Origin of the sequence: Pseudomonas sp. W4I3 (assembly GCF_030816195.1) — a bacterium.
In the GTDB taxonomy this organism is placed as follows: domain Bacteria; phylum Pseudomonadota; class Gammaproteobacteria; order Pseudomonadales; family Pseudomonadaceae; genus Aquipseudomonas.
Genome location: NZ_JAUSXS010000001.1, coordinates 3,161,435 through 3,622,807 on the forward strand (window position 1 = coordinate 3,161,435; position 461,373 = coordinate 3,622,807).

Annotated in this window: 405 protein-coding genes, 2 tRNA genes, 11 pseudogenes and 2 riboswitches (2 of these 420 only partly in view); of the genes and pseudogenes, 200 read left to right on the plus strand and 218 right to left on the minus strand. The window is 60.4% G+C overall.

What is annotated here, in order from left to right; genetic code table 11:
* Positions 1-2,595 carry the 3' portion of an NAD-glutamate dehydrogenase gene (locus QF045_RS14460; RefSeq protein WP_306492787.1) on the plus strand. It extends 2,274 nt beyond the left edge of the window, so the window shows 2,595 of its 4,869 coding nt (coding positions 2,275-4,869); the start codon falls outside the window, past its left edge; it ends in the stop codon at positions 2,593-2,595.
* 157 nt (positions 2,596-2,752) lie between these two features.
* Here the strand turns inward: QF045_RS14460 and QF045_RS14465 are convergent, their stop codons facing one another.
* From QF045_RS14465 to QF045_RS14475, 3 genes and pseudogenes are all read right to left on the minus strand, one after another.
* Positions 2,753-3,439 (minus strand): GntR family transcriptional regulator, encoded by a 687-nt coding sequence (locus QF045_RS14465; RefSeq protein ID WP_306492788.1) that lies wholly within the window; start codon positions 3,437-3,439, stop codon positions 2,753-2,755.
* 17 nt (positions 3,440-3,456) lie between these two features.
* Positions 3,457-4,160: pseudogene (locus QF045_RS14470) on the minus strand (FadR/GntR family transcriptional regulator).
* A gap of 96 nt (positions 4,161-4,256) precedes the next feature.
* The gene (locus QF045_RS14475; protein WP_306492789.1) at positions 4,257-5,567 is read right to left on the minus strand and encodes a C4-dicarboxylate transporter DctA; all 1,311 of its coding nucleotides are present in this window, start codon (positions 5,565-5,567) and stop codon (positions 4,257-4,259) included.
* A 231-nt stretch (positions 5,568-5,798) separates the two neighbouring features.
* On the opposite strand from QF045_RS14475, the gene QF045_RS14480 reads away from it, so the two are divergent.
* The gene (locus QF045_RS14480) at positions 5,799-6,428 is read left to right on the plus strand and encodes a DNA-3-methyladenine glycosylase I (protein ID WP_306492790.1); all 630 of its coding nucleotides are present in this window, start codon (positions 5,799-5,801) and stop codon (positions 6,426-6,428) included.
* Positions 6,429-6,451: 23 nt separating this feature from the next.
* Here QF045_RS14480 and QF045_RS14485 read toward each other — a convergent pair whose 3' ends face one another.
* Positions 6,452-7,606, minus strand: coding sequence for a DUF1624 domain-containing protein (locus QF045_RS14485; protein WP_306492791.1), 1,155 nt, complete (start codon positions 7,604-7,606; stop codon positions 6,452-6,454).
* 95 nt (positions 7,607-7,701) lie between these two features.
* On the opposite strand from QF045_RS14485, the gene QF045_RS14490 reads away from it, so the two are divergent.
* The 7 genes from QF045_RS14490 (at position 7,702) to yfcF (ending at position 14,079) form a co-directional block, all read left to right on the plus strand.
* The gene (locus QF045_RS14490) at positions 7,702-8,253 is read left to right on the plus strand and encodes a DUF924 family protein (RefSeq protein ID WP_306492792.1); all 552 of its coding nucleotides are present in this window, start codon (positions 7,702-7,704) and stop codon (positions 8,251-8,253) included.
* Positions 8,254-8,523: 270 nt separating this feature from the next.
* Complete coding sequence (locus QF045_RS14495; RefSeq protein ID WP_306492793.1) at positions 8,524-9,708, plus strand: aminotransferase class I/II-fold pyridoxal phosphate-dependent enzyme; 1,185 nt, start codon at positions 8,524-8,526, stop codon at positions 9,706-9,708.
* Positions 9,709-9,747: 39 nt separating this feature from the next.
* The gene (locus tag QF045_RS14500; protein WP_306492794.1) at positions 9,748-10,911 is read left to right on the plus strand and encodes an MFS transporter; all 1,164 of its coding nucleotides are present in this window, start codon (positions 9,748-9,750) and stop codon (positions 10,909-10,911) included.
* A 1-nt stretch (position 10,912) separates the two neighbouring features.
* Positions 10,913-11,767, plus strand: coding sequence for a CoA ester lyase (locus QF045_RS14505; RefSeq protein WP_306492795.1), 855 nt, complete (start codon positions 10,913-10,915; stop codon positions 11,765-11,767).
* A gap of 16 nt (positions 11,768-11,783) precedes the next feature.
* Positions 11,784-12,290 (plus strand): MaoC family dehydratase, encoded by a 507-nt coding sequence (locus QF045_RS14510; protein WP_306492796.1) that lies wholly within the window; start codon positions 11,784-11,786, stop codon positions 12,288-12,290.
* Positions 12,291-12,315: 25 nt separating this feature from the next.
* Positions 12,316-13,242 carry an ornithine cyclodeaminase family protein gene (locus QF045_RS14515; RefSeq protein WP_306492797.1) on the plus strand — a complete coding sequence of 309 codons (927 nt, stop codon included), beginning with the start codon at positions 12,316-12,318 and terminating at the stop codon, positions 13,240-13,242.
* Between the two features lie 204 nt (positions 13,243-13,446).
* Complete coding sequence (gene yfcF, locus QF045_RS14520) at positions 13,447-14,079, plus strand: glutathione transferase (RefSeq protein WP_306492798.1); 633 nt, start codon at positions 13,447-13,449, stop codon at positions 14,077-14,079.
* Here yfcF and QF045_RS14525 read toward each other — a convergent pair.
* Entirely contained in the window at positions 14,054-14,326 is a 273-nt protein-coding gene (locus QF045_RS14525; protein WP_306492799.1) for a hypothetical protein, read from the minus strand. The genes yfcF and QF045_RS14525 overlap by 26 nt on opposite strands.
* A 142-nt stretch (positions 14,327-14,468) precedes the next feature.
* Here QF045_RS14525 and QF045_RS14530 point away from each other — a divergent pair, with 142 nt between their 5' ends.
* On the plus strand, positions 14,469-15,113 hold the full coding sequence (locus QF045_RS14530; protein WP_306492800.1) for an ATPase: 645 nt from the start codon (positions 14,469-14,471) through the stop codon (positions 15,111-15,113).
* A gap of 44 nt (positions 15,114-15,157) precedes the next feature.
* Complete coding sequence (locus tag QF045_RS14535) at positions 15,158-15,499, plus strand: hypothetical protein (protein WP_124386372.1); 342 nt, start codon at positions 15,158-15,160, stop codon at positions 15,497-15,499.
* A 73-nt stretch (positions 15,500-15,572) separates the two neighbouring features.
* Here the strand turns inward: QF045_RS14535 and QF045_RS14540 are convergent, their stop codons facing one another.
* Together QF045_RS14540 and QF045_RS14545 are read right to left on the minus strand one after the other, a co-directional pair.
* The gene (locus QF045_RS14540) at positions 15,573-16,319 is read right to left on the minus strand and encodes a creatininase family protein (RefSeq protein ID WP_306492801.1); all 747 of its coding nucleotides are present in this window, start codon (positions 16,317-16,319) and stop codon (positions 15,573-15,575) included.
* A gap of 30 nt (positions 16,320-16,349) precedes the next feature.
* The gene (locus tag QF045_RS14545; protein ID WP_306492802.1) at positions 16,350-17,078 is read right to left on the minus strand and encodes a murein L,D-transpeptidase catalytic domain family protein; all 729 of its coding nucleotides are present in this window, start codon (positions 17,076-17,078) and stop codon (positions 16,350-16,352) included.
* A 39-nt stretch (positions 17,079-17,117) separates the two neighbouring features.
* On the opposite strand from QF045_RS14545, the gene QF045_RS14550 reads away from it, so the two are divergent.
* The gene (locus tag QF045_RS14550) at positions 17,118-18,719 is read left to right on the plus strand and encodes a murein L,D-transpeptidase (RefSeq protein WP_306492803.1); all 1,602 of its coding nucleotides are present in this window, start codon (positions 17,118-17,120) and stop codon (positions 18,717-18,719) included.
* Positions 18,720-18,957: 238 nt separating this feature from the next.
* Here the strand turns inward: QF045_RS14550 and QF045_RS14555 are convergent, their stop codons facing one another.
* Together QF045_RS14555 and QF045_RS14560 are read right to left on the minus strand one after the other, a co-directional pair.
* Positions 18,958-20,349: a HAMP domain-containing sensor histidine kinase gene (locus tag QF045_RS14555; RefSeq protein WP_306492804.1), complete on the minus strand. Its 1,392-nt coding sequence runs from the start codon at positions 20,347-20,349 to the stop codon at positions 18,958-18,960.
* Positions 20,327-21,010 (minus strand): response regulator transcription factor, encoded by a 684-nt coding sequence (locus tag QF045_RS14560; RefSeq protein WP_003219726.1) that lies wholly within the window; start codon positions 21,008-21,010, stop codon positions 20,327-20,329. The genes QF045_RS14555 and QF045_RS14560 overlap by 23 nt, the downstream gene beginning before the upstream one ends.
* Positions 21,011-21,400: 390 nt before the next feature.
* Here QF045_RS14560 and QF045_RS14565 point away from each other — a divergent pair, with 390 nt between their 5' ends.
* Positions 21,401-22,306 carry a hypothetical protein gene (locus tag QF045_RS14565; protein ID WP_306492805.1) on the plus strand — a complete coding sequence of 302 codons (906 nt, stop codon included), beginning with the start codon at positions 21,401-21,403 and terminating at the stop codon, positions 22,304-22,306.
* A 226-nt stretch (positions 22,307-22,532) separates the two neighbouring features.
* On the opposite strand, the gene QF045_RS14570 is transcribed toward QF045_RS14565, so the two are convergent.
* Entirely contained in the window at positions 22,533-23,441 is a 909-nt protein-coding gene (locus tag QF045_RS14570) for a MurR/RpiR family transcriptional regulator (protein WP_306492806.1), read from the minus strand.
* Positions 23,442-23,602: 161 nt separating this feature from the next.
* On the minus strand, positions 23,603-23,728 hold the full coding sequence (locus QF045_RS14575; protein ID WP_306492807.1) for a hypothetical protein: 126 nt from the start codon (positions 23,726-23,728) through the stop codon (positions 23,603-23,605).
* On the opposite strand from QF045_RS14575, the gene iolC reads away from it, so the two are divergent.
* The 13 genes from iolC to QF045_RS14640 all read left to right on the plus strand — a co-directional run bounded on the left by iolC (position 23,727) and on the right by QF045_RS14640 (position 39,047).
* Complete coding sequence (iolC, locus tag QF045_RS14580; protein ID WP_306492808.1) at positions 23,727-25,676, plus strand: 5-dehydro-2-deoxygluconokinase; 1,950 nt, start codon at positions 23,727-23,729, stop codon at positions 25,674-25,676. The two genes, QF045_RS14575 and iolC, sit on opposite strands and share 2 nt — an antisense overlap.
* Before the next feature lie 151 nt (positions 25,677-25,827).
* Positions 25,828-26,715 (plus strand): myo-inosose-2 dehydratase, encoded by an 888-nt coding sequence (iolE, locus tag QF045_RS14585; RefSeq protein ID WP_306492809.1) that lies wholly within the window; start codon positions 25,828-25,830, stop codon positions 26,713-26,715.
* A 2-nt stretch (positions 26,716-26,717) separates the two neighbouring features.
* Positions 26,718-27,506, plus strand: a complete 789-nt coding sequence (gene iolB / locus QF045_RS14590) for a 5-deoxy-glucuronate isomerase (protein ID WP_306492810.1) — start codon at positions 26,718-26,720, stop codon at positions 27,504-27,506.
* A 27-nt stretch (positions 27,507-27,533) separates the two neighbouring features.
* Positions 27,534-28,349, plus strand: coding sequence for a TIM barrel protein (locus QF045_RS14595; RefSeq protein WP_306492811.1), 816 nt, complete (start codon positions 27,534-27,536; stop codon positions 28,347-28,349).
* Between the two features lie 10 nt (positions 28,350-28,359).
* Positions 28,360-30,291: a 3D-(3,5/4)-trihydroxycyclohexane-1,2-dione acylhydrolase (decyclizing) gene (iolD, locus tag QF045_RS14600; RefSeq protein WP_306492812.1), complete on the plus strand. Its 1,932-nt coding sequence runs from the start codon at positions 28,360-28,362 to the stop codon at positions 30,289-30,291.
* A 19-nt stretch (positions 30,292-30,310) separates the two neighbouring features.
* Complete coding sequence (locus QF045_RS14605; RefSeq protein WP_306492813.1) at positions 30,311-31,321, plus strand: Gfo/Idh/MocA family protein; 1,011 nt, start codon at positions 30,311-30,313, stop codon at positions 31,319-31,321.
* A gap of 153 nt (positions 31,322-31,474) precedes the next feature.
* On the plus strand, positions 31,475-32,503 hold the full coding sequence (locus QF045_RS14610; RefSeq protein WP_306492814.1) for a Gfo/Idh/MocA family oxidoreductase: 1,029 nt from the start codon (positions 31,475-31,477) through the stop codon (positions 32,501-32,503).
* A gap of 127 nt (positions 32,504-32,630) precedes the next feature.
* Positions 32,631-32,807 (plus strand): hypothetical protein, encoded by a 177-nt coding sequence (locus QF045_RS14615; protein ID WP_164485572.1) that lies wholly within the window; start codon positions 32,631-32,633, stop codon positions 32,805-32,807.
* 48 nt (positions 32,808-32,855) lie between these two features.
* Positions 32,856-33,791, plus strand: coding sequence for a sugar ABC transporter substrate-binding protein (locus QF045_RS14620; RefSeq protein ID WP_306492815.1), 936 nt, complete (start codon positions 32,856-32,858; stop codon positions 33,789-33,791).
* A 65-nt stretch (positions 33,792-33,856) separates the two neighbouring features.
* The gene (locus tag QF045_RS14625) at positions 33,857-35,410 is read left to right on the plus strand and encodes a sugar ABC transporter ATP-binding protein (protein WP_306492816.1); all 1,554 of its coding nucleotides are present in this window, start codon (positions 33,857-33,859) and stop codon (positions 35,408-35,410) included.
* A gap of 25 nt (positions 35,411-35,435) precedes the next feature.
* A complete protein-coding gene (locus tag QF045_RS14630; RefSeq protein WP_306492817.1) occupies positions 35,436-36,458 on the plus strand; it encodes an ABC transporter permease in 1,023 nt (340 codons plus the stop codon).
* A 406-nt stretch (positions 36,459-36,864) separates the two neighbouring features.
* A complete protein-coding gene (locus QF045_RS14635) occupies positions 36,865-37,269 on the plus strand; it encodes a TraR/DksA C4-type zinc finger protein (protein WP_003191666.1) in 405 nt (134 codons plus the stop codon).
* Positions 37,270-37,814: 545 nt separating this feature from the next.
* Positions 37,815-39,047: a methyl-accepting chemotaxis protein gene (locus QF045_RS14640; protein ID WP_373424480.1), complete on the plus strand. Its 1,233-nt coding sequence runs from the start codon at positions 37,815-37,817 to the stop codon at positions 39,045-39,047.
* 115 nt (positions 39,048-39,162) lie between these two features.
* Here QF045_RS14640 and QF045_RS14645 read toward each other — a convergent pair whose 3' ends face one another.
* The 3 genes from QF045_RS14645 to QF045_RS14655 all read right to left on the minus strand — a co-directional run bounded on the left by QF045_RS14645 (position 39,163) and on the right by QF045_RS14655 (position 40,094).
* A complete protein-coding gene (locus QF045_RS14645; protein ID WP_306492819.1) occupies positions 39,163-39,405 on the minus strand; it encodes a DUF2789 domain-containing protein in 243 nt (80 codons plus the stop codon).
* A 71-nt stretch (positions 39,406-39,476) separates the two neighbouring features.
* Positions 39,477-39,707, minus strand: a complete 231-nt coding sequence (locus QF045_RS14650) for a hypothetical protein (RefSeq protein WP_306492820.1) — start codon at positions 39,705-39,707, stop codon at positions 39,477-39,479.
* Between the two features lie 111 nt (positions 39,708-39,818).
* Positions 39,819-40,094 carry a hypothetical protein gene (locus tag QF045_RS14655; RefSeq protein WP_306492821.1) on the minus strand — a complete coding sequence of 92 codons (276 nt, stop codon included), beginning with the start codon at positions 40,092-40,094 and terminating at the stop codon, positions 39,819-39,821.
* A 377-nt stretch (positions 40,095-40,471) separates the two neighbouring features.
* Here QF045_RS14655 and QF045_RS14660 point away from each other — a divergent pair, with 377 nt between their 5' ends.
* Together QF045_RS14660 and QF045_RS14665 are read left to right on the plus strand one after the other, a co-directional pair.
* Positions 40,472-40,942 carry a hypothetical protein gene (locus QF045_RS14660; RefSeq protein ID WP_373424443.1) on the plus strand — a complete coding sequence of 157 codons (471 nt, stop codon included), beginning with the start codon at positions 40,472-40,474 and terminating at the stop codon, positions 40,940-40,942.
* 132 nt (positions 40,943-41,074) lie between these two features.
* Positions 41,075-42,091 (plus strand): ABC transporter substrate-binding protein, encoded by a 1,017-nt coding sequence (locus QF045_RS14665; RefSeq protein ID WP_306492822.1) that lies wholly within the window; start codon positions 41,075-41,077, stop codon positions 42,089-42,091.
* Between the two features lie 67 nt (positions 42,092-42,158).
* Here the strand turns inward: QF045_RS14665 and QF045_RS14670 are convergent, their stop codons facing one another.
* Together QF045_RS14670 and QF045_RS14675 are read right to left on the minus strand one after the other, a co-directional pair.
* Positions 42,159-44,285: a TonB-dependent siderophore receptor gene (locus QF045_RS14670; RefSeq protein WP_306492823.1), complete on the minus strand. Its 2,127-nt coding sequence runs from the start codon at positions 44,283-44,285 to the stop codon at positions 42,159-42,161.
* 93 nt (positions 44,286-44,378) lie between these two features.
* A complete protein-coding gene (locus QF045_RS14675) occupies positions 44,379-44,768 on the minus strand; it encodes a DUF2946 domain-containing protein (RefSeq protein WP_306492824.1) in 390 nt (129 codons plus the stop codon).
* A 93-nt stretch (positions 44,769-44,861) separates the two neighbouring features.
* On the opposite strand from QF045_RS14675, the pseudogene QF045_RS14680 reads away from it, so the two are divergent.
* The 4 genes and pseudogenes from QF045_RS14680 to QF045_RS14695 all read left to right on the plus strand — a co-directional run bounded on the left by QF045_RS14680 (position 44,862) and on the right by QF045_RS14695 (position 46,807).
* A pseudogene (locus tag QF045_RS14680) lies at positions 44,862-45,300 on the plus strand (DUF3995 domain-containing protein).
* An 83-nt stretch (positions 45,301-45,383) separates the two neighbouring features.
* The gene (locus tag QF045_RS14685; RefSeq protein WP_306492825.1) at positions 45,384-45,713 is read left to right on the plus strand and encodes a hypothetical protein; all 330 of its coding nucleotides are present in this window, start codon (positions 45,384-45,386) and stop codon (positions 45,711-45,713) included.
* A gap of 159 nt (positions 45,714-45,872) precedes the next feature.
* The gene (locus QF045_RS14690) at positions 45,873-46,133 is read left to right on the plus strand and encodes a hypothetical protein (protein ID WP_306492826.1); all 261 of its coding nucleotides are present in this window, start codon (positions 45,873-45,875) and stop codon (positions 46,131-46,133) included.
* 428 nt (positions 46,134-46,561) lie between these two features.
* A complete protein-coding gene (locus tag QF045_RS14695; RefSeq protein WP_306492827.1) occupies positions 46,562-46,807 on the plus strand; it encodes a DUF1652 domain-containing protein in 246 nt (81 codons plus the stop codon).
* A gap of 17 nt (positions 46,808-46,824) precedes the next feature.
* On the opposite strand, the gene QF045_RS14700 is transcribed toward QF045_RS14695, so the two are convergent.
* On the minus strand, positions 46,825-47,187 hold the full coding sequence (locus QF045_RS14700; protein ID WP_306492828.1) for an NUDIX hydrolase: 363 nt from the start codon (positions 47,185-47,187) through the stop codon (positions 46,825-46,827).
* 124 nt (positions 47,188-47,311) lie between these two features.
* On the opposite strand from QF045_RS14700, the gene QF045_RS14705 reads away from it, so the two are divergent.
* The 3 genes from QF045_RS14705 (at position 47,312) to QF045_RS14715 (ending at position 49,649) form a co-directional block, all read left to right on the plus strand.
* Positions 47,312-48,289 (plus strand): Gfo/Idh/MocA family protein, encoded by a 978-nt coding sequence (locus tag QF045_RS14705; protein ID WP_306492829.1) that lies wholly within the window; start codon positions 47,312-47,314, stop codon positions 48,287-48,289.
* Between the two features lie 45 nt (positions 48,290-48,334).
* Positions 48,335-48,964 (plus strand): ribonuclease T2, encoded by a 630-nt coding sequence (locus tag QF045_RS14710; protein ID WP_306492830.1) that lies wholly within the window; start codon positions 48,335-48,337, stop codon positions 48,962-48,964.
* Between the two features lie 97 nt (positions 48,965-49,061).
* Positions 49,062-49,649 carry a LysE family translocator gene (locus QF045_RS14715; RefSeq protein ID WP_306492831.1) on the plus strand — a complete coding sequence of 196 codons (588 nt, stop codon included), beginning with the start codon at positions 49,062-49,064 and terminating at the stop codon, positions 49,647-49,649.
* On the opposite strand, the gene QF045_RS14720 is transcribed toward QF045_RS14715, so the two are convergent.
* From QF045_RS14720 to gloB, 8 genes are all read right to left on the minus strand, one after another.
* The gene (locus QF045_RS14720) at positions 49,591-50,484 is read right to left on the minus strand and encodes an AraC family transcriptional regulator (RefSeq protein WP_306492832.1); all 894 of its coding nucleotides are present in this window, start codon (positions 50,482-50,484) and stop codon (positions 49,591-49,593) included. The two genes, QF045_RS14715 and QF045_RS14720, sit on opposite strands and share 59 nt — an antisense overlap.
* 18 nt (positions 50,485-50,502) lie before the next feature.
* The gene (locus tag QF045_RS14725) at positions 50,503-52,104 is read right to left on the minus strand and encodes an ABC transporter ATP-binding protein (RefSeq protein ID WP_306492833.1); all 1,602 of its coding nucleotides are present in this window, start codon (positions 52,102-52,104) and stop codon (positions 50,503-50,505) included.
* A gap of 1 nt (position 52,105) precedes the next feature.
* On the minus strand, positions 52,106-53,125 hold the full coding sequence (locus tag QF045_RS14730; RefSeq protein WP_017738565.1) for an ABC transporter permease: 1,020 nt from the start codon (positions 53,123-53,125) through the stop codon (positions 52,106-52,108).
* Between the two features lies 1 nt (position 53,126).
* Positions 53,127-54,200 (minus strand): microcin C ABC transporter permease YejB, encoded by a 1,074-nt coding sequence (locus QF045_RS14735; protein ID WP_306492834.1) that lies wholly within the window; start codon positions 54,198-54,200, stop codon positions 53,127-53,129.
* Complete coding sequence (locus tag QF045_RS14740; protein WP_306492835.1) at positions 54,201-56,039, minus strand: extracellular solute-binding protein; 1,839 nt, start codon at positions 56,037-56,039, stop codon at positions 54,201-54,203.
* Positions 56,036-57,865 (minus strand): extracellular solute-binding protein, encoded by a 1,830-nt coding sequence (locus tag QF045_RS14745; protein ID WP_306492836.1) that lies wholly within the window; start codon positions 57,863-57,865, stop codon positions 56,036-56,038. The genes QF045_RS14740 and QF045_RS14745 overlap by 4 nt, the downstream gene beginning before the upstream one ends.
* Positions 57,866-58,076: 211 nt before the next feature.
* Positions 58,077-59,477, minus strand: coding sequence for a transglycosylase SLT domain-containing protein (locus tag QF045_RS14750; protein ID WP_306492837.1), 1,401 nt, complete (start codon positions 59,475-59,477; stop codon positions 58,077-58,079).
* Between the two features lie 98 nt (positions 59,478-59,575).
* Positions 59,576-60,343, minus strand: a complete 768-nt coding sequence (gloB, locus tag QF045_RS14755) for a hydroxyacylglutathione hydrolase (protein ID WP_306492838.1) — start codon at positions 60,341-60,343, stop codon at positions 59,576-59,578.
* Between the two features lie 65 nt (positions 60,344-60,408).
* Between gloB and QF045_RS14760 the strand changes: the two genes are divergently transcribed.
* From QF045_RS14760 to QF045_RS14780, 5 genes are all read left to right on the plus strand, one after another.
* A complete protein-coding gene (locus tag QF045_RS14760) occupies positions 60,409-61,167 on the plus strand; it encodes a class I SAM-dependent methyltransferase (RefSeq protein ID WP_306492839.1) in 759 nt (252 codons plus the stop codon).
* A 30-nt stretch (positions 61,168-61,197) separates the two neighbouring features.
* Positions 61,198-61,650, plus strand: a complete 453-nt coding sequence (rnhA, locus tag QF045_RS14765; protein WP_057725161.1) for a ribonuclease HI — start codon at positions 61,198-61,200, stop codon at positions 61,648-61,650.
* An 85-nt stretch (positions 61,651-61,735) separates the two neighbouring features.
* A complete protein-coding gene (gene dnaQ / locus QF045_RS14770) occupies positions 61,736-62,476 on the plus strand; it encodes a DNA polymerase III subunit epsilon (RefSeq protein ID WP_306494898.1) in 741 nt (246 codons plus the stop codon).
* Between the two features lie 141 nt (positions 62,477-62,617).
* Entirely contained in the window at positions 62,618-64,873 is a 2,256-nt protein-coding gene (locus tag QF045_RS14775) for an Orn/Lys/Arg decarboxylase N-terminal domain-containing protein (RefSeq protein ID WP_306492840.1), read from the plus strand.
* Between the two features lie 8 nt (positions 64,874-64,881).
* A complete protein-coding gene (locus QF045_RS14780) occupies positions 64,882-65,463 on the plus strand; it encodes a GNAT family N-acetyltransferase (protein ID WP_306492841.1) in 582 nt (193 codons plus the stop codon).
* Positions 65,464-65,514: 51 nt separating this feature from the next.
* Here the strand turns inward: QF045_RS14780 and QF045_RS14785 are convergent, their stop codons facing one another.
* Together QF045_RS14785 and QF045_RS14790 are read right to left on the minus strand one after the other, a co-directional pair.
* Positions 65,515-69,744: a glycosyltransferase gene (locus tag QF045_RS14785; RefSeq protein ID WP_306492842.1), complete on the minus strand. Its 4,230-nt coding sequence runs from the start codon at positions 69,742-69,744 to the stop codon at positions 65,515-65,517.
* Positions 69,745-69,901: 157 nt separating this feature from the next.
* Entirely contained in the window at positions 69,902-70,819 is a 918-nt protein-coding gene (locus QF045_RS14790; protein WP_306492843.1) for a LysR substrate-binding domain-containing protein, read from the minus strand.
* A gap of 182 nt (positions 70,820-71,001) precedes the next feature.
* On the opposite strand from QF045_RS14790, the gene QF045_RS14795 reads away from it, so the two are divergent.
* Positions 71,002-71,340, plus strand: coding sequence for a hypothetical protein (locus QF045_RS14795; RefSeq protein WP_306492844.1), 339 nt, complete (start codon positions 71,002-71,004; stop codon positions 71,338-71,340).
* A gap of 49 nt (positions 71,341-71,389) precedes the next feature.
* On the opposite strand, the gene QF045_RS14800 is transcribed toward QF045_RS14795, so the two are convergent.
* On the minus strand, positions 71,390-71,626 hold the full coding sequence (locus QF045_RS14800) for a hypothetical protein (protein WP_306492845.1): 237 nt from the start codon (positions 71,624-71,626) through the stop codon (positions 71,390-71,392).
* Positions 71,627-71,842: 216 nt separating this feature from the next.
* On the opposite strand from QF045_RS14800, the gene QF045_RS14805 reads away from it, so the two are divergent.
* Positions 71,843-72,400, plus strand: a complete 558-nt coding sequence (locus QF045_RS14805; RefSeq protein ID WP_306492846.1) for an NADPH-dependent FMN reductase — start codon at positions 71,843-71,845, stop codon at positions 72,398-72,400.
* A gap of 50 nt (positions 72,401-72,450) precedes the next feature.
* Here the strand turns inward: QF045_RS14805 and poxB are convergent, their stop codons facing one another.
* Together poxB and QF045_RS14815 are read right to left on the minus strand one after the other, a co-directional pair.
* Positions 72,451-74,175: a ubiquinone-dependent pyruvate dehydrogenase gene (gene poxB, locus QF045_RS14810; protein ID WP_306492847.1), complete on the minus strand. Its 1,725-nt coding sequence runs from the start codon at positions 74,173-74,175 to the stop codon at positions 72,451-72,453.
* A gap of 78 nt (positions 74,176-74,253) precedes the next feature.
* Positions 74,254-75,486: an NADH:flavin oxidoreductase/NADH oxidase family protein gene (locus QF045_RS14815; RefSeq protein ID WP_306492848.1), complete on the minus strand. Its 1,233-nt coding sequence runs from the start codon at positions 75,484-75,486 to the stop codon at positions 74,254-74,256.
* Positions 75,487-75,557: 71 nt separating this feature from the next.
* Here QF045_RS14815 and QF045_RS14820 point away from each other — a divergent pair, with 71 nt between their 5' ends.
* Entirely contained in the window at positions 75,558-75,971 is a 414-nt protein-coding gene (locus QF045_RS14820) for a MerR family transcriptional regulator (RefSeq protein WP_306492849.1), read from the plus strand.
* A gap of 1,012 nt (positions 75,972-76,983) precedes the next feature.
* Here the strand turns inward: QF045_RS14820 and QF045_RS14825 are convergent.
* From QF045_RS14825 to QF045_RS14835, 3 genes are all read right to left on the minus strand, one after another.
* Positions 76,984-77,478, minus strand: coding sequence for a DUF934 domain-containing protein (locus tag QF045_RS14825; RefSeq protein WP_306492850.1), 495 nt, complete (start codon positions 77,476-77,478; stop codon positions 76,984-76,986).
* A complete protein-coding gene (locus QF045_RS14830) occupies positions 77,462-79,120 on the minus strand; it encodes a nitrite/sulfite reductase (RefSeq protein ID WP_306492851.1) in 1,659 nt (552 codons plus the stop codon). The genes QF045_RS14825 and QF045_RS14830 overlap by 17 nt, the downstream gene beginning before the upstream one ends.
* Before the next feature lie 388 nt (positions 79,121-79,508).
* On the minus strand, positions 79,509-79,724 hold the full coding sequence (locus QF045_RS14835; protein WP_306492852.1) for a DUF2970 domain-containing protein: 216 nt from the start codon (positions 79,722-79,724) through the stop codon (positions 79,509-79,511).
* A 145-nt stretch (positions 79,725-79,869) separates the two neighbouring features.
* On the opposite strand from QF045_RS14835, the gene QF045_RS14840 reads away from it, so the two are divergent.
* The gene (locus tag QF045_RS14840; RefSeq protein ID WP_306492853.1) at positions 79,870-86,898 is read left to right on the plus strand and encodes an NEL-type E3 ubiquitin ligase domain-containing protein; all 7,029 of its coding nucleotides are present in this window, start codon (positions 79,870-79,872) and stop codon (positions 86,896-86,898) included.
* Between the two features lie 48 nt (positions 86,899-86,946).
* Here the strand turns inward: QF045_RS14840 and metH are convergent.
* A pseudogene (gene metH, locus QF045_RS14845) lies at positions 86,947-90,658 on the minus strand (methionine synthase).
* Positions 90,659-90,823: 165 nt separating this feature from the next.
* On the opposite strand from metH, the gene QF045_RS14850 reads away from it, so the two are divergent.
* Entirely contained in the window at positions 90,824-93,130 is a 2,307-nt protein-coding gene (locus QF045_RS14850; RefSeq protein WP_306492854.1) for a fatty acid cis/trans isomerase, read from the plus strand.
* A gap of 94 nt (positions 93,131-93,224) precedes the next feature.
* Positions 93,225-93,809, plus strand: coding sequence for a Fe-S biogenesis protein NfuA (gene nfuA / locus QF045_RS14855; RefSeq protein ID WP_003173594.1), 585 nt, complete (start codon positions 93,225-93,227; stop codon positions 93,807-93,809).
* A gap of 111 nt (positions 93,810-93,920) precedes the next feature.
* Here the strand turns inward: nfuA and cobM are convergent, their stop codons facing one another.
* From cobM to QF045_RS14875, 4 genes are read right to left on the minus strand one after another with little or no spacing between them, the layout of a single operon-like run.
* Positions 93,921-94,670: a precorrin-4 C(11)-methyltransferase gene (gene cobM, locus QF045_RS14860; protein WP_306492855.1), complete on the minus strand. Its 750-nt coding sequence runs from the start codon at positions 94,668-94,670 to the stop codon at positions 93,921-93,923.
* Between the two features lie 38 nt (positions 94,671-94,708).
* Positions 94,709-95,131 (minus strand): cobalamin biosynthesis protein, encoded by a 423-nt coding sequence (locus QF045_RS14865; protein WP_306492856.1) that lies wholly within the window; start codon positions 95,129-95,131, stop codon positions 94,709-94,711.
* The gene (locus QF045_RS14870) at positions 95,128-95,832 is read right to left on the minus strand and encodes a CbtA family protein (protein WP_306492857.1); all 705 of its coding nucleotides are present in this window, start codon (positions 95,830-95,832) and stop codon (positions 95,128-95,130) included. The genes QF045_RS14865 and QF045_RS14870 overlap by 4 nt, the downstream gene beginning before the upstream one ends.
* Before the next feature lie 11 nt (positions 95,833-95,843).
* Positions 95,844-96,032, minus strand: coding sequence for a CbtB-domain containing protein (locus QF045_RS14875; protein WP_306492858.1), 189 nt, complete (start codon positions 96,030-96,032; stop codon positions 95,844-95,846).
* A gap of 97 nt (positions 96,033-96,129) precedes the next feature.
* A riboswitch (cobalamin riboswitch) is annotated at positions 96,130-96,331 on the minus strand.
* 100 nt (positions 96,332-96,431) lie between these two features.
* A riboswitch (cobalamin riboswitch) is annotated at positions 96,432-96,632 on the plus strand.
* Positions 96,633-96,724: 92 nt separating this feature from the next.
* Between QF045_RS14875 and cobW the strand changes: the two genes are divergently transcribed.
* The 4 genes from cobW to QF045_RS14895 are packed head-to-tail and all read left to right on the plus strand — an operon-like array spanning position 96,725 to position 103,205.
* A complete protein-coding gene (gene cobW / locus QF045_RS14880) occupies positions 96,725-97,786 on the plus strand; it encodes a cobalamin biosynthesis protein CobW (RefSeq protein ID WP_306492859.1) in 1,062 nt (353 codons plus the stop codon).
* A 3-nt stretch (positions 97,787-97,789) separates the two neighbouring features.
* Positions 97,790-101,551, plus strand: coding sequence for a cobaltochelatase subunit CobN (cobN, locus tag QF045_RS14885; RefSeq protein WP_306492860.1), 3,762 nt, complete (start codon positions 97,790-97,792; stop codon positions 101,549-101,551).
* Positions 101,551-102,549, plus strand: a complete 999-nt coding sequence (locus QF045_RS14890) for an ATP-binding protein (RefSeq protein ID WP_306492861.1) — start codon at positions 101,551-101,553, stop codon at positions 102,547-102,549. The genes cobN and QF045_RS14890 overlap by 1 nt, the downstream gene beginning before the upstream one ends.
* A 53-nt stretch (positions 102,550-102,602) precedes the next feature.
* Complete coding sequence (locus QF045_RS14895; RefSeq protein WP_306492862.1) at positions 102,603-103,205, plus strand: VWA domain-containing protein; 603 nt, start codon at positions 102,603-102,605, stop codon at positions 103,203-103,205.
* Between the two features lie 108 nt (positions 103,206-103,313).
* Here QF045_RS14895 and QF045_RS14900 read toward each other — a convergent pair whose 3' ends face one another.
* Complete coding sequence (locus tag QF045_RS14900; protein ID WP_306492863.1) at positions 103,314-104,261, minus strand: DUF1853 family protein; 948 nt, start codon at positions 104,259-104,261, stop codon at positions 103,314-103,316.
* A gap of 156 nt (positions 104,262-104,417) precedes the next feature.
* On the opposite strand from QF045_RS14900, the gene QF045_RS14905 reads away from it, so the two are divergent.
* The 6 genes from QF045_RS14905 to pepN are packed head-to-tail and all read left to right on the plus strand — an operon-like array spanning position 104,418 to position 110,918.
* Positions 104,418-105,308 carry an NAD(+) kinase gene (locus QF045_RS14905; protein WP_306492864.1) on the plus strand — a complete coding sequence of 297 codons (891 nt, stop codon included), beginning with the start codon at positions 104,418-104,420 and terminating at the stop codon, positions 105,306-105,308.
* Entirely contained in the window at positions 105,308-106,279 is a 972-nt protein-coding gene (locus QF045_RS14910) for a metallophosphoesterase (protein ID WP_306492865.1), read from the plus strand. The genes QF045_RS14905 and QF045_RS14910 overlap by 1 nt, the downstream gene beginning before the upstream one ends.
* Positions 106,276-107,145 (plus strand): rhomboid family intramembrane serine protease, encoded by an 870-nt coding sequence (locus QF045_RS14915; protein WP_306492866.1) that lies wholly within the window; start codon positions 106,276-106,278, stop codon positions 107,143-107,145. The genes QF045_RS14910 and QF045_RS14915 overlap by 4 nt, the downstream gene beginning before the upstream one ends.
* 14 nt (positions 107,146-107,159) lie before the next feature.
* Complete coding sequence (locus tag QF045_RS14920) at positions 107,160-107,420, plus strand: YeaC family protein (protein ID WP_016972751.1); 261 nt, start codon at positions 107,160-107,162, stop codon at positions 107,418-107,420.
* Entirely contained in the window at positions 107,417-108,247 is an 831-nt protein-coding gene (locus QF045_RS14925; RefSeq protein ID WP_306492867.1) for a DUF2797 domain-containing protein, read from the plus strand. The genes QF045_RS14920 and QF045_RS14925 overlap by 4 nt, the downstream gene beginning before the upstream one ends.
* A gap of 13 nt (positions 108,248-108,260) precedes the next feature.
* On the plus strand, positions 108,261-110,918 hold the full coding sequence (gene pepN / locus QF045_RS14930) for an aminopeptidase N (RefSeq protein WP_306492868.1): 2,658 nt from the start codon (positions 108,261-108,263) through the stop codon (positions 110,916-110,918).
* Between the two features lie 248 nt (positions 110,919-111,166).
* On the opposite strand, the gene QF045_RS14935 is transcribed toward pepN, so the two are convergent.
* The 6 genes from QF045_RS14935 to QF045_RS14960 form a co-directional block, all read right to left on the minus strand.
* Positions 111,167-111,574 (minus strand): cupin domain-containing protein, encoded by a 408-nt coding sequence (locus QF045_RS14935; RefSeq protein WP_306492869.1) that lies wholly within the window; start codon positions 111,572-111,574, stop codon positions 111,167-111,169.
* Positions 111,575-111,657: 83 nt separating this feature from the next.
* Positions 111,658-113,091, minus strand: coding sequence for a PLP-dependent aminotransferase family protein (locus QF045_RS14940; RefSeq protein WP_306492870.1), 1,434 nt, complete (start codon positions 113,089-113,091; stop codon positions 111,658-111,660).
* 69 nt (positions 113,092-113,160) lie between these two features.
* Positions 113,161-113,928, minus strand: a complete 768-nt coding sequence (locus tag QF045_RS14945) for an SDR family oxidoreductase (protein WP_306492871.1) — start codon at positions 113,926-113,928, stop codon at positions 113,161-113,163.
* A 22-nt stretch (positions 113,929-113,950) separates the two neighbouring features.
* Positions 113,951-115,018, minus strand: a complete 1,068-nt coding sequence (locus tag QF045_RS14950) for a phosphotransferase family protein (protein WP_306492872.1) — start codon at positions 115,016-115,018, stop codon at positions 113,951-113,953.
* A gap of 159 nt (positions 115,019-115,177) precedes the next feature.
* Positions 115,178-116,131 (minus strand): 2-hydroxyacid dehydrogenase, encoded by a 954-nt coding sequence (locus QF045_RS14955; RefSeq protein WP_306492873.1) that lies wholly within the window; start codon positions 116,129-116,131, stop codon positions 115,178-115,180.
* 101 nt (positions 116,132-116,232) lie between these two features.
* The gene (locus QF045_RS14960; protein ID WP_306492874.1) at positions 116,233-116,757 is read right to left on the minus strand and encodes a cysteine hydrolase family protein; all 525 of its coding nucleotides are present in this window, start codon (positions 116,755-116,757) and stop codon (positions 116,233-116,235) included.
* Positions 116,758-117,163: 406 nt separating this feature from the next.
* On the opposite strand from QF045_RS14960, the gene QF045_RS14965 reads away from it, so the two are divergent.
* Positions 117,164-118,441 carry a serine/threonine transporter gene (locus tag QF045_RS14965; protein ID WP_306492875.1) on the plus strand — a complete coding sequence of 426 codons (1,278 nt, stop codon included), beginning with the start codon at positions 117,164-117,166 and terminating at the stop codon, positions 118,439-118,441.
* Between the two features lie 694 nt (positions 118,442-119,135).
* Here QF045_RS14965 and acnB read toward each other — a convergent pair.
* Positions 119,136-121,745: a bifunctional aconitate hydratase 2/2-methylisocitrate dehydratase gene (gene acnB / locus QF045_RS14970; protein WP_306494899.1), complete on the minus strand. Its 2,610-nt coding sequence runs from the start codon at positions 121,743-121,745 to the stop codon at positions 119,136-119,138.
* Positions 121,746-122,142: 397 nt separating this feature from the next.
* On the opposite strand from acnB, the gene QF045_RS14975 reads away from it, so the two are divergent.
* Positions 122,143-122,613, plus strand: coding sequence for a DUF1289 domain-containing protein (locus QF045_RS14975; RefSeq protein ID WP_306492876.1), 471 nt, complete (start codon positions 122,143-122,145; stop codon positions 122,611-122,613).
* 173 nt (positions 122,614-122,786) lie between these two features.
* Here QF045_RS14975 and QF045_RS14980 read toward each other — a convergent pair whose 3' ends face one another.
* Positions 122,787-123,650: a universal stress protein gene (locus QF045_RS14980; protein ID WP_306492877.1), complete on the minus strand. Its 864-nt coding sequence runs from the start codon at positions 123,648-123,650 to the stop codon at positions 122,787-122,789.
* A gap of 147 nt (positions 123,651-123,797) precedes the next feature.
* Here QF045_RS14980 and QF045_RS14985 point away from each other — a divergent pair, with 147 nt between their 5' ends.
* Positions 123,798-124,400: a tRNA-(ms[2]io[6]A)-hydroxylase gene (locus tag QF045_RS14985; RefSeq protein ID WP_306492878.1), complete on the plus strand. Its 603-nt coding sequence runs from the start codon at positions 123,798-123,800 to the stop codon at positions 124,398-124,400.
* Here the strand turns inward: QF045_RS14985 and QF045_RS14990 are convergent.
* Entirely contained in the window at positions 124,356-125,558 is a 1,203-nt protein-coding gene (locus tag QF045_RS14990; protein WP_306492879.1) for an MFS transporter, read from the minus strand. The two genes, QF045_RS14985 and QF045_RS14990, sit on opposite strands and share 45 nt — an antisense overlap.
* A 157-nt stretch (positions 125,559-125,715) precedes the next feature.
* Here QF045_RS14990 and QF045_RS14995 point away from each other — a divergent pair, with 157 nt between their 5' ends.
* Positions 125,716-126,423 carry a response regulator gene (locus QF045_RS14995; RefSeq protein ID WP_306492880.1) on the plus strand — a complete coding sequence of 236 codons (708 nt, stop codon included), beginning with the start codon at positions 125,716-125,718 and terminating at the stop codon, positions 126,421-126,423.
* Positions 126,424-127,701 (plus strand): ATP-binding protein, encoded by a 1,278-nt coding sequence (locus QF045_RS15000; RefSeq protein WP_306492881.1) that lies wholly within the window; start codon positions 126,424-126,426, stop codon positions 127,699-127,701. It abuts the gene before it with no gap.
* 150 nt (positions 127,702-127,851) lie between these two features.
* Here the strand turns inward: QF045_RS15000 and QF045_RS15005 are convergent, their stop codons facing one another.
* The 3 genes from QF045_RS15005 to ampC form a co-directional block, all read right to left on the minus strand.
* Positions 127,852-128,646: a MipA/OmpV family protein gene (locus QF045_RS15005; RefSeq protein WP_306492882.1), complete on the minus strand. Its 795-nt coding sequence runs from the start codon at positions 128,644-128,646 to the stop codon at positions 127,852-127,854.
* Between the two features lie 17 nt (positions 128,647-128,663).
* Entirely contained in the window at positions 128,664-130,487 is a 1,824-nt protein-coding gene (locus QF045_RS15010; protein WP_306492883.1) for a serine hydrolase, read from the minus strand.
* 130 nt (positions 130,488-130,617) lie between these two features.
* Complete coding sequence (gene ampC / locus QF045_RS15015) at positions 130,618-131,760, minus strand: class C beta-lactamase (RefSeq protein ID WP_373424445.1); 1,143 nt, start codon at positions 131,758-131,760, stop codon at positions 130,618-130,620.
* A 132-nt stretch (positions 131,761-131,892) separates the two neighbouring features.
* Here ampC and QF045_RS15020 point away from each other — a divergent pair, with 132 nt between their 5' ends.
* The gene (locus QF045_RS15020; RefSeq protein ID WP_306492885.1) at positions 131,893-132,765 is read left to right on the plus strand and encodes a LysR family transcriptional regulator; all 873 of its coding nucleotides are present in this window, start codon (positions 131,893-131,895) and stop codon (positions 132,763-132,765) included.
* 101 nt (positions 132,766-132,866) lie between these two features.
* On the opposite strand, the gene yghX is transcribed toward QF045_RS15020, so the two are convergent.
* From yghX to QF045_RS15035, 3 genes are read right to left on the minus strand one after another with little or no spacing between them, the layout of a single operon-like run.
* Positions 132,867-133,754 carry a YghX family hydrolase gene (yghX, locus tag QF045_RS15025; RefSeq protein ID WP_306492886.1) on the minus strand — a complete coding sequence of 296 codons (888 nt, stop codon included), beginning with the start codon at positions 133,752-133,754 and terminating at the stop codon, positions 132,867-132,869.
* A 43-nt stretch (positions 133,755-133,797) separates the two neighbouring features.
* Positions 133,798-134,292 carry a PaaI family thioesterase gene (locus QF045_RS15030; protein WP_306492887.1) on the minus strand — a complete coding sequence of 165 codons (495 nt, stop codon included), beginning with the start codon at positions 134,290-134,292 and terminating at the stop codon, positions 133,798-133,800.
* A gap of 59 nt (positions 134,293-134,351) precedes the next feature.
* Positions 134,352-135,242: a DMT family transporter gene (locus QF045_RS15035; RefSeq protein WP_306492888.1), complete on the minus strand. Its 891-nt coding sequence runs from the start codon at positions 135,240-135,242 to the stop codon at positions 134,352-134,354.
* Between the two features lie 89 nt (positions 135,243-135,331).
* Between QF045_RS15035 and QF045_RS15040 the strand changes: the two genes are divergently transcribed.
* Positions 135,332-136,657, plus strand: coding sequence for a PLP-dependent aminotransferase family protein (locus QF045_RS15040; protein WP_306494900.1), 1,326 nt, complete (start codon positions 135,332-135,334; stop codon positions 136,655-136,657).
* 29 nt (positions 136,658-136,686) lie between these two features.
* Here the strand turns inward: QF045_RS15040 and QF045_RS15045 are convergent, their stop codons facing one another.
* Together QF045_RS15045 and QF045_RS15050 are read right to left on the minus strand one after the other, a co-directional pair.
* Positions 136,687-137,124 carry a nuclear transport factor 2 family protein gene (locus QF045_RS15045; RefSeq protein ID WP_306492889.1) on the minus strand — a complete coding sequence of 146 codons (438 nt, stop codon included), beginning with the start codon at positions 137,122-137,124 and terminating at the stop codon, positions 136,687-136,689.
* Positions 137,125-137,388: 264 nt separating this feature from the next.
* Entirely contained in the window at positions 137,389-139,098 is a 1,710-nt protein-coding gene (locus QF045_RS15050; protein WP_306492890.1) for an amidase, read from the minus strand.
* A 121-nt stretch (positions 139,099-139,219) separates the two neighbouring features.
* Here QF045_RS15050 and QF045_RS15055 point away from each other — a divergent pair, with 121 nt between their 5' ends.
* Positions 139,220-139,540 carry a DUF2834 domain-containing protein gene (locus tag QF045_RS15055; RefSeq protein WP_306492891.1) on the plus strand — a complete coding sequence of 107 codons (321 nt, stop codon included), beginning with the start codon at positions 139,220-139,222 and terminating at the stop codon, positions 139,538-139,540.
* 55 nt (positions 139,541-139,595) lie between these two features.
* Here the strand turns inward: QF045_RS15055 and QF045_RS15060 are convergent, their stop codons facing one another.
* The 3 genes from QF045_RS15060 to QF045_RS15070 are packed head-to-tail and all read right to left on the minus strand — an operon-like array spanning position 139,596 to position 142,526.
* Positions 139,596-140,519, minus strand: a complete 924-nt coding sequence (locus QF045_RS15060) for a sugar ABC transporter substrate-binding protein (RefSeq protein WP_306492892.1) — start codon at positions 140,517-140,519, stop codon at positions 139,596-139,598.
* A 37-nt stretch (positions 140,520-140,556) separates the two neighbouring features.
* Positions 140,557-141,681: a phytanoyl-CoA dioxygenase family protein gene (locus QF045_RS15065; RefSeq protein WP_306492893.1), complete on the minus strand. Its 1,125-nt coding sequence runs from the start codon at positions 141,679-141,681 to the stop codon at positions 140,557-140,559.
* Positions 141,681-142,526 carry an SDR family oxidoreductase gene (locus tag QF045_RS15070; protein ID WP_306492894.1) on the minus strand — a complete coding sequence of 282 codons (846 nt, stop codon included), beginning with the start codon at positions 142,524-142,526 and terminating at the stop codon, positions 141,681-141,683. The genes QF045_RS15065 and QF045_RS15070 overlap by 1 nt, the downstream gene beginning before the upstream one ends.
* Before the next feature lie 123 nt (positions 142,527-142,649).
* Here QF045_RS15070 and QF045_RS15075 point away from each other — a divergent pair, with 123 nt between their 5' ends.
* Complete coding sequence (locus tag QF045_RS15075) at positions 142,650-143,675, plus strand: LacI family DNA-binding transcriptional regulator (RefSeq protein WP_306492895.1); 1,026 nt, start codon at positions 142,650-142,652, stop codon at positions 143,673-143,675.
* A 31-nt stretch (positions 143,676-143,706) separates the two neighbouring features.
* The gene (iolG, locus tag QF045_RS15080; protein ID WP_306492896.1) at positions 143,707-144,711 is read left to right on the plus strand and encodes an inositol 2-dehydrogenase; all 1,005 of its coding nucleotides are present in this window, start codon (positions 143,707-143,709) and stop codon (positions 144,709-144,711) included.
* 41 nt (positions 144,712-144,752) lie between these two features.
* On the opposite strand, the gene QF045_RS15085 is transcribed toward iolG, so the two are convergent.
* The 3 genes from QF045_RS15085 to QF045_RS15095 all read right to left on the minus strand — a co-directional run bounded on the left by QF045_RS15085 (position 144,753) and on the right by QF045_RS15095 (position 148,344).
* The gene (locus tag QF045_RS15085; protein WP_306492897.1) at positions 144,753-145,964 is read right to left on the minus strand and encodes an MFS transporter; all 1,212 of its coding nucleotides are present in this window, start codon (positions 145,962-145,964) and stop codon (positions 144,753-144,755) included.
* 170 nt (positions 145,965-146,134) lie between these two features.
* The gene (locus QF045_RS15090) at positions 146,135-147,322 is read right to left on the minus strand and encodes an MFS transporter (protein ID WP_306492898.1); all 1,188 of its coding nucleotides are present in this window, start codon (positions 147,320-147,322) and stop codon (positions 146,135-146,137) included.
* The gene (locus tag QF045_RS15095; RefSeq protein WP_306492899.1) at positions 147,322-148,344 is read right to left on the minus strand and encodes an alpha/beta hydrolase; all 1,023 of its coding nucleotides are present in this window, start codon (positions 148,342-148,344) and stop codon (positions 147,322-147,324) included. The genes QF045_RS15090 and QF045_RS15095 overlap by 1 nt, the downstream gene beginning before the upstream one ends.
* Positions 148,345-148,522: 178 nt before the next feature.
* On the opposite strand from QF045_RS15095, the gene QF045_RS15100 reads away from it, so the two are divergent.
* A complete protein-coding gene (locus tag QF045_RS15100; protein ID WP_306492900.1) occupies positions 148,523-149,419 on the plus strand; it encodes an AraC family transcriptional regulator in 897 nt (298 codons plus the stop codon).
* A gap of 125 nt (positions 149,420-149,544) precedes the next feature.
* Here the strand turns inward: QF045_RS15100 and QF045_RS15105 are convergent, their stop codons facing one another.
* On the minus strand, positions 149,545-150,051 hold the full coding sequence (locus QF045_RS15105; RefSeq protein ID WP_306492901.1) for a GAF domain-containing protein: 507 nt from the start codon (positions 150,049-150,051) through the stop codon (positions 149,545-149,547).
* A gap of 50 nt (positions 150,052-150,101) precedes the next feature.
* The gene (proP, locus tag QF045_RS15110; RefSeq protein WP_306492902.1) at positions 150,102-151,604 is read right to left on the minus strand and encodes a glycine betaine/L-proline transporter ProP; all 1,503 of its coding nucleotides are present in this window, start codon (positions 151,602-151,604) and stop codon (positions 150,102-150,104) included.
* 344 nt (positions 151,605-151,948) lie between these two features.
* Between proP and QF045_RS15115 the strand changes: the two genes are divergently transcribed.
* Together QF045_RS15115 and QF045_RS15120 are read left to right on the plus strand one after the other, a co-directional pair.
* Positions 151,949-152,479: a GNAT family N-acetyltransferase gene (locus QF045_RS15115; protein ID WP_306492903.1), complete on the plus strand. Its 531-nt coding sequence runs from the start codon at positions 151,949-151,951 to the stop codon at positions 152,477-152,479.
* 143 nt (positions 152,480-152,622) lie between these two features.
* Positions 152,623-154,026 (plus strand): MFS transporter, encoded by a 1,404-nt coding sequence (locus tag QF045_RS15120; RefSeq protein ID WP_306492904.1) that lies wholly within the window; start codon positions 152,623-152,625, stop codon positions 154,024-154,026.
* Positions 154,027-154,068: 42 nt separating this feature from the next.
* Here QF045_RS15120 and QF045_RS15125 read toward each other — a convergent pair whose 3' ends face one another.
* Both QF045_RS15125 and QF045_RS15130 read right to left on the minus strand, forming a co-directional pair.
* A complete protein-coding gene (locus QF045_RS15125; RefSeq protein WP_306492905.1) occupies positions 154,069-155,361 on the minus strand; it encodes a sorbosone dehydrogenase family protein in 1,293 nt (430 codons plus the stop codon).
* The gene (locus QF045_RS15130; protein ID WP_306492906.1) at positions 155,358-155,780 is read right to left on the minus strand and encodes a DUF2231 domain-containing protein; all 423 of its coding nucleotides are present in this window, start codon (positions 155,778-155,780) and stop codon (positions 155,358-155,360) included. The genes QF045_RS15125 and QF045_RS15130 overlap by 4 nt, the downstream gene beginning before the upstream one ends.
* A gap of 199 nt (positions 155,781-155,979) precedes the next feature.
* Between QF045_RS15130 and uvsE the strand changes: the two genes are divergently transcribed.
* The 3 genes from uvsE to QF045_RS15145 all read left to right on the plus strand — a co-directional run bounded on the left by uvsE (position 155,980) and on the right by QF045_RS15145 (position 158,052).
* On the plus strand, positions 155,980-157,008 hold the full coding sequence (gene uvsE / locus QF045_RS15135; protein WP_306492907.1) for a UV DNA damage repair endonuclease UvsE: 1,029 nt from the start codon (positions 155,980-155,982) through the stop codon (positions 157,006-157,008).
* Between the two features lie 39 nt (positions 157,009-157,047).
* Positions 157,048-157,527, plus strand: coding sequence for an ATP-binding protein (locus tag QF045_RS15140; RefSeq protein ID WP_306492908.1), 480 nt, complete (start codon positions 157,048-157,050; stop codon positions 157,525-157,527).
* 63 nt (positions 157,528-157,590) lie between these two features.
* Positions 157,591-158,052: an NUDIX hydrolase gene (locus QF045_RS15145; RefSeq protein WP_306492909.1), complete on the plus strand. Its 462-nt coding sequence runs from the start codon at positions 157,591-157,593 to the stop codon at positions 158,050-158,052.
* Between the two features lie 27 nt (positions 158,053-158,079).
* On the opposite strand, the gene QF045_RS15150 is transcribed toward QF045_RS15145, so the two are convergent.
* On the minus strand, positions 158,080-158,643 hold the full coding sequence (locus QF045_RS15150; RefSeq protein WP_306492910.1) for a TetR/AcrR family transcriptional regulator: 564 nt from the start codon (positions 158,641-158,643) through the stop codon (positions 158,080-158,082).
* A gap of 138 nt (positions 158,644-158,781) precedes the next feature.
* Between QF045_RS15150 and QF045_RS15155 the strand changes: the two genes are divergently transcribed.
* The 4 genes from QF045_RS15155 (at position 158,782) to QF045_RS15170 (ending at position 166,985) form a co-directional block, all read left to right on the plus strand.
* Complete coding sequence (locus tag QF045_RS15155; protein ID WP_373424446.1) at positions 158,782-159,483, plus strand: glutathione S-transferase; 702 nt, start codon at positions 158,782-158,784, stop codon at positions 159,481-159,483.
* Between the two features lie 131 nt (positions 159,484-159,614).
* The gene (locus tag QF045_RS15160; protein ID WP_306492911.1) at positions 159,615-161,027 is read left to right on the plus strand and encodes a hypothetical protein; all 1,413 of its coding nucleotides are present in this window, start codon (positions 159,615-159,617) and stop codon (positions 161,025-161,027) included.
* Positions 161,028-161,127: 100 nt separating this feature from the next.
* Entirely contained in the window at positions 161,128-164,628 is a 3,501-nt protein-coding gene (locus tag QF045_RS15165; protein WP_306492912.1) for an AAA domain-containing protein, read from the plus strand.
* A gap of 158 nt (positions 164,629-164,786) precedes the next feature.
* Positions 164,787-166,985: an OsmC domain/YcaO domain-containing protein gene (locus QF045_RS15170; RefSeq protein ID WP_306492913.1), complete on the plus strand. Its 2,199-nt coding sequence runs from the start codon at positions 164,787-164,789 to the stop codon at positions 166,983-166,985.
* 128 nt (positions 166,986-167,113) lie between these two features.
* On the opposite strand, the gene QF045_RS15175 is transcribed toward QF045_RS15170, so the two are convergent.
* The 3 genes from QF045_RS15175 to QF045_RS15185 form a co-directional block, all read right to left on the minus strand.
* A complete protein-coding gene (locus tag QF045_RS15175) occupies positions 167,114-168,280 on the minus strand; it encodes a cystathionine gamma-synthase (protein WP_306492914.1) in 1,167 nt (388 codons plus the stop codon).
* Entirely contained in the window at positions 168,277-169,653 is a 1,377-nt protein-coding gene (locus QF045_RS15180; RefSeq protein ID WP_306492915.1) for a cystathionine beta-synthase, read from the minus strand. Before QF045_RS15180 ends, QF045_RS15175 begins: the two co-directional genes overlap by 4 nt.
* A 382-nt stretch (positions 169,654-170,035) precedes the next feature.
* A complete protein-coding gene (locus QF045_RS15185) occupies positions 170,036-171,214 on the minus strand; it encodes an MFS transporter (RefSeq protein ID WP_306492916.1) in 1,179 nt (392 codons plus the stop codon).
* Between the two features lie 94 nt (positions 171,215-171,308).
* Here QF045_RS15185 and QF045_RS15190 point away from each other — a divergent pair, with 94 nt between their 5' ends.
* Positions 171,309-172,259 carry a LysR family transcriptional regulator gene (locus QF045_RS15190; protein ID WP_306492917.1) on the plus strand — a complete coding sequence of 317 codons (951 nt, stop codon included), beginning with the start codon at positions 171,309-171,311 and terminating at the stop codon, positions 172,257-172,259.
* Positions 172,260-172,754: 495 nt separating this feature from the next.
* On the opposite strand, the gene QF045_RS15195 is transcribed toward QF045_RS15190, so the two are convergent.
* From QF045_RS15195 to QF045_RS15215, 5 genes are all read right to left on the minus strand, one after another.
* Complete coding sequence (locus tag QF045_RS15195; RefSeq protein ID WP_306492918.1) at positions 172,755-173,411, minus strand: hypothetical protein; 657 nt, start codon at positions 173,409-173,411, stop codon at positions 172,755-172,757.
* Between the two features lie 100 nt (positions 173,412-173,511).
* Complete coding sequence (locus tag QF045_RS15200) at positions 173,512-174,018, minus strand: hypothetical protein (protein ID WP_306492919.1); 507 nt, start codon at positions 174,016-174,018, stop codon at positions 173,512-173,514.
* A gap of 776 nt (positions 174,019-174,794) precedes the next feature.
* Positions 174,795-175,577, minus strand: coding sequence for a hypothetical protein (locus QF045_RS15205; protein WP_306492920.1), 783 nt, complete (start codon positions 175,575-175,577; stop codon positions 174,795-174,797).
* A 78-nt stretch (positions 175,578-175,655) separates the two neighbouring features.
* A complete protein-coding gene (locus tag QF045_RS15210) occupies positions 175,656-176,387 on the minus strand; it encodes a hypothetical protein (protein WP_046382164.1) in 732 nt (243 codons plus the stop codon).
* A 154-nt stretch (positions 176,388-176,541) separates the two neighbouring features.
* Positions 176,542-177,378: a hypothetical protein gene (locus QF045_RS15215; protein WP_306492921.1), complete on the minus strand. Its 837-nt coding sequence runs from the start codon at positions 177,376-177,378 to the stop codon at positions 176,542-176,544.
* Positions 177,379-178,192: 814 nt separating this feature from the next.
* Between QF045_RS15215 and QF045_RS15220 the strand changes: the two genes are divergently transcribed.
* Positions 178,193-179,407, plus strand: a complete 1,215-nt coding sequence (locus QF045_RS15220) for an aldose 1-epimerase family protein (RefSeq protein ID WP_306492922.1) — start codon at positions 178,193-178,195, stop codon at positions 179,405-179,407.
* Between the two features lie 36 nt (positions 179,408-179,443).
* Here the strand turns inward: QF045_RS15220 and QF045_RS15225 are convergent, their stop codons facing one another.
* The gene (locus QF045_RS15225) at positions 179,444-180,064 is read right to left on the minus strand and encodes a LysE family translocator (RefSeq protein ID WP_306492923.1); all 621 of its coding nucleotides are present in this window, start codon (positions 180,062-180,064) and stop codon (positions 179,444-179,446) included.
* A gap of 192 nt (positions 180,065-180,256) precedes the next feature.
* Here QF045_RS15225 and QF045_RS15230 point away from each other — a divergent pair, with 192 nt between their 5' ends.
* A complete protein-coding gene (locus QF045_RS15230) occupies positions 180,257-180,925 on the plus strand; it encodes a TIGR02466 family protein (RefSeq protein WP_306492924.1) in 669 nt (222 codons plus the stop codon).
* On the opposite strand, the gene QF045_RS15235 is transcribed toward QF045_RS15230, so the two are convergent.
* From QF045_RS15235 to QF045_RS15245, 3 genes are all read right to left on the minus strand, one after another.
* A complete protein-coding gene (locus QF045_RS15235) occupies positions 180,906-182,042 on the minus strand; it encodes a sensor histidine kinase (protein WP_306492925.1) in 1,137 nt (378 codons plus the stop codon). The two genes, QF045_RS15230 and QF045_RS15235, sit on opposite strands and share 20 nt — an antisense overlap.
* Before the next feature lie 158 nt (positions 182,043-182,200).
* Positions 182,201-182,440: a hypothetical protein gene (locus QF045_RS15240; RefSeq protein WP_306492926.1), complete on the minus strand. Its 240-nt coding sequence runs from the start codon at positions 182,438-182,440 to the stop codon at positions 182,201-182,203.
* A 244-nt stretch (positions 182,441-182,684) separates the two neighbouring features.
* Positions 182,685-183,560, minus strand: a complete 876-nt coding sequence (locus QF045_RS15245; protein WP_306492927.1) for a LysR family transcriptional regulator — start codon at positions 183,558-183,560, stop codon at positions 182,685-182,687.
* Positions 183,561-183,675: 115 nt separating this feature from the next.
* Between QF045_RS15245 and QF045_RS15250 the strand changes: the two are divergent.
* Positions 183,676-184,550 (plus strand): annotated as a pseudogene (locus tag QF045_RS15250) (NmrA family NAD(P)-binding protein).
* 1,064 nt (positions 184,551-185,614) lie between these two features.
* Here QF045_RS15250 and QF045_RS15255 read toward each other — a convergent pair.
* The 20 genes and pseudogenes from QF045_RS15255 to QF045_RS15345 form a co-directional block, all read right to left on the minus strand.
* Positions 185,615-187,102, minus strand: coding sequence for a methyl-accepting chemotaxis protein (locus tag QF045_RS15255; RefSeq protein ID WP_306492928.1), 1,488 nt, complete (start codon positions 187,100-187,102; stop codon positions 185,615-185,617).
* A gap of 172 nt (positions 187,103-187,274) precedes the next feature.
* Positions 187,275-189,431: a TonB-dependent siderophore receptor gene (locus tag QF045_RS15260; RefSeq protein ID WP_306492929.1), complete on the minus strand. Its 2,157-nt coding sequence runs from the start codon at positions 189,429-189,431 to the stop codon at positions 187,275-187,277.
* Positions 189,432-189,589: 158 nt separating this feature from the next.
* Positions 189,590-190,351 (minus strand): PIG-L deacetylase family protein, encoded by a 762-nt coding sequence (locus tag QF045_RS15265; RefSeq protein WP_306492930.1) that lies wholly within the window; start codon positions 190,349-190,351, stop codon positions 189,590-189,592.
* A 116-nt stretch (positions 190,352-190,467) separates the two neighbouring features.
* Complete coding sequence (locus QF045_RS15270) at positions 190,468-191,127, minus strand: glycosyltransferase family 2 protein (RefSeq protein WP_306492931.1); 660 nt, start codon at positions 191,125-191,127, stop codon at positions 190,468-190,470.
* Positions 191,124-191,723: an SAM-dependent methyltransferase gene (locus QF045_RS15275; protein ID WP_306492932.1), complete on the minus strand. Its 600-nt coding sequence runs from the start codon at positions 191,721-191,723 to the stop codon at positions 191,124-191,126. The genes QF045_RS15270 and QF045_RS15275 overlap by 4 nt, the downstream gene beginning before the upstream one ends.
* Positions 191,720-192,478: a PIG-L deacetylase family protein gene (locus QF045_RS15280; RefSeq protein WP_306492933.1), complete on the minus strand. Its 759-nt coding sequence runs from the start codon at positions 192,476-192,478 to the stop codon at positions 191,720-191,722. Before QF045_RS15280 ends, QF045_RS15275 begins: the two co-directional genes overlap by 4 nt.
* Positions 192,475-193,473 carry an acyl-CoA dehydrogenase family protein gene (locus QF045_RS15285; protein WP_306492934.1) on the minus strand — a complete coding sequence of 333 codons (999 nt, stop codon included), beginning with the start codon at positions 193,471-193,473 and terminating at the stop codon, positions 192,475-192,477. The genes QF045_RS15280 and QF045_RS15285 overlap by 4 nt, the downstream gene beginning before the upstream one ends.
* Position 193,474: 1 nt before the next feature.
* Entirely contained in the window at positions 193,475-195,634 is a 2,160-nt protein-coding gene (gene glgX, locus QF045_RS15290) for a glycogen debranching protein GlgX (protein ID WP_306492935.1), read from the minus strand.
* Between the two features lie 123 nt (positions 195,635-195,757).
* Positions 195,758-196,030 carry a DUF2934 domain-containing protein gene (locus QF045_RS15295; RefSeq protein WP_124386842.1) on the minus strand — a complete coding sequence of 91 codons (273 nt, stop codon included), beginning with the start codon at positions 196,028-196,030 and terminating at the stop codon, positions 195,758-195,760.
* 23 nt (positions 196,031-196,053) lie between these two features.
* A complete protein-coding gene (locus QF045_RS15300) occupies positions 196,054-198,804 on the minus strand; it encodes a malto-oligosyltrehalose synthase (RefSeq protein ID WP_306492936.1) in 2,751 nt (916 codons plus the stop codon).
* On the minus strand, positions 198,801-200,885 hold the full coding sequence (gene malQ / locus QF045_RS15305) for a 4-alpha-glucanotransferase (protein WP_306492937.1): 2,085 nt from the start codon (positions 200,883-200,885) through the stop codon (positions 198,801-198,803). The genes QF045_RS15300 and malQ overlap by 4 nt, the downstream gene beginning before the upstream one ends.
* Positions 200,882-202,627 (minus strand): malto-oligosyltrehalose trehalohydrolase, encoded by a 1,746-nt coding sequence (gene treZ, locus QF045_RS15310; RefSeq protein WP_306492938.1) that lies wholly within the window; start codon positions 202,625-202,627, stop codon positions 200,882-200,884. Before treZ ends, malQ begins: the two co-directional genes overlap by 4 nt.
* A gap of 19 nt (positions 202,628-202,646) precedes the next feature.
* On the minus strand, positions 202,647-204,203 hold the full coding sequence (glgA, locus tag QF045_RS15315) for a glycogen synthase GlgA (protein WP_124386838.1): 1,557 nt from the start codon (positions 204,201-204,203) through the stop codon (positions 202,647-202,649).
* 503 nt (positions 204,204-204,706) lie between these two features.
* On the minus strand, positions 204,707-205,660 hold the full coding sequence (locus tag QF045_RS15320) for a D-2-hydroxyacid dehydrogenase family protein (protein ID WP_306492939.1): 954 nt from the start codon (positions 205,658-205,660) through the stop codon (positions 204,707-204,709).
* 20 nt (positions 205,661-205,680) lie between these two features.
* On the minus strand, positions 205,681-206,682 hold the full coding sequence (locus tag QF045_RS15325; RefSeq protein WP_306492940.1) for an alpha/beta fold hydrolase: 1,002 nt from the start codon (positions 206,680-206,682) through the stop codon (positions 205,681-205,683).
* Between the two features lie 46 nt (positions 206,683-206,728).
* The gene (locus tag QF045_RS15330; RefSeq protein WP_306492941.1) at positions 206,729-207,172 is read right to left on the minus strand and encodes a YqaA family protein; all 444 of its coding nucleotides are present in this window, start codon (positions 207,170-207,172) and stop codon (positions 206,729-206,731) included.
* Positions 207,173-207,303: 131 nt separating this feature from the next.
* Entirely contained in the window at positions 207,304-207,759 is a 456-nt protein-coding gene (locus tag QF045_RS15335) for an SRPBCC family protein (protein WP_306492942.1), read from the minus strand.
* Between the two features lie 88 nt (positions 207,760-207,847).
* A complete protein-coding gene (locus QF045_RS27760; protein WP_373424481.1) occupies positions 207,848-208,693 on the minus strand; it encodes a methyl-accepting chemotaxis protein in 846 nt (281 codons plus the stop codon).
* Positions 208,694-208,708: 15 nt separating this feature from the next.
* A pseudogene (locus QF045_RS27765) lies at positions 208,709-209,842 on the minus strand (cache domain-containing protein); the annotation flags it as partial.
* A 132-nt stretch (positions 209,843-209,974) separates the two neighbouring features.
* The gene (locus QF045_RS15345; protein WP_306492944.1) at positions 209,975-210,970 is read right to left on the minus strand and encodes an aldo/keto reductase; all 996 of its coding nucleotides are present in this window, start codon (positions 210,968-210,970) and stop codon (positions 209,975-209,977) included.
* Between the two features lie 110 nt (positions 210,971-211,080).
* Between QF045_RS15345 and QF045_RS15350 the strand changes: the two genes are divergently transcribed.
* Positions 211,081-211,992 (plus strand): LysR family transcriptional regulator, encoded by a 912-nt coding sequence (locus tag QF045_RS15350; RefSeq protein ID WP_306492945.1) that lies wholly within the window; start codon positions 211,081-211,083, stop codon positions 211,990-211,992.
* Here QF045_RS15350 and QF045_RS15355 read toward each other — a convergent pair.
* On the minus strand, positions 211,989-212,891 hold the full coding sequence (locus QF045_RS15355) for an AraC family transcriptional regulator (RefSeq protein ID WP_306492946.1): 903 nt from the start codon (positions 212,889-212,891) through the stop codon (positions 211,989-211,991). The two genes, QF045_RS15350 and QF045_RS15355, sit on opposite strands and share 4 nt — an antisense overlap.
* Positions 212,892-212,993: 102 nt before the next feature.
* Between QF045_RS15355 and QF045_RS15360 the strand changes: the two genes are divergently transcribed.
* The 5 genes from QF045_RS15360 to QF045_RS15380 are packed head-to-tail and all read left to right on the plus strand — an operon-like array spanning position 212,994 to position 217,408.
* Positions 212,994-213,554: a carboxymuconolactone decarboxylase family protein gene (locus QF045_RS15360; RefSeq protein ID WP_306492947.1), complete on the plus strand. Its 561-nt coding sequence runs from the start codon at positions 212,994-212,996 to the stop codon at positions 213,552-213,554.
* A 39-nt stretch (positions 213,555-213,593) separates the two neighbouring features.
* Entirely contained in the window at positions 213,594-214,655 is a 1,062-nt protein-coding gene (locus QF045_RS15365; RefSeq protein WP_306492948.1) for an acyl-CoA dehydrogenase family protein, read from the plus strand.
* A complete protein-coding gene (locus QF045_RS15370; protein ID WP_306492949.1) occupies positions 214,652-215,455 on the plus strand; it encodes an ABC transporter ATP-binding protein in 804 nt (267 codons plus the stop codon). The genes QF045_RS15365 and QF045_RS15370 overlap by 4 nt, the downstream gene beginning before the upstream one ends.
* Positions 215,442-216,641: an ABC transporter substrate-binding protein gene (locus tag QF045_RS15375; RefSeq protein WP_306492950.1), complete on the plus strand. Its 1,200-nt coding sequence runs from the start codon at positions 215,442-215,444 to the stop codon at positions 216,639-216,641. The genes QF045_RS15370 and QF045_RS15375 overlap by 14 nt, the downstream gene beginning before the upstream one ends.
* 14 nt (positions 216,642-216,655) lie before the next feature.
* Positions 216,656-217,408, plus strand: coding sequence for an ABC transporter permease (locus QF045_RS15380; protein WP_306494902.1), 753 nt, complete (start codon positions 216,656-216,658; stop codon positions 217,406-217,408).
* A gap of 48 nt (positions 217,409-217,456) precedes the next feature.
* Here QF045_RS15380 and QF045_RS15385 read toward each other — a convergent pair whose 3' ends face one another.
* Positions 217,457-217,591 carry a hypothetical protein gene (locus tag QF045_RS15385; RefSeq protein ID WP_256657526.1) on the minus strand — a complete coding sequence of 45 codons (135 nt, stop codon included), beginning with the start codon at positions 217,589-217,591 and terminating at the stop codon, positions 217,457-217,459.
* A gap of 173 nt (positions 217,592-217,764) precedes the next feature.
* Here QF045_RS15385 and QF045_RS15390 point away from each other — a divergent pair, with 173 nt between their 5' ends.
* Positions 217,765-217,959, plus strand: a complete 195-nt coding sequence (locus tag QF045_RS15390; RefSeq protein WP_306492951.1) for a hypothetical protein — start codon at positions 217,765-217,767, stop codon at positions 217,957-217,959.
* A gap of 12 nt (positions 217,960-217,971) precedes the next feature.
* Here the strand turns inward: QF045_RS15390 and QF045_RS15395 are convergent, their stop codons facing one another.
* Positions 217,972-218,352: a fe2+ zn2+ uptake regulation protein gene (locus QF045_RS15395; protein WP_306492952.1), complete on the minus strand. Its 381-nt coding sequence runs from the start codon at positions 218,350-218,352 to the stop codon at positions 217,972-217,974.
* A 238-nt stretch (positions 218,353-218,590) separates the two neighbouring features.
* Here QF045_RS15395 and QF045_RS15400 point away from each other — a divergent pair, with 238 nt between their 5' ends.
* From QF045_RS15400 to QF045_RS15420, 5 genes and pseudogenes are all read left to right on the plus strand, one after another.
* The gene (locus tag QF045_RS15400) at positions 218,591-220,876 is read left to right on the plus strand and encodes an acylase (protein WP_306492953.1); all 2,286 of its coding nucleotides are present in this window, start codon (positions 218,591-218,593) and stop codon (positions 220,874-220,876) included.
* Between the two features lie 213 nt (positions 220,877-221,089).
* Positions 221,090-221,163: transfer RNA gene (locus QF045_RS15405), tRNA-Cys, on the plus strand.
* A 104-nt stretch (positions 221,164-221,267) separates the two neighbouring features.
* Positions 221,268-221,843, plus strand: coding sequence for a hypothetical protein (locus QF045_RS15410; protein WP_306492954.1), 576 nt, complete (start codon positions 221,268-221,270; stop codon positions 221,841-221,843).
* A gap of 1,380 nt (positions 221,844-223,223) precedes the next feature.
* Positions 223,224-224,831: pseudogene (locus tag QF045_RS15415) on the plus strand (helicase-related protein); the annotation flags it as partial.
* Positions 224,832-225,270: 439 nt separating this feature from the next.
* Complete coding sequence (locus QF045_RS15420; RefSeq protein WP_306492955.1) at positions 225,271-225,723, plus strand: hypothetical protein; 453 nt, start codon at positions 225,271-225,273, stop codon at positions 225,721-225,723.
* Between the two features lie 268 nt (positions 225,724-225,991).
* Here QF045_RS15420 and QF045_RS15425 read toward each other — a convergent pair whose 3' ends face one another.
* Positions 225,992-226,708, minus strand: coding sequence for a hypothetical protein (locus tag QF045_RS15425; RefSeq protein ID WP_306492956.1), 717 nt, complete (start codon positions 226,706-226,708; stop codon positions 225,992-225,994).
* A 249-nt stretch (positions 226,709-226,957) separates the two neighbouring features.
* Here QF045_RS15425 and QF045_RS15430 point away from each other — a divergent pair, with 249 nt between their 5' ends.
* Positions 226,958-227,518 (plus strand): hypothetical protein, encoded by a 561-nt coding sequence (locus QF045_RS15430; RefSeq protein ID WP_306492957.1) that lies wholly within the window; start codon positions 226,958-226,960, stop codon positions 227,516-227,518.
* Between the two features lie 223 nt (positions 227,519-227,741).
* Here the strand turns inward: QF045_RS15430 and QF045_RS15435 are convergent, their stop codons facing one another.
* A complete protein-coding gene (locus QF045_RS15435; protein WP_306492958.1) occupies positions 227,742-228,098 on the minus strand; it encodes a hypothetical protein in 357 nt (118 codons plus the stop codon).
* A gap of 442 nt (positions 228,099-228,540) precedes the next feature.
* On the opposite strand from QF045_RS15435, the gene QF045_RS15440 reads away from it, so the two are divergent.
* The 13 genes and pseudogenes from QF045_RS15440 (at position 228,541) to QF045_RS15500 (ending at position 240,146) form a co-directional block, all read left to right on the plus strand.
* Complete coding sequence (locus QF045_RS15440) at positions 228,541-229,008, plus strand: hypothetical protein (protein WP_306492959.1); 468 nt, start codon at positions 228,541-228,543, stop codon at positions 229,006-229,008.
* Positions 229,005-229,400, plus strand: coding sequence for a DUF6678 family protein (locus tag QF045_RS15445; protein ID WP_306492960.1), 396 nt, complete (start codon positions 229,005-229,007; stop codon positions 229,398-229,400). Before QF045_RS15440 ends, QF045_RS15445 begins: the two co-directional genes overlap by 4 nt.
* A 135-nt stretch (positions 229,401-229,535) precedes the next feature.
* Positions 229,536-230,537 (plus strand): PAS domain-containing sensor histidine kinase, encoded by a 1,002-nt coding sequence (locus QF045_RS15450; RefSeq protein WP_306492961.1) that lies wholly within the window; start codon positions 229,536-229,538, stop codon positions 230,535-230,537.
* Between the two features lie 28 nt (positions 230,538-230,565).
* Positions 230,566-231,528, plus strand: a complete 963-nt coding sequence (locus QF045_RS15455; protein WP_306492962.1) for a response regulator — start codon at positions 230,566-230,568, stop codon at positions 231,526-231,528.
* A gap of 169 nt (positions 231,529-231,697) precedes the next feature.
* Complete coding sequence (locus QF045_RS15460) at positions 231,698-232,594, plus strand: alpha/beta fold hydrolase (protein WP_306492963.1); 897 nt, start codon at positions 231,698-231,700, stop codon at positions 232,592-232,594.
* A 274-nt stretch (positions 232,595-232,868) separates the two neighbouring features.
* Positions 232,869-233,660, plus strand: a complete 792-nt coding sequence (locus QF045_RS15465) for a hypothetical protein (protein ID WP_306492964.1) — start codon at positions 232,869-232,871, stop codon at positions 233,658-233,660.
* Between the two features lie 8 nt (positions 233,661-233,668).
* Entirely contained in the window at positions 233,669-235,126 is a 1,458-nt protein-coding gene (locus QF045_RS15470) for a DUF1254 domain-containing protein (protein WP_306492965.1), read from the plus strand.
* Positions 235,127-235,387: 261 nt separating this feature from the next.
* Positions 235,388-237,343, plus strand: coding sequence for an alkyl/aryl-sulfatase (locus QF045_RS15475; RefSeq protein WP_306492966.1), 1,956 nt, complete (start codon positions 235,388-235,390; stop codon positions 237,341-237,343).
* 69 nt (positions 237,344-237,412) lie between these two features.
* Positions 237,413-238,321: a transporter gene (locus tag QF045_RS15480; RefSeq protein WP_373424482.1), complete on the plus strand. Its 909-nt coding sequence runs from the start codon at positions 237,413-237,415 to the stop codon at positions 238,319-238,321.
* Positions 238,322-238,458: 137 nt separating this feature from the next.
* Positions 238,459-238,790, plus strand: a pseudogene (locus QF045_RS15485) (SMP-30/gluconolactonase/LRE family protein); the annotation flags it as partial.
* 46 nt (positions 238,791-238,836) lie between these two features.
* Positions 238,837-239,379, plus strand: a complete 543-nt coding sequence (gene mug, locus QF045_RS15490) for a G/U mismatch-specific DNA glycosylase (RefSeq protein ID WP_306492968.1) — start codon at positions 238,837-238,839, stop codon at positions 239,377-239,379.
* Positions 239,380-239,455: 76 nt separating this feature from the next.
* Entirely contained in the window at positions 239,456-239,653 is a 198-nt protein-coding gene (locus tag QF045_RS15495) for a hypothetical protein (RefSeq protein WP_306492969.1), read from the plus strand.
* Positions 239,654-239,978: 325 nt separating this feature from the next.
* Positions 239,979-240,146 (plus strand): hypothetical protein, encoded by a 168-nt coding sequence (locus QF045_RS15500; protein WP_306492970.1) that lies wholly within the window; start codon positions 239,979-239,981, stop codon positions 240,144-240,146.
* Between the two features lie 35 nt (positions 240,147-240,181).
* Here the strand turns inward: QF045_RS15500 and QF045_RS15505 are convergent, their stop codons facing one another.
* Positions 240,182-240,439, minus strand: coding sequence for a hypothetical protein (locus QF045_RS15505; protein WP_306492971.1), 258 nt, complete (start codon positions 240,437-240,439; stop codon positions 240,182-240,184).
* Positions 240,440-240,674: 235 nt separating this feature from the next.
* Between QF045_RS15505 and QF045_RS15510 the strand changes: the two genes are divergently transcribed.
* The 3 genes from QF045_RS15510 to QF045_RS15520 all read left to right on the plus strand — a co-directional run bounded on the left by QF045_RS15510 (position 240,675) and on the right by QF045_RS15520 (position 243,581).
* The gene (locus tag QF045_RS15510) at positions 240,675-241,283 is read left to right on the plus strand and encodes a LysE family translocator (protein ID WP_306492972.1); all 609 of its coding nucleotides are present in this window, start codon (positions 240,675-240,677) and stop codon (positions 241,281-241,283) included.
* 363 nt (positions 241,284-241,646) lie between these two features.
* A complete protein-coding gene (locus QF045_RS15515) occupies positions 241,647-242,630 on the plus strand; it encodes a GlxA family transcriptional regulator (RefSeq protein WP_306494903.1) in 984 nt (327 codons plus the stop codon).
* Positions 242,631-242,663: 33 nt separating this feature from the next.
* Positions 242,664-243,581 (plus strand): ADP-ribosylglycohydrolase family protein, encoded by a 918-nt coding sequence (locus tag QF045_RS15520; RefSeq protein ID WP_306492973.1) that lies wholly within the window; start codon positions 242,664-242,666, stop codon positions 243,579-243,581.
* A 24-nt stretch (positions 243,582-243,605) separates the two neighbouring features.
* Here the strand turns inward: QF045_RS15520 and QF045_RS15525 are convergent, their stop codons facing one another.
* The 5 genes from QF045_RS15525 to QF045_RS15545 all read right to left on the minus strand — a co-directional run bounded on the left by QF045_RS15525 (position 243,606) and on the right by QF045_RS15545 (position 250,055).
* Positions 243,606-244,853: an FAD-binding oxidoreductase gene (locus QF045_RS15525; protein WP_306492974.1), complete on the minus strand. Its 1,248-nt coding sequence runs from the start codon at positions 244,851-244,853 to the stop codon at positions 243,606-243,608.
* Between the two features lie 3 nt (positions 244,854-244,856).
* Positions 244,857-246,428 carry an aldehyde dehydrogenase (NADP(+)) gene (locus QF045_RS15530; protein WP_306492975.1) on the minus strand — a complete coding sequence of 524 codons (1,572 nt, stop codon included), beginning with the start codon at positions 246,426-246,428 and terminating at the stop codon, positions 244,857-244,859.
* A gap of 78 nt (positions 246,429-246,506) precedes the next feature.
* Complete coding sequence (locus QF045_RS15535) at positions 246,507-247,454, minus strand: dihydrodipicolinate synthase family protein (RefSeq protein ID WP_306492976.1); 948 nt, start codon at positions 247,452-247,454, stop codon at positions 246,507-246,509.
* Between the two features lie 37 nt (positions 247,455-247,491).
* Positions 247,492-248,418: a 4-hydroxyproline epimerase gene (locus QF045_RS15540; RefSeq protein ID WP_306492977.1), complete on the minus strand. Its 927-nt coding sequence runs from the start codon at positions 248,416-248,418 to the stop codon at positions 247,492-247,494.
* Positions 248,419-248,429: 11 nt separating this feature from the next.
* On the minus strand, positions 248,430-250,055 hold the full coding sequence (locus QF045_RS15545) for an APC family permease (RefSeq protein WP_306492978.1): 1,626 nt from the start codon (positions 250,053-250,055) through the stop codon (positions 248,430-248,432).
* 187 nt (positions 250,056-250,242) lie between these two features.
* On the opposite strand from QF045_RS15545, the gene QF045_RS15550 reads away from it, so the two are divergent.
* Together QF045_RS15550 and treS are read left to right on the plus strand one after the other, a co-directional pair.
* Positions 250,243-251,031 carry an AraC family transcriptional regulator gene (locus QF045_RS15550; RefSeq protein ID WP_306494904.1) on the plus strand — a complete coding sequence of 263 codons (789 nt, stop codon included), beginning with the start codon at positions 250,243-250,245 and terminating at the stop codon, positions 251,029-251,031.
* Positions 251,032-251,182: 151 nt separating this feature from the next.
* Complete coding sequence (gene treS, locus QF045_RS15555) at positions 251,183-253,246, plus strand: maltose alpha-D-glucosyltransferase (protein ID WP_306492979.1); 2,064 nt, start codon at positions 251,183-251,185, stop codon at positions 253,244-253,246.
* Between the two features lie 74 nt (positions 253,247-253,320).
* Here treS and QF045_RS15560 read toward each other — a convergent pair whose 3' ends face one another.
* The gene (locus QF045_RS15560; protein ID WP_306492980.1) at positions 253,321-253,746 is read right to left on the minus strand and encodes a hypothetical protein; all 426 of its coding nucleotides are present in this window, start codon (positions 253,744-253,746) and stop codon (positions 253,321-253,323) included.
* 231 nt (positions 253,747-253,977) lie between these two features.
* Between QF045_RS15560 and QF045_RS15565 the strand changes: the two genes are divergently transcribed.
* From QF045_RS15565 to QF045_RS15585, 5 genes are all read left to right on the plus strand, one after another.
* Positions 253,978-254,436 (plus strand): Hsp20 family protein, encoded by a 459-nt coding sequence (locus QF045_RS15565; RefSeq protein WP_306492981.1) that lies wholly within the window; start codon positions 253,978-253,980, stop codon positions 254,434-254,436.
* A gap of 654 nt (positions 254,437-255,090) precedes the next feature.
* A complete protein-coding gene (locus QF045_RS15570) occupies positions 255,091-256,146 on the plus strand; it encodes a hypothetical protein (RefSeq protein WP_306492982.1) in 1,056 nt (351 codons plus the stop codon).
* Positions 256,094-257,782 carry a phosphoenolpyruvate carboxylase gene (locus QF045_RS15575; RefSeq protein ID WP_306492983.1) on the plus strand — a complete coding sequence of 563 codons (1,689 nt, stop codon included), beginning with the start codon at positions 256,094-256,096 and terminating at the stop codon, positions 257,780-257,782. Before QF045_RS15570 ends, QF045_RS15575 begins: the two co-directional genes overlap by 53 nt.
* 63 nt (positions 257,783-257,845) lie before the next feature.
* Entirely contained in the window at positions 257,846-258,901 is a 1,056-nt protein-coding gene (locus QF045_RS15580; RefSeq protein WP_306492984.1) for a D-isomer specific 2-hydroxyacid dehydrogenase family protein, read from the plus strand.
* 27 nt (positions 258,902-258,928) lie between these two features.
* Positions 258,929-259,582: an RraA family protein gene (locus tag QF045_RS15585; RefSeq protein WP_306492985.1), complete on the plus strand. Its 654-nt coding sequence runs from the start codon at positions 258,929-258,931 to the stop codon at positions 259,580-259,582.
* Between the two features lie 66 nt (positions 259,583-259,648).
* Here the strand turns inward: QF045_RS15585 and QF045_RS15590 are convergent, their stop codons facing one another.
* Genes QF045_RS15590 through QF045_RS15600 form a run of 3 tightly spaced genes read right to left on the minus strand, consistent with a single transcriptional unit; the run spans position 259,649 to position 264,006 of the window.
* Positions 259,649-259,753, minus strand: coding sequence for a DUF3606 domain-containing protein (locus QF045_RS15590; protein ID WP_306494905.1), 105 nt, complete (start codon positions 259,751-259,753; stop codon positions 259,649-259,651).
* Positions 259,722-262,880, minus strand: a complete 3,159-nt coding sequence (locus QF045_RS15595; RefSeq protein ID WP_306492986.1) for an efflux RND transporter permease subunit — start codon at positions 262,878-262,880, stop codon at positions 259,722-259,724. Before QF045_RS15595 ends, QF045_RS15590 begins: the two co-directional genes overlap by 32 nt.
* Positions 262,881-262,890: 10 nt before the next feature.
* Positions 262,891-264,006 (minus strand): efflux RND transporter periplasmic adaptor subunit, encoded by a 1,116-nt coding sequence (locus tag QF045_RS15600; RefSeq protein WP_373424483.1) that lies wholly within the window; start codon positions 264,004-264,006, stop codon positions 262,891-262,893.
* Between the two features lie 443 nt (positions 264,007-264,449).
* On the opposite strand from QF045_RS15600, the gene QF045_RS15605 reads away from it, so the two are divergent.
* Together QF045_RS15605 and QF045_RS15610 are read left to right on the plus strand one after the other, a co-directional pair.
* Positions 264,450-264,878: a hypothetical protein gene (locus QF045_RS15605; RefSeq protein WP_306492988.1), complete on the plus strand. Its 429-nt coding sequence runs from the start codon at positions 264,450-264,452 to the stop codon at positions 264,876-264,878.
* Positions 264,879-264,886: 8 nt separating this feature from the next.
* Positions 264,887-265,387: an MEKHLA domain-containing protein gene (locus QF045_RS15610; protein ID WP_306492989.1), complete on the plus strand. Its 501-nt coding sequence runs from the start codon at positions 264,887-264,889 to the stop codon at positions 265,385-265,387.
* Here QF045_RS15610 and QF045_RS15615 read toward each other — a convergent pair.
* Complete coding sequence (locus tag QF045_RS15615; protein ID WP_306492990.1) at positions 265,380-266,813, minus strand: PLP-dependent aminotransferase family protein; 1,434 nt, start codon at positions 266,811-266,813, stop codon at positions 265,380-265,382. The two genes, QF045_RS15610 and QF045_RS15615, sit on opposite strands and share 8 nt — an antisense overlap.
* 248 nt (positions 266,814-267,061) lie before the next feature.
* Between QF045_RS15615 and QF045_RS15620 the strand changes: the two genes are divergently transcribed.
* Positions 267,062-267,502, plus strand: a complete 441-nt coding sequence (locus QF045_RS15620; RefSeq protein WP_306492991.1) for a carboxymuconolactone decarboxylase family protein — start codon at positions 267,062-267,064, stop codon at positions 267,500-267,502.
* A 90-nt stretch (positions 267,503-267,592) separates the two neighbouring features.
* Here QF045_RS15620 and QF045_RS15625 read toward each other — a convergent pair whose 3' ends face one another.
* Complete coding sequence (locus QF045_RS15625; protein ID WP_306492992.1) at positions 267,593-268,528, minus strand: LysR family transcriptional regulator; 936 nt, start codon at positions 268,526-268,528, stop codon at positions 267,593-267,595.
* A gap of 167 nt (positions 268,529-268,695) precedes the next feature.
* On the opposite strand from QF045_RS15625, the gene QF045_RS15630 reads away from it, so the two are divergent.
* From QF045_RS15630 to QF045_RS15660, 7 genes are all read left to right on the plus strand, one after another.
* On the plus strand, positions 268,696-269,721 hold the full coding sequence (locus tag QF045_RS15630; protein WP_306492993.1) for an NAD(P)-dependent alcohol dehydrogenase: 1,026 nt from the start codon (positions 268,696-268,698) through the stop codon (positions 269,719-269,721).
* Positions 269,718-270,728 carry an LLM class oxidoreductase gene (locus QF045_RS15635; RefSeq protein WP_306492994.1) on the plus strand — a complete coding sequence of 337 codons (1,011 nt, stop codon included), beginning with the start codon at positions 269,718-269,720 and terminating at the stop codon, positions 270,726-270,728. The genes QF045_RS15630 and QF045_RS15635 overlap by 4 nt, the downstream gene beginning before the upstream one ends.
* A complete protein-coding gene (locus QF045_RS15640; RefSeq protein ID WP_306492995.1) occupies positions 270,725-271,924 on the plus strand; it encodes an MFS transporter in 1,200 nt (399 codons plus the stop codon). Before QF045_RS15635 ends, QF045_RS15640 begins: the two co-directional genes overlap by 4 nt.
* Positions 271,925-272,131: 207 nt before the next feature.
* Positions 272,132-272,893, plus strand: coding sequence for an SDR family oxidoreductase (locus QF045_RS15645; RefSeq protein WP_306492996.1), 762 nt, complete (start codon positions 272,132-272,134; stop codon positions 272,891-272,893).
* A gap of 196 nt (positions 272,894-273,089) precedes the next feature.
* Positions 273,090-274,232 (plus strand): DJ-1/PfpI family protein, encoded by a 1,143-nt coding sequence (locus tag QF045_RS15650; RefSeq protein ID WP_306492997.1) that lies wholly within the window; start codon positions 273,090-273,092, stop codon positions 274,230-274,232.
* A 37-nt stretch (positions 274,233-274,269) separates the two neighbouring features.
* Positions 274,270-274,419: a hypothetical protein gene (locus QF045_RS15655; protein WP_306492998.1), complete on the plus strand. Its 150-nt coding sequence runs from the start codon at positions 274,270-274,272 to the stop codon at positions 274,417-274,419.
* A gap of 82 nt (positions 274,420-274,501) precedes the next feature.
* Entirely contained in the window at positions 274,502-275,551 is a 1,050-nt protein-coding gene (locus tag QF045_RS15660; protein ID WP_306492999.1) for a hypothetical protein, read from the plus strand.
* A 224-nt stretch (positions 275,552-275,775) separates the two neighbouring features.
* On the opposite strand, the gene QF045_RS15665 is transcribed toward QF045_RS15660, so the two are convergent.
* Positions 275,776-276,519, minus strand: a complete 744-nt coding sequence (locus QF045_RS15665) for an SDR family NAD(P)-dependent oxidoreductase (protein WP_306493000.1) — start codon at positions 276,517-276,519, stop codon at positions 275,776-275,778.
* 279 nt (positions 276,520-276,798) lie between these two features.
* Between QF045_RS15665 and ispC the strand changes: the two genes are divergently transcribed.
* Positions 276,799-278,004, plus strand: coding sequence for a 1-deoxy-D-xylulose-5-phosphate reductoisomerase (gene ispC / locus QF045_RS15670; protein ID WP_306493001.1), 1,206 nt, complete (start codon positions 276,799-276,801; stop codon positions 278,002-278,004).
* A gap of 11 nt (positions 278,005-278,015) precedes the next feature.
* Here the strand turns inward: ispC and QF045_RS15675 are convergent, their stop codons facing one another.
* Positions 278,016-278,945 (minus strand): LysR family transcriptional regulator, encoded by a 930-nt coding sequence (locus QF045_RS15675; RefSeq protein WP_306493002.1) that lies wholly within the window; start codon positions 278,943-278,945, stop codon positions 278,016-278,018.
* Positions 278,946-279,128: 183 nt separating this feature from the next.
* On the opposite strand from QF045_RS15675, the gene QF045_RS15680 reads away from it, so the two are divergent.
* From QF045_RS15680 to QF045_RS15690, 3 genes are all read left to right on the plus strand, one after another.
* Entirely contained in the window at positions 279,129-281,306 is a 2,178-nt protein-coding gene (locus tag QF045_RS15680) for an FUSC family protein (RefSeq protein ID WP_306493003.1), read from the plus strand.
* A gap of 65 nt (positions 281,307-281,371) precedes the next feature.
* A complete protein-coding gene (locus tag QF045_RS15685; protein WP_306493004.1) occupies positions 281,372-281,878 on the plus strand; it encodes a FadR/GntR family transcriptional regulator in 507 nt (168 codons plus the stop codon).
* A 181-nt stretch (positions 281,879-282,059) separates the two neighbouring features.
* Positions 282,060-283,376, plus strand: coding sequence for an OprD family porin (locus QF045_RS15690; protein WP_306493005.1), 1,317 nt, complete (start codon positions 282,060-282,062; stop codon positions 283,374-283,376).
* Positions 283,377-283,384: 8 nt separating this feature from the next.
* Here QF045_RS15690 and QF045_RS15695 read toward each other — a convergent pair whose 3' ends face one another.
* From QF045_RS15695 to QF045_RS15735, 9 genes are all read right to left on the minus strand, one after another.
* On the minus strand, positions 283,385-284,152 hold the full coding sequence (locus QF045_RS15695) for a helix-turn-helix domain-containing protein (RefSeq protein WP_306493006.1): 768 nt from the start codon (positions 284,150-284,152) through the stop codon (positions 283,385-283,387).
* Between the two features lie 119 nt (positions 284,153-284,271).
* Positions 284,272-285,828 (minus strand): sulfite reductase flavoprotein subunit alpha, encoded by a 1,557-nt coding sequence (locus QF045_RS15700; RefSeq protein ID WP_306493007.1) that lies wholly within the window; start codon positions 285,826-285,828, stop codon positions 284,272-284,274.
* A gap of 6 nt (positions 285,829-285,834) precedes the next feature.
* Complete coding sequence (locus tag QF045_RS15705; RefSeq protein WP_306493008.1) at positions 285,835-286,254, minus strand: PAS domain S-box protein; 420 nt, start codon at positions 286,252-286,254, stop codon at positions 285,835-285,837.
* Positions 286,255-286,279: 25 nt separating this feature from the next.
* Positions 286,280-286,774: a hypothetical protein gene (locus tag QF045_RS15710; RefSeq protein ID WP_306493009.1), complete on the minus strand. Its 495-nt coding sequence runs from the start codon at positions 286,772-286,774 to the stop codon at positions 286,280-286,282.
* Positions 286,775-286,869: 95 nt separating this feature from the next.
* Positions 286,870-287,277 (minus strand): hypothetical protein, encoded by a 408-nt coding sequence (locus tag QF045_RS15715; protein WP_306493010.1) that lies wholly within the window; start codon positions 287,275-287,277, stop codon positions 286,870-286,872.
* A gap of 41 nt (positions 287,278-287,318) precedes the next feature.
* Entirely contained in the window at positions 287,319-288,131 is an 813-nt protein-coding gene (gene panB, locus QF045_RS15720) for a 3-methyl-2-oxobutanoate hydroxymethyltransferase (protein ID WP_306493011.1), read from the minus strand.
* Between the two features lie 34 nt (positions 288,132-288,165).
* The gene (locus QF045_RS15725; RefSeq protein ID WP_306493012.1) at positions 288,166-288,762 is read right to left on the minus strand and encodes a nitroreductase; all 597 of its coding nucleotides are present in this window, start codon (positions 288,760-288,762) and stop codon (positions 288,166-288,168) included.
* A gap of 110 nt (positions 288,763-288,872) precedes the next feature.
* Complete coding sequence (locus QF045_RS15730) at positions 288,873-288,995, minus strand: DUF3606 domain-containing protein (RefSeq protein ID WP_373424447.1); 123 nt, start codon at positions 288,993-288,995, stop codon at positions 288,873-288,875.
* A gap of 250 nt (positions 288,996-289,245) precedes the next feature.
* Positions 289,246-289,332, minus strand: a tRNA-Leu gene (locus tag QF045_RS15735).
* A gap of 224 nt (positions 289,333-289,556) precedes the next feature.
* Here QF045_RS15735 and QF045_RS15740 point away from each other — a divergent pair.
* Together QF045_RS15740 and QF045_RS15745 are read left to right on the plus strand one after the other, a co-directional pair.
* Positions 289,557-290,033: a hypothetical protein gene (locus QF045_RS15740; RefSeq protein WP_306493013.1), complete on the plus strand. Its 477-nt coding sequence runs from the start codon at positions 289,557-289,559 to the stop codon at positions 290,031-290,033.
* 92 nt (positions 290,034-290,125) lie between these two features.
* The gene (locus QF045_RS15745) at positions 290,126-290,317 is read left to right on the plus strand and encodes a DUF2188 domain-containing protein (RefSeq protein WP_306493014.1); all 192 of its coding nucleotides are present in this window, start codon (positions 290,126-290,128) and stop codon (positions 290,315-290,317) included.
* Between the two features lie 68 nt (positions 290,318-290,385).
* Here QF045_RS15745 and QF045_RS15750 read toward each other — a convergent pair whose 3' ends face one another.
* The gene (locus tag QF045_RS15750) at positions 290,386-290,913 is read right to left on the minus strand and encodes a DinB family protein (protein WP_306493015.1); all 528 of its coding nucleotides are present in this window, start codon (positions 290,911-290,913) and stop codon (positions 290,386-290,388) included.
* A 122-nt stretch (positions 290,914-291,035) separates the two neighbouring features.
* On the opposite strand from QF045_RS15750, the gene QF045_RS15755 reads away from it, so the two are divergent.
* A complete protein-coding gene (locus QF045_RS15755) occupies positions 291,036-291,740 on the plus strand; it encodes a tellurite resistance TerB family protein (RefSeq protein ID WP_306493016.1) in 705 nt (234 codons plus the stop codon).
* Here QF045_RS15755 and QF045_RS15760 read toward each other — a convergent pair.
* The 6 genes and pseudogenes from QF045_RS15760 to QF045_RS15785 all read right to left on the minus strand — a co-directional run bounded on the left by QF045_RS15760 (position 291,737) and on the right by QF045_RS15785 (position 298,504).
* Positions 291,737-292,558 carry a hypothetical protein gene (locus QF045_RS15760; RefSeq protein WP_306493017.1) on the minus strand — a complete coding sequence of 274 codons (822 nt, stop codon included), beginning with the start codon at positions 292,556-292,558 and terminating at the stop codon, positions 291,737-291,739. The two genes, QF045_RS15755 and QF045_RS15760, sit on opposite strands and share 4 nt — an antisense overlap.
* Positions 292,559-292,576: 18 nt before the next feature.
* Positions 292,577-292,924: an SLOG family protein gene (locus tag QF045_RS15765; protein ID WP_306493018.1), complete on the minus strand. Its 348-nt coding sequence runs from the start codon at positions 292,922-292,924 to the stop codon at positions 292,577-292,579.
* Positions 292,925-292,984: 60 nt separating this feature from the next.
* A pseudogene (gene mgtA, locus QF045_RS15770) lies at positions 292,985-295,700 on the minus strand (magnesium-translocating P-type ATPase).
* A gap of 233 nt (positions 295,701-295,933) precedes the next feature.
* Positions 295,934-296,227: a hypothetical protein gene (locus tag QF045_RS15775; protein WP_306493019.1), complete on the minus strand. Its 294-nt coding sequence runs from the start codon at positions 296,225-296,227 to the stop codon at positions 295,934-295,936.
* Between the two features lie 304 nt (positions 296,228-296,531).
* Positions 296,532-297,143: a LysE family transporter gene (locus QF045_RS15780; RefSeq protein WP_306493020.1), complete on the minus strand. Its 612-nt coding sequence runs from the start codon at positions 297,141-297,143 to the stop codon at positions 296,532-296,534.
* Positions 297,144-297,220: 77 nt separating this feature from the next.
* Positions 297,221-298,504 carry an arsenic transporter gene (locus QF045_RS15785; protein WP_306493021.1) on the minus strand — a complete coding sequence of 428 codons (1,284 nt, stop codon included), beginning with the start codon at positions 298,502-298,504 and terminating at the stop codon, positions 297,221-297,223.
* A 371-nt stretch (positions 298,505-298,875) separates the two neighbouring features.
* Between QF045_RS15785 and QF045_RS15790 the strand changes: the two genes are divergently transcribed.
* The 4 genes from QF045_RS15790 (at position 298,876) to QF045_RS15805 (ending at position 300,692) form a co-directional block, all read left to right on the plus strand.
* Positions 298,876-299,091: a hypothetical protein gene (locus QF045_RS15790; RefSeq protein WP_065892155.1), complete on the plus strand. Its 216-nt coding sequence runs from the start codon at positions 298,876-298,878 to the stop codon at positions 299,089-299,091.
* A 71-nt stretch (positions 299,092-299,162) separates the two neighbouring features.
* Positions 299,163-299,858, plus strand: a complete 696-nt coding sequence (locus tag QF045_RS15795; protein WP_306493022.1) for an AzlC family ABC transporter permease — start codon at positions 299,163-299,165, stop codon at positions 299,856-299,858.
* Positions 299,855-300,166 (plus strand): AzlD domain-containing protein, encoded by a 312-nt coding sequence (locus tag QF045_RS15800; RefSeq protein ID WP_306493023.1) that lies wholly within the window; start codon positions 299,855-299,857, stop codon positions 300,164-300,166. The genes QF045_RS15795 and QF045_RS15800 overlap by 4 nt, the downstream gene beginning before the upstream one ends.
* Before the next feature lie 172 nt (positions 300,167-300,338).
* Entirely contained in the window at positions 300,339-300,692 is a 354-nt protein-coding gene (locus QF045_RS15805; RefSeq protein ID WP_306493024.1) for a hypothetical protein, read from the plus strand.
* A gap of 146 nt (positions 300,693-300,838) precedes the next feature.
* Here QF045_RS15805 and QF045_RS15810 read toward each other — a convergent pair whose 3' ends face one another.
* From QF045_RS15810 to QF045_RS15860, 11 genes are all read right to left on the minus strand, one after another.
* A complete protein-coding gene (locus QF045_RS15810) occupies positions 300,839-301,540 on the minus strand; it encodes a YoaK family protein (protein WP_306493025.1) in 702 nt (233 codons plus the stop codon).
* 67 nt (positions 301,541-301,607) lie between these two features.
* Positions 301,608-303,242, minus strand: coding sequence for an ATP-binding cassette domain-containing protein (locus tag QF045_RS15815; protein WP_306493026.1), 1,635 nt, complete (start codon positions 303,240-303,242; stop codon positions 301,608-301,610).
* A 124-nt stretch (positions 303,243-303,366) separates the two neighbouring features.
* Positions 303,367-304,416, minus strand: a complete 1,050-nt coding sequence (locus tag QF045_RS15820; protein ID WP_306493027.1) for a DNA topoisomerase IB — start codon at positions 304,414-304,416, stop codon at positions 303,367-303,369.
* A 75-nt stretch (positions 304,417-304,491) separates the two neighbouring features.
* Positions 304,492-305,571 (minus strand): molybdenum ABC transporter ATP-binding protein, encoded by a 1,080-nt coding sequence (modC, locus tag QF045_RS15825; protein ID WP_306493028.1) that lies wholly within the window; start codon positions 305,569-305,571, stop codon positions 304,492-304,494.
* Positions 305,572-305,576: 5 nt separating this feature from the next.
* Complete coding sequence (modB, locus tag QF045_RS15830) at positions 305,577-306,257, minus strand: molybdate ABC transporter permease subunit (RefSeq protein WP_306493029.1); 681 nt, start codon at positions 306,255-306,257, stop codon at positions 305,577-305,579.
* Positions 306,258-307,010 carry a molybdate ABC transporter substrate-binding protein gene (gene modA / locus QF045_RS15835; RefSeq protein ID WP_306493030.1) on the minus strand — a complete coding sequence of 251 codons (753 nt, stop codon included), beginning with the start codon at positions 307,008-307,010 and terminating at the stop codon, positions 306,258-306,260. It lies immediately after the preceding gene.
* A gap of 101 nt (positions 307,011-307,111) precedes the next feature.
* The gene (locus QF045_RS15840) at positions 307,112-308,170 is read right to left on the minus strand and encodes a nitronate monooxygenase family protein (protein WP_306493031.1); all 1,059 of its coding nucleotides are present in this window, start codon (positions 308,168-308,170) and stop codon (positions 307,112-307,114) included.
* Between the two features lie 109 nt (positions 308,171-308,279).
* Entirely contained in the window at positions 308,280-309,326 is a 1,047-nt protein-coding gene (ada, locus tag QF045_RS15845) for a bifunctional DNA-binding transcriptional regulator/O6-methylguanine-DNA methyltransferase Ada (protein WP_306493032.1), read from the minus strand.
* Between the two features lie 75 nt (positions 309,327-309,401).
* Positions 309,402-310,067, minus strand: coding sequence for a DNA oxidative demethylase AlkB (gene alkB, locus QF045_RS15850; protein ID WP_306493033.1), 666 nt, complete (start codon positions 310,065-310,067; stop codon positions 309,402-309,404).
* Between the two features lie 2 nt (positions 310,068-310,069).
* Entirely contained in the window at positions 310,070-310,237 is a 168-nt protein-coding gene (locus QF045_RS15855) for a hypothetical protein (protein WP_306493034.1), read from the minus strand.
* Positions 310,238-310,262: 25 nt separating this feature from the next.
* Complete coding sequence (locus tag QF045_RS15860; protein WP_003173824.1) at positions 310,263-310,565, minus strand: DUF1883 domain-containing protein; 303 nt, start codon at positions 310,563-310,565, stop codon at positions 310,263-310,265.
* 212 nt (positions 310,566-310,777) lie between these two features.
* Between QF045_RS15860 and QF045_RS15865 the strand changes: the two genes are divergently transcribed.
* The 4 genes from QF045_RS15865 to QF045_RS15880 all read left to right on the plus strand — a co-directional run bounded on the left by QF045_RS15865 (position 310,778) and on the right by QF045_RS15880 (position 313,181).
* Positions 310,778-311,128: a hypothetical protein gene (locus QF045_RS15865; RefSeq protein WP_306493035.1), complete on the plus strand. Its 351-nt coding sequence runs from the start codon at positions 310,778-310,780 to the stop codon at positions 311,126-311,128.
* A 187-nt stretch (positions 311,129-311,315) separates the two neighbouring features.
* On the plus strand, positions 311,316-311,963 hold the full coding sequence (locus tag QF045_RS15870) for a c-type cytochrome (RefSeq protein WP_306493036.1): 648 nt from the start codon (positions 311,316-311,318) through the stop codon (positions 311,961-311,963).
* Positions 311,960-312,871, plus strand: a complete 912-nt coding sequence (locus QF045_RS15875; protein WP_306493037.1) for a c-type cytochrome — start codon at positions 311,960-311,962, stop codon at positions 312,869-312,871. The genes QF045_RS15870 and QF045_RS15875 overlap by 4 nt, the downstream gene beginning before the upstream one ends.
* 79 nt (positions 312,872-312,950) lie before the next feature.
* Complete coding sequence (locus QF045_RS15880) at positions 312,951-313,181, plus strand: hypothetical protein (RefSeq protein ID WP_065929978.1); 231 nt, start codon at positions 312,951-312,953, stop codon at positions 313,179-313,181.
* Positions 313,182-313,190: 9 nt separating this feature from the next.
* On the opposite strand, the gene QF045_RS15885 is transcribed toward QF045_RS15880, so the two are convergent.
* Positions 313,191-313,472 carry a hypothetical protein gene (locus QF045_RS15885; protein WP_124362970.1) on the minus strand — a complete coding sequence of 94 codons (282 nt, stop codon included), beginning with the start codon at positions 313,470-313,472 and terminating at the stop codon, positions 313,191-313,193.
* Positions 313,473-313,612: 140 nt separating this feature from the next.
* Positions 313,613-313,798 carry a hypothetical protein gene (locus QF045_RS15890; protein WP_306493038.1) on the minus strand — a complete coding sequence of 62 codons (186 nt, stop codon included), beginning with the start codon at positions 313,796-313,798 and terminating at the stop codon, positions 313,613-313,615.
* A gap of 299 nt (positions 313,799-314,097) precedes the next feature.
* Between QF045_RS15890 and galU the strand changes: the two genes are divergently transcribed.
* Complete coding sequence (gene galU, locus QF045_RS15895) at positions 314,098-314,937, plus strand: UTP--glucose-1-phosphate uridylyltransferase GalU (protein WP_003230743.1); 840 nt, start codon at positions 314,098-314,100, stop codon at positions 314,935-314,937.
* 105 nt (positions 314,938-315,042) lie between these two features.
* Positions 315,043-316,401: a glutathione-disulfide reductase gene (gene gorA, locus QF045_RS15900; RefSeq protein WP_306493039.1), complete on the plus strand. Its 1,359-nt coding sequence runs from the start codon at positions 315,043-315,045 to the stop codon at positions 316,399-316,401.
* On the opposite strand, the gene QF045_RS15905 is transcribed toward gorA, so the two are convergent.
* Entirely contained in the window at positions 316,402-317,409 is a 1,008-nt protein-coding gene (locus QF045_RS15905; RefSeq protein ID WP_306493040.1) for a DNA-binding protein, read from the minus strand.
* A gap of 171 nt (positions 317,410-317,580) precedes the next feature.
* Between QF045_RS15905 and QF045_RS15910 the strand changes: the two genes are divergently transcribed.
* The 3 genes from QF045_RS15910 to ahpF all read left to right on the plus strand — a co-directional run bounded on the left by QF045_RS15910 (position 317,581) and on the right by ahpF (position 320,899).
* On the plus strand, positions 317,581-318,513 hold the full coding sequence (locus QF045_RS15910) for a site-specific integrase (protein ID WP_306493041.1): 933 nt from the start codon (positions 317,581-317,583) through the stop codon (positions 318,511-318,513).
* Between the two features lie 133 nt (positions 318,514-318,646).
* Positions 318,647-319,210, plus strand: a complete 564-nt coding sequence (gene ahpC, locus QF045_RS15915) for an alkyl hydroperoxide reductase subunit C (protein WP_003191303.1) — start codon at positions 318,647-318,649, stop codon at positions 319,208-319,210.
* 123 nt (positions 319,211-319,333) lie between these two features.
* Positions 319,334-320,899, plus strand: coding sequence for an alkyl hydroperoxide reductase subunit F (ahpF, locus tag QF045_RS15920; RefSeq protein ID WP_306493042.1), 1,566 nt, complete (start codon positions 319,334-319,336; stop codon positions 320,897-320,899).
* Between the two features lie 52 nt (positions 320,900-320,951).
* On the opposite strand, the gene gloA is transcribed toward ahpF, so the two are convergent.
* Positions 320,952-321,473: a lactoylglutathione lyase gene (gloA, locus tag QF045_RS15925; protein ID WP_012724171.1), complete on the minus strand. Its 522-nt coding sequence runs from the start codon at positions 321,471-321,473 to the stop codon at positions 320,952-320,954.
* Between the two features lie 177 nt (positions 321,474-321,650).
* Here gloA and QF045_RS15930 point away from each other — a divergent pair, with 177 nt between their 5' ends.
* Complete coding sequence (locus QF045_RS15930; RefSeq protein ID WP_306494907.1) at positions 321,651-322,187, plus strand: DUF4946 domain-containing protein; 537 nt, start codon at positions 321,651-321,653, stop codon at positions 322,185-322,187.
* Between the two features lie 102 nt (positions 322,188-322,289).
* Here QF045_RS15930 and QF045_RS15935 read toward each other — a convergent pair whose 3' ends face one another.
* Together QF045_RS15935 and QF045_RS15940 are read right to left on the minus strand one after the other, a co-directional pair.
* Positions 322,290-322,655, minus strand: a complete 366-nt coding sequence (locus QF045_RS15935; protein ID WP_306493043.1) for a histone-like nucleoid-structuring protein, MvaT/MvaU family — start codon at positions 322,653-322,655, stop codon at positions 322,290-322,292.
* A 198-nt stretch (positions 322,656-322,853) separates the two neighbouring features.
* The gene (locus QF045_RS15940; protein WP_306493044.1) at positions 322,854-324,395 is read right to left on the minus strand and encodes an EAL domain-containing protein; all 1,542 of its coding nucleotides are present in this window, start codon (positions 324,393-324,395) and stop codon (positions 322,854-322,856) included.
* A gap of 378 nt (positions 324,396-324,773) precedes the next feature.
* On the opposite strand from QF045_RS15940, the gene hppD reads away from it, so the two are divergent.
* Positions 324,774-325,850 carry a 4-hydroxyphenylpyruvate dioxygenase gene (hppD, locus tag QF045_RS15945; protein WP_306493045.1) on the plus strand — a complete coding sequence of 359 codons (1,077 nt, stop codon included), beginning with the start codon at positions 324,774-324,776 and terminating at the stop codon, positions 325,848-325,850.
* A 131-nt stretch (positions 325,851-325,981) separates the two neighbouring features.
* Here hppD and rarD read toward each other — a convergent pair whose 3' ends face one another.
* From rarD to QF045_RS15960, 3 genes are all read right to left on the minus strand, one after another.
* Positions 325,982-326,863, minus strand: coding sequence for an EamA family transporter RarD (gene rarD, locus QF045_RS15950; protein WP_306493046.1), 882 nt, complete (start codon positions 326,861-326,863; stop codon positions 325,982-325,984).
* Positions 326,864-327,003: 140 nt separating this feature from the next.
* A complete protein-coding gene (locus tag QF045_RS15955) occupies positions 327,004-328,014 on the minus strand; it encodes an aldo/keto reductase (protein ID WP_306493047.1) in 1,011 nt (336 codons plus the stop codon).
* A gap of 81 nt (positions 328,015-328,095) precedes the next feature.
* Positions 328,096-328,998, minus strand: coding sequence for a LysR family transcriptional regulator (locus QF045_RS15960; protein ID WP_306493048.1), 903 nt, complete (start codon positions 328,996-328,998; stop codon positions 328,096-328,098).
* 101 nt (positions 328,999-329,099) lie between these two features.
* Between QF045_RS15960 and QF045_RS15965 the strand changes: the two genes are divergently transcribed.
* Positions 329,100-329,804 (plus strand): SDR family oxidoreductase, encoded by a 705-nt coding sequence (locus tag QF045_RS15965; RefSeq protein WP_306493049.1) that lies wholly within the window; start codon positions 329,100-329,102, stop codon positions 329,802-329,804.
* A gap of 60 nt (positions 329,805-329,864) precedes the next feature.
* Here QF045_RS15965 and QF045_RS15970 read toward each other — a convergent pair whose 3' ends face one another.
* Positions 329,865-331,175, minus strand: a complete 1,311-nt coding sequence (locus tag QF045_RS15970) for an MFS transporter (protein ID WP_306493050.1) — start codon at positions 331,173-331,175, stop codon at positions 329,865-329,867.
* 160 nt (positions 331,176-331,335) lie between these two features.
* On the opposite strand from QF045_RS15970, the gene QF045_RS15975 reads away from it, so the two are divergent.
* The 3 genes from QF045_RS15975 to QF045_RS15985 all read left to right on the plus strand — a co-directional run bounded on the left by QF045_RS15975 (position 331,336) and on the right by QF045_RS15985 (position 334,262).
* Positions 331,336-332,442: a sugar diacid recognition domain-containing protein gene (locus QF045_RS15975; protein ID WP_306493051.1), complete on the plus strand. Its 1,107-nt coding sequence runs from the start codon at positions 331,336-331,338 to the stop codon at positions 332,440-332,442.
* 91 nt (positions 332,443-332,533) lie between these two features.
* Positions 332,534-333,676, plus strand: a complete 1,143-nt coding sequence (locus QF045_RS15980) for a glycerate kinase (RefSeq protein ID WP_306493052.1) — start codon at positions 332,534-332,536, stop codon at positions 333,674-333,676.
* Between the two features lie 73 nt (positions 333,677-333,749).
* Positions 333,750-334,262 (plus strand): GNAT family N-acetyltransferase, encoded by a 513-nt coding sequence (locus QF045_RS15985; protein ID WP_306493053.1) that lies wholly within the window; start codon positions 333,750-333,752, stop codon positions 334,260-334,262.
* Here QF045_RS15985 and QF045_RS15990 read toward each other — a convergent pair.
* Positions 334,259-334,951 (minus strand): aspartate/glutamate racemase family protein, encoded by a 693-nt coding sequence (locus QF045_RS15990; protein WP_306493054.1) that lies wholly within the window; start codon positions 334,949-334,951, stop codon positions 334,259-334,261. The two genes, QF045_RS15985 and QF045_RS15990, sit on opposite strands and share 4 nt — an antisense overlap.
* 357 nt (positions 334,952-335,308) lie before the next feature.
* Between QF045_RS15990 and QF045_RS15995 the strand changes: the two genes are divergently transcribed.
* From QF045_RS15995 to QF045_RS16020, 6 genes are all read left to right on the plus strand, one after another.
* Positions 335,309-337,057 (plus strand): cytochrome, encoded by a 1,749-nt coding sequence (locus QF045_RS15995; RefSeq protein WP_306493055.1) that lies wholly within the window; start codon positions 335,309-335,311, stop codon positions 337,055-337,057.
* Complete coding sequence (locus QF045_RS16000; RefSeq protein WP_306493056.1) at positions 337,041-337,535, plus strand: cytochrome P450; 495 nt, start codon at positions 337,041-337,043, stop codon at positions 337,533-337,535. The genes QF045_RS15995 and QF045_RS16000 overlap by 17 nt, the downstream gene beginning before the upstream one ends.
* Positions 337,532-338,329 carry a trans-aconitate 2-methyltransferase gene (locus QF045_RS16005; RefSeq protein ID WP_306493057.1) on the plus strand — a complete coding sequence of 266 codons (798 nt, stop codon included), beginning with the start codon at positions 337,532-337,534 and terminating at the stop codon, positions 338,327-338,329. The genes QF045_RS16000 and QF045_RS16005 overlap by 4 nt, the downstream gene beginning before the upstream one ends.
* Before the next feature lie 79 nt (positions 338,330-338,408).
* Positions 338,409-338,951 carry an isopentenyl-diphosphate Delta-isomerase gene (gene idi / locus QF045_RS16010; RefSeq protein ID WP_306493058.1) on the plus strand — a complete coding sequence of 181 codons (543 nt, stop codon included), beginning with the start codon at positions 338,409-338,411 and terminating at the stop codon, positions 338,949-338,951.
* 103 nt (positions 338,952-339,054) lie between these two features.
* Complete coding sequence (locus tag QF045_RS16015) at positions 339,055-339,375, plus strand: hypothetical protein (protein ID WP_306493059.1); 321 nt, start codon at positions 339,055-339,057, stop codon at positions 339,373-339,375.
* A 148-nt stretch (positions 339,376-339,523) separates the two neighbouring features.
* Positions 339,524-340,189, plus strand: coding sequence for a DUF3313 domain-containing protein (locus QF045_RS16020; protein ID WP_306493060.1), 666 nt, complete (start codon positions 339,524-339,526; stop codon positions 340,187-340,189).
* A 64-nt stretch (positions 340,190-340,253) separates the two neighbouring features.
* Here the strand turns inward: QF045_RS16020 and QF045_RS16025 are convergent, their stop codons facing one another.
* The 3 genes from QF045_RS16025 to QF045_RS16035 form a co-directional block, all read right to left on the minus strand.
* Positions 340,254-341,654, minus strand: a complete 1,401-nt coding sequence (locus QF045_RS16025) for a DUF1254 domain-containing protein (RefSeq protein ID WP_306493061.1) — start codon at positions 341,652-341,654, stop codon at positions 340,254-340,256.
* Positions 341,655-341,761: 107 nt separating this feature from the next.
* On the minus strand, positions 341,762-342,121 hold the full coding sequence (locus QF045_RS16030; RefSeq protein WP_306493062.1) for a response regulator: 360 nt from the start codon (positions 342,119-342,121) through the stop codon (positions 341,762-341,764).
* A 134-nt stretch (positions 342,122-342,255) separates the two neighbouring features.
* The gene (locus QF045_RS16035; RefSeq protein ID WP_306493063.1) at positions 342,256-345,897 is read right to left on the minus strand and encodes a hypothetical protein; all 3,642 of its coding nucleotides are present in this window, start codon (positions 345,895-345,897) and stop codon (positions 342,256-342,258) included.
* Between the two features lie 281 nt (positions 345,898-346,178).
* On the opposite strand from QF045_RS16035, the gene QF045_RS16040 reads away from it, so the two are divergent.
* From QF045_RS16040 to QF045_RS16060, 5 genes are all read left to right on the plus strand, one after another.
* Complete coding sequence (locus QF045_RS16040) at positions 346,179-349,676, plus strand: response regulator (RefSeq protein WP_306493064.1); 3,498 nt, start codon at positions 346,179-346,181, stop codon at positions 349,674-349,676.
* A complete protein-coding gene (locus QF045_RS16045; protein ID WP_373424448.1) occupies positions 349,677-350,507 on the plus strand; it encodes a protein-glutamate O-methyltransferase CheR in 831 nt (276 codons plus the stop codon).
* Positions 350,504-351,103 (plus strand): chemotaxis protein CheB, encoded by a 600-nt coding sequence (locus QF045_RS16050; protein WP_306493065.1) that lies wholly within the window; start codon positions 350,504-350,506, stop codon positions 351,101-351,103. The genes QF045_RS16045 and QF045_RS16050 overlap by 4 nt, the downstream gene beginning before the upstream one ends.
* Positions 351,097-352,290 (plus strand): hybrid sensor histidine kinase/response regulator, encoded by a 1,194-nt coding sequence (locus QF045_RS16055; protein ID WP_306493066.1) that lies wholly within the window; start codon positions 351,097-351,099, stop codon positions 352,288-352,290. The genes QF045_RS16050 and QF045_RS16055 overlap by 7 nt, the downstream gene beginning before the upstream one ends.
* 78 nt (positions 352,291-352,368) lie before the next feature.
* Positions 352,369-352,746, plus strand: coding sequence for a response regulator (locus tag QF045_RS16060; protein WP_017528049.1), 378 nt, complete (start codon positions 352,369-352,371; stop codon positions 352,744-352,746).
* A gap of 90 nt (positions 352,747-352,836) precedes the next feature.
* On the opposite strand, the gene QF045_RS16065 is transcribed toward QF045_RS16060, so the two are convergent.
* The 3 genes from QF045_RS16065 to QF045_RS16075 all read right to left on the minus strand — a co-directional run bounded on the left by QF045_RS16065 (position 352,837) and on the right by QF045_RS16075 (position 357,224).
* On the minus strand, positions 352,837-354,525 hold the full coding sequence (locus tag QF045_RS16065; protein ID WP_306493067.1) for a response regulator: 1,689 nt from the start codon (positions 354,523-354,525) through the stop codon (positions 352,837-352,839).
* Entirely contained in the window at positions 354,522-356,024 is a 1,503-nt protein-coding gene (locus QF045_RS16070) for an ATPase domain-containing protein (protein ID WP_306493068.1), read from the minus strand. The genes QF045_RS16065 and QF045_RS16070 overlap by 4 nt, the downstream gene beginning before the upstream one ends.
* A gap of 141 nt (positions 356,025-356,165) precedes the next feature.
* On the minus strand, positions 356,166-357,224 hold the full coding sequence (locus QF045_RS16075; RefSeq protein WP_306493069.1) for a tetratricopeptide repeat protein: 1,059 nt from the start codon (positions 357,222-357,224) through the stop codon (positions 356,166-356,168).
* Between the two features lie 204 nt (positions 357,225-357,428).
* Here QF045_RS16075 and QF045_RS16080 point away from each other — a divergent pair, with 204 nt between their 5' ends.
* Genes QF045_RS16080 through QF045_RS16100 form a run of 5 tightly spaced genes read left to right on the plus strand, consistent with a single transcriptional unit; the run spans position 357,429 to position 362,986 of the window.
* Positions 357,429-359,078: an AMP-binding protein gene (locus tag QF045_RS16080; RefSeq protein ID WP_306493070.1), complete on the plus strand. Its 1,650-nt coding sequence runs from the start codon at positions 357,429-357,431 to the stop codon at positions 359,076-359,078.
* A 21-nt stretch (positions 359,079-359,099) separates the two neighbouring features.
* Entirely contained in the window at positions 359,100-359,867 is a 768-nt protein-coding gene (locus QF045_RS16085) for an SDR family NAD(P)-dependent oxidoreductase (RefSeq protein WP_306493071.1), read from the plus strand.
* 12 nt (positions 359,868-359,879) lie between these two features.
* Complete coding sequence (locus QF045_RS16090) at positions 359,880-361,064, plus strand: acetyl-CoA C-acyltransferase (protein ID WP_306493072.1); 1,185 nt, start codon at positions 359,880-359,882, stop codon at positions 361,062-361,064.
* A gap of 9 nt (positions 361,065-361,073) precedes the next feature.
* A complete protein-coding gene (locus QF045_RS16095) occupies positions 361,074-362,201 on the plus strand; it encodes an acyl-CoA dehydrogenase (RefSeq protein ID WP_306493073.1) in 1,128 nt (375 codons plus the stop codon).
* Positions 362,202-362,212: 11 nt separating this feature from the next.
* Positions 362,213-362,986 (plus strand): enoyl-CoA hydratase, encoded by a 774-nt coding sequence (locus tag QF045_RS16100; RefSeq protein ID WP_306493074.1) that lies wholly within the window; start codon positions 362,213-362,215, stop codon positions 362,984-362,986.
* A gap of 509 nt (positions 362,987-363,495) precedes the next feature.
* Here QF045_RS16100 and QF045_RS16105 read toward each other — a convergent pair.
* From QF045_RS16105 to arnC, 13 genes are all read right to left on the minus strand, one after another.
* Positions 363,496-364,644: an integrase core domain-containing protein gene (locus tag QF045_RS16105; RefSeq protein ID WP_373424389.1), complete on the minus strand. Its 1,149-nt coding sequence runs from the start codon at positions 364,642-364,644 to the stop codon at positions 363,496-363,498.
* Between the two features lie 122 nt (positions 364,645-364,766).
* Positions 364,767-365,918, minus strand: a complete 1,152-nt coding sequence (locus tag QF045_RS16110) for an acyl-CoA dehydrogenase family protein (RefSeq protein WP_306493075.1) — start codon at positions 365,916-365,918, stop codon at positions 364,767-364,769.
* A 3-nt stretch (positions 365,919-365,921) separates the two neighbouring features.
* A complete protein-coding gene (locus QF045_RS16115; RefSeq protein WP_306493076.1) occupies positions 365,922-367,025 on the minus strand; it encodes an enoyl-CoA hydratase/isomerase family protein in 1,104 nt (367 codons plus the stop codon).
* Positions 367,026-367,156: 131 nt separating this feature from the next.
* Positions 367,157-367,864 carry an HPP family protein gene (locus QF045_RS16120; RefSeq protein ID WP_306493077.1) on the minus strand — a complete coding sequence of 236 codons (708 nt, stop codon included), beginning with the start codon at positions 367,862-367,864 and terminating at the stop codon, positions 367,157-367,159.
* Between the two features lie 163 nt (positions 367,865-368,027).
* Positions 368,028-368,195, minus strand: a complete 168-nt coding sequence (locus QF045_RS16125; RefSeq protein WP_306493078.1) for a hypothetical protein — start codon at positions 368,193-368,195, stop codon at positions 368,028-368,030.
* A gap of 292 nt (positions 368,196-368,487) precedes the next feature.
* Entirely contained in the window at positions 368,488-370,110 is a 1,623-nt protein-coding gene (locus tag QF045_RS16130) for a glycosyltransferase family 39 protein (protein ID WP_306493079.1), read from the minus strand.
* Positions 370,110-371,489 (minus strand): UDP-glucose/GDP-mannose dehydrogenase family protein, encoded by a 1,380-nt coding sequence (locus QF045_RS16135; protein WP_306493080.1) that lies wholly within the window; start codon positions 371,487-371,489, stop codon positions 370,110-370,112. Before QF045_RS16135 ends, QF045_RS16130 begins: the two co-directional genes overlap by 1 nt.
* Entirely contained in the window at positions 371,486-371,899 is a 414-nt protein-coding gene (gene arnF, locus QF045_RS16140) for a 4-amino-4-deoxy-L-arabinose-phosphoundecaprenol flippase subunit ArnF (protein ID WP_306493081.1), read from the minus strand. Before arnF ends, QF045_RS16135 begins: the two co-directional genes overlap by 4 nt.
* Positions 371,896-372,243 (minus strand): 4-amino-4-deoxy-L-arabinose-phosphoundecaprenol flippase subunit ArnE, encoded by a 348-nt coding sequence (gene arnE / locus QF045_RS16145; protein WP_306493082.1) that lies wholly within the window; start codon positions 372,241-372,243, stop codon positions 371,896-371,898. The genes arnF and arnE overlap by 4 nt, the downstream gene beginning before the upstream one ends.
* The gene (gene arnT / locus QF045_RS16150; protein WP_306493083.1) at positions 372,240-373,895 is read right to left on the minus strand and encodes a lipid IV(A) 4-amino-4-deoxy-L-arabinosyltransferase; all 1,656 of its coding nucleotides are present in this window, start codon (positions 373,893-373,895) and stop codon (positions 372,240-372,242) included. The genes arnE and arnT overlap by 4 nt, the downstream gene beginning before the upstream one ends.
* On the minus strand, positions 373,892-374,776 hold the full coding sequence (gene arnD / locus QF045_RS16155; protein ID WP_306493084.1) for a 4-deoxy-4-formamido-L-arabinose-phosphoundecaprenol deformylase: 885 nt from the start codon (positions 374,774-374,776) through the stop codon (positions 373,892-373,894). The genes arnT and arnD overlap by 4 nt, the downstream gene beginning before the upstream one ends.
* The gene (gene arnA / locus QF045_RS16160; protein WP_306493085.1) at positions 374,776-376,767 is read right to left on the minus strand and encodes a bifunctional UDP-4-amino-4-deoxy-L-arabinose formyltransferase/UDP-glucuronic acid oxidase ArnA; all 1,992 of its coding nucleotides are present in this window, start codon (positions 376,765-376,767) and stop codon (positions 374,776-374,778) included. Before arnA ends, arnD begins: the two co-directional genes overlap by 1 nt.
* On the minus strand, positions 376,764-377,798 hold the full coding sequence (gene arnC / locus QF045_RS16165; protein WP_306493086.1) for an undecaprenyl-phosphate 4-deoxy-4-formamido-L-arabinose transferase: 1,035 nt from the start codon (positions 377,796-377,798) through the stop codon (positions 376,764-376,766). Before arnC ends, arnA begins: the two co-directional genes overlap by 4 nt.
* 412 nt (positions 377,799-378,210) lie before the next feature.
* Between arnC and QF045_RS16170 the strand changes: the two genes are divergently transcribed.
* The gene (locus QF045_RS16170; protein WP_306493087.1) at positions 378,211-379,023 is read left to right on the plus strand and encodes a M949_RS01915 family surface polysaccharide biosynthesis protein; all 813 of its coding nucleotides are present in this window, start codon (positions 378,211-378,213) and stop codon (positions 379,021-379,023) included.
* 108 nt (positions 379,024-379,131) lie between these two features.
* Positions 379,132-380,046 (plus strand): tyrosine recombinase XerC, encoded by a 915-nt coding sequence (gene xerC, locus QF045_RS16175; protein ID WP_306493088.1) that lies wholly within the window; start codon positions 379,132-379,134, stop codon positions 380,044-380,046.
* 3 nt (positions 380,047-380,049) lie between these two features.
* Here xerC and QF045_RS16180 read toward each other — a convergent pair whose 3' ends face one another.
* Entirely contained in the window at positions 380,050-381,246 is a 1,197-nt protein-coding gene (locus tag QF045_RS16180) for a multidrug effflux MFS transporter (protein ID WP_306493089.1), read from the minus strand.
* A gap of 155 nt (positions 381,247-381,401) precedes the next feature.
* Between QF045_RS16180 and QF045_RS27770 the strand changes: the two are divergent.
* Together QF045_RS27770 and QF045_RS27775 are read left to right on the plus strand one after the other, a co-directional pair.
* Positions 381,402-382,157: pseudogene (locus QF045_RS27770) on the plus strand (MCP four helix bundle domain-containing protein); the annotation flags it as partial.
* 132 nt (positions 382,158-382,289) lie between these two features.
* Complete coding sequence (locus QF045_RS27775) at positions 382,290-383,015, plus strand: methyl-accepting chemotaxis protein (RefSeq protein ID WP_373424484.1); 726 nt, start codon at positions 382,290-382,292, stop codon at positions 383,013-383,015.
* Between the two features lie 82 nt (positions 383,016-383,097).
* On the opposite strand, the gene QF045_RS16190 is transcribed toward QF045_RS27775, so the two are convergent.
* Entirely contained in the window at positions 383,098-383,652 is a 555-nt protein-coding gene (locus QF045_RS16190) for a hypothetical protein (RefSeq protein ID WP_306493091.1), read from the minus strand.
* 770 nt (positions 383,653-384,422) lie between these two features.
* Positions 384,423-386,048, minus strand: coding sequence for a hypothetical protein (locus QF045_RS16195; RefSeq protein WP_306493092.1), 1,626 nt, complete (start codon positions 386,046-386,048; stop codon positions 384,423-384,425).
* A gap of 552 nt (positions 386,049-386,600) precedes the next feature.
* Here QF045_RS16195 and QF045_RS16200 point away from each other — a divergent pair.
* The gene (locus tag QF045_RS16200; protein ID WP_306493093.1) at positions 386,601-387,662 is read left to right on the plus strand and encodes an SDR family oxidoreductase; all 1,062 of its coding nucleotides are present in this window, start codon (positions 386,601-386,603) and stop codon (positions 387,660-387,662) included.
* 107 nt (positions 387,663-387,769) lie between these two features.
* Here the strand turns inward: QF045_RS16200 and QF045_RS16205 are convergent, their stop codons facing one another.
* Positions 387,770-388,018, minus strand: a complete 249-nt coding sequence (locus QF045_RS16205) for a CsbD family protein (RefSeq protein ID WP_306493094.1) — start codon at positions 388,016-388,018, stop codon at positions 387,770-387,772.
* 378 nt (positions 388,019-388,396) lie between these two features.
* Between QF045_RS16205 and QF045_RS16210 the strand changes: the two genes are divergently transcribed.
* Entirely contained in the window at positions 388,397-388,984 is a 588-nt protein-coding gene (locus tag QF045_RS16210) for an acyl-homoserine-lactone synthase (protein WP_306493095.1), read from the plus strand.
* Positions 388,985-389,031: 47 nt separating this feature from the next.
* Here QF045_RS16210 and QF045_RS16215 read toward each other — a convergent pair whose 3' ends face one another.
* The gene (locus QF045_RS16215) at positions 389,032-389,757 is read right to left on the minus strand and encodes an autoinducer binding domain-containing protein (protein ID WP_306493096.1); all 726 of its coding nucleotides are present in this window, start codon (positions 389,755-389,757) and stop codon (positions 389,032-389,034) included.
* A 400-nt stretch (positions 389,758-390,157) separates the two neighbouring features.
* Here QF045_RS16215 and QF045_RS16220 point away from each other — a divergent pair, with 400 nt between their 5' ends.
* From QF045_RS16220 to phzG, 7 genes are read left to right on the plus strand one after another with little or no spacing between them, the layout of a single operon-like run.
* On the plus strand, positions 390,158-390,649 hold the full coding sequence (locus tag QF045_RS16220) for a PhzA/PhzB family protein (protein WP_306493097.1): 492 nt from the start codon (positions 390,158-390,160) through the stop codon (positions 390,647-390,649).
* Positions 390,650-390,673: 24 nt separating this feature from the next.
* Positions 390,674-391,162 carry a PhzA/PhzB family protein gene (locus QF045_RS16225; RefSeq protein ID WP_306493098.1) on the plus strand — a complete coding sequence of 163 codons (489 nt, stop codon included), beginning with the start codon at positions 390,674-390,676 and terminating at the stop codon, positions 391,160-391,162.
* Between the two features lie 37 nt (positions 391,163-391,199).
* Positions 391,200-392,402 (plus strand): 3-deoxy-7-phosphoheptulonate synthase, encoded by a 1,203-nt coding sequence (locus QF045_RS16230; protein WP_306493099.1) that lies wholly within the window; start codon positions 391,200-391,202, stop codon positions 392,400-392,402.
* Between the two features lie 15 nt (positions 392,403-392,417).
* Positions 392,418-393,041, plus strand: a complete 624-nt coding sequence (locus QF045_RS16235; RefSeq protein ID WP_306493100.1) for an isochorismatase family protein — start codon at positions 392,418-392,420, stop codon at positions 393,039-393,041.
* A 20-nt stretch (positions 393,042-393,061) separates the two neighbouring features.
* Complete coding sequence (locus QF045_RS16240) at positions 393,062-394,951, plus strand: anthranilate synthase family protein (RefSeq protein ID WP_373424485.1); 1,890 nt, start codon at positions 393,062-393,064, stop codon at positions 394,949-394,951.
* A 2-nt stretch (positions 394,952-394,953) separates the two neighbouring features.
* Positions 394,954-395,790, plus strand: a complete 837-nt coding sequence (locus QF045_RS16245; protein WP_306493102.1) for a PhzF family phenazine biosynthesis protein — start codon at positions 394,954-394,956, stop codon at positions 395,788-395,790.
* Complete coding sequence (gene phzG, locus QF045_RS16250) at positions 395,787-396,455, plus strand: phenazine biosynthesis FMN-dependent oxidase PhzG (RefSeq protein ID WP_306493103.1); 669 nt, start codon at positions 395,787-395,789, stop codon at positions 396,453-396,455. Before QF045_RS16245 ends, phzG begins: the two co-directional genes overlap by 4 nt.
* A gap of 64 nt (positions 396,456-396,519) precedes the next feature.
* Here phzG and QF045_RS16255 read toward each other — a convergent pair.
* The 5 genes and pseudogenes from QF045_RS16255 to QF045_RS16275 form a co-directional block, all read right to left on the minus strand.
* Positions 396,520-396,823 (minus strand): annotated as a pseudogene (locus QF045_RS16255) (alpha/beta fold hydrolase); the annotation flags it as partial.
* Entirely contained in the window at positions 396,772-396,897 is a 126-nt protein-coding gene (locus tag QF045_RS16260; protein ID WP_306494965.1) for a hypothetical protein, read from the minus strand. The gene QF045_RS16260 and the pseudogene QF045_RS16255, both read right to left, overlap by 52 nt.
* A gap of 23 nt (positions 396,898-396,920) precedes the next feature.
* A complete protein-coding gene (locus QF045_RS16265) occupies positions 396,921-397,430 on the minus strand; it encodes a cytochrome P460 family protein (protein WP_306493104.1) in 510 nt (169 codons plus the stop codon).
* Positions 397,431-397,444: 14 nt separating this feature from the next.
* Entirely contained in the window at positions 397,445-398,518 is a 1,074-nt protein-coding gene (locus tag QF045_RS16270; RefSeq protein ID WP_306493105.1) for an alpha/beta fold hydrolase, read from the minus strand.
* Positions 398,519-398,579: 61 nt separating this feature from the next.
* Positions 398,580-399,932 (minus strand): epoxide hydrolase family protein, encoded by a 1,353-nt coding sequence (locus tag QF045_RS16275; protein ID WP_306493106.1) that lies wholly within the window; start codon positions 399,930-399,932, stop codon positions 398,580-398,582.
* A gap of 285 nt (positions 399,933-400,217) precedes the next feature.
* On the opposite strand from QF045_RS16275, the gene QF045_RS16280 reads away from it, so the two are divergent.
* Both QF045_RS16280 and QF045_RS16285 read left to right on the plus strand, forming a co-directional pair.
* Positions 400,218-400,958, plus strand: a complete 741-nt coding sequence (locus tag QF045_RS16280) for a response regulator (RefSeq protein WP_306493107.1) — start codon at positions 400,218-400,220, stop codon at positions 400,956-400,958.
* Positions 400,955-402,298, plus strand: a complete 1,344-nt coding sequence (locus QF045_RS16285) for a HAMP domain-containing sensor histidine kinase (protein ID WP_306493108.1) — start codon at positions 400,955-400,957, stop codon at positions 402,296-402,298. Before QF045_RS16280 ends, QF045_RS16285 begins: the two co-directional genes overlap by 4 nt.
* Here QF045_RS16285 and QF045_RS16290 read toward each other — a convergent pair whose 3' ends face one another.
* Positions 402,299-403,510 (minus strand): cytochrome c biogenesis protein DipZ, encoded by a 1,212-nt coding sequence (locus QF045_RS16290; RefSeq protein ID WP_306493109.1) that lies wholly within the window; start codon positions 403,508-403,510, stop codon positions 402,299-402,301.
* A 145-nt stretch (positions 403,511-403,655) separates the two neighbouring features.
* On the minus strand, positions 403,656-404,273 hold the full coding sequence (locus QF045_RS16295; protein WP_306493110.1) for a dTMP kinase: 618 nt from the start codon (positions 404,271-404,273) through the stop codon (positions 403,656-403,658).
* 159 nt (positions 404,274-404,432) lie between these two features.
* On the opposite strand from QF045_RS16295, the gene QF045_RS16300 reads away from it, so the two are divergent.
* The gene (locus QF045_RS16300; protein ID WP_306493111.1) at positions 404,433-404,660 is read left to right on the plus strand and encodes a hypothetical protein; all 228 of its coding nucleotides are present in this window, start codon (positions 404,433-404,435) and stop codon (positions 404,658-404,660) included.
* Positions 404,661-404,681: 21 nt separating this feature from the next.
* Here the strand turns inward: QF045_RS16300 and QF045_RS16305 are convergent, their stop codons facing one another.
* Positions 404,682-404,912, minus strand: coding sequence for a hypothetical protein (locus tag QF045_RS16305; protein ID WP_306493112.1), 231 nt, complete (start codon positions 404,910-404,912; stop codon positions 404,682-404,684).
* A gap of 195 nt (positions 404,913-405,107) precedes the next feature.
* Between QF045_RS16305 and QF045_RS16310 the strand changes: the two genes are divergently transcribed.
* Positions 405,108-405,368 carry a metallothionein gene (locus QF045_RS16310; RefSeq protein ID WP_306493113.1) on the plus strand — a complete coding sequence of 87 codons (261 nt, stop codon included), beginning with the start codon at positions 405,108-405,110 and terminating at the stop codon, positions 405,366-405,368.
* Between the two features lie 118 nt (positions 405,369-405,486).
* Positions 405,487-406,392, plus strand: a complete 906-nt coding sequence (locus QF045_RS16315) for a LysR family transcriptional regulator (protein ID WP_306493114.1) — start codon at positions 405,487-405,489, stop codon at positions 406,390-406,392.
* Position 406,393: 1 nt separating this feature from the next.
* Here QF045_RS16315 and QF045_RS16320 read toward each other — a convergent pair whose 3' ends face one another.
* From QF045_RS16320 to QF045_RS16330, 3 genes are all read right to left on the minus strand, one after another.
* Positions 406,394-407,326, minus strand: a complete 933-nt coding sequence (locus QF045_RS16320; protein ID WP_306493115.1) for a cupin — start codon at positions 407,324-407,326, stop codon at positions 406,394-406,396.
* 166 nt (positions 407,327-407,492) lie between these two features.
* On the minus strand, positions 407,493-408,815 hold the full coding sequence (locus QF045_RS16325; protein ID WP_306493116.1) for an LLM class flavin-dependent oxidoreductase: 1,323 nt from the start codon (positions 408,813-408,815) through the stop codon (positions 407,493-407,495).
* A gap of 23 nt (positions 408,816-408,838) precedes the next feature.
* Positions 408,839-409,795 carry an ABC transporter substrate-binding protein gene (locus QF045_RS16330; protein WP_306493117.1) on the minus strand — a complete coding sequence of 319 codons (957 nt, stop codon included), beginning with the start codon at positions 409,793-409,795 and terminating at the stop codon, positions 408,839-408,841.
* Between the two features lie 286 nt (positions 409,796-410,081).
* Between QF045_RS16330 and QF045_RS16335 the strand changes: the two genes are divergently transcribed.
* A complete protein-coding gene (locus tag QF045_RS16335) occupies positions 410,082-410,951 on the plus strand; it encodes an oxaloacetate decarboxylase (RefSeq protein WP_306493118.1) in 870 nt (289 codons plus the stop codon).
* 47 nt (positions 410,952-410,998) lie between these two features.
* On the opposite strand, the gene QF045_RS27780 is transcribed toward QF045_RS16335, so the two are convergent.
* Together QF045_RS27780 and QF045_RS27785 are read right to left on the minus strand one after the other, a co-directional pair.
* Complete coding sequence (locus QF045_RS27780) at positions 410,999-411,508, minus strand: methyl-accepting chemotaxis protein (protein ID WP_373424486.1); 510 nt, start codon at positions 411,506-411,508, stop codon at positions 410,999-411,001.
* 141 nt (positions 411,509-411,649) lie between these two features.
* Positions 411,650-412,369, minus strand: a pseudogene (locus tag QF045_RS27785) (PAS domain-containing protein); the annotation flags it as partial.
* 184 nt (positions 412,370-412,553) lie between these two features.
* Here QF045_RS27785 and QF045_RS16345 point away from each other — a divergent pair.
* Both QF045_RS16345 and QF045_RS16350 read left to right on the plus strand, forming a co-directional pair.
* A complete protein-coding gene (locus tag QF045_RS16345; protein ID WP_306493120.1) occupies positions 412,554-412,934 on the plus strand; it encodes a RidA family protein in 381 nt (126 codons plus the stop codon).
* Positions 412,935-413,315: 381 nt separating this feature from the next.
* Entirely contained in the window at positions 413,316-415,295 is a 1,980-nt protein-coding gene (locus tag QF045_RS16350) for a U32 family peptidase (RefSeq protein WP_306493121.1), read from the plus strand.
* Between the two features lie 73 nt (positions 415,296-415,368).
* Here QF045_RS16350 and QF045_RS16355 read toward each other — a convergent pair whose 3' ends face one another.
* A complete protein-coding gene (locus tag QF045_RS16355) occupies positions 415,369-416,277 on the minus strand; it encodes a DMT family transporter (protein ID WP_306493122.1) in 909 nt (302 codons plus the stop codon).
* 109 nt (positions 416,278-416,386) lie between these two features.
* On the opposite strand from QF045_RS16355, the gene QF045_RS16360 reads away from it, so the two are divergent.
* Positions 416,387-416,827, plus strand: coding sequence for an Lrp/AsnC family transcriptional regulator (locus QF045_RS16360; RefSeq protein ID WP_306493123.1), 441 nt, complete (start codon positions 416,387-416,389; stop codon positions 416,825-416,827).
* Between the two features lie 130 nt (positions 416,828-416,957).
* Here QF045_RS16360 and xylB read toward each other — a convergent pair whose 3' ends face one another.
* The 5 genes from xylB to QF045_RS16385 are packed head-to-tail and all read right to left on the minus strand — an operon-like array spanning position 416,958 to position 422,928.
* On the minus strand, positions 416,958-418,418 hold the full coding sequence (gene xylB, locus QF045_RS16365) for a xylulokinase (RefSeq protein ID WP_306493124.1): 1,461 nt from the start codon (positions 418,416-418,418) through the stop codon (positions 416,958-416,960).
* A 16-nt stretch (positions 418,419-418,434) separates the two neighbouring features.
* A complete protein-coding gene (locus tag QF045_RS16370) occupies positions 418,435-419,427 on the minus strand; it encodes a LacI family DNA-binding transcriptional regulator (protein WP_306493125.1) in 993 nt (330 codons plus the stop codon).
* 25 nt (positions 419,428-419,452) lie between these two features.
* Positions 419,453-420,385, minus strand: coding sequence for an ABC transporter substrate-binding protein (locus QF045_RS16375; protein WP_306493126.1), 933 nt, complete (start codon positions 420,383-420,385; stop codon positions 419,453-419,455).
* Between the two features lie 34 nt (positions 420,386-420,419).
* Positions 420,420-421,403, minus strand: a complete 984-nt coding sequence (locus tag QF045_RS16380; protein WP_306493127.1) for a ribose ABC transporter permease — start codon at positions 421,401-421,403, stop codon at positions 420,420-420,422.
* Positions 421,396-422,928, minus strand: a complete 1,533-nt coding sequence (locus QF045_RS16385; protein ID WP_306493128.1) for a sugar ABC transporter ATP-binding protein — start codon at positions 422,926-422,928, stop codon at positions 421,396-421,398. The genes QF045_RS16380 and QF045_RS16385 overlap by 8 nt, the downstream gene beginning before the upstream one ends.
* A 313-nt stretch (positions 422,929-423,241) precedes the next feature.
* Between QF045_RS16385 and QF045_RS16390 the strand changes: the two genes are divergently transcribed.
* The 5 genes from QF045_RS16390 to QF045_RS16410 all read left to right on the plus strand — a co-directional run bounded on the left by QF045_RS16390 (position 423,242) and on the right by QF045_RS16410 (position 428,047).
* Positions 423,242-424,582, plus strand: a complete 1,341-nt coding sequence (locus QF045_RS16390) for a HAMP domain-containing sensor histidine kinase (protein ID WP_306493129.1) — start codon at positions 423,242-423,244, stop codon at positions 424,580-424,582.
* Positions 424,567-424,950 (plus strand): response regulator, encoded by a 384-nt coding sequence (locus QF045_RS16395; RefSeq protein ID WP_306493130.1) that lies wholly within the window; start codon positions 424,567-424,569, stop codon positions 424,948-424,950. Before QF045_RS16390 ends, QF045_RS16395 begins: the two co-directional genes overlap by 16 nt.
* A 9-nt stretch (positions 424,951-424,959) precedes the next feature.
* Positions 424,960-426,213 (plus strand): EAL domain-containing response regulator, encoded by a 1,254-nt coding sequence (locus QF045_RS16400; protein WP_306493131.1) that lies wholly within the window; start codon positions 424,960-424,962, stop codon positions 426,211-426,213.
* Between the two features lie 83 nt (positions 426,214-426,296).
* Positions 426,297-427,643: a sodium:proton antiporter gene (locus QF045_RS16405; protein ID WP_306493132.1), complete on the plus strand. Its 1,347-nt coding sequence runs from the start codon at positions 426,297-426,299 to the stop codon at positions 427,641-427,643.
* A gap of 56 nt (positions 427,644-427,699) precedes the next feature.
* Positions 427,700-428,047: a helix-turn-helix domain-containing protein gene (locus tag QF045_RS16410; RefSeq protein ID WP_306493133.1), complete on the plus strand. Its 348-nt coding sequence runs from the start codon at positions 427,700-427,702 to the stop codon at positions 428,045-428,047.
* On the opposite strand, the gene QF045_RS16415 is transcribed toward QF045_RS16410, so the two are convergent.
* The 3 genes from QF045_RS16415 to QF045_RS16425 form a co-directional block, all read right to left on the minus strand.
* Entirely contained in the window at positions 428,038-428,172 is a 135-nt protein-coding gene (locus QF045_RS16415) for a hypothetical protein (RefSeq protein ID WP_306493134.1), read from the minus strand. The two genes, QF045_RS16410 and QF045_RS16415, sit on opposite strands and share 10 nt — an antisense overlap.
* Before the next feature lie 11 nt (positions 428,173-428,183).
* A complete protein-coding gene (locus tag QF045_RS16420; RefSeq protein ID WP_306493135.1) occupies positions 428,184-428,399 on the minus strand; it encodes a hypothetical protein in 216 nt (71 codons plus the stop codon).
* Positions 428,400-428,484: 85 nt separating this feature from the next.
* Positions 428,485-429,030 (minus strand): hypothetical protein, encoded by a 546-nt coding sequence (locus tag QF045_RS16425; protein ID WP_306493136.1) that lies wholly within the window; start codon positions 429,028-429,030, stop codon positions 428,485-428,487.
* Positions 429,031-429,402: 372 nt separating this feature from the next.
* Here QF045_RS16425 and QF045_RS16430 point away from each other — a divergent pair, with 372 nt between their 5' ends.
* On the plus strand, positions 429,403-430,812 hold the full coding sequence (locus tag QF045_RS16430; RefSeq protein WP_306493137.1) for a circularly permuted type 2 ATP-grasp protein: 1,410 nt from the start codon (positions 429,403-429,405) through the stop codon (positions 430,810-430,812).
* A gap of 2 nt (positions 430,813-430,814) precedes the next feature.
* Positions 430,815-431,765, plus strand: a complete 951-nt coding sequence (locus QF045_RS16435; RefSeq protein ID WP_306493138.1) for an alpha-E domain-containing protein — start codon at positions 430,815-430,817, stop codon at positions 431,763-431,765.
* A 125-nt stretch (positions 431,766-431,890) separates the two neighbouring features.
* Here QF045_RS16435 and QF045_RS16440 read toward each other — a convergent pair whose 3' ends face one another.
* The gene (locus QF045_RS16440; RefSeq protein ID WP_306493139.1) at positions 431,891-434,149 is read right to left on the minus strand and encodes an ATP-dependent DNA helicase; all 2,259 of its coding nucleotides are present in this window, start codon (positions 434,147-434,149) and stop codon (positions 431,891-431,893) included.
* On the minus strand, positions 434,146-435,792 hold the full coding sequence (locus QF045_RS16445; RefSeq protein ID WP_306493140.1) for a VRR-NUC domain-containing protein: 1,647 nt from the start codon (positions 435,790-435,792) through the stop codon (positions 434,146-434,148). The genes QF045_RS16440 and QF045_RS16445 overlap by 4 nt, the downstream gene beginning before the upstream one ends.
* 200 nt (positions 435,793-435,992) lie before the next feature.
* Between QF045_RS16445 and QF045_RS16450 the strand changes: the two genes are divergently transcribed.
* Positions 435,993-436,217 carry a YgdI/YgdR family lipoprotein gene (locus QF045_RS16450; protein ID WP_003191162.1) on the plus strand — a complete coding sequence of 75 codons (225 nt, stop codon included), beginning with the start codon at positions 435,993-435,995 and terminating at the stop codon, positions 436,215-436,217.
* A gap of 80 nt (positions 436,218-436,297) precedes the next feature.
* On the opposite strand, the gene QF045_RS16455 is transcribed toward QF045_RS16450, so the two are convergent.
* The 11 genes from QF045_RS16455 to QF045_RS16505 all read right to left on the minus strand — a co-directional run bounded on the left by QF045_RS16455 (position 436,298) and on the right by QF045_RS16505 (position 454,395).
* Positions 436,298-437,722 (minus strand): lipase, encoded by a 1,425-nt coding sequence (locus QF045_RS16455; protein ID WP_306493141.1) that lies wholly within the window; start codon positions 437,720-437,722, stop codon positions 436,298-436,300.
* 192 nt (positions 437,723-437,914) lie between these two features.
* On the minus strand, positions 437,915-441,022 hold the full coding sequence (locus tag QF045_RS16460) for an autotransporter serine protease (protein ID WP_306493142.1): 3,108 nt from the start codon (positions 441,020-441,022) through the stop codon (positions 437,915-437,917).
* 67 nt (positions 441,023-441,089) lie between these two features.
* A complete protein-coding gene (locus tag QF045_RS16465; RefSeq protein ID WP_306493143.1) occupies positions 441,090-444,047 on the minus strand; it encodes an autotransporter serine protease in 2,958 nt (985 codons plus the stop codon).
* Positions 444,048-444,205: 158 nt separating this feature from the next.
* Positions 444,206-445,546: a TolC family outer membrane protein gene (locus tag QF045_RS16470; RefSeq protein WP_306493144.1), complete on the minus strand. Its 1,341-nt coding sequence runs from the start codon at positions 445,544-445,546 to the stop codon at positions 444,206-444,208.
* 2 nt (positions 445,547-445,548) lie between these two features.
* Positions 445,549-446,841, minus strand: a complete 1,293-nt coding sequence (locus QF045_RS16475; protein ID WP_306493145.1) for an HlyD family type I secretion periplasmic adaptor subunit — start codon at positions 446,839-446,841, stop codon at positions 445,549-445,551.
* A 91-nt stretch (positions 446,842-446,932) separates the two neighbouring features.
* On the minus strand, positions 446,933-448,675 hold the full coding sequence (locus tag QF045_RS16480; RefSeq protein WP_306493146.1) for a type I secretion system permease/ATPase: 1,743 nt from the start codon (positions 448,673-448,675) through the stop codon (positions 446,933-446,935).
* Between the two features lie 103 nt (positions 448,676-448,778).
* Positions 448,779-449,132: a protease inhibitor Inh/omp19 family protein gene (locus tag QF045_RS16485; protein WP_306493147.1), complete on the minus strand. Its 354-nt coding sequence runs from the start codon at positions 449,130-449,132 to the stop codon at positions 448,779-448,781.
* 46 nt (positions 449,133-449,178) lie between these two features.
* Positions 449,179-450,612 carry a serralysin family metalloprotease gene (locus QF045_RS16490; RefSeq protein ID WP_306493148.1) on the minus strand — a complete coding sequence of 478 codons (1,434 nt, stop codon included), beginning with the start codon at positions 450,610-450,612 and terminating at the stop codon, positions 449,179-449,181.
* A gap of 400 nt (positions 450,613-451,012) precedes the next feature.
* Entirely contained in the window at positions 451,013-452,092 is a 1,080-nt protein-coding gene (locus QF045_RS16495; RefSeq protein ID WP_306493149.1) for a polyamine ABC transporter substrate-binding protein, read from the minus strand.
* A gap of 37 nt (positions 452,093-452,129) precedes the next feature.
* On the minus strand, positions 452,130-453,536 hold the full coding sequence (locus tag QF045_RS16500; RefSeq protein ID WP_306493150.1) for an FAD-binding oxidoreductase: 1,407 nt from the start codon (positions 453,534-453,536) through the stop codon (positions 452,130-452,132).
* Positions 453,537-453,585: 49 nt separating this feature from the next.
* Positions 453,586-454,395, minus strand: coding sequence for an AraC family transcriptional regulator (locus QF045_RS16505; RefSeq protein ID WP_306493151.1), 810 nt, complete (start codon positions 454,393-454,395; stop codon positions 453,586-453,588).
* A 253-nt stretch (positions 454,396-454,648) separates the two neighbouring features.
* Here QF045_RS16505 and QF045_RS16510 point away from each other — a divergent pair, with 253 nt between their 5' ends.
* Positions 454,649-454,921 (plus strand): DUF1652 domain-containing protein, encoded by a 273-nt coding sequence (locus QF045_RS16510; RefSeq protein ID WP_306493152.1) that lies wholly within the window; start codon positions 454,649-454,651, stop codon positions 454,919-454,921.
* Positions 454,922-454,996: 75 nt separating this feature from the next.
* Here QF045_RS16510 and QF045_RS16515 read toward each other — a convergent pair whose 3' ends face one another.
* Complete coding sequence (locus QF045_RS16515; RefSeq protein WP_306493153.1) at positions 454,997-457,444, minus strand: UvrD-helicase domain-containing protein; 2,448 nt, start codon at positions 457,442-457,444, stop codon at positions 454,997-454,999.
* Between the two features lie 217 nt (positions 457,445-457,661).
* On the opposite strand from QF045_RS16515, the gene QF045_RS16520 reads away from it, so the two are divergent.
* The gene (locus tag QF045_RS16520) at positions 457,662-458,357 is read left to right on the plus strand and encodes a pirin family protein (protein ID WP_306493154.1); all 696 of its coding nucleotides are present in this window, start codon (positions 457,662-457,664) and stop codon (positions 458,355-458,357) included.
* Between the two features lie 128 nt (positions 458,358-458,485).
* Here the strand turns inward: QF045_RS16520 and pgm are convergent, their stop codons facing one another.
* Both pgm and QF045_RS16530 read right to left on the minus strand, forming a co-directional pair.
* A complete protein-coding gene (pgm, locus tag QF045_RS16525) occupies positions 458,486-460,129 on the minus strand; it encodes a phosphoglucomutase (alpha-D-glucose-1,6-bisphosphate-dependent) (RefSeq protein WP_306493155.1) in 1,644 nt (547 codons plus the stop codon).
* A gap of 108 nt (positions 460,130-460,237) precedes the next feature.
* Positions 460,238-461,373, minus strand: the 3' portion of a protein-coding gene (locus QF045_RS16530; RefSeq protein WP_306493156.1) for a PLP-dependent aminotransferase family protein. The gene runs 268 nt beyond the window's last position; only the last 1,136 of its 1,404 coding nucleotides appear in the window; the start codon falls outside the window, past its right edge — the gene reads right to left on this strand; its stop codon occupies positions 460,238-460,240.

Below are 461,373 nucleotides of genomic sequence, written 5' to 3' on the forward strand. Positions count from 1 at the left end.
ACCCTGCGCACCAACTTCTACCAGACTGACGCCAACGGCCAGAACAAGTCGTACTTCAGCTTCAAGTTCGACCCGCGCGCCATTCCCGAACTGCCCAAGCCGGTGCCGAAGTTTGAAATCTTTGTCTACTCGCCACGGGTTGAAGGCGTGCACCTGCGCTTTGGCAACGTCGCTCGCGGCGGCCTGCGCTGGTCGGACCGTGAAGAAGACTTCCGTACCGAAGTGCTCGGCCTGGTAAAAGCCCAGCAAGTGAAGAACTCGGTGATCGTGCCCGTGGGCGCCAAGGGCGGCTTCCTGCCCCGTCGCCTGCCATTGGGTGGCAGCCGTGACGAGATCGCGGCCGAGGGCATCGCCTGCTACCGCATCTTCATTTCCGGCCTGTTGGACATTACCGACAACCTGAAAGACGGCGCCCTGGTGCCGCCGGTCAACGTTGTGCGCCATGACGACGATGACCCGTACCTGGTGGTGGCAGCGGACAAGGGCACTGCGACCTTCTCCGACATCGCCAACGGTATCGCCATCGATTACGGCTTCTGGCTGGGCGACGCATTCGCCTCCGGTGGTTCCGCCGGTTACGACCACAAGAAAATGGGCATCACCGCCAAGGGCGCGTGGGTGGGTGTGCAGCGTCACTTCCGTGAGCGCGGCATCAACGTGCAGGAAGACAGCATCACCGTGGTCGGCGTCGGCGACATGGCCGGTGACGTGTTCGGTAACGGCTTGCTGATGTCCGACAAGCTGCAACTGGTCGCGGCCTTCAACCACCTGCACATCTTCATCGACCCGAACCCGAACCCGGCGACCAGCTTCGTCGAGCGCCAGCGCATGTTCGAACTGCCGCGTTCGGCCTGGACCGACTACGACACCAGCATCATGTCCGAAGGCGGCGGTATCTTCTCGCGCAGCGCGAAGAGCATTGCCATCTCGCCACAGATGAAAGAACGCTTCGACATCCAGGCCGACAAGCTGACCCCGACCGAACTGCTCAACGCCTTGCTCAAGGCGCCAGTGGATCTGTTGTGGAACGGCGGCATCGGTACCTACGTCAAGGCCAGCACCGAAAGCCACGCCGATGTAGGCGACAAGGCCAACGACGCGCTGCGCGTCAACGGCAACGAGCTGCGCTGCAAGGTGGTGGGCGAGGGCGGTAACCTGGGCATGACCCAACTGGGTCGTGTGGAATTCGGCCTCAATGGCGGCGGTTCCAACACCGACTTCATCGACAACGCCGGTGGCGTGGACTGCTCCGACCACGAAGTGAACATCAAGATCCTGCTCAACGAAGTGGTGCAGGCCGGTGACATGACCGACAAGCAACGCAACCAGTTGCTGGCGAGCATGACCGACGAAGTCGGCAACCTGGTGTTGGGCAACAACTACAAGCAAACGCAGGCCCTGTCCCTGGCCGCGCGCAAGGCTTACGAGCGCGCTGCCGAGTACAAACGCCTGATGAGCGACCTGGAAGGCCGTGGCAAGCTGGACCGCGCCATCGAGTACCTGCCGACCGAGGAGCAGCTCACCGAGCGCGCCGCGAATGGCAAGGGCCTGACGCGTCCAGAGCTGTCGGTGTTGATTTCCTACAGCAAGATCGACCTCAAGGAAGCGCTGCTCAAGTCCCAGGTACCGGATGACGAGTACCTGACCCGTGACATGGAGACCGCGTTCCCGCCGAGCCTGGTGGCCAAGTTCTCCGAAGCCATGCGTCGCCATCGTCTCAAGCGCGAAATCGTCAGCACCCAGATCGCCAACGACCTGGTCAACCACATGGGCATCACCTTCGTTCAACGACTCAAAGAGTCGACCGGCATGAGCCCGGCGAACGTTGCGGGCGCCTACGTGATCGTGCGCGACATCTTCCACCTCCCGCACTGGTTCCGTCAGATCGAAGCCCTGGACCACCAGGTTTCGGCCGACGTGCAACTGGAGCTGATGGACGAACTGATGCGCCTGGGCCGTCGCGCCACGCGCTGGTTCCTGCGCAGCCGTCGCAACGAGCAGGACGCCGGGCGTGACACTGCGCACTTCGGTCCGCACCTGGCGGCGCTGGGTCTCAAGCTCGACGAACTGCTGGAAGGCCCGACGCGTGAAGGCTGGCAGAACCGTTACCAGGCCTACACCCAGGCCGGCGTACCGGAGTTGTTGGCGCGCATGGTTGCAGGTACTACGCACCTGTACACCCTGCTGCCGATTATCGAAGCCGCCGACGTGACCGGGCATGACGCCGCTGAAGTGGCCAAGGCCTACTTCGCCGTCGGCAGCGCCCTGGACCTGCCGTGGTACCTGCAGCAGATCAGCGACCTGCCGGTGGCCAACAACTGGCAGGCCCAGGCCCGCGAAGCCTTCCGCGACGACGTGGACTGGCAGCAACGGGCGATCACCATTGCGGTACTGCAAATGGCCGACGCGCCACAAGACATGGAAGCCCGCGTGGCCCTGTGGCTTGAGCAGCACCAGGACATGGCTGATCGCTGGCGCGCCATGATGGTGGAAATTCGTGCTGCGGTTGGCACGGACTACGCCATGTATGCGGTGGCCAACCGGGAGCTGCTGGACCTGGCGTTGAGCGGTCAGTCGGTGTTGCAACCGGCTTGATGCTTGGGCAGTAACCATGTGGGAGGGGGCTTGCTCCCGATAGCGGTAGGTCAGTCATGTAGTGGTGACTGACACACTGCTATCGGGAGCAAGCCCCCTCCCACATTTGGCTCGGCATTTATTCTGATCGTTCCCACGCAGCGAGGGAACGATCAGCTCAAGGGTGTTTGAGCAATTTGCTTTCCAAGTGATCCAGGTGCTGGGTCATCAAGCTCACCACCGTACTCATATCCCGCTGCTCAATCGCATCCACAATCGCCACATGCTCCTGCCACGCGCAATACGTGCAGGCTTTCGCTTCATATTGGGCAATCACCAATGACGTCAGCGGCACCAGGCTGTTGAGGAACTGTGCCAACGGGCCATTTCCGGCGATGGCGGCCAACAGCAGGTGAAACTCCCCCGACAAACGAATCGCCGGCCCGCGCTGGTCGCGCTCGATGCATTCGCGTTCGCGGCTGATCAATTCCCGTAGCTGGCGCACCTGTGCGCCGGTCGCCTGCGCGCACGCCAGTTGCACCACGGTGATTTCGGTCATGCGCCGCGCTTCGAGAATCTGCCGAGTCTGCTGGGCATCCGGCGCCGCCACTTGGGCGCGTTGGTTGGGGCGCAGGATCACCACTTGCTGGTGGGACAGTTTGGCCAGCACGCGACGAATCACACTGCGGCTTACGCCAAAGGTCTCACCCAGGCTTTCTTCGGTGAAGCGGCTGGCCGGGGCGATGCGCTGTTCGAGTATCGCATCGAACAGGCGAGGGTAGATGTCATCGACCGAAGGCTTCTTGCCCGCCACCAGGCGCAGTGCGGGGAGGATAGGGTTGCGTTGCAGCGCGGGAGCGTTCATGGCCGTTCTCCAAGATATCAACTGCCCAGATGGTCGTCCGGGATGTTCAAGCGAATGCCCATGCGCAGGCCTTCCTGCAGGATGTGCCGACGCATTTCGGCACTGGCCAGGGCGCTGTTCTTGTTGCGGATGGCGCGTACCACCGCCTCGTTTTCGCGCAGGCGCTCGGCCAGATGCTCAGGGGAATTGCGCAGCACCTGGGCGCTTTGCTTGAGCGCGTTGCTGGTTTGTTGCACCACGTTCTGGAAGATCGGGTTGGAGGTTAGGGCGAACAGTTCTTCGTGAAAGTCGATATAGGCGTTCATGCCGGCTTCGGCATCCTCGGCCTCGAGGGCTTCGCGCATGTCCATCAGGGTCAGGCGCAGTTGGCCGATCTCCTTGCTGCTGATGGACTGGGCGACCAGGCCGACGATGAAGGGTTCGAGGGTGTAGCGCAGCTGCAGGATGTCTTCCAGGCTGGCGTCCGCCACGGCGTCGCTCGACTGCGGCTCGCTGATGCTAGTTTCCAGCACCACCACGCCTTTGCCAGGCATGGAACGCACCAGGCCCAGGGTCTCCAGCACAATCACCGCTTCGCGCAGGCTCGGCCGGCGCTGATGCCCAGCTGTTCGGCCAGTTCACGCTGGCCGGGGAGCATTTCGCCACGCCGCCACTGGCCACGCGCCAGGGCGGCGCGCAGTTTTTCTACCACTGAATTGACGACGGTCGAGGTGCTGATCACGTCTCATGCACTCCTTAAAATTGCGAACACGCTAGTCAAGCTGTTGAAGATCAAAGTGTGGGAGCAAGCCCCCTCCCACATTGATCTATGCCATTTTCAGAACTCCTGATGCGCCGGCACCACCGGCTTCTTGGCCTGGAAGGCATAGCCTTGCTGGCCGTCCAGCACCTTGTTGGCGCGCTGGATATCGATGTCTTTTTCCCAGCGGGCAATGGCCACGGTGGCGACGCAGTTGCCGATCAGGTTGGTCAGGGCTCGACCAATCCCCATGAACCAATCCACCGCCAGTACCAGCACCAGGCCGACCACTGGAATCGCCGGGATCGCCGTGAGCGTTGCCGCCAGAATCACCAGCGCCGAGCCCGGAATACCGTGTGCACCTTTGGAGGTGATCAACGATACCAGCAGGATGGTCAGCAAGTCGGTCATCGACAGCGGGGTACCGGTCGCATTGGCGATAAAGACGATGGCCAGGGTCAGGTAGATCGAGAAACCATCGAGGTTGAACGAGTAGCCGGTGGGGATCACCAAGCCAACGGTGGAGCTGCCGATGCCCAGATGCTCGAGCTTGCGCATGATCTGCGGCAGCACCGCGTCGGAGGAAGCCGTGCCCATCACGATCAGCAGCTCTTCACGCAGGTACTTGAGCAGCGGCAGCATGCGCAGGCCGGACAGGCGCATCACTAGGCCCAGGATCAGGCCGACGAAGGCAAAGCAGGTCAGGTAGAACAGGCCCACCAGGCTGCCCAGGTGTTGCAGGGAGTCCAGGCCGTAGGTGCTGGTGGTGAACGCGATGGCGCCGAACACGCCGATCGGCGCCAGGCGCACGATCATGCCCATGATGCGAAAGATCACATGGCTCAGTTCGTTGATCAGCCGCGAAATGCCCGAAGCCGCTTCACCCACCAGGTTCAGCGCGCTGCCGAACAGTACGGAGAACAACAGCACCTGCAGCACGTTGTTGTCGGCAAAGGCACCGATCACCGAGTTGGGGATCAGCTCCATCAGAAACTGGCTGGTACCGCGGATGTGTTGGCCCTTGTCGGCCAGTTCATTCAGGCCGGCGGAGGAGAGCTGTTCCAGGTGGATGTTAGCGCCGCTGCCGATGCCGGTGCTGAAGGCCATGATCAGGCCGAGCACCAGAGCGACGGTGGTCAGTACTTCAAAGTAGATCACTGACTTCAGGCCAATGCGCCCGACTTTCTTCAAGTCGCCGGCGCCGGAAATGCCGCTGACCACCACGCAAAACACGATCAGGCCGATCAACATTTTGATCAGCTTGATAAAGCCGTCACCCAGGGGTTTGAGTTGCGAGGAGAATTCGGGAAGGGCCAGGCCGCAAATGACGCCTAGCATCAGGCCAATCACGACTTGCAGGAAAATCGAACGCGAGCACCATCTGAGCATGGGAAGGATCTCTATTCGGTGCCCTGGTGGTTCCAGGGCTTAATTGTTGTGGTCTTACCGGTAAGTCCAGTGCCGGGCCAGTCTACGCTCGGTTTTTTTCAAACTACAAGCAAATATTCGGTGGCTGATGGGCCCCGGTCTGACCAGTGGGTCGGCAAGTGCGATGCTTGAGCGGTTGGCGGGGCAGAATTTTTTTTGCGTATCATCCGTGCTCGGTACGCGAGGTGACAGATGGACCCAACAGGACTGACAACGGACGACGCCGGGCGCACCCATTGCGCCTGGCGCAACGCCGCGCCGCAATATCCCCATTACCACGACCATGAATGGGGCGTGCCCGTGGCAGACGATATCCAGTTGTACGAGAAGATCTGCCTGGAAGGTTTTCAGGCGGGGATGGCGTGGATCACCATTTTGCGCAAGCGCGAGCAGTTTCGGCAGGCATTCGACGGTTTTGATTTTCACAAGGTGGCGCAGTATGGCGAGGCGGATATCGAGCTCTTGATGAACGACCCCGGTATCGTGCGCAACCGGGCGAAGATCGTTTCCACCGTCAACAACGCACGCCGGGCCTGCGAACTGGTGAGCGAGACCGGTTCGCTGGCGCGTTGGCTGTGGTCGTTCGAGCCCGGCCCACACGAGCGCCCGGCCGTGGTGGACATGGCTTACTGGAAGGCCAACCCGACGTCGGCGGCCTCGGTGCGGTTATCCAGGGCCCTGAAGAAACGTGGCTGGACCTTTGTCGGCCCGACCACGATGTATGCGCTGATGCAGGCGATGGGGATGGTCAATGATCACCTGCAGGGTTGCGTCTGTCGTGAGCGTATCGACGCGCTGCGCGACCAATTCCAACGACCCTGAGTCATTGAGCGCACGCCGATGTGTCAGAGGTATTTGAGCCAGGTGATATCCCTGCGCCGCGCCTTCAATCCGGCAAACCAGCGCACCGGCAGGTACAGCGCCAGCGGCAGCGCCAACGCGGCCAGCCATACGGTGCCAATGCTGTCGAAGCCCAAGTAATTGCCATGATTAAGCCCGAACACGGCGACAGCCGCGACATACAGGATTTTCAGGACATACAGGTGTAGCAGGTAAAAAAACATCGGCGCCGCGCCAAATACCGCGAGCACGCTGATCCAGCGTTTCTGCCCGGCGCGTTCGAACGCCAGCAACAACAACAGGCCAATGCCCGATGTCAGCGCCAGGAACAACAGCGAAGGCGGGTATTTGGTGATGTTGAAGAAGCTCATGCCTGTCTGCACGGCGCTTTCATAGGCGTGCCAAGGTTTTTCGCCATACCCGTTGGCCACCCGCAACAGTACGAAACCCAGGAGCGCGCCTGCACCCGCCAGCAGCAAATAACGCTGGCGCACGGCGGGCAGCGCGGCATTCGCAAACCACGGCCCGAGGCCGTAGCCCAGGGCAATCACGCCGACCCACGGCAGCACCGGGTAAGTCACGCGCAGGCGCAGGCTGTCTGACACCTCGATCCAACTGCGCTCATGCAGGATCGACCACACAACCTGCAGTGCCGAACCGGGTGCGAAATGCACGCCGTCTAGCAGGTTATGCCCGGCAATGATCGCCAGTGCCAAGGTGGTCAGCAGCGGGCGCGACAACCACACCAGCGCGGCGAGGGCGATCATGCTGACCCCAATCGCCCAGATCACTTGCAGGTAAATCACGCTGGGCGGCAACTGGAAAGTCCAGGCGAGGTTGACCAAGGTGAACTCCAACGCCACCAGAAACAGCCCGCGCTTGAATAAAAATGCCGACACCGCGCGTCGACTTTGGTATTTCTGACCATACAGCCAGGCCGACAAACCGGTGAGCAGCACAAACACCGGTGCGCAAAGATGGGCGAGGGTGCGGCTGAAAAACAGCGCCGGCTCGGTGGTGTCGATGCTCATCGGGTCGCTCACCTGGCGGTGCAGCAGGAACGTCTCGCGTACGTGGTCGAGCAGCATGAACAGGATCACCAGGCCGCGCAGGGCGTCGATGGAAAGCAGGCGAGGGCGTAGCGCAACAGCATCAGTCACGGGGTCGGTTCACAAGGTCGGGCGAAAAATTAGCGTTATCCTATAACATTAATCGACAGTTTGCCGCGCCGCGAAGCGAACTTATTGGAGGCACCATGACACCCGCAGACACACCCTCGGCCGAAGCCGTCATCGAATTCTGGAAACAGGCGGGCCCAAAGCGCTGGTTCGCCAAGGACGACAGGTTCGACACGCTGTTTCGCGACACTTTCTATACCGCCCACCTGCAAGCGGCGCGGCGTGAACTGGAGGATTGGCTGGAGTCGCCCTATGGCGCGTTGGCCCTATTGATTCTGCTGGACCAGTACCCGCGCAACGCGTTCCGCGGCACGGCGCACATGTTCGCCACCGACCCGCTGGCGCGCCTGTATGCACGACGGATGGTGGACGCCGGGTTGGACGCCTTGATCGAACCCGAGCTGCGCGCGTTTTGTTACCTGCCGTTCGAGCACTCGGAAGACCTTGAGGACCAGCAGCGCTCCATTGCGCTTAACCAGCTTCTGGATGCCAGCACCTACCACTGGGCCAAGGAACACGCCCGGATCATCGAGCGGTTTGGGCGGTTTCCCCATCGCAATGCGGTGTTGGGGAGGGAGACCATACCGGCGGAGCAGATTTTTTTGGATGAGGGAGGCTTCGCGGGATAGATGCCTCAGGACGCGTTGGTGAGTTTTGCCTTATCAGCGCGATCGGTTGCACCTAAATAGCCATGACTTCGGGGAGCATAGCTTCTGGAGAGGCAGCGTTTTGAACGTATTATGGAACTTCGCCTATCACCATGAAGGTTCCCTTTGTTACTTGAGGAATTTGCCTACATGATTTTGAGTGGGGTCCTATAACTGGCCTCCTTGTAAATGTTTTCTTCGTGTTCAAGTATTACTACTGACTCGTCATCCTCGACATGGATAGGTAGATGCATGAACAGTTATTCTAATATTCGAAAAATCTCCTCGGCAGGCAACCCTTTTTGGGATCGAACAGAAAAAGCAGGTGTGAGTGGCATTGTTGCCGGTAATCTCGGTAATGGCGTAATGGAGGTTGACGGGAAACGCTTTATAAACATGTGCTCTTACTCCTATTTAGGCCTGGATTCGAACCCGTTTATTTTAGAAGGAGGTCTTTCTGCGTTAAAAAATACAGGTGTTCTGAATTCTTCTATCTCAAGGGTACGAATCAAACTGCCTTTGCTGGAGGAGGTGGAGGTCGCGTTGTCGGAATTGTTTTCCGTGAATGCGCTGACGACCTCCTCTTGTGCTTCGGCGGCATCAGCAATGCTACCTTTGTTGGCGGCAGGTTTTCTTACAGGAAATAAACCACCGGTGATGGTTTTTGATCGGTCCGCGCATTTTTGCTTGAACTTGATGAAACCCATTTGCGCCGATGAAACCCAAGTGTTGACAGCGCCACATAACGACCTGAATTTTTTGGAAGATTGTTGCAAAAAAAACTCCAGAGTGGCCTATGTTGCGGACGGTGTATATAGCACTGGAGGGGCCGCAAAAATAAAAGACCTGATGAGCTTGCAAGATAAGTATGGCGTGTTCGTATTATACGATGAAGCGCATGGTTTATCGATTAAAGGACGCAATGGGCGAGGCGTGGTTCTTGAGGAAATGGGAGGGGTGAACGCCCATACGATGATTATCGCTTCATTGAATAAGGGATTTGGTGGTTCGGGAGGTGTCATATTTTTTGATGACTCGATTAAAACCTCGAGCTTATTGAGGTTCGGTGGGCCTCTCTCATGGTCGCAGCGGATCAATACAGCGGGTTTAGGCGCGATCTTGGCTTCTGTTCGAATACATGCGTCTGACGAGATAAATGTCCTTCAATGTAGGCTGGCTGAAAAAATAAACAGGTTTGATGAGCTTGTTCCCAGTGCGGCACTTGGAGATGGGCTTCCTATACGCCTAATTCCAATGGCAGACGAAGTTCATGCAATTTCAGCTGCGGCAGAACTGATGCGCGAGGGCTTTTACACATCTCCCCTGTTTTATCCAGTTGTTGCAAAGGACTCGCCCGGCTTGCGAGTGATGTTGAGGGCCAATCTTGATGAGTCTGACCTCGAGAAATTTTGTGCCGTTGTGAAATCAGTGCTTTAACTTTTTGCACATGGGTAAAATCGCATTGGAGAATGTAGAGTGCGTTCAAATACAAGGCTGCAGGTGTTAGCGTGCAGCACGACGATGATGGCTCAGTTGGGCGTTACGCTTTATCTGCCTGCCACGCCTAGCATTGTTGAATCGCTGAATATGAGTGAGGCAGAAGGCTATACTTCCTTGCTTATGTATCTAGGGGGGGGAGCCATTCCGCTAATATTTGCATCTCGTACTATTAATTGTTTCGGTCGTTCGGCCGTGTTGCTTGGTTTTTGTTGTGCTCTTTTCAGCGGAAGTGTCTTGTCAATGTGGGCTTCCGACTCTGATGTTCTTTATTTCTCCAGAATGATGCAAGGGGTTGGCGGAGGTGGTGCGGCCCTGATAGGACGGGCGTTACTGGCTGAGATATATTCGGGGGTAGATTTAGCTAGAAGTTTGTCGCTTCTGTCATATGCGTTTGTTTTTGCGTTAATTGTCGGCCAGGTTGTAGGTGGTTATCTGGTATCTTTTTTTAGCTGGAAAGCGCTTTCGTTAACTATGGCGTTCGGCTCGGTCTTAATCGTGTCCCTGCTGTTGCCTGTAAGGAAGGTTTTATGTTTATTTGATGCTCGTGGTCGACGCAGAGTCAGTGGTTTTGTTTTCGCAAATATTATAGTTCAGCGCTCGTTTTATTTGCCCGTGGTGGTGGGTGGGTGTGGTTATGGGGTGTTTGTTATCCATCAAGGCGTGGGCGCATACGTTTTTAATTTGCTGTTGGGGTGGGAAAGTTCCGACTACGGACTTTTTGGCGTCGGGTTAGGGCTCGCCTACTTTCTTGGGGCTCTGTCCGTGAGGTTGGCATTGCGTTCAATGAGTACTTTTTCTCTGTCAGTATTGACCATAAGTGTGATGGTCGCGGCGGTTTCGATTTTTTTATTGGCGACATTAGGGTACGTAGGGCGGCACGCGGCGGTCATGGCATATTTAGCAATATGGTATGCGCAGGCCGTGACGTACCCGTGTGTCGCGTCGATGGCCGTACAGAAATTTTCAGGCATGGAGGCGATGATGTTGTTTAGTTTTTTTCAGCAGATGTTAGCGCTATTACTCGGGACGGTGGCAGCAGCGTTTATTCCTCTTGGGCTGTCAAGCGTGGCGCTGCTGACCCTCGGTTTATCCAGTGCTGGTGTGATAGTGACCATGTGTTTGTCAATAAAAAGGACTTGATATGGATATGCTGGTTAGAAGTTGGCTGTGTATTCCAGCTTTGAAGGAAGGGCTTGAGCAAAAAATTGTTCAATCTACAGCGGACATTGTGCTATTGGATCTGGAGGACTCCATCCCTATTCACAAGAAATCATTAGCGCGTGAAAAACTTCTGAAGTTAGACCGTTCAATATGGCATCAATGTAATCTTGCAGTCAGGATTAACGCGCCCTCCAAACCGGAGGGTATCAGGGATCTGGTATTTTTAATGGACAATAATATTGTTCCGAAGTATTTGGTTGTTCCAAAGGTGGAGTCTTCCGGTGAGTTGCGGGTCCTAGGAGAGTTGATGTCGGCTGCAGGGGGACGTACGCAATGCTTTGGAATTGTAGAGACTTTAAAGGGGTTGCGCCGTATCGATGCAATTATAAATGAGTCTATGAATCTGCATGGTTTGATTTTAGGAAGCGCTGACTTGTCGTCTGAAATCAGCTTTCGTATTTCTAAAGCAGCCTTGATGCAAATAAAATGTGAGATGGCACTCGCTGCCTTGAGCGTAGGTTTGAAAGTGATAGATACGCCATGCTTCAATCTGCGGTGTGAGACGCGGTTGAAAGACGAAATTGAGTCAGCTAAATCGTTGGGTTATTCAGGTAAAATTGCAATTCATCCATCGCAGGTGGCTTTAATTAACAAATTATTTTCTCCCTCACAAGAAGAATTGGATCGAGCCGAAGCTATTTTTGCCTGCTTGGAGTCACCTGAGTTACCTACGGCAATAGCATCTATCGATGGGGATATGATAGGGCCACCGTTTGCAGTTTTAGCGGAGAAACTACTTGCCACTCAGCAAATGGTTATAAATAAAAAAACATAAAAAGGCGATGAAACTTATGGGTGTCTCCTTCAAGGCGTTAAGCAAATTGGTTGAAGTCTCACCTGGGCGCTATCGCGAAGAACACGGCCTCAGTTTTGAAGATTTTTGCGTAGGGGATATTTATGAGCATAGACCAGGTCGCACTCTTACTGACTCTGATAATACTTGGATGTCTTTAATCTGTATGAATAATCATCCTTTGCACATAAATTCGGATTATGCAAAGGAGACAGCGTTTGGCGCGCCCCTGGTTTCCAGTCTGGTCACATTTTCGATCGTTGGTGGGATGAGTTTGGCGAGCACTAGCAAGAAAGGTATTGCGAATCTCGGCTGGGATAACGTGCGTCTTTTAGCGCCCGTATTTGTAGGAGACACAATCTATGCCGAAAGTGAGGTTGTAGCGAAGCGGTGCTCGGAAAGTCGTCCCGGCCAAGGAATTGTTACCGTCCGCACGAAAGGTGTTAAATCTTGCGGTGAGGTATTTTTTTCATGTCAGCGAAGTTTTTTAATCGGGCTCGCCTAGGGCTTGCGCGTGAGATGGAGTGAACGTGAAGATTCTAGGTAAGTCGGATTTAGAGAGTGCTATTAGTATGCATGATGCCATTTCGACGTTGCGTGAGGGTTATAGTGATTACAATGAATCAGATCATCATCCGGCTCGCACTTTGATCAGAGTTAACGAGCAAAATGCCACGTTTGGAGTGATGCCATTCTTTTCCAAGCGTGATAATTTATTTGTTGTCAAGGTGGTAGCCCACCATCTATTGAATGTTTGTAACGGTTTTAAATCAATTAATGGTGTGATTGTCGTACAGGACGGTTCGAATGGGCAGATAAAGGCGCTGATTGATGCGGCTATCGTTACCTCTTTGCGAACCGGTGCCACTGCTGGGCTCGCGACTGATTTGCTCGCACACAAAGATTCAAAAAATGTGGCTGTTATTGGTACTGGAGATCAAGCGATGGCCGCGCTTGAAGCTGTTCTGTGCGTGAGAGACATCGAGAACGTCGCTGTGTACTCTCGAAGCAAAGAAAACGTCAGAAACTTTATTGCGTGCGCTCTTGGCAGATTTCCCAAACATTTGACGTTCAATGACTGTGAGGATGTAAGAACTGCAGTTGAGGATGCTGACATAGTATGTACCGCTACCACCTGCGCTCAACCGTTATTTTCCAGTAGTGATGTACGGAACGGCGTTCATGTGAATGCAATTGGAAAACACACGACGACTTCACGTGAATTTCCATTGGAGCTGGTTTCTCGTTCAATACTGCTGGTTGAGGATCGAGAGGCGGCGATCCGAGAAGCGGGTACCTATCATCGCACCGCGATTTCAATTTCGGAAATGCTGCAGCGTGAAAATGACAGGCAGTATCAGAGTAAAACGACAATTTTCTCTTCGGTGGGTACTGCTTTTCAGGATGCATGTATTTGTGTGGCTATATTGAAGAAACTGAAACTGCTTAATGCCTAGTGTTATTGATCAATCTTGCCGGGGCAGGCCTAAGCATTCTGCAGGTCCTGTTTAGCACCTTACTTTGCAAAATCGTATAAGGCGCGTTAGCCACCCGGTACGGATCTGGCGCTATTCCCCCCAGGAATGCCCCCATAAAAACAGCGCATTGTCTTTATTTCCCCGAATCTCGTAGCGTTAGGCCTCATTTCAAGGAGATCGTCCATGAGCCACCTTCCGCTGCGCCTCTACGTTGATTCGCTGTTTACCAGCCCCTACGCGATGTCGGTGTTTGTCGCCTTGCGGGAAAAGGGCTTGGCGTTCGAGACCGTGCCTTTGGACCTGGAGGCCGGCCAGCATCAGGCCGCGGGATACGCTCGGTTGTCACTGACCCAGCGGGTGCCGACGCTGGAAGAAGGCGAGTTCTCGCTGTCGGAATCTTCGGCGATCACTGAATACCTGGATGAGGCCCACCCCGACACCCGCATTTATCCGACGGATCGGCAGCAGCGGGCGAGGGCGCGTCAGGTGCAGGCATGGCTGCGCAGCGACCTGCTGCCGATTCGCCAGGAGCGTTCGACGCTGGTGGTGTTCTGCGGGCAGCAGATGCCGCCCCTGTCGCCAGTGGCGCAGGCGGCGGCCGAAAAGTTGATCTGTGTGGCGCAGGGGTTATTGGCGGGTAACCCGGATTATTTGTTCGGCAACTGGTCGATCGTCGACGTGGACCTGGCCGTGATGCTCAATCGCCTGATTCTCAATGGTGACGCCGTGCCTGCCGAGCTGGTGGCCTATACCCGGCGCCAGTGGCAGCGGCCGTCGGTGCAGGAATGGGTCAACCAGCCACGCCCTGGGGTATAGCGCGTTCGTTGATTTGCGCAACGCGCCGGTCCAGGTCTTCCCAGTCCGCCATGCCCAGCACGCGGGTGGTGTTCAAACCGCGCAGGTAACCCCGCAGTTGCTGGGCGCTGGAGGATTGCTCGTCGGCGCCACGCGTCTCGTCCAGCAGGACGTTTTCATAGTCGACCAGGTACTCGGCGACCCGCTCGCGAAACTCCGGCAGTACGGCTTCGCGGATGCGGTCGAAGGTTTTCTGGTGAGGCTTCATGGCACGGTCCTTATAGTTTTATGGGGCTGGGCTGCCTGACACTATCGGTTCAAATGATAGTCACCATCAAGGATCACAAGTTCTGTTTTTATGGCAAAAGCGCAAAATCCGCTCATCGAAACGCTGCTCAAGGAAATGCGCGATGAGGACGATAATCCAGTTTGCTTTGATGACCCTGATGCTCGGCAGTGCAGTGCTGGCCAACCCGGCGATTGCTGACGAGCTGCGTACGGGCCATTTGCTGCCACTCATAGGTAGCGTAAACTCCCTGCAGCGTGCGCAGTCGGTTGGCGTGTTGTACAGCGAAAACACACGCGACAACCAGAGCTACCTTGAACGCTACCATGCCATGGCCATGAATGGCGCGAAGGATGCCTTGGATGGCCGCATCCGCGAGGCGTTCGTCAACAGCTCTGATCCGGAACTGGCCATCGACTGGCTGATGAACTCCCTGCAAGGCACATTCGTTTCGGTAACCGTCTATGCCAGCCTCGACGACCTGGTGCAGGCGCATCCGGACGTGGTGGTGGTGCTCGATACCCATAACCAATTGCTGACCCAGCGTAACGACGTGGTCGAGGCGCGCTTTACCGCGCGGTTCTATGACGCCGACCTGCAGTACATCGCCAAGGCCGAAGGCTCGGTGGACAAGCAGGTGCCGTCGGTATGGGTGCATGACAAGTCTGCACTCGAGATTGCTGCGCAGATCGAGCAGCAGCGAGATGTACAACAAGATGCCTTGAAGCAGTTTGACGCATCGCTAAAAGCCCTGGTCCGCGCCGGTTGATACGCGGATTGATGGGGATCTATTGGTTATTTTCAGGAATGTCTATGCGCTCTTTTTTCGCCCCGGCCCTGGCCTCTGCTTCCTTGCTGTTGACCGGCTGTATCACGGCTCCGAACGCCCCCTCCCTGACCCTGCAAACCGCCAAGACCCCTGAAGGCTATGTGCAGTGCGTTTTGCCCAAGCTTGAAAAGCACGGCATCACCTCCACCGTGACCCAGAACTCGCGTCACGCCAAAGTGCTATTGACCAGCAAGATCGCAGCCGATGATGTGCTGGAAGCGTACAAGTCCCAGGATGGCACCAAGGTGTTTCTGTATGAGCGCAAACCCCTGGCGTCGGCGCTCAAGCCATCGCGCCTCGAGCAGGCTGCGCAGGACTGCAAGTAAGCCAGGCCCAGAATCAATACAGATCAAATGTGGGAGGGAGCAAGCCCCCTCCCACATTTGGATGGCGTTCGATTCAGGGTTTTGCTTCGTTGCTGAAGTTGTGCACCGTCTTGATCAGCCCTTGCGCTGCCAGCGCCACTAACTCACCGCCTTTTTCCACCGTCGCTAACGCCGGGTCCGAGCCCATGCGGCCGTCGGGGAAGCGTGCGCGGAAGTCCAGCGCTTCGCGGATCGGGCCGGTGTTGGCGATTTTCGGTGAATAATCGGCCGACTTGATCGCGTCCGGATAGGCCCATTGCGTCACGGCAATCTCCGACGGCGTGGCGTGGCTGCCATGGCCCACCGGGAACTGGCGCTGCGCCAGGTCGGTGACGCCCTCCAGGTCCCACCAGTTGACCAACTTCAGCGCGAACCCGGCCGGGCGGCGGGCATAGCTGGCCTCGGCATAGAGTTCGGAAAACGCCGCTTCGATGGTGGCGATATTGCCGCCGTGGCCGTTGAGGAACAGGATCTTGTCGAAACCATGCCCGGCCAGCGAGCGTACCCAGTCGCCGATCGCGGCGATGAAGGTGGAAGGGCGCAGCGAGATGGTGCCGGGAAAGCCCAGGTGGTGCTGGGCCATGCCGATGTTGAAGGTGGGGCCGACCAGGATATCGGCATTGTTCTGCGCCTCGACGGCGATGATCTCCGGGCACATCCAGTCGGTGCCCAGAAGGCCGGTAGGGCCGTGTTGTTCGTTGGAGCCGATGGGGATCACCACCGTACGGCTGCGCTCCAGAAACTGCCCGATCTCGATCCAGGTGGATTTATGTAGAAGCATGCGACGCTCTCTTTTATCGGTGGGGACAGGCTATCCGCCACGGATTGTACGACTACTCGCCACCTGTTGGGGTTTGCAGTTCAGATACGCCGACGACTTCAGCCAGCGCTGGTCAGGGTACCAAGAGAACATGAACTGGCCGTCCTTGAGCTTGTCCACCACTTGACGGGCGACTTGCGGGCGCACCGCCGGGCAGCCCTGGCTGCGGCCGATACGGCCTTCGCGCTTGCTCCACAGCGGGCTGACGTAGTCGGCGGCGTGAATCACGATGGCGCGGTCCCGGGCCAGGTCATTGAAGCCAGGCTCCAGGCCGTCCATGCGCAGCGAGTAGCCGTGGGTGCCGAGGTAGCTTTCCTGGGTGCGGAACAGGCCCAGGCTGGACTGGTGGCTGCCCTCGAGGTTGGAAAACTCGGTGGCGAAGTTTTCGCCCGACTTGGCGCCGTGGGCCACCAGATCGCGCAGTACCAGGGTCTTTTTGCGCAGATCGAAGATCCACAGCCGACGGGCGGTTGAGGGCTGGGAGTAGTCGATCACTGCCAGGCGGTCGGACCGTTCCTCGCCGTTACTGACGGCGCACTGTACCGCGCTCAGGGCACTTTTGAGGACGATGGGATTGAGTTCTGGAGCCGAGCGCGCAAGGCTGCTATACAAAGAAGGAAGGGGGCCATTGGCGGCGAGCGCAACATTGCTCAATAACGCCAGGCTGCCGGTGATCAAGCCCAGTTTGGTTATGCCGAGCCGGCGCATAAAAGTCAGCATCTACAGTCGAGTCCCCGCTGTGGAGTGGAGCTAAGTCAATTGTTCAAAAAACACGCATGTTACTTGAGCATTTGCCTGCTCGTTACACCATTGGTCGCCACAGCCGAAGCGCTGCCCGTGGAGCCGTTGCCGGTCACAACGCCTGCGCCGGTGGACCTGGCGCCGCTGCAACAGGCCTTGGCGCAGCTGCCCAGCGTCTGCCCCCAGCTCGCGCCGCGTATCGACCCCAGCGCGCAAGTGCGTCTGCAAGCGTTTTATCAGCAGCAGGGCGACACGCCGCAGTGGTCGGACGATGAGCGTCGCCAAGCCCTGCACAGCCAGTTGCTGATGCTGGCCGACGACGGCCTGGACCCCACCCACTATAGCCTGCCCACCGCGGACGCCACGGCCAACGTGCTGTGCAGCGACATCGCGGTCAGTCAGCAGTACCTGCAAGCCCTGCAGGATTTGCACTACGGACGTCTGCAGCAATCGCGCTTCGAACCGCTCTGGCACTCCCAGCCGCCTGCCGTCGATCCAGATACCGCGGTGCTGGCCTTCGCCGCCACCGGCTTGCACGACATGGCACAGGCGTTCGACCAGGCGCGCCCCAGCGCGGATTTGTATCGCAGCCTGCGTAACGCCTATTCCAGCGTGCGTCAGCAGCCGCTGCCGCAGTGGGAGGCGGTCGGCGATGGGCCGCTGTTGCGCCCCGGCATGGAAGACCCACGGGTGCCACAACTGGCGCGTCGGCTCTACAGCGGCGGTTACCTGGCCGTCGAACCCAAGGGCAGCGCCAAGCAGTACCGCGCCGAACTGGTCGCTGCGGTCAAGGCGTTCCAGCTCAGTCATTCCTTGCAGTCCGACGGTGTGATCGGCGCCGGCACCGTGGCCGAACTCAATATCAGCCCGGCGATGCGCCGTGATCAGCTGCGCATCAACCTTGAGCGGTTCCGCTGGCTGGCCCAGGATCTGGAACCCGAAGGGGTGGTGGTCAACGTCGCGGCCGCGCAATTGAGCGTGTATCAGAGCGGCATTCCGGTATGGCAAACCCGCCTGCAGGTAGGTCGCGCCGAGCGCCAGACGCCGCTGCTCAAGTCGCGCATCACGCGGTTGACGCTCAACCCGACCTGGACCATCCCGCCCACCATCATGCGCGAGGACAAGCTGCCGGCCATCCGCCTCAATCCCGAGTACCTGCGCCAGCAGAACCTGCAAGTGCTCGACGCCGAAGGCCACCCGCTGACGCCGGATCAGGTCGACTGGACGCGCCCCGGCAACATCCTGTTGCGTCAGGAGGCGGGGCCGCGCAACCCGCTGGGCAAGATCGTGATGCGCTTCCCCAACCCCTACTCGGTTTACCTGCATGACACGCCGAGCCAGCCACTGTTTACCAAGGGGCCGCGGGCGTTCAGTTCGGGGTGTGTGCGCGTCGAGCAACCGTTGTTACTGCGCGACCTGCTGGTCAGCCCGGCTGAACGCACGCGCACCGATGAACTGCTGGCTACCGGCGTGACCCATGAATTCAGGCTGGCCACGCCGGTACCGGTGCTGCTGGGGTATTGGACGGTCGAAGTGGATCGCCAGGGCAGCCTGGTGTACGCGCCGGACATCTATGCCCGCGACCCGGTGTTGATCAAGGCGATGGGGCGTGTGCTGTAGCGCTGAATGGCTCGGGACCAATGGGGGAGGGGCTTGCCCTAATGCCCGTCAGTTAAGCGAAAGTGGTTCACTGTAGGAGCGAGCTTGCTCGCGAAAAATGACCAGGCAACACGTTCATTCTGGATAAACGCGGTGGCCCTGAGTTCTTCGCGAGCAAGCTCGCTCCTACTAAAAGCTTTAACTGACTGGCATTAGGGCAAGCCCCCTCCCACATTGGATTGCCGTGCCTTTGCAGGATTTATTCCGGCATTAATTGCTGACGGCATTCCAGCGCCAGCTGCGCGCCGCCCAGTTCGCTGGTGCCTACGTCCAGCTTGAAGCCGTGCAGGTTGATGATCGCTGCGACAATCGACAGACCCAGGCCGAATCCGCCTTGCTGGTCACTTTCATCAACCCGATAAAAGCGCTGGAACACCGAAGCGCGTTCGGCTGCCGGAATGCCCGGGCCGGAGTCGAGGACTTCGATCCGTGTGCTCCCCTGGTCATTGACCGCGCGCAGGATCACCTTGCCCGCAGGCGGGGTGAACTTGATCGAGTTGCTGAGCAGATTGGCCAGGGCCTCGAACAACAGGGCGCGGTCACCGGTAATCCAGGGCAGTGAATCCGGGGTCTGCAGTACCAGTTCCAGCTCGCCTTCTTCGGCCAGGGGCAGGTAGAAGTCGTGCAGTTCGCGCAGCAGTGGCAGTGGGTCCATCAGCAGAAAGCCCGAGCGACGCTGGTGGTCTTCCAGTTCGGAAATGCGCAGCAATCCGCGAAAGCGCGCCATCAGTGTGTCGGTTTCAGCAATTGCGTCATCGAGCTTCACCGCGTGCGCCGAGTCTTCCTCCGCTTGTTGCTTGATGCGGTATAGCTGCGCCCGCAAGCGCGTCAGCGGGGTGCGCAAATCGTGGGCGATGTTGTCGCACACGCCCTTGACCTCGTTCATCAGCTTCTCGATGCGGTCGAGCATGCCATTGACGATCGCGGCGAGCATGTCCAGTTCGTCACGCCGGTTGGACAGAGGCAGGCGGTGGGTCAGGTCGCCAGCGACGATGGCTTCGGCGCTCGCCTGGATGTTGCGAATGCGCCGCAGCGGACGGCGACGCAGCAAATGCCAGCCAGCGGCGCCGGGGATGATGGTCAGCGACAGTGCCCACAGCAGGGCGTGCCAGATGATCCGGGTCACGCCGAACAGCGAACCGTTGGCGCGCACCAACACCAGCCAGCGCCCGTCTTCGGTATGGGTGGCCACGGCGTCGCAGCTGTCCTTGGGCAGTTTCGGGTCGTCGGAGTCGACGCAGTTGGCCAGGGCATGAATCTTGCCGTCCAGCGGCAGGTCGGGCGGCACTGCGCGGATCGGCCCGCTCAAGGGGCGAAATTGCCCGTCGAACAGGCCGTAGGCGTCCACGCCTTTCATGTCGAACGTCATGCTGGTGGTCAGTGCGTCGACCAATTCTTCGCCGTCGAAATGCTGGAACAGGTGCTGGCGCTGCATCAGCGAGTGGCGCGACAGGTCGCTGAGGTAGCCCGACACTTCGTAGTACAGCACCCCCATGAGGATGCAGCTCCAGGCCACGAACAGCGAACTGTACAGTGCCAGCAAACGGCTGCTGGAAGAGCGCCAGCCCTTAGAGGGGTTCAGCAATGACATATCCCGAGCCTCGTACCGTGCGGATCAGCGGCGTGAGGCCCGGTGGGTCGATTTTCTTGCGCAGGCGACCAATGTGCACGTCGATCAGGTTGGTGCCGGGGTCGAAGTGATAACCCCAGACTTCCTCGAAGATCATCATCCGCGACAGGATCTGCCCGGTGTTGCGCATCAGGAATTCCAGCAGCTTGTACTCGGTGGGCAACAGGCTCAGCGGTTGCTCGGCGCGGCTGGCTTCGCGGCTGATCAGGTTCAGTTCGAGGTCGGCCACGCGCAGCGCGGTTTCGAATTCCTTGACTGTGCTTTTACGCCGCAGCAGCACCTCGACGCGGGCGGCCATTTCGTCGGACGCAAAGGGTTTGGTCAGGTAGTCATCGCCGCCGGCGCGCAGGCCACGTACACGTTCATCGACATCGGAAAGGGCGCTGATCATCAGGATCGGCGTTGACACCCCGATAGTGCGCAGGGTGGTGACGATGGCCAGGCCATCCAGTTCGGGCAGCATGCGGTCGAGCGTGATCAGATCGTAATCACCACTCACGGCACGGACCAGGCCTTCGCGGCCATTGTCCACCCAGTCTACGTCCAGTCCATGGCTACTCAGCTCGGCGACGATCTCGCGAGCCGTTACGGCGTCATCCTCGATGGTCAAAATACGGGTCATAGGATTACCTGGTGAGCGTTCACACTAGAAGTGGAGGGTATTTTGCCAAGAAGTTGCTGAATGTTTCCTAAATAAAACTTCATTTGGCAAAACCGATACTCCCCAGCCTTGCCCAATTCAGTATGGGAGGGGGCTTGCTCCCGATAGCGGTGTATCAGGTAAGCATTCACAAAATGACCCACCGCTATCGGGAGCAAGCCCCCTCCCACAGGGAATGCATAACGCCCGCTCCCTATCCGCAATTCTTGCAACTTGCATGATGTTAGGAAGTTCAATTTAGTTAACGTACTGAAATATAAGGATTTTATTTTTATTCGACGCTGGCACGCTGCCTGCACTGTCCTTTTTGAGACTTGTAACACTATTTTTCATGCCTGGAGCAAAACAACAATGATCACGTCCTCATCCACGCTGCAAGAGTCGAGCGCGCTCTCAGGGGTTTCCTGGGGGGCGATATTTGCGGGTGCCGCTGCTGCGGCGGCGCTGTCCCTGATCCTGGTGCTGCTGGGCTTCGGCCTGGGGTTTTCCGCTGTATCGCCGTGGGCTGACAGCGGCATGAGCGCCAAGGGGCTTGGCATTTCCACGATTGTCTGGCTGGCCTTCACCCAAATCGTCGCGTCGGGCCTTGGCGGTTACATTGCCGGCAGGTTGCGTGTGAAGTGGGCCAATATGCATGGTGATGAAGTGTACTTTCGCGACACCGCCCACGGTTTCCTGGCCTGGGCCGTGGCGACACTGATCACGGCGATGCTGGTAGTCGGTTCGGTCAGCAGCGTAGTCAGCGGCGGCGTGAAAGCCGGTGCCAGCGTTGCCTCGGGCGCCGCCAGCAGCATGAGTCAAGCCGCCGGCAGCGCAGCAAAGGGCGCTCACAGTGGTGATTTCGGTTATTACGTCGACAGCCTGTTCCGCGATGATCGCCCAGCCGCGGTTGGCGATGACGCCGCACATGCCGTGGTCGGTCGCATTTTTGCCCGCACCCTGAGCAATGACGGCCAATTGGCGCCTGAAGACCGTACCTACCTGGCTCAGTTGATCAGCCAGCGCACCAACCTCAGCCAGGCCGATGCCGAAGCGCGTATCGACAAGGTGTATGGCGATGCCCGCAAAGCCATCGAAGACGCCAAGGTCAAAGCCAAGCAGGCTGCCGACACCGCTGCGAAAGTGGCTGCCTATACCTCGCTGTGGACCTTCGTTGCGCTGCTGATCGGTGCGTTCTTCGCCAGCTTCGCCGCCACCTTCGGCGGTCGCCGCCGGGATGCCGTGGTGTATGTCGAAACCGAAAACTACGTTCGTTAATTCAAGGAGAACATGATGCGCTCATTACTGCTGTGGTTCCTCGGCGTGCCGATCCCTCTGATCATCCTGATCGCGATTTTCATGCACTAAAACCCGAGCCCGGCTCGGTCCCCTGTGGGAGGGGGCTTGCCCCCGATGGCGGAGTGTCAGCCAGTACATCTGGTCACTGACACTCCGCTATCGGGAGCAAGCCCCCTCCCACATTTGGTTTTGCGGTGAGTCCGTTTCAGTCGTCAAACCCAACCTGCTCGTGAATCTCATCCACCTTCAGCTCCAACCGATACGCCACCGCAATGAACAAGGCCTGGCACAGGCACAAGGTGGCGCTCAATGAGCGGAAGGCAAACGACGAACCCTCATTGACCAACAACACCGCGTTGGCCCGCTTGGCCAGAGGCGACAGGTTGCTGTCGGTGATGATCAGCGTTTTGGCCTGGTGATGCTGGGCGATGCGCAGGCAGTGTTGGGTCTCTTTGCCGTAAGGCGTGAAGCTGATGGCGATCACCAGGTCATTGGCGCGCACGCTGCGCATCTGCTCGCGGTAGCTGCCGCCCAGGCCCGAGATCAGGTGGATGCGTTTGTTGGTGTGCTGCAGGTTGTACACCAGGTAGTCGGCCACCGCGAATGAGCGGCGCACGCCGACCACGTAGATATTGTCGGCATTGACCACCAGGTCCACGGCCTTGTCGAAGGCCACGTCGTCGAGCTCCATGCCCAGGCGTTCAATGCCTGACAACGTCGCATTGACGCACTCGCGCGCCAGGTCGCCGCCACTGGCCTTCTGCGACTTATTGGCGATCATGCTGCGGATGCGTTGCTGGTAGTTCTGCACCGGCGTGGTCTTGTGGGTGTACGCCTCGCGAAACAGCGCCTGCATCTCACTGAACCCACTGAAGCCGAAACGCTGGGAGAAGCGCACGATGGCCGAGGGGTGCACTTCGCATTCCCGGGCGATATCGCTGATGCGGTCGACCATGATGCGGTCGCTCTGCTGGCTCATGTAGCTGGCGATGCGCTTGAGTTGGCGCGGCAGGCTTTCGTATTCGTCGGTGATCAGCTGCAACAGGCGCTCGGCATTGATCGGAGGGCTGGCGATTGTATCTTCCAGGTTGATCTCGGGATCGGTGCGGGACATGGGCAATCCTTCTGGCGTGTTCGTCTGGTGCGCTGATGGGTGGCGCAAGTCTACAGGGTAGGCGCAAAAAAATACCTCGGCATCACGGCCCGCGTGGGCTGCTGAAACGATGCACGACGGCTGCCGCAGCATTATGCCGGCTTATTGGAAAAAATATTCCACTAAAAATAATTATGGAATAAATATTGATTGCCGCCGCCGGACGTTCTAGTCTGCTCCCCACCAAGAGCGTTTGCCGTCGTCATGGCGGCACAGCGCAGGCTGATAAAAATAACAGGAGCCAGCATGGGCCAGACTCGTTTTGCCAGTGGGCGTCAATTGGATCTGATTTGCCTCGGACGCCTGGGCGTCGACCTCTATGCGCAGCAAGTGGGGGCGCGGCTTGAGGACGTGTCCAGCTTTGCCAAATACCTCGGCGGTTCCTCCGCCAATATCGCCTTCGGCACCGCGCGGCTGGGTCTCAAGTCGGCGATGCTCAGCCGTGTGGGCGACGACCACATGGGCCGCTTTCTCGTGGAATCCCTGGCCCGTGAAGGCTGCGATGTCAGCGCGATCAAGGTCGACCCAGAGCGCCTCACCGCCCTGGTGCTGCTCGGCCTCAAGGACCGTGAAACCTTCCCCCTGGTGTTCTACCGCGAAAACTGCGCCGACATGGCCCTGCGCGCCGAAGACATCAGCGAAGCCTTCATTGCCTCCAGTAAAGCGCTGCTGATCACCGGCACGCATTTCTCGACCGATGGCGTGTACAAGGCCAGCATCCAGGCGCTGGATTACGCCGCCAAGCACAACGTCAAACGCGTGCTCGACATCGATTACCGCCCTGTACTATGGGGCCTGGCCGGCAAGGCCGATGGCGAGACCCGTTTCGTTGCCGACCAGAACGTCAGCCAGCATGTGCAGAAGATCCTGCCGCGTTTCGACCTGATCGTCGGCACCGAAGAAGAGTTCTTGATCGCTGGCGGCAGTGAAGACTTGCTCAGCGCGCTGCGTACCGTGCGCGAACTGACGCCGGCCACTCTGGTGGTCAAGCTCGGTCCGCAAGGCTGCACGGTGATCCACGGCGCCATTCCAGAACGACTGGAAGACGGTGCGATCTACCCCGGCGTGCGCGTGGAAGTGCTCAATGTGCTGGGCGCCGGCGATGCCTTTATGTCGGGTTTTCTCAGCGGTTGGCTCAATGATGCCAGTGATGAACGCTGCAGCCAGTTGGCCAATGCCTGCGGCGGCCTGGTGGTGTCGCGCCACGCCTGCGCACCGGCCATGCCGACACCCGCCGAGTTGGAGTACCTGTTCAACAGCCCGGTACCGATCACCCGGCCGGACCAGGATGCGACCCTGCAACGCCTGCACCGCGTCAGCGTGCCGCGCAAAACCTGGAAGCAGCTGTTCGTGTTCGCCTTCGACCATCGCTGGCAATTGGTGGACCTGGCGCAGAAAGGCGGTCAGGACCTGGCGCGCATCAGTGATGCCAAACAATTGTTTATCCAGGCCATCGAACGCGTCGAGAAGAAACTTGCTGATCAAGGCGTAGAAGCCGACGTCGGCCTGCTCGCCGACCAGCGCTTCGGCCAGGACGCCCTCAATGCCGCCAGCGGTCGCGGCTGGTGGATCGCCCGCCCGGTGGAAGTACAGAACTCGCGGCCCCTGGCGTTCGAGCACGGTCGCTCGGTCGGCAGCAACCTGATCGCCTGGCCTCAGGAACAGATCATCAAGTGCCTGGTGCAATTTCATCCCGATGACGAACCGCTGCTGCGCCTGGAACAGGAAGCGCAACTCAAGGCGGTGTACGAAGCTTCGATTGTCAGCGGTCACGAACTGCTGCTGGAAGTGATCCCGCCCAAGGATCACCCCTCCACCTACCCGGATGTGCTGTATCGCAGCCTCAAGCGCCTGTACAACCTGGGCATTTACCCGGCGTGGTGGAAGATCGAGGCGCAATCGGCCGAAGACTGGAAAAAGCTCGACGAACTGATCGAAGAGCGCGACCCGTACTGCCGTGGTGTGGTGCTGTTGGGCCTGAATGCTTCGGCCGAATGCCTCGCCGACGGTTTCCAGCAAGCCAGCCAGAGTACGACCTGCCGAGGGTTTGCCGTGGGCCGCACGATCTTCCAGGAACCGAGCCGCGCGTGGATGGCGGGGGAGATTGATGATGAGACCCTAATCCAGCGTGTCCAGGCCACCTTCGAACAGCTTATTACCGCCTGGCGCAGCGCCCGAACTCAGTCACCGCTCTAAAAGTGAAATGCAATCCAATGTGGGAGGGGGCTTGCTCCCGATGGCGGTAGTTCAGTTACAGAAGTTTTGCCTGATACACCGCTATCGGGAGCAAGCCCCCTCCCACAGAAAGCAGATCTCAGTGATACCTGAAAACAATAAAGGTGCAGCCATGCCCGCAATCCGAATTGGCATCAACCCGATCTCCTGGAGCAACGACGACCTGCCGGCGCTGGGCGGTGAAACGCCGCTGAGCACCGCGTTGAGCGAAGGCAAGGAGATCGGTTACGAAGGTTTTGAACTCAACGGCAAATTCCCCAAGGACGCCAAAGGCGTCGGCGACGTACTGCGCCCCTACGATCTGGCACTGGTCTCCGGCTGGTATTCCAGCCGTCTGGCGCGTCGTTCGGTGGCCGAAGAAATCGATGCTATCGCCGGCCATGTCGAGTTGCTCAAGCAGAACGGCGCAACCGTGCTGGTGTATGGCGAAGTCGCCGACTCGATCCAGGGTTCGCGCATCCGCTTGATCGAACGCCCACGCTTTCACAGCGAGCAGGCGTGGCAGGCGTATGCCGACAAACTCACTGAACTGGCGCGTTTCACCCTGTCCCAGGGCGTACGCCTGGCCTACCACCACCATATGGGCGCCTATGTCGAATCCCCCGAGGACATCGACCAACTGATGAAACGCACCGGCCCGGAAGTCGGCCTGCTGTTCGACTCGGGCCACTGCTACATGGGCGGCGGCGAACCCCTTGAGGTGCTGCGCAAACACATCGGGCGCATCTGCCACGTGCATTTCAAGGATGTGCGCAAACCCGTGGTGCAACTGGCGCGCAACCAGATGTGGAGTTTCCCAGACTGCATCGTCAACGGCACCTTCACCGTACCCGGCGATGGCGATATCGATTTTGCCGAGCTGCTCGATGTGCTGTTGGCCGCAAACTATGAGGGCTGGCTGGTGGTCGAGGCCGAGCAGGACCCGGCCGTGGCGCCCAGTTATATCTATGCGAAAAAGGGCTATGACACCTTGCGTGCGCTGCTCAACGAGAGGACTTAACCATGAGCTTGCTGGTCAAGAGCAATAAACGCGGGCAAACCATGGTCGCCCTGGAAACCGGGCGTCTGGAATACGTGGGTTTTTCCGCTTACCGCCTGAGCCTGGGCGAGACCCTGCCGGTCAGCGCCGACGATAAGGAACTGTGCCTGGTGCTGCTCAGCGGCCGGGTGAATATCGAAGGCGAAGGTTTCGACTGGCAGAACCTGGGGGATCGCCAGTCGGTGTTCGAAGACAAATCGCCGTTTGCCGCCTACCTGCCGCCCGGCACCACGGCGCAGGTCACGGCCTTGAGCGACGTGCAGATTGCCGTGTGTGCCGCGCCCGGTGCGCCGGGTTACGAACCGCGCCTGATCCGCCCCGAACAGTGCAAGCGCAGCGTGCGCGGTAAAGGCGCCAATACTCGCTACGTGTGCGACATCCTGCCCGACAGCGAGCCGGCGCATTCGCTGCTGGTGGTGGAAGTGCGTACCCCGTCCGGGCATTCGTCGAGCTACCCGCCGCACAAGCACGACACCGACGACTTGCCGCACCAGAGCTTTCTGGAAGAGACCTATTACCACCAGGTCAACCCGCCCCAGGGTTTCGTGTTCCAGCGGGTGTACACCGACGATCGCAGTATCGACCAGGCCATGGCCGTGGAAAACAGTGACTTGGTGGTGGTGCCCAAGGGCTATCACCCGGTCAGCGTGCCGTACGGCTACGAGTCGTATTACCTGAACGTGATGGCCGGGCCCAAGCGCGCCTGGCATTTCCATAACGACCCGCAGCACAGTTGGCTGCTGGACCTCTGAACGGTGTTGCACGGGAGAACAACAACAATGAAGTCGCCGCTACGTTTCGCCCTTAACCGCATGGTCGCGCCCAACCTGTCCCTGCCGGACTTTATCCAGTTGGCCGCGTCGCTCAAGTGCGATGCCATTGAGATCCGCAATGACCTCAAGGACCGCCAGATCGAATACGGCACGCCCGCCAGTCGCGTGCGCGAGTTGTGCGCGGTGCACGGCATCACGGTGCTGTCGATCAACGCGCTGTACCCCTTTGACGTCTGGAACGACGAACGCCGTGCCCAGGCCATCGAGATGGCCACCTATGCCCGCGAATGTGGCGCCCAGGGCCTGGTGATGTGCCCGTTCAATGAGCCGGGCGATACGCGCAATGAGGCCCAGCGCGCCGCCGGCTTGCGTACCGCCTTGAGCGAACTGGCGCCGATCCTGCGCGAGTACGGGATTCTTGGTTTCGTCGAGCCGCTGGGCTTCGAAGTGTCTGCGCTGCGCCGCAAGCGCGTGGCGGTTGACGCGATCAAGGCCATCGGCGGCCTGGATGTGTTTCGCGTGGTGCACGACACCTTCCATCATCACCTGGCCAGCGAACACGAGTTCTTCCCTGAGCTGACCGGGTTGGTGCATATCTCTGGCGTGGAAGAGCGCGAGGCGCCGCTCAACTCGATCCGTGACGGCCACCGCGTCCTGGTGGGCGAGGGCGATATCCTCGGCAATGCCGCGCAGATCGACACCTTGCTCAGCAGCGGCTACCGCGGCTACCTGTCGTTCGAACCGTTTGCGACCAGCGTGCATGAGCTGGCGGATATTCGGCAGGCCCTGGGCGCAAGCATCGCCCACCTGCAAAAACGTTAAGGGGCGCAACATGACCACAACCCGACTGACCATGGCCCAGGCCCTGGTGAAGTTCCTGGATAACCAATACATCGAAGTCGATGGCGTGCAGAGCAAGTTTGTCGCCGGGGTGTTCACGATTTTCGGCCACGGCAATGTGCTGGGCCTGGGCCAGGCGCTGGAGCAGGACAGCGGCGACCTGGTGGTGCATCAGGGCCGCAACGAACAAGGCATGGCCCACGCCGCCATCGGTTTCGCCAAGCAGCACCTGCGGCGCAAGATCTACGCGTGCACCGCGTCGGTGGGCCCCGGCGCGGCGAATATGCTCACCGCTGCGGCGACCGCGACCGCCAACCGTATTCCGTTGCTGCTGTTACCTGGCGATGTGTACGCCAGTCGCCAACCGGACCCGGTGCTGCAACAGGTCGAACAGTTCCACGACTTGAGCATCAGCACCAATGATGCGTTCCGCTCGGTGAGCAAATACTGGGACCGCATCAACCGCCCCGAGCAACTGATGACCGCCGCGATTCACGCCATGCGTGTGCTCACCGACCCTGCTGAAACCGGCGCGGTCACCCTGGCGCTGCCCCAGGATGTGCAGGCCGAAGCCTGGGATTATCCGGATTACTTCCTGCAAAAACGCGTGCACCGTATCGACCGGCGTCCGCCGACCACTGCGATGCTCGGCGATGCGCTGGCGGCGTTCAGTGGCAAGCGCAAGCCGCTGATCATCTGCGGTGGCGGCGTCAAATATTCCGGCGCGAATGCCGCGCTGCAGGCCTTTGCCGAGCGCTTCGATATTCCCTTCGCCGAAACCCAGGCGGGCAAGAGCGCGGTGGTGTCCAGCCATGCGCTGAACGTCGGCGGCATTGGCGAGACCGGCTGCCTGGCGGCCAACCTGCTGGCCCCCGAGGCGGACCTGATCATCGGTATCGGTACCCGTTATACCGACTTCACCACCTCGTCCAAATCCCTGTTCAAGCACGCCGAAGTGAAGTTTCTCAACCTCAATGTCTGCCCCGGCGATGCGTTGAAACTCGACGGTGTGCAGGTGCTGGCGGATGCCAAAGCGGCCCTTGAAGCCCTGGCCGATGCCCTGGGTGATTACCGCTCCGGTTGGGGCGAACAGGTGCGCGAGGCCAAGGCGCAACTGGAGGCTGAAGTGGACCGCGTGCACCAGGTCGAATACCTGGGCGATGATTTCGTCCCCGAAGTCGACGACCACCTGGACCGCGCGGTACTGCGCGAATTCATCGAGCTGACCGGCTCGTGCCTGACCCAGAGCCGGGTGCTGGGGGTGCTCAATGCGACACTCGCCGACGACGCAATCATTGTCGCCGCCGCCGGCAGCCTGCCCGGCGATTTGCAGCGCGCCTGGCGCAGCAAGGGCGTCAACACCTACCACGTCGAATACGGCTATTCGTGCATGGGCTACGAGATCAACGCCGCCCTCGGCGTCAAGCTGGCCGAGCCGAGCAAAGAGGTGTACGCGCTGGTCGGGGATGGCTCCTACATGATGCTGCATTCGGAGCTGGCCACCTCGATCCAGGAGCGGCGCAAGATCAACGTGGTACTGCTCGACAACATGGCGTTCGGTTGCATCAACAACCTGCAGATCGGCAACGGCATGGACAGCTTCGGCACCGAGTTCCGCTATCGCAACCCGGCGAGCGGCAAGCTCGACGGCGGCCTGGTGCCGGTGGATTTCGCCATGAGCGCGGCGGCCTATGGGTGCAAGACCTACAAGGTCAGCAGCGTAGAAGAACTTGAAGCCGCATTGGCCGATGCGCGTACCCAGACTGTGTCGACGCTGATCGATATCAAAGTGCTGCCCAAGACCATGGTCCACGGCTACCTGTCGTGGTGGCGAGTGGGGGTGGCGCAGGTGTCCACCAGCGAACGCACCAACGCCGCCGCGAAAAAACTCAATGAACACCTGGCCAAGGCCCGGCAGTACTAATAACAAGAGGAGTGTTTGTATGTCGTTGAAGCTTGGAGTGATCGGTACCGGTGCCATTGGCCGTGACCATATTCGTCGTTGCAGCCAGACCCTGCTCAACAGCCAGGTGGTGGCGGTCACCGATATCAACCTTGAGCAGGCCGCCAAGGTGGTGGCTGACCTGAAGCTGGACGCCGAGGTGTACCCGAACGGCCACGCGCTGATCAACTCGCCGCAGGTGCAGGCCGTGCTGGTGACCTCGTGGGGGCCGAGCCACGAAGAGTTCGTGCTTGCCGCCATCGCGGCCGGTAAGCCGGTGTTCTGCGAAAAACCCCTGGCGGTGACCGCCGAAGGCTGCCGCAAAATCGTCGAAGCCGAAGTTGCCTACGGCAAGCGCCTGGTACAGGTCGGGTTCATGCGCCCGTACGACGAAGGCTACCGCGCACTCAAAGCGGTGATCGACAGCGGCCAGATCGGCGAGCCGCTGATGCTGCACTGCGCCCATCGCAACCCGACGGTGGGCGAGAACTACAAGACCGACATGGCGATTACCGACACCCTGATCCACGAGTTGGATGTACTGCGTTGGTTGCTCAACGACGACTACGTTTCCGTGCAGGTGGTGTTCCCGCGCAAGACCAGCAAGGCCCTGGCCCACCTGCGCGACCCGCAGATCGTGCTGCTGGAAACCGCCAAGGGCACGCGTATCGACGTGGAAGTGTTCGTCAACTGCCAATACGGCTACGACATTCAGTGCGAAGTGGTGGGGGAGAGCGGTATCGCCAAGCTGCCGGAGCCTTCCCAGGTGCAGCTGCGCAGTGAAGCGAAGTTGTCGAACGCGATTCTGATGGATTGGAAGGACCGGTTTATCGGCGCCTATGACGTGGAGTTGCAGGCGTTCATTGACAGCGTGCGCGCCGGGCAAGTGGGCGGGCCGTCGGCGTGGGACGGGTTTGCAGCGGCGGTGGCGGCGGATGCCTGTATTGAAGCGCAGGGCAGTGGGCAGATCGTCAAGGTCAGCCTGCCGGATCGCCCGCATTTCTACGGCTGATCACAATTTCACAGGTGCAACCGGGTCAATGTGGGAGGGGGCTTGCTCCCGATAGCTGAGTATCAGTCAATAAATCTGGACCTGATACACCGCCATCGGGAGCAAGCCCCCTCCCACATTTGATCGGTTCCACTTCAAGTAAGGAGTGAGTTTATGCGAATCGGACTAGTCGGCTACGGCCATGGAGGGCGCTTTTTTCATGCGCCGCTGATTGCAACATTGGCGGGTGCCACGTTTGTCGGCGTGGTCACGCGCTCTCCCGAGCGGCGCCAGCAACTGAATACCGATCTTCCAGGGCTAAAGGCCTTCGACAGCATCGGCAAGATCGTCGAGGCCGGCGTCGACGCCCTCGTTATCTCCACCACCCTCAAAGGCCGCCCGGCCTTGGTGCTTGAGGCCATCGAGCACGGCGTGGCGGTGGTCAGCGACAAGCCCTTCGCCGCCAACGCCGAGCAGGCCCAGGCCTTGATCACCGCCGCTGAACGCCAAGGCACCTTGCTCAGTGTCTACCAGAACCGCCGCTGGGACTCGGATTACCTGACCCTGCGCAAACTCATCGATGCCGGTGCCCTGGGTAAGATCACCCGCTTTGAATCCCGCGTCGAACGCTACAGCCCGCAGGCCGTGGGCAATGCCAGCGGCGGCGGTTGGTTGCGCGACCTCGGTAGCCATCTGGTCGATCAGGCCCTGCAGCTGTTCGGCCCGGTGGACCGGGTATTCGCACAATTGCAATTCACTGCCGAGCATCCCACCCTCGATCACGGTTTTTTCGTCGCGCTGACCCACGCCAACGGGGTGGTTTCGCACCTGTGGGGCAGTGCGCTGCAAAACAACCAGGCGCCGCGCTTTCGCGTCAGCGGCACGCTGGGTTGTTACACCGTGGAAGGGCTGGATGGGCAGGAAGAGGCGCTGATGGCCGGCAAGACGCCGAAAACCGAAGGCGAGCACTGGGGTGCCGAAGAGCATCGACGCTGGGGCTGGTTCGAACAAGGGCCGGAGCGCGAAAGGGTGCCGTCGGAAAAGGGCTGTTGGACGCAGTTCTATCGCCAGTTGCAAAGTGCCGTGCAAGGCCAGGGGCCGCTGCCGGTGAACGCCTATGACGCGCTGGAAACCACCCGTATATTGGACGCCGCGCGCCTGAGTGCCGAGCGCCAGCAGGTGGTTTCGACAAAAATAGAATAAAATTCTAAAACAGGTTGATATGGAAATTATTTTCCAATAAAGTCTTTTCCAGGTTGCATAAAGTATGTCTTGGGCTCGACCCAGGCGACTCAACAAAAACAAGATCAAAACAACCAGGTACCGTCAGATGAAAATCTTCAACGCTGTACTGCGAGTTTTACGCCCTGCCCACACGCCACGCGGACTGCCCCGCGCCCGGCCGTTCTACTTCTCCTTCCTCAATGTGCTGTGCGTCGAAAACCAGGGCGCGCTGGTCTGCTGCATTCCAGGCGCGCCTGTCGTACGGGTGCCCGCCGAGCGCTGATAAACGTAACGTCCATAAAACCAACAAGAAAGTGGAGACAGACCGTTCATGAAGACCCCGATCCGTTTTACCGCGCTGGCCCTGTCAATGCTGCTCGCCAGTGGCGTGGCCAGCGCCGCTGACATCAAGGTGGGTGTGAGCATGTCCGCCTTCGATGACACCTTCCTGACCTACCTGCGCGAAGACATGGACAAGCAGGCCAAGTCCTATCCCAAGGGCGACGGCGTGCAACTGCAGTTTGAAGATGCCCGCGCCGATGTGGTGAAGCAATTGAGCCAGGTCGAAAACTTTATCAGCCAGAAAGTCGACGCCATCATCGTCAACCCGGTAGACACCGCCTCCACCGCGAACATCATCAAGGCCGCCACCGCCGCGAAGATTCCGCTGGTGTTCGTCAACCGTCGTCCCGACCAGAAAGACTTGCCCAAGGATGTTGTCGCGGTGACCTCCGATGACGTGGAAGCCGGCAAGCTGCAAATGCAGTACATCGCCGAAAAACTCGGCGGCAAGGGCAAGATCGTGATCCTGCTGGGCGACCTGGCGAACAACTCCACCACCAACCGCACCAAGGGCGTGAAGGAAGTCTTGGCCAACTACCCCGGCATCAAGATCGAACAGGAACAGACCGGCAGCTGGTTGCGCGACAAGGGCATGACCCTGGTCAACGACTGGCTGACCCAGGGCCGCGAGTTCAATGCCGTGCTGGCCAACAACGACGAGATGGCGATCGGCGCGTCCATGGCGCTGAAGTCGGCGGGCACCAAGCCCGGCACGGTGTTGATCGCTGGGGTTGACGGTACGCCGGACGGCCTCAATGCGATCACCAAGGGCGACATGGCCGCCTCGGCGTTCCAGGACGCCAAGGGCCAGGCCGTGGGCTCAGTGGAAGCGGCGCGCAAGATGGCCAGGAACGAGGCGGTGGAGCAGAACGTGGTGATCCCGTTCAAGCTGATCACCCCGGACAACGTCAAAGACTTCAAGTAGCCCTGACTTCACAAACCTAAGCCGGCAGGGCGGTCACGGCCGCCCTGCAGATGGAGTACCTTTCTATGCTCGCTCACGCCACTGTCTCGCAGCCGCCGGGTATCCAGCCGCTGGCGCAGGACGAACCCTACCTGCTGGAAATTCTCAACATCAGCAAAGGCTTTCCCGGCGTCGTGGCCCTGGACGATGTGCAGCTGCGCGTGCGCCCCGGCACGGTGCTGGCGCTGATGGGCGAGAACGGTGCGGGCAAGTCGACGCTGATGAAAATCATCGCCGGCATCTATCAGCCCGATGCCGGCGAAATTCGCCTGCGTGGCAAGCCGATCACCTTCGACACGCCGCTGGCGGCGCAGAAGGCCGGGATCGCGATGATCCACCAGGAACTCAACCTGATGCCGCATATGAGCATCGCCGAAAATATCTGGATCGGCCGTGAGCAGCTCAACAGCCTGCACATGGTCAACCACCGCGAAATGCACCGCTGCACCGCCGAGTTGCTGGCGCGCTTGCGCATCAACCTCGACCCGGAAGAGCAGGTGGGCAACCTGAGCATCGCCGAGCGGCAGATGGTCGAGATCGCCAAGGCCGTGTCCTATGACTCCGACATCCTGATCATGGATGAACCGACGTCGGCGATTACCGAAAAGGAAGTCGCTCACCTGTTTTCGATCATTGCCGACCTCAAATCCCAGGGCAAAGGCATCGTCTACATCACGCATAAAATGAACGAAGTGTTCGCCATTGCCGATGAAGTGGCGGTGTTTCGCGACGGTCAGTACATCGGCCTGCAACGTGCCGACAGCATGGACAGCGACAGCCTGATCTCGATGATGGTCGGCCGTGAGCTGAGCCAGTTGTTCCCGGTACGCGAGACGCCGATTGGCGAGTTGCTGCTGTCGGTGCGCGACTTGAGCCTGGACGGCGTGTTCAAGGACGTTTCGTTTGACCTGCACGCCGGTGAAATCCTCGGCATCGCCGGGCTCATGGGCTCGGGCCGCACCAACGTGGCGGAAACCATTTTCGGCATCACCCCCAGCAGCAGCGGGCAGATCACCCTCGACGGCAAGCCGGTGCGCATCAGCGACCCGCACATGGCCATCGAAAAGGGCTTCGCGCTGTTGACCGAGGACCGCAAGCTCAGTGGCCTGTTCCCCTGCCTGTCGGTGCTGGAAAACATGGAAATGGCGGTGCTGCCGCACTATTCGGGCAACGGTTTCATCCAGCAAAAGGCCTTGCGCGCCTTATGCGAGGACATGTGCAAGAAGCTGCGGGTAAAAACCCCCTCGCTGGAACAGTGCATCGACACCCTGTCTGGCGGTAACCAACAGAAGGCGCTGCTGGCGCGCTGGCTGATGACCAACCCGCGCCTGTTGATCCTCGATGAGCCGACCCGCGGCATCGACGTGGGTGCCAAGGCAGAGATCTATCGCTTGATCGCCTTCCTCGCCAGCGAAGGCATGGCGGTGATCATGATTTCCTCGGAACTGCCCGAAGTGCTCGGCATGAGCGACCGGGTGATGGTGATGCACGAAGGCGAACTGATGGGCACCCTGGATCGTGCGGATGCCACCCAGGAAAAAGTCATGCAACTGGCCTCCGGTATGACCGCGGTCCACTGACTCCAGAATAAGAAGGTGATTGGTTATGAACGCAATAACAGACAACAAGCCGGCGATGGCACCGGTCAAGAACCGTCGACGCATGCCCACCGAGCTGAGCATCTTCCTGGTGCTGATCGGTATCGGCCTGGTGTTCGAACTGTTCGGCTGGATCGTGCGCGACCAGAGCTTCTTGATGAACTCCCAGCGTCTGGTGCTGATGATCCTGCAAGTGTCGATCATCGGCCTGCTGGCCATCGGCGTGACCCAGGTGATCATCACCACCGGGATCGACCTGTCTTCCGGTTCGGTGCTGGCCTTGTCAGCGATGATCGCTGCAAGTCTGGCGCAGACATCCGACTTTTCCCGAGCGGTGTTTCCGTCCCTGACCGACCTGCCGGTGTGGATCCCGGTGGCGATGGGCCTGGGCGTGGGACTGCTGGCGGGGGCGATCAACGGCAGCATTATCGCGGTGACCGGGATTCCGCCGTTTATCGCGACACTGGGCATGATGGTCTCGGCCCGTGGCTTGGCGCGTTACTACACTGAAGGCCAGCCGGTGAGCATGCTTTCGGATTCGTACACGGCCATCGGCCATGGCGCGATGCCAGTGCTCATCTTTCTGGTGGTGGCGGTGATTTTCCATATCGCCCTGCGCTACACCAAGTACGGCAAGTACACCTACGCCATCGGCGGCAACATGCAGGCGGCGCGCACCTCGGGGATCAACGTCAAGCGCCACCTGATCATCGTCTACAGCATCGCCGGTCTGCTGGCAGGCCTGGCAGGCGTGGTGGCTTCGGCCCGCGCAGCGACCGGCCAGGCCGGCATGGGCATGTCCTACGAGCTGGACGCGATTGCCGCCGCGGTGATCGGCGGCACCAGCCTGGCGGGCGGGGTAGGGCGCATCACCGGCACCGTGATCGGCGCATTGATCCTAGGCGTGATGGCCAGCGGGTTTACCTTTGTCGGGGTGGATGCGTATATCCAGGACATCATCAAGGGGCTGATCATCGTGGTGGCGGTGGTGATCGACCAGTATCGCAACAAGCGCAAGCTCAAGCGCTGAAGCAGTTTAAAAATGTGGGAGGGGGCTTGCTCCCGATTGCGGTGCCTCAGTCAAACAGATGGCGACTGACACTGCGCAATCGGGAGCAAGCCCCCTCCCACATGGAGTATGTGCGCCAGCTTGTTCAACCGTTTGTCTTCTATATAGCTCCACTGGACTGAATTTCTTGCTATAAACGCACTCCGATGACCGTTCGCCAAGCCCGTCCTGGTGCTTTTGGGGGTTGATCGGGAAAAATGCCTGTCATTTCAGTTGCTGCGCCTTCCAGTCGGCCTTAGACTGCCGCCCCTCGTAAATTGAGTGCCGGGTGGCGCTTGGAATGGATGGCGCCTTTGCGAGACCTCCAGAGGTCGGCCGGAACGCTCCCTTATTCGCCTTAATGCACGTATTTTTTATAGAGAAATCAATGACAAAGGAAAAGTTGCTGGCCATGCCGGCGGATGACTACATGAATGCCGAACAGCACGCTTTTTTCGAGAAGTTGCTGCAAGACATGAAAGTGGAACACCACGAGCGCATTGAACAGAACCGTATCGCCATTGAAAGCCTGGACACCCCGGCCGACCCGGCCGACGCCGCTTCCGTGGAAGAAGAGCGCACCTGGCTGGTCAATGCCATCGACCGCGACCAGCGCATGTTGCCGCAACTGGAGCGTGCCCTGGAACGCATCAAGGAAGATTCTTTTGGCTGGTGTGATGACAGCGGCGAGCCTATCGGCCTCAAGCGCCTGCTGATCAGCCCGACCACCAAATACTGCATCGAAGCCCAAGAGCGCCACGAGCAGATCGACAAGCACCAGCGTCAAGCCTGATGCGGTGTACGGGGGGCCGCATGATCGGCTCCCCCGGAGAGTTTTTCGTTACGCCCTGGTTATTGATCTGCTGCAAGCACCCGTACTAAAGGCCCATGGATAATGGCCCGATACTGGCGTTTAATGCAGACACAATAACGACAAGCAGCGGGGTAACGACAATGGCTGGAGACGGATCTCTGATGGGCGCAGCAGTACCACCGCAAACGGTGGCACGCGTGCTGCCCGGCTGGCTGACACCGCTCTTGCAGAGCACCGCGCTGGTGCTGTTAATGCTGGGTCTGGCGTCTACCCGCTTGCCGCTCTACCTCTGCCTGCCACTGGCCTTGCTGGTGATCTGGCTGCCCCGCCTGAAAAAAACCAGGCCTGTCGTGGCTCACGCCGCCGCCAGCGATGCGATTGGCGAGCTGACGCGCGACCTGTCCCATACCACCAGCCACAATGCACTTTCAGCTGCGGGCGTGGCCTATTCGGTCAAGCAGTTGGCGGCGCGTCTGCAATCGCAGTTGAGCGCCTCCCAGCAGATCGTCAGCAGCGCGCAAGTGATGATTGGCACCGAACACGTCACCTCCCAACTCAGCCGCCAGGCCCTGGGCGCCGCCGGCCAGGCCCATCAGCGCAGCAGCGAAGGCCGTGAGGTGCTGGTGCAGTCGATCACGCGCATGCATCAGCTCAGCCAGCGTGCCGATGCCAGCCGCGAGCTGATCGAGGCATTGAGCCAGCGCAGCGAGGAAATCCAGCGCGTGACGCTGGTGATCCAGTCTATCGCCAGCCAGACCAACCTGCTCGCGCTGAACGCGGCGATCGAGGCGGCGCGGGCCGGGGAGCATGGTCGCGGGTTTGCCGTGGTCGCCGATGAAGTGCGCGGCCTCGCTGGTCGCACTGCCACGGCCACCGATGAGGTCGGGGTGATGGTCGCCGATATCCAGCAACGCACGGCCCAGGTGGTGGAGCAGATTCGCCAGCTGTCGGCGGACCTGCACACCGGCGTCGAACAGGTGGAACATGCCGGCGAACACCTGGCGAGCATTGCCAGCCTGGCGGCGGACGTGGAACAACAGGTCAATGAAATCGCCCAGGGCACCGACACCAACCGCACGCAGCTCGACAGTCTGTTCCACGCCGTGGAGCAGATGCGCAGCGACCTCACGGTAAGCGACCAGCAAACCCGCCAGCTCGCCGACGCGGCGGTGCAAATGGAAGGGCAGGCCGAAACCATCAGCGAGCGCCTGGCGCAAGTCGGCCTGGATGACTATCACCAGCGTATCTACGACCTGGCCCGCGAAGGCGCCCGGCGCATTGGCGAACAGTTCGAGACGGATGTACTGCACAACCGGATCAGCCAGGAGGATCTGTTCGACCGCAGCTACACGCTGATTCCGAATACCAGCCCGAGCAAATACAAGACGCGTTTTGACGCGTACACCGACCAAGTGCTGCCCGCCATTCAGGAAGCTTTGTTGCCGCGCCACGAAGGCCTGGTGTTTGCCATCGCCTGTACCCCGCAGGGCTATGTACCCACGCACAACAAAGCGTTTTCCCACGCCTTGACCGGAGATGTCGGGGTGGACGCAGTGCAAAACCGTACCAAGCGCAAGTTTGACGACCGCACCGGCTTGCGCTGTGGCAGCCATCAACAAGCCATGTTGCTGCAGACCTACACGCGCGACACCGGCGAACTGATGCACGATTTGTCGGTGCCGATCATGGTGCAAGGACGACATTGGGGTGGCTTGCGCCTAGGCTACAAGCCACAGGGCTCCACGCCAAAACCCTAGGGATTGTTTCCGTTTATGCAACGAAGCTATTCCCGGGGTCGCGAAGAGGCGCAAGAGTGCAAGGCTGCCTGGCAAGCGCTGCTGCGCCTGGAACAGTCAGACAGCCTGCATTGAATCAAATGGCGGGAGACTCGTGCAGCAGGGCGTTGAGGTCATCGACCGCGGGCGCCCATTCGGCGTCGACGTGCAATTGTTCCCGCAGGAAACTGGCCTGTTGCTCGCTCCAGAACGGCGCATCGACAAGCTTTACCTCGTCCGGCAGACGGTGCTCGGCGGTGAAGCGTTCGATAGCTTCCTGAGTGGAATCCAGGCCCAGTTGTTCAAACAGGGTTTCAAGTGTCGGGGTAGTGGTGTCCATAATATTCTCCATGCGAGCCGATTATCGTCATGCATGTGAGGGGCAGGGCACGCCAGAGTTCTATCGGATTGTCACGAATTGAGCGCGCCTGAATCGACGGCGGTTTTCAGGGCCTTGGCCGCTTCTTTGCCGGCGATGGCGGCAGCATCTACGGTTTTGAACCAACGGTCTTTCTCTACCTGATGCGCTGTGACTGTGGTCAACGGTGGTTTGGCCCGCATAATGATGACCGCTTGAAACTCACCGTCTACTTCCCTGGCATCGCCATGGATAAAAAATTCGCCAATATCAAATTCCGTCACGTATAGCCTTCCCTTCGCGGTAACTGCACTGATGAAACCTGACCCGCAGGGGGGCAAACTTCAATGGACGGGGCAGTATGGCAGTTGTTGAAGGGCCGCTGTGCAGTAAAGTCAGCCAGGTGACGAAACGTGCGTGCCGTGCAGGCTGTGCAGGCTGGCTTCCAGCGCCTTGGCCAGCGCACAGGCTTTGGTGTGGTCGCTGCGAAAGCCTTTTATCCTGCCACTGGTCACTTCCTGGATATGGAAAAAGTTCTTTCCGGCGGGCAGCACCCGATAAAGCACGGAATTGGAGTACACATCGGGTGCAGGTAAGCAGTAGTATTGACGTTCGTCTGGACATGATGGACGAGTGTGAAAGGACGTTTCGTTGTGTTGACGTCGTTGCATGCTCAGCTCCTGTCGATCAACCTTGTTGATATAGCCGCCACGTTTGCGGTGGTTTTGACTTGTGTTGCTGTTTTACTATTGTCGTCGGCAGCTCGCGCCTGGTTCCATGCCCGGGTATTTTCTTTTGTGATGCGTGTCGGAAAACTGCGTTTTTAATCAGGTTATTCTCTGAAGTTGCTCGACTCGTATTCTCGGGTCGTTGAACCTGTGATTTGCTGTGTTGCCGGATGACCTTGCAAAAGGGCCACCGCGCCTATCCGTACGGGTCTTATGGGTTTTCTTCAGATTTTTAACGAGTGTGTAATCGTGCCGTAACGGCCGTTTTTTTGTGCTGTCCGCTTACGCGGCCGGTGCTATTTCGATGTGGGGGCGTTTCCTTGGCAGTCAGTAATCTGGATATGCACGCGTTATTCGTGCTGGGTGATTTGCGCGCAAAGTTGGTCAAGCTGTTTCAATCTCGTTTTGTCTACGTCACCGAACAGACGCCGGAAGGTATCTACGTCGCTGAGATCGATACCGAAGCGGCGCTGGTCGTGGACGACAAGCAACGCCTTGAACTCAAGGTAGGCGACCATTTTCGCGCGGCAGTGTTGCCCAGCCGCGAAGGTGGAAAGTTCGAACTTAAATTTCGCGATATCAAGTTGACCGTGTATGGCCTGGGTGATTACGCCTTTGTGTCATCAGCTGAGGGTGAGGGCATTGTGTTCAAGGAAGGCCATAGCGTCATGCTGGTGTTCGCTGCCCATGAACAATTGCAGGAAGGCCTGACCAAAACCCTCAAGACCGTGACAGGCAAAGCCGCCAAGTGGCGCAAGGGCGAACTGGTGACGTTCAAGGCCAGCGAGTAAGCGGTAATTACTGCGAACTTCCTTTGTCTCCCGGAACCTCTACTACAGTTGAGTTGACTTAACTACTCAGAGGCTTCGCGCATAGCAGCAAGGCCGTTCGCTTATTGCTGCGTTATCGCGAGGTGCTTGGGGATGAAAGGATTGAGAACACTGCTGGCGGCATCGCTGACGGCCGTGGGGCTGTCAATGGCGTCACTGCCCGCGTCGGCAGCACAGGCGCCTGTGCACTTTGCCGACCTGAACTGGGAAAGTGGCAGCCTGATCACCGAAGTACTGCGGTTCATCGTCGAGAAGGGCTACGACTTGCCCACCGACACTTTGCCCGGCACCACCATCACATTGGAAACCGCCCTGGCCAAGAATGACATACAGGTGATCGGTGAAGAGTGGGCGGGCCGCAGCCCGGTCTGGGTCAAGGCCGAGGCTGAAGGCAAGGTGGTGGGCCTGGGCGATACGGTCAAGGGCGCCACCGAAGGCTGGTGGGTGCCGGAGTACGTGGTCAAGGGTGACCCAAGCAAGAATATCAAGCCGCTGGCCCCGGACCTGAAAAGCGTAAACGATCTGGCGCGCTACAAGGATGTGTTCAAAGACCCGGAATCACCGGGCAAAGGACGCTTCCTCAACAGCCCCATCGGCTGGACCTCGGAAGTGGTCAACAAGCAAAAGCTCAAGGCGTATGGCCTGGACGACAGCTACGTGAACTTCCGCAGCGGCTCGGGGGCAGCACTGGATGCCGAGATTGCGTCGTCGATCCGCCGAGGCAAGCCGGTGCTGTTCTACTACTGGTCGCCTACACCGTTGATGGGCCGCTATAAGTTGATTCAGCTCGAAGAACCGCCGTTCGACGCGGAGGCCTGGAAGACCCTGACGGATGCGGACAATCCGAACCCCAAGCCGACGCGGTCTCTGGCTTCCAAGTTGAGCATCGGGGTATCCACGCCGTTCCAGAAGGAGCACCCGCAGATCGCCCAGTTCTTCGAGAAGGTCGAGTTTCCCATCGAACCGCTGAACAAGGCATTGGCGACGATGAGCGAGCATCACACGCCACCCAGGGAAGTCGCCCAGGCGTTCCTCAAGGAGCATCCTGAGGTGTGGAAGGCGTGGTTGACGGACGACGTGGCCGGTAAGGTCGAGGCGAGCCTCAAGTAGAGGGCAGAGCCGAATGATGGAGTCCGGATCGTTCCCACGCGTGGGAACGATCACACGAGCTTCGACGCTAGAAGCGCGTCTGCACCGCTAACTCAAAGGTTCGCGGGGAGCCCAGATAATACGCCGGCGATACGTGGGCAAACTCGGCGTACACCTCGTTGGTCAAGTTACGGACCCGACCGGTTATCGAGGTCTGCGTATCCCATTTGTAGCGCAGGAACGTACCCAGCAACGTGTAGGCCGGTACCGTCTGGGTGTTGGCATTGTCGGCATACACCTGGGCGACGTAGCGCGCATCCACACCGCCTTGCCAGTCCTCGGTAAAATCATAGGTCAGCCACAGATTGCCCACGCGCTTGGGCACGTTAGTCGGCGTATTGCCCTTGCGCGACACCACGGCACCGCTGGCGGTTTTCTCGTTGAAGTCATCGTATTGTGCATCCACCCAGGCGAAGTTTCCCTCAGCCAGCAGTCTGGGGGTTATGCGTAGCGAACTGGCCAGTTCGATGCCCCTGGAGGACTGCGCACCCACGGGAATGCTGCGGGTCGGATCCTGTGGGTCGGTCACGGCGAAATCCTTGCGCTCGATCCTGTACGCGGCAAGCGTGGCGGCGCCACGACCGTCCAGGTAGTCAAACTTGCTGCCGATTTCCCACTGTTTGCCAGTCGACACGTCGAATACTTGGGTCGTGGTACTCGGCTGCTCGGCAGCGGTGCTGTATTGCACGTAGACGTTGGCCGATGGAATGAACTGGTAGGTCAAACCCACGCGCCCGGTCACCGGTTCCCAACGGCGCTTGAAATGCCGTGGGTTGGAGGCGGTTATCGTCCGGTGGTTGGTGACGTCAAGGTCGATGGCGTCATAGCGCAGGCCGGAGAGCAGCGACAGTTTGTCGGTCAAGCCCAGGCGGTTTTCCACGAACAGCGCCTTGGTCGTCACTGCATTGGTCTTGTCTTTGATAAAGCCGGGTCGGGTGCCGGGAATGTCGTAGAAGTGACCCGGGTTGTAGCCGTTCGGGTCTACCGTGCTGTTGCCCGGCACATTCAAGGGGCTATTGGTGGTGCTGTTGACCTTGTATTCGAACCCGCCGGACCAGGTGGTGGGCAGGCCGAAGACTGTGTCCTCGTGGCGCAGCTCGAACTGGTTGCCGTGCTGCTCACCCTGATGGCGCACCTGATAGGCGGTCGAGCGGTTCACCGCGCTGTTATCGGCGTTGTACTGGTAAGTCTCCAGGTTGCGGTAGTCGCGCTGACTGTCGAGGTGATAGAGGGTGTTTTTAAGGTGAGTGCTGTCGTTGATCCGGTAATCGATGATTGAGCGTGCCCAAAGTGTGCGCTGCTCGTAGCGCCCATCTGCGACGTTGTAGTTGTTGAAGCGGTTGTGCTTGTCAATCTTCAGTTCGCCGGCCTTGGGATTGAGTACCGGGGTGCCCCAGTAGGGGCTGTCCTCGTGTTCGTCCTGATATTCCAGCGCCAGGGTATGGGACAGGTCCGGGGTCAGGTCGCTGAGCAGGGAAAACGCCAGGCTCCAGGCTTCGCGCTGGTCGCGGTCGATGTAGCTGTGCTGCGTGTTGCGGCTAACATCCAGGCGCGCGTAATGCTGCACATTGGCGCCTGGCTCCGTCAGCGCAGAGTTGAGGCCAATAGCCATGCCGGCGGTGTCATAGCTGCCATAGGTCAGTTGGCCTTCGGCGGCCTGTTCGTCACGGCTGGCCAGTTTGGTCACGTAGTTGAGCGAGCCGCCTACGGAGCCTGCGCCATTGATCAGTGAGGAGGGGCCGCCCACCAGTTCGACACGGTCGTAAATCCACGTATCCACTGGCCGCGCCAGGCCTGTGGCGACATTGATGCCGTTGAACATCTGGGTGATCTGGCTGCTGGTGAATCCGCGGTATGAAACAAAACCTCCAAAGCCTGGTGGCGCGCTGGCGTTGACGCCGGGCAGGGTATTCGCCGCTTCGCGGAAGGTCCTTGCGCCACGGCGCTCGATGTCGTTGCGCGAAGCGATGGCCACCGACGCCGGGGTTTCGCGCATGCTCAATCCCAATCGCGACGCCACACCGCTGGATTGATCCAGGGCCAGGCCGGGATCAGCGGTTTGCTCGCCGTCAATGGTGGTCGGGGCCAGCTCAAGGGCTGGGGCGCAGACAGGCAGGCAGCCGAAAAGGCCCGCCAGCAGGGGAATATGTTTCATGGTTGAATCCTGAAAACGTGGCTTGAAAACAACGCACGGCCGCACGTGCTCCTCAGGGAAACGCGGGGTCAGTGCAAAGGGTTAGCGCAGGGTTCAGGCAGAAACAGGCGGCGCGCGCGGATGAGCCGTGGGCCAGGTGAAGCGGGCAGGGATGTCAGCGGCCAGTACCACGGCCGGAGGCGGTGCGTGCGGCTGTGGCAGCACCGCCACATTCAGCTGACTGCTGAGCGCAGGGCCCATGCCGCCCGTTGAGCACAGCGGGCAACCGAACGCCTTGGCCAGCGTTGGCAGGCTTTCATCGGTCGAGTTCGTTGGCACGGGCGCCTGGGTGCGCGGGTCAACCGTGCAAAACTGACCGCTGATGCCGTTGAGTTGCATCCCGACCATCTGCCCATGCCCGATGCTGCAGGCGAACACATTGAACAGGACGCTGCAATACAGCATCCAGGCAATGAGCGAGCGGTCGGTACGGGCGAGTTTCATGGGGCGGTACTTTACCATCAGCCGCCGACGAAATACCTGCAGAAAGTAACAGGGCGTCTATCCTCATTCGCACATTTTCAGGGAGCGCCCGCCATGAGCTTCGTCATTGCGCGCTGGATCGTCGGGATTTTCACCTGCATCAGCATGGTGCATTTGTACTGGGCCGCGGGCGGCAAACTCGGCAGCCTCGCCGCCATCCCTCAATTGCCGGGCGAATTCGCCAGCGGGCCCAGGCCGGCGTTCAAGCCCTCGGCGCTGGGCACCCTTTCTCGTCGCCATGGGGCTGGTGGCGATTGCGCTGCTCGTCTGCCTGCGCGCCGGACTGTACTTTTCGCCGGTGTCCCATGGAGCGCTGCAATGGGGGATCAGTGTGATTGCCGTGCTGATGTTCGCCCGAGCGATTGGCGATTCGGAGCTGGTGGGGTTTTTCAAGAAGGTGGCCGGCTCAAGGTTTGCCATGCTGGATACCTATCTGTATTCGCCGCTGTGCCTGGTGCTGGGAGCGGGGTTGCTGGTGGTGGCATGGGGTTGAGAGAAAAGGCAATCTGATGGCCCCCTTGCAACAAAATCCTCGCCAGAATCACTTTTATTTCAGGTGGTTAGGTGAGGAAGCTAATGCGCACTGTTGGGATCATGCTGATTGCCTGTTCATTGGCCGGCGGCGCGTCAGCCGTGCAGGCTCGGGAGTTGCGCGAGGGTGACAAGTACATGTGCAGTTGGGGCGCAGGCACGGCCGCAAGAGCCCAGGAACTCAAGCTGTCGGGGGTGTCGCTGTACGCTGCGCGGCAGAAGATCCAGTCCATCAAGTTCAACAAATCGTGGATGCGCATGATGGCCATGGGCATCACCGAACAGACCTATGACAGCCGTTCCCGCCTCAAGCCGGAGGCGATTCGCCAGACGTTCTACCAGGATTGCCTGCGCTATAAGGTAGCGCGCAAATAAGCGTCCTTCCCGGGCTCCAGCGGGGCCGGTTTACAAATCCACGACAAATGCTGTGTATGTATTTGCATACAATCGCGTCCTTGATCAGGAGGCGTGTATGCAAGTGCTTACGACATACCTGTCGCTCACCCACGGGAATGAGCAGGGCGCGCTGTTTTCATGAGCGCCTCAGCCCCTCACTCATCCAACAGCTTGCGCAACTTCGTGTTGGGCGTGCTGGGCGCTGCAGCGCTGCTGGGCGTCTATTTCATACAACTCAACGCCAAGGTCGATCGCCAGCGTGAAGACGCCGCGGAGCAGTTGGCACTGTGTCTTCATTTGGAGCGTGTCGCCGGAGCAACCGCTTCAACCAACGTTGAACTTGGCGAAGCGTGCAGACAGTTGAACGAAACAGTAATAAAAAGAACGAAAGTTCAATAATTATTAACCCTTACTTACAAGCGGTTAAATGAAGGGCTTAGTCTCAGTATTCGCACCAAAATGAGGCATTGAAAGTCCGCTTTCCTTAAAAAACATGTGGTTATTGAATGACTTACGGCGCTTCAAATCCGACGAAAGGAATAAAATAATCTTGTGACGCGTTTTTGCAATCGCTACTATAGCCAGGCGTTCACCTCCCACGGTTTATGCATTTTTAAATCCCAAGTTTCCATCAGCTACTTGGGATTTTTTTTGCCTTGAATTTGACCCTGTATACAACCGCGTCGGGAATATCCGCTGTATCCAGCGTCGCCTGGCGAAATGAGGCATGGTCAGCACTTTGAGCGAATCGTTCAGCCCTTGGCAAAAACCTCATCTACGCTGTCTGCATCACCGCTACAGGCTAAGGCCCACGCAAGGATGCCTTCATGATCTCGATCGTCGAATTCAACCGCATCATGGCCTCTGGATTCCTGCCGCTGGCCTGCGATTGCAGCCTGAACAGGGATGGCTCGCTGCGCATCAGTATCTTTGAGCCAACGTCCGGTCGCGTCGATCTATTGCTCACCCGCGTGTCCCCCGAAGGTCTGGACAGCGTGCGTTCCATCTCCAACCTGATCGGTGAACTGCGCACTGAACTCAAGGCCGGGCGCCGTGGGTTTGCCGCCGGGTAGAACCTCGACACGCCGTGTCAGAGGCGACGCAGGAAGGACTTGACGATGTGCCGTGTGGCGTCGGTGGTGTCCAGTTCATCGAGAGCGCCGTAAGCGTGCCACTGGCAGTCGACGATCTCGTTGCACGGCCGTGCCTCGTCAATATTGATCACCGAGGCCTCAAACACGTGGTGCAAGGTGTCGCGGGCCTTTAGCTCCTGCAAGTACAGCAAGCCGTCCACGTTCAACCCTGTTTCTTCTTCCAGCTCGCGTTGCGCTGCGCCCACCGGGCGTTCACCACGCTCGACCTTGCCGCCCGGCAATGCCCATTTTGATCTGGCCTTGCGCACAAAGAGAATGTGCCCTTCGTGTTCGCATATGACCGTGGCCCGTATTTTCATCATCTATGCCTTTAACGGGTTACTGTCATAAAAGTGTAATGCAATTGTCATGCTAAGTGGTTATGGCGCGCCGAGGTGTGTATGTGGATACTGCCCGTTTGACGTCAATGAACGAGGAGAGCAGATGAGCACCGTACGTTGGGGCATGATCGGCTGTGGCAGTGTTACCGAATTGAAGAGTGGACCCGCTTTCTACAAAGCGCCAGGTTCGGCCCTGGTGGCCGTGATGGGGCGCCGCGAGGAAGCCGTGCGTGATTATGCGACACGCCACGGTATTGCCCGCTTCTATACAGACGCCCAGGCCCTGATCAACGACCCCGAGGTGGACGCGGTCTACATCGCCACCCCCCCCGACAGCCATCTGGACTACAGCTTGATGGTGGCGGCCGCAGGCAAGCATTGCTGCGTCGAAAAGCCCATGTCGTTGAATGCCGAGCAGAGCGCGTTGATGCAGCGCACGTTCGAGCGCGCCGGGCTGCACCTGTTCGTCTCCTACTATCGACGTTCATTGCCGCGCTTCCAGCAAGTGCGCACCTGGCTGGACGAAGGCCGTATCGGCGATTTGCGCCACCTCACCTGGACCCTGTGCAAACCCGCAGCGGCGGCAGACACCAGCCCGGCCAACTGGCGCACCGATCCCGCGATTGCCGGCGGCGGTTATTTTGCCGACCTGGCCAGCCACGGGTTCGACCTGTTCCAGTACCTGGCGGGTGATATCGTCGAGGTCTCGGGCTTCAGCGCGCGGCAGGCCGAGCGCTACGCGGCGGAGGACGCAGTGACCGCCTGCTGGACCTTCGCCAGCGGGGCGCTGGGCATGGGCTGCTGGAACTTCGTCGCAGACCGCCGCGAAGACCGGGTCGAGCTGATCGGCAGTCGTGGGCGCATCACCTTCTCTGTATTCGAAGACCAGCCGTTGCGCCTTGAGGCCGAGACCGAAGAGGTGCTGGAAGTGCCCTGCCATGCGCATATCCAATGGCATCACGTATTGGCGATGAATGCCCATATCCGGGGCGATGCGAAGCACCCTTCGCTGGCCATCGAGGCGCTGAAAACGGACCGAATCCTGGACAAAGTGCTACAACGTTACTCCCAGCATCCTTAGTCATCGCTGTAGCGTGTGCTGCATTATGTTTAGAGGGACACCGCGATGAAATACTGGATGGTTGTGTGGCTGCTGTTCGCCACCGGTGCGACGGCAGCGCCGCGTAGCCAAGGGCAGGCAGGGGAGTTTGATTTTTATGTGTTGTCGCTGTCCTGGTCGCCGACGTTTTGCCTGACACACCCGAACAATGAGCAGTGTTCGGGCAAGGGCTACGGGTTCGTGCTGCATGGATTGTGGCCGCAGTATGCGCGGGGAGGGTGGCCTGCATCCTGTGCGCCGCGCTCGCGATTGAGCGCCGAAGAAATGGACAAGGGCGCTACGCTGTTTCCCAGCCGCGCATTGCTCAAACATGAGTGGAGCAAGCACGGCACCTGCAGCGGTCTTGCGCCGCTGCAGTATTTAGAGAAGTCCGATACGGCATTGGGGGCGGTCGTGATTCCGCAACAACTGCAGCCGCTCAATACACCGCCGTCATTACCGGCCAGAGCGATCGAGGCGCTGTTTCGCGAAAGCAACCCGCGCATGGGCAACCACGGGATGGCCGTTATCTGCAAAGGCAACGTGCTGTCTGAAGTGCGCGTATGCCTGAGCAAGGACCTGGCCTTCGCCGGTTGCCCGCGCAGTGTGAAAAGCCAATGCCGGGGCGGCGATATCCGGATTCCTGCGCAGCGCTGAGCCTCATGCACGTTGAGGGGCATTTTGTTCAATACCCATCACGTCCCAGCCTTTACCGTGATGCCGTCCCTGTCTGGCATCACGAAAAGGAACTGCAATGAGCTTGATCATTTCCATGGCGGCGTTCGCCCTTGCCACCTCCATTACGCCCGGGCCGGTCAACGTGGTCGCCCTGAGTAGCGGCGCCCGCTTCGGCTTTGTCGCCAGCCAGAAGCACGTGTTCGGCGCTGCGCTTGGCTTCACCTTGCTGCTGGTATTGATTGGCTTGGGTTTGCACGAGGTGCTGCTGCGCTGGCCAATCCTGACTCAACTGATCCAGTGGGGCGGGGTGGCGTTCCTGCTGTACATGGCCTGGAAGCTCGCGGTGGACAATGGCCAGTTGCAGGACGACGGCGCCGCCACGGCGCCCTCGATGCTGTACGGCGCGATCATGCAGTGGCTCAACCCCAAGGCCTGGCTGGCCTGCGTGGCGGGGATGGGGCTGTTTGCGGCGGACGGTGATGCCAGGCAAGTCTGGTTGTTCGCCAGCCTCTATCTGGTCATCTGCTACCTGTCGGTGGCGTGCTGGGCCTATGCCGGAACGTTCCTGCGACGCTACCTGCACCACCCACGGGGTGTCCGGGTGTTCAACCGTTCAATGGCCGCGTTGCTGGTGGCCAGTGTGGGTTATTTGCTGATGGCTTGAGCCTTTCGCGGTACTGCCCGGGCGTGGCGGCAAAATGCTGTTTGAACGCACGCTGGAAGTGCGCCTGGTCGGCAAACCCCGCGGCCAGCGCCACATCGGCGATCAGCGCGCCGTTGCGCAGTTGGGTGCGGGCGAACTGGATACGGCTGTTGACCACAAACGCGTGGGGCGTCAGCCCGTAATACTGCTTGAAGGCGCGGATCAGGTACGACGGCGACAGCTCGGCTGCGTGGCAAATGTCCTCAAGCTTCAAGGTCTCGGTACAGTGTTCACGGATGTACTCGGCGGCACGTTCCAACTTGTGATTGACCTCCCGTACCGGTGTGAGCGAAGGGTTCAGGCGCTGCTGCACCTCGCTGAAGTAACTCACCAGCGCGCTCTGTTTCTGCAGCAGTTCTGCCCGTTCATCCACCAAAAGCCGGTACACGCCCAGCAAGCCGTTGTACAACGACGTGTCCTGCGTGTGAGGTGTGTTGAACGGGCGGTAACCCTGGTCGGTACTGAAACCCAGCTGATGCTGCAAGTCAGTCAGCCAGGGCGTGTCGAGGTAGAGCATGTGGTAGGACCAATGCTCGTTTTCGATGGGATTGCACGCGTGCACATCACCGGGGTTCATCAGCACCACGGTGCCGGCGCTGATCTGGAAAGTCTGCGCGCCATAGTGGTAATAGCTGCGGCCGCGGGTGATTGCGCCGATGGAAAAATGCTCGTGGGCGTGGCGGGTGTAAGTGACCTTGCGCCCGTCAGCGATGGTGCGCGCTTCGATAAAGGGCAAGCGCTCGTCGCGCCAGAAGCGCGGCGAGTGCGAAGGGTGGGCGGGCGTGTTCGAGGACATGGCGATGACTCCTACCGGTCAGGCGGGCACCAGGAAGGCCGCTTCCAGCAATTGCCGAGTATAGGGGTGCTGGGGGTTGGCGAAAATTTCCCTGGCATCCCCTTGTTCCACTACCTGACCCTGCTTGACCACCATCAGCTGGTGGCTCAGCGCCTTGACCACCGCCAGGTCATGGCTGATAAACAGGTAGGTCAGGTTGTACTTGGCCTGCAAGCCGCGCAGCAATTCCACCACTTGGCGCTGCACCGTGCGGTCCAGTGCCGACGTCGGCTCGTCCAGCAGGATAAGGCGCGGTTTGAGCACCAGGGCGCGGGCGATTGCGATGCGCTGGCGCTGGCCGCCGGAGAACTCATGAGGGTAGCGATGGCGTGACTCCGGGTCCAGGCCGACCTCCTTGAGCGCGGCAATGATCGCCGCTTCCTGCTCGGCCGGCGTGCCCATCTTGTGGATACGCAACCCCTCGCCGACGATCTCGCTGACACACATGCGCGGGCTCAGGCTGCCGAAAGGGTCTTGAAACACCACCTGCATTTCCCGGCGCAACGGGCGCACCTGCTGCTGGGTGAGGCGGTCAAGCTGCTGGCCTTCGAAGCGAATGCCGCCCTGGCTGCCAATCAAGCGCAGGATCGCCAGGCCCAAGGTGGATTTGCCCGAGCCGCTTTCGCCGACGATGCCCAGGGTTTGCCCCTGGGGCAGGCTGAAGTTGATGCCGTCCACCGCCTTGACGTAATCGACGGTGTTGCGCAGAAAACCTTTCTTGATGGGGAACCAGACCTTCAGGTCGTCCACTTCCAGCAGCGGTGGGCCGACCTCATTGGTGGCCGGCCCACCGCTGGGTTCGGCTGCCAGCAGTTCCTGGGTGTACGGGTGTTGCGGCGCCTGGAACAGCGTCTCGCAATCGGCCTGTTCAACAATGCAGCCCTGTTGCATCACGCACACGCGGTGAGCGATCCGGCGCACCAGATTCAAGTCGTGGCTGATCAGCAACAGCGCCATGCCCAGGCGCGCCTGCAGTTCCTTGAGCAGTTCCAGGATCTTCAATTGCACCGTCACGTCGAGGGCGGTGGTTGGCTCGTCGGCGATCAGCAGTTCCGGCTCGTTGGCCAGGGCCATGGCGATCATTACCCGCTGGCGCTGGCCACCGGAGAGTTCGTGGGGCAGTGCCTTGAGGCGTTTGTGCGGCTCGGGGATGCCCACCAGCTCCAGCAGTTCCAGGGTACGCTGGGTGGCGACCTTACCGGTGAGGCCCTTGTGCAGACCGAGCACTTCGTTGATCTGTTTTTCGATGCAGTGCAGCGGGTTCAACGAGGTCATCGGCTCCTGGAAGATCATCGCGATGCGGTTGCCGCGAATATGCCGCAGGGTCTTTTCCTTGAGCGTCAGCAGGTCTTGCCCGGCGTAGTTGATGGTGCCGGACGGGTGCCGCGCCAATGGGTAGGGCAGCAGCCGCAGGATCGAATGCGCCGTCACCGATTTGCCGGAGCCGCTTTCGCCGACCAGGGCCAAGGTTTCGCCGCGCTTGATATCGAAGCTGACGTTATTGACCACCCGATGGTGGTGCTCGCCCGTGACGAACTCGACGCTGAGGTCGCGGATTTCGATCAGATTGTCCTGATTCATCTCATTTCCTCGGGTCGAAGGCGTCGCGAGCGGACTCGCCGATAAACACCAGCAAGCTCAACATGATCGCCAGCACGGCAAACGCACTCATGCCCAGCCACGGCGCCTGCAGGTTGGATTTGCCCTGGGCCACCAGTTCGCCCAGTGACGGCGAGCCGGCCGGCAGGCCAAAGCCCAGGAAGTCCAGGGCGGTGAGGGTGCCGATGGCGCCCGTGAGGATGAACGGCATGAACGTCATGGTCGACACCATCGCATTGGGCAGGATATGGCGGAACATGATCGCGCCGTTCTGCATGCCCAGCGCCCGGGCCGCGCGCACGTATTCCAGATTGCGCCCGCGCAGGAACTCGGCGCGCACCACATCCACGAGGCTCATCCAGGAGAACAGCAGCATGATGCCCAGCAGCCACCAGAAGTTGGGCTGCACGAAGCTGGCCAGAATGATCAGCAGGTACAGCACCGGCAAACCGGACCAGATCTCCAGGAAGCGCTGCCCGGCCAGGTCCACCCAACCGCCATAGAAACCCTGCAGGGCACCGGCGATCACGCCGATGATCGAGCTGAGCACGGTCAGCGTCAGCGCAAACAGCACCGACACGCGAAACCCATAGATGACCCGCGCCAGCACATCGCGGCCCTGGTCATCGGTGCCCAGCAGGTTGACGCTGGACGGCGGCGCGGGGGCTGGCACTTTCAGGTCGTAGTTGATGCTCTGGTAGCTGAACGGGATCGGTGCCCACAAGGTCCAGGCGTCTTTGGCCTTGAGCAGTTCCTGGATGTACGGGCTCTTGTAGTTGGCTTCCAGCGGAAACTCGCCGCCGAAGGTGGTCTCCGGGTAGCGCTTGAGCGCCGGGAAATACCAGTCGCCGTCGAAGTGCACGGCCAGTGGCTTGTCGTTGGCGATCAGCTCGGCGCCCAGGCTGAGCACGAACAGAATCAGGAACAGCCACAGCGACCACCAGCCACGCTTGTTCGCCTTGAACCGCTCGAACCGGCGGCGATTGAGGGGGGACAGGTTCATCTCAATGCTCCCGGCTGGCAAAGTCGATACGCGGATCGACCAGGGTGTAGGTGAGGTCGCCGATCAGCTTCACGATCAGCCCCAGCAGGGTGAAGATAAACAGCGTACCGAATACCACCGGGTAGTCGCGGTTGATCGCCGCTTCGAAGCTCATCAGGCCGAGGCCGTCGAGGGAAAAGATCACCTCCACCAGCAAGGATCCGGTGAAGAAAATGCCGATGAAGGCCGAGGGGAAACCGGCGATCACCAGCAGCATCGCGTTACGAAACACGTGGCCGTAGAGCACGCGGTGGTTGGTCAGGCCCTTGGCCTTGGCGGTGACCACGTACTGTTTGTTGATCTCGTCGAGGAAGCTGTTCTTGGTCAGCAGGGTCATGGTGGCGAAGTTGCCGATCACCAGGGCGGTTACGGGCAGGGCCAGGTGCCAGAAATAATCGAGGACCTTGCCGCCCCAGCTCAACTCGTCGAAGTTATTCGAGGTGAGCCCGCGCAAGGGGAACCAGTCCAGGTAACTGCCGCCGGCGAACACCACTATCAGCAGGATAGCGAACAGGAACGCCGGGATCGCATAGCCGACGATGATCGCCGAACTGGTCCATACATCGAAATGGCTGCCGTGGCGCGTGGCTTTGGCGATGCCCAGGGGGATGGACACCAGGTACATGATCAGGGTGCTCCATAACCCGAGGGAAATCGACACCGGCATCTTTTCCTTGATCAGGTCGATGACCTTGGCGTCGCGGAAAAAACTGTCGCCGAAATCCAGTTGCGCATAGTTCTTGACCATGATCCACAAACGTTCCGGCGCCGACTTGTCGAAGCCGTACATTTTCTCGATTTCCTTGATCAACGCCGGGTCCAGCCCCTGGGCGCCGCGATAGCTGGAGCCGGCCACCGAGACTTCGGCGCCGCCCCCGGCGATGCGGCTGGTGGCGCCGTCAAAGCCTTCGAGCTTGGCGATCATCTGTTCCACCGGCCCGCCGGGGGCCGCCTGGATGATTACGAAGTTGATCAGCAGGATGCCGAACAGCGTGGGGATGATCAGCAACAGGCGACGAACAATATAGGCCAGCATTCAATCGCCTCCGCTCGCCGCTTCGGCGCTTTGTGCAGTGTCCAGGGGGACCGCGGGTTCGACGTCGGGTTTGGCCCACCAAGTGGCGGTGCCTACGTCATAGCGCGGCGAGACGTTCGGGTGGCCGAGGTGGTCCCAATACGCCACACGGAACGTCTTGATGTGCCAGTTGGGAATCACGTAATAACCAAACTGCAGCACACGGTCCAGCGCTCGGGCATGGGCGATCAGGCTTTTGCGCGAGTCGGCGTCGATCAGTTGCTCGACCAACTGGTCGACCGCCGGGTCCTTGAGACCCATGTAGTTGCGGCTGCCGGGCTTGTCGGCGCTGGATGACTTCCAGAACTCACGCTGCTCATTACCCGGCGAGGTGGACTGTGGAAAGCTGCCCACCAGCATGTCGAAATCCCGCGAGCGCAGGCGGTTGATGAACTGCGACACGTCAACCCGGCGAATCACCAGGTCGATGCCCAGGTCGGCCAGATTGCGCTTGAACGGCAGCAGGATGCGCTCGAATTCGGTCTGGGCCAGCAGGAATTCGATGGTCACCGGCTTACCGGTGGTGTCGACCATTTTGTCGTCGACGATCTTCCAGCCGGCTTCCTGCAACAGCTGGTAGGCCTCGCGCTGCTGCGCACGGATCATGCCGCTGCCGTCGGTTTTGGACGGCTCGAAAGACTGGGTGAAGACTTCGGCGGGGATCTTGTCGCGCAGGGGCTCGAGAATGGCCAGTTCATCCGGGCCGGGCAAACCGGTGGCGGCCATTTCCGAGTTTTCGAAGTAGCTGCGGGTGCGGGTGTAGGCGCCATTGAATAACTGTTTGTTGCTCCATTCGAAATCCAGCAACAGGCTGATGGCCTTGCGCACCCGTACATCCTGAAACATGGGTTTGCGCGTGTTGAACACGAAACCCTGCATGCCGGTGGGATTGCCGTTGGGAATCTCTTCCTTGACCAAGCGGCCTTGGGCCACCGCTGGAATGTTGTAGGCGTTGGCCCAGTTTTTGGCGCTGAACTCCAGCCAATAGTCGAACTGCCCAGCCTTCAGAGCTTCCAGCGACACCGTGCTGTCGCGGTAATAATCAGTGATGCGGTTATCGAAATTGTAGAAACCCTTGGCGACCGGCAGGTCCTTGGCCCAATAGTCCTTGACCCGCTCGTAGCGGATCATGCGTCCGGCCTTGACCTCAGCCACCTTGTACGGGCCACTGCCCAGCGGTATCTCCAGATTGCCCTTGGAGAAATCGCGAGTGGCCCACCAATGCTTGGGCAGCACCGGCAATTGCCCAAGGATCAGTGGCAGCTCGCGGTTGTTGGTGCGCTTGAATTTGAACAGCACCCGCAGCGGGTCTTCGGCGACCACTTCGTCAACGTCGGCGTAGTAGGTGCGGTAGAGCGGGGTGCCGTCCTTGATCAGGGTCTGGAAGGTAAACACCACGTCGTCGGCGCGGATCGGGTGGCCGTCGTGGAAGCGGGCTTCGGGGCGCAGGTAGAAGCGCACCCAACTGTTGTCCGGGGCTTTTTCGATCTTGCCGGCCACCAGGCCGTATTCGGTGATGGGCTCGTCCAGGCTTTGCATGGCCAGGGTGTCGTAGATCAACGGCAGATTGTCCGCCGGCACGCCTTTGCTGATGTAAGGGTTGAGGCTGTCGAAGCCGCCCATGGCCGATTCGCGGAAGGTGCCGCCCTTGGGGGCGTCGGGGTTCACGTAGTCAAAATGCTTGAAGTCGGCGGGGTACTTGGGTGGCTCGTTATAGAGCGTCAACGCATGCTGCGGAGCGGCCTGGGCCGCGCTGCACAGCAACAGGCTGGCGAATAATGTCCTGCGCAATAACATCATTGGGCTTTCTCCGAAGCTTTCAGCCACCACGCGCTCAGGCCCAGGCTGTAAGGCGGCGTGGTGACAAAGGCGAACCGGTTGCGGTACGCCAGGCGATGATAGTTGAGGTACCAATTGGGAATGCTGTAGTGCTGCCACAGCAGCACCCGGTCCAGCGCGCGGCCGGCGGCCAGTTGTTCGTCGCGGGTCTGGGCCGCGAGCAAACGTTCCAGCAGGTGATCGACCACGGGGTTGGCGATGCCGGCGTAATTCTTGCTGCCCTTGATCGCGGCCTGGCTGGAGTGGAAGTACTGCCACTGCTCCAGCCCTGGGCTGAGGGTCTGGTTGAGGGTGACCAGGATCATGTCGAAGTCGAACTGATCGAGCCGCTGCTTGTACTGGGCGCGATCAACGGTGCGCAGGTGCGCGTCGATGCCGATACTGATCAGGTTTTCCACATAGGGCTGCAGGATGCGCTCCAGGTTCGGGTTGACCAGCAGAATTTCCAGGCGCAGCGGTTGCCCGTCCTTGTTCAGCAGGCGTTGACCGGACAACTTCCAGCCGGCTTCGCCGAGCAGGGCCAGGGCATGACGCAGGGTTTCGCGTGGGATGCCGCGACCGTCGGTGTGCGGCAGGCTGAAGGCTTGGGTCAACAGATTGGCCGGCAGTTGGTCGCGATAGGGCGAAAGCATCAACCACTCCTGGCCGACCGGCACGCCCGTGGCCGAGAATTCACTGTTGGGGTAGTAGCTCAAGGTGCGTTTGTAGGCGCTGCTGAACAGCGTGCGGTTGGTCCATTCGAAGTCGAACATCAACCCCAGGGCTTCACGCACTGTGGTCTGGCTGAAGGCCGGTCGGCGGGTGTTGATGAACAGGCCCTGGCTCTGGGTGGGGATCTGGTGGGCGATCTGCGCCTTGATGACCTCGCCGCGATTGACCGCCGGAAAGTTATAGCCGGTGGCCCAGTTCTTCGCCTGGTGCTCGATATAAATGTCGAATTCGCCCGCCTTGAAGGCTTCAAAAGCTACATCGCTGTCGCGGTAGAACTCCACCTCGACCTTGTTGTAGTTGTACAAGCCCTGGTTGACGGGCAGGTCCTTGCCCCAGTAATCCTTGACCCGCTCGAACACCAGTTGGCGGCCAGGATTGACCTTGCTGATGCGGTACGGCCCGCTGCCCAGTGGCGGTTCGAAGGTGGTGGCCTTGAAGTCGCGATTTTTCCAGTAATGCTGGGGCAGCACCGGCAGCTCGCCCAGACGCAGGATCAGCAGCGGATTGCCGGCGCGCTTGAACACGAAACGGATGCGATGGCGATTGAGGATATCCACCCGCGCCACTTCCTGCAGGTTGGTGCGGTACTGCGGATGGCCTTCGGTCAGCAGGGTTCGGTAGGAGAACGCCACGTCCTCGGCGGTGATCGGTGTTCCATCGTGAAAACGTGCCTCGTGGCGCAGGTTGAACACGACCCAGCTGCGGTCCTCGCTGTACTCCACCGACCGGGCAATCAGGCCGTAGCTGGACGTCGGCTCATCGCCGGAGGGGGCGTACTGGCCGGTGCCGACCATCAGCGGCTCGTTCAGCTCATTGACGCCGTATTGCAGGAAGTTGCCGGTGGACACCGGGCTGGTGCCTTTGAAGGTATAGGGGTTGAGGGTATCGAACGTGCCAAAGGCCATCACCCGCAGTGTCCCGCCTTTCGGCGCTGCAGGGTTTACCCAATCGTAGTGGGTGAATTTAGCCGGATACTTGAGCGTGCCGAACTGCGCGTAACCGTGGCTCTCGGTAATCGTCGCGTTCGCCGCAAAGCTCAAGGCCAGACTTATTAGTAGAAGGAGGGGACGCTTCAAGTCAGAGATCCGATCCAGGCGGCTTGGGCTTTATGATCGGTACAGTAACAGCTTGTTCCGGATCGAAAAAGGCTGCTGAGAAGACTGAAGACCCAATGTGGGAGGGGGCTTGCTCCCGATAGCGGTGGGTCAGTCAATATAGGGGCTGACTGGCCCACCGCAATCGGGAGCAAGCCCCCTCCCACATTGGTTTCTCGGTGTTTCTGAGGACTCAGCGCGGCCCGGAAACCACCAGCATTTGCCCAGGCTTCAATGCCTGGCCGGTACGTGGGTTCCAACGCTTGAGATGTTGCATCTCGACGTTGAAGCGCTTGGCAACCATGTACAGCGAGTCGCCTTTCTTGACCTTGTACTGCACCGGTTTTGTCGCGGCGGCTTTGCGGGTGTCCTGCATCACCAGGGTCTGGCCGACCTTGAGCGCCTGGCCGTTGAGCTTGTTCCAGCGCTGCAGGTCATGCACATCGACCTTGTTGGCCTTTGCGATCAGCGTGAGGTTGTCGCCGGTGCGCACCTTGTAGCTGCGGGTACGCCCGGCTACCGCCTTGGTCTCGACTTCGTCGAACACCGGCTTTTTGGGGCGCATGCTCAACAACTCTTCCGGCTTCATGGTCGACAGGGTGCTGGTGAGCAGTTGCGCCTTGGAGGTCGGCACCAGCAAATGCTGGGGGCCGTCCAGGGTGGTGCGCTGTTTCAGGGCCGGGTTGAGCTGGAACAGTTCGTCTTCATCGATCTCCGCCAGCGCGGCGACCCGTGACAGGTCCATGCTTTGCTTGACTTCAACCACTTCGAAGTACGGCGTGTTGGCGATCGGGTTCAGGTTGACGCCATAGGCCTCAGGGGCCAGTACCACTTGGGACAGCGCCAGGAACTTGGGCACGTAGTCCTTGGTTTCCTGGGGCAGGGGCAGGTTCCAGTAGTCGGTCGGCAGGCCGAGCTTCTCGTTGCGTTCGATAGCCCGGCTCACCGTGCCTTCGCCCGCATTGTAGGCCGCCAGGGCCAGTAGCCAGTCGCCGTTGAACATGTCATGCAGGCGGGTCAGGTAGTCCAGGGCGGCGGTGGTGGAGGCGGTGATATCGCGCCGGCCATCGTAGGCGCGGGTCTGGCGCAGGTTGAAGTAGCGCCCGGTGGACGGAATGAACTGCCACAAGCCGACTGCATCGCTGCGCGAATAGGCCATTGGGTTGTAGGCACTTTCAATCACCGGCAGCAGCGCCAGCTCCAGGGGCATGTTGCGTTCTTCAAGGCGCTCGACGATGTAATGAATGTAGAGGCTGCCGCGTTCACCGGCGTTCTCCAGGAAGGACGGGTTGCTGGCGAACCACAGGCGTTGTTGCTCGATGCGCGGGTTCACGCCTAAGCCGTCCTGCAATTGAAAGCCCCGACGCATGCGTTCCCAGACATCCTGGGGTACTTCGGGGCTGGGCTTCTCTGAGAGCCAAATAGGTTTTTGCTTGATCTTGGCAGCAAGATTCGGTTTGGGTTGCACGGTGGTTTGTGCAGCGTAATGAGTCGATTGGCAGCCCGCCAGAGTTGCGGAAACGGCCACCGCCACGGCTTGAGCCAGGCGGGTCAATGCGTCTGAAGAAATGGATTTACGAATAGATGACGACATTGGCTGGAAGTAAGTTCCGGGCAAAAATGTCGGGCGATTCTAGAAAGCGCTTGGGTTGCGGTCAACCATTCAGAAATTACGTATCAGATCGCTTGCACTTAGAACGTATCTTTCCAAGCCCTCAAGCTAGCAAACACCTCGGCCCCAGAGCGGTTGTCACGGCCGTTCCGTTCGTCCGCTTTTTGTTTAACGGATGTTTCAGAGGTACGTAAAAAAGGGTTAGTGCGTTTTTCCAGAGCCAGGTCGGACGGCAGCGTCATCTCGCCGCGGGCGCGCAATTGCGCGACCTGTGCCACACGCTCAGCGATGTCGGCGTTGTGCGGTTCCACGGCTTGGGCAAACCTGAGGTTACTTTGTGTGTACTCGTGGGTGCAGTACACCAAGGTGTCGGCAGGCAGCGCGGCCAGGCGCTGCAGCGAAGCATGCATCTGTTGCGGCGTGCCTTCGAACAGGCGACCGCAACCGGCGGCAAACAGGGTGTCGCCACACAGCAACACGCCCTCATGGTAATAAGCGATGTGGCCCAGGGTGTGGCCGGGCACCGCATATACATCAAAATCCCAGCCGAGTACGGTGATGCGGTCGTTATCCTGCAAATCGACGTCCCGCGCGGGAATGTTCTCGTTCGCCGGGCCATACACCGTGGCGCCGGTAACGGCCTTGAGTTGAGCGACGCCACCGACGTGATCATGGTGATGGTGAGTGACCAGGATATCGCTGAGGGTCCACGCCGGATGCTGCTTGAGCCAGGCAAGCACCGGCGCGGCGTCACCGGGGTCGACCACGGCGCAACGTTGAGTCTGGTCATCCTGCAACAACCAGATGTAGTTATCGGTGAAGGCGGGTAGGGCAGTGATCTGTATCATTCTTCGATTCGCCAAGCTGAACACATTGGTGCATCTTAGAGCGTCTAGGCGAGTTGGAGAATGCAATGACTGATAAAGCGTTCGCCCAGGCCGATCCTGAGTGGCTGGCTCTGATCGGCGCGGCCCGTGAATGGCTGTCCGGGCCGCTTGGGCAATTTCTGCTGGATGAAGAACGACGCATGCTCGAAGACGAGCTGGGCCGGTTCTTCGGGGGCTACCTGGTGCATTACGGACCCTCGGCCGAGACGCCGCCATGCGCACCGCAGGTACAGCGCAATGTACGGTTGGGGGCGCCGTTGCCCGGCGTGGAAATCGTCTGCGAGGAGCAGGCCTGGCCGTTGAGCGAACACGCCGCCGATGTGGTGGTGTTGCAGCACGGCCTGGATTTCTGCCTATCGCCCCATGGTTTGTTGCGCGAAGCCGCGAGCAGCGTGCGCCCGGGCGGTCATTTGCTGATTGTCGGCATCAACCCCTGGAGCAGTTGGGGCCTGCGCCACGTATTCGCCCACGACGGCCTGCGCCAGGCGCGCTGCATCGCGCCTTCCAGGGTGGGCGACTGGCTCAACCTGCTGGGTTTCGCGCTGGAGAAACGCCGCTTCGGGTGCTATCGTCCGCCGCTTGCGTCCGCCAAGTGGCAGGGGCGCCTCGCCGGCTGGGAACGCCGCGCGGGGGCCTGGCAACTGTCCGGTGGAGGCTTCTATTTATTAGTGGCGCGCAAGATCGCGGTCGGGCTGCGGCCCGTTCAGCAGGTGCGCCGCGAACCGCTCGGCAAGCTGGTGCCGATGCCGCTGGCCAAGGTCAACCGCGAACAGCGCGAACCGTAAAACCTCTTTTTGATTCAGGCCCGATAACCGATGACCGATAGCGTAGAACTCTTCACCGATGGCGCCTGCAAGGGCAACCCCGGCCCCGGCGGCTGGGGCGCATTGCTGGTGTGCAAGGGCGTGGAGAAGGAGTTGTGGGGCGGCGAAGCCAACACCACCAACAACCGCATGGAGCTGATGGGCGCCATTCGCGGCCTGGAAGAACTCAAGCGGCGCTGCAACGTGCTGCTGGTGACCGACTCGCAATATGTGATGAAGGGCATCAACGAGTGGATGGTGAATTGGAAGAAGCGCGGGTGGAAAACCGCCTCCAAGGAGCCGGTCAAGAATGCCGACCTGTGGCAATTGCTCGATGAGCAATGCAACCGGCATGACATCACTTGGAAATGGGTGCGTGGTCATATCGGCCATCCCGGTAACGAACGGGCTGACCAACTGGCCAACCGCGGTGTGGATGAAGTGCGCGGCTACAAGCAGAGCTGAAGCCGGCTGACGTGTTAACATCGCGCCCTTTGACTCACACCCTACTGCACACCACACCGTTTTTGAGAGCTGAACCCTGATGGCCATCCGATCCGTAGTACTCGATACCGAAACCACCGGCATGCCAGTGACCGATGGCCACCGGATCATCGAAATCGGCTGTGTCGAACTGATGGGCCGCCGTCTGACCGGGCGTCACTTCCACGTCTACCTGCAACCGGATCGTGACAGTGACGAAGGCGCGATTGGCGTCCACGGCATCACCGACGAGTTCCTCAAGGGCAAGCCGCGCTTTGCCGAAGTGGCCGATGAGTTTTTCGAGTTCATCAACGGCGCCCAGTTGATCATCCATAACGCGGCCTTCGACGTCGGCTTTATCAATAACGAGTTCGCCCTGATGGGGCAGACGGATCGCGCGGATATTTCCAGGCATTGCTCGATCCTCGACACCTTGATGATGGCCCGCGAGCGTCACCCGGGCCAGCGCAACAGCCTCGATGCCTTGTGCAAGCGTTATGGCGTCGACAACTCCGGCCGTGAACTGCACGGCGCCTTGCTCGACTCCGAGATCCTGGCTGACGTCTACCTGACCATGACCGGTGGGCAGACCAGCCTGTCGCTGGCCGGTAACGCCTCCGATGGCAGCGGTTCGGCGGAAGGCTCGGGCAATCGCCCTTCGGAGATCCGTCGCCTGCCGGCTGATCGCAAGCCTACGCCCGTCATCCGCGCCAGCGAGCAGGATCTGGCCGAGCATGTCGCACGGTTGGAAGCGATTGCCAAGGCGGCCGGCGCGCCAGCGTTGTGGACTCAGTTGGCCCAACCATAATCCTGGCTTGATGCAGTAAAAAATGTGGGAGGGGGCTTGCTCCCTCCCACAGTTGATCTCTCATCGTCTGTAAAATCTTCATTCGCCACATTGGCTTCCAGCTTCTACCCTGAGTGCAAGCCCTCAGGAGTCGGAGCGCTCATGTACAAAGACCTGAAGTTCCCCGTCCTTATCGTGCACCGCGACATCAAGGCCGACACCGTTGCCGGTGACCGGGTTCGAGGCATCGCCAGGGAGTTGGAACAGGAGGGCTTCAGCATCTTTTCTGCGGTGGACTACGCCGAAGGACGGTTGGTGGCGTCCACCCACCACGGCCTCGCGTGCATGCTGATCGCTGCTGAAGGCGCCGGAGAAAATACCCACTTGCTGCAGAATATGGTCGAGCTGATCCGCCTGGCGCGGGTGAGGGCGCCCAACCTGCCGATCTTCGCCCTGGGCGAACAAGTCACCCTGGAAAACGCCCCGGCCGATGCCATGAGCGAACTCAACCAGTTGCGCGGCATCCTGTATCTGTTCGAAGACACCGTACCGTTCCTCGCTCGTCAGGTAGCCCGTGCTGCGCGCACCTACCTCGATGGCTTGCTGCCGCCGTTCTTCAAGGCCCTGGTGCAACACACCGCAGACTCCAACTATTCATGGCACACCCCCGGTCATGGCGGTGGCGTGGCCTATCGCAAAAGCCCGGTGGGGCAGGCGTTTCATCAGTTCTTCGGGGAAAACACCCTGCGTTCGGACTTGTCTGTCTCAGTCCCCGAGCTGGGCTCGCTGCTCGATCACACCGGGCCGCTGGCAGAGGCCGAAGCCCGCGCTGCGCGCAACTTTGGTGCCGATCACACGTTTTTCGTGATCAACGGCACGTCCACCGCGAACAAGATTGTCTGGCACTCCATGGTCGGTCGCGATGACCTGGTACTGGTCGACCGCAACTGCCACAAGTCGGTGCTGCATTCGATCATCATGACCGGCGCGATCCCGTTGTACCTGTGCCCGGAGCGCAACGAGCTGGGGATCATCGGTCCCATCCCGCTCAGCGAATTCAGCGCCGAATCGATCCGCGCCAAGATCGACGCGAGTCCTCTGACCCGTGGCCTCGCGGCGAAGGTAAAGCTGGCGGTGGTGACCAATTCCACTTACGACGGGCTGTGCTACAACGCCGAACTGATCAAGCAGCAATTGGGTAACAGCGTGGAGGTGCTGCACTTCGATGAAGCCTGGTATGCCTACGCGGCATTCCACGAGTTTTTCGCCGGGCGCTATGGCATGGGCACCTCGCGCACGCCGGACAGCCCGCTGGTGTTCACCACTCATTCCACGCACAAACTGCTCGCGGCATTCAGCCAGGCGTCGATGATTCACGTGCAGGACGGCGGTGCGCGGCAGTTGGACCGCGACCGCTTCAACGAAGCGTTCATGATGCATATCTCCACGTCGCCGCAGTACAGCATCATTGCCTCCCTGGACGTGGCCTCGGCGATGATGGAAGGCCCGGCGGGTCGCTCGCTGTTGCAGGAAATGTTCGACGAGGCCCTGAGTTTCCGTCGCGCGCTGGCCAACCTGCGTCAGCATATCGCCGCCCACGACTGGTGGTTTTCCATCTGGCAGCCACCCTCGGTGGCCGGTATCGACCGCGTCGCCACGGCGGACTGGCTGCTGCACCCTCAGGATGACTGGCATGGTTTTGGCGATGTGGCTGAGGATTATGTGTTACTGGATCCGATCAAGGTCACGCTGGTGATGCCTGGCCTCAACGCCGGCGGCGCCTTGAGCGATTGCGGAATTCCGGCTGCAGTCGTCAGCAAATTCCTCTGGGAGCGTGGGCTGGTGGTGGAAAAAACCGGGTTGTATTCCTTCTTGGTGTTGTTTTCCATGGGGATCACCAAGGGCAAGTGGAGTACGCTGCTCACCGAACTGCTGGAGTTCAAGCGCAGCTATGATGCGAATGCGAGCCTGGCCAGTTGCCTGCCTTCGGTGTATGCCCAGGGACCGGTACGTTATCAGGGCTTGGGGTTGCGCGACCTGTGCAACCAGTTGCACAGTTGTTACCGCAGCAACGCGACGGCCAGGCATCTCAAACGCATGTATACGGTGTTGCCGGAGATCGCAATGAAGCCGGCCGACGCCTACGACCAGTTGGTCAGGGGCGAAGTGGAAGCGGTTTCCATCGATGCCTTGCCAGGACGCATCGCAGCCGTGATGCTGGTGCCGTATCCGCCGGGTATTCCGTTGATCATGCCGGGCGAGCGCTTTACCGAGTCAACGCGGTCGATCGTCGACTACCTGGCCTTCGCTCGTACGTTCGATAGCAGTTTTCCCGGCTTTGTCGCCGATGTTCATGGGCTGCAACATGAAGATGACGGCAGTGGTCGTTGTTACACCGTCGATTGCATCAAGGGTTAAGAATGTTTATGCAAGCTGTAATGAACCCGAAGTATCCGGGGCTCAGTGTGCGAGTCGCCGATGAAGGCTTTGACGCTTATGTATGGGGCAACGATTTCAGTTTTGAGGTCAGCGGCTACGGGGTGCCGCAGATGGACAAGCGGGTCGATCAATGGCCGGTGGAGCGCATCCTGCCGTACCGCAAGTGTTACGGCATCGACCCTGAAGAGTTCGCCAGCTTTCGCGACGCGCCCGACAGCGCGATCTTCATGGCCTATCTGGACGATTGCGCGGTCGGCCACGTAGTGATCAGCACCAACTGGAACGGCTTTGCCCACGTCGACGAATTAGCGGTGGCCCTGCCTGCGCGGCGTCACGGTGTGGCCAAGGCGCTGCTGGACGTGGCGCAGTTCTGGGCACGCAAGAAAAACCTGCCGGGCATGATGCTCGAAACCCAGAACAACAACCTTGGTGCCTGTCGCCTGTATGAGCGCAGCGGGTATGTGATGGGCGGGATCGACCAACTGCGTTATCGGGGCATTGACCCGCAAACCCGCGAGGTGGCGATTTTCTGGTATCGGTTGTTCAAGTCCGAGCGGGGCGCAGCCTGAGCGTCGCTCGTGGGCAACGTTTCAAGCTGCGCCGGGGTGTTTCGCTGTGGGTCAGGTGTCAATCCACGAGTGTTCCCCCCCGATTTCGATTTGCAACTGTTCGCGCATCGCCAAGTAGTGCTCTTTTGCCTCGGTTACGCTCTGTTGGAGCCCGTCTGGCGGTATCAGACCTTTGTCTAGATAATAGTCGCGTGTTTGCTTTTGCAGGCTGAACCGCGCACCGGTCCGGAGCCTGCCATTGATCTGCTCCATAACCTTGGGCTTGCCATCAAAGCCTACGTCGTAAATGTCCGGTCGCTTGGCTTTGAGTACATCGTCAAACATAAGCGGGCCCACCGTTTCGAAATACTTGCGTCCGTAGGCCAAAAAGTCCGGGGTGTAGTTGACCGCACCTCCGGCATCGCGACCGACGGTCAGGCGATTGGCTTCAAAGTAGGCTTTGTTTTGCGTGAAGCGGTTATTCATCTCGGTGATCATTTCAGTAATGACCGGATTCTCCGCCTGGGTGGCGAAGTGGCTAGTGTTATAGAACGGTTTGTATTCGGAGAGTTTATGACCCACTGGCGCGCCGAGCAGGATGTCCGAGTCACCGGCATTCAACCCTATTGATCCGCCAGTACCTGTGATCAGATCATCGGTATCAAGGTAGATGCCGCCATATTGATTCATCAGCGGGTAACGGGTCACATCCGAGGCGGCGGAAAGGTTCTTGCCCTGGCCCCTGCGGAAATATGAATACATGTCGGTATCTTTCAAGGATTGAAAAAAATCCTCTTCGTTCAGGTTCATGGCGGTGGCGCCCGGTGCGTCTGTTTGCAGTTTGAGCTTGATGGCCTGGAATAGCTCCGGGGTGTCGGCGTCGATATGCACAATGGATGTGTATCCGGGCATTTTTTCGGCGTTCTTCGCTATGTTGTTGATCATCGCGCTCGGTATCTCGCCGCCCGCCCAAAAGTAGTGAATTTTTTTCGGCACCGGCCTGACATTTTTAGGCTTTTGTAATATGGAAGGGGCGGGCGCGTCGATAAACCGGTAGGTGTGCCCCCGTGTAGGCTTGGCTGATTTGAATTCGGCGAGCGACCCCTTCTGCCACTTGTCTTTCGCGGCCGTCCAGAAATAAGCAGCGTTTTGTTTGCCTAAGGGGGCGTTCTCCCTCCAAGCACCCACGTTGGTGTCAAAGTAGACAATAACGTCCGTTTTGCCGTAATCGATGCTGTACAGGATCGGGTGAACGCTCGTGTGGACCTTTACACCGTCCATCGGCACGACGTAGGTGGCATTATCGAGTTTCCAGGCCGGCGCAAGATCGTTTTCCCCACCGAGTAAACGATTGGCCGTGGCGGCGGGCTCCCAACCTGTACTGCCGAGGTCCCGCACTGGAATTTTCTCGCGGTGCGTTGTGGGATGCAGCACTACGCGCTGGCCATCTTCAACTTTGGACTGATAGAACCTACCGTCGATTTTTACATACTCTTGATTGTTCGCACCTATGTAGACATTGGCTTGCAGGCCTTTGACGTGCAGCCGATCAGTGTCGACGGTGACCTCGTAGTCAAACAGCGCAGGTTGATCGAGGACTTTGACTTCGCCGCCTGTTGTCACCACACCGGGTTCGAAGCTTTTCAGTGGCGCACCGTAGGGCTGGCCCTTGGTCACGTCGTAGGCGTACCAGTCGCCGTTGCGAAACACCGCGCCACCTTCCACACTGCGGTCTGCAAGCTTGTAGGTGCCTACGCCGACGAGGCCATGCTGCACGCCTGCCGCTTTGAGCAGGTCATAGCTGCTGCTTGCGCCCTTGAGGACATTAATGGCCTCTCGGCCCGATTTGGCGCCGCGACGAGCCAACCATCCGGCGCCCCTGAGCACGTCACCTGCGCCACCCAATGGGTTGAGCGCTTCAGTCACAACGCTCCCCAGGAACCGCGCAGCTTTTGCTGCCGCCTTCACGCTGTTTACCCCTTTTGCAATCACCTTGCCCGCTTGGGCGGCCTTGCCGATACCCATCGTGACCAGGCCTACCACATCGAGGCCAAGGTCAAATACACCGTCGCCGACCTTGCCCTTGCTGAAATTGACGATCGCCGACCTGAAGGGGATTAGGTTCAGGAAAAACTCGCCAATGGCTTCGTCGGCCGCGGTGCTTTGATCGTAGGAAGTGGACCCGCGGGCATGCTGGAGCACGTCATCGCTGTGCAAGTCGAGGGATTGGGTGAACACCTTGGCAATGTATCGGGTACGGTCGGAGTCGAAGACCTGTGGGTTTTGCGAGGTCACCGGTTGCTCTTTGGACTGTTCGGCGTGTTCACTCTCGAATGGGTTGAACCGAACGGTTTTATGTAGCGTACTGCCGTCTCTGCGCTCAAGCTTATCGTAAGGAGGCGAATAGGTTCTGGAGAGGTAATCGAGTTTTGAAACCGTGCCGGTGCTGGTGTCAAGGCGGTAAACGTTAACTTTCCCGTCGAGCGTAGTCTTTACATCCAGCGTGTGGCCCTTTCTGCTCAGGCTTTTATTCCAGAAATCCGTGGCCAGTTTGTATTCATTCTTATGGAAAAACTCCAGCTGGCCGTAGCGCAGGTTTACCCGGTCTTGGGGCGGTAAGGCCGAGATCAAATACTGGACCATGCCAGTGTGGCCTTTTTCCAGTGCCTCTATTGCCGGGGTGTACTGCTCGGTAAAGGCGTTGTCGACCGTGAGTTTGCCGCTGGCTGATTTCTCGCAGAATTGCTCGATGGGGATTTGCTTGTCTTTGGTTATCCAGTGTTGCTTGTTGCCTGGGTTGACCGTGTCGCCGTGCATGACGATATCCAGCATCGAGTGTTCGCCGGGGTAACGACCAGGGCGACCTTCATGTAGACGGGTTTTGATAATATGCCTGGCCCTAAAGACGCTGTCTTCGACCCCCGGAAATTCTTGTCTGAGCAGTTCCAGGCCCATCGCTTCCCGATCGGGGATAGGCGTTGCAAGCGCTGTGGACGCAGCTTGCAAGGCGTTTTGCTGGGCAACGAAGGTACGTCGGATGTCAGCATCGGCAGGTGCAGGCAGGGTGTTCAACAGGCCATTGGCGGCCGCCCAATGACTCAAGGCTGCGCGTTGAATCTGTTGCACGAGCGGTGCGCCCACGTCGACACTCTCGGCGCCGGCCATCACTTCGCTATAGCTCATCGTCAGCACGCACCCTGGCGATTGCGCTTCCAGTTTGGCCGCCGCGATCACCAGTTGTGTCCAGGGAATGCTGCCGTAAGTCACACTGGACGGGATGTTCTTGACCAGATGTTCCGGCGCGGTACGTGCCAACAACACGCGGGCTGCGAGGTCGGCCGATTGCGGCGAGGCTCGTCCTTGTGTCACCAGGTGGCGGCTCAAGCCCTCGATCACCACGGTGGGCGATTTGCGCCAGTGCTGCGACTGGCCCAGGTCAAAACCTGCGACGCTGTTGCGCGCCGGGTTGCTCAGGGACTCCGGGTCCAGGCCGATGTGAATGGCTGCCAGCAGGTAATCATTGATACTGGTAGGGGTCGCAATGCCCTTCAATTTGGCTTGTATGAGCTGCCCCAGTGCTTGGGCTTTGGCTGAGCTCAGCAGCGTCTGCGTCGCGTTGCTGGGTTGCTTCAAGTCGTCGTTCGACAGGTTGCCGGCTGACAGCAGATAGCCCAGCGCGCCTTTTTTCAGGTCTGCCAATGGCAGGTTGGGCAGGGTCGAGTCAGGCGCATTCAGCAGGTCGATGATGGCTTGTTGGTCTTGCGCCGCCATCGGCGTCGGCCAGGCCAGCGCGCCGCTGAAATTACCCAGGGGGTGGGTCTGGACGTGTTGCATCGCTTTTTGGTACAGCGCGAGCAACTGATCCAGGGTCTTGGGCAGTTCCAAACCGCTACCGCTGAGGTAGGTGGTCAGTTTGACGACGCTGGTGCTGGGCGTCAGTTGGTTGTCCCGGTAGTAGCTGGAATCCGCGCAGACCGGCAGTGAGAGGGCACCCAAGCGGAACGCTATCCCCGTCTCAAGGCGGCTTCGCTGTTCACTGGGTTCGCCGCCGGAGGAGGCCTTATTCGCATCTTCCAATGTTATGCGCAGCGCTGCAGCCACTTCTTTCCAATTGCAGCGTTCAGCAAAGGCTTCTTTAAGGGCCGCCGCGTTGTCGAATTCGTCGGGGCCTGTGTCACGGGTACCAGGATCGTTGACCGCAACCGATGCTGGCGTGATGGCAGCGTTATTGGTGTGTGCTGAGACCAGTCTGGTGGGGCGTGTTAGAGGCGGGTGCGCAGGTACGTGATGCGTGACATTCATGGAGAACCTTTCCGTAGATGTAATATATCGTCCGTCAGAAAGCCCGGTGTGGCGCTTTCGTCAGTCGATGGGTGTCAATATTTTCGGAGTGGGTTCCCGCGTGATCGTCAGCAACTGTGTCACTGAGAAGGCGGCGAAAAGAGTGGCGGGCAGAGCGTTACGGTGCCGGCGCGCAGGGCAATGGCGCCGCCAGCAAGGCTTGAGCCTGATGTGCGACAATTTCCAGCAAGGCATTCAGCGCCGGGGTGGGATTGGCGTCGTTCAACCTCAATGCGTAAAGGATGACGGGCAGGGGGGGCGACAAAGGGCATGCATCCAGCCCGGCCTCCCGTGCGCCGGATGCGGTGAACGGGTCGACAATCGCCAGGCCTTCGCCGGCCTCGACCATGCTGCGCATCATCTGGTAAGTCTGTACCCGCGTTTGCACCACCGGCAGCGGGCGTAACGCTTGCAGCTTCGCGTCCAGCAAACGGCTTAACGGGTCATGTCCTTCAAGGCCGATCATCGACTGCCCGGCCAGGTCCTGCAGCGCAATGTATTTTTGCTTGGGCTTGAGCCAGCCGTGGGGCGCGAGCAATTGCAACTTGCCCTCGGCCAGCACCGTGCTCTGGATCTGCGGGTGTTGCGGATCATGCAGGCTCAGGCCTACATCGGCCTCATGCAGCAGCAGGCTTTTGACGATCTCCCGAGTAGGCTGGCTCGACAGGTTGCACGGCGTATCCTGAAAGCGCCGACGCAGCATGGCGATGCCTTGGGGCAGTAGCTGGTTGGCCAGCGGCGGGGTGCACAGCACGCGCAAGGTCGGCGCGTGGTGGTGTTTCAGGCGGCTGGCCAGTCGCTGGATCGGCTCGAGTGCTTCGTACAGATGGGCGATCTGGGCCTGCAGCTCCAGGGTTTCACGGGTGGCTTGCAGGCGTCCGCGCACACTGGCGAACAGCATGAAGCCCAGCTGCAGCTCGGCATCCTTGAGTGTGGCGTCAACCTCGCCCACGGGCAGTTGCAACCACTCGGCGGCCGTGCCGAGGTGTCCGGTCTGCAAGATGGCCTGAATCACTTCGATATGACGTAAACGCATGGCCGGAGTCTATGTGCAGCGCGCCGGGGATTCAATGGTGCAGGCCTCCGTGCGCAAAAAAGACGGCATGGGTCGCCCCTGCCTATGGCGTTAAGCCAGGACCTCACTAGAATGAACGGTCTGATCAGTAACGACCACTGCCGGTTTCCCGGTACTTACAACAAAAACAGGTCTGGTCTCAAATGCCTCTACCCTCGACATTATTCGGGGTAACGGTCAAGCAACTCCTGGTCCTGGTGACCGTGGGGTGCATGGCGGCTTACTTCTTCGATAATCATGATGAACACCCGCCGGAAAACCTCGCACTTGAAGCGTTTATCCGTGCGCAGGAACAGGTCAGCGAGCAAGTGGGCGCGGTGCTCGGTATTACCTTGATGAGGCAAGTGGAGGCGTATCCCGCTTACGACAGGTCGGGCTACACGCGCTCGATGTATGCGGTACAAGGAGAGCGGGGGCAGTTGGTGGTAACGCTCAAGCAGGGCGAGCAGGGTATCGAAGTCACAGAGATTCGCAGTCCCTGAGCATCCCCAGCCCAGTCGCCAGGACTGAGCAGGTGGACAGGGCGAAATCTCAAGACGCGAGGGTGGTTTGGGATTCGCGTACGATAATCGTGCCCGACTGGATCAATCTGAACTCATCACCTTCCAGTTTTTCTACACGGTCGCCAATGGCCAGCTTGTAGGTGGTGGTAGGCGCCGAGCCAGCCAGGTCGCCGTGCGCCGGGTTGGATTCCTGGAATTCATGCACCGAATATACGCGGCCTTCCGCGTCTCTGGCATGAAACTGTCCGACTAGTACTGCTGCCATCTGTTTAGAACCTCTGGAGATAAACACTCGATTTGCGGTTCTGTAGACCGTCAGTGAGCGGGGTAGTTTACCTATAAGAAAAAAATACTATTCGTTTAAAGTTTCCGATGTTTCCTACGCGCTAAGTGCGCGGCGACAATCTTTGAACTCGCTGGTGCATGTGGTGCGAAGTCTTTATAACTGTCAGCTCCATTACTCACACGTGGGGAAACCTCTATGAGCAAGGTCTACACAATTGCCGTCCTGGTTGGCAGCCTGAGAAAAGAGTCGATCAATCGCAAGGTTGCCCTGGCATTGGCCGATCTGGCCCCTGCCAACCTCAAGTTGAATATCGTCGAAATTGGCGATTTGCCGCTCTACAACGAAGACAATGAAGGTGCGACAGCGCCCGCAGCCTACAGCACTTTCCGCCATCAGGTGAGTTCATCCGACGCGGTGCTGTTCGTGACACCGGAATACAACCGTTCCGTGCCTGCGGTGTTGAAAAATGCCATCGATGTGGGGTCGCGCCCTTATGGGCAGAGTGCCTGGGGCGGCAAGCCGGGGGCAGTCATCAGCGTGTCGCCAGGCGCCATTGGCGGCTTTGGCGCCAACCATCACCTGCGCCAGTCCCTGGTGTTTCTGGACGTGTGGTGCATGCAGCAGCCAGAAGCCTACCTGGGCGGCGCGGGCAGTGTGTTTGATGAGGCAGGGAAGGTCTCGGAAAAGACTCGACCCTTCCTGCAGGCCTTTATCGATGCGTACGGCAAGTGGGTCGAAAAACAAAAGGGTTGATTGGCAATGAGTGCTGATGTGGGAGAGGGCTTGCCCCCTCCCACAGACGATCACCGCAGCCAGTTGGTACGTGCCAGTTCGATCACCTCATCGCCACGCCCGCTCATCACGGCCTTGAGCATATACAGGCTGAACCCCTTGGCCTGTTCCAGCTTGATGCTCGGTGGCATCACCAGCTCCTGAGTCGCGGTCACCACATCCACCAGCACCGGGCCGTCGTGCGCCAAGGCACGGCGCAGGGCCGGCTCCAGGTCTTCGGATTGCTCGACACGAATCCCCAGGATGCCCATGGCGTTGGACATGGCGGCAAAATCCGGATTTTTCAGTTCGGTGCCCGTATCCAGGTAGCCTGCGGCCTTCATCTCCATTGCGACGAAACCCAGTGACGCGTTATTGAACACGATAATTTTCACGGGGAGGTTCAATTGCGCCAGGGAAATGAAGTCCCCCATCAGCATGGTGAAACCACCGTCGCCCGACATCGAGATCACCTGTCGTCCAGGAAATGCCGCCTGGGCACCGATGGCCTGGGGCATGGCGTTGGCCATCGAGCCGTGGTTGAACGAGCCGATCAGCCGGCGCTTGCCGTTCATCTTCAGATAGCGCGCAGCCCACACGGTCGGTGATCCGACATCGGCGGTGAAAATCGCGTCATCATCGGCCAGCTCGCTGAGCACGCGTGCCACGTACTGGGGATGGATCGGCCGATCCGCCTTGGACGGTTGCGCCAGGTCATCCAGGCCCTGGCGGGCTTTTTCGTAGTGCTTCAACGAGGTCTCGAGAAAGCTGCGATCCGTCTTGCGGGTCAGGCGCGGCAGCAGCGCGTCGATGGTTTCGCGCACATCGGCGGCGATGCCCAGGTCCAGCGTCGCACGTCGTCCCAACGCCTGGGGATCGCGGTCGACCTGAATGATCTTGGCGTCGGTGGGGTAGAACTGCCGATAGGGGAAGTCGGTGCCGAGCATGATCAAGGTGTCGCAATCGAGCATGGCGTGGTAACCGGAGCTGAAACCGATCAGGCCGGTCATGCCGACATCGAACGGGTTATCCCACTCCACATGCTCCTTGCCGCGCAGCGCGTGCACCACCGGCGCGCCGAGGGTGTTGGCCAACGCCACCACCTGATCATGGGCACCGGCGCAACCGCTGCCGCACAGCAAAGTGACTTTTTCGCTGCTGTGCAGGATATCGCTCAGCCGCTGCAGATCCGCCTCTGCGGGCAACGTTCGTGGTGCATGCAGGGCCGGCCAGGGCTTGAGCTTGTCCTCTACTTCGAGCAACGAGACATCCCCCGGGATCACCACCACCGCCACGCCCCGATTGAGGATCGCCGAGCGCATGGCGCGATGCAGCACCTGAGGCATCTGCTCGGGGTTGCTCACCAGCTCGATAAAGTGGCTGCACTCCTTGAACAGCTCCTGAGGATGGGTTTCCTGAAAGTAGTTCAGGCCGATCTCCGAGGACGGAATTTGCGCGGCAATCGCCAGCACCGGCACATGGTTGCGATGGCAGTCGAACAACCCGTTGATCAAGTGCAGATTGCCTGGCCCGCAACTGCCGGCGCACACCGTCAACTCACCGGTGGCGGCGGCCTCGGCCCCGGCGGCGAACGCGGCCACTTCTTCGTGGCGCACGTGCATCCACTCGATGCTGTCCATGGTGCGCAGGGCGTCGGTGAGGCCATTGAGGCTGTCGCCGGTCAGGCCCCAGATGCGCTTGATACCCGCCTGTTCAAGGGTGGTAGCCAACTGCTGGGCCAGGTTGATTTTCGCCATGAAGAACTCCAATCGTCAGTGAGGTTGAAAAACTGCTGATCAGTAGGGGACAGTTCAATCATGGCGAATGCTCCGCTTCTAACGTGAAGATTGCGTCATGCTTGCGCGGTACTGCCGCGCGCGCCGTGCGGTAAACCATTGGTCACAGGCCAGCGCCAGCCACGGCGCAACCTTGGGGTTGGGCAGCTGTCCGCGGCTCAGGCGGCGCATCTGGTCACGTACCACGGCCAGGGTGGCGAGGGCGGCCAAGGGTTTGCGTTTCCAACTGATGGGCTTGAGCTGCGGGTTGAGTTCGCGGCCTTCGCGCCAGTGCCTGATCAATTGCGGCTCCAGGGTCAGCGCGGTGGCGATGCCGGCCATGGCGATGCCGCTGTCCAGTACCTGCTGCACGACGGGCAGGCGGCGAATGCCGCCGGTCACCATCAACGGCATCCTGGCGACAGTGGCGAGTTCCTTGGCGAACTCCAGGAAGTACGCCTCACGCGCCAATGTGCGCCCGTCTCGCGCCTCGCCTTGCATGGCTGGTGCTTCGTAGCTGCCACCGGACAGTTCCAGCAGGTCGATGGGCAGCGGGTTGAGCATTTCGACCACGGCACGCGCGTCAGCTGCATCGAAACCGCCACGCTGAAAATCTGCGGAATTGAGCTTTACCGCCACGCAAAATGAAGGGCTGACACTGGCGCGCACGGCATTGATCACTTCCAGCAGCAGGCGCGCGCGGTTTTCCAATGAGCCGCCCCAACGATCGGTGCGATGGTTACTCAAGGGTGACAGAAACTGGCTCAACAGGTAGCCGTGGGCACCATGGATCTGCACCCCGGTAAACCCGGCTTTTTCAGCCAGGCGGGCGCTGGTGGCGAAGCGTGCGATCACCTCCTGAATATCGTCTTCGGTCATGGCCCTGGGCGTGGCGAACATTTTGGAAAAGCTACCCAGGTCAAGGGCGATGGCAGACGGCGCCAATGCCTGCTGGCCCAGGTTGGCCATGGTCTGACGCCCTGGATGGCTGAGCTGCACCCAGAAATGCACACCCTTGGCGCGAGCCACATCGGCCCATTCGCGGAAGCTGTCCAGGTGCTGCTCGTTTTCCAGTGCGACGCCGCCGGGGCCGGTCATGGCACGGCGGTCGATCATCACATTGCCAGTGAGCAGCAAGCCGGGCTCACCCTCGGCCCAGGTCTTGTACAACTGCTTCAACTCGCGAGAGGGAGCCTGATTGAGGTCGGCCATGTTTTCTTCCATCGCCGCCTTGGCGATACGGTTGGAAATGACTTGGCCGTTGGGCAGTTGTAAGGCTTCAAAGGGTGACATGGGTTGACTCCTGAGCGGGGGAGGCCTCAGGCTAAGCTTAAAGTTAACTTTAATGTCAAGCAGGCGTTTCGATGAATATTGGTGAGCTGGCAAAACAGAGCGGATTAGCGGCCTCGCGCATCCGCTTTTACGAAGCTGAAGGCTTGATCAGCCAGGTGGGGCGCCAGGCCAATGACTATCGACGTTATGCGCCAGAGGCGCTGCAGACACTGCAACTGATCCAGAGCGCGCAACAGGCCGGCTTCACCCTGCAGGAACTCAAGGCGTTGATGCCGGCGCCGGGCGAGCACAAGCGCGACGAGCTGATCGAGGCGTTGGAACGCAAGGTCGCGCAGATCGACGGGATGCAGGCGCAGTTGGCTCACAACAAGGCGCAGTTGCTGAGCGTGATCGAGGCGGTGCGGGCGCAGCCGGAAGGCGTGCCGTGCTCCATGGGGCAGAAGCAGGTGCTGGCGTCGATTAATCCGCAACCTGGAAGTCGCTGAATAGCATGTGGGAGGGGGCTTGCTCCCGATAAGGGAGTGTCAGTCAACATTCATATGACTGACCCACCGCAATCGGGAGCAAGCCCCCTCCCACCTGTTTGACTCCGTTCGCCTGGATATTGTGGGTTCCCAACCACTCCAGCGCCGTGCACAGCTGCAAGAGCTGCCGGATGTACGCAGAACCAAATGTGGGAGGGGGCTTGCTCCCGATGAGGGAGTGTCAGTCAACATTCATATGACTGACCCACCGCAATCGGGAGCAAGCCCCCTCCCACCTGTTTAACCCCGTTCGCCTGGATATTGTGGTGTTCCCAAGCACTCCAGCGCCGTGCGCAGCTGCAAAAGCTGCCGGGTGTACGCAGAACCAAATGTGGGAGGGGACTTGCTCCCGATAAGGGAGTGTCAGTCACCATTCATATGGCTGACCCACCGCAATCGGGAGCAAGCCCCCTCCCACCTGTTTGACCCCGTTCGCCTGGATATTGTGGTGTTCCCAAGTACTCCAGCGCGGTGCACAGCTGCAAGAGCTGCCGGATGTACGCAGAACCAAATGTGGGAGGGGGCTTGCTCCCGATGAGGGAGTGTCAGTCAACATTCATATGACTGACCCACCGCAATCGGGAGCAAGCCCCCTCCCACCTGTTTAACCCCGTTCGCCTGGATATTGTGGTGTTCCCAAGTACTCCAGCGCCGTGCACAGCTGCAAAAGCTGCCGGGTGTACCCAGAACCAAATGTGGGAGGGGGCTTGCTCCCGATGAGGGAGTGTCAGTCAACATTCATATGACTGACCCACCGCAATCGGGAGCAAGCCCCCTCCCACCTGTTTGACCCCGTTCGCCTGGATATTGTGGTGTTCCCAAGCACTCCAGCGCCGTGCGCAGCTGCAAAAGCTGCCGGGTGTACGCAGAACCAAATGTGGGAGGGGGCTTGCTCCCGATAGCGGAGGGTCAGTCAACATTGATATGACGGACCCACCGCTATCAGGAGCAAGCCCCTCCCACATTTTTTTACTCAGCGGCGTCGGAATAGCGGCAGTGGCTCATCCGTTGCAGCCTGATATGTCACCGAAAAATCCTTGAGACTTTCCAACGCTTCATACGGGTCCTTGTCGGCGCGCAAGGCGAAGGCATCGAAGCCGCAGCGGCGCAGGTAGAACAGCTGGTCGCGCAGCACGTCGCCAATCGCCCGCAGCTCGCCCTTGAAACCATAACGGTCACGCAACAGGCGTGCGTTGGAGTAGTTGCGTCCGTCGGTGAAGGCCGGGAAATTCAGCGCGATCACCTGGAAATGCTGCACGTCATCACCGATTTCTTCGGCTTCTTCATCGGCGTCCAGCCACACGCCCAGGCCGCCATCGCGGGCCTTGAGGGCGTGGCCGTGCTCGCGCCACAGCGCCAGCGGCACGATCAGGTCGTCGCAGTTGGAGATGCCGTCGAAGCTCGCGTCCTTGGGCAGCAGGTGCCAGGTTTCGTCGAGGACTTCGTTGTTCTTAATGATTCGCTGCATAGACGCGCTCCTTGAACAGGTCGATGCCGATGCGCTGGTAGGTGTCGATGAAACGCTCATCTTCGGTGCGCTGTTCGATGTACACGTCGATCAGCTTGCCGATCACCTCCGGCATGGCTTCCTGGGCGAAGGACGGGCCGAGGATCTTGCCCAGGCTCGCATCGCGGCTGGCGCTGCCACCCAGGGACACTTGGTAGAATTCTTCGCCTTTCTTGTCCACGCCCAGGATGCCGATATGACCGACGTGGTGGTGACCACAGGCGTTCATGCAGCCGGAAATGTTCAGGTCCAGCTCGCCGATGTCGAACAGGTAGTCCAGGTCGTCGAAACGGCGCTGGATCGACTCGGCGATCGGGATCGACTTGGCATTGGCCAGGGAGCAGAAGTCGCCGCCCGGGCAGCAGATGATATCGGTCAACAGGCCGATGTTCGGCGTGGCGAAACCGCCTTCACGCAGCTCGCCCCACAGGGTGAACAGTTGGCTCTGTTCGACGTCCGCCAGAATGATGTTCTGCTCGTGGGAGGTGCGCAGTTGACCGAAGCTGTAGCGGTCGGCCAGGTCGGCGACGGCGTCCAATTGTTTGTCGGTGATGTCGCCCGGTGCAACGCCGGTGGGCTTGAGCGACAGGGTCACGGCCACATAGCCCGGCTTCTTGTGCGCCAGGGTGTTGCGGCCACGCCAGCGGGCGAAGCCTGGGTGTTGCTGGTCGAGGGCCGCGAGCTCGGCGTCCTGATTGCTCAGGGCCTTGTACTCGGGGTCGACGAAATGCTTGGCGACGCGGTGCACTTCGGCTTCGGTCAGGGTGGTCTGGCCGCCGCGCAGGTGTTCCATCTCGGCGTCGACTTTCTGCGCGAACACCTCGGGGGTCAGCGCCTTGACCAGGATCTTGATCCGGGCCTTGTACTTGTTGTCACGACGGCCGTAGCGGTTATAGACCCGCAGGATAGCGTCGAGGTAGCTCAACAGGTCCTGCCACGGCAGGAACTCGTTGATAAACGCGCCCACGACCGGCGTACGGCCCAGGCCGCCACCCACCAGCACGCGGAAACCCAGCTCGCCAGCGGCATTGTGCACCGGCTCCAGGCCGATATCGTGCACTTCGATGGCCGCGCGGTCCGAGGTCGAGCCATTGATGGCGATCTTGAACTTGCGCGGCAGGTAGGCGAATTCAGGGTGGAAGGTGGTCCACTGGCGCACGATTTCGCACCATGGGCGTGGGTCGATCAACTCATCGGCAGCGACGCCGGCAAATTGGTCGGTGGTCACGTTGCGCAGGCAGTTACCGCTGGTCTGAATGGCGTGCATCTGCACGGTGGCCAATTCAGCCAGGATATCCGGCACGTCTTCCAGGGCCGGCCAGTTGAACTGCACGTTCTGGCGGGTACTGATGTGGGCGTAGCCTTTGTCGAAGTCGCGGGCGATCCTGGCCATCATGCGCGTCTGGCGCGACGTCAGCTGGCCATAGGGCACAGCCACCCGCAGCATCGGCGCAAAGCGCTGAACATAAAGGCCATTTTGCAGGCGCAGAGGGCGGAACTCTTCTTCGCTCAGTTCACCTGCTAAGTAGCGTCGGGTCTGATCACGGAACTGCTTGACGCGGTCCTCGATGATGCGCTGATCGTATTCGTCGTATACGTACATATAGGTCCTGTTCTCGGCAAATCTGCGCGCACGGCCGCGCACTCCCAACGGAGCCGGCGCACGATACCAGTTTGCGTTTATGCGCAAAAGTGATGTTTGAGTATATGCACATAACCAAAATGACTAATGAGAGGGGTTATCGCCTTATCCACATTTGTCATAGGGGCAAGCGTGGTCTTTACTGGTGTCGAGTCTTAGTGCAATCACCTACAAAACCGACAAGAGGCGATGCGATGAGCAATTCGACAAAGATACGTAAACCCGACAGCACCGTGGATGCCTGGGCGATTCTGTTTCTGATCATCCTCGTGGTGGGCACCGCCGTGTTCTGGGTCAGCCATCAGTAAGCCAGCCCTTGAGCTTGCACACTTTGCCGCCTTGGCCGGCTTCACACCCCGGCCAGGTGCAGCACCAGCTTGACGATGCCAAACAGCGTCAGGGCAAACACCGCCGTGAAAACAATACCCATTATCACGAAATGACTGGGCTTGCCGTGGGTGAAGTCGCGGGCGCGGTTCTTGCCGCTTTGCACGCCAAAGGCGGCGGCCATGACGCTGTGGAGCATTTGCCAGAACGTGGGTGGTTTGTTCTGTGGGTCGTCCATGGATTCCTCGCAATGAGGTGCGACTGAGTGAGGTACGACAAAGCATAGCCGAGCCCCCGCGCCATGGCGGCCCATATAGCTAACTACCGCCTCCACGATTACCGGTAATGGTGTGCTGTCGCTCTACTTCTTAGAGAGAGACGCCATGACCGTTCCATTTGTGCCCGTGCACCTCGTTACGTCCAGCCTGCATGGCAAGTTATTGAAAAAGTCGGTGCCGCAGTGGCTGTTGGATGCCGCGCCCGAGCGGCGCGCCGCGCTCAAGCACACCGATGCGGCGTTACCCCAGGCCTATCAGGATGCAACCCCTGCGCAACGCAAGCAGTTACATGAACACTTCACTGCAAGCTTCACCGCGCAAACGGCGCTCGACAAGACCATGGCTGCCTTGCAGGACATCGACACCTTCGCCGAGCCCTTGCTGCGAGAGGCACTCAAAGATCAGCTCGGCGTGACGCTTGATGTACGCAAGACGTGGATCAGCCTGAAGAAGACCACGACACTACAAGGCATAGAGCTGAGCACCTTTGAGTACCTGAAACTGAGCTTGCTGGAAGCGGCAAAACATAACTTCGAAGCCTCTGAAGCTCGAGCTCGCGAGTTTCACCGTACTTCCGGCTTCCTCGTGCAAGGGGCGACGGCCGATACGTTTACGCCATTGATCGTCAACTTTCAGGTTCACCAGTTCCTGACGCTCTGTCGGAGCCTGGACATCGGTGCAAAGTACCAAACCTATATCAAGGCATTTTTCCAACCCACCGATACCGCGAAGGCGGCCACACTGCGCCGGCAGTTTATCGCGAGCCAGAAGGCGACGATGCGGGCCGCCGCCGAGTTGGCTCTGCTGCAAAAAGATATCGATGCTCAAGAGCGTGCAATGGTGGAGTCGGTGATAAACGGCGAGGTGTCCCCCAAATTGCGGGGGCAGCCGGTCTGGTTTTGCGACCTGGGCATCATGAAGCGCCGCTTGACTGGCTGCGTGGTGTTTATGGCGTGCCAGAAATATCATCATCCGAAGGAATGCATCGTCTATGTTCCGCATGATCAAAAGCATTCCCTGAAACGCTTTACCTTTCGCGAGATGGATGCCTACTTCAAGGAGCGATTCACTGCCGCGGATACCCCGTCCCCGGAAGCGGCACGCCCGACCCGCTACCAGAAATTCTTCAGTCAGTTCGTGCCGTATAGCGATCATCCGTACTATTTCGGTCAGTTCACCAAGGATGGCGATTCCTCCTGGGCTGAAAAATACGCGTCCACAGTGCCGGCCTGGAGTGAGATGCTGAACCTCGTCTCGCTGATCCCTGTCCCTGTCATAACCAACCTGCCCCCTGCGCAGAAGTCCCCGCAGCGGGCGGAGGACGATCCCTACCTGCATATCAAGCCTTACCGGCAAAAGGGGCAAGGGCCCTGGGGCAACAACGTCGACCTGTGGGGCTACCTGTTTGATCGCAGCTGCAGCCAGAGCATCACCGACGCCGCCGCCCACGCCGTGCCCACCGCAGATGTCGATGCCAGGGTGCGTGCGCAAAAAATTGCCAGTTGGCTGAATATCGGCCTGTTCGCCGCGACCTTCTTCGCGTCCTTTGTGCCGGTATTGGGTGAACTCATGCTGGTGTTTATGGCGGGCCAGCTTGTGTACGAGGCGTTTGAAGGGGCCATCGAGTGGGCGGAGGGCGATCGCAAGGCCGCCAAGGCGCACCTGATCGACCTGGCGGAAAACCTCGTGCAGATTGCTCTGTTCCACGCTGCCGGCAAGGGCGTAGGCAAACTGCTGGCCATCAAGCCTGCGCTCTTTGTCGAAGACATGCAGCCAGTCAAGCTGCCCAATGGCCAGACCCGCTTGTGGAAGCCCGATCTGTCGCCTTATAAAAGCGACGTGACAGTCCCGGACGACGTCCGTCCCAATGCCTTGGGACAATACGAAATCAACGACAAGACCTACATCCGCCTCAATAGCGACCTGTACGAAAAGACCTTTGACTCAACCCTCAAAAAATGGCGGATCAAGCATCCCAGTGACCCCGCGGCGTACCAGCCCATTCTCGAACACAACCAGGCCGGCGCCTGGCGGCACCTGCATGAACGACCCTTGCAGTGGGACCGCCTCACGCTGCTGCGGCGGCTCGGCCACCGTACCGAAGAATTCTCCGACGAGGTATTACGCACCATCGGCGAAGTGAGTGGGGTTGAGGACGATGTGTTGCGCAAAGTCCACGTGGACGGCTTGCCCGTGCCAGCGGCACTGGCAGACACGCTGGAGCAGTTCAGCCTCGACCGGCAGGTCGGCGAGGTGATTGCGCGGGTCCGTCGCGGTTCAGTGGCAGACAGTCGCTTCGAATGTATGTTGCCACTGACAGTGGAGTTGCCGCTCTGGCCAGTGGGCCGAGTACTGGAAGTGTTTGAAGGGCCGGAGCGATGGGGCGCGTCCCAGCGCTATGGTGTGACGTCGTCAACCACTGAGGCGAGTGTCAGCATCAAGCTCACCCGTAGCGAGGTACAGGCCGGCAAGCTGGGCGAGAAGGTGCTGTCGCAGATGAGCGCGGACGAAATCACTCGCCTGCTGGGGAGCGCGTCCGGTTGGAACGGGCTGACCGCAGAGCAGGTGTTCAACGAGCGCCTGGCGGACCATGCGCTGAAAAGGCAGCCTGCGCTGTTCGACAGCTTATGGCGTTCAAGGGCGCCGAAGGTGCCCGACACCAGCGTGCTCGGCCGACGCTATCCATCGTTACCGCGCCAGGCCTTGGATGAGGTGCTCGACGCCGCCACGCCGCGCGAGCGCAGTCGCCTCGATAGCACGGGGAAGGTGCCGACGCGCCTGGATGATCTGGCTCGCATTCGCCTGCAACAGCATCGCCTGAACCGCGCGATCGCCGGGCTGCACCGCGAAAACCTGGCGAGCCTGGACAGCGACCGCCTCGCCTTGCACAGCCTGGAGCGCTTGCCGGGCTGGCCGGCAGGGCTGCGCCTGGAACTGCGCGGCGACAAGGTTGACGGGCCGTTGCTGGACAGTATCGGCGCCGAGGACGCCACGATACGCAAGTACCTGGTCAAGGAAGGCGGCAGCTTTCAGGCGCGGGATGAGCGGGGCGCGGCCCTGCATAGCGTCTCGCCCTATAGCCGCAACTTTTATCAGTCAATCTTGCAGGCCTTGCCCGATGAGTTCCGCAGCGGCCTTGGCATCGCTGGTACCCATCAGGATGCGCTGTTAAAACAGACGTTGGCCAACTATGCGAGCGGCCATCGCAGTGAAATGGCCAGTATTCTCGGACAACGGACGCCCAGGTCGCGACCGTCGTTGCGCCTGGCGGACGGCCGGCTGGGTTATCCGTTGTCGGGCAGGGGCGCAGGAGCAGGTGTAGGAGACCTCGATCGTCTTATCACGCGTGTGCGGGATATCTACCCCAATGTGAGTGAAGCCGAAGCCGAGGCTTTCGTGCAACGACACCTGAGCGATGGTGAACACCCGCAACAGATTTTCAACGTGTTGGCCAACCGCCAGCGGGAACTGGACGACCTGCGCAGCGCCCTTGGCCCTTGGGTGGGAATTGATCGGGCACGTCTACGCGTGGCTGACAACGTCATCGACTGCTGGCGCAGTGGTCTGAACCGTGGTGGGGCGCGTTTGAGCAGCCTGAACTTGATCGACGGGTCAGGGCTACCCACATTGAACGCCGATTTTTCCCATGTAGGTACCTTGAGGCTGTCGGGCAGCGCGCTCCTTATGGATCGGGTTTTGCCGCTTGTACGGCAGTTCCCGAATGTGCGACGCCTTGAGGTACTCGTCGATACCTTCAACCGGGATGAGGTTACCGAACGGCTGGCGAGCTTTTCCGATATCACTGAGCTGGTGCTCACGCACCGGGAGTACTCCGGGCTTTCGTCCACGGCTGATTTTCCGCCTGAAGTGATGCAGTCGATCAATCGCATGACGCAACTGGAACAGTTGTCCCTGAACGGCTCCATGGACCGGTTGGATGTCAGCGGCCTGGTAAACCTGCGCGGGCTGGAGGTGTCCGGATCGCTGGCGACCTGGCCTGAAGGTGTCCTGGGGCTTGAGCACCTGGAAACCCTCAACCTGTCTTCCACGCGGATCAACTCGATAGCGCCGCAGATGCTAACCGGCCACGAGCGCCTTTGGCGCGGGCTGCGGATGAACTGGAGGATTTTTGAGCCGCAGGCATTTATGGAGGCCTATGAACATGTGCGTGACAACCCGGCGCATCTTGTGGATGAAGAGGTCATGGTGCGGTTGTATGCAGAGGGCACGCTGAGTCATCTCACGAACGGTGATGCAGCCATGGTCTCCAGGGTTATCGAGGAGTTCAGGCTGCAGCAGGTTCCCGGCAGTGAACAGATTGAACGACTTGAGGCAGCACGGTCGGAACAACGTGAGCTGACCCAGGCGTTGCAGCAGTGGTTGGCGCGCGACCCGGCTGACGCGCGTGTTCGGATTGAACCGTCTAATCGTCAGCGGGCAGAAACTCGCATACTCGCTTCCTGGCGAGAGGGTCTCGCGCAGCGGCTGGCACCCGGTACAAGGCCGGGGCCGGGGCCGTCCAGGCCGGTGTTTGCGTCAGAGATGCGCCTGGACCTTTCAGGCGGTGCCTTGGCCGACTTACCGGCGTTACCGGCGGCTGGTTTTTCCCATGTGCGTGACCTTGACCTGGCAGGCGTGCGGGTGCCGTTCACGGAGCTTGAAAGTTTTCTGGGGCGGTTCACCCAAGTGGAGCATTTGGGCCTTGCCTATAACAATCTGACCCGCCTGCCGTCAGGCCTGACCGGGATGACCTCCCTGCGCTCCCTGGACCTGTCCCGCAACCTGTTGCAAGTCACTCCCACGATGCAGGCCCGCTTGAATGAAATGACGCGCCTGACCTCTCTGAGCCTGCAACTCAATCCCGTACGTACGCTTGATATCAGTCATCTCTCGCAACTGACCACCCTCGATCTGCGGCGCACAGCCATTCGCGCCTGGCCTGCGGGCGCGGTTGAGTCGCCCACCCTGCAACGCCTGGACCTGAGCCACAGTGCGGTGACCTCGATTGCGCAGGCGGCGTTGACCGGCCATGACCGGTTGCTGACCCATACCAACCTGCGCGGCTGTCGCCTGACGACGGCGGCTGTGGCACAGGCGCAGACGATCAGTCAGCGCCTGCCCGGCGAGAACCCGCTGGGCATTCCCCGCGCATTGCTGAACCGAGGCAGAACGGGCGGCGACCCCGAGTACTTTCCAGACGGGACTGAACAAAATCCCAACCTTCTGTTGCCGCTGCCCCTGACGGCCGGTGGCGATGCCGCGCCGATCACCGCTGCGGCGCGCTTGCAGCGCCTCGATCCACACCTCGACACCGCGCAGGCCGTGGCGCGCATCGACGCGCTGCGCGGCGATGGATTGAATGCGCTCCAGATAGAGGCTCGACTCAGGCAGTGGGAGGCGCAACAACGCGAATGGATCCAGGTGTTGAATGGATGGATCGATATTCAAGGCGTGCGAAGCGGTAGCGGTTGGATCAGCGCCATCGACCGGCGACGGGCTGCGGAACGACTGCTGTCGCACTGGCGCTACAGCTTGCGTGAAAGCCCGCCACTACAGGCGCCGCTGGGGCAGCATCAGTTGGACCTGTCCGGGTTGACGCTGGGGGATCTGCCGGCGCTGCCCAGCCCGCTCGAGCATGTCCGCGAGTTAAACCTGAGCAACGTCATGATCACAGAGCAAGGCACCAATGAGTTTCTGCGCGCATTCGGCAATATCGAGACCTTGAACCTGGACAATAACGGCTTGAGCGTATTGCCCGACGCAGTGAGTGAGTTTCGATCACTCAGGCATTTGGACGCTATCCATAATGAATTGCGTGACGCAACGGCATTGCGTCGGCAACTGTTGGAGATGCCGATGCTGGAAAGCTTGAATTTGGGTGGCAACCGGCTGGCCGAGCTGGATGTGAGCGGTATGACACAGTTGCAAACCCTGAACCTGCCTGATAACGAATTGGAGGAGTGGCCAGCAGGTGTTTTTCAGGCAACACGCCTGCGCACATTGAACCTGCGTAACAACCGGATCGAAACCATCCCGTCCCGGTACGAGATGTATCACCATCAGGCATTGATGGCCGGCACAGACGTGTTCGATAACCTACTGCTGGAAGATGAATTCGAAAACCTGCGCACGTACCTGCAAAACACGGGCAATGGCCTGGGCTTTACCCGCGCGGAAATCGACAGAATGATCGAAGGCTATCACCCTGATGATTCCGACGGCGGCGATGAGCCGTTGGGCGCCCACCAACGGTTGGGGGCAGATGCGCATCCGGAAATCGAACCTTCTCACGTGCAGCGAGACCGCTGGTTTACCGGTGTGGCTGAAGGCTCGGAGCGGTATCAAGCCTGGGAAGAGCTGCGGGCCGCCCCTGACAGCGCTGACTTTTTCTTTACCCTGTCGCAGTTGCGCAACACCCTCGATTTCCAGCGCAATCCAGCGGATGTGAGAGCGCGGGTGTGGCGCGTCCTGGATGCGCTGTATGCAGACCCGTCTCTGCGCACGGATGTGTTTGCCAGGGCGCGTGCCGCACAACCCCGGATGACCTGCGGCGATGGTCGCATCCTGGTGTTCAACGACCTTGAAACGGCGGTCTATGAGTTCAATGTGCGCAGTAGCGTGACACCTGCTCAAGAAGGTGTTGAATTGTTCCGGTTGGCCAGGGGTATGAATCGCCTCGATGCCGTCGAGAGCATTGCCGAAGAGGTCATCCGTGCGCGGCCAAGGGCCGACGCGGCGGAAATCCGCCTGGCTTACCGTATCGGGCTGGCTCAGCGTCTGGAACTGCCGAATCAACCCCACGGCATGATCTATGCGACCGTGGCGAACGTGACCCAGGCCGCCCTGGACACTGCCTATGACACCATCATTGAAAGCGAGGCTGGGGATGACTTCGTGCGAAGCCTGGTCCAGCGCACCTACTGGTTGGACTATTTGAAAAGGGCCTATCCTGCCGAGTTCGAGACCCTGTCCGACAGCCTCGCTGAACAAACCGAGGCCCTGGATGCACGCTACCCCGAAGGGGGTGCGCAGTATTTGAGCGAGTATGGGACGTTGGGCCGCAAACGGGCTGACGAGGAAACAGCCCTGGCCATCGAGCTGACCGTGCGGGAACGTACCCGTCTGGGTGTGTAGACCGTACGACCGTGCAGGGGCTCGGCAAGCCCCTGCACGGCGGGGTCATCAGTTGTCGTAGCCCAGATTCGGCGCCAGCCAGCGCTCGGTCACACTCAGGTCCTGACCCTTGCGTGCGGTGTAGCTCAGCACCTGGTCCTTGTCGACCTTGCCCACGGCGAAGTACTGCGCCTGCGGATGGGCGAAGTACCAGCCGCTGACGGCGGCCGCCGGGAACATCGCATAGTGCTCGGTAAGGAACACACCGCTGCGGCCCGCCTGCATTTCGCGAGCCTCGGGGTCGAGCAGTTGGAACAACTGGGCTTTCTCGGTGTGATCCGGGCACGCCGGGTAGCCCGGGGCAGGGCGGATGCCGCTGTATTGCTCCTTGATCAACGCGTCGTTGTCCAACTGCTCGCCCTTGGCGTAGCCCCAATGTTCCTTGCGCACCTGCTGGTGCAGCCACTCGGCGCAGGCTTCAGCCAGGCGATCGGCGAGGGCCTTGACCATGATCGAGTTGTAGTCGTCGCCGGCATCCTGATAAGCCTTGGCGACTTCCTCGGCGCCGATGCCGGCGGTGGTGATGAAGCCGCCGATGTAGTCGGTCACGCCGCTGTCCTTGGGCGCGACGAAATCGGCGAGGGAGAAGTTCGGCTTGCCGTCGGTCTTGATGATCTGCTGGCGCAGGTGGTGCAGCTTGGCGATGGGCTGGCCATCGTCGCCGTAGACTTCAAGGTCGTCATCCTGCACCTGGTTGGTCGGCCAGAAGCCGAACACCGCGCGGGCGCTGATGAGTTTTTCGTCGATCAGTTTCCTGAGCATTTCCCGGGCGTCGGCGTACAACGCGGTGGCGGCTTCACCCACCACTTCATCAGTGAGGATGCGCGGGAATTTGCCGGCCAGGTCCCAGGAAATGAAGAACGGCGTCCAGTCGATGTACTCGGCCAGAACGTTGAGGTCGATATTGTCCAGCACCTTGGCGCCGGTGAAGGTCGGTTTGACCGGGGTATAGCTGCTCCAGTCGAACTGTGGCTTCTTGGCGATCGCCGCCGGGTAACTCAGGCGCTCGGTGCGGGCGCTGCGGTTGGCGGTGCGCTCGCGCACATCGATGTATTCCAGGCGGGTCTTCTCGACGAAACCGGCCTTCAACTCCTTAGGACAGCAGCTGCGTCGCCACGCCCACCGCACGGGAGGCGTCGGTGACGTAGATCACCGCGTCATTGCTGTACTTGGGCTCGATCTTCACCGCCGTGTGTGCCTTGGAAGTGGTCGCGCCACCGATCATCAGCGGCAGGTGGAAATCCTGGCGCTGCATCTCGCGGGCCACGTGCACCATTTCATCCAGGGACGGGGTGATCAGGCCGGACAGGCCGATGATGTCGCACTTCTGCTCCTTGGCCACCTGCAGGATCTTTTCCGCCGGGACCATCACTCCCAGGTCGACGATGTCATAACCGTTGCAGCCCAGCACCACGCCGACGATGTTCTTGCCGATGTCGTGCACGTCGCCCTTGACCGTGGCCATCAGGATCTTGCCCTTGGCCTCCGGCTTGTCGCCTTTTTCCAGCTCGATGAACGGAATCAGGTGAGCCACGGCCTGCTTCATTACCCGGGCGGATTTGACCACCTGGGGCAGGAACATCTTGCCGGCGCCGAACAGGTCGCCAACGATGTTCATGCCGGACATCAGCGGGCCTTCGATCACCTCGATCGGGCGCGCAAACGACAGCCGCGATTCTTCAGTGTCTTCGACGATATGCGTGGTGATGCCCTTGACCAGCGCGTGTTCCAGGCGCTTGTTCACCGGCCAGCCACGCCACTCCTCGGTTTCGGCTTCCTTGACGCTGCCGTCGCCCTTGTACTTGTCGGCGATAGCGAGCAGGGCGTCGGTGCCTTCCGGGGTGCGGTTGAGCACCACGTCTTCCACCGCATCGCGCAGCTCAGCCGGGATCTGGTCGTAGATCTCCAGCTGACCGGCGTTGACGATGCCCATGGTCAGGCCCGCGCGGATCGCGTGCAGCAGGAACACCGAGTGGATCGCCTCGCGCACCGGGTTGTTGCCACGGAACGAAAACGACACGTTGGACACGCCACCGGAGGTCAGCGCGTAGGGCAGCTCGTCGCGGATATAGGCACAGGCATTGATGAAGTCGACGGCATAGTTGTTGTGCTCTTCGATGCCGGTGGCCACCGCGAAGATGTTCGGGTCGAAGATGATGTCTTCCGGCGGGAAGCCCACTTCATTGACCAGGATGTCGTAGGAGCGTTTGCAGATTTCTTTCTTGCGCGCTTCGGTGTCGGCCTGGCCGGCTTCGTCGAACGCCATCACCACCACCGCCGCGCCGTAGCGCTTGCACAGCTTGGCGTGGTGAATGAATTGCTCCACGCCTTCCTTCATGCTGATGGAGTTGACGATGCCCTTGCCCTGGATGCACTTGAGGCCGGCTTCGATCACTTCCCACTTGGAGGAGTCGATCATGATCGGCACGCGGGAAATGTCCGGTTCGCCGGCGATCAGATTGAGGAAGGTCACCATGGCCTTCTTCGAATCGAGCATGCCCTCGTCCATGTTGATGTCGATCACCTGGGCGCCGGCTTCCACCTGCTGCAGGGCGACTTCCAGGGCTTCGGTGTAGTTGTCTTCACGGATCAGGCGGGCGAACTTGGCGGAACCGGTGATGTTGGTGCGCTCGCCGACGTTGACGAACAGCGAGCTGCGATCGATGGTGAACGGCTCCAGGCCGGACAGGCGGCAGGCCTTGGGAATGTCCGGGATGGCGCGCGGCGCGTAACCGGCCACGGCCTTGGCGATGGCTTCGATATGGCCGGGCGTGGTGCCGCAGCAGCCGCCGACGATGTTGAGAAAGCCGCTCTGGGCGAACTCTTCGATGACCTTGGCGGTTTCGGAGGGCAGTTCGTCGTACTCGCCGAATTCGTTGGGCAGGCCGGCGTTGGGGTGCGCGGAAACGTGGGTGTTGGCCTTGTTCGACAGCTCTTCCAGGTAGGGGCGCAGCTCGCTGGCGCCGAGGGCGCAGTTCAAGCCGACGGAGATAGGCTTGGCGTGAGCCACGGAGTTCCAGAAGGCTTCGGTGGTCTGGCCGGACAGGGTGCGCCCGGACGCATCGGTGATGGTGCCGGAAATCATGATCGGCAGTTCGATGTTCAGCGCCTCGAACACGCCCTGCACCGCAAAGATCGCGGCTTTGGCGTTAAGGGTGTCAAAGATCGTCTCGATCAGAATCAGGTCGGCACCGCCTTCGATCAGGCCCTGTGTGGCCTCGGTGTAGTTCTCCACCAGTTCATCGAAGGTCACGTTGCGGTAGCCGGGGTTGTTCACGTCCGGCGACAGCGAGCAGGTACGGCTGGTGGGGCCGAGCACGCCTGCGACGAAGCGCGGCTTGGCCGGGTTCTCGAGGGTCTTGGCGTCCGCCACTTTACGCGCCAGGCGCGCGCCTTCTACGTTCAATTCGTAGGCCAGTTCTTCCATGCCGTAGTCGGCCATGGAGATGCGCGTGGCGTTGAAGGTATTGGTTTCCAGGATGTCGGCACCGGCATCCAGGTAGGCCTTTTCGATCCCGCCGATCACGTCAGGGCGAGTGAGCACCAGCAAGTCGTTGTTGCCCTTGACGTCGCTTGGCCAGTCAGCAAAGCGTTTGCCACGGTAGTCCTGCTCCTCAAGCTTATAGCTCTGGATCATCGTGCCCATGCCGCCGTCGAGGATCAGGATACGTTCCTTGAGGGCGTGGTGAAGGGCTTGCAGACGAACGCTACGATCGGACATGGGACTACTCTGGTCAGGCATTACGGAGGCGTGAATCATAACAAACCTGTGCCGATTTTGAGCATGCGCGGTTCTGCATGAATATCGCTCATGTTGCTGGCGATCATGGCCCGGTAGAATCACCGCCACTTTTAGCACCGCCTATTTTGAATCGGGACCGGATACATGACACTTCGTTTGATCGTCAGCGCCGTCCTGGCCTTGATAGCCAGTACAGCGCAGGCGCAAGTTGTGCCGGTAAACCGTCCCGCTCAGGCGATTTCCTATACACGCGATATTCAGCCGATTTTCACCGAGAAGTGCGTGGCCTGCCACGCCTGCTACGACTCGGCCTGCCAGCTCAACCTGGGCAGCGCCGAGGGCGCTGCGCGGGGCGCAAGCAAAATGCCGGTGTATGACGGCGAGCGCAGCACGGCCACGCCGACCACCCGTTTGTTTTACGACGCGTTCGGCAAGCAGGCCTGGCAGCAGAAGGGCTTCTATTCGGTACTGGACGCCCAGGGCAGCCAGGCAGCCTTGATGGCGCGCATGCTGGAACTGGGCCATAACGCGCCGTTGCAACCCAATGCCAAGCTGCCCGACGACATCGTGCTGGGCTTGAACCGCGCCAACCTGTGTGCGGCCCCCGGCGAGTTCAATGCTTACGCGGGCAGCCATCCCAAGGAGGGCATGCCGCTGGCCGTCACTGGCCTGACCGACCAGCAGTACCAGACGCTGCAACGCTGGCTGGCCTCCGGCGCGCCGCTTGACGAACAGAGCCTGGCGCCAAGCGCCAAGGAAGCCCTGCAGGTACAGCAGTGGGAAACCCTGTTCAACCAGCCGGGCGCCCGCGAAAGCCTGGTGGCGCGCTGGCTGTTCGAACATTTGTCCCTCGCCCACATTTATTTCGAGAACGGTGAGCCGGGGCACTACTTCCAATGGGTTCGCTCGCGCACGCCAAGCGGACAGCCCATCGACCTGATCGCCACGCGTCGCCCTAACGACGACCCCGGCACTCAGGTGTACTACCGACTGTGGCCGGTGCAGGGCGTGATCGTGCACAAAACCCACATCACTTACCCGTTCAGCGCCGCGAAACTGGCGCGCATCAAGGCGCTGTTCTACGCCGGTGACTGGCAAGTGACCGCCTTGCCGGGCTATGGCCCCGGCAGCCGGGCCAACCCGTTCGCCACCTTCGAAGCCATCCCGGCCAAGGCGCGTTACCAGTTCATGCTCGATAACGCCGAATACTTCGTGCGCACCTTCATACGCGGGCCGGTGTGTCGCGGGCAGATTGCTACGGATGTGATTCGCGATAACTTCTGGACCTTGTTCCAGGACCCGGACCATGACCTGTACATCACCGATGCGCGGTACCGCGGCCAGGCCACGCCGCTGCTGGCGATGCCTGGGCAGAATGACGACGTGGGCAGCGTGCTGAACCTGTGGTTGGCGTATCGCGACAAGCGCAACCAGTACGAAGCGCTGCGCCGTGACAATTATGCCGACCTGCCGCCACCGAGTTGGGCCACGCTGTGGGCGGGCAACGACAACGCCTTGCTGAGCATCTTCCGTCACTTTGACAGCGCCTCGGTGACCAAGGGCTTGATCGGTGAAGTGCCGCAGACGATGTGGCTGTTCGACTACCCGCTGTTGGAGCGCACCTATTACCAACTGGCGGTGAACTTTGACGTGTTCGGCAACGTATCTCACCAGGCCCAGACCCGCTTGTACTTCGACTTGATCCGTAACGGTGCCGAGCAGAACTTCCTGCGCCTGCTGCCCGCCGACACCCGCGAAGACTTTATGGACGACTGGTACCAGAACAGCGGCAAGCTCAAACTGTGGCTGGATTACGAGGCGATTGACGACAGCAAACCCAGCGGTCTGCACCTTAGCGAGAAAGACCCCAAGCGCGACTTCGCCAACCAATTGCTGACCCGCTACGGCCACCTCAATGCCAGCCCCGACCCGATCAACCGCTGCGCCGGCGCGTTCTGCTCCCGTGAGGGCATCGACCCGGCGCTGCAAGACGCCGAGCAGGCGCTGAGCCGCCTGACCTCGCGCCCGGCGGCGGGCCTCAAAGTGATCGACCAATTGCCCGAAGCTACCATGCTGCGGATCGAGACTCCTGGCGGCAAGCGCATGGTCTACAGCCTGTTGCGCAACCGCGCCCACAGCAACGTCGCGTTCCTGCTGGGTGAGGCGTATCGCTATCAGCCGGGGCTGGACACGCTGACGATCTACCCGGGGGTGCTCAGCAGCTACCCGAATTTCATGTTCAATGTGCCCGCGCAGCAGGTGCCGACGTTTGTGGCAGCGATGGAAGGGGCCAAGGACGCCGAGGGTTTTGAGAAAATCGTTGATCGTTGGGGTGTGCGCCGCAGTCATCCGCAGTTCTGGCAGTATTTTCATGACCTTTCGCAGTACATCCGCGAAACGACGCCGGTAGAAGAGGGCGTGCTGGACATGAATCGCTATGAAAACCTCTGACGGCGCCAGCTGGGCTTTTCCGACAAAAACACTAGGACTTTGTACCTGTGTAATAATTTGGCGTAAACTGCCGGCAAGCCTGTGAGGAGTTTCCATGACTGCCATAACCATTACCGACGCCGCCCACGATTACCTGGCTGACCTGCTGTCCAAGCAGAACACCCCAGGTATCGGCATCCGCGTCTTTATCACCCAGCCCGGCACCCAGTACGCCGAGACCTGCATTGCCTACTGCAAGCCTGGTGAAGAGAAGCCTGAAGACACCGCCCTGGGGCTCAAAAGCTTCACCGCGTACATCGATGCCTTCAGCGAAGCCTTCCTTGACGACGCCGTGGTCGACTACGCCACCGACCGCATGGGCGGCCAGTTGACCATCAAGGCACCGAACGCCAAGGTGCCGAACGTCAACGCCGACAGCCCGGTCAACGAGCGCATCAACTACTACCTGCAAACCGAGATCAACCCGGGGCTGGCCAGCCACGGCGGTCAGGTCAGCCTGATCGATGTGGTTGAAGACGGTATCGCGGTGCTGAAATTCGGTGGCGGCTGCCAGGGCTGCGGCCAGGCGGACGTCACCTTGCGCGAAGGCATCGAACGCACCCTGCTTGAGCGCATTCCTGAGCTCAAAGGCGTGCGTGACGTGACTGACCACACGCAGAAAGAAAACGCCTACTACTGAGTAAGGTGTTCACTGCGAACAAAAAACGGCGCCCCGTGAGCGCCGTTTTTTATTGTTTGAAATTCAACAAATTACGCGATTTTCCTAATGGATAATCTAGCGAGCTGATATTTATTCGGGACGATAAAGATGCGCGTGACCGGCACGGTAAAGCGATGACTCGCTGAAACTGTCGTTGGTCAACACGCGGCCCACCAGGATCAGTGCGGTGCGCCTGAAGCCCTTCGCCTCAACCTTGCCAACAATGTCACCCAGGGTGCCAACGGCCCAATCCTGATCCGGCCAGGTCGCCCTGTGCACCACGGCAATCGGGCAATCGGTGCCATAGTGCGGCAGCAGCCGGGCAACGATTTTGTCCAGATGATTGACCCCCAGGTGAATCGCCATGGTGGTGCCGTGCCGCGCCAGGCTGTCGAAATCCTCACCAGCGGGCATGCTTGTCTTGTCGGCGTAACGGGTCAATATCACGCTTTGGGCGATATCCGGCAGGGTCAATTCAGTTTCCAGCAGCGCTGCGCAAGCCGCTACCGCTGTGACGCCCGGAATGATCTGGAAAGGGATATTCAATTCACGCAAATGACGGATCTGCTCGCCAATTGCCCCGTACAGGCTGGGGTCCCCGGAGTGCACTCGCGCAACGTCCTGGCCTGCGGCATGGGCCGTCTTGATCAGTTCGATGATTTGTTCCAAGTGCAATTCTGCGCTGTTGACCACCTGCTGCGCCTGATGACCTTCCAGCACCGCGGCGGGTACCAGCGAGCCGGCGTAGAGGATCACCGGGCAGCTGCGGATCAGCCGTTGGCCTTTGACGGTGATCAGTTCCGGGTCGCCGGGACCGGCGCCGATGAAATAAACGGTCATGCAATCTTCCTGTTGAATCGCGTGAGCATGAACAGTGCTCAAGATCGGATGCGGTGATTATCCGCGTTGCAGCCCACGCAAGCCAATGCAACGGTGGCCCGTGCGCTCTTGCGGCGAGTGACCAGCAGCCGGGCAGGGGGGGTGCCGAGCTGTTCGGCCGCCGCCAACGCGGCACTCTCGGCAACCCCGTAACACTGCGTATGGGCAAAGGCGATGGCCGATTTATGGCTCAGGCGGTGTTCATAGGCGCTCAGGCGCGCGGCACTGAAATACAGCAGTGGCACGTTCAGTAGCTGAGCCAGGGCCAAAAGCCCTGGCTCATCCTGTTTGTGCTCAATAGTTGCCAATGCGCTGATGTCCTGACGGTCGCCCCCAGCTTCGCCCAGGGCGCTGTCAACCAGCTCCAGCAGGGCGCGAGCGTCACAGCCGCGCTGACAGCCGAGGCCGACAATCAGGTTCATGCCGAGTATTGGTCGTCGCGCTGACGGCGGAACAGCCAGGCACTGAACAAGCCCAGCGCCAGCCAGAATGCAACATTGGTCAGCTGTGAAGCGATCTTGAATTGGGCTTCGAGGGCTTGCGGGGCCAGCATCGAATGCACTTCCGGTTGCGGCGCGCCGATCACATGGGGCACCACTAGAATCGCTACGCCCAGCATTTTGAGCAGCCAGCTGCGCCCGAACACCAGCAACGCAATCCCGGCGGCAGTCGAGGCGGCAGCGCCAACCCACCAGATCTGACGCTGGGCCAGGTCAGCAGCAGCGGTGCCTGGCAGTTCCGGGGGCAGGCCCAAGGTAGGGGCGAGCACAAAGGTGGCATAACCGGCCAGTCCCCACAGCAGTCCCTGGGCTGTGCGGGTGGGAGGGCGCAATGTATAGAGCCCGGCCAGCATCAGTGCAAAACCGACCGCCACCACCAGGTTGCCGCCGGTGGTCGACAGCACGCGCTGCCAGCCGTCCGCTGGTTGCCAGGCCTCGGCGTCATGCGTATGGGCGCCGGCTCCAGCAACATGTTCGTGAGCCTGCTCGACCGCAACCGGGGCGCTTTCGAAGGTTTCCGCCTGCAGAATCAGCGGGGCCACCCAAAAGCTTTGCAGCAGGGTCAGCAGCAGGGCGGCCAGCAAGCCGGTGAAACCTGCCGTTTGCGCGATACGCTTGATCATCTGGGCAGCCCTCAGTGGCACGGGAACGCGGCGCTGTGGCGGGTATCATGGGCGGCGTTGTGCACCGCCTCGATATGCGAGAAGCCGGCAAAGTACACCAGGCACGCACCGAGGATCGACGCCCCGATTGCGGCGCTCAGGCGTTGGCTCAGCGTGGATGCGTTGCTGGAAGTGGGCGAAGTGCTGCTGATGATCGACATGGCGCGTCCCTTTCAGGTGTCTTGCGGGAAACGAGCGCATGAAAACCCCGCGAGCCGGGCACGCAGGGTTATGAACAGCGCCCGCCCACCGCGGGTTTGTTATCTGGATTTTTCGGGCCGGTCTCCGGGCTTGCGAGGGGCGCCAGGCCTATCAAGCATCTCCTTCCCATGCACAGGCACAGTGGATTTGACGCTTCGCTCGCTTACCGTTGCGGGGGCAGCACCGGACTCGTCACAACGCGTGACTCACCGGTTTCCCGTTTCACCCTGTGAAGGGCACCCGAAACAAGACGGGTAGGAAAACACGGGCACGACCTGACGTCAATTTCGACGCAGGTAGACGCTGAGTTCAGTGCACCAGGCCACCCCGTGGGTCATTGACCGCCGGCCACGCACTGCGTAGCCTTGCTCGCTCGAGGTTCTTCGGCCCAGGTCGAAGCTAAGAAGGGAACGCGGTTCAAGCCGCGGCTGCCCCCGCAACTGTGAAGGGTTCAGCTGACTGCCACGCCACTGCCGATACGGCGGGAAGGCGCAGTCAGCGCCGGTCGCAAGACCCGCAAGCCCCAAGCCAGGAGACCTGCCTCGCAAACGATTTTTCAATTCAACCGGGCGGGGTGATCCGGTGACGAAATCTGCTGCTGCGCGCCGTCGCAGGGCCTATCGTCCCGTATGCCCGCCCCAAAGGGCATCCGATGAAAACACTGGCCAAACTTCCCGTCACCATCGTTACCGGTTTCCTCGGTTCGGGCAAAACCACGCTGCTGCGCCACATGCTCGACAACGCCCAGGGCCGTCGCATTGCGGTGATCGTCAATGAATTCGGCGAGCTGGGCATTGACGGTGAAATCCTCAAGCAGTGCTCCATCGGCTGTACCGAAGAAGAAGCCAGTGGTCGCGTGTATGAGTTGGCCAACGGCTGCCTGTGCTGCACCGTGCAGGAAGAATTCTTCCCGGTGATGCGCGAACTGGTGGCTCGCCGTGGCGACCTTGACCACATCCTCATCGAAACCTCGGGCCTGGCCCTGCCCAAGCCGCTGGTCCAGGCCTTCCAGTGGCCGGAAATCCGCAATGCCTGCACCGTCGACGCGGTGATCACCGTGGTCGACAGCCCGGCCGTGGCCGCCGGCACCTTCGCCGCGTTCCCGGACCAGGTCGACGCCCAGCGCAAGCTCGACCCGAACCTGGACCATGAATCGCCGCTGCACGAGCTGTTTGCCGACCAACTGGCCAGCGCCGACCTGGTGATACTCAACAAGGCCGACCTGATCAGTGCCGAAGACCTGGCCCGCGTGCGCCTGGAAGTGGCCGAGGAGCTGCCGCCGGCGGTCAAGGTCATCGAAGCCAGCAGCGGACGCGTGCCTCTGGACGTGCTGATCGGCCTGGGCGCCGGTTCCGAAGAACATATCGACGCCCGCCATAGCCATCACGACCATCACCACGACGGTGAGGACGACCACGACCACGACGCCTTCGACTCCATCTCCATCGACCTGCCGCAAGCCGACGAAGCCCTGCTGCTCGACGCCCTGACGCAACTGGTGGTGCAGCACGGCATCCTGCGCGTCAAAGGCTTCGCCGCCATTCCAGGCAAACCGATGCGCCTGCTGATCCAGGGCGTGGGCACGCGTTTCGACAAGCATTTCGACCGCGCCTGGGGCGCCGATGAAGCGCGCACCACGCGCCTGGTGCTGATTGGTCAGGCGCTTGACGCGGCAGGCCTTGAAGCGCAACTGCGCGCCGCCCTCAGCGCCTGACCCATGCACCTGCTCAGGACCCAGCCCGGCGGCTTCGTCGCGGACGACAACATTGCCGACCTTGGCCAAACCCCGGCCGAGCTGGTGGTCCTGTGCAGCGGCGACTCCAGCCTGGCGCTGCTCGCCGAGGCGGCGCGGCAGTTGCCCGAGGATTACCCCAGTTTTCGCCTGGCCAATCCGATGCAAGTGCAGAACCATGCCTCAGTCGATCTGTACGTCGACGAGGTGTTGCGCCACGCCAAGGTAATCCTGATTTCGCTGCATGGCGGTATCGGCTACTGGCGCTACGGCATCGAGCGCATGAAGGCGTTGGCCGAGCGCGGCGTAACGCTCATCCTCGTCCCTGGGGATGATCGACCGGACCCGGAACTGAGCGGCTTGAGCACTGTAGGCGCGCCCGAGCGTGACCGCCTGTGGCAGTTCCTGCGCCAAGGTGGGTTGGGGAATGCGCTGGATTTCTATCGCTGCCTGGCCAGCGGCTACCTGGGGCGCGACTATGCCTGGGCTGAGCCGCAGAGCTTGCCGCGCACCTCGATCTATCACCCGCATACCGCCAACGCCCACCTTGCAAACTGGCAGGCCGAATGGCGCGCTGATTGCCCGGTGGCGGCGGTGCTGTTCTACCGCTCGCATTTGCAGGCGGCCAATACCGGGTTTATCGATGTGTTCTGCCAGCGTTTGCAGGCGGCGGGCCTTAACCCGTTGCCGATCGCGGTGGCCAGCCTGAAAGAGCCGGGCTGCCTGACGGTGGTCGAGGACCTGCTGGATGACGTGCAGGCGGCGGTGATTCTCAACACCACCGGCTTTGCCCAGTCCAGTCCCGAAGCGCCGCATCTGCGCCCGTTTCGCCGCAACATCCCGGTGATTCAGGCGATCTGCGCGCAGGACAACCAGCCCGGCTGGGAGGCCAGCGCGCAAGGCCTGGGCCCGCGCGACCTGGCGATGCACATTGCCTTGCCGGAGCTGGACGGGCGCATCATCAGCCGGCCGATCAGCTTCAAGGATCTGGCCTGGCGCAGTGAGCGCAGCCAGTCGGACGTGGTGTGCTACCGCGCCGTGCCCGAACGCATGGATTTTGTCGCCGAACTGGCGCGCCGCTGGGTCGAGCTGGCGCGGGTGCCGAATGCGCACAAACGCGTAGGCTTGATCCTGGCCAATTACCCCACCCGCGATGGCCGTATCGGCAATGGCGTGGGCCTGGACACGCCGGCGGCGGCGCTGAACATCTTGCGTGCGCTGCAGGCCGAAGGGTATCCCGTGCCCGCCACCTTGCCGGACAGCGGCACGGCCTTGATCCATGAATTGCTCGGCGGCGTTACCAATGACCTGGACAGCCTCGACCAGCGCCCCTGCCATCAAAGCCTGGGCCTGGAAGACTACGCAGCCATGTTCCAGCGCCTGCCTGAAGCCAATCGCCAGGCGGTGCTTGAGCGTTGGGGCCCGCCGCAGCAGGACCCGATGTGCCGCGACGGCCGGCTGATGATCGCCGGCCTGCGCCTGGGCGAGACCTTCGTCGGCATCCAGCCGGCGCGCGGCTATCAGGTCGACCCGAGTGCGGTGTATCACGACCCCGACCTGGTGCCGCCCCATGCTTATCTGGCGTTCTACTTCTGGCTGCGCCATACCTACGGCGCCCATGCGCTGATCCACGTGGGCAAGCACGGCAACCTCGAATGGTTGCCGGGCAAGGGCGTGGGGCTGTCGGAACACTGCTGGCCGGATGCGCTGCTTGGGCCACTGCCGAATATCTACCCGTTTATCGTCAACGACCCGGGCGAGGGCGCCCAGGCCAAGCGTCGCACCCAGGCGGTGATCATTGACCACCTGATGCCGCCCCTGACCCGCGCCGAAACCTATGGCCCGCTGCGCAACCTGGAACTGCTGGCCGACGAATACTACGAAGCGCAATTGCTCGACCCGCGCCGCGCGCTCGAACTGCAGAAAGACATTCTCAAACTGGTGCGCGAAACCCAGATCGACCAAGAGCTTGAGCTGGACGGCGATGCCGATGCCGACATCTGGTTGCCACGCCTGGACACTTACCTGTGTGACCTGAAGGAATCGCAGATCCGCGACGGCCTGCACATTTTCGGCGAGTCGCCGGCGGGGCGCTTGCGTATCGACACCTTGTTGGCCTTGCTGCGCATCCCCCGTGGCGATGGCCGTGGCGGGCAGTCGAGCCTGTTGCGGGTGCTGGCCAAGGCCTTCGAGCTGGGTTTCGACCCGCTGGACTGTGCGCTCGCCGAGCCGTGGACCGGGCGTCGGCCCGAGGTGTTGCGCACGCTCGACGCGCAGTTGTGGCGCACCGCCGGTGACACCCGCGAGCGCCTGGAACTCTACGCGGCGCGCTTGATCGAGCAGGCCCTGGAAGGGCCGCTGGAACAGTTGGAAGAACCCGGCTGGGAGGACGTGAAGGCCGTGGTCGAAAGCCTGCGCATGGTCGTTGCGCCGCGCCTGGACGCCTGCGGCCCGGCCGAAATGCACGGCTTGCTGGACGCCTTGAGCGGGCGCTTTGTGCCGGCCGGCCCCAGCGGTGCGCCGAGTCGCGGCCGCCTGGATGTGCTGCCCACGGGGCGTAATTTCTTCACGGTGGACGTGCGCAACCTGCCCACCACCACCGCCTGGCGCATCGGTTTCCAGTCGGCCAACCTGATTCTCGAGCGGCATCTGCAGGACCACGGCGACCACCTGCGCCAGTTGGGCCTGTCGGTGTGGGGCACGGCCACCATGCGCACCGGGGGTGACGATATCGCTCAGGCCATGGCGCTGATGGGCGTGCGTCCGGTGTGGGCCACGGGCAGTCAGCGCGTGGATGACTTCGAGATCCTGCCGATCAGCCTGTTGGACCGTCCACGTGTTGACGTGACGTTGCGCGTGTCCGGCTTCTTTCGCGATGCGTTCGCCAACCTGATCCGCCTGTTCGACGCGGCGGTGCAGGCGGTGGCGGCGCTGGACGAGCCGGATGACATGAACCCGCTGGCCGCCAAGGTGCGCAATGAGCGCGAGGCCTTGCGCGCATCGGGCCTGGACGAAGAGGCCGCGGCGAAACAGGCCGGTTGGCGCATTTTCGGGGCCAAGCCGGGAGCCTATGGCGCGGGCGTGCAGGGCGCGATTGACGGTCGCCTGTGGCAAAGCCGCGAGGACCTGGCCGAGGTCTACCTGAACTGGGGCGGCTACGCCTATGGCGGCGCCGACGAAGGCACCGCGGCCCGCGAGCAGTTTGCCCAGCGTCTGAGCCAGGTGCAGGCGGTGCTGCAGAACCAGGATAACCGCGAACACGATGTGCTTGATTCCAACGACTACTACCAATTCCAGGGCGGCATGCTCGCCGCCGTGGAAACCCTGCGCGGCGCCAAGGCCGCCAGCTACCATGGCGATCACAGCCAGCCGGACCTGCCGAAGATTCGCACCTTGAAGGAAGAGCTCAATCGGGTCATCCGTTCCCGTGCAGCCAACCCGAAATGGATCGAAGGCGTGAAGCGTCACGGCTACAAAGGCGCGTTTGAGATGGCAGCGACCGTGGACAACCTGTTCGCTTTTGACGCCACCACCGCGCTGATCGACGATCACCAGTACGCTTTGCTCGCCGACGCCTACCTGCTCGACCCGGACACCCGGGCCTTTGTGCAACAGCACAACCCCGATGCCCTGCGCGACATGACCGAGCGCATGCTCGAAGCCCAGCAGCGCGGCATGTGGCAAGAGCCGGGCGCCTACCGCGAAGCGTTGGAAAACCTGTTGCTGGATATAGAAGAAGACAGCTGATGACCGATATTCCTCATTTTCCGTTGGCCGCCGTGGTCGGTGCCGACGCGCTGAAGCTGGCGCTGTGCCTCACCGCCATCGACCCCCGAATCGGCGGTGTGCTGATCGAAGGCCCGCGAGGCATGGCCAAGTCGACCCTGGCCCGTGGCCTGGCGGACCTGCTCGCCAGTGGGCAGTTCGTCACCTTGCCCCTGGGCGCTACCGAGGAGCGGCTGGTCGGTACCCTGGACCTGGACGCCGCGCTCAGCGAAGGCCGCGCACAGTTTTCCCCCGGCGTGCTGGCCAAGGCCGATGGCGGCGTGTTGTACGTCGATGAAGTCAACCTGTTGCCCGATCATCTGGTCGATCTGTTGCTGGACGTGGCCGCCAGCGGCACCAACCTGATCGAGCGTGACGGCATCTCCCATCGGCACTCGGCGCGCTTCGTGCTGATCGGCACGATGAACCCGGAGGAGGGCGAGTTGCGTCCGCAGCTGCTCGACCGCTTTGGGTTCAACGTGGCGTTGAGCGGGCAGACGTTGCCGACCGAGCGTGGGCAGATCATCCGTCGTCGCCTGGACTTCGACACAAACCCCGCCGCGTTCTGCCAGCAGTGGGCCGAGCCGCAAGCGGCGTTGCGCGAACGCTGCACCCAGGCCCGTGCGCGACTCGACAGTATCGAGCTGGATGACGCCGCCTTGGCGCAGATTACCCAGCGTTGCTTTGCCGCGGGTGTGGACGGAATGCGTGCCGACCTGGTGTGGCTGCGCGGCGCCAGGGCCCATGCGGCCTGGCGCGGTGCGAGTGCGATCGCCGAGGAAGATATTGACGCGGTCGCTGAATTTGCCTTGCGTCATCGCCGCCAGGAACAGCCGCCTGCGGCCAGTGCGCCCGATCAGGGGCAGGCCCCCAAGCCCTCGGACACCTCGCCCGGCCAAGGCCAATGGGGCGATATGCCAGCGCCGGCGCTGCCCACCGGCGCTCGTCGCGATGTGCCTGCCTGGCCAAAAAAGCCCTAGGCATCCGCCCCCGACCTGACGCGGGGGCGGATGCTCGGCCCCAGGCGGGGCAATTGGACAGCGGCAGGCAAGGCAAGGCGCGCAGTGCGCAATCGGGCCAGATCAACTGGCCGGGCAGCTTGCTCGGTGGCAGGCCGCAGCGCCGTGAGGATTTGCTGTGGCACCTGCGCAGCCGCTCTGCCCATGAACTGTGGCTGGTGATCGTCGATGCCTCGGCTTCCACTCGCAAGCACCAGGCGTTGAGCGATGCCAAGGGCCTGCTGGCGCAGTTGTTTGATGACGCGTATCGGCAACGGGCGCGCATGGCGTTGTTGACCGCCAGCGGGCAGTCGCCGAGGTGGCAGGTGCAGGGCTTGAAAGCGGCCAAAGGCCTGACGGGTTGGCTGGAACAGTTGGGCGCCGGTGGCGGTACGCCGTTGCTGGCAGCCTTGACCGAGGCGGCCGATTGGCTGGTGGCGCGGCGTAAGCGTTACCCGGCGGAGCAGCAGCGGTTGCTGGTGATTACTGATGGGCGGCTCAAAGTGATCGATGGGTTGCCGCTGCTGGCGTGTCCGGGGTTGCTGGTGGACATCGAGCGCGGGCCGATCAGGTTGGGGCGGGCGCAAGCGCTGGCGAGCGGGTTGCAGCTGGATTATCGGCATATCGACAGTATGTAGTGCCAGTCCCGCCGCTATCGGGAGCAAGCCCCCTCCCACATTTGGAATGCATTCCCCTGTGGGAGGGGGCTTGCTCCCGATAGCGGTCTCCAATACAGCACAGATTTATCAGAATGCCCCCGGCACATTCGGCCAAAGATCGGCAATCAGGAACAACCGCTCGGCTTCCTCCCAATCCTCACCCCTGCGCACCAGCCGCACCAATAACTGCGCCGGCGCCATCGGGTCCAGGTCGGCCAGCCAGCCCTGCATCTGTTCCTCGCTCCACACCTCGCTTGTCAGGTAGTGCGCCGGTGCCAGCCAGGCATGCCGGGGCAGGGGTTGCCAGCGGCCTGCGGCGCTGGCGCTGACAAAGTCCGGCCAATCGCGCTGATGCAACCAACGCCCACGCAAATGCTGCGGATGAGCGCCGAGGGGCGAGTCGGCCTGGCCCGGCCACGGGTAAAGCAGGTACCCGCCCAGCCACAGGTGCGCGTCGAACTGCTGGATATCCAGCGCCGCCATGGCTTCACGGCTTTCCGGGCGCGCCGAGATCGGCAATTGATGCTGGGCCAGGTGCGCCAGTTTGCGGTCGAGCCGGTCATGGCAACCCGGGCCCAGCCACTGCGCGGTGTCTTGGCCGTTCCCCGTTTGTGGCCCGAGGTAGAGCTTGATTGCCAATTCCAGGTGGTGCACGCCGTCGCGGTCGCGCAGCAGCATGTCCAGCTCGCCCAGGGTATGACCGGCGCGGCGGATCGGCAGGTTGGCCGCCAGCAGCTCCACGCCCGGTGCATGCTGCACGGCGAACTGCCACAGGCGTTCATAGTAGAGGCCCAGGCGCCGGGTGCGCGCCAGGCTCAGCCAGTGTTGCAGCGCGCTGCTGTCTTGATCGAGCGCACGCAACCAGGCTTCGAGCAGCTGCGGCGCCTGTACCCAGTCACTGCCCGCCAGTGGGTGGCGCTGCGGCCAGGGCGTGCGGGCGAGCATCGGTGGCGCCAGGATCACCCACGCCAGGTCACGCACTTCGGGGTGCCGCAGTTGGCGGGGCAGGGCGTGCAAGTCAGGGAACAGAGTCATGGTGCGAGCATAGCCTCTTAAGTCGGACGCGGGTGCCTGTCACCGGCCTGAGAACCATTGTCATCAAGGCTCGGCGACGACAAAGGATTTTGCCTGACGCGGCCTTTCGCCCATAATCGTTTCTTTTTGCCACACCCCTACGCCCGCAGGAGCCCCATGGAGCAATTTCGCAATATCGGCATTATCGGTCGCCTGGGCAGTACCCAGGTGTTGGACACCGTCCGCCGGCTGAAAAAATTCCTGCTGGAACGCCACCTGCACGTGATCCTCGAAGACACCATCGGCGAAATCCTGCCGGGCCACGGCCTGCAGACCTCCTCGCGCAAAATGCTTGGCGAAGTGTGCGACATGGTCATCGTGGTCGGCGGCGACGGCAGCCTGCTCGGCGCGGCGCGGGCGCTGGCGCGGCACAATGTGCCGGTGCTGGGGATCAACCGCGGCAGCCTGGGGTTTCTGACCGATATCCGGCCCGATGAGCTGGAAATCGAAGTCGCCAAGGTGCTCGACGGCCATTACCTGGTGGAGAACCGCTTCCTGCTGCAAGCTGAAGTGCGCCGCCATGGCGAGGCCATCGGCCAGGGCGACGCCCTCAACGACGTGGTGCTGCACCCCGGCAAATCCACGCGGATGATCGAGTTCGAGCTGTATATCGACGGCCAATTCGTGTGCAGCCAGAAAGCTGACGGCCTGATCGTCGCCACGCCTACCGGCTCCACCGCTTATGCGCTGTCGGCGGGTGGACCGATCATGCATCCCAAGCTGGATGCCATTGTGATCGTGCCGATGTATCCCCATATGTTGTCGAGTCGGCCGATTGTGGTCGATGGCAACAGTGAGCTGAAAATCGTGGTGTCCAAGGATATGCAAATCTACCCACAAGTGTCCTGCGACGGGCAGAACCATTTCACCTGCGCCCCCGGTGACACCATCACCGTGAGCAAGAAGGCACAGAAGTTGCGGTTGATCCACCCGCTGGATCACAACTACTACGAAGTGTGCCGCACCAAGCTGGGCTGGGGCAGCCGCTTGGGGGGTGGAGGCGACTGATGCTCGATCCCGCGCGTAGCTACGACCTGATTGGTGACGTGCACGGTTGCGCCCATACCCTGGAGCACTTGCTCGACCAGATGGGTTACCACAAGCAGGGCGGCACCTGGCGCCACCCGTCGCGCATGGCGGTGTTCCTCGGCGATATCATCGACCGTGGCCCACGCATCCGCGAAGCGCTGCATATCGTCCACGACATGACCGAGGCCGGCCAGGCGCTGTGCATCATGGGCAACCATGAGTTCAATGCGCTGGGCTGGACCACGCCGGCGCCGCCGGGCAGTGGCAAGCAGTTCGTGCGCGAGCACACCCCGCGCCATGGTCGACTGATCCAGGAAACCCTGACCCAGTTCGAACAGCACCCGGCCGATTGGGAGGACTTCCTCGGCTGGTTCTACGACATGCCGCTGTTCGTCGATGCCGGGCGTTTCCGTGTGGTACATGCGTGCTGGGACGAGGGCTTCATCCAGCCGCTGCGCGCCACGTTCCCGGATGGCTGCATCGACCCACATTTCCTGCAGGCCGCTGCCGTGCCGGGCAGTTTTGCCTGCAACGCGTTCGATCGCCTGCTGCGCGGCACCGACATGCGCCTGCCGCACGGCCTCACCTTGACCGGTGGCGACGGCCTGACGCGCTCGTTCTTTCGCACCAAATTCTGGGAAGACGACCCGAAAACCTACGGCGACATCGTGTTCCAGCCCGACGCCTTGCCTGAGCCCGTGGCACGCACGCCCTTGTCGTCCACCGAAAAGAACAGCCTGCTGCGCTATGGCACCGACCAGCCGCTGTTGTTCGTCGGCCATTACTGGCGCAGCGGCAAACCGGCCCCGATCCGCCCGAACCTGGCCTGCCTGGACTACAGCGCGGTGCTGTACGGCAAGTTGGTGGCGTATCGACTGGACCAGGAAACCCAACTGGATCCGCGTAAATTCGTGTGGGTCGACGTTGAGCGACCCGAGGTTACCCAATGAGTACCGTGGCTGTATTGCGCCTGCCCCTGAACGTTGACCTGGGCGGTTTCGTCAAATTGTTGCAACGCATGCAAGTGCCCCATCGCGTCAGCGAAGAGGCGGGCGAACAAGTACTTTGGGTGCCCGAGACCATCAGCGATGACGTGCGTGTGCTGTACCAGCGCTTTCCCGCCGGCGATCCGGACCAGCAACTGGATATTCCCGAACAGGCGCCCGTTGCGCGGCCAGGGTTTTTCCAACAGGTGCGCCACAGCCCGGTCACGGCGCTGGTGCTGCTGGCCAGCCTGATCGTTGGCGCGGTAACCCTGCTCGGCGAAAACCTGCAAACCATGGCCTGGCTGACCTTCCTGCCGTTCCGGGTGCTGGGCGAGTACATCCAGTTCACGCCACTGGCCGACAGCCTGGCTTCCGGGCAGTGGTGGCGGTTGGTCACGCCGATGCTGATTCACTTCGGCATCCTGCACCTGGCCATGAACGGCATGTGGTACTGGGAGCTGGGCCGACGCATCGAAGCGCGCCAGGGCAGTATCAACCTGCTGGGCCTGACCCTGCTGTTCAGCCTGGTGTCCAATTACGCGCAGTATGCCTACGGCGGTCCGGGCCTGTTCGGCGGTTTGTCCGGCGTGCTGTATGGCCTGCTCGGGCATTGCTGGATCTTTCAATTACTCTCGCCCAACCCGGCGTATCGCTTGCCCCGTGGGGTGCTGGTGATGATGCTGGTGTGGCTGGTGCTCTGCCTGTCGGGGCTGGTCTCGATGATCGGCTTCGGCGAAATCGCCAACGCGGCCCACGTGGGTGGCTTGGTTATCGGTTGCCTGACCGGTTTGCTCGGCGGGCTGTACAACCGCCGCAAATCGTCTATTTGATAAGGAAGAGCCTTATGTCCTCTTTTGCTGAAATGATCGAAAACATCACCCCCGACATCTACGAGAGCCTCAAGCTCGCCGTGGAAATCGGCAAGTGGTCGGACGGGCGCAAGCTCACCGCCGAGCAGCGTGAGCTGTCGCTGCAGGCGGTGATCGCCTGGGAAATCCAGAACCTGCCCGAAGACCAGCGCACCGGCTACATGGGCCCGCAGGAATGCGCGTCGAAATCGGCACCGGTGCCGAACATCCTGTTCAAGTCGGATGCGATCCATTGATTGAAATAGGTCGCGGTGCAGTCAGCAAAATGTCGGCGCAACTGGGTGAGCCGACCGTTCAATACGCATTTCGCCTGGGCGATACCGAGGTGCCGGTCAATCCGTTGATCGGCACGCATATTCGCCTGGAGTTCCTTGGTGCCATTCACTGCAGCCATTGCGGCCGCAAGACCAAGACCAGCTTCAGCCAGGGCTATTGCTACCCGTGCATGACCAAGCTGGCCCAGTGTGACTTGTGCATCATGAGCCCCGAGCGTTGCCATTACGACGCCGGCACCTGCCGCGATCCAGGCTGGGGTGAAACCTTCTGCATGACCGACCACGTGGTCTACCTGGCCAATTCGTCGGGGATCAAGGTCGGCATCACCCGGGCCACGCAGTTGCCGACCCGTTGGCTCGACCAGGGTGCCAGCCAGGCGCTGCCGATCATGCGCGTGGCCACTCGCCAGCAATCGGGTTTTGTCGAGGATCTGTTTCGCAGCCAGGTGGCCGACAAGACCAACTGGCGCGCGCTGCTCAAGGGCGATGCGCAAACCGTGGACCTCAAGCAGGTACGCGATCAATTGTTCGCCTCCTGCGCCGAGGGCTTGCTCGGTTTGCAGGAACGCTTTGGCCTGCAGGCCATCCAAACCATTGCCGACATCGAGCCGATCGAAATCCGTTACCCGGTGCAGCAGTACCCGGCCAAGATCGTCAGCTTCAACCTGGACAAGAATCCGATTGCCGAAGGCACGTTGCTGGGGATCAAGGGCCAATACCTGATCTTCGACACCGGCGTGATCAATATTCGTAAATACACGGCCTACCAGCTCGCCGTGCATCAGTAGAAGGATGCCACCCATGCGCACCGAACAACCGAAGATGATTTACCTGAAGGACTATCAGGCGCCGGACTACCTGATCGACGAGACGCACCTGACCTTCGAGTTGTTCGAGGACCACAGCCTGGTCCACGCGCAGCTGGTGATGCGCCGCAATCCCGAGCGCGGCGCCGGGCTGCCGCCGTTGGTGCTCGATGGCCAGCAACTGGAGCTTTTGAGCGTCAACCTTGCGGACCAGGCGCTGACGGCCGCCGATTACCAGTTGACCGACAGCCACCTGACGCTGCAGCCCAACAGTGAAACCTTCACCCTGGACACCACGGTCAAGATTCACCCGGAAACCAACACCGCCCTGGAAGGCCTGTACAAATCCAGCGGCATGTTCTGCACCCAGTGCGAGGCCGAAGGTTTCCGCAAGATCACCTACTACCTGGACCGTCCGGACGTGATGAGCGTGTTCACCACCACGGTGATCGCCGAGCAGCACCGCTACCCGGTGCTGCTGTCCAACGGCAACCCGATTGCCAGCGGCCCCGGCGAAGACGGTCGGCACTGGGCGACCTGGGAAGACCCGTTCAAGAAACCGGCCTACCTGTTCGCCCTGGTGGCCGGTGACCTGTGGTGTGTCGAAGACAGCTTCACCACCATGACCCGGCGCGAAGTGGCGCTGCGCATCTACGTCGAGCCGGAAAATATCGACAAGTGCCAGCACGCCATGACCAGCCTGAAAAAATCCATGCGCTGGGACGAAGAAACCTACGGTCGCGAGTACGACCTCGACATCTTCATGATCGTGGCGGTCAACGATTTCAACATGGGCGCCATGGAGAACAAGGGCCTCAACATCTTCAACTCCAGCGCCGTACTGGCCCGCGCCGAAACCGCCACCGATGCCGCGCACCAGCGCGTCGAAGCCATCGTCGCCCATGAATACTTCCACAACTGGTCGGGCAACCGCGTGACCTGCCGCGACTGGTTCCAACTGTCGCTCAAGGAAGGCTTCACCGTGTTCCGCGACTCGGGCTTCTCCGCCGACATGAACTCGGCGACGGTCAAGCGTATCCAGGACGTGGCGTACCTGCGCACTCACCAGTTCGCCGAAGACGCCGGCCCCATGGCCCACGCGGTGCGCCCGGACAGCTTTATCGAAATCTCCAACTTCTACACCCTGACCGTGTACGAAAAGGGCTCGGAAGTGGTCGGTATGATCCACACCTTGCTCGGCGCCGAAGGCTTCCGCAAAGGCAGCGACCTGTATTTCGAGCGCCACGACGGCCAGGCCGTGACCTGCGACGACTTCATCAAGGCCATGGAAGACGCCAACGGCGTGGACCTCAGCCAGTTCAAGCGCTGGTACAGCCAAGCCGGTACGCCGCGTCTGGCGGTGAGCGAGTCCTACGACGCAACAGCCAAGACCTACAGCCTGACCTTCCGCCAGAGCTGCCCGCCCACCCCGGACAAGGTGGAAAAGCTGCCGTTCGTGATCCCGGTCGAGCTGGGCCTGCTGGACAGCCAGGGCGCCGGCATTGCCTTGCGCCTGGCCGGTGAAGCGACGGCCGGCGGTACCTCTCGCGTGATCTCGGTGACCGAAGCCGAGCAGACCTTCACCTTTGTAGACGTCGCAGAAAAGCCGTTGCCTTCGTTGCTGCGCGGCTTTTCGGCGCCGGTGAAACTCAGCTTCCCCTATGACCGCGACCAACTGATGTTCCTGATGCAGCACGACAGCGACGGTTTCAACCGCTGGGACGCCGGCCAGCAGTTGTCGGTTCAGGTGTTGCAGGAACTGATCGGTCAACATCAGGCAGGGCAACCGCTGAAGCTGGATCAACGCTTGATCGACGCATTGCGCACGGTCTTGAGCGACGAGACCCTCGACCAGGCCATGGTCGCCGAAATGCTCTCTTTGCCGAGCGAAGCCTACCTGACCGAAATCAGCGAAGTGGCGGACGTCGATGCGATCCACGCCGCCCGCGAATTTGCCCGCAAGCAGTTGGCCGACCACCTGTTCGAAGGGCTGTGGCTGCGCTATCAGGCCAACCGTGACCTGTCCCGCCAGACGCCGTACGTGGCCGAGGCCGAGCACTTTGCCCGCCGCGCCCTGCAGAACATCGCGCTGTCCTACCTGATGCTCAGCGCCAAGCCTGAAGTGCTGGCAGCGACGCTGGACCAGTTCGACACCAGCGACAACATGACCGAGCGCCTGACGGCCCTGGCCGTGCTGGTGAACTCGCCGTTCGAAGCGGAAAAAGCCCAGGCGCTGGCGGTATTTGCCGAGAACTTCAAGGACAACCCGCTGGTCATGGACCAGTGGTTCAGTGTGCAGGCCGGCAGCACCCTGCCGGGCGGGCTGGCGCGGGTCAAGGCGTTGATGGAGCACCCGGCGTTCACGATCAAGAACCCGAACAAAGTGCGCGCACTCATTGGCGCGTTTGCCGGGCAGAACCTGATCAACTTCCATGCGGCGGATGGCTCGGGCTACCGCTTCCTGGCGGACCTGGTGATCCAGCTCAATACACTGAACCCACAGATTGCTTCGCGCCAATTGGCACCCCTGACACGCTGGCGCAAATACGACGCCGCGCGGCAAGCGCTGATGAAGGCGCAGCTGGAGCGCATTCTTGGCTCGGGCGAGCTGTCCAGCGATGTGTTTGAGGTGGTCAGCAAGAGCCTTGCCTGACTTGCGGTGGTTATAGCGAAGCCGGTGTTAATGAATCACACCGTTCAAAATGTGGGAGGGGGCTTGCCCTAATGCCAGTCAGTTAAGGCTTTTTGTAGGAGCGAGCTTGCTCGCGAAAAACTCACAGGCACCGCGTTCATTCAGAAAGCACGCGTTATCGTTGACGTTTTTCGCGAGCAAGCTCGCTCCTACAGACGGCGGTGTACGCTTAACTGACTGGCATTAGGGCAAGCCCCCTCCCACATTTTCTATTTTGACGCTGCAAGCGGCGTCAGCACCTCGGCCTTGTCATCCAGCACCATCACCACCAGCAACTTGGCGGGCTGGGTCTGGCTGGCGTTGCTCGACTCAAAGTGCCGGGAACCTGCGGGCTCGTAGAATGAATCGCCGACCTTGTAGGTAATGGCTTTGCCGTCGTTGACCCGCGAGATGATTTCGCCTTCCAGCACATAAGCCACGGCAGTGCCGGTATGGCTGTGGGGCACAGTGGCCTGGCCGGGCGCATAGTCCACGGTGAGCATGATGGTTTTCTTGCCGGGCACATTGGTCAAGGCGTGCTCTTGCAGCATCTTGAGGGTTTCCTGGTTGTACACCGGTTCATGGGCGTAGGCAGTCAGCGAAGTGAGTATCGCGGCGGCGGCGAGCAGTCGTTTCATGATGGGGCTCCACGTAGTTCGAGACGTGTTCACCCTACGCCCACGGGCGTGGTCGACCAATGACCAATCCGCCGGAAAACCCGCTAGCCAATCTGCTGCAGGATGTCGCGTACCTTGTCCAGCGCCGGGTCGATATCGAGGGTCTCGATGGCCCCGAAGCCGAGAATCAGCCCCGAGCGTACCGGCGTATCGTGAAAAAACCCATCCAGCGGGTACAGGCCCACCTCCACCTTGCGCGCCCGTTCCATCAGCAAGGGTATATCCACCGGCACCTTGCACAGTGCCGCCAGATGAAACCCCGCCACCGTTGGCACCGCCTCGAACCAGGGCGACAGGTCGCCCGCCAGGCGCTGCAGAATCCGCTCGCGGCGTCCCGCATACACGCTGTGACAGCGGCGAATATGTTTGAGCAGATAGCCTTCGCTGATGAACTTGGCCAGCGCCCATTGCGGCAGGGTAGAGCTGTGCTGGTCGGTCAATTGCTTGGCCTTGAGTACGGCGCCATGGATCGCCGGCGGCAGCACCGCGTAGCCCAGGCGCAGCTCGGGCAGCAGGGTTTTGGAAAAGGTGCCGACGTAGGTCACCACGCCTCGGGTGTCCATGCTTTGCAGGGAGTCGGTGGGGCGGCCGTGGTAGCGGAACTCGCTGTCATAATCGTCTTCGATAATGATCGCGCCGAGCTCGATGGCACGGTCCAGCAGGGCCTCACGCCGCGCCAGGCTCATGGGCATGCCGAGGGGGAACTGGTGGGACGGCGTCACATACACCAGTCGGGTGCCATCGGGGATCTGGTCGACCTGAATGCCTTGTGCATCCACCGGAACGCTGGCGACCCTGGCGCCCATCGCCACGAACAACTGACGCGCCGGGCTGTAGCCAGGGTCTTCCATGGCGACGATGCTGCCAGGTTCAAGTACCACGCGGGCGATCAGGTCCAGCGCCTGCTGCGCGCCATTGGTCACGACGATGTCGGCAGCGCGGCAGTTCACCCCGCGAGAAAACGCGATGTGCCCGGCGATGGCCTCGCGCAGTGCGGGCAAGCCTTCCGGTTGGCTGTAGAACCCGCTGTTCTGGGCGATGCGGCGCAGCGCATCCTGGGTGCAGCGCCGCCACTCTTCTTGGGGAAACTGATTGCGTGTAGTTGCGCCACCGATGAACTCGTAGCGCAGGATGTCGTCGCGCGCGGGGTGGTGCATGGGCGAGGGCAGCGCCGCCCATTTGCCCAGGTTGGCGGCGCAGGCCAGGTCGGTGGCGGTCTGCACAAGGCCTTGCTGCGGTGCCCACGCGTTGACGAAAGTGCCCCGGCCAATCCTGCCGACCAGCAAGCCTTCATACGTCAAGGTGGCGTAGGTGTCCGATACCGTTTTGCGCGATACGCCCAATTGCTCGGCGAGCAGTCGGCTGGGCGGCAACTGCGCGCCGGCCGACAGGCGCCCGGTGGCGATGGCTTCGCGCAGTTGCTGGTAAAGCTGGGCAGCCAGGTCCTTGCGGCCGTTGATGACGAGGTGCAGTTCCATGTTTCATCCTGGGACAGATCGATCTGCGCCAAGGTTACGCGCAAATCGATCCGAAGAAACCAGGCGCTGTCAGGACAGGAAACCACCGTCCACGTTCAGCGACACGCCGGTGGTGTAACTCGACGCATCGCTGGCCAGGAACAACACCGCGCCGGCCATTTCGCTGGGGTCGGCCACGCGCTTGAGCGGGATCTGTGCCAGGGCCATTTTCAGGATCGCGTCGTTCTTGACCAGCGCCGAGGCGAACTTGGTGTCGGTCAGGCCTGGCAGCAGCGCGTTGCAGCGTATACCGAACGCGGCGCATTCCTTGGCGAACACCTTGGTCATGTTGATCACGGCGGCCTTGGTCACCGAATAGATGCCCTGGAATACGCCTGGGGAAATGCCGTTGATCGAGGCGACGTTGATGATGCTGCCCCCGCCGTTGTCGCGCATCAACTTGCCGGCTTCCACCGACATGAAAAAGTAGCCGCGGATGTTCACGTCGACGGTCTTCTGGAACGCACCGAGGTCGGTGTCCAGCACGTTGCAGAACTGCGGGTTGGTCGCGGCGTTGTTGACCAGGATGTCCAGGCGGCCGAACTGTTCACGAATGCTGGCGAACACCCGGGTGATCTGCTCCATTTCACCGATATGGCAGGCAATCGCGGTGGCCTTGCCGCCGTCGGCGATGATCGCGTCGGCGACGTGCTGGCAGCCTTCCAGTTTGCGGCTGGAAACAATCACGTGGGCGCCTTGCTGGGCCAGCAGCTTGGCGATGGCCTCGCCGATGCCACGGCTGGCGCCGGAAACGAAAGCAACCTTGCCGTCGAGGTCAAACAGGTGGGTCTTGGACATGAGGGGTTCCTTGTGATTGTTATCAGAGGGCGGACTTGCCAATGACCGCCAGGCTCATCTGCTCCAGCAGCTTGTTCATGTGGATGAACTGGGCGAAGCGTTTGTCCTGGGTCTGGCCGTGGAAAAAGCGGTAATAGATCTGCTGCACAATGCCGGCCAGGCGGAACAGGCCGTAGGTGTAGTAGAAGTCGAAATTGTCGATCTGGATGCCCGAGCGTTCGGCGTAGTAGTCGACGAACTGGCGGCGGGTGAGCATGCCGGGCGCATTGCTTGGCTGGCGACGCATCAGTTGCACGGGCGCGGGGTCGGCGGCTTCGATCCAGTAGGCGAGGGTGTTGCCCAGGTCCATCAGCGGATCGCCCAGGGTGGTCAGCTCCCAGTCCAGTACGCCGATGATCTGCATCGGGTTGTGCGGGTCGAGGATCACATTGTCGAAGCGATAGTCGTTGTGCACGATGCTGGAGGTCGGGTGGTCGGCTGGCATCTTTTCGTTGAGCCAGGCGCGCACCGCTTCCCAGCTCGGGGCATCGGGGGTCAGGGCTTTTTCGTAGCGCTCGCTCCAGCCACGGATCTGACGTTCCACATAACCCTGCGGCTTGCCCAGGTCGGCGAGGCCGCAGGCGGTGTAGTCGACTTGATGCAGCTCGACGAATTTGTCGATAAAGCTCTTGCACAAGGCTTCGGTGCGGCTCGCGTCCAGGCCCAGTTCAGCCGGCAGGTCCGAACGCAGGATGATGCCGTTGACCCGCTCCATCACGTAAAACTCGGCGCCGATTACCGTCTCGTCGGTGCAGTGCACATAGGCTTTGGGGCAGTACGGAAAGCCATCCTTGAGTTGGTTGAGGATGCGGTATTCACGGCCCATGTCGTGGGCAGACTTGGCCTTGTGGCCGAACGGCGGGCGACGCAACACGAATTCCTGGTCCGGGTATTCCAGCAGATACGTCAGGTTAGACGCGCCGCCGGGGAACTGGCTGATCTTGGGGGTGCCGTGCAGGCCGGGGATATGGGCCTTGAGGTAGGGATCGATCAGGCTGGCATCAAGTTCTTCGCCGGGGCGAATCTGGGTCGATTGGTCGTTAAGCGCCATGCTTATCCCTTCTGCTTATTTTAAAGGCCTTGGACTATTGGCTAATCTAATGCGCACCGCCGCCCAGCGACAAGGTCGGGGCGGCTTAATAGGCTAGCGTGTTGGGGGATGATCAGCAGGCTTGATCCACTCCAACAGCTGGTCACCTGGGGGGCCGGTCTATTGGTTGCGCGACGGCAGTGTTACCGGTGTGAGTACCGGGCGACCGGCAAAGTATTCCACCAGGTTGTCGGCGACCCGTTGCACGGTGTCGTGAGCCGCTTCCGGCGACAGGCCGGCCACATGGGACGTCAGCACGGTATTGCTCAAGCGCTTGAGCGCGTCGGGCACCTTGGGTTCGTCGTCGAATACGTCCAGGGCGGCGCCGCCGATACGCCGCTGTTCCAGCGCAGCCACCAGGTCGGCGGTCACCACCACGCTGCCCCGGCCGATGTTGACCAGATAGCCGTTGGGGCCCAGGGCATCGAGCGCGTGGCGATCGATCAGATGGCGGGTGCTGGCGCCACCGGGCGTGGCCAGGATCAGAAAATCGCAGGTGCGCGCCAGTTCCACGGCGGTTGAGCAGTAGGTGTAATCCACATCATCGCGGGGTTGGCGGTTGTGGTAGCTCACCTCCATGCCGAACCCCAGGGACGCGCGCCGGGCAATCTCCAGGCCCACTGCGCCCAGCCCGAGGATCCCCAACTGCTTACCGCCCAGGGAAGGGCGCATCACCTTCGGCCACTCGCCACGGCGCACAGCGGCGTCAGTCTGGGGAATGCCGCGCACCAGTGACAGCAGCAGCGCCATGGCATGGTCGGCGACCGACGGCGCATTCACCCCGGCGCCATTAGTCACCACGATCCCACGGTTGGCGGCCGCCTGCAGGTCGACATGCTCGTAGCCGGCACCGATCACGCAGATGATTTCCAGCAGCGGCAGCGCGGCGATTTCATCGGCATACAGCCCCAGCGGGCCACGGGTGAGGACGGCCTTGATCTGGCCGCCGTGGGCCTTGATCGCCTGGGCACGTTCGGCAGGCGTGGGCGCGAGGATCACATGGAAATCATTGCTCTCGATGATTTGCAGGTATTCATTGATGGTCTCAACCAGGACCAGAACAGTGGTAGTCATCGCAGGGTTCTTCCTGAAGTGCTTGAGCGCATGAGTATGCGGGATTTGTAAGAAGGATCGTAGGTTGCTGCAGGAGCGAGCTTGAACTCGCTCCTGCACGTTCAGAAACTGACGTCAGCGGCGCGCACGCGCTTCACAAACGCCCCGGCCAGCGTGGCGTTGTGGTGTTCAATGATCGCCTCGGCCGCTAACGCCGGGGTGTCCATGCAGGTATGGGCGTCCTCCGGCAACACCACCGAGAAGCCCAGTTCTACCGCGACTCTGCAGGTGGTGTCGACGCAGAACTGGGTCTTCATGCCCACAATCACCAGTTCATCGACCTGCGCCTGTGCCAGCTGTTGCGCCAGGTCGGTGCCCAGGAAGCAGCTGGGGCGGGTCTTGTTGAACAGACCGTCACGGGATTCGTCGACATCCAGGCCACCCCACAGCTGCCACAGCGCGCTGCCGGCTTCGATGGGCGAACCGGCCGGGCCGGTATGACGCGCGACGAAGAGCGGCGCGTTGGCCGCGCGGGCGCGCCGGATCAGTTGGTTGATGGTGTGCAGCACCTGTTCACGCTCGAAGGGTTTTTGCGGTCCGTCGTACAGGCCAGTTTGCATATCGATGATCAGCAGGGCGGTTGCCATGGTGTAGCTCCTTGTGAGTGCCGGATGGCGGAGCACAAAAAAGGCCCCGTCCATTGCTGGCGGGGCCTTGGGTAACTTTCGGGGTGTCGCTAGTTCAATCCCCCACAGCAACCGCACGACCCGCCATAAGCGGTCGCGGTGGTGGTGCGGGTGAGGCACAACTGAAGAGGGTTCATGCCGGGATCATGCTGGGGCGGGCGCGAGGCTGTCAACGCGCGCGCGGTTTTTTAAAGCGAACAACGCCCTGCGGGGCATGTCCGGTCGGCTGCACCGCCTAACCGTTGCTCAGCTAAGTCTTTGCTTATTCGAGAGAATCCCGGACAATCGCGCCCCTGTTGAGGTCGGGGCGCTGCCTGTCAGGTTTTTCTGACTCGTCCCGGCCGTGTGAATGCGGAGATCCGACCGGATGAATGATCAGGCCAATAGCGTCGACCAACGCTATGCAACGACACCTGCAACGCTCACAAGCTGGAGCCGCCAGGACACCACCTGGATGCTTGGGCTGTTCGGCACCGCCATCGGCGCCGGTACCTTGTTCTTGCCGATCAATGCGGGCCTGGGGGGCTTCTGGCCACTGGTGATTCTCGCGCTGCTGGCCTTCCCGATGACGTTCTTTGCCCACCGTGGGCTGACCCGTTTCGTACTGTCCGGCCGTGAAGGCTCCGACATCACTGACGTGGTCGAAGAGCATTTCGGCCTCAAGGCCGGCGCGCTGATTACCTTGCTGTACTTCTTTGCGATCTTCCCGATCCTGCTGATCTACAGCGTGGCCCTGACCAATACCGTCAGCAGCTTCCTGGAACATCAACTGCACATCATGCCGCCGCCTCGGGCCATCCTGGCGTTTGTGTTGATCCTCGGCCTGCTGGCGGTGGTGCGTTGCGGCGAGCAGGTGATCGTCAAGGCCATGAGCCTGATGGTGTACCCGTTCATTGTCGCGTTGCTGTTCCTTGCCGTGTACCTGGTGCCGCACTGGACGGGCGGGATCCTCAGCACAGCGAGCGAAGTCCCTGCGCCGTCGGCCTTGCTCAGCACGTTGTGGCTGGCGATTCCGGTGATGGTGTTCTCGTTCAACCATTCGCCGATCATCTCGGCCTTCGCGGTGGACCAGAAGCGTCAGTATGGCGCACACGCCGACGAGCGCAGCTCGCAGATCCTGTCCCGCGCGCACTTGCTGATGGTGGCGATGGTGCTGTTCTTCGTGTTCAGTTGCGTGCTGACCCTGTCGCCGGCGCAGTTGGCCGAGGCGAAAGCGCAGAACCTGTCGATCCTGTCGTACCTGGCCAACCACTTCGACAACCCGACCATTGCCTTCGCCGCGCCCCTGATTGCGTTCGTGGCAATTGCCAAGTCGTTCCTGGGCCACTACATCGGTGCCAGCGAGGGCCTCAAGGGCCTGGTACTGAAAACGGGTCGCCGCCCGGCAGCCAAGACGCTGGACCGCATGACCGCCGCTTTCATGCTGGTGGTGTGCTGGATCGTCGCCACGCTTAACCCGAGCATCTTGGGCATGATCGAGACCCTGGGCGGGCCGGTCATTGCCTCGATCCTGTTCCTGATGCCGATGTACGCCATCCGCAAGGTGCCAGCCATGGCCAAGTACCGTGGGCAGGCGTCGAATGTGTTTGTCACCGCAGTGGGCTTGGTGGCGATTACGGCGCTGGTTTACTCGCTGATTGCTTAAGGCCTGACACAGCCTCCAAAGACTACACAGATCCAAATGTGGGAGCGGGATTGCCCCCGATGGCGGTGTACCAGTCAACTAGGAATTGACTGGACCACTGCTATCGGGAGCAAGCCCCCTCCCACATTTGTTTGGTGGTGCTGCTGAGACTGTATTTCCAGGCATAAACAACGCGTATCTCCAGCTTGGGGTTTGCTGCGGTGGGCTGGGTGGCGATTACGGCGCTGGTTTACTCGCTTATAGCTTAAGGCCTGACCCAGCCTCCAAAGACTGCAGAGATCCAAATGTGGGAGGGGGCTTGCCCCCGATGGCGGTGTATCAGTCAACTATAAATTGACTGGACCACTGCTATCGGGAGCGAGCCCCCTCCCACATTTGTTTGGTGGTGCTGCTGAGACTGTATTTCCAGGCATAAACAACGCGTATCTCCAGCTTGGGGTTTGCTGCGGTGGGCTGGGTGGCGATTACGGCGCTGGTTTACTCGCTTATAGCTTAAGGCCTGACCCAGCCTCCAAAGACTACAAAGATCCAAATGTGGGAGGGGGCTTGCTCCCGATGGCGGTGTATCAGTCAACTAGGAATTGACTGGACCACTGCTATCGGGAGCAAGCCCCCTCCCACATTTATTTGTATGCCAGGCATAAAAAAACGCCGCGTACCTTGCGATACGCGGCGTTTTTACATCAACACACCGTTAAGCTTGAATCACCGGGATGTTGGCGCTTGCCGCGATCTTGCGGAACTCGGCGATCTGGTCGAAGTTCAGGTAGCGGTAGACGTCACTGGCCATGGTGTCCAGTTTCGCCGCGTAGCCCATGTACTCTTCAACGGTCGGCAGGCGACCCAGGGTCGAGGCTACTGCCGCCAGCTCAGCCGAAGCCAGGTAGACGTTAGCGCCGTCACCCAGACGGTTCGGGAAGTTACGGGTCGAAGTCGACACAACAGTCGAATTCGGCTCTACACGTGCCTGGTTACCCATGCACAGCGAGCAGCCCGGCATTTCCATGCGCGCGCCAGCCTTGCCGTAGATGCCGTAGTAGCCTTCTTCGGTCAGTTGGTGAGCGTCCATCTTGGTCGGCGGCGACAGCCAGAGACGGGTTGGCAACTGGCCCTTGACCTGCTCCAGCAGCTTACCGGCTGCGCGGAAGTGACCGATGTTGGTCATGCACGAACCGATGAACACTTCGTCGATCTTCTCACCGGCAACGCTGGACAACAGACGGGCATCGTCCGGGTCGTTCGGCGCGCAGAGGATCGGCTCGTTGATTTGCGACAGGTCGATCTCGATGATTTCGGCGTATTCGGCGTCGGCATCGGCTTCCATCAGCTCCGGGTTGGCAACCCAGGCTTCCATCGCTTGGGCGCGACGTTCCAGGGTGCGTGCATCGCCGTAGCCTTCGCCGATCATCCAGCGCAGCAGGGTGATGTTGGAGTTCAGGTACTCGGTGACCGAATCTTTGGACAGCTTGATGGTGCAACCTGCAGCCGAACGTTCAGCCGAGGCGTCGGACAACTCGAACGCCTGTTCCAGTGTCAGGTCGTTCAGGCCTTCGATTTCCAGGATACGGCCGGAGAAGGCGTTCTTCTTGCCTTTCTTCTCTACGGTCAACAGGCCAGCCTGGATCGCGTAGTAAGGAATGGCGTGCACCAGGTCACGCAGGGTGATGCCAGGCTTCATCTTGCCTTTGAAGCGCACCAGGATCGATTCCGGCATGTCCAGTGGCATCACGCCAGTGGCGGCGGCGAACGCGACCAGGCCGGAGCCGGCTGGGAACGAGATGCCCATCGGGAAACGGGTGTGGGAGTCACCACCGGTACCGACGGTGTCCGGCAGCAGCATGCGGTTCAGCCAGCTGTGGATGATGCCGTCGCCTGGACGCAGCGATACACCGCCACGGGTCATGATGAAGTCAGGCAGGGTGTGGTGGGTGGTCACGTCGATCGGCTTTGGATAGGCCGCGGTGTGGCAGAAAGACTGCATCACCAGATCGGTCGAGAAGCCCAGGCACGCCAGGTCCTTGAGTTCGTCGCGAGTCATTGGACCGGTGGTGTCCTGAGACCCCACGGTGGTCATCTTCGGCTCGCAGTAGGTGCCAGGGCGAACGCCTTTGCCTTCCGGCAGGCCGCAGGCCTTGCCGACCATTTTCTGTGCCAGGGTGAAGCCTTTGCCGGTGTCGACAGGCGCTTCAGGCAGCTTGAACAGGTCGGTTGCGCCCAGGCCCAGTTCGGCACGCGCCTTGTCGGTCAGGCCGCGACCGATGATCAGCGGGATACGGCCGCCGGCGCGGACTTCGTCCAACAGCACCGGGGTCTTCATTTCGAAGGTGGTGATGACTTCGTCGGTGCCGTGTTTGCAGACTTTGCCAGCATGAGGGTACAGGTCGATCACGTCGCCCATGTTCATGTTGGTAACGTCGAACTCGATTGGCAGGGCGCCCGCATCTTCCATGGTGTTGTAGAAGATCGGAGCGATCTTGCTGCCGAAGCAGAAGCCGCCGGCGCGCTTGTTCGGAACATAGGGAACGTCGTCGCCGAAGAACCACAGCACGGAGTTGGTCGCCGATTTACGCGACGAACCGGTACCGACCACGTCACCGACGTAGGCGATCGGGAAGCCTTGACCGCGCATCTCTTCGATCTGCTTCATCGGGCCGGTCTTGCCTTGCTCGTCCGGCACGATGCCTTCACGGGCCATTTTCAGCATGGCCAGGGCGTGCAGCGGGATGTCAGGGCGCGACCAGGCGTCCGGGGCAGGGGATAGGTCGTCGGTGTTGGTTTCGCCGGTGACCTTGAACACGCGCAGGCTGATCTTGTCGGCCAGGGTCGGACGGTTGCGGAACCATTCGCCATCAGCCCAGGACTGGATCACGCCTTTGGCATGTTCGTTACCGTTGCGGGCTTTTTCCGCCACGTCGTGGAACGCATCGAACATCAGCAGGGTGTGCTTGAGCTGGGCGGCCGCGACAGGCGCCAGCTCGGCGTCGTCCAGCAGCTCGACCAGGGTCACGATGTTGTAGCCGCCTTGCATGGTGCCCAGCAGTTCAACAGCGCGTTTCTTGTCGATCAGGGGGGAGGTGGCTTCGCCCTTGGCCAGGGCGGACAGGAAGCCGGCCTTGACGTAGGCAGCTTCGTCAACGCCCGGTGGAATGCGGTTGGTGATCAGGTCAACGAGGAATTCTTCTTCGCCAGCCGGAGGATTTTTCAGCAGCTCGACCAGGCCTGCGGTTTGTTCGGCGTTAAGCGGCTGGGGAACGATACCCAGTGCTGCACGCTCTTCGATATGTTTGCGGTAGGCTTCAAGCACAGTTATTACCCTCATCAGTGGTCCCACGGGACGCTCATCCAGGAACGGCCGGCACGCATGCGCTCGGGGGCTTTTTGGGCCGCAAAGCCAGCGCTGCCGGCATTCCTTACAGAAGCTGCTTTCAAAGTTTTACGCCTGCAGAACGGAGCTGATGAGGGTTGGCGAGGGCGTTGACCTACCGAGTCATTTACCATCGCCAACACCGTTCTGAAGGAACGACTGTGCTCGTGACGCTTTGAAAACAGCTTCCAGCGGATTATTGGCGCCTTACAAGGCCGGGTGATTCTACGGCAAAAAAAATCTAAAGGTAAGTTGCGTCACCAAGTTTGCAGGGTGATCAACCTTAGACAAAGGGCTAACATGGCGCACTGTTTCGCTGATCTGTGTGTTTTCGCCCATGTCCAACCAAACCATCAAGACCCCCTGCGTCGGCCTGTGCTCCACGGTCTACGGCGATCTCGTGTGCCGCGGCTGCAAGCGCTTCCACCACGAAGTGATCCTGTGGAATGGTTATAACGAAGAAGAAAAGCGCGCGGTCTGGCTCAGGCTCGAGCAATTGCTGGTGCAGGTGATGGCCGGGAAAGTGCAGATTTTCGACCCCAAGACCCTGCGCGGGCAGTTGGAGCAACGCAAGATTCGCTTCGTGCCGCACCAATCGGAATATTGCTGGGCCTATCAATTGATCGCGCGTGGGGCGCGGGTGATCAATAACCTGGAGGCCTACGGCATGGTGCTGCTGCCGGAGTTTCGCGACTGGCCCCTGCCGGACCTGCGCGATGCGATTGACCGGGAGTTCTTTATCTTGTCCGAGGCGCATTACCAGCGCTATATCGCCCCGGGATTTCTGAGCGATGCCCTCTCTACCTGACCGCACAGGGGCCCCTGTAGGAGCGAGCTTGCTCGCGAAAAACGCCCAGGCAACGCGTTCATTCTGAATAAACGCGGGGGGCTGAGTTCTTCGCGAGCAAGGGCTAGCCGCCCGCCTCGCTCCTACAGAAAAGCCTTGAGGCAGGCCCCCTCCAACATTTGGTCTTCATGGTTTCAGGATTGAGTGGCCAGTTCCTCCAGATGGTCCATCAGCGACTGCGGCTTGAGCACCAGCACATCGCTTTGCACCGCATCCAGTACCACTTCCGCCGTATTGCCGATCAACGCCCCGGAAATGCCGGTGCGCGCCACGGTGCCGATAATGGTCAGTGCCGCCTGCAACTGCTGGGCGATATGGGGAATCAGCACATCCGCCGGGCCTTCCTTGATATGCAGGTGTGCATCATCCACGTCGAACTCGGCCTGGAAGGCCCGGCACTGCTCGCGGTAACGCGCCTCGATGGTTTCGGTAAGTTGAAACGTCGGGTCCGCCGCCGACAGCATCGGCGAGGGATGCGCGCTGATCACATGCAACTGCGCCTTGGCCAGGCTGGCAATAACAAAGCCATGGTCGATGATGGAGTTGTGCAATGAACGGTGTTCGCTGTCGGTATTGCCCACGTCGATGGCCGCCAGAATCACCCCGCCGGCCCAGGGCGTGGCGGTCTTGACCAGCAGCACGGGCGTGGGGCAATAGCGCAAGAGTTTCCAGTCTGCCGGGGTCAGCAGGGCTTTTTTCAGCGGGCTGTCGGGAAAGTGCTGCTTGATCACCAGGCCGCAACCCTCGGCCTGCTGCACATCGACGATGGTCTCGTGCAGGCTGTCGTTCCACGCCTGTTCGGTGGTGACGCTATACCCGTCCTCCTGCAGGCCGGACTTGAGCACGCTCAGCAGCGCCGAATGCTCATGCTTCTTGTCACAGACCAGCAAATGCAGGTGCGCGTCGGTCACCCCGGCGATCAGTTTGGCGCGCTTGAGGGCCAGGCTTTCGGAATGCTCGGGCTCGATGACCACCAGGATGCTGCGGATGGCTTGCATGGTCGGTTCTCCAGGAAGGGGCCTGCAACAACTATAGTTGCTGCACGCCTGGCGTCATGTTGATGCACATCAAGGGGCATGACTGGTGGTCTGCGGCGGGGTCGGTATAATCGGCGGCCTTTTTGTCACCCTTTGCCCGTGAGCCCGATGATCCTGCCCGAAATCCACGAATTCCTCGGCTGCCGCACCCCGGACGCCTGGGTCCAGGCCGCGCTGGCCGATCAGGACACCCTGCTGATCGACCACAAGAACTGCGAATTCAAGGCCGCCAGCACCGCCCTGAGCCTGATCGCCAAGTATCACGGCCACGTCGACCTGATCAACATGATGTCGCGCCTGGCCCGTGAAGAACTGGTGCACCATGAGCAGGTGATGCGGCTGATGAAAAAGCGCAAGGTTGAACTGCGGCAACTGTCCGCCGGGCGTTACGCCTCGGGTTTGCGCAAGGTCGTGCGCAACCATGAGCCGGTCAAGCTGGTGGATACTCTGGTGGTGGGGGCCTTTATCGAAGCGCGCAGTTGCGAGCGTTTCGAAGCGCTTGTGCCGCATTTGGACGAAGACCTCGGCAAGTTCTACTTCGGTTTGCTCAAGAGCGAAGCGCGGCACTTCCAGGGTTACTTGAAATTGGCGTACCAGTATGGAGACGCCAAGGACATCGCCCAGGTGATCGAGCGGGTGAGGGCAGTTGAGCAGGACTTGATCGAGTCAGCCGACGTCGAGTTCCGCTTTCACAGTGGCGTGCCAGCCTGAGGCGACCGCCACGCCGATCAAGACGGTGATTGCGGTCAGCCACAGGATTACCGTTTGCGTGCCGAAGGGTGCGGCCAATACAGCAATCATCAAGCCCGCCAACGGTTGGGCGAGGTTGTTGAGCAAGGTGATCACCCCCACCGTCTTGCCGAAGTCCTGCACCGGAATCACCCGCTGCCGGGTGCTGCGCAGGTAGACATTGAACATCTTGTCGAAACCGCTCACCAGCAAAAAGCCCACCGCGTATGCCCACACGTTGGGGCTGATGGCGGTAATCAGCGCGCCGACGGCAATCATCGAATACGACAGCCCGCCGAGCACCTTAAGCGCCAGGGTCGAACGTGCGAGGTAGAACAGAATCACCACGGTGACCAGCGCGCCCGTCGCTTGCAGCAGGGCGTAGGCGTTGTTGTGCGCCGCGTATTGCCCGGTGACCATGGCCGCCGACGTGGCCAGCGTTACGCCGACGATCAGGTTCACACCGATGGCCAGCGTGATGATGCGTTTCAACTCCACCAGGTTGCCGATGTGGCCGAAGGCGATGCGCAGGGGTTGTAACCAGATCCCCGTGTGCTGTTGCGCAGGAGGCTGCAGGTTGACCGTGGTGGTGCGCTGCCAGACTCGCATCGCCAGGTCAGCCAGCACAAACAGCGCGGCGATTCCCAGCACCACCCAGGGCCATGCCCAGACTTGCAGCATCAGCGCCGCCATCAACGGCCCGAGCACCAGGCCGCTCTGGTCGGCGATCTGCGAGTAGGACAAGGTTCTGGCATAGGTGTAGTGCTGGAAGATATGCGGCATCAGCACTTCCCGCGCCATGATGCCCTGAGTGGTCAGCACCCCGCATAACGCGGACAGGATCACCAGCCAATGGATACCGTCGAACAGCCCATGCAGCGCCACCGCCACCCCACAGGCCAGGGCCCGGTACACTTGGCTGATGTGCAGGATGCGCACGGGTGCAAACTTGTCGCATAACGCCCCGCACACCGGAAACGCCAGGTAACGCGGCAGTGATTCGGCAAAGAACGCAAGGCCGGCCCATGACACACTGTCCGTGGTCTGGAACACGATCAGCGGCACGATGAACAACAGGATCTGGTCCGCCAGCCGTGACAGGAACAGTGAAATGAAGAACGCCAGGTAATCCTTGCGCATGGAACTCCCTGTCAATGGCGTAAAGAATTGCAGGCTATTTGTTAAAAACTCTTAAAAGCATGAAGCTTCCCGGCACCGCACGCGGCCGCTGCTCCGGTCGACCAGCTTGCCACCTATAATGCCGGCCTTTCAATCTGCATTTCTACACTGAGAACTTATGGAAAACCTGGGTCTGGGCAAGGTGCTAATCGTCGAGGACGATGAAAAGCTGGCAGGGCTGATCGCGCATTTCCTGTCGCAGCATGGTTTCGAGGTGCGGGTGGTGCACCGGGGCGATCTTGCCCTGGCGGCCTTCCTGGAGTTCAAGCCGAAAATGGTTGTGCTCGACCTGATGCTGCCGGGCCAGAGCGGCTTGCATGTGTGTCGCGAGATTCGCAATGTGTCCGACACACCCATTGTGATCCTCACCGCCAAGGAAGATGACCTGGACCATATCCTGGGCCTTGAGTCCGGTGCTGATGATTATGTGATCAAACCGATCAAACCGCCGGTATTGCTGGCGCGCCTGCGTGCGCTGCAGCGGCGGCAGGTACCCGAGCCGACGGTGCGCGATTACCTGGAATTCGGCCGCTTGTCGATCGATCGCAGTTGCCGGGTGGTGCGCCTGGGCGATGAGAAGATCGACCTCACCACCATGGAGTTCGAACTGCTGTGGCTACTGGCGAGCAGTTCGGGGACTATCCTCTCGCGCGACGACATCCTCAACCGCATGCGCGGCATTGCCTTCGATGGCCTGAACCGCAGCGTCGATGTCTACATCAGCAAACTGCGCGGCAAGCTCAATGACAACCCACGCGAACCGGTGTGCATCAAGACCATTTGGGGCAAGGGCTACCTGTTCAATCCGTTCGCGTGGGAGGTCTGAATGCTGCGCCTGTATCTGCGCTTGTATCTGATCCTCGCGCTCGGCCTGGCCGGTGCGATCTGGCTGGTCAACTATGGCCTCGACGCGTACATGCCCGAATCCAACGAAACCTATAACCGCGAGGCCCTGCGCGGCCCGGCGTGGGCGTTGGTGGAACAACTGCGGCCGGTGCAGGGAGAGGCGCGCCAGGCGCGTCTGGACCAGTTGCAACCGCATTACGGGCTGCGCTTGCGGCTGGTTGAGCGCGACAGCCAGCACTTGAGCGAGCGCGAGCAGGCACTCCTGGCAAGCGACCAGGTGGTGGTGCGCGAAGACTTCATGAAGTTCCTCGCGCCCATCGACGATGGCCCGCAATTGCTCGAAATCCAATTGCCGGAAGAGCCGAAGTGGCTGTACCTGTGGGCCTATGGCTTCCTTGGCGTGAGCTTGGCCATCGTGTTGTATTTCTGGGTGCGCCCGCACTGGCGCGACCTGGAGCACATCCGGCTGGCGGCGCAGCGCTTTGGCGACAACGACCTGGGCTCACGCATCCTGTTGCCGCGCCGCTCCACCGTGCGCGCGCTGGCCGGGCATTTCAACCAGATGGCCGAGCGCATCGAAAGCCTGATCGCCAACCAGCGCGAACTGACCAACGCGGTATCCCATGAACTGCGCACACCCATTGCGCGCTTGTCCTTTGAACTCGACCAACTCAAGCAACAGGCCGACCCGCGTGAAAGCCGCGAGCTGATCGCCGACATGTACGCTGACCTTGGCGAGCTGGAGGAAATGGTCTCCGAACTGCTGACCTACGCCAGCCTGGAGCGCGGCGCGACCCAGGTCACCCGCGAAAACATCGAGGCCCACAGTTGGCTGGACAGCGTGATCGGCAGCGTGGCGCTGGAGGCCGAGGCCGCGGGTGTGCAGTTGTCGTTGCGTACCTGTGAGGTCGATATCATTCGCATCGAGCCGCGCTTCATGGCACGCGCGGTGATCAACCTGCTGCGCAATGCCATTCGTTATGCCGACCGTCGGGTCGAGGTTTCGCTGGTCAAGTTCGGCAGCGGTTACGAATTGCGGGTTAACGACGATGGTCCTGGCATTCCACTAGAGGGCCGGGGCAAGGTCTTTGAACCCTTCATGCGCCTGGACGCCAGCCGCGACCGCCGTACCGGTGGCTTTGGCCTCGGTCTGGCGTTGGTCCAGCGCGTCAGCCAATGGCATGGCGGGCAGGTGCAAGTGCTGGATTCGGAGTGGGGTGGGGCGTCGTTTCGGATGACCTGGGCGTATGCCGAGTAATGTGGGCCTTGCCCACCGGACTCACTGTAGGAGCGAGCTTGCTCGCGAAAAACATCCAGGCAACGCGTTCACTCTAAATAAACGCGTATGTCCTGGGTTCTTCACGAGCAAGCTCGCTCCTACAAAGGCCAGGGATTGCCTTCGATTCCGTTAGAACGAGTACTCCACCGCGCCCATCACCGACGCCTGCAAGCGCTGCTCCACAATCGGGCTCTTGCCTGCCTTGTCCGCCAGATACTGCACGTCCACTAACGTCGAGAAGCGCGTGTTTTCGTTGATCGGCACGCTCCACGCCAGGCTCATGCCATTGCTGATATTGCCGCCGGCGGCCTTGTATTCCTTGAAGCGGCTTCGGGTGGCCTGGCCGGCGGTGACTCCGTACCAGGTTTGCAGGTAGTCACGGTCGCCGAAGTGGCTGCTGATCGCGGCATCGACGCTGCCGTAGCGGCCTTCATAAAGGTGGGTGCCCAGGCTCAGTTCCAGGTGGGTATAGGCTTTGCCGGTGTCCTTGTGTTCATCTTCCTCAAGTGCGCGTTCCAGAGTGGCGCCGACAATCACGCCGCCCAGGGTGTAGGCGGCACTTATGCCCACTTGCGGGCGTGTTTTGATCTCGCCCATGCCTTTGAGGCGCCTGGAACCGGCACCCAGGCTCTGGTTTTTATCCTTGCGCGAGTCGCTTGCGCCGACATAAGTGCTGAAACTCAAGGCGTTGCCTTCATAGCCCCAGCCCAGGCCCGATTCAGTGTCGAGGAAGATCCCCCAGGGGCTGACGATCTTGCCGCCCACCACCGGCGCGGTCATGCGTTCGTCGCTGCCGCTGTAACGCGGCGCGTTGGCCACGCCGGCCTTGACGCTGTATTGCCAGTCCTCGGCAATGGCAGTGTCGGCCGCGGCGAGCAGGCACAGGGAGGTGAGTGACAAAAGGCACAGGTTTTTTGAGCGCATCGGGAGCTTCTTCCAGGTTAGAAATTCAAGTGGTTCAGGGGGGATTGCAAGCGTTTAAAGGCGTAGCCCGAAGCACTCAGGCCATTGATCTGGCGGCTGACGGTGTCGCCCAGGCCATAGCCGCTGCCGGCCACGACCGCGTGGGCGTTATCGACGGGCAGCAGGATGTAGTCGGTCAACGGCTCATCGTGCAGTTGGCCGCGCACCACCAGGAAACCTTCTTCCAGGCGCACGCTGATGCCGCTCACCGGCGCATCGGGCTCATGGGTGTTGAGCACCTGGTAAGTGCCGACGGTGTCCGCCCACGCCATGGGCAGCGGCGGTGGCTCGATGCGTTCGCCCACGGCAAGGCGCTGGCCGTTGCTACGCGCGGTGAGTATCTGGCGGCCTTGTACCCGGACCACGTCCAGTTGCACGCGGCCCAGTTCGCCAAGGTCCTTGAGCCAGAAACCGAGGAATTTTTTCTGTGCGCGCAGCCAGCCCTGGTCGTCACGCAGCAGCTCGAAGTCGCACCCGGCCAGTTCGCCGGACAGGCGCCCCTGATCATCCTTGATGCGGAACACGCCCCAGGAAGTCGCATAAAACCCGGCCAGGCGCTTGCGGTCGACCGCGGCCGGCACCTGACGCAGCTTGAGGCCGTGGCTCGGCGCCTGGCAGTCGTCGGCGCACACCGCCTTGCCGGTCTGCGCCTGAAGCATCAGGCGCAGGATGTCGGTGGACAACGCCACCACCATCTCTTCGGCATTGCTGTCGTTGGCCATGATGATCACGGCCAGTTGCTCATCCGGCAGCACGCTCAACTGCGCGGCGAAATCATCACCGCCACCGCTGTGCTGATAGGCACGGATGCCCGGGCCGACTGGCTCATCACCGCACGGCGCGAGAAACCAGCCCAGGCCCATCTGACAGTCGAAATCCAGCGCGTTGCCGGTGTTCTGCTGGGTGAACATCTGGTCAATCGAAGCACTGTTCAGTACCCGATTGCCTTTGTAGACACCTTTGGCGAACAGCATTTGTACGTAGTGGCTGAGGTCCTTGGGGCTGGCCCACAGGCTCCCGGCGGCGAGGTCGCGCACCTGCGCGTCGTTGCTGGCCTTGCCCTCTTCGTAGCCCAGGGCGCGGTAGTTCAGTTGTGTAGCGGTGCCGACAAAGCTCGACTGGTTCATCTCCAGAGGCTTGAGCAGGCTGCTCTGCAGTTGCGCCTCGAAACTTTTGCCGCTGCTGCGCTCGATAGCCGCCCCCAGCAGGGCATAGCCCAGGTTGGAGTAAGCCACCTGGGAACCCGGTGGGCTGCTCAGCCACACGCCCGAAACGCGCTGCGGCATCTGGCCCATGGCGTAAGTGCTGTGCAGGTCGCGCAGATGCTCGCTGGGCAAGCCGGATTGATGGCTGAGCAAACGGCGCACGGTGATCGCACGATCCGCCTCGTCCTGGTCGCTGTGAAACCGCGAACGTACATGGAACTCGCGCAAGGTGTGCTGTAGCGGGGCATCCAGTGCCAGGCGCTGTTGCTCCACCAGTTGCAGTGTCGCCGTGGCGGTGAGCAGCGTGGAGATACCCCCGGCGCGAAAGGCCGTGTTGGGCGTCACCGGCACACCGTGGGCCTTGTCGGCCAGGCCGAAGCCACTGGCCCAGATCAGTTGCTGGCCGTGGACCAGGGCAATCGACAAACCCGCCACATTGTCCCGGGCCATCTCACGCGGAATACGGCTTTGCAGGTAGCGGATGATCGTGCCGTAATCGCCTTTCTGAATCGACGGCGGGGCCGGCGGTTGCCCCTGGCAACTGATTGTGCCCAACAGGCAACCCAGCAGCGGTATACCGCGTAGCGTGCGAAACATGACGAGCATCCGAAGGGTGGTTTGGAGGCTCGAATGCTAAGGCCGTGGCGGCGCGCAATCTTTGAGTGCTTTGTCGGGAAACTGTCAAAGACTGTTAACGCTGGCGAGTGTGGGTGCCAGGCAATCGTCGTTATTTATCCATGGCACTGAGGATCGCGTGGGCCAGCTTCACCCGCTCGGCATTCGGGTAGTTCCTGTTGGCCAGGATCACCACGCCGATGTCCCTGCTCGGGACATACGCCACGTAGGCGCCAAAACCGTTGGTGGAGCCGGTCTTGTTGTAAAGCACATTGGCCGGCTGCACCTGCGCCGGTTTCAGCCAGCTGACCGTGTGCGGCTCCATTGCCATCGACGTTGAGTTGCCGTCGATCAACGCTTGCAGGGAGATGGGGTAGGGGTAGCGTTCCCAGCCCAGGCCCTGGGTCATGCCGTCGACGGTGTAATAGCCGGTGTGGGTGGTGGCGATCGCCTGCTGCAGCGGTTTGCTCAAGGTCTCGGGGTGCATGTTCAGCATCACGTAGTGCGCCAGGTCCTGGGCGCTGGTCTTGATGCCGTAGGCTTCGCTGTCGAGTGCGCCTGCGCCCACGCGCACGGGTTTGTCCAGCTTGTCGTAGCCCTGTGCGTACCGGCTGAGCTTGTCGTTGGGCACGTTGATGTGGGTGTTGTTCAAGCCCAGCGCCGGCAGCAGCGTTTGTTCCATGGCGACGTTGAACGGCTGGCCCAGGCTTTTGGCCGCGAGGTAGCCGAACAGGCCGATGCTTGGGTTGGAGTAGAGGCGTCGCGTGCCGGGGGCGTCCGTGGGTTGCCAGTGCTTGTAGTAATCGAGCAGGGTAGCGGCGCTGTCGGCGGCATCGGGAAATTGCAGCGGCAAACCGCCTGGCGTGTAGGTCGCCAGTTGCAACAGGCTGATGTGGTCGAACGCGCTGCCGGCCAGTTCGGGCCAGTGCTGGCTGGCGCTGTCTGACAGCTTGAGCTTGCCGTTGGCCAAGGCATAGCCGCCGAGCGTCGAGGTGAAGGTCTTGGTCACTGAGCCGACTTCGAACAGGGTGTCTTCAGTGACCGGCTGCTTGCCCGCCCTGGATGCGACGCCGTAGTTAAAGTATTGCGCTTGGCCGTTCCTGACCACGGCCACTGACAGCCCGGCGATGCCTTGTTGCTGCATCAGCGGCGCGACACGGCTGTCCACGACCTTGCGCAGGTCGGCGGCGGCCATGCTTGGGCCGGCAACCAGCAGTAACGCGCAAGCCATGAGCTTTCCGAATTGTTTTTGCATAGTGTTTTTGCTTCCCTGTAACCGATTGAGTGAGGCTGACGGCCTGCGCGGGCGCCGCCAATCTAGGCGTTAACCGGGAGAGGCACAAACGATGATATCTTGCACGAGCCATTAGAAAAGCTAGGGTCAAACATGCTGCGCTCCCATCTGCCCCTCAACGCCCTGCGCGCCTTCGAGGCCTCCGCCCGGCACCTGAGCTTCACCCGGGCCGCCATCGAGTTATGTGTGACCCAGGCGGCGGTCAGCCATCAAGTCAAAAGCCTGGAGGCGCAGCTCAATGTCACCCTGTTCAAGCGTCTGCCGCGCGGGCTGATGCTCACCCGTGAAGGCGAAACCCTGTTGCCGGTGCTGCGCGAATCGTTCGACCGCATCGCCCATACCCTGGGCCAGTTCGAGGCCGGGCATTACCGTGAAGTGCTGGCGGTAGGCGCGGTCGGTACTTTCGCCGTGGGCTGGCTGTTGCCGCGCTTGCTGGATTTCCAGAGCCGCTACCCGTTTATTGACCTGCGCCTGTCCACTCACAACAACCGCGTCGATGTGGCCGCCGAAGGCCTGGATTACGCGATCCGTTTTGGCGCCGGCGCCTGGCACGGCACCGAAGCCTGCCAATTGCTGGAAGCACCGCTCAGCGTGCTCTGCGTGCCGCACCTTGCCGAGCAGTTGCACACGCCGGCCGACCTGTTGAAACACACGTTGCTGCGTTCGTACCGCGCCGATGAATGGAACCTGTGGTTCCAGGCCGCCGGACTGCCGGCGGACACCCTGGTGCCGCGCAGCATCGTGTTCGATTCGTCGCTGGCGATGATGGAAGCAGCGCTGCAAGGCATTGGCGTGGCCCTTGCGCCGCCGACGATGTTTACACGGCAGCTGGAAAGTGATGTGATCCGCCAGCCATTCGAGGCGGGGATTACCACCGGCAGTTACTGGCTGACACGCTTGCAGTCGCGGGCCGAGACGCCGGCGATGCTGGCGTTCAAGGCATGGTTGCAAGCCAGTGCGGGCTAATGTGGGAGGGGGCTTGCTCCCGATTGCGGGGTGTCAGTCATAGGTAATGTGACTGAACCACCGCCATCGGGGGCAAGCCCCCTCCCACATTTAGATTGTGTCTAGGCGAGGTACTTGCGAAACCATCCCAGGGTTCGCTCCCAGGCCAGGTTCGCCGCCGCCTCGTCATAACGTGGCGTCGAATCATTGTGAAAGCCGTGGTTGGCGCCCTTGTAGATAAACGCCTCGTAGGTCGTACCCGCAGCCTTCAGCGCCTGCTCATACGCTGGCCAACCCTCATTGATGCGCGCATCCAGCTCACCGAAATGCAGCATGATCGGCGCCTTGATGCGCGGCACGTCCTTGGCCTCGGGCTGGCGCCCATAGAACGACACGGCCGCGCCCAATTCTGGGTAGGCCACCGCGGCCGCATTGGTCACGCCGCCGCCATAGCAGAAACCGGTGATGCCGACTTTGCCGGTGCTGCTGTCGTGGTGCATCAACCACTCGATGGCAGCGAAGAAGTCGTTCATCAGCTTGGTCGGGTCGACGGTCTGCTGCAGGGCCACGCCTTTTTCGTCGTTGCCGGGGTAGCCGCCCACCGATGTCAGGCCATCGGGTGCCAAGGCGATAAAGCCAGCCTTGGCCAGGCGCCGCGCAACGTCTTCGATATACGGATTGAGCCCACGGTTTTCATGCACCACCACCACCGCGGGCAATTTGCCGGCGGCCTTGGCCGGACGCACCAGGTAGCCGCGCACCGTGCCGTTGCCCTTGGGCGACGGGTAGGTGATGTAGTCGGCGACGATATCGGGATCGGTGAATTTCACCTGTTCGGCGAGTGCGTAGTTGGGACTCAAGGCGGCGAGCAGGGCCGAGGCGGTCAGACCGCCGAAGGTAAACAGCGCGGCGCGGTCGAGAAATTCACGGCGGTTGAGCTTGCCGTGGGCGTAGCCGTCATAGAGTTCCAGCAGTTCGGGCGCAAAGTCTTTGGCGGTGAGACGAGTCATCGGTGCAGTCCTCGATCGGCGGTTGCGTCAATGTAGTTAAGGTTCAGTCCGTGCGGCCATGGGCGGCGGCGGCCAGTTGGCCGGTGTCGACCCGCACGAACACCGAGTCGCCAATGGCCGTGAGCACCTCGCCGGCATAGACCTCGCAGATCACCCGTGTCTTGCGCGCTACCTCGCCCTCGACCCGGGCGCGCAGGGTCAGCGTGACGCCCATCGGAGTCGGCTTGATGAATTTGATCCCCAGGTTACCGGTCACGCAGTCGATGCGCGGCAGGCTGCCGGGTTCACGCTGTTCGGCGCGGTAGTGGTAGGCCATGGCGGTCCAGTTGGAGTGGCAGTCCACCAGCATGGCGATCAGGCCACCGTAGACCAGGTCCGGCCAGCCGCTGTATTTGGACTGCGGCAGATGTTCGGCGACGACGTGCACGCCATCGTCGTGCCAGCGGCTGTGGATATGCAGGCCGTCGGGGTTGCTGGCGCCGCAGCCGTAACAGATGCCTTCGGGTGCGGTGATGTCCTGAAGCGAAGCGCTGTGCATGCAAAGTCCTTGTAGGAGCAGGGGCGACACTTCTGTTTAGCAGGCCTTGGGCCGTGACGCTAGCGTGCGAACCGCTTCGCACCGGCCACGCAGCCGATCACCGCGACGGTGACCAGCAGCATGCCGAGGCTGACCTGCTCATGCAGCAGGCCCGCCGCCAGCGCCAGCCCAAAGAACGGTTGCAGCAATTGCAACTGGCCGACCGCGGCGATGCCACCCTGGGCCAGGCCGCGATACCAGAACACAAAGCCGATCAACATGCTGAACAGCGCGACATACCCCAGGCTCAGCCAGGCCGGCAGGCTGATGCCACTGAACGACGCGGGCGCCAGCAGCAGGCTCAACGGCGCGACGACGGGCAACGACACCACCAGGGCCCAGCAAATCACCTGCCAGCCCCCCAGGCTGCGCGACAGCTTGGCGCCTTCGGCATAGCCTAAACCGCACACCAGCACCGCCAGCAGCATCAGCACGTCGCCTGCGGGCGCGGCGCTCAGGCCCTGGGCGAAGGCGTAACCCATCACCAGCGCACTGCCCGCCAGCGAAAACAACCAGAACACCGCACGCGGCCGCTCACCGCCGCGCAGCACACCGAAGATCGCCGTCGCCAGCGGCAGCAGGCCGATAAACACGATGGAGTGCGCGGAGGTCACGTATTGCAGCGCCAGCGCAGTCAGCAGCGGAAAGCCGATGACCACGCCGAGCGCGACGATGATTAAGGGCGCCCATTGCGCGCCGGTGGGGCGTTTTTCCTTGAACAACCGCAACAGGCACAGGCCCAGGATAGCCGCCAGCGTGGCGCGCAGCATGGTGAGGAACACCGGGTCGAATTCCATCACTGCCACGCGCGTGGCCGGCAACGAACCGCTGAAAATCACCACGCCGATAAAACCGTTGATCCAGCCCTGAGTGCTGCTGTCCAGGGTGCCGAGGGGGGAGGAGCGTTCCATGGGGGCTGTCCGAAAAAGGGAAGTTGCGTGCAGGCCATCCTAGGGTTGAAGATTGTGACAATCAAAAAATTGTCATGGATACATCTACGATGCCGCGCGCGCGCTACAAGTCGTTGGTCGACACCTTCGCCGAGGACATCCGTTCGGGAAAGCTGCCGCCCGGCACACGCCTGCCCACGCATCGCCAACTCTCCGCCGGCCATGGCCTGGCACTGGCCACGGCGAGCCGCGTGTACACCGAGCTGGAAGCGATGGGGCTGGTCAGCGGTGAAACCGGGCGTGGCACCTTTGTGCGCGAAATCGCCTTGCCGCCGGGCCAGGGCAGTGGGCAGATGCCTGTCGCGGCGGGCCTGCTCGACCTGAATTTCAATTACCCATCCTTGCCCGGCCAGGCAGAACTTTTGCGCAGCGCGCTGCGTCAGTTGGCGTTGTCTGGCGACCTGGAGGCGCTGCTGCGCTACCAGCCCCATGCCGGCCGCCTGCACGAGCGCGCGGCGGTGGCGCGGCACCTGTTGCATCGCGGGCTGGCGGTGCAGGCTGAACAGGTCCTGATGACCAGCGGTGCCCAGCATGGCCTGGCGGTCGCCATGATGGCGTTGCTCAAGCCCGGCGATGTGATTGCCGTCGACGCCTTGACCTATTCGGGCTTCAAGGTACTGGCCGAGACCCTGCACCTGGAAATCGTCGCCATCCCGGCCAGCGCTACTGGCCCGGACCTTGATCACCTGCAGGCCCTGTGCGGCAAGCGCCCGGTGCGTGCGGTGTACTGCATGCCGACGCTGCACAACCCGCTGGGCTGGGTGATGAGCCTGGCGCAGCGCGAGCAACTGGTGGCAATTGCCAGGCAGCATCAACTGATGATCATCGAGGACGCCGCCTATGCCTTTCTCGCCGCACATGCACCGCCGCCGGTGGCAACGCTGGCGCCGGAGCGCACGGTGTACGTCGGTGGGTTTTCCAAGAGTGTCGCCACTGGCCTACGCGTGGGCTTTATCGCGGCGCCACCGGCTTGGGTCAAGGCGTTGGAGCGCACCGTCATGGCCACCACCTGGAACGTAGCGGGGGTGATGAGCGCGCTGGCCGTGGCCTGGATCGAAGATGGCACTGTCGCGCAACTGGAGGCGCAAAAGCGCGAAGATGCCGAGGTGCGGCAGCGCCTGGCTGCGCAAGTGCTGAACGGGCTGAGCTATATCAGTCATCCCTCGTCGTATTTTCTGTGGCTGCCGCTGGCGGAAGAGGCGCGCGCCGATCAGGTCGCCATGAGCCTGCAGCGCGAGGGTATCTCCGTGTCCACTGCCGAGCCCTTTGCCGTCTCGGCCCATGTGCCCCATGCGTTGCGACTGGCGTTGGGGTCGGTGTCGATGGCGGCGTTGGGCGAGGCGTTGATCAAGGTGCGCAAGGTGGTGCAATGGTGAGCCGTCGCTGAACGGCTCACCGGCAAGGGTCAGTATTTGTAAGCCTGGCGCCCGATCAGCAGCCATTTGCCGTGCTGCTTCTGCCAGACCTGGAAGTTATCGATGTCGGTCGGTACTTCGACGCCACTGTTCACCGCCAGGGCGTGAAAGTGGTTGCGCACCAATGCGGTATCGCCGTTCAGGGTGATGCTCTGGTTTTGCATTTCCAGCGTCTTGAACGCGCTCTTGTGAGTTTCCAGGTCTTCGATGAACTGCGCCTTGTTCTGCACCTTGCCGCTGGAGTGGCCGTAGGTGAGGGTGTCCGCAGTCAGCGCGTGAAGCTGCTTGAGGTCCAGGTGCAACATGGCCTGGGTCAGTTGATCCACCGCCTGGGCTACATCCTTCTCGGCAGGGGCAGGGGCAGGTGCGGCTGCGACGTAGCCGGAGAACAGGCACAGAAAACCGATCAGCACTTTGAGGTTTTGCATGGGTGATTCCTTATTGTTGTGGGGGACGACATAGTGAGGTCTGTCGTCGTACAACCATGCATTAAATAAGCAGGCAAAGAAAAGGGGGAGCTGGAAATATTCTGAAATTACTCGTCTGTGAGAACAGTGAGCATGCGCTTATCGAATGGGAACTCGGTCAAACCTGTGGGAGGGGGCTTGCCCCCGAATGCGGTGGATCAGCTAAACATCTGTTGGCTGGTCCACCGCTTTCGCGGGCAAGCCCCCTCCTACATGGGATCGTGATCAGTTGGCCGACAACGGCGGCGTGCGCGGTGGGATCATGCGTTTGCTGCCGGTGGCTTCAAACGCCGAAGCAAAGCGCAGCAGCGCCGAATCGTCGTAGGCACGCCCGGCAAACGTCAGCCCGACCGGCATGCCGATGTCCGCCATCACGCCCATCGGCACGGTGACGGTGGGCACGCCGAGGTGGCGAATGGCGAGGTTGCCGTTGGCCACCCAAACGCCGTTGCTCCAGGCAATGTCGGCGCTGGCTTCGTTGACATCGGCATCGGCCGGGCCGACATCGGCCACGGTCGGGAACAGCACCGCGTCGAGCCCCAGCTCGTTCATCCAGTCTTCCAGGTCCAGTCGGCGGGTTTGCTCAAGGCCGCGCAAGCCGTCGGGCAGGGTGCTGATCTCGTTCCACGGCGTGATGCCGCGCTGGGCCATGCGCACGTACTCGTACATGCCGGCGGCCAGGTCGTCTTCGCGGTTGGGCAGGGTGCCGGGGTCGTGGGGGAAGATCTTCGGGCCGTCGACATCCGCCAGGCGGTTCAGCGCCGGGTCGCCGTTGGCGCGCAGGAAGTCATCGAAGGCCCAGGCCGACAGTTCCCACAGCTCATCGTGCAGGAACTGCTTGGACACCAGGCCACGGTTGAATACCGTTGGCGCGCCAGGGCGGTCGCCTTCGCAGTTGGACACCAGCGGGAAATCCACCTCGATGACTTCGGCTCCCGCGGCTTCCAGCGCCTTGCGCGCGGCTTGCCACAGCTCGATCACCGAGGCACGGGTGTGGATTTTCTGCCCGGTCGGCCCGCCAATGCCGGGCTTTTCACTGGTGCCGGCCTCGTGGTCGGCGTTGATGTACATGCGCGGCACGCCGAAGCGTTTGCCGGCCAGGGCTGTGCTGTCTGCGGCGAGTTCGGCGTAGGACGCCGGGCGTACCGAGCTGACGCTGGGGATCGGTACCCAGGGTTGCAGGCGCCACAGGTCGCCACGGGTGTCCGGGTCTTCGGCCACCACCACGTCGAGCACCTCCAGCAGGTCGGCCATGGTGCGCGCAAAGGGCACCACCACGTCCATCGTCGGGGTCAGCGGCCAGTTGCCGCGTACCGAAATCACCCCACGGGAAGGCGTGTACGCGCACAAGCCGTTATTGGAGGCCGGGCCGCGACCGCTCGACCAGGTTTCTTCGGCCAGGCCAAACGCGGCGAAGCTGGCCGCCGTGGCCGTACCGGCGCCGTTGGACGAGCCGGAGGCGAACGGTGCGGTGAGGTAATCGGCGTTGTAAGGGCTTTCGGCGCGGCCATAGACGCCGCGTTGCATGCCGCCGTTGGCCATGGGCGGCATGTTGGTCTTGCCCAGGCAGATGGCGCCGCCGGCCCGCAGGCGCTCGATGGTGAAGGCGTCACGATGGGCAACCAGCTTGGCGAACGCCGGGCTACCGGACGCGGCGGTCAGGCCCTTGACCAGGTAACTGTCCTTGGCGGTGTAGGGAATGCCATCCAGCGGCCCCAACGTCTGGCCGTTCGCCCGGCGGGCATCGGACGCCTCAGCTTCCTTCAACGCGTCAACGTTGCGCACCACCACGGCGTTCAGTGCGGTGGCGGTCTGCGGGCCGTCATAGGCCTCGATCCGCGCGAGGTAAGCCTGGACCAGTTCAACGGCAGTGGTTTGGCCGGATTCAAGCGCAGCGCGCAATTGGGCAATGGAGACTTCGGTAACTTGCATCACGTTTTTTTCGCCGCCTTCAAGTGGGGGTATGGCGGCAGTCTACGTACAGATATTTCCCAGTGCCAGCTTACTGCTAAGGTAAGCGGCTTGATCATCCACATCGCGCTCCAAGGAGGAGAACATGCCCAGACCCTATATCGCCCTGGCCGGATTGCTCGGGTTTTCGTTGTACACCGCCGCCACGATGTTGACGGCCGAGCAATCGCTCATCGCGTTCGGTCAGCAATTGATGTCGCGGCCGGATACCGCGCAGGTGGTGATCGACCTTTACCTGATGGCGATACTGGCGTGTGTGTGGATGTACCGGGATGCACGTGCGCGGGGGCGCTCCGTGGCGTCGTTGATCCCCTACTTTGTGCTGACGGCGGTGTTTGTGTCGGTGGGACCGCTGCTCTATATCGTCGTGAAAGGGTTTTCTCGAAGCCCACTAAACCAGGGTTGACGCATTGTCCTGTGGCGAGCGAGCAAGCTCACTCGCCACAGTGGTGAGGGCATGATCAAGGATTGAGGAATGCCTGGTAGTTGTCTTTGGTGATCTGCTGATAAGGAATCGTCAGCTCAGCCGTGTACGGCTCCTGCCTGACCATCTTCAGCGCCAGGTCGATGGAGCCTACCGCCTGGCCCTTGTTGTCCTGATACACCGTGACCAGCAATTGGCCCTTTTTCACCGCATCCAGCCCTGCCGCACCGCCGTCGCTGCCTGCTACCAGAATGTCCTTGCCCGGTTGCATGCCCGCCTGGCTGATCGCCATGGCCGCACCGATGGCCATCTCATCGGCGTTAGCGGCCACCGCGTCGATCCTGCGCCCGGACACAATCCAGTTATTCATCAGGTCAATCGCCTTGCTCCGTTGCCACTCAGCGCTTTGCTCCTCAACGATCTTGATGTCGGGGTAGTCCTTGAGCACGGTCTTCACGCCCAGAGTGCGGTTGTGGGTGGCGTTGTTGGACAGCAGCCCCAGCATGATTGCCAGATTGCCTTTGCCGCCCATTTTCTCTGCCAGATAACGCATCTGGATTTCGCCGGCCTTGATCTCATCCGAGCCGACATACCCCACTCCCGGCGGCACCTCCTTGAACTCGGGTCGGCGGTTGACGTACACCAGGGGGATCTTGGCTTGCTGGGCGTTGAGCGTCATTTTTTGCGTCGCCGCCGTGTCTACTGCGTTGACGATGATTGCGTCCATGCCCTGGGCGGTGAAGTTCTGTACTTGATTGAGCTGGCGCACCACGTCGCCTTGGGCGTCTTCGAATTGCAGCGTGACGCCGGGGAGTTCCTTGGCGTGGGCCGCCATGTAGTCGCGCATCTGTGCCAGGAAAACGTCGTCGACCTGAGCGATGCTCACGCCGATACGGACATCGGCGAAGGCCCAAGGCGTAATAACAAGGGTAAAGAGTGCCGTGAGGAGTTGTTTTCTCATGATGTTGCTCCGCTGTTTTTGTTGTTGTTAAAGCGATTCATGCCTGGCGCTTGGCCCGCATCTGCGCCACGGCAGCGGCGAAGTCTGAGAGCGGCCAGCGTTCGTCGAGAGCTTGCAGCATCAGCTGTTGCCCTGTTTGAGGCGCCAGGCCCTGCAAGGGTGGGTCGGTATCGAGGTTGGTGGGGAAGGAGTAACCGTCGGCGGTACAGCCGATCACGGCCTGGGCATCCAGGGATGGGTTGGCCAGCAGCACCGGGTAGACCGCCAGCATCATGCGGTCGCGATCGACGGCTTCCATCGGCTTGCCGAACGCCGACGAAATCTGCAGCAGATTGGCCATGCGCTGACGGTCTGGCGTACGGTTGGTGCCGGCGGCATGAAACAGCGCCGGGTTGAAGAACAACAGGTCACCCTTATTCAACGGCAACTGCACGGCATGCTGCTGGAAGTAATCGATAAAATCAGCGCGGCGCCAGGCCAGGTAACCCAGTGCATAGTGCTGGGAGAACGGCAGCAGTTGGGTAGGACCGGTTTCCAGCGGCATGTCCGAATGGGCGACGGCGCCTTGCAGGGTCAGGTACTGGGACAGCACATGCAGCGGCAGTGGAAAACGCTCGACTTCATCGTCCGTCTGAAAACCCAGGTGGTAATCGCGGTGCGGCTGCTGCGCCTGGCCACCCGGGTGCACTACGTTGACTTGGGCTGTCATCTGGAAACCCGGACCCAACCAGGATTCGGCAATCAATCCGAGCAAGGGGTTGGCGTAGTATTCGGCAAACGATTCGGGGGACTGCAACGCGGCTTTCTGCAACGCATTCCAGATACGCCCATTGCTGCCGGCCTTGGCGAAGTGATCCGCCGCTACGCCTTGCGCGGCCTCGTTGGCGAATATCGCCGCGAATACCTGGCTGTGACGGTCCACCACCTCCAAATCCTCGTAGCCCCCACGGACGACCATCACCCCAGGCCCCTCGCCAAATACCCGGTGCAGTTCATTCATCACGCCGAGCCGGTCGCTGTTGCGCAAGCTCTGGGCTTGATAAATGGGCACGTTGTGCACGACTTCAGTGCACAGCGGATATTGATCAGCGCTAGCCCGCTGTGCGCAAACCCGGCTGAAATCCGCCAGGCTCACGGCGTCGCCGCATGCGAAGGCAGGCATCAGGCACCTCCCGGTAGGCTCAGGGCCTGATGCGGTTGTGGAGTGCTGCTGTCGGTGCAACCGACCACGCCTTGCTCCAGGTCGATCACCGAGCCGGTCATCATTCCCGACTCGCGGGACAGTAAAAATGCCACGCTCTGCGCCACTTCCTCCGGTTTGAGCAGCCGTCCAAACGGTTGCGTGGCTTGCGCCTGTGCCAGCCAACCCTCTTGTGCGCCGTGATACCGGCGCTGGATTTCGTCCTCGTGTGGCGTATCCATCCAGCCGATGTTCAAGCCATTCACGCGAATGCGGTTGCGTAAGGCGCTGAACGCGACGTTCTTGGTCAAGATCGCCAACGCGCCCTTGGACGCGGCGTAGGCGCTCAGGAACGATTGGCCGCCATGCCCGGTGATGCTCTGGATATTCACCACGGCACCTTCCACGCCCTGGCTGATCATCAGTTTCAGGGCTTCCTGCATCAGAAAAAACGGCGCGCGCACGTTCACCGCAAACAAGCGATCAAACAGTTGCGGCGACGTGTCGAGAATGGTGCCGCGGTCCGACATTCCGGCGCAATTGACCAGCCCATGCAAGGTGCCGAAATGCGTGCGCGCCGCGTCGATGATCGCGCGGCAATCCTCGACGTTCTCCAGATCCGCTTCGACAAAAAAAGCCCGGCAATCGAGCTGCGCCAACTGCCGCACCTGTTCTTCGCCCTGGGAGCGACGGCGCCCGCAGATGATCAACCCGGCCGCACCCCGGCGTGCCAGGGTGTGGGCCACCGCTGCGCCGAGGCCTTGGGTGCTGCCGGTGACAACAAAGAATTGGCCGCTGAATGAGGTGGCCAGATCGGTGTAGGGCATGGGGAACTCCTGATGTTTTGTTGTTATTCATCGCCCGGCTCGACGCCGGGCAAAACTGAGACTAGCATTGCAAAACCTCAGTAGTACCTAAAAAACACCTCAAAAAAACCTCAGGTAAGCCACATGCTTGAACGTGCCAAACACTTTTCCATCAAGCAACTGGCGACCCAGGCCGGCGTCAGCAAGGCCACGGTCGACCGGGTACTGCACCAACGCGGCAGCGTGCATGCGCAAACCACGCGGCGCATCGAACAGGCGCTGGATGAGTTGGAGTCACAGGAGAAGAACGGGCTGGCGGTGGGGCGTACCTTCCATGTCGACGTGATCATGCACACCCCGCAACGGTTCAGCGCCGCGGTGCAGGCGGCAATCACCGCTCAGTTGGCCAGCCTGGCGCCGTTTCGCATCGCGCCGCGTTTTCACCTCTTCGAAGAGATCGAACCGCAGGCCATGCACGATCAATTGCTGCGCTGCCTCAGCACCGGTAGCCAGGGAGTCGTCCTCAAGGCCGCCGATGAGCCCGCGGTGAACCAGGCAGTCAAGCAACTGATTGCAGAGGGGATTCCGGTGGTGACGCTGGTCACGGACCTGCCGCAAAGCGAGCGCATTGGCTATGTCGGCATGGACAACCGCACCGCCGGCCAGACCGCCGCGTACCTGATGTCGCGCTGGCTGTCGGCGCAGCCCCAGGAAGTGGCGGTGGTCATCGGCAGCCAATTGTTCCGTGGCGAGGAAGAACGCGAGATGGGTTTTCGCGCTTGGCTGCGCGGGCGTGCCGCGCATTTGCGGGTGCTCGATATCAGCGGCGGCTATGGCGTGTATGACCGCACCTTCGAGCGCGTCACCCTTGCCCTGAAACAGCATCCCGAGCTCAGGGCGGTTTACAGCGTCGGCGGTGGCAACCGCGCGATTGTCGACGCGTTCGCCGCGCTCGGCCGCCCACTGGACGTGTTCATCGGCCACGACCTGGACCAGGAGAACCGCCAATTGCTGCTGGAGGAAAAAGTCGCCGCAATCATCGATCACAACCTGCAGATCGATGCGCGCCATGTATTCCTGCACATCCTGCAATACCACCGGCTCTGGAAGGCCGGGCCGATTGCGCCGTCACAGGTGCAGATCGTGACACCGTTCAACCTGCCGGACTAAGTACTCCCACAACAACACCAGGAGTTCGACCATGTTACGTATCGCTGTTTTAGGTGCCGGGCGCATCGCCAAGATCCACGCGGCCAATGTCGCCGCCCATCCCAACGCCACGCTGGTGCTGGTGGCCGATCCCTGGCGCGATGGCGTCGATGCGCTCAGCACGCAACTGGGTTGCGAGGCGGCGTACGACAGCGCTGCCGTACTGACTCGCACAGACATCGATGCCGTAGTGATTGGCACACCCACCGATACCCATATCGACCTGCTGCTGGCGGCGGTCGCCGAAGGCAAGGCGGTGCTCTGCGAAAAACCCATCGACCTGGATATCGCCAAAGCCCGCAGCGCCGCCGAAACGGTTGAGCGCCAGGGCGGCAAGGTCATGCTCGGTTTCAATCGACGCTTCGACCCCGACATGCTGCGCCTGCGCGAGGCGCTGGATGACGGACGGATAGGCGCGGTGCGCCAGGTGATCATCACCAGCCGCGACCCAGGCCTGGCGCCCCGTGACTACCTCAAGCATTCCGGCGGCATTCTACGCGACATGACCATCCACGACTTTGACACCGCCCGGCATTTGCTCGGCGAGGAACCGGTGCAGGTCAGCGCCTTCGCCAGCCGCCTGGTGGACCCCAGCCTGGAGCAGATCGACGACTATGACAGCGTGATGGTGTTGCTGCGCACCGCTTCGGGCAAGCAATGCCACATCAACTGTTGCCGTGAGGCGGTGTACGGCTATGACCAACGCGTGGAGGTCTCAGGTGCCAATGGCGTGTTGCTCACCGACAATCACCGCTCAAGCACCCTTCGCCACTGGAACGCCGAACACACCGAGGCGCTGGAGCCCCTGCAACACTTTTTTCTGGAGCGCTACGCGGATGCCTATTGCAATGAACTGACGCAGTTTATCGATGCGCTGAACAACGGCAGTGCATTGCCTACCAGCATGCGTGATGGGCTGTATGCATTACATTTGGCGGATTGTGCATTGGAGTCCGTGAAGACGGGGAGGAGTGTGGCGGTCGATTACGACTTTTAACAGGCAGCGCGGTTGGGGGCGGGTTGGCCCGCCCCTATCGATCAGACGCCTTTGGTCGATGGCAGGAATATCGTCAGGATGCCCGCCAACGGTAGGAACGAGCAGATCTTGTAGACGTATTCGATGCCGTGGTTATCCGCGAGCAGGCCCAGCAATGCCGCACCGATCCCGCTGAAACCGAACATCAGGCCGAAGAATATCCCGGCGATCATGCCTACATTGCCCGGCACCAGTTCCTGGGCGAATACCACGATGGCCGAAAACGCCGAGGCGATGATGAAACCGATGACCACGCTGAGCACGGCGGTCCAGAACAGGTCGACGTAGGGCAGGGCGAGGGTGAACGGTGCGGCGCCGAGAATCGAGAACCAGATGACTTTCTTGCGGCCGATCCGGTCGCCGATCGGCCCGCCGGCAAAGGTGCCCACAGCCACTGCGCCGAGGAACAGGAACAGGTACATCTGGGAGCTGGCGACCGACAGCTGGAATTTTTCGATCAGGTAGAACGTGAAGTAGCTGGTCAGGCTGGTCATGTACCAGTATTTGGAGAACACCAGCAGCGCCAGCACCACCAGGGCGAAGGTTACGCGGCCCTTGGACAGACCGTGAGTCGGCTTGCTGCCTTGCTTGAGCTTGAACAGGTTGAGGTGGTGGCGGTACCAGCGGCTCAAGCCATACAGCACCAGGATTGCGAACACCGCAAACAGGCCGAACCAGGCGATGTGGCTTTGGCCGTAGGGGATGATGATCGCTGCCGCCAGCAACGGGCCGAACGCACTGCCGGTGTTGCCGCCGACCTGGAACGTCGACTGCGCCAGGCCGTAGCGCCCGCCCGAGGCCAGGCGTGCCACGCGGGAGGTTTCCGGGTGAAACGTCGACGAGCCGACACCGACCAGCCCCGCCGCCAGCAGGATCGCCGGGAAGCTGCCGACGAACGCCAGCATCAGGATGCCGACCAAGGTGCAGACCATGCCTGCGGGCAATAGCCAGGGTTTGGGATGACGGTCGGTGTGGTAACCGATCCAGGGTTGCAGCAGCGATGCGGTGAGTTGGAAGGTCAGGGTGATCAGGCCGACCTGGGTAAACGTCAGGCCATAGTTGGCCTTGAGCATCGGGTAGATCGACGGCAGCACGGCCTGGATCAAGTCGTTGATCATGTGCGCCAGGGCGCAGGCGCCAAGCACACGCATGACCAACGGGCTTATCTGGGGTGCAGTGGTTGCAGCGGCGGGTGTCGCGGTGAGGGTCGACATGCAGGCATTCCATACAAGGCAGCAAACAGGGCCAGACACTACGTGAACTGCCAGCCCATTTCTAATTGTTTCAGGGGCTATCCTAGCCTGATCCTGGATCAACTGACCATCCTGCCGGTGCCGCTGTTATCAAAGGCGCAGTCCGCCACCTGCCTATCAACCCCATCCGTTCAAGTAGCGCTGCTGGTCACGCGAGCAGGCCGGGGGCGGCGTGACGCCAGGTACGCCAGCAAGGTGGCGACCCCCAGCAGTGCCGCGCTCAGCTCGAACGTCGCCTGGTAACCGTGCAGATCGAAAGCCATGCCACCGACCGTGGCGCCTGCGGCAATCGCCAGTTGGATGATGGCGACCATCAACCCACCGCCGGCCTCGGCGTCGTCCGGCAAGGTGCGCGACAACCACGTCCACCAGCCCACCGGTGCGGCGGTGGCCACCAGGCCCCAACTGCCCAGCAACACGCTGGTCATGATGGTCGAACCGCCGAACTGCACCAGCGCCAGCGCGATGCCCGCCATGATCACCGGGATGGCGATCAGCGTCGGGTACAGGGTGTGCTTGAGGAAGCGTTCAATCAGGAAGGTACCCGCCAGGCCTGCCAGGCCAAGCACCAGCAGCATCAACGACAGCGTGGTGACGTCGACCTGGGTGACGCTTTCCAGGAATGGCCGCAGGTAGGTGAACAGCATGAACTGGCCCATGAAAAACACGCTCACGGCCACCATCCCCAGGGCCACCGCCGGGTTTTTCATCAAGCGCAGCACGTTGGCGGATTTGGTCTCGGTCGGGTTTTTCAGGGCGGGAAGGCTCACCAGCAGCCACACCAGTGCAATCACGGCCACCGGCACCACGCAGAAAAACGCCCCGCGCCAGCCGATGATCCCGCCGAGAAAGCTGCCCAGCGGCGCCGCAATCACCGTCGCCAGGGCGTTGCCGCCATTGACGATGGCCAAGGCACGCGGCACCTGACCCTGCGGCACCAGGCGCATCGCGGTGGCCGCCGACAACGACCAGAAACCGCCAATCGCAACGCCGATCAACGCACGCCCGAGCATGAACACCAGGTAGTTCGGCGCGAACGCCACCACGCTGCCCGAGACGATCATCAGCAGCGTCAGTGCCATCAACAGGCGTTTGCGGTCCACCCGCGCCGCAACCGAGGCGATCACCAGGCTGGTGAGCAGGGCAAACACCCCGGACACCGAAATGCCTTGCCCGGCCTGGCCTTCAGTGATGTGCAGGTCGGCGGCCAGCGGTGTCAGCAGGCTGACCGGCATGAACTCGGAGGCAACCAGGGCGAAGGCGGCCAGTGACATGGCCAGCACGGCGCCCCAGTGTTGGGTTTGAGCAGTCTTGGACATTACTTCAAATGGCTCTGGAAGAAGGTGGTGAGCTTGGCGAACGGGATCAGGCCGACCCGGTCGTAGAGATCGACGTGCCCTGCGTTCGGGATGATCAGCAATTCCTTGGGCTCGGCCGCGCGCTGGTAGGCGTCTTCGCTGAACTCACGGGAGTGTGCGTCAGACCCGGCAATCAGCAGCAGTGGACGCGGGGAAATCGTCTCGATGTCGTTGAAGGGGTAGAAGTTCATGAACTTCACGTTGCTGGTCAGCGTCGGCCGGGTGGTGGTCAGCTTGGATGCGCCCGCCGGGGTGACTTCGCCACGCGGGGTGCGGTAGAAGTCGTAGAACTCATCGCCCACGGCGTTGCCGGTGAGGGTCTGTGGCGTGCCACCGGTGTAGACGGTGTCGCCGCCCTGGAACTCGACATAGCGTTGATTGGCCGCTTCGCGCAGGATCTGCTGGCGCTGCTGCAGGGTCACGCCGTGCTTGAGGCCATTGCGGTTGGCTGCGCCCATGTCATACATGCTGACGGTGGCGATGGCCTTGATGCGCGGATCGATCTTCGCCGCGCTGATCACGAAGCTGCCGCTGCCACACACACCGATGGCGCCGATGCGTTCACGGTCGACCAGCGGGCGGGTGCCGAGGAAGTCCACGGCGGCGCTGAAATCTTCGGTGTACAGGTCGGGGAGTACCGCGTTGCGCGGCGTGCCAGCGCTTTCGCCCCAGAACGACAGGTCCAGGGACAGCGTGACAAAGCCCTGTTCGGCCATTTTAGTCGCGTAGAGGTTGGCGCTTTGCTGGCGCACGGCGCCCATCGGGTGACCGACGACGATGGCGGCTTTTTTCGAACCGGCGGCGAGGTTTTTCGGCATGAACAGCGTGCCCGCAACCTGCATGCCGTATTGATTGTTGAAGGTGACGTTCTCGGCCGTCACCTTGTCGCTTTTGTAGAAGTTATCGGCACCGTTGGACATATCGGCTCCTAATGAGGAAAGGGAGGTCACCAGCAAACCCAGGGCGAGCAAGAGGCGTTTCATAGGAATGTTCCTTGTGAAGTGTCCGGGCATTTTCCCCATGGCAGCAGTGCTTCTGTAGTGCATTTGAGTGGATTACTTGCCTGATCCTCTGAGTTTCAGGGTCTGACGAAGACGCAAGGAACAGGCGCAGGTAAAGTCCGCTCAAGAACAGTTAAGTGAAAAATTGAAAGGGGCCGCCATGTCGACCAATCAATCCGCGCTGGACGCGCTGACCCACTGCATCGGTGCTCGCGTCCCGTCGCCCGGTGACTTCCCGATGCCGATTCCCGGCCTCGGGTTCTATCGGCGCGAACAGCCGGCCGCACCGGTGGTGTGCATGGTCGAGCCGAGCATCGTACTGGTGGTGCAGGGCGAGAAGCAGTTGTGGGTCGGCGGCGAGGGCTATACCTACGACACGTCGCGATTCCTGGTGACGTCGCTGGATATCCCGGCCAACTCCGAAGTGCTGGTCGCCAGCCCAGAGCAGCCGTGCCTGGGGCTGATGTTCAAGCTCGACCTGCGCATGCTCGCCGAGCTGATCGCCCAGGGCGACCTGCCGCCTACCCGTGAGCGCGCCATGATGAAGGGGGTGGGCATCGGCACGGTCACCGACGGCATGCTGACGGCGTTCGCCCGGCTGGTGGCGCTGCTCGATGAGCCTGAAGCGATACCGGTGCTGGCGCCGTTGATCCAGCGCGAGATTCACTACCGCTTGTTGAAGAGTGACCAGGCCGGCCGGCTGCGCCAGATCTGTTCGGTGGACGGGCAGGGCTATCGGATCGCCAAGGCCATCGATTGGCTGAAATTGAATTTCGATACGGCCCTGCGCGTGGAAGAACTGGCCGCGCGCGTGCAAATGAGTGCGGCAACCTTTCACCATCACTTTCGGCAGCTCACCTCGATGAGCCCGTTGCAGTATCAGAAATGGTTGCGCTTGAACGAGGCGCGACGCTTGATGTTGAACGAGCACCAGGACGTGTCCAGTGCTGCGTTCAAGGTCGGCTATGAAAGCCCGTCGCAGTTTAGCCGTGAGTACAGCCGGCTGTTTGGCGTGCCACCCAAGCGCGACATGGCCGCGCTGCGGGGCAAGGCGTAATGCCAAGGCTTTTGCAGGAGCGAGCTTGCTCGCGAAGAACTCAGCCCTCCCGCTTTTATTCAGAACGAACGAGTTGCCTGGACGTTTTTCGCGAGCAAGCTCGCTCCTACATGATTGGGCGGGTGTCAGTGGTCTGCCGGGGCCAGGTTAGCGTAGAAGATGCAGCCGATCAGCCGCGCGAACAGGCTCAGGGTTTCTGGCAGGTTGGGGTCGTCGAACAGCGTGGCACGCGAATCCAGCGCGCACAGCGCACCGAACAGGCGCCCGTCGGGCAGGAAGATCGGCGCGCCGGCATAGCTCTCGATCGCGTATTGCTTGACCACCGGGCGTGAGGCAAAGCGGCCGTCATGGCTGATCTGCGGCACGAACAAGGCTTGAGGGTCGACGCAGAACTCACTGCACAACGTGGTTTCCAGGTCGAGTACATCGTCGACGTGGATGCCCATTTGCATGGGGTCGTAGGCGGAGCAGACCACCCATTCCAGGTCGGTGAATTTGGCGATGCCGGCAAAACGCATTCCGGTCAGGCGGGTGACCAGTTTAAGGATGTTGGTGGTAGCTTCGATTTCTGCGATGGCGGCGCGCTCGTCGGCGCTCAGTAGCGATTGGGCAGGGGTGACGCTTGAATCCATGTGAGCACTCCAATGCGTGGTCGCGGGCAGCGACCACGCACAGTCAGGTGTTAATTAATCCGCGGGTGCTGCTGCACCAGGTTCTCCCGCTTGGCCTGGAGCGCGGCAATTTCGGCATCGATGTCTTCAATCTTCTGCTCGATATTGTCGTGGTGCTCCTGCAACAGTTCCTTGGCTTCCTCCATGTCGGAAGCTGCCGGGGCCGCGCCGCGCAAGGGTTTATTCGCGGTTTCCTTCATCGTCAGGCCAGTGACCAGGCCAACCACAGCGAACACCATCAGGTAATAAGCGGGCATGTACAGGTCGTTGGTGCTTTCCACCAGCCAGGCCACTGCGGTTGGCGTAATACCGGCGATCAATACCGACACATTGAACGCGCTGGCCAATGCACTGTAGCGCAGATGGGTAGGAAACATAGCCGGCAGCGTAGAGGCCATCACGCCGATAAAGAAGTTCAGCACGATGGCCAGGATCAGCAGCCCGCTGAAGATCAGGCCGGTTTTGCCGCTGGTGATCAGCATGAACGCGGGGATGGACAGGCACAGCAGGCCGATGCTGCCGGCGATGATGAAGGGCTTGCGGCCGATCTTGTCGCTGACAAAACCGATGAACGGCTGCACGAACAGCATGCCGACCATGATCGCGATGATGATCAGCACACCGCTGTTTTCGGCGTAGTGCAGGTTGTGCGACAGGTAGCTCGGCATGTACGTGAGCAGCATGTAGTAGGTCACGTTGGTGGCCGCGACGATACCAATGCAGGTCAGCAAGCTGCGCCAGTGCTTGGTGGCGATCTCTTTGAATGACACCTTGGGGCCATGGCTGAGGCCTTCGCGGTCACCCTGTTCGAGCTTGTCGACGTGTTGCTGGAATGCCGGGGTCTCTTCCAGCGCATGGCGCAGGTACAGCCCGATCATACCCAACGGCAGTGCCAGGAAGAACGGCAGGCGCCAGCCCCAGGCTTCGAAGTCTGCCTCGCCGAGCACGGTGGAAATCAGCACCACCACGCCGGCACCGAGTACGAAGCCGGCAATCGAGCCGAAGTCCAGCCAACTGCCGAGGAACCCGCGCTTGCGGTCCGGGGCATATTCGGCGACGAAAATCGACGCGCCGGTGTACTCGCCGCCCACCGAGAAACCCTGCGCCATTTTGCACAACAGCAACAGGATCGGCGCCCAGATGCCAATGGACGCATAGCCGGGAATCAGGCCGATGGCGAAGGTGCTCAGTGACATGATCACGATGGTGGCGGCCAGGACTTTCTGCCGCCCGTACTTGTCACCCAGGGCACCGAAGAACAGGCCACCCAGTGGTCGAATCAGGAAGGGTACGGAGAAGGTGGCCAGTGCAGCGATCATTTGTACGCTGGGGGACGCGTCGGGGAAAAACACCTTGCCCAGCACATAAGCGACGAACCCATAGACGCCAAAGTCGAACCATTCCATGGCATTGCCCAATGCGGCGGCGGTGATCGCCTTGCGCATCTTGTTGTCGTCGACAATGGTGATGTCGTTCAAACCAATCGGTTTGACGCGTTTCTTACGTAATTTCATGCGGGCCACTCTAGAAGCTGAACGGGGAGGTGCCATCGCCGCGATGGCACCACTCTGTCACTTCAGATACAAGTGGACACGAAATAATTCACCCACTGGGCTATTTTTTCTCGAATTAGCCAAAATGTCCTTATGCGTTCTATCGCAGCAGAGCGCGCATCCGAGAGGCAACAAAAATTCAAATGTGGGAGGGGGCTTGCCCCCGATAGCGGTGTACCAGTCAGCCTATTTGAAGCTGACCCACCGCCATCGGGGGCAATCCCCCTCCCACATTGTCCAGCTGTGTGCCAGCAGAGGCGGGGACTTACTGGTTAGACTTATGCCGCCAATAGGGAGGTCATCTGATGCCAAACAACCACTCACGCCTCATCTACCGCGAACCACAGCCTGCTGACGTCGGGCGATTATTCGCGATCTTCGGCGACCCGCAGACCAACCTGTTCAATCCTTCCGGCCCCATGGTCAGTATTGATCACGCGCAGCGCCTGCTGAGTCGCTGGCTCGATCAATGGTCTGCCCTGGGCTATGGCTGGTGGGCGATTGCGCGGCGTGAGGCGCCCGAGCACATCATCGGTTTTGGCGGCATTGCACCGCTCAACTACCTGACAGTGCCGCGCATCAACCTCGGTTATCGCTTCGCGGTCGAGGCCTGGGGGCAGGGCTATGCCACTGAGGTGGGGCGCGACGCCTTGGTGCTGGCGTTTGAAACACTGGGCTTGCCGGAGGTTTTCGGGCTGGTTCGACCGGACCATGCCGCCTCGATCCGCGTACTGGAGAAGATCGGCATGCAGCCATTCGGCGTGCTGGACGATGTGCCAGGGAAAGCACCAAGCCTGGTGATGCGCATTGGTCATCCTACAACTACTGATTTCTGACATTTTCTACACCTTCGCAAATCCTCGCTGACAGCAATCTTTCAGATTGACACTGTTCAAACACCCCGATATAAAAGCCACAGTTGTACGACGACATATGACGTTACATATGTCCCTACCTAACAAAAATAAAAAGTGATGCCATGAATCTGAACGAGCCCATCAGTGCCCATCGTGTTGGCCAGGCGGTCGGCAGCTATCGCTGGACGATCTGCGCGATGCTGTTTTTCGCCACCACCGTCAACTACCTCGACCGCCAGGTGCTCAGCCTGCTGGCGCCGCAACTCTCCACGCAATTTGGCTGGAGCAACACCGATTACGCCAACATCGCGGCGGTATTCCAGTTTGTCTACGCGATTTCCATGCTGTTTGCCGGGCGGTTCGTCGACAAGATCGGCACCAAGGCCGCCTATGTAGTGGCCATCGGCATCTGGTCCACCGGCGCGATCATGCACGCGTTCTCGGTGCAGATGGGCGAGGGCATTGCGGCGGTCAGCAGTGCCATCGGCCTGGCGGTGATTCCGGTGTCGATTGCCGGCTTCATGTTGTCGCGGGCAGTCCTGGCGATTGGCGAGGCGGGCAACTTTCCCATCGCGATCAAGGCCACGGCCGAGTACTTCCCCAAGAAAGAGCGCTCCTTCGCCACCGGTATCTTCAACTCGGGCGCCAACGTGGGCGCGATCCTGGCGCCCATCTGTGTGCCATTGATCGCCGGCATGTGGGGCTGGGAAGCAGCCTTCATGGTCATCGGCATGCTGGGTTTCCTATGGGTAGCGGTGTGGGCCGCCGTGTACGAAAAACCCGAGCAGCAAAAGCGCCTGTCGGCCGAAGAACTGGCCTACATTCGCAGTGACCAGACGGTTCAGCCCTTTACGCCAACCGCTGCGGGCGCCGCCGCGAAAAAAGTCTCGTGGTTCAAGTTGTTGACCTATCGCCAGACCTGGGCGTTTGCCTTCGGCAAGTTCATGACCGACGGCGTGTGGTGGTTCTTCCTGTTCTGGCTGCCCACCTACTTGTCGGCGCAGTACGGCATGAAGGGCGCCGATATCGTGATGCCGCTGGCGGTGCTGTACAGCATGACGATGGTTGGCAGTATCGGTGGCGGCTGGTTTCCCAGCTACTTCATGGCGCGCGGCGACGCGCCTTATGACGGGCGCATGAAAGCCATGCTGGTGATCGCGCTGTTCCCGCTGGTGGTGTTGCTGGCGCAGCCGTTGGGCTACATCAGCTTCTGGGTACCGGTATTGCTGATCGGCGTGGGCGCGTCGGCGCACCAGGCGTGGTCGTGCAACATTTTCACCACGGTGTCCGACATGTTCCCGCAGAAAACCGTCGCTTCTGTGGTGGGTATCGGCGGCATGGCCGGGGGTTTGGGCGGGGTGGTGATGACCAAGATCGGCGGCTGGGTATTTGACTACTACAAGTCCATCAATGACATCCACACCGGCTACATGATCATGTTCGCGATCTGTGCCGTGGCGTACTTGGTAGCGTGGAGCGTGATGAAGACCCTGGTACCGCGCCACAAGGAAATCACCGATCTCTGAGTGGGTGGGTCGGAGCGGGCAAGCCGCTCCGGCCCTATCGGTCTACTGATTACGCGTGACTCGCCAGACTGTATTGGCCAAGTCATCGGCAATGATCAGCGCGCCTTTGGGGTCCACCGTCACACCGACCGGACGACCACGGGTCTTGCCATCGTCGCCGCGAAAGCCGGTGGCGAAATCCACAGGTTCACCGGCCGGTTTGCCGTTGCTGAACGGCACGAAGATCACCTTGTAGCCCACCGGGTTATCGCGGTTCCAACTGCCGTGTTCGCCAACGAATACGCCGTCGGCGAATTTTTCGCCCATGGCAGGGATCGAGAAATCCACACCGAGTGCCGCAACGTGCGAGCCCAGGCTGTAATCGGGCTTGATCGCGGCGGCCACCTTGGCCGGGTTTTGCGGCTGCGCACGCGGGTCGACGTTCTGGCCCCAGTAGCTGTAAGGCCAGCCGTAGAAGGCGCCTTCGCGCACTGAGCTGAGGTAATCCGGCACCAGGTCCGGGCCCAGTTCATCGCGCTCGTTGACCACTGTCCACAATTGCCCCGTGCCCGGCTGTATGGTCAGCGCGGTGGGGTTGCGCAGGCCGGTGGCGTAAGGCTTGTGCGCGCCGGTCGCTGCGTCGATCTGCCAGACCATCGCTCGGTCGATCTCCACTTCCATGCCGCGCTCGGTGATGTTGCTGTTGGAGCCGATGCCTACATAGAGCTGGCGTCCGTCCTCGCTTACCGCCAAGGACTTGGTCCAGTGGTGATTGATCTGCGCGGGCAGGTCAGTGAGTTTGCTCGGGGCGCCGCTGGCTTTGGTCTGGCCGTCGGCATAGTCGAAGCGCACCAGCGCGTCTTGGTTGGCCACGTAGATTTTGCCGCCGGCGTAAGCCAGGCCATAGGGCGCGTTGAGGTTTTCGGCGAACACGGTCTTCAGTTCATAAGTGCCGTCACCGTCGGCATCGCGCAGCAGGGTGATGCGGTTGCCACTCTTGACCTTGGTGTTGCCCTCGGCCTTGATCAGGCTGGCGATCACGTCCTTGGGCTTGAGCTTGGCCGCACTGCCGCCACGACCTTCAGCGACGAGGATGTCGCCGTTGGGCAGTACCAGGGTTTGGCGCGGGATCGCCAAGTCGGTAGCGATGGCCGTGATGCTGTAGCCCTGCGGCACCTTGGGTTTCTGATCGCCCCAGGCCGCGGGCTCGGCGATCTTCATGCTTGGCAGCAGGCTGCTTTGTTGTTCCGGCAACTTCGGGTCAGGGCCGTGCACTTGAGTCTTGTCGCCTTCGCCGCCACAGGCAGTGAGTAACAACGCTGCGCTCAAAAGGGTCAATGCGGGGGTGGTTTTCATTGGGTGGCTCCCGAACGCAGGTTAGTCAGGCCGATCCACGTGGCCACTACGACCAGCAGCGTGACGATCACCGACAGCACCAGGCCGGTCGGCATCATGGCGTAGGCATCCTTGGCGTGCTGGAAAGCGTTGATCAGCCCCAACACCCAGGCGGCCAGCAACAACAGGAAGTAGGCGGCTGGGCGCCCGGCCTTGCGTTCGGCGCGCACCAGATTGACCAGGGCGAATAACAGGGCAAACCCACTGAACACCAGCGCGCCGGCGATCAGCCAGGAGGCGAAGTTGGCCCATTGAATCTGGTAGGTCTGGCCGTAGGCAATGTCGCTGAGCAGCGCGCCCAGGAACAGCGGCACGCTGCCGGCGAGCAAGGTCGCATGCAGCGGGCCCGGCGTGCGGCGATAGGCGGTGAGGGTAGTCATGAGTGGGGCAGCTCCTTATCGTTCGGCACGCCTGGTTAGACGTGCGATGACTTTGCATAGAGACTTTGCATAGGAAAGGAGCGCGCTGTTTGTGAGAAAGTTCACCCAGGGTTCGTGTCGGGATGTTTTTCGAACCCTTGGCCGCAGGCTTTACCTAAGCCTTTAACCCTTTCCCTGATTGCTTATGACAGGCGTTCTCATGACCCATCCTCGCATCGGCTTTGCATGCCAGTACAAGCATCCCGAGCGGCTGCCGTCCGCCAGCGCCCTGAAGTTGATCGAAGGCCCGTTCAACCCACGCACTACCACACTGCGCTGGATGGACAGCGTCGAGCCGCAGGTGGCGCGGGATAAACTGGTCGAGGTGGTCACCCACAACCTGGCCGCGCAATTGCGCCTGCTGGCGTATGTCGCCGAACTGCCGCCGACCTTGCGCATGCTGCGCCTGAGCAGTGATCTGCTGCCGTTCTACAGCCACCCGAAAGTGGCCGCCGCGTATCAGGACCCAGCCATCGCGCGCCAGTTGCAGGAAGGCTTTGCCGCCATCGGTGAGCTGGCGCGGGCATCGGATATCCGCCTGTCGTTCCATCCCGGCCAGTATTGTGTGCTGGGCTCCGAAAACCCCGGCGTGGTGGAGAACAGCCTGGCGGAATTTGAATACCACGCCGACATGATCCGCATGATGGGCTACGGTCGGCGCTTCCAGGACCTCAAGTGCAACGTGCACATCGCCGGGCGCCTGGGCGTGGAGGGCACGCGGGCGGTGTGGTCGCGCCTGTCCGAAGTGGCGCGTAACTGCATCACCTTTGAGAACGACGAGAAGACCTACGGCCTGGATCACTGCCTGCAAGTCGCCGACCTCGCGCCGGTGGTGCTGGACATTCACCATTGCTGGATCAACGAAGACCACTACATCGACCCCGACTCCCCCCGTGTCGCCCAGGTGATCGACAGCTGGCGCGGCGTCCGGCCCACCATGCATTACTCCCAGCCGCAGGAAAGCCTGCAGGCACTCGGGTTTGACGCCGAACACAAACTGGAGATGGCGGCCTTGTTGCAAGTGGTGTCCAAGCGCGACCTCTATGCCCATAGCGCGCAAATGTGGAACCGCTGGACCAACGACTACGCGCTGCAGTTTCTCGACCGCTTCGACATCATGCTCGAAGCCAAGGACAAGAACCTGGCCGCCCTGGCCTTCTACCGGTATTGGCAGCAACGCGCGGCCTGAAACATGGCATGCTTTACGGCCCGACAAAGGAAGCGTCCCATGGCTACCCTGCACCTGCTCTGCGGCAAGATCGCGTCCGGCAAGTCCACCCTCGCCAGCAGCCTGGCCATTGATCACGCTGCCATCCTCCTCAGCGAAGATTATTGGCTGGCCACGCTGTATCCCGGGCAGATCAAGACCATCGCTGATTACCTGGCCTGCGCCCGGCAGATCCGCGGTGTGGTGGAGCCGCTGGTGATCGATCTGCTGAAGTCGGGCGTCAATGTGGTGCTGGATTTTCCGGCCAACACCCTGGCCAATCGCGAATGGCTGCTTGGCCTGGCGCAGGCCGCCCAGGTAACGCATTGCCTGCATTACCTGGAACTGGACGACGCTGCCTGCCGCGCTCGACTGCACGCACGCAATGCCACTGGCGAACATGACTTCGCCGCCACCGATGCCGAATTCGACCTGATTACCCGCCACTTTTGTGTGCCGAGCGAGGAGGAGGGGTTGGTGATCGAGGTGCATCGACCGTGAGTGCTGAACGACCTATTGGTATTGACGACATGTGGCCGTTGTGATTGGAAAGGAATCAATCAAATGCGCGAGCGCAAGGCAGCACGCCTACTGGTAATAAGCCCCTCGAACGAGGTACTGCTTTTCAGGTTTGTTCACAAGGAAGGCGCTCTGGCCGGGGACAATTACTGGGCTACGCCCGGCGGAGGCGTGGAAGCGGGCGAAACCTTCGAAGCTGCGGCGGTTCGCGAACTGCGCGAGGAAACCGGCCTCACGGTCGACAGCGTTCAGTCTGCTGTCGCCGAGCGCAGCTTCCCGTTGAGGCAACCGAGCGGCGAAATGGTGCTGGCGATTGAACGCTATTTCATCGTGCATGCACCGAACGAGATGGTGTCCCATGCCGAATGGACTGAACAGGAAGCCCAGGTCATGGCTGACCATCGCTGGTGGTCTGCCCAGGCGCTGCGCTCGACCACTGAAACGGTATGGCCGCAAGCGTTGTCCGAAATGCTGGTGGAGGCCGGGGTTTTTCAGCCTGAGTCTTGAGCGATGCGCCTGAACAAGCGCTCACTGTCACACCGGCAACAACCCCGCCTCCTGATAACTCTCCACCAGTTCGTCATACAAACCGATATCCGCCCGGGTGCGAGCAATCAATTGTGCGCCGGCGATTGCGGTGTAAATAGCGCGGGCGCGGCGTTGGCACGTGTCTTCATCGCCCAGCTTGAGCTCGGTCAGCCGTGCGGCCAGCCACGCGACGTTGATATCAGCGAACGCGACGACTTCCTGTTTCACGGGCTCAGGCAGGTCCTGGTATTCCGCCGCCATGAAGCTGGACAGGCACAGCCGGTTGCCGTTTTCGAGGGAGGTTCGAAAAATGCTTGGGTAGCGCCGCAGGCAGTCGTGCGGGTCAGGCGTTTCGCGGTGGATTGCATCGAGCACGTGGGCGGTGTCTTCCCAATAGCGTTTGGCGACTGCCGCGCCGAGGTCGGCCTTGCTCGGGAAGTGGTAATAAATACTCGCGTTCTTGATCCCGACCGTTTCGCCGATGCTGCGAAAGTTGATGCCGCTGTAGCCGAAATGCTGCGCCGCGATTCTGGCGGCTTCCAGAATGGCTTCTCGGGCGTTTTCGCTCATGTGTGAAGTCCTCGGTGGCTAGGTAACTGTGCGGATTCTACACCTAAAAACTTTTACCTGCCAATTGACAGGTAGAGGTTGACAGCCCTGTAAAAGCTTGCAATCTTTGCCTACCACTTGACAGGTAGACGAGAAATCATGACTTCCCAACAAACCCGATCCGACAGCTCCGCTCGCTCCATGATGAAAATTTATGACTGGTATAACGGCCCTTACCCGGCGCGCGTTCGCATCGCCCTGGCAGAAAAGGGTTTACTCGAAAGCACCCAGTTCGAGTCCATCAACCTCTGGGAAGGCAAGCACAAACAGCCTGCGTTTCTAGCCCTGAACTACTCCGGCACCTTGCCTGTGCTGGAGTTGCAGGACGGCACGCTGATTGCCGAATGCACGGCCATCACCCAATACCTGGACAGGCTGGACGGCGACCCGCAGCTCACCGGCAAGACGCCGACCGAGCAAGGCCTGATCCACATGATGACGCGCCGCGCTGAAATCGAATTGATGGATGCGGTCAGCGTTTACTTCCACCACGCCACCCCTGGTTTGGGGCCTCATGTCGAGCTGTACCAGAACGCCGAATGGGGCGAGCGCATGGGTGACAAGGCCGTACGCGGCATGCGCCACTTCGACGCCGTCCTCCAGACTCGGCCCTTTGTGGCAGGCGACGCGTTTTCGATGGCCGACATTGCCGTGCTCGGCGGTCTGATCTTCGCGTCACTGGTCAAGCTGCCCGTGCCCGAGGAATGCCAGGCGCTGCTGGCCTGGCACGCCAGGATGAACGAGCGCGCCAGCGTCAAAACCTGGCACGCGATGGTGCAAGAGGGCGATCGACAAAACTGAAAACCCGCACGCGCGCAGGGCCCGCCCATGGACGGCGGGCCGCTGTGCGTTTTTCATGGTAGCGATTTGTTCGAAGCATCCTGCGTTTGCCTTTACACTGCCGGCCCCTATTTTCAGCAAGGATGCTTTGGATGCGTTCGTTCGTCAGCGCTGTCTGCCTTTCCATCACTTTCACCGCCAGCGCCTGGGGCGAACCGCGCGCGTTTTCGGTGGATGATCCCAGCGGGCACTACCGGGTGGAAGTACTGTTCCCTGATGCGCCGCACGACCTGCAACAACTGGCGCCGGCAGTCATCACCCTGCGCGACAAAACCACCCTCGACCTCCTGCAGCAATTGCAAACCCCTGCTGGCAACGTGCCGCTGGACCAGAACGGCAAGACCAACGTCTATCACTTAACCGGGGAGCACGGCTTGTTGTACTTCGCGGATATGGACGGCGATGGCCGTCAGGACCTGGCGATTCGCAACGGCAGCAGCGAGGATGACGAGAGCCAGTACCACTACGACGTCTACCTGCAGGACCCACAGCAGCCGCGATGGCGGCGCAACGGGCCGTTGTCGGAGCTGGCCAACGAAACCTTCGGCGGCATGTTTTCGGTCTCCGCCAGCGACGGCATTATCCATTCCCAAACCGACAGAGGTTGCTGCTGGACCCGCTCCAGTCGCCTGCAGATGCGCGATGGCCAATTGGTGCGGCTCAGTTCCTACACCCAGGCAGAAGTCCCGCCCACGGGGTACGCTGAAAGTGACACCAGCATGCCCGGCGGTTACATGCTGCGCACCACCGGTGAATGGAAGGACGGCAAGTGGCTGGAGACGCCTCGCCTGGAAGGGCCGGTCAACGAAGACCCGCAGTACCTCGTCGGCACCCTCAAGGGCAAGATCCCGGTGCAGATCTGGTATCAGCAGCAGGGCGAGGTACTGATTGGTGAGCTGCGCTATACCAAAAGCGGCAGTGGCGACTCGATCAAGCTGGTAGGCAATCAGGAGGAGTACGATGGCAAACCGTTTATCTACCTCTACGAGTATGCCAATGACGGCCACAGGACCGGCATCTGGCGCATCACCCGGCAAACCGTCGCGCCTTATGCCTACACCGGCACCTGGGTCAGCGGCAACACGCGCAACACGCCGGAACTGGCCATCGATTTGCGCCAGGAAGACCGCGCTCCGGAATACAAAAAACTCGGCGATGTGCCCCGCGACCAGCGCAGTGGCCACTATCAGATGCGCAACGACTTCCTGGGCCGCGACGGTGACCTGGAACTCAATATCCTGCCCGAGCGCGATGCCCAAGGCCGCGAAATCGCCGAGTTCAGCGTCACCCTCAAGGACGCGGGCACTTCCAACGTCATCATCACTGAGCAGCACCGCGTGCCGATGGAAACCGATAACCTGATCATCGTGCGTGGACCCCTGGCGCCCCAGTCAAACGGGCCGTACCACATACAGCTGGTGAAGAACTTTGCAGTAATCAACCACAACTTCAGGCCGGACGCGCAGGATTACTTCACGGGGATGTACCGCAAGCAGCCTCGCTGACACTGGTGATTGCCCACCTGCCCACTGAACCGCTACCCTCGGTTCGACTTCCCTATCCACGACCGTAACAGTGAGTCACGGTCTGCACTGAATCAGGACGATGAACGACTATTCTCTGAAACTGGCCAACTACTGGCGCACCTCGCTGGCCGACGCCGAAAACGGCAATGGCGCGTTATCCCCCAACCCTGTCAAAACCTACGCTGCCGTGCCCCTGGCCGCATTAGCCGCCGGTTGTTTGCCGGCTGAGGAAGTGGACAGCCTGTTCGCCGGCGAACCGGCACAACGGCTCCATGTGGATGTCACGCTGCGCCCGTTCGTGTACGCCTCGCGCCTGGAGCACCGCCAGGCGCGCAAAGGGTTGCCGGCCTTCATCACACCGATCATCTGCCGGGTGTCAGTCACCCGCGACGGGCTTATCTATCCGACCGGGCCGACGCTGGTGCCGCGCGACATCCTCGAACCCTTGGATCGCGACGCCTTCACCATCGGCGCGCAGCATGACCTGGATACGTTCCTGACCGCGCAGGACGCGCCGCAGTTCGAGCCGCCATCCGCCGGCGCGCAGGTGCAGCCCGAGCACTACCGCGAGCAATGGCTCACCTACCTGCGCTACTGCAAGACGATGTTCCAGACGGTCTGCAACGCCTGGAACGGCGCGGACGACGGGTTTGATCCGGTCAGCTATTGCTATGTGTTCAAAGAGCAGAAGGCCGACGGCTTCAGCCGCAATATCGTTGAACTGTACGATCACTTGCGCCTTGGCAAGCCGGATGTGCCGTTGTTCGAGCGCTTCGCGCAACGTGAGCGCATGCCCGATGAGCCGTGCCTTGCCGCCAACAGCCTGTTCGCCGGCCGAGGCGGGCACGCCGGTGACGAATACGCGCTGGCACCTGCCCAGCGCGACAGCCTCGCGCACCTGCTGGCGGGTGAGGCCGGGGATATTCTGGCGGTCAACGGGCCACCAGGGACCGGGAAGACAACGTTGCTGTTGTCGGTGGTCGCATCGCTTTGGGCCAAGGCCGCAGCCGAGGGCGGCGAGCCGCCGGTGATTGTCGCCAGTTCGACGAACAATCAGGCGGTCACCAATATCATCAAGGCATTTGGTAAGGATTTTTCGGCAGGCACCGGCCCCTTTGCGGGGCGCTGGCTTCCCGATATCAGCAGCTTTGGCGCCTACTTTCCCAAGTCCTCAGCCGAAGCCGAGATGGCTCGCACTTACCAGACCAAAAGCTTTTACCTGGAGCTGGAGACGCAGGCTTATGTCGATAAGGCGCAGCAGGCCTATCTGGCGCATGCCGCCATCGCCTTTCCCGGGCAGGCGCCCACGCTCAAGAGCACCGTAGACAACCTTCAGGCGCAGATTCACCTACGTCTGCAGCACTTGAGCGATATCGAAAACGGATGGGCAAGATTGAGCGCGGCGCGTGAGGCCCTGAAGGCCTTGCTCGGCGATAACCCCTACACGGCAATCGCCGGGCTTGAAGGCCAGTGCCGGGTGCAGTCCGATCAGTTGGCAAGCGCCAAGGCACGCCTGAAAGACTTCCGGCACTACCTGGCCCATGAGTCGCTGATTTATACGCTGTTTGGCTGGTTTGGCCCGATTGCCGCCAAGCGCCTGCGCTTGGCCAAACTGCACATTGATGACGCTGATGCACATCTGCAGAGTGCCAGCGATGTGCATGAAATCGAGCGCCGGTTAACCGATACCGTGGCGCATTGTGCGCAAAGCCTGAAAATCCTCGAAACCCGGCGTGAGCATGTGGGGCAGTTGCTGCGAGGCGAACAGCGCGAGTTGTTGAACTGGCAGGCGGTGATTGGCCGGTTGCCCCATGCTGTCGGCAAGCCCGCCGCCGAGGTGACGCTGGACGACTGCGACAGCTGGGCGGACACCTCGTTGCGCTTCGAGATTTTCCTGCTGACCACCCATTACTGGGAGGGACGCTGGCTGTTGGAAGTGGCCGATGAATTGCCGCTGATTCTGAAAAACCGCAAGAAAAACGGCCGCAAGACCCTGGAGAAAAACTGGCGGCGCTGGATGAAGCTCACGCCTTGCGTGGTTGCCACTTTCTACCGGTTGCCGGCGGAGCTGTGGTGCAGCCGCCATGACGGCAATGGTTATGTCGATGATTACGCGCTGAACTTCATCGACCTGCTGATCGTAGACGAAGCGGGGCAGGTGCTGCCCGAGGTGGCGGCGCCGTCTTTTGCCTTGGCCCGGCAGGCGTTGGTGATTGGCGACACTCAGCAAATCGAACCCATCTGGTCGGTGCCGCCGTCGGTGGATATCGGCAATCTGCTCGCCGCCGGCCTGCTGTCGCGCAGCCGCGTGGACGACGAATACGAGGCCTTCTGTGACAGCGGACGCAGCGCCGCCAGTGGCAGCGTCATGGCCATTGCGCAGTCCACCAGCCGCTATCACTACGACCGCGACCTGGCACGTGGCCTATACCTGTATGAACACCGCCGCTGCTATGACTCCATCATCGATTACTGCAATGCGCTCTGCTACAAAGGCAAATTGCAACCGCGGCGCGGCGCTAAACCGCAGGGTGGCTTGCCGGGGCTGGGGTACCTGCACATCGACGGCCTGTGCCAGCAGAAGCAGGGCGGCAGCCGGCATAACCTGCTCGAAGCACAGACCATCGCTGCCTGGATCAAGGCCAATGAACAGCAGCTGACTCAGCGCTACGACAAGGAGCTCTGGGAAATCCTCGGGGTGATAACCCCCTTTGGCGCTCAGACGCAGGCGATTGCCGAGGCGTGCACTGCATTGGGCATTCGTACCGGCAAAGGCGACGGCGAAATGACGGTTGGCACCGTGCACTCCTTCCAGGGCGCCGAACGACCGGTGGTGATTTTTTCCGCGGTGTACTCCAAACATGCCGACGGCGCCTTTATCGACCGCCGCGACAGCCTGTTGAACGTGGCGGTATCCCGTGCCAAAGACAGTTTTCTGGTGTTCGGCGACATGGACCTGTTCAGCCAGATCCCCATCAGCAAACCACGGGGGCGGCTGGCGCACTACTTGTTGAACAGCTCGGAGAATGCGCTGGCGTTCGATTTCCAACCGCGGGCGGACCTGCTGACGGCGCGCACCGGCTTGAGCCATCTGCATGAGTTTGCCGAACACGATCAGTTTCTGTTGCAGACGCTGGAAACGGCGCAGCAGCAGGTGCAGATCGTGACGCCGTGGGTGCGGCTGCACCGGATGCGCGAGAGTGGCGCCCTCCAGGCCATGTGCGGCACGGTGCAACGCGGGGTGCCGGTAACGGTGTACACCGACTTGCGCTTCAACACCGCCTTTGGCCAAGGCAAGTCTGACGGTGACCCAAGCAAAATCGCCGAGTTCAAGGAGGCCCTTGCCACCCTGAAACACCACGACGTGCAGGTGCGCGTGGTCAACAAAGTGCACAGCAAACTGGTGATGGCCGATGAGGAGCTTTTATGTGTGGGCTCGTTCAATTGGCTGAGCGCGGCGCGCTCGGGCGATTATGTGCACCATGAAACGTCCATGGTCTACCGCGGGCCGGACGTCAGCAGCGAGTTGGCAATCAACCGAACAAGCCTGGCGCAACGCCTGAGCTCGCACAAACTGTAACGAGCCGCAACGCCGCACCACACCGCTATGCCAGACAGCCACGCGCTGCTGGCATAGCCATACCGATCAGCAGCCCGCACGCAAAACCCTGAGACTTCCCGGCGAAAATCTTCATAATGGCGGCCATTTTGTTTAGCTCGTTATTCTGGTGTGCCCGCATGGAAATTAAGGTCAACTTTCTCGACAACCTTCGACTTGAAGCCAAGTTCGATGATTTCACGGTGATTGCCGACCAGCCGATTCGCTACAAGGGCGACGGTTCGGCGCCGGGGCCATTCGATTACTTCCTGGCTTCGTCGGCGTTGTGTGCGGCGTACTTTGTGAAGTTGTACTGCGCCACGCGCAATATTCCCACCGAGCATATTCGCCTGTCGCAGAACAACATCGTCGACCCGGAAAACCGCTACAACCAGATCTTCAAGATCCAGGTCGAGCTGCCAGCGGACATCTCCGACAAGGACCGCCAGGGCATCCTGCGCTCCATCGATCGCTGCACCGTGAAAAAAGTCGTGCAGGCCGGGCCGGAATTCTTGATCGAGGAAGTCGACAACCTCGACGCCGATGCGCAGGCGTTGTTGATGCCCAACTCGACGTCGGAGGCGGGCACCTACATCGCCGGCAAGGACCTGCCGCTGGAGCAGACGATCGCCAACATGTCGGCGATCCTGGCGCGCCTGGGCATGAAGATCGAAATCGCCTCGTGGCGCAATATCGTGCCCAACGTCTGGTCGCTGCATATCCGCGATGCCCACTCGCCGATGTGCTTTACCAACGGCAAGGGCGCCACCAAGGAAGGCGCGCTGGCGTCGGCACTGGGCGAATTCATCGAGCGGCTCAACTGCAACTTCTTCTACAACGACCAGTTCTGGGGTGAAGAACTGGCCAATGCAGCGTTTGTGCACTATCCGGATGAGCGCTGGTTCCAGCCCGGCCCGAACGACGAGTTGCCCAGCGAAATCCTCGATGCCTACTGCCTGAAAGTCTACAACCGCGACGGCGAGCTGCGCGGTTCGCACCTGTTCGACACCAACTCCGGTAACGAAGCGCGGGGTATTGTCTCGCTGCCGTTTGTACGCCAGTCCGATGGTGAGGTGGTGTATTTCCCCTCCAACCTGATCGAAAACCTTTACCTGAGCAACGGCATGAGCGCGGGCAACACCTTGGCCGAAGCCCAGGTGCAGTGCCTGTCGGAGATCTTCGAACGAGCGGTGAAGCGCGAAATCATCGAAGGCGAATTCGCGCTGCCGGATGTCCCGGCCGAGGTCCTGGCCAGATACCCCGGCATCCTGGCGGGCATCGAAGGCCTGGAAGCCCAGGGCTTCCCGGTGCTGGTCAAGGACGCGTCCCTGGGCGGTGAGTTCCCGGTGATGTGCGTGACCCTGATGAACCCGCGCACCGGCGGAGTATTCGCCTCGTTCGGCGCGCACCCGAGCATGGAAGTGGCGCTGGAGCGCAGCCTCACCGAACTGCTGCAAGGCCGCAGCTTCGAAGGCTTGAACGACTTGCCGCAGCCGACTTTCGAAGCCCAGGCGGTCACCGAGCCGAACAACTTCGTCGAGCACTTTATCGACTCCAGTGGTGTGGTGTCGTGGCGCTTCTTCAGCGCCCAGTCCGATTACGAATTCGTCGAATGGGATTTCTCCGGCGCTGGCGAAGACTCCAATGCCCAGGAAGCCGCGACGCTGTTCGGTATTCTGGAAGGCATGGGCAAAGAGTCCTACATGGCGGTGTACGAACACCTGGGCGCCACCGCCTGCCGCATCCTGGTGCCGGACTACTCGGAAATCTACCCGGTGGATGACCTGATCTGGGACAACACCAACAAGGCGCTGTTTTTCCGCGAAGACATCCTCAACCTGCACCGCCTGGATGAGGCGCAGTTGCACGCGTTGGTCGAGCGCCTGATTGAAAGTGAGCTGGACGACTACACCGACATCACCACGCTGATCGGCATCGAATTCGACGACAACACCGCCTGGGGCCAACTGACCATCCTGGAGTTGAAGCTGTTGATCTTCCTCGCGTTGCAGCAGCACGAGGAAGCCAAGGAATGCGTGGAGATGTTCCTGCAGTACAACGACAACACCGTCGAGCGCGGGCTGTTCTACCAGGCGGTGAACGCGGTGCTGGAGATGGAACTGGACGAAGACCTGGAGCTGGCCGACTACGAGGCCAACTTTAGGCGCATGTTTGGTCACGAGCGCATGGATGCCGTGATCGGCTCGGTCAACGGCAGCGTGCGGTTTCATGGGCTGACGCCGACCAGTATGAAGCTCGAAGGGCTGGACCGGCATTTGCGCTTGATCGAGAGCTACAAGAAGCTGCACGCCGCGCGGGCCAACATCATCCAGGCCTGATTTTGCACAATGAATGTGGGAGGGGGCTTGCTCCCGATGGCGGTGGGTCAGCTGCCAATAAGCTGACTGATGCACCGCCATCGGGAGCAAGCCCCCTCCCACATTTGGTTCTCTGGTGTCTGGATGGTTTATATGTGAGCCAAGGCCTGAGCCAGGTCCGCGCGCAAGTCTTCTACATCCTCAACCCCCACCGACAACCGCACCAACCCGTCACCAATCCCCAACTGCGCGCGTGTCGCCGCCGGGATGCTTGCGTGGGTCATGATCGCCGGGTGTTCGATCAGGCTCTCCACGCCGCCCAAACTCTCGGCCAGGGCGAACACCTTCACGTTTTCCAGAAAGCGCCTGGCGCCCGCCAGGTCGGCATTCAAATCCACTGAAATCATCCCGCCAAACCCGCGCATCTGCCGCGTGGCCAGTTCGTGCTGCGGGTGAGATTTCAAGCCGGGATAATGCACCCGTGACACCTGCGGTTGCTGTTCCAGCCAGGTCGCCAGTTCCAGCGCGTTGCGGCAATGGCGCTCCATGCGCAGGGCCAGGGTTTTGACGCCGCGCAGGGTCAGGAACGCGTCGAAAGGCCCGGCGATGGCGCCCACCGAGTTTTGCAAAAAGCCCAGGCGCTCAGCCAGCTCGGGGTTGTCGCCAACGATGGCGATGCCGCCGATCACGTCCGAGTGGCCGTTCAGGTACTTGGTGGAGGAGTGCACCACAATATCGAAACCCAGCTCCAGCGGGCGCTGGATCCATGGGCTGGCGAACGTGTTGTCAGCCACGCAGAGGATGCCGCGGGCGCGGCAGAGGCGGGCGATGGCGTTGAGGTCGGTCAGGCTCAGCAACGGGTTGCTGGGCGTTTCGACCCAGACCATGCGCGTGTCGTCCCGCAGTGACGCTTCAAATGCCGACAGATCACTCAGGTCGACATAGCTGAACCGGTGCCCGGCGCTGCGCTGACGCACCTTGTCGAACAGACGAAAGGTGCCGCCATACAGGTCATTGCCGGAAACGACGTGTGCACCGGCATCCAGCAGCTCAAGCACCGTAGATATCGCCGCCAGCCCCGAGGCAAACGCAAAGGCCTGCGTGCCGCCTTCCAAGTCGGCAACGCAGCGCTCCAGCGCAAAGCGCGTCGGGTTATGCGAGCGGCCATAGTCTAACCCTTTGTGCACGCCTGGGCTGTCTTGCAGGTAGGTGGAGTTGGCGTAGATCGGCGGCATCAGCGCGCCCGTGGTCGGGTCGGGGGATTGACCGGCATGGATCACACGGGTGGCAAACGCGCTTTTATCGGGCTGGCTCATGCAAGGGATCTCCGTAGGTGGTTAAGCAGGTCGACGCGGGTGATCAGGCCGTGGAAGCCGGAGGCGTCGGCAATGATGGCGACCAGGCCGCGATCTAGCTCCGCCTGCAGTTCGGCGAGGCTGGCGCTGGGGGCCAGGGTGTGAAGGGTGCGGGTCATGGCGCTGGCCACGCTCATGGAGAAATGCGCGGCGTCCTGGTGCAGGCCCAGCAGCAGGTCGGACTCATCGATAACCCCCGCCAGTTGCGTGCCGTCCACCAGCACCGGCAGCTGCGACACATCCGCCAGGCGCATGCGCTGGAAGGCGGTGAGCAGGGTGTCATCGGGGCTTACGCTGATCACCCGGCCATCTTCGAAGCGGCGGGCGATCAGGTCGCGCAGGTCGCCGTAGTGCTTGTATTGCAACAGGCCGGCATCGTTCATCCATTGGTCGTTGTAGACCTTGGACAGGTAGCGCGTGCCGGTGTCGCACACGAATGTCACCACGCGCTTGGGCTCGGTTTGCTCGCGGCAATAGCGCAACGCGGCGGCGAGCAGGGTGCCGGTGGACGAGCCACCAAGAATGCCTTCGGCCTTGAGCAGTTGGCGGGCGTGGTCGAAGCTTTCTTCATCGCTGATGGAATAGGCGTGACGCACGCTGGACAGGTCGGCAATCGACGGAATGAAGTCCTCGCCGATGCCCTCCACCGCCCAGGCGCCAGGGGTTGGCAACTGGCCGCTGCGGCTGTATTCGGCCATCACCGAACCCACCGGGTCGGCCAGCACCATCGCCAGTTCGGGCTGCACGCGCTTGAAGAAACGCGTCAGCCCGGTGAGGGTGCCGGCCGAGCCGACGCCCACCACAATCGCGTCCACATCATGCTGGGTTTGTGCCCAGATCTCCGGCGCGGTGCTGGTTTCATGGGCCAGAGGGTTAGCCGGGTTGTTGAACTGGTCGGCAAAGAACGAACCCGGGATGCCCTTGGTCAGGCGCGCGGCCACGTCCTGGTAGTACTCGGGGTGGCCCTTGCCCACATCGGAGCGCGTGATATGCACCTCGGCGCCCATGGCCTTGAGGTGCAGGACTTTTTCCGTAGACATCTTGTCGGGCACCACCAGCACCACCCGGTAGCCTTTGGCGCGACCGACCAGCGCCAGGCCCAGGCCGGTATTGCCGGCGGTGGCCTCGATAATCGTGCCACCGGGGCGCAACCGACCGTCGCGCTCAGCGGCGTCGATCATGGCCAGGCCGATGCGGTCCTTGATCGAACCTCCTGGGTTTTGCGATTCAAGCTTGAGAAACAGCGTGCAAGGGCCGGTATCGAAACGGCTGACCTTGACCAGCGGCGTGTTACCGATCAGTTCAAGTACGGCGGGGTGGGATAGGTTGGGCATGTCGTCACCTGGTTACGGGATGGGCGTAGGGTGGGGGGACAGCAGAACGCAAAGCATGGCTAGAAACATAGGCCGGTCCCGCGTGGGGTGCAACCGGGTGGTCCGATGCGTGACTTTTTTTGGCGCATGGGGGGTGGGCTGTAGGGTTGGCATTTGCGTTGCCTGGCCTGGCGCCTTCGCGGCCTCGCTGGGGCTCGTGCGCTCCTACAGAGGTTATCGGTGTTGTCTGGCTTGGTTCGCAAGTCGAGCACAGCACCCGCAGGCAACGCAGATCAAATGTGGGAGTTGTCGAGCCCCAGCGAGGCTACGAAGGCGGCGGCACTGCTGGCCTGTGTGCCCCTGACCCACCGCGATCGCGGCCTCGCTGAAGTTTAGACGACCGCTACGCCAGGGCGCTGTTGGCGCGGGCACCGGCACGCCGCGAGCGCCAGCCCAGCCCCAGTACCATCAGCAAACCCAGGCCCGCCATCAGCGCGCCCGCCAGGGAAATCGCCGGGTAACCCAGCCCGGCATTGATCACCGCGCCCCCCAACGCCGCCCCAATTGCATTGCCAAAATTGAACGCCCCGATGTTCATCGCCGAGGCCAGGTTAGGCGCATCTTTTGCCGCTTCCATCACGCGCATCTGCAACGGCGGCACCAAGGCAAAGCTGGCGGCGCCCCACAACAGGATCGACAAGGCAGCGGGCAGCGGCCATTGCATCAGCACCGAAAACGCCAGCAGCACGGCTATCAACACCACCAGCGAAATCACCAACGTGCGGTCCACCGAACGGTCCGCAGACTTGCCACCCCACACATTGCCCAGGGTCAGCCCGATACCGAACAGCACCAGCATTCCCGTGACAAAGTTGGTCGACGCGTGGGTGACATCGCGCAAGATCGGCGCGATATAAGTGAACACCGTGAACATCGCACTGGAACCCACCACCGTCAGCGCCAACGCGGCCAACACCGGCCCGCGCCCCAGTACGCGAATCTCCGCCATCAGGCTGCCGCCTTTCGGCGCGGGTGCCTTCGGCAGCGCCCACCACAGCGCCGCCATCACCACCGCGCCCAGCCCGCTAATGCCCCAGAACGCCGTGCGCCAACCAAAGTTCTCGCCAAACCAGGTGGCCAGGGGCACGCCACCAATGGTCGCCAGGGTCAGCCCCAGAAACATCGCCGCCACAGCCCCCGCGCGCTTCTCCGGCGCGACCACACTCGCGGCCACAATCGAACCAATGCCAAAAAACGCGCCGTGGTTCAGTGAGGTCACCAGCCTGGCAATCATCAAGGTCTGGTAGTTGGTCGCCAGCGCCGAGAGCAGATTACCCAAGGTGAAAATCGCCATCAGCCCGATCAGCAAATGACGGCGGGGCACCCTGGCCGTCGCGAGCGTCATGATCGGCGCGCCAATCAGCACGCCCATGGCATAGGCGCTCACCAACAGCCCCGCAGCGGGAATGGATACGCCAAGATCGGCGGCAATACCGGGCAACATGCCCATGGGTGCAAACTCCGTGACCCCGATGCCAAAGGCACCGATGGACAAGGCTACAAGGGGTGGATTGATACGCATGGTTGACTCCTCATCTGTGTGCCAAATGCTACAATCCGGCCTTTTCAAGCAGTAGCCCCTGGTTGGGAACTACACCTTTGCGCAAGAGGCACAAATGGACATAGGCGGGCGGTCGGGAGAGATGGAAGTGTTCGTCAGGGTCGCCGAACACGGCAGCCTGTCGGGCGCCGCGCGTGCCCTGGGGCTGACGCCATCGTCCATCAGCCGCATCATCACCCGCACCGAGCGGCGCATCGGCACCCGGCTACTGCTGCGCACCACCCGCGCCATCACCTTCACCGCCGAAGGCGAAGCCTACCTGCGGGGCGCACGGCGCATCCTGGCGGACATGGCCGAAGTCGAAGACGCCATCACCGACCAGGGCGCCCCCCGCGGTCGCCTCCGAGTCAGCGCAGCCCTGGCCCACGGCCGCCTCACCATCGTGCCGCTGATCGCCGCCTTCAGCGCCCGCTATCCGGCCATCCTGGTCGACCTGATGCTGGGCGACGAAGTGGTCGACATCCTCGGCGGCCAAGCCGACGTGGCCATCCGCTTCGGCCACTTGGCCGACAGCCCCCTGACCGCGCGCCACATCGGCTCCACCGGCCAGGTCATCGTCGCCTCACCCGACTACCTCGCCCGGCATGGCACGCCGGTGACGCCGCAGGATTTATTTGAGCACAACTGTTTGCGCTTCAACTTCCGCAGGGCGGCGCCGGATTGGCCGTTTCGGGTGGATGGGCGGGATTTTTCGTTGAAAGTGACGGGGACGATTGAGGGGAACAGCGGCGAGGCGTTGGCGCAGTTGGCGAAGCTGGGCGCGGGGATAGCGCGGGTAGGGGCGTTTAGCGTGGCGCAGGATCTGGAACGGGGGGAGTTGGTGCCGTTGCTGGAGGCGTATAACCCGGGGGATGTGGAGCCGATTCATGCGGTGTTTGTGGGTGGGGCGGCGATGCCGGCGCGGGTTAGGGCGTTTGTGGACTTTTTGGTGGGGGGCATTGGGTGTGAGGGGAGATTCACTGGTTGGTTTCGGCCAATAGCTGCCTATCGGAACCGGCTGAAATAGCCCCAGAGCGGTCATCTCCGCGTTCCAGTATTATCATGCCGATCTTCGGACTGTTTATTGGTAGGTTGATCCATGGCCAGAAGCGTTAGGCTTCAAAAAGTCGTCGATGTCATCGGGCTTTATCTGAACCCGCCGGACAACGCCGTCGTGCTGTCAGTTGCATAAGCCATGATCAAACGAGCGAGTCATGTGCTCAGGGCCTTTTTGATGAGCTGGCATACCAGGCATACCAAAACTTTGCGACCACGTTCGTGCTCGTGGTGCCGGTTGAAACCGTTAACCACAACGCTCTGGACTACCTGATTACAGCTCGGTTTCGCTTCCATGATTGCAAGCTGAGGCTGATGGCCAAGTTTACAAGCTGCCAAAGCGGACGTTTGTTATGGGTGGACCAGTTTGATGAGAAACCGGCCCCCCAGACCATGGAGTGGCAGCAGGAGGTCGCTGCTTCGACCTGTCTGGCCGCCCGTCGGGTTTTACCGCTGACCTAAACAATCAATCCAGTATCAAAATCAGCGCGTCACGCTCGGAGGCTCGACTGCTCAGCATGTCAACCGCCCTTGACCATGCAGACTTCGCCAGCACAGCCCCTTGACCGGACCAATTCGGAACAATGGCGCCGAGAACTTCTTCGTGACGCGCATGATCGATGAAGAAATAATCGCGAGCTGAATTCAACTCCGTGGTCAGCTTGGCGCATTCATCGGGACCGAGAATACCTACGATATCAGTGAGGCCAGTGAATATCGCTTCCAAATCTTTTCTCTGCGCCATAGAAAACAAGATTGTTGCTGGCTTTCCACGAATAAGGTCAGTGATTCGCTCGTTACTCCACCCCGCATCCGTCAGTAGAGCCTTCAGAATCAAATGATACGGAAGCTCACCGCTTCGACCTAGCGAGAGTACTGGATGACAATGCCCAAGTAGGCATACCAGCAATTGCTTTGCCGGGCGATCACTCTCTTCCTCATCTGTAAGCCAAGAAGGGCTAAAACGCACTGCCTCTAAAGCCTCTGCCATCACATGGGACGGCTTTCTGCACGCCTCAGCTGATTTTTGGTGCAACCGAGCAATAACTTCATCTGGGGTTCCAGCGAGATCTTTTTTGAGGACATCGCTTGTGAATGAATAACAATAATGCAGAACAGCCATAAGACGCTCCTAAAAAAAGAAGAGGTGCTCACCAGACACCTCTTCTCAATTGACTGTAGTTCTAATCAGTCATCACAATATCAATTGCGCTCTGGCAGTACTAATTTGGCTGTGCCGGAGTGAGGCATTGAGAAGGACTGCCTCCGGTATAGCCGACGTTTACATCCGCCGCATTGTTTGCAATCACAAAGTTCGTGATTTCAGTCGGGACAGCCGGCGCGGGGTCCTTGGTAATGCTCCAATGCCCCGGCCCTCCGTGCTGAGGAGAGTAAACGCCAATATATCCGGCCATATCCTGGATCGGACCCTGGACGCCCTGATCGAACGGCGGGTTGACCCCAACGACAGTGAACCGGACCTTGCAAGGCTTTCCGGGCACAATGAAGTTTGCTGCTTCAAATGTGGACAGACCATCCTCGTCAATCCTCCATTGCGCATCTGCTACCTTCGCATAAGTGGCGTTTTTTCTATCGATCGCTCGGAACACGTTAACATCCGCAGTCGCCAGCGTGCTGAACAGCGAACCGGCACAAAACAGCACAATCAGATTTTTACTTTTCATCCATTCCTTAGTGCTTAAGTCGAGACACATCAGATCATCAGACATTCTAGAAATCTCCAAGTGATAAGGCCTCCGCTGGCTTGGATCGCAATGTCCCGCAATCACTACCGCGGCTGACCGTCGTTGCCGTCATTGGCAGCGACCATTTGAGATTCGCGAACTCCCCTGCATCTGGTAAGTAACGTTACAGATACACCGTGTAACAGCTCGGCTGTTACCCACTAAAAATAAGCGTAGCAATGGGTGAGTCGGTGGCTACGAGTCAGAGGTGCATTAATATTTTCATTACAGATAAACCACTAGATAATTTTCGTAAGACCACCCTAAAAAGACCTAATCTTAAACCACGCTAACTTGTTGAAAATAAGCAATTCCAATAGTAAATGAAATACTAAAGACGACTCTAAAATTACGCGGCAGACCGCCCATATGTGTTAACGCCAATGCAGAATTGACCCGCGAGCTGACGTGAGACTGACCCACCTTTAAATCAACACAAATCTAGCAAAGATAGTGGCTCGCGAGGAGTCTGACCGGGTCAGAGATATATCGGCAACTAGGGCAATTCGGCGTCGGCGCCAACACCCTGCTCTCCGTAGTTAAAAATCAGTCTATTGGAGCGTTTGTCAGCTTGAGCTAAGTCGTTGATAAACGTGTTTTCATAGGCTTCAGTCTGGCTCTCTCCAAAACCAGGACGTCACCGCAAATTCGTCCCACACTGAAAGAATTACTTGCCACTGCATTTGTTCCAGAATCGACCCATTTTTCTGACGCAGTAGCACGTTAGTGGCACAACCTGGGTAAGTATCGTTACCGTAGCGCTACTTCGGGTAGGGCCCACATTCGAAGGCGTTAAGGGATAAGTCAAAATGAATACTGGCCTGGTTCTGTTCATTGAAGGGTACTTCGAGGTAACGACTGATTTGAAAGGACGAACGCCCTTGTGTCGATGCGTTAGCATAGGACAGATACGGCGATACAGACTTGAGCACGCTGTTAGGCAATACGCTGCCGCTGCTGATATTGCTGCCGATCAGCGCCCATATGACGGCGGCCGGCTGCGAGATATAGCGAGATTGAAAGGGGTTGAGGGTGAAGCCATTGATCGGCGACGGTGAAGCAGGCTTTCCTGTGTCACTGTCATAGATAAATAACGCCTGTCCCGTGATCAGCGGTTTCGCGTTAGGAGGTGCGTCGTAGTAGATACCCACGCTGCCGTCCTTGCCTTTGCCGTTTCCGTTAATTTTATAACCGTTGAAGCTGTACGCGTTGCCATACAAGACAGGGCTGGACACCCCGATTTTAAAAGCCTGTGCGGAGCTGACGACACCGTGGGCAACATAAATGCTGGTCTCAGGTTCAATGACCACCACCATCGAGTCCGTGATAGGCGGCGGTAAATTAATAGCCACTACGCTGTTGTCTCCTTCAGACGAGGGGTCGGGTACAACGATGACAATGGACTGGTTAGTGGCATTCAAAAATTGCCGGGCTTCAATGTTCAGATAAAGCGTCAGCCGCAACGGCGCCGCGTGGCAAACCTGAGTCAACAGGCCTGTTATCCAGCAGGCACACAACAGTACGTACGGTCTGTATTCACCCACAGGCACCTCCTGCCAGATAGAAAAACACCCGTTTCCGCCAGGACGGACACGGGTGTAGTGCACCTATTTAAAATCCGGTCACTTGGCCGAGTTGACGATGGTGCCAATGGTCGAGCCGGAACTTACGGGGGAAACCGAAGGTTTACCTTTCAGGTTGGTAATGGCAAAGGTGCTGGGCAGCACTTGCATGTCATATTTGCCCACGCTCGCGGAGAACGAGAAGGTGCACCCAGGCGCCGAAACGCTGGCTTGGACATTACCTGACTCCAGGCTCTGTTGCGCTGCAACCAGCAAAATGGTTTCCAGCGGCTTCATCATGATTGAACCCTGTGGATTCAAGGTGAATGCGCAGAACGGCAAGTACTGTTCGCCTCCTGAAGGGGTGGTGACAAGGCCGGCAAGGCCCACGGTCAGCGGTGGCGTACCCGCAGGCCGATTATTGAACAGACCCAGGCTATCAGCGGGAACATTGCTGACCCCGCCTGAAACGAAGGTGCCGTCAGAGTTGAATGTTTGCGCAATGCCAAGTTCGAGGGGCCGGGACAGGGATTTCATGAGAATCGTTGTATTGGCAGCGATATCGGCCTGGGTGCTGACGTACAACTTGTATTTAGGTTTGTAATAAATGTCGACGATGCCGAACTGGTCGCCGTAAGGGACCGAAAACCAGGTCGGTACGCCAGTGGTTAGCTGGTTGGGGCCAACGGCGCCTTTATAAGCCAGCAGATTATAACCCTGCGCCTGTAAAGCCGCGAGTACGGCCTGTTGCTCGGAATTTTCAAAGTTGAACTCAATAGTGTACGTAGTCATTTTTTCACCTGTTAATCCCTAACACATTAAAGTTTGTCAGTCGTTCATTCCGCGCGACTGGCTATTTGAATCGCCGGGAGGCTAATCAGTGGTTAGCGCATTCCAGTGGTTCGAGGGGGAGCGTATGAATAACGCGATTTTTTTATAAGTATCGTTACAGTAACACCGTGCCGCTGTTGTGGGCTGAGTGCTTCGAAAGAATACTCACGTGCATTGCCAGGAAGCCTTGTAGTGCATAACAAATAGACGACGCCAGTTCTTGTTGATGTGCAATGGCCGTATACGCCGCGCGATTGAACTGTTCCGACCACGCCACATAGCCTGTTGTTACATCAATCAGGCGTACTGACGTTCTGATCCGATCCGCGTCCACGTGGACACTGCCTTCCAGGCGGTGACCGATGCCGTTGCAGGGCACACTGTCGAGTGATTGCGCAGGGTGAATGCCTGCACAAGTAGCTGCGGGCTCGACGATGATTTTCCTGTCGAGCTTTTTGTACAGGTGGTGGGTCAATTCCTCATGCAGCCCTTCGGTAAAGCATTCCCACCTCGTTTGGGAAGACAGGCATTTGAACGGGCAGATACACAACGCATGGCTGGGCGCAACCTCGGTGGCGTTTGCTGACTGGCGCTGGAAGGTGGGCATGTAGCAACCCAGGGGAATCACGATCCTGACCTTGGCGTTACGCCCGAATGTTGCGTAGTAATTCCTCAGCTTTGCCCGCAAGCGCCCCACCTGTACCCGAACGACCGGGTCTTCGCCCGTGCTGTACGAACATGGGTCGCGGTCAAATACGCTGATGCCGATGGCGTATTCGCTGGTGTCGCGCACCGACTCGACGATGGCCTGTTCAACAAGATAGTTGAGCAGGCGACTCATGCGCGGAGAGTGTTTGAACATGTCGCTGGATAATAAAACGTCTCTGGCGGATTTAACGTCAATGAGTTCTATAAGGTCGCGACCAAAATAGCGGATGTCGTTGTCAGTCATAGCATTACTTCCCCTGCGTCCGTTCATAGAAAAAGTTTGCGCATGCCGAATGACTGAGTTTGATACTTATTTGGGCAGCCGTGCATTCGCCAAGTAGCATGGTCTATAACTGCTGCCCATTGTTTTCGAATCAAAACTCTATTCTTAATTTTGTATTCGCAAACGTTTTCAACTTGCTCGGGGAGTCTAGCGTCTAATCGACTGACGACTAAGTATCGTTACCGTAGCGCAGGGCTACCGCGAGGGGCTTGTAGACGGCTGCCCGAGCGGGCAACCGAGGGCTCATGAGAGTTAGAAGTACCTCCTTGTACGCTCATTCAGATCCTGCACAGACAGGGTGCCAGCGTTGTCCCTCAACGAGCTATAGAGGTCAGGGCTGTTGATCTGGTCTAAGCGTTCGGCTTGAAGCAGGCGCTAGAACGATAACTGGTTGTGCCGTTGTGATCGTACGTACTTAGTCGAAAGGTTTCTGAACGTCCGCAACGGGTCGATTCTGTTGAAAAAGTCGGCTTCGAATTCCGCGCGAGAAAAGTACGGGCCTGAGATTGAAATCTGAATTTTTGGCAGACAGTTCAGGACTCGGATTTCACGTAGCCGCGTGCAACTGAGGTGTTTTCGTCCATCCTCAAGGATTCCAATGAGCCCCTCCTTCGACTTCATCAACAGTTCTTCTTGCTCACTGACAGCCAGCGCAAGCATCTGAATAGCTGACCTGGTTACGCGAAGCGCACTGATGGCCGTTGCAGTAAATCAGCTTGCTGAAACGTTTAATCAAGTTTATAAAACTGCCACAACTCCAAGAAAGGCTACCGCCATGACCCCCCTAAAATTCGTTGTTGCCCTCACCGCATTCTCCGCCGCCTCCCACGCCATGGCCTGGGACTATGTGCTCCTCGACACCGACAAAGCCGCGCAGAACTGGCAGGTCACCAGCCAGCAACTCGGCGTGCAAACCGACAAACCCTTCAGCGTTACCCTGCGCACGCTGCACGGTGGTCGGCAGGAGGGGGTGAGCATTGTCGACATCGATAACGGCACGATGAAGGTCTCGGTGGTGCCGACTCGCGGTATGAACGTGTTGCAGGCTTCGGTCGGCGATGTGCGCATGGGCTGGGATTCGCCGGTCAAGGAAGTGGTCAATCCTTCCTTCATCGAACTCACTGGGCGCGGCGGGCTGGGCTGGTTGGAAGGTTTCAATGAGCTGGTCACTCGTTGCGGCTACGAATGGGTTGGTCACCCTGGCATCGACAACGGCGAATTGCTGACGCTGCATGGCAGGGCCGCGAATATCCCTGCGAACAAAGTCACCCTGCACATTGATGAAAAGTCACCGTACGCCATCACCCTGCGCGGCGAACTGAAAGAGCAGGCGTTCAAGAAGGTCGATTTTTCCGTGGCGACCGAACTGGTCACCGAGCCCGGCAGTGTCGTGTTTGCTCTGAACGACACCCTGACCAACAACGGCGACTATCCGAAGGAATACCAGGCGCTGTATCACAGTAACTTCAGCACTCCGTTCCTGGAGCAAGGCGCGCGCTTCGTCGCACCGGTGAAGCAGGTGTCGCCGTTCAACGAAAAGGCCAAAGGCGAATTGGCCGATTGGCAAACCTACCGCGCCCCCACCAAGGACTACGACGAAACGGTTTACAACGTGGTGCCCTACGCCGATGCCAAGGGCGATACCTTGACCGTGCTGCACAACAAAGCGGGCAGCCTGGGCGTGTCGGTCGGTTTCAATACGCAGACGCTGCCGGTGTTTTCCCTGTGGAAGAACACCGACACTCAAGGGCAGGGCTATGTCACGGGGCTGGAGCCGGGGACAAGTTTTTCCTACAACCGCCGTTATCAGCGGCCACTGAACCTGGTACCCACCATTGGGCCCAAGGAACACAAGCAGTTCCGCATCAGCTACAGCTTGTTGGCGGATAAGGCAGCTGTAGACAAGGCCTTGAAGCAGGTCAGCGAGATTCAGGCTGGGCGCGAGACTGAGGTGCGGCAGACGCCGTTGGTTGATTTGACCAAGGGGTAAGGGCGCCTGCAACGCTTCCACAGGACGGTGCGGGAGTTACGCCCTACGCGCCGTCAACAACACCGTCGCCGCCGCCGACAACAACCCCGCGCAGCACCGATTAAAGATCCGCTTACCCCCAGGCTCCGCAAACCAGCGGCGCATATGCAAACCCATGTAGGCGTAGGCGCTGATGGCGATCCATTCCAGCGCCAGGAACATCGCGCCCAGCAGGGCGAATTGCGCGGTGATGGGGTGGCCGGGCACCACGAATTGGGGGAGGAAGGCGGTAAAGATCAGGATGGCTTTCGGGTTGCCCGCTGCCACCAGAAACTCCTGTCGCGCCAGGGCCCAGACGCTCATCCTGTTCGTGGCGGTTTGCGCCTCCTCCTGCGGGTTCGCGCGCCACAGCTGGTACGCCAGGTAAAACAGGTACGCCGCGCCAAGCAGCTTGATCCCGTAGAACAGCAATTCCGACGTTTGCAGCACCACCGCCAGCCCGGCGGAGGCGAGGGCGATCATGCCGGCAAAAGCCAGCAGGCGGCCGAGGCCGGCCAGGCATGAGGTGCGGTAGCCGTAACGGGTGGCGTTGCTGACCGACAGCAGGTTGTTGGGGCCGGGGGCCATGTTCAGGGCGAAGCAGGCGGGCAGGAAGAGGGCGAGGGTGGCAAGGTCCATGGCGGCTCCGGGTTGAGGCGTGCGGGAACGTTGAGAATAAGGGCAGTTGGGGCTGGGCGGCAATCTGTGCGCTGGTATCCGCCGATCAGCCAGCCCCATCAATAACCCTCAACCTTTTAACAAAGGTTTACACCAATCTCCGCGTCCATTCGGTATGTTTTTCAGCAACTTGCGCAACGTAGTCATCTATCAATGCCATCCACTATCCACCGCTTGGATCCACAGCTGATCAACATCAGGCGCCTGTTTGCCACGCCTTTGGCCAGCATCCAATACCCTGACTCACATGCGCTCAATGCGCAGCTCAAAACCCAAATTGCGCAGCGCATGGCGGCCGATGTGCAGGGCGCGCAGCGCAGTAATGCTGGGGGTTGGCAGTCTGCCCATGATTTTGCGCAGTGGGGCGGTGAGGCGTGCGCTGCGTTGATAGCCTTTGCCACGGAGTTCGCCACTCAATTGACCGTCGTGCATAGCGAACAGCACGGCTTTATCGAGCCGGGTTTCGCGTGGAAGGTCAATGCCTGGGTCAACGTCAACGAGGCGGGGCACAGCAATGCGCTTCACGGGCATCCGGGTGCGTTCTGGTCGGGGGTGTATTGGGTTGACGCCGGCGGCCGGGAAGACGATCCGGCCGTTGGCGGAGACCTGGAGTTTCTCGACCCCCGCGGCATGGTTGCGTCCGCCTATAACCCGGCGTTGCGCATGCGCGTGGAAGATTGCCTGACGGCCGGGTTCAGCAGTACCTGCGCCGCCAGCAGTGGGACGTTCGTCATGTTCCCGTCGTGGCTGATGCACGCGGTCAGGCGCTTTGACGGCACGCGCCCGCGCATTTCCATTGCGTTCAACTTTGGCGTGAGCTGACCGGAACCCGCACCTGAAACACCGTGCCATGTTCGGTATCAGAACTCACCTCAATCGCTCCGCCATGGGCGGCCACGATTTCCGAAGCGATGAACAGGCCCAGCCCGAGGCCTTCCGTGGGGCCCTGATGGATGGCCGTACGCTGGGAGAAGCGGCCCATGGGGTTGAAGATGAGCGGCAGCACGTCTTCGGGTATTGCTTCACCGCTGTTGTGCACCGTGAATACCGCCAGGCTTTCGCGTACTCCCAGTTCCACGTGGATTGGCCGCGTGGTGTCCCCATGCTGCACCGCATTGCTGATGATGTTCGAGAACACTTGCTCCATGCGCGCACCGTCGAACTCCCCGGCAACCGACGTTTTGGCGTCGAACATCAGGATGGCTTCGGGGTGAAAGGTGCGGATTTCTTCGATTACGCGCTGGCACAGCGGTGAGAGGTCTATATCGGCCGTCTTCACCGGGATGCCGGGCCCCATCTGGCAGCGGGTCAGGTCCAGCAGGTCGCCGACGATCTGGCTGGCCCGGCGTACGCTGGTGAAGATCTGATTGGCGATTTTGGTCGCACGGGCGCCGGCGTCCTGGGCGTGACGCAGCACATCAGCACCCAGCAGGATCGCGCCCAGTGGGGTGCGCAAGTCGTGGCCAAGGATGCCCAGGAACATGTTGCGTGATGCCTCGACCGCACGTGAGTAGCTGGCGACGGACTCGGCGAGCGCCTGGTCGATGGCCTCGTGGAAGCGGGTCATGTCGTCGACGTTGATCGGCGTGCCGTCCTTGATCTGGCGCATCCACTGGCTGACCACGCTGGTGCGCAGGGCGCGGTATTCCGACACCATCTGATCGATGGTGAACCCGGCCATCAGCCGCGTCATGGCGTGGATTTCCGCCGCGGTTTCCTGCTCAACCTCCGGGGCGTGCCCTTGGGCCTTGGCGATTTGCTCCTGCCGGGTCTGCTTGGTGCGCAGGTCGCTGACGATGGCGCGCAACATTTGCTCGGCATGGTCGCGCAGCCCGACACTGTCGAGTTCCTCACCCGGTGTGTCAATGGTTCTGGCGAAATCTTCCCAGGCCTGCAGAATCGGCTCGAGGTTTTCCAGGATGAAATCGGCCAGGCGCATATCTGTAGTCCTGATGGGGCGCGGGCAGAAGAGCGAGGCTGCGCAGCTGTAGGGAAATTCCCGGCAGTGTAGGAGGTTGTTCGCCGCTTTTAAAGCTCGGGCGGTGACGGGATACCGTGGATCCAATCTTTGCACTGAAAACCAGCATACGGCTGGGGTTACAGCCCCAATGTCAGCGACCTCAACCGTTGTTCCACTACGTGATCAAAATGGCTCGCAAGCTCCTCGCAACGCTCTGACGTAAGGCCGTCACAGCAGTCTATTCCCAAGACGAATCCCTGGGCTTTGGCGCCGCCTTTGACGGCAAGAATCATTGAACCCGCCAGTTCGATCTCGCGCAGGATTCTGTCGGCCTGTCGCTTTATAGGGCCGGGCAAATCGTTTATGAGCTCTTTCATGGCCGTCTCCGCAGCTTTGACTACACACACAAGACATCTGAAGCACTAACGGCCTCTTGAAAGCATCGACCGGAGGATGGTTAAGGAGTTTCGCCGCGAGCGCATGAAAGGCGATGAGTTACGCGCGGATGTTCACGGCGCAGCATCGGGTCGCTGCCATTGAAGGTTCATTGCCGGACCTGGCTGGCGACTAGATGGGTAAACCGGCAGGGGACATAGGCTCAATTCACGAACGTTGGCCTGTTCAGCCCCGCAGTACCAGCGACATATCCGGGTACTCAGCGCAGATGAAGTCGACGAAAGCGCGTACTTTGGGCGCTGCAAGGCGCCTGGAGGTGTGCAACACCCAAAGCTCTGGCTCGATCCCCGACACGGTGCCCCACTGGGCCAGTTCGCCCCGAGCCAGTGGCGCCCAGGCGATGGACTGTGGAATCAACGCCGCACCCCCACCGGCGATGGCCGCATCGCGCACCATCAGCAACGAAGAGAACTGTAGCCTGGGGACCGGTTCCAGCACCAACTGTCCGCCATCAAGACGCCAATGGGTGGGCATGAACCCCGGCGTTACGATGCCTGCCACCGGCCGGATTGCACCCGGTTCCGGCTTGGGTATCGCGGGCGCGGCCACCACCACCAGACGGTCCTTGGCGAAGCATCGGCCCACCAGGTTGCTGTCCGGGCTCGGGTTGATGCGAATGGCGACGTCGAATTGCTCTTCAACCAGGTCCACCATGCGGTCGTCGGCCACCACCTCGATGACGACGTCCGGGTAAGCGGCGCAGAAGCGCGCGCCAATCCCGCCCATTGCCAACTGCGAGAACAGGACCGGAGCGGCCACGCGCAGGCGACCGCGAGGCGTCGACACGCCTTCGCGTGCGGCGGTCAGGGCTTCGGTTACCTCACCCAGCGGGCCCTCCGTTTGCGACATCAGCAGCTCGCCGGCCTCGGTGAGCTTGAGCCCACGCGCACTGCGCTCGATCAGCCGTACGCCCAGTTGCTCCTCAAGGTCGGCAATTCGGCGCGACAGGGTGGCCTTGGACACACCGCTCGCTCGGCTGGCCTTGCCCAGGCCCTCGTTGGTGGCGACGAGGATGAAATCGATAAGCGCGTTGAGGTTCATGCTGTTCCATTTTTGAAACAAGGTGTCTGGATTCTGTGGTCTTCGTTTTCGTTATGCAACGACTTACTGTTCGTTCCAACGCAAACCCAGTGATCCCCAGGCAGGAGTTTTACCCATGAGCATTCTTATAGTTGGCGCCACCGGCACCCTCGGTTCACTCATCACCCAAGGCCTCGCCGAGCGCGGCGCAGCGGTCAAGGCCCTGGTGCGCCAGGCGGGTAAACGGGACTTCCCGGCAGCGTCACCGAAGTGGTTGGCGACCTCACCGATATAGCCTCCATGCGCGCCGCGTTGGCGTCGGTGCGCACCCTGTTTTTGCTGAATGCGGTGACGCCCGATGAGGTCACCCAAGCCATCATCGCGTTGAACCTCGCTCGGGAGGCGGGCATCGAGCGGGTGGTTTACTTGTCGGTGATTCATGCCGACACGTTCACCCAGGTGCCGCACTTCACCGGCAAGCACACCGTGGAACGCATGATCGAGAGCCTCGACATTCCGGCGACGGTGCTGCGCCCGGCGTACTTCATGCAAAACGACTTGATGGTCCAACAGACGATCCAGGACTACGCGGTGTACCCGATGCCTATCGGCTCGGCCGGTGTGTCGATGATCGATACGCGGGACATTGCCGACATCGCCGTTGCCGAGCTGTTGCGACGCGATCAGGCCGCGACTGCGCTGGAACGCGTGACGCTGGAGCTGGTGGGGCCGCAGGCGCTGACGAGTGCGGGCGTGGCCAAGCTCTGGAGCGCAGCCCTGGGCCGCGAAATCGCCTATGGCGGCGATGACGTTGCCGCATTTGAAACACAGCTGGCTGCATACGGTCCTGCCTGGCTGGCCTATGACATGCGCCTGATGATGGAAGGCATCCAGGCCTTCGGCATGCAGGCCGCGCCAGGCAGCGTGGAGCGGCTGGAAGCGATCATCGGCCGGCCATTGCGCACTTACCAAGCGTTCGTAAGCGAGTCGCTGCGAAAAACCACTTCCTGAATTGCACCCGTCCTCTGTAGGAGCTCCCGAGCTTTAGCGAGGCTGCGAAAGCGGTGGTTCAGGCGATGAAGAGGTTGACTGTGCCGCCGCCATCGCAGCCTCGCCGGGGCTCGACAGCTCCCACATTTGAGCGGTGTTGTTGTTCACATTTGCGTTCGTCTCGATGGCCCTGCGAACCGAGATTCGCGCTGACACAGCCAATCCCCTGTGGGAGCTGTCGAGCTTTAGCGAGGCTGCGAAAGCGGTGGTTCAGACGATGAAGAGGTTGACTGTGCCGCCGCCATCGCAGCCTCGCCGGGGCTCGACAGCTCCCACATTTGAGCGGTGTTGTTGTTCACATTTGCGTTCGTCTCGATGGCCCTGCGAACCGAGATTCGCGCTGACACAGCCAATCCCCCGTGGGAGCTGTCGAGCTTTAGCGAGGCTGCGAAAGCGGTGGTTCAGGCGATGAAGAGGTTGACTGTGCCGCCGCCATCGCAGCCTCGCCGGGGCTCGACAGCTCCCACATTTGAGCGGTGTTGTTGTTCACATTTGCGTTCGTCTCGATGGCCCTGCGAACCGAGATTCGCGCTGACACAGCCAATCCCCTGTGGGAGCTGTCGAGCTTTAGCGAGGCTGCGAAAGCGGTGGGTCAGGCAACGAAGATGTTGACCGTGCCGCCGCCATCGCAGCCTCGCCGGGGCTCGACAGCTCCCACATTTGAGCGGTGTTGTTGTTCACATTTGCGTTCGTTTCGATGGCCCTGCGAACCGAGATTCGCGCTGACACAGCCAATCCCCTGTGGGAGCTGTCGAGCTTTAGCGAGGCTGCGAAAGCGGTGGGTCATGCAACGAAGATGTTGACCGTGCCGCCGCCATCGCAGCCTCGCCGGGGCTCGACAGCTCCCACAGTTGAGCGGTGTTGCTGGTCAGAACTGCGCTCGTCTCGATGGCCCTGTAAACCGAGATCCCCCCTAACACAGCCAATCCCCTGTGGGAGCTGTCGAGCTTTAGCGAGGCTGCGAAAGCGGTAGTCCAGGCGATGAAACCGCTTCGCCAGCACCCCTTAGTTCCCACACCCCCAAATCACGGATGAAACCTGCGCCCCAGCGCATCCAGGCGCACGGCGATCGGTGGCAGGCGTTCGCTGCTGCGGGCCAGGGTTTCGACGTCGTTGGCGGTGTTTTGCGCGATGTGTTGCACCGATTGCAGGCGGTCGACAATTTCCAGGTTCGCCGAGGTCTGTTCGCGGGTGGTGGTGACGATGCGGCCGTTGAGTTGGTCGATGTGTGCGATGTCTTCGCCCACGGCGCGCAGCATGTCGACGGCCACCTGGCTGTCTTCCACGCAGCGCTCCACGCCTTGGCGGCTGTCGTGCATGGCTTCGACGGCCTGGCGGCTGCCTTGCTGCAGGCCTTCGATGATGGTCCTGATTTCCTGGGTGGAGAGGGCGGTGCGTTGGGCCAGGCTGCGCACTTCGTCGGCGACCACGGCAAAGCCACGGCCTTGCTCGCCGGCGCGGGCGGCTTCGATGGCGGCATTGAGGGCGAGCAGGTTGGTCTGGTTGGCGATGCTGCTGATGACCTCAAGCACCGAACCGATTTGCTCGGCCTGCACGGCCAGCGATTGTACGGTCGATTCGGTGCCGTTGATGCGTGAGGCCAATTGCGTGATTTCATGCTGGGCGCGGCCCACGCTTTGCTGGCCACGCACGATCTGCTGGCTGGCCTGGCCGGCGTGCTCCACCGCCTGCTCGACGTGCACGGTAATGTCGCCCATGGCGTCTTCCATGCGCTGCATCGAACCGGTCATTTCATTGATTTGCGCCAGTTGATGCCGCGCGCCTTTTTCCAGGGTGCCGCTGGCGGTGGCCAGTTCCTGACCGAGTTGGCCGAGGCCGTGGGAGTCGCGTGCGACGCCGTCGATCAGGTGGGTGAGTTGCTGCAGAAAGTGGTCGAACCGCTTGGCGAGCGAAACATGCACCTTGTCTTCACCCTTGGCGGTGTCTTCGGTGAACTGCGAAGTGACGGCTAGCATCTTTTCGAGCATTTCCTGGCTTTCGACCGCCTCGGCCTGGCTATGCACGGCGAGGTAGAGCAGGGCGACCGTTTCCATGACCACGTAGAAGGCGTGGACGAAAATCATCGTCCAGCCGCCGTGATGCGCCATCACAAACACCGGCGCGCCCTGATGTTGCAAGGCATGAAAAACCACGTGGTGTACCGCAATGGTCAGCGCCGCCACCAGGATCGGCAGCCAGTCGCGGTAGAAGGTCAACACCGCCAGCAGTGCAAAAATACCGAAGTGCGATTCGATTACGCCCTCGGCCTGGTTGATGTGCAAGGCGGCCATCACCATCAGGCCGGCGCCCAGCACGCAGCGCATCACACGGGTGCCGCCGATGGCGCGATAGAGCGCGGTCAGCACCACGCCGGTGCCGCCGCCGACGATTACCGCTTGGGTAAAGGTGTCATGCCAGAACGCCAGCCCGAGGGAGAACAGAAACATCAGCCAGATCAACGCCAGCATGATGCGGTCGGCCTTGCGGTAGTGCTCCAGAAAGCGTGTGGGCATTCACGTTTACTCCATGTGGTTTGGCCAGGAACCAAGCATGCGGCGTGCCACGCGGGCCGCGGTCAGTACAAAGTAAGTGGCTATTTGCCGGCATCGATCCGGCAAACGGTTATCGGCAGGTCGCGAGGGGACTTTAAGCAACGGCTGCCCGAGCGGGCAGCCGCGATGGCGGTCAGAAGCTGTACTTGGCCGTCAGCATCATGTTGCGTGGGGCGCCGTAGGAGTCACCGCCATAGGTGACGGCTTCGGAGATGGACTGGTAGTAGTGACGATCGAAGATGTTGTTGGCGTTGAGCTGCAGGTCCAGGTGCTGGTTGACTCGGTAGCCGGCCATCAAGTCGGTGACGGCGTAGCCACCCTGTTTGAGCCGATAGGTGCTGCCGTCCGCCAACTGGATGTCGTTGTACATGCGGCTCTGCCAGGACACATTGCCGCCCACGCGAAGTTTTTCCAGCGGGCCCTGGAAGTTGTAGCGGGTGGTCACCTTGAACAGGTGTTCCGGGGTGTCGGTGTCGAACTGCTTGTTGACCTTCTGCGGGTTGGCGTCGTCCTTGATCGTGTGAGTACGTGCGTAGGTGTAGCCACCGCCCACCTGCCAGTTCTCGGTCAGGGCGCCCTGCAGTTCGAAGTCGATACCCTGGCTGCGAATCTCGCCAGAAGCCTGGTAGCAGGAGGCCTGTGGGCAATCCGGCACGACGATCTGCACCGCACGGTTCTCCTGGTCGACCCGGAACAGCGCCACGCTGGCATTCAGCGCGCCACCCAGGTATTCGCCCTTGATGCCGACTTCATAATTCTTGCCGACGATGGGCTTGAGCGGGGTGGCGGAGGTGCTCTTCTCGCTTTGCGGGGTGAAGATGTCGCTGTAGCTGGCGTACACCGAGTGCTGGTCGTCCAGGTCGTAGATCAACCCGGCATAGCGGGTGAGGTTGCGGGTGACCTTGTAGTCGCCGTCGCCATCGCGGTTGTCGTAGTCGTACCAGTCCAGGCGCCCGCCGAGGATCAGCTTGAGCGGGTCGGCCAGACTCAGGCGGGTGGTGACGTAGACGCCGTCCTGGGTGGTGACGTCGCGTTGGTTGTTGGTGCGGGTGAAGTTCGGTTTGCCGGCCGTGATCGGCCAATTCAGGTCGTAGGGGCTGTAGTTGTGGGTGGTCGTGTCCTCGATGCGCTTGCTGGCGCCCACGACCAGTTCATGGGTGCGTCCGAACGCCTGGAAAGGCCCACTGACAAAAGCGTCGACCCCGGCCTGGTTCTGATCGAAAGCTGCCTGGTACACGGTGCGTGCCAGGCTATTGTTGGTCCAGCGCGACTGGTAGGAACCGGAGAACAGCGCGTCTTGCTCGGCGTAGTTGGCATTGACCTGCAGGCTCCAGTCATTGGCCAGTTGCTGGCGCAGTTCGACAAAGACGGTGTTGACCTCCTGATCCTTGTTCTCCCAGTCGGTACCGGGGTTGTACGAGCGCGACAGGTCGAGGTGATGGCCGTCCAGGCCGATCATCGAGGAGCCCCAGAAGTAGTTGGTCTTGTCTTTCTGGTTGGAATAACCCAGCGTCAAGGTGGTGTCTTCGCCCAGGTCGGCTTCGGTAACCGCGTAGAACAGGCCGTGATCCTGCTCGGCCTTGTCGATGAAACTGTTGGCATCACGGTAAGACGTCACCACCCGGCCTCGCCAGGTGCCGCTTTCATTAAGCGGGCTGGAGGCGTCGAGCTCGCCACGGTAATCGTCCCAACTGCCGGCGGCGCCGGTCAAGGTGACTTTCTGCTCGGCCAGGGGCCGCTTGCGAATCAGGTTGATGGCCGCCGAGGGGTTACCGGCGCCGGTGACCAGGCCAGTGGCACCGCGCACCACCTCGACCCGATCAAACATCGCCAGGTTCGGCTGCGAACCCACATTAACGCCGTTATAGCCGCTGGGAATGCCGTCGTACATGAGGTTGTCGACATTGAAACCGCGTGCGGTATAGCCCTGCCGGCCGGGGCCGCTGGAGTAGTTGAGGAACAACCCCGGCGTGGCATTCACCACATCGTTGATGCTGGTCATCGCCTGGTCATCCATGCGTTGACGGGTAATCACGGTGACGGCCTGCGGGGTTTCGCGCAGGGTCAGCGGCAGTTTGGTTGCGGTTTTCATCGAGCCGGTGGTGTACGACTCGCTGCCCTCGGTGGTCTCGCCCAGCTGTTGGCCGGACACTTCGGTGGCGCCCAGCTCAATGGTGGCGGGCGGTGCGCCGGCCTCGGCAGCGAGGGCTGCGTGGGACGTGGTCAGGCAGATAGCCATTGCTATCAGACTCGGTGAAAATCCTTTGCCGACATGGTGTTGCACAGACATGAACGTAGCTCTCCCGGAATGCCATCCGTGGCGAATAATAAATCTGTTGATAATTATTCGCATCAGTTTGGCAGATTGAAGCTGTCGGAAAAAGCCTACGGGATTAATCAGTTAACGACTTTTTCACACCTCACGTACCAGCGTTTTGCCACCTTTGCCTAGGTGAACACGATTTCGTAGGGCTCACGCATGCGTTCCAGTAACGCCTGGGCGAACATCGGCGCCAGGCTGATCGCGGGATCGCCCGTGAGCTGGCTGGCGTAGGCATGCACGGCGTGCAGCTTGTGTGCGATGCCCCAAGTGTCCAGGCACAACTTGCGCGCGCGCTGCCACGGGATCACCGCGCTTTCGCGTGCAGGCCAGTGCCAGGCCCACATCGGCAATTCGTTCAGTTGCGCACCCACCAGGTCGCATGCCTTGGCGCTGGCCCGGCCGACGGCTTCGTGGTCTTCGTTGCCATCATGGCGCCAGGTGGTAAACACCACATCCCCTGACTGCAGGTATCGGGCGATGAACTGGCAGACCTGATGCTCATCGGCGGCGAGGGCGTTATCGCGAAACCCGCCACGAATCCATTTCAGGCTATGCAGTGGCATACCCAGGCGGCGCATGGCCTCGGCGCTTTCCTGTGGGCGGACGACACTCAAGCGGCTGGCCGACCAGACCTGAGAGCCAGGATGGCTGGCGCTGCCATCGGTGATGGAGATCAACTTCAATGGGTGCGCGCGGTTGCTGAGCAAATGCAGCAGACCGCCGCAGGCGAGCACTTCATCGCCGGGGTGGGGGGCTATCACCACCACCCGGGCACCTGGCGGTACCAGGCCGGACAGGCTGATAACAGGGACTTGCGCCAACTGGGGCGCGCTGTTCCAGATTTGTGCAGGACCACGGCGGCCCTCGCTCAGGGAAGCGGATTTCATAGGGTGTCACATCCTTGTCGGTTGTTGCGCTTGTCTTCACCTCAGGCTCCGATCCTGGAGCACCTTTGCGAGGTGTTATGAGCATAGACAAGGATAAACGGCGCCACGGCGTTTTTTTACGAGGCCTGCATGAGGCTCTTCAAATAGTCAGCGAAGCCACCCTGGGCGCGGCAATCCAGGCGTGCGCTGGTGATCACTTGCGGGGTATGGCTCCAGGCAATGGAAGCACCGCAGCGTTCCAGATTACGCACCAGTTGCACGTCCTCATGGCATGCCAGCGGTTCAAACCCACCCGCCTGCCGATAGGCGCTGGCGCTTACTCCCAGGTTGGCACCGTGGATATGGCGATGCCCATCGCGGGCTGCGTAAGCCTGGTGATAGCGGATCTGTGCCGCCGCGTCGAAGCCTTCGCTCCAAGCGTCCACGGTCACGGTACCGCACACGGCGTCGCAACCCAGGGCCAGTTGCGCCACCAGCCAGTCCGGTGCGACGCGACTGTCGGCGTCGGTACAGGCGATCCAGCGCGCGCCCAGGTCCAGCAGATGCTGCGCGCCCACACCACGGGCATGCCCGACATTACACGCCTGCACCGCCAGGCAGTGCACACCCTGCGCTCGCGCAATCGCCGCGCTGCCATCGCTGCAGCTGTCGAGAACCACCAGGATCTGCACTGCTTCGCCGTGCAGTTGCGGATGACGTGCGGCAAGCATTGCTGCGTTCAGGCATTCGCCCAGCAACGCTTCTTCGTTATGCACCGGAATCAGGATGCCGATCATCGCAGGCCTTCAAGGCGTGCGACCGAGGCGCTGTCGCGACTCCAGAGGTCGAGTAGAAAATCTTCTTCATGGTGGCGTACCACCGCGTGCAGCCTCAGTCGCTGATGGAGCAGGGCGTGGACCTGTTCGGCGGTTTGCGGGCAACCTTCAATGGGCGCACGCCAGTGGCAAGCCAACAGTTGGCCATTCTCTGCCAACGCCTCCAGGCAGCGGTCAATCAGGCGCTCAAGATCAGCCGCGTCCAGGTAATAACACAGCTCACTCAACACGATCAGCTCGAATTGCTCCGATGGCCATTGCTCAGGCAGCCGTCGTTGCTCCACCAGGACGTTGGAAAACCCCGCCAGCCGTTTCTTCGCCAGCGTCACCGCAGCACTCGCCGTATCACAGCACAGCAAGCGATCGCAGCGCGCCGCCAGATCGGCGCTCAGCTCGCCATTGGCACAGCCGGGTTCGAAAATCGAGGCGTAGTGGGCTCGGGTCAGTACCGCCAGGCTTACTGCGCGTTTGCGCTGTTCATACCAACGCTGACGAAACGCCCACGGGTCATCGTTGCCCGCGAACATCTGGTCGAAATAAGGGGTTGTCACACTCAAACGAACACCACTTCAAAAGGTTGCAGCAGACGCTCCACCACGTAGGGCGCCAGCACCGGCGGCAGGCCGACCTGCGGGTCGCCTTCAAGCTGGCTGGCGAAGGCGTGGATGGCATGGCGTTTGCGCGCGACTTTTTCTGGCGTCAGCGGGATCTTGCGCGCGCGTTCCCACGGCACCATGCCGTCTTCGGCGGTCGCCCAGTGCCAGGTCCATACCGGCAGTTCATATAACTGCGCACCCACGGCGCGGGCCGCTTCGGCGCTGGCGCGGCCCACGGCTTCATGATCGCAATGGCCGTCCTCGCGCCAGGTGGCGAACACCACATCGTTGGGCTTGAGGTAGCGCTGGATAAACGCCGTCAGCTCGGTTTCGCGCTCGGCGACCTTGCTGTCGGTAAACCCGGCGCGCAGCCACTTCAAACTGTGCAGCGGCAAGCCCAGCCGATGCAGGGCCTGGGCTGATTCCTGGGGACGTACCACGCTCAGACGTTGCACCGGCCAGCGTTTGGAACCCGGATGACTGGCGCTGCCGTCAGTGACCGAAATCAATTGGATGGGACGGCCCAATGCGGCAAGCCCTTGCAGCAAGCCACCGCAGCCGAGCACTTCATCGTCCGGGTGCGGGGCGATGATCACGGCGCGCCGCCCCTCGGGCACCAATTGCTCCACGCTGACATGCGGCAGCTCAGCCAGGCGCGCCGATGTCTGCCAGTAATGCAGCGACGTACCCTGGCCGACAATCGGGTTGGGTTTCATAACTGCCACCTCCCTGACGGTTCGCCGGCGACCTGTTCGCCGAGGGCGGCCAGGTCGCGTTCGGCATGGCTTTGGCGCACATACACCGGCAAGTCCGCCATCAGTTGGGCGAAGTGTGGATCCTTGCAATAAGGCCCCGCACCCACGGCCCGCCCGACGTGATGGATTACTTGCTCCACGGTTTCCTCGACGCAGGCGCGTACCTGCTGGGCCAATAGTCGGGCATCGGCGGTCGGTGCCCGGTCTACCTGCTCGGCACTGGTGCGTAGCACGCAGGCTGCGCTGTTCAATGCGCTGTCGACGGCACCGAGGTGGGCCATGGCGTGCGGTTCCGGGTGCTTGCTGCACTGTTCGCGCAACACTTCAGCCAGGCGCTGCGCCGCGCCATACCAGCACGCGGCAATCCCGATTGCGCCTTGCCAGAAGCCCGGGCGGGCCAGGTAGTCACCCGGCCCGCCCACCGCAAGCCCACGCGCCTGGTTGAAGACAATTTCAACACTGCCGGTGGCGGCCATGCCCACCGCATTCCAGCCTTCATCCGTCACCGTCACGCCCGGTTGGTCCATCGCCACGGCGACCAGTTGCTGGCGATCTTCCTCATCCCACGCGGTCAACAACCCGTGTGATACCACCGACGCACCGGAACACCAGGCTTTACGCCCGTCGATGATCAGACGCTGACCGTCGCGCCGCACGCGCACCTTGGCGCTCGGCGGCTCGGCGGCCCACATCCCCCAGGTGCTGCCCAGGGGCGGCAGCGGGCTGTCGAGTTCAGCGATGATCGCCAGCGCATCGGTGTGGCCTTCAAACAGCTTGCACAAACGCAGGTCGTGGCCGGCGACCTGCGCCAGCCCGCTGTAGCGCTCCAGCGTCTGGCCGCTGCCGGGCAACGGCAGCTGGTCCAGGCCTTCTTCCTGAAGGTCCTTTAAGGCATCACCCAGGGCTTGCGTATTTGCATAGCCCCGGTAGCCGGAAAGGAATCCGTGCAACGCCATTTCACACCTCGTCGTCGTGTTGAAGCTCAAACAGTAGCAGTGAGCGACCGGTGGCGGCGTACTCGTGCTCAAAGTCAAAGCGCTCCTGGCCACGCACCGCAGGGTCATTGGTGTCGAGCAGGCAATTCCAAGACTCGCCCTGTGGCACCGGTGGCAAGCGGAAATTGACCATGTCGTGATGGGCATTCACCACCAGCAACAGCGTTGCATCGGCGCCGGCACGACGAATCCCCGTTTCCTGGGCGCGGCCATCCATCAGCATGCCCAGGCAACGGCCATGGCTGTCTTCCCACTGCTCAGTGGTCATCTCGTTGCCATCCGGCGCGAGCCAGGTGACGTCCTTCACGCCGATGTCTTCGTTGTAGTCGCCCACCAGGAAACGTCCACGGCGCAGGATCGGGTACGCCAGGCGCAACTTGATCAGGCGCTTGACGAACTTGAGCAACGCCTTGCCGTCATCGTCCAGGTCCCAGTTGACCCAGCCAATCTCGCTGTCCTGGCAATAGGCATTGTTGTTGCCGTGCTGGGTGCGGGCGAACTCATCGCCGGCCACGATCATCGGCGTGCCTTGGGCCAGCAGCAGCGTGGCAAAGAAGTTGCGCATCTGGCGCAGGCGCAGCGCGTTGATCTCAGGATCGTCGGTGGGGCCTTCGACGCCATGGTTCCACGACAGGTTGTTATTGCTGCCGTCCTGGTTGTTCTCGTCGTTGGCTTCGTTGTGCTTGTCGTTGTACGACACCAGGTCGTGCAGGGTGAAGCCGTCATGGGCGGTGATGAAGTTCACCGAGCTGTAAGGCCGGCGTCCGCGATGGTTGAACATCTCGCCCGAGGCCGTCATGCGCCCGGCGAAGTCCGCCAACTGCCCGTCGTCGCCTTTCCAGAAGGCGCGTACGGTGTCGCGGAAACGGTCGTTCCACTCCGCCCAACCGGGTGGGAAATTGCCCACTTGATAGCCGCCTGGGCCGCAGTCCCAGGGTTCGGCGATCAATTTGAGCTGGCGCAGGATAGGGTCCTGGCGGCACGCCACGAGGAAGCTGTGACGTTCGTCGAAGCCGTCGCGATAGCGTCCGAGGATGGTCGCCAGGTCGAAGCGGAAGCCGTCGACGTGCATCTCGGTGGCCCAGTAACGCAGGGAGTCTGTAACCATCTGCAGTACACACGGGTGGCTCAGGTCCAAGGTGTTGCCGGTGCCGGAATCGTTGATGTAGAAACGTTTTTCGTCGGGCATCAGGCGGTAGTACGAGGCGTTGTCGATACCGCGCATTGAGAGGGTAGGGCCGCGCTCGTTGCCTTCGGCGGTGTGGTTGTAGACCACATCGAGGATCACTTCGAGCTTCTGTTCATGCAGGTGCGCGACCATCTCCTTGAACTCGGCGATCTTGCCGCTGGCCAGGTAGCGCGGGTCGGGTGCGAAAAACGCGATGCTGTTGTAGCCCCAGTAGTTGGTCATGCCTTTTTCCAGCAAGTGCTGGTCGTTGACAAAGGCGTGTACCGGCAACAACTCGACCGAAGAAACCCCTAACTGGCGAATGTGCTTGAGCACATCGTCGTCCATCAGCCCGGCGCAGGTGCCGCGCACGGATTCGCCAACCGAAGGGTGGCGCATGCTGATGCCGCGCAGGTGGGTTTCATAGATGATCGTGCGGTCCCAGGGCACGCGCACCGGCTGGTCATTGCCCCAGGTGTGCGCAGGGTCGATGACCTTGCATTTGGGCACGAAGGGCGCGCTGTCGCGCTCATCGAAGCTGAGGTCGTCGTCGGGGTGGCCGATGGTGTAGCCGAACAGCGCTTCGGACCATTTGAGTTCGCCCACCAGTTGCTTGGCATAGGGGTCGATCAGCAGTTTGTTGTGGTTGAAACGATGGCCGTTTTCCGGGTCGTAGGGGCCATACACACGGTAGCCGTAGATCAGCCCTGGATGGGCGTCGGGCAGGTAGCCGTGGAAGATTTCATCGGTGTATTCGGGCAGTTCGATACGCTCCAGTTCCACTTCGCCGGCGTCGTCGAACAGGCACAGCTCGACCTTGGTGGCGTTGGCGGAGAACAGCGCGAAGTTGACGCCCAGGCCGTCCCAGGTGGCGCCAAGGGGGAAGGGCAAACCTTCACGAATCCGCGACGGCTCTTGGTCCGGCGTGGCTGAGGCTTTTTCGGGTTTGCTCATGGTGTTGCTCCTGCAAGAATTCTTTTTTTCGGGCCGAACGCGGCCGTACTGACAGTTATTCAGCGTATGACGTAAATATAGATGAAGGCCCCCCGACGACAATGTCGTCAGGGGGCGCGGTGATCAATGGGCGGCTGGCTTGGGTTTCTTCGGCGCGGCTGGCTTTTTCGGTGCCGGCTTGGCGGCAGCAGCCGGCGCGGCCGGCTTGGGCTTGGCCGCAGCCTTAGGGGCGGTCTTGGGCTTGGCGGCAGGCTTGGGCTTGCTTGGCGTCAGCGCCTCGGCCTCTGCCAGTTTGCGCGCCATCTCCCAGTGACGTGCATCTTCACCGTGGGGCTTGCCTTCGGATTCCCAGATCTGATGCGCCAGTTCGCGGATGCGTTTGTCTTCATTACTCATCACACACTCCTCAGAGAAAATGTTCAGCTTTCTTGAATATCGGCATTGATAAAGACATTGACCGGGAAATCCCCCAGGGCAGCGCTGATCAACAGCTCCTTGTCTGGTGTGACTGCGCTCGTCTGAAAAAGTCCCTTCCAGTTTCGAGTTGTGGCGGCGAACGGTAATTTCACCCGTGTATCGCCCCAAACCTGGGCAGGGATCAGCGGCTGCAGCGCATTTTCGAGCAGGCGGCGGGACCAGCGTGGCACCACCACCAGCACACGTGTGCCCTGGTGTTCGCGGCAGAAGGCGACCACGTGTTCGGCTTGCTCGCCAACCACCTCCAGGGCGGTGTAAGTGCCGTCGCTGAACAACCCGACGTGAGCCTTGCGCAAAGCCAGCACCTGCGCAATCAGCGCCTGTTTGATCCGCCCGTCGCGCCAGTGGGACAGCAGCTCAACGGGGTTCGCTGGGGTATCCAATGCGCGTTGGCGCGCAACGAAGTCCACCGGGCGACGGTTGTCCGGGTCGACCAGGCTGAAGTCCCAGAACTCATCGCCCTGGTACACGTCCGGCACACCCGGCACGCTCAGATGAAGCAAAGACTGCGCCAGCCCGTTCAGGGCGCCGGCGGGTGCGATGGCCTGGGCCGCGCTGGCAAGGGCGTCGCGCAGTGGGCCGCCGGCTTCACTGAGCAGCACGCGCTGCAGGAACGTTTCCACGCCGCGCTCGTAGGCTTCGTTCGGGGCGCTCCAACTGCTTTGCAGCTTGGCTTCGCGCAAGGCTTTTTGTTGCCATTGCCACAGGCGTTGCTGGTAAGCCTCAAGGTCAGGATTGGACTCCAGCGGCCAACTCCCGAGCAAGACCTGATAGAGGATCAACTCGTCGCCCGCCGACGGGCTGTCGGGGGTGTCGCGCAGCGGTGCGGCGAGGCTGCGCCAGTGTTCGACCTGCTCGGCATACCAGGGCGCGCACTCGCTCAGCACCGCCAGACGCGCGCGGGTATCCTCACCGCGTTTATGGTCGTGGGTGGCGGTGGCCAGCAAGTTGTGCGGGAAGTGTTCAAGCCGCTGCTGGTTGACCGTGTGAAAGTCCGCCAACGGCGCGCTGAACTGCTCGGTGCTGAAGCCCACATCGTTGCGCGACAACAACACCGCCGAACGGTAGAACGCAGTGTCTTCCACCGCCTTGGCGGCGGCGGGCGAGGTCAGTTGCTGGAAGCGCACACAGGCATGCTTGAGCATCTTGCGCTCGCGACCCAGCGGACGACGGCGCCACGGTTGCCCACCCAGCCACTTTTCCAGGTGATCGAGCACCGGCCAGTCGCCTTCGCTCAATGTGGTACGCGCACCTTCCATGGCTTGCTGGAAGATCTTGTCGTCAGCCGCGCTGCGCCCGCGCGCACTGATGTAGGTGCGGTACACCGGGAAGTGCACGATCAGCTCCTGCAATGCCCGACGGATTGCGCCCAGGGTCAAGTCGCGGGTCATCACGTCGTCGCGGGCCACCTGCAACAGCGCCTGGGCCACGCTCTCGAAATCGCCGCCCAGGGAACCGTTGAGGATCTGCTGGCGTGCCAACCGGGCTTCGTCCATGAACGCCGACGGCCGTTCGCTGTGGCGTGACCACAACTCGGCCAGCGGGGCGAAACCGTCCGGATGGTGCTGCAGCAACGACAATTGGTTCATGAATTCATAGCCGGTGGTGCCGTCCACTTTCCAGTCGTCGCGCAGGGTCTCACCTTCGCCAAGGATTTTTTCCACGAAGATCGGCAGATGCCGCTGCGGCGACAGCGCATCCAGGCGACGGCGCAGCTTGCGGCAGTAACCACGCGGGTCGGCCAGGCCGTCGATATGGTCGATGCGCAGCCCGTCGATCAAGCCCGCTTCGATCAACTCGAAGATCTTGCCGTGGGTGGCCTCGAACACCGCCGTGCGCTCCACGCGCAGCCCGCCCAGCTCATTCACATCGAAGAAGCGGCGCCAGTTGATGTCGTCCGCCGCCGTGCGCCAACTGGCCAGGCGGTAACTTTGTTGCTCCAGCAGTTCATGCAGGCGCTCGAAGCCCTCTGGCGTGCGGCCGTCGAACGTGGCGAGGCGCTGCTTGATCGCGGGCAGCAGGTCGCCGGCGCGCTCGGCCAATGTCTGTTTGAGCTGGGCGGCTTCGGCGTAGGCGTCATCCTGATAGGCCAGGGTGGCGAAGCGATCAGCCAAGGGCTTGAGTGCTTCATCGCCGCCAAGGATCAACGCGTAATCGCGCGGGCAGATCGGGAAGCGGTGTTCGTAGTGCTCGACGTAAAACGCGCCTTGTGCCGCGTCGAACTTCAGGATCAGGTTGCCGCTCTGCAACGCCTCGCCGTAGTCGCTGCCGAGGAACGGCATCAGCAATTGGCCCTTGAGCAGCGGGTCGGGCGAGTGCCACTGGATATCGAAGAATTCGCTGTAGGGGCTCAAACGTCCCCATTCCAGCAGGTCCAGCCACCAGGGGTTGTCGGCGCCGCCTACGGCCATGTGGTTGGAGACGATATCGAGGATCAGGCCCATGTCGTGTTCGCGTAGCGCCGCAACCAGGCGCTGCAACGCCGCCTCGCCGCCCAGTTCCGGGTTGACGCGGGTGGGGTCGACCACGTCATAGCCATGCATCGACCCGGCGCGGGCCTTGAGCAGGGGCGAGGCATACAGGTGGCTGATGCCCATCTGGGCGAAATACGGCACCAGTGGCACCGCATCATCCAGGGTGAAGCCTTTATGAAATTGCAGGCGCTGGGTGGCGCGCAGGGGCAGTGCTTTCATCGGTCACGCTCATAGGCTTGGTTGCGCGCGACGGCCAGCAGCTCGAGGCGGCGCGCGGCGCCGGCATTGTCGAGCAGGCTGGACGCTTCACCGGGCAGGCGGCGGCGCCAATTGGGGTGGGTGTCGGTGGTGCCGGGCAGGTTGGGTTGTTCCTCCATGCCCAGCGCATCCTCCAGCGGCAGCAATACCAGCGGCGCACGGGTGTGGCCGAGGTAGCGCACGCTGGCATCGATCATGTGGTCGGTGTCGTTGCGGATTTCATCGACGAAGTTCTGTGGGTCCTGGCTCAAGGCCTGGCGCAGCGCCTGACGTTCGCGCAGGCGGTGTTCGCTCCATTGGTCCACGGTTGGCGCGTCGATCAGGCCCAACTCGATGTTCCATTCGATGTCGCGGCTGTGCCACCAGCCGTTGAGGGTTGGCAAATCGTGGGTGCTGGTGGTGGCCAGGGCGTTGTCGGGCCAGTCCAGAATGGGCCGGAACTGATAGTTGTGGTCTTGTTCGAACAGCAGCACGCGCATGCCGAGAATCGCCCGGCTGCTGAGTTTTTCCCGCAGGCCGTCCGGGACGGTGCCCAGGTCTTCACCGAGGACAATGGCCTGGTGGCGATGGGATTCGAGCGCCAGCAGACGCAACATGTCGTCGAATGGGAAATACAGATAAGCACCTTCGCGCGGTGATGCGCCATTGGGGATGACCCACAGGCGTTGCAGGCCCATTACGTGGTCAATGCGCAAGCCGCCGGCGTGGGCGAAGTTGGCCCGCAGCATTTCGATAAACGCGCGGAAACCGTTGCGCTTGAGCCCTTCGGGGGAGAAGGCAGAGATGCCCCAACCCTGGCCCGCACGGTTGAGAATGTCCGGTGGCGCGCCGACGGTCAGGTCGGCCAGCAACTCATCCTGGCGGCTCCAGGCCTGGCTGCCACCGCCGTCTGCACCCACCGCCAGGTCGGCGATCAGGCCGATGCCCATGCCGCTGCCGCGCGCCGCCTGTTGCGCGCGTTGCAGGCTGCGGGCGATCAGCCATTGGGTGAAGGCGAAATAGCCGATCTCATCGCGGTGTTCTTCGGCGAACTGTGCCAACGCCGGGCTCTGCGGTGTACGCCAGGCCTCTGGCCACTGGCGCCAGTCGAGGTCTTCGCCGGCAGCAGCGCGCAGCGCTTGCACGGCTTCGAAACGGCAGTGGTTTTCCAAGGATTCGCCGCCCGTTTGGCGAAAGCTCTGGAAGTCGGCGTGTTGCGGATGGTGGCCGTGACGGAAATCGTCGTACAGGGCTCGCAGCAGGCGCTGCTTGGCCTTGGAGGCTGCGGGCCAGTCGATCAGGGTGAGCTGTTCCAGGTCGTGCAATTCATCGGTCAGGCCCGCGGCTTCGATGGCATTGCGCACTTCACGTTCGCCCAGGATGCAACCCGGCGAGGCATACAGGCTGTTGAGAAACAGCCGGCTGGAGGGCGAGTAGGGGCTGTAGCGCTCGGTATCGGCGCTGAACATCGCGTGCATCGGGCTGATCGCCAGGGCGTCGGCGCCGCGCTCGGCGGCTGAGCGGGCCAGGTGTTCCAGGGCCAGGGTGTCGCCAAAGCCGCCGTCACCGAGGCGGCGCAGCGAGTACAACTGGGCGCTGAGGCCCCAGGCGCGGGCCGGGTTGCTGTCGACCGCTTCGGCCACGCTGTAGCAACGGGCGGGTGCGACGGCGAGGGTGAAGGTTTGGCCGTCGATATGCGCCTGGTGATAGCCGAGGGCAATCACGCCAGGCAGCACGGCATCACCGTCAAGACGCAATTCCAGGGTTTCACCGTTTTCCAGGTGCACGCGGCACGGCGTGTCGGCCGCGAAGTAGCGCGCCAGGTCCAGGCCTTCACCGCTGTCGACAGTCAGCAGCGGGGGCAGATGTTTATCCTGCTGGGCCTGCTCCAGTTCGCGCAGGCTGGCGTCGATCTCGGCTTCGGTGTCAGCTGGGTGGCCCAGCCCCTTGAGCACGGCGCGCAGCGCGTCGGGCTGCACATGTTGCGGGCGACCGTTGGCATCGATCCAATCGACGGCCAGGCCCGCACGGCTGGCGAGTATTTCCAGGTTCGCTTCGCTCAAGACTGTTCTCCAGCAGGGAATAAGGACACGCGGGCGCTGAAGGGCGGCAAGTGCGCCACGTCGTCGGCCGGCGTTTGAAAAATTACGTGGAGCGATGCGGGCTGGTCGACGGGCTTGGCGCCAAGGTTCAGATCAATCTGCAACACACTGCCATTGCCCAGCCGCCAGCGCGCGGCGACGGCACCTTCGGCCAGCACCTCTGCGCCCAGGGCCACGCTGCCGGGCAGGTGCGGCACCACATGCTGATGACGCAGGCTCAGCAACTGGCGATAGAGCTGGGCGTGCTCGTTTTCGACCAGCGCAGGCGCCGATTGCAGGAACGTGGTCAAGGCGTTGGGATCGGGGATGCGTTCGCGTTGTTCGGGGTCGTGAAACGCGGCGAAATCGGCGAACTCGCTGCGTCGACCTTCACGTACGGCCTCGGCCAGCTCACCGTGATGGTCTGTGAAGAACAGAAACGGCTCTGCAGCATTGACTTCATCGCCCATGAACATCAGCGGAATCATCGGTGACAGCAGCAACAGGGCGGTCGCTGCCCTCAGCGCCTCCGGCGAGCACAGCTGGTGCAAGCGTTCGCCCAGGGCGCGGTTGCCGATCTGGTCGTGGTTCTGCAGGAATGCCACGAAAGCGGTCGGCGGCAACTCGCCGCTGGGTTCGCCGCGTGCATGGCCGTGACGAGTGGTGTGGCCCTGGTAGATAAAGCCTTCACCCAGGCAGCGTGCCAGTTTCGCGGTGGGTTGCTCGGCGAAGTCACTGTAATAGGCGTCGGTTTCGCCGGTGAGCAGCACGTGCAGCACGTTATGGAAGTCATCGTTCCATTGCGCATCGAAATCATGCTTGAGCAGGCTGGCCTGGTTCAGCTCGTTTTCCAGCACCAGCCACACGTGGCGCCCGGTGTCGACCTGCTGGCGCACGCGTTGCGCCAGCTCCTGCAGGAAGCCTGGGTTGTCGATGGCATGCACCGCGTCCAGGCGCAGGCCGTCGAAGCGGTATTCGAGCAGCCACATCAATGCATTATCGAGGAAGAAATCTCGCACTTCACGGCGCTCGAAATCAATGCCCGCGCCCCACGGTGTGTGCACGTCCTCCTGAAAGAAGCCCTTGGCGTATTGCCCCAGGTAATTGCCATCAGGGCCGAAATGGTTGTAGACCACGTCGAGGATCACCGCCAGGCCATGGCCATGGGCGCTGTCGATCAGCTGCTTGAGTTGTTCGGGGGAACCATAGACGGCGTGCGGTGCGTAAGGCAGCACCCCGTCGTAACCCCAGTTGCGCTCACCGGGAAACTGCGCCAGGGGCATCAATTCGATGGCGGTCACGCCCAGTTCGGCCAGGCGCGGCAGATGTTTCTCCACTTCGGCGTAACCGCCCATCGCGCCGACGTGCAATTCGTAGATCACCGCCTCGTGCCAGGGGCGGCCTTGCCATTGGCTGTGCTGCCATTCGTACGCGAGGGGGTCGACGACGCGGCTCCAACCATGAACATCCAGGGCCTGGGCCCTGGATGCGGGGTCCGGAACATCCCGTTCCCCGTCGATATTGAAGCGGTAAAGCGTGCCGGCGGGGCAGGCCAGTTCGACTTCGAACCAGCCGTCTGCCTGGGACAGCATGGCGATGGATCGGCCATCCTGCAATTCAACGCTGACATAAAACGCGTCTGGCGCCCACAAGGCGAAACGCGTGTGTTGCGCGTCCAGCATCAGTGCACCGTGGGGCCAGGTTTCCAAAGTCCGTAACGGCATCTATGAAGACCTCTCTTGATTATTTAGTCGATTTCCCCAGGGCTTTTGCCACCAGTTGTTCATACAGTTCGGCGTAGGGTTCCACCGCCTGGGACCAGTTGAAGGGTTGGGTCATGGCGCGGCTGCGCATGGCGTTGAGCAGACCCGGGTAGGAAAACACTTTGAACGCGCGTTCCAGGGCTGCCTTGTAGCTGTCGACCGTGGATTCGTTGAACAGAAAACCAGTGACGCCATCTTCAATGGTGTCGGCCAGGCCACCGGTATTGCGCGCCACCGGCAACGAGCCGAAGCGCTGGGCATACATCTGGCTCAGGCCGCACGGCTCATAGCGCGACGGCATCAGCAGGAAGTCGCTGCCGGCGAACATGCGGCGCGCGTCGGTCTCGTTGAAGCCGATGCGCACGCCAACTTGGCCGGGAAAGCGCAGCGCGAGTTCACGCATGGCCTGTTCTTCTTCCGGCTCGCCACGCCCGATGATGGCAATTTGGCCACCGTTTTCGACGATAAAGCTGGCGACTGCCTCGGTGAGGTCCAGGCCTTTCTGGTAGACCAGGCGCGACACCACGGCAAACAACGGGCCGGTGGAATCGTGCAGGCCGAACAGCTCGCGCACATGGGCGGCGTTGATGGCCTTGCCTTCCCAGTCGCCGATATTGAAGTTGTGGGTCAGGTGGGTGTCGGTCGAGGTTTCCCAGCTTTCGTCGATCCCGTTGGGAATCCCGCTGAGCAGGCCTTGCTGGGTCTTGCTGGCGAGGAAGCCATCCAGGCCGCAGCCAAATTCCGGAGTGGTGATTTCTGCGGCGTAGGTGGCGCTGACCGTGGTGATGTGGCTGGAATAGGCCATGCCGGCTTTGAGGAACGACATCTTGCCGTAGAACTCCATGCCTTCCTGTTGCAGGGCATGGGGCGGAATGCCCAATTCGGGGGTGCAGCCCAGGCTCACCACGCCTTGGTAGGCGAGGTTATGAATGGTGAACAGGGTGGGCGTGCGTGAACCACGCCAGTGCATGTAGGCCGGGGCCAGGCCAGCCGGCCAGTCGTGGGCGTGCACCAGGTCCGGGCACCAGTGGATCTGTGCCAGGTTGGCGGCAATGTCGGCGGCGGCCAGGCCCAGGCGGGCGAAACGGATGTGGTTGTCCGGCCAGTCGCGGCCGTTGTTGGCGCCGTAGGGTGTGCCTTCGCGTTCGTACAGCTCAGGACAGATCAGCACGTAGATGACCAGGCCGTCCTTGAGGTCCATGCGCCCGATCTTGCACGGTGGCAGCGCCGCGTGGCCGCCCAGCTCACCGACAATATGGATCGGGTTGTCGCTTTCCATCACCTGCGGGTAACCGGGAATCAGCACCCGCACGTCGTGCAGGTGGGCCATGGCGCGGGGCAGGGCGGCGGAAACGTCGCCCAGGCCACCGGTCTTCACCAGGTCGGCAAACTCGGAGGTGACAAACAGCACTTTCTTTCGATTCGGGTTCTTACTCACGATCGGCCGCACAGTGTTGGGCAGGTCGGCCAATGACGTCGGCCCCCCTGCCTGCTGACTAAAACGCTCTCCCTGAGTTACTACTGCGGCACTGATCATAATGCACTCCCCTTTGTTTCGTTGGTCGGCTAATGGCCCGCTGCCATTGGCTCCGAGTGACCGCATCCTGCGGCCAGGCGCACAAGCGCATTACAAACTGGCAAGGCGTATGCCAGTTGCACGGTTAGCTGAAAAAGTTTGGATGGGCGGGCATGCGGCCTGAAACCGGATATGTTCGCCTTACCTAAAACTGGACCTGCGGCAGAGTTCGAAAGTTTCGATTTTTTGCGGGGTTTTTGTTTTGGAACGGACCCATCGGTCATCAGTCTAGGACAGATTCCAGCGTCCATAGGGTTTAGAAAGGGATTTTGTAGGACAAAAACGTTTAACCATGTGCCTGCGGATGCGCACCGCCTCTGTAGGAGCGAGCTTGCTCGCGAAAAACTCAATGACAACGCGTAAAACGGCAAGGGCCACGTATCGTTGGCGATTTTCGCGAGCAAGCTCGCTCTTACAGGGAGCACTTGGTCATTGTCGTTCCAGACACGCCCTTGATTGGTGCGTCAGCCGAGCACCCGAATGGGCGCGGCGTTCGCCCAGGCCTGGATGTCTTCGATCATTTGCCCATAGAACTGTCGGTAGTTCTGCTCGCTGACATAACCGATATGCGGCGTGGCCAGGACGTTGGGCAATGAGCGGAAAGGATGTGCAAGCGGTAGTGGCTCCTGGCTATATACGTCGAGCGCCGCGCCGGCCAGTCCCCCGTTGCTGAGTGCGTCCACCAGCGCCTGTTCATCCACGATCGGCCCACGTGCCGTGTTCACCAGATGCGCGCTGGGTTTCATCCAAGCCAGCGCTTGAGCATCGACCAGGCCACGGCTGCGTTCGCTGAGCACCAGGTGAATGCTCAGAATATCGGCCTGTTCGAACAGCTCGCGCTTGCTGACCCAGGTCACGCCTGACTCGGCGGCCCGTTGTGGCGTGAGGTTTTCGCTCCAGGCAATCACACGCATGCCGAATACCTGGCCGAACTGCGCGACTTTCTGCCCGATGCTGCCCAGCCCGAGGATGCCCAAGGTCTTGCCATACAGGTCGCCCCCCAGGCCGACCTGCCAACCGCCTGCGCGCAGGGAATCGGCCTCGGCCAGCAGGTTGCGGGTCGAAGCCATGATCAGCGCCCAGGTCAGCTCCGGCGCGGCCTGCTTATAGCTGTCGGTCCCGCAGACCTGAATTCCCAGCGCCTTGGCGGCGGGAATGTCAATGGCGGCGTTGCGCATGCCACCGGTCACCAGCAATCGGAGCTTGGGCAGCCCTTGCAATAACGCTTGGTCGAAGACGGAACGCTCACGCATCACGCAAATGACGTCGAACCCTTGCAAGCGCTCGACCATCACGGCGGTATCGGCCGGGTACTCGTGCAGGAAGTGCACCTGGCCCAAGGGGCCCAGCACCGACCAATCCACCACCCGACTGGCCACTTGCTGCCAATCATCAATGACTGCGATCTGTAGCGACATTCACGCGTGCCTCGAAAAGGTTAAAGGGCATTCAAACCCTGCAACAGCGCTGCGTGGAAACGGGCCGGTTCTTCCATCTGCGGCGCATGGCCCAGGCCGTCGAACTCCACCAGGGTGGCATGGGGAATCAGTTTGGCCACCTGCTTGCCCAGTACCTGGTAGTTGCCGATCCTGGCCTTGACGTCCGCTGGCGCCAGGTCTTTGCCGATGGCGGTGGTGTCGCTGGTGCCAATCAGCAGCAGGGTAGGCGCTTGCAGGTTCTTGAACTCGTAGTACACCGGCTGGGTGAAGATCATGTCGTAAATCAACGCCGAGTTCCAGGCCACCAGGGTATGCCCCGGCCCTTGGTTGAGGCCGATGAGCATGTCCACCCAGCGCTCGTATTCGGGCTTCCAGCGCCCTGCGTAATAGGTGTCGCGCTCATATTTGCGAACGCCGTCGGCGCTCATTTTCAGCTCGCGTTGGTACCACTGGTCAACACTCTGGTGAGGCACGCCCAGGGCTTTCCAGTCTTCCAGGCCGATGGGGTTGACCAGTGCCAGCTGTTCGGTCTGCGCGGGGTACATCAAGGCATAGCGCGTGGCGAGCATGCCGCCGGTGGAGTGGCCGAGCAGCGTGGCTTTTTGAATGCCGAGTTTTTCCAGCAACTGGTGGGTGTTGAGCGCCAGTTGCTGAAAGCTGTACTGGTAGTGCTCGGGCTTGCTGGAGGTGCAGAAACCGATCTGGTCTGGCGCGATCACCCGGTAACCGGCGTCGCTCAGGGCTTTGATCGAGCTTTCCCAGGTGGCGCCGCAGAAGTTCTTGCCGTGCATCAACACCACGCTGCGCCCGTTGGCCTTGCCTTTGGCCGGCACGTCCATATAGCCCATCTGCAGGTTCTTGCCCTGGGACTCGAAGCTGAAACGTTCGACCGGGTAGGGGTACTTGAAACCCTCGAGTTCAGGGCCATAAGTGGCGGCAAACACAGGCGCGGCGCTGGCGGTGAGCAGGCTGGCGACGCATAGATCTCGGATGGAAGGCATGCACGTAAACTCCGGGAAAGATGTCCCGGATGCTGTTGGGGGGAGATTAACGGGGGATTAACACCCAATGCAGGGTCACCGCGGCAAGTACGCCGTAGCGCAGCGCCTTGGCCAGGGTGACCAACAGCAGGAAGCGCCAGAGGGGCTCGCGCATCACACCGGCCACCAGGGTCAACGGGTCGCCAATGATCGGCAGCCAACTGAGCAGCAACGTCCAATGCCCCCAGCGCGTGTAGTGGCGGCGGGCCTTGTCCAGCTGCTGGGGGCTGACGGGAAACCAGCGCCGGCCCTTGAAGTGCTCCACCGAGCGGCCCAGCAGCCAATTGACCACCGAACCCAGCACATTGCCCAGCGTGGCGATGCCCAGCAGCAGCCACAGGCTGTAATGCCCGCTGAGCAGCAGCCCGACCAGCACGGCTTCCGACTGCAAAGGCAACAATGTTGCCGCGCCAAAGGCGGCGGCGAACAGCCCCAGGTAACCCATCAGCACCGGTCGAGGTGCCGATGCGTCGGACGGGCTCGTTGCACAGGGGTTTTCATGGTCGATCTCACTGAACGCACGGCATTGGGCAGTAGGGCGGGCATTTTCCCTGATGCGGGTCAGTTAAGCGAGAGAGGCGGTCAATCCCGCAGGTTTTCCAGTCGGTGCTTGAGCTGGTCCAGCGCGATGCGTGAGAGCTCGAGCATGCGTTCATGCAAGGTCACCAATTGCAGCTCGGTCTCGTACATCAGGACACGCTTGAACACAGTGCCACCCTGATGCGCTTGCAGGCAGTAATGCAGCGAGCCGTCGACGGCCAGTGAGGTGAACGCGGTTTTGAACTCGTGGGGGCAGCGGGCGATTTGTACGCGGTAACTCAGCGGGACGCGGACGCCCAGCAGGTCGATGATTTCGGTGAATCGCGTGCCGACCGATACCGAGCCGCGGGTGCCGGTGTCGGCGCTGAGGGAGGTGGGGTGCCACTCGTGCCAGCGGTCGGGCTGAGTGACGTAGTCGTAGACGGCCTCGATCGGGGCCTGGATGAAGCGTTCCTGACTGATTCGCTCCAAGCGGACCGATTGCTCAGTTGCGTGCATGACACACCTCCTGTGTGGCGAGTTTTACACTAGGAGCTGTGAGAATAGCCCGACTCCCGTGCTTTGCACGGGAGTATTCGGCCCTGGATCAACGCACTTTGAAGCGCCCCATCAAGGCAATCACCCGGCCATTGGCGTCCAGCAGGCTTTGGGTATTGCTTTGCGTGACATGACCGCTTTCTACCAGCTCTTCAACCATCTGTCGGATCTGCACCATGCTGCGGTTGATCTCTTCTGTCACCGCGCTCTGCTGCTCGGCGGCCGTCGCGATCTGGGTGCTGAGGTTGTTGATATGGCTGACCGAACCGGCCATTTCATCGAGTCCGGTGTTCACTCGCTCCGTGGCATCGGCTGCCGACTGGCAACTGGCCTGGGTGTTTTCCATGGCGGCGACCGATGAACTCACGCCGGTGGTCAAGCGCGCGAGCATTTCGTTGATCTGCGAGGTGCTGGCCTGGGTGCGGGCGGCCAGCGCGCGGACTTCGTCAGCCACCACCGCAAAACCACGGCCTTGTTCGCCGGCCCGCGCCGCTTCAATCGCGGCGTTGAGCGCCAACAGGTTGGTCTGGCCGGCGATAGCGCCGATCACGCCGAGGGTTTCCGTGATACGCGCGGCGTCCTGGCGCATGTTCTCAACGGTGTGGGTGGCGCTGGCAACCTCACCGATCAAGGCGCTGACACTGGTGGAGGCTTCGCCCACCACCACCCGGGAGCGGTCGGCGTGTTCGTTGGCGCGTTGGGTAAAGGCGGCTGTTTCAGCGGCGTTTTGCGCGACGGTGTCGGCGGTGGAGCTCATTTCGGTGATGGCGGTCACCGTCTGGTCCGTTTCCGAGGCATGGCGCAACAGGATCTGATTGGTGTGCGCCGAGGTTTGCTGCAGTTGCGCAAGGCCCGAGGACATGGCGCCAGTGGCCTGGGTCACTTCGCCGATCATGTCTTGCAGGTAGACGATAAAGCGGTTCACCGAGTGGCCAATGGCGCCCAGTTCGTCTTCGGCGCGGATGGTGATGCGTCGCGTGAGGTCGGCGTCGCCGGCAGACAGCGCGTCGATGTTGCCCTTCAGTGCTTTCATGCGCTGGACCAGTTGGCGAATGGCATACGCCGCCAGCAGCACCAGCAGGATCACCATCGGGATTTGCAGCAGCGCCAGGCTGCCGAGCACGTCATTGCGCTGGGCGGTGATCAGCGAAGTGGGCAGGGCCGTCGCCAGGAACCACGGGGTGCCCTCGATCGGGCGCATATAGAAGGTGCTGGCCACGCCCTGATTGTCGAACTCAGCGCGTTGCAAGGCCTGGTCGCGATGGGCGAGGGCTTTGCTGATCTGGGCGGCGAAAGCCGAAGTGCCGGTCAGTTCGCTGATGTTCTTCAACACCACCGGGCCGCTGATGCGCGAGCTGTTGCTGATGATCTTGCCGTCGCCTTCGACGATCAGCATTTGCCCGCCGATGTCTTTTTCCTTGCTGGCCACCAGGTCATTGAAGAAGCCCAGGGTCACGTCGATGGTCGCCACGCCATAGGCGGCGCCGTCACGCTGGATCGCCATGGCGCAGTTGGTGCGCGGCTCCTGGCTGGCGTCGTCCTTGTAGGCCGCGGCCCAGGCGCATTGGCCACGGGGCGAGGCGAGGCCGCCCTTGTACCAGCTCTGGTCGTAATAGTTGGGCGCCGCGTCACTGTTCCAGAAGGTGTTGACCGCCAGCTTGCCCGAGGCATCGCGGTGCCAGAAGGTGCTGTGCTTGTTGCGCCCAGGCGTGCGCTGATTGGGCAACGGCCAGATACCGCCACCGAACACTTTGAGTTCGCCGTATTGATCCACCAGGCCAGGCAGGACCTTGTCGATGGCGTCGCTGTCGAGCAACGGAATGGTTTGGGTAATGCTGCGTTGCTGGGCCTGAACCTTGTTCAGTTCGCCCTGGATCTGTCCGGCCACTTCGCCGACACGGTTGAGTACCACCTGTTCTTCGGTGTCCTGCAGCTTGGGCGCGACCAACTGGCCGATGCCCACGACGGTCAACACCAATAACACCAGGACGAACAGCACCAGGAACAGGGTATAGCGGGCTTGGATGGAGCGCAGTGGGGGCATGGGGCCGTCCTTACGAAGCGTTATTGTCGACGCGGCTTTTTTAGAGCTTCGTAGGGCTATCGGCTTGGAAGCAGCCAGCTTTAGGTACGTGCGTGCAAGAAAGTGCGGGCGCCGTGGGGCGGCGCCTGCGGGTCAGATTTCCAGCATCGCCATCACCTCCTCGGGGTAGCGCATGCCGGCGGTTGCGTGGGCCGGAAAGATCGCGGCCAGCGCCGCCCGTTCGGCCGGGCTGAGGCTGATCGACACGGCCGCGACGTTTTCTTCAACGTATTTACGCTGCTTGGTGCCGGGGATCGGCACGATGTAGTCGCCTTGCGCCAATACCCAGGCCAGCGCCAGTTGACCGGCCGTTACGCCTTTATCGGCTGCCAGCGCTTGCACCTGTGCGACCAGTTGCAGGTTTTTCGCAAAATTCTCGCCCTGAAAGCGCGGGTTGAAACGCCGGTAGTCCTCGGCATCGAAATCTTCCGGGCTTTTCAGTGCGCCGGTCAGAAAACCCCGGCCCAACGGGCTGTAAGGCACGAAGGCGATGCCCAGGCGCTGGCAGGCGGCGAGGCAGCCGTTGTCTTCCTGATCGCGACTCCACAGCGAATACTCACTTTGCAGGGCGCTGATGGGGTGAACCTTGTGCGCCCGCTCCAGGGTGGCGGCCGATGCTTCGCTCAGGCCCAGGTAGCGCACCTTGCCCTGTGTCACCAGCTCGGCCATGGCGCCGACGGTTTCTTCGATGGCCACCTCGGGGTCGATGCGGTGCTGGTAGTACAGGTCCAAAGTTTCAATGCCCAGGCGTCGCAGCGTGCCGTCGATGGAGGCGCGCACGTACTCGGGGCGGCCACACACGCCACGCAACGCCGGGTTCGCCGGGTCGCGCAGAATGCCGAACTTGCTGGCCAGGAACACCTGGTCGCGCTTGCCGGCGATGGCCTTGCCGATCAGTTGCTCATTGGTGTGGGGGCCGTACATGTCGGCGGTATCGAGAAAGTTGACGCCCAGTTCCAAGGCGCGGTGCAGGGTGGCGATGGCCTCCGTGGAGTCCAGGCCTGGCGTGTAAAAGTCGCTCATGCCCATGCAGCCGAGGCCGATGGCGGAGACGTGGGGGCCGTTTTTACCGAGTTGGCGAGTGTGCATGGTGGTGCTCCTTGGTTGAGGCGTGCATTGTCGCGCTCGACAAAACCTGGATAAACCGGCTAAAAGCACTATCACTATTTGTAAAATCTAAACAATCTCGGGGGTGAACCGTGGACCGTTTCAATGCCATGCGCGTCTTCACCCGAATCGTCGAGTTGGGCGGTTTTGCCAAGGCCGCGGACAGCCTGCAACTGCCGCGCGCCTCGGTGACCATCCTGATCAAGCAACTGGAGGCCCACCTCGGCGTGCAACTGCTGCAGCGCACCACGCGGCAAGTCAGCCCAACCCTGGACGGCGCGGCGTACTACCAGCGTTGCGTGCAGCTGCTGACGGACCTGGAGGAAACCGAGGCGGTGTTTTCCTCGCGTCGGCAAAACCCACGCGGCACCTTGAGCATCGATATGCCATCGGGCATCGGCCGTTTGATCGTGATCCCGGCGCTGCCGACGTTCACCGCGCTGTACCCACAGATCGAGCTGGATATCGGCCTGAACGATCGCCCGGTGGATTTGATCCGTGAAGGGGTCGATTGCGTACTGCGCGGTGGCCCGGCGCTGGACGAATCGCTGGTGGCGCGACCGCTGGCGATGATGCAGCAGTTGACGCTGGCCAGCCCCGCGTACCTGCAGCGCATGGGCGTGCCCGCCAGCCTGGACGACCTGGGTCGGCACCAGATGATCGAGTACGTCTCCAGCGCCAGCGGCAAGCGCTTTGGCCTGGAATTCCAGATCGGTACTCAATTGCGCACGCTCAACCTGTCGAAGGTGGTCGCGGTGAACAGTTCCGACGGGTATTTCGCCGCCTGTGAAGCCGGTTACGGGCTGATCCAGGCCCCGCATTATCACGCCATGAAGCAACTGGCCGAGGGCACGCTGGTGGAGGTGCTGCCGCAGGTGGCGGTGCCGAACATGGCGCTGACCGCGCTGTACCCGCCGCATCGACAGTTGTCCCAGCGGGTACGGGTGTTTGTCGATTGGCTGGTGAAGCTGTGTGCCGAGCCTGGCAATGGTTTGCGCCGCTAGCTTTGTGCGCGGCGATAGGCCCCCGGTTGCTGCCCGGTGACTTTATGAAAGGCCCGGGTAAACGCCGCCACTGATTGATAGCCCACCGCCAGCGATACATCCGCCACGGTCTGGTCCGTCTTGAACAACTGACAGGCGTGGCGCATGCGCATCATCAACAGCACCTGGCCCGGTGACTGCCCGCACAGTTCATTAAACCGCTTGAAAAACGCCGAGCGTGACAACCCGGTGCAGGCGGCCATGCTTTCCAGCGTCCAATTCTCGGCCGGGCGTGCGATCAACTGTTCCAACAAATTGGAAAATGCCGGTTGCCGACCGAGTGCCGCCAGGCCGCCCAACTCGGTGTTATCGAGCACTTGTTGGCGCAGCACGTACAGAAACAAAAGGTGGCACAGCCGTTCGAGCAAGGCCGAAGAGGGCGCAGGCAGGCGCTCGCACTCCTGCAGGATCAGTTCGAACAGATTGCGCGCGGCGGCCAACGACGGGTCACCGGCGCGCAGGATGATCCAGGCGGGCAGGCTGTCGACAATCATCGCCGACAGCCCGGACTGGAAATCGAAAAAGCCGCAGACCAGGCCCACCCCGTCTGTCGCGGTGTTGTCCAGCGCCAGCATCGGGCGGCGCGGGCATTGCTGGGCGCCTGCTGCGGTGTCTGCGCCGGAGAGCCGATAGGGCAGGTCGCGCAGCAGGAACACGGCATCGCCGTTGTCCAGGAAGTGCGCCGGTTGGCCGTCGATATGCAGCCAGCACTGGCCTTGTACGATCAGATGAAAACTCGCGCGCGCCAAGCCATGGGTGCTGGCGTGCCAGTCGCCACAATAGCGGCCGACGTGAAACAGGCTGGTGTTCAGTTCGAGGCTGTCTAATAACCAATCGACAAGTGCGCTGGACGAATTCATCTAATGAAAAGACTCTAGAGCAAGTAATCGCTACTTTAGCCTATTGAGGGGTTTTTTTATAACCAACAGACTGGAGCCACTCACCCATGAGGAGACCACTCCATGTCCCGTGTACCGCTGCTCACCCCTGAAACCGCGCCGGAAGCGGCCAAGCCCTTCCTGGAAAACGCGCTGAAAACTTCGGGGTTCATTCCCAACCTGCTCGCCGTACTGGCCAATGCCCCGGCGGCGCTGGAAACCTATATCACCGTGTCCGGCCTGAATGCCAAATCTGCCTTGAGCCTGGCTGATCGTGAAGTGGTGCAACTGATTGCCGCCACCAGTCACGGTTGCGATTTCTGTGTGGCCGGGCACACCGCCGTGGCGCGTAACAAAGCCAAGCTGCCCGAAGAAGTCATCGAGGCGCTGCGCCAGCGCGGTGAGTTACCCGATGCCCGCTATGAGACACTCGCCGCGTTCACCCGTGAAGTGATCGCCACCCGTGGCGATGTCAGCGATGCCGGCTATGACGCGTTCCGCGCCGCCGGCTACACCGACGGGCAGGCGCTGGAGGTTATTCTGGGGGTCAGCCTGGCCACGTTGTGCAACTTCGCCAACGTGTTTGCGCGCACCCCGTTGAACCCGGAACTGGCGCAGTACCGTTGGGAACAACCGGCGAGCTGAATCGGCGCGGGTCCACTGTAGGAACAAGGAGAAACACACATGCTTGACCCACTCTTGAGCCGTTGGCTCGATGTTCAAGCGCAGGCCCTGGACGTGGGCAGTTGCGATCCACAGGAAGTGCTGCCACGGCTGGCAGAAGCCAATATATTGCGCATCGGCGTGCCCAAGGCGCTTGGCGGCCTGGGCGGCGACGTGACCGGTGCCGTGGACGCCATCGCCCATGTCGCCAGCCATTCCCTGGCGGCGGCGTTCGTTTGCTGGGGCCAGCGTTCCTTTATCGAATACCTGCTGCAAAGCCCCAACGCGCGGCTGCGCGAGCAACTGCTGCCGGACTTGATCAGCGGCAGGCTGGCCGGTGCCACTGGGCTGTCGAATGCGATGAAGTTTTTGTCCGGCATCGAGGCGCTGCAGATCAGCGCCGAGCCCACCGATCACGGCTGGACCCTCAACGGTCGCCTGCATTGGGTGACCAACCTGCGCAAGAGCGGCTTCGTCGCCGCTGCGGCCATCGAACACGCCGGGGGCGGCGCGCCGTTTATCCTGGCCATTCCGGATTCAGTGGCCGGCTTGCAGCGCTCCCGTGACCTGGAGTTGCTCGGCTTGCAATCGAGCAATACCGCCGCCCTCGGCCTGGAAGGCGTAGAGCTGAGCCGCGACTGGCTGTTGCACGAGGACGCGCGGCAGTTCCTGCCCGCTGTACGGCCGGCATTCCTGGGCTTGCAGTGCGGTATGTCGATCGGGCTGGCCCGCCGTTCCCTGGCGGAGGTGGCCCATCACCTGGGCGCGTCGCGCACTGTGTTGCGTGAAGAACTCGAAGCGCTGCGCGTGACGCTGGATCACCTGGTCAGCGAACTGAAGAATGGCCTGCTGGCCGGGCGCTTCGCCTTTGAGCCGGTGCCGTTGTTCAAGCTGCGCATCGCCCTGGCCGAAACCGCCGCCAGCGCCGTGCAGCTGGAGTTGCAGGCCAGCGGCGGCAAGGCTTATCTCACCGCCCATGGCAGCGGTTTTGCCAGGCGCTGGCGCGAATCGGCGTTTGTGCCGATTGTGACGCCCAGCCTGGTGCAACTGCGGACCGAGCTGCAACGCCAGGCCAACCTATGAACCCGGCGGTATTGACAGCCCAGGGTGTGTGCCTGGGGTACGCTAGCGGCCGGGTATTGGAAGGCTTCGACCTGCAGTTGCAGCCCGGCGAAGTGGTGTCGATCCTCGGCCCCAGCGGTGTGGGCAAGTCCAGCCTGTTACGCGTGCTGGCCGGTTTGCAGGCACCCCAGGCTGGCCGCGTAAGCGTGCTGGGTGAGCCGCTGAGTGGCCCGCATCCACGGGTGGCGGTGGCGTTTCAGGACCCCAGCCTGCTGCCCTGGCTGAACCTGGAAAAGAACGTCGCCTTCGGCCTGGATTTCGCCCGGCAACCGCACCTTGGCAGCGAAGAACGCCGCCAGCGCGTCGACGATGCGATTGCCGCCGTGGGCTTGGAACCTGCCCGTCATCAGTTCCCCGCGCAGTTGTCCGGCGGCATGGCCCAGCGCACCGCGTTGGCCCGCTGCCTGGCGCGCCAGCCACAGGTGTTGCTGCTGGATGAGCCGTTCGGCGCCCTGGACGAAGTGACCCGCGCCGATATGCAGCACCTGTTGCTCAAGGTCAACCGCGAACAGGGCTCGGCGGCGGTGTTGATCACCCACGACATCGACGAAGCGCTGCTGTTGTCCGACCGCATTCTGCTGCTGGGCAACCGCCCGGCACGCACCCTCGGTGAATGGCATATCGACCTGCCGCAGCCGCGTGAGGAACAGGTCGAAGCCATCGGCGCGCTGCGCATCGAGATTCTCAAAACCTTACGGCAGGCGAGCCGCCCTCAACCCAACCCCCTTGAACAGCTGGAGCCTAGCCATGTGCCTGGATGACCTGACCCACTCGCGCCGTGACTTTCTCAAACTTTCCGCGGTGCTCAGCGCCGCCGGCGCCTTGCCGTTGCTGAGCAGCCTGCAGGCGCGTGCGGCCAGCGAGCCCGACGCACCGGTGCGCATCGGCTACCTGCCGATCACCGACGCCACGCCGCTGTTGGTCGCACACAACAATGGGCTGTTCGAAGCCGAGGGCATCAAGGCCGAGCGCCCAGTGCTGCTGCGCAGTTGGGCTCAGGTGATCGAGGCGTTTATTTCCGGCCAGGTCAACGTGATTCACCTGTTGTCGCCGATGACCGTGTGGGCGCGCTATGGCAGCAAGGTGCCGGCCAAGGTGGTGGCGTGGAACCATGTCGGCGGTTCCGGCCTGACTGTGGCGCCGGGCATCACCGACGTGAAGCAGTTGGGCGGCAAGTCGGTGGCGATTCCGTTCTGGTATTCGATTCACAACGTGGTGGTGCAACAGCTGTTCCGCGACAACGGCCTCACCCCGGTCGCGCGTGCGGCGGGCAGCGCGATTGGCGCCAATGAGGTCAACCTGATCGTGCTGTCGCCTTCGGACATGCCGCCGGCACTGGCCAGCAAGCGCATCGACGGCTATATCGTCGCCGAACCGTTCAACGCCCTGGCGGAGAACCTCAAGGTCGGCCGGGTGCAGCGCTTTACCGGCGATGTGTGGCGCAACCATGCGTGCTGCGTGGTGTTCATGCACGAGCATGACCTGACCAATCGCCCGGAGTGGTCGCAGAAAGTGGTGAATGCCATCGTCAAGGCCCAGGTATGGACCCGCGATCATCGCGAAGAGGCGGTGAAGCTGCTGTCCAAGGACGGCCCGAACCGCTACACGCCGCACGCCGAACCGGTGTTGAGCAAGGTGCTCGCGCCTGCCGCCGCCGACCGCGCCGGGTACCTGGCCGATGGCGCGATCCAGCACGCCAACTGGGACGAGCACCGCATCGATTTCCAGCCTTACCCATTTCCCAGCTACACCGAAGAACTGGTCCGCCGCCTCAAGGACACCTTGATCGAAGGCGACAAGCGCTTTCTCGCTGACCTCGACCCGGCGTTCGTCGCCAAGGACCTGGTGGACGACCGCTTTGTGCGCAACGCCATCGAGGCCGTCGGCGGCATGCAGACCTTCGGCCTGCCTGAGGGTTATGCGCGGCATGAGGAGATTGGCGTTTGAGCAGCGGTAACACCGTGGCGTGGCCGGGCTGGTTGCTCGGGTTGGGTGGGCTGGCAGGGTTGCTGGTGCTCTGGTGGCTGGGGGTGAAACTGTTTGGCGAGGCCGACGGCCTGTCGGCGCGCTTTTCCCTGGCAGCGACCTTCAGCAGCCTGTGGGAATTGCTCGGGCGCGGTGAGTTGTATGAGCACATTGCGGTCAGCCTCAAGCGCATCTTCGTCGGGCTGTTCCTGGCCTTGCTGGTGGGCGTGCCGTTGGGCCTGCTGGTGGGCAGCTCGCGCAACCTGGAGGCGGCGACCACGCCGGCCTTCCAGTTCTTGCGCATGATCTCGCCGCTGTCCTGGATGCCCATCGTGGTGATGCTGATGGGGGTAGGGGACCAGCCGATCTATTTCCTGCTGGCATTCGCCGCGGTGTGGCCGATCATGCTCAACACTGCGGCCGGCGTGCGTCAGCTCGACCCGCGCTGGCTGCAATTGAGCAAGAGCTTGAGTGCGACACGCTGGGAGACGTTGCGCCGGGTGATCATTCCTGGCGTGGTGGGGCATGTGTTGACCGGCGTGCGCCTGGCCATCGGCATCCTGTGGATCGTGCTGGTGCCGTGCGAGATGCTGGGGGTGAGTGCGGGGCTGGGGTATTACATTCTCGATACCCGTGACCGGCTGGCGTATTCGGAGCTGATGGCGATGGTGCTGCTGATCGGGCTGCTGGGGTTTGCGCTGGATGCCCTGGCGCGGTGGCTGCATCAGCGTTGGGTGCATGCAGGGTGAGGGTTTGTCCAAGTCGGGCGTCTCGCTGGCGGCGAGACGCCCATCCCTTCAGCGATGCTCGTAGCCTGGGCCGCCTTCATAGCGATGGTCATGCCAGCCGCCACCACCGCGTGGGAAGAAGAAGCAGCCGCTCATGGTCAGCATGATCAGCAAGGGAATCAGCAGGGTGATTCGACGCAGCATTTGGGCAATCCTCAAGGTGTTCACAAGGTCAATCGGGCGTGGAACGAGCCAAAGCTTTTCATCGCCTGTAACATGAGACCTTGTCGCCCCCGGTCCATCCCCGTTTTCGGGTATGTGCTTGGCATGCGCGGCGATACACAGTGGATACATTCCTACCGGTTCGAGAACTCGTCATGACCCAAAAGCAACGTCTGAAATACTCGATTCTGATTGCCCTGACCGTACTGGCCTCGATGTTCGGCCTGTCCTACCTGCAGAACATCGGCGCAATCAGCGAGAAAACCTTCCAGTACCTGGCCATTGCGATTGCCGTGGTGGTGGTCGTGATCAACGGCATCATGCGTCGCAAGGTCAAGCCTCACTTCTGATGAGGGCGTGATTCAGACGTGCCCCTCCAGCACTCTGGCAGCCTCTTCGTGGAGGCTGTAGCTCTTGTCGGCATTGAGCGTGATCACGCCCTCGCTGCTCAGGCGCTTGAGCACCTCGCGCACACTCAGAAACGACAACGGGATGCCCAGTTCGATTAAATGGCTGTGCACACCGCGCACGCCAAGGGTGCGCTGGTTGCCGGCCGCGGTGAGTAGGGCGTCGATGACCTTCAGCCGGATCAGGCTGGTGCGCAGGCCGAAACACTTGAGCAGGTGGCGAATACGCTGGTTGCCCTGCTGTTCGGGCGTCTTGCCGAACCCTTGCGGGCCGTTGCCGAAATTGGCCTCGGCGGTCGGTGAATGTCCATCCGTGGGCACTTGAGGGTTGTACATGCAAAAACTCCTTATCAGAGCCTGATCAGGAAAATGATGGTGCTCTTATTCAATAAGACGAACGAACGAGCAAAATCATGAAGTGCACGATGTAGAAAATTTGTCGGTATCGGGTTTGTCACAGTCCCGTCGCCCGGAATAAACCCGCCACGGCCGTTAAATTATTTCCGCTGGGTTGCGTCCTTACGGTGGGGAAGTTGTCCCTACCGAGGGTGTTCAATTTGACTGTGGAGTCGGCGTGATTATTTTCAACGGGTTGTCCAGGGTATGCGTGGCAGGGCTGTTGCTAGGAGTGAGCCTGGCGGCGTCGGCGCGTGAGCAAGTGCCTCAGGCGCAGGCGTCGGCGCAGATCCGGCGTACCACTTACGGCGTGCCGCACATCCGCGCTGGCGATGAGCGCGGCCTGGGCTTCGGCATCGGCTATGCGTATGCCCAGGACAACCTGTGTCTGCTGGCCAATGAGGTGGTCACGGTGAACGGTCAACGTGCGCGGTTCTTCGGCCCCGAGCAGGCCACCCTGGAGGAGCGCAACAACCTTGCCAGCGATGTGTTCTTTACCTGGCTGAACACACCGGACGCGGTCCGGGCGTTCTGGAACGCGCAGACGCCGCAGATCCGCGAGCGTATCGAAGGCTACGTGGCCGGCTACAACCGTTATCTGAAAGAGCAGGGCGCACCGGCGCAGTGTCAGGCGGCGTGGGTGCGTCCGTTGGTCAAGGAAGATCTGGTCAAGCTGACCCGCAGGCTGCTGGTAGAAGGTGGCGTCGGTCAATTTGCCGAAGCGTTGGTGGGCGCCACGCCTCCCCAGGCCACCGCCGCCGTGCAGCCTGGCGCGAAGGCGTTCGATTTGGCCGCCGCCCAACAACAGCGCTTCGCCCTTGACCGGGGCAGCAACGCCGTCGCGGTGGGTAAGGATCGCTCCTTCAACGGGCGCGGCATGTTGCTGGCCAATCCGCATTTCCCGTGGGTAGGCGGCATGCGCTTTTACGAGATGCACCTGACCATCCCCGGCCAGCTGGATGTGATGGGCGCGGCGCTGCCAGGGTTGCCGGTGGTCAATATCGGCTTCAACCAGCACGTGGCGTGGACGCACACGGTAGACACCTCCAAGCATTTCACCCTGTATCGCCTGACGCTCGACCCCAAGGATTCCACCCGCTACCTGCTCGACGGCAAGTCCTTGCCCCTGGATAAAACCACGCTGACGGTACAGGCCAAACAAGCCGACGGCAGCCTCAAGGACGTCACCCATACGGTCTACAGTTCGCAGTTCGGCCCGGTGGTGCAGTGGCCCGGCAAGCTGGACTGGGACAAGCAATACGCCTTCAGCCTGCGCGACGCCAACCTTGGCAACGACCGCGTGCTGCAACAGTGGTACGCCATGAACCGGGCCGGCAGCCTCACCGAACTGCAAACCTCGGTACACACCCTGCAAGGCATCCCGTGGGTCAACACCCTGGCCGCCGATGACCAGGGCCAGAGCCTGTACATGAACCTGTCGGTGGTGCCCAACGTCAGTGCCGCCAAGCTCGCGCAATGCAGCGACCCGCGTGTGGGCCTGCAAATGATCATGCTCGACGGCAGTCGCAGCGCCTGTGCCTGGGACATTGACCCTCGTGCCGCGCAAGCGGGGATCTTCCCGGCCGCCCAACTGCCGCAACTGCAGCGCAGCGACTATGTGCAGCACTCCAACGACTCCGCCTGGATGGTCAACCCCAAGGCGCCACTCACCGGCTTCTCCCCGGTGATCAGCCAGGACAACATCGGCCTCGGCCCACGTGCCCGATTCGCCCTGCAGCGCCTGCAATCCCTGGAGAAACAGCCTATTACTGTCAACGACCTGCAAGCCATGGTCATGGACAACGAGGTGTACCTCGCGGGGCAAGTCATGCCGGACCTGCTGCAGTTCTGCGCCAAACAGCTGGGCAACGATGCCGCTACGCTCCAGCCACTGTGCACCAGCCTGAAAACCTGGGACCAGCGCGCCAACCTCGACAGCGGCGTGGGTTTGGTGCACTTCATCAACCTGGTGGAACACCTGCAGCAAATCCCCGATGCCTGGCGCGTCGCCTTCGACCCGGCCCACCCGCTGACCACCCCCAGCGGCCTGGCCATCGACCGCGCGCCCGTGGCCAAAGCCCTGCGCAAAGCCATGCTCGCCTCGAGCAGCGCCGTCGACAAACTCGGCCTCGACCGCTGGGGCGACATCCAGCTCTCCGGCCAAACCCCCATCCACGGCGGCCCGCAAGAACTGGGCATCTACAACGCCATGCAAACCGTGCCCCGCGCCGACGGCAAACGCGAAGTCGTCAGCGGCACCAGCTACCTGCAAATCGTCACCTTCGACGACAAAGGCCCCCAGGCCATAGGCGTACTGGCGTTCTCCGAGTCCAGTAACCTCCAGTCCAACCACGCCAAGGACCAGACCCAAGCCTTCTCCGAGAAAAAGCTGCGCCCACTGCCATTCACCGAAGCCCAGATCAAGGCCGATCCGCAGTACCAGGAACAACGCATCCAGGAGTAGGGCAGGGCCGCAACCCCTTGATGCCAATGCGAAATATTTTTGAAATCAAGGGGTTGCAGGCCTAGGCAAATGAGTACATAATGGCGCCCATCGAACGCAATGAAGCATTAAAAACTTCAATGTATTCAATGAGTTAGAGTAGAGGCGCGCTTCACAGAGCCCACTCAAGTTTGTATGCGGTGAGTGCAGGTAATACAGGCACTGACCGTTTGAGGCCGAGTAGCAAAATGGTTATGCAGCGGATTGCAAATCCGCCTACGCCGGTTCGATTCCGACCTCGGCCTCCACTCTTGAAAACCCCGTAGATTAACGTCTACGGGGTTTTTTATTGGGTGGGATTTGGTCATTGCTCCCGCAACAAGACCTTACGATCTATAAACAAGGAAGAATAATGCACTCGCCGTCATTGCTGTCGTCTCTCAAACTTTTGGCTGTTCTGCTGATAGCCGGGCTCACGACCGCTTGTTCCAACTACCACTACAAGGATTACCAAGGCGATTGGGCGCCTGAGTTGATGACGCCCTATGACCTGTCCAATAACGCGGCCAACGCGCCGGTGGTGTACTTCGCCACCACCCGCTTTCGCGGATTGGGAGTCAAATTCCATCGACTGTTGCTGGCCACGCATGTGGACGACCAACTGCTTGAAGGCGCCGGGCGGCGCTCGATCCTCGACGTTTCCGGCAAACAGGCACTGCGGTTGACCCCGGGCAAGCACTCGTTGACCTGGTGTTGGGTGTCGATGAATGCCTTGGGGACCGGTGGCGCGAAGTGCGGCTTCAGTGCTCGCGATGTGGAATTCAATGCAGGCCAGCGATATGTCGTGGACTTCACCACCCGCGACGACATCAATGGGCCTCCGGGGCGCCAGGTCTCGACCATTACCATCGAATCCGAAATTCGAAACCTGGATACCCATGAAGTGATTTATCCGCTCAAAGGTAGTGCTGGGCAGGAGAAGGACTAACGCTTGCGACGATCACCGTCACGAACGGAGTGGGGCGGTGGTCGAGGTATGTGGCGGGGGATAGCTTTGGGCCAGGAGCTGCCACTCGGCTGGATCTTTTCGTTCGATGAACGGACGGGGTTTATCCCGTCCCCGAAAAGTGTGGCGAACGCTTGAATCGTAGGCTCGGCGCTAGGAGTAAACGGTACCGGGCGGCATTTTTATGCCGCACAGTGCTCGGTAGCAAACACCATTTCCATATACCAAACATTTATCGCGGGCTTGGGCCTTAAGCATTAACGCTCGCAATCTTTGGACAATTCGAACGGCTCGACGTCTGAATAACAGCGGTTTTATCGGCCGCTTTTCTTGCCTTGGATGTTGAATCTCACCGAGATACTCCTGCCAACTTTTTGGTTGCTGACAGAGCTTTGTTTCGAGATTGTTCAAAATTGCCAATACGTCAGTTAGATCGTCATTTCTCAAGCGGAACATTACATTCATTGATTCAATGCCTATCCCGGCATCTCTTTGTGCATATCGTTCAAAAGCAGGTGCTATAAGGGAAAAATATCCAAACGTATGAAAACAGTCAGATCTGAAAACAATTCGGTCTTCTGGGTCTAGCGGCCATAAATGCTCTGTTTTTTTCGAGGTATATAAGCCGATTATATGATGCATGGTGGCTGTACCAGACTACTGACATATTTATGGATAAGTGCAAGCTCACACTCCTGCAAGGACTCAGCGTATCAGGTTCGTGCCATCCATTGGCCACTTTTTCTGACCCGTTTTCTGGCGGTTGTCACCTGCTGCTATGGGTCGGTTTCTACCTCACACAACAGGCAGAAGTCAGCGCAAAAGCGGGCGTTTACAATCGGGTTAATAAACTGCCGCCTTTCCGCAGTTTGAATCACACTGCGTAGCGTAGCGGCATCGGCTTGAATGAATCGTTAGGATTCATCTGCCAGCTCCGAGCCCACCTCGGCGGGCCACATAGACCCAAGATCGACCGCTCGTGAGTCGATGGTTGCAATTGCGTCGAGACGATTAGCCATGGCCTCCTTGGTGAGGTGCTCTTGGTAGATACAAAGACTCTCAGCAAATTGCGGAAGAGAAGAATTTATGAAAACTCTCTCGTTGTAACGGTGGTGGTTGAAGTAGATGACATGTCGGCTGTCCATATCAATGGCAACAACGTCGTCAGATCCATTGTGACCGATAGGAAAATAAGATTCGGGTAAGCCGAAATTTTGTACTCGTGACTCAATTTCGGTCTGTGAGTAGCATAGAACGAAAGAAAAGGCGCGGCATCATGCGGCAGCCCCTGTGCCGCCAGAAGGCTTGAGTCTTCTCTTACGAGTCGGTCGGGAAGGGACTCTGGATCAAACAAAACGAACTCTGCGCAAAGGCTATGACGCTGGCGAATCACTAGGCCGCACGGGTAACGCCATTGGTTTCGTCATGACGGTTTATCGCAAACTCGCTGCTTCCAGCGCAGCCGCCATTCACCGGGCGCTGTGTAATCGCCTTCAGCGCCTACTCGACGATCAAGCAAAAAATATTCCTACTGAGGAGGCAAGCGACGAGCGCTACCTGGGTGAATGGGAAGAACAGTTCACCAGCGATGCCCGTGAGTTTTTTGCGGGCGAGGTACAACTGCTGAAAGACCTAATTGCTGAGGCTGCTGAGTTGAAGGCCAATGACCTTAAACTGAAACTGTTTATTGAAGACATCATCGGCAAAATTCAGGCAGCCAACCCCAACGAGAAAGTGCTAATTTTTACCGAATACCGCACTACTCAAAACTATCTGCGGGATGTCTTAGCAGAGCACTATGGCAGTGATCAGGTCGAGCTAATCAATGGCTCCATGCAGCATGCCGAACGGCGTGAAGCCATCAAGCGCTTTGAAGAACAAGGCCGCTTTTTGATTTCGACTGAAGCAGGCGGGGAAGGCATTAACCTGCAGAGCAATTGCCACATCATGGTCAACTATGACCTACCTTGGAACCCCATGCGCCTCGTACAGCGCATTGGTCGCCTGTATCGCTATGGGCAGAAGAAGAAAGTGGTTGTGTTCAACATCCAGCAAACTGACAGCCTGGATCAGGATATCGTCGACCTGATGTATGAGCGGATCGACAGCGTGGTGACTGACTTGGCCGAGGTTCAGCAGCACGAATTCAATGATGGCCTGAAAGACGAAATCCTCGGTCAGCTGGCCGAGTTGATAGATGTGGAGGAAATCCTGCAACAAGCCACAAAACTCGGCATAGACCGAACCCGTGAGCGTATCGATGAGGCATTAAAGCAGGCACGTACAGCTGCCGCCAAACAGCGAGAACTGTTTGTGCACGCCGCCACCAGCGCTCCCAACGAGCTGCGCGACGAGCTGGAAATCACAGTCGAGCATCTCTACAGCTTCGTCCTAGGAATGTTCGAACAACTGGGTATCGAGCTCGCAGAGCGCAGCCATAAAGAGCGGCTTTTGCGTATTCGATTGTCCGAGCAGGTGATGCGCGACATGGGGCTTTCCCCCAAAGCCTCCCAGCGTATGGACGTGACTTTGGATCGCATGCTGGCCGCAAACCGCCCCGACACCCAAATGCTCGACCTCAACTCCAAGCTAATGCAGTACATGCTGGGTAAAGCCTGCGAGCACGACTTCGGTGGTTTGGCTGCGATGGTCAAAGAGCCAGAGTTCGGCGATGGGGCATTACTTGGAGCCATGCTTCGCTGGCAAGGCCCACAGGGCAAACGTATGCGGCAGGAGTTTGTAGCCATTCAGGTTAACGACGGCAAAGCTAAACTGAATCCTGCAAAAGCCAGCCAATGGCTGGTGACACCTGCCGAGCACAGCACCCTGAGCCCCGATACTGAAGCCTCCAAATTGCTGTTCAAAGTCGCAGAAGATATGGCTAACCAGCGGCTGGCAGATGCCAGCAACCGCTACCTGATACCTGAGAACTTGGAGTGGGCAGCCGCAGGCTGGACTCGGCAGCAATAAGGTCTATCCAATTTAGCCCAAGCCCCGCCCGTCTATATTTAGGGAAAGTAGGCGGTTTATCTATCTGGTAGAGAACCAATTTTGGCCTTTGACGACTGACTGCTAATGGCCGATTCCTGCCTCTCACGACGGAAAGCAAACGGCCCAGCGAATCCGCACTAACGCGACATTGAAATGCCTTTGCCATCAGGCCTGAATGAGTCGTCGCATAACTCAGGAGTAAGGCGACAGCTAAGGCTTGGCGCGACGTGTGGGCTGGGCCCAAAGCAGACGGTGGGCAGTCTGCTAATGCATCAGCAATGATGTACCCATCACTGTCGCGCTTACAAAATCACCTTTTATGATGATCAAGAGGTTATGTATGGCGATGGAAATTTATACAACATACACTCAGTGATTCTCGACAGAACCGTCGCCTAATAAATATCCAGGAGCAATTATGAAACTTTTCTCGGTATTCACAATTTTGTTATTTGCATTAGTAGGATGCGCTACAGCTGGGAGCCAATCGCCACAGCAAGCCGCACAATCTGCGGCAATTTTATTTGAGCAACAAAAATTCAATTTAGTTTGGGTTCCCGCAGCGAATAACGGCATTTCCGGAGCTATGGCATCCGCGCTTATAGGAAGTGCAGGTTTAGAATCTCCAATTGTTTCAAGCATCCACCAAATAATTGCCCCTGCAAGCAAAGCTGATGTTCGTGTCGCCATCTCAGGAACCAATAGTTCTTTTGCAGCCAACTCAGCTATTGCAGCCTTAAGTAACACATCAAGCATGCTCCCTAAGTTGCAACTTGCATTTATCGGCTCGACATCAGATGCCGCGGCAGTTCGCTCGGCAGTTGAAGCTAAAGGCGGTAAATTCTTACACGCCACACCAAATGGCTCCTAACTAGCGGTTTCTGCCTGTCATGATAGACGTCTGTCGGCCAGGAGCAGACATTCGAGACAGTCTAGCTATGGGCCATTTTCGGAGTTTGTTGATGGGGCTGGGGGGCTCCCTTGTCTCATTCTCCAAGGTCCCTCTCTAGGAGCCCTCATACGCCAGTCGTCGCTTCGGCGTAGCTAGGCTGGCTGATAACACCCTTTTTTCAGCGCAAAAAGGCCAGCGTGAAAGTGGCTGCACAAACAGCAGCCATCCGATACCAGGCCCGGTCGGCTTATTGCCCGGCCTGGCTGACAGGGGTAACGCTGCGGGTGTAATAATCGCCCGACGAGTCCTGGATGCAGTAATTCGGGGACATCGGTTTTTCCTCGCCGGCTTTCAACTCAACCACCTCATTGCGGCACGTTGTCTGGAGTGTTTGGGACTGGAATGCCTGCCGGACTTCATAGTCGGCGCCTGCGCGTGGCACGAAACTGACGGGCGCTGAAGAGCAACTGGACCCGGACGTGACGAACGCCACAAACACGATCAGCGGCTGCCCGGCCGGGACCACACGTTCATCGAAGTACCTGCGCGTCTCATCGATCTTCGCGCTGACCGGGGAGGCCGGCATGCCGATGACATTATTCTGGTAGTCGGAAGGCCACATGCCGAAGATATCCGCGCTCTGACCGCTGGGCACGATACGCGAAGGATTCCATCCTTGCGGCCGCTCGCGGGCGGCCAGGGCTATTCTGTAAGTGTCGTTGAAATACTGCTCGCAACTTTGGCCGGATACGAAACCTGCATATGCCCCTTGCCCGCTGATCAGGCGGATGCGCGCCGTACTGGCCGGGTCGTACTTGGCCATCTCGGCCGGGTTCTGTACATCGGTTTTTTTGAAGGTGCAGCCCCCGATAGCCAACGGCACGATGAGCAACAGCGACAGGCGTGCGATGACGATGCCCAAGCTGGTATGAATTGATGAGCGCTTGCTGGCGTCCTGCTTCATTATTTTCTCCATGTTAGTAGCGCAACCTTCGTGATGGAGGGGTTTGGGCAGGCGTTTGCCTTCAAAGTTCGCAGGTTCGCACTGGATTGGGGGCAAAGAAAGCATGACGGCGGCCTTTTCTCTCTCCCGAAGTGTCGCGCGTACAGTCTGCCCTGTTATGCTGATTCAGCTATCCGGCGTGTAGATAAGATGCTATATGGCATTAAGTGACAGGAATGTTGGCCAATTGATAGTTAGGGAAAACTGAGTATGCGTCGCTTAGTAGCCAACGGATTTGTGTTTGTCAGCATTGCGATACTCTGTTCCGGCTGCACATCTTATTCGTCCCAGCCGACAATCAACAAACCCGCTGAACCCGAAACACGAGAAATCATCTCCAGCTTCAGTTACGCAATAAACTCCCCATGGAAAGACAGTCGCTTCGGCAAGGACGCATACGCAGCGACACTTAAAGTTATTACTGATGCACAGGATACGGGCTCCAGCCTTGCCGCCCCGACCCTACCGGCATTAGAAATAAAGATCTCGGAGTTCTCATCTGGCGGCGCTTGCGGACAAGATTACTTGACGGGCCTGAGTCTGGGTTTGATCCCCAGTTGGTGTACGCGGACAGACCTTTTCAAGTTTGATTTTATATTGAATAAGGATCAGCGCTTTTGCAGGCAGAAAACCTACTCGATAAACGCCACGTCGTTTTCACATCTCACGATGATTCCGTTTGCACTATTCAATACGGACAATCAGCCATTGACGCTCTATCAGGCGGCGCTTAAAGATTTTCTTCGGATAGGTCAATGTGCGACGCGTTGAGAGGCATGTTAACAGGCTTTGTTTTGCGGCTACGAGGGGCTCATTCCAGGCGTTGGGACGTTCGAAATTTATCTCAGGTGAGCGGCAGCTTTTGGCCGATTGCAGGCTGTCATTAAGGCCTACTGCTGGCCGTTTGCTGCCTGCCGGAGGGTGAGGCTCCAACCGTCGGATTCTGGAAAGTCGGGGGTCAGCACCTTCACGTAAACCAGCCTATTCGCTCCGGTTACCACACCAAGATGGGAAATATGTCGCGCCGCGTACTCACAACATAAGACTCCAATCCATTTTTTTCAGGATAGATTTTCAAGATTATTTTTTCGCTGAAAGTGATGGTGAGAACTCCACCATCATCAATTGAAAATTTTTCTACATCGAGATTTAAAACATCAAAAAACAAAGGACTGGTAGCGACATCCTCTCCATGCCCCCTTCTAGTCACTCCGTCGATATCACAAACGAATGGGCACTGAACCAGTACACTGCCCATGTCGCCAAAAAGCAAGACCTGCGAGCCGATCCCGACCGTTATACCCGTTAGGACGGCTGGCATCATTTCGGCCAAGTCAAAGTCGTTTATCATCGTGCCGTACCCTTGTCGGACAGGTGGTTATTGAAGATTGCCAAGTTAAGAAACCTGCTGGTTCTTACGTGGACCAATAATAGCTCCACTCAGCCACCTTCATCCCTTGGGATGAACAGAGTCATCTCGTTGCGATGGGAAGTCTTGATCGAAACCCTATCCGAAGCATATTCGTTGACCCGGCCTATCACAGAATAGAGATAGGGGACCGACTGATGGCGACGATTGAGTCAGTGGCCGCGTAGGCTGAGTGAAACTCTTGGAAAATTTGGGGCAGACCACAATTGATATTCGTGGTCTGCCCCCCGATCTATCTGCGAAATTGGCCCGACGCTTCTCGGAAAATAACGCTACTCAAAACCAAATTATTGCTACCCATGACGGCATTTAAAATTGGCACAATAGCTCGCTAGGCTTTCTCTATTAACAGACGGATTCGTTCATGCATCACAGCATCCACGCCGCTTACCATCAAGCGACCTTCTCCCGCAGCACTTGCGCGTGGTTGACCATTGACGATGTGGCCATCGAGCAATGGTTGGCCTCCCACCTGAATGACGCCAGTGTCGCCCTGCTTGGGCTTTCCTTGATGTGGTTAATGGATGAGGAAGAAGATGCCCTCGCCAGGCGTCGCTTCATTCCCGGCGAGGACGGCAGCTCCACCCTAGTACCATTGCTGGTGTGCAGCGATGATATGGACTTCGACTGCACCGTGCTGATGGTCGAACAGGTTATCGACGGCGACACCGTGCATTGGCGGCGTTTCGGCTGGAGCGCTTCCGGCAAGCTGGAAGTGGGTATTTCTACTCGCTGGAACGCGGAAAACCAGCCGGTTAGCTTTTCTCTGGAGGAGTTCGGCGCAGCGCTGGAGACGTTCGACAAGCTGCAGAAGGAATCGCCGAGTCAATGAGGCGCACGGATATTAAGCAGCAACTTCCCGAACTCGACTGTGCTGCTAAAGTGAAGCTTCGCAGGTTGTTGGCTGCCGGCACAATTTTGCCAGTGATGAATAAGACCAAATGGGTCGAGCTGATCGAAGCAATGCTTTGCTCACCGCAAATACAACCAGAATTCAGACTGCACAGTGTTTTAGCCCCGAGCGGCTACTGCACAGACTGGGATGGAGATTGGCATTACCACATCCATCCTGTAGCGGAAATCGAGTGGATCGAACTCAGAGCGGTTTCGCTCGATTGGTTGCTGTCCATATTGAGAAAACACAACTTTCCGTTTTCGATCGAAGGCGAAACGCCTCGTGTATGGGGCTATACCAGGCTTGGCATGCAGCCTGTTTGGTGCTGAACTCATCCGAGCTGGCTTTAGAGTTCTCACACACTCTGGGCCGAACCCGGTCAGGTGACCAATAAGATAAACTTCCAGCCAATCTGTACAGTCCAAGTTGAACATTGCTCAAGCCGTGCGTTGAGGCATCTCCATTTGAATTCCCAAAACTCTTCAAAAGCATCCATTACCTTTCCAGGCGGCGGAAACGCGGGAGACTTGCTCCGCTCCGTAGATTGGACGCAAAGCAAGTTGGGAGAACTGTCGGCATGGCCGCAGGCATTGGTCACCCTTACCAGAGTCATGCTCAGCTCTAGCCAACCCATGTTTATCGCCTGGGGGCCTGAGCGCATCCTTCTTTACAACGATGGATATTCCAAAATGCTTGGCCCGAAGCACCCGTGGGCATTCGTGCGGCCCTTTTTTGAGGTGTGGCCTGAAGTACGATCCGAAATCGGTGGGCTCATGGATCGAGTCTTCTCGGGTGAGCCCATTGCGATGGATGACCTCGCGCTGACGCTCAATCGAAACGGCTACCCGGAAGAGGCCAGTTTTTCTTTTTCGTACACCCCAGTGCCAGACAATACCGGAGAAATACTGGGTTTGTTCTGCGCTTGCACTGAGACCACGGGGCGCGTTACGACTGAGCGTCGGCAAGCAGAAGATGCGAGGCGCGAGAGGGACCGGTTATTTGAAATGAGCCGAGATCTGTTTGGCGTGGCTACCCTGGACGGGTATCTGGTGTCGATCAATCCAGCGTGGGCGCGGCAACTCGATCGCTCAGTTGAAGAACTGTTGGCTCGACCATTTTCCGAGATCATCCATCCTGACGATCTTGCCGAGACGGAGGAAGTCGTTGCACGGCTAAGTGCGGGCGAGTCCGTGCATCAGTTTCATGTGCGACTGCTTAAAGCTGACGGGATGCCAATCTCATTTGCATGGTCTGCCGTGCCAGAGGCCGGCGGTGAGGGCAACCTTTTCTACACGGTAGGGCGGGATATTACTGACGACCTCAGACGCGAGGAGGGCATCCGCCATGGTCAGAAAATGGAGGCGGTTGGCCAACTCACTGGCGGTCTCGCCCACGATTTCAACAACCTCCTTCAGGCTGCCCACGGATGCCTCGATCTTATTCTGCGCGCGCCCCAGGACTCCTGAGCGCGTTTCACGTTTGGCCAGGAACGGTTTGCAAGCCACTGAACGCGGGGCAAAACTGACGGCCCAGTTGCTGGCGTTCTCCCGCGCACAGAAGTTTGAGCTGCGTCCTATCGACGTCGGCAGCCTCATCGCAGGAATGACCGAAATCCTTCACAGCTCCGTCGGCCCTCTTATCCGGGTCGTGATCGAAACATCCCAACTCACCCACGGGGTGTTGTCTGATCCCACCCAGCTCGAAATGGCGCTGCTTAATGTAGCCATCAACGCGCGCGATGCAATGCCTCAAGGCGGCGACCTGATCATTACTGCCAATGAGCGTGTAATTGATACCGATATGGATTTGATTCCGGGCAATTACGTGCAAATCGCTATCACCGACACAGGTATCGGAATGTCAGCGGCCGTTGCCGCCAGAGCTTTCGAGCCGTTTTACACGACTAAAGGCTTGGGCAAAGGTACCGGACTCGGGTTAAGCCAAGTCTATGCCATGGCAAAACAGGCAGGGGGAACGGCTCGGATAGAACAGCCAATTCAACGCGGTACTCGAATTAACCTATGGCTGCCCTCAGTCCAAATAGGGCCTGCCAAGGCGCCCCCAAGAGATGACCCGGCTCCGCTCTTGAGATTTGAGGCTAAAAGGGTGCTCGTGGTGGACGACGACCCCGACGTAAGGCAGTTCCTCTCGTCATCGTTGGAAACATTAGGCTTCGAAGTGCGGACCGCAGAGGATGCAGAGCGTGGTCTGGCAGTGCTGGAGGACGTGGAGCCTGACATCCTGGTTGTCGATTTCGCCATGCCTGGTATGAACGGGGCTCAAATGGCTAGGGCTGTAAGGCTTAGGCGCCCTAATCTCCCGATCATCTTTGCGAGTGGGTATTCAGAGACTGATGAGATAGAAAGAGCGGTTGGCAAGTCCGCGGTGCTGCTCAGAAAGCCGTTCGGAGTCTCGGAACTGGAAACCGTATTAAACGCTGCGTTGAATCCGCATTAGGAAACGCGCTAGCCGTTGCGCTCAGAGTTGGCGAAAAACAACGAAGCAAGGACAATAATTTTTCGATCAAAGGAATGGCTATGAACCCGTTAAACGGCCTACCCATCGGCGCGACTGGCGATATCGACATCCTACATGTCACTTCGCATCGCACGAAAAGGGTAGCGCCATGCGTACAACCATGATGCTTGCAGGGATTGGCGCCACGCTGGCGCTGTTGTCTGCATCGCCAGCCCAGTCTGCGCCTCTGTCAGTCACTGCCGATCAGAATGGTATCTCGGTGCTGGTACAAGGCACGGGCACAGATATTATCCTGATCCCAGGATTTGCCTCGTCCTACGAAGTCTGGGCTGATTTGGCCTCCAGATTGCGGCAGAACCATCGTTTGCATCTCGTACAGGTTGCTGGTTTTGCCGGATCGCCTGCTGTAAGCAATCCAGGCGGTCGAGTAGTCGCACCGACGGTCGAAGCCATCGCTGAATACATCCGCAGCCAGGGCATCGAGGCGCCGGTGATCATCGGTCATTCGTTGGGGGGTGAAGTGGCACTGATGCTGGGTGCTCGTCATCCTGATCAAGTCGGGCGCCTGATGATTGTCGATGCGATGCCCTTTTATACCTTGCTGTTTGACCCCTCAGCGACCAGTGAAACGGCGACGCCGCACGCGTCTGCGATGCGCGATGCAATGTTAGCGGCGACGCCTGAGCAGTCGGAAGCCATGCAGCATGCCTCTATCGCCCGTCTCGCCAAAACTGAAGCGGTGAGGCCAGGTTTGGTCGCTGCGGGGATGAACTCTGACCGAAAGACGATGGCCGATGCCATGTATGAGCTGATGGTCACGGACCTGCGGCCGGAGCTTGGACGCATAGGGGTGCCTGTCCAGGTCGTCTATGCCTACGACCAGCTTTATGGCATAGAGGCGTCCCACATAGATGCAATGTTCCGTGATGCCTATGCCTCGACCCCGGACATCAGCTTCAGGCGAATTGACGATAGTTTTCACTTCATCATGCTGGATCAGCCGGAACTGTTCGCTGATGCCGTCATCAAGTTCATTAACCGCTGAGCGGTGGCGGGCCTGCGGTAGTGATCATTTGTTGCCGCCCATGCAAGTCACTGGCCGTCTGCTTCTGGGCGAGCGCGTAAAATTTGTGCATTGCAGATCCGCCTACGCCGGTTCGATTCTACCTCGGGCTCCACTTTTGAAACCCTTTCCTATTTCCGCACGTCGACCTAACGAGAGTGACTGGCGTTATCAGCAACCTCTGCTAGCTTTCCAATGGCCTATCAGGAGTTGTAAGCGGGCTCCAACCCCGAGCTGATAATTAAGGACAGATATCATGAGCAGTCAACGTCTCGGGCCCGTGCTACTTCTAACCGCTCTGTCACCGTTCGCGTCATGTGCAAATGCAGACAACGCCGATACCGCCAATAAAAGTAATAACCCGCTGAATCTGGCGCCGGGGGCGAACCTTCAGGATTACTACTCGCCGAAGCTTTATGACACTAATGTCCACACTAACGATGCGCTGCTACGCGGGACGCTCCCTGTGGCGCCCAGTGATTTCATCGGCGTGCCTCAGATTCTGCGTGCAACGCTGCCCATCAGCACCCGACCTGACCCGCATGGCGGATACAGTACCGGTATCGGCGACCTGAACCTGTTTGACATATTCCTGCTCAAGACTGAGGGCGTACAACTCGGTATCGGGCCGCAAATCACCGCGCCTACTGCCGCCCAAGATGAACTTGGAACAGGTAAATGGCAAGCCGGCCTCGCAGCAGTTGCCATCGATTCATCCCCGCGCGGACTGTTGGGTGGGTTGGTGCAGTATCAAAGTTCTTTCGCGGGCGACAGCGACCGTCAGCACGTCGAAACCGCGACTTTCCAGCCATTTATCATTCACAACCTTCCCAAGGGCTGGTACTTGCGCTCCACCGGAACTTGGACGTTCGACCTGAAAAACGATACCCACTACATCCCGATCGGACTGGGGGTGGGCAAGGCCTGGAAGTCTGGCACCAATATCCTCAATGCGTTTGTCGAGCCCCAGTGGACGGTAGAGCGCAAGGGTGATGGTGTGCCGCAGTTCACTCTGTTTGCCGGTATCAATGTCACCTTTGGGAAATAGGTATTTATATGGATCATTTTGTTCGCGAGGCTGGTCGCACGCTCATCGCGCTAGCCGTTAGTTGCAGCATTGCAGCTCAGGCTCAAACGTTGGAGACCCGTATCGGCTCTATCGCAATGCAGGGCGAACTTCCTGCTCATGAGTCGATACCCAAACTCTACGCAGAACTGGATTTCCAACAAGCGACCCAGAGTTATCTTTGGGCACTGCCCCTTGTTTCATACGCGCAATGGCAAGAGGAGTTTCAGAACAAGCTGGGTGCACAAAGCGGTGATCTGATGGTGCTCACCAGCTACGAAGACAAGCTGGGTGTCATCACCGCAAACGCTACTACGCCTTACATACTCGGTTTTGTCGATCTGAACGAAACGGGCCCGCTGGTGATCGAGTTGCCGCCTGGGCCAGCCGCTGGTGGTGTAGGCGATTTTTGGCAGCGAGCGATTATCGATATGGGGCAGACCGGCCCAGACAAAGGTCAGGGCGGAAAATATCTAGTGCTGCCGCCAGGTGCTCAGCCTCCTGCGGACGCAGACACGTTTTACATTGCGAAATCGGAAACGATGAATGTCCTGGTGGGGTTCCGCGTACTCGACCCAGACCCTGCCAAGGGCAAGGCGCTGGTTGAGGAATTTAAAATGTATCCCTACAGCGAACGCACACAGCCGAGTAAAACCAAACTGCTTTCGCCCAATGGCAGGGCTTGGTCAGGCACGCAGCCCCGAGGCATGGCGTACTGGGAACGCCTGCATCAGATCCTTCAGAAAGAGCCCGTGAACGAGCGAGACCGTTTTTATATGGCGATGCTCGCCAGTCTAGGGATTGAAAAAGACAAGGCATTCAAGCCAACACCCGACCAACGAAAAGCCTTGGAGGAAGGTGCGCAGATGGGCGAGCTAATCGCCAAAGCCAATACATTCGCCAAACGCTTCCCTGGCGCTCAATTCTGGCCCGACCGCCAATGGGACAAGGTGCTCAATATCGCTGAGCCATCCCAGCGCGTAGCCTTTTATGACCAACTGTGGGAACGCAGCGCCTGGTTCTATGAGGCCGTGACGAACACCAAAGGCATGGTTTCCAAAACGCCTGGTCTCGGGCAGACCTACCTGGGTGCCTATACCGACAAGGATGGTCAGTGGCTCGACGGTGGCAAACACTATCGCCTCCATGTCGGCGCCAATCCGCCAGCCAAGCAGTTCTGGTCGATGACTGTCTACGACACCGACACCCGCTGCCTGATTGACAATCCACAACGAAAAGCTGACCTGTCATCGCGCCAGGACCTGAAGAAAAATCCAGACGGTTCAGTCGATTTGTATTTTGGGCCTAAAGCCCCGGAAGGCTTTGAAACGAATTGGGTTCAAACCGTGCCGGGCAAGCACTGGTTTAGCTACTTCCGCCTATATGCCCCCACAGAGGCTTACTTCGACAAGAGCTGGAAGCTCGATGACATAACGCTCGCGAAGTAACTCGCGCAGGCTTCCCGAACTCAAACTCGACGCAGATGGCGGGGTGGTTGCCAGCGGTCGGTGGAAGCTGCCGCTTCCTTAACCTGCAAATAACACTTCGCCAAGAACGTTTCCAGGACCCTTTGGTTGTAGAAGTCACCACCAAAGAGAGCGTTTAAATCGTATTGGCGGATACGCATGTGCAAAAGCAAGGGTACTTAGCAATACCGTTCGCAAAAAAGAAGAACTACGAAATACCTCAATTCAACAGGAGCGTGTTCGATGAGATTCAGCCATCAATTGCTAGCGCTAGCGATAGGTCTTAACAGCAGTCTTGTGTTGGCACAGGTCGAGCCGAAAGACGCCAGCGAACAAACCCGATTGGCCAATGCGGCGGTACTTAAAGAGCTTCCGTTCTCAGACAAGCAGGACTTTGAAGACGCCAAGAAAGGCTTCATCGAAACCCTGGTGCCGATGACGATTAAAGATGCAAAAGGCGCAACGTCGTGGGACCTGACCAGCTATGACTTCATCAAGGGCGAAGCACCCGATACGGTCAACCCGAGCCTTTGGCGTATTGCAGAACTGAACTTGAATAATGGGCTGTTCAAGGTGACCGACCGGGTCTATCAGATTCGCGGTTTCGACCTGTCGAACATGACGATCATCGAAACGGATAATGGGCTGATCATCATCGACCCGCTGGTAACCACTGAGGTCGCCAAAGCGGGCCTCGACCTGTACTACAAAAATCGTCCAAAGAAGCCCGTTGTCGCGGTGATCTATACGCACAGTCACGCAGACCATTACGGTGGTGTAAAAGGGGTTACCAACGAAGAAGATGTGAAGTCCGGCAAGGTCAAGATCATCGCCCCAGAGGGCTTCTTGGAAGAAGCCGTGAGCGAGAACGTGCTGGCGGGTAACGCCATGAGTCGTCGCACTTTGTATCAATACGGGGCTTTGCTGCCACGCAGCGCTCGGGGCCAGCTTGATGCCGGTCTGGGCAAGACTACGTCATTCGGTACGTTTACGCTGATTCCTCCGAACGACACCATCACCAAAACCGGCGAGAAGCGCACCGTCGACGGCGTCGAGATGGAATTCCAGATGGCGCCCGGCACCGAAGCGCCTTCGGAAATGCTGATCTGGTTTCCTCAGTTCAAGCTGTTGAACACAGCAGAGGATGCAACGCACACACTGCATAACCTCTATACGTTGCGCGGCGCGCAGGTGCGCAACGCTGCGAACTGGTGGAAAACACTCAACCAGGCCATTAATACCCATGGCGATCAGGTAGAGGTGGTTATCGCTCAGCATCACTGGCCGATGTGGGGGCAGCAACGCATCGTCAGCTTCATTGCCGATCAGCGTGACATGTTCAAGTACATCCATGACCAGTCGCTGAACCTGGCGAACAAAGGCTTCACCATGACTGAGATCGCCGAGCAACTGCAAATGCCGGACAGCACCGGCAAGCAGTGGCATAACCGGGGTTATTACGGCTCGGTCAATCACGATGCTAAGGCCATCTACCAGCGCTATCTGGGTTGGTATGACAGCAACCCGGCCAACCTGCACCCGTTGCCTCCAGTCGAGGCCGGCAAGAAGTACGTCGAGTTTATGGGCGGGGCGGACGCTATCATCACTAAAGCAAAAGCCTCGATTACCCAAGGTGATTATCGCTGGGCAGCCGAAGTGCTCAAGCATGTCGTGTTCGCAGATCCGACTAACCAGGAAGCGCGCAACTTGCAAGCCGATGCATTCGAGCAGTTGGGTTATCAAACCGAGAACCCGACCTGGCGTAACGAGTACCTGATGGGTGCCTATGAGCTACGCAATGGTGTGCCGAAAGTGCCGGGCATCAGCACTTCCAGTGCCGACATGGTTGCCGCAATGAGCCCGGAACTGTTACTTGATTACTTGGGTGTGCGGCTCAATGGGCCCAAAGCGATTGGCAAGGAACTGCGCCTGAATTGGAAGCAGCCGGACGGCGCTCATTATGCTGTCGAGCTACGCAACGGGGTGGTCATCTACACCGCCGACAAAACCTTTGATAAAGCCGATGCCACTTTGACCGTAGACAAACTCGGGTTTGCTGGCCTGATGATGGGTGGTCTTACGCTGGAGAAGGAAGTTCAAGCGGGCAAGGCCAAAGTCGAGGGTGACGCAGACAAGGTCAACGAACTGCTGGCATTACTCGATACGTTCCCGACCATGTTCGACATTGTCACTCCCTGAACCGGACCTACGCCCCGGCAGCGAAGGCCGGGGCTCGCTCATAGCTAAACACAGCGAGAACGAATCATGATGCAAAACCCATGGATCTCAAGTTCGGCCCTAGTGGGCATCATCTTCGGTTTATCACCGCTTTGCGCCCAAGCTGACAATGCCAGGGACTGGCAGAACTTGCCGACCGATCTGAACATGGTGTTCGGGTATTACAACCGCATCGACACCAATACTCCCATTGATACCTCGCTACCGATTAAAGGGCTTTCGCTCAACGCGAATCTCTATATCGCTCGGTACGCTCGCTCTTTCGCTGTTGACGGACGCAACAGCGCAATCCAGATCTTGCAGCCTTACGCCGACATCTCCGCTTCATTCGACAACGCCCGTTTCTTCGACGGTACGAAACACAACGGGGGAATGGCGGATACTCAGGTGGTGCTGGTGCACAACCTGTTCGGCGGCCCAGCGCTCACGAAGGAGGATTTCGCAAATTGGACGCCTGAGACGTTCTTGACAGGTGCACTGTGGATCACGGCGCCAACGGGCGATTACGACAAGGATCGGGTGATCAATATCGGGTCGAATCGTTGGGCCTTCAAACCAGAAATCGCTTTCGGAACGCCTATAGGCCCCACGTGGCTGGAACTCAATAGCTACGTCTCGCTCTATGGCGATAATGACGACTACCAAGGCAATGGAAAACTCGAACAGAAGGCCTTGTACGGCGTGGAAGGGCATTTTAGCTACACCTTCAACCGTGCGCTCTGGGCATCGTTGGACGCCACCTACAACCGTGGAGGGGAAACCAGGATCGATGGGGACTGGCAGGACAACAAGCAGGAGAACGCCCTGCTTGGCGCCAGCGTCGGCTTTATGCTTTCGCCTCAATTCGGTGGGTTGATTGCGTATTCCGATACGGTTTCTGAAAGAGCGGGCTCTCCCGACGTAAACACGTGGACATTACGCCTGCAATACGCCTGGTAAAAAGGGCATCGGTGAGCAGAGCACTGAAGGGTGGCCGGCTATCCGCTCGAAGTTTTTACCGTCCAGACAACGTTCCATGGATAGCTGATGTACGTGAGCGGCTTTGTACGATGGGACGAGAACAGCGACACGTTCAGAGCAAAACAGTCACTCGGGTAATCGAAGACCTCAACGGCCCCAACGGCCTGTGTTTTTCTTCCGATGAAAAAACCCTGTACGTCGTCGAAGGACGCGCCAAGCCCAATTGCCTGATCTGGGCGATCGCCGTGATCCCAAGGCCGACCTGGAAAAACTCGACGGCGTGCGCGTTTTCAATCCGCAGGGCAAGGCCATCGGGCACATTTCGCTGCCGGAGCGCTGCCCGAACCTGTGCTTCGGGGGGCGCGAAGGGAGTCGGCTGTTCATGGCCAGTAGCCATTCGATCTACTCATTGTTTGTGAACACGCGTAGGGCTACGTTTAGGTTGTAAATACGACAGTCTTCTAACGATGGTTCCTTAAATAGGGTGATCTGCTGTGAGTGAGGGGCTTGAAGACATATTGGCTGAGCAGTTGGCGGTGGTTTTTTGCGGAATCAACCCCGGCATGACCGCTGCCGCCCAAGGGCATCACTTTGCGGGCCGGGGCAATCGCTTCTGGCGCACGCTGCATCTGGCCGGGTTTACGTCCGGGCAAGTGCCTGCGCAATGTGATCGAACGATTCTTGAGTACCAGTGCGGGTTGACCGCCGTGGTCGAGCGGCCGACGGCCCGCGCCGATCAGTTGTCCAGGCAGGAGTTCAGCGCAGCGGCAGCGGCTTTCGAACAGAAAATCGCTCGTTATGCACCGCGTTATGTAGCGTTCCTCGGCAAGGCGGCTTACTCGGCGTTATCCGGGCAGCGCAACGTGGAGTGGGGGCCTCAGGCTAGAACTTTCGGCAATGCCGCGGTGTGGATCTTGCCCAATCCCAGTGGCCGAAACCTGGCGTTCAGCCTGGAACAATTGGTGGTTGCCTACCAACAGCTCAAACAGGTCGCGATCGGTCCCGCCCCAGCCTTGAACCCACCACCATTCGTCTAGACCCCGGCACTCTGCCCGCTGCGCCGCCTCTGAATATCAAGCGCGGATATCCCGGGCGTTAGAACGGAGAGCCAGCATGCACATCAACGAAGATGCACCAGGCAACATTTCCCAGCAGGAATCCACTCGCAGTACGGATAACGAAACAGGGCACGATCCGAAGCGTGATGAGGATGGAATACCGCTGCCGCCAGACGACGAGGCGCCTCTGGAGGAGGATATGTCGGATGTGGATGCGGCCGATTCGGTGGCGAGTGAGCATCCGGATAACTAATGTTTGATTCAAGCTTCTGAACCCGGCCTGGTGCCGGGTTTTTTTTGGATTCAGGGTTCATGGTGGGTGCTGGTGGGGCGTGATCGGGCGGGACTGAAGAGGGGACTGCTGCGCAGTCCAGCGGGAGCAAGCTCCCTCGCCACAGGGGGCGTGCGGATTGGGAGTGAGGGTTTTTCGACGAATGACGTGTCTAGATCAAGGGTTTCAGGGCGGTCAGGGTTGTCATCGGAGTTTTAGCGGTCTACCCTGAAAATGTATGAATTGTTACAGACAATTTCGGTGGGGCTGTTTTCCAGTCACACGACTTCAGGATGAGGAACGAAAAATGTTTTCGCACGAAGGTACTGCATTAGAGCTGTTGACCCTGGTTTTTGCTGTGACAGGCCTGCTCTTGATAGCCTGGTTTTTTCATCACCAGTACGAACTCAGAACGCGAAAGCGTGTAAAAAAACAACATTCTCTGGATAAGCAGCACTCAGCGCAAAGCCGCTGACTGCCCATCACCCTGCGCCAGCCTTGCGGCTGGCCTCAGCCCGCCGGTTCGGACCGGCTGATTCGCTGTTCCTTGACTTCGTGTGCGTAGGCTTCAAGACGTTTCTGCTGGGCGCCTAACAGGGCGCATACCTTCAGCAGCTGCGCGGCCTGATCATGCGCGTTTAAGCCGGCCGCCATGGCAGTCAGTTCAACCACAGACCAGCCGATGACAGCGCTGGCATCCTCAAGGTCGTAGAACAGTTCCTGTTGCGCGGTCCTGGGGCCGTCCAGATTGTCGATCAACGTGTCCACCCTCTTGATTTGAGTAATGCATGGGCAAAGAAAAGCCCGCGATGGGGGAGCGGGCTAAAGGGGTGTTCATGTAGGAGCTGGGATAACCATAGAGGCCTGTCTGTGAAAGCTTTGTGAAATGCAAATGGCGGGGAAATAAAAGTGTATTCCTCGATCCACCGCCAGCTGTATGGGGCGATTAGCCGCGCAAGTCTCTACTGTCACAGGCATATCAACCCCGCTTGGATGCCGCGTCATGTTCATGTCCGCCAGTCTCTTGTCAGCCTTTGCGCTGTTCGCCTTCGTGTCTTCGATTACGCCTGGGCCCAACAACACCATGTTGCTGGCCTCCGGGGTGAACTTCGGGTTTCGCCGTTCCATTCCCCATGCGTTGGGGGTCAGCATCGGTTTCATGCTGCTGGTGATTTGTGTGGGGTTGGGCTTGGGGGAGGTGTTCAAGCTATTTCCATGGGCCTACACGCTATTGCGCTACGTCGGCGCTGCCTATTTGCTGTACCTGGCCTGGAAGATTGCCAATGCCGGCGGCATGGCTGACAGCAATGACGAGCAGGGCAAGCCGATGACCTTTCTCGGCGCGGCGGCCTTCCAGTGGGTCAATCCCAAGGCGTGGATCATGGCGCTGGGTGCGATCACCACCTACACGCCGGCCGAGGGTTACGTGACCAATGTGCTGGTGATTGCGTTGCTGTTTGCCGTGGTCAACTTGCCGAGTGTGTGCGTGTGGGTCGGCTGCGGCAGCGGTTTGCGCAGCGTATTGCGCGAGCCGCGCTGGTTGCGGGCGTTCAATTGGACCATGGCGGGCTTACTGGTGCTGTCGTTGTATCCAATGCTCGTTGTGGGGTAACCGCCCCATCAGACCGGCGAGATGGTTGCGAGCAAGCCGATGCCGATGGTCAACACCAGAAAACCGAACAGGAAAATAGCCATCTTGGTCATAAGGCCTCCGAAGGGAAGGGGACGACAGGAATGTCGGGATGGCGCCATTGTCCGCTTTGCGCGGTTTTCGGTACAGACGCAGATGATGCGTAAAAAACCGTATCAGATAGCGCGGCGGCGGCTAAACCGCGGGTTTTCACGCCTCGCCGGCTTTTAAAGATCAGCCGCACGGGTTGAGACAGTGACCGCGTTTGCCCCTAAGATAGCGCCCATCGCATTAACAATAAAAGTGGGCCAACCCTCGATGGAAAGACGCCAGTTCAGCGGTGGCATGAAGGGCAAGAACCTGCGCTACCTCAATGACGATCTCCCGCAGCCGGCCGCGGCCACCCGCATCGGCTTCCTGCTGCTCGAACACTTCTCGCTGCCTGCCTTCACCCAGACCCTCGACACCCTGGTCACCGCCAATCTGCTGCGCCCCGAGCTGTTCGCGTCACGCACGTTCGGTTGGGACGAGGGTGAGGTGATCAGCGATCTGGGCCTGGTCATTCGCCCCGATGCCAGCCTTGAACTGGCAGCGTTGCCGACGTTGGACTTGCTGGTGATCTGCGGCGGATTTCGCACCGAACTCAAGGCCAGTGAGGACTTCATCCACATCCTGCGCGCGGCTGCCGAACAGGGCATCGGGCTCGCCGGCCTGTGGAACGGCTCGTGGTTCCTCGGCCGCGCCGGGTTGCTGCAGGGTTATCGCTGCGCCATCCACCCGGAACATCGCCCGGCGCTGGCGGAAGTGTCCAAAGCCGCCCAAGTGACCAGCGAGCCCTTCGTAATCGACCGCGACCGCCTGACCGCTTCCAGCCCCTCGGGCGCCTTCCATATGGCCCTGGACTGGATCAAGAGCCTGCACGGCAAGGCGTTGGTTGAGGGCATCGAAGACATCCTGGCCTTCGAAGAGTCGCGCTACAGGCGTATCAAGCCGACCGAGAACGTCTGCGTCAGCGCACCGCTGCGCGAAGTGGTCAAGTTGATGGACGCCAACCTCGAAGAGCCCCTGGAACTCGACCAACTCGCCGTCTACGCCGGCCGTTCCCGCCGCCAGCTGGAGCGCTTGTTCAAGGAACAACTGGGCACCACGCCACAACGCTATTACATGGAGTTGCGCGTGACTGAAGCGCGGCGCCTGTTGCAACACACCGAGCTGTCCCAGGTGGACGTGCTGGTGGCGTGCGGGTTCGTGTCGCCGAGTCATTTCAGCAAGTGTTACAGCGCGTATTTCGGATATCGCCCCTCCAGGGAGAAGCGGTTGGTCAAGTAGCATGGGCGCTGCAACGTTTTTTAAGGGAATGCCATGAACATCACGCTTTTGGATCGTTATCGCGGCAGTTTGCTTGGATTGGCCTGTGGCGATGCTGTAGGGACCACCGTTGAGTTCATGCCTCGCGGGACCTTTTTGCCCGTCACCGATATGGTGGGCGGCGGGCCGTTCAGCCTCAGGCCCGGCCAATGGACTGACGACACCTCCATGGCGCTTTGCCTGGCGGAAAGTTTGCTGCGCAAGGGCGGTTTCGATGCGGCCGATCAAATGGGGCGTTATCTGAACTGGTGGAAGTGGGGCTACCTCAGCTCGACCGGTGAATGTTTCGATATCGGCATGACCGTTCGGGAAGCGCTGGCGTCATTTGAGAGCAATGGCGACGCCTTCGCCGGGTCTACGGACCCGTATTCGGCTGGTAATGGTTCGATGATGCGACTCGCGCCCGTGGTGCTTTTTTACTTTCCAGACGCGGAAAAGATCCGCCAGTTCAGTGCGCTCAGTTCGCGTACCACTCACGCTGCCCAGGAAGCGATCGAGTGCTGCCAGTTGCTTGCCGAAGCCATTCGCAATGCCTTGAGCGGTGTAGCGAAAGATGAAGTGTTGCGCCTGGGAAACGCTGGGTTGTCAGCACCAAAAGTCAGGGAGATTGCTCTGGGTAATTATCGCGAGAAGGCAAAGACAGACATCGTGGGGTCGGGTTATGCGGTTGCCTCTTTAGAAGCGGCTTTCTGGTGCTTCAACACCACTTCCAGTTTTGCCGAGGCGGTACTCGCAGCGGCAAACCTGGGAGATGATGCCGATACAACCGCCGCCATCGTGGGGCAGTTGGCCGGCGCGTATTACGGTGTCCATGCTATCCCCATCGGTTGGCTGGACACGCTATACCTACGCGACGATATCGAAGAGACCGCCGATGGGTTATTTGCTGCCGCCTCGAAGCAATCATCTTAAGACGGAGGGAATGGTGCGGATCTATCAGAACCGCCCCAGTCGATATGCCTCCAACCCAGCTACCGCCTCACCGCAGGCCAACTGAGCGACCTTTTCCGCCGTCACCGCCGCCTGGGTCAACCCCAAATGCTGATGACCAAACGCAAGCAACACCTTGCCGTCGCACACCCGATCAATGATCGGCAACGAGTCGGGCAGCGACGGCCGGAAACCCATCCACGGTGTGGCGTCGTCGGCGTTCAGCGGCTGGCGGAACAGCCCGCTGCTCAACCGGTGCAACTGCCACGCCCGCTGCATGTTAGGCGGGCGTTTCAGTCCCGCGAATTCGACGGTGCCGGCCAGGCGCAGGCCGTCGGTCATGGGGGTCATGATGAATTTGCGCTCCAGCGAGGTGACCGCGAACGGCAGGCGCTGGTGTTCGTGGGGCAGCATCAGGTGATAGCCGCGTTCGGTGTCCAGCGGCACGCGCTTGCCGGTGAGTGCGGTGGTCAGCGCAGCCGAGTGGGCGCCGCAGGCGATCAGGACCTGGCGTGCGGTCACGGTGCCTTGATCCGTCGTCAGTGACACGCCGTTGTCGTCCACCCGTGCGTCCAGGACGCGCTGTTGCTGGAATTTCACACCCAGGGCCTTGGCGGCTTCAACCAGCTCGCCCACCACGGTGTAGGGGTCAAGAAAATGCCCGGTAGCGGGGAAGAACAGCCCGCCTTGTATCGCCTCGCTCAGTTGCGGCGCCGCTGCGTGCACCGCTTGCGCCGACCAGAACGTGACCGGCACGCCTTGCTGCGTCATGCGTTGCTGCAAGTCGTCCAGGGCGGCGCGGGATTCGGCGCGCTCAAACACCAGCAGCGAACCATCTTCGCGTAACAGTTGGGGTTGCCCGATGGACTGCAACAACCGCTGCCACGCGCCAATGCTGGCTTCGTTCAAGGCGCGGATGCCGGCGACGGTGCGCTGGTAGCGCGCCGGCCGCAGGTTCAGCAGCAGGCGCATGAACCAGGGGAGGGCGCGGGGCAGGTAGGTCCAGTCCAGGCGCAGCGGGCCCATGGGGTCCAGAAGCATGGCCGGCAGGCGCTTGAGGATCGACAGGTCAGCGATGGGAAACACCTGCTCGGTCGCCAGGTGCCCGGCATTGCCATAGGAGGCGCCCATGCCGGGCGCCTGCGCGTCGATCACCTGCACTTGCCGACCTTGTCGGGCCAGTTGCACGGCGCAGGCAACGCCGATGATGCCGGCGCCGACCACGACGATATCCGCTGAAGGGGGGTTGGCCATCGTCTATGCCTCTCTGCGGCCGTCGAGCAAGCGGCGCAACTGCAAGGGGTTGTCGTGCTGCACGGCGATGGGCAGCAAAGCGTCCGGGAAGTCCTGGTAGCACACCGGGCGCAGGAAGCGCAGGATCGCCGCCGTCCCCACTGAGGTGCTGCGCGCATCCGAGGTGGCCGGGAATGGTCCGCCATGCACCATGGCGTCGCACACTTCCACGCCGGTCGGCCAGCCGTTGACCAGCAGGCGCCCGGCCTTGCGTTCCAGCACCGGTAACAACGCCTGGGCCTGCGGCAGGTCAGCTTCATCCAGGTGCAGGGTGGCGGTGAGTTGGCCCTCCAGGTGTTCAGTTACCTGGCGCAGTTGTTCGGCATCGCTGCATTGCACCACCAGCGAGGCCGCGCCGAAGACTTCGGCTTGCACCTGTGAATTACTCAGGAAGGTCTCGGCCGAGGTCACGAACAGGTGAGGCTGGCCCTGGTTCGGTCCGGTCGCCGGTAGGCCTTTTGCGGCGACCCGTGCATGGTTGGCCAAGCTACTTGCGCCGCTTTCGTAGGCATTGAAGATGCCGGGAGTGAGCATGGTCTGGGCCGGGCAGCGCTGGAGCGCGGCGCTGGCGCTGCTGATGAAACGGTCCAGGGCAGGGCCTTGCACGGCGATCACCAGGCCGGGGTTTGTGCAGAACTGGCCAGCGCCCTGGGTCAGTGAGGCGACAAAACCTTCGGCCAATGCATCGCCGCGTGCGTGCAGCGCGTTGGGGAACAGATAGACCGGGTTGATCGAACTCATTTCCGCGTACACCGGAATCGGCTCGGCGCGCGCCTGGGCCGCCTGGGTCAGCGCGACACCGCCACGGCGCGAACCGGTAAAGCCCACCGCCTTGATGCGCGGGTCAGTCACCAGCGCGATACCCACTTCATGACCGGCGTCGTACAGCAGCGAAAACACACCGTCCTGCAAGCCACAGTGTTGCACCGCCTGGGCAACGGCGCGGCCTACCAGCTCACTGGTGCCGGGATGGGCCGGATGGGCCTTGACGATCACCGGGCAACCGGCGGCGAACGCCGAGGCGGTATCGCCGCCGGCCACCGAGAAGGCCAGGGGAAAGTTGCTGGCGCCAAACACTGCTACCGGGCCCAGGGCAATGTGGCGTTGGCGCAAGTCGGCACGGGGCAGGGGCTGGCGCAGGGGTTGGGCGGTGTCGACCCGTACATCCAGCCATTCGCCCAGGCGTACTGTGCGGGCAAAGCTGCGTAACTGCCCGCAGGTGCGGCCGCGTTCGCCCTGGATACGCGCGCGGGGCAGGCCGGTTTCGGCAACGGCGCGCTCGATCAGCGCATCGCCGAGGGCTTCAATGTTGTCTGCGATGGTCTCGAGAAACGTGGCGCGGTCGGCCAGGGAGGTTTCGCGGTAAGTGTCGAACGCGGCCCACGCCAGTGCGCAGGCCTGCGCAACCTGCTGGCTGTCGCCGCCGGCATAGGCGGGTTCCAGTGGCGTGCCGGTGGCCGGGTTGATGGCCCGGATCGCCTCGCGAGTGCCGCAAAGGGATTGCTGACCGATCAGCATGTTGCCCGTCAGAGTCATGGAGTCATCCTGTAAAACACAGAGGAAATGTAGGCGCGAGCCCTTTTTTGTAGCGAGCAAGCGCCCTCGCCACAGCGATCAGTCGACGTTCTGCTCAGCCGACCAATTGGCGTACCACTGGCGGAACAGCGCGTACTGCTGCTCGGCATAGCGGCGCTGAGCGTCGCTGAGTACGTCGGTTTCGTTAAAATGCAGCGCATAGCCCTGGTCGCCATTGAGTACCATCAAGTGCTTGTAATACAGCACCAGGTCGCAGCCTTCATCGAACGACGACAGCACCGCCAACGCCGCTTCCAGTTCGCGCGCCTGACGACGGGCCTTGGCGTCGCCCTTGGCGGCTTTTTTGCTCAAGGCCACCAGTTGCAGCACTTCCCGTGGCAGCGCGTTGCCGATGCCAGTAATAGCGCCGGTGGCGTTGCAATTGACGAAGCCGTGCACCACTTGGGTGTCGACACCGACCATCAGGGTCACGTCATCGTCCTGGGAGGTGATGTGTTCCGCCGCATAGCGCAGGTCGGCGCCGCCGCCAAATTCCTTGAAGCCGATCAGGTTCGGGTGCTCGCGGCGCAGTTCGAAGAAAAGCTCGGCGCGGGTGGCGAAACCGTAGTACGGGCTGTTGTAGATCACCGCCGGCAGGTTGGGCGCCGCGTTGAGGATCGCCGCAAAGTGAGCCTTTTGTGCGGTGGCGGAGGCGCCACGGGACAGCACGCGCGGAATCACCATCAAGCCCTGCGCGCCGACCTTGGCCGCATGCGCGGCGTGGGCCACGGCCTCGCGGCTGTTGACCGCGCCGGTGCCGACGATGGTTGGCACGCCGGCGGCCACCAACCGCGCCACGCCTTCCTGGCGCTCGGCCTCGGTGAGCAACGGCCAGTCGCCCATGGAGCCGCAATACACCACGGCGCTCATGCCGATATCGATCAGCTCGCGACCCTTGGCCACCAGGCCATCGAAGTCCGGTTTGCGCGCTGGGGTGCACGGCGTCATCAGGGCGGGCATGCAGCCGGTGAAAATGTTGTCGCTCATGGTGCTGACTCCTTGGTACTTGAGTATGAGAAGGGGCTCAGATGCCCCAGGCAAAAGGGTCCTGCTCGTCGATCAGCAAGGTGCTGTCGGCGGTCATGTGGGCGCGGCCGGTGATGAAGGGGCGCACGCGTTCGCCGTCCCATTCATAGCGGGCCTGGAATTGGCTACCGGTGATGCTGGCCTGTATCCAAAGCTCGCCGGGGCTGAGGGTACCGTCGGCGGCCAGGCAGGCGAGCTTGGCACTGGTGCCGGTGCCGCAGGGCGAGCGGTCATAGGCCTTGCCGGGGCACATCACGAAGTTGCGGCTGTCGGCATCGGCGTCATCGGCGAACAGTTCGATGTGGTCGATCAGCGCGCCGTCTGCGCCGTGGATGCCCTGGGCTTCAAGGGCCTTGAGCATGGCCCAGGTGTAGTCGGTGAGGGCGTCCACATTGCTCATCTGCAACGCCTGGCCGTGGTCAGAGACCAGGAAGAACCAGTTGCCGCCCCAGGCGATATCACCCGCCACGGGGCCATGGCCAGGCACGTCCACGCTGACTTGCCGGCGATAGCGATAGGCGGGGACGTTGCGCAGGGTCACCGCGCCGTCGTCGTGCAACGTGGCCGCCACCGGGCCAACCGGTGTGTCGAGGGTGTGCACGCCAGGCTCGATAAGCCCCAGGTAATGCAGCGAGGCGACCAGGCCGATGGTGCCGTGGCCGCACATGCCGAGGTAGCCAGCGTTGTTGAAGAAAATCACGCCACAGGTCGCGCCGGTAGTGACCGGCGCGCAGTACAGCGCACCCACCAGTACGTCGTTGCCACGCGGTTCCAACAGGCAGGCGCGGCGCCACTGATCGTGGTGGTTGCGCAGGTCGTCGAGTTGAGCGGCGATCGTGGCGCCCGCCAGCGCGGGGAAGCCGTTCATGATCAGGCGGGTGGGTTCGCCGCCGGTGTGGGAGTCGATTACGTGCAGGCGTTTCATGCAAGGCTCCATCAGTGAGTGGCCGCGCAGAGCGGGATGTTGTAGCGGTCATCGCTGACGGCTTCGCTTTCATCGTCTTCGCTTTCCAGGCGCACCAGGTGGGCCGGTACGCCGGTGGCGGCGCCCCAGTAGTAAATGCCCAGGGCGCAGACCGCCACGGCGACGGTGTCGAACGGGTGGCTGATCAGGCCGATGCCGCCAAAACTGCCGAGCTTGGAGAGCAGGATGGTCAGCGCGTAGAAGCCGATCAGCCAGGCCGAACAACGCACTTGTTGCTTGAGATTCAGGTGGGCGGTGGGCACCCAGCGTGCGCAGAGCAGGTACACCACGAACATCAGGATTTGCAGACCGAGCAACCAGGACACCGTGCTCCAGCCCGACCAGTACACAATCAGCGCGGCGATGATGAACGACAGCGGGCCGAGTACCGCCATGCCCTTGACCCGGAACGGGCGCGCCAGCTGCGGTGCATTGCGGCGCAGCGCGGCGACAGTGACCGGGGCCACGGCGTAACTCAGGATCAGCGCGGCCGAGACCACGTTGATCAGCGCTTCCCAGGACGGGAACGGCAGGGTCCAGAACACCGACAGGCCAAACGTCAGCCACAACGCCGGGCGCGGGATGCCGGACTTCTCGTCGATGTGGGTGAAAATCTTGAAGAAGGTGCCGGTCTGCGCCCAGCCATACACCACACGCGGGGTGGCATTCATGTAGATATTGCCGCAGCCGCTGGGGGAGATCACCGCATCGGCCACCACCAGGTAGGCCAGCCAGCCCACACCGAGTGTCAGGGCGATATCGCGATAGGGCAGCGCCAATTCCTGGCTGATCCCGGCCCAGCCATTGGCGAGCATCTCGGTGGGCACGCCGCCCAGGAACGCGGTTTGCAGCAGCACGTAGATCGCCGTCGACAGCAGCACCGAAAGGATCAACGCAATCGGGATGGTGCGTTGCGGGTTCTTCACTTCACTGGCCACCGAAATGATCGGCGTCAGGCCCAGGTAGGCGAAGATCACGCCACCGGCCGACACCGCCATCTCAATGCCCGACAGCCCGAACGGCGCAAAGCCATGCAGCTGGAAATTCGCCGGCTTGAAGAAGGTGAACAGCACGCCGATCACCAGCAATGGCACGATGAACTTGAACACGCTCACCAGGTTATTGGCGATGGCGAAGGTCTTCACGCTGCGGTAATTGAGGATGAAGAACAGGCACAGCAGGGCAAACTGCACCAGCCAGCCCAGGGTGGTCGGGTCGCTGGAGCCGGCCTTGGTCAGCTCGGGAAACCACGCCGCAGCGTATTGGCGCGAGGCGACCACTTCAATCGCCACCAGGCTGGAAAATGCGATCAGCGTGATAAAACCCATCAGGTAGCCCAGCAGCGGGCCGTGGGAATACACCGGGTAACGCACCACGCCACCGGCGCGGGGCAGGGCGGCGCCAAGTTCGCAGTAGACAATTCCCAGCAACAGCACCGCGAACCCGCCGATCAGCCAGGAAATAATCCCGGCGGGACCGGCGATGGCAGAGACATGGCTGGCGGCGAACAACCAACCCGAACCGAAGATGGCCCCCAGCCCGATAAAGGTGAGGTCCATCAGTGACAGCTGTTTCTTGAACTTGCCTTGGCCTGACATAGCGGCGCCTTCTTGTGAGTTATTGGATAGGCATGCAGTGGCGCTATCGTGAACCCGATGGGAGGGCGGCGATTGATGTTTTGCGGTGGGATGGATGACGAATTCAGCACAATCGCCGGTGCTCGACAGCGTCGCGGGCATGGGGCAATCTGCTCGGCGTCGGGGTCTGAAACGGGCGATGAACGTCATGGTGCAGCAGGTATTTGCGAGTCTTTTCCAGGGCAGTCGCCCCCACAGCATCGAGCAGTTGCTGACCGGCGCGGCGCAGTTGTTGCCGTTGCTGGACGTGATCCCCAACGCGGCGATTTTCATCAAGGACATCGACGCCCGCTACGTGCTCGCCAACCGCACCCTGGTGCAGCGCTGCGGCCTGCGGCAACTGCAACCGCTGCTGGGCAAGACCAGCGCCGAGGTGTTCCCCGCGCAACTGGGGCCGGGCTATACCGAGCAGGACCGACGGGTCCTGCAAGAGGGTCTGGTGCTGGAAGACCAGCTTGAGCTGCACCTCTACGGCAGCCGCGAACCGGGCTGGTGCCTCACGCACAAATGGCCGCTGTATAACGAGAGTGGCACGATCATCGGCCTGGCCGGCATTTCGGTCGACCTGCAATCGGCCAGCGAAACCCACCCCGCCTACCAGCGCCTGGCGGCGGTGGACGAGCACATCCGCGCCCACTTCAACCGCCGCGTCACCCTCGGTGAGCTGACGCGCATCGCCGGCATCTCCGTGGCGCAGTTGGAGCGCTACTGCAAGCGCGTGTTCCACCTCACGCCCCGGCAAATGATCCAGAAGGTGCGGCTGGAGCATGCCCATCGATTGCTGCACACCGAACTGCCGATCACCGAGGTGGCGTTGCAGTGCGGTTACACCGACCACAGCGCGTTTACCCGCCAGTTCAAGGCGTCGACGGGGTTCACGCCCAGGCAGTACCGGCAGGCGACGCATCCAGTGTGGGAGGGGGCTTGCTCCCGATAGCAATGGGTCAGTTATAAATGGGCCGGCTGACACTCCGCTATCGGGAGCAAGCCCCCTCCCACAGTCAGATCTGCATTTCAATGCAACGAATCGCTTCGCTCGTCGCTCCTATGCTTACGAGTAACCTCTCACGACCACAGGTATCAGGCTTATGACGGCGGCGGACAACGATCATGTGAATTGGCTGGTGCAGCGCTCCATGCTGCACGCGGCGCGCCAGCGGGCCAAGCTCTATTCGGGGCAGGGGCGGATGTGGCAACAGCCCTTTGCGCAAACCAGGCCGCGTGATGCGTCAGCCTTGTCCTCGGTGTGGTTCACCGCCTATCCGGCATCAATCGTCACCCGCGAAGACGGCACCGTGCTGGAAGCGCTGGGGGACGAAGCCTTGTGGCATGCGTTGTCGAAGATCGGCATCCAGGGTATTCACAACGGGCCATTGAAGAAATCCGGCGGTTTGTCCGGCACTGACTACACGCCGACCATCGACGGTAACTTCGACCGCATCAGCTTCGACATCGACCCGCTACTGGGTACCGAGGCGCAGCTGCAGGCGCTGACGCGCATGGCCGCCGCGCACAATGCGGTGATCATCGACGACGTGATCCCTTCGCACACCGGCAAGGGCGCGGATTTTCGCCTTGCGGAAATGGCCTATGAAGACTACCCCGGCCTGTACCACATGGTCGAAATCCGCGATGAAGACTGGGCGTTGCTGCCAGAAGTCGCCGAGGGCCGCGACGCGCAGAACCTCAGCCCGCAGCAGGTGGATGCGCTGCGCGACAAGCACTACATCGTCGGCCAGTTGCAGCGGGTGATTTTCTTCGAGCCCGGCGTGAAGGAAACCGATTGGAGCGCCACGCCGGTCGTCGTGGGTGTCGATGGCAAGCCGCGTCGCTGGGTGTACCTGCATTACTTCAAGGAAGGCCAGCCGTCGCTGAACTGGCTTGATCCGTCGTTCGCCGCCCAGCAGATGATCATCGGTGATGCGCTGCACGCTATCGATGTGATGGGCGCGAAAATCCTGCGCCTGGACGCTAACGGCTTCCTCGGCGTGGAGCGCAAGCTCGACGGCAGCGCCTGGTCGGAAAGCCATCCGCTGTCGATCACCGGCAACCAGTTGCTGGGCGGGGCGATTCGCAAGGCGGGCGGTTTCAGTTTCCAGGAGCTCAACCTCACCGTGGACGACATCGCCTCCATGTCCCACGGCGGCGCCGACCTGTCTTACGACTTCATCACGCGGCCGGCCTACCAGCACGCGCTATTGATGGGCGACGCTGAATTCCTGCGCCTGATGCTGCGCCAGATGCACAGCCTGGGCATCGACCCTGGCTCGCTGATCCATGCCCTGCAAAACCACGACGAACTGACCCTGGAGCTGGTGCACTTCTGGACGCTGCATGCCCATGACAGCTTCCTGTTCCAGGGCCAGACCTTCCCCGGCAACATCCTGCGCGAGCACATCCGCGAGCAGATGTACGAACGCCTGACCGGTGAGCACGCGCCGTATAACCTTAAGTTCGTCACCAACGGCGTGTCCTGCACCACCGCCAGCATCATCACCGCAGCCCTTGGGATTCGCGACCTGGACGCGATCACTGCGGCCGATATCCAGCAGATTCGCCAGATCCATTTGCTGCTGGTGATGTACAACGCCATGCAGCCTGGGGTGTTTGCGCTGTCCGGCTGGGACCTGGTGGGCGCGCTGCCATTGGCGGCCGAAGAGGTCGCACACCTGATGACCGATGGCGACACTCGCTGGGTTCATCGTGGCGCCTACGACCTGGTGGACCTCAACCCTGATGCCGAGCTGTCGGCTGGGCAGATGCCGCGGTCCAGAAGCCTGTACGGCAGCTTGAACAGCCAATTACAGGACCCGGACTCATTCGCCTCGCAACTGCAGAAAATCCTCGGTGTGCGCCGCGCCTACGACATCGCCGCCAGTCGCCAGATCCTGATCCCGGACGTTGAACATCCAGGGCTGCTGGTCATGGTGCATGAGCTGCCGGCCGGCAAGGGCACGCAGATCACCGCGCTGAACTTCGGCGCCACGCCGATCACCGAATCCCTGAACCTGCCCAACATTGCACCGGGGCCGGTGGTGGATATCATCAATGAGCGCGTGGAAGGGGATCTGACGGAGGAGGGGACGTTTACGATTACGCTGGATGCCTACGAGGGGCTGGCGTTGCGGGTGGTGAGCAGTACGCCGATGTAAGGCTGGCAAGCCGGGATGAACGGCGTTCTGCGTCGTTCATCCCGGTGCGTTGCAATCAACGCCGTGTCAGGTCATCAGTGGCGCTTGTTCTTGTGTTTATGCTTGTTGCCTTTGTGTTTGCCGTCGGAACGGTGGCCGCTTTCGTCGTCCGCCAGGTTGTTGCCCAGCGCGCCGCCGGCTGCACCACCCAGGCCTGCGCCGATGGTTGAACCGGTGCTGCCACCCAAGTGATTACCGATGACTGAACCACCCGCAGCGCCGACCCCGCCACCCAGCGCCGCTTCGGTTCGATTGCCTCTCTGCGCACCCACCGCACCACCGGCTGCACCACCTACACCCGCGCCGATCGCCGCACCGGTCGAGCCACCGAGCTGCTGGCCGACCACATTGCCCAACACACCACCCACACCGCCACCCAGCGCGGAGGTGCCATCGCCGGCGGCCAGCGCCGACTGAGAAATCAGGACGCCCAATGCCAGGGCCGGGAGTGTCATTTTCATTTTGTGTACCTCTAGGGGCTGCGCACAGGCGTTTAAGGGGGTTAACGCACGCCTGGCACTGGATTAGAGCACACCCCAGGTATTTCGGTTCTCGCGGCAGCGTTTTGAGGGCGATAAATTTTTTTTGAAGGCCTCTTGAAATCGTTTTGCGCGTCCCTAGATTTTTGATCACGCGATGCCGCACACGGGTCGCGGACTAAATCACTTGGAGAAACTCAGGAGATTTTAAAAATGGCTACTACCCTTTCGTTGGCCCCACTGTTCCGTCAATCGGTGGGCTTTGACCGCTTCAATGACCTGTTCGAGTCGGCGCTGCGCAGCGAGGCTCCGAATTCCTATCCACCTCACAACGTGGAAAAGCACGGTGACGACGCGTACCGCATTGTCATCGCCGTGGCTGGCCTGACCGAGGAGGATCTGGATATCCAGGTCGAACGAGGCGTTCTGACGGTTTGCGGCGGAAAACGCGAAACCGACGAGAAGGTTGCTTACCTGCACCAGGGCATCGCCCAGCGTGCTTTCCGGCTGTCGTTCCGCCTGGCGGACCACATCGAAGTACGCGGCGCATCCCTGAACAACGGGTTGCTGAGCATCGACCTGCTGCGCGAGGTGCCTGAAGAGGCCAAACCAAAGCGCATCACGATTGGTGGCGAGGCAAAGCCTGAGTTGCGTCAGGTAAGTGTGCAGTAAGGTAATCGGCGGTAAGAAGGCGCTCTGCGGAGCGCCTTTTTTGTGCTTGTCGTTCTGTTCTGAATAAGGGTTACGCCTTCTAATCTGTTTTCAGGAGGATGTAATGGAATCAGCGGTTCTACTCCAGTTGCGAGCGAATGTTTTGGCTCGACCTGGCAAACGTATGGCTCGTCATATAGAGCAATAAACTGGTAGCAATAACCCTGCTTTGTTTCTCCATGAAAATTGAGTTTATGAAGAATTTTTTAGGTCGCGCTCGCAGGTGATTCACACTCGATATTCTCTCTGGCGCAATTGGATTTCGAGTCATCAAATTTAATTTCGAATAATCAGTACTTTAGAGAAAACAGAGGTAACGAATAGATATTCATCGCTGCGATTTTTATTAGGTTCCTATCATTTCTTTCAAGCTGTCTATTCCAAAACGGTCTTTTGTCGAGAAATCTCGGGCATGCTTTATTGCTCATGGATGTAACAAATTGTTTCAATTTTTTTGCCGTTATTCGGCGCCTACTAGGGGGCTTTCTGTCGGCGAACAGGTGAATACCGTTCGTTGCGACGCAGTGGGTTAAGCCTGGGACATTGATGATTTTGCGTGTGTCTGTTCGACGCATTGCAAACAAGGGATTTGCACAATTATCGAGGCTTGAACCCATGAATCATGTGATCAACTCCATACTGGAAAATGCATCGACTCGCCCCTCAATCGGCCATACCAACCCCGCGTTACTGCATGACGTTCTATGGCGAGCATTGGAGCAGGCGCTCAAGGCAAACACGGATGACGATGCCTCCCAAACCCCGCACACTCGCGCCTGCCTGAGGATCTTCGCTGAAATCGATACGCTGTCGTATCTGGACAAGGCTGATTCTAAATTGGCGGCTGCCTTGGGCAAGGCGTTTTTCGAATCCCGCTCCAGTAAAGACGTCGAGGCGTTCTGGAAATTGTTGCTGATCAAACAACTGCTGTTCGAATTGTCGGTCAGGAGTGTAGCGACCCAGATTGCCTCGCAGGCCAGCCTGCCCCGTCAGCTGATTACGCTTGACCCTCAGTTGATTGCTGCGCCGTCTGGGGTAAATATCAGCCTGGGGCTGCTGTGCAAAGAGACCGATCAGCTCAAGCATTCCGTCGTGCGGGTCTTGCAGAAACTGGCACAGCACGTCGAAGACCGTGGCCTCAAAAAGCCTCAAGTCACTGCGCAGATCCTGCTTGAGCTATACAACGCCGTGTGGTCGGGCAGTAATGGCACCGATATCGAGTCGCAGATTTTTTACGCCGACAGTGTGTATGACGCGTTGCCCGACGTGCATCATGCCTTGGGCCTGGCGCCACAGGACAAATGGCTGACGTTGTTCACCTGGTTATACGGCGACAAGGATGGCCGCCCCTATGACACCAATCAGCACACCGAAACCCTGGTCGTGGCGCTTGAAACTGCGCTGCGCAATCGCTACATCGCTGATATCGACAGCCTGATCAAGGACGGCGGCGCACGGCATCGCCTGGAAGAGATTCGTGCACGCCTGGGCAAGGATCAACCCAGGCATTTCGAGCATCCCGCCGAACTGATCGACGCCCTGGGTAGCATCCGTTTATACCCAACCGGCCGCCATCGACCGTCTGCTGCTGCGCGTGCATGCGTTTGGCTTTCACTACATGGATATCGAGTTTCGCGAAAACGCGGAGATGTTCAGCAGCGTGGTCGATGAGATTCTTTCCAGCCAATGGCTGGAAACCATCGGGCTGGGCCAGGGCCAGCACTATCACCAACTGGATGAGCGTGCGCGACAGGCCGCGCTTGAGGTTGCGCTGGAGGGCGGGGAGGCCCAAACCCCCGCTGCGCTGTGGCAAGGGTATCTGCAACGCACTACTTCGATTTACGCCAAGAAAGCCAAGCAATACGCCAGCCAGGATTACATTGCGCTGATGGAGCAGGACCCGAGCTATATCCGCATGCACGATGCGCGCAATGCGCTCGAGCGGTTTGAAATGATCGACCGTTATCGCGATCGGATGATAATCCACGGGATCGCCGAGTACACCTCGGCTCTCAGTGCGCTGGAGGTGCTGTTTTTGATGAGGGCGGCCCAGGTACGGGACGGTATTGACATCGCCCTGCAACCCGAAGACTTGGCAGGTGCCGAGCGCACGCTTGCCACGGTGCATGAGCTGTACGAAAACCCGTTGTACCGGGCACATCTGGCAACGCGGGGCAACCGCCAATACATCACATTTGGCCCCAGCGACACTGGCAAGCAAGGCGGCAAGGCCATGCACAAACTGAACATGGCGATTGCTAACCAGCACAAGCTGATCGCGGCCCGTTACGGTATCGAGGTGGTTGCCCACGTCATCATGGGCGCAGAACACGCACGGTGTAACGGCGTGATTGCCGAGACCTTGCAGGAGTTCGGCGCGCTGGAGGGACCGGAAACCCGGTTCATGCTGGCCGGTTGCGCGGAAATGCGCGCTCATCTGTTGACCCGCAACCAGTCCGTCGGCTTCCTCAGCCAGTTGTATCGTATGCACGCCGAGCCCCAGCTGCAGCCTTCCGAGGAGGTCATTGCAGGCAGAATTCAACGCTGGGCGCAGGTGGTACGGCGCTATCAGGCAACGTTCTTCGAGCACCCGGCGCTGCCCTCTCTGCTGCGGGACCTGGCGCGATTTGATGTGGTCAGGGCCACGGCCAAGGGTACCCGGCCGCCTTCTCGTATATTCAACATCAAGGTCTTCGAGTCGCGACCCGATGCGATTCGGGCGATTCCCTGGACCCGCGCCTTGCTGGCCGGTGGATTGCACAGCGAACTGATCGGCGTCGGGCAGTTCGCGCAAGAGCCGGCAACGCACTTGTCGAAGGCGTTCAATGAGGATGAGAGCTTTCACACCTACGTCAAAGGCATGGCCTATGCCATTGCGCGAACCGATCTCAAATGTGCGTGGCTGACTTTGACCGGTAGCATCCCGGAAAAGGCCCACATTCTGGCGCTGGCCGAAGCCTTGAAGACTGAAGCCGTCGGCACCGCTGAACAGCTGCTGGCCAGCCTGCATCTGGAAGTGATCGAAGGTAAGCGCTTTGTGTACAAAGCCAGCACCGGTACTGAGCCGGCGGACCCGTGGCGAATCAAGGAAGGCAGCTTGCTTAAACTGTGGCCTAGCCTCAAGGCAGAGGTCTACCGCAAGGAAAAGAACCTGAGAATTTATCGGTTGTTTCTTATCTATGCCAAAAGCAATCCCGAGTTCATCCAGTCTTCATCGCTGAATGATTTCTACAGCGGGTTCCTTGCGGCCGTAAGTACCGATGTGGGTCTGGTCGATCCCACAAGCGCCCACCATTTCAGCTGGTGATTAACCTCGATACCCAGGGAAACCTGGGTTTCGACAAGCGCTACCCTCCAAGAGGATCACTGAATGGCATTTACCACCCTGATATTGGATGCCCCCGGCCCGCCGTTGCTGTTTGAGGAAGTTGATCGCGTTCTTGAACTGGGCCTGGCCGTCACCCTCAACCTGTACTATTTCGCGGACAAGGACCGCATCCGGCAGCACTACACCACGCGCATTCAATATGCCGAGATCAACTGCCATGACGAGCCTGCCTTCATTGCCGCTGTAACGCGGGCCGGGGGGTACAGCGTGTTCAAGACGCGCCTGAACATCCCCTTCGGCGCCGGCCTGATCCGCGCCGCCACCTCTCCCGAGTTGACCACGCCACTGCGTGCCATCGCTCAGGCCGGCACGGGAGTCAATCATATTGATCGGCATGAGTGCGAGCAGCATGGCGTGGCGATACTCAACACGCCGGGCTCCAACGCGGCCGCCGTTGCCGAATACGTCGTGGCCCAGTCGCTGTTTCTGTCTCGCGACCTGGATTACTACAACGTCGAAACGCACCTGGGTCATTGGGCAAAAGGCACCTTGGCACCGACCCCCGAATACGCCGAACTGACGCTTGGGCTGGTGGGCACTGGCAGCATTGCCCGACAGGTGGCGCGCAAGGCCGCGGCACTGGGCATCAAGGTGATTGCCACCGGGTCAGAGCGTTTTACCGAAGCAGTGGCGCGCAGTCTTGAGCTTGAACGACGGGCAAGCCTTGGGCAGCTACTGGCCGAGGCGGACATCGTTTCGATTCACGTACCGCTCACAACGCTGACCCGAGGCTTGTTCGGCACTGACGAGTTCCGGCAGATGCGCCAAGGTTCAATCCTCATCAATACCGCTCGCGGCGGAATCGTCGACGAGCATCAGTTGGCAGCCTTCATGAGCCGATTTCCCACACACATTAAAGCGGTTGCCATCGATACCTTTGCCCTGGAAAAAGACCGCTTCGACTCGCCATTGGCCCATATACCCAACGCGCAACTGACGCCGCACATTGCCGGCAATACCACCACCGCAATCAGGACGGCATCACGCCAGATCATCGATAAGATCCACGCATTCAGTGCCGCCGCACCCGCGGGTTAACCTACAGGACACAAGGAAGACCACCTCATGCAAACCTCTATTTTTACCCGCCTTAACGCCCTGAGCTGCACCGACCTCAGCGATGCGATGGACCGTCTGAATATCGTTTGCCAGTGCACCAACATCATGCCCCTGGACCGCACGTTTAAGCTTACGGGTAAAGCCTGGACCCTGCGCTACGGCCCTATTGGTCGGGACGGCGGCTCGGTCGGTGATTACATCGACGACCTTGAAGCCGGCCAAGTGGTGGTGATCGACAACCAGGCCCGGCAGGACACCACCGTGTGGGGTGATTTGCTGACTTCCACCGCCGCCCGCAAACACTTGGCCGGTACGGTGATTGATGGTATCTGCCGCGACGTTGATCGTGCGTTGGAGCTCAACTATCCGATTTTCTCCCGAGGAAACTGGATGCGCACCGGTAAGGATCGGGTGCGTGTCGAAGCGATCCAGGCGCCCGTGACGCTGGGCGGCGTTCGGGTACAACCCGATGATTGGTTGCGCGGCGATGGTGATGGTCTGGTGGTAATTCCAGCCGGTTCACTGAGCGAAGTGCTGGCGGTGGCCGAGGAAATCCACCATGCCGAAGAACATATCCGTGCCGCTATCGAGGCGGGCGTGCCTTTACGCCAAGCCCGCGCCGATTACGGTTACCACGCTTTGCAGACGCCGCGCCGCTGACTGGCCAACGACTGAAGCCGCAACAGGTGCGGCTTCAGTTGATGCTGGCGGGGGCGTCACCACCCTTCACTTGCCGAGTTTTTTACGCACGTCGTCGACCATTGGGCCAACAGCGTCCACTGCGTCTTTGAGCTGCTGTTCAGTTACGCCGAACTCCTTTGTCCAATGCAGATTCCCCGCGTGTCGCCAGTTTGCGCATGACCACGTAAAACACCGGCGTTAGAAACAGGCCGAACAACGTGACCCCAAGCATGCCGGCAAACACCGTCACCCCGGTCGCCAAGCGCACTTCACTGCCCGCACCCTGTCCGAGCAGCAGCGGTACTGAGCCGGCGATGAAGGCAATTGACGTCATGATGATCGGGCGCAACCGTAGGCGGCAGGCTTCCAGTGCCGCCTGTACGATCGTTCTGCCTTGCATCTCAAGTTCCCGGGCGAACTCGACGATCAGGATTGCGTTCTTGCAAGCCAGGCCCATGAGTACCACCAAGCCGACTTGGACGAACACGTTGTTGTCGCCATTGGTCAGCCAAACCCCGAGCAATGCCGAACACATGCAGACTGGTACGATAAGGATCACTGCCAAGGGTAATGTCCAGCTCTCATACAGAGAGGCGAGCACCAGAAACACCAGCATTACGGCCAGCGGAAATACGATAAACGCGGCGTTGTTCTGGCTGACTTGCTGGTAGCTCAAGTCCGTCCACTCCAGCTCAATACCGCGTGGCAGCACGCGTTTGGCAATCTCGGTGAGTTTGGTGATGACCTGCGCGGATGAAAACACCCTGGGGTCGGCGTCGCCGATCACGTCGGCCGCCGGGACACCGTTGTAACGGATGACCGGATCAGGACCAAAAGTGTGCTCCACGGTGACCATAGAGCCGATCGGCACCATTTCTCCACGATCATTACGCGTGCGCAATTTTCCTATGTCTTCAGCTGTTTGGCGGTGTGAGGAATCGGCCTGCGCCATGACGCGATAAACGCGACCAAACTGGTTGAAGTCATTGACGTAGACCGAGCCCAGATAGGTTTGCAGCGTATCGAACAGGTCAGTCAGAGACACGCCCTGCGCTTTGGCTTTGACCCGATCAACCTTGACTTCCAACTGCGGAATGTTGGCCTGATACGAACTCACCGGCCAGGTCATGCCGGGGGTTTTAGCAATTTCTGCAAGGAAGGCGTTCAGCGCATTTTGCAGCGCGCCAAAGCCCAGGCCGGCACGGTCTTTCAGGTAAAGCGAGTAGCCAGAACCGTTGCCCAATCCTTGGATCGGCGGGGGCATCAGTGCGTAGGCGGTGCCATCTTTGATGCCGGCGAATTTTGCGTTGAGTTCATGGTTGATGTCCGCGGCGCTACGAGTGCGTTGGTCGAACGGCTTGAGGATGATGTACAACGCCGTGAGGTTGGGAGTGTTAACGTTTTGCAGTGCGTTCAACCCGGCATATGCCGGAACGATGTCGACACCCTCGACGCCCTGGGCGATGTCAATCATTTGCCGGGTTACCGCATCTGTACGCGAGAGCGATGCACCTTCTTGTAGCTTGGCGCCGCCGAATAGATAGAGTTTGTCTTGAGTGGGAATGAACCCCCCCGGCACCTGTTGAAACAACATCACCGTGCCGCCCAAAAGCATCGCGTACACCATGAACACTGCGCCCCGACGGTTCAGTGCACGCGACACGGCACTGGTGTAGCGTTCCGAACTACGCAGGAAAAAACGGTTGAACGGGCGAAATAGCCAGCCCAGTGTATGGTCGATCAACCGCGCCAATGGGTCTTTAGGCCCGTCGTGAGGCCGCAGCAACTTGGCCGCCAGAGCAGGGCTGAGCGTCAACGAGTTGATGGCAGAAATCACCGTCGAAATGGCGATGGTCACGGCGAACTGTTTATAGAATTCGCCGGTAACACCACTGAGGAACGCCATCGGTACGAACACCGCGCACAACACCAGTGAGATCGCAATGATCGGGCCGCTGACTTCGCGCATCGCCTTGTGCGCGGCTTCTCGTGGGTTTAACCCTTCTTGCATGTTGCGCTCGACGTTTTCCACCACCACGATTGCATCGTCCACGACGATGCCGATGGCCAGCACCAGCCCGAACAAGGTTAAGGTGTTGATCGAGTAGCCGAACAGATACAAGAACGCAAATGTCCCCACCACTGAGACGGGCACTGCGATCAACGGAATGATTGAGGCCCGCCAGTTTTGCAGAAACACGATCACTACCAGGACCACCAGCATGACCGCCTCGAACAGCGTGTGCTGCACTGAGCTGATGGACTCGCGGACAAACACGGTCGGGTCCCATACCGCCTTGTAGGCGATATCCTTTGGAAAGTCCTCGGCCAATCGGTCCAGCGTCTTGTAGACCTGATCGGCCACACCCAGCGCATTGGCGCCGGGTGAAAGGAATATCCCGACGGTGCTGGCGTTCTGCTGGTTTTGCAGAGCGCGCATGGTGTAATCACTGGCGCCCATTTCTATGCGCGCCACGTCGCCAAGCCGCACGATTTGTCCGCTGGAGCCTTGTTTCAGCACGATATCGGCGAACTCTTGCTCGCTGCGCAGGCGCCCCCTCACGTTGATAGAGATCAGCATGTCGGTGGCTTTGGGGTTGGGCTCCGCGCCCAGCTGTCCGGATGATACCTGCACATTTTGTTCGCGTACGGCGTTCAAGGCATCGGTTGCGGTCAGCCCGCGAGACGCCAGTTTGTCCGGGTCGAGCCACAGGCGCATGGCGTAATCCCCTGAGCCGTAAACCCCAACGTCACCAATGCCGCGAATACGTGATAGCTCATCCTTGATATGCAGGGTTAGGTAGTTGCGCAAGTACAGCGATTCGTAAGAGTTGCCCGGCGAATATAGGCTGACGTACATCAAGGGCGTGGGCGACTGTTTCTGGGTAGTCACGCCAAACTGCCGGACCTGTTCAGGCAAGCGTGAAAGTGCCTGGCTCACGCGGTTTTGTACGCGCACGGCGGCGGTGTCAGGGTCGACATCTGGCAGGAATGTCACGACGACTTGAAGGCTGCCGTCGGAACCGGCGACCGATTTCAGGTACATGATCCCCTCAACGCCATTGATGGCCTCCTCCAGCGGCGTGGCCACGGATTCTGCGATTTCCTTGGGGTTGGCGCCGGGATAGGTTGCACGCACTACCACGCTGGGAGGCACAACCTCCGGGTATTCACTGACGGGCAGCAACGGCATCGCAATCGCGCCCAGCGCGAAGATAATGATCGAGAGCACGATGGCGAAGATCGGGCGATCAATGAAAAACTTGGAAAAATCCATGCTTGCGCCCTCAGTTCCTGGTCGTTTTCATGGTGACTTCGGAGGGTTTCACCGGCATGCCTGGGAAATAAATGCGCTGCAAGCCTGCGACGATGAGTTTGTCGCCTGGCATCAGGCCCGATTCGACGATGCGCAGGCCGTCGTTCATCCGCCCCAACTGGATGTCCTTGCGCTCGGCGATATCGCCGGCGCCCACGATATACACGTACTTGCGGTCCTGATCGGTAAGCACCGCTTTATCGTCGATGAGAATCGCGCTGGTTTCGAGGCGGCTAGACAGCTGCACGCGGGCAAACAGCCCAGGGGTGAATACACGGTTTTTGTTTGAAAGGGTTGCACGCAGTCGAATCGTGCCTGTGGCGGGATCAACCTGGTTATCAAGAAAATCGACATCGCCCACGTGAGGGAAGCCGGATTCATTCGACAAGCCAACCCGCACGCTGAGTTTGCTCGCGTGGTCTTGGGCTTTGCGTGCTTGTTCGCTGTAGCGCAGGTAACTATGTTCGTCCGGGTCGAAGTAGACGTAAACAGGGTCTTGCGACACGACCGAGGTCAACAACGTTTGATCAGCCACCGCCAGGTTGCCCAGCGTCAACGATGCGCGGCTCGCCCGACCGTCTATCGGCGAGCGCACTTCAGTGAACTCCAGATCAAGCCGGGCGAGGGCTACGGCGGCGGCGGTGTCACGAACATCGGCCTGGCTTTGAGTGAAATTGGCATGCCGCGTGTCGGCTTCTTCTTTGGATATCGCATTACTCTTGACCAGTACCTGAGCCCTGTGGTTTTGGGCTTCGTTCATCGCCAACGAGGCTTTGGCGCGCTCAAGTCTGGCGAGGGCGCTGCTCAAGGTTGCCTGGTATTTACGTGGATCAATCACCACCAGCAGGTCGCCTTTGTGCACGCCATCACCCTCCTTGAAAGCGATCCGTTGTACGTAACCCGTCACTCGTGGGCGTATCTCCACCGAGTCGACAGCGTTTACACGGCCATTGAACTCATCCCACTGGCGTATGGGCGTGCGCACAATGGTGGCCACATCGACCTCAGGCGCCGTGCTCGCAGACTCCAGTTTCTGCTTTTTACAACCGACCAATGTCGTTGCCAGCAACAGGCTGCCGAGGAACATCAACAGAGCGGCCCTACGACGGGTTAACCGCGATAAATGCAAAGGTGTGATTAAACGATGAATCGAAATATTCATTGAGCGACGGTCCTTTGTATACCGAACACCCACGACCAACAGTTCCAGCTGGGGAGGCGCGATAGTGGGAAGAGTGAGCACAGTTGCCAGGAGGTGAACTTTATTACACGAATGAACAGTACCGTTTGCGACGGTATTTGTGCGGTAGTGTGCCGAGGTGTTGAGGAAGAGTAACCGTCCGATATGGTTTAAAACGGATAGTCCATTGCGGCTGTTTTGGGCTACAGGAAATAGTCGGAATTGGTCGTGGGTTATTTGTGGGTTGTCAGATAACTTGGCATGACGTGGCGAATAGATCGACCACTGTCAGTGGTGTGTGCAGCAGTCTTTTTTCATGGCTGAGCAACACGCCGGGAGTTTGAAATTCTATGAATAAGTCCAAGCTAAGTGTCGCAACCATGGCAGTGTTTGCGGTGGCCGGCCTGCTAAGTATCATCCTGTTCGCCAATGGCGTAATCATGTTGATCAATCCTGCGCTTTGGTACACCGAAGTGCCGGGAGTCGCCAGGACGGGAGCGTTCAATCAGCACTTCATCCGTGATATAGCGATTCTGTACCTGATCATCGGTAGCGCACTGTTGGGCGGCGTATTGCGCCGGGAATACAGCGTGATGCTGTGGGGCGCGTCGGGATTATGGCTGAGCTGTCATGCCATTTTTCATGTGTGGGAAGTGGCCGTTGGAATCTGTGGTCCGGAGTTACTGATCAACGATTTTCCAGCCGTAAGCTTACCGGCCCTGATAAGCGTCGGGCTGACCTTATGGGCATGGCGCAATTCTCCCAGTCATCGTCATTAAGGGTATTCATGAAAAACACTCCAGAGGTCGCTGAAGTTCCGATTTCGGTTATTCAATGGTTGGACGAATCTTATCGCCAGTGGGCCGGTGAAGGGCTTCCGTGCCCGATGGCGCATAAAGGGTCGCGCGAAGAGTGGATACATACTCACGCGCCCTACAGCCTGGTTTCCCATAACGACGACGCAGACCCGCATTTCATTTATGCCAATGAATGCGCCCTGGCATGCTTCAAATACAGTCGAGAAGAGTTTTACGCCATGCCTTCACGGTTCAGCGCTTCAAGCCTCGACAGGGTCGAGCGTCAGGCGCTGCTTGAGGTCGTAACGACCAAGGGGATTGCCTCCGGTTACACGGGGTTTCGCGTTGACCGCAATGGCGGCTCGTTTACGATTCACGATGGCATCGTCTGGGAAGTGCTTGACGAGAACGGGGTGCGAAAAGGGCAGGCCGCCTTGTTCTGGCCAAGCGCGGCCCCCGTCGGCAGGCTCGAATTGCGGGGTGTCAGGTAATCTGCTGAAGAATATCCCGCACCCGGGTCAGGGCAATATCGATATCCAGTGTTTCAATGGCACCGAAACCCATGAACAGGCCCTGCCTGGGTTTCTGTGTGTCAAAAAAACCGTTGATGGAGTAGAGGCCGACCTCGGCTTTTCTTGCCAGCTCAATCAGCAGCTCGATGTTGATTGGGACTTTGCACAACAAGGTCATATGAAAGCCGGCGTCACTGGGGATGGCTTCGAACCAGGGCGAAAGATCATCGTTAACTCTCTCCAGAATACGCTCACGCCGGTTAGCATAAATGCTGTGGCAACGGCGGATATGCTTGAGCAAACAGCCCTCGGCAATGAATTTGGCCAAAGTCCACTGAGGCAATGTCGAGGTGTGCAGATCGGTCAGTTGTTTGGCGCGGATCACTGCTTCCAGAATTGTCGGCGGCAGGATCATGTAGCCCAAGCGCAGTTGCGGCAACAGCGTTTTCGAGAAGGTCCCGACATACGCGACGATGCCGTGGGTGTCCAGGCTGTGCAGTGAGTCGGTGGGTCGACCTTCATACCTAAACTCGCTGTCGTAGTCGTCCTCGATGACGATCGCGCCCAGGCCCTTTGCTTTGTCCAGCAGCGCCTGGCGCCGAGCCAGGCTCATCGGCATGCCGAGGGGGAACTGATGGGAGGGCGTCACGTAGATCAGGCGAGTACCCTCCGGTATCAGGTCAACCCGCATTCCCTCCGAGTCCACTGGGATCCCCACGACGTTGGCGCCGTGAGACCGGAACAGCAGACGCGCGGGCGGATACCCAGGATCCTCCATGGCAATGGATGCACCGTCGCGCGCTAGCACGCGCGATATCAAGTCCAGTGCCTGTTGTGCGCCGTTGCACACTACCACTTCATGGTCCTGGCAAATGACGCCACGGGAAAAGGCGATATGCCGTGCAATAGCGTTGCGTAGGGCGGGCAGACCTTCCGGCGATCCATACAGTCCCTTGGACTGGGAAAGCTGGCGCAGCGCGTTTGATGAACAGCGACGCCATTCTTCCTGGGGAAACAGACCTTGGCTGGTCGCGCCGCCAATGAACTCGTACCGCAAGGTACCGTCTAGGTCTGGATGCCTCAAAAACGTCGGCATGGCCTCCCAACGTTCGAGACTGTGGACGCTGGCCAAATCAAGTTGGGTTGGTCTGGCAGCCGATTTTGTGGGGCGTGCATTGACGTAAGTGCCTTTACCCACTTTTCCCGTGAGCAAGTTCTCGTACGTGAGTTGCGCGTAGCTGTCCGAAATGGTTTTGCGAGAAATGCCCAGCTGTTGAGCCAGCAAGCGACTTGGCGGCAGCTGTGTGCCAGGAGGCAGTTGACCGGATTCGATCGCGTTGTACAACTGGTTGTAGAGCTGCCCCGCCAGGTTCTTATGGCCATCGATGACAATATGAAATTCCATGAGGCGTGGCTCCAGAGTACGTTTGGTTGTTGAAACATTGAGAGGGATAAGCCTAGCGCACCGAGGATCGTCGTTGAGTGGCGCGCTGTTAATTGATCAAATTGGTCTAATCCAATCAGCGTTGCTTTATTGCGCTCAGTGCTTGCGGTGGCCTTCCTGAAATAGCGCTTATTGGAGGTAGTTGCGGCGTCCGTCGCTGGGTAGTCTGGCATGACAAAAATATTGAATCGGCCGCCTGGAAACTAACCATGAGTATACGTCTGGACTATTACGCTACGTCACCTAAGGCCATGAGAGCGATGATGGCGATGGAGGCATCGACCTATGACCTGAGCATCGAACCGGCCCTGATCAACCTGGTCAAGGTTCGCGCTTCTCAACTCAATGGCTGTGCCTTTTGCACGGACATGCACTCCACTGAAGCACGACGGCAGGGTGAAACCGAGCGACGCTTGTATGCGGTGGTCGTTTGGCGCGAGAGCGTATTTTTCACCCCTCGTGAACAGGCTGCGCTGGCCTGGGCGGAAGCCGTCACGTTACTGTCCCAAAGTCATGTACCAGATGATGTGTGGGAACAGTTGAAGAATGAGTTCAATGACGCCGAGATGGTCGACCTGACGATGGCGATCATTACCATTAACAGCTGGAATCGGCTAGCCGTCAGCTTCCGCCAGAAGCCCAGCCTTTGATGACAGTTCAGTTCCGAAATACCTGGTTAAGGGGCGAGGAGTGCGGTCATCGGGATTAAGACGGCTGTAGTTTCGCTATGAACAGAAGTTTCACTTCGTAGTCGCCGATTTCTTTTCTTTGCCACGGCGTGCAGGTGTTTTCGATTCGGGGAACAGGTGCTGGTTCAGGAAGTCGATAAACACTCGTAGCTTGGGGGCAGCATGCCTGCTCGATGGCCACATGATCTGGAACACACCTTCCTGTGAACAGTCCTCCAGCACCGGGATCAGTTTCCCGCGTTCAAGCCACTCCTTGATGGCGAAATCGGGCAAGTACGCGATACCGATGCCCTGCACGGCGAAACAGATGCGCGCCTCCAGGTTGTTGCAGACCATCGAGGTCGGCAAGCTCTGGTCGTTGTCTGCATCGCTCAGATTCACTGGCCAACGCTGCAGTTTTCCGGTGTTCGGGAAGCGAAACTGGATGCACGAATGTTGCGCCAGTTCTTTGGGGTGCTGCGGAAAACCGCGTGCTGCGAAATAATCCGGCGAGCCGACCAGAATCATCCGATAGCTGCCGAGCCGGCGCGATGTCAGGCGCGAGTCTGGTGCATCACCGCTGCGAACAACAGCGTCGTAACCTTCTTCGACCACATCGACCCGGCGATCCGAAAACGTCAGATCCAGGTCGACCTCGGGATAGGCTTTTTTAAACTGCGCCATCACCGGCAGAAACGGCTCGCCAACCAATGGCAGGCTGACTTTGAGCCGCCCGCGGGGCGCTACGACTGTTTGTGTCAACTCGGCTTCGGCCGCTTCTATCTCCGCCAGAATGCGCCGACACCGCTCAAGGAACAGCGCGCCTTCGGCAGTCAATGTGATGCTGCGCGTACTGCGATGAAACAGACGTACACCCAGGCGCTCTTCAATTCGAACAATACTTTTGCCGACCGCAGACGCCGAGACGCCAAGCAAACGGCCGGCGGCGACGAAGCTGCGCATGTCGGCAACGTGCACGAAGACAGTCAATGTATTGAGGCTGTCCATAGGGCTCCAAAGTGAGCGAAAAATAGAACAGCCACCATATCCGATTTTTTGCGACACGGTGTGCGATTGCGGAACCTGGCCTCCGCACATAACGGAACTCCTGCCTACTTAATCCACCCCATGGCTTTTCATATCCTATCGGCACGTTGTCTTACCGAGGAATCACCATGTCCGCCATGATCAACCGTTGGGAAATCCCCTCTCTGGGCCTGAAAAAACTGACGCTCGCGTCGGTGCCGCGTCCTGCACCCAAAGCCGGCGAGGTATTGGTAAAGGTGCAGGCCGTGTCATTGAATTACCGGGATGGTGAAGTTGCGGAAAACGGTATGGGCGTGCCCTTGGCGTTTCCCTTCACGCCCGCGTCGGATATGGCGGGCACGGTAGTCGCGGTGGGTGAGGGCGTCACCCGGTTTGCCGTAGGCGACGAGGTCATTTCTATCTGCATTACCGGATGGGTCGACGGTGCTCCGCTTTCCTGGGCCGATGCGCCCACCCAGGGTGGTCCGATACCCGGCATGCTGGCTGAGTACGTGGCAACACCTGCCGAGTGGTGCGTGCGCGCGCCAAAATCGTTGACGCCAGTGCAGGCCAGCACCCTGCCGATTGCCGCGCTAACCGCCTGGATGGCGCTTATCGAATTGGGGCATGTGCACGCCGGCCAGACGGTGGTGGTTCAAGGCACCGGAGGTGTCTCATTGTTTGCGGTGCAATTGGCGGCCGCCTGCGGCGCAACAGTGATTATTACCAGCAGCTGCGATGAAAAAATCGAACGCGCTATCAAGCTCGGCGCCACTCACGGGATCAATCGCAGCCGCGTGCCGGAATGGCAAGCGGCCGTGCTTGAGCTGACGGGGGGCAGCGGTGCTGATCATGTCCTGGAGATGGCCGGCGGCGATAATGTACGACGTTCACTTGAAGCGGTGGTGAACGGTGGCCGCATATCCGTGATAGGGCTGCTTGAATCCGATACGTTCACTGCGCCTGTCCTCGCCTTACTGGGCAGCCGGGCTTCGATAACCGGTATTTCGGTCGGCCCTCGCCGGGCACTTGAGGACCTGGTTCGCATGATTGATCAGCACTTGATCAAGCCGGTCATCGATTACACCTATTCCTTCGCCGAAGTCCCGCAAGCCTTCGCTCATCTCAAGCGTGGCTCGTTCGGCAAAGTAGTGATCGAGGTTAACCGCTCATGACCCCTAATGGCTTATCCGGGGCATACAACGCGGGTGCGTTGCCTGACGACCTTGCAACCCATCGAGGCTTTGGCCGGGTTTTCCAGCCCGGCAAGCTCACGCTGGGGCTCATCGCACCTCTGGAGGGCTACCCTGACAGCCCTTCGCCTACACTCGCCAATCACGTGGAAATGGTGCGCAAGGCGGACGGAATCGGGATTGCTGCACTCTGGCTGCGCGACGTGCCCTTCTATGATCCCAGCTTTGGTGATGTGGGCCAGATTATTGATCCGATGGTGTATGCGGGATTTCTGGCTGCGCATACCCGCCAAATCGCAATTGGCAGTGCCGGGGTTGTCCTGCCATTGCGCGACCCATTGATCGTTGCGAAGCAGTCGACCAGTGTCGATCAGTTAGTCGGTGGGCGTTTTCTGCTAGGCCTTTCAGGTGGAGACAGACCGGAAGAATTCCCGGCGTTTGGTGTGGCCTTCGAGAACCGTGCAGAACGTTACCGGGATGCCTACGCAATGATCCGAGCGGCGGTCGACAATGAATTTCCACACTGGCGCAGCGAGTTTTATGGCGAGTTGAGCGGCACACTGGATCTGATCCCGAAGCCGGTCGGCCAACGCCTGCCAGCGGTCGCTATTGGCCGCTCGGGCCAGGCGATTGACTGGATTGCGGCCAATATGGATGCGTGGATCTGGCACGGTATGGATGCCCGGCGCATGACCGATATCGTGCCCACCTGGCGACAAGCAACGACCGGTATGCCATTCAAACCCTATGGTTATGCCACCTGGTTTGATTTGGCCGAGGACCCGGACGCGCCTATCCAACCTGGCCGGGTATTGCGTGGAGGTCGCCACGCGCTGATAGCGTTATGGGGCGAACAGGAACACGCCGGGGTGAGCCACGTGGTGCTCAATATGAAACAGACGCGGCGGCCTGTTACCGAGATTCTGGATGAGCTTGCCGAATACATCCTGCCGCAATTCCCGTCACACACGGTGGGAGCGCCGTCATGAGTGCATCGACCCTGTCGGCTAAATCCATGCCCTACATCATTCTGGGTTTGTTTGGGCTTTATACGCTGGAGTTCGGCGTCGTCGGTATCTTGCCGATGATTGTTGCTCGGTTTGAAGTCAGCGTTTCGCATGCGGGTTTTTTGATGGGCTTGTTTGCCCTGATCGTGGCAGTGCTGGGGCCGTTTCTGGTGCTGTTTTCTTCTCGATTCGACCGTAAAAAAGTGCTGATCGTGGCGCTGTTCGGGTTTTCCTTCTGCAGTGTGCTGTCAGCGTTCGCGCCCAATTTCACCACGTTGATGGTACTGCGTGTCGTCCCGGCAATGCTTCATCCGGTATTCTTTGCGGCGGCATTTTCCACCGCAGTTTCGCTTTATCCGAAAGCGCGGGCAGGGCATGCGACGGCTCTGGCTGTCGTGGGGACGACACTTGGCCTGGTCATCGGCGTTCCATTGACAACTTGGGTGGGCGCGAGCATTTCCTATGAAGCCTCGTTCTTCTTTTGTGCCATCGTCACCGCACTGGCCGGCTTGGGTTTGCTGTTCAAGTTGCCGCATCACGTACGTGCCGACCGCATGAGCTTCGGCAGGCAGCTCTCGGTGTTGCGCAGCCCGGCGATGTGGCTGGCGATCGGCGCAACCATTCTGGTGTTCGCCGCGATGTTTTCGGTTTACAGCTACGCCGCCGAATATCTCAAGACTCAAAACGGTATGGACGGGCAGACCATCAGCGTAATGCTGGTCATATTCGGGATTGGCGGGGTGGCAGCGAACCTGATGGTGGGGCGCTTGCTCGGCGGGCATCTGTTGGTAACCGCCATTGTCTATCCCATCGTACTGGCTGCGTCCTACTTGATTTTGCTGGCCTCAGGCAGCGCGTCCTTGGCCTCGATGACGGTGATTGTGCTGCTCTGGGGCGCGGCTCACACGAGCGGACTGGTGATCACTCAAATGTGGTTGACGTCTGCGGCGCCTGACGCCCATGAGTTTGCAACCAGTCTGTATGTTTCATCTGCGAATGCCGGCGTAGTGTTTGGCTCGTCGGCCGGAGGGTTGTTCATCAAGGCGCTCGGCATGGGGGGGGCCATCTGGTGCGGTTTGTTGTTTGCGGGTTTATCGTTGGCGCTGATCGCCTTGAAGGCGCTGTTTTACGCGAGCCCGGTCGAACACTTGAGTCGGACATACAGCCACAGCAAATAGAACCCGATAACACACAAGCAGCATAGGCTCAGTTAATGAGTCAGCGTGCACGTAGAGTTAGAGACTACACGTAGCCAGTCGAGCCGGTGTATTGGACTGTCTGTAATAGTGATAATTGGAAATTCATTTTTGCGGGTGAGATGCACTAAGGTGCGTCACGAACGGGGCAAATAGATTAGTGCCCTGACGTTAAAAAGGCGACGCGTGATGCTATGGAGTAGAGAACGCATTCTGGTGACGGGTGCAAGCGGTGTGCTTGGCACTGCCGTAGTTGATCACCTTGTTTCACGCAAAGTGAATGTCATCGGGTGTGGGCGGCAATCAAAACCAATGGGGTACAGAAGCCACTGGCTCAAGGTCGATTTACTTACCGGTGAGGGGCTGGATGCTGCATTGAGTGAAACCACCTGCGTCATTCATTGCGCTTCAAACCCGTCGAAACCACGCGAAGACGTCGGCGCTCTGGAAAATTTGATAAAGGTGGCGCGGGAAAAGGGGCGCCATATCGTCTACATCAGCATCGCCGGTATTGAACAAGCCGCTGACGACTATGAATACTATCGCGTCAAGCTGGAGTGCGAGCAGCGCCTTGCCCGGGCGGGCGTCGGTTATACGATCACACGCGCTACGCCCTTCCATCCCTTCGTGAGTCACCTGCTCAAACGGTTGACGCTGGGGCCGTTTTTGATGGTACCGAAAATGACGTTGCAGCCAGTTGATCCGTCATTTATCGCTCAGCGGCTGGTGACGCATGCGCTGAACCGCCACCATGGGCGAACACCCGATGTGGCGGGGCCGGAAATAATTGACCAGAACACGCTCACCGCTGATTGGATGAAATCACGTCATACGGCAAAAGTGCGCATATCAGCACCTCGCTTGCGTTCAATCAGGGCTATCGAGAGATTGGGGAGTGTCGCCGGTGAGAAGGGCGGCACCTCTTGGCGTGAATGGTTAAGCGACCTCTAACACGCTTCAAACAAGTCGCCTGTAAGCCAATGGCGTGCAGAAAAACAACACGATTGGAGCTGGGACTTCAGTGGGTTCTTAGGTAGCGTAATTGCTTACCCGCGATGATTATCCCATGAGCCTTTCCGGTGGCTGATGACCTTCAAGCATTTTAAGTTGCGGCCATAGTGAATACCCATCAAGTGAATTCAACTCCATGTACGCCTATCACCGATTTTTCGTACCCCTCGCACTTTTAAGTACGCTGTTAATTTCGTGCACGGCGTCTGCTGTGTCTCCCGCGGTTGTTGTAGACGCGGCAGGTAATACGACCCGCGAAACCATTGATCCGTATCAACAACGTTTTGGCCGTTTACAGCCGGTTATCGCGGTGGTGGGTGACAACAGCGGAACCGAACTCACCGATTTTGTCATTCCTTATGGCGTGCTTTCCGCATCCGGCGTGGCGACGGTGGTGAGTGTGTCGACCGAGGCAGGGACACTGCAGATGCTTCCTGCGCTGAAGCTACAGGCGCAGCACACCCTCCAGCAGTTCGATGAACTGTTTCCTCAAGGTGCGGACTACGTTGTTGTGCCAGCCATACGCGATAAGAACAATGCCAGATTGATCACGTGGCTGACGGCGCAATCCGGCAAGGGCGGCAGCCTGGTCAGTATCTGTAATGGGGCCATCACCCTGGCCGCTACCGGTTTGATGAAGGGGCATCGTGCCACGGCGCATTGGGCCAGCGAGAAAACTCGGGCGGCAGACTTTCCAGACGTGTTGTGGCAAAAAAACATACGGTACGTGGCGGATGGAAAAATCATTTCCAGCGCAGGCATCAGTGCGTCCTTACCGGTCTCGATCGCCTTAGTCCAGGCGATTGCTGGGGAAGAAAAAGCCAATGCCCTGGCTAACCAGCTGGGCCTGACTGACTGGAGTTCCAAGCACAGCAGCGATGCATTCCAGCAGGCCAGCGACGATCCGTCCCTGGCGTGGCGAGTACAACAGAAAGCGCCCACGCATATGAACATTCCACTCAGCGTAGGCATGGATGAAGTCGCCTTGGCGCTGAGGGCTGAAGCTTACTCACACAGCGGGGCAGTACAGGTTGTTTCTGTCTCCGGCAACACGAAGCCAGTCAAAACCCGCCACAACTTGTTGGTCGTGCCTGATAAGCAAGTTGTGATTCTCGGCGCGAATGTTGAGCCGGCATCTCTGCCCTCGGCGCAAGCGCTGGACACGGCCCTGGATACCATTTCCAGAGAATACGGACCAGCAGCGGCAGCGCAGGCTGCTCGTGTCATGGAGTACCCGGCGAGGTCAAAAAACGCGCGCTCAGGTTTGGAGGGGTCTTGAATGTCGATAGGTAAAAACTTTGCCGGGGGATGTTTTTATGAAGGTTGCCGGCAGTGAGAGTTTTAGCAAGGCGGCCCGTGAGTTCACCCAGCGGTCTTTTCCCTACACGCAGCTGTTCAACGATGTGGAACTGGCGGATGCCTTTAAACCCGCAGCGCTGGAACCAGGGCGTAGTGCGCTGAGTTAATACCTTTTTAATCGGCCGTCTGATTGTGGCGATAGTCGTCCAGGCCCGCTATTCAATTTCTTAAATTCAACGGAAACTCATTATGTTAACGGCGACCCCGGCTGCCCGGAATTCGATTGAAACCCAACCAGCCAGCGTGGTGTTCGAATGGTTATGGCTGCTGCCTTTTGCCGCGGCGCTTTATTACCCCTGGGCGCTTTTATGGAGTAACCAGGCGCACGTTGCAGGGGCTGGCTCCCTAGTTACTGTGGGGTGGATGCTTACGGCTTACGCGGTGCCGCTGACCGCGTTTGTTTGCGTCTACGTTACCGGTGCACAACCGCTGATCAGTGGTCGCCTGGTGTTGGCCAGACGCTTGGCTTGCCTGGCAGTTGCGGTACCTCCCGCTTTTACCTTATTAGGTGTCTTGCTGTACCTGATGAAGATCTATGGCCACGATATCGCCGTCTGGTCCGGGCTTTGGTTAGCGCTCACCGGATACTTCACGATGCATTCCTCCACGCGTCCGATCATCAACTTCCCAACCTCTAACAATGCTTATCGGCGCCTCCGTGTTGCACATGGCATCTCCTCGTTAGCGATCATGCTGGTGTTTCTGGCCCCGCATTTGTTCAACCATTTATTGGGCGTGTTCGGTGCCGATGTGCATCGCACGGTAATGGACGTACTGAGGGTGGTTTACCGTAACGCGATACTGGAGCCCATCATCATCCTTGCGTTTTTCTTTCAACTCTTGAGTGGGTTGGTGCTGATAAGGCCCAAAACCATCAGCCGCGCCGATTTGCTGGATGCGTTGCAGACAGCTTCGGGTGCGTACCTGACCTTGTTTATTGCGTCACATATCAACTCGGTGTTCACGTTGGCGCGTTATTTTGGCACGGAGACAGACTACAGGTGGGCTGTTGGAGACCCGGTTGGCTTGGTAGCCGATGCGTGGAGTATCCGTTTGCTGCCGCATTATTCCCTCGCCGTATTTTTCTTGATTGCCCACCTTGCGTGCGGGATGCGGGTGGTGATGCGTAACCATCATGTTCGGCCCGCCGTGTACGGTGCATCGACATGGACTGCGATCATCATTGGCGGTCTGGTGACGGCTGTTATTACGGCGGGCATGTTGGGCGCCCGCGTATAGTCATTTTACCGTTCGCAACGGCGCCGCGTTGTCGGCGCCCACCATGTTGACCAACCGTTCAAAGTGCCAGAGCCGAGAGGTCACATCACCGGAGTCGTCTGGTATATCGGCTTGAGCCCGGATTTTGCCTTGTTAGCGGCTCCAGTCTTCAATGGACGCCGCCATCCTGGGCAAGGCTTTTGACAGAGCACGCAGACCCGTAGGCCAGGTCTGCGTCGGCGTGATCAGCGCAGGGTGTAACCGCCATCGACCACCCAGTCCTGGCCGAACACACTGCGTGCGCCCTGACTCAATTGGAACAGGATCACATCCGCCACAGCACCCGGATCAAGGAATTGACCATCCAGCAACCGTTGGTTTACGGTCTTGGCGACGCCTCCCAGTGCTTCATCGGTGAGCCCCAGCGTGCTCCAGATGGGCGTTGCGGTCGGGCCGGGGGAAACCATGTTCAAGCGAATCCCATGAGGTGCCAATTCCACCGCCAAGGTACGTACCTGGGCACGCAAGGCTGCCTTTGAAGCTATGTATGCGGCCAGCCCTGGAAAGGTAACTTGCTCCAGAAAGGTGCCGATAAATACCACCGACGACTGGGCGGCCAACTGTCCGCGCAGGCCGTGCAACGTGTTAAGCGCAGCAGCTCCATTGACCGCCCATTGTCGGTCGAACGCGTGAATGTCTAGGCCGTCAGCCAACTCGGCGATCCCGGCATTCGGCACTAAAAAATCCACCGGGCCGATGGAAGCGGCCAACTGTGCCAGGCGCGCCTGATCCTTAGCCTCGGTCACATCCCCAGGCAGCCAGAATAATTGCTCGCCAAAGCGCTCGGCCAACGTACCCAGCTCGCCCACCCGGCGAGACATGGCTACCACCTGTGAACCACGTTCGAGCAAGCATTGGGTCACTGCCAAGCCGATTCCCGTACTGGCCCCAGTGACTACGGCAAGGCGATGGTTGAATTCATTGCTCATAATGATCTCTCTATGGTTTCGAAGACGTATCGCCTATAGATCAAAACTTATGCCAAGTATAAACCCCTTAAAAATCAGATAGATGGGTTGTATGTGGTCGATATGACAAGGCGCAGCTATTAGTCAAAATGACCTGATGTAGTCGTTATGACCTGAATGCCTTGGCTTTGGTTTTTTAGGGTTGTCAGTATCACGACAGTTATTGGCGGCATCGCGATGACGAGCAGCGGCCAATCCTTGGTTAATGGTGGCTTGTTTTTTCTTGAGCCTGTACTGCCCATGTCATCCATCACAACCGAAACACACTGCCAAACCATCAGCATCCTCGGCGCCACGGGTTCGGTGGGACTCAACGTGCTGGACGTAATCGTCCGTCATCCCACCCGCTATAAGGTTTTCGCCTTGAGCGGCTACAACCAGTTGCAGCGCCTAAAGGAGCTGTGCCTGCTGCATGAACCGGACTATGCGGTAGTGCCGACGCCGCAGGGCGTCAAAACCCTGCAACGTGACCTGGCGCTTTCGGGATCGCACACCCAAGTGATCGGCGGCGAAAGTGGCCTTAAATTTATCGCCAGCCATCGTGAGGTCGACACGGTAGTGGCGGCGATTGTCGGCGCCGCCGGGTTGAACGCAACGATGGCTGCCGTAGAGGCGGGAAAGAAAATCCTGCTCGCCAACAAGGAGGCACTGGTGATGTCCGGCGCCTTGTTCATGCAGGCGGTACACCGCAGCGGCGCAGTGCTGCTGCCCATTGACAGCGAACACAATGCGATTTTCCAGTGCCTGCCATCCCATTCACCTGGCAGCTTGGCCAGTGCAGGTGTGCGGAGGATTTTGCTGACGGGGTCGGGTGGGCCATTTCGGCAAACGCCGTTGAACCAATTGCACGATGTGACGCCGGAGCAGGCGTGCGCGCACCCTAAATGGTCCATGGGGCGCAAGATTTCGGTGGACTCCGCGACGTTGATGAATAAGGGCCTGGAATTGATCGAGGCCTGTTGGCTATTCAACGCCAGGCCGTCGCAGGTCGAGGTGGTGATTCACCCGCAGAGCGTGGTGCATTCTCTGGTGGATTACATCGATGGTTCCGTACTCGCGCAACTGGGCAACCCGGATATGCGCACTCCAATCAGCCATGCACTTGCCTGGCCGCTGCGCATTGATTCAGGCGTGGCGCCGTTAAATCTGTTTGAGGTGGCGCGTCTGGATTTCGAAGTGCCGGACGAAATACGTTTTCCGTGCCTTAGCCTGGCCCGCCAGGTAGCGCAGATGGGGGGTACGGCGCCGGCGTTGTTGAATGCCGCCAATGAGATGGCGGTACAAGCCTTTCTGGAAAGACGCATCGGCTTTACGCAGATCGCCGAGTGCATCGAGCATGTATTGGACAAAGAGTCGGTGGGGCAGGTGAAGGATCTGTACGGTGTACTGGAAGCCGATGCCTGCGCGCGCGAGCGCGCTTTGCACTGGCTCAAGCGGCGCACGTAAGGCGGATCAGGTTATGCCAACCTGAGTACCGCTTTGTGGTCGGCGAGCACTTCCGGCAAGGAACTGCGCAGATATTCCACCCAGGTTTTGATTTTGGCATCGAGGTAATGCCGCGAGGGGTAGATGGCGTAGAGACTCAGTTCCTCCAGGCGGTACTCGGGCAGCACGCGCACTAGGCTGCCGCTGCGCAGCCCTTTGATCGCCGCATGCACCGGCAGGATGCCAACGCCCATGTCGTTGCTGATGGCCGCCTTCATGGCGTCGACGGAGTCCACCAGGAACGGTGAGTGGGTGATGGTGACGCTCTCTTTGCCGTTGGGGCCATCGAACGTCCACTCCTCCAGGGGAATCACCGGGCTGACCAGGCGCAGGCAGGCGTGGTCGAGTAACTCTCTTGGGAGCTTGGCGGTGCCGTGGTTTTTCACGTAGGTGGGCGAGGCGCAAACAATGCTGTAGGTAGTCCCGAGTTTCTGCGAGACATGGCTGGAGTCGGGCAGGTCGATGGCCAACACGATCGATACGTCGAACCCTTCGTGGACCAAGTCGGGGGTGCGGTTGCTCATGCTCAGGTTGAAGGTCACATCCGGGTAATGCTGACGGTAACGGGCGATTGCATCCACCACGTAGTGCTGGCCGATCCCGGTCATCGAATGAACCTTGAGCTGGCCGATCGGGCGGGTATGGGCGTCGCCGGCCTCCACTTCGGCTTCTTCGATCGAGTGCAGGATCTGCTCGCAGCGCACCAGGTAGCGTTGGCCTGATTCGGTGAGAGCTATACGTCGTGTGGTGCGATTGAACAACCGTGTACGCAGGTGAGTTTCCAGGTTGGAAATAGAGCGCGATACGTGGGTGGTGTTGGTGCTCAACCGTACTGCCGCGCCGGTAAAACTGCCTGCTTCAGCCACGCAACGAAAGATGCGCATGTTCTGCAAAATGTCCATCAGGGTCTACCAGGAGATAACGTCCTAGTCAGTGTGACATGAAGTTACCGACGCCTGTAAACGCTATTTATTGTCGAGCTTTACGTAACAGTTATTCACGGTTTTGGTGACTTTGCGCCAAGGTCACAACTGCCTAGAGTCGCCCGCCTTGTGTACCAGTCAGCTTGCCGGGAGTCCTGTTCCATGCCACCACCCATTGTATTTTCACGCTGGCTGTTCGGGCTGCCTTGGCGACGGGGCTTCATGGAATGGGCGCGTACCGATGGGGTGATGTGGATCTACCTGTTCAAGGTTCTGATCGCTTCCTATCTCACGTTGTGGTTGGCGATGCGCTTGGAACTGCCACAACCCAGTACCGCCATCACCACGGTATTTATCGTGATGCAGCCGTACAGCGGGCATGTCCTGGCCAAAAGCGTCTACCGGGTTATCGGCACCCTGGTAGGGTCATCGTTCATGGTGCTGTTGATGGCACTGTTCGCGCAGAATACCGAGCTATTTGTGGCCGGGCTTACCCTGTGGGTGGGCCTGTGTTCGACCGGCGCGGCCCGCAATCGGCACTTTCGCGCCTATGGGTTTGTATTGGCTGGGTACACGGCGGTGATGGTCGGCTTGCCAGTGGTGGGGCATCCCGAGCAGGTATTTATGGCCGGGGTATGGCGGGTGCTGGAGATCACGTTGGGGGTGCTTTGCGCAACGATGGTCAGTGCCACGCTGCTGCCCAATACTGCCGGTGCTGCCATGCGCAACACCCTGTATCAACGCTTTGGCCGCTTTGCCGGGTTTGTGGTGGGTGGGCTGCGCGAGACCCGCGACCAGGCCGCCTTCGAGGCCACCAACTTGCGCTTCATCGCCGAAGCGGTGGGCTTGGAAGGGCTACGCAGCGTCAGTCTGTTTGAAGACCCTTCTATGCGTCGGCGCAGGGGGCGCCTTGACCGCCTCAACGTGGAGTTCATGGCCATCACCACGCGCTTCAATGCCCTACATCAACTATTGGGTCGTATGCAGATACGTGGCGCTACCGACGTAATTGAGACGTTGCGCCCCGCATTGACCTGCTTGGTCGATGTGCTTGAGCCGTTCGACGGGCAAGTCCTCACTGACCTTGATGCGGCGTATCTTGCGGCCAGCCTGGAAGGATACAAGCACGGGATGCCGAGCCAGATCCGGCATCTGCGGGCCGGACTGCTGCTGGCGCAGCCGGATACCGACGACCTTCTGGACTTTCACACAGCCTGCGAACTGCTCTATCGCTTTGTCGAGGAACTGCATAGCTACGCCCAGACCCATGCCTCGTTAACCGATCACAACCACGCGCGCGAGCGTTGGGCTGAGCCGTTTCAACCTCAGACCAATTGGCTCGCCGCGCTGGCGGCCGGCCTGCGTGCAGCGACGGTACTGCTGGTACTGTGCAGCCTGTGGATCGCTACCAGTTGGCCCAGTGGCGCAGCGATGACCTTGGTGTCGGCGCTCACGGTGGGCTTGTCGGCGTTTTCCCCTAATCCTCGGCGCATGTCGTTTCAGATTGCCTGCGGTACGGTTATGGCGGCGGCAATCGGCGTGTTCGAGGTGTTTTTTGTCTACCCACAAATCGATGGATTTCCTTTGCTGTGCATGGTGATTGCACCGGTGATCATGCTCGGTTCCTTTTGGCTGGCGAGGCCGCAATGGGCTGGCTACGGCCTGGGCATGTTGGTGTTTTTCGGCACCAGTTCCATCCCGGCCAATTTTACGGTCTACAACCCGTATGGTTTGATCAATGACTACCTCGCCATGGTCTTTGGCATGCTGGTCTGCGCGGCGGCGGGCGCGATTATCCTGCCGCCCAACAGCCCCTGGTTATGGCGCCGCCTGGAGCAGGATTTGCGCCGGCGTGTGGTGTTTGCTATTAGCGCGCCATTACCTGCGCTGGGCTCGGGTTTCGAAAGCGGTACACGTGATTTGCTCAACCAGGCCCATGGGTTGTCGGTCGGCCAGCCGCAAGTGCAACAGCGACTGCTGCGTTGGACATTTGTGGTCCTGGAGGTGGGGCATGCAATCGTCGAATTGCGCCGCGAACAGTCGCAGTTACCGGCCCTGGCATGCTACGCCGAGGCGATGCCCTGGCGTCAGGCGGTGCGCGCCATGGGGCGGGCGTTGATTCGCCTATTCGTCAGGCCGGGGCCCAAACAGTGGCAGCGTGCGTTGGCGGCGGTTGAAAAGGCGGTGCATACCGTGCAACGCACAGAGGAGCCTTTTGACGCTCACTTTGAAACGTCTGCCTTGCGCCGTGTTGAAAGCTATCTGCACTTCATCCGCACCTCGTTGCTGGACCCTCATTCGCCGTTGGCCGAATACAATTTGGCGGGTTTGCACCACTGATTGGCGTGAGCCCGCGAGTGCCGATGAAAATCGATCGCCATACTCACGGCTTTAGGAGGCAACCTATGTTCAGCCCGCTCAGCGATCACACTCGGCTTGCCCCAATCATCCAGAAGCGCATTGCCATCCGCGACCATCTGGAAGCGCAGTATCTGCTGGAAGTGGAGACCGCACGCCTTGCTGCGCGGCGTCGCACCCTTGAGGATATTCACCGGCTGTGGCGCACGCTTGCCGTGCGAGGCGAATACACGGAGGGTGATGCACTGGATGATTTCATCGATCGCGACCAGGCACTGCATAGCGCCGTGGCTATGGCTTCGCACAACCTGGTGCTGCAGACGATATACCGCTCTTTCAGCGCCTCGTTTCACAGCCACTACCTGGCGATTTTCGCCGATCACGAACTCTACGAGCCGGGCCTTGAGGCCCATGCGCAGGTGGTGCAGGCGATCATATATGGTGATGAAGAAGCGGCGGTGTGTGCGGTGCGCGCGATGTTCGACCCCATGATGGAGAAGCTCGGCTGGTTGTCGCAGCGTGACCATCGATTGCAGCAAGAGCCCTCGTCCTAGAGCGGCTGCCACGCTTGGTTTGTTACAGAGGCTGAAAAAGTGATTGGCAGTTTTAGTGGCTGTTTCCCGTCAGCCCGCCTCGATACCGTGCGCGTACCCGTCGACTACATCATCTCCCGGTCGACAACAAGAACAGGGCAGGGGCACGACGGGTCCGTCTCAATCACTTCTCGGAGCCTTCATGAAACACACTACTCGCTTGGCGCTCGCCGTCTCCCTGGGCGCTGCGCAGCAGGCTGTCGCATCCGGTTTTATCGATGACAGCAAAGCCAGCCTCGACCTGCGCAATTTCTATTACAACAACGACATTCGCAACGCCAAGGCCGCGTCGGACAAGGAATGGGGCCAGGCGTTCATGTTCAACTACCAGTCCGGTTTCACCGAGGGTACGGTTGGCCTGGGTCTGGATCTGCAGCAAATGTACGGCCTGCGCCTGGACGCCTCGGGTCGTGCGGGCAAGGTCGGTGAAGACAATACCCCCGGCAGCGTGTTTGCGCTGGATGATGGCAAGGCCGCGCACGACTTCAGCAAAACCGGCGTCACCGGCAAGATGCGTATTGCCCAGACCCAACTGAAAGTCGGCAGCATGATGCCCAAGCTGCCCGTGCTGACCACCGAAGACGGTCGCCTGCTGCCCCAGACCTTTCGTGGTTATCAGGTGGACTCCAAGGACTTCAAGGATTTCAATCTGGTCGCCGGCAAGCTCGAACAGGTGCTGGATCGTAATTCCAGCAATGGCCAGGGCATGTCGATTGCCGGCGCCAACGATCCGAAAAAGGGCAAGGACAGCAACCAGTTCTACTATGGCGGTGTGGACTACGCCGTGACCAAACAACTGCAGTTGCAGTACTACTACGCCAGCCTGGAGAATTTCTACCAGCAGCACTTCCTTGGTCTGGTGCATAACTGGCAGTTGCCGGTGGGGCAGTTCAAGAGCGACCTGCGCTACTTCTACAGCACCGCTGATGGCAAGAATGGCAGCGCTGCCGGGCGTGGCGAAGGCTATGTCAGCTCGGGTTACTACGCGCCCGGTGTCAATGCGGGCAAGGTCGATAACCACCTGTGGAGCGCGATGTTTACCTACGGCTTGAGTGGGCACTCGCTGAGCCTGGGCTACCAAAAGACCACTGGTGAAAGTGACTTCCCGCATATCAACCAGGGGCAGGGCCGCTCGCTTTATTTGATCACCAACTCGCAGTCGCTGAAGTTCGTCAACGCCGGTGAACAAGCCACGGTTGGCAGTTATGCCTATGATTTTGCCAGCCTGGGTGTGCCGGGCCTGCGCTCTAGCGTGACCTATATCCACGGTAACCATATCCGCACCGCAGGTCGCGACAACAGTGAATGGGAGCGCGACTTGCGCTTGGACTATGTGATCCCCAACGGCACCTTGAAGGGCTTGGGATTTACTTGGCGCAGTGCGGTGTTGCGGGGGAATGACACGGCGGACAAGGATGAAACGCGCCTGATCATCAGCTACAGCATCCCGCTGATGTAGGCCTGGGTTTACTGCCGGGCGAAATACCGGGCCGGGCTTTCACCAAATACCGAGCGAAACACCGCGATAAAACTGCTGGAACTTTCATAGCCGATGGCCGCCGCGGTAGTGCTGACACTTTCCCCTGCGGCCAGATGCTCAAGGGCGACCATCATACGCAGGCGCAACCGCCAGGCGCCGAAGCCCATGCGTGTCTGGTCGGCGAACAGGCGCTCCAGGGTGCGGGCGCTGGCGCCGACTTGGAAAGCGATGTCCTTGATGGGGCGGGTATCATTAGGGTTCTGCTTAATCAGGTTAGCCGCGCGCACCGCGCGTTTATCGGTGGGTTCGGGCAGGTAGAACGCGTCTTGCTGCAGCAGCGCCAAGTGGTCCAGCAACACGCTCCCCAGGCGGCTCTCGCGGCTATTGTCGGCGTACTCCCCGGGGAGTTGCGCGCAGGCCAGGATCAATTCGCGCATCAGCGTGCAGACATTCAGCACCGAGCATTGGGCCCAGGCCGGAATACCCGGTGTTGTGGCTTGTACATACACCGTGCGCAACGACACCGTGCGCGCATGCTTGAAGGTATGCGCCACACCCGCCGGTATCCACAGCGCGCGTTGGGGTGGCAGCACCCAGATCCCCTCGGCGGTGAGCACGGTCATCGAGCCTTTGACGGCGTACATGATTTGCGCGTGCTGCTGATGCGTATGGGGCTCGCGCTGCCCAGGCGAGTACTCCCGCGCCAGGCCTTGCACGTGAGCGCTGCCGAGTGGCGGGGATGGAGTTTCTGACATGCTCGGGCCTTATCAGGATTCAAATGTGGGAGCGAGCATTCTCGCCCCCACAGTTTTAACTGCGTTGCGTCAGTTGCGTCCAGTGGAGCGGGCAAAAAGCCGCGGATTGGCCTGGGTGGTTAATACAGCTCCTTGTGAACCCGCCCACAGGCGTTGAGCTTGGCCATATAGTCTTCGGCCGCTGGCGTGCCCAGTTGGCCGAACGTGCCGGCCACGCTGAGCAGGGCTTGGTCGATGGCGTGTTCCAGATTGTGCTTGTTGCCGCACAGGTACAGGTGCGCACCCTGTTCTAACAGCTGCCACAGGTAGGCGCCGTGTTCAATGAGGGCGTCCTGAACGTAGCAGCGCCGTTCGCTGTCGCGGGAAAACGCGGTGAACACCTGCTCCAAAACCCCCAGGCAATGCCAGCGTTCAACGCGCTCCTGGTACAGAAAATCCGATGCCCGGCGCCGGTCGCCAAAGAACAGGCACGCCGGCGACTCGGTTCCTTCTTGTTCGCGTTGCTCCAGTAAACCTATCAGCGGTGCGATACCCGTACCGGCACCAATCAGCACCAAGGGGAAGTCGCTGCCTTTGGGCAAGTGAAAACGCGGGTTGCTGCGGGTGAATATCTGCACCTCGGCCTTGGACTGCGCCCGCGCAAGGTAGCCGCTGGCGGTACCGATGCGTTGGCGCTCGGCCAGGCTATAGGTCACCTCGCGAAAGCATAGGTCGACATGATGCGGATGGCTGTGGCAAGCAATGGAATAGGCCCTTGGCAAGCGTTCGGTCAGCATCTCAACGAGCGCGGGCAGGGTGATGCTGGAGGGGCTGCAGAAGTCCATCATTATGTCCAGCAGATCCTTGCCGTACAGGTAGGCTTCCAAGGCCTTGCGGTTGCTGGTCTTTAGCAGGTTTTTCAAATTGTCGTGAGGGCAAAGCCGGGCAAGCTCTCGCAGCACGGCTTTGCTGAGTTGGCGTAATTCTTTGGTGCGCAATTGTTGCATAGCACCGTCGTCACCCAGCCAAAGAGCGATTTCGGCCAACAGTTGTGGGTCGTTGGGAGCCAGCACATAAAGGTTATCGCCGGCGCGATAGCGAATACCGCTGCCCTCGATGTCCAGACGTACATGATAAGCATGGGGCGCAATCTTGTTCAGCGGCGTGCAAGCGATCACGTGTGAAGTAAAGGCGGCTCGTTCGCCGTAAGCGCTGACCCGAAGGCTCAAGGTGGTGCCCGCACGTGAGTCGCCTCGTAGCACCGCGCTGAAGGCTGTGCACCAAGCCTCGAAGAAGTCATCGAAGTCGCTGTCGGCATCCACTCGGTTGATAAATGCGTTAGCGTGCTTGTCCTGCAGCAGTCTATCCAGAGCTTTGGTAAATCCGCAGAAAGTTGGGTAGGCGGTGTCACCCAGGCCGAAAATCGCGTAATTCAGATGCGCCAGGCTATCGCTTCGGCCCAATTGTTCGAGAAAACGCTCGGCATTGGCCGGCGGCTCACCGTCGCCGAATGAGCTGGAGATAATTACCAGCCGATCAGTCGTGCGCAGCGTGTTGAGGTCCAGGCTGTTGAGGTCTTGCGCCACGAGTTCGAAGGATTGCAAAAAGGCTTGGCGCAACAAACGTTGCGTCAGCCCTAGTGCATTGCCGGACTCAGAGCCGTAACCGATGATGATGCGTGCGTCTGTTCCTGGCATGGTCACTCACCTGTCGTAGTAGTCGTCGAATTGTTCCTTGGAAAACTCCAGGCCATCGAAGTCGCTCATCAGGTCGTTGATAACTCGGCGGATACTGATGTATTCGGTAATTTCGCCCTGGGCATCAAACACCGGTTGCACAGTGGTATCCACGACGTACAGGCCGCCATTTTTGCCGACGTTGGGGATTACGCCGGTCCAGATTTCGCCTTTCTTAATGGTGTCCCACATCTGTTTGTAGGTGCTTTTGGGCACGGCTTCGTGGCGCACGATGCTGTGGGGCTGGCCAAGCAACTCCTCACGGCTATAGCCGGTCAGTTTGCAGAACAGATCATTGACGTAAGTGATATTGCCTTGCAGGTCCGTGGTCGAAATCACCATGACGTTTTCCAGGGCACCAAGGATTTTGTCTTCAATCGTACTCATAGCAACTGTTCCTGTTGTGGGGTGGTTATTCGGGTTGTGCAACCAGGCGGATGCCCTCCATCTGCACCTGCTGGCCCACGGCAAAACGCGCATTGGGGGAGCGCACAATCTTGAGTTCGCCTTGCGCGTCTTTGATCTCGTAAGCGGTATCGGAAAGTCCGGCGGTTTGCTGGACCGAGTGGCCAATCCAAAAACCGGCTGCGGCCCCCGCAATCGCGCCGATCGGCCCGCCGACGGCGCCGACCATCAGGCCGCTGAGCGCGCCATAGCCGCGCCCGGCGGTGTTATCGGGGACTTCGCGGACCACCTCATCGGCCAGCGCGATGCTGGAAAAAACCAGGCTCAGGGAAAGGCAAAGGGGAAGGTGGTGGTTCATGGCGGTTCCAGTGATGGAGGGTTTTGATAAAAGCAATTCACGAACTGTGCCAATAAAAAATTCGTCTATAATCAATACGATAAATTGATTGATGTCATATTGACTATGTATGTAACTAGTCATAATGACATGAGTCGTGGTCATTATGACTATGTCTCGACATCTCAATGGGCACTGATATTAGCGTGGCCCAACAAGACCAAAGATGTGGTGCGAGGCAAAGGAGTGGGCTTCTACGGTTATAAGTGCAGATGTTTAATGTGAGAGGGGCGGTGTTTTAACTGAATTTTATATTTATACAACAGTGCGCCACAAATACTCAGTGAGTGATGAAGGGCGGACGGCGTAGGAGCGATAAAAGGTGACCTGCTTTTGCACGTCACCTGAGCCAATGAGGCTAACAAGCCCATTTCATCCGCACTTAGAAACGCCGAGCTTGGTTTATGGAAAACAAAGCCTGTGTGTTCCGTCAGCAGCCAGCCCACTAGGTTAGATAAGACGGCTTCGCACTGCTCAATACCAATCTTTGCAAGATGTACTTCTGCCTTTGTCGCCCCTTCATCCGAAAAGGCCAGCCCCCTCATAGCTTTCAGTAGATAAAGCTCGATTGGCGAACAGTGATTGCAGCAGCGCATTATTCTTGACATGTACTCCCTCTATTACTTTATCCAGAGTAAAGAATATTCAACTAGCACTGATAGCACTCGGCTGAAGTTGGAAACGCGCCACTTTTGACATCCGAGGCATACAGTGCCACCGCGTGCTGAATATGCTCACGCAGAGTGCCGTAGCTTCGTACGAACTTTGGAGTCCGCTCGAACAGCCCCAGCATGTCGTCAACCACAAGTATTTGACCATCGCAGGTTCTGGAAGCACCAATACCGATCGTAGGCACGCAAACCGCTAGGGTAATTTCGCGTGCCAACTCTTCTAAAACGCCTTCGACAACTATGGCAAAAGCTCCGGCGTCAGCCAGTTGGTGCGCTTCTTTGACTATTTGTTCTCGCTCGGTCTTCAAGCGCCCTTTGATTTTGAACCCGCCGTCAGCGTTTACGGATTGCGGTCGCAAGCCGATATGCCCCATCACCGGTACGCCGCGCTTGACCAAAAACTCGACGGTTTCGGCCATGTATTCATTCACCTCGAGCTTGACCGCGTGACACCCGGTTTCCCGCATGACCCTGACGGCGTTGTCATACGCCTGCTCTTTGCTACGTTCATAACTTCCAAAAGGCAGATCGACAACAACCAGTGCTCGGGTGGCACCCCGCACCACCGCTTGCCCGTGCATGATCATCATCTCAAGGGTTACGCCAATTGTTGTGGGCATACCATGCACAACCATTCCTACAGAATCGCCCACTAATAAAACATCAACGAGGGGATCTAAAAGTCTGGCGATGGGGGTGCTATAGGCGGTCAAACAGACGATTTTTTCATGGCCCTTTCTCTGCCGAATGTGAGGAACAGTGATACGTGCATTATTTAAGTAGATAGACATGGGTTCCGGCTTTTATTGAGTATTGAGTGTTTGACTATCGTGTCAGCGAGCCTGTCCAGTACGTCACAACATCGTTGGACGAGGGACGCGATTTTTGTCGTTTGGGGTTTACCGGGGAGCCTACGTAAATAAAACCTAATAAATGATCTGTCTCGCCGTTGAGTCCCAAGGCACTTGCCACGCTGCGGTCATAGGCATTGTCGCCTGAGGCCCAGTACGCGCCATATTTAAGCAAATGAAGTGCATTCAAAAGGTTCATGGCAGCAGCTCCTGCCGATATGACCTGTTCAATAATGGGAACGTTGGCATTGGCGGCGCAGGCAGCGCCCACGGCAATGATCATCGGTGCGGCCAATGCCTGCGATTGGGATCTTTTTCCACCATCGGTGGCGTTACGTTGGATCGCCGCGCTTGCGAAAACCTCTCCGAGTTTGATGAGTGCGTCATCGCGAATCACGATGAAACGCCACGGGCGGAGGCTGGCGTGGTCTGGCGCTCGCATAGCGACTTCAAACGCTGCATGCAGCTCTGCGTCGGAGGGGGCGGGAAGTTGAAGTGGCCAATGGGATCGTCGACTCATCAAATCAGCCAACACGTCATTCTTCGATAATTCAGCAGGGTTACTACTCATGGCGAATCTCCCGAAACGTGGTGCCTGAAAGAGCGCCGCGTTGCGTCAGTTGAACTCGCCGTTAGTATGTAGACTCATTCTCAGCTACATGCGCGGGATTGGGTCAAAAACTACTTCAAAGCTGCCACTTTCGGGCGGGGTCGTGAGATTTCACCGCGTCTTTGACGCTGCTGTTCAGTTACGCCGAATTCCTTCGTCCAATGCTTCACTTCCCAGGCTTCTGAAGTGTTCACTCGAGCACGGTCTTGAGGGCCACGGTTGTTCAGATCGTCACGTATTCAGCTCCATGCGGGTTGGCCTGGAAAATGTCCAGGCTTCTGCTGATAGAGCCTTGGGATGCGTGCGTAGTTCGCTTGATTTTTGGTAGTGGTAATTCGGTCAGCAGGACGCCGGAGAGGGGGGAATTGCGGAACAGTTTGTGAAATTGCGGAACAGAAAAGATAAGGGCCTGCCCAGGTTTCCCCGGCAAGCCCTTGATATCTGTGGTGCCCGAACCCGGAATCGAACCGGGACGCCCTTACGAGCGGGGGATTTTAAGTCCCATGCGTCTACCAGTTTCGCCATTCGGGCGGTAGCGCGGTGCAGCAGGGGTGCGAATATATAGATCAAGGCGCTTCGGCGCAACCTCGACGCACGCTTTCCTGCACAAAGATTCATCTGAAAAAACCTGTCAGATCAGTGGTCTACGCGGCCTTCTCGTCTGTTCAAACGATATAGGCCCAGCCCAGGAACAAGTCCTGCAAATGGCAGTCATAGCGATATGCCATCCCGGCAGTTCGCTAAGGAGTCAGTTGATGCGCAAGGTCCGTATGCAGTCTTGGATGATCGCTGCAGGCATGGTGGGGCTGTTGGGCGCTGCGATAATCGCTCCGGCGCAGGCGGGGGTTGCGGTGAAGTGGGGGCAGTTCGAGGCGTCGACGGGGGACGTGTTGACCGGTGCCTCGACGGATGGGGACGATAGATATGTGTTGAGACCGTCGAGTATTAAAGTCAGGGATATCGAGGCGTTGCAGGAGGCCCAGAAGGTTGGCCTCAGCGAATTGCAGAGCCTCAAGAGCAAAGTAGAGGGCCAAGACCGCGCTTTCGAGGAATTCAAACGCAAGGATGGCTCCAGCACCAGCAGCAATGACAGCCAGGTTGCCAGCCTCAAGCGTGCGTTGGACGAGCAGAAAAGCACCATCGATCGGCAGAAAAGCGAGATCGAGGGGCTCAAGCGCAGCCTGGATGATTTGAAGCGCAATGTGGACACGTTGAGCAGCAAGGTGAAGTGATGAATCGCTGCGACGCACGGTCGTCACTGCGCTGACAGCGGGTGTAAGGTGGAGTGTGTAACGCTTGGAAATCTCAGGAAACGGAGGTGACTATGAGCGCTCCACCGCTGAAAAAACTGCACCTGAATGGGTACGAAGTCGTGCAGGTCAATTACGGTCCGTGGCGGGTGTGTACCCATAAGGACCGGTTGGCGTCGCTCAGTTCCCGCGAGCAGGCGCTGGCCTATGCCGCCACGCTGCCAACACATAAGGCCCGCGCCGGGCCAGTGTCCAATGATGATTGAGTAAAGTGAGTGTGGGAGGGCGCAAGCGTCCTCCCACATTTTTGCGCCAGCTGGAAACCGCTGCCGCGTTAGTCAATCAGCGCCAGCAAGTCGGTATCACCCACGTCCACCCCGGCCTGACTCAACAGCGTGGTCACCTGGCCGCGATGGTGGGTCTGGTGGTTAAAAAAATGCAGCAGCAGGGCGAAGAAGGGTTTCTCTTGGGCTGCACCGCGCATGTTGTGATAGCGCAAGGGCTGGTCCAGATCGGTTTCCTGCAGGTTGTCGGTCCAATTGAGGATCAGTTGATCCAGCCAGGCGCGATGGGCGGAGAGTTCACGGATGTCGGCGAACGCCAACTGCCTCAGGTCGGTGGGTGTGGCGATGGCGCTCAGGGGTAGCAGTGCCGAAAAAGCGGTCGGGTGTTCGGCAAAGCGCTTGAGCCAGACTGTGTCGCCCAGCGCCAGGTGATTCAGGGTGCCAAGGATCGAGCCGAAAAACGCTTGTCGGTCGGCGGCCAGCGCCGCGTCTGTCAGCTGGGCGGCGGCCGCGTAGACCTTGCGATTCATCCACTGGTTGTAGTTGGCCATCAACGCAATGTGCTCAATGCGGTTCACCGGTAACTCCTTCAATGGCAGGGTGACGCCATCATAAAGCTTGCCCGCCCGGCGGTCATGGTGTTCCATCAAGGGCGGACTAAGGTTGATTAACGCCACTATCCGCCCTGGAGGGCGACACCATGAATACCAGCGATCTACTGGAACAACTGTTGCGCGGCGCAGGCCAGGGCGGCGCTTCTTCGGGCGGCGGCCTGGGTGGTGGTTTGGGCGGTCTGCTGGGCGGCCTGCTTAAAGGCACCCGCAGCGGCAATACGTCTGGCGGTGGCGGTTTGGGGGATTTGTTGGGTGGGCTTGGCGGCATGTTGGGCGGTGGCGCGGCGACGCGCCCGGCGCAAGGGCGTGCAGGCGGTATGAACTACGCCGCGTTGGCGTCTCTCGGGATGATGGCCTTCAAGGCATACCAGGCCTGGCAGAGCCAGCAGGCGAGTCAGCCGCAGCAAGCCTTCCAGACGGCCGACCAGCTTTCCGGCGCGCAAATCGAAGCACACAGCCATGCGGTGCTGCGCGCACTGATCGCTGCCGCCAAGGCTGACGGCCGAATCGATGAGAAAGAGCAGCAGCTGATTTCCAACGAACTGGGCAAGCACACGGACGACCCGCAATTGCAGCAGTGGCTTGACGCTGAGGTCGCCAAGCCACTGGATGCCGCGGATTTCGCCGAGTTTGCCGGCGACCCGGCCGTGGCGGCCGAGGTGTATCTGGCCAGCGTCATGCTGGTGGATGATCAGCAGGACGCGGAACGCAATTACCTTGACGATCTAGCCGCCCAGCTGCAAATCGATCCGCAGTTGCAACTGCACCTGGAGCAGCAGACCAAGGCCTAGAACCTCAGCGTCGCACCTGTGGTCAGCCACTGGTCACGTTCACCGATCAGGCTGCGCCCGACCACAAGGTCCACGTCGACAAGCTTGCCGATGTGGAACCGCGGCCCGGCCTGCCATGCCTGATCGCCGCCTTCCTGGCCGTAGCGCTCGGCGATCAGCGTAAGTACCTCTGCAATCTGATATTCAACCCCCGTGCCCCACGTCAAATGGTGCTTCTGGTCGCCATCGTTGTACGCATGATTCCAACCCGCATTCAGGTTCACGCGCAAAGCGTCCAGGGCTTGCCACGTCAGCGGAATGTTGAAGTCAGCACCATCGAACGCATGCTGTCTCTCCAGGGCAAAGTGCGCCCCGGCGGCAATTGCGATTTCAAGCCCGAGGTCTTGCCGTGACAGCACCTGCAGCTTCAATTGCGGGCTGACCTGAGTCTCGCCTTTTCCTTCGGCAGTTGCGCGCGACAACGCCGTTCCCCACTGCAATGATGGCAAGCCGCTAAACGTACAGGCCGGTGAAAGCACCTCGTTATGTGTACCGCCATCGTGCCGATTGGCGGTGTACCAGGCGTCGACGTTACATTCTCCAGGAGCGTTGATAGCACCATCGTCGACTACATAAGCGCCCCCAGCTGCATGCGCTTTGGCGAAGAACGCGAGCGCCAGGACAACGCCCAGGCTCACCCCGATAAACATCAAGTTACGGCGTAAGGCTCGGCGCTTGGCGGGCGGCAATAGCAGCAGGGTAGGGCGTACGCTGCGTGAATGACGCGCGCGATAGTTGGCGAACCCGTCCGCCTGCTTTGGGTTGCGTTGCTTGTGCATGATGCACCTCGCTTGAATTCAGCTTTCTACGGTCAGCACCGAAATGCCGTTGGCTTTGGCCTGACTGACCAGTTCCGAGGTGTCGTCACCGCCCGGCAGGGCGATGATCACGTCGGGGTGGCTGTCGGCGAGCATGAAATGGTTGCGCTGGCGTTCTGCCTGCTTGCCGTGGCGTTGCCAGTTCGGCGGATACCGCACCACGTCGATCCCGATGTCGCGGGCCCATTCCTCAACGTCACTGCCCAGGAACTGGTTACCGCCGTGGATCAGCACCTGCACAGGGCGCAGGCGGTGGTAGGCGTCCAGCACTTGGCGGGTTTTTTTGCTGTCGGCGTAATGACGACCTGCACAGATCAACACGCGCATGAATAAATCCTTGTGTTGCACGGTGAGGGCCAAGCGGCCGTCACCGTTGGAACGGGGAGATCAGTACCACTGCTTGAAGCGGCGGATGTAGATCGTCTTCATCAGTTGGGGCGACGCAGCAGTAAGCCAGGAGCGTGCCCACCAACCATGGGAAGTACGCCAGCGGCAGCGGCTGCAGGCCCACCAGGGTGCCCAGCGGCGAGAACGGCACATAGATGCCCAGGGCAATGACGATGCAGGTCATCATCAACACCGGCCACGCGGCCGTGCTCTGGAAGAACGGGATCTTGCGGGTGCGCAACATATGCACCACAAGGGTTTGCGAAAGCAGGCCCTCGATAAACCAGCCGGACTGGAACAGGGTCTGCATTTCCACGCTGTTGGCCGAGAACACGTACCACATCAGGGCAAAGGTGGTGATGTCGAAGATCGACGAGGTCGGCCCGATCCAGATCATGAAGCGGCCGATGTTTTTCGCGTCCCACTTGCGCGGTTTGGCCAGGTATTCCTTGTCCATCTTGTCCCACGGCAGGGCCAGTTGGGAGATGTCGTACATCAGGTTTTGCAGCAGCAGGTGAATAGCCAGCATCGGCATGAACGGAATGAACGCACTGGCCACCAGCACCGAGAACACGTTGCCAAAGTTGGAGCTGGCGGTCATGTTCAGGTACTTCATGATATTGCCGAAGGTTTCGCGGCCCTTAAGCACGCCCTCTTCCAGCACCATCAGGCTCTTTTCCAGCAGGATGATGTCGGCCGACTCCTTGGCGATGTCCGTGCCGCTGTCCACCGAAATACCCACGTCGGCATCGCGCAGCGCGGGCGCATCGTTGATCCCGTCGCCGAGAAAACCGACCGTGTGGCCGTTGGCTTGCAGCGCCTTGAGCACCCGCGATTTCTGCAGCGGCGTCAGCTTGGCGAACACCGTGCGCTCCTCCACCCGGCGTAGCAGCGTGGCGTCGTCCATCGCTTCGATTTCTACACCCAGCAGCGGTTGGCCCGGTTCGAGGCCCACCTGGCGGCAGATCTTGCTGGTGACCACCGCGTTGTCGCCGGTCAGGACTTTGACTGCCACGCCGATTTGCTGCAGTGCGGCAATCGCCGGGCCGGCGGTTTCCTTTGGTGGATCGAGGAAGGTCAGGAAGCCATGGATCACCAGGTTACGTTCGTCGGCGGTGGTGTACTGCTCACGTGCCAGCGCTTTAGGGATGGTGCGGGTGGCTACCACGAGTACGCGGAAACCGTCCTCGTTGTAGTCATTGGCGATCGCCAGCAACTGCTCGCGGCGGCGCTCATCCAGCGGCACGGCGACGCCGTCTTCCATGGTGTGGGTGCAAATGCCCAGCATCTCTTCCACGGCGCCCTTGCACACCAGCAAATGATCGCCGGCAGCGTCCTTGACCATGATCGACAGGCGCCGGCGCACGAAATCGAACGGCAACTCATCGACCTTGCTGTAGGCAAACGGCACCTGGAACTTGGGATTGCGCTCGGCAAACTGCACCACGGCCTGGTCCATCAGGTTTTTCATGCCGCTCTGGTGAAAGCTGTTGAGCCAGGCCAGGGACAGCACCGCATCATCACGCTGGCCGCAGGCGTTGACGTGGTGTTCGAGGATGATCTTGTCCTGGGTCAAGGTGCCGGTCTTGTCGGTGCACAGCACGTCCATCGAGCCGAAGTTCTGGATCGCATTGAGGCGCTTGACCACCACTTTGCGCTTGGCCATGGCCGTGGCGCCCTTGGCCAGGTTAGCGCTGACGATCATCGGCAGCATTTCCGGGGTCAGGCCAACGGCGACCGCAAGGGCGAACAGGAAGGCATCGCCCCAGTTACCTTTGGAGAAGCCATTGAGGAAGAACACGATTGGCACCATCACCAGCATGAAGCGGATCAGCAGCCAGCTGACGCTGTTCACGCCGCGGTCGAACGCGGTTTGCACCCGTGAGCCGACAATCGCTTTGGCCAGCGAGCCGAAATACGTGCGCGGCCCGGTGGCGACCACCACGGCGGTCGCCCGGCCGCTGACCACGTTGGTGCCCATAAAGCAGATGTTGGGCAGGTCCAGCAGGTTGCCCTGGCTGGCTGGCAGGGGCGATGCGGACTTTTGCGTGACATCGCCCAAGGTGTCGTATTTCTCCACCGGCAGGGCTTCGCCGGTCAGCACCGCCTGGCTGATAAACAGGTCGCGCGATTCGATCAGGCGGATGTCGGCGGGGATCATGTCGCCAGCCGACAGCTGCACGATGTCACCGGCCACCAGGTCGCGCATCGGCACTTCGCGCAGGGCCGGCTCGGCGCCAACCTGCTCGCGGCGCAGCACGGTGGCGGTGGTACGCACCATGGCTTTAAGCGCCTCGGCGGACTTGGCCGAGCGGTGTTCCTGCCAGAAACGCAGCAGGCTGCTGAGCAGCACCATGGTCATAATGATGACGACTTTGGTGGGGTCGGCTTCTTCGCCGTCTTGCATCGGTAGCCAGCAGTCGGTGATGAAGCTGATGCCGCCCAGGGTCAGCAAGACGTAGATGAAGGGATTGTTCAGTGCCTGCAGGAACTGCACGATGGCGTGAGGCGGCTTGTCATGCGCCACTTCGTTGTAGCCTTCCCGTTGCAGGCGTGCCTCGGCGTCCAGTTCGGTCAGGCCATCCCGCGTGGCGCGTACGTTGGCCAAGGTGGCCGACAGGCCATTCTGGGCTTCGCGGGCGGCGCGCATCGACAGTTTGGTGCCGTCGTCGGTGGTTTTTTTCTTGTGCAGTGGCGTGTTTTTTACGGCGCTCATGTCTGTACTCCTGTCGCCAACTCTCGACAAAACATACCCGGTACTTACCTGAAGACAGGCGAGCGAAAGCATGCCGAGCCGCGAACTTCGCGATCGGTTTAAATAGAAGTCTGTGTAACTTTTACAGGGCGCGCTGGCGGTGAGTTAATTAACTTTCGCGCAGCGAACTACGACTGGATAGGTTCATAAGGAACTCCAGAACATCAATAAGAAAGTTGCTGTTTCCAGTCAGGTCAGGCGGCGCGAGCGCTCATATAAAGAGCGAGCATCACGCCAGCTTGCGCCAGGCTGGAAACCTTGGGTCTCTGCGGGTCTTGAGGGTCGGCATGATCCCAGTGCTGCACCAGTTGTCCGCTTTCAGGGCAGACACACCAGTGCGCCAGCGGACGGGCCGGGCGTACTTGAAGGGAAGATGAGGCAACGCCCGCACGGGCAGGCGAAAAGCCTGCCGGCGCACGGCACAGCTTGGCTCGCAGGGCTGCGGCCAGCGTAGGTACATCAGGTAAAACAAGGGTTTTGAAGGTCATAACACACCTCGGGACCGGACAAGCGACCGGTGAGGCAGTTACGGTGGAGCATCAGCTCTAGCGCAGCTTACCGGACCTGGAAGGCGAGTCCCGTCATATTCTGGGTTTGGCGCCCGACGCCCGCTGAGGCGGTACTCGGACAGCGACTAGATACTGTGTCCATTGGCTTCTTTTGTGAGGTTTAAAAAAGGCCCCAGTTGCGGGCAGGGGGAATTTACTCAGGCAGTTACAGAATGTCAACGCATGGTTAATTAAATTAGCCGATGTTCAGAGTTCATTCAGTTAAGTGACCGCCTATATAATTTCAAATACCCTGCGCCGCGAGGATCGCCAAGTAGAGCAATACCACGCCGCAGGCGCCATAGCTGACGCGCTGCCAAGTCGGCGAAGCATTCTTGCGCAATACATTGACCAGGGCGGCGGTCAAAAAGCATGACAAGACTGATGCCAGCATGAAGCCTGCAAAAAACATCAGCGTTTGCCCATGGCTCGGGGTGGTGCCGACGATGCCTGACAACGCACTGCCCAAGGCGCCCCAGTAAACAATGTTCTTCGGATTGGCCAGGGAAATTGCCGCGCCTACGGCCAGGGCGTTTCTTCCGGAACTTGCGGGTGCATCGTCAAGTTGCGGCAACCGCCAGGCATCAATCAGACCGCGCAGGCCCAGCCAGGCCAGGTACAGCGCGCAGATGACTGTCAGCGGCACGCGCACCGCGTCATGCTGGATCAACAGCGCGATGCCAGTCAGGCCGATCACCGCCCACACAGCGTCGCCCACCAGCGAGCCAATCTGCACCAGCAGTGCTGGCGTGAAGCCGTGGAGCAAGCCACGGCGCAGGGTTTCAGCGAGCACCGCGCCGGGAGAGAGACAAAACACAAAACCGAAAACCAGCGCGTAGAAGAAGATTGTCAGCATGCTCGCGTCCTTCCATGAAAGTGCGCGAGCATACGTCAGTGCGGGGAGGGGTTTCCATGGGAAGCGCAGCGTTCCCTTTACACACTCAGGCGCAAGGCGAGGGCGGCGAGGGTGATCAACAGCACCGGCACGGTCAGCACAATCCCGACCTTGAAGTAGTAACCCCAGGTGATGGTGATGCCCTTGCGCGCCAGGATATGCAGCCACAGCAACGTCGCCAGGCTGCCGATAGGGGTGATTTTCGGGCCCAGGTCGCTGCCGATTACGTTGGCGTAGATCATCGCGTCCTTGACCACGCCCACGGCATGGCTGGATTCGATGGACAGCGCGCCGATCAACACCGTCGGCAGGTTGTTCATCGCCGAGGACAGCAGCGCCGTCAGCACGCCGGTACCCATCGCCGCGCCCCACACGCCATAGCCTGCGAAGGTGTCGAGCCAGGTGGCCAGGTAGTCAGTCAGGCCGGCGTTACGCAAGCCGTACACCACCAGGTACATACCCAGGGAAAAGATCACGATCTGCCACGGCGCGTCTTTGAGGACTTTGCGCGTGGAAATCTGGTGCCCCTTGGCGGCGATCACCAGCAACAGCACGGCGCATACCGCCGAAATCGCACTGATGGGAATGCCCAGCGGTTCCAGCGCGAAGCAGCCCACCAGCAATATACCCAGCACCCACCAGCCGGCGCGAAAGGTCGCACGGTCGTGGATGGCACTGGCGGGTTCTTCCAGGTCGGCCGGGTCGTAGGTGTGCGGGATATCGCGACGGAAAAACCACATCAGTACCGCCAGCGTCGCGGCGACGCTGATCAGGTTCACCGGCACCATGACGGCGGCGTATTCGTTGAAGCCGATCTTGAAGTAATCCGCCGAGACGATGTTGACCAGGTTCGACACGACCAAGGGCAGGCTCGCCGTGTCGGCGATGAAGCCGGCGCCCATGACGAATGCCAGCGTCGCCGCCGGCGAAAAGCGCAGGGCCAACAGCATCGACATCACAATCGGGGTGAGGATCAGCGCCGCGCCGTCATTGGCGAACAGTGCCGACACCAGGGCGCCCAACAGCACCATATAGGCGAATAGTCGACGGCCGCGGCCCCGCCCCCAGCGCGCCACGTGCAGCGCAGTCCAGGCAAAGAAGCCGGCTTCATCGAGCAGCAGGCTGATGATGATCAGCGCGACAAAGGTGCCGGTGGCGTTCCAGATGATGTGCCATACCACCGGAATATCCGCCAGGCTGATCACCCCGCACGCCAGGGCCAGGATCGCCCCCAGGGTGGCGCTCCAGCCAACGCCCAGGCCTTTGGGCTGCCAGATGACCAGCACGATGGTGAGGATGAAAATTGCAATTGCGACAAGCATGAATTAACGCTCCGATGGCGCAGCAGCAGGGGCTGGCCCGTTGTGGTCTGTCGCCTATTGCATGCAGACGCAGTGCGTCGTTTTGCAACCCTGGCTGGCTGTGATCCAAGGCATGGATCAGTTCGTACACGTAAAGTTCGCCTTCGCGCGGAATCAATAACAGCTGCCGCGCTCCAGGGGTATCGGCCAGCTATTTGAACAGTGTGCAAGCAGAGCAGAGGGCCTACGGGTATATGGCCTATCTGTAAGGTAAATCCTGATTTCGGTTGACCTGGATCAACGACCCGATGATCAACCACAAGTGGTTGAAATTAAACTGAAACATGAATGTCCTAAAGTGCCTGCCCATTGCTGATGAAGGAAAATTTCGCGTGACCCGAGCCACCCGCAACCTGCGCAAGACCCTGGATTCCGTCGCGGATAATAACGAAACCGCGGCGTTCGACCTGATGCGTGCCGTTGAAAAACTCGGCGATGAGGTGCTGCGCCAACGCCTGCTCAACACTATTCACCGGTTGAATCAGGACGCCTATGAATTGCGCGAAGCGCGCGACTCGGTGGAGCTGGTTTCGGTAAAACTCGCCTGAGCAAGATCGTTCAAGACAAGCGCCTTGGTGCGCTGGCATGCTTGTTGACTGTCTGTCGATGAGCCCAGTTCATGCCTACTGCCCTACCTCACAGCGCGTTCGCGCGTGGCGCAATCGCTGTCATTCCATTGTCTCTGGCTTGTGCCCCGTGGGGGTTGCTCGCGGGCTCGATGGCAATTGATGCACAATTCACCCCGCTGCAAGCCCAAGGATTGTCCGCCATCGTGTTCGCCGGCGCGGCTCAGTTGGTGGCGATCGGAATGGTTAAAAGCGGCGCCAGTCTGATTTCGATTGTGCTGACCACTTTGCTGCTGACCTCCCAACATCTGCTCTACGGCATGCACATGCGCCCGACGCTGTCCTCGCTCAACGCCCGCTGGCGCATGAGCCTGGGGTTTCTGTTGACCGACGAGTTCTTTGCCCTGGTCAACCACTATGACCGCCAGACCTTCAATCGCTGGTATGCCCTGGGCGTCGGCCTGACGTTCTACATCATCTGGAACCTGTTCACGCTGGCCGGCATTGTGCTGGGCAAGAGCATTCCCGGTCTGGACCAATTGGGGCTGGAGTTTTCGATTGCCGCGACCTTTATCGCCCTGATCACACCGGTGGTGCGCGACGTGCCGACGGTGGTGTGCGTCGCCGTCGCGCTGTTGTGCTCGGTGTGGCTGAGTTACCTGCACTGGGAATCAGCGGTGGTGGTCTCGGGGGTGCTGGGCATGAGTGCCGGGTTCGTCTGCAAACGTCTGGGAGTAGGGCAGCGATGATTTACCTGATGATTGTGGGCATGGGGCTGGTGGTGTTTTTCAATCGTTACCTGTTTCTCGAACCGCGCCTGCCGGTGCGGCTCAATCGGGGTGCGCGCGAGTTCCTGGGGTTCGCCGTGCCGGGCATGCTCACCGCTATTTGCGGGCCGATTATTTTCCTCGCCAACCACCAACTCAACCTGAGCGCGAGCAACCCCTACTTGCTGGCCGGGGTCAGCGCGGTGGCGCTGATGGTGTGGACGCGCAGCGTGCTGATCACCGTGCTGTCGAGCATGGCGCTGTTTTATCTGTTGCGCTGGTGGCTCTGAACCGCAGGCGAAAAAAAGCCCGCGGGAGGGCGGGCAGAAGGAAGACTTCTTGAAAATGAGCTTGGCCACTATAGGCGGCCGGTTTTTCTTTCACAGTGAAACAAAGTTCATCGGCGCGTCAGTTGGCGCTGGCGCAATGGTAGAGTCACGGTTTTTCCAAGGAAGCATGGGCATGCACAAAGTGGTTATAGGCGCATTGATGCTGGCGACACTGGCCGGTTGCGCGGGTTCGAAGATGAAAGAGGCGCGCACGGGCAACCCCTACAAGAGCATGACGTCGGATAAGGCCACCCTGGTGGTTGCCCAATGCATCCAGTACGGTTGGCAGGACGAAAGCGTGTTTGGCGTCGACGCCGGCGGGTTCAAGGAAGCCACCGAGGCAGGCGGCTTTACGGTGTACACCACCGGCGGTGATTACTTTGTGGATGTGCTGAGCGCGGGCGCAGGTTCTACCGTCAAGTACTACGCCGCAGAAGACACGATGCCGGCCAAGCGCCGTCTGGCTGCTCTTGCCACTTGTCTGTAATACGTTGCCCTCGTCAACTTAGTCAACGCCTGACGGGACAGCCGTCGGGCGTTGGCTTATTATTCACCCGCTCGCCCGACGTGATGGCTCTTTACCGGTACACGGATGTCGAGGCCTAAACGTCGGGCGGGCACCCAGATCCCAGTTCAGCGTGGCATATAGCCCAACTGCCAGCGCCTGGGAATCGCGAGGGTCGCCAGGCCCAATAGCCCGGCCATAGCACCGCTGACCCAGAGTGCGCGCAGCCCCATCCGCTGCTCCAGCAGCGCCCCGATCACTGCGCCGACAAACATCCCCGCCCACGGTATCAACTGCATGCGCCAGCCATGGCGGCGTTCGCCCAGCAGCCAGCGCCCGAGCCCGCGCCCGAAACGCGAGAGCGCCCCCGTAACATAAGTGAGCCCCACCGGCACCCCGTTCACTTGCTCGACGGCCGCGTTGAGCATGCCCATGGCGATGATTGCCGCCAACAGGGCAGGCAACGTATCAGCCCAGGGCAACCATGCCGCGCCGCAGAGCAAGGCTGCGATGCTCAGCAACAAGGGCAGCGCATGTCGCTTGCTCACGCGGCTGACCACCACGCCCAAGGCGTTGCCGGCGATGAACGTGGCGACAAGCAGCAACAACCGTCCGGTCAGTCCGAGGTCGCCGGCGCTGATCGCCACCGCCAGGCGCGTGGTGTTGCCGCTCATGAACGAGACGAAATCGCCGCTGGCCATGAAACCAATCGCGTCGGTCATGCCCGCCAGCACCGACAAACCGGCCACCAGCGCCAAACCCACGCGACCACGCCAGCGCTGTCGATGGGCGAGCGCGGTATTGGCGTAAGGCTTGGGCGAAGGCAGCATAAGGCCGGTTTCCAGTGAAATTATCCGGCCACTACCCTAGGGCGCTTTGCTTGCATGCGCAATCACCTCACACCGCCTCCAGGCGCCACCCGCTGCTGTACCAGCTCAAGTAATGGCTGGGCTCGATCGCCCGCAGGAACGCCTCATCGTGGGACACCGCCACCACCGCTCCCGTAAAACCCTTCAAGGCTTGCTCAAAAGCAATCACCGTCTCCAGGTCCAGGTGGTTGGTCGGCTCGTCCAACAGCAACAGTTGCGCCGGCACCCCGCGCCACACCGCGATCGCCATGGCCGCTTTCAAACGTTCGCCACCGATGAGTTGACCTGCTCGCCGGGTGACCCGCGAGGCATCCAGTTGCAGCAAAGCCAGGCGCGTGCGCAATTCGGCTTCGACCAACGGCGTGTCGAGCAGGTTGAGCTGTTCGACAACGCTGCGCTGATCGTCCAGCAGCGTCAGGTGTTGGTCGATGTACGCACACGGCACCGGTACCGTGCACTTGCCACTGACCGCTTGCCATTGCCCGGCAAGCAGCTTGAGCAAGGTGGATTTACCGCAACCGTTCGGCCCGCGTACCGCCACGCGCGCGGGGCCGGCCAGCTCAAGCGTCACATGGGTTGAAGGTGCCAGCGGGTCCAGCCAGGGCAGCTGTGCGTGTTGCAGGCTCAGCACCTGGCGACCGTTGGCCACTGCCGAACCGGCTAAGGCCAGCAGGGTCGGCGTCTCGTCTACCACACGCTCGTAAGCCTGGCGCACCTGCGCATCAAGTGTGTTTTTCTGATCCTGATGGGCGCTGCCCATTGTGCTGACGATTTGCGTGGCGGCGCTTTTCCATCGCGACTTGGTGAACCGGTCGACGTTGGCGGTCTCTGCATGTTTGCGTGAGCGCGCCGCGTTGCGCTGCAGGTTGTCATGCTCCTTTTGCAGGCGCCGACGTTCGCGGCTGCGCTGCTCGCGGGCGTACTCCCACGTCGCGACGGCCGCCTGTTGTTGAGCGTCGCGTTGCTGAAGATAAGTATCGAAGTTGCCGCCGTATACCTGCACGCCGAGGGGCGACAGTTCGATGATCCGGCCCATGGCGTTAAGCAACTGCCGATCATGACTGACCACCACCAGGCCGCCGCGCCAATCCTGCAATTGCTGCAGCAGCCAGGCACGCCCGAGACTGTCGAGGTGGTTGCTGGGCTCATCGAGGATCAGTAGCTGCGGCGCCGCCAACCATGCACCGATCAGCGCGACCCTGGCCAATTGGCCACCGCTGAGCTGATCGGCGTGAGAAGCCGCGCTCAGCGCGGTCAGTCCCGCTGCGTCCAGGGCCAGGCGCAGGCGTTCGGCAAGGTCCCAACGATCATCAATCAGTTCCAGGTCGCCGTTCAGGCCTTCGCCCTGAGCCATGCGCTCCAGAGCAGCCAGGCACGGGGCAGCGCCGGTGAGATCCGCTACCGTTGCGCCCGGCCGAACCACCACATTCTGTGGAACGTAGGCCACGTCGGCTGGCGCCTTCAACGTACCGGAGGAGGGCTGCAGGATGCCGGCCATTAATTGCGCCAGAATACTTTTGCCGCGTCCGTTGCGGCCAACGATCCCGGTGGGCGTCTGGTCAATGGACAGGTTGAGGTCCTCCAGCAAGGTTTCGCCATTGGCGAACTGGAAAGACAGGTGTTGCAGGGAAACCAATGCGGGCGGCCGGTTGACGTGAGTCATCAGCACCTCCATGAAAATGTCGAACAGGCCAACAAGCGCGCCAGGCGGCTCGTTGCAGATACATTTTGGAAGGCTTAGTTGTTCACGTCGGCAATCGTCCCGTGAGTCAGAAGGGAGGCTGAGGCTAACCCACCTTGGCTTGCGCGGGCAAGTCTGCGACCAGTTGCTCGAGGAACATCGCCAGGGCGACTTCTTCGGCTTTCAGCCCTTTACGCCCCCGTGGCTTGGGCAGCTTGGACAACTCACCCAGGGTGAAATGTTCGAGTACCGCCGGGTGGATGTAGCACTTGCGGCACACGGCGGGCGTATTGCCCAACTGCCGGGCGACGTCCTTGACCATGGCGACCACATGCCGCTTGGCGTCGGACTCCGGTTGCCATGTCAGCTCGCGTAACACCGCCAACGCCATCGCCGTGCCGGCCCAGGTGCGGTAGTCCTTGGCGGTGAAGTCTTCGCCGGTGAGGCTGTGCAGGTAGGCGTTGACGTCCTGGGAGGTGACGGTATGACGCTCGCCGTCTTCGTCCAGGTACTGGAACAGGTTCTGCCCCGGCAATTCCATGCAACGCTTGACCACATTCGCCAGGCGCCGGTCCTTGACGCTGATTTGATGCTCCACGCCGCTCTTGCCGCGAAACTGGAACTTGATCTCGCTGCCCTTGATGTCCACATGGCGGTTGCGCAGGGTGGTCAGGCCATAGGATTTGTTGTCGCGGGCGTACTGGATATTGCCGACACGAATCAGCGTGGCATCGAGCAGCATTACCACTGTGGCCAATACCTTTTCACGGGTGAACCCAGGCTCGGCGATCTGTGCTTCCAGCTGCTTGCGCAACTTGGGCAAGGCGTTGCCGAACGCCTGCAGCCGCGCGTACTTGTCACTGTCACGCACTTCGCGCCAGCGCGTATGGTAGCGGTACTGCTTGCGGCCACGGGCGTCGCGGCCGGTGGCTTGCAGGTGCCCGCGCGGGTCGGCGCAGATCCACACATCGGTATAGGCAGGCGGTACCGCCAAGGCATTGAGGCGCTTGATCTCATCGGCATCGGTGATGCGCTCGCCGTCGGGGCCGAAATACTGGAATTTGCCGCGCAGTTGCTTACGGCGGATGCCAGGCTGGGTGTCGTCAACGTAATGCAGGTCGCGAGGCAGATCGGCGGGCAGCGAAGAGTCGGGCATGGTGCGGGTTCCTAGGCAATGGATCAGGCCGGTATGTCTGATTGACCGCAGCGCCCTGCGGACGTGCCAAATGGTTTAGGCCAGCACCGCCACCGCCTTGATCTGCGCCCACAGCACCTGGCCTGGCTGCACCTTCAGCTGGTCTCGGGAAAACCGCGTGATGCGCGCCAGCAGCGGCGTACCAGCAGCCTCCAGGCGCACCAGCACATGGGCGTTGTTATCCGCTGCGACGTCCTGGATCACCGTCACCGGCAGGCGGTTGAGGATGCTGCTGTGTTCCTGCGCCTGGTGACTGAGGCTCACGTCCCGCGCCTGGATCTTGACCCGCAGCTGTTTGCCCAGGGCCATCGGTGTGTGGGCCACGCGTATCTGCAAGGAACAACCGGGCAGTTGCAAGGTGAGCAACTGATAGTGATCGTCGTAACCGATCACGCTGCCAGTCACGATCACACCGGCATCGTCGCCCCGCGCCAGGGGCAGATCGAGCCGCGCCAGTGATTCGCCGATTGGCCCGCTGGCCAGCACCTTGCCTTCGCTGAGCAAGACCAGGTGGTCCGCCAGCCGCGCCACTTCGTCCTGGGCATGGCTGACATACAGCACTGGGATATCCAGCTCGTCGTGCAGGCGTTCGAGGTAAGGCAGGATTTCGTTTTTACGCTGGCTGTCGAGCGCCGCCAGGGGTTCATCCATCAGCAACAGTTGGGGGCTGGTGAGCAACGCACGGGCGATGCCGACGCGCTGGCGTTCGCCGCCAGAGAGGTGTTGCGGGTTGCGCTCAAGCAGGTGAGCGATACCGAGTAACTCGGTAGCGTGGACCATCTCCACGCGCCGTTGCGCGCGAGGGATGCGCTTGAAGCCAAATTCCAGATTGGCCCGCACCGACAGATGAGGAAACAGGCTCGCTTCCTGGAATACATAGCCCAACGCGCGTTTATGCGGCGGCACAAACACTCGGTTACGGCTGTCTTGCCAAACCTCACCGTTGATCTGCACAAACCCGCTCTCGGCGCGCTCCAGCCCTGCGATACCGCGCAGGCAGGTAGTCTTGCCGGAACCGGATGGGCCGAAAAGGGCTGTGACGCCACGGCCAGGCAATTGCAGCTCCACGTCCAGCGCAAAGCCGGAATACTTCAGGTGCAGGCGTACATCAATCATCGCGATCAGCTCCAGCCCGGCTTGGTTTTACGGCTGGAATACAGCGCCAGCAACACGATGAACGCGAACACCACCATCGCCCCGGCAAGCCAGTGGGCCTGGGCATATTCCATGGCTTCGACATGGTCGTAAATCTGCACCGACACCACGCGGGTTTTGTCCGGGATATTGCCGCCGATCATCAGCACCACGCCGAACTCGCCAACGGTATGGGCAAAGCCAAGAATCGAGGCCGTAATAAAACCTGGGCGTGCCAGGGGCAGGATCACCGTAAAAAACCTGTCCAGGTGACCTGCGCGCAAGGTCGCCGCCACCTCCAGCGGGCGCGTGCCGATCGCTGAAAACGCGTTCTGCAACGGTTGAACGACGAAGGGCATGGAGTAGATCACCGAGCCAATGACCAGCCCGGCGAAGCTGAAGGTCAGGGTGCCCAGGCCCAGCCATTGGGTGAACTGGCCGACGTAGCCATGGGGGCCCATGGCCAACAGCAGGTAAAAACCGATGACCGTCGGCGGCAACACCAGTGGCAGTGCGACGATCGCGCCTATGGGCCCGCGCCACCAAGAGCGGGTATGCGACAGCCACAGGGCAATCGGCGTACCGATCAGCAACAGGATCACCGTGGTCAGCGACGCCAGTTTTACCGTCAGCCAGATCGCGGAAAAGTCGGCGCTCGTCAGCGGCATTTACAGCTCGTAACCGTAGGACTTGATCACCGCAGCGGCCTTGGGCCCTTTGAGGTAGTCGACCAGGGCCTTGGCGGCAACGCTGTCCTTGCCTTTGTTGAGAATCACGGCGTCCTGTTTGATCGGATCGTGCAGGGATGACGGCACGATCCACGCCGAGCCGCTGGAAAGCTTGCCGTCCTTATAGATCTGCGACAACGCCACAAAGCCCAGCTCGGCGTTGCCGGTGGAAACGAACTGATAGGCCTGGGTGATGTTCTGGCCTTCGACCAGCTTGTCCTTGACCTTGTCGGCCAAGCCTTCCCTGGCCAGCACTTGGGTGGCGGCCAGGCCGTACGGTGCGGCTTTCGGGTTGGCGATGGACAGGTGCTTGAAGGCGTTCTGCTTGAGCACTTCACCGTTGGTATCCACGTAGCCTTCTTTCGCCGACCACAGGGCCAGGGTGCCCACCGCGTAGGTAAAGCGCGACCCCTTGACGGTCTCACCTTCGGCCTCGAGTTTTTGCGGGGTGGTGTCGTCGGCACTCAGAAACACTTCGAACGGCGCACCATTCTTGATCTGGGTATAGAACTGACCGGTGGCGCCAAAGGCCGCGACCAGCGTGTGACCGGTGTCTTTCTTGAAGTCGGCGGCAATGGCCTGGATCGGCGCGGTAAAGTTGGCGGCGACGGCCACTTGCACCTCATCGGCATGCGCTGAACCCAGGGCAAAGGCAGCAAGCAGGGGGGCAAGACGTGAGGCGCGGATCATCATGAGGCAATTCCTTGAGGTATACGGGCGTTACCGCTATGTAGGTGAATATATAGCGGTTGCCGGCTACCGGTACAGCGCCACGTTGCACAAACGCCAAGGCGCTAGCGCAGCTTGGCCAAGGCCTGTTCAGCCAGATGGCGGGTCAGGTCATACGTCGAGCCTTCGTTACCTAGGCGCAAGGCTTGGCCTGCCCACAGGTTGCTGAAGCCTGCTTCGTCCTTGGCCTTCAGAGGCATCAACGCACCTCCGGCCCGCGGAAATGCCGGCGCAGCGGGGTTGATCGCGCCCAGCTCACGCATCACGCGGTTGACAATGCCCCGCGCCGGGCGACCGGTGAACAGGTTGGTGAGTGCGGTTTCGCTGGCCTGGGCATGTCGTAACGCATGGTGATGGGAAGCGCTGATGCTGGCTTCAGGGGTAAACAGATACGCCGTGCCGATCTGCACCGCCGAGGCGCCCAGGGCAAACGCTGCGACCATCCCGCGTGCATCAGCGATACCACCGGCCGCAATCACCGGCACGCTGATGGCATCGACGATTTGCGGCAGCAGCGCCATCAAGCCGATCTGGCTGTTGAGGTCGTCATTGAGAAACATGCCGCGGTGCCCACCGGCTTCAATGCCCATTGCAATCACGGCGTCACAACCGTGGGCCTCAAGCCAGATTGCTTCCTCGACCGTCGTGGCCGATGACAGCACCTTGGCGCCGGTGGCTTTTACTCGGTCCAGCAAGGATTTTTCCGGCAAGCCAAAATGGAAACTGACCACTTCAGGGCGGAAGGTTTCAACCACTTCACACGCCGCTTCATTGAAGGGCGCGCGATTCGATACCGGAGTCGGCGCGTTGAAATCGGCGCCCAGTTCGCGGTAGTAGGGTTCCAGCAGAGTTTTCCAGCGCCGGTCGCGCTCTTCATCGGCTTCAGGCGCCTGATGGCAGAAAAAGTTGACGTTGAGCGGGCCGGTGCTGGCTTGGCGAATAACAGTCAACGCTTCGCGCAGCTGCTCGATGCTCAGCGCCGCGGCGGGCATGGAACCCAGTGCGCCGGCCTGGCTGGCGGCAATCACCATGGCGGTGGTGGTGGCTCCCGCCATAGGGGCCTGGATGATGGGCAGCTCGATGCCCAGCAAGTCGAGCAAGCGCGTGTTTGGCCAGGTGCTCATGGGATGCGTCTCCAGCGTCAGTAAGGCTTTTCGCTGTTTTAGCAGGGCCCTGGACGCCCGGCCAGTCTGTTTTATTCACTGGACGAGGGCAGTGCTTTGTGAAGCGGGCTCAAACCGGAGTTTCGCGCTCCAGCAACGTGCGCTTGCGCTCTACGCCCCAGCGGTAGCCGGACAGAGCGCCGTCACTGCGCACGACGCGGTGACAGGGGATGGCCACCGCGAGGCGATTGGCGCCGCAGGCCTGGGCCACGGCGCGAGAAGAGGTCGGCGCACCGATGCGCTGGGCAATCTGCGCGTAGCTGGCGGTGCTGCCCACCGGGATTTCGCGCAGCGCTTGCCATACCCGTTCCTGGAAAGCCGTACCGCGCAGATCCAGCGGCAGCTCCAGGCCCAGGGCAGGGGCTTCGATAAAACCCACGACCTGGGCGATCAGTTGTTCGAAGTTACGATCGGCGCCGACCAGTTCGGCTTGGGGGAATTGGTCCTGCAGGTCCCGCACCAGGGTGTCCGGATCGTCGCCCAGCGAAATCGCGCACACGCCACGTTGGCTTTGCGCCACCACGATCGCCCCGAGCGAGCACTGGCCCACGGCAAAACGAATCAGGTTATTGGCGCCGCCAGCTTTGTAATCGCGCGGTTTCATGCCGAGCAATTGATCAGCCGCTTCATAAAAGCGGCTGTTGGAATTGAAGCCGGCCTCGTACAGCGTATCGGTGACCGACTGCGCGCCCTTTAGCCCATCACGTACTTTGCGCGAGCGCAGGGCGCTGGCGTAACCCTTGGGCGTAAGGCCGGTGACGGCTTTGAACACGCGGTGGAAATGAAACGAACTCAAGCCGGCCTGATGGGCGAGCGCCGCAAGGGCAGGGGTTGTTTCGGCCTGTTCTATCTGGCGACACGCGTCGGCGACCAACTGACCATGGCGGGCGGCCAGTTGCGTCTGGTCGCCGGCGGCGCGGCGGCTGGGGCGATAACCCGCAGCCTCGGCTTGTGCCGCGGTGTCGAAGAATTCGATATTTTCCGGGCGCGGCAAGCGTGAGGCGCTGCTGGGGCGACAATACACACCGGTGGTTTTCACGCCATAGACAAACAGTCCGTCAGCCTTGGCATCTCGGGCGATGATGGCGGCCCAGCGTGGATCGAGTGGGTTGTTCATGGCCAGTACTCTTGAGCGGTCGTCGGCAGATTAACCCCGCGGGTCACACCCGACACTCCGAAGCTTGCGGTCAAATCAGCCGGCGGTGCGAAAGGTCAGGTTGATGCGTTGCGGCCCCATGATCGGATGCACGCCTGCCTGAATGGGCATCACCCCATGGTAGCGCAGGCGATCCACACCGCCCCAGACCACCACATCGCCGTGGAACAGCGAAATCTTTTGCGCCTTGTCACTGCGCTGGTGGCCGCCGAACAGGAAAATCGCCGGCAAGCCGAGAGAGATCGATACCACCGGCGCGTTATAGCACCGCTCGTTCTTGTCCTGGTGCAGAGACATCTTCGCTGTGGGCACATAGCGGTTGATCAGGCAGGCATCCGGCGAGAAATCGCTGAAACCTGCAGCACTTGCCGCCGATATGGCCAGTTCGCGCAACGCATCGGGCATCTGTGGCCAAGGTTGCTGGCTACGCGGGTCGAGGGGGCTGTATCGATAGCCGGCCGCGTCGGTGGTCCAGCCCAGCGCGCCGCAACTGCTCAGCGCGGCCGACATGGTAAAGCCGCCAGGCGTGACCATCTGCCGAAAGGGCGACTGGGCCAGGACACGCCGCAACTCAGGCAACAAACGCTCAATCCAGGGTAGGGCGTAACCCCTCAGAACATAGGACTCTTCGCCAATCTGTTCGCGCCCTGCGGGTTGTTGCAGGGCGTCATCGGTGAACAGGTCGGCAGTAGGGCCCGGCATGACTACAGCGCCTTGCTCACGTTGATATCGGTAATTTCGTCGCTGTCATCGTGGATTTTCGCCAGTGCTTGCTTGGCTTCCTCAACGCTGTTGCTGGCCAACTGGGCGAATTCGAAGCGACGTTCGCCGTTGAGCTTGTACTTGATGACGTATTTGGTCGTGGTGTTCACAGCTTTTTCCTTGCGGGTATCCGGGTCAGCTCAGCTTGGTGCTGGTGCGACGAACGATGCGGATCTTGTGGGACAGCGCGGGTTTGCGGGTAACGCTGATGGCGCGGCGCGTGACCACGTCCAGGGTAATGTTCCAGAAACCGGTGCTGGGTGCGGTGATTTTCGCCGGGAATTTGTCGAATGCGCCGCCGTGGTAGGTATGACGGCCGCCGTTCTTGAAACTGCGAAAATTAGCATCGCTCATCAGACGAATATTACAGGTCTGTGAGCATTCGATGACAACAATGTCTCCCTCGTTAAGGTGCTCACGCTGATGGATAAATTTCATGGGGTGTCTCCAGAAGGGCTTTTTCTGAAAAATCAGAACGATACGTAGGTTAAGATGGAGTTTATCAGCCCCAGCGCGTTTATTATCGGGCCGTCGTCGACGAGTTCGACAATTTAAAACAGTTATTTACCGTGTAATCAGAGATAAATCCTACATTGCCGGGAGAAATTTCCCATGCCTGCTGTCGTAGGGTCTTTATCGGAGGTTTTAGTATGAAGTGGAGTGTGTTGGTGCTGGCCTTGGCAATCGCTGGGTGTGCTTCGGTTGCAGATATCAAGCAGACCCCACCCACGTTGGTGGTCATTTCCGGGAAAAAACCGCAGGAATATGCGGCATGCGTGGTGCGCAAATTGGAGGCGACACGCCGTCCGCCACAAATCGAGCCCCACAAGAGCGGTGTTCAGGTGATCGTGCCGCAGAAGTTCTCGGCGGACCCGTCAGCCATCTTCGAAATCGAAGACCGCTCCAGCGGCAGCAGCATCAAGCTCTATGAAAGCATGTCCAACGTGCCGATCCGGCCGGGCGATGTGAAGAAAGCCGGGGAAGACTGCATTTCCGGTTAAGCCAAGGCCTATGCCCGCGCGCTAACCCGATAAAAGCCCCACCCTGCAGGAACGAGCATTTCGCTCCTGCAGGGTGGGGCTTTTTTTGGCTTTTTTTTCGACGGTTGTGGCAAATGGCCAATCCCCATAACATCCGCATGGTTATAGATCTATTGCCTAAGCTTATAACCATACAGATGGAGCTGTGATGAAGTCTCTGGAACGAGCACTGGTGGGAGGCGCGTTAGGGTTGTTGTTAAGTAACGCCTACGCACTCGACGGCAACAAGATTTTTACCGAAGGCGGCTCGCAGCCCGGCGCGATGTCCTGCGTGGCCTGTCATGGCGCCGATGGCCTGGGGCTTGCCGCAGCAGGCTTTCCCAGGTTGGCGGGTTTGCCGGCGCACTACGTGCGCAAGCAATTGGCAGACTTTGCCAGCGGAGCGCGAAATAATCCGGTGATGCAGCCGCTGGCCAAGGCGCTTACCGATGTAGAAATCGCGGCGCTCAGCGATGCCGTCGCCGCGATGCCTGCACCGCAGACGGCAATGCCATCGCGCAGCCAGATGCCTGCCGACCCCATCGAGAAGCTGGCGCTGCAAGGCGCATGGGAACGGCAGATCCCCGCGTGCGTCAGTTGTCACGGCCCCGGCGGCGTTGGCGTGGGGGATGCATTCCCACCGTTGGCCAGCCAGCCGGCAGCTTATCTGGCAGCGCAATTGAGCGCCTGGCAGAACGGCACACGGCGCAATGACCCCAATGACCTGATGGGGCACATCGCCAAATCCATGACCGCAGATGAGGTGCAGGGCGTGGCCCACTACTTCGCCTCATTGCCCGCGCAGGCCAAGCCATGAAAGCGATCCTGTTGACGGCAGTGCTGGCTGCAGCACCCGCCCATGCTGCGACGATAGTCATGGAAGACCAATCGCAATTACAGCCCACGGCGCAGCCCGATGCTTCTGCCTTCAAGCCCCCGCTGGAAAGCGAACTGCCGGATAATGCCTACGGCAAGCTGGTGAGGCAGGGTTACGCGCTGTTCGTGGACACCAAGCGCCTGGCACCGCAGTTTGTGGGCAACGGCCTCAATTGCAGCAACTGCCATTTGGATCAGGGCCGCATGGCCAACTCGGCGCCATTGTGGGGCGCATACCCCATGTACCCGGCGTATCGAAAGAAGAACGACAAGGTCAATACCTTCGCCGAGCGCCTGCAGGGCTGTTTCCAATTCAGCATGAATGGCGGTACCCCTCCGGCGGCGGACAGCCCCGAGATAACGGCGTTATCGGTGTATGCCTACTGGCTCTCCAGCAAGGCGCCCTTGGGGGTCGAATTGCCGGGGCGTGGCTATCCCGAGGTGGCACAACCGGCCAAAGGCTACGACCTGGCCCATGGCGCGCAGGTGTACACAGGGCAATGCGCGGTGTGCCATGGCGCTGAAGGGGAGGGACAGAAAGTCGGCGGTGCTTATGTCATGCCGCCTTTGTGGGGGAAAGACTCCTACAATTGGGGGGCTGGCATGCACCGGATCAACACGGCAGCGTCCTTCATCAAGCACAACATGCCATTGGGCAAGATCGGCAGTTTGAGCGATCAGCAGGCGTGGGATGTGGCGGCGTACATCAACCGTCATGAGCGCCCGCAGGATCCGCGATTGGTTGAGGGGTCGGTAGAGAAGACTCGCGTCAAGTTTCACGCCAATGACGGGGTCAATCTCTATGGCCAGACGGTAGACGGCGTGTTGATTGGGCAAGGCATCCGTTAAACTGTCGCTCTTTGCCTACAAAAAATGCCGCTCATAGCCTGGGGCTTGAGCGGCATTGTCCTGCCTGGAACGCGCCACTATGAAGCGAGAACACGTCAAAGCCCGCCATGCTGAAGGTCAGATCACGGCGACCCACGTCATCCAGAACCCTGCCGACCTGGGCGAGTGGATCGTATTTTTCAAGAAGAGTGGCGGCCGCAGTTACTTCCTGGTGGACGATCAGGATGAGGTCGAGTCATTCCCGCGCCTGGACGACTTGATCGAAACCCTGCGCGGCCTGGGGATCAAGTTCGCCGAAGTGCATCTGTAGCGCTGCGGCCTACTTGCACACCACCACGACGCTGCGGCTTTTGAAATTGCCGACGTCCTTGCCCAGCGTCTGCTCGCTTTCCTTGAGCGACGGAGTGCCGTCGGTGCCAACGATACGGTAGCCGGTGCCCGCGCAGGACGCGTCGGCTTTCTCGTAGCAACTGGCCCAGGAGTTGGCCTCGCCCGAGCAGTCGATGGTCAAGCCTTGTTCACCGTTTTTCAGGTAGGTGTCCGATGTGGTGGTGCAGCCGGCCAGCGCCAAAACCGCAGTGAGTGCCAGGATCTTGTTCATAGAGTCGTCTTCGAAGGTGTTGAGAGGGCGCTGACACTGTCGTGGGGCGTTGGCGGAAGATTATAGCGAACTGCCATCTAGGTACAGCCAAACACAAAAAAGCCCCGCTTGACGGGGCTTTTTGATGCAAGCGGCGCGGCTTACTTGCCCTTTGGCCGCTTGCTCGAAGTGTGGCCTGCTTCATCCACGAATACTTCGGCTACCGCAATCGCCATGCTTTCGGTCTCGAATACGCCTGCGACGCTGTCGCCGTGGAAGTTGATCAGGTGCCAACCGTCCGCACGTTGGGTGATCAGGTAGCCGTTTACGCCTTTTGGTTCTGACATCTAATTAGCAATCTCGTAAGCTGATTCAAGGGTGCAATGATAGCCCCAAATACCGAGGGTTTGCCCAAGTAATTCAAGGTCGATGCCGGGCTTTGAAAAGCGTGCTAAAAAGGATCAAGCTCTTTGAAACATCGAGACTCCAGTGCCGGTCAGCCTGCCGCTTGAAAGATGAGCGGAACTTACGCCGACATTTTTTCTCTATGATGACATCGCGGCGCCAGCAGGACCCATTGTAAGGTGACTGCGGCCTGATTAGACTGCGCCGAATTCCGTACGCACAGCCCTTTGTAAGGACTCATATGATCAAGAAATGCTTGTTCCCAGCAGCCGGTTACGGCACTCGCTTCCTGCCAGCGACCAAAGCCATGCCCAAAGAGATGCTGCCGGTGGTGAACAAGCCACTGATTCAGTACGGCGTCGAAGAGGCACTGGATGCCGGCTTGAATGAAATTTCCATCGTGACCGGCCGTGGCAAGCGCGCGCTGGAAGACCACTTCGACATCAGCTACGAGCTGGAAAACCAGATCAAGGGCACCGACAAGGAAAAATACCTGGTCGGCATTCGCAAGCTGCTGGACGAATGCTCGTTCTCCTACACCCGTCAGACCCAGATGAAAGGCCTCGGCCACGCCATCCTGACCGGTCGCCCGCTGATCGGTGACGAACCGTTCGCCGTGGTACTGGCCGATGACCTGTGCGTGAACCTGGAAGGCGACGGTGTGCTGACCCAGATGGTCAAGCTCTACCAGAAATACCGCTGCACCATCGTCGCGGTGATGGAGGTCAACCCGGCCGAAACCAACAAGTACGGCGTGATCGCCGGTGACGACATTGGTGATGGCCTGATCCGCGTGCGCGACATGGTTGAGAAGCCTGCACCGGAAGATGCACCGTCGAATCTGGCGATCATCGGCCGTTACATCCTGACCCCGGACATCTTCAAGCTGATCGAAGAAACCGAACCAGGCAAAGGCGGCGAAATCCAGATCACCGACGCCTTGCTCAAGCAAGCCAAAGACGGTTGCGTGATTGCCTACAAGTTCAAAGGCCAGCGTTTCGACTGTGGTGGCGCTGAAGGCTATATCGAAGCGACCAACTTCTGCTATGAGCACTTCTACAAGACCGGCAAGGCTTACTGATTCATTCTTGCCCATCTGTTTCAAGCGAAAGCCACCTTCGGGTGGCTTTTTCGTTTTTCAGCCCCATGTAAGTCGGTATGCTGGTGTCCTGCCGAGGAGAGTGAAATGGCCTACGATTTTGACCTGTATGTAATTGGCGCCGGTTCTGGCGGTGTTCGCGCGGCGCGCTTTGCCGCGGGCTTTGGCGCCAAGGTGGCCGTGGCGGAAAGCCGCTACCTGGGCGGTACCTGTGTGAACGTAGGCTGCGTGCCGAAGAAGTTGCTGGTGTACGGCGCGCATTTTGCCGAAGACTTCGAGCAGGCCAGCGGTTTTGGCTGGTCGTTGGGCGAGGCGAACTTTGACTGGGCGACCCTGATCGCCAACAAAGACCGTGAGATCAACCGCCTCAATGGCATCTACCGCAACCTGCTGGTCAACAGCGGCGTGACCCTGCACGAAGGGCATGCGCGCCTGGTGGATCCTCATCAGGTAGAAATCAACGGCGAGCGCTTTACCGCCAAACATATCCTGATCGCCACTGGCGGCTGGCCGCAGATCCCCGAAATTCCAGGGCGCGAGCACGCCATCGGCTCAAACGAGGCGTTCTTTCTTAAAGAGCTGCCCAAGCGCGTGCTGGTGGTGGGCGGTGGTTACATTGCCGTTGAGTTCGCGGGTATTTTCCATGGCTTGGGCGCGCAAACCTCGTTGCTGTATCGCGGCGACCTGTTCCTGCGCGGGTTCGATGGCGCGGTGCGCAAGCATTTGCAGGAAGAGCTGACCAAGCGCGGCCTGGACCTGCAGTTCAACGCCGATATCGAGCGCATCGACAAGCAGGCCGATGGCAGCCTCAAGGCCACCTTGAAGGATGGTCGCGTGCTGGAAACCGATTGTGTGTTCTACGCCACTGGCCGTCGTCCGATGCTGGACAACCTTGGGCTGGAAAACACCGGCGTCACCCTGGATGAGCGTGGTTTTGTCAGCGTTGACGATCTGTACCAGACCGCCGAGCCGTCGATCCTGGCCATCGGTGATGTGATCGGTCGCGTGCAATTGACTCCGGTCGCCCTGGCCGAAGGCATGGCGGTGGCGCGTCGTCTGTTCAAGCCCGAGCACTACCGCCCCGTGGATTACGCAATGATCCCGACCGCAGTGTTCAGCCTGCCCAATATCGGCACGGTCGGCCTCACGGAAGAGGAGGCGAAGAAGAATGGCCATAAGGTACAGATCTTCGAAAGCCGTTTCCGCCCGATGAAGCTGACCCTGACGGACTGCCAGGAAAAGACGCTGATGAAGTTGGTGGTCGACGCCGACTCCGACAAAGTGCTGGGCTGCCACATGGTCGGGCCCGATGCCGGTGAAATCGTGCAGGGCCTGGCGATCGCGCTCAAGGCTGGCGCGACCAAGCAGCATTTCGATGAGACCATCGGCGTGCATCCGACGGCGGCGGAAGAGTTCGTCACCATGCGCACGCCTGTGTCGAGCTGATCAGGTTTCGAGCGTTGCCTCTGGCGCCGTTGCAACGACGGCGGCCAGACGCAGCGCTTCAATCTGGGCCTGGGCCTTGATCAGGTCCAGTTCCAGCGCCTTATTGGCCTGTTGATGTTCAGCCAGCGCCGCCTGGCGTGACTGGCTTTCCAGCAGCGCCACCCGCAAGCGTTCCTGCAGCAGCGTGCGCTCGCTGTCGACCTGGCTGATCTTCTGATTCAACTCGATGCGCAAGGCCTGGTCTTTGCGCACCTGCTCCTGCAGAGCGTTCAGCTCCTTCGCTGTTACCCGATGCTCAATCAACAAGCGCTCGTTGTCTCGATGCAGCTGGGTAATTTCATCCTGACGAACCAGTGCGCTCTGTTGGGCCTGGCGCAACTCCGCCTGTACCTGCTGCAGCTGGCCTTCATGGCGGCGCTGTTCCTGCTCGCGCTGATCCTTGACGGCGTTGCGGTAGTGCTCAAGCGCATCGCGGGCGTGGAGGTGCTTGTCTTCCAGGGAGCGTATCTGCTCGTCCTTGTCGCTGATCCGCAGTTCGTAATCGCTGCACGCCTGGCTTAGCCCGGCATTGCGCGTTTGTTCGGTCTGCAGGCTGCTGCTGGCGGTTTGCAGGGCGGCGCTTTCCTCGGCGAGGGCGCTGGCCTGGATATCGAACTGCTGCTGCAACAGGTCATGGGTTTCCTGCAGTGCTTGAAGCTGAGTGAGCAGGGCGCTTTTCTGCTGCTCGAACTGCGCCAGGGCAAGGTCAATGGGCTCCTGGGCTTTCTCTTTCAGGCGCTGTGCAAGCCGTGCCACCAATTCTCCCAGCTCATCATCGATAGGCGCTTCAGTGATGGTTTGCCGGGTTTCGCTTTCATCCAGCTCCTTTAGATAGCGATGAATGGTGGTTTTCGAGCCGGTATTGCCCATCTCGATGCGTACGGCGTCGATGCTGGGGTTTTCGCCACGGGCGAGGATCGCCAGGCGTGCCGTCTGAACTACTGCCTTATTTATGCCACCGCGAGCCATGAGGTCTCCGTCGATTTAGTACTGTGGTACGTATTATGTATTTACATACTGTATCACGTCGGTAATTTCGTTTGAATTCATTATTTAACAGATGGGATATTGGCGTATTATCCCGTGTCATAAGCGTTTTTTACGTCGAAACAGGCGTGCGCAGTACGAATAGGCCCTGTCATGAGTGATCTTGATCGTTACCTCAACGCCGCCACCCGCGATAACACGCGCCGTAGCTACCGCGCGGCCATCGAGCACTTCGAAGTCAGTTGGGGTGGGTTCTTGCCGGCAACGAGCGATAGCGTGGCGCGCTATCTGGTCGCCCATGCGGGCGTGCTGGCCGTGAACACCTTGAAGGTGCGTCTCTCTGCCTTGGCGCAGTGGCACATCAGCCAGGGGTTTGCCGACCCGACCAAGGCACCGGTGGTGCGCAAGGTCCTCAAGGGCATTCGCGCCGTGCACCCGGCACGGGAGCGCCAAGCCGAGCCACTGCAGCTCCAGCATCTGGAGCAGGTGGTCGCATCGCTTGCGGATGAAGCCAGGCAAGCCGCCGAAAACCAGGATCGGCCAGGATTGCTGCGCGCCAAGCGTGACACTGCGCTGATCCTGCTGGGGTTCTGGCGTGGCTTTCGTAGCGATGAGCTGTGTCGTTTGAGCATCGAGCATGTCCAGGCAGTGCCGGGTGCTGGCATCAGCCTGTACTTGCCGCGCAGCAAGAGTGACCGCGACAACCTCGGCAAGACCTACCAGACTCCCGCGCTGCTGCGCCTGTGCCCGGTACAGGCCTACAGCGAATGGCTCAGTGCTTCGGCACTGGTGCGCGGCCCGGTGTTCCGCGGGATCGACCGCTGGGGCAACCTGGGGGAGGAGGGGCTGCACCCCAACAGTGTGATTCCGTTATTGCGCCAGGCACTTGAACGCGCGGGCATCCCCGCTGAGCAGTACACCAGTCACTCCCTGCGTCGCGGCTTTGCGACCTGGGCCCATCGCAGCGGCTGGGACTTGAAGTCGTTGATGAGTTACGTCGGTTGGAGCGACATGAAATCGGCCATGCGCTATGTTGAAGCGACGCCCTTTCTCGGCATGACCCTGGCGACCCAACCGCTGTTATGAGATTTCTTCTATTAATAACGTCACTTGATAGGGAAAACCAATCGTCAGCATCAGGTTTGCCAATGAGCCATCGCCGGGAAGAATGGGTAGGATTCATCTCATCAACTTCTTAACCCCTGACGGAGAGTCAACGATGCCTATCATCAACAGCCAAGTAAAACCGTTTAAAGCCACCGCTTTCAAAAACGGCAGCTTCGTCGATGTGACCGACGCTGACCTGAAAGGCAAGTGGTCGGTAGTGTTCTTCTACCCAGCTGACTTCACCTTCGTGTGCCCAACCGAACTGGAAGACCTGGCTGACAACTACGCCGAATTCCAGAAACTGGGCGTCGAAATCTACAGCGTTTCCACCGACACCCACTTTGCCCACGCTGCCTGGCACAACACGTCGCCAGCCATCGGCAAGATCCAGTACACCATGATCGGCGACCCAACCCTGACCATCTCCCGCAACTTCGACGTACTGATCGAAGAAGCTGGCCTGGCAGACCGCGGTACGTTCGTAATCAACCCGGAAGGTCAGATCAAGATTGTTGAACTGAACGACGGCGGTGTTGGCCGTGACGCTTCCGAGCTGCTGCGCAAGATCAAGGCTGCCCAGTACGTTGCTGCCCACCCAGGCGAAGTGTGCCCAGCCAAGTGGAAAGAAGGCGAGGCCACTCTGGCTCCGTCCCTGGACCTGGTCGGCAAGATCTAAGTCTGTGAAGTCGCAAGGGCGGGTATCCGCACCTACTCAGTAAGCTGCAACCGCCCTCAAAAACGCCCGGGCGAGATTCGCTCGGGCGTTTTTTTATACCCGCAATTATAGGAAATCGCCCGTATGTTGGACGCCAATCTTAAAGCTCAGTTGAAATCTTACCTGGAGCGGGTCACCCAGCCGATCGAGATCGTTGCCTCCCTCGACGACGGTGCGAAATCCCAGGAAATGCTCGCTCTTTTGCAAGACGTAACCAGCCTCACCACGCTGATTACCCTGAACACCGATGGCAACGATGCGCGCAAGCCGTCGTTCTCCATCAATCGCCCGGGTGCCGATATCAGCCTGCGTTTCGCCGGTATCCCCATGGGGCATGAATTCACTTCGCTGGTGTTGGCCCTGCTGCAAGTCGGTGGCCACCCGTCGAAGGCCAGTGTCGAAGTGATTGAGCAAATCCGTGCCTTGAAAGGCGAGTTCAGCTTCGAAACCTACTTCTCGCTGTCGTGCCAGAACTGCCCGGACGTGGTCCAGGCGCTGAACCTGATGGCGGTGCTTAACCCCAATGTCCGCCATGTGGCCATCGACGGTGCGCTGTTCCAGGCCGAAGTCGATGAGCGTCAGATCATGGCGGTGCCCAGTGTCTACCTCAACGGTGTGAACTTCGGTCAGGGCCGCATGGGCCTGGAAGAAATCCTCGCCAAGCTCGACACCAGCGGTATCGAAAAAGCCGCTGAGAAAATCAGTGCCAAGGACGCCTTTGATGTACTGGTTGTCGGCGGTGGTCCGGCGGGTTCATCGGCTGCAATCTACGCTGCGCGCAAAGGCATCCGTACCGGTGTGGCCGCTGAGCGTTTTGGTGGTCAGGTTCTGGATACCATGTCCATCGAGAACTTTATCTCGGTGCAGGAGACCGAAGGCCCGAAACTGGCCAGCGCCCTGGAAGCCCACGTGCGTCAGTACGACGTGGATATCATGAACCTGCAGCGTGCCAGTAGCCTGGTGCCGGCCAAAAATGCCGGTGACTTGCACGAAATTCGTTTCGAAAGTGGCGCGACCCTCAAGTCCAAGACCGTGATTCTGGCGACCGGTGCGCGCTGGCGCGAAATGGGTGTGCCAGGCGAGCAGGAATACAAGGCCAAGGGCGTATGCTTCTGCCCACACTGCGATGGCCCGCTGTTCAAGGGCAAGCGTGTGGCGGTGATCGGTGGCGGTAACTCCGGCGTCGAAGCAGCCATCGACCTGGCCGGCATCGTCAGCCACGTGACTCTGCTGGAGTTCGACAGCAAGCTGCGCGCCGACGCTGTGTTGCAGCGCAAGCTCTATAGCCTGCCGAACGTTGATGTGATCACCAGTGCGTTGACCAGTGAAGTCAAAGGCGATGGCCAGAAAGTCACCGGCTTGGCGTACAAGGATCGCGACAGTGGCGAGTTCAAGACCGTCGACCTGGAAGGCATCTTCGTGCAGATCGGTTTGCTGCCTAACACCGACTGGCTCAAAGGCACCGTGGAACTGACGCCGCGCGGCGAGATCATCGTTGATGCACGCGGCGAAACCTCACTGCCAGGCGTGTTTGCCGCAGGTGACGTGACGACCGTGCCGTACAAGCAGATCGTCATCGCAGTAGGCGAGGGCGCCAAAGCTTCCTTGAGTGCCTTCGACCACTTGATCCGCACTTCCGCGCCGGCGTAAAACCCAGCGCGCAAATGAAAAACCCCATGAGTGATCATGGGGTTTTTTTGTTTTACAGCGGTGCCGGCTGAATGATCTCAACCCAGTACGCGTCCGGGTCTTTGATGAAGGCCAGGCTTTTCATACGACCGTCGCTCAGGCGCTTCTGGAAATCGCAGCCCAGCGCCTCGAAACGTTCACATGCCGCGACGATATCCGGCACCGAGATGCAGATATGGCCAAAGCCGCGCGGGTCGGTGTTGCCGTTGTGGTAGGCGAAGTCGGCATCGTTTTCGGTGCCGTGGTTGTGAGTCAGTTCCAGAATGCCTGGGATCGACTTCATCCACTGGGTGCGCTCGGCAGCGTCAGCCGGGATCTGGGACTTGTCCACCAGGGCCAGGAAATACAGGCTGAATTCAGCTTCCGGGAAGTCGCGTTTTTCAACCAAGGAAAAACCCAGTACGCGGGTGTAGAAATCCAGCGACTTGGTGATGTCCTTGACCCGCAGCATGGTGTGGTTGAACACGAAGTTCGCGGTGGCAGTATCAGGTTGGGCAGTGACGCCGGGGAAGGTGTTCAGTTCGTGCAGGCTCATGGGCCCTCCAGAAAAAATGGGGCAAAGCGGTCCCTTGGCTTGCGGCAAGCATCCGTGCAGCCGAGCCATGATACGCAAGGCCTGGCGGTCGCGCCAAATGAAAAAGCTGACGCGGCCCTTGCGAGCTGTGGGCTCGGGCCGCAAACTTTGGGGCTGGAACCTTGGATGCTTTTTGCAATGAGCAAGTTTCGTAAACCGCTGTTGACTACGTTGTGCCTGGTGTTGGGCAGCCCGTTTGTGCTGGCCGCCGACCCGCAGATTCATTGGCCCAGTGGCTGGCAGGTCGAGGAGGTGGAGCCCGACGGCAATACGTCCGGCAAACCGCAAACGGTGTCGCGCCAGCGCGCCATCAAAAATGATGAAAACGGCAAGACATTGATGGTGATGGAGTTGACCGGTACACCCATCGAGGCTGGGCACAACGTCAATCTTCAAGGCGTTTTGCTGGAAATGCGTAAATCCATTCAGAAAGATTTTGCCCAAGGCGGTTATCAAAGTGTATGCACCAAAATGCACACCGCCAGATTGAGCCGCTTGGACGCGCTGGAAACTACTTGTGTGATTACCGAGAACGGCCGACATGTGCTATCGCAGACACTAGTGGGGGCGGTAGATACCGATAAAGCCTACGTGTTTTCATATGCGGGCCAGGCGCAAGCGTACGAGGCCAGCCAGGATGAAGTGAGTACGGTGCGCGACAGCCTCGAACTTTGAATCGGCCATGCGAACAAATGTGAACTTTAATTTAAGTTCGTTTGTGAACCTTTAAACGAAAAAAGCCCCGCTTAAGCGAGGCTTTCTGTTAGTGCATGTAAATCAACCGCGAAGCCAGGAATCTACAGTGGCTGCGCCGTGCTCTTCTTTCCAGGCTTTCAGGCCGCGGTGGTTGCCGCCTTTGGTCTCGATCAGCTCGCCGGTGTGCGGGTTCTGGTAGACCTTGACCACGCGTGCGCGGCGCTGTTTCGGCGCGGTGGTGGCTGCGGCAGCCGATTTTCCCGGGTTTGGATCAAGGATGGAAATCACATCGCGCAGGCTTTTGTCATAGCTGCCCATCAGCTTTTTAAGTTTTTCTTCAAATTCAATTTCTTTCTTCAAGCCGGCGTCGTTTTTCAGGGATTCCAGCTGGGCAAGCTGCTCTTGAAGGGCTTTTTCTGCTGCGCGAAATTCGGCGAGTCTGGACAAAATCTGTACTCCAATAGTGTAGTTAGCTGATATCTACTGCGGAGAAAGCCTTAAACCAAGAGGATTAAGCTAACTCAACGAAAACACCGATCAATGGGTGTATCGCCAGCAGGAAAAATTGTAGTAGTTAATCCACTTCGAGTAAATCATGTCTTTTGTCTAAATAACATTGTTTCATCTGAGTTCGTCGCGGGTGGTTCAATCGTGAGTCAACGACTTAATGAATTCATCGCCGGGTAAAGGACGGCCGAACAGATAACCCTGCAAGAAGTCCACGCCTTGTGCGACAAGGTAATCACACTGTTGCGCTGTTTCCACGCCCTCCGCCACGATGCCCAGGTCCAGCTTGGCGGACAGTTCTATGATGCTGTCCAGAATATGCCGCGAAAGCGCATCCGCGCCGATCATGGCGACGAAGCTTTGGTCGATTTTCAAGTAGTCCACATTGAAGTTGCGCAAGTAACCCAGGCTGGAATGCCCGGTGCCGAAGTCGTCTATCGCGATCATCACGCCTAACTGGTGGAGTGCCTCGAACAAGCGGCGCGTGATGTCGGTGGGTTCGACCAGCTCACGCTCGGTCAGCTCCAGTACCAGGGTGACCTGGCCGGGCGGGAAGGCTGCAAGGAACTCCCGGCAGTCGTCCACTAGGTCCAGATTCTGGCAATGCCGCGCGGTGATGTTCACGCCGATATGGAATCCCGGGCTGAAGCGCTCGGCATGCGGCGCCAATTGCGTGGCGGTCTGGCGCAGCAGGGCGCGAGTCATGGGCACTATCAGCCCGGAATGCTCGGCCAGGGGAATAAACAGATCCGGCCGTACCAGGCCCTCTTTTGGGTGATTCCAGCGCATCAGCACCTCACAACCGGCCCATTGGCGCGTGTCGCCGCGTACCACCGGTTGGAAATACGGAATGAATTCGTTGGCGCCCAGGGCACGTTGCAACTCGTGGGTCGGCGCCGAAGAGCGCTTCTGCAGCCAGTGGGCAAGCATGCCGGCCAGCACACCAAAAAACACCACCAGACTGAACACCGCCGGGTAACGCGCCTGCATGTAACGCCAGACCTCACCTTCGGGCATGCCCACGTCGACGCTGTACTGATAGCGGCTGGACGCCAGGAAGTGCGCAGCCACGGCAAACGTTGGTGGCGTGCCGGTATGGACCTGGCCATCGCTGCCTAGCCAATTGGGCCCCACGTTGAGAACCAGGAATGCGTAGCGGCTGATCAGGCGCAAGGCATTGGTGAGGTGGTAGCCGTCAATCGAGGCGAACGCACCGCGATCACCGTCAACCAACCGGTAAACCAGCAATGCGGTGTCCGGCGTGACGGGGTTGCCGTTCATCAACCACAGACTGCCGTCAACGTAGTCGTCCGGGTTGACCGGCGACTCGTAGCTGCTGCCAAACAATGAACTGCAGTAGATGTTCTTCTGCCAGGACAAGGTGGTGGCGCGCACGAACGGCCGGCGGGTCACCTGCTCGCGCAGTGCCAGCTTTGCGGTTTCATCACACGGCAAGCCAGCCAGCGGTAACAGGGCCTGGGCGGCGAGGGCGGTGTTGTCGAGCATCAAGTCGAACTGACGCACGGCTTCCTGCGCCGTTTGAGCGGTGCTTTGCTCCAGCGTGCGCTCGGCTTGCCAATACAGAATCACGACCCCCAGTAGAACCGGGAGCAGGCCGCAGGCTGTGCTGAAAAAATAGCGGGCGACTCGGCTTCGCGGGCCTTTGGAGGTCAGGGGCATTAAAGGGCAGCCATGCAGAAATGAAGAGACTATGCCGATGATAGATGGCATTGCGACAAGGCGCTCGGCAAAACGTAACAGCGTCTACCGATGTAACAAACCCCTTGCGCGAGCCAAGGCAATGGGGATTTGATAAGAGTACGGACAAACTCGGTTACGCTGTGTAGAATCGATTTACGCATACAAGAATATGACTTGCGCTCACGCAAGCCTCGGCCGTCAGAGACTGATGACACCATGAAGCAACTCGGTTCACCCCTCATCTTTGGTGACTTCCTCGCCCGCAGTGTGCGGGGCCTGTCCTGTGCGCCACCCGCTGACCTCATCCTTGCCAGCAAATGACCCTTTGTTTACTCCAAGCATGATGAGGCACCAACCATGACCGACCAATACGAAAACCCGATGGGCCTGATGGGCTTTGAATTCATCGAATTCGCCTCGCCGACCCCGGGCACCCTGGAGCCGATCTTCGAGATCATGGGCTTCACCAAGGTGGCTAGCCACCGTTCCAAGAACGTACACCTGTATCGCCAGGGCGAGATCAACCTGATCCTCAACAACGAGCCCAACAGCCTTGCCTCGTACTTCGCCGCCGAACACGGGCCGTCGGTGTGCGGCATGGCGTTTCGCGTGAAGAACTCCCAGCAAGCCTACAAGCGCGCCCTGGAACTGGGGGCTCAGCCGATTCATATCGAAACCGGCCCGATGGAGTTGAACCTGCCGGCAATCAAGGGCATCGGCGGTGCGCCGCTGTACCTGATCGACCGTTTTGGCGAGGGCAGCTCGATCTATGACATCGACTTCGTCTACCTCGAAGGCGTAGACCGTAACCCGCAAGGTGCCGGTCTGAAGGTCATCGACCACCTGACCCACAACGTCTACCGCGGCCGCATGGCCTACTGGGCCAACTTCTACGAGAAACTGTTCAACTTCCGTGAAGCGCGTTACTTCGATATCAAGGGCGAGTACACCGGCCTGACTTCCAAGGCCATGAGCGCGCCGGATGGCATGATCCGCATCCCGTTGAACGAAGAGTCGTCCAAGGGCGCTGGCCAGATCGAAGAGTTCCTGATGCAGTTCAACGGCGAGGGCATCCAGCACGTGGCGTTCCTTACCGACGACCTGGTCAAGACCTGGGACGCGTTGAAGAATATCGGCATGCGCTTCATGACCGCGCCGCCAGACACGTATTACGAAATGCTCGAAGGTCGCCTGCCGAATCACGGCGAACCAGTGGACCAGCTGCAGGCACGCGGCATCTTGCTGGATGGTTCGTCAATCGCGGGCGACAAGCGTCTGCTGTTGCAGATCTTCTCGGAAACCCTGATGGGCCCGGTGTTTTTCGAATTCATTCAGCGTAAAGGCGACGATGGGTTCGGCGAAGGCAACTTCAAGGCGTTGTTCGAGTCAATCGAGCGCGACCAAGTACGTCGCGGTGTATTGACCACCGACTAAGCAATAATCCCTGACACAACAGCGATCAAATGTGGGAGGGGGCTTGCTCCCGATGGCGGTGGCTCAGTCACATATGCGCTGACTGACATTGCCTTATCGGGAGCAAGCCCCCTCCCACATTTTTGACCGATTCAGCCCTTGCGCTGACGCACCAAGTGCTTGAACCCTTCATACACCAGCACCATCACCGCCAGCCAGATCGGGATATAGGTCAGCCATTGTCCGCCCTTGATGCCCTCACCCAGCAGTAGCGCCACGGCCAGCAACAACACCGGCTCCACATAACTGAGCAGCCCGAACAGGCTGAAGGCCAGCAACCGGCTGGCGATGATATAGCTCACCAGCGCCGAAGCACTGATCACGCCCAGCATGGGAATCAATGCGTAGAGCCTAGGTTGCGCATCCAGTACCGCAAAGCCCTGTTCGCCGCTTTGCACAAACCACCAGGCCACCGGCAACATCAACGCCATGTCCAGCCACAGGCCGCCCAGATGGTCGGTGCCCAGATACTTACGTACGACGAAATACACCGGGTAACCGATGATCACCACCAATGTCGCCCAGGAAAAACCGCCGGCCTGGTACAACTCGTTGAGTACGCCCAGCGCGGCAAATACCACGGCGATCTGCTGCAAGCGCGACAACCGATCGCCATAGACCAGGCGTCCGGTCAGCACCATGGTCAGCGGCAACAGGAAATACCCCACCGACACATCCAGGCTGCGCCCGTTCAGCGGCGCCCACATAAACAGCCATAACTGCACGCCGAGCAAAGCAGACGACAGCAGCACGCCACCGATCACGCGCGGATTGGCCGCCAGCATCCGCAGCAATTCCCACACTCGCCGCCATTCGCCGCTGACCGCCATGAACACAGTCATGCAGGGCACGGTCAGCAACATGCGCCAGCCGAAAATTTCCAGGCCACTCAGCGGTGTGAGCAGAGACGTGAAGTAATACATCACGGCAAACAACACCGAGGCCAATACCGATAACACAACACCTTTAGACACGCTGTCCTCGCGAAAGCCAATTGAAGATAAACAATGGGATTATGGTGCTTTTGGCGTCAGAGGTGCGCTGTTTTGGGGCGAGAGACGGTAAATGGCTCAAAATGGTCGGTTTACACCGATTACTTTGGGAGCCGGGCCCTCTATGAGCGCGACATCCGGCCCGATACGAAATGCCCTACGTCATTAAAGCCCGGTGTGGAAGAATGCCCCTGCGTTACCAGGGAGTCTACGAACGCCTCGTCCTGCGCAGTGATCTCTATAGCCAATGCCCCGGTATACGCATCCCACTGCGCCTCGGTGCGTGGGCCAACAATCGCCGAACTTACTGCCGCGTTGTTCAGCACCCACGCTATCGCGAATTCAACCATCCCCACGCCACGGCCCTGAGTGTATTGCTGGATCTGCTGGGCAATGCGCAGCGATTCCACCCGCCATTCGGTCTCCAGAATGCGTCTGTCCTGGCGTGCCGCGCGGCTTCCAGGTTCTGGCGTGACGTCGGGGGCGTACTTGCCGCTGAGCACGCCACGGGCCAACGGGCTGTAAGGCACCACGCCCAGGCCATAGGCGGCAGCGGCGGTGATTTGCTCGACCTCGGCCTGACGATTGACGATGTTGTACAACGGCTGGCTGATGATGGGCCTGTCAACGCCCAGGCGCTCAGCCACACGCACGACCTCGGCGATACGCCAGCCACGATAGTTGGACAACCCCCAGTAGCGCACTTTGCCTTGACGAATCAGGTCACCGATCGCCGATACCGTGACTTCCAGTGGCGTGTCGTGGTCCTCGCGATGCAGGTAGTAGATGTCCAGGTAGTCGGTGTCCAAGCGAGACAGGCTGGCATCCAGCGCGTTGAACAGCCGCTTACGGCTCAGCCCATTGCGGTTGGGCAGGCCGTCCGCCGGCCCGAGTCCGACCTTGGACGCCACTACCCAGTCCTGGCGGTTGCGCGCAATGGCCTCGCCGACGATTTCCTCCGAGCGCCCGCCGGTGTAGATGTCGGCGGTGTCGATAAAGTTGATGCCCTGGTCCCAGGCTTTATCAATGATGCGCAGCGAGTCTTCGGTGCTGGTTTGTTCGCCAAACATCATGGTGCCCAGCGTCAGTGCGCTGACCTTCAACCCAGACTGGCCCAGTGTGCGGTAAATCATGCAAAGCTCCTCGTGGCAGGCAAACGTGTGTCATGCAATACCAGACACAAACGCTCTGGAACAAGCCCTGTGCGTGTTTCTTCATAGATTCAGCAGCGTCTGGCAGCGCTCCTGTAAAAAACGTTGCAGTACCTTCACCCGTTCCGATACCTGCAGGCGATGGGGGCACATCAGGTTGAACGGCGCCGGTTCGCCTTGCCACCCCTCAAACAACGCTACCAGTCGGCCAGCGGCGAGGTCGCCGACCACATCGAGTCTGGCCTTGTAGGCGATGCCGTGTCCGGCCAATGCCCAGCGCCGCACGACTTCGCCGTCATCACTGAGAAAGTCACCGCTGACCTCGACCTCTTCAACGTGCGCACCCTGGCAAAAGCGCCAGGTTTTGCTGACTTGGCCTTGGCGCATGTAACGCAACGCGCTGTGTGCTGAGAGTTGCGCGGGGTGTTGCGGCGTGCCGTGACGCGACAGGTAGGCGGGGCTTGCACAGGCGACGCGATGGTGGTCCGGGGCGATGGGCAGGGCGACCAGGCTGGAGTCCCGGGGCACGCCAAAACGCAAAGCAATGTCGACCGTGTCCCGAAACAGATCGGCGTTGCTGTCGTTGAGCATCAATTGCAGGCGGATGTTCGGGTGTTCGGCCTTGAATGCGTCCAGCCAGCCCAGCACCACATTGCGCCCGAAATCCGAGGGTGCCGCCACTTGCAGCAAACCGGTGAGGCCCTGGGTTTGCTGCTTGAGCGCCTGCTCGCCCTCGTTCAATGCCGCCAGCGCAACGCGCACGCTGTCCAGATAACGCCGGCCTTCCTCCGTCAGCCGCATGCTGCGGGTGGACCGGGCGAACAAGCGCAGGCCGAGGCGGGTTTCCAGGCGCTTGAGGGCGATACTCGCGGCGGCCGGGGTCAAGCCAAGCCCGCGTGCCGCGCCAGACAGGCTGCCCGTATCGGCGGTGCGCACGAACACTTCAAGGTCGACGATCGAGGTCATTTGTAAAATTCCTTTAAAGATCTTGTCGTTTTACCGGGATTTTTCTCCGATTACCAAGTGTGGAAGATGAACGCTCAATTACTCATCCAAGGCATGTTTCCATGACGAGCTCTCTAAACGGCAAAACCATTATCGTGATCGGTGGCAGCAGCGGCATCGGCGCAGCCGTCGCCAAGGCGGCAGCCGAACGGGGTGCAAATGTGGTGGTAGCGGGGCGCCGCCTGACGTCCGCGCTGCACGACGGCATTCGCAGCGAACCGGTGGATGTCAGCGACAGCGCCTCGTTGCAGCGCCTGTTCGAAACCGTGGGGCGCTTTGATCACCTGGTCTATACGTCGGGCCCTTCGGTCAATGCCAAGACCTTGGTCGACACCGATCTGGACGACGCCCAAGCCAACTTCAACGTAAAACTCTGGGGCGCGTTGCGCACGATTCAGCAGGCACTGCCGTTTCTGCATGAGCGCGGCAGCATCAGCCTGACCTCCGGCCAGTTGGGGCGCAAATTGGTGCCGGGGCAATTCATCAAGATTGGCATCAATGCCGCCACCGAGGCGCTGGGCAAGCAGTTGGCCAAGGAACTGGCGCCGCGCCGCGTCAACGTGATCAGCCCTGGCGTGATCGACACACCGGCCTACGCGGGGCTTGGCGAAGAGCAACGCCTGGCGATGTTTGCCAAGGCGGGCGCAGCGTTGCCGGTTGGGCGCGTCGGGCAGGCGCAGGAAGTGGCGGCGGGGTATGTGCTGGCGATGGAGAACGGCTATATGACCGGCGCCGTGATCGATATCGACGGCGGTGGGCTGTTGTAACGCCACCCAGCTGTAGGGAGGGAGCCCCTCCCTACAGCCAGCCCGCGCACCTGCGGGAAGTTATACCTTCAAGGTGCGCGTCATCCGCAACGCCAGCACACTGCCGGCGACGATAACCGCCGCCAGCAGGTACAGCGCCACATCGGTGGACCCCGTCGCGTCCTTCACGAACCCGACAATGTACGGGCTGAGAAACCCGGCCATCTGGCCCATGGAGTTGATCAAGGCCAGGCCGCCAGCCGCTGCGCCCGCGCTGAGCATGGCGGTGGGCACCGGCCAGAACATCGGCAGGCCGGTGAGGGCGCCCATGGTGGCGATGGTCAGGCCGAGAATGGCGATCGCTGGGGTGGTGGCGAAATTCACCGCGATGACCAAGCCAATTGCGCCCATCAGCATCGGTACCACCAGGTGCCAGCGTCGCTCCTTGCGCAAGTCCGCGGAGCGGCCCACCAGCAACATGAACACCGCGGCCAGCAGGTACGGGATCGCACTGAGCCAGCCGATCACCAGGTTATCGCTGAAACCCAGGCTCTTGATGATCGACGGCAACCAGAAATTGATCGCGTAGACGCCGCTCTGGATGCAGAAGTAGATCAGGCCGAACGCCCAGATTGCCGGGTTCTTGAACACCTCGGCCAGGGAGTCAGTGGTGGTTTTCGGCTTGTTCGCAAGGTCGGTGGCCTGGTCAGCTTCCAGCACCGCGCGTTCGTGGGGCTTGAGCCACTTGGCGTTGGCGAAACTGTCGCTGAGCAGGAAGTAGGCGAGGGCGCCGAGGATCACGGTGGGGATGCCTTGCAGCAGAAACATCCACTGCCAGCCGGCGAGGCCACCCTGACCTGCCGCAAAGTGGTTGAGAATCCAGCCGGAAAACGGGCTGCCGAGCAAACCGGAGACCGGAATTGCCGACATGAACAGCGCCATGATCCGGCCCCGGCGAAACGTCGGGAACCACTGCGAGAGGTACAGCACCACACCGGGAAAGAAACCCGCCTCGGCAGCACCAGTAAACAGGCGCAAGGTGTAGAAATGCGTCGGCGTGGTCACGAACAGCAGGCATGTGGACAAAGTGCCCCACACAATCATCATCAGCGCAATCCAGCGTCTTGGCCCGAACCGGGTCAGTGCCAGGTTGCTCGGCACGCCACACAGCACGTAGCCGATAAAGAAAATCCCGGCACCGAGGCCGTATACGGTTTCACTGAATTTCAACGCGTCGAGCATCTGCAACTTGGCAAAGCCAACGTTCACCCGGTCAAGGTAGTTGAACAGGTAGCAGATAAAGATGAAGGGGATCAAGCGCAGGGTAACGCGCTTGTAGATGGCGTTTTTATCGTCATCGGTGGCCAGTGCTGCAGCGGCGCTCTGTGACATGGGGAGTCTCTCTTTATTATGATTTTTCGCGATGCGAGGGTAACGTTGATCGCCCAAACAGTCTCGGTGACGCGATGGGCGACTGTCTTTGTGCTCGCGCACAGCCAAGCCCGCTTTGCGCTGTGCCGGTGACCAACTGTCTTTGAAGGAAAAGCGCGCCATGTTCGAGCTGGATCATGAGTTGGCACAGGATATCGTTGATCGCACCATGGCGATCCTGCCCTACAACGTCAACGTCATGGACAGCCAGGGCCTGATCCTCGGCAGCGGCGAGCCAGAGCGCATCAACACCCGGCACGAAGGCGCCCAACTGGTGCTGGCGAACGGGCGCGTGGTGGAAATCGATGGGCAGACCGCCAAACACCTCAAGGGGGTGCTGCCAGGCATCAACCTGCCGCTGATGCATGATCAGCGCCTGATCGGTGTACTGGGTATCACCGGCGAGCCAGAAGGCCTGCGTACCTACGCCGAACTGGTGCGCATGACCGCCGAGATGCTCGTCAGCCAGCGGCATCAGCAAGCCGAGCAGCAGTGGCGGCGCCAGCGCTGCGACGACCTGCTGGCACTGCTGTTGGCCGATACCGGTGACTCGCCGCGCCTCGTCGACGAAGCGCAACAACTGGGCCTCAAGCCGCAACTGGCGCGTACGCCTTATCTGTTCGAGCTGGGCGTGGGGCAGTCGGCCGAAGCCTTGAGCGCCTGGCTCACGTTGCGTTATCCGGACAGCTGGTGCGTGAGTTCAGCGCAGTTGTCCCTGCTGTGGTGTCGCCCGACGTCCGTGCAGGTCGAAAACCTGCGCCTGCTGGAAAAGCTCGATGGCCTAGGTTGGAATATCTTGCGGGTCGCCGTGGGTGGGCAGGCGGACGGGTTGGCCGGGTTGCGTCGTTGCTACCGGCGCGTCAGTGATTTGCTGGCCTACGGTCGCGATATCCTGCCGCACTCGCGGCTGTTGATCCTCAATCGCTATCGTCTGCCGGTCATGCTCTGGCGCCACCGCAACGACGATGCCCTGGATGAATTGCTCAACCCGTTGCGCAAAGTCCTCGCCAAGGACAGCAACGGCCAACTGCTGGCCACGCTGCGCAGCTGGTGCGAGCACGATGGGCAAAGCCAGGCCTGTGCCGATGCACTGGGGATTCATCGCAACAGCCTGCGCTACCGCATGGAAAGGATCGCCGAGTTGAGCGGCGTCGACCCGCTGACCTTGGACGGCATGCTGGCGTTGTACCTGGGCGTGCAATTGTTGCCCCAGGCTTTGTCAAAATGAACAATAAACCTCACCCGCACTTGTGCATCGGACCGGCGTCATCAGCGGTGCCAACTGGCAGCATGGGCGTTATAAAAACCGGAGAACGCCCATGAAAATCATCATCGCCCCCGACTCGTTCAAGGACAGCCTGAGTGCCGCAGGGGTCGCCCAGGCCATTGCGCAAGGGCTGGCCCAGGTCTGGCCTGACGCGCAGTTGGTGCAATGTCCGATGGCGGACGGCGGTGAAGGCACAGTCGAGGCGGTGCTCGCTGCGTGCAACGGCCAGTTGCGCAGCCAAACGGTGCAGGGGCCGCTGGAAGGCAGGGTGCAGGCGCATTGGGGGTGGTTGGCCGACAGCCACACCGCAATCATCGAAATGGCCGAGGCCAGCGGCCTGCAGTTGGTCGCGCCGGGGCAGCGCGATGCCTGCGCCAGCAGTACGTTTGGTACTGGCGAGCTGATCCGCGCCGCGCTGGATCAGGGCGCCCGGCGTATTATCCTGGCGATTGGCGGCAGCGCCACCAACGATGGCGGCGCCGGCGCACTGCAAGCGCTCGGGGTGCAATGGTTCGATGCCCAAGACCAGCCCCTGGCCCCCGGTGGTTTGGCGCTCGGCGGCTTGGCGCGTATCAGTCTGGGGAACCTTGACCCACGGCTGGCGCAGGTCAGCTTCGAGATCGCGGCGGATGTGAACAACCCGCTGTGCGGTGCCCATGGTGCCTCGGCGATCTTCGGCCCGCAAAAAGGCGCCAGTCCCGCGCAGGTTCAACAGCTGGATGCGGCGCTTGGGCATTTTGCCGACCATTGCGCCAAGGTGCTGCCCAAGGACGTTCGCGACGAACCCGGCAGCGGCGCGGCCGGTGGCCTGGGCTTTGCGGCCAAGGCATTCCTCGGCGCACAGTTTCGCGCCGGGGTTGAAGTGGTGGCCGAACTGGTGGGCCTCGACGCCGCCGTGCGCGGCGCCGATCTGGTCATCACTGGCGAAGGCCGCTTCGACGCCCAGACGCTGCGCGGTAAAACCCCGTTTGGCGTGGCGCGCATCGCCCGCCGTCACAAGGTTGCAGTGATCGTGATCGCCGGCACCCTGGGCGACGGCTACGAGCAGATGTACGCACACGGTGTGGATGCCGCGTTTGCGTTGCCATCCGGGCCAATGAGCCTGGAAGAGGCCTGCCGCGAGGCGCCGCGCTTGTTGCGCGAGCGGGCTTCGGACATTGCGCGGGTGTGGCGCTTGGCACGGCCTGTGGCTTGAACGACAGCCTGTTGTGCCCATGGCGCAATCCCCTACACTGGACGGCCACTGGTCTTTCAACGGATGAAATACGATGCACCCACCTGAGCCATCCATCGTGATCCAGCGTTTCACCGAGGCCCATCTTGAGGGCGTCGCGGCGCTCTACAACGAACCGGCCGTATGCCGTCAGGTTCTGCAAATGCCTTTTCAGTCTGTCGAAGCGTGGCGCAAGCGCCTGGTGATGGACAACGAGCGCCGACTGCAACTGGTCGCGCTGCATGGCGGCGAAGTGATTGGCCAATTGGGCCTGGAACAGTACCTGCGCGTGCGCCAGGCCCATGTGGGGTCATTCGGCATGGGGGTGGCGACGGCTTGGCAAGGCAAGGGCGTCGGTTCGAAATTGCTGACGGCCGCGCTGGATGTGGCCGACAACTGGATGAACCTGCGCCGAGTGGAACTCACGGTGTACGCCGACAACGAAGCGGCGCATAACCTGTACCGCAAATTCGGCTTCGAGGTTGAAGGGCGCTTGCGCGATTACGCCCTGCGTGACGGCGAGTTTGTCGACACCTTGAGCATGGCGCGCCTGCGCAAGCCGGCTTAATCCCCCAGCGCAAATGCCACCGCAGCCCGCGCATGCAGCTCGGTGGTGTCCAACAGGGGCAGTTCGCTGTGCTCGGGCTTGATCAGCAGACTGATTTCCGTACAACCGAGAATCACCGCCCGGGCGCCACGTGCGGCCAGCGACTCGATTACCCGTCGGTAGATTGCGCGTGATTCGGCGCTGATCACCCCTACGCACAACTCCTCATAGATGACCCGGTGCACGTCCTTGCGTTCCTCCACGTCCGGCACCAGCACGGTCAGTCCCTGTGCCTCCAGACGGGACGTGAGGAAGTCCTGTTCCATGGTGAACGCGGTACCGAGCAACCCTACGGTCAGGGTGCCCGCTTCCAGGGCTGCGGCGGCGGCGGCATCGGCGATATGCAGAAATGGGATCGTCACCGCCGCTTCGATACGCGGCGCCACCTTATGCATGGTGTTGGTACACAGCACCACACAGTCGGCACCGGCGGCCTGCAAGCGGCATGCGGCATCTTCGAGAATCAGCGCGGCTTCGTCCCAGCGCCCGGCGTGCTGGGCCTGCTCCACGGGGCCGAAGTCCACGCTGTACATCAACAGTTGCGCCGAACGCAGCGGGCCGAGCCGGTCGCGCACCTGCTGGTTGATGATGCGGTAGTACTCGGCGCTGGATTCCCAGCTCATGCCGCCGATAAGGCCGATGGTACGCATGCGATGCTCCGGGCAGGGGGGGATGTGATGTCACCTTACCTACCGCAAGCGGATTAGTCATACGCAGTTGCCCGCTCATTCACCAGAGCAGTTCACGCAGTGCGGATGGCCGATCAGCACGCGCAAGCCCGAGTCGACTCGTTCATACCTGTAACAACTGACAGTATATTCAGGGTGCGATGATCTCTAATCTCACCCACGAGCGATCGACCCCTTAGTGCTCACAATGGCGATAGACCTTTGCCTACCTCCCAGGTCAACTGTTGCTCGGCGATGGCCAGACAACCCTCACATCCTGAGGGTCTGGTTTTCGATAAAGTCCGATCCTGTTGAAGGTTCATTCAAGAGGAGCCCATCATGGCGCCGTCACACTGCGAAGACGATCTGGGCTCCCGCCACACAGATCAGCCACCGCCGCTCACCCTCATTATCCCCGAGATCCACTTGCCTTTTGCCGACGCGCCACTGCGTTCCGATAGCGAGCGGTTGCGCGCGCATGCCCTTGCCTGGGCGCAGCGCTACGGCTTGATCGGCCGCCGCGGTGCGCACCGTTTGAGTACGACCGCGCTGCTCGACCTGGGCATAGCGTTATGCGCCAAGGCACCCACGCACCGGGCCGAGACACTGGTGTGCTGGTACCTGTGGGCGCTGACGCTGGATGACCGTATCGATGATGGGCCCTGGGCGGAAAATGGAACATTGGATCGTTTCATCCTCTCAGTGCTGACTTTGACCGGGAGCGGCGACGTCGCCCCAACAGGCCAAAGCAGCCCAGTCGACGACCCGATGCTCGCCGTTCTGGTTGATGACCTTTGGCCTCAGACCCGGTGTTGGCTCGGTGACGCTTGGCGCGAGAGGCTGGTGCGACATCTGACCCGGCATTTACGTGCGCAGGCGACCCTGGTGCGCATACGGGAAAACGACACGGCGCTCACCTTGGCCGAATACCTGCCGCTGCGCCGGGACTCGTTCGGCGCACTGTTCTTTTTTGATCTGATCGACGGGGCCGAAACGCTCGACCCGTACGAGCCTGCGCAAGCGGTTCAAGCATGGAGCGCCTTGCGTGAACTCGCGGCCGATATCATTGCCTGGACGAACGATATCCATTCGATTGCCAAAGACGTGGTGTGTGGTGAGCGCTTCAACCTGGTGTCGATACTCGCGCACACCGAGGGCATGGATTGGCCGGCCGCGATCGACTGCGCCCATCAAATGGTCAACACGGCCGTTGCGCAGTTCACCACGGTCGCCGCCGAGCATGCGGGTCACCCAACGGGTGCGGCGACCGACCCGGAGCGGCTGCGTCAGGTTGTGCGAGCGGCAGGCGACTGGCACCGCAGCGTCTCGCGCTATCACCTGCGTGCCGCCGATTCCGTGGCGCGGGACATCGGGCAAGTGAACCTGAAACTTACGCCGCCGACGCTCAAATCCCGGCAGTTTGAAATCGACCCATACCCGCTTTATGAGCAGTTACGGACCACGCTGCCGATCGCTTACGACGAGCCAACCGATGTGTGGCTGGTCAGCCGGCATGTGGATGTCAAAGCCGCCTTGACCCATCCGGGTGCAAGCAACAATAACTACAGTTGGCAGATCGGACCGCTGCTGGGCCACACCATTGTCACCATGGACGGGTGTGAACACGCCCAGCACCGAGCACTGCTCAGCCCTTCGTTTCGTGGCAAGGCCCTCGCGACGCTTGAAGCATCCATCACTTCGGTGGCTGCGGACCTGCTGGCGCGCATGCAGGGCCGACCGCAGGTTGACCTTATCGCCGATTTCACCGCGGCGCTGCCGGTGCGGGTGATGGCGCGCGCACTGGGGCTGCCGGCTCAAACTCGCGAAGAGGTGGAGCAGTTGAAGCGCTGGTGCGCCATAGGCTTTGCGTACATGGGCAACTATCGACAGGACCCGGCGCTGCTGAGCGGTGGGTTATCCAACCGAGACAGTTTCTACGACTTTATTGCGCCACACATCGACGCGCGCCGCGCCGAACCTGCAGACGATCTGATCTCGCAGCTGCTGGCGGCACGGATTGGCGGTCAGCCATTGTCCGAGACGTTCGTCCGGGCTTATTGCCGCAATCCTGATGACGGCGGGCAGTGAAACCAGTCACGGCGCGCTGGCGAACCTCATTGTCAACCTGCTGAGCGAACCTGGCGTCAAGGAGGCGGTGATCGCCAATCCGGAGCTGATGGATAATGCCCTCGCCGAAACCCTGCGACGCAACCCGCCTTTGCAGCTTGTACTCCGGGAGGCTCGTGAGCCGCTGCAGCTGCCCTCGGGAACCATTCCTGGCGGTGCAACCCTGGCCTGCCTGATTGGTTCGGCCAACCGTGATCCGGACCAGTTCAGCGACCCGGATACCTTTGATATGCACCGCGCCGAACAGGCAACCCTGCATTTCGCCTTCGGCGCTGGGCGCCACTTCTGCCTGGGTTCCATGCTGGCACGGCTGGAGATCACGATAGGCGCTCGCATGCTGCTGCAAGCCTTTCCAAACGTGCGCTGGGCTCCGGGGTTTACGCCCGTGGAGCGCGGCTTTCTCAATCGCTGCCCCGATCGACTGGAGGTTGTACTGTGACCGCGACTGTCTGCGCTGAGGAACCCGACTACACCCGCAGCTATCTGGCTGACCAGCATGCCGGTCAACTGGAACGGCTGCGCACGCTGGAACGTGCCTTCGATCCGTTGAGCCACGCGGTTTTCGATCAACTGGATCTTCCCGACAAACCTGCCATCCTCGATCTCGGCGCGGGAGCCGGATCGCTCGCCGGCTGGCTGAGCCGCCGATATCCCGAAGCGAGCGTGACGGCCACGGATGTCGATACCCGATTCCTGGCCGATATTCCGGGTATTCGGGTGCTTGAGCATAATGCCGCGACCGATGATTTTCCGGCCGCCTGCTTTGACGTGGTACACGCCCGTGCGCTGTTGTGTCATCTGCCCGCGCGCGAAGAACTCTTGATGCGAGCCATTACCTGGCTGCGCCCCGGTGGATGGCTGGTGATCGAGGACGTGAGCCTGGAACCGAGCCTGAAAACAGCGAACCCGCTGTTTGGAAAAGTCGCCCAAGCCGGGCTCACTCTGCTGAAGCAGTCCATTGGGTCCGACATGCTCTGGGCCGCGACGCTCCCGGATCGATTACGTGACAGAGGGCTTGCCAACGTACGGCATCGCTCCCATGAAGGTCGTATCGGCGATAACAGCCCCGCCGATGCCTTTTGGGCCGCGACCACGGCTCAAGCGGGTCCGGCGTTGCTCAAACTGGGCTTGCTCACACAGGAAGACCTGGATGACATGACGCTTCTACGTGCCGATCCAGGGTTTACCGACGTCGCGATGACCTTCGTCAGCGCGTGGGGGCAGGTTCGCTGACGTTGGAGCACGGCGCCGCCTATGCACACCGAGAGCACCGTGCGGGGCACGCGCATCATGGCAACCAAGGACATACACAATGGCCAACGATGTAGTGTTAGTAGATTCTCACGATGTACAAATTGGAGTGTGTGACAAGCGCAATGCTCACCTGGGAGCGGGACAGCTTCATCGTGCGTTTTCAGTGCATTTGATCGACGGTCTCGGGCGTCATCTGCTTCAACGGCGCGCGGCAGGTAAAATGCTTTGGTCAGGCTACTGGTCCAATGCCTGCTGCAGTCATCCGGCACCCGGGGAAACTATTCAGGATGCCGCGTCTCGGCGCTTGCGCGAGGAATTAGGCGTGCGGGCCGCCTGTCGCGCGCTGTACAGTTTTGAGTACCACGCCTGCTTTGGCTCGATCGGCGCGGAGCATGAACTCTGTCATGTGCTGGTGGCTCGATCCGACGCTGAGGCCTTGCCCGATCCTGACGAAATCAGCGACACCCAGTGGCTGACGCGTGACGAAATATCAGCCCGGCTTGCTGAACCGCAAGCGCAATTCACGCCCTGGTTTCGACTGCAGTGGGGTCGTCTTTTACTGGAACACCCTTCGTTCGATGTACCTTCACGTCACGTATGAACCTGTTATTTATGACAGTAGACAGCGCGGATCCTCGCCTCGTTAATAGGGGCCAGGCGTACTTTGTGTAGGCCTGGCCCATTAACATGACGAGGATTGCCAAATGTCCAACGTGTATGAGTTTCTTAACTTCGATCAACTCCCTGCCGCCGAAGTGACCGAGAACGGTGACAAAATCACCATCACCGCGCCAGCGATTCCTGGCGTCGGTGCAGGTCAAGAAGTGGTGTTTTTTGCACGTACGCCTCTGGGAAGTGGCATTGCCATCTACGTGCCCCTGAATCAAGACAGTCTGAAACGCCCCATCGAAGTTGTGCTTGATAAGAGCCAGCTTCCCAACTCGAAGGAATTGTACATCGACTACGGCGCCTACATTAATAAGCGGGCGGTGCATCGTTCGGCGGTTAGGTCTTTCCCGGGCTGAGCCGAGGGGTCGTCAGTCAGGCCAGTGCCTTGGATGGGCGCTCGTACCGATGAATAACTCTCTGGCGCCGCGTCAAACAGGTGTATTCCCCAGAATTGTCTATACCTACAGCTCATTCTCACGATGATGGTCGCCAGGGAGTACACCGATGAAACCAAGACTGATGGTCAGTGCGCTGTGCATCGCATCAATCGGCATGGCGGGTTGCGCCAGCAACGTCACGCAACCGGACGAGTATTCGGGCTTTCTGTCGGACTACAGCCGACTCAAGGAAGCCAAGTCGCCCTCTGGCGTCGAGGTGATGCGCTGGGTCGATCCCAAACTCGACCTGAGCCGCTTCAGCGCCGTGTACATTGAGCCCACGCAGTTCTATCCCAAGCCTCAAGCCACCACGCGGATTCCAGACAGCACCCTGCGCGGCATCAATGACTATTACAACCAGGCGCTCAAGCGTGAACTGGCCCGTTCACTGCCGCTGGCCAATGGTCCGGGTCCCGGGGTGATGGTGGTGCGCGCGGCGATTACGGCGGTCAGCAGTAAAACCCAAAGCCTCAAGCCATACGAATATGTGCCCGTTGCGTTCCTCGCGGCGGCAGTGAGTACGGGCACCGGGATTCGCGACCAGGAAACCACCTTGGGCACGGAGGCGCAGTTCCTGGATGGCGCCAACGGAAAAGTGGTTGCCGAAGTGGTGCGCAAAGGCACAGGAAAACCGTTGTCAAACGACTCCCAGGTGATGAAGGCTGACGATGTGAAAAGCGTCATCGATGGATGGGCATCCGACCTGCATCAGTCTTATCTCAAGCTCAGATAGCAAGGACAGCGCGGCGGGATGGCTCATGTGAGTCATATTCGCCGCGCATTCATTCCCGTTGGGGTTACTTGAGGGGCGTCAACGGCGGCAATTTCCATTGACCGTTACTGACTTCAGGCTTGGGCAGGTAAATGCGCAGCACCGCGAAGAACGGCCCGGTTGGAGCCGGCAACCAGTTGCTTTGTTCGGCCTTGGGCGGCTCGTGATGCTGCAGCGCCAGGGTCAGGCCGCCGTCGGCGTCCAGCTTCAGGTCCGGCAGCATGCGCGAGTTGATCAGATAACGTTTCTTGTGGTTGGGCACCAGCAATTTGGTCTTGGCGTCGTACATGGTCAGCGACCAGAACGCATCGGCCGGCGGCAGTTGATCCTTGGCAAAGTGCACGGTGTAGCTGCGGCGCGCGCCGTTGGCCGGTTTGCCTTCGCTGTCATCGAAGTAGGTGAAGTAAGCGGCTTCGTCGGTGGAATTGCCGAAAATACCCAGGTTGGCGCCAGCATAACGGTACAGGTAATTGTTGTTCAGTCGGTCACGGCTGCCGAACAACTCCCCGCTGGAGACTTGGTGGGTGTCGATCTTGTCTTTCTTGAACGCGGCAAACTCAGCCTTGCCATCGGCAATCCCATCTTCCAGGGCTTTACGCTGGTCGGCGGTCAGCTGGTTCAGCTTGAAGGGCGCGCCGGGGGCGATGCCGATCGTGGCGAAGCGTGCCAGCAGGTCTTTCTCACTGTCTTGCGGCGCGGCGAAGGCCAGCATGAAGTTCAAGTAGCGGAACAGTTGCGGGCTGTCGCCCATGTTCGCCATCGGCTTGGGCCACTCGATCTTCGGCGCTTTGGCCGGGGCCGGTTGTTTCACGTAGCTGCTCAGCGGCTGCACTTTATAGCCGTTCTGGATTTGCTTGACCTTGCTCAAGTCTTTTTCATCGAACAGCTGGGTGCGATACAGCGCGTAGGCAATATTGCTTTCGCTGTACACCACGCGGTCGATGTCGACCGGCTGCTGGCCTTTCCAGTCGGGCCCCGCGATCATGTAGTGACCGCCGTTGTTGCCGGTGCTGCGCGTGCCCAGGTAGGCGATGTTCTGGGTGTAGAGGTCGATCAACTGCACCGAGTAGTAGCGGTTCTCTTCGACCTTGGGCAGGGTCAGCACCAGGGGTTCCTTGCGCAGGTCCATCCAGACGAAGGAGTAGGGCGTGTCCGAGTTCGGGGTCACGAACGCGCTGTCCTTGGGGGTGAACACCTGTGCGGTGTTGCCGATGTGATTGAACGCAGCCTTGAAGTTGGCACCGCCTTTGTCAACGGCCTGGGTGTAGAGCGTCTTGTACATCTCCACCACAGGATAACCGTACAGATAGGCTTCCTTGGCAATGGCCCGTGCTTGCGTGGGGGTTGCCGTGAAGTCGGCCCAGGCGCCAGTGCTCATGAGTATCGAGAGGCTCGCCAACACCAGGCGCGCAGGTTGTCCAATCATGTTGTTGCGTCCTTCCAGAGTTCTTTTGACTGACGGGGAAATGAAGGCGATGAGTTTCCTGTTTTATTTCCCTGGCGTCACGTTAAAACCTGCAAAAGGACAAGGGATTACGCAGGCAACATCGATTTGACTTTATCGCGCAGCTGATCGATCGAGAACGGCTTGCCAATCACCTGCATGTCGGCTGGCACGTCGATGTTTTCGGCATAGCCGCTGGCGAACAGGATAGGCAGGGTAGGGCGCAGCGTGCGGACCTGGTTCGCCAATTCCTTGCCATCCATGTCCGGGAGGCCAACGTCAGTCATCATCAGGTCGATTGTCTGTTCGATGTTTTTCACTACCTCAAGTGCCTCTTCAGCGTCAGCCGCTTCAAGCACCTTGAACTCCAACTCTTCGAGCACATCGACGATCAGCATGCGCACGATGGCGTCGTCTTCGACTACTAGGATGGTGGAGGCAGTGGGCATAGTGAACATTCCTGAAAAGTGAGGGCGCGTGGCTTGAAGGCAATTCGATTGTGAGTGATAACGATGCCAGCAAGTTCCGACGCAATTGCTGGCATTGTGACCTTAGGGCGCAAGAATGTCCCGTCAGCTTGCGCTTATGGCTGCAAATCATCGGTAGCCAGGCGCTCGACCGCCTGGGCATTGCGGTAGCTGGCCAAGTCGCCGACCTCAAAGCGACTGACCCGGTATTCTGGCGCTCCGAGGGTATTGCCGTGTGCGCGCAGCTGGAAAGGGCTGGTACCGCGGTTCAACGTGCGCTCAAGTCCGTTTTTAAAGGCCTCGGCAGAGGGGAACTGAGCCAGCCCAAAATTGGGGTCAAAGTAGAACCAACTGGGTTTGCCGTCCCTGGTAACCACGCCCGCCAACAACGCGTGATCCAGTGTGGCAATCCTGAGCACGTTCGGCGGCGCCGCTTCTGCTACCTCGTCAGCAATCTTTTGATAAGGCAATTGCCTCACCGGCTTACCCATGTGAAAGGTTTCGGCACCATTGACCGCATTATGAAAGTTCGTCAGGTCATCGACAAAAGCCAACTTTTTACCCTGGGACAGCTGACCGGCCGCCGTGAATACATTGCCAAGGAAGGTCGTTTCTTTTCCGTGCATCAAGGCCAGCGCCAGGGCATTGGCCATCCCCGCACATTCACCCTGGGACGCAATGTTGACCAGGCTGAGGTACATTTCCTGGGGCATGGCGGTCAAGGTGCCGCCGGCGGCATGAATGTCATGCTGGAACAGCATAAAACCGTCCTGGACCAGCTTTATCTTTCGGCGTTCGATCTGTTTGATCAGCGTGCCTACGTCTTCGGCGCTTAGAAAGCGCTGGGACGCGAGGGTCTGGATCTCAACGATAGTCATGTCGGACGCGTAGCCGGGCACCTTATCCGGATTTCCATAGGCATAGCCGAAATCGAACGCTGCGCGCTTCTCAGGACTCTTCGCTGCCTTCAGCGCTTCCTCGAATTGCGCAGGGACATATTGGCCGAGTACGCTCGGCGGCCCCTGGGGCGCTGCCGCATCGCCTGCCAATTGGCGGTAAAGCCAGTCGCTGAAGCTCTGGTTGATCTCCCCCTTGATTGCCACGGTGCTTGGCGCAAAGCCGCTGAGAGGGCTGCCATAGGCGCGTAATGTGTTGGCATCAAATGCGTACCAACGCCCATCTTTTAATACGGCGGCGCTATCAATTGTGCTATCGCCTATTTTCAAGGTGCCCGTTGCGACAGCACCGTGATCCCGGCTAGCGGTTTTTAACAGGTCATAGCTACCGGTGGCGCCCCGCAGTCTATTGACGTTCTTGAGGCCCTTGGCGCCAACAAACTGAAGACCGTTACCCGCCAGCCGGGCACTTCCTACCGCAACATCACCCAACCCACCAAGGGGGTTGAGGGTGCTGAACGTTGCCATGCCGATGGCTTTGGCCACCCGTAACCCCTTGCTCAAGCGAGAGGCAGACGTGCCGGCGATCTTGACGACCTTGCCGGTGGTGGCAACGCCAGCGGTAAGAAAGCCAAACAGGTCCAGGCCAAGGTCGAGCACGCCTGCGCCAATATCGCCCGCGCGAAAATTGTTGATCGCAGAACGAAAGGGAATCAGGTCCAGGACGAACTCGCTGACCGCGTCGGCCCTGGCGCGATTTTTGTCGGCTGTGGTCTGCCCCCGCGCCTGCTGCTTGAGCGCGTTATCATCCAGGTTGATATGCTCAATGAAGGCGTCGGCGATGAGTTGAACACGCGACGAGCCGAAGGTGTCGGCCGGCAGAGCACTCGACGACGCTTCTCCAGGTTCGCTCAGGGCTTCCCCTCCCGCAGGTTTGAATACTTTGGTTTCGTAGGCGCGATTCGCGATTCGGTAAGCGCCAGGCGTTACCTGCGCCTCGGGGACAGTAGCGATACGACCGGCGTTGAAGTCGATTTGATAGGCGGTCGTCACCCCTTCACGCTCAGTCTTGACCAGTAGCGCTTCGCCTTTGGGGTCAGCCGTCGAGCCGAAAAAGCCCGTGCCCAGTGTTTTGGAATGGTTTTGATAAAACGTGATTTTACCCGTCTCAAAGTTTTTCCTGTCCTTTGCGGGCAGTTGGGAGATCAAGTGCCGGATGTAGGTGCCGGTCGCCTGTTTCTTCTTCTCGACAACGCTCTTGTATTGCGCCTCGAATGTATCGGCCACGCCAAAACGGGGGTTGGCGTTCAGCGCCGCCACGGGAACCCGGCTATCGCTGGAGCTAAATACCAAGCGTGGGCCGGGCAGATCCATCATCGCAATATCCAGCAGTGAATGAGGGCCGACCTCTGCGGTGACCCACCGGTCTTGCCCGCGCCGACCGGTCTCTTTGCGCTGCACATTGATCACCCGCTCTTCGAACAGGTGCTCCAACTGAGGGAAGCGTTGTTTGAGTACGGCCAAGGCCAGCTCTTTGCGCGATGGAAGGTCTTCATCGAAGCTCTGCGCCGCCTGCGCCATCATTGATTTGCGCGCGTTGAAAGCAGTGACCAGCGTGTTCAACTCCTGAGCGGTGTAGGCGCTATCGTGTTTTGCGCGCAGGTGAGCATCGGGCACACCATTGACGGCGCCCCAGTCGATCAACGCCTCACGCTGGGCGATCTGGGTCACAAGCGGGTCGGCCAGGCTTGCGCTCTGGGCCGCGAGCATGACCTGGGCAAACGTCATATTGGGGACTTTTCCGGGGGTTTGAGCTTCGATGGTCGCAGCGGCAACCGCCAGATTGACCCAGGCAGGGCTGCCGTATTTGACGCTGTCGGGGATGTCCTTGATCAGGTACACCGGCGCGCGGCTTGCCAGCAGCAGATAGGCACCCACCTTGGCCATTTCCGGCGTGGTTCTGCCTTTGGCCACCAGCCATTGGGCCAGTCCAGCCACGACGGTGGACGCGGGCTTGCCCCAGTGTTTGTCGCTCGCCAGGTCGAAACCGGCGATTTTGTTGCGATGCGGGGAGGTGATCGACTCCGGGTCCAACTGCAACCCGATCCCCGCCAGCAGGTAGTCCATCACGCTCCTGTCGCTGGCAATGCCCCGCATTCTCTCTTGCAAGTCTTTGCCCATCAGCTGTGCTTGCGGGGTGCTGAGCAGGGTGTGAAGGGTTTTCGCAGGGTCATCCCCAGGCGCTGTCGGTAAAGCTTGCCGATAACCCAGGAACGCCAGTACACCGCCCTTGGTTTGCATCACCAAAGGCTGACTCCCCAGGGCGTGCGGATGATTCAGGGTGCTCGCGCGCAACTGCCGTTGTTGACCAACGCTCAAGGGCGCCGGCCAGGACAACGCGCCCCCCAGATCGCCCAACGGATGCACCATGGACCTGTCGATCACTGACGTGCACAGGGCCAGAAGCTGAAAATGGTTGATGGGTAAACGTAACCCTAGGAACGTTTTGATAAAGGTGTCCAGGGTCACGCTGCCGGTCGCCTCCTGCGCATAAGACGAATCAGGGTGGATATTCATCGCGGTGCTGCCTAGCGCGGCCAGCACCGCCGATGGCATCGCCTCCTTACCTAGCGTGTCGGCAATCTGCTGAAGTTTTTGCCCCAATAGCTTCAGGTTCTCCTGGTCTGCCAACTGGGCGAGCAGTCCCGTGTTGCGGGGCGGCGCAAGGTGACTGGTTGGTGAAGTATCGGTAGGGCTCGGTTCAGGCTTGGACAGTTGGGCGGGCCGGTGTGGCGTAGCCTGTGCATGGGATGGATCGTTGTGTGAGCGTGGGGCAAACGAATGCTGCGCAATATTCAACATGAGGGATATACCGTGTTCGGGAAGAGAAATGCGCCCCCTTGATGAAGACTCCCTGTCCCGAGACGCCCCCTTGGGTGGAATGCCCAGGTCTCCAGGTTCCGCTCGGTACTACGACGTAATGTGAGAAAACACGTCGCTGACAAGACAGAAAGAACCGCTTGCGCAGCGATTTATCGGTCGGTTGGGGCTGTCTTCTTTCATCCTTTGCCGTAGAAAAATAGCGTTCAGGCGCAACTTTGGGGCAAACTCCCGGTTTTTCCGCACTTGGCCAAGGCATGCCCATGACTCCCGCGTCGTCAGTTGATGAAAAGAGCTTCCGTAAACTCCTGAGCCGTAACGTGGCCCTGCCATTGGGTGTTGGCGTGCTCAGCGCGGTTTTTTTTGTTGTGCTGATCACTTATCTGCTGTCGGTGATCCAGTGGGTGGAACACACCGACCGGGTCATCAATAACCTCAATGAGTCGTCCAAGCTGACGGTCGACCTGGAAACCGGCATGCGCGGCTTCCTGATTACCGGTGACGAGCATTTTCTCGACCCCTATGAAGTGGCCAAGCCGCGGATCATTGCCGACCTGCGCAATCTGCAGGAACTGGTTGCCGACAACCCGCAGCAGGTCGACCGCCTCAAGCGTCTTGAAGCGCTGCAGGTCGAGTGGAACAACTACGCGCAGTCGATGATTGAGCTGCAGCGCAACAGCGGGGACTTCCGGGGGGCAGTGAAGGCGGGCCGGGGCAAGCGCCTGACCGATGAGATTCGCAAGGAATATGACGACGCGGTGGCGATGGAACAGCAGTTCCGTATTACCCGTAATGAAGAGGTCACCCATACCACGGTGCTCAGCGTCACGCTGTACCTGGCGTTCGTACTCGGGCTGAGTGGTTTTCTTGCGTATGTCGGCAGGAAAAATTTGTTGGCACTTTCAGAAAGCTACAGCGCCAACCTCGCGTCCCAACAGAAAATTGCACGTCGTCTGGAGCAGCAAGCCTGGCTGCGCAACGGCCAGACTGAGCTAGCCGAACAAGTGCTCGGCCAGCTGACCCTGAACATGCTGGGGCGTAATATCCTGCAATTTTTTGCCCAGTACATGGGTTCGGCCGTCGCGGCGCTGTACGTGCGCGAGGAACACGGCGGTCTCAAACGTGTGGCCACTTATGGTTTTTCCCGCGAGCAGGAACAGCAGGAGCAGTTGATCTATAGCGACGAAGGCATTGTAGGGCAGGCCGCTCAGCTCGATCGCCTGATCCGCCTGGACGACGTGCCGGTGGACTACTTCAAAGTCAGCTCCGGGTTGGGCGAGGGCGCAACCCGCAGCGTACTGGTGGTGCCCACCAGCGATGATGACCGGGTCAACGGCGTGATCGAACTGGGTTTTCTGCGCCCGCTGCAAGAGCGCGATGTGGAATTGCTGGAGCTGATCGCGGGCAATATCGGCACGTCCATCGAAGCCGCGCGTTATCGCCAGCGCCTGCAGGAAGTACTCGCCGAAACTCAGCAGCTCAACGAAGAGCTGCAAGTTCAGCAGGAAGAACTCAAGACCGCCAACGAAGAGCTGGAAGAGCAGTCACGCATCCTTAAGGAATCCCAGGCGCACCTGGAAACCCAGCAAGCGGAGCTCGAGCAGACCAACGAGCAACTGGCAGAACAGTCCCAGACCCTGGCCGACCAGCGCGATGCCATGGACCGCAAGAACATCGAGCTCAACAAGGTCCAGCTGGAACTTGAAGACCGCGCCGATGAACTGCAGCGCTCAAGCAAGTACAAATCCGAATTTCTCGCCAACATGTCCCATGAACTGCGCACGCCGCTGAACAGTTCGCTGATCCTGGCCAAATTGCTGGCCGAGAACCCCCAGGAAAACCTCAGTGCCGAACAGGTCAAGTTTGCCGAGTCGATCTATTCGGCCGGTAATGACCTGCTCAACCTGATCAACGACATTCTCGATATTTCCAAGGTAGAAGCCGGCAAGTTGGAAGTGCGCCCGGAAAACTCCAGCGTCGAGCGCCTGGTCGATGGCCTGCGCGGCATGTTCGAGCCGCTGGCCAAGGATCGCAAACTGGGCTTCCAGATCGATCTGCAGGAAGGCGCGCCGAGCTTGCTGTTCACCGACCGCCAGCGACTGGAGCAGATCCTCAAGAACCTGCTGTCCAACGCGATCAAGTTCACCGAGCAGGGCGACGTCAGTCTGTCGGTGTCCCGCGCGCCGGGGGAGGGCATTGCGTTCACCGTGCGCGACTCGGGCATCGGTATCGCCCAGGATCAACAGGAAAGCATCTTCGAAGCCTTCCGCCAGGCCGATGGCACCACCAACCGCCGTTACGGCGGCACCGGCTTGGGCCTGTCCATTTCCCGCGACCTGGCAACCTTGCTGGGCGGCTACATCAGCGTGACCAGCGAGCCGGGCAAGGGCAGCATTTTCACCCTGGTATTGCCTGAACAGTATGTCGAACGCGGTGAAGATGCCGCGCCGATCGAGGCCCCGCGCCAGGCCGCAGTGGTGCCAGCTCCGGAGCCAGTCAAGGTCGCGCCGCTACCGGTAGTCGATGCCGAGCGCATCCCACGCTTTGCCGATGACCGTGACAAGGCCCCGTTCACCACCCGCTGCATCCTGGTGGTGGAAGATGAGCCGAATTTCGCACGTATCCTCTTCGACCTGGCCCATGAGCTGGGCTACAACTGCCTGGTCGCCCACGGTGCCGACGAAGGCTACAGCCTGGCCGAAGAGTTCATCCCCGATGCGATCCTGCTGGACATGCGCCTGCCGGACCATTCCGGGCTGACAGTGTTGCAACGTCTCAAGGAGCACGCCAACACCCGGCACATCCCCGTGCATGTGATTTCCGTGGAAGACCGCGTCGAAGCCGCCATGCACATGGGCGCCATCGGTTATGCCGTGAAGCCCACCACCCGTGAAGAGCTCAAGGACGTGTTCGCGCGCCTGGAAGCCAAGCTGACGCAAAAGGTCAAGCGCGTGCTGCTGGTGGAGGACGACGACCTGCAGCGCGACAGCATTGCTCGCCTGATCGGCGACGATGACATCGAAATCACCGATGTCGGCTACGCCCAAGCGGCACTGGACCTGCTGCGCACCAACGTTTACGACTGCATGATCATCGACCTCAAGCTGCCGGACATGCTCGGCAACGAGCTGCTCAAGCGCATGGCCACCGAGGATATCTGCTCGTTCCCGCCGGTGATCGTCTACACCGGGCGCAACCTGACTCGCGATGAAGAGGCTGAACTGCGCAAATACTCGCGCTCGATCATCATCAAGGGCGCCCGTTCTCCGGAGCGCCTGCTCGATGAAGTCACGCTCTTTCTGCACAAAGTCGAATCCCAGCTGTCCCATGACCGCCAGAAGATGCTCAAGACCGCACGCAGCCGCGATAAGGTGTTCGAAGGTCGCAAGATCCTGTTGGTGGACGACGATGTGCGCAATATTTTTGCCCTTACCAGCGCCCTGGAACACAAGGGCGCCGTGGTGGTGATCGGGCGCAACGGCCGTGAAGCGATCGACAAGCTCAATGAGGTCGAGGATATCGATCTGGTACTGATGGACGTGATGATGCCGGAGATGGACGGCTACGAAGCCACGGCTCTGATCCGTCAGGACCCGCGCTGGAAGAAGCTGCCGATCATTGCCGTGACAGCCAAGGCCATGAAAGATGACCAGGAGCGGTGCCTGGCGGCAGGTTCCAACGATTACCTGGCCAAACCGATTGATCTGGACCGCCTGTTCTCGTTGATTCGTGTATGGCTACCGAAGATGGAACGCATTTAAGTGGAGCGAAGTGTATTGGACAAAAGCAGCGATATTGAGCTGCGCCTGTTGATCGAGGCGATTTACCTCAAGTACAGCTACGACTTTCGCGACTACTCCGGTGCGTCGGTCAAGCGGCGGGTGGCCCATGCCTTGCGCCAGTTCGACTGCGCGACCATTTCCGCGCTGCAGGAGCGGGTGCTGCATGATCCGGCCGCGTTCATGCAATTGCTGCAGTTCCTGACTATCCCCGTGAGCGAGATGTTTCGTGATCCGTCGCACTTTCTCGCGATTCGCCAGGAAGTGGTGCCGCTGCTCAAGACCTACCCGTCGATCAAGATCTGGATCGCCGGCTGCAGCACCGGCGAGGAGGTTTACTCCATGGCGATCCTGCTGCGCGAAGAAGGCTTGCTCGAGCGCACCATCATCTATGCCACCGACATCAACCCGGCATCGCTGGACAAAGCCAAGCAGGGCATCTTCTCCCTGGAGAACGTGCGCGCCTACACGGCGAACTATCAGCAGGCTGGTGGCCAACGTTCATTTGCCGACTACTACACCGCAGCTTACGATAACGCGATCTTCGACAAGACGCTGCGCGAGAACGTCACGTTCGCCGACCATAGCCTGGCAACCGACAGTGTATTCTCAGAAACTCAATTAATTTCATGTCGCAACGTATTGATTTATTTCAATAAAAAGTTGCAGGACAGGGCATTTGGGTTGTTTCATGAGTCGCTGTGTCATCGCGGCTTCCTGGTGCTGGGCAGCAAGGAAACCCTGGATTTTTCCGCCTACAGCAAGCAATTTGAACCCTTGGTCAAACAGGAACGGATCTACCGCAAATCATGAGCGACGCTGCAATTACCCCGCTTGTCGGGATTGAAGCCATTGTCGTCGGCGCCTCCGCCGGCGGTGTGGAGGCGTTGCTGAGTATTTTTGGCGGGCTGCCGGAAACGTTCGGCCTACCGATCATTGCGGTGCTGCACCTGCCCGATGAACGTCGCAGTCAGTTGGCCGAAGTCTTCGCGCGGCGCTTGCGTATTCCGGTGAAGGAAGCGCAAGACAAGGAGTCGATCGAGGCGGGCACCTTGTATTTCGCCGGCCCCGGCTATCACCTGTCGGTGGAGCACGACCACAGCCTGTCCCTGAGCCAGGAGGACCGTGTGCACCACTCACGCCCGGCCATCGATTTTCTCTTCGCTTCGGCCGCCGATGCCTACGGGCCGGGGCTGCTGGCGATCCTGCTGACCGGCGCCAACCAGGATGGCGCGCGCGGGCTGGCCCACGTCAAGCAATCGGGCGGCACCACCCTCGTGCAAGACCCCGCCGAGGCCCGGATCGCCGTGATGCCGCTGGCGGCCCTGGCGCTGCACACACCTGACCATATTCTTTCCTTGAGCCAGATTGGCTCATTGCTGGCTTCCCTGGAACCTTCCCCATGTTAAGTACTGTCCAGGCCAAACTGCTGATCGTCGATGATCTGCCGGAAAACCTGCTGGCCCTCGAAGCGCTGATCAAGCGCGAAGACCGCCAGGTATTCAAGGCATTGAGTGCCGACGAAGCGTTGTCCCTGTTGCTGGAACATGAATTCGCCATGGCGATCCTCGACGTGCAGATGCCTGGCATGAACGGTTTCGAGCTGGCCGAACTGATGCGCGGCACCGAAAAGACCAAGAACATCCCGATCGTCTTCGTCAGCGCCGCCGGCCGCGAGCTCAATTACGCCTTCAAGGGCTATGAAAGCGGTGCGGTGGACTTCCTGCACAAGCCGCTGGATATCCACGCGGTCAAGAGCAAGGTCAATGTTTTCGTCGACCTGTACCGCCAGAGCAAGGCGATGAAGCTGCAGGTCGAAGCCCTGGAGCGCAGCCGCCGCGAGCAGGAGCTTTTGCTGACGCGCCTGCAGGCCACCCAAGCCGAGCTGGAGCAGGCGGTGCGCATGCGCGATGACTTCATGTCGATAGTCGCCCACGAAGTGCGCACGCCGCTGAACGGGCTGATCCTGGAAACCCAGTTGCGCAAGATGCACCTGGCCCGTGACAACGCCTCGGCGTTCACGCTGGACAAGATGCACGCAATGGTCGACCGCGACGAGCGCCAGATCAAAAGCCTGATCCGGTTGATCGAGGACATGCTCGATGTCTCGCGCATTCGCACCGGCAAACTGTCGATACGTCCGGCGCGCTTTGACCTGACGCAGCTGGTGCGCAACCTGGTGCATAACTTCGAGCCGCAGGTCGCTGCCGCCGAGTCGTCGATGCACTTGGTGGCCGATGAGCCGGTGGAAGGCAATTGGGATGAATTTCGCATCGAGCAGGTGGTCACTAATTTACTGACCAACGCCTTGCGCTACGGCGCCAAGAGCCCGGTGGAAGTGCGGGTCTACACCGAGCACGACGAAGCGCGTGTAGAGGTCCGTGACCACGGCATCGGTATCAGCGAGGAGAACCAGAAGCGCATTTTTCAGCAGTTCGAGCGGGTTTCCGTCAGCCATGCGGCTGCGGGTCTGGGCCTGGGCCTGTTCATCTCCGAGCAGATCGTCGCGGCCCATGGCGGGACCATCGAAGTTGAAAGCCGGATAGGCGAGGGCGCGTTGTTTCGGGTCTGTCTGCCGCTTCAGGCGACGGCGTGAAATCAATCGTCACCTGGACGCAACCTCTACGTGACCCGATGGTCGTAACACCAGCAACTGACTGGACAAAGGCTTCCCATGAGTGAAGATGCACAAGATGTCGTACTGATCGTCGAGGACGACGAATCCATTATGTTTGTGCTGGGTGAATACCTGGCTGGCCTGGGTTATCGGGTATTGAAGGCTGTCAATGGAAAAGAGGCCTTTGAAATCCTTGCGACCAAGCCGCACCTGGACCTGATGGTCACGGATTACCGCCTGCCTGGTGGTATTTCAGGCGTGCAGATCGCCGAGCCGGCGCTCAAGGTTCGGCCGGAATTGAAAGTCATTTTTATCAGCGGCTACCCGCAGGAAATTCTCGACTGCAACAGCCCGATCACGCGCAATGCGCCGATATTGGCCAAGCCGTTTGATCTGGATACGTTGCAGGAACACATTCAGCGCTTGTTGGCTTGAGCGCGGGGATAGCCTCGCGTCGACGCTATCGATCACTTCCAGCGGTCAGCCTTTCTAACCGCTGCGATCCTGAGGCGTCGCCTTCCATGCCTAAAGCACGGACGGCGGGGTCACCCTGATCATCTCGCGTACTTTCTCGGTCAACAGGTCGAAGGTGAACGGCTTGGTGATCAACTGCATGCCCGGGTCAAGAAACCCGCCACGCACCGCCGCGTGTTCCGCATATCCGGTGATGAACAGCACTTTGAGGCCAGGGCGGATTTGCCGACCGATCTCGGCCAGTTGCCGACCGTTCATGCCCGGCAAACCGACATCACTGATCAGCAGGTCAATACGCTGGTCGGACTCGATGATAGGTACCGCCGTGTTGGCATCACCGGCCTCGACGAAGGCATAGCCCAACTCTTTCAACACGGCGCTCACCAATATGCGCACAGCCGGGTCGTCCTCGACGATCAGCACCGTTTCACCCTCATTGGCATACGGCAGCATGGCCGGGTTTACAACAGCGTCAGCCACGACTTCGCCCGCAAAGCGAGGCAGGAACAAGCTGACGGTGGTGCCTATGCCCACTTCGCTGTGCAGGGTGACATGCCCACGGGATTGACGGGCAAACCCATAGATCATCGACAGGCCCAGGCCGGTGCCCTGGCCGATCGGCTTGGTGGTGAAGAACGGGTCGAATACACGGCCCATAACGCTTTCTGGAATGCCACAACCGGTGTCACTGACGCTCAGCTCAACGTAATCCCCAGGGCTCAAGGTGCCATAGGCGGCGGTGAACACGCTGTCGAGGTGGCGGTTGGTGGTTGCCACGGTGAGGCTGCCGCCGTTGGGCATCGCGTCACGCGCGTTGATCACCAGGTTGAGCAGGGCGCTTTCCAGTTGATTAGGGTCGGCTTCGGCGGTCCACAGCGTGTCCGTCAGGTGCATCTGCAGGCAGATGCTTTCGTTGATGCTGCGTTGCAGCAGTTCGCCCATGGAGGTGACCAGCTGGTTGATCCCCACCGGTTTGGGATCCAGCGACTGCCGGCGCGAAAACGCCAGCAGGCGATGGGTAAGCCCGGCCGCACGGTTGGCCGAGGTGACACCCAGGTCGATCAGGCTGTCCAGATCGTCCAGTTTGCCTCGCGCGACACGCCTGCGCAGCAATTCCAGGCTGCCGATGATCCCGGTCAGCATGTTGTTGAAGTCATGGGCGATGCCGCCGGTCAACTGGCCGACGGCTTCCATTTTTTGCGACTGGCGCAGCGCTTCTTCATTGCTACGCAACTGCGTGGTACGTTCTTCCACCTGCTGCTCGAGGGTCTCCAGGGTGCGCTGCAGGCGCAATTCGCTGGCGCTCAGGTCGACCAGGCGGTCGCGCGCGTCGTATTGCCGGCGGCGCCCGCGCAGAGCGGTACTGACCAGGCTGATCAGGGTCACAGGGTGGAAAGGGCGCTCAAGGAAGGTCACATTGCCCAAGAGCCCGCTCAAGTGCGACGAGCCATTCTGCTCGCTGCCGCCGTGATGGGTCATCAGCACAATGGGCAAGTCCGACCAGGCCGGTTGCTGGTGCAGGTACTCCAGCAAAGGCTCCATGTCCACGCCGCGCAAGGCTTCGGCGGCAATGATCAGCAGGCCGGCGCCCTCGTCCAGCGCTTCGCATAGGTCGGTTAGACTGTTGGCAACCACGCCGTGGTAGCCGGCCTCGTTGAGCATCATCAGCGCCAGAGAGCTGTCGCGGCCCAGCGGCGCCAGAATGATCGCCCGTTCAAAGGCTGGGGAAATGAGCGTCACACTCCCTCTTCCTTGAGCAGAGGCGAGCCGGCGCCCATGTAGATCGGAATGCCGCGCAGCACGCCCTGGAAGTTGTCCAGAGGTTCGCCCACGGTCATGCCGCGACTGCTGATGCGGTATTCACGGATCGTGGACTCATGGGTGCCGGTGCGTTTCTTGATGATCGATATCGCCCGGCGGACCTTGCCCAATGCTTCGAAGTAACGCAGCAGAATCACGGTATCGGCCAGGTAAGTGATGTCCACGGGGGTCTGCATGTCGCCGACCAGGCCATGCTGGGCGACGGTCATGAACGTCGCGGCGCCGCGTCGGTTGAGGTACAGCAGCAATTCGTGCATGTGCAGGATCAGCGCGTTTTCTTCCGGCATGGCCGCCTGGTAGCCGTTGATGCTGTCGATCACCACGGTTTTGATGCCGCCTTCGTCTACGCAGCGACGTACCCGGTGTGAGAATTCCCCCGGGGACAACTCGGCCGCGTCGACCTGTTCGATCAACAGGTTGCCGGTAGCTTGCATCGCAGCCAGGTCAATGCCCATGTTCTGCATGCGTTCGAACAACAGGCCCATCTCTTCATCAAAGATGAACAGCGCGGCTTTTTCGCCACGTTCTACAGCGGCAGCGGCGAAGATCATCGAAATCAGCGATTTGCCGGTACCGGCCGGGCCAAGGATCAGGCTGCTGGAGCCAGTCTCGACGCCACCGCCCATCAGGGCATCGAGTTCGGGGATGCCGCTGCTCATGGTCTGGCGCGTATAGCCGCCGCGATGTTCGGCGGCCACCAGGCGCGGGAACACATGCACGCCATCCCCCATGATGGTGAAATCATGAAAGCCGCCACGGTACTTCTGACCGCGGTATTTCACCACGCGCACCCGGCGACGTTCGGCCCCGTAGTTAGGCGTCAGCTCTTCCAGGCGAATCACGCCATGGGCCACGCTGTGCACGGTTTTGTCGAGGGATTCGGTGGTCAGGTCGTCGAGCAGCAGCACTGTGGCGTCATAGCGCACGAAGTAGTGCTTGATTGCCAGGATCTGCCGGCGATAGCGCAAGGAGCTTTGTGCCAGCAAGCGGATCTCCGACAGGCTGTCGACCACTACGCGGGTCGGCTTGACCCGTTCAACCACTTCGAAAATCTGGCGCGTGGCTTCACCCAGCTCAAGGTCCGAGGAATACAGCAGGCTTTGCTGATGCTCGGCGTTAAGCAGGCTCTCCGGCGGCGTCAACTCGAAGATATGGATGTTGTCGTCCAGGTCCCAGCCGTGAGACTTGGCGCCTTGGCGCAGCTCATGTTCGGTTTCGGACAAGGTGATATACAGCGATTTTTCACCGCTTTTCGCTCCCGCCTGCAGAAAGTGCAGGGCGACGGTGGTTTTACCCGTGCCAGGCTCGCCTTCCAGCAGGAACAAGTGGCTGCGTGATAGTCCCCCGGAAAGAATGTCGTCAAGACCATCAATGCCAGTGGCTGCCTTTTCACTTAAAAGCGAATTAGATGTAGACAAGAAGTGCCCTCAGGTCACGTACGAGTTAAGTGCGCGCCGCTGGGCGCGCCATATTCACTTGACCATATCGGCCTGTGGCGGTTCAACGTTTTGGATTATTTGTACGAAACCTGGCGACGCTTACAGGTGTGTGGCGCGTGGCTACAGCCCCTGCTGTAGCGCAGGATCGTCTGGATTCTGCTGTTCCAGTTGCGCAAGCAGCACTTGGACGTTCTGCAACTGGCCGCTCTCTTTCCAGTAATTGACCAGCAGCACACGCGCTTTTCGATTGGCTGGGTGGCGCTGGACGATGTCTTCCAACTGCCGCTGGGCAGCCTCGAGCTCATCCTGATCGTGCAGCGTGGTGGCCAGATCAAAGCGGTAATCCTGATTGTCCGGCTCAAGCTCTACCGCCTTGGACAGGCCGAGCAGGGCATAGGTGCGCTCGCCATGGTGCAGCAGCCACATCCCCAGGGCGTGCTGCAGGTACGCCGATTCCGGGTGCGCCGCCAGTTGCTGCGCCAGCAGTTGGCGCGATTCATCGGTCTTGCCCTGTTTATCCAACAGCTCGATCTGCGCCACCACGGCTTGCAGGTTGTCTGGCTGCAGACGCATGGCCTGCTCCAGTGCATGTTGCGCCTCCGGCAGCAGGGCGCTGTGAATGTACAGGCGCGCCAGTTGAATCCAGTTTTCGGCGGACTCGGGCTGGGCCTTGAGGGTTTTCGCGAATTCATCCAGCACTTGCTGCAATGGGCCGAAGTACAGGCCCAAGGTGTCGGGCGACAGGCCGAGCAAGGCGTTGGCGGCAGCAAAGCGCACGTCCTGTTCGGGATCGTCCAGCACCGGGCCGAGCAGCAAGGTGCGCTGGCCGGTGGGCACCAGGCCGACAATGCTGTGAATCGCCGCTTCACGCACTCGTGGCGACTCATCGGCCAGGTCTTTGTCCGCCAGCTTCAACGCCTGGGGGCTGGGGTAGTTGGGCAGTTCAGCATGCAGCGCCGCGCGCCGCTCGGGTGAAAGGTCCGGCCGCCCCAGCTGCTGATACAGCACCCGCGCCGCGCCTGGCTCACCGTTGCGCGCCTGCTTCAATGCCTTGGAATAGCCGTGTGCAATAGCCGGGGGCACGGCCACCGGTGTGGAGCGGGAGAAAAACCAGATGATCAACAGGATCGACAGCAGGGCACACAGGCCGATGATGGAATAACGGCGGGACTTTGACATGCAGGTGTCCGGAGGCAGGGTACGGATACAAAGTGCTCAGCTTCGGCCAGTGCAGGGCCAGTGTCAAACCGGATTGGCCAAACCAGTCAGCCAAGTTGGTGGCTTTGACCATTGCTGGAGGCAGCGCTCAAGAGCGACTATTTGAGAGCGATTGAGCGCCTGAAAAGTGTCCTTAAAACAAAAAACACACAAGGAACTGAAGCGATGCGTGATTATTTGGCCGCTACCACCGAGTTTGATTACCAGCACACCGTCGATGCCGCCCTGGCCGGCAACCTGCAGGCGCTCAACGCCTGTGTGGAATGCTGTGATCGTCACGCGTTGCCTGGGCGCATCGCGCTGTTCTGGGAGGGCAAGGACGGGCGCAGTGCCACGGTGACCTTCACCGACCTGCAGGACCAGGCCGCACGCTTCGCCAACTTCCTGCTGGCCCAGGGCGTCAAGCGCGGTGACAAGGTCGCCGGCCTGTTGCCGCGTACCGCCGAACTGCTGGTGGTGGTGTTTGCCACCTGGCGTATCGGCGCGGTCTATCAACCGTTGTTTACCGCGTTCGGGCCCAAGGCCATCGAGCACCGCCTGAACAGCTCCGGCGCGGCGCTGGTCGTCACTGATGCCGTGAACCGGCCCAAGCTCGTCGAGGTGGATGGCTGCCCAACCATCGTGACGGTCAGCGGGGCCAAGGGCGAAGGCCTGGTGCGCGGCGATTTCAGCTTCTGGGCCGAACTGCCCAACTACTCGAACGTCTGCGAGCCCGTGCTGCTGGGAGGCGACGCCCCGTTCCTGCTGATGTTCACCTCGGGCACCACCGGGCCGTCCAAAGCCCTGTCGGTACCGCTCAAGGCGATCGTCGCGTTCCAGAGCTACACCCGCGACGCGGTGGACCTGCGCCCGGAAGATGCATTCTGGAACGTGGCCGATCCAGGCTGGGCCTACGGGATCTATTTCGGCGTCACCGGTCCGCTGTCCATGGGCCATCCGATTACCTTCTACGACGGCCCCTTCACCCTGGAAAGCACCTGCCGCGTCATCAATAAATACGGCATCACCAACCTGACCGGCTCGCCCACCGCGTATCGCCTGTTGATTGCCGGTGGCGAGCAGTTCGCCCGCTCGATCAAGGGCAAGCTGCGCATCGTCAGCAGTGCCGGCGAGCCGTTGAACCCGGAGGTCATCCGCTGGTTTGCCGATAACCTTGATGTGACCATCCACGATCACTACGGGCAGACCGAACTGGGCATGGTGCTGTGCAACCACCATGGCCTGGCGCATCCGGTGCACGTTGGCTCGGCGGGGTTCGCCTCGCCCGGGCATCGCATCGTGGTACTCGATGACAACCACAAGGAACTGCCCGCCGGTCAGCCCGGCATTCTCGCCATCGACCGCGAGCAATCGCCGATGTGCTGGTTCGCCGGGTACGACGGCGTGAAAACCAAAGCCTTTGTCGGCCAGTACTACCTCAGTGGCGACACGGTGGAGCTCAACCCGGACGGCAGCATCAGTTTTGTCGGGCGCAGTGATGACGTGATTACCACCTCCGGCTACCGCGTGGGGCCGTTCGACGTGGAAAGCGCCCTGGTCGAACACCCGGCCGTGGTCGAAGCCGCCGTGGTCGGCAAGCCCTGCCCGGAACGCACCGAACTGGTGAAAGCCTTTGTGGTGATAAATGAACAGTACCGCGCCACCCCGGAACTCGCTGAAGAGTTGCGCCTGCATGTGCGCAAGCGTCTGGCAGCCCATGCCTATCCGCGGGAAATCGAATTCGTCAGCGACTTTCCCAAGACCCCCAGCGGCAAGCTGCAGCGCTTTATTTTGCGTAATCAGGAAATCGCCAAGGCCCAGGCGGCCGTGGCGTGACCCGTTCAAAAGGAAACAATGATGCAGATTGAAAACAAGGTATTTCTGGTCAGCGGCGGCGCTTCAGGCCTCGGTGCGGCCACGGCTGAGATGCTGGTCGCGGCGGGCGCCAAGGTCATGCTGGTAGACCTCAACGCCGACGCCGTGGCCGCCAAAGCCAGGCAATTGGGCGACAACGCCCGCAGTACCGTGGCGGACATCAGCCAGGAAGCGGCTGCCGAAGCGGCGGTGCAGGCCGCTGTTGCCGCCTTTGGCGGTTTGCACGGGCTGGTCAACTGCGCCGGCGTGGTGCGCGGCGAGAAAATCCTCGGCAAAAACGGCCCGCATGCCCTGGCCAGCTTCGCCCAGGTGATCAATGTCAACCTGATCGGCAGCTTCAACCTGTTGCGCCTGGCCGCGGCGGCTATCGCTGAAACCCAAGCGAATGCCGACGGCGAACGCGGTGTGATCATCAATACCGCCTCGGTGGCGGCGTTTGACGGGCAGATCGGTCAGGCTGCCTATGCCGCCTCCAAGGGCGCGATTGCCAGCCTCACGTTGCCGGCCGCCCGTGAACTGGCGCGTTTCGGTATCCGGGTGATGACCATCGCCCCGGGCATTTTCGAAACCCCGATGATGGCCGGCATGACCCCTGAAGTACGTGACTCTCTCGCCGCCGGCGTGCCGTTCCCGCCACGCCTGGGTAAACCCGCCGAATATGCGGCCCTGGTGCGGCACATCATCGAAAACAGCATGCTCAATGGCGAGGTGATCCGGCTTGACGGCGCCTTGCGCATGGCGGCCAAGTAAGGAGGCATTTTCATGAACGATCCTATTGTTATCGTCAGCGCCGTGCGCACGCCCATGGGCGGGTTCCAGGGCGACCTCAAGGGCCTGACCGCACCGCAACTGGGCGCCGCCGCGATTCGCGCGGCGGTCGAGCGCGCCGGTATCGCTACCGACGCCGTCGATGAGGTGTTGTTTGGCTGTGTGCTGCCAGCGGGCCTCGGCCAGGCGCCGGCACGTCAGGCCGCGTTAGGCGCCGGTCTGGACAAGTCGACCCGCTGCACCACCCTCAACAAGATGTGCGGCTCGGGCATGGAAGCGACGATTCTGGCGCACGACGCTTTGCGCGCCGGCAGCGTCGACGTGGTGATCGCTGGCGGCATGGAAAGCATGTCCAACGCGCCGTACCTGCTCGACCGCGCCCGCAGCGGCTATCGCATGGGCCACGGCAAGGTCCTCGACCATATGTTCCTCGACGGCCTGGAAGACGCCTACGACAAGGGCCGCCTGATGGGCACCTTTGCCGAGGACTGCGCCGAGCACAACGGTTTTACCCGACAAGCCCAGGACGACTTTGCGATTGCCTCCCTGATGCGCGCCCAGGAAGCCATCACCCACGGCAGCTTTGCCGCCGAGATAGTCCCGGTACAGGTCACCGTCGGCAAAGAGCAAAAAACCATCCTGCATGACGAACAGCCGCCAAAGGCCAGGCTGGACAAGATCGCCAGCCTGAAACCGGCGTTCCGCGAAGGCGGCACGGTGACCGCAGCCAACTCCAGCTCGATCTCCGATGGCGCGGCGGCGCTGCTCTTGATGCGCGAGTCCGAGGCGCGGCAACGCGGCCTCAAACCCCTCGCGGTGATTCATGGGCATGCGGCGTTTGCCGATGAGCCGGGGCTGTTTCCGGTGGCGCCTGTCGGGGCGATACGTAAGTTGATGAGCAAAACCGGTTGGAACCTGGAGGAGGTGGACCTGTTCGAGATCAACGAAGCCTTCGCGGTGGTCAGCCTGGTCACCATGAGCAAGCTGGAGATTCCCCACAGCAAGGTCAACGTGCACGGCGGCGCCTGTGCCCTGGGCCACCCGATCGGCGCCTCGGGTGCGCGCATCCTGGTGACCCTGCTTTCGGCGCTGCGCCAGAAAGGCCTCAAGCGCGGTGTCGCCGCGATCTGTATTGGCGGTGGTGAAGCCACGGCCATGGCCGTTGAATGCCTGTATTAAGGACTGACCATGCTGCCAAATGACGAACACCTGCAAATCAGCGACGCGGCCCGGCAGTTTGCCCAGGAACGTTTGAAACCGTTCGCCGCCGAATGGGACCGCGAGCACCGCTTTCCCAAGGAAGCCATCGGTGAAATGGCCGAGCTGGGCTTTTTCGGCATGCTGGTGCCGGAACAATGGGGCGGCTGCGACACCGGTTACCTGGCCTATGCCATGGCCCTGGAAGAAATCGCCGCCGGCGACGGGGCGTGCTCGACCATCATGAGCGTGCACAACTCGGTGGGCTGCGTGCCGATCCTCACATTCGGCAATGATCAGCAAAAGGAACAATTCCTCACGCCGCTGGCCAGCGGGGCCATGCTTGGCGCCTTTGCGCTGACCGAGCCCCAGGCCGGGTCCGATGCCAGCAGCCTGAAGACCCGTGCGCGCCTGGAAGGCGATCATTACGTGCTCAACGGCTGTAAACAGTTCATCACTTCCGGGCAAAACGCCGGCGTGGTGATTGTGTTTGCCGTCACTGACCCGGCGGCGGGCAAGCGCGGCATCAGTGCGTTCATCGTACCCACCGACTCGCCGGGCTATACCGTGGCGCGGGTCGAGGACAAGCTGGGCCAACACGCCTCGGATACCTGCCAGATTCTGTTTGAAGACGTGAAGGTACCGTTCGCCAACCGTCTGGGCGAGGAGGGCGAGGGCTACCGGATCGCCCTGGCCAACCTTGAAGGCGGGCGGGTCGGCATTGCCGCGCAATCGGTGGGCATGGCCCGCGCCGCGTTTGAAGCGGCTCGCGACTACGCCCGCGAACGCGAAAGCTTCGGCAAGGCCCTGATCGAACACCAGGCCGTGGCCTTTCGCCTGGCGGACATGGCCACGCAAATTGCCGTCGCCCGGCAAATGGTCCATTACGCGGCCGCCTCGCGTGACAGCGGCAAACCGGCTCTGGTCGAAGCCTCCATGGCCAAGCTGTTCGCTTCGGAAATGGCTGAGAAAGTCTGCTCGGCCGCCTTGCAAACCCTGGGCGGTTACGGTTACCTGAGCGACTTCCCGTTGGAGCGGATCTACCGCGATGTGCGGGTCTGCCAGATTTACGAAGGCACCAGCGATATCCAGCGCATGGTTATCTCACGCAATCTTTAAGGAGCCGATACATGAGTTACGAAACCATTTTGCTCGACGTCCAGGGCCGCGTCGGGCTGATTACCCTCAACCGTCCGCAGGCGCTGAACGCCTTGAACGCCCAACTGGTAAGCGAGTTGAACCAGGCGCTGGATGACCTGGAAGCCAACCCGCAGATCGGCTGTATCGTGCTGACCGGTTCGAAGAAAGCCTTCGCCGCCGGCGCCGACATCAAGGAAATGGCCGAACTGACCTACCCGCAGATCTACCTGGACGATTTGTTCAGCGACAGCGACCGGGTGGCCAACCGCCGCAAGCCGATCATCGCCGCCGTCAACGGCTTTGCCCTGGGTGGTGGCTGCGAACTGGCCTTGATGTGCGACTTTATCCTGGCCGGTGACAGCGCCAAGTTCGGTCAGCCGGAAGTCAACCTGGGCGTACTGCCAGGCATGGGCGGCACCCAGCGTCTTACCCGTGCGGTGGGCAAGGCCAAGGCCATGGAAATGTGCCTGACCGGGCGCTTTATCGACGCGGTAGAAGCAGAACGTTGCGGGATCGTCGCGCGCATCGTACCGGCCGACGAGCTGCTGGACGAAGCGTTGAAGGTGGCTACCTTGATCGCCAGTAAATCCGTGCCGATCAGCATGATGGTCAAGGAAAGCGTGAACCGCGCGTTCGAAGTGAGCCTGTCCGAAGGCGTGCGTTTTGAACGTCGCGTGTTCCATGCGGCGTTCGCGACCCAGGATCAGAAAGAAGGGATGGCGGCGTTCGTGGCCAAGCGCACACCAGAGTTCAAGGACCAGTAACCAAGTCCTTCACAACACTGAGATCCAACTGTGGGAGGGAGCTTGCCCCCGATAGCGGTATGACAGTCGACAGAGTTATTGACTGATCTACCGCCATCGGGAGCAAGCCCCCTCCCACAGTTACTTAGCTTGTGTCAGTTAGAGCGGGTAGTGCTTCGACCAGCTGGATCAGCAGGTCACCCTCGGACACCAACAACACTGGAGATCCAATGTGGGAGGGGGCTTGCTCCCGATAGCGGTATGACAGTCGACAGAGTTATTGACTGATCTACCGCCATCGGGAGCAAGCCCCCTCCCACAGTTACTTAGGGTGTGTCAGTTAGAGCGGGTAATGCTTCAATCAGCTGGATCAGCAGGTCACCCTTGGACACCAACAACACTGGAGATCCAATGTGGGAGGGGGCTTGCTCCCGATGGCGGTAGATCAGTCGACAGAGTTATTGACTGATCTACCGCCATCGGGATGTAGAACCGTAGACATCGTTTACATCTGAAACCGGGGACATCGTTTACACTTTTGAGGCCTGGACGCGGGTCATACCTCGTCCAAGCCTCCCCAAGGGATAATCACACAAGTACAAATCCCAAACATCCTCGTCAGCTTCTTTGAGCCCTATCCGTTCCCCAGATAGCGCCTCGCTAATAAATACCAACTTGCCGTTCCATTTGATCGATCCGTCCTGTCTGACGCTGCGAACCTTCATTTCCGCGGGATACTCCACATCGGGCAAGCATCCTGGGTAAGGTCGGGTAGACGGTACATACAAATCTCCCGGACGTTTCATACCGAGTGCTTCATGAGGGCGTACGTAATTGAACTCATGCCTGAAGTGCTCCAGCAAAAGCTGCTGCTCGACCAAGTTTTTCCCTAAGGGCAGCTCAAGCTTCAAGCTGCGGTGCATTCGCTCATGGCGACCATTCTGCGCGGGTCTTCCGGGCATGGTGCGCTCCGGATAGATGCCGAGGCGAATCCACCAAACTGCCAGTGTGGACATCCGTGCCAGTCCAGGAGAGGCGAACGGAACCCCGTTGTCCGAACGGATAACTTCTGGCATGCCGTACTCCAGAAAAAGCCTCTCAAATGCTTGTTTTACCGGCTGGGTCTTGATCTTGGGGTGGGCCCTGCATGCCAGAATCAGCCGGGACGCGTGGTCTGTGACGGTCAAGGGGAAGCACATCTGCGCGTTAAGCATCTTGAATTGCCCTTTGTAGTCGGCGCACCACGTCTTGTTAGGTTCGTTGGCCTCTCGCATTTCTGCGTGGGAAATAGTGTGCCGACGCTTGAAGCGTCGCTTGTTGACGAGCCCGAGCCGATCAAGCCATTGGCCTGCTGTACTCGGAGAGGGCCAGGCGACTGAGGGATCTTCAAGCCGTAATAGCTCGAGAAGCTTTTTCGGCCCCCATTTATCGTGAGCCTGCTTCATCGCCATGACGCGGGCCAAGATCTCGTCGTCGGTTTTATTGGGGCTGTTGTGAGGTCGCCGGGACAGTTCGGATAAGGATTTTAAATCACCGTTGTGCCGGGAAATCCATTTGTCGACGGTAGGCCGACTAACGTCAAAGCGACGCGCCAACTGGCTTTTGGTGTAGTTGCCAGAAAGCCAATCGGCGACCAGTCTGATTCGTTGATTCATCGGAGACTCTTGGTTCCAGGGCATGATCAGTTATCTCCTGATCATGCGTATTAACCTGTAAACCATGTCCCCGGTTAGAAATGTAAACGATGTCCCCGGTTTGTACCGGAGCAAGCCCCCTCCTACAGTTACTTAAGGTGTGTCAGTTAGAGCGGGTAGTGCTTCAACTCCCTGGCAATCACCATCCGCTGGATCTCGCTGGTGCCTTCGTAAATCTGCGTGATCCGTGCATCCCGGTAGTAGCGCTCCACCGGATAGTCTTCCAGATACCCATAGCCGCCATGGATCTGCATCGCCTTGGAGCAGACTTTTTCGGCCATTTCCGAGGCAAACAGTTTGGCCTGGGACGCTTCCGACAGGCACGGCTTGCCGGCGCTGCGCAGGCGTGCGGCGTGCAGGATCAGGAGGCGGGCGGCGTTCAGTTGGGTTTGCATGTCGGCCAGCAGATTGGCCACGCTCTGGTGTTCAATGATGGCTTTGTCGAACTGCACCCGATCGCGGGCGTAGGCCAGCGCCGCTTCAAAGGCAGCACGGGCGATGCCCAGGGCTTGGGCGGCAATACCGATGCGCCCACCCTCCAGGTTGGACAGCGCGATGGCCAGGCCTTTGCCGCGCTCGCCCAGCAGGTTGGCTTCGGGCACGGTGCATTGGTTGAATGTCACGGCGCAGGTGTCGGAGGCCCGAATGCCCATCTTGTGTTCGGTGCGGTCAACCATGAAACCCGGTGTATCCGTGGGTACCAGGAACGCCGAAATGCCTTTCTTGCCCAGCTCCGGGTCGGTCACCGCAAACACAATGGCCAACTGCGCGCGCTTGCCATTGCTGACAAACTGCTTGGCGCCGTTGATCACCCACTGGCCGTCGCGCAATTCGGCACGGGTGCGCAGGTTATGGGCTTCGGAGCCGGCCTGGGGCTCGGTCAGGCAGAAGCAGCCGATGGCCTGACCGCTGGCAAGAGCGCCCAGCCAAGTGTGTTTCTGCGCCTCTGTGCCGTAGTTGAGGACCGGGCCGCAACCCACTGAATTATGGATACTCATCAGTGCGCCCGTGGCGCCGTCCCCTGCGGAAATTTCCTCCACGGCGAGGGCATAGGCCACGTAATCCACATAGGTGCCGCCCCATTCCTCGGGTACCACCATGCCGAGCAGGCCCAACTCGCCCATCTTGGCTACCAGCGCGTCGTCGATCCAGCCAGCCTTTTCCCAGGCTTGAGCATGGGGCGCGATTTCGCCACGGGCAAAGTCACGCGCCATGTCGCGAATCATTACTTGTTCTTCGGTGTATTCAAGATCTTGCATGGCTTATTTCTCAATCTGCGCGAAGTCGCGAAAGAAGCTTTCCACATGGCCTGCATCCAGCTCCCGCAGGGTAGGCGGGTTCCACTGTGGGTTCTTGTCCTTATCGATGATCAGCGCGCGAACCCCTTCGATCAGGTCGCCACGGGCGAACCATTGGCGGTCCAGGTGCAGCTCCAGGGCGAAGCATTGTTCAAGCGGCAGGTGGCGCCCACGGCGCAGCATCTGCAGGGTGACGGCCATGGCCAGGGGCGAGCGGGTCTGCATCAGGTTGGCGGTAGTCAGTGCCCACTCGTGGCTATCGGCGACGGTCACTTCCTGCAGTTGCTCGACAATGCTCGGCACGTCCGGCAAGGCGAAAAAATGGTCGATGGCCGGACGCAAGGCCGCCAGCGGAGCATCGGGCAATTGTTGTACGGCCAGCTTGGCGAGCGCGCCTTGCAGGTCCTTGAGCGGGGAATCGCGCCATTGCAGGCTATCGAGCTTGTGCCCAAGCTCGGTCAGTCGGGCACTGTCGAGGTACCAATCCGCCAAGCCGCAGTAGAGGGCATCCGCCGCACGGATCTGCACCCCGGTGACGCCAAGATAGATGCCCAGCTCCCCAGGAATACGCGGCAGGAAGTAGCTGCCACCTACATCTGGAAAATACCCGATGGCCACCTCCGGCATCGCCAGGCGGCTGCGCTCAGTGACCACACGCATATCGGCGCCTTGCACCAGGCCCATGCCGCCGCCGAGCACGAAGCCGTCCATCAGTGCGAGCACGGGTTTGGGGTAATCGTGGATGGCCTGGTCGAGGGCGTATTCCTCGACGAAGAAGTCTTCATGCAGGGTGTCGCCACGCTTGTAACTGTCGTACAGGGAACGGATATCGCCGCCGGCACAAAAGGCCTTGTCGCCGGCGCCGCACAGCACAACGGCGTAGACCAGCGGGTCATCGGCCCAGGTCTGCAACTGCGTGGTCATCAGGCGCACCATGTCGAGGGTGATGGCGTTCAAACCGGCGGGGCGATTGAGGGTGAGGTGGCCGATATGGTTACGCACCTCACTCAGTACTTCTTGCTGCTGAATATCGGTGTGGCTTGCTTCGGAGGACACCTGAGCAGTCATCACTAACTCCCTGCTTTTATTGTTCTTTATCAAGATGTTCGCGTACGAACCATCGCGTGATCGTACCAGTGCAAATTTGTTGCATACAACCCGAAATCCTGCAGGTCGTTGTTGCATTTATGCAGAGTAGGTCAAACCACGCGACTGGCCAGGACTTCGCCGATACTGCGGCGTCGCGCATGGCCCTCGGCGGCATGAATCAACTGCTCCAGCGCCGTGGGTTCGACGTCGAAGAACTGCTCCATGTCGGCCAATGCCAGCTTGAGGTCTGCGGCAGTGATGGCCGGGTCGGTCACGGGCGCGGTGCCGATCACGACCGGCGCCGGCTCGGCCAGCCCCTTGGGATAACGCGTGCGGGTGGCGTTGTTATAAGCCAAGGCGCTGGTCAGCAGGACGCCGGCGCCGAGCATGACCGGGGCCAGCTCGTGCCAGCCCAGAGTAATGGAGGCGGGGTCGGCCAGTACCAGCGTCATGGCCAGGCCACCGGCCGGTGGGTGCAGGCAGCGGAGCCAGCAGATCAGCACCACCGTCATGCCCGCCGCCAGGCAAGCGCTGCCCAGGGTGCGTCCCAACACCCGCGCCACCAGCAGCGCCACCACGCCAGCACACAGGTAACTGCCGATGATCGACCATGGTTGCGCCAACGCCCCCGACGACACGGCGAACAGCAGCACCGCCGATGCTCCCAGCGGGCCGAGCAGGTGCAGGGCGACTTCCATGCCAAACACTTGGGCACACACCCAGACACTGAACATTGTGCCCAGGGCCATGCCGATCGCGGCGCGGCTCCATTCGGCGGGGCGGGTGTTGATGGCAGCGGGTAACCAGCGAGCGAGCATTGAAAAGGGGTCCTGAAATCAAGGCAAAAAAAAGGCTTGTCTGGTTTCCCGGAAAAGCCCTTTGAAGGTTCCAACATTGGGGGAAGGAACCCGTGCAGTGTGCCGATTGGTCTGAAACGACGCCAATGCATATTAATGCGTATTGAATGCAATATTTATGTAGTTAAGCCGAGGGAGCATGACTGGCGTTGTGAAATGCAGGCGTGCTGACCTTGCCCAGTACGAGATTGTCCGTTTCTTCATTGAACAGGCGCTTTTTCAGGTTCTCCTGCATCCCTGGCTCCTCCGCCAGCGGCCCCTTCAGCGCCACCAGTGCATCGCGCAGCCCCATCAACCGATCAAGTCTCGGCGCCGCTACAGCTAACCCATTCTCTCCCACGGCATTGCCCTCCTTGTTGTTATGCAGGGTCGCGGACCAGAACTGACCCGGACACACCCCGATGCGGGTGGTAAATAATTAATGCACTTGGCAAGCGAGTCTACATTTGGGTTCCAGCCGCCGGAAGGCAAAGTGCACTGGCAGTTACGCAAAGTGTTGTAGGTGCATTCTTGATGGTCATGATGAAAAACGCCCACGGGTTTGTGCGTGGGCGTTTTTTCGTACGGGGCAGCTGACATCGCACTCAAGGAGACGGAATTTTCTCCAAATGCAGCAACACATAAGGGGTCTTATCGAACGCCCCAGTCAGCGTTGGCGTGAGTGAACGCAAACGTGGGTCAGCCAGGTTTTCGAAGTCAGGCTGGCTCATCACCAGCCACGCCGGCGCCTGAATAGGCGCGAGCTCGGCGGGCAACTGGGTGAACAGCGGAACCTTGTCGCAATCGAAGTTGACCATGAACTTGATGGCTTTGGCGTCTTTGCCCAACCCATGCAGTACCAAAGGCGCCGGTTGTTGCAGGATCCGGGCCTTGGCCGCCAGGGTGAAGGTGCGGGTGTCGTAAAGGCTACGCTCCAAGGGTTCGATTACTGTGATGTAAGTGGTCCAGATGGCCGCCACTGCGACGAATGCCGGACCGACCGCGCGCAGTCGAGACGTGAACAGCGCCAGCAATGCCAGCACTTGAAGCACCGCCAGTACGCCGAAGATCACTTCGAGATCGGCCAGCGGTTCCGGGAAACGCCGGCGCGCAGCGATCAGGCCGACGATCAACACCGCGGGTAGCAGCGTCCACACCACCAGCATCAAACCGCGCAATACGCTGAATAAACGACCCTGAGCGACTTGAAACGGATACGCGGCAATGATTGCAGCCATCGGCAGCATCGGCAGGATGTACCGCGCCTTTTTCGCCTGGGGCACCGATAAGCCAAGCATCACCAGTACACCCGCCGCCGCGCAGTACAGCACCAGCTTCAACGCCGGGTCGGGCGTTCGGCGGCCGCCGCTGATCACGGCCACCAGCACCAGAAGCGCTACCGGATAGGCCAGCGCATAGTTGCCCAGGGAACTGGTGAAGTAGTACAGCGCGCCGCCGGAGCCTTCGCTGCCATCCATGCGCCCCAGAAACTGCATGCGAATCACGTCATGCATGAAGTCTTCGCCACCGCTGAGCTTGGCCAGCAGCAACAGCAGGCCGATACACGCCGCCAGCAATGCCAACGCCAACAGCCCGAAGCTGAACAGTTGGCGCCATTGACGGTTGATCAGGTAATAGCTGCACAGCACCCCGGTGGGAATCACCAGGCCAATCGGCCCGCGAATGGCAAAACCGAGTATCAACAACGCAAACACCCAGTGCAGGCGCTTTGCCGCGCCAAAGTGCTCATGGGCATAGCCCAGGTAGAACACCGCCAGTGTCACGGCCGCGAGCATCTGGTCCAGGGAAACGGCACGGGCTTCGCTGATAAAGGTGCTGCTGAGCAACAGCATTGCAATGCTCAGCAGGCCCCAGCGCTGGGAGTAGGGCGCGGTAAGCCGATACACCAGCACCACGATGGCCGCCGAAGCCACAGCGCTGGGTAGCCAGGCAGTGAGGCTGGTGACCTGGCCCAAGGGCAGGGACAACAGCCAGGTCAGCAGGGTCGAGGTAGCCAGGTAGTCGGCATAGGGCTGGCCGTACGTGGTCGGAAAGAAACTCGGCCCATGGCGCAGCATTTCCTGGGCAAACAGCACGAAGCGTGAGTCGAACCCGATAATTGCCTGATCCCAGTTACCCGCGATGAACAGCAGCAGCGCCAACAGCCCCAAACCCAGTGACTGTCGACGGATCGTTGGGGTGAGCAGGGGCGGGTGAGCCTTGTTCATCAGCCTGCCTTGGCCTGTGGCACCCAGTTTTGCTGGGGGATCGGCAATTGGCAGGAGTCACCACGGCCGATCGGGAAATATTTGAAGCCTTTGCGCGTCAGGCGCTCACCGTCATACAGGTTGCGACCGTCGAAGATCACCGGGGTTTTCAGGCGCTGGTGGATCAGGTCGAAATCCGGTGCCTTGAATTGTTGCCACTCGGTGCAGACGATCAGCGCATCGGCGCCGCCCAGGGTGGACTCCGGCGTGCCCATCAGCATCAACCGTGGGTCGTCGCCATAGATGCGCTGGGTTTCCTGCATGGCTTCGGGGTCGAAGGCACGTACCTGGGCGCCGGCGGCCCACAAGGCTTCCATCAACACCCGGCTCGGTGCGTCACGCATGTCGTCGGTATTGGGCTTGAACGCCAGGCCCCACAAGGCGAACGTCTTGCCGCGCAGGTCACCCTTGAAGAATGCATTGATGCGCTCGAACAGCTTGCTTTTCTGACGCTGGTTGATCGCTTCCACGGCTTCCAAAAGGTCACTGGAGCAATTGGCTTGCTTGGCGCTATGGATCAGGGCGCGCATGTCCTTGGGGAAGCACGAACCGCCGTAGCCGCAACCTGGGTAGATGAAGTGGTAACCGATGCGCGAGTCGGCACCAATCCCCAGGCGTACGGCTTCAATGTCGGCGCCCAGGTGTTCGGCCAGCTCGGCGATCTGGTTGATGAAGCTGATCTTGGTGGCGAGCATGCAGTTGGCGGCGTACTTGGTCAGTTCGGCGCTGCGCACGTCCATGAAGATGATGCGGTCATGGTTGCGGTTGAACGGGGCGTACAGGTCGCGCATCACTTCGCGCACTTCTTCGCGCTCGCAGCCGATGATGATGCGGTCCGGGCGCCGGCAGTCGGCGACGGCCGAGCCTTCCTTGAGGAATTCCGGGTTGGAGACGATATCGAATTGCAGCTCACGGCCTGCGGCCTGCAGTTTTTTGCTCATGTGATCGCGCAGGGTATCGCCGGTGCCCACAGGCACGGTGGACTTCTCCACCAGGATCACTGGCGCGACGCGATGGCGGGCTACCGCATCACCCACCGACAGCACATATTTGAGATCGGCCGAACCGTCTTCATCCGACGGCGTGCCCACCGCAATGAACAGGACTTCACCATGTTCGACGGCGAGTTTTTCGTCGTAGGTGAAATGCAGGCGTCCGCTTTCCAGGTTTTCCTTGACCATGGCCGCCAGGCCCGGCTCGAAAATGGTCACGTGGCCCTTCTGCAGCGACTCGACTTTGTGCCGGTCAACGTCCATGCAAATAACATCGTGACCGACTTCGGCTAATACGGTGGCCTGTACCAGACCGACGTAACCACTACCAAATACACTGATTTTCATGGGGTATTCCTGGGACTTGAGGTGCTAGCACGACGAGAGTTGATAACCAGTACTCCGAGGACGACCAAGGCCACCCCCAGGGTTTTTGCAAACGAAAAATGTTCGTTGAAGACCGGCAGGCAGGCGGCCAGCAGGTACACCAGCGCGTAGCTGATGCTGAGCAGCGAGTAGGCGCGCCCGAGGGGCAAGTGCTTCAGCGCGCCGAGCCAGCAAAGCATCGACAGCGCATAGGCGAGGATCGCCAGGCTCACCACGCCCAGCGCGCCCAGGTCGATGCTGCCGGCACTCAAGGCGCTCAGCCACTGATCCGGCAACGGCAGGCGAGTCATGCTCCAGCGCATGCCCAGTTGGGCGGTGCTGACCAGGCCGACGCTGCCCAGGGCCAGGGCGAAACCGCGCATCCGGCTCATACCTGGCGCCCCAGCAGCACGACGCCGGCAATGACCAGCACCACGCCCAGCCAGTGGCGGCCATCAATGTGTTCAGCGAACACGAAGCGCGCCACCAGCGTGACCAACACAAAGTTCAGACTGAGCATGGGATAGGCAATGCCTACTTCCAGGCGCTGCAACACCAGCAGCCACACCAGCAAGCCGAGGCCCAGGCATACCAGCGCCGACCACAACCACGGTGAGCGCAGCTTCAGCGCCCAGCCGCCGGGCAACTCGCGCCAGCTTTCCACGGCGAATTTTTGCGAGACCTGGCCCATGCAGGTCAGCAGGCAGGCCGCGAGCAAGAGAAGCAAGGTGATCATGGCGCGACCTGCGGGAAAATCAGGATCACGATATTGCCTTGGGTGTATCGCTTGCCGTCCGCGGGCAGCAGGGCGAGTTCTTCTTTTTCGCCTTGGCTGTTGACGCGCATCACCACGCCTACCGCGCCGCTGCGACGGGTTTCTGCCATCCAGGCCTGGATAGCATTGCGGTCGACCAGACGCTGGGCGCTATCGGCATAGGCCAGGCCGTATTTCACCTCGCCAGAGGTGTTGTACAGCGTGATGTCGGGCCGTTTCAGGCGCCATGACAACGCCGCCGATGCGCCCAGGTCATTGCTCAACAGTGCCACGGAAGTTTTGAGTTCTTCAGCGTGATCGATGATGAACTGATCCGGGGTTTTGTTATAAACCACCGAATGGGGCAGCGCGGCGGGCACCAGGGCAACCAGCAAGGCACTGCCGATCAGCGGTGCGGCCCAGCATTTCAATGGGCGTGCCGCCTGCAGCAGGTTGACCAGGATCCAGCCGAACAAGCAGGTAAACACCAGCACCAGGCTGAGGGTTTCTTCACCGGGCTCGTACACCGGTTTCTTTAATTGGAACCACAGGAGTGCCAACAGGGCGAGCACGCCGATCCCCAGGTTCAGCCAACCGTTGATGCGCAGTAAACGGCCATGGCCTTGGGCGAGCTTGTCACTCAGGGTCGAACCCATCAGCAAGGCCAAAGGCAACAGGCACGGCATGATGTAGGAGGGCAGCTTGCCCTTGGCCAGGCTGAAAAATGCCAGGGGCATCAGCAGCCACAGCAGCAGGAACGCGGTTTTCGGCAGGCGTTTGTCCTGCCACGCCTGTTTGAGGCTGGACGGCAGCAGAGCAACCCAGGGCAGCGCGAATGCCACCAGCAACGGCAGGTAATACCAGAACGGTTCGGCGTGCTGAGCATCTTCACCGGCAAAGCGCTGGATATGCTCATGCCAGAAGAAGAAGTGCCAGTAATCCGGCTCCTGCAGGTGGACCGCCAACGCCCATGGCAGGCTGACGAGGATCGCCACAGCCACGGCCACCGGGCCGAACTTGAACAGTTCAATCGAACGTTTCTGCCAGAGGGCGTAGGGCACGGCGATCAACACCGGCAGCAACCAGGCCAGAAAGCCCTTGGTCATGAACCCCATGCCACAGGCCAGGCCCAGTAAGGCCCAGGACCACAACCGCGCACGGCGTGTATGGCTGTCGAAGCAGAACCACAAGGCAACGCCGGTCAAGTTGACCCAGAAGGTGAACTGCGGGTCCAGGTTGGCGTAGCCGCCAAGCATCGCCACGCTGACGAAGCTCATGTACAGCACGCTGCTGACCAGGCTTTTCTGCGGGTCGTTCCACAACCTGCGGGACACCAGGTAGACCAGCAGGATGCTCAAGCCGGTGCTCAAGGCCGATGCAAAGCGCACGCCGAACAGGTTCTGACCGAAAATCGCCTGGCCCAGCGCGATCATCCAGTAGCCGGCTGCCGGTTTTTCGAAGTAGCGAATGCCCATGAAGTGCGGCGAGGCCCACTTGCCGGTCAGCAGCATCTCCTGACTGATTTGCGCGTAGCGGGTTTCATCGGGAATCCACAGGCCGTGAGTCGCCAGCGGCAGCAGGTAAAACACGCCAAAGGCCAACAGCAGCAAGGGCAATGCCCAGCGCCGGATCATGCCTGCTGCACTCCGAGCCAACCCTCGCGGCCGCTCAAGGCGCCGCGCACCAGCTGTTGCTGGGGCAGGGTGGTGACATCGGCGGGCAGCAACTCGCCCAAGGGGGTGAAGTCGATGCCGCGCTGTCCCGCCTGGGCGAGCAATTGGCGAAAATCCTGGGCCATCAAAATCCCTTCTACTTCTGCGTGGATCGTGTAGACGTTCAGCTTCGACGCGTTGAACCGGTCGAGGATGAAGGTGTTGAAATCTTTGGCAGCCACTACCGGCCCGACGACTTCGTCGAAGGTCGGCAGGTCTACCGGAATTTGTGGGGTGCCCGCGCTGCCATCGGCCAGGGTCGGTCGAAACAGGCTGGTGCCCCGGCAATCGCTGTTGTAGCGAAAGTTGAAGGCTTGCTTGGCTTGCACCACGCGCTCATCGGCGCGCCAACCGGCCGCCGCTGAACAGTCGATACGCTCACCCAGAATGTCGCTCAAGGTGTCCACGCCGCGTCGGATCTGCTCGACCAGCTGTGTATCGCTCCAACGCCCGGTGTTGGCCTGCCAGCCGTGGTGATCCCACGCGTGCAGGCCCACTTCATGCCCGGCGGCCTTGGCCTGGCGCATCAGATGCCCCAGGTCGCGGCCAATCGGCTTGCCCGGCCAGGCAGTGCCGGCCAGTAGGATGTCCCAGCCATACAGGCCGGCGGCGTTGGAACGCAGCATTTTCCACAGAAACTGCGGGCGGATCAGACGCCACAAGTGGCGCCCCATGTTGTCCGGCCCGACGCTGAAGAAGAACGTCGCTTTAATCCCGGCTTCGTCCAGGGACTCGAGCAGCCGCGGCACACCTTCACGGGTGCCACGGTAGGTGTCGACGTCGATGCGAAGACCTGCCTTCATTACTTTTTGTCCGCTATTTCAAGCATTGCTTCACGCAGGAAGAAGTCCAGCGTGTTGCCGATGGTTTCGCTCATCTGCACGCTCGGCTCCCAGTTCAGCAGGCGCTTGGCGTTTTCGATGCTTGGCTTGCGGTGCGCCACGTCCTGGTAACCGGTGCCGTAGAACGCCTTGCTTTCCACGTCGCGGAAACCGGCGAACGGGGGGAAGTTGCCGCGCAGCGGGTGAGCTTCGAACTGACGCAGCAGCTCTTCGCCCAGCTGACGGATGCTGGCTTCGTTTTCCGGGTTGCCGATATTGATGATCTGGCCGTCGCAGACGCCCTTGTCGTTATCGATGATGCGCGCCAGGGCTTCGATGCCGTCGGCGATGTCAGTGAAGCAACGTTTCTGCTCGCCACCGTCGAACAAGCGGATCGGCGTGCCTTCCACCAGGTTCAGGATCAGTTGGGTGATTGCACGGGAACTGCCGATACGCGCCGAGTCCAGGCGGTCCAGGCGTGGCCCCATCCAGTTGAACGGACGGAACAGGGTGAATTTGAGGCCCTTGTCGCCGTAAGCCCAGATCACGCGGTCGAGCAGTTGCTTGGAGACCGAGTAGATCCAGCGTTGCTTGTTGACCGGGCCCACCACCAGGTTGGAGGTGTCTTCGTCGAAGTACTGGTCCTGGCACATGCCATAGACTTCGGAGGTCGACGGGAAGATCACGCGCTTGTTGTACTTGACGCAGTATCGCACCAGCTTGAGGTTTTCCTCGAAGTCCAGCTCGAACACGCGCAGCGGGTTGCGGGTGTATTCGATTGGCGTGGCGATGGCCACCAGCGGCAGCACCACGTCGCATTTCTTGATGTGGTACTCGATCCACTCGGTATGGATGCTGATATCGCCTTCCACGTAGTGGAAGTTCGGGTGACTGCGCAGGCGCTCGATGGCATCGGAGCCGATATCCAGGCCGTAGACTTCATAGCGGTCGTCGCGCAGCAGGCGCTCGGACAGGTGGTTACCGATAAAGCCGTTCACCCCCAGGATCAGCACGCGGGTGCGGCGCGGCTTGCGGCCGGACTCGGCACCGCGCAGCACGGAGCCGTCCACCAGGCCCAGTTCATCGGCCAGGGACGGGCCGGCCAGGTACAGGCCGTTGTCGTTGCGCTGGCCGAATTTGACCACCAGCGAGTCTTCACCACAGGCGATGCGCAGCGGGTTGACGCTGATCACACGGCCCGGCGCCAGGCCTTCGTTGCCCTTGACCACGTCAGCCTGCCAAACGATAAGCTTGTGCTCGCCCACGGCGCAAAATGCGCCCGGGTAGGGCTGAGTCACGGCACGCACCAGGTTGAACAGCTCTTCTGCAGGCTTTTTCCAGTCGATCTTGCCATCGGCGGCGGTGCGACGGCCGAAGCAGGTCGCCTGGCTTTCGTCCTGAGCGGTCTCAGCCAGTTTGCCTTGGGCCAGTTGCGGCAGGGCGTCGCGCAGCAGGTGGCTGGCGGCCTCACGCAGTTTGGCGTGCAGGCTCAGGCCGGTGTCGCTGCGCTCGATGCTGACCTTGTGCTGGGCCAGGATCGCGCCGGCATCTGCACGTTTGACCATGCGGTGCAGGGTCACGCCGGTTTCGGTCTCGCCGTTGACCAGCACCCAGTTGGCCGGTGCACGGCCACGGTATTTGGGCAGCAGCGAACCATGCAGGTTGTAGGCGCCCTGGCGGGCGAGGGCCAGCAGAGGTTCGCTCAGCAGGTTGCGGTAATAGAACGAGAAGATGAAATCCGGGTTCAGCTTGGCGATGCGCTCGACCCACAGCGGGTGGTTGGCGTCTTCCGGAGCGTGCACCGGGATGCCATTACGGGCGCACAGTTGGGCGACGGAGCCGTAGAAGTTGTTTTCCTTGGGGTCATCGGCATGGGTGAACACGGCGGCAATGTCATAACCCGCAGCGAGCAGGGCTTCAATACCTGCACAGCCAATATCGTGGTAGGCGAATACAACGGCTTTTGAACTCATGACTGAACCTGATCGGAAGAAGAAGTAGAAGTATGGGAAGACACCAGGCCATCAACGACGACCACGGGAGCCGGTGCTGCCGGTTGGTTGCGCAGCACTTTTTCAATAAAGAAACGCGGGCGGGCGCGCACATCGCTGTACATGCGCCCCAGGTACTCACCGAGCAGGCCCATGCCGATGAACTGGCCACCGGTGAACACGAACAGCACCGCAAACAGTACGAACAGGCCGTCGCCCGCCCAGTCGGCACCGAAGGCCAGGCGCATGACGATCAGCGCAAAGGCAAACAGCACACCCAGCGCCGCCAGGCTGAAGCCGACAATGGACAGCAGGCGCAACGGCGTGGTGGTCATGCAGGTGAGCAGGTCGAACATCAGGCTGACCAGGCGCATGGCGCTGTATTTGGACTCGCCGTGCTCACGCTCAGCATGGTGCACCAGGATTTCCGTGGTGTGACGGGCGAAGCCGTTGGCCAGGATCGGGATGAAAGTGCTGCGCTCACGGCAGGCCAGCATCGCGTCGACAATGGTGCGGCGGTAGGCGCGCAGCATGCAGCCGTAATCGGTCATGGCTACGCCGGTGGAGCGCTGCACGGCCAGGTTGATCAGGCGCGAAGGCCAGCGGCGAAACGCCGAATCCTGACGGTTGTTACGCACCGTGGCGACCACGTCGTAGCCCAGGGCGGCTTGCTCCACCAGGCGCGGGATTTCTTCGGGCGGGTTTTGCAGGTCGGCGTCGAGGGTAATCACCACTTCGCCGCGGCACTGTTCGAAACCCGCCATGATCGCGGCGTGCTGGCCATAGTTGCGGTTGAGGATCACCGCCACCACGTTGCTACCCTCTTCGGCGGCGGCGTCTTCGAGCAATTGCGCCGAATTATCGCGGCTGCCGTCATCCACCAGGATGATTTCGTAGGCGTAGGCCAGCTGCGTGCAGGCAGCCGTCGTACGGCGCAGCAATTCGGGCAGGCTCTCTTGTTCGTTGTAGACCGGGATAACGATCGATACGCAATGAATAGGGTAGGGTTTCAAAGATTCATGACCTCGGCTAAAGCAACTTGGAGCGCGAAAACAGCAGCGATTATTGGGCAAAACCACAGCCCGCAGAGTACGACGCGGCGCTAAAGATAATGAGTAATCAACAGGTTAGTCGATAAACCAAGGATTGCTCTGAAGTGTTGCATACAAGGTTAAGCGCAAAAATGTTCAACGAATATGAAAGGCGGATGAAAAACTCGTTTATTTGACAGGTAGACAGCTAGGGTTCAGCAATGTGAGCAAGGCGTTAAACCCTGTGCGTTTTCAGTCGGATAGGAACGGGCCGGCGGGTGTTTGGTTCACTTGATCCAGGCGTTCGCAGGCGCCCCTGCAGGTATTCAACAAACTTCTCTGCATTGCCCTTCAAGTGCCGGTAAAGTAAGCCATCTCTTGCCAGGGTACTCGGATGAATAGCGTGCAGCTTTTACGCGGCCAGTTGCGGCCGATGTTGATGGGATTGTTGGTGTGCGTTGTCTGTGCCACAGCGGCGCGGGCCGACGAAAGCGTGGCCCTGGCCAGCGTTGACCAGGTGCCGGAGGGCATTGAAGTGCGCGGCAAGCAGATCGCCGCCTATACCTGGGACGACCACCAAGGCAAGAACCTGCTGGTGCTGGCCGAACAGGTCAGCGAGCGCGACGACGATGGCACTCAGTCGGCTTTTGTCTACGCGGCCCAGTATCTGCTCACGGGCGAGCATCCCAAGCGCGTGTGGATGCTCTATGACGATGTGCGCCATTGCGAATTCGACGCCGGACTGCACTTCGACATGGCCGCTACCAAGGTCACTGACCTTCTGGGTGATGGCAACACCCAGACGACCGTGGGCTACTCGCGCACCTGTACCAGCGACGTCAGCCCAAATGAATTCAAACTGATCATGCACGTTGGCAAGTCCGAGAAGTATCGCCTGCGCGGCGTCGACCGCTATGGCGCAGCCTGGTGGGACGAGGACGCCGGCGCTCTGCGCGGCATGCCGCTGCCCACCGATTGCAGCGTGGCCGCGCAGCAGACGTTGGTCAGCCAGTACAAGGAGCAGGGCACGGAGCTGCCGCTGCCAGGCTGCTACAGCGACGAGAAGGATTTCGCCAAGGCACCCGACGGTTATCTGACCTTCATGCGCCAGCACTGGTTTGCACTGATGCGCAAACAGGACGCCGATTGGAGTCAATCCCAGAGCCAGCCGCAGCAGCCCACGGAAGAGGATGACGTGGCGCCGTGATTTGATGACAGCGCCGATACTGGGGTAGACTCGGCGTTCGCCAATTCAATAAATATCGCGATTAATCAATGGATTGCTTGTGATATTTAATCCAAAGGCTGATCTACCTTGACTGAGTCCATCCGCAACCCGTTGACCCTCTACCTCACCCGCCTGGCGCCCTCCAGCCAGCTGACCATGCGTTATGTGCTGCAGGACGCCGCCGACCGTCTGGGCTTTGAAGACGTCAACCTCGAAGACATCGACTGGCACCTGCTGCAACCCGAGCAGGTGATCGCCCTGGTCGCCGCATTGCGCGAGGACGGCTATGCGCCGAACACCTCGTCGCTGTATGTGAATGCCGTGCGCGGTGTGATGAACGAAGCGTGGCGGATGAGCTTGATCAGCCAGGAGCATCTGCTGAAGATGCGTTCGGTCAAGGCCGCGTCCGGTACACGCCTGGGGCAGGGGCGCAACCTGCGCCGTACGCTGATTCGCGAAATGATGGAAATCTGCGCCGCCGACCCTCGCCCGCAGGGCCTGCGTGATGCCGCCGTGATTGGCATCCTGTACGGCTCGGGCATGCGCAAGTCGGAGTCGGTCAACCTGGACCTGGCGCAGGTCGATTTCGAACAGCGCAGCTTGCGCGTGATCGGCAAGGGCAACAAGGAGCTGGTCAAGTACGCGCCGGACTGGGCATTCGCCAAGCTCCAGGCCTGGCTGGAGTTTCGTCGCGGGCAGCTCAAGGAAGGCGAGCAGGACGATACCTTTTTGTTCAACCGCATCCGGCGCGGCAGCCATATCACCCGTGAGCGCATCACCAAGCACGCGATTTACTACATCGCTCGCCAGCGCGGCGACCAGGTGGGCGTAAAGATCATGCCCCATGACTTCCGCCGCTCATTCATCACGCGGGTGATCGAGGAGCATGACCTGTCGATTGCCCAGAAGCTGGCCCATCACACCAATATCCAGACCACCGCCAGCTATGACGTGCGCGATGACAATGAGCGGCGGCGGGCGGTGGACCGCTTTGATTTGTAAGCGCTAAGCGCTCGCCAGGTGCGGCGGCAATCGGCGCAGGGTCCAGACTACCGTAAGCATGGCGGCAGCCGCGCACAGCGCGATGCCCACCAGCATCGGCGCGGGCGTGTGGTCGGCGAACAGCCCAACCAGCGTCATGGACACCGCGGCAGTGACCATCTGTATCGCGCCAAGCAGCGCAGACGCCGAACCTGCCACGGCGCCGTGATCTTCCAGCGACAGCACCCCGGCGGCCGGTAACAACAGGCCAAGAAAACCGAAACCGATAAACAGCAGGGTCATCATCAAGACCAGGTTATCGCTCCACAGCGTCGTGGCCGCCAGCAACGCCATCACGGCCGCCACCGCCATTACCGACCAGCGAATCAGCGGTGCAAGGCCGAAACGGGCGCTCAGGCGTGCCGTCAACTGGCTCATGGCGAAAAACGACGCGGCATTCACTGCAAAGCACAGGCTGAACTGCGTCGGTGTCAGGCCGAAGTATTCGATGTACACGAAGGGTGCGCTGCCGATAAACACGAAGAACGTAGCAAGGCCAAAGCCGCAGACCACCGACAAGCCGGTAAACACCGGGTCGCGGAGGAGGGCGCCGTAGCTGCCGAACGCGTTGCCCAGGGTCTTGCCCAACCGACGCTCCGCCGGATGGGTTTCCGGCAATTGCACAATCGTCATCACCAGGCACAGCAGCGCCACCACTGCCAATACCGCAAATACCTCGCGCCAGCTCCAGATTGAAATCACCACGCTGCCAGCCAAGGGCGCAAGGATCGGCGAAACACTCATCACCAGCATCAACAGGGCCATCAAGCGCGCCGCTTCAGGGCCGGTGTACAGGTCGCGGACAATCGCCCTTGGAATCACCATGCCCGCGCATGCGCCAAATGCCTGCACCGCGCGAAAGCCAATCAACACCTCGATGGTCGGCGCCAATGCACAGCCGATGCTGCCGATGGCAAAGATCACCAACCCGGCATAGATCGGCATTTTGCGGCCAAATACATCACTGATCGGGCCATAGAACAACTGGCACACCCCAATGATCATGAAGAACACCGTCAGGCTCATCTGCACGGCGGCCGGCGAAGCGTGAAGGCTGGCGCCCAGGGTTGGCAGTGCTGGCAGGTAGCCGTCGATGGCAAACGGGCCGACGGCGGTGATCAAGCCCAACAGCAGGGCGAGGTGGGCGATGCTTCGAGGCATTGGCAGGTCCGGGCAGAGCAAAAGACACCCAGCTTAAGGGATTCACGCAGATCCGCAAACTTGGGCTTCACTAACGGGTAGCGATGCCGATAACGCTACTAATGACGCTCGAACGGTTGGTTTCCCAACCGGCGGTCCAGGCATGGGGATACCAGATGACGATCAAACTACGCTTGATGCTGTTGATTGCGACCGGGCTGCTCACCGCCTTGATCATGAGCCTGGCAGGCTACCTGGGAAACACCCGCATGGCCGCTGCGGTGCAGGACAATGAAGTCAGCATGACGGTACTGCGCAATCATATGGAAGCCGACATGATGCACGACGCCCTGCGTGCCGATGTCTTGTCCGCGATGTTGGTGGGGCTGGGCAAAAGCACGAATACACCTGCCGAGGTCAACGCGTCGCTCAAGGAGCATGCCGAGCATTTCCGTCAGATGCTGGCGGAGAATTTCAAGCTGCCGTTGGACAACACGATCAAGGCCAGCCTGGAAAAAATCAAACCCAGCCTCGACACCTATGTCAGCGCCGGCGAGCGCATCGTTGCATTGGCCCTAGCCAATCCCGAGGCAGCGCGTGTAGAGATCGAAACGTTCAACACCGCATTCAGCCAGTTGGAAAACCAACTGGCCGTGCTGAGTGAACTGATCGAAAGTCATACCCAGGGCACCAGCACCGGTACCCGGCAGGCCATCAGTAATGCCAACTGGGTGCTCGCCGTGGTGTTGGGCGCCAGCCTTTTACTGTTGCTGGCACAAGGGCGCTGGGTAATCCTGAGCATCATGGGGCCGCTGCGCACCGCCAGCCGCATTGCCGACAGTATCGCCCATGGCAACTTGAGCGAACCGATTGTCGAGCCAAAGAACCAGGACGAAGCCAGCACGCTGATTCGCAGCTTGGCCACCATGCAGCGTGACTTGCGCAGCATGATCGACGTGGTGCGCAGCAATGCCCATGGCGTCAATGGCGTGAGCGAACGCTTGAGCCACGGCTGTCATGAGGTCGCCGGCAGCAGCCAGCAACAAAGCGCAGCCGCCAGCACCATGGCCGCCGCCGCGAGTGAAATGACCGCCAGCATCGAGGAAATTACCCGCCATGCCGGACAGGCGTTGGACATGGCCAACCAGGCGCAAACTCTGGCCAAGGATGGCGGCCGGATCATTCATCAAGTGGTCAGCGACATGGACGGCATCGCACGTTCCGCACAGCAATCGGCCCAGGTGATTCGCACGCTGGACAAAGAATCCGAGGCGATCTACAGCATCATCCAGGTGATCAAGGGCATCGCCGACCAAACCAACTTGCTGGCCCTGAACGCCGCGATCGAAGCCGCCCGCGCCGGTGAGCAGGGCCGGGGCTTTGCCGTGGTTGCCGATGAAGTGCGCAGCCTGGCCGGACGCACCAGCGCCTCGACCCAGGAAATCGCCAGCATGGTCGGACGCATCCAGCAGAACACCCGGGAAGCGGTTACCAGCATGGAGGAGGGCGTTGCTCAAGTGGATAAGGGCATGGCCGTCACCGCCGAAGTGGAACGCGCGATTCGCGAAATTCTCCAGGCCACGCTCAGTACCACGGAACTGGTGAATGACATTTCCCGCACCATCAGTGAACAAAGCCTGGCCAGCAACGAGATCGCCCATCAGGTGGAGATGATTGCGGGGATGTCGGAAAGCAATAGCCGGGTGATTGCGGGTACCGCGTCGACGACGGATGAGTTGTCGAGCCTGGCAGGGAAACTGTCACATTCGGTGGATCGGTTTAAGATGTAACGCATTGATATAGCTCAACTAAATGACTATTTAGTATAGTTATATTAATTCGTCATTAGCGTAGAGTAGGGTACGCCCAAACTCAAGATGACTTTCCGGCTTCTAAAAGGGCTTGGAAAGCTTCCCTGGTTGCTTCTTCAGTCTCTTTGATTTGTGTCAACACTGAGTTTATATGATTATTAATGTCAGTTTCTGACGCAGAATTTGGCAGATCACCTAACAGGCTACATATTTTTTCAAGGCGGTTAACTTGGGCAAATGCATTTGCCAATCTGTTGTTAACCTTTTCAGTGAATATATCAGCCTTGTCCAAAAACTGTGATGGGAGGTCAAGCCTTACTTTTGTTGCCTTATTCGCTAAATCCTGGCGCACATTTTCATCATTTTTCAGGGCTGCCAAGTAGGTTTGGTCTCCGTTTAGTGGACGAACCACGCAACGGAATTTAGCGATTTCAACCTGTGCTGCGCCAAAAGGAGTTGTCATAATCTGAGCTAAGAGCTTGGCGCTTGCCGCCCGTTCGCGCCTCCTTTGAGCTTTATCAAGGCTCCAGATAATGAGTGCGATGATTGCAGCAACAGCCGTCGCGACAGCAGCTATAGCGTCCCAGTCGATTTTCCATTCTGTACAAAGCCACATGCAATTTCTCCGTCAATTGGTGAGGCAACGTTTGTCTGGCGGCATTCAAGCACGCAGTGATCAGTATCGCCAAGCTGAAAGCAGGAGGCGCCGCCAGGCTTCAAATCTGACCACCAGACCCCGAGCCCCGTATAGGACGGTTCGCATAATGTATATTATGTTAAATTGTATGTTATGTCAGAAAGGTTCATGAGGCTCATGAGGTACTGATTCGACAAACCCGCTTCTGACGTCCACTCTCTCAACGGGCCATGTCTTCCGTGTTCATGGCGAGTCATTGCATGCGGTGGCTGCCGATTAAGCTGATTCAATGTCGCTTCTCGTCCGGTCAGCGCGTGCAGACCGGAGACGCGGCGCCATTGCCCCTGCTAATGCCATTTATCTACATCCAGCTCAAAGCTCAGGCATCGCGCGTACAACACTGCCGCAGCGCAACGGCGTGCAATCCGAGCTGTCTATGCCGAAAGTCGAAAACTAGATACTGGTATCCGTCGCGGAGAGCTTCTGAAGCTCTACACCACAGATATTAACCAGGGTTCTTAGCACGCTGAATCCTGACATCATGCAAATTGGCAAAGCGTTCGTTGCATATTCAGTGGAAAAGTACGCGCCGTTGACGGTTTTTAAAGCATCCGGAGTGTTTGGACGGCTAGCTGAAAGCGGTGTCTCATCAAACATTCAGTACCGTTTCCGGGCACATCTCGATTTAGCCACCCTGCCCTCGTTCTCTGCGGCCTACAGGCACCTCGTGCGCTCAGTTCCATAACACGTCAAAAATTCTGACGCACCAGGCTGTTGGCTATTTCCTCCACCCAGTGAGGTACGTGAATTCCTTTCCTTCGCAAAACTTCTCGACGTTCTCTAAAGTGGTTTATATCTATTCTTCCGCGCTCGCGTTGCACGCCCAGATAGAAACAGTAGGCGACCAGTTCACCCTCGCTCTCCATGTAGTGGTAAGCCGCATTGATCGCAGACTCCCACTCAAACCGATTAAAAATGTCTGAGGGTGAAAACAGATTCACGTTAAACGCTGACGCGCCTTCATTTGACTCGATAAATTCAACCCAGGCACATGCAAATTCGGCTTGGGATACAGCCCAACGAAAGTTGTTCAGCCAGCGCCGTCTTAACCCCGACCTCCCAATTTTTTCAAGTTTCTCTCCTCTACGAAGCGCAAGCCAAAGCTTGAGTTTTTCACCTTCAAACGCTTCACGCGCGATAAGTGACTCCAGTGCAGGGAGCCAGGTGACGGGGTGCCATGAAGGATAGGACGTGATATCTGCGATCACAGGAGAAAGCGAATAACGACTCACGTTGCGCCAGCTATGAACCTTATCGGCAATTTCACCAAAGCTGTTAAAACTCCATAGGTTTGCATTTTCTCTTTCAAGTCTTGTCCTGAGATCGTCCCAACTCCCTTCAAGTTCGGGTGAGTAACTGTACGTGTCTTCGCCAACTTCGAGATCAAGCAAAAGCCTTATAGAGGTATCGTCTGAAAGTTCGGTAAAATCATTTGACCATGCGAACTCCTCATATTCCTCTACCGTGTTGAATTCCGGAAATTGCTGTGGACGGCAAGGGTTGCGCACGGCCATTGACACAAACAATCTTGTTTGATTATGTTCGGAACGCTCCATGGGTATCGACCACACGACTAGAAAACCTGAAGCACGTGCCCGCTCGGCCTCCCGAGCAATCCTTTCCGCCGCGTGATCTATCTTGCGAAACCACGTCGAGTCGTTCCACCAAAGGCGAGGCAAGAAAAACACCTTCGTGTGCACTTCAAGCGCTGCGGGCGGGAATGTTTTTCTGCACACTTCAGGTAATAAATCACTGCGCACCCAAAGCGTTTGCTCCATTTCAACAAGATTTGGCTCTCGATACTCCAAAGCAAGCGTAGGGATATCCCATAGTGCCAACTGATCAATGGCATGCTGTTCAAGGGGAGCCCAGCTGGTTGAAACCAACACAAAGAATACTTTTGAGCCAGGGTGCTGACTGCATAGGCAGTTCGCATAGGCCAGAAGCTCTGTGGCAAATTCCCGGGCCGCTTTCTGGCTTCGCTTGATTTCGACGATGACAAAGGCGCCGCTGATCTCGTCTTCCAGCACCAGATCTGGTTTGAGGATTTTCCCTGGTATGTGTGAAATATTGGTATTGGCACTGTAGAACCTTGGTTCTTTCAGACTTTGAAGCACGCGGCATGCTTCCCGTGCTGCGCGATGACGATCAGGGGATATGCCGTGCTGCCAGCGCCTCTCAACTTCGCCCTTCATTTCTAGGCTAAGGGGGTCATCAGCGAATCGGATGGAAGCATAGAGTTCTCCACTGCAGCTGCGGCTATTTTTTCCCGCCAATTCTTCCAGCCATTTCTGAATTTCCTTTTCGTGTCTCATTGCAATTATCCTAGCTTTCCCAGTCTTCATAAGTGCCGGTTAGATAGCACCCTCCACGCAGCTCTCCCTCCAACCTCAAGCGCTTCCCACACGCAGGCCTAGAAGACTTTTGATAGCTCCCAGCATCTACCCCGATCTCATGTAATGGCCCTTCCGTGTCCCGTTGAGCAGGCGAATGACTGCTCATAGTCCAGTCAATGCAGCTTTGGCGCTGCAACAAAATCCATAAAGGCTATATGCCATATTCGGATACGAAACACCACGCAAGCGCACGTCTTGCTGCCGTCGAACATACCTTGACCATCACTGGATGGACGGGCGGCGGGACTAATGACGGGAAAGCTAGATCTATGAACACCAATCGATGAACTGGTGCGTTCATTTCAGGAGCACTGAGCCAGTAATTGAGAGCTTCTGAGGCGTCTATGCACATTCGACATCGCCCACTTGTTAAATCACGTATCCACCCACCCACTCAACAACCTACCTCCCACTTCAGGTTGAACCTCCGTCGCTCAGGTGAACTCCCAACCCTAAACCAAGGAGAAACCTATGAGCCAAACAGCTTTAGTCGTCGGCGCCAGCGGTATCGTCGGCAGCGCCATCACTCAATTACTCATCGACAACCACTGGCAGGTCGCCGCGTTGTCGAGGCACCCTTCGCAAGCACAAGGCGTTATTCCTGTCGCGGCAGACCTTCAGGATCCCGCTTCGCTGGAACAGGCGTTGGCGGATTTGAAACCCACGCATGTGTTCATTACTACATGGTCACGCCAAGCCACGGAGGCCGAGAACATTCGTGTGAATGCCGCCATGGTACGCAACGTGCTCACCGCCATTCGCCCAGCCAGGAGCGTTGAGCACGTGGCACTGGTTACTGGCCTGAAACATTATCTTGGCCCGTTCGAAGCGTATGGCAAAGGCAGCCTTCCACAAACACCGTTTCGCGAAGAACAGGGTCGCCTGGATATCGAGAATTTTTACTACGCCCAGGAAGACGAACTGTTCGCCGCCGCTGAAAAGGACGGCTTCACCTGGAGCGTTCATCGCCCGCATACCGTCACCGGGGTTGCGGTCGGCAACGCGATGAATATGGCAACCACCCTCGCCGTCTATGCGTCGATTTGCAAAAACACCCATCGGCCCTTTGTGTTTCCTGGATCAAAGGTGCAGTGGGAAAGCCTCACCGATATGACGGATGCACGCCAGTTGGCGAAACAACAACTGTGGGCGGCCACGACGCCGTCTGCGGCCAATCAGGCGTTCAATGTGACCAATGGGGACATATTTCGCTGGAAATGGATGTGGAGCCGAATCGCCGAATATTTCGACTTGCCTGCTGCCGATTATCCCGCTGCCCTCTCCCCCCTTGAAACGCAGATGAGTAACGACCAAGCCGTTTGGTCGCAAATAGTCGCGGATCACGGCCTGAAAGAGCCCGATATGGGGCGTCTGGTGTCACCCTGGCACACCGATGCAGACCTTGGCCGACCCATCGAAGTTGTCACGGACATGTCAAAAAGCCGGGCAATGGGCTTCACGGCCTACCAGGCAAGCGATCAGGCATTTTTCGATGTGTTCGACAAATTACGGGCTATGCGCTTGATACCCTAGGTCGTTCCAGCACAGAACCATTAATCATCCTCGTATTCTCCAGGCAGGCCACCTGGAGAGTACGAGGACTGAGTTCTGGTCAGTTACCGAGCTTTTTGCGTCCCGCTTCAGCGGCGAAAGAGACGGTCTAGAACCAGCAGGGCTACTGCACCAATTGCGATTGCGGCAACTGGTTTTTCCTTAACGAACGTAGACACGCTGTCCAATGCATCGCCGTAAGCTTGGGTGACCTGACCAGCAGCTTGCCGACCAGCGCCTTCAGCCTCCAGTTTCGAATCACCAAACAGTTTCCCAACGACGCTCTGAGCCTTCCCAGCGACCTTTTGTGACATACCTTCTACTTGTTCACTCTTCATAATTCATCAGACCTTTAGTGTGTCTTTAGGTAGCTCAGGGACGGCCTAAGCTATGGGCTACATGCACAGCGTTAGGGGCGTGGGCGCTGTGAATAGTTCAAAATTGATGAGGCTTGAGCCGCACTCAGTTATCAACAAGGAACATTGGATTACCGTGCTTCTGAACGGGCCACTGGGTGCGCAAGAAATTCATTCGCTGATTGACGACAGCTTTCGACTCACCCGCTAAGGGCGACTGCACGTCGCGCAGTAGTCAAGCGGGAACACCCGGGTGGCAGGTGCAATGCCTGCCCCACCTACAAGATCTTGTAGTCGCGAAGCCCTCACAACTGCTCTATAAAAACCCGCACTCCCCCCCACCCCCAAGGAACACCTGCCATGCACATGGAAGAGCACACGCTCAGCGCAATGAGCGACGAGCTTAAGCTCATGCTAGGTCGCTTTCGGCATGAACAATTCGTCGAGAAACTCGGATGGCGACTCCCCATTTTCCCGCACCAGGCCGGTTGTGAATGGGATCAGTACGACAGCGAGCATTCGCGCTACCTATTGGCGTTCAACGAGCACCGCGCCATCGTCGGCTGTGCCCGTCTGATACCCACTGTATTTCCCAACCTGTTGGAAGGCGTCTTCAGCCATACCTGCACAGGTACGCCGCCCAGGCATTCCGCCATCTGGGAAATGACACGCTTCACCACCCGCGAGCCGCAATTGGCCATGCCTTTGTTCTGGCAAAGCCTGAAGATCGCCAGCCTGGCGGGTGCCGATACCATCGTCGGCATCGTCAACAGTACGATGGAGCGCTATTACAAGATCAACGGGGTCAACTACGAACGCCTGGGGCCGGTCACCGTGCACCAGGACGAAAAGATCCTCGCCATCAAGCTCTCGGCCCACCGTGAACACCACCGTGGCGCCCGCATGCCTTCAGCCTTCACGTGCCAGCTCATGCAAGAGACGGCGTGATACCGGCCGAGTCGTCCTTGCGGTCGACTCGGCGCAGTAGATGAACCTCAGATATAGCCCTGCGCGACGGCGTAGGACACTGCCTGTACGCGGTTGCTGGCGCCGATTTTGCGTTGGATGTTGCGGTGATGGTAGTTCACGGTGTCGGTGCATACGCCCATGATCACGCCAATTTCCTCAGAGGTCTTGCCGTCGGCGGTCCAGCGCAACACATCACATTCGCGCTCGCTGAACTCCACATCGGTGTTGAACACACGGACGTCAGTCTCCAACGCGGAAATTTTCTCCAAAGCCGCCGCGGCAAACGCCTTGGTCACCGGCTTCAAGGCTTCGAACTCCTGAAGACTGATGGCGTTGTCCTTGCGTGCCAGGCTCAATATTCCGACTCGCCCCTGGGTGTTGTACGAAGGCTGCGCCAGGCCGTGGCATAGATTCGAGTCATTGGCTTCGGACCACAGGTCCGGACAGTCCCGGAACAACTCATTACTCCACAAAATGGGCGCTGACGAGACTTTGCTGTGTTTCACCGTGGGATCGATCGTTGCGTAATTAGCGGCTTGATAGCGTTGTATCCAGTGTTCGGGATAATTGCCGTACATATAGGTCTTGGGCCGCATGAACGGCGTCACGCTGCACATGCCATAGGCAAAGAAATCAAACCGCAGTTCCTTTAACGCTCTCAATGCAACAACCGTGAATTCCTCCATGTTCATGGTTTGCGCAAAAATACTGTAAAAATAAGCATCCCATCCCAACAGCTGTCCCAATTCCATTTTGAACACCCACAACGATCCAAAGAAGCCGTGAGACTAAACCAACCTGAACGCCTGTCAACACACAAAATCAACGCCCATAGACTGCTTCGCACTAGCCAAGTATTTTTTATGTCTAACCCAACTAACTAGCCATAGGCCACTGCTGCTCAACAGACGATTGAGACTGCCTTTTCATAATAATGCAACATACTGCCCGACCGACCCCAACACGCCCTATTCCCGCCACCCCTACAAGATATGGTAGTTCCACGTCCGGGAAATGCGGGTGTATAAACAACACCGCTTACAACAGCCGCGCTGCTGCAACTGTTAAAAAGCGTTCAATTTCGTCACACGCCATTAACTAATTATTTAATTGATTTTCACCAATCTCAGTCAACTAAGGAGAACATTGCCCATGCCTGCTTCGCACGCCCCTGGCGGCTTTACTGACCGGCTTGAACTTCGCCGTAAAAACCGCGCCACTGTTGAACAGTACATGCGCACCAACGGCGAAGATCGCCTGCGGCGGCATGAACTGTTCACGCAGGATGGCAGTGGCGGCTCCTGGAACACCGAAACCGATGAGCCCCTTGTGTTCAAGGGCCACGCCAAACTCGCCGCGCTCGGCGTGTGGTTGCACCGGTGTTTTCCTGACTGGCAGTGGCACAACGTCCGGGTGTTTGAAACCGACAATCCCAACCACTTCTGGGTGGAAAGTGACGGCCGCGGTAAAACGCTGGTTCCGGGTTACCCGCAGGGTTATTGCGAAAACCATTACATCCACTCCTTCGAACTGGACAACGGCAAGATCACGCAAAACCGCGAATTCATGAACCCTTTTCAACAACTTCGCGCTTTGGGCATCCCGGTTCCAACCATCAAGCGTGAAGGTATACCCGCCTCATAAACCCTTATCCATTGGAGATTGAGCATGCTTAATAGCGCAGCACAACAACTCACCACTGACGATTCTGAACTGCGTCGCAAGAACCGCGCCACCGTTGAACAATACATGCGTACCAAAGGCCAGGACCGTCTACGCCGACACGAACTGTTTACCGAAGACGGTGCAGGTGGTTTATGGACTACCGATACTGGCGCGCCGATTGTAATCAGTGGCAAAGCCAAACTGGCCGAACATGCTGTCTGGTCGCTCAAGTGTTTTCCGGATTGGGAATGGTACAACGTCAAGGTATTTGAAACCGATGACCCCAACCATATCTGGGTGGAGTGCGATGGCCACGGCAAGATTCTCTTCCCTGGTTACCCGGAAGGCTATTACGAGAACCACTTCCTGCATTCTTTCGAGTTGCAGGACGGCAAAGTAAAACGCAATCGCGAATTCATGAATGTTTTTCAACAATTACGCGCCTTGGGTATTCCAGTGCCGCACATCAAGCGTGAAGGCATTCCTACCTGATTCTTTGGGCCTGATTTTTTGGCAGAGTGATCGCATCATGGAAGACTTACTGAAACGGGTTCTAAGTTGTGAAGCGTTCCAGCAGCCTCAATGGAGCGAAGCTTCACAATTGCATGACGCGCAGGCCTACCTCAGGGACAGCGCGTCCCTGATTCGCGTCGAAGACATTCTGGTGCTGCGTGCCACCCTGGCCAGGGTCGCGGCTGGCGAAGCGATGATCATCCAGTGCGGTGACTGCGCCGAGGACATGGATGAAAGCGCTCCCGACCATGTGACGCGCAAAGCCGCAGTGCTGGACATCCTGGCCGGGGCATTTCGGCTGGTGACCCAGCAACCGGTGGTGCGGGTGGGACGGATTGCCGGGCAGTTTGCCAAGCCGCGCTCCAACCACAGCGAACGCATCGGCGATGTCGACTTGCCGGTGTACCGCGGCGACATGGTCAACGGCCGCGAAGCCGTGCGCGGCGATCGCCAGCATGATGCGCAACGCCTGGTGCGAGGCTACCGCGCGGCGCAGGACATCATGGGCCACCTGGGATGGAAAGAACCGGCCGGCAAGGAGCAACTTACCGGCTCCCCCGCCTGGACCAGTCACGAGATGCTGGTGCTCGACTACGAACTGCCGCAAGTGCGCCAGGATGAACAGGGCCGGATTTTCCTTGGCTCAACCCACTGGCCGTGGATTGGCGAGCGCACCCGCCAGCTGACGGGCGCTCACGTGGCGCTGCTCAGCGAAGTCCTCAACCCGGTGGCCTGCAAGGTCGGCCCGGACATCACTCGGGATCAGTTGCTGAGCCTGTGCGAGCGCCTGGACCCCAGGCGCGAACCCGGGCGCTTGACCCTGATCGCGCGCATGGGCGCGCACAAGGTTGCCGACCGCCTGCCCCCGCTGGTTGAAGCGGTGCGCCAGGCTGGCCACAAGATCATCTGGCTCAGCGACCCAATGCACGGCAACACCATCGTCGCGCCCTGCGGTAACAAGACCCGCATGGTGCAGACCATCACCGAGGAAATCACTGCCTTCAGACAGGCCGTGATCTCGGCCGGTGGCGTGGCCGGCGGCCTGCATCTGGAAACCACCCCCGATGACGTCAGCGAATGCGCCTCCGATGCCGCGGGCCTCAGCCAGGTGGCCAGCCACTACACAAGCCTGTGCGACCCGCGCCTGAACCCCTGGCAAGCCATTACTGCGGTGATGGCCTGGAAAACGCTGCCCTCCTCCCCCCTTGCTTCACTTTGACTGGAGTTTGTCGCCATGACCGGCATTCCATCGATCGTTCCTTACGCCCTGCCCACTTCCCGCGACCTGCCCCCCAACCTTGCGCAATGGCGCATCGACCCCGAGCGCGCCGTGCTGTTGGTGCATGACATGCAGCGCTACTTCCTGCGGCCCTTGCCGGATGCGTTGCGTGATGAAGTCGTGCGCAATGCTGCACGCATCCGCCAGTGGGCTGCCGCCAACGGCGTGCCGGTGGCCTATACCGCCCAACCGGGCAGCATGAACGAGGAACAACGCGGGTTGCTCAAGGATTTCTGGGGGCCGGGCATGAAGGCCAGCCCGGCCGACCGCGAGGTGGTCGACGCCCTCACGCCCCAACCCGGTGACTGGCAGCTGACCAAATGGCGCTACAGCGCGTTCTTCAACTCCGACTTGCTGCAACGCCTGCACGCCAGCGGGCGCGATCAGTTGATCCTGTGCGGGGTGTATGCGCACGTCGGCGTGCTGATTTCCAGCGTGGATGCGTATTCCAACGATATCCAACCCTTCCTCGTTGCCGACGCTATCGCCGACTTCAGCAAGGAGCACCACTGGATGGCCATGGAATACGCCGCCAGCCGTTGCGCCATGGTCATCACCACCGACGAGGTGGTGCTATGAGCCAAGCCGCCGCCCGCCTGATGGAGCGCATCCTGCAACCGGTGCCCGAGCCGTTTGCCCTCTTGTATCGCCCGGAAACCAGCGGCCCCGGGCTGCTGAATGTGCTGCTTGGCGAAATGTCGGAGCCACACTTGCTGGCCGATATCGACCTGCCTGCGCCTTCGGTCGGAGCCCCTCGCCTGGATGTGCTGACGCTGATTCCCTACCGCCAGATTGCCGAGCGCGGCTTCGAGGCGGTGGACGATCAGTCGCCGCTGCTGGCGATGAAGATTACCGAACAGCAATCCATCGGCATCGAGCAGTTGCTGGCGTTGCTGCCCAACGTGCCGATCCAATTGAACAACGAACGCTTCGACCTCAGCGACGCCCGTTATGCCGAGATCGTCAGCCAAGTGATCGCCAACGAAATCGGCTCCGGGGAAGGCGCCAACTTCGTGATCAAGCGCACCTTTGTGGCGGAGATCAGCGAGTACGGCCCGGCCAGTGCGCTGTCGTTCTTTCGTCATCTGCTGGAGCGGGAAAAAGGCGTCTATTGGACCTTCATCATCCATACCGGCAACCGTACCTTCGTCGGCGCATCCCCCGAGCGCCACATCAGCGTCAAGGACGGGCTGGCGGTAATGAACCCCATCAGCGGCACTTACCGCTACCCGCCTGCAGGCCCGAGCCTGAGCGAGGTCATGGATTTTCTCGCTGACCGCAAGGAGGCTGACGAGCTGTACATGGTGGTCGATGAAGAACTGAAAATGATGGCGCGTATTTGTGAAGACGGCGGGCACGTACTCGGTCCCTACCTCAAGGAAATGACGCATCTGGCCCACACCGAGTACTTCATTGAAGGCAAGACCCGCCGCGATGTGCGCGAAATCCTGCATGAGACCCTGTTCGCGCCGACGGTGACCGGCAGCCCGCTGGAAAGCGCCTGTCGCGTGATCCGGCGCTATGAACCGCAAGGCCGGGCGTACTACAGCGGCATGGCAGCACTGATCGGCAGCGATGGCAAAGGTGGACGCTCCCTGGACTCGGCGATCCTGATTCGTACCGCCGATATCAATAACAGTGGGCAGGTGCGCATCAGCGTGGGTTCGACCATCGTGCGGCACTCCGAACCGATGACCGAAGCCGCCGAAAGCCGGGCCAAGGCCGCAGGCCTGATCGCCGCGCTGAAAAACCAGGCGCCCTCGCGCTTCGGCAGCCACCTGCAGGTGCGCGCGGCATTGGCCAGCCGCAATGCCTATGTCTCCGATTTCTGGTTGATGAACAGCCAGCAGCGGCAACAGACACAGGCCGACTTCAGCGGGCGCCAAGTGCTGATCGTCGACGCCGAAGACACGTTCACCTCGATGATCGCCAAACAGCTGCGGGCTCTGGGCCTGGTGGTGACGGTGCGCAGCTTCGCCGACGAGTACAGCTTCGACGGTTACGACCTGGTCATCATGGGCCCTGGGCCTGGCAACCCGAGCGACGTGCATGTGCCGAAAATCGACCATCTGCACGTGGCCATCCGTTCGTTGCTCAGCCAGCAACGACCGTTCCTCGCGGTGTGCCTGAGTCACCAGGTGTTGAGCCTGTGCCTGGGCCTGGAGCTGCAACGCAGGGCCTTACCCAACCAGGGCGTGCAAAAACAGATCGACCTGTTCGGCAACGCCGAACGGGTGGGTTTCTACAATACGTTCGCGGCCCGCAGTAGCAGTGACCGCCTGGACGTCGACGGCATCGGCACCGTCGAGATCAGTCGCGACAGCGAGACCGGCGAGGTACACGCCCTGCGTGGGCCGTCGTTTGCCTCCATGCAGTTTCATGCCGAGTCGCTGCTGACCCAGGAAGGTCCGCGCATCATCGCCGACCTGCTGCGACACGCCCTCCTCCACACAGCTGTCGACAGCAGCGTTTCGGTTGCCGGGAGATAACCATGCACCACTACGTCATCATCGACGCCTTTGCCAGCGTCCCGCTGGAAGGCAATCCGGTCGCGGTGTTCTTTGACGCCGATGACCTGCCGCCCGCGCAAATGCAACGCATCGCCCGGGAGATGAACCTCTCGGAGACCACCTTCGTGCTCAAGCCACGTAACGGTGGGGATGCGCTGATCCGGATTTTCACTCCGGTCAACGAGCTGCCCTTCGCCGGCCACCCATTGCTGGGTACGGCGATTGCCCTGGGTGCGCATACCGACAATCACCGGCTGTACCTGGAAACCTGGGTGGGCACCATTCCCTTCGAGCTGGAGCGCCAGAACGGCAACGTAATCGCCGCCAGCATGGACCAGCCGATTCCGACGTGGGAAGCCTTGGGTCGCGACGCTGAACTGCTCAAGGCCTTGGGCATCAGTGGCTCGACCTTCCCCATCGAGATTTATCACAACGGTCCGCGCCATGTGTTTGTCGGCCTGCCGAGCATTGAAGCCTTGTCAGCCTTGCACCCCGACCACCGTGCTTTGTCGAGCTTCCACGACATGGCGATCAATTGTTTTGCCGGCGCGGGACGGCAGTGGCGCAGCCGGATGTTCTCACCGGCCTACGGCGTGGTCGAGGACGCGGCCACGGGCTCGGCTGCCGGGCCATTAGCGATTCATCTGGCGCGCCATGGCCAGATAGCGTTCGGCCAGCCGGTGGAAATCCTGCAGGGTGTGGAAATCGGTCGCCCTTCACTGATGTTCGCCAAAGCCGAGGGCCGCGCCGAGCACCTGACGCGCGTCGAGGTGTCCGGTCATGGCGTCACCTTCGGACGCGGGACCATCGTGCTATGAACCGCTCAATACAAGGCACCCCGCTGCTGGGCAAAGGTATGTCGGAATCCCTCACCGGCACGCTGGATGCACCGTTCCCCGAGTATCAGACACTGCCCGCCGACCCCATGAGCGTGTTGCGCAACTGGCTGGAGCGTGCGCGGCGCGTGGGCATCCGCGAGCCCAGGGCGCTGGCGCTGGCCACGGCCGATAGCCAGGGCCGGCCCTCTACGCGAATCGTGGTCATCAGCGAGATAAGTGACCGCGGCGTGGTGTTCAGCACCCACGCGGGGAGCCAAAAAGGCCGTGAACTGGCGCATAACCCGTGGGCCTCGGGGGTGCTGTATTGGCGCGAAACCAGTCAGCAGATCATCCTCAATGGCCAGGCCGTGCGCTTGCCGCAGGTCAAGGCTGACGAGGCGTGGCTCAAGCGCCCGTATGTCACGCACCCGATGTCATCGGTGTCTCACCAGAGCGAAGAACTGACGGACGTGCAGGCCATGCGCAACGCCGCCAGGCAATTGGCCGACGCGCAAGGCCCGCTGCCGCGTCCCGAGGGCTATTGCGTGTTCGAACTGCGATTCGAATCGCTGGAGTTCTGGGGCAATGGGCAGGAACGGTTGCATGAGCGGTTGCGCTATGACCGCAGTGACACGGGCTGGCGAGTGCGGCGTTTGCAGCCCTGAGGCGAACAGGCATCGAACCCTCTGGTACTCCTGCGAGGGCAGCACCAGGGGGTTTTTCTGCGCGTTATTTGGCGGTCGCGGCCTGCTCGATCAAGCGAGCCACGGGCGCCGGGTTTGAGACCATCACCACGTGGGACGCGCCCTTTACCACCTCCACGGCCTTAGCGTGCGCTCGCTTGGCCATGAAGGCCAGGGCCTGGGGCGGGATGTTTGTCCTGGTCGCCGTAAATGGACCAGCTTGGGATGTGCTTCCAGGCTGGCGTGCCGAATGGCTCGTTCAGCGCGGCGTCGGTGACCGGACGCTGGGTTGCGACCATCAATGCCGCTTGCGCGGCGGGAACGTCAGCGGCGAATTGCTGGTGGGTTTTTCGGTCTGTGCGAACGCGTTCGCACCGGCAAACAGGCAGGCTGCGACGGCCAGCGAGGCAAGGGTTTTTTTCATGGGCAACTCCGTTGAGTCTGGGGTTATGGGGCGTACCGTGTGAACACGAAATCATGGTTTTTAACGCGTGCCTGGTGGCAGGCAAAACACGTCTCGTGCTGCGCCTGATCGACCGCCTTGCCGTTGATAAAACGGCCAAAGCCCCACCCGCCGCTCGCGGCGTACTTGCTCGAATCCTTCACCATCACTTGAACCGTTGTGGCTGCGCCCGGTATGGAAGCCGGCTCGAATTCGGGCGATTGCACGTGCTTCCAGGCCAGTTTCACCAGCACCGTGCCGTCGGGAAAAGGCAGCGCTGAGTCGTGGTAGGCCTTGATCGCCAGGTCATTGCCGACCACGGCGCGCAATTCGTTCAAGGGGGCGGCTTCCTGCGCTGGGGCGATCAGCGCCCACTTACGATAGCCTTCGGGAATTTTTACGCCGTAGATCGGCGAAGCGTCGCCGTCAGCGCTATCGCCCATTGCGGCACCCGTGACGGTGAGCGCAACCGCTGCAACAGCCCTGGACAGGACGGCCAGATGCATGAGTTTCATCGTGGCTCTCCCTGTCAGAGGTGATCGGCGTCAACCACCGCCTGGGCGAACGCTTGCGGCGCTTCCTGGGGCAGGTTGTGCCCTACTCCACCGCTGACAAGGCGGAATTCATACTTGCCGGTGAAGCGTTTTGCATAAGCCTCGGCCGGCGGATGGGGCGCGCCGTTCGCATCGCCTTCCATCGTGATAGTCGGCACGCTGATGGAAGGAAATGCCGCCAGTTTCTTCTCGATCGCGTCGTACTTGGGCTCGCCTTTGACCAGGTTCAAACGCCAGCGATAGTTGAAGATCGACACGGCCACGTGATCGGGGTTGTGCAGGGAAGCCGCGCTGCGATCAAACGTGGCGTCGTCGAAATTCCACTTTGGCGACGCCAGCTTCCAGATGAGCTTGGCGAAGTCATGGGTGTTTTTCTCGTAACCCAGACGGCCGCGCTCGGTCGCGAAGTAGAACTGGTACCACCACTGCAACTCGGCCGCTGGCGGCAGTGGCGCCTGGCCCGCCTCCTGGCTGCCGATCAGGTAGCCGCTCACCGCGACCAGCGCTTTGACTCGTTCCGGCCACAGTGCGGCAACGATATCGGCGGTGCGGGCGCCCCAGTCAAACCCACCCAGCACGGCCTTGTTGATCTTCAGCGCATTCATGAAGTCGATCAGGTCGCTCGCCAACGCAGCAGGTTGGCCATTGCGAACGGTCTTGGCCGACAGAAAACGCGTGTCGCCATAACCACGGGCTGAAGGGATCAACACCCGGTAGCCCTTGCCGGCCAACGCAGGAGCGACATCAGTGAAGGCGTTGATATCGTAGGGCCAGCCGTGCAGCAGAATAACCACCGGACCGTCCGCTGGGCCAAGTTCCGCGTAGGAAACGTCCAGCACGCCTGCCTTCACATGCTTGAGCGCGCCCAGCGAAGTATTGGCTCCCGGTGTGATAGCCCCCACCGTGGCAGGCGGTACCTCAGCAGCGCTGGCGTGGGCAAACCCTGCCGCCACAGCGGTAAATTGCAGCAGCGCGGCGGCCACGAGCGTTGGGGCAAAAGCCCGCAGGCGCCAGGTATTATTTGGGTTGTTGAGCAAGGCCATATCCATCGTATTTTCTCCGTGGCGGGCCCGCGAGTAACGGCCCGGTGTGTGGTGGATTGCGTATGAGTCACTGCGCGGTCTTGGTTGCGCCCAGCTTGGCGCGCAGCGGCCGGAAGGCTTCACGCAACTCTTCGCTGAACAATTGAGGCTGTTCCCAGGAAGCGAAGTGGCCGCCCTTGCTCACCTGGCTGTAATAGGCAAGTGACGGATAGGCGCGTTGCGCCCAGCTTTTGGGCGCCTGATAGATTTCGTGGGGGAATACCGTGATCGCCACCGGCACCTTGATGCTCGCGGTCTTCTGCGCGGCAGCGCTGAAATTGTTGTTGTTGTTTTCCCAGTAGAAGCGCGATGACGAAGCGCCGACGTTCGTCAGCCAGTACAGGCTGATATCGTCCAGCATCTCGTCACGGCTAAGGACCCGTTCAGGCTGGCCGCTGCTGTCGGTCCAGGCGGCGAATTTTTCATACATCCACGCCGCGGTGCCGGTGGGCGAATCGGCCAGCAGGTAACCGATGGTCTGCGGGCGGGTGACCATCATTGCGCCATAGGCAGCGTTGCGGCCGAAGAAGGTGCTCAGTGAATCAAACGCCTTGCGTTCAGGCTCGGAAAGCCCGGCCGGGGCCGGGTCGCCACTGTTGATCGGCTTGACCAGCTCGGGTGGGATGGTTGCCGGCATGTTCAAGTGAATGCCGAGCAGACCAGGCGGATTCAGGCGACCCAATGCATCCGATATCACCGAACCGTGGTCGCCGCCCTGGGAAACATACTGCGAGTAGCCCAGACGCTTCATGAGCACATCCCAAGCCTTCGCGACGCGATCCGGCCCCCAGCCCAATTCAGTCGGCTTGCCGGAAAAACCGTGCCCGGGGATCGACGGGATGATCACGTCGAATGAATCTTCAACCTTGCCGCCGTAAGCCACCGGATCCGTCAGCGGGCCGATGGTCTTCAGGAACTCGAACTGCGAGCCAGGCCATCCGTGGGTCAGCAGCAGCGGCATCGCGCCAGGGTTTGGCGAGCGGACATGGATGAACTGGATATCGACGCCGTCGATCGTCGTGATGAATTCGGGCAGCGCGTTGAGCCTGGCCTCGGCCTTGCGCCAGTCATAGCCTGTGCCCCAGTACTTCACCAGCGCCTGGACCTGGGCCAGCTGCACGCCTTGAGAGACGTCATTGACGGTTTCTTTGTCTGGCCAGCGGGTCGCCGCGATGCGCTGTTTCAGGTCGATCAATTGAGCTTCATCGACATGAACTCGATAAGGTCGAATCGATTCGGAACCGGTCGAGGCCGCGCTGACAGCTGACGCATCGGCCGCTGGGCTGGCAGCCCAGGCACCGCCGCTCCCGGCTATCAGGACCAAACCAAACACGCCCCTCCTCACAGGGTTTTTCCAGTTCATAATCGGATCTCCGAGCATCAAATGAGTCATCAATGGGAGCAGGCGTGCGCCTGCTCGATGGGTTCATTTAACGCCGCGCAGGTATCCGGTATGTGTCACCTACTGCCTGAAAAGAATCACTGTGTATCCCACTGCCCCACAGATACAAAACACTACAAACCAACCACGCGTTGACCTGCGTCTGGTGACAGTCTGGGCAGGTCTGCTGAAAAAGGCTGACGCGATGGGCGCCGGCACCTGGATATACTCGACGGCACCTTCGTGTTAACAAACAACAACAGCCAAGGGCTAAAGGTGGGTCAAGTGGAGCACGTAGATCACATTCTCATCGTTGATGATGATCGCGAGATCAGGGAACTGGTCGGCAATTACCTTCAGAAAAACGGGTTGCGCACCACGGTGGTGGCGGATGGTCGCCAGATGCGTCACTTCCTGGAATCCACGCCGGTCGACTTGATCGTGCTGGACATCATGATGCCCGGCGACGATGGGCTGGTGCTGTGTCGGGAACTGCGAGCAGGCAAGCACAAAGCCACACCGATTCTGATGCTCACCGCGCGCAATGACGACACCGACCGAATCATCGGCCTGGAGATGGGCGCCGATGATTACCTGGTCAAGCCCTTCGTCGCCCGGGAGTTACTGGCGCGGATTAACGCGGTGCTGCGGCGCACACGCATGTTGCCGCCCAATCTCATCCTCACCGAAGCAGGCCGGCCGCTTGCATTTGGCAAGTGGCGGCTGGATACCACGGCGCGGCATTTGCTGGACAGTGAAGGAACCATCGTGACGTTAAGCGGCGGTGAGTATCGGCTGCTTCGCGTGTTCCTCGACCACCCGCAGCGCGTGCTCAATCGCGATCAGCTGCTGAACCTCACACAGGGGCGGGATGCCGACCTCTTTGATCGATCGATTGACTTGCTCGTCAGTCGGCTGCGCCACCGGTTGCAGGACGACGCGCGTGCCCCTGCCTACATCAAGACGGTTCGCAGCGAGGGCTATGTGTTTACCTACGCGGTGGAAGTCTCGGGAGAACAGCCATGAACAGGCGTTGGCCACGCACGTTGGCCTCGCGGTTGTCACTCATCTTCCTGGTCAGTCTGGTGGTGGCTCATGGAATGTCATTCGGCCTGCAATTTTATGAGCGTTACCAAAGCGCAAAGACCTTGATGCTGGACAATTTCGAACAGGACCTGGCCACCACGGTAGCCGTACTGGAGCGGCTGCCGGCCAATGAGCGTGAGGCCTGGCTGCCCCGGTTCGAACACCCGAACTACCGATACGCACTGGATCAAGGCCAGCCAGGGTCGCCAATGGACATGGCCACGGCGCCGGTATCCGTGCGCTCCATGCAAGCGACGCTGGGCGCGGACTATCCACTGAGCTTCACCGACATTGCGGACGTGCGTCCCCACTATCAGGCCCATTTACGCCTCAAGGACGGCAGCCCACTGACGATTGATGTCCGGCCATTGGTAATGCCGCTATCGCCCTGGTTACCCGTGGTTCTGGTTGCGCAATTGTTGCTGTTGTTCGCCTGCACCTGGCTCGCCATACGCACGGTGATACAGCCGCTGACGCGGCTTTCCCAGGCGGTAGACGGGCTTGATCCAAATGGCCAGGGCGAACCGCTCAAGGAGGACGGGCCTGTCGAGGTGGCCTACGCTGCCGTCGCTTTCAATACCCTGCAGGAGCGCATCGCCACTTACGTCAAGGAACGCATGCAGCTATTGGCGGCTATATCCCACGACCTGCAGACCCCGATCACACGCATGAAGCTTCGTGCCGAGTTCATGGACGATTCGATTGAGAAGGACAAACTCTGCAATGACCTGGATGAAATGCAGCACCTGGTCCAGGAAGGTGTGGCCTACGCGCGCAGTATGGCCGGATCCAATGAGCCAAGCCGGCGCGTGGACGTCGACTCCTTTCTGGAGAGCCTGGTGTTCGATTACCTCGATACGGGCAAGCAAGTCGCGTTGGTGGCGAACGGCGGCGCAGCTATCGACACGCGTCCCCATGCGCTGCGCAGGATACTGGTCAACCTTGTGGACAATGCGTTGAAGTTTGGCTCAGCGGTGGAACTCAACGTACAGCGCCAGCCGGCGGGTGGGTTGCTGATCCAAGTGCTGGACCGTGGCCCCGGAATACCGGAACACCAGTTGCCCGAAGTGCTGAAGCCTTTTTATCGCGTCGAGAGCTCGCGAAATCGGGAAACCGGCGGGGCCGGACTTGGCCTTGCGATTTCCCAACAACTGACACTGACCCTGCAAGGCTCCCTGCGCCTGGTGAACCGCGACGGCGGCGGCCTGTGTGCCGAGTTGACACTGCCGCCCACGCTGAAACTTACCGCCAAGACGCCGGTGGATCATCCCCCGCGATAATCAGCCCTTGTTCTTCGCCTCAGCCAACAATTGCTGGATCACTTTTTCCTGGGTGTCATAGCTGCCTTCGCCAAAATGGGTGTAGCGGATCTTGCCCTCGGCGTCGACGATGTAGTGTGCGGGCCAATACTGATTGTCGAAGGCGCGCCAGATCGCATAGTTGTTGTCGATTGCGATCGGGTAGTTGAGGCCCAGCTTCGCTACGCTTTTACGCACGTTGTCGACCACCCTCTCAAAGGGATACTCCGGCGTGTGCACGCCGATGACCACCAGCCCGTCCTTTTCGTATTTGCTCGCCCACTCCTTCACGTACGGAATGCTGCGCTGGCAATTGATGCAGTCGAAGGTCCAGAAATCCACCAGCACCACTTTGCCTCGCAAGGACTCCTTGCTCAGCTCCGGTGAGTTGAGCCACTGGACGGCACCCGACAGGGACGGCATTTCACCCTTCACGCTCATCTCAGGCGTGGTCGCGGCCTTCACGCTGTCCACCAGGGAATCAACGATCCTGGGTACACCGCTCAGCAGCGATTGCTCCACCCTCGCCGCCCCCTCGGATGACGTGCTCGCGAGCAGCTGGCTCTGTGCGCCACTGCCGATCACCACCGCCGCCACCAGCGTGGCAAGCCCTGCGCCACGCCGCAGCCAGGCGGTAACCGGCAACGACAGTTTCAATCGAGACATCAAGCCTCGTCCGGCGAAGATCAGCGCGCCCAATGAAAGGGCGCTGCCCAAGCCATACGCCAACAGCAGGAGGCTGGTTTGAGCACTGGGGCCTTGCAGCATCGCGCTGGTCAGAATAATGCCCAGGATCGGCCCCGCGCAGGGCGCCCACAGCAGCCCGGTGGCGACCCCGATCAGCAGCGCCGCGCTGGGCCCTGACAGTCTGCGCGTTGCCGGATCAAGGCGATTCCCCAGGGCCGTTAAGGGCCGCATCAACCCGTTGCCGATCCTGGCAGACAGCAACGAAAGGGCGAACAGCACCAGCACCACCAGCGCCAACTGGCGACCGATCCCGTTGGCCGTCACCACCCAGTCACTGCTGACCACGGCGAGGCTGGACACGAGGGCAAAGGTCAGCGCCAGGCCGAGCAGCGTCCACACCACTGACGACGGCGAGCGATCGGCACGGGCGAATAAAAACGGCACGACGGGGAGAATGCACGGGCTGAGCACCGTGACGATACCGCCGAGAAATGCGATCAATAACATGGCGCCACCTGCTGTTGGTTTGGCCGAGGTCAAGTCCCTCGCTGGCGCTCATTGAACCGCGTGGAGGTATCGCGCGTGTGTCGGTAAGGCGCTCTATTGAATCCGTACGTATCCGCGTGGCCCTTGGATACATTGCGATACGGAACTAGCGCGCGCTCAACACGCGATCAATCTCGCCAACCACCTGCCTCGTCGCCGCCTCGATCGTGCCTTCATTGCGGCATAAAACCCAACCGTGATCGGCGACTGCTCGTTCAAACGCCTGCGTGCAAGCGACATGCTCTTGCAACGTATGCAGCACCGTGCTGCTCAGCCCACGCCGTCGCGCCGCAGCCCTCGCCCATGACAATTCAGCGTCGGTGACCACCCCGACATGCAGGTCGGGCACCTGCACGTTGCGATCAATGTTCAGTTGCAGGATCTGCGCAAACGGAATCAGGCGACGAAACGCCGCGTCGGACGGGTACCAGCGGTCGATCAGAATGATGCTGTCCGGTGGCTGCTTAGGCAGTACGTGCATGGACATCCAGCTGCGGCTTTCAGCGAAGCGCTCACACACCGCCAGCTCCAGCGTGCGGCTGGGGTGCCTGACAAGCTGGTTGACCAGTGCCATGGTTTCACCCCGATAGGGATCGCTCTTCTTCTCGCACAATCGGATTACTTTCTTATTGTCGGCCCTGAGTGCCGACGTCACCGCTTCCAGCAGTGTGGTCTTGCCGGTGCCCTTGGGCCCGTCCAGTGAAACGAACAGCGCGCGACTCATTGACCAGCTCCCATGGCGGACATAGCGTTCGGTGTGTTGTCCGCAGGGCAAATCCAGCCTGAAGAACTTCTGATTTTTTCTGAATCACCGCGCCGTCCAGTCATCAAACGAACAGACCCTATGCGGGTAACACGTGTTGATTGTAATGGAGGAACGCCCATGTTCGATAAACCGCACTACCTCGTCAGTTTTATTCTGGACAACCAACCCCAGAGCCGCACGCTGCAACACGAAGGCGACGAGCTGGACCCGCAACTGGCGCAATCACTGCTCAAGGAGCGCTTTGCCGAACTCAAGGATGCGCGGCTGAGCGATGTCCAGGTGCAAAAGCGTACCAAGCCGGTTGATGAGGGCCATGACATTCCGGGGCATTACAGGCAGCCGTGAATGGCCTTGGCCTGCTGACACTCAGTCGATCGGGCCAATATTGATCGTGCGATCCGCGCCCAGCCCCTCGACCTTGGCGAGGACATCGCTGGGCGTGTGCTCGGAGAACGTCAGCACATAGCCCATGCCGCTGCCGTCCTCTTCAACCGAGGTCACCCACAACTCGACCTCATCGAAAGCCAGGCCTATGGCGTCGCCGATCAAACGGTTGCGCGCTTCTGAATCGGTGTCGCCCGCTGGGTAATCGTTCATTGGCAAACCTCCTCTTTGCTGTGTCGATGTTGTTATCACCATAGACGCCGGCCCCACTGACGCGTTCGTTTTTTTGCCACGCGAGCGAGTGGTCACCGCTCATCACCCCGAGCTGCGCTTTTTTTAAACTCGTGGCTTTTCGATGATCAAAACCAAGTGAGGGCCACTCAACCATGACTGATGATCGGAGGACTCATGAACCACACCACCCCGGATTTGCCATGCGCCTGCCCAGGCTGCACGTGTCAGGTCAGCGATGCCGCCCGCCATGAGCGCGACGGCAAAGCGTACTGCAGCCAGGCCTGCGCCGACCTGCATCCACAAGGCCAGGCGTGCCCCAGCGCCGAATGCCACTGCGAGTCGAATGTGCGGGTGCAGGACCGTGCAGTCAGCGACAGCCAGCTCGATGAGGCTATCGAAGAAACCTTCCCGGCCAGCGATCCCATTTCGCCTTGATCATGGCGAACCACTTGCGGGACCAAGCGGCTCCCGCAGGTGGATCTGCGGTTGGAGTTGACAGCACGCCGCCATCCTCCCCACCCTGCTGCTCTGCCCGCCCTGCCCCGAGGCCGCCTTGGACTATTTCGCCGCCCTGACCGCCTTCGTCGAAGCCGCCGAAGGCAACAACTTTTCCCGCGCAGCCGAGCGCCTGGGCATCAAGGCCTCGACCGTTTCTCGCTACGTGAAAGACCTTGAGCAGGATCTCGGCATTGCGCTGTTCAACCGCTCCACGCGTACGTTGCACCTGACCGAAGGTGGCCAGACGTTCCTGACACATGCGCGCACCGTGCTCGATGAGCTGGAACATGCCAAGGCGGCCACGTCTGCGTTGAACCAGCACCCACGCGGACTGTTGAAGCTCAACTTGCCTCCCGCCTTTGCCCGTCATCATATCCTTCCGGCGCTGAACGACTTCCACCTGCGCTACCCGCAAATCAGTATTGAATTGGTGCTGGATAACACCCAGGTCAACCTGATCCACGCCGGTGTCGATCTGGCCATTCGCGTCGGCGCCCTGGCCGATTCCACGTTGAAAGCGCGCAAGCTCTGCGATGGCCACTACTGCCTGGTGGTCAGCCCGGCGTTTGCGATGCAGCACCCTCCTGCGTCCACGCCAACCGATCTTGCGTCTATGCCCGCCGTACTGGGCACCAGCCCCGTGGGGGATATCACCTTCGTAAACCAGGGCCGCAAATCGACGCTGGTGCACGGCGACTGTATTCGGATAAACGACCTGGACGCGCAACTCATAGCCGCGCGCCAGGGCCTGGGGTTTGCGCTGTTGCCAAACTGGCTGGTGGCGCAAAGCATCAAGGCCGGCGAGCTGGTGGTCTGGCTGCCGCAATGGCGCATCCAGGGTGTGGAACGCGAGTTTGCCGTGTGGTTTGTCTACCCGCCCAAGCGGATTGTGTCGTCCAAGGTCCGCTGTTTTATCGACTTTATGGTTGAGCGCCTGGGCGAGACGCCGGACTGGAATTGACTCAACTGAAGCGGATATCCAAGGCGCGCAGGTAGGTTTGCAGCCCCGCGTCCTGAATCGGGATCAGGAACGCCTCGCTATTGGATTCATTGAAATGCGCATGCCAATACCCCGGCGGCGTGACGAATGCCAGGCCGGGCGACCAGTCGACGCGCACCGGGTTGCGGATCTGCCCGTCGGTGTCCAGCTCGGTGCCTACCAGGGAGTAGCAACCTGGCGGGCAATCAATGATGAAGTCCAGGGCAATCGACTGATGCCGGTGGGGCTTTTGCACCGACCCGGCCGGCAGGATTCCGTACATCGCCCACAACACGTGCGTGACAGTGCGCGTTTGCGGGAAGTGGCGGTTGCCCAGCAGGATACTGATGCGGCTGCGGTCCTGGGCGCGAGGATCGTCCGCCGCTTCGCGCAGCTTTGTGTTGGCCAGTTCCGCCGGGTACAGCGTTGGGGTAAAGCGATCTGCGCTGCGTGTCACCCCCAGGTAACGCAACAACGGCTCATCGTGCACATAGTAAAGCCGCGCATCCTCGGTGGCGCTCAAGTGCGCCGCGTGCAATCCCGGCAGCGCGATAAAGCAGCCCGTGGACCAGTGAATCTGATGCTCGGCCTGGGTCACGCTGCCCTCCCCGGCAATCACGTAGAACACCTGGGACGTGGCGTTGGGTTGTAGGGTCAGTGTGTCGCCACGGTTAAGCCGCACGAAGTTCGCGCACAGCCCGGGCCCCGTGGCCGGGCCCTCACAGCCGAGAGCGTCGCTGAGGTCCAGCGGGACAATGCGCGAAGGCCCCCTGTCATACAGCGAAGCAGGAAAGCTGTGGTAGGGAATGCGCGGTATCAGATTGGCACTGATGGGGTTGGCGGCCTTGCTGTACTCGAAGTACTCGGCGTCCACCTGGTGGGTATCGGCCAACGCGGGGTTGAATTCACGGTTCATCAGGCTCACCTCAGTCTGCGGCGGGTATGCGCGGCGTCGTTGAGTGCGCTGCGCGGGTGAGTGGACTATAGGCATAAGCCCGCCGGCGGATTAATCCCTCGATTCGCACAGCAGTTGTGCCAAACGGGGATGTTTGGCGTTCACCGCTGTGCCAAGGAGCGCCGACTTAACGGCGCGCAAACGCAGGAATGTCCAGCCCCAGGCTATCGCGCAACGTCTTGCCTTCGTATTCGGTGCGGTAGACACCGCGCTCCTGCAGCAACGGAATGACCTGCCGCGTGAACCGGGCAAATTGCTCCGGGTGCCCGATGTAAATGTTGAACCCATCCACGGCCTGCGCCTGCAGCCAGTCCGCCATTTTTTGCGCAACCGTGTCGGCCGTGCCGGTGAAAGCCCCAGGTCGCAGCTGTCGGCCAAACTCCACGGCCTGGCGCAGGCTGAACCCCTGCTCGCGGGCCTGATCGGCGATGCGTTTGGCTGCCGTGAAAAAGCTGCTGCGCGCCGCCTCCAGGCTCTGCTGGGGAAACGGCGCATCGAGGTCGTACTGGCTGAAGTCATGCCAGCCGAAATTACGCCCGAACTCTTTGAGCGCAAGCTCGAAACTGTGATCGGTCTGGTGATAATGGCGCTCGATTTCACGGGCGTGCTCATCGGTGTCGCCGACATACACCTCGGCACCCGGCATGATCAACAGTTGCTCCGGATCGCGGCCTGCGGCCACTGCCCTGCCCTTTATATCCCGATAAAACGCCTGGCCCTGCTCGATGCTGGCCGCATGGGTGAAGATCACATCGGCGGTCGCGGCGCCCAGGTCGCGGCCTTGCTCGGAATCCCCGGCCTGGAAGATCACCGGCTGCCCTTGGGGTGAGCGCTGGATATTCAGCGGGCCGGCCACCGAAAAGTGCTCGCCCTGGTGATTCAGCTGATGGAGTTTGCTCGGGTCGAGAAACTGCCCGGTGGCGCGGTCGCGCACAAACGCGTCGTCCTCGTACGAGTTCCACAGCCCCTGCACCACCTGCACATGTTCGGCGGCGCGGCCGTAGCGCGTGGTGTAGTCATAATGCTCGTCAAGGCTGTAATTGCTGGCAGTGCCGGCATCACCGCTGGTTACCACGTTCCAGCCGGCACGGCCTTTGCTGATCAAATCCAGGGACGCCAGGCGCCGCGCAACGTTATACGGCGCGTTGTAGGACGTGGTCAGCGTACCCACCAGGCCGATATGCCGCGTACTCACGGCCAGTGCCGATAACAGCGTCAGTGGTTCCAGGCGATTGAGGTAATGAGAAGGCGAGCCTGGGGTGATGAATTGGCTGTCGACGATAAAGATCAGGTCGAACAACGCCGCCTCGGCCTGGCGTGCGATGTCGATGTACCAGTCGATGTTAACGCTGGCGTCGGCCGGCAACTGCGGATCGAGCCACAGGTTATGGCGGCCCGGACCACCGCAACCCATGGTCAAGGCGCCCAGTTTGAGCTGTCGTTTGGTCATGTCGGATCGATTCCTTGGCGTGTTCAGGGCTGGGTTTGCGCGACGGCGGGCTGCAGGGCCGCGCTGAATGACGGGTCAAACAGGCTGGCGGCCGGGTAAGACTTGACCAGCCCTTGGCTGGCGAAAAAGTCCACGGTCTTTTGCGCCTCGACAGGCGCCTGGGCGCTCAGCGGTTCGACCGTGGTGCGTGCCCTTGCAAACCAGACGCGTGCTATTTCGGCGTCGGCGCGGGTGCGTTTGGCCCACGCGTCAGCGTAGGCGTTGGTGTTGGCCGGGTTCTGGCGCGCCCAGTCGCGGGCTTTTTTCAGGCGCTGGAGGAAATCGCCGATGGGCGCACGCTTGCTGTCGATCGCCTTGGCGTTGGCGGCGACGAAGCTCTGCGCGGGAATCAAGCCCTCGGCCGTCGCGAGTACCCGAGCACCCTGGCGTTCCTGCTGGGTAACGTAGGGTTCCCAGGTGGCAATGACGTCGACCGAGCCGCCTTCCAGCGCATGGGAGGCGTCCAGTGCGCTGAGGTAGCGCAACTCCAGCGAGTCGCGGGCGACGCCGGCTTTATCCAAGGCGCTCAACAGCAGTTGCTGGCTCCAGGAGCCTTTCCAGATGGCTGCGCGTTTGCCCGCAAGGTCCGCCAGGCTGTGGATCGACGAATCCTGCCTGACCAGAATGGCCACCCCCGCCAGGTTTTGCCGACTCACCGCAATCACCTTGATCGGTGCGCCCAATGCGCCCAGGAACAACACCGGTGCGTCACCGAGCAGGCCGATGTCCAGGCTGCCGACATTGAGCGCTTCGGCCACCGGCGATCCGGCCGTGAATTGCTTCCACTCAAGGGTGTAGGGCAGATCGTCAAGCACCCCTGCCGCTTCCATCACCGCTTGGGCGTTGTAGCTTTGATCGCCCACCACCAGCGTTTGCGCGTGAGCGCTCAGGCAGAGCAATGCGGTGGCAATGCCAGTCGCCAGTTTTTTCAGGTAACACACGTTCGTCTCCAGATGCCGTGAGGCACGTCAAGTCGATCCGCGCGTGCGGTCTCGGTAAGGGTTGTAAGGGGCAACGATGAGGTTATAAGCAAGACATGTAAAATATTTATATTGCATAACGTAATTCGATAAAAATGCACATATTGCATTTTGTTGAGCCATCGCCGCGCAAGAGACATTGCCCGCGCTCAAACGTCATAAACCCCCGGCCCTCTGCGTGGTAATCTCACGCCACCACGAATAGACATTGATCGTCACTTGACGATGACCAAAGCCAGGAAAGAACATGCCCAAGATCTCTCACTCAGCGCTGCGCCGTAACTTTCGCGAACTGCTTGCCAAGCCCATCTGTGTTGAAACCGCCTCGGTATTCGACCCCATGTCTGCCCGTATCGCGGCTGACCTGGGTTTTGAGGTGGGTATCCTCGGCGGCTCCGTCGCCTCCCTGCAGGTACTGGCGGCCCCTGATTTTGCGTTGATTACCCTGAGTGAGTTCGTCGAACAGGCCACCCGTATCGGCCGCGTTGCGCAATTGCCGGTCATTGCAGACGCCGACCACGGCTACGGCAATGCGCTCAACGTGATGCGTACGGTTGAAGAGCTGGAACGCGCCGGCGTTGCGGCCTTGACCATTGAAGACACCCTGCTGCCCGCGCAATTCGGGCGTAAATCCACGGACCTGATCTCCGTCGAAGAAGGCATCGGCAAGGTCAAGGCGGCCCTCGAAGCGCGTGTCGACCCTGAACTGTCGATCATTGCCCGCACCAACGCTGGCGTGTTGCCTACCGAAGACGTCATCGCCCGCACTCAGGCGTATGAAAAGGCCGGCGCGGACGGGATCTGCATGGTCGGCGTCAAAGACTTCGACCACCTGGAAAAAATCGCCGAAAACCTCAGCGTGCCGTTGATGCTAGTGACCTACGGCAACCCGCAATTGCATGACAGCGAGCGCCTGGCGAGCCTGGGTGTGCGCATCGTGGTGGCCGGGCACGGCGCATACTTTGCGGCGATCAAAGCCACTTACGACAGCCTGCGTGCGCAACGCCAGTTGACCCACAGCACCTCGAACCTCAGCGCCACCGAGCTGACCCACACCTACACCTTGCCGGAAAGCTATGTGGCGTGGGCTGAAGAATTCATGGATGTGAAAGAGTAAATGGTGTGCCGGTGCTGGTCTTGACGATCGGCACCGGGGGCGAGCTTTTAATGGACCGGCATTATCCGACCCAACCCAACCGCGGCCTTGGGAATGACTTCCGACTCGTCCAGCTTGGACGCAAACATGCTCACCGCCTGCACCGCATCGCTGGTGCTGGTGCGGATCTGCAAAATCACCGATCCGGCCTGATCGGCCAGGTTCACGCCGCGCTGCGCTCCTTCCTGGGTGGCGTTCATGCTGCTCACCGCATCACGGGTTTCGGTCAGGATCATGCCGATCATCTCAGCGATCTCCGCAGTGGAGCGGCTGGTACGCCCCGCCAGTTGCCTGACCTCATCGGCCACCACCGCAAAGCCGCGTCCCTGATCACCGGCACGTGCCGCCTCAATGGCGGCGTTAAGCGCCAGCAGGTTGGTCTGGTCGGCAATCCCGCGAATGGTATTGACGATCGCGGTGATCTGCTCGGAACGATCGCCCAACTGCCCCACCAACCGCGCCGAAGCGCCGATATTCTCGGCAATGCGGCGCATCTCGGTGGCGGTGTCCTGAATCACCTGAGTGCCGTGTTCGGCAAAGCGCTCGGTCTCGGACGAAATATGATAAGCCCGGGACGCCCCGCGCGAGTCTTCCTCGAACTTCTCGACACGCTCGGTGATATCGCTGGCAAACTTGACGATCTTGACCAGCTTGCCGTCGCCGTCGTAGACCGGGTTGTAACTGGCCTCCAGCCACACAACCCGGCCGTGCTTGCCGAGCCGTTTGAATTGGCCGGTAAAAAACTCACCGTTGTTCAAGCGGCGCCAGAAATCGGCGTATTCACTGCTGTTGATCAGGCCCGGTTCGCAAAACAATCGGTGGTGCTTGCCTTTGAGCTCCGCCAGCGAATAGCCCATCACCTGCTGGAAGTTGGGATTGGCGTCCAGCACCTGGCCGCTCAAATCAAATTCAATGACCGCCATCGCCCGGTCCAGTGCGGCGAGTTTGCTGCGGGTGGCAGCTTCCTGTTCGACCTTGGCGGTGACGTCCAGCGCGTACTTGACCACCTTCAACACCTGCCCGCGCTCATCCATCAGTGGGTTATAGCTTGCCTCCAGCCAAATGGTCGCGCCGCTGCTGTGCATGCGTTTGAACGTGCCGGAGACAAACTTGCCGGCGCGCAGGTCGCTCCATAACTGAGCGTAGGCCGGGCTGCCGGTGAGGGATGGGGAGCAAAAGTCGCGATGGGACTTGCCGGCCAATTGGTCACGGCTGTAGCCCAAGGTATTCAGAAAATTATCGTTCGCACGCAACACCTTGCCGTTGAGGTCGAACTCGACGACGGCCATGGAGCGTTCGAGAGCAGCAATCAGTCCTTTGTACTCATTGACTTCGGCCGTCCTGGCCGCCAGTTCTTGTTTGAGTTTAGCGTTGAACATGATGTCGCCCTCAGCGTGTAGAGAATCAGTCTCTAGCTCGCTATCGGCGCGGCCTTGAGCGACTTTACCTGGCGCAGGATTTTCTTTTTTGACGTCAAAAAAACTACTGACAGCCACCGTGACCCGCAGGTCCTCAGTGGTTAGACTGCCGGGCAACGTTTACGCCAACGCGAGAGGTTTTTTCATGGCAAACCACGATCTACAGTTCACCCCCGACCCGGATGCAGATTCGATCTCCTCCGACGTGATCGGCTTCAACGGCATCCTGGTCTCCACCCAGATTCCAACCCATGCCGACGGCAGCCTGGAACTGGGCGATATCACGCTGCAAAGCGAATGCACCCTGCAAGCGCTCAAAGTCGCGCTGGAAAAAGCCGGCAGTTCCATGGACCGCGTGATGCACCTGACCATCTACCTCACCGACATGGCCGACCGCGCCGCGTTCAACGAAGTCTACAAGCGCTTTTTCGCCAAGCCATGGCCAGTACGGGCGGCAGTGGGCGTTGCCGCGTTGGCGGTGGAAGGCATGCGTGTTGAAGTGACGGCGATGGCAGCCAAGGCCTGACTCGGTCAAAAAGAGTGGGAGGGGGCTTGCTCCCGATGACGGAGTGTCAGTCAGCGCATATGTGACTGACCCACCGCCATCGGGGGCAAGCCCCCTCCCACATTTGATCGCTGTGTGTCAGGGACTATGGCTTCCAGGCATCTGGGTTCATCAGGTTTTCTTCCTGTGGCAAAGCAGCATTGAAGTGACGGCGATGGTTGAAAGGCCTGACTCGGTCAAAAATGTGGGAGGGGGCTTGCTCCCGATGAGGCAGTGTCAGTCAGCGCATATGTGACTGACCCACCGCCATCGAGGGCAAGCCCCCTCCCACATTGAGATGCCGGTCGGCCATTTCACAGCTACAATGCGCGCCTCGACCGTGACAAGCCTGACTAAAAAACTATGTCCTTGCCCAAGCACCACCTGGAATTGCTCAGCCCTGCCCGCGATGTGGCTATCGCACGCGAGGCGATCTTGCATGGCGCCGATGCCATTTATATCGGCGGGCCGAGCTTCGGCGCCCGTCATAATGCGTGTAACGAGGTGAGCGATATCGCTCAGCTGGTGGAATTCGCCCGGCGTTACCACGCTCGCGTCTTCACCACCATCAACACCATTTTGCATGACAACGAGCTGGAGCCGGCGCGCAAGCTGATCCACCAGCTCTACGACGCCGGTGTCGATGCGTTGATCGTGCAAGACCTGGGCGTGATGGAGCTGGATATTCCGCCCATCGAGCTGCACGCCAGCACCCAGACCGATATTCGTACCCTGGGCCGGGCCAAGTTTCTCGACCAGGCCGGCTTCTCCCAGTTGGTACTGGCCCGCGAGCTGAACCTGCAAGAGATCCGCGCCATCGCCGACGAGACCGATGCCGCCATCGAGTTCTTCATCCACGGCGCCTTGTGCGTGGCGTTCTCCGGGCAGTGCAATATCTCTCACGCGCAGAACGGCCGCAGCGCCAACCGTGGCGATTGCTCCCAGGCATGCCGTTTGCCGTACACCTTGAAAGATGACCAGGGCCGCGTCGTGGCCTTTGAAAAGCACCTGCTGTCGATGAAAGACAACAACCAGAGCGCCAATATTCGCGCGCTGGTCGAAGCCGGCGTGCGTTCGTTCAAGATCGAAGGCCGCTACAAGGACATGGGCTATGTGAAGAACATCACCGCCTATTACCGCCAGCGCCTGGATGACGTGCTTGAAGACCGTCCGGACCTGGCTCGCGCCTCCAGCGGGCGTACCGCGCACTTCTTCCTGCCCGACCCGGAAAAAACCTTCCACCGTGGCAGCACTGACTATTTCGTCACCGACCGCAAGGTCGACATCGGCGCCTTCGACACCCCGACCTTCACCGGCCTGCCGGTCGGCGTGGTGGAAAAAGCCGGCAAGCGCGACTTGCAGGTGGTCACCCATGAGCCGCTGTCTAACGGCGACGGCCTGAATGTGCTGGTCAAGCGTGAAGTGGTGGGTTTTCGCGCCAACATCGCCGAGCCCAAGGGCGAATTCGAGGAAGACGGCGAGAAGCGCTACCGCTACCGCGTCGAACCCAACGAGATGCCGGCCGGCCTGCACCAGCTGCGCCCGAATCATCCGCTGAACCGCAACCTGGACCACAACTGGCAACAGGCGCTGCTCAAGACCTCATCCGAGCGTCGTATCGGCCTGACCTGGGCGGCTCGTCTGCGCGAAGAACAGCTGGAAGTCACCGCCACCAGCGAAGAAGGCATCAGCGCCAGCGTCACCCTGCCCGGCCCATTCGGCGTGGCCAACAAACCGGAGCAGGCGCTGGATACCTTGCGCGACCTGCTTGGCCAACTGGGCACCACCGAATACCATGCGACCGACATCCAACTGGATGCGCCGCAAGCGTTCTTCATCCCCAACTCGCAGCTCAAGGCATTGCGCCGTGAGGTGATCGAGGCGCTGACCGCTGCCCGTGTGGCCGCGCACCCACGCGGTGGACGCAAAGCCGAAACCACCCCGCCGCCGGTGTACCCGGACGCGCACCTGTCGTTCCTGGCCAACGTCTACAACCAGAAGGCCCGCGACTTCTACCACCGTCACGGGGTGAAGCTGATCGATGCAGCCTTCGAGGCTCACGAAGAAACTGGCGAAGTGCCGGTGATGATCACCAAGCACTGCCTGCGTTTCTCGTTCAACCTATGCCCTAAACAGGCCAAGGGTGTGACGGGCGTGAAGACCAAGGTGGCACCGATGCAGTTGATCCACGGCGATGAAGTCCTCACGCTGAAGTTCGACTGCAAGCCGTGCGAGATGCACGTGGTGGGCAAGATCAAGGGGCACATCCTGGGCTTGCCGCAGCCCGGCAGCGCGGTGGAGCATTTCAATCCGGAAAACATCATTTTCCAAGGCACACACTGACCCTCTGTAGGAGCGAGCTCGCTCGCGAAAAACCTGAGAACGCCGCGTATCAACCCGATGAGCTGCGTTATCGTTAGCGTTCTTCGCAAGCAAGCTCGCTCCTACCGAGGTTACGGGGCCACCACCAGCCCCGCTGCAACCCTGCCGCCGCCAGCAAAATCGCCGCCACACCCAACCATTGCAGCCAGCCAAGGCGATGCCCGAAGGCGATCCAGTCGACGAAAATCGCCGCAATCGGGTAGATGAACGACAAAGCGCCGGTCATCGCGGTCGGCAGTTTCTGAATCGCGCCGTACAACAGCACGTACATCAACCCCGTGTGCACCAGACCAAGGGTCGCCAGTGCCGCCCAGGCGTCGGTCGATACGGGCAAGCGGTCCCAGGGCACCAGCGGCGCCAGCAACACCGCGCCGGTAGCTACCTGGATCAAGGCCATCAAATGCGGCGGCACCGCCTTGAGCTGCTTGATGATCAACGCCGCAATCGCGTAGAGAAACGCCGCACCCAGGGCCAGTGCGATGCCGGTCAAATAGTCCTCGCCAGCCGGTTGTTCACCATGGGCCGTGACAATCGCCAACATGCCGAGGAACGCCACGCTCAGCCAGGTGATTTTCTGCAGGGTGATTTTCTCACCGAGAAACACCGCCGCCAGCATCACCAACAGGAACGGCTGTACGTTATAGACTGCCGTACTGATGGCAATCGACGCGCGCGAGTAGGATTCGAACAGCAGCAGCCAGTTGCCGACAATGGCCACACCGCTGAGGACCGCCAGCCCAAACTTGGCCCGGTTGAGCAGGTCCAGCCGCAGGTAGCCGAGCCATGCGCACACCAGCAGCAGCGCCAGCGCCCCGATTACACAGCGCCAGAACACCACTTCGATCACCGACACGCCCGACACCAACACAAACCAGCCGATAGTGCCGGAGATCAGCATGGCGGCGATCATTTCCCAGGTGCCGCGACGGATAGCTGTATCCATGATTGATGCTCCTCAAGTGAGGCTCAATTATGGCAATCTGCGAGGCAGCCGCTCCAGCGACTAAAAAAGGTTAAACCGTCGATTCACCTTTACTTATTAGGCGAACCCCATGATTGACACCATCGACCAGCAACTGATCGCCGCCTTGATGGACGACTCGCGCCTGTCCCTCAAGGCCCTGGCGGGCATTACCGGGCTGTCTTCGCCCAGCGTCGGCGAACGCTTGCGCCGCCTGGAAGAACGCGGCGTGCTGACTCATTACACCGTCGACATCGAACCCAAACACTTTGGCTACCTGCTGCAAGCCATCGTGCGCATCCGCCCCCTGCCCGGCAAGTTGCAGGAAGTGGAACGCCAGATCCAGGCGATCCCCGAATTCACCGAATGCGACAAAGTTACCGGCGAAGACTGCTTCATCGCCCGGCTGCATGTGCGCACCATGGACCAACTGGACAGCCTGCTGGACCGGATCAACGGGTATGCCGAAACCAACACCGCGATCGTCAAGAAAACCCCGGTGAAACGGCGCTTGCCGCCCCTGACCGACTGAAAGTGCACTACACAAACATGTGGGAGGGGGCTTGCTCCCGATAGCGGAGTGTCAATCAGCACATCGGAGACTGACACACTGCTATCGGGAGCAAGCCCCCTCCCACATTAGATCGGCTCCAGCCGTCGATTTAATCCTGGAGCGCTTTCGCCGCTGCAAGCAGCCCCTGGAATTTGCCATAGCGCGCCGCCAAAACCGACTGCACTCCCCCGTCAGGTACATACCGCGCCTTCACCGGCATACCCGCCGCCAGCAAATCCGCGCCCTCCCCGATGGCCATGAAGCCCAACTTTGCCGCACCGATGCATGCGCTCAGTTCGCTGCCCTGCAAGGTAAAAATCTCGCGCTGCAGAATATTGGCCAGCAACTGCGCCCAATACTCGCTGCGTGCCCCGCCCCCCACCAGTGCGAAGGCGCTGACCTGGGCCCCGCTCGACTGCACCGCGCGCCAGGCGTCGAGCAGGCCAAAACCCACGCCTTCCATTACTGCGTAACCGAGCATCGCCGGCGTGCAGTCATGGCCCAGGTTCATGAAGCCGCCACGCAGCATCGGGTCGTTATGGGGCGTGCGCTCACCCGCCAGGTACGGCAGAAACAACGGCGCCGACAGCGGCACCGCTTGCTCGACGGGCCATTGCGCCTGTACTTCATCTAAGAGGGTTTGCTCATCCGGCATCCCGGTCAGGCGCGTCACCCAGCGCAGGCAACTGGCACCGGCCAGCATGGCGCCCATGGTGTACCAGCGCTCGGGCAGCGCATGGCAGAAGCTGTGCACCGCACTGGCCGGGTTGCCGGCGGCGTGGGCGGTAATCGCAACAATCGCCGCGCTGGTGCCCAGGGTGATGAAACCGTCACCGGCATTGACGGCACCGATCCCGACCGCCGCCACCGGGTTATCGCCGCCGCCACCGGCAATCACCACCTGCGGCGACAAGCCCAAGCCAGCGGCCGTGACGCACGCACTCGCGGCACCGCCCTCCACCAGCCGGGGCATTTGCGCAGGCGTGAGGCCGGTGGCGCGCAGCATCGGGGTAAACCACTCACGCCGCGCCACATCCAGCCACAGGGTGCCCGCGGCATCGGACATCTCGCTGATGCGCTCCCCGCTCAGGCACAAGCGCAGGTAATCCTTGGGCGACAGCACGCAGTCAATGGCCTTGAACACCTCGGGCTCGTGTTGCTGCAGCCAGAGCAATTTCGGCGCGGTCAACCCGGCCATCGGCAAGCTGCCGGTGACCTCGGCATAGTCGGCGCCCAGTTGCTCTGCCTGCGCAACCGCACGGGAGTCGTCCCACAGGATGGCCGGATACAGCACGCGATTGTCGGCACCCAGCAAGACCGCGCCATGCATCTGCCCCGACAGGCCGATACAGGCCACACGGGCAAACGCCGCGTGCTCGCGCAGCTGGTCCAGTGCCTGCAAACAGGCCTGCCACCAGTCTTCGGGTGCCTGTTCGGACCAGCCGCCATGGCGTCGCGACACGCTCAAGCGCACGCCCGCGTGGGCCAGCACCGTGCCGTCGAGGTCCATGAGGATGGCTTTGAGTTCGGAGGTACCAAGGTCAATACCGAGGGAAACAGGATGGTTCATACGTGGGTTGGTCCAATCAGTCACAGCCACAGGAATGACGCACGTGCAGGCGTGGCGCCAGGCGTACGCTGTGCTTGGGTGCAGTGGGGCTCGCCATGCGTTGCAGCAGCAATTCGACAGCGCGGGCGCCGAGCTGCTGGACCGGCTGGGCGATCAGGGTCAGGCGCGGCACGAAGAAATCCGCCCAGTCGAAATCATCGAAGCCCACCAGGGCCATGTGCCCCGGCACGTCGAGATGGGCGTCACGCAGGGCGTGCATGGCGCCCAGCGTCATCAGGTTATTGCCGGCCATGATGGCCGTGGGCGGCGCGGCCAGGCTTAGCAACTGCTGGGTGGCCTGGCGTGCCGGTTCGGTGTTGGAGCCGCCGTTGACCAGCAACTGCGGATCGAACGCCAGCCCCGCCGCCTCCAGCGCGGCCTTGTACCCCGCCACCCGCTCATCGGTGGTACTGAAACCGCTGCGCCCGGCGATGAAGCCGATGCGGCGGTGCCCGTGGGCAATCAGGTGCGCGATCAACGCCTGGGTGGCCTGGCTGTTCTCCACCCCGACCTGGTCGAACTGCTCGCTCATCATGCGATCCACCAGCACGGCGGGGATCTGGTTGGCGCGCAGGTACTCCAGCGCCAGCGAGCCGTTCGAGGGCGCCAGCACAATGCCGTCGACCCGCCGATGATGCAGCGCGGTGACGACCCGCAACTCTTGCTCCGGGTCGTCGTGGGTGTCGACAAACAACATCATGTAGCCGTGGCGGGCGCACTCGGTTTCAATCGCGTGCACCGTCTCGCTGAAATAATGGTTGGACAGCGCCGAAATCGCCACGCCGATGGTGCTGGTACTCGACCGTGCCAGCGAGCGGGCCAGGGTGTTGGGCGTATAGCCCAACGCCTGAATCGCCCGCTGCACCGCCTGCACCGTCGCCGGGCTGACCTTGCGCGTCCCGTTCAACACATGGGACACCGTCGACGTCGATACTCCGGCGCTGCGTGCCACGTCATCCATGGTGACCATGGCGCTATCCCCTTGGGTCAACGACTCAATGTTTGCTCGACCAGCCGCTGTAGGTGCCGACATTGTCCCGGGTGATCAGCTTGGGCGTGAGCAAGGTCACCGCTTCGGCCGGGGCTTTGTCGTTGAGCAGGTCGTTGCCTACATCCACAGCAGTCTGGGCCATGGCCCACGGGTCCTGGCTGGCGGAGGCCTGGATCTGGGTGTCGGTCTTCAGTGCGTTCTCGATATCCGGCGCGCCGTCCACCGAGGTGATGATGATGCCGCTACGCTTGAGCTGCTTGGCTGCCAAGTCGCTGCCAATGGCTTGCGGGTCGTTGATCGCGAACAGGCCGTCGATCTTCGGGAAGCGCGTGAGGTAACCCTGCATCACGTTCAAGCCGCCTTCGCGCGAGCCTTTGCCGTCCTGGTCGTCGGACAGCACCTTGATGTCGGGCGCGCCGGCCAGCGCGGTCTTGCAGCCTTTGACACGATCCGTCACGGCGGTGACCTGCGGGCCGTTCTGGATAATCACGTTGCCCTTGCCCGAGAGCTTGTCCACCAGGTACTGGCAGGCCAGCTTGCCGGCTTCGACGTTGTCGGTCTGCACCGTGGCGTTGACGCCCTTGGCGTCCACGTCCACCGCCACCACCACAATCCCGGCGTCTCGCGCCTTTTTGATTGCCGAGGCCATGGCGGAGGGGTCGACGGCGTTGATCAGGATCAGGTCGACCTTGGAGGAAATGAAGTTGTCGATCTGCGAGAACTGTTTGCTCAGGTCATAGTCCGCCGACACCGATGTCACCTTGACGTTGGGATTGAGTTCCTTGGCCCGCGCCGTGGCGCCGTCGGCCAGGGTCACGAAGTAAGGATTGCCCAAAGAGCCCATGCTGATGCCCAGGGCCTTGAGCTCGCGGGCTTGCGCGGCTTGGGACATCAGGGCAGCCAAGGCAATGACGGGAAAGATACGTTTGATGTTCATGCGGGTCTCTCTTGTGATTGTTGTAGGAGTGAACTCAGGTACGGGCGCCGGACTGGCGATAGCGATCCAGCGCCACCGCGCCGATGATCACGATGCCCTTGATGATGTACTGCCAGATATCCGATACCCCCAGCAGCACCAGGCCATTGGTGAGCACCGCAATGATCAGGGCGCCGATCAGCGTGCCGCCGATGGTGCCGACGCCGCCGGTAAAGCTGGTGCCGCCGAGGATCACCGCGGCAATCGCGTCCAGTTCATAGGACTGCCCCAGTTGCAGGCCGTTGGCGGCGAACAGGCGCGAGGCGCTCATCACCGCGCCGAGCCCGGCCAGCGCACCGGACATGGCGTAGACGAACAGCAGCACCTTCCACACCTTGATCCCCGACAGCCGCGCCGCTTCCGGGTTGCCGCCCACCGAGTAGATCTGCACGCCCATCACCGTGCGCCGCAAGATAAACCACGACATCGCCACCACGGCCACCGCGATGATCACCAGCCACGGCACGCCGAGGACTGAGTCGTTGCCGATGAAGGCAAACGGCAAGTCGGGGTTGAACACCGTCTTGTCATCGGCCAGCAATCGCGCCAGGCCGCGCATGGCGGTGAGTGCGCCGAGGGTGACGATAAACGGCGGCAGGCGCATGAATGCGATCAGCCCACCGTTGACCAGCCCGAGCAACAGGCCGAATCCGATGCCGGCGGCAATACCGAACATGCCGAACTGCGGCGACATCGAGGCCTGCAGCGCCACCACCGCCGACGCGGCCAGGATCGCCCCCACCGACAGGTCGATGCCCGCGGTGAGAATCACGAAGGTCATGCCGGCCGCCAGCACCACATTCACCGAGGCCTGCTGGGTGATGATCGACAGGTTCTGCACGGTCATGAAGTTTTCGCTGGCCAGGGCAAACCCCACCAGCAGCAACACTAGCACCGGCAACATGCCCACCGTGCGCATCAACTCGCGTACGCGCTCAGCCTTGCCCGTCGTTGTTGTTGCGATATTCAATTCAGCCATTGGCAACCACCTGATCGCCACCGGTGGCGAGGTCGATAATACGTTCCTGGGAGATGACGTGACCGGAGGCCCCGCCGACTTCAGCCACCAACTGGCCTTCGCGCATGATCAGCACGCGGTCGCACGTGCCGATGATTTCCGGCAGTTCGCTGGAAATCACCACGATGCCGACACCGGCCTGGGCCAGTTGATTGATGATGCGGTAGATCTCGGATTTGGAGCCGATGTCCACGCCACGGGTGGGCTCATCCAGAATCAGCACATGCGGCTTGACCTCCAGCAGCCGCGCCAGCAAGACCTTCTGCTGGTTGCCGCCGGACAGCGCGCCCACATTGACCTTGCCGGACGCCACGCGAATCGACAGCGACTTGATCGCATCGTTGGCGCGCTGCGCGGCATGGGCGCGGTCCAGCACCCCACCGGCGCGGGCGTCCGGCACGCAGGCGCACACGTTGATGTTGTCGGCCACGCTCATGTCCAGGAACAGGCCCTGGGCCTTGCGGTCCTCGGTGAGGTACACCACGCCGGCGCGGATCGCATCGGCCGGGGTGCGCAGTTGCGTGACGGTTTTGCCGACCACTTCCAGGGTGCCGCTGGTGCGCGGGTCGGCCGCGAAGATCAAGCGCGCCAGCTCGGTGCGCCCTGCCCCGACCAGCCCGGCAATGCCCAACACTTCGCCGGCATGCAGGTCGAAACTGCAATTGCGCACGCGCTTGCCGTCGGCCATGTCGCGCACGCGCATCACCACGTTGCCGGGGTTATAGGCGGCGTGCTCCTTCTTGTAGAAGCCGGACAGGTCGCGGCCCACCATCATTTTCACCAGCACGTCGGCCGACAGCGCATCGCGGGTCAACTCGCCGATGTATTGGCCGTCGCGCAGCACCGACACGCGGTCCGACAACTCGTAGATCTCGGCCATGCGGTGGCTGATATAGATGATCGCCAGGCCCTGGCTGCGCAGTTGCTTGATCAACGCAAACAGGCGGTCGGTCTCGCGCGATGACAATGGCGTGGTCGGCTCGTCCATCACCAGGATTCGGGCGTGGGCATGCAGGGCACGGGCGATTTCCACCAACTGGCGCTCGGCGATCGACAGGCTGCTCACCAGGGTGGCCGCGGTGAATTCAGCGCCCAGGCGTTGCAGCACTTGCAGGCAACCGGCTTGCATGCCTTTGCGGTCGATGGTCCACCCACGGCGCAATTCGCGGCCCAGGTAGATGTTCTCGGCCACGCTCAGGTTCGGGCACAGGCTCAATTCCTGGTAGATCACGGCGATGCCGAGGGCTTTGGCGGTGGCGGGGGTAAAGCTGGAGACGGGTTGGCCGTCGATGCGGATTTCGCCGCCGGGGTCGGCCTGGTAAGCGCCGGAGAGGATTTTCATCAGCGTGGATTTGCCGGCGCCGTTCTCCCCCATCAAGGCGTGGATTTCGCCGGGGTAGACCTTCAGGCCGACACTTTTGAGCACGCGCAAACCGTTGAAGGTTTTGCTGATGCCCTGCATCTCAAGCAAGGGTTCAAGGCTCATGGATGAGCTCCTGGATTTATTGTTTTTGTTGTCGAGTGCTGCCGACTCTAGTTCAGATACATTTGCTTACGCAAGCGCTTGCGTCGCCATTTATCGGCTTGATGAAACGTTTCACCTCCGACAAAACCACCAAAGCCTCGCAGCGCCAGCTTTCTAGCGTCAAATGGATGTCATCGGCAATCAAAACGCCATAATTCTGCTATTGTCTACAGAACTCATCTCCTCCTTGTCGCGCTTGCGCGATCTTTTGTGAGCATGTTCTGCGCCAGCGTGCTACGCGATGGCGGGCCTGAAGTTCCCGGAATGCCTGGCAATGGACACATCCCTACCCGACCCGCCCCAGTCACGCGCCGAAAAGATCGTCGAGTTCAAACGCCAGAAAACCCTGCTCAAGACCGGCGCGCTGCAGGATGCGATCTTCAGCAGCGCGTATTTCTCCAGCATCGCCACTGACGAGAAAGGCGTGATCCAGATCTTCAACGTCGGCGCCGAACGCATGCTCGGTTATGCCGCCGCCGATGTGCTCAATCTCATTACCCCCGCCGACATCTCCGACCCCGGTGAACTGATCACCCGCGCCGCCGCCCTGAGCCTGGAATTCGATACGCCGATCACGCCGGGCTTCGAAGCCCTGGTGTTCAAGGCGTCCCGAGGCATTGAAGACATTTACGAACTAACCTATATCCGCAAGGACGGCAGTCGCTTGTCCGCAATGGTGTCTGTGACCGCGTTGCGCAATCGCCATGACACCATCATTGGCTACCTGCTGATCGGTACCGACAACACCGCGCGCAAGCAGGAAGAAGCCGAGCGCAAGGGCTTTGAGCGCGCACTGGAAGAAAAGAACCTGGAACTGGAACACGCCAGCCGCATGAAGACCGAGTTCCTCGCCACCATGTCCCACGAACTGCGCACGCCGCTGAACGCGGTGATCGGCTTTTCCGAGGCGCTCAGGGATGGGCTGGTCGGCGACATGAGTGAGGTGCAGCGCGAATACATCGGCGACATTTTCACCAGCGGGCAGCATCTGCTGTCGTTGATCAATGACATTCTCGACCTGTCCAAGGTCGAGGCCGGGATGATGGACCTGGAGCTGGAGCCCGTAGAGCTCGACGGGCTGCTGGCCAACAGCTTGCTGATCGTGCGGGAAAAAGCCGCGTTGCAGCGTATCGAGTTGAAATTGGAATGCGCGAAGGATTTTGGCGTGCTGGCGCTGGACCTGCGCAAGACCAAGCAGATCATCTACAACCTGCTGGCCAACGCAGTGAAGTTCAGTGAACACGGTGCCCGCGTGACCCTCGCAGTGCGTGAAGTCAGCCGCGCCGAGGTCGGCCAGGTGCCGGGGGATTGGCCGACACACGGGTTCGCCCTGCCACCCAGCGCGTTCCAGTGCTTTCTGGAACTGAGCGTGAGCGACACCGGTATCGGTATCGCCGAAGACGACATGAACAAGCTGTTCAAGGCCTTCAGCCAGATCGACAGCAGCCTGGCGCGCAAGTTTGAAGGCACCGGCCTTGGGTTGGCGCTGGTCAAGCAACTGACCGACTTGCACGGCGGCAGCGTCGCCGTGGCCAGCCGCGTGGGCCTGGGCACACGCTTTGTGGTGTGGCTGCCGTTGCATCGTGCCCCGGAGGCATCATGGCCGAGATCCTGATCGTCGAAGACAACGAGGCGAACATGCGCCTGGCCAGCCTGCTGTTGGTCCACGCCGGGCATACGGTGTTGTGCGCCACGGATGCCGAAACCGGCCTGACCCTGGCCCGGGAAAAACAGCCGGCGCTGTTGCTGATGGACATCCAGCTGCCGGGCATGGACGGCCTGGCCGCCACTGCCCTGCTCAAGCAAGACCCCGTCACGGCCCATATCCCGGTGATCGCCCTGACCGCGATGGCGATGAAAGAGGACCGGGAAAAGACCCGGCTGGCCGGCTGCGACGCGTACATCATCAAGCCGCTGCGCTACAAAGAGCTATATCAGGTGATCGACAGCTTGCTGCAACAGACCATCAGCCCCCTCACATGAGTTCTCTCCATGGCCAGCCCACCCGCCACGCTGTTGATCGTTGACGACGAACCCCTGGTTCGCAAGCTGCTCGAAACCCTGCTGCAGCCCGAGGGCTACCGCATATTGAGCGCCGACAGTGGTGAAGAAGCCCTGCGCCTGGTGGCGCAACAACCACCGGACCTGATCCTGCTGGACATCATGATGCCGGGCATGGACGGTTATGAAGTGGCCAGCCACTTGAAGGCTGACGAATCCACGGCCAGCATTCCGATCATCATGCTGTCGGCCCTCAACGAACCCAGCGCTCGCGTGAGCGGGCTGCAAACCGGCGCCGAGGAGTTCCTCAGCAAGCCGGTGGAGCGCGTCGAGCTGTGGTTGCGGGTGCGCAACCTGCTGCGGCTCAAGGCCCGTGGCGACCAGTTCAAAAGTCATAGCCTGTTGCTGGAGCAGCAACTGCAGCGCCAAGCCGGTGAAGCAACCGCCCCGAGCGTGCCTGACCTGGCACGCCAGGGCATGGAAAAGGACCTGCGCCTGGCGGTGGAACGCGGGGATTTCACCCTGCACTACCAGCCCAAGCTCGAGCTGGCCGGCGGCCAGATCGCCGCGTTGGAAGCCCTGCTGCGCTGGGATCGCCCAGGTCATGGCGCGATCTCCCCGGCGGTGTTCGTGCCGCTGCTCGAAAGCCTGGGGTTGATCGTGAGCGTTGGGCGCTGGGTAATCGAGCGTGTGTGTCAGCAGATCGCCACGTGGCAAGACGGTGCCGTCGGCGCGGTGCAAGTGTCGGTCAACGTCTCGGGGCACCAACTGATCGAGGGCGACCTGATTGCCGATATCGCGCAGATCCTGGCCAGCACCGGGGTTCAGGCATGTTACCTGGAAGTCGAACTGACCGAAGGCTCACTGATGGAAGACACCCAGCACACCATCGCCAGCCTGCAGCGCCTGCGCACCCTGGGCGTAAAAATCTCCATCGATGACTTCGGCACCGGCTATTCAAGCCTGGCGTACCTGCGCCGTTTTCCCATCGACACCCTGAAAATCGACATCGCGTTTATCCGCGAAGTCACCACCAACCCCCAGGACGCGGCCATCACCCGTACCATCATCGAACTGGCCCACAGCCTGAACCTGCAGACGGTCGCCGAAGGCGTTGAAACGCCGGAGCAACTGGAATTCTTGAAGCAAGCCGGCTGCGATCAGATCCAGGGCTATCTGTTCAGTCGACCGTTGCCGGGGGCCAGTGTGGAGCGCCTGCTGCTGGAGCACCGAGCCGGGGCATGATGCGCGCAAGCGCCAAACCACATTGAACCTGTATCTGGCCGTGCCTCTCCAACCTGCATAGACCACGGCCGGACGCACGCTTAATGACGTTTATTCTATGGATGGCCGTACTGGGGGCCATTTTGCTGATCCTGGCCCTCACCTCCTCCTACCTGCGCTGGATGCCAGTGACCACCTCAGCGGTGTGCCTGTTGCTGGGCATCGCGATCGGTCCGCTAGGCGTGGACCTGTTGCACCTGGACATCAAGGGTTCAGCGCGCTGGATGGAGCACCTGACCGAAGTCGCGGTGCTGTTTTCGCTGTTCGTCAGCGGTCTGAAACTGCGCCTGCCCCTCAAGCATCGCACCTGGCGTATCGCCTTTGGCATGGCGGGACCGGTGATGTTGCTGACTATCCTGGGCACCTGCCTGGCCTTGCATTATCTGTTTGCGTTGCCGTGGGGTGCGTCATTGCTGGTGGGCGCCATGCTCGCGCCGACCGACCCGGTGCTGGCCGGGCTGGTACAGGTCAATAATGCGCAGGACGATGACCCGCTGCGGTTCGGCCTGTCCGGAGAGGCCGGCCTGAACGACGGCACCGCCTTTCCCTTCGTGATCTTTGGCCTGTTGTTTATGCAGCACGGCGGTTTCGATGGCGACTGGTTCGGCGGTTGGGTGCTGAAAAACCTGCTCTGGGCAGTGCCGGTCGGCCTGTTGATTGGCTACTGGATGGGGCGTGGCATCGGTCGCGTGACCTTGCGCCTGCGCCTGATCAATGCCGACAGCACCTTGTCACCCAACGATTACCTGACGCTGGCATTGATCGCCTTGGCGTACGTGAGTGCCGAAGCCGTCGGCGGCTATGGCTTTCTGTCGGTGTTCGCAGCGGGCCTAGGGCTGCGCCAGGCCGAGTTCAAATCCACCGGGTACGCCCGGATACCCTCCGAGCACCTGGCGCAGCCGGTAGTGGGCCACCTGGAGATCGAGCCTGAGCGGGCCTTGCACGGCGATGTCAGCCAATTGCAGGACACCCAGATCGCAGCCGGTGTGATGATGGGCGATATGCTGGCCTTCGGCAGCCTGGTGGAGCGCTCCATGGAAGTATTCCTGGTGACCGTGCTGGGTATCGTGCTGGTCAGTCATTGGGACTGGCGCGCGCTGGCGGTGGCCGCGTTGCTGTTCTGTGTGATCCGCCCGCTCAGCGTGTTCGCCATGCCTTGGGGCCGCCTGATGGACCGCCGGCAACGCAGTCTGGTCAGTTGGTTCGGCATTCGCGGGATCGGCAGCATCTATTACCTGTTCTATGCCCTCAACCACGGGCTGGTCGGCACCAGCAGCGCGGTGGCGGTGAACCTGACCCTCTCGGTGATTGCCTTGAGCGTGATGGTGCATGGCTTGAGTACCCAGCCGATGCTGGTGTGGTACGAGCGCCGCGCCGCGCAAAAAAATTGAATCCCGCGCCGCGCCGCGGTTTCAAACAGTCAATACCCATAAGCGCGAGTCATCAGATGAAAAACATAGGGCAACGATTGCTTGAGGAACGCCGGCGCCTGGGTTATTCCCAGCAGTACCTGGCCCGAGCGGGCGGCGTGAGCGCGCACGAGCAACGTCAATATGAACAGGGCGAGGACCTGCCGCGCGCCGACTATCTGGCGCAATTGGCAGCCCATGGGGTGGATGTGGTGTATGTGGTGACCGGCAAGCGCAGCACAGTGATCAACATCAGCCGCGATCAGGCGCAGACGTTGATGGACAACCGCGTGGTGGGCCAGGAGGTAACGCTGGACGGGCCGCCTGAAGAAGACCTTTACTTCAAGCTCAGCGATCCCTCCGGCCCGCCACCGGATCAGTCCTGATCTTCGGTGTGACCGACGTCCGCCGCTTCATCCAAATCGTTGAGCGGCACTTCGGCATCGTCCATCAGCGAGCCTGGGTCTTCATTGCCAGGATCGTTGAGTTCTTCATCCAATTCTTTTGACATGACCTTCTCCTCTAACCGCCTTGGGTATCGATATCGGCATCGGTTTCAGGCTTGGGCTCGAGCGGCTCAGGCTTGAAGTCTGGACTGTAGTCGTTTTCCTCGGCTACTGCGTCGCTCGCCGGCGCTGGATCCTTGGGTGCATCGGCGGCGGTGCCGGGGGCCGGCGCGTTACCGTCAGCCACCGGGTCGTTGCGGTGATGGGTCTGGGGATCGTTGTCTGTCGTCATGGCGCACCTCTTCGCAGGCCTGTGGAAAATCTGTACCACGTAAGACTAAGGCGCTGCGTTAACGCATGAAGTTCAGTCCGATTGCTCAATGCAACGGGTTGTCGACCTGGATATAGAAGGCATAGATGCCCAACACCAGCCAGAACACCATGAACAACCACGGCGCACGCATGGAAAACAGCAGCGACTTGCGATAGCCCTTGTGCGACGACTCCATCTCGGAGAATAGCGGCGACTCATCGTAGGCCATGCCCATCACCGGTTCACTGCGCAGCAGCTCGCTTTGCTTGTAGTGCCAGTGATCGATGATCTCGTAGGCGGCACGTATGCCAGGCCAGGCGTTGAGGGAGCTGAGGATGCCCAGCAAGGCGAGAAACACTGGCACCACCAGGGTGAACAACTTGCCCCACTCCGGGTTGAGGTTGCCCATACCGGAAACGAAAGCAATCACCAGGAACGACTGCGCGGTGAGGTAGGCGTCGGTACGGTTGGCCAGGATACTGGTTTCGTACTGGATCTCGCGACGATAGAAATCGAGCCGGTCCTTGGGCGAACCAAAGATCTTGGCGTTGTGCTCGCTGTGGTCGGTCAGGGCCGCTTCCGGGGTGTCGGGCGAAATGATTCTGGGCACGACGTGGCTCCACGTGGTTTCAAGACTTGATTAGAAGAAATCGGGCTGGGTGAAGTTCAAGTTTTTCGCGCACCAAATTGGAGCGCTCTTGGGGGCTGAGGGAGCTGCTCAGGGGGCCGCTTCGCTGCCCGGCGGGAGCAAGCGCCCTCGCCACAGGGCGATCGCGTTGACTTGGCAGTTGCGGCACACGCTTTGCTTAAACCATTCATCTGCCGGTAAACAGGAGCATGCGTTACCCCCCGACCCAGAGCCGACTCCATAAGAAAGTAAGGACCAGGCCTGTTGGCACCCTAAGCCACGGGCTCATAAAAAAATGCGTTTTTTTAAGCGGCAGTGCCACCCAGCAATCCTGGGCACTGACAAGGTACTGGAATGGCTCGATCTTTCTTCGATGAAATGAATGACGCAGACGGCGCGTGCCGGGCGCACTATCAGGATTTCTCGCGCTGGCTGGCCAATACGCCGCCCGAATTGCTGGCCCAGCGGCGCCGTGAGGCTGATTTGCTGTTCCACCGCGCCGGGATCACCTTCACCCTGTACGGCGATGAGCAGGACACCGAACGCCTGATCCCCTTCGACATCATCCCCCGCAGCATCCCCGCCAGCGAATGGAGCGTGATCGAGCGCGGCTGTATCCAGCGGGTCACCGCGTTGAACATGTTCCTCGCCGACATCTACCACGACCAGCGCATCATCAAGGCCGGGATCATCCCCGCCGACCAGGTGCTGGGTAACGAGGGGTATCAACAGGCGATGGTCGGCCTGGACCTGCACCGCGACATTTACTCGCACATCTCCGGCGTCGACCTGGTGCGTGACGGTGACGGCACCTACTACGTACTCGAAGACAACCTGCGCACCCCCAGCGGTGTGAGCTACATGCTCGAAGACCGCAAGATGATGATGCGCCTGTTCCCGGAAGTGTTCGCCAGGCAACGCATCGCGCCGGTGGACCACTACCCCAACCTGCTGCTCAAGACCCTCAAAAGCTCCAGCCGTCTGGACAACCCCAACGTCGTGGTGCTGACGCCTGGGCGCTTCAACAGTGCCTTCTTCGAACATGCCTTCCTCGCCCGGGAAATGGGCGTGGAGCTGGTGGAAGGCGCCGACCTGTTCGTGCACGACCTCAAGGTGTTCATGCGCACCACCGACGGCCCCAAGCCGGTGGATGTGATTTACCGGCGCATCGACGACGCGTTCCTTGACCCCAAGGCTTTCAACCCCGATTCGATGCTCGGCGTGCCCGGCCTGGTGGCCGCCTATTGCGCCGGTAACGTGGTGCTGGCCAATGCCATCGGCACCGGCGTGGCTGATGACAAATCGATCTACCCCTATGTGCCGGAAATGATCCGTTTCTACCTGGATGAGGAGCCGGTGCTGCAGAACGTGCCGACCTTCCAGTGCCGCAAGCCCGATGAACTGTCCCATGTGCTGGCCAACCTTGAGCAACTGGTGGTCAAGGAAACCCAGGGCTCCGGCGGCTACGGCATGTTGGTCGGCCCGGCTTCGACCGCCGCCGAGATCGAGGACTTTCGCCAACGCATCAAGGCCCGCCCCCACGCCTACATCGCACAGCCGACCCTGAGCCTGTCGACCTGCCCGACCTTTGTCGAAAACGGCATCGCGCCACGGCATATCGACCTGCGCCCGTTCGTGCTGTCGGGCAAGGAAACGCGCCTGGTGCCCGGTGGCCTGACCCGTGTCGCGCTGAAGGAAGGCTCGCTGATCGTCAATTCGTCGCAAGGCGGCGGAACCAAGGACACCTGGGTGGTGGAGGGCTGAGTATGTTGAGTAGAACCGCCGCAGATCTGTACTGGATGTCGCGCTACCTGGAGCGCGCCGAGAACCTGGCGCGCATGCTGGAAGTCAGCTATTCGCTGTCGCTGATGCCCCACGCCGGGCGCAGCGATGGCCTGGACGAACTGGCGATGTCACTGCTCAGCAGCGGCACCCTGGACAATTACCTGGAACGCCACAAGCAACTGGACGCCGAACGCATGCTGCATTTCTTCGCCCTCGACGAAGAAAACCCGGCCAGCATCTACAACTGCCTGCGCGCTGCCCGGGGCAACGCCCACGCCGTGCGCGGGCGCATCACCGCCGACATGTGGGAAAACCTCAACGCCACCTGGCTGGAAATGCGCAGCATCGCCGCCGGCGGCCTGGCGCGCCATGGCATCAGCCACTTCTGTGACTGGGTCAAGCAGCGCTCGCACCTGTTTCGCGGCGCAACTTCCGGCACCATCATGCGCAATGACGCCTATCGGTTCATTCGCCTGGGCACCTTTGTCGAGCGTGCGGACAACACCCTGCGCCTGCTGGATGCGCGCTATGAGATGTTTGGCGAAGAATCCGAGGAAGTCAGCGACCTGTCGGCGCGCGGTTACTACCAGTGGAGCGCCCTGCTGCGCGCACTGTCGTCGTTCGAGGCGTATACCGAGCTCTACCCGAACGCCTTGAATGCGCGCTCGGTGTCGGAACTGCTGTTGCTGCGCAGTGACGTGCCGCGCTCGCTGCATGCGTGCGTCGAGGAATTGAGCCATATCCTCGCCGACCTGCCCGGCAGTTACGGGCGCACCGCGCAGCGCCTGGCGGCGGAATTCGAAGCGCGGTTGCGGTACACCGGGATCGACGAAATTCTCGAAGACGGGCTGCACACACGGCTGACGGACTTTATCGACACCGTTCGCGAATTGGCGCGGGCGATACAAAGCTCCTACCTGGAAGTGGTCTGAAGCATACCCCGGATCAAAACTGTGGGAGGGGGCTTGCTCCCGATGGCGGTGTATCAGTCACTTATCTGCAGCTGCCTCACCGCATCGGGAGCAAGCCCCCTCCCACATGGACCGCTGTCCATCTGTCAGCTATCAATCGACCACCAACTGGGCAGCAATTGGCGCACCCGCGCTTCACCAAAGCGGTCGTCGATCAACATCACCACGCCGCGGTCGTGCTGGCTGCGGATCACCCTCCCCGCTGCCTGCACGACTTTCTGGATACCGGGATACAGGTAGGTGTAGTCGTACCCCGCACCGAAAATCGCGCCCATGCGCGCCTTCATCTGTTCATTCACCGGGTTGAGCTGCGGCAAGCCCAGGGTGGCGATAAACGCGCCGATCAGGCGCGCACCGGGCAAATCAATGCCTTCGCCAAAAGCACCGCCCAATACCGCAAAGCCGATGCCCTGGCTGTGCTGGGTGAACTGGTCGAGAAACGCCTGGCGTTCAGCCTCGGCCATGCCCCGCGACTGCAACCACAGCGTGACCTGGGGATGACGCTCGGCCATCAACTGCGCCACCTGTTGCAGGTAATCGAAGCTTGAGAAAAACGCCAGGTAGTTGCCGGGTTGCTCGGCGAATTGCCGGGCAATCAACGCCACGATGGGTTCCAGCGACGCTTGGCGGTGCACAAAGCGCGTGGAAATGCAGTCGATAATGCTCACCTGTAATTGCTCAGCGTTGAACGGCGACTCGACGTCGACCCAGGCGGTGTCGGTCGGCAACCCGAGCAAGTCGGCGTAATAGTGGCGCGGGCTCAAGGTCGCGGAAAACAGCACGCTGCTGCGCGCGGCGGTCAACCTGGGCCGGATGAATTCGGCCGGCACCACGTTGCGCAGGCACAAGGTCGAGCTGCTGCGCTTGCCGCTGTACTGGCGTTTGCTGATATCGAAAATGAAGTGCTCATTGAACAGCTCGGCCACCTTGGCAAATTGCAGCGCCTCGAAGTAGAAGGCTTGCAGGTCACCGCTGAGGGCTTCGGGGTGGTCGTTGAAGTAATCGCCCATGGCGCTGGCACACAGGCTCAGGGCCTGGAGCAGCTTGTCGGGTTTGGTCGCGTAGGCCTGATACGGCGCGAGCTGGTCCTTGTGCAGCGCATTCCACTCGCGGTTCAGGCGCTGCAATGACTTTTTCAGCGGCTCGGGCGCACTCTCGCGCAAGGTCTTGAGGCTGTACTGATCGAGGCTGGCGCTGTACATCGAACGCGCCCGCTCGACCAGGTTATGGGCCTCGTCCACCAGCACCGCGACCCGCCACTGGTTGAGCTGGGCCAGGCCGAAAAGCATCGCGCCAAAGTCGAAATAGTAGTTGTAGTCGGCGACCACCACATCGGTCCAGCGCGCCATTTCCTGGCTCAGGTAATAGGGGCAGACATCGTGGGCCAGCGCCACCTCGCGCAGATGATGTTGATCGAGCAGGCGCACCCCGGTCGCGGCCTGGCGCGCGGCGGGCAAGCGGTCGTAAAAGCCCTTGGCCAGCGGGCACGACTCGCCGTGGCAGGCTTTATCCGGGTGCTCGCACGCCTTGTCCCGCGCCACCAGTTCCAGCACGCGCAAAGGCAAGTCGGGACTGCTGTCGTACAACACCTGGGCGGCGTCCAGCGCCAACTTGCGGCCCGGGGTCTTGGCGGTGAGGAAAAACACGGTGTCCAACTGCTGGGGCGCCAGGGCCTTGAGCATCGGAAACAGCGTGCCGACGGTCTTGCCAATCCCCGTGGGCGCCTGGGCCATCAGGCAGCGGCCGGTACTCACCGCTTTGTAGACCGATTCGGCGAGCACACGCTGGCCGCTGCGAAACTCAGCGTGGGGAAAGGCCAGGCCTTGCGCGGCGTGGTTGCGCGCCTCGCGATGCTGCATTTGCTGGTGGGCCCAGTCCAGAAACAGCACACATTGTTGGTTGAAGAAATGTTCGAGCTCCGGCGCGGTGAAGCGCTGGGTGAGCAGGGTTTCGCCCTCGCCGACGATGTCGAAGTACACCAGCGCCAGCTCGATGTCGCTGAGCCCGAGTTTCTGGCACATCAGCCAACCGTAGACTTTGGCCTGCGCCCAATGCAGCTGCCGATGGTTGGCCGGCTGGGCCTGGAGGTCACCGCGATAGGTTTTCACTTCTTCCAGGCGGTTGCGGTCCGGGTCATAGCCGTCGGCCCTGCCGCGTACCTTGAGCTGCGCGTACTCGCCTTCCAGCGCCACTTCGTTCTGATAATGCGCGCTGCGCCGCGACGCCACCGTGCGATGGCCGACGATGCCTTCCTGGGCGCTGGGCGACGGGGTAAAGCGCAGGTCCAGATCCCCGACCTTGGCCGTGAACTCGCACAGCGCCCGCACCGCGACGCTATAACTCAAGCGGCCTGCTCCCAACGCACGTAACAGACCGTGACCGGCATCTGGTATTCACCGCAGAACTCCAGCCAGCGCAACTGGTTGTCCTGCAGGCGGTCGCCAGGGCCCTTGACCTCGATCATGCGGTAGGTTTTCTGCGCCGGCCAGAACTGGATCAGGTCGGGCATCCCGGTGCGGTTGGCACGGATATCCAGTAGCAGCCGCTCGAACCAATAGCGAAGGTGCTCGGCGGGCAGACAGGTCAGGGCTTGCTCCAGCAGTTCTTCGCTGAGCAGGTTCCAGAACACGAAAGGCGATTGAATCCCCCATTTGTCCGCATAGCGCTGGCGGATGGTGGCCTTGTAGCGCTCGTCGCGCAGTTGCTCGAAGCAGGCGCTGAACAACGCGGCGCGGCGTTGCTGGAAGTCTTCGCTGTGCAGGTCGGCGGGCCCGCGCTGGAACGGGTGGAAAAACGCCCCCGGCAGCGGCGCGAAGATCACGTCCCAGCACAGCAGGCCGAACAGCGAATTGATCAGGCCGTTCTCCACATAGTGCACCGGCGCGTCCGGCTCGCTCAGATGGGCCTGCACGCAATATTCCACCGACATCAGCGGCTCGGGGAATGCCAGGGCGAGGTCCAGGCGCGTGAGGTCCCGTGCCTTGACCTTGGGTTGTCTCGGCTCACCCAGCTTGCGTCGCAGGCGCGGCAACACGCGCAACAGGTGTTGCTGCTCGGCGGCGCTTTCCGGTGCCTGCTGCGCGGCGACGGCCAATGCCAGCGCTTGCGCATAAGCCTCTTGGCGCTCCAACACGCGGATCAACCGCGAACGCGCGCCGGGGTAGTCGCAGCCGCGATAGATCTGTTCGGCCAGCGCCAGTTCAGCGCTGCGCTCACAGTATTGGCCGATCTGGAACAGCAGTTTGGCGCGACGCTTTTCCAGCCAGGGGTTGTCGGTGTGCAGCGTGGCGATATGGGCCAGTACCCTGTCCAACGCCTCGCCCGCGTCAAAAGCCTGCTGGCATTGGTGCAGGAACACACAGCCCTCGACGTCGGCGCGGCTGCGCAACCCACGGGACTCTGCGCTGAACGCGACCTTCTCGTAGGTGTAGATGCCCAGGTCGGCCAGCACGAACTCCGACCAGTCCTGATAGAGGTTGCCGAAAAACATCAGGCGCAGGCGGTCGCACAATTCCATCACCGTGAGGCTGTACAGCACATCCTCCAGATCGGGGCACCAGTGGGCAAAGCTGCGACTTTCAACAAAGCGCTCCGCCAAGGGCGCCAGCCAGTCGGATTTCCTGGCTTTGGGCTGGTCGATCCAGGGCCTGAAGGCCGTGAGCAGTTCGCCTTTTTGCAACAAGCCGAACAGTTCCTCAAAGCCCAACAGGCATTGGCCGTCCACCCAGCCGAACGCCAACAGCGGCTGCATGGCCGCATGCGGGCAGCCGACCTCCTGATAACTGAGCTTTGCCCCGCGAAAATGCACGCCTTTGCGCATGACCATGCGCACCAATAACGCCTGGGATGCTTGCGGCAAGCTGTCGAATTGCTGAATGAACTGCAATTCGTGCGGGTCGAGCAAATCGGCATAGCGCTGCTCCAGCCAACTCAGCACTTGGCGGAAGTTGTGCAGGTAATACAAGGGGTCTTCGAGGGGGTTGGCCATGGCGCAAAGCAATCGACTACTGGTTATGCATACAGAGTGCCGTCGCAAACGCGTTGTTGCAATCAGTAATAGATAAGTGGCGCCTGCAACTTTTTGCAAAAAAGCGATCAGATGAGGGAGCTGATCGCGTAACATTTATGCCCCGCAGCCAGACGCTGCGGGGCTTTTAAGCGGGACTATTCAGGGTAAGGTAAGGGTAAATGAACATGAAGAATTTGGGTCTGCCGCTGGTTGCACTCACTTTTCTGGTCTTGGCCGGTTGCTCCACGCAAACGGTGGTGACGTTGCAAAACGGCACACAGTATTTGACCAAGGACACCCCCAACGCCAAGACCGCCGACGGCTTCTATGAATTCACCGACATCGCCGGCAAGCGCATCCGGATCAAGGCGGACGACGTGGCCACGGTGCGCAAGGAAAAATAATCCCTTATTGATCGTTGTACGCCGATCAAAATGTGGGAGGGGGCTTGCCCCCTCCCACAGTTTTTACTGCATTGCGACCGTCAGCCGATCATTATCCCCTCCCCCGACACACTGCTCACACCCACCAGTGTCACCGAGTCGGCACCGAAGCTGATCACGGTATCCGCGCCTACGAGCTTGGCATGATCGCGGTAATCGGTGCTGCCCCCTACCCCGTCGAACACCAGCTTGTCCGTAGCCTGGTAGCCAATCACCCGGTCGTTGCCAAAGTGCCCGCTGAACAGAAAGGTGTTATGCCCGCTGCTGTCGCGAATCGTATCGTTGCCTTTGCCGCCTTCAATGAAATCGGCGCCCTTGCCGCCCTGGATCAGGTCGTTGCCGTGACTGCCGATAATGAAAGTGTTGCCCTTGTGCGTTTCGGCATTGCGGTTGAGGTCTTGCACCCAGGTGGTGGCCCGTGCCGGGTCGGACAGATTGGCGACGATCACCGTGGAATCGCGGGTCATCTGCTCGTAGAAACCGGAGTCGAGAATGCGCGTCATGCCGTCGCCGTAGCCAGTGGGCAGGTGAGACACCCAGGTCGGCAGGTTGAGGATGGAAAAGGGCAGCGCGTTCCACAGCGTTGATGCGTAGTGGTCGTTGAAGCTGACGATGTTATCGGTGGTGGATTCGTGGGGTTTGTCATGCACGCCCAGCGTCGACAGGGTGGATGACGCGCCATCCAGCGCCCGGAACACCGGGTCATTTTCATAGCCCACGTTCAGCACCTTGTCGCCGGCACTTTGGGTCGGCGAGGCATAGGCCACGTAGTTGGAATCCTTGTAGAAGCCCGACCACTTGCTGTCGCTCAAGTCGGCCATGCTGTTGACCGCCAGCCCTCCCAGGCTATGCCCGCTGACCACTACATCCTGCCCGCTCAGGCCGTGGGCGCCGGCAAACTCGGCGACGTTCTTGAGCAAGCCGCCGAAGGCTTCGCCGGCGTAGTTTTTCGCGTAGTCCTTGGGGCCGAGCGCGGCAAGCAGATCATTGATCAGGTCGCCGATGGAGTCGGTGATCAGGCTCTCGCGCGGCCCCGAAGTGCCGCGAAAACCGATGCCGATTTCCAGCAACTTGCCCGCGTCATCGTATTTGCCCAGTACCTCGACCTGAGCCGTGGCGTAGCCGGGCTTCTCGCCAAAGAACGTACCTCGGGCGTCGACTTTGCCGGTGTAGCCCAGGGTGCTGGCGCTGATTGGCGTCCAGCCGGCCTGCTGCACCGCGTCGAGGGCGGCTTTTTCCGAATCGGGGTTCCAGGGAACGCCGGGAATCACCCCCTGGGAATCGGTACTGCCCAGCAACGCGCCCACCAGCGTGGCCGGCAAGCCCAGGCCCAGGCCGTTATGCTGATACCCCACGGCGAAGCCGTTATCCAGGTTGTGGTAGGAATACAACGTAATGGCCATCGCGTCGGCGAACAGCGTCTTGGAACCCTCGGTGCCGAGGTGTTTGTAGTCAAAGATACCCATGGTATTGCCTCTCTGTTGTTGGATTTGTAGAGAAAGCCAAAAAACCTGTTATCCGTTACCGACTGTAGGAGCGAGGCGGGCGGCTAGCCCTTGCTCGCGAAGATCCTCAACGATGACGCGCTTTACCTGAAGAAACGCGGCGCACTTGAGTCTTTCGCGAGCAAGCTCGCTCCTACATTGGTGTTTAAAGCCTTAGAACGCCCAGTCCAGGCTCAGGCCGACGCCATGCACCTTCTCCTTACTGGCGAGCAAACCGTTGTAATCGAAGTTGACCCGCGCATCCTTGCTCAGCGCCAGGCTCACCCGTGCCCCCACCAGCGCGGCATCACGCACCATCGGCGCGCTTTCCACCGCGAACGAAGGCCCACCCGAGGCAAACGCCAGGTGTTGTTCGGAGTCGGTGCTGCTCAAGTTGTGCTGCCAGCCCAGGGTGCCGGACACTTCCAGTTGCTGGTGATCGTTGACGTTGAAGGTCTTCAAGGCGCGCACGCCCAAGGTGCTCAGCACCAGGTCGCGGCTGTCGTCGCCACTTTTCAGCGCGGCGGCATCGCCCTTCTCGGTGAAACCATCGGTGTCCAGGTGCACATAGGCCAGGTTGGCGAACGGTTCCAGGGCCAGTGGTTGCAGGTTGACGCGATATGCCGCCTCGGTGAACACCTGGGTGCTGTGAGCGTCGACCTTGGCTTTCTGCTTGCCGCTGACGTCACCGTATTGCAGGTCGCGCTTCACATCGGCGCGGTGCCAGCTGTAGGTTGCGCCACCACTCAGGCGCCAGGCGCCAATCTCATGCCCGGCGTAGGCGCCGAAGTGGTAGCTGTCCACCGAGGCACGGCTATGGGTATCGCTGCCCATGTTCAGCGACGTATCGCTGTAGCCCGCCACCAGACCGATGCGTGTCGCGTCGTCGAGGGCACCGTCCACACCGGCGAGCATGCCGCCGATCGACGTGGTGTAGCCCGCCGTGTCGTTGCGGCTGTCGGTCTTGCCCCAGGCGCCCAGCGCCTTGACCCACACGTTGCCACGGCTGTCGATGGCCTGGCTGGTCGCGCCCATTTCACCATTGCGCAGCCGTTCGCCCACCGCTTCGCGCACGTAGCGGCTGTCATTGACCAGCGCGGTCTCCAACGCCGGGTAGACTTCGCCACTCAGTTGCTGGAATGCGCCCTGGGCCGAGGCCGCCGTCGGTGCCAGCAACAGGCTTTCATACACCCCATTGCCCGCGCCCAATTGCTCGGCGGCAGCGGCGACGGCGCGCTGGTTCGGCGTGGCGGCCACACTGGCGAAGCTGTTGGTGCGCGCCACATCCAGCTGCACGCCGTTGGCCGCGTAGTTCAGGGTGCCACCGATGAACAGGTAGTCCGGCAGTACCGCACCGAAGCTGCCGGTGATACCGCCCGCCGCTTGCAGGATGTTGTACTGGCGGCCGATCAGGCTTTGCGCCTGGGTGGCGCTCAGTAACGTCGGGCTGTTTTCCAGGGCCAGGGTCACGGTGCCGCCGTTCAGCGTGGCGGTGCCGCCGGCGACGATGCGGTCGCTGCTGGTGGGCGACAATTCCACCGCGTAGGTCGAGCCCGCATCGAAGGTGACGTTACCCGCCACGTTCAACGTACCGATGGAGTTGCCCGGCGCCACGGTGCCGCCGCTTTTTGCGGTCAGCGAGCCGATACGCCCCGAGCCACCGACCACGCCGCTCTGGCTGACGGTCACGTCGGAGGTAACCGAGCCGTTAATCGCCAGCAGCCCCTGGTTGACCAGGGTCGGGCCGCTGTAGGTGTTGGCGCCGGTCAGCACCAGCGCGCCAATGCCCTGCTTGGTCAGGCCGCCATGCCCGGAGATATCGTTACTCCACACATCCAGCCCGCAGTGCACATCGTTGCACACGCGCTCTGTCGGTTTGCCGGCATCCACCACCGCGCCGATCCCCGGCAGGTTCGCGACGAACTGGCCGCTGCCATAGGCGCCGTCGATGCGAAACTCAGCCGGAATATCCTCGGCGGTAATGAACATCCCCGGCCCATTGACCGCCTTGCCCAGGTTGATCATGCCCCAGCCGTACAGCGAGTCGATGCCTGGTGCGCCAAGGTCGGTGGCGGTGGTCTTGAGCAGCGTGGAGATCTGGTCGCCACTCATGTACGGGAAGCGCTCCATCAGCACCGCCGCGCTGCCGGCCACGTGGGGCGCGGCCATGGAGGTGCCGTTGAAGTTGGCGTAGTCGTTGGTGAGGTTGTCCAGGTTGGTGCCGTTGATGATCGAACTGAAAATCTTGGTACCTGGTGCCGACACACAGAAACTCGCCGCATAGCCGCAGCGCGAAGAGAAGGTGCTGATCACATACGGGTTGGCGCTGGTGGTGTCCGGGTTCTGCTGCAAGGCCGCCACCGACAGCCAGTTCGGAGCAATCTCGGGGACGAAGTACGCCAGGCCGGAAATGGCATCCGGGTTGTTGCGGTTGTAGTCGTTGCCAGCGGCGAAGATGGTCAGCACACCGCTGCGGGCAGCGTCGATTGCGCCTTGATAGGCGCCGCCGGCAATCGTGCCGAGGATCGGCCGGATGGTGTTGAACTGCGCCTGGGCCTCATTGACCGTGAAGTTGGGGAAGGCGGGATCGCGGCCACCCTTGGCGTACTGATCACCGATGCCGATGCCCCAACTGTTGTTGATGATTCGCGCGCCGCTGGCGACCAGCGCATCCCAACCGGCTTTGTACACCGCGCCATCGTTGCCCAGGATGATCCCGTCTTCCGGGCCTGGGTCGCCGTTTTCAGCACTGATGATTTGCGCGTTGAACGCTACACCGTGCATCGGTCCGCCGTCGCGGTTACCGGCAGCAATGCCGCCGACATGGGTGCCGTGGTTGCCCAACTTGCCGTTGGAGCCCAGGGATGGCGTGCCGTCGTAGCGAAACGCATCACCGGCCTTCACCGGAATGTACGGGTCGGTGTATTGGCGGATGCCCTCGGTGACGATTGTCACCACTTTGTTGGGGCTGGCGAACTCCGGGTGCGGGGCGTACACCGGCTGGTCGAAGATGCCCAGCTTGACGCCCTTGCCGGTGTAGCCCGCAGCGTACGCCGTGTCGGCATGTACCGCGCCCAGGCCCCAATCGGCCTTGAACTCATTGCTGCGCCAGCTGGCCGCGTCGCCCAGCTTGCCGGTTTCCACATAGGGTGCGGCCTGGGCGGTCCCCAAGCTTGCCAGGCAGCACAGCAACGCGCCGTATGGCACGCTGCTCAAGGCCTTGAGCGGATAGCCCGGGCCGGTGTGGATGGCGGTAGTTAACCCTGACTTGCGTTTTTTCACGGTGACCTTCCTTAGTTTTCTTATTGCCAGTATGTGAATCGATTCCAATGTGGGAGGGGGTGTGCCTTTAGAACTGCCAGTTCAGGCTCAGCCCCACGCCCTGGGTTTTCTCGCGACCACCCAATTGGCCGTTGTAATCCAGGTTGACCCGTGTCGACGGGCTCAGCGCCAGGCTCGCCTGCACGCCCACCAGCGCGGCATCGCGCAGCAACGGTGCGCTGCGTACGTCGAATGAAGGCCCACCGGCGACAAACGCCAGGTGTTCTTCGGACTCGACGGCAGTCAGGCTGTGTTGCCAGCCCAGGGAACCCGACAGCTCAAGCTGCTGGTGGTCATTGAGTGCCAGGGTTTTCAGCGCCCGCACGCCCAGGGTGCCGAGCACCGCATCGCGTCGATCGCTGCCGCGCTCAAGAGCCGCCGCGGCGCCTTTTTCGTGGAACGAATCACTGTCCAGGTGCACGTAGGCCAGGTTGGCGAAGGGCTCCAATGCCAGCGGTTGCAGGTGAATGCGGTACGCGGCTTCGGTGAACACTTGCGCGGTACTGGCGTCCAGCTTGGTCTTCTGCTTGCCGCCGACTTCGCCGTATTGCAGATCACGCTTCACATCGCCGCGATGCCAGCTGTAGGCACCGCCGACGCTGACCCGCCAGTCGCCCAGCTCACGCCCGGCATAGGCGCCGAAGTGATAGCTGTCGATGGACGCCGAGGAGTGAGTGCCGCTGCCCAGGCTCAGTGAGCTGTCGCTGTAACCGGCCACTACGCCGACGCGGGTCTGCTCGTCCAGCGCGCCGTCGACGCCGGCCAGCAAGCCGCCGATGGACGTGGTGGAACCCGCCGTTTCACCGCGGTTGTCCGACTTGCCCCAGGCGCCCAGGGCCTTGAGCCACAGATTGCTTTCACCGGCCACCGGCGTGTGGCGCAAGCGCTCGCCTACCGCGTCACGCAGTTGGCGGCTGTCGTTGATCAACATCGCGCCCACGGCCGGGTAGATTTCACCGGACAGCTGCTGCAAGCCCTGTTGCGCCGTGGCAATCGAGTCTGACTGCAACAGGCTTTCGTACACGGGGTTGCCGGCGCCGAGTTGCTCGGCGGCAGCGGCAACGGCGCGCTGGTTGCGGGTGGCGCCGACGCTGGCAAAGCTGGCATCGTTGCGCCCCACCGCCAGCTGCACGCCGTTGGCGGCATAGTCCAGGGTGCCGCCCAGGAACAGGTAGTTCGGCAGCACTTGGCCGAACTGACCCTGGATGCCGCCGGCCGCTTCAAGAATCGAGTACTGACGACCGATCAGGCTCCGGGCCTGGCTTTGGCTCAACAAAGTCGAGCTGTTTTCCAGGGCCAGGGTCACCGTGCCGCCTCCCAGCACCGCCTTGCCGCCTGCAACGATGCGGTCGCTGCTGGTCGGCGTCAGCTCTACGGCGTAGGTGGAGCCCGCGCCCAGGTTCACATCCCCGGCCACCTGCAAGGTGCCTACCGAGTTACCCGGTGCCACGCGCCCGCCGCTGTTCACCGACAGCGCGCCGATACGCCCGGAGCCGCCGAGGGTGCCGCTGTTGTTGACGGTGACGGCCGAGGTCAGCGAGCCGTTCACGGCCAACAGGCCGCCGTTGACGGTCGTTGCGCCGCGGTACGTGCTGTCGCCGCTGAGTACCAGGCTGCCAGCGCCGGACTTGATCAGGCTGCCTTCGTACACACGGTTCGCCGCGGCTTGATCGCGCGCGCTGCCCACGGCGTAGTCGGTCTGGTCCTGCTGGCTGGCCGTGGCGCCCACACCGTTCTGCCAGCCCTTATCGATCAGGGTCTGCTGCCAGGCGCTGTGCTCGGCGCGGTCTTCTGCCTGACGCTGAAGCAGCGCCTGGTCAGACATGCCGTTGCTCCACACATCGCCCTGCCCGGCCGCGAGGTTCACGTCGGTGGCGCCGAGCAGTTGCCCTGGCCCGTGCATCGCGCGGCCCAGGTCCGGCACGCCCCAGCCGACAATGGCGTTGGGCGCCTGGGTGATCGAGCCGTCAAGTTGCGTGGCGGTGGTCAGCAGCACCTGCAACGCCTGCTCGTTGGTCATATACGGGTAGCGCTCCATCACCAGCGCCAACGCACCCGTGGCATGGGGCGCCGACATCGAGGTGCCGGATTTCACGCCGTAACCGCCGTCGGGGATGGTGCTGTTGATCAGCGCACCGGGGGTGGAGATGCACCAGTACTTGGCGATGCCACACTTGTTGTATTTCTGGTTGTTGGCCTTATCCAGCCCCGACACCGCCAGCCAGTGGCCTTCCAGTTCCGGTTGGAAGTACGGCAAGGCCGAGCGCACGCTGGCGTTCGCGTAACCGCTGTTGCCGGCGCTGAACACGTTGATCACCCCCGCCTTGGCCACATCCGCCGCCGCATCCAGCCAGGTGCCACGGTTGTAGTGCTGGGCATAGGCTGCATGCAGATCGCCCAGGGTCTGGTAGCTCACGTCCTTGGGCTGACTGCCCCAACTGTTGTTAATGGCGCGTACGCCGGAATCCACCAGGGCGCTGTACACCGCCTTGAAATATTTGGGGTCCGGGGTGGGGCCGAACAGGAAGCTGTCGTTGGCATTGGTGTTGCCGACAAAAACCTGGGCGTTATACGCCACGCCATGCATGCCCACGCCGTCGCGCGCCGCGCCCATGGTGCCGGTGACGTGAGTACCGTGAGAGTCGTTGTTCGGGTTGAGCGCACCCGTGGTGCTGAACGCACTGCCATCGACGTAAGTGCCGCTGGCCGTGACCGGATGGAAGCGGTCTTTGGACGCTTCGGGGTGATTGGGATCAAAGCCCGAGTCCAGCGCGCCGATCTTCACGCCATTGCCGCTGATGCCGGCGGCATAGGCTTCATCGGCCTTCATGCGCCCCAGGCCCCAGTCGCTCTGGTATTCGGCGGAGCGCCAGCTGGCGGGGTCCCCCAGTTGGCCGGTCTCGGCATATTGCGCCTGTGCCGCAACGGACAGCAGCAGCAATGAGCCTGCGGTGAAGGGTTTGAAACGTGGTGAATCCGTGATCATCCGTACACTCCTGTTTATTGTTATTCGCCGCTTCCTGTAGGAGCGAGGCGGGCGGCTAGCCCTTGCTCGCGAAGGACGCATAGGCGCCGCGTCTCTCCAAGATGCCCGTGCCATCGCTGACGTTTTTCGCGAGCAAGGGCTAGCCGCCCGCCTCGCTCCTACAGTTTTCGATCCGGGCCGAAGGCTTCGTCCACCTTGGCCAGGTCGGTGTCACGCAAGTTGCCCGCGTAGTAGTGCAATTTGGTCCAGGCCATCAGGTAGTCGTACCGCGCCTGGGCGAGGTCGCGGCGGGTGCTGTAGAGCTGCTGCTCGGCATTGAGGGCATCGAGGTTGACCCGCTCGCCGCCGAGGATGCTTTGCTTGGTCGACACCACCAGTGCCTCGGCGGAAGCCAGGGCCTTTTGATAGGCGCGCAGCTTGCTCACCCCCGACAGGCACGCGCTGAACTGGCGGCGCAGTTCGATCAGGGTTTCGCGGGTCTTGCCTTCCAGTTCGTACTCGGCCTGCTCCATGGCGCGACTGGCCTGGCGCGTGGACGCCGAGATACCGCCACCGGCGTACAGCGGCACGCTGACTTCAACCCCGATGGTGTTGGTGTCGTAGCGCTGGTTGTAGGTGTTGCCGCTGTCGGACTCCTGCTTGCGCGAACTGGCGTAGGCAGTCACCTTCGGCAAATGCCCGGCGCGGTTGCGTTCCACTTCATAGCGCGCCACTTCCAGTGCCTGGCGCTGGGAGGCCAGCGTCGGGTTGTTGCTGATGGCCAGCTCATGCCAGGTGTCGTAATTGGCCGGCGTCAGGGTGAAGGCGGCGAAACTCTGGTTCAGCGGTGCCAGGTCGTCGATGTTGACGCTTTGCACGCCAATCAACGCGCCCAACTCGCGCAACGACGCATCCTGCTCATCCAGGGCCTGGATCTCTTCGGCGGTGGCCAGCTCATAGCGCGATTCGGCTTCGAGGATATCGGTGCGGGTGCCCTCGCCTTGCTGGAACAGGTGTTGGTTCTGCTGGAACTGTTGCTCGAAGGCTTTTTTCTTGGCGCGGGCAATGTCGATCTGGTCCTGGGCGAACAACGCCTGGGTGTAGTAGCTCAACACGCGCACCAACAGCGCTTGGCTCTTGTCCCGAAAGCTTTCATCGGCAAACAAAGCCTGGGCCACGCCCTTGCGGTAGTTGGCATAGGCTTCGTAGTCGAACAGCGGCTGCTGCAGGCTGAAGGTGGAGCCGTAGCTGTTGTAGTTGCGGTCGTCGCGGTAGCTGCCTCCGCGCCCATCGGGCAGGTGCGCCTCGGAATTGTTGCGGCCCTTGTTGTAGTTGTACGACAGCTTGGGCAGAAGACCTGCGCGGCCGATGGTGCGGTTTTCCAGGCCGGCGTCGCGTTCCTTGATCGCGCCGAGGAACACCGGGTCATTGCGCAGGGCTTGCTCGTAGACATCGAACGGGCCCATGGCGGCGTGTGCACTGGCGCAACTGAAGAGCAAGGCGATGAACACAGGTTTCATGCTCATTCCTCGGTCAACGCGGAGCCGGCGCGATCGAGCAGCGGCTTGAACAGGTAGTTGAGCAATGACCGCTCGCCGGTGCGCACGAACATCTCGGCGGGCATGCCGGGCTTGATCACCAGGCCGTGGAGTTTTTCCAGCGCCGCCTCGCTGACCGTGGTGCGCAGCACGTAATAGGGTGCGCCGGTCTTCTCATCGAGCATCTGGTCAGCCGAAATCAGGCTCACCTCCCCCGGCACCCGTGGCGTGCGGCTCTGGTTGAAGGCGGTGAAGAGGATGTCCACCGGCAAGTGCGTGCCGACCTTGTCCACCAGGTGCACCGGCAAATGCCCCTCCACTTCCAGGCGCGTGCCTTGGGGCACGATCTCCAGCAGGGTTTCACCGGCGCGCACCACGGCGCCTTCGGTGTGTACGCCGAGGTTGACCGCGATGCCATCGGCCGGCGCATTGATTTCGCTGTGCTGCAGGTCGAACCCGGCGGAGGTGAGTTGCTGCTCCAGGGTCAGGCTGCGCAATTGCGCATCGGCCAGTTGGCTGCGCACTTCCTTTTGATACTCCTCGCTGTGCTGCTGCAATTTGAGGCGCGATTCGACAATGCCCTGCTCCACGCGGCCACTTTCGCCGGCGTTTTGCGCCAGGTCCTGCTGCACCTGGGACAACTGGCGCTGATAGTCCATCAGCCGGTTGCGCGGGATGTAGCCATTGTCGGCCAGCGGTTGCAGGTTGCTCAGTTGGTCACGCAGGGATTGCGCCTGGGCGGTCAGGTCGCTGCGGGCGCGGCGCATGCCGCCCAACTGCGACGTGGCGCCATCGATGCTGGCACGAATGCCGGCCTGCTCACGGGCAAAAGCTTCGCGCCGGCTGCTGAACAGTTGGCGTTGGCCTTCGAGCACCAGCGCCAGGGCCGGGTCGGGGTTGCCGCTCAGTTCAGCCGGAAAACGCACGCCGGGCAGGTTGTCGCGCTCACTCTGCCAGCGGGCGGCGCTGGCCCAGGCCATGCGGTACTGGGCTTGCAGCGATTGCACGTCGGCCTGGTGCTGGGTCTGGTCGAGACGAAACAGCGGCTGGCCCTGCTTCACCACCTCGCCTTCGCGCACCAGTATCCGGCTGACCACACCGGGGCTGAGGGTTTGCACGGCCTTGCGCTTGCCCGACACCACCACCGTGCCTTGCACCGGGATGCCCTGATCCAGCGGCGCCAGGCTGGCCCAGAGGAAAAAACCTCCGGCGCCCACCACGGTCAGCAGCCAGCCCATGCGAACGAAGAAACGTGCGTCGTGTTGTTCGTAAATCATGCAAGTATCCTTACTGCTTGACGCAAAACATGTAGGAGCGAGCTTGCTCGCGAAAAACCCACAAGCACCGTGTGTATCCAATCGGAGCGCGTCATCGTTGACGACTTTCGCGAGCAAGCTCGCTCCTACCGCCGGGTTTTTCCTTCGGTGCCTCCTGCTGGCCGGACAAGGCGCGCAGCACTTCCTGGCTGGGTCCGAACGCCTGCAACTGGCCTTCATTGAGGATCAGCAGCTTGTCGGCCTGGGCCAATGCAGAAGAACGGTGGGTGACCAGCACCACGCTGCTGCCCTGGGCCTTCATCTGCACGATGGCGCTGGCCAGCGCAGCTTCGCCGACGGTGTCGAGGTTAGAGTTGGGCTCATCCAGCACGATCAACCGCGGGTTGCCATACAGCGCACGGGCCAGGGCCACGCGTTGCTTCTGCCCGCCTGACAGGCCGCCGCCGTTGTCGCCCAGCACGGTGTCGTAGCCTTGGGGCAGGCGCAGGATCAGTTCGTGCACCCCGGCCTGTTGCGCCGCTTTCACGACCCACTCCGGGTCGGCCTGGCGAAAGCGTGCGATGTTGTCGGCGATGCTGCCGCTGAACAGCTCGATGTCCTGGGGCAGGTAGCCGATATACGGGCCGAGGTCGTCGCGGTCCCAACGGTGGATGTCCGCGCCGTCCAGGCGCACGGTACCCGCCAGGGTCGGCCACACGCCCACCAGCACGCGGGCCAGCGTGGATTTACCCGAGCCCGAGGCGCCGAGCACGCCCAGCACTTCGCCGGCGCCGAGGTTGAAGCTGATGTGATGCAGGCTGGCCAGACGCCGACCGGGCGGGCCGGCGCTGACCTGTTCGAAGCTCACCTGGCCCTTGGGCGCCGGCAACGTCATGTGCTCGCCTTCCGGCGGGAACTCACGCAGCAGCTCGTCGAGGCGCTGGTACGCCAGCTTGGCCGAACTCCACTGCTTCCATACGGCGATCAGTTGGTCGATGGGGCTGAGCACCCGGCCCATCAGGATGGACCCGGCAATCATCATGCCCGCGGTCATATCGCCCTTGATCACCAGCAGCGCGCCAAGGCCCAGCACCAGCGATTGCAGGCACAGGCGCAGGGACTTGCTCAGGGAGGTGATCACCGAGCCGGTGTCGCTGGCCTTGTTCTGCAAACCGAGGAACTGCGAATGCACCGCGAACCAACGCTGGCGCAGTGCTCCGAGCATGCCCATGGCCTGGATGGTTTCGGCATTGTGCAAATGGCTGGTGGCCAACTGCGTCGACTGTTGGGAGAAACCGCTGGCTTCGCCCAGCGGCTTTTTGGTCAGGTATTCGTTGAGGCAAGCCAGGCCGATCAGCAGCACTGCCCCGGCGGTAGCCAGTACACCCAGCCACACATTGAACAGGAAAATCACGAACAGGTAGATCGGAAACCACGGCGCATCGAAAAACGCGAACAGCGCAGGTCCGGTAATGAACTGGCGAATGTGGGTCAGGTCGCCGAGGGACTGCCCGGCATGCCCCTGGCCGCGTTGCAGGTTGCGTTCGAACGCGGCCTTGTAGACGCGCAAATTGAAACGTCGCTCCAAAGCGCTGCCGATGCGTATCACGACAAAACTGCGGATAACTTCCAACAGACCAATAAAGGCAAAGAACCCCACGACCATCAACGTCAACATCACCAGGGTGGTTTCATTCTGGGAGGACAATACGCGGTCGTACACTTGCAGCATGTAAATCGAGGGCACCAGCATCAACAGGTTAATCAGCGCGGTAAAACAGCCAATGCTGATCAAGATGCTCTTGTATTCACCCAGCGCCTTGAACAAGGGTGCAACGGTATGGGGCTTGGCCATATCTTCTTTATCTTCCCTGAACCCAGTTTGCGCGCAATAGTTGCCTACCCCCTGAATAAGGAGCGGCCAACTAAAAAATTAAGTTATAAGGTTATAACCGGAACTAAGGCGTGCGTTGCAACACAACTAGGGCACCCGATTTAGTCCGCGCCTGATATTCGCCCTCCTTCTGGCGATTCAGATGCGTAATCCCGCTGCCTTCGGCGTTCATCAGCCAGATACCGTCCGGCGTCGGCGACCAGCTCCGCGGTTCGTCCCCCAGCCATTGCGCGACACATGCCACATCGCCACCCAGGCGGTTGGCCTGCTCCAGCAGGTCCAGCGCACACACCTGCTCCCCCTGGTGCAACTGCCAATGCCCCGCCAACTGCGCGGTGGTGGGTAAAACAAGACTGCTCGCCATTGCATGGGCTCCTGCCGACACGATCAATAAGGTGAACCATTTGAAACGCTGCATTTTTGGCTCCAGCCTGGAACGCGGCGCCGAAGCGCCGCGCTTTACATCACGCCACGATGTCGCTGGCGGCCGCCTGGCCAACGGTGGTGACGAGGAAATCCGCCACGCCGTGCCCGGAGAAGTCCACCGCCAACGTCCCCAGGTTGGTACCTGAGGCGTAGGACAGCACCGCATCGCCGGCATGCCCGGTGAAGGCATTGACGAAGGTCACGCCTGCGCCCTTGGTGATGCCGGACAGGTCGATCTTGTCTGAACCGGAGGTGAAGTCAAAGATCTTGTCCGCCGCCCCTGGCTTGGAATCGGACACGGCACCGAACACAAAGGTGTCGCTGCCTGCGCCGCCCCAGAGTTGGTCCGCCCCGCCGCCACCGTAGATGAGGTCGTTACCGGCCCCGCCCTTGATGAGGTTGGCAACCTGGTTACCAATGATCAGGTCGTTGCCCGAGCCGCCAAAGGCGTTCTCGACCGTCACGCCCTTGGCGATGGACACGTTGCCTACCAGGCCGCCAACGTCGGAGAACGAGGCCGCATTGAGGTTGATCTTCTGGTTCTGGGTGAAGCCGGAGAAGTCCAGGGTGTCATTGCCTCCACCGTCCCATACCGAGAACACCAGCTTGTCGGCATTGGAGGTGGCGCTGAGGAAATCGCGCCCGGTGTTGGAGTTGAAACCGTAGGTGGTGTCACCGGCGCGGGTGTTGAAGTTGGCACCGTAGAGCTTCTGGATCGCGGCGATGTCGTCGATCAGCGGCCCCGACGCATAAGCCTCGACCCCGCCTTTGCTGAAGTTCTGGTTGGTGTTGCTCTCGCTCCAGTAACTCATGACGCTATAGCCACGCGTGTCCTGTCCATAGGTCGCGTCGTTGTAGGTCGGGTTGCCATTCCCGGCGTTGTAGTCGCCAGGGTGAGCCAGGCCCAGGGTGTGGCCGATTTCGTGGGTCAGGGTCTGCCGGCCATAATTGTTCAGGTCCGGGGTCTTGTTCGGCGTGTAGCTGCTGTTGGTGAGATACCACGAGGTGCCGTCGTAGCCTGCGCCGGTACCGGGCAGGTAAGCGAACGCCGCCGCGCCGTCCTGGCCGCCGCTGTAGTTGCCGAAGGTCATGTGTGCGTCACCGCCCGAAGCCTTTTCGGTAAAGGTCACGTTGGCGACGTCCGACCAGGATTGCATGGCCAGTGCGGCCTGTGCTTTCTGCTGGGTGTTGAATTGGCTGAAGCCGGAGATGCCATGTTTGTTCATGGTGCTCTGGGTAGCCGAGGTGAGGAAGGTGTAGGTCAGATCGATCTTGCCGTTGCCATCAACGTCCCGATACGCGGCACCGTCCCGCAGCAGCTGGGTCGCTGCCTGGTCCACGCTGTAGGACGGTTTGCCATTGACCGTAAGGTTGCCACCACGGTCATACAAATGGCTGAAGCTATCGATTTGCGAGTAAGCAGTGCTGGCTTGCGCGGCAGATACAATAGCCTTGTCTTTTACTTTTGACATAAACGTACTTCCTTGTTTGCAAGTGCATCAGTCTTTGTTCGATAGGAACCTCGCGGGCGAGGATAGTCCTATCACTCACCTCTTTTGAAGGCGTAAGAAAACTGACACAACTTGAAATCTTTCGTCTACACATATTTCAGTGGAAAAAAGCTGACCCGAATTCAACTTGATGAAGTCCCCGCGTAGTGTTTGTTGGGCACTGTTGTGTTTGCGGCCCGGAATCGGGCCGAGAGATATTTAAATATTAAATACACGTTAAGCCGCTCTAGTGAGCACCCCGCTGAAATAAGGGATCCAATATATTGTCATGGTGTCATTAGCGACATTAAAGAGCCACTACTTGAACTATTAACTGCCTTGTCCCCTGTTACCGGGACATCGGGCCGAGTTAAACCTGTGCTTATCGTCCAGTGCGGATGGTATTCCACACCCGTGTACGAATCCGGTCGATATTCAAAGGCATGGCTTGCAGCGCAAACAATTTGCCCATCATTTCCGGGCTGGGGTAGACCTTGGTGTCCGCCTTGATCGCCGGGTCCACCAGGCTATCGGCCGCCTGGTTACCATTGGCGTAGTGCACGTAGTTGGTGATGCCGGCCATCACCTCTGGGCGCAGCAGGTAGTTCATGAATGCGTAACCGGCCTGTTCGTTTGGCGCGTCGGCGGGCATGGCGACCATGTCAAACCAGATCGCCGCGCCTTCTCTGGGGATGTTGTAGCCGATGTTCACGCCATTTTTGGCTTCCCTGGCGCGGCTTTCAGCCTGCAGGATGTCGCCGGAAAAGCCGACGGCCACGCAGATATCGCCGTTGGCCAGGTCGGCGGTGTATTTCGATGAGTGGAAATAGGCGACATAGGGGCGCACTTTCATCAACAGGTCTTCGGCCTTTCTGTAGTCCTCGGCCTTTTTGCTGTGGTGCGGCAAGCCCAGGTAGTTCAGCGCCGCTGGCAGCAACTCCGGGCCGTTGTCGAGGATCGCTACCCCGCACTTCTGCAGCTTGGCCATGTTTTCCGGCTTGAAGATCAGGTCCCAGGAATCCACCGGAGCGTTGTCACCCAATACCGCCCTGACCTTGTCGATGTTGTAGCCGATGCCGGTGCTGCCCCACAGGTAGGGGAAACCGTGGGCATTGCCCGGATCGTTGCTTTCCAGGGCCTTGAGCAGCACCGGGTTGAGGTTTTTCCAGTTGGGCAACTGGCGCTTGTCGAGGGCCTTCAGCGCCCCGCCCTCAATCTGCCGCGCCATGAAGTGGTTGGACGGGAATACCACGTCATAACCGGACTTGCCTGTCATCAACTTGCCATCGAGGGTTTCGTTGCTGTCGTAGACGTCGTAGGTGAAACCGATGCCGGTTTCTTTCTGAAAATTGCGCGTGGTGTCCGGCGCGATGTAATCCGACCAGTTGTAGATTTTTACCGACTCGGCGGCCTGGCAGACAGAGGCCGCCCACATCAAGGGCAACAGGGCAATGACTTTCATGGTTGGGTTTCCTGGCGGTGTTTGGGAGTGGAACGGCTCAGTGCATGAAACCTTCCATGAAGCCCGCCACGCTGGTCGCCAGCTTGCGGCGCCAAGGTGCCGTATTGGGGTTGGCCAATACCTGGTCTTCATGAACGAAACTGCGGATGATCGCGTTGTAGCCCAGCCAGCGGCAGGGTTCAGGCTCCCAGGCTTTCAACGCCTTGAGCCCACGTTCGCGAATCACCCAGGGCTGGTAGATCAGTGGTGTGTCGAGGCCCAGAATCAGGTCGGCCAAGGTGCGGCCCCCCAGATTGGTGGCGCCGACACCCTCCCCGCCATACCCGCCGGACAGCGCGATACCGGTTGCGGGATCGCAGAGCATGTGGGGGCGAAAGCGGCGTGACATGCCGAGGTTGCCACCCCAGGAATGGGTAATCCGCACCTTCTTGAGTTGTGGGAAGAGTTCGCCGAACAGGTAACGACGCAGCGCTACTTCACTGTCGGTCAAGTCGAAGTCATGCCGTAGCTTGCCAGCGAACTGATAGCCACCGCGTGCGCCGAACACCAGGCGATTGTCCAGCGTGCGCTGACCGTAGGTGACCTGCCGGCTGCTCTCGCCAAACGCCTGGCCGTGGCTCAGGCCGATGTCATCCCAGGCACTGGCGGGCAACGGTTCGGTGGCGACCATCAAGCTTTGCACCGGCAGTTGGTAGCGGCCCAGTGGCGGCAAGGTCTTGGCGTAGCCCTCGACCGCCGGCACCACCCACGTGGCGCGCACACCGGCCTTGGCGGTGCGCAGGGCGCCGGATTGCCAATGGGTCACCGGGCTTTGTTCGTAGAGGCTCACGCCCATGTCCTCAACCACCCGCGCCAGGCCACGCACCAGTTTGGCCGGGTTGATGGTCGCCACATGAGGCGCATGGATCCCCCCGTAAGGTTTGGCGATGCGGATCTGTTCGGCCAGTTGTTGAGGGCTCAGCCAGCGGTAGTCGGCTTCGGTGAGGCCTTGATCGTAGAGTTTGTCGAGGTAACGGCGCAGGCTGCGCTCTTGCTCCGGGTAACGCGCCGCGCAGTACAGCGCGCCCCCTTTGCGATAGTCACAATCGATGCCTTCGCGGGCCAGCACCTGGGCCACTTCATCGGGAATACCGTGCAGCAGGTCGAACGAGGCGCGACGCTGTTCGGGCGTAAGCCCCGCCAGCAGGCGATCTTCGCCGAGCAGGTTGCCCATCAGCCAGCCGCCGTTGCGGCCGGACGCACCAAAACCGGCGGTTTGCGCTTCGATGATTGCGACCTTCAACTGCGGCGCCTGGCGCTTGAGGTAATAGGCGGTCCACAGGCCGGTGTAGCCGGCGCCGATAATGGCCACGTCGACGTCCAGGTCATGCTCCAGGCACGGCCGCGCCTGCAACGGGTCGTCCAGTTGGTCCATCCATAAGCTGATCGTGCGCCAGGCCTGCATGCCCTGTTCCCCTGCCTCGTTTCGATAGGGTCGATCCTAGAGCGCGGCCTTATTGGCTGTCTTGCGCGCGTGCACGCAGAGAAATTTGTTTGACGTAGGCCTTGGGCGATTGGCCCGTATGCTGGCGAAAGGCGCTATAGAACGCCGACAACGAATTGAAGCCGGCGGCAAAGGCCAGGTCGTCGACCTTGGTCGTTTGCGCCGCGTGCTCCAGTGCCCCCAGCAAGTGCTGAAGCCGGGCCTGGTTGACGTAACGGTAGAAGCTCTGCCCCAGCACTTGATTGAGCAGGTAGGAAATCTGATTACGGCTGTAGCCACATTCCTTGGCGACGCGCTGGAGGTCCAGTTCCGGGTCCAGGTAGGGTTGCTGCTGTTGGAAATACTGCTGCAGGTCGTTGGCCATATGCCCCAATTGCTGGGGCGAAAGGCCCAGCCGGCTGACCGTGGGGCGCAGGGCCTGAGTGGGCTGCTCGTGCACCAGCGAAGCGTACTCGTTGACGCGCCAGATCAGCCCATCGCGCACGGTGATGGCCTCACTGGTGCGAAACGACACCAACCCCTGGCCACCTCGCAACGTAATGCGGTACTGGATAACCGCCGTATCGCCATCGGCACGAATGCGGTCGGTGTGCTCAATGGCCTCGTCAGCCCCGCGTGGCATGCTCGCTTGCAGGTATTGGCGCAGTTCAGCGTATGCCACCACGCGGTTCTGGAAGAAATCGTGGTACTGAATCTCGGGATGGTAGTAGGCCATCACCCCGTCGAGGTCACGATGGCGCCAGCACAGGTGATGGCGCAGGACCAGCTCGCGGGTAGCGTGGGTCGTGTGGCAGTCATCGTCCGGGGCGAGGTCGGGCATACACGGCTCCACGGTGGATAAGCGCATGAGAGTGCCGAAAGTGAACGGCGTGTTCAATGGCCTGGGGCGACTTCTGACTAATGGCCCTTTGCCTAATCCAAAACAGGACTTGATCCAAGTCAATGCCCGGTGAAGAACCGCCGAACGGGCCTGAAAAAGTCGCCTCGCACTTGCGAACGAATGCTATTTTGAATGTACGACGCCATGACCACTGAAGGCCCTGGCCCCTGCCGCGAGCTAAAGGAAGCGCTCAATGAACAAGGTAGGCAACATGAACAAAGTGACATTTCCCAACGCTTGCCAGTTGATGCGCTGGCATTTTCATCCGATGGGCTTCGAGGGGAGTATGGACGCCCCAGGCAGCATGGTCGCCCGCCTGTTCGACCGTTCCAGCGGCGAGACGCTGATCGCTATCGCCGGCATTCCCTGTGCCACCGTGATGAACGCCGCTGATGTGGAGCGCATCATCGAGGCGGTGGAAGATGAGCTGGAGTGTTTTGTGCCGCCGTTGTCGTTGCGGGCCTGATCGAGGCCCCAAACCTGTGAGATCAACTGTGGGAGGGGGCAGCCCCCTCCCACATTCAGATCGAGTTCATCCCGCTCAACCGCGTTGATCGTCAAAGAACGCTTTCCTGCCGTCCACCCGCTCCGACGCCCTTGGCACATTCACCGCCTGGCCTTCGGGCTTTTCCACATACCAATAGCAGTGGCTTACCGCTCGGGTGATACCGACGTAGGCCAGACGCAGCACTTCATCTTTTTGTGCGGTGTCGTACGCCTCACTGTTGCCTTCCTTGCCCAGGCCCGCCATACGGTAGACCTGGTTCTTGTAGGGCGAGCTGGTGAGGTGCTGGCAGTCACCCAGTAGAAAGACTGAATCCGCCTGCAGGCCCTTGGCGCTGTGGTAGGTCAGTTGTTTCAGCCTTCGCGCCTGGGGTGGCAAGCTCGAATCCAGATTAACTACAGCCTGAATATGCTCTTGTATCAATAATTTATCGCTGCTTTTGCGATACAACATTAACACCGTATCGCCCTGCTGATAGCGTTCGAGTAACTGCCGCGCCAGCGCGGCGTCGTCGCGCTCGCGCACTACCACGGGCACCAATGCCTTGGGTTCGCCGCAAGCCTTCGCCTTCTTGCCCGGAATCGCCGGGGCACTGCGCACGATGTGCTCGGCAGCGTCGATGATGTGTTGGTGGCTGCGGTAATTCTCACCCAGCATCACGCGGGTGGTGCTCGGCGATGGGAACTCCTTGTTGAATTCCATGAAGTACTGGGGCGAGCTGCCGCGCCAGCCGTAGATCGACTGCCAGTCATCGCCCACACATAAGAGTGATGAACGCTGCGCCCCGCGCCCCACGTGCATGGCCGGGCCACGGCTGCGGATTTCGCGCAGGCTGGCGCGAATCCACGAGACAATCTGCGGTGAAACGTCTTGGAACTCGTCGATCATCAAGTGCGACATGGGCCGCAGCAGCGGATCACTGAGCAGCTTGAGGTTCTCCGGGGTATTTTCGCCAAATAACGAGAACATGCGGTTGTAGGTCATGATCGGCGGCGACTGATCAAGCAAGTGATCTTCCAGGGCTTTCCAGAAAATACCCAGGGCTTCAAAGAACAAGCGGTCCGGGTCGTCCTTGGGGAAGCTCATCCCCCCCACGGCAGTCGGCACATCCAAACCGAGGTTCTCGATAAAACCGGCGGCCATGACAAAGCTGTCCAGTAGCGGCGCCGAAGCCAGCTCACCCTTGACCTTGTAATCGAACCCAGGCCCTGCCGTGGCATCGCCTGCCAAGCTAGTTAACACTTTTCTTGAAGTTTCGTAGCTATCCAACCATATCAAAGGTTTACGACAGAAAGCTTGAAACAGGGTGCGCTTTACCGCCCACTCTGCGCGCACTGACAACTTGGAATTCGGTCGGCTGATCTGGGCGTTTTCCCGCGGATCAAAGCCCAGCACTACCCAGGCATCCAGCTCAGGGATATAGCCATGGCAGTGGAACTGCGCGCCGTTGATCTCGACCCGCTGCCGGCTCGGCTCGATACCCGCGATTGGCCAGGCACCGGCGCGAAACCACAGATCCTCGATGACGTCACAGAGTTCTTCATCGCGCTTGGCCGCCAGTTCGGTTACCGCTGCGCGCTTCTGCACATCCGGATGATCGCGCTCCAGCTCCTTGAGCTGCAGCCCGTGGCGCGCCAGCGGTGCGATCAGCTCGCGAAACCGCGCATGGCTGCCGTGCAAACGGTGATAGCAGGCGTTCATCTGTTGGCGCTGGGCGTCGTTGATGCGCAGGTCGAACGGGTTGCTGTCAGCGTCTTCGAACCCGGCACTGAGGTTCTCGAACGCCTGCAGTCGCTCAAAGCCCGGCAAGCTGCGTACCATCGGCAGGATGCGCGAGTGAAAGGTGCGCACCACCGCCTGGGCTTCTTTCTGGCCAAGGGGTTGGCCCCACAGGGTAAGGATTTCCATGAGCTTGTTGATGAAGTCTTTGCGCGACTCACGGGTGAAGGTCACCACCGTCATTGAGCTCAGCTCAAAGCCCAGGTAATGGGTCAGCAGCAGGATGCGCAGCACCAGCGAGGTCGACTTGCCCGCGCCGGCACCGGCAATTACCGAGGTGGACGGCGTGTCGCTGAAGATCATCTTCCATTGCGCGACGCTGGGCTGGGCGTGGGCAGGCAATAAACGTGCAACGTCGGCCTTCATGCGCTTTTTGATTTCAGGGGTGAGCGGCAGTCGCCAATCGTCGAACAGGCTGTCATCAATGCCGGGAGCACGGTGTTCATCGCTGCGAAAATCGCGAATCAGCAGGACCTGTCGGCCTTCCTCCACCCCCTCTGCCTTGCCTTCGCGGTAACCGTACTCCACGCCTGCTTCGTGCCCGCTGCGAAAACCGTCGGCCTGGCCATGCAGCCAGGAGAACCGGTGCTGCGCGCGCAAACGGGTGAGGCCGTGGCCGAACAGGCGCGCGGCGAGCCGTTTCAACAACGGCATTTCAGCCAGAGGGCGCAGTTCAGGGGGCAGATCAGGCTGTGGGTGCGGCACGCGGACTCCTGCGATGAGCTTGGTTCTAACGGTGCGCCATGGTCGCCGGAATCGCCGCTCAGTTCCAGCCAAATGCTTTGATGTCATGCAGTTAGGCGATGAAGTGAATGTTAATGCCCTTATTTATCATCGAATAAATGGATAGGAATCAGGCATTTTTTACGCTTTTTATCGATCATGCACTGTTGGATCATAGGGCCATCAACAGGAGACGATCATGCTTGAACTTCGACCCTTCAACACCCTGGGCGGCGCCCACCATGGCTGGCTCGACGCCCATCACCATTTTTCATTCGCCGAATACCATGACCCCGAACGTATGCACTGGGGCAATCTGCGGGTGTGGAACGACGACATCATTGCGCCGGGCAGTGGCTTCCCACAGCACGCGCACCGCGACATGGAAATCATCACCTATGTGCGTGAAGGCGCGATCAGTCACGCCGACAACCTTGGCAACAAGGGCCGTACCGAGGCCGGTGATGTACAGGTGATGAGCGCCGGCACCGGGATCGCCCACAGCGAATACAACCTGGAAGCCACGCCGACCAAGATCTTTCAGATCTGGATCATCCCGAATGAGGCGGGGTTGCCGCCCTCCTGGGGAGCCAAGCCGTTTCCACAGGGTGAGCGAGAAGGTTTCGTGACACTGGCCAGTGGCAAGGCCGGAGACGCTGAAAGCCTGCGCATCCGGGCCGACGCACGCCTGGTGGCGGCCAATCTGAAGGCAGGCGAAAGTGCCGAGTACCGCCTCGACAGTGGACGACGTGCGTACCTGGTGCCCGCAACGGGGGTGATTGAAGTCAATGGTTTGCGTGCGCAAGCGCGAGACGGTGTAGCGGTTGCCGATGAGCAGGTGCTGCGGGTGACGGCGATTGAAGACAGTGAGATTGTGCTGGTCGACCTGGCCTGATCTCAAGCCTTGCTGGTATTTAATGTGGGAGGGGGCTTGCTCCCGATAGCGGTGGGTCAGTCAATGATGATATCGACTGAGCTACCGTCATCGGGAGCAAGCCCCCTCCCACATTGGGTTTTGCGTTGTTACTCGGAGATGGCGCGGTCCACCAGTACTTGTGCTTCTTCTACCAACTGCTTGAGGTGATCTTCGCCAACAAAGCTCTCGGCGTAGATCTTGTAGATGTCCTCGGTGCCCGATGGGCGCGCGGCGAACCAGCCGTTTTCGGTCATGACTTTCAAACCGCCGATCGCCTGATTGTTGCCTGGCGCATGGCTGAGGATCTGCTGGATGCTTTCACCGGCCAGTTGGGTCGAGGTGACCTGCTCCGGCGACAGTTTGCCCAGCAGGGCTTTCTGCGCTGGCGTAGCCCTGGCATCGACGCGGGTGGCAAAGGGCTCGCCCAGCGCGTCGGTCAGGCCGCGATAGATCTGGCTCGGGTCCTGGCCTTTGCGCGAGGTCATTTCGGCGGCGAGCAAGGCTGGGATCAGACCGTCCTTGTCGGTGCTCCAGACCGTGCCGTCCTTGCGCAGGAACGAGGCGCCGGCACTTTCTTCGCCACCAAAGCCCAGCGAGCCTTCGAACAAACCATCAGCAAACCATTTGAAGCCCACCGGCACTTCGTACAAACGACGCCCGATGCGCGCGGCAACGCGGTCGATCAAGCCACTGCTGACCACGGTTTTGCCCACCGCCGCATCGGCGCGCCAGTCGGGACGGTTCTGGAACAGGTAATCGATGGACACCGCCAGGTAGTTATTCGGCGCCAACAGCCCACCGGACGGGGTCACGATGCCATGACGGTCGTGGTCCGGGTCACAGGCAAACGCCACATCGAAGCGTTCCTTGAGGCCGATCAGCCCTTGCATGGCGTAGCTGGATGACGGGTCCATGCGGATCTGGCCGTCCCAGTCGACGCTCATGAAGCGGAAGGTCGAGTCGACGTCAGTGTTGACCACGTCCAGGTTCAAGCGGTAGTGCTCGGCAATTGCCGACCAGTAGCGCACCCCTGCTCCACCCAGCGGGTCAACGCCCAGGCGCAAGCCGGCGCTGCGGATGGCATCCATGTCGATCACATTGATCAGGTCGGCCACGTAGCTGTTGAGGTAATCGTGCCGGTGGGTGGTATCGGCCTTGAGCGCCTGGGCGTGAGTGATGCGCTTGACCCCGGCGAGCTTGTTGGCCAGCAGTTCGTTGGCCTTGGCTTCGATCCACTTGGTGACATGGGTGTCGGCAGGGCCGCCGTTGGGCGGGTTGTATTTGTAGCCGCCGCTTTGCGGTGGGTTGTGGGATGGCGTGATGACGATACCGTCGGCCAGTCCGCTGGTGCGGCCACGGTTATAGCAGATGATCGCGTGAGAAATCGCTGGCGTCGGCGTGTATTCATCGCCTTCGGCGAGCATCACATGCACACCATTGGCAGCGAGCACTTCCAGCGCACTGGCACCGGCCGGTGTTGACAGCGCGTGGGTGTCGAGGCCGACAAACAATGGGCCGTCGATGCCCTGGGCTTCGCGGTACAAGCAGATAGCCTGGCTGATCGCGAGCACGTGCCACTCGTTGAAGCTCAGTTCGAACGAGCTGCCACGGTGCCCGGAGGTACCAAACGCGACGCGCTGGGTAGAGATCGCTGCATCAGGCTGGCCGGTGTAATAGGCCGTGACCAGTCGCGGGATATCCACCAGCAACTGGGCTGGTGCCGGCTTGCCCGCAAAAGGACTGATAGTCATGCATAAACCTCGAAAAAGATAAGGATTCGGAAAAATGATAGTTTACGGTGACTTGGACTACTGCGCGACGGTATCGATCCAACAACCGATACAGAAATTTCATACGCTTCAGATCTGTGACTGTTGCAGCGCCTCGGCCAATGCATCCAGAGCAGTGTGCAGGTTCGGATGACCACTGAACGCATGACCGAGGCGCACCTGCTGGTGATGCAGACCGCTGAGGCTGAACAGCTCGCCGGGGGCGATCACCACGTGCTGCGTGACCATACGCTGGAACACGCGGCGCATATCCACCGCCGCCATCGACTGCAACCAGAAACTGGCACCGGCGACCGGCATTCGGTAGCTCACCTGCCCCTCCAGATGGGCGTCCAGGCGCTGGCTCATGGCCTGCGCTTGCTCGCGCAGCCGTTGCTGGAGCGTCTGCACGTGCTGGTCAATCCGCCCGTTTTCGTACAAGCGAGCAATGGCGCGCTGACGAATCGACGATAACCGGAATGCGCGCAACGCAAATTGGCGTTGCAACTCACGGCTCAGTTGACGCGACAGTACAAAGCCAAAGGGTGCCTCAGGGCCCAGGGCCTTCTCGAACGAGGAGAACACGATCAGCCGTTCAGGGTTGACCATCTGTCGCAGGGCTGCGGGGGACGGTACGAAGCTCAATTCGCCATAGGTGTCGTTCTCCAGCAACCAGCAGCCGAATCGGTCCAGTAGCTGCGCCACCTGCAATCGTTCCTGAACCGACAGTACGTTGCCCGATGGCATGCTCACCACCGATGACAGCAGCACCAGATGCACCGGCTCATGGCTGAGCAGGTGTTCAAAGGTACCCAAGTCGAAGCGGCCATCGGCGTGCCAGGGCAACTCGATAACGCGCACGCCGGCGCCCTGCAACAGGCGCAGGACCAGGTAATCGCAGGGTGATTCGGTCACGACCACCGTGCCCTTGAGGCCCAGCACGTCAATCAGGATCTCCAGGACACCGCGCAAGTCGGCGCCGATATACACCTCATCCGCCTGCCAGCAACGTGTGGGGGACGAGGTGTAACGTGCCGCCAGCGCCGCGCGCAGTTCCCAGACGCCAGAGGGTTGCGAGTGGGTTTGCAAGTGATGGGGGTGCCGGCGGATCAGTTGGCGCTCCAGCGTAAGCAATGCGCCATCCAGTGAGCCGAGCAGCGCCGGTTCATCGCCACTGAGCACCACCATGGCCGGACGCCGCGCGGCCGCATAAAGGCGCTCAAGCA

Coding starts and splice junctions, on each gene's coding strand:
- QF045_RS14465 (WP_306492788.1), bottom strand. CDS start 3,439: ATGAACGCTCCCGCGCTGCAACGCAACCCTATCCTCCCCGCACTGCGC.
- QF045_RS14475 (WP_306492789.1), bottom strand. CDS start 5,567: ATGCTCAGATGGTGCTCGCGTTCGATTTTCCTGCAAGTCGTGATTGGC.
- QF045_RS14480 (WP_306492790.1), top strand. CDS start 5,799: ATGGACCCAACAGGACTGACAACGGACGACGCCGGGCGCACCCATTGC.
- QF045_RS14490 (WP_306492792.1), top strand. CDS start 7,702: ATGACACCCGCAGACACACCCTCGGCCGAAGCCGTCATCGAATTCTGG.
- QF045_RS14495 (WP_306492793.1), top strand. CDS start 8,524: ATGAACAGTTATTCTAATATTCGAAAAATCTCCTCGGCAGGCAACCCT.
- QF045_RS14505 (WP_306492795.1), top strand. CDS start 10,913: ATGGATATGCTGGTTAGAAGTTGGCTGTGTATTCCAGCTTTGAAGGAA.
- QF045_RS14510 (WP_306492796.1), top strand. CDS start 11,784: ATGGGTGTCTCCTTCAAGGCGTTAAGCAAATTGGTTGAAGTCTCACCT.
- yfcF (WP_306492798.1), top strand. CDS start 13,447: ATGAGCCACCTTCCGCTGCGCCTCTACGTTGATTCGCTGTTTACCAGC.
- QF045_RS14525 (WP_306492799.1), bottom strand. CDS start 14,326: ATGAAGCCTCACCAGAAAACCTTCGACCGCATCCGCGAAGCCGTACTG.
- QF045_RS14530 (WP_306492800.1), top strand. CDS start 14,469: ATGAGGACGATAATCCAGTTTGCTTTGATGACCCTGATGCTCGGCAGT.
- QF045_RS14535 (WP_124386372.1), top strand. CDS start 15,158: ATGCGCTCTTTTTTCGCCCCGGCCCTGGCCTCTGCTTCCTTGCTGTTG.
- QF045_RS14540 (WP_306492801.1), bottom strand. CDS start 16,319: ATGCTTCTACATAAATCCACCTGGATCGAGATCGGGCAGTTTCTGGAG.
- QF045_RS14545 (WP_306492802.1), bottom strand. CDS start 17,078: ATGCTGACTTTTATGCGCCGGCTCGGCATAACCAAACTGGGCTTGATC.
- QF045_RS14555 (WP_306492804.1), bottom strand. CDS start 20,349: ATGTCATTGCTGAACCCCTCTAAGGGCTGGCGCTCTTCCAGCAGCCGT.
- QF045_RS14560 (WP_003219726.1), bottom strand. CDS start 21,010: ATGACCCGTATTTTGACCATCGAGGATGACGCCGTAACGGCTCGCGAG.
- QF045_RS14565 (WP_306492805.1), top strand. CDS start 21,401: ATGATCACGTCCTCATCCACGCTGCAAGAGTCGAGCGCGCTCTCAGGG.
- QF045_RS14570 (WP_306492806.1), bottom strand. CDS start 23,441: ATGTCCCGCACCGATCCCGAGATCAACCTGGAAGATACAATCGCCAGC.
- iolC (WP_306492808.1), top strand. CDS start 23,727: ATGGGCCAGACTCGTTTTGCCAGTGGGCGTCAATTGGATCTGATTTGC.
- QF045_RS14575 (WP_306492807.1), bottom strand. CDS start 23,728: ATGCTGGCTCCTGTTATTTTTATCAGCCTGCGCTGTGCCGCCATGACG.
- iolE (WP_306492809.1), top strand. CDS start 25,828: ATGCCCGCAATCCGAATTGGCATCAACCCGATCTCCTGGAGCAACGAC.
- iolB (WP_306492810.1), top strand. CDS start 26,718: ATGAGCTTGCTGGTCAAGAGCAATAAACGCGGGCAAACCATGGTCGCC.
- QF045_RS14595 (WP_306492811.1), top strand. CDS start 27,534: ATGAAGTCGCCGCTACGTTTCGCCCTTAACCGCATGGTCGCGCCCAAC.
- iolD (WP_306492812.1), top strand. CDS start 28,360: ATGACCACAACCCGACTGACCATGGCCCAGGCCCTGGTGAAGTTCCTG.
- QF045_RS14605 (WP_306492813.1), top strand. CDS start 30,311: ATGTCGTTGAAGCTTGGAGTGATCGGTACCGGTGCCATTGGCCGTGAC.
- QF045_RS14610 (WP_306492814.1), top strand. CDS start 31,475: ATGCGAATCGGACTAGTCGGCTACGGCCATGGAGGGCGCTTTTTTCAT.
- QF045_RS14615 (WP_164485572.1), top strand. CDS start 32,631: ATGAAAATCTTCAACGCTGTACTGCGAGTTTTACGCCCTGCCCACACG.
- QF045_RS14620 (WP_306492815.1), top strand. CDS start 32,856: ATGAAGACCCCGATCCGTTTTACCGCGCTGGCCCTGTCAATGCTGCTC.
- QF045_RS14625 (WP_306492816.1), top strand. CDS start 33,857: ATGCTCGCTCACGCCACTGTCTCGCAGCCGCCGGGTATCCAGCCGCTG.
- QF045_RS14630 (WP_306492817.1), top strand. CDS start 35,436: ATGAACGCAATAACAGACAACAAGCCGGCGATGGCACCGGTCAAGAAC.
- QF045_RS14635 (WP_003191666.1), top strand. CDS start 36,865: ATGACAAAGGAAAAGTTGCTGGCCATGCCGGCGGATGACTACATGAAT.
- QF045_RS14640 (WP_373424480.1), top strand. CDS start 37,815: ATGATTGGCACCGAACACGTCACCTCCCAACTCAGCCGCCAGGCCCTG.
- QF045_RS14645 (WP_306492819.1), bottom strand. CDS start 39,405: ATGGACACCACTACCCCGACACTTGAAACCCTGTTTGAACAACTGGGC.
- QF045_RS14655 (WP_306492821.1), bottom strand. CDS start 40,094: ATGCAACGACGTCAACACAACGAAACGTCCTTTCACACTCGTCCATCA.
- QF045_RS14665 (WP_306492822.1), top strand. CDS start 41,075: ATGAAAGGATTGAGAACACTGCTGGCGGCATCGCTGACGGCCGTGGGG.
- QF045_RS14670 (WP_306492823.1), bottom strand. CDS start 44,285: ATGAAACATATTCCCCTGCTGGCGGGCCTTTTCGGCTGCCTGCCTGTC.
- QF045_RS14675 (WP_306492824.1), bottom strand. CDS start 44,768: ATGAAACTCGCCCGTACCGACCGCTCGCTCATTGCCTGGATGCTGTAT.
- QF045_RS14685 (WP_306492825.1), top strand. CDS start 45,384: ATGCGCACTGTTGGGATCATGCTGATTGCCTGTTCATTGGCCGGCGGC.
- QF045_RS14690 (WP_306492826.1), top strand. CDS start 45,873: ATGAGCGCCTCAGCCCCTCACTCATCCAACAGCTTGCGCAACTTCGTG.
- QF045_RS14695 (WP_306492827.1), top strand. CDS start 46,562: ATGATCTCGATCGTCGAATTCAACCGCATCATGGCCTCTGGATTCCTG.
- QF045_RS14700 (WP_306492828.1), bottom strand. CDS start 47,187: ATGAAAATACGGGCCACGGTCATATGCGAACACGAAGGGCACATTCTC.
- QF045_RS14705 (WP_306492829.1), top strand. CDS start 47,312: ATGAGCACCGTACGTTGGGGCATGATCGGCTGTGGCAGTGTTACCGAA.
- QF045_RS14710 (WP_306492830.1), top strand. CDS start 48,335: ATGAAATACTGGATGGTTGTGTGGCTGCTGTTCGCCACCGGTGCGACG.
- QF045_RS14715 (WP_306492831.1), top strand. CDS start 49,062: ATGAGCTTGATCATTTCCATGGCGGCGTTCGCCCTTGCCACCTCCATT.
- QF045_RS14720 (WP_306492832.1), bottom strand. CDS start 50,484: ATGTCCTCGAACACGCCCGCCCACCCTTCGCACTCGCCGCGCTTCTGG.
- QF045_RS14725 (WP_306492833.1), bottom strand. CDS start 52,104: ATGAATCAGGACAATCTGATCGAAATCCGCGACCTCAGCGTCGAGTTC.
- QF045_RS14730 (WP_017738565.1), bottom strand. CDS start 53,125: ATGAACCTGTCCCCCCTCAATCGCCGCCGGTTCGAGCGGTTCAAGGCG.
- QF045_RS14735 (WP_306492834.1), bottom strand. CDS start 54,200: ATGCTGGCCTATATTGTTCGTCGCCTGTTGCTGATCATCCCCACGCTG.
- QF045_RS14740 (WP_306492835.1), bottom strand. CDS start 56,039: ATGATGTTATTGCGCAGGACATTATTCGCCAGCCTGTTGCTGTGCAGC.
- QF045_RS14750 (WP_306492837.1), bottom strand. CDS start 59,477: ATGTCGTCATCTATTCGTAAATCCATTTCTTCAGACGCATTGACCCGC.
- gloB (WP_306492838.1), bottom strand. CDS start 60,343: ATGATACAGATCACTGCCCTACCCGCCTTCACCGATAACTACATCTGG.
- QF045_RS14760 (WP_306492839.1), top strand. CDS start 60,409: ATGACTGATAAAGCGTTCGCCCAGGCCGATCCTGAGTGGCTGGCTCTG.
- rnhA (WP_057725161.1), top strand. CDS start 61,198: ATGACCGATAGCGTAGAACTCTTCACCGATGGCGCCTGCAAGGGCAAC.
- QF045_RS14775 (WP_306492840.1), top strand. CDS start 62,618: ATGTACAAAGACCTGAAGTTCCCCGTCCTTATCGTGCACCGCGACATC.
- QF045_RS14780 (WP_306492841.1), top strand. CDS start 64,882: ATGCAAGCTGTAATGAACCCGAAGTATCCGGGGCTCAGTGTGCGAGTC.
- QF045_RS14785 (WP_306492842.1), bottom strand. CDS start 69,744: ATGAATGTCACGCATCACGTACCTGCGCACCCGCCTCTAACACGCCCC.
- QF045_RS14790 (WP_306492843.1), bottom strand. CDS start 70,819: ATGCGTTTACGTCATATCGAAGTGATTCAGGCCATCTTGCAGACCGGA.
- QF045_RS14795 (WP_306492844.1), top strand. CDS start 71,002: ATGCCTCTACCCTCGACATTATTCGGGGTAACGGTCAAGCAACTCCTG.
- QF045_RS14800 (WP_306492845.1), bottom strand. CDS start 71,626: ATGGCAGCAGTACTAGTCGGACAGTTTCATGCCAGAGACGCGGAAGGC.
- QF045_RS14805 (WP_306492846.1), top strand. CDS start 71,843: ATGAGCAAGGTCTACACAATTGCCGTCCTGGTTGGCAGCCTGAGAAAA.
- poxB (WP_306492847.1), bottom strand. CDS start 74,175: ATGGCGAAAATCAACCTGGCCCAGCAGTTGGCTACCACCCTTGAACAG.
- QF045_RS14815 (WP_306492848.1), bottom strand. CDS start 75,486: ATGTCACCCTTTGAAGCCTTACAACTGCCCAACGGCCAAGTCATTTCC.
- QF045_RS14820 (WP_306492849.1), top strand. CDS start 75,558: ATGAATATTGGTGAGCTGGCAAAACAGAGCGGATTAGCGGCCTCGCGC.
- QF045_RS14825 (WP_306492850.1), bottom strand. CDS start 77,478: ATGCAGCGAATCATTAAGAACAACGAAGTCCTCGACGAAACCTGGCAC.
- QF045_RS14830 (WP_306492851.1), bottom strand. CDS start 79,120: ATGTACGTATACGACGAATACGATCAGCGCATCATCGAGGACCGCGTC.
- QF045_RS14835 (WP_306492852.1), bottom strand. CDS start 79,724: ATGGACGACCCACAGAACAAACCACCCACGTTCTGGCAAATGCTCCAC.
- QF045_RS14840 (WP_306492853.1), top strand. CDS start 79,870: ATGACCGTTCCATTTGTGCCCGTGCACCTCGTTACGTCCAGCCTGCAT.
- QF045_RS14850 (WP_306492854.1), top strand. CDS start 90,824: ATGACACTTCGTTTGATCGTCAGCGCCGTCCTGGCCTTGATAGCCAGT.
- nfuA (WP_003173594.1), top strand. CDS start 93,225: ATGACTGCCATAACCATTACCGACGCCGCCCACGATTACCTGGCTGAC.
- cobM (WP_306492855.1), bottom strand. CDS start 94,670: ATGACCGTTTATTTCATCGGCGCCGGTCCCGGCGACCCGGAACTGATC.
- QF045_RS14865 (WP_306492856.1), bottom strand. CDS start 95,131: ATGAACCTGATTGTCGGCCTCGGCTGTCAGCGCGGCTGTGACGCTCGC.
- QF045_RS14870 (WP_306492857.1), bottom strand. CDS start 95,832: ATGATCAAGCGTATCGCGCAAACGGCAGGTTTCACCGGCTTGCTGGCC.
- QF045_RS14875 (WP_306492858.1), bottom strand. CDS start 96,032: ATGTCGATCATCAGCAGCACTTCGCCCACTTCCAGCAACGCATCCACG.
- cobW (WP_306492859.1), top strand. CDS start 96,725: ATGAAAACACTGGCCAAACTTCCCGTCACCATCGTTACCGGTTTCCTC.
- cobN (WP_306492860.1), top strand. CDS start 97,790: ATGCACCTGCTCAGGACCCAGCCCGGCGGCTTCGTCGCGGACGACAAC.
- QF045_RS14890 (WP_306492861.1), top strand. CDS start 101,551: ATGACCGATATTCCTCATTTTCCGTTGGCCGCCGTGGTCGGTGCCGAC.
- QF045_RS14900 (WP_306492863.1), bottom strand. CDS start 104,261: ATGACTCTGTTCCCTGACTTGCACGCCCTGCCCCGCCAACTGCGGCAC.
- QF045_RS14905 (WP_306492864.1), top strand. CDS start 104,418: ATGGAGCAATTTCGCAATATCGGCATTATCGGTCGCCTGGGCAGTACC.
- QF045_RS14910 (WP_306492865.1), top strand. CDS start 105,308: ATGCTCGATCCCGCGCGTAGCTACGACCTGATTGGTGACGTGCACGGT.
- QF045_RS14915 (WP_306492866.1), top strand. CDS start 106,276: ATGAGTACCGTGGCTGTATTGCGCCTGCCCCTGAACGTTGACCTGGGC.
- QF045_RS14920 (WP_016972751.1), top strand. CDS start 107,160: ATGTCCTCTTTTGCTGAAATGATCGAAAACATCACCCCCGACATCTAC.
- pepN (WP_306492868.1), top strand. CDS start 108,261: ATGCGCACCGAACAACCGAAGATGATTTACCTGAAGGACTATCAGGCG.
- QF045_RS14935 (WP_306492869.1), bottom strand. CDS start 111,574: ATGAAACGACTGCTCGCCGCCGCCGCGATACTCACTTCGCTGACTGCC.
- QF045_RS14940 (WP_306492870.1), bottom strand. CDS start 113,091: ATGGAACTGCACCTCGTCATCAACGGCCGCAAGGACCTGGCTGCCCAG.
- QF045_RS14945 (WP_306492871.1), bottom strand. CDS start 113,928: ATGTCCAAGACCCACCTGTTTGACCTCGACGGCAAGGTTGCTTTCGTT.
- QF045_RS14950 (WP_306492872.1), bottom strand. CDS start 115,018: ATGGCGCTTAACGACCAATCGACCCAGATTCGCCCCGGCGAAGAACTT.
- QF045_RS14955 (WP_306492873.1), bottom strand. CDS start 116,131: ATGACTACCACTGTTCTGGTCCTGGTTGAGACCATCAATGAATACCTG.
- QF045_RS14960 (WP_306492874.1), bottom strand. CDS start 116,757: ATGGCAACCGCCCTGCTGATCATCGATATGCAAACTGGCCTGTACGAC.
- QF045_RS14965 (WP_306492875.1), top strand. CDS start 117,164: ATGAATGATCAGGCCAATAGCGTCGACCAACGCTATGCAACGACACCT.
- QF045_RS14975 (WP_306492876.1), top strand. CDS start 122,143: ATGTCCAACCAAACCATCAAGACCCCCTGCGTCGGCCTGTGCTCCACG.
- QF045_RS14980 (WP_306492877.1), bottom strand. CDS start 123,650: ATGCAAGCCATCCGCAGCATCCTGGTGGTCATCGAGCCCGAGCATTCC.
- QF045_RS14985 (WP_306492878.1), top strand. CDS start 123,798: ATGATCCTGCCCGAAATCCACGAATTCCTCGGCTGCCGCACCCCGGAC.
- QF045_RS14990 (WP_306492879.1), bottom strand. CDS start 125,558: ATGCGCAAGGATTACCTGGCGTTCTTCATTTCACTGTTCCTGTCACGG.
- QF045_RS14995 (WP_306492880.1), top strand. CDS start 125,716: ATGGAAAACCTGGGTCTGGGCAAGGTGCTAATCGTCGAGGACGATGAA.
- QF045_RS15000 (WP_306492881.1), top strand. CDS start 126,424: ATGCTGCGCCTGTATCTGCGCTTGTATCTGATCCTCGCGCTCGGCCTG.
- QF045_RS15005 (WP_306492882.1), bottom strand. CDS start 128,646: ATGCGCTCAAAAAACCTGTGCCTTTTGTCACTCACCTCCCTGTGCCTG.
- QF045_RS15010 (WP_306492883.1), bottom strand. CDS start 130,487: ATGTTTCGCACGCTACGCGGTATACCGCTGCTGGGTTGCCTGTTGGGC.
- ampC (WP_373424445.1), bottom strand. CDS start 131,760: ATGCAAAAACAATTCGGAAAGCTCATGGCTTGCGCGTTACTGCTGGTT.
- QF045_RS15020 (WP_306492885.1), top strand. CDS start 131,893: ATGCTGCGCTCCCATCTGCCCCTCAACGCCCTGCGCGCCTTCGAGGCC.
- yghX (WP_306492886.1), bottom strand. CDS start 133,754: ATGACTCGTCTCACCGCCAAAGACTTTGCGCCCGAACTGCTGGAACTC.
- QF045_RS15030 (WP_306492887.1), bottom strand. CDS start 134,292: ATGCACAGCGCTTCGCTTCAGGACATCACCGCACCCGAAGGCATCTGT.
- QF045_RS15035 (WP_306492888.1), bottom strand. CDS start 135,242: ATGGAACGCTCCTCCCCCCTCGGCACCCTGGACAGCAGCACTCAGGGC.
- QF045_RS15040 (WP_306494900.1), top strand. CDS start 135,332: ATGCCGCGCGCGCGCTACAAGTCGTTGGTCGACACCTTCGCCGAGGAC.
- QF045_RS15045 (WP_306492889.1), bottom strand. CDS start 137,124: ATGCAAAACCTCAAAGTGCTGATCGGTTTTCTGTGCCTGTTCTCCGGC.
- QF045_RS15055 (WP_306492891.1), top strand. CDS start 139,220: ATGCCCAGACCCTATATCGCCCTGGCCGGATTGCTCGGGTTTTCGTTG.
- QF045_RS15060 (WP_306492892.1), bottom strand. CDS start 140,519: ATGAGAAAACAACTCCTCACGGCACTCTTTACCCTTGTTATTACGCCT.
- QF045_RS15065 (WP_306492893.1), bottom strand. CDS start 141,681: ATGCCTGCCTTCGCATGCGGCGACGCCGTGAGCCTGGCGGATTTCAGC.
- QF045_RS15070 (WP_306492894.1), bottom strand. CDS start 142,526: ATGCCCTACACCGATCTGGCCACCTCATTCAGCGGCCAATTCTTTGTT.
- QF045_RS15075 (WP_306492895.1), top strand. CDS start 142,650: ATGCTTGAACGTGCCAAACACTTTTCCATCAAGCAACTGGCGACCCAG.
- iolG (WP_306492896.1), top strand. CDS start 143,707: ATGTTACGTATCGCTGTTTTAGGTGCCGGGCGCATCGCCAAGATCCAC.
- QF045_RS15085 (WP_306492897.1), bottom strand. CDS start 145,964: ATGTCGACCCTCACCGCGACACCCGCCGCTGCAACCACTGCACCCCAG.
- QF045_RS15090 (WP_306492898.1), bottom strand. CDS start 147,322: ATGTCCAAGACTGCTCAAACCCAACACTGGGGCGCCGTGCTGGCCATG.
- QF045_RS15095 (WP_306492899.1), bottom strand. CDS start 148,344: ATGAAACGCCTCTTGCTCGCCCTGGGTTTGCTGGTGACCTCCCTTTCC.
- QF045_RS15100 (WP_306492900.1), top strand. CDS start 148,523: ATGTCGACCAATCAATCCGCGCTGGACGCGCTGACCCACTGCATCGGT.
- QF045_RS15105 (WP_306492901.1), bottom strand. CDS start 150,051: ATGGATTCAAGCGTCACCCCTGCCCAATCGCTACTGAGCGCCGACGAG.
- proP (WP_306492902.1), bottom strand. CDS start 151,604: ATGAAATTACGTAAGAAACGCGTCAAACCGATTGGTTTGAACGACATC.
- QF045_RS15115 (WP_306492903.1), top strand. CDS start 151,949: ATGCCAAACAACCACTCACGCCTCATCTACCGCGAACCACAGCCTGCT.
- QF045_RS15120 (WP_306492904.1), top strand. CDS start 152,623: ATGAATCTGAACGAGCCCATCAGTGCCCATCGTGTTGGCCAGGCGGTC.
- QF045_RS15125 (WP_306492905.1), bottom strand. CDS start 155,361: ATGAAAACCACCCCCGCATTGACCCTTTTGAGCGCAGCGTTGTTACTC.
- QF045_RS15130 (WP_306492906.1), bottom strand. CDS start 155,780: ATGACTACCCTCACCGCCTATCGCCGCACGCCGGGCCCGCTGCATGCG.
- uvsE (WP_306492907.1), top strand. CDS start 155,980: ATGACCCATCCTCGCATCGGCTTTGCATGCCAGTACAAGCATCCCGAG.
- QF045_RS15140 (WP_306492908.1), top strand. CDS start 157,048: ATGGCTACCCTGCACCTGCTCTGCGGCAAGATCGCGTCCGGCAAGTCC.
- QF045_RS15145 (WP_306492909.1), top strand. CDS start 157,591: ATGCGCGAGCGCAAGGCAGCACGCCTACTGGTAATAAGCCCCTCGAAC.
- QF045_RS15150 (WP_306492910.1), bottom strand. CDS start 158,643: ATGAGCGAAAACGCCCGAGAAGCCATTCTGGAAGCCGCCAGAATCGCG.
- QF045_RS15155 (WP_373424446.1), top strand. CDS start 158,782: ATGACTTCCCAACAAACCCGATCCGACAGCTCCGCTCGCTCCATGATG.
- QF045_RS15160 (WP_306492911.1), top strand. CDS start 159,615: ATGCGTTCGTTCGTCAGCGCTGTCTGCCTTTCCATCACTTTCACCGCC.
- QF045_RS15165 (WP_306492912.1), top strand. CDS start 161,128: ATGAACGACTATTCTCTGAAACTGGCCAACTACTGGCGCACCTCGCTG.
- QF045_RS15170 (WP_306492913.1), top strand. CDS start 164,787: ATGGAAATTAAGGTCAACTTTCTCGACAACCTTCGACTTGAAGCCAAG.
- QF045_RS15175 (WP_306492914.1), bottom strand. CDS start 168,280: ATGAGCCAGCCCGATAAAAGCGCGTTTGCCACCCGTGTGATCCATGCC.
- QF045_RS15180 (WP_306492915.1), bottom strand. CDS start 169,653: ATGCCCAACCTATCCCACCCCGCCGTACTTGAACTGATCGGTAACACG.
- QF045_RS15185 (WP_306492916.1), bottom strand. CDS start 171,214: ATGCGTATCAATCCACCCCTTGTAGCCTTGTCCATCGGTGCCTTTGGC.
- QF045_RS15190 (WP_306492917.1), top strand. CDS start 171,309: ATGGACATAGGCGGGCGGTCGGGAGAGATGGAAGTGTTCGTCAGGGTC.
- QF045_RS15195 (WP_306492918.1), bottom strand. CDS start 173,411: ATGGCTGTTCTGCATTATTGTTATTCATTCACAAGCGATGTCCTCAAA.
- QF045_RS15200 (WP_306492919.1), bottom strand. CDS start 174,018: ATGTCTGATGATCTGATGTGTCTCGACTTAAGCACTAAGGAATGGATG.
- QF045_RS15210 (WP_046382164.1), bottom strand. CDS start 176,387: ATGACTACGTACACTATTGAGTTCAACTTTGAAAATTCCGAGCAACAG.
- QF045_RS15215 (WP_306492921.1), bottom strand. CDS start 177,378: ATGACTGACAACGACATCCGCTATTTTGGTCGCGACCTTATAGAACTC.
- QF045_RS15220 (WP_306492922.1), top strand. CDS start 178,193: ATGACCCCCCTAAAATTCGTTGTTGCCCTCACCGCATTCTCCGCCGCC.
- QF045_RS15225 (WP_306492923.1), bottom strand. CDS start 180,064: ATGGACCTTGCCACCCTCGCCCTCTTCCTGCCCGCCTGCTTCGCCCTG.
- QF045_RS15230 (WP_306492924.1), top strand. CDS start 180,257: ATGCCATCCACTATCCACCGCTTGGATCCACAGCTGATCAACATCAGG.
- QF045_RS15235 (WP_306492925.1), bottom strand. CDS start 182,042: ATGCGCCTGGCCGATTTCATCCTGGAAAACCTCGAGCCGATTCTGCAG.
- QF045_RS15240 (WP_306492926.1), bottom strand. CDS start 182,440: ATGAAAGAGCTCATAAACGATTTGCCCGGCCCTATAAAGCGACAGGCC.
- QF045_RS15245 (WP_306492927.1), bottom strand. CDS start 183,560: ATGAACCTCAACGCGCTTATCGATTTCATCCTCGTCGCCACCAACGAG.
- QF045_RS15255 (WP_306492928.1), bottom strand. CDS start 187,102: ATGCCCACACGCTTTCTGGAGCACTACCGCAAGGCCGACCGCATCATG.
- QF045_RS15260 (WP_306492929.1), bottom strand. CDS start 189,431: ATGTCTGTGCAACACCATGTCGGCAAAGGATTTTCACCGAGTCTGATA.
- QF045_RS15265 (WP_306492930.1), bottom strand. CDS start 190,351: ATGAAATCCGCTTCCCTGAGCGAGGGCCGCCGTGGTCCTGCACAAATC.
- QF045_RS15270 (WP_306492931.1), bottom strand. CDS start 191,127: ATGATCGGCATCCTGATTCCGGTGCATAACGAAGAAGCGTTGCTGGGC.
- QF045_RS15280 (WP_306492933.1), bottom strand. CDS start 192,478: ATGAAACCCAACCCGATTGTCGGCCAGGGTACGTCGCTGCATTACTGG.
- QF045_RS15285 (WP_306492934.1), bottom strand. CDS start 193,473: ATGGCGTTGCACGGATTCCTTTCCGGCTACCGGGGCTATGCAAATACG.
- glgX (WP_306492935.1), bottom strand. CDS start 195,634: ATGAGCAAACCCGAAAAAGCCTCAGCCACGCCGGACCAAGAGCCGTCG.
- QF045_RS15295 (WP_124386842.1), bottom strand. CDS start 196,030: ATGAGTAATGAAGACAAACGCATCCGCGAACTGGCGCATCAGATCTGG.
- QF045_RS15300 (WP_306492936.1), bottom strand. CDS start 198,804: ATGAAAGCACTGCCCCTGCGCGCCACCCAGCGCCTGCAATTTCATAAA.
- treZ (WP_306492938.1), bottom strand. CDS start 202,627: ATGCCGTTACGGACTTTGGAAACCTGGCCCCACGGTGCACTGATGCTG.
- glgA (WP_124386838.1), bottom strand. CDS start 204,203: ATGATCAGTGCCGCAGTAGTAACTCAGGGAGAGCGTTTTAGTCAGCAG.
- QF045_RS15320 (WP_306492939.1), bottom strand. CDS start 205,660: ATGTCGCTACAGATCGCAGTCATTGATGATTGGCAGCAAGTGGCCAGT.
- QF045_RS15325 (WP_306492940.1), bottom strand. CDS start 206,682: ATGCCTTCCATCCGAGATCTATGCGTCGCCAGCCTGCTCACCGCCAGC.
- QF045_RS15335 (WP_306492942.1), bottom strand. CDS start 207,759: ATGCACGCAACTGAGCAATCGGTCCGCTTGGAGCGAATCAGTCAGGAA.
- QF045_RS27760 (WP_373424481.1), bottom strand. CDS start 208,693: ATGATCGGCGAAGTGACCCAGGCCACTGGCGCCATGTCCTCGGGCCTT.
- QF045_RS15345 (WP_306492944.1), bottom strand. CDS start 210,970: ATGCACACTCGCCAACTCGGTAAAAACGGCCCCCACGTCTCCGCCATC.
- QF045_RS15355 (WP_306492946.1), bottom strand. CDS start 212,891: ATGAATTCGTCCAGCGCACTTGTCGATTGGTTATTAGACAGCCTCGAA.
- QF045_RS15360 (WP_306492947.1), top strand. CDS start 212,994: ATGTCCCGTGTACCGCTGCTCACCCCTGAAACCGCGCCGGAAGCGGCC.
- QF045_RS15365 (WP_306492948.1), top strand. CDS start 213,594: ATGCTTGACCCACTCTTGAGCCGTTGGCTCGATGTTCAAGCGCAGGCC.
- QF045_RS15370 (WP_306492949.1), top strand. CDS start 214,652: ATGAACCCGGCGGTATTGACAGCCCAGGGTGTGTGCCTGGGGTACGCT.
- QF045_RS15375 (WP_306492950.1), top strand. CDS start 215,442: ATGTGCCTGGATGACCTGACCCACTCGCGCCGTGACTTTCTCAAACTT.
- QF045_RS15385 (WP_256657526.1), bottom strand. CDS start 217,591: ATGCTGCGTCGAATCACCCTGCTGATTCCCTTGCTGATCATGCTGACC.
- QF045_RS15390 (WP_306492951.1), top strand. CDS start 217,765: ATGACCCAAAAGCAACGTCTGAAATACTCGATTCTGATTGCCCTGACC.
- QF045_RS15395 (WP_306492952.1), bottom strand. CDS start 218,352: ATGTACAACCCTCAAGTGCCCACGGATGGACATTCACCGACCGCCGAG.
- QF045_RS15410 (WP_306492954.1), top strand. CDS start 221,268: ATGCACTCGCCGTCATTGCTGTCGTCTCTCAAACTTTTGGCTGTTCTG.
- QF045_RS15420 (WP_306492955.1), top strand. CDS start 225,271: ATGAAACTTTTCTCGGTATTCACAATTTTGTTATTTGCATTAGTAGGA.
- QF045_RS15425 (WP_306492956.1), bottom strand. CDS start 226,708: ATGAAGCAGGACGCCAGCAAGCGCTCATCAATTCATACCAGCTTGGGC.
- QF045_RS15430 (WP_306492957.1), top strand. CDS start 226,958: ATGCGTCGCTTAGTAGCCAACGGATTTGTGTTTGTCAGCATTGCGATA.
- QF045_RS15435 (WP_306492958.1), bottom strand. CDS start 228,098: ATGATAAACGACTTTGACTTGGCCGAAATGATGCCAGCCGTCCTAACG.
- QF045_RS15440 (WP_306492959.1), top strand. CDS start 228,541: ATGCATCACAGCATCCACGCCGCTTACCATCAAGCGACCTTCTCCCGC.
- QF045_RS15445 (WP_306492960.1), top strand. CDS start 229,005: ATGAGGCGCACGGATATTAAGCAGCAACTTCCCGAACTCGACTGTGCT.
- QF045_RS15460 (WP_306492963.1), top strand. CDS start 231,698: ATGCGTACAACCATGATGCTTGCAGGGATTGGCGCCACGCTGGCGCTG.
- QF045_RS15465 (WP_306492964.1), top strand. CDS start 232,869: ATGAGCAGTCAACGTCTCGGGCCCGTGCTACTTCTAACCGCTCTGTCA.
- QF045_RS15470 (WP_306492965.1), top strand. CDS start 233,669: ATGGATCATTTTGTTCGCGAGGCTGGTCGCACGCTCATCGCGCTAGCC.
- QF045_RS15475 (WP_306492966.1), top strand. CDS start 235,388: ATGAGATTCAGCCATCAATTGCTAGCGCTAGCGATAGGTCTTAACAGC.
- QF045_RS15480 (WP_373424482.1), top strand. CDS start 237,413: ATGCAAAACCCATGGATCTCAAGTTCGGCCCTAGTGGGCATCATCTTC.
- QF045_RS15495 (WP_306492969.1), top strand. CDS start 239,456: ATGCACATCAACGAAGATGCACCAGGCAACATTTCCCAGCAGGAATCC.
- QF045_RS15500 (WP_306492970.1), top strand. CDS start 239,979: ATGTTTTCGCACGAAGGTACTGCATTAGAGCTGTTGACCCTGGTTTTT.
- QF045_RS15510 (WP_306492972.1), top strand. CDS start 240,675: ATGTTCATGTCCGCCAGTCTCTTGTCAGCCTTTGCGCTGTTCGCCTTC.
- QF045_RS15515 (WP_306494903.1), top strand. CDS start 241,647: ATGAAGGGCAAGAACCTGCGCTACCTCAATGACGATCTCCCGCAGCCG.
- QF045_RS15520 (WP_306492973.1), top strand. CDS start 242,664: ATGAACATCACGCTTTTGGATCGTTATCGCGGCAGTTTGCTTGGATTG.
- QF045_RS15525 (WP_306492974.1), bottom strand. CDS start 244,853: ATGGCCAACCCCCCTTCAGCGGATATCGTCGTGGTCGGCGCCGGCATC.
- QF045_RS15530 (WP_306492975.1), bottom strand. CDS start 246,428: ATGACTCTGACGGGCAACATGCTGATCGGTCAGCAATCCCTTTGCGGC.
- QF045_RS15535 (WP_306492976.1), bottom strand. CDS start 247,454: ATGAGCGACAACATTTTCACCGGCTGCATGCCCGCCCTGATGACGCCG.
- QF045_RS15540 (WP_306492977.1), bottom strand. CDS start 248,418: ATGAAACGCCTGCACGTAATCGACTCCCACACCGGCGGCGAACCCACC.
- QF045_RS15545 (WP_306492978.1), bottom strand. CDS start 250,055: ATGTCAGGCCAAGGCAAGTTCAAGAAACAGCTGTCACTGATGGACCTC.
- QF045_RS15550 (WP_306494904.1), top strand. CDS start 250,243: ATGGTGCAGCAGGTATTTGCGAGTCTTTTCCAGGGCAGTCGCCCCCAC.
- treS (WP_306492979.1), top strand. CDS start 251,183: ATGACGGCGGCGGACAACGATCATGTGAATTGGCTGGTGCAGCGCTCC.
- QF045_RS15560 (WP_306492980.1), bottom strand. CDS start 253,746: ATGAAAATGACACTCCCGGCCCTGGCATTGGGCGTCCTGATTTCTCAG.
- QF045_RS15565 (WP_306492981.1), top strand. CDS start 253,978: ATGGCTACTACCCTTTCGTTGGCCCCACTGTTCCGTCAATCGGTGGGC.
- QF045_RS15570 (WP_306492982.1), top strand. CDS start 255,091: ATGAATCATGTGATCAACTCCATACTGGAAAATGCATCGACTCGCCCC.
- QF045_RS15575 (WP_306492983.1), top strand. CDS start 256,094: ATGGATATCGAGTTTCGCGAAAACGCGGAGATGTTCAGCAGCGTGGTC.
- QF045_RS15580 (WP_306492984.1), top strand. CDS start 257,846: ATGGCATTTACCACCCTGATATTGGATGCCCCCGGCCCGCCGTTGCTG.
- QF045_RS15585 (WP_306492985.1), top strand. CDS start 258,929: ATGCAAACCTCTATTTTTACCCGCCTTAACGCCCTGAGCTGCACCGAC.
- QF045_RS15595 (WP_306492986.1), bottom strand. CDS start 262,880: ATGGATTTTTCCAAGTTTTTCATTGATCGCCCGATCTTCGCCATCGTG.
- QF045_RS15600 (WP_373424483.1), bottom strand. CDS start 264,006: ATGTTCCTCGGCAGCCTGTTGCTGGCAACGACATTGGTCGGTTGTAAA.
- QF045_RS15605 (WP_306492988.1), top strand. CDS start 264,450: ATGAATAAGTCCAAGCTAAGTGTCGCAACCATGGCAGTGTTTGCGGTG.
- QF045_RS15610 (WP_306492989.1), top strand. CDS start 264,887: ATGAAAAACACTCCAGAGGTCGCTGAAGTTCCGATTTCGGTTATTCAA.
- QF045_RS15615 (WP_306492990.1), bottom strand. CDS start 266,813: ATGGAATTTCATATTGTCATCGATGGCCATAAGAACCTGGCGGGGCAG.
- QF045_RS15620 (WP_306492991.1), top strand. CDS start 267,062: ATGAGTATACGTCTGGACTATTACGCTACGTCACCTAAGGCCATGAGA.
- QF045_RS15625 (WP_306492992.1), bottom strand. CDS start 268,528: ATGGACAGCCTCAATACATTGACTGTCTTCGTGCACGTTGCCGACATG.
- QF045_RS15630 (WP_306492993.1), top strand. CDS start 268,696: ATGTCCGCCATGATCAACCGTTGGGAAATCCCCTCTCTGGGCCTGAAA.
- QF045_RS15635 (WP_306492994.1), top strand. CDS start 269,718: ATGACCCCTAATGGCTTATCCGGGGCATACAACGCGGGTGCGTTGCCT.
- QF045_RS15640 (WP_306492995.1), top strand. CDS start 270,725: ATGAGTGCATCGACCCTGTCGGCTAAATCCATGCCCTACATCATTCTG.
- QF045_RS15645 (WP_306492996.1), top strand. CDS start 272,132: ATGCTATGGAGTAGAGAACGCATTCTGGTGACGGGTGCAAGCGGTGTG.
- QF045_RS15650 (WP_306492997.1), top strand. CDS start 273,090: ATGTACGCCTATCACCGATTTTTCGTACCCCTCGCACTTTTAAGTACG.
- QF045_RS15655 (WP_306492998.1), top strand. CDS start 274,270: ATGAAGGTTGCCGGCAGTGAGAGTTTTAGCAAGGCGGCCCGTGAGTTC.
- QF045_RS15660 (WP_306492999.1), top strand. CDS start 274,502: ATGTTAACGGCGACCCCGGCTGCCCGGAATTCGATTGAAACCCAACCA.
- QF045_RS15665 (WP_306493000.1), bottom strand. CDS start 276,519: ATGAGCAATGAATTCAACCATCGCCTTGCCGTAGTCACTGGGGCCAGT.
- ispC (WP_306493001.1), top strand. CDS start 276,799: ATGTCATCCATCACAACCGAAACACACTGCCAAACCATCAGCATCCTC.
- QF045_RS15675 (WP_306493002.1), bottom strand. CDS start 278,945: ATGGACATTTTGCAGAACATGCGCATCTTTCGTTGCGTGGCTGAAGCA.
- QF045_RS15680 (WP_306493003.1), top strand. CDS start 279,129: ATGCCACCACCCATTGTATTTTCACGCTGGCTGTTCGGGCTGCCTTGG.
- QF045_RS15685 (WP_306493004.1), top strand. CDS start 281,372: ATGTTCAGCCCGCTCAGCGATCACACTCGGCTTGCCCCAATCATCCAG.
- QF045_RS15690 (WP_306493005.1), top strand. CDS start 282,060: ATGAAACACACTACTCGCTTGGCGCTCGCCGTCTCCCTGGGCGCTGCG.
- QF045_RS15695 (WP_306493006.1), bottom strand. CDS start 284,152: ATGTCAGAAACTCCATCCCCGCCACTCGGCAGCGCTCACGTGCAAGGC.
- QF045_RS15700 (WP_306493007.1), bottom strand. CDS start 285,828: ATGCCAGGAACAGACGCACGCATCATCATCGGTTACGGCTCTGAGTCC.
- QF045_RS15705 (WP_306493008.1), bottom strand. CDS start 286,254: ATGAGTACGATTGAAGACAAAATCCTTGGTGCCCTGGAAAACGTCATG.
- QF045_RS15710 (WP_306493009.1), bottom strand. CDS start 286,774: ATGACCACGACTCATGTCATTATGACTAGTTACATACATAGTCAATAT.
- QF045_RS15715 (WP_306493010.1), bottom strand. CDS start 287,277: ATGTCAAGAATAATGCGCTGCTGCAATCACTGTTCGCCAATCGAGCTT.
- panB (WP_306493011.1), bottom strand. CDS start 288,131: ATGTCTATCTACTTAAATAATGCACGTATCACTGTTCCTCACATTCGG.
- QF045_RS15725 (WP_306493012.1), bottom strand. CDS start 288,762: ATGAGTAGTAACCCTGCTGAATTATCGAAGAATGACGTGTTGGCTGAT.
- QF045_RS15740 (WP_306493013.1), top strand. CDS start 289,557: ATGCGCAAGGTCCGTATGCAGTCTTGGATGATCGCTGCAGGCATGGTG.
- QF045_RS15745 (WP_306493014.1), top strand. CDS start 290,126: ATGAGCGCTCCACCGCTGAAAAAACTGCACCTGAATGGGTACGAAGTC.
- QF045_RS15755 (WP_306493016.1), top strand. CDS start 291,036: ATGAATACCAGCGATCTACTGGAACAACTGTTGCGCGGCGCAGGCCAG.
- QF045_RS15760 (WP_306493017.1), bottom strand. CDS start 292,558: ATGCACAAGCAACGCAACCCAAAGCAGGCGGACGGGTTCGCCAACTAT.
- QF045_RS15765 (WP_306493018.1), bottom strand. CDS start 292,924: ATGCGCGTGTTGATCTGTGCAGGTCGTCATTACGCCGACAGCAAAAAA.
- QF045_RS15775 (WP_306493019.1), bottom strand. CDS start 296,227: ATGACCTTCAAAACCCTTGTTTTACCTGATGTACCTACGCTGGCCGCA.
- QF045_RS15780 (WP_306493020.1), bottom strand. CDS start 297,143: ATGCTGACAATCTTCTTCTACGCGCTGGTTTTCGGTTTTGTGTTTTGT.
- QF045_RS15785 (WP_306493021.1), bottom strand. CDS start 298,504: ATGCTTGTCGCAATTGCAATTTTCATCCTCACCATCGTGCTGGTCATC.
- QF045_RS15795 (WP_306493022.1), top strand. CDS start 299,163: ATGCCTACTGCCCTACCTCACAGCGCGTTCGCGCGTGGCGCAATCGCT.
- QF045_RS15800 (WP_306493023.1), top strand. CDS start 299,855: ATGATTTACCTGATGATTGTGGGCATGGGGCTGGTGGTGTTTTTCAAT.
- QF045_RS15805 (WP_306493024.1), top strand. CDS start 300,339: ATGCACAAAGTGGTTATAGGCGCATTGATGCTGGCGACACTGGCCGGT.
- QF045_RS15810 (WP_306493025.1), bottom strand. CDS start 301,540: ATGCTGCCTTCGCCCAAGCCTTACGCCAATACCGCGCTCGCCCATCGA.
- QF045_RS15815 (WP_306493026.1), bottom strand. CDS start 303,242: ATGACTCACGTCAACCGGCCGCCCGCATTGGTTTCCCTGCAACACCTG.
- QF045_RS15820 (WP_306493027.1), bottom strand. CDS start 304,416: ATGCCCGACTCTTCGCTGCCCGCCGATCTGCCTCGCGACCTGCATTAC.
- modC (WP_306493028.1), bottom strand. CDS start 305,571: ATGATTGATGTACGCCTGCACCTGAAGTATTCCGGCTTTGCGCTGGAC.
- modB (WP_306493029.1), bottom strand. CDS start 306,257: ATGCCGCTGACGAGCGCCGACTTTTCCGCGATCTGGCTGACGGTAAAA.
- modA (WP_306493030.1), bottom strand. CDS start 307,010: ATGATGATCCGCGCCTCACGTCTTGCCCCCCTGCTTGCTGCCTTTGCC.
- QF045_RS15840 (WP_306493031.1), bottom strand. CDS start 308,170: ATGAGCACCTGGCCAAACACGCGCTTGCTCGACTTGCTGGGCATCGAG.
- ada (WP_306493032.1), bottom strand. CDS start 309,326: ATGAACAACCCACTCGATCCACGCTGGGCCGCCATCATCGCCCGAGAT.
- alkB (WP_306493033.1), bottom strand. CDS start 310,067: ATGCCGGGCCCTACTGCCGACCTGTTCACCGATGACGCCCTGCAACAA.
- QF045_RS15860 (WP_003173824.1), bottom strand. CDS start 310,565: ATGAAATTTATCCATCAGCGTGAGCACCTTAACGAGGGAGACATTGTT.
- QF045_RS15865 (WP_306493035.1), top strand. CDS start 310,778: ATGAAGTGGAGTGTGTTGGTGCTGGCCTTGGCAATCGCTGGGTGTGCT.
- QF045_RS15870 (WP_306493036.1), top strand. CDS start 311,316: ATGAAGTCTCTGGAACGAGCACTGGTGGGAGGCGCGTTAGGGTTGTTG.
- QF045_RS15875 (WP_306493037.1), top strand. CDS start 311,960: ATGAAAGCGATCCTGTTGACGGCAGTGCTGGCTGCAGCACCCGCCCAT.
- QF045_RS15880 (WP_065929978.1), top strand. CDS start 312,951: ATGAAGCGAGAACACGTCAAAGCCCGCCATGCTGAAGGTCAGATCACG.
- QF045_RS15885 (WP_124362970.1), bottom strand. CDS start 313,472: ATGAACAAGATCCTGGCACTCACTGCGGTTTTGGCGCTGGCCGGCTGC.
- QF045_RS15890 (WP_306493038.1), bottom strand. CDS start 313,798: ATGTCAGAACCAAAAGGCGTAAACGGCTACCTGATCACCCAACGTGCG.
- galU (WP_003230743.1), top strand. CDS start 314,098: ATGATCAAGAAATGCTTGTTCCCAGCAGCCGGTTACGGCACTCGCTTC.
- gorA (WP_306493039.1), top strand. CDS start 315,043: ATGGCCTACGATTTTGACCTGTATGTAATTGGCGCCGGTTCTGGCGGT.
- QF045_RS15905 (WP_306493040.1), bottom strand. CDS start 317,409: ATGGCTCGCGGTGGCATAAATAAGGCAGTAGTTCAGACGGCACGCCTG.
- QF045_RS15910 (WP_306493041.1), top strand. CDS start 317,581: ATGAGTGATCTTGATCGTTACCTCAACGCCGCCACCCGCGATAACACG.
- ahpC (WP_003191303.1), top strand. CDS start 318,647: ATGCCTATCATCAACAGCCAAGTAAAACCGTTTAAAGCCACCGCTTTC.
- ahpF (WP_306493042.1), top strand. CDS start 319,334: ATGTTGGACGCCAATCTTAAAGCTCAGTTGAAATCTTACCTGGAGCGG.
- gloA (WP_012724171.1), bottom strand. CDS start 321,473: ATGAGCCTGCACGAACTGAACACCTTCCCCGGCGTCACTGCCCAACCT.
- QF045_RS15930 (WP_306494907.1), top strand. CDS start 321,651: ATGAGCAAGTTTCGTAAACCGCTGTTGACTACGTTGTGCCTGGTGTTG.
- QF045_RS15940 (WP_306493044.1), bottom strand. CDS start 324,395: ATGCCCCTGACCTCCAAAGGCCCGCGAAGCCGAGTCGCCCGCTATTTT.
- hppD (WP_306493045.1), top strand. CDS start 324,774: ATGACCGACCAATACGAAAACCCGATGGGCCTGATGGGCTTTGAATTC.
- QF045_RS15955 (WP_306493047.1), bottom strand. CDS start 328,014: ATGATTTACCGCACACTGGGCCAGTCTGGGTTGAAGGTCAGCGCACTG.
- QF045_RS15960 (WP_306493048.1), bottom strand. CDS start 328,998: ATGACCTCGATCGTCGACCTTGAAGTGTTCGTGCGCACCGCCGATACG.
- QF045_RS15965 (WP_306493049.1), top strand. CDS start 329,100: ATGACGAGCTCTCTAAACGGCAAAACCATTATCGTGATCGGTGGCAGC.
- QF045_RS15970 (WP_306493050.1), bottom strand. CDS start 331,175: ATGTCACAGAGCGCCGCTGCAGCACTGGCCACCGATGACGATAAAAAC.
- QF045_RS15975 (WP_306493051.1), top strand. CDS start 331,336: ATGTTCGAGCTGGATCATGAGTTGGCACAGGATATCGTTGATCGCACC.
- QF045_RS15980 (WP_306493052.1), top strand. CDS start 332,534: ATGAAAATCATCATCGCCCCCGACTCGTTCAAGGACAGCCTGAGTGCC.
- QF045_RS15985 (WP_306493053.1), top strand. CDS start 333,750: ATGCACCCACCTGAGCCATCCATCGTGATCCAGCGTTTCACCGAGGCC.
- QF045_RS15990 (WP_306493054.1), bottom strand. CDS start 334,951: ATGCGTACCATCGGCCTTATCGGCGGCATGAGCTGGGAATCCAGCGCC.
- QF045_RS15995 (WP_306493055.1), top strand. CDS start 335,309: ATGGCGCCGTCACACTGCGAAGACGATCTGGGCTCCCGCCACACAGAT.
- QF045_RS16000 (WP_306493056.1), top strand. CDS start 337,041: ATGACGGCGGGCAGTGAAACCAGTCACGGCGCGCTGGCGAACCTCATT.
- idi (WP_306493058.1), top strand. CDS start 338,409: ATGGCCAACGATGTAGTGTTAGTAGATTCTCACGATGTACAAATTGGA.
- QF045_RS16015 (WP_306493059.1), top strand. CDS start 339,055: ATGTCCAACGTGTATGAGTTTCTTAACTTCGATCAACTCCCTGCCGCC.
- QF045_RS16020 (WP_306493060.1), top strand. CDS start 339,524: ATGAAACCAAGACTGATGGTCAGTGCGCTGTGCATCGCATCAATCGGC.
- QF045_RS16025 (WP_306493061.1), bottom strand. CDS start 341,654: ATGATTGGACAACCTGCGCGCCTGGTGTTGGCGAGCCTCTCGATACTC.
- QF045_RS16030 (WP_306493062.1), bottom strand. CDS start 342,121: ATGCCCACTGCCTCCACCATCCTAGTAGTCGAAGACGACGCCATCGTG.
- QF045_RS16035 (WP_306493063.1), bottom strand. CDS start 345,897: ATGTTGAATATTGCGCAGCATTCGTTTGCCCCACGCTCACACAACGAT.
- QF045_RS16040 (WP_306493064.1), top strand. CDS start 346,179: ATGACTCCCGCGTCGTCAGTTGATGAAAAGAGCTTCCGTAAACTCCTG.
- QF045_RS16050 (WP_306493065.1), top strand. CDS start 350,504: ATGAGCGACGCTGCAATTACCCCGCTTGTCGGGATTGAAGCCATTGTC.
- QF045_RS16055 (WP_306493066.1), top strand. CDS start 351,097: ATGTTAAGTACTGTCCAGGCCAAACTGCTGATCGTCGATGATCTGCCG.
- QF045_RS16060 (WP_017528049.1), top strand. CDS start 352,369: ATGAGTGAAGATGCACAAGATGTCGTACTGATCGTCGAGGACGACGAA.
- QF045_RS16075 (WP_306493069.1), bottom strand. CDS start 357,224: ATGTCAAAGTCCCGCCGTTATTCCATCATCGGCCTGTGTGCCCTGCTG.
- QF045_RS16080 (WP_306493070.1), top strand. CDS start 357,429: ATGCGTGATTATTTGGCCGCTACCACCGAGTTTGATTACCAGCACACC.
- QF045_RS16085 (WP_306493071.1), top strand. CDS start 359,100: ATGCAGATTGAAAACAAGGTATTTCTGGTCAGCGGCGGCGCTTCAGGC.
- QF045_RS16090 (WP_306493072.1), top strand. CDS start 359,880: ATGAACGATCCTATTGTTATCGTCAGCGCCGTGCGCACGCCCATGGGC.
- QF045_RS16095 (WP_306493073.1), top strand. CDS start 361,074: ATGCTGCCAAATGACGAACACCTGCAAATCAGCGACGCGGCCCGGCAG.
- QF045_RS16100 (WP_306493074.1), top strand. CDS start 362,213: ATGAGTTACGAAACCATTTTGCTCGACGTCCAGGGCCGCGTCGGGCTG.
- QF045_RS16105 (WP_373424389.1), bottom strand. CDS start 364,644: ATGCCCTGGAACCAAGAGTCTCCGATGAATCAACGAATCAGACTGGTC.
- QF045_RS16110 (WP_306493075.1), bottom strand. CDS start 365,918: ATGCAAGATCTTGAATACACCGAAGAACAAGTAATGATTCGCGACATG.
- QF045_RS16115 (WP_306493076.1), bottom strand. CDS start 367,025: ATGACTGCTCAGGTGTCCTCCGAAGCAAGCCACACCGATATTCAGCAG.
- QF045_RS16120 (WP_306493077.1), bottom strand. CDS start 367,864: ATGCTCGCTCGCTGGTTACCCGCTGCCATCAACACCCGCCCCGCCGAA.
- QF045_RS16125 (WP_306493078.1), bottom strand. CDS start 368,195: ATGGGGCTGCGCGATGCACTGGTGGCGCTGAAGGGGCCGCTGGCGGAG.
- QF045_RS16130 (WP_306493079.1), bottom strand. CDS start 370,110: ATGAACAAGGCTCACCCGCCCCTGCTCACCCCAACGATCCGTCGACAG.
- QF045_RS16135 (WP_306493080.1), bottom strand. CDS start 371,489: ATGAAAATCAGTGTATTTGGTAGTGGTTACGTCGGTCTGGTACAGGCC.
- arnF (WP_306493081.1), bottom strand. CDS start 371,899: ATGAGCCGGATGCGCGGTTTCGCCCTGGCCCTGGGCAGCGTCGGCCTG.
- arnE (WP_306493082.1), bottom strand. CDS start 372,243: ATGATCACCTTGCTTCTCTTGCTCGCGGCCTGCCTGCTGACCTGCATG.
- arnT (WP_306493083.1), bottom strand. CDS start 373,895: ATGATCCGGCGCTGGGCATTGCCCTTGCTGCTGTTGGCCTTTGGCGTG.
- arnD (WP_306493084.1), bottom strand. CDS start 374,776: ATGAAGGCAGGTCTTCGCATCGACGTCGACACCTACCGTGGCACCCGT.
- arnA (WP_306493085.1), bottom strand. CDS start 376,767: ATGAGTTCAAAAGCCGTTGTATTCGCCTACCACGATATTGGCTGTGCA.
- QF045_RS16170 (WP_306493087.1), top strand. CDS start 378,211: ATGAATAGCGTGCAGCTTTTACGCGGCCAGTTGCGGCCGATGTTGATG.
- QF045_RS16180 (WP_306493089.1), bottom strand. CDS start 381,246: ATGCCTCGAAGCATCGCCCACCTCGCCCTGCTGTTGGGCTTGATCACC.
- QF045_RS27775 (WP_373424484.1), top strand. CDS start 382,290: ATGGCCGCCGCCGCGAGTGAAATGACCGCCAGCATCGAGGAAATTACC.
- QF045_RS16190 (WP_306493091.1), bottom strand. CDS start 383,652: ATGTGGCTTTGTACAGAATGGAAAATCGACTGGGACGCTATAGCTGCT.
- QF045_RS16195 (WP_306493092.1), bottom strand. CDS start 386,048: ATGAGACACGAAAAGGAAATTCAGAAATGGCTGGAAGAATTGGCGGGA.
- QF045_RS16200 (WP_306493093.1), top strand. CDS start 386,601: ATGAGCCAAACAGCTTTAGTCGTCGGCGCCAGCGGTATCGTCGGCAGC.
- QF045_RS16205 (WP_306493094.1), bottom strand. CDS start 388,018: ATGAAGAGTGAACAAGTAGAAGGTATGTCACAAAAGGTCGCTGGGAAG.
- QF045_RS16210 (WP_306493095.1), top strand. CDS start 388,397: ATGCACATGGAAGAGCACACGCTCAGCGCAATGAGCGACGAGCTTAAG.
- QF045_RS16215 (WP_306493096.1), bottom strand. CDS start 389,757: ATGGAATTGGGACAGCTGTTGGGATGGGATGCTTATTTTTACAGTATT.
- QF045_RS16220 (WP_306493097.1), top strand. CDS start 390,158: ATGCCTGCTTCGCACGCCCCTGGCGGCTTTACTGACCGGCTTGAACTT.
- QF045_RS16225 (WP_306493098.1), top strand. CDS start 390,674: ATGCTTAATAGCGCAGCACAACAACTCACCACTGACGATTCTGAACTG.
- QF045_RS16230 (WP_306493099.1), top strand. CDS start 391,200: ATGGAAGACTTACTGAAACGGGTTCTAAGTTGTGAAGCGTTCCAGCAG.
- QF045_RS16235 (WP_306493100.1), top strand. CDS start 392,418: ATGACCGGCATTCCATCGATCGTTCCTTACGCCCTGCCCACTTCCCGC.
- QF045_RS16240 (WP_373424485.1), top strand. CDS start 393,062: ATGGAGCGCATCCTGCAACCGGTGCCCGAGCCGTTTGCCCTCTTGTAT.
- QF045_RS16245 (WP_306493102.1), top strand. CDS start 394,954: ATGCACCACTACGTCATCATCGACGCCTTTGCCAGCGTCCCGCTGGAA.
- phzG (WP_306493103.1), top strand. CDS start 395,787: ATGAACCGCTCAATACAAGGCACCCCGCTGCTGGGCAAAGGTATGTCG.
- QF045_RS16260 (WP_306494965.1), bottom strand. CDS start 396,897: ATGAAAAAAACCCTTGCCTCGCTGGCCGTCGCAGCCTGCCTGTTTGCC.
- QF045_RS16265 (WP_306493104.1), bottom strand. CDS start 397,430: ATGAAACTCATGCATCTGGCCGTCCTGTCCAGGGCTGTTGCAGCGGTT.
- QF045_RS16270 (WP_306493105.1), bottom strand. CDS start 398,518: ATGGATATGGCCTTGCTCAACAACCCAAATAATACCTGGCGCCTGCGG.
- QF045_RS16275 (WP_306493106.1), bottom strand. CDS start 399,932: ATGCTCGGAGATCCGATTATGAACTGGAAAAACCCTGTGAGGAGGGGC.
- QF045_RS16285 (WP_306493108.1), top strand. CDS start 400,955: ATGAACAGGCGTTGGCCACGCACGTTGGCCTCGCGGTTGTCACTCATC.
- QF045_RS16290 (WP_306493109.1), bottom strand. CDS start 403,510: ATGTTATTGATCGCATTTCTCGGCGGTATCGTCACGGTGCTCAGCCCG.
- QF045_RS16295 (WP_306493110.1), bottom strand. CDS start 404,273: ATGAGTCGCGCGCTGTTCGTTTCACTGGACGGGCCCAAGGGCACCGGC.
- QF045_RS16300 (WP_306493111.1), top strand. CDS start 404,433: ATGTTCGATAAACCGCACTACCTCGTCAGTTTTATTCTGGACAACCAA.
- QF045_RS16305 (WP_306493112.1), bottom strand. CDS start 404,912: ATGAACGATTACCCAGCGGGCGACACCGATTCAGAAGCGCGCAACCGT.
- QF045_RS16310 (WP_306493113.1), top strand. CDS start 405,108: ATGAACCACACCACCCCGGATTTGCCATGCGCCTGCCCAGGCTGCACG.
- QF045_RS16320 (WP_306493115.1), bottom strand. CDS start 407,326: ATGAACCGTGAATTCAACCCCGCGTTGGCCGATACCCACCAGGTGGAC.
- QF045_RS16325 (WP_306493116.1), bottom strand. CDS start 408,815: ATGACCAAACGACAGCTCAAACTGGGCGCCTTGACCATGGGTTGCGGT.
- QF045_RS16335 (WP_306493118.1), top strand. CDS start 410,082: ATGCCCAAGATCTCTCACTCAGCGCTGCGCCGTAACTTTCGCGAACTG.
- QF045_RS16345 (WP_306493120.1), top strand. CDS start 412,554: ATGGCAAACCACGATCTACAGTTCACCCCCGACCCGGATGCAGATTCG.
- QF045_RS16350 (WP_306493121.1), top strand. CDS start 413,316: ATGTCCTTGCCCAAGCACCACCTGGAATTGCTCAGCCCTGCCCGCGAT.
- QF045_RS16355 (WP_306493122.1), bottom strand. CDS start 416,277: ATGGATACAGCTATCCGTCGCGGCACCTGGGAAATGATCGCCGCCATG.
- QF045_RS16360 (WP_306493123.1), top strand. CDS start 416,387: ATGATTGACACCATCGACCAGCAACTGATCGCCGCCTTGATGGACGAC.
- xylB (WP_306493124.1), bottom strand. CDS start 418,418: ATGAACCATCCTGTTTCCCTCGGTATTGACCTTGGTACCTCCGAACTC.
- QF045_RS16370 (WP_306493125.1), bottom strand. CDS start 419,427: ATGGTCACCATGGATGACGTGGCACGCAGCGCCGGAGTATCGACGTCG.
- QF045_RS16375 (WP_306493126.1), bottom strand. CDS start 420,385: ATGAACATCAAACGTATCTTTCCCGTCATTGCCTTGGCTGCCCTGATG.
- QF045_RS16380 (WP_306493127.1), bottom strand. CDS start 421,403: ATGGCTGAATTGAATATCGCAACAACAACGACGGGCAAGGCTGAGCGC.
- QF045_RS16385 (WP_306493128.1), bottom strand. CDS start 422,928: ATGAGCCTTGAACCCTTGCTTGAGATGCAGGGCATCAGCAAAACCTTC.
- QF045_RS16390 (WP_306493129.1), top strand. CDS start 423,242: ATGGACACATCCCTACCCGACCCGCCCCAGTCACGCGCCGAAAAGATC.
- QF045_RS16395 (WP_306493130.1), top strand. CDS start 424,567: ATGGCCGAGATCCTGATCGTCGAAGACAACGAGGCGAACATGCGCCTG.
- QF045_RS16400 (WP_306493131.1), top strand. CDS start 424,960: ATGGCCAGCCCACCCGCCACGCTGTTGATCGTTGACGACGAACCCCTG.
- QF045_RS16405 (WP_306493132.1), top strand. CDS start 426,297: ATGACGTTTATTCTATGGATGGCCGTACTGGGGGCCATTTTGCTGATC.
- QF045_RS16410 (WP_306493133.1), top strand. CDS start 427,700: ATGAAAAACATAGGGCAACGATTGCTTGAGGAACGCCGGCGCCTGGGT.
- QF045_RS16415 (WP_306493134.1), bottom strand. CDS start 428,172: ATGTCAAAAGAATTGGATGAAGAACTCAACGATCCTGGCAATGAAGAC.
- QF045_RS16420 (WP_306493135.1), bottom strand. CDS start 428,399: ATGACGACAGACAACGATCCCCAGACCCATCACCGCAACGACCCGGTG.
- QF045_RS16430 (WP_306493137.1), top strand. CDS start 429,403: ATGGCTCGATCTTTCTTCGATGAAATGAATGACGCAGACGGCGCGTGC.
- QF045_RS16435 (WP_306493138.1), top strand. CDS start 430,815: ATGTTGAGTAGAACCGCCGCAGATCTGTACTGGATGTCGCGCTACCTG.
- QF045_RS16445 (WP_306493140.1), bottom strand. CDS start 435,792: ATGGCCAACCCCCTCGAAGACCCCTTGTATTACCTGCACAACTTCCGC.
- QF045_RS16450 (WP_003191162.1), top strand. CDS start 435,993: ATGAACATGAAGAATTTGGGTCTGCCGCTGGTTGCACTCACTTTTCTG.
- QF045_RS16455 (WP_306493141.1), bottom strand. CDS start 437,722: ATGGGTATCTTTGACTACAAACACCTCGGCACCGAGGGTTCCAAGACG.
- QF045_RS16465 (WP_306493143.1), bottom strand. CDS start 444,047: ATGATCACGGATTCACCACGTTTCAAACCCTTCACCGCAGGCTCATTG.
- QF045_RS16470 (WP_306493144.1), bottom strand. CDS start 445,546: ATGAAACCTGTGTTCATCGCCTTGCTCTTCAGTTGCGCCAGTGCACAC.
- QF045_RS16475 (WP_306493145.1), bottom strand. CDS start 446,841: ATGATTTACGAACAACACGACGCACGTTTCTTCGTTCGCATGGGCTGG.
- QF045_RS16480 (WP_306493146.1), bottom strand. CDS start 448,675: ATGGCCAAGCCCCATACCGTTGCACCCTTGTTCAAGGCGCTGGGTGAA.
- QF045_RS16485 (WP_306493147.1), bottom strand. CDS start 449,132: ATGCAGCGTTTCAAATGGTTCACCTTATTGATCGTGTCGGCAGGAGCC.
- QF045_RS16490 (WP_306493148.1), bottom strand. CDS start 450,612: ATGTCAAAAGTAAAAGACAAGGCTATTGTATCTGCCGCGCAAGCCAGC.
- QF045_RS16495 (WP_306493149.1), bottom strand. CDS start 452,092: ATGAAAGTCATTGCCCTGTTGCCCTTGATGTGGGCGGCCTCTGTCTGC.
- QF045_RS16500 (WP_306493150.1), bottom strand. CDS start 453,536: ATGCAGGCCTGGCGCACGATCAGCTTATGGATGGACCAACTGGACGAC.
- QF045_RS16505 (WP_306493151.1), bottom strand. CDS start 454,395: ATGCCCGACCTCGCCCCGGACGATGACTGCCACACGACCCACGCTACC.
- QF045_RS16510 (WP_306493152.1), top strand. CDS start 454,649: ATGAACAAGGTAGGCAACATGAACAAAGTGACATTTCCCAACGCTTGC.
- QF045_RS16520 (WP_306493154.1), top strand. CDS start 457,662: ATGCTTGAACTTCGACCCTTCAACACCCTGGGCGGCGCCCACCATGGC.
- pgm (WP_306493155.1), bottom strand. CDS start 460,129: ATGACTATCAGTCCTTTTGCGGGCAAGCCGGCACCAGCCCAGTTGCTG.